Consider the following 386,891-nt stretch of genomic DNA (forward strand, 5'->3'; position numbering starts at 1 on the left):
CGCCGGCGGACGTCTCGAACACGAGGTCGACGACGCTCTCGTCCTCCAGACCCGCGAACCCGGACCGCAGGCGGTCCTCGCTCGTCGACGCTGACGCGACCTTGCCGTACAGCGCGAACACGATCGCGTCGATGAGCGTCGACTTCCCCGCGCCCGTGGGTCCCTCGAGCAGGAACAGCCCGGACGCGCCGAGCTGGGCGAAGTCGACGGTGAACCGCCCGGCGAACGGGCCGATGGCCTGGAGCGTGAGCGTGCGCAGGTACATCAGGCGCTCCGCTCCAGCGCGACGGCGTCCTCGTACGCGCGCCGCAGGACGGTGCGCTCGGCCTCGGTCGGCTCGGCGCCGCACACGTGCGCGACGAACTCCGCGGCCACCTCGAGCGGGTCGTGCGCTGCGGTGACCTGCGTCGCGGCACGCTCGGCGCCCACGCGCTCGGGCGGCCGGTGCTGGATCACGAGCGCGTGCGCGAACCGCTCGCGGACGCGCCGGAACAGGTCCGGCGGCCGGTGCGCGTCCGTGACGGTCACGCGCAGCCAGTCCTCGGTGTGGGCGGCGCCGGCCGGGCCCAGCAGGTCCTCGAGCGGGCCGGACAGCTCGGCGAGGCGGCGCGGTACGGGCGCCGGGAGCAGGGACACGACGGGCGCGCCGCCGCGGGGCAGCTCGACCAGGGTCGTGGACTTGGCCTGGTGGAGCTCGGAGAACGAGTACGCGAGCGGCGAGCCGGAGTACCGCAGCACCGGGCGGGCCCCGCCCGGCCCGCCGACGAGCTGCGGGCCGTGCAGGTGCCCGAGCGCGACGTAGTCGACCCCGTGGAACACCCCGGCGGGCACGTGGTCGACGCCGCCGACGCGGATGTCGCGCTCGGAGTCGCTCGGCGCCCCGCCGATGACGAACGCGTGCGCCATGACGACGGAGCGCGGGGCCGGCCTGCCGGCGACGGACGCCTCGGCGGTCCGGCGGGCGAGATCGGCGCGCACGAGCGCCGTCGCGGCCGTCATGACCGACTCGTGCGAGCGGGCCGGCGCGTCGAGCCGGTGGCGCACGACGTCGGGGTCGAGGTAGGGCAGGGCGTACACGAGCGCGTCGCCGTCCTCCGACGGGAGCACGACGGGCGTCGCGAGATCCCCGACCTGGGCGCGGACCCGCACGCGCTCGCGCATGAGCTCGGCGCCGAACCCCAGCCGGGCCGCGGAGTCGTGGTTGCCGGGGGTCAGGACGACGGTCGTGTGCTCCGCGAGCCGGGCGAGGGTCGCGGACAGGAGCTGGACGGCCTCGACGGGCGGGATCGCGCGGTCGTAGACGTCGCCCGCGACGAGCACCGCGTCGACCGGGTCGGTCCGCACGACGTCGACGAGGTGCTCGAGGTACGCGGCCTGGTGGTCGAGCAGGTCGACACCGTGCAGGGTGCGGCCCAGGTGCCAGTCGGAGGTGTGCAGCAGCCGCATGCCTCGAAACTAACCGACACCACCGACGCTGCCCGCGCGGGCCGTGCGCGCCCGGGGCTCAGGACGCCGCGGCGTCGTCCGCCGGGTCCGCGTCCTCGAGGAGGATCGCCTCGCCCATGCCGATCATCTCGAGCAGCTCGAGGACCGCACGGTTCGGGTCGCGCAGCGTCACCGCCTGCCCGGACTCGGCGGCGGCGAGGTGCAGCTGGAGGACGAACGCAAGGCCCGACGAGTCGATGAAGCGCACGTCGGTCGCGTCGACCACCACGGGGTCGGTCGTCGCGAGCGCGAGGGCCATCGACGCGCTCGCCTGGTCGCGGAGCCCTCCGTCGACCTCGCCCCACATCCGCACACAGGTGAAACCGCCGGAGGTCACCACGTCGATCCCACCCGTGGCCTCGGCCTGCTCGATCAGCCCCATCGCTCCTCGGCTCCCGCTCGTCAGCGCACGTCCTCGGTACGGCGTCCGCCGACCGGCCCCCTGTGGCGTTCTCAGGGGAGAACGCGCCGGGCTCGCCCTCGGTTCCCGAGGACCGCCCATGACGTGGCCCCCGACGATACCGATCTCCACCGACACCACCACCGGAGCGGGCGGAATCACCCTGGGGGGGACGGGCGGCCGCCGGGAGGACCGTTCCCTCCCGGCGGCCGTCCGCAACCGTGCCCTGCGCGGGGACGGGGCGCTAGGACCGGCGCGCCGGGCGCACGGTGAGCGTCGCGGCCGCGGTCGTCGCAGTCTCGCCGCCGCCGGTGAACACCGCGCGGTAGCGCGTCCCGGTGAGTCCCTGGCGGGCGGTGAGCGCGAGCGTGCTCGTCGTGCCGTAGCCCGTCGGCGCCGACGTCACGCGTGCGCCGGGCACCGGCGCCCAGGAGCGACCGCCGTTGCGCGAGACCTCCCACCGCACGGTCGGCGCCGGGGTCCCGGACGCCGCCGCGGTGAACGAGGCGGTCGAGCCCGTGGCCGCGGTGACCGGGCGCGGGTGGCGCGTGACCACCGGTGGTGCCGGCGCGGTGACCGTCAGGGTCGCGGCGGCGCTCGTCGCAGTGCCGTGCGCGTTGTGCAGCACGGCGCGCCACGACCTCCCGTCGTCGGTCGCGGCGGCGTCGAGCACGAGGGTCGACGTGCCGTCGGCCGCGGTCACGGGCTGCGCCTCGACGGTCGTCCACGTCGCGCCGCCGTCCGCCGACGTCTCCCAGACCGCGACGGGGCGCGGGGTCCCCGTCCCGGCGACGGTCAGCTCGACGCGGTCGCCGGGCGCGGCGGTGGCGTCCTGCGGTTGCGTCGTGACGGTGGGGAGCGCGACGGTCTGGTCGAACGCCGGCCAGCCGTCGACCCAGGCGATCTTCTGGATCCCGAGCGTCGGGAAGAACGGGACCTGCTCGTTCGACGCGTCGTAGTAGTGGAACGCGAGGTAGCCGTCGGCGACGGACTGCCCGCCGGGCCCGACGACCGCCCCGTGCGTGTCGAGCACGACCGATCCCCCGCCACCGAACAGGTCGCGACCCTCCTTGTCGAGGTAGGGGCCCGTGACGTCCGTGGCCCGGCCGACGGCGACCTTGTAGGTGCTGTCGCCGCCGAGGCAGCAGCGGTCGAACGACACGAACAGGTAGTAGTACCCGTCGTGCCGGTAGATGTAGGGCGCCTCGATCGGGTTGCCGGGCATGAAGCGGTCGGCGATGTTGACCGCCGTCTCGCGCCAGTCCGCGACCGGCTTGCCGCTCGGCCACTCGAGCTCGACGAGCCAGATCCCGTACCAGAACGAGCCGATCGCCATCCACGGCGTGCCGTCCGCGCCCTCGACGATGCCGGCGTCGATCGCGTTGAACGTCGCGCCGTTCGGGAGCCCGACGACCGGGCTGGAGACGACCTCGCCCCGGTCGACCCACGCGTAGTCCGGGTCGGTCGGGTCGAGCGTGGTGTTGGTCGCGAGCGCGGTGAGCGACGTGTTCGTGCCGAAGACCGACGCCGAGTAGTACAGGTAGTAGGTGCCGTCGTGCTCGTACACCTCGGGGGCCCAGAGGTTGTCGAGACCGGGGAGGCGCTCGTCGAGCCATGCCGGGATCTCGGCCCAGATCGTGCCGGAGTACTCCCAGGTGGTGCCCGCGTCGTGCGACGTGGCGATCTGGATCGTGCCGCCGTTCTCGCGGTTGATCCTCCCCGTCGAGAAGACGTACCAGGTGTCGCCCTCGACCACGAGCGCCGGGTCGTGGATCGGGGAGGTCTGGCCGACGACGGTCTTGCCGCCCGTCGGGTCCTCGGCGAGGGCCGGGGCGGTGGTGCCGGCGCTGACGAGGGCGGGGGCCGGCACGGTGAGGGGCGCGGCGGCGCGGGGGGCGACGGCCGGGGCGGCGGCCGGGGTCCTGGCGAGCGCCGACGCGCCGACGGGTGCGGCCAGTGCGGCGGCGAGGAGGGCGGCGGTCGCGGCGGCGACCCGGGCGGACCTGCGGAGGTGACGCGTCACTGCGGATTCTCCCTTCGCGCTCTACAACGATGTAGAGCAACGTTGAAGAAGGTACCGAGGCGTCCGGACAATCGTCAACGCCCCCACTCTCCGGAGGAGGGCTAGCGCGGCGGCTCCGGGTCCGTCACGTCGGCGACGGTCGCCCCGAGCGCCAGCACCAGGTCGTCCCCGTCGACCGTCGCCGAGACGCCGTGCGCCCCGCCGCCGATCGACGCCGGCCGGCCCGCGACCCGCTCGTCCGCGACGACGGGCCACACGTGCGTCGACCCGAACGGCGTGATCGTCCCGCGCTCGTACCCCGTGACGGCGAGGGCCGTAGCCGCGTCGGGCATCGACATCCGCGTCACGCCGAGCAGCGCCCGGAGCTTGGGCCACGAGATCGCCCGGTCCCCGGGCACCAGCACGAACAGGTAGTCGTCCTCCGCGCGCCGCACGACGAGCGTCTTGACGATGCCCGCAGGGTCGATGCCCCGGACCTCGGCAGCCTCCGCGAGCGAGCGGACCATGCCGTGGCGGACGACGCGGTACGCGATCCCGGCGGCGTCGAGCGCGGCCGTCGCCCGCTGCTCGCCGGGTGTGCGGGACTCGTCCGGTGCGGTCGCGGGCTGCGGGTCCTGTGCCATGGTGCCGAGCGTACGGCGGCCGGGCCCGACCGCCGCGAGAGACTGCCGGTGCCCGCTCGCCGCCGCACCGGCAGCCGGGAGCCGGTCGCCCCCAACGTTCCGGCCGTCTGCGTCGTTGAGGCTGTGTGAGCCCACGACGCCCCGCCCGGACGAGGAGACCCGCGTGACCGGCTGGCAGGACGTCCTCGCGGAGGTCGTCCAGGAGCGACGCCCCGCGCTCGTCGGCTACGCGTACCTGTTCACCTCGGACCGCTCGCGCGCCGAGGACCTGGTGCACGACGCGCTCGTGCGCACCGCGGGCCGGCCCCGGACCCTGACCGATGTGCACACCGCCGAGGGCTACGTGCGCCAGGTCATCCGGACGCTGTTCCTCGACTCGGCACGCCGGCAGACGTCGTGGCGCGCCCGGCTGCACCTGCTCGCCGACACCCGCGAGGTGCCGTCGCCCGAGCGCGCTGTGACGACCGGGCTCGAGGTGCGGGCGGCGCTCAGGACGCTCAGCCCCCGCGAGCGCGCCTGCGTCGTGCTGCGCCACGTCGACGACCTCACCGTCGCCGACATCGCCACGGAGCTCAACCTCAGCACCGGCGCCGTCAAGCGCTACCTGTTCGACGCGACCGCGAAGCTCCGCGAGGCGCTCGGCCCGGACACCGTCGGGACCGATCACTCGGTCGCGACCCTCCTGACCGTCCAGCGCCCGGGAAGGAACGCCCGATGAGCCCGCTGAGCGACCTGCTGACGGACCTGGCGCACGAGGAGGAGCGTGTCGCCGCGGCCACGCACGACGGGCCGGCCGAGCTGCGGGCGGTCCTCGCGGAGGCACGCCGGGCGGGGCACCGCCGGCTCGCCGTGACCCTGACGGCGTCCGCCGCGGCCGTCGCGCTAGCCGTGACCGCCGCGACCGTGCTGCCGGAGCCTGTCGACCGCGCGCCGGCCCAGAAGGACGAGTCAACCGCTGGACCGTCGCCCGCGCCGAGCGGGCCGACCGCCGGCCCGACCCCGCCCGTCACCCCCGACGCCATGTCGTCGACGACCGGCTGGGGGCTCGTCGAGCCGCACCCGGACGAGCCGCACGTGGCATGGACGGTCGCGACGACGGACCTCGTGCCCGGATCCGTCCCCGCGGACGCACCCCGCCTCGCGGAGTTCGGGGGTCTCGCACCGTCGCGCGGGTCCTTCGTCGTCGCCGCGGGTGACACCTGGATCGTGCTGCTCGGGTCCGGCTCCGCCACGCAGCTCGTCGCGGTCGACGCCGCGACCGGGGAGCGCCGGTGGTCGCGCGCCCTCGGGGGGCCGGACGGTGTCGACCAGTGCGCCGGGACCGACACGGCCGGGCAGCTCGTGTGCCTCGGCACGTCCGCAGCCGGCGCGTCCGCGCTCCAGGTCCTCGACACGACCGACGGCGGCGTGGTCCGCGAGGTCGTGCCCGACTTCGACGCGGGTGCGGTCGCGGTGTCCGGTGACGTCGCCGTGGTGCACGGCTACGACGCCGCGGACGTCGAACGGTGGACCGGCATCTCGACCCGGACGGGCGAGCCACTGTGGTCGGGCTCCGGCACCGCGCCGGTCGAAGACCGGTTCTCCGGCGCCGCCGCGTACGGCGAGCACGTGGTGCTCGCGGGCCCTGGGCGTCAGGTGCTCGACGCGCTGAGCGGGGCGCCCGTCGCGGACGACGGCGAGTCGCACACCACGCTCGGCCTGCGCGTCGTCGACCCGCGCTCCAGCGTGCGCCTCGCGGGCGACCTCTCGGGCGCGCTCCGGGCGCTGGACGAACGGGACGGGACGATGCTCTGGGAGCACCCGGACGAGTACGCGCTGGGCGCCGTGCCCGGGACCGTCCTCGCGCGGGCGCTCGCCGGCGATCTCCTGGCGCTCGACGACGGGAGCGGCGGTCCCCGGTGGAGCGTCGGGAGCCGGGACGGGGCGACGGTCGACGTCGTGGCGTCCGACGGGTCGCGCGTCGTCCTCTCGCACCGCGACGCGGACCGGCGGCTCGTCTCGCTGAGCGCCGTGGACACCGCGACGGGGGCGACCGCCTGGACGTCGGCGCGGGCAGCGCGGGACGTGCGCGCCGTGGGCGGCCGCCTCCTGCTGGACGACGGCGCCGGCACGCTGACCGCGCTCGCGCCCTGACAGCTGGACCGCGACGGGTGCGCAGCGGCGACCTCGCGACGACGACGTTCGCGAGCGGTGGCCCGTCGACCCGACCGGGACGCACGGGCGTACCGCCCGACGCGACCGGCCGCGCACCCCTCAGCGGTACAGCGCCGCCGCGAACGCCGCCGCCGACTCGGGCGAGCTCGCCATGCGCCAGTCGGTCTCCTTGTCCTCGTCGAACCAGATGACCCCGAGCAGGGCCTGGCCCGCCGACCACGCGACCAGGTCCTCGACCCACGCCGCCTTCGAGCCGCCGGCCTCGCTCGACGCGGTCTCGGTGACCAGGAGCGGCTTGGCCGGCGCGAGCGCGCGCAGCTCGGTGAACGTCTGCTCGAACACCTGCCGGCCGGAGACCCAGCTGCCCCAGGACACCGACGTGCCCCAGTTGTAGCCGTCGACCCCGAGCACGTCCACGTACGCGTCACCCGGGTACAGCGCCGTCAACGACGTCGAGCCGGGGTGGACGACGTTGGGGGCCCAGACCCAGCGGACCTCGTCGGCTCCGTGCGCCGCGAACACGTCGTGCACGTGACGCCACGCGTCGACGTAGTCGGCGGCGGTGTTCCCGTTGACGCCGGCCGACCACGGGTACCAGCTCCCGTTCATCTCGTGCGCGAACCGCAGCAGCACCGGGCGGTCCCACGCCGCGAGGGCGTCGGCCCACTGCACGAGGTACGCGTCGAAGTCGCCGGCCGTGACGCGGTCGAGCGCGTACGCGGGCTGGTCCACGCCGCCCGTCCACACCCAGGGCTCCCACGTGACGACCGGCACGGAACCCGCGTCGGCCACGGCCTGGAGCTTCGCGACGTCGGGCGCCTCGCCGAAGCCGGTGTACCACTCGAGGTAGGCGGGGACGTGCCGCAGCATCGCCGTGGTGCCGGCGAGGCGCTGCGCGTCGAGCGGACCCCACGGCACCGTCACGCCGACCGGGACGGCCCACGTGGTGCTCGGCGCGGTGGGGGTCGGCGTCGGGGACGGCGTCGGCGTGCCCGTCGGGGTCGGCGTCGGCTTCACCTTGCCACCCTGCACCTTGGTCGACGTCGACGTGGCCGAGGTGGGCGGCGCCGGCCGGGTCGCCGCGAGCTCGACGCGGCCGACGAGCGGGATGCGCAGCGTCGCGTCGGACGCCGCAGGCGACTCGGGGTCCGCGGTGGCGCCGGGGTGCGGGCCGTACGGCGCAGCGGTCACCGCGAGGACGGCCGCGAGCGCGGCGACGACGGCGAGACGGAGGTACGGCATCGAGGTCCTTGCGCGGGGGGCGGGGTGTCGACCCCCCGATCGGGCGGACGGTGGGCCGGTGCAGGCGTCCGGCGGTGCGACGCCCGGTCGGCCCAGTCCCTTTGTCGGGGTGCGTCCGCGGGTGTCACTCTCCCGGTGACTGCAGCCCGGACAGGCGCACCCAACGTTCTGCGCCCGGCGCGCGTTGAGCGCAGCAGACGACGGGCCGGAGACGGCCGGAGGAGGTGCGGTACCCCGTGGCTGACTGGCACGCGGTGCTCGAGGAGGTGATCCGCGAGCGCCATCCCGCGCTCGTGGGGTACGCGTGCCTGTTCACGGCGAACCGCCCTGCGGCGGAGGACCTCGTGCAGGACGCGCTGGTCCGGACGTTCTCCCGGCCGCGCGCCCTCACCGACCGGCACACCGCCGAGGGTTCGTCCGGGAGGTCATCCGCACGACGTTCCTCGACCAGCTCCGCAGGAAGCGCGCGTGGACGTCGCGGGCCCACCTGTTCGTGCAGCCCGAGGCCGCCGCCGACGTCCCCGACCGGTCCGCGGCCGCCGCGGTCGACGTGCAGATCGCGCTCAACGCCCTGCCACCGCGCGAGCGGGCGTGCGTCGTCCTGCGGTACTTCGACGACCTGCCCGTCGCGGAGATCGCGCACGCGCTCGGCATCAGCCACGGGTCGGTCAAGCGGTACCTGTCCGACGGCTCCGCGAAGCTCCGCCTCTCGCTCGACGTCACGGTCCGGCTCGACGAGCCCGGCACCGCGTCCGTCGCCGTGCACCCCGTCACCCGGACCGAAAGGAGCCAGTCGTGAGCCGCGACCTGACCGACGTCCTGCACGCCTTCGTCGACGACCAGGCCCACGCGTCCGCCGCCGACCGTCGTGATCCCGCGCAGCGCGCCCGGACCGTCGCCGCGCTCGTGCGGCGCCGGCGCACCCAGCGCGTCGGCGGGCTCGCCGCGGCGTCGGTGGCGCTGCTCGCCGTGGGGGCTGTGGCCGCGAGCGCGCTGACCGGGCCGGAGCCGCAGCCGGCGGTGCCGGAGCCGTCCGCGACGGCGAGCGCGGCGCCGAGCGCGAGCGGGACGCCGATGCCGTCCGCCGTCGCGACCTCTGCACCCCCACGCGCTCCGGTGACATACCCCTGGGCGCGCGGCGTCGTGGACTCGCTCGCGACACAGCCCACTGCGCTGTGGACCGTGTCGGCCCCGGACCTGGTCCCCGACCTCCCGGGCGAGGACCCGGCCCTGTTCAGCAACGTCAAGCACGGCAACGTCCGGGGCGGCACTGCGGTGGTCGACGCGGGCGTGACGGTCGTCGTGCTGGTGGCGGACTTCCTCGGGCTCGACCAGCGGCTCGTCGGGCTCGACGCGGCGACAGGCGAGGCCCGGTGGGTGCGGACCTGGGACGACGCACACCCGACCTACCGGTGCGTCGGGACGAGCCCAGACGGCCTCGTCGTCTGCTCGGGCGCGGCCGGACCGGAGGTCGGCGCGATCTCTGAGCTCCAGCTCCTCGAACCCGGGACCGGGGACCTCGTACGCGCGTACCCGGTCGACGGCGGAGCCGATTCCCTCGGGATCTCAGGGTCCGTCGCGGTGCTGCACGCGGGCACGGGATCGGAGGGGGTCGATGTGAGCTGGACGGGGATCGACGTGCTGACGGGCCAGGTGCTCTTCTCGCACGTCGAGCCCGGTCGCGGCGAGGCGTTCGAGATCACCGGCGACCCGTTCTCGGACACCGTCGTGTCCGGGCCGTACGCCCGGCTCGACGGCTACTTCTACGACGTCACAGTGGACGTGCGCACGGGCGCCGAGGTTCCGGGGCGTGTGGCTCCCACACTCAACGGCGACCTGGCCGTCTGGGCGCCGACCGACCCCGAGACCGTCCCGGTCTTCAGCGCATGGACCCTTGAGGACGGCGTTCCCCGCAACGGGGACCAGGCACCGCTGCACGCCCTGGACCCGCGGGACGGGTCCACGCTCTGGGAGCAGGACTCCGTCGGCTCGTACCCGGCGGCCGTCATCGGGGGTGTCCTGCTCGCCCACGGCGAAGACGGCACGTCGGCGCTCGACGCCCGCACCGGGAGCCCGCTGTGGACCGCGCCGGTGAGCGGTGCGGTGGTCGCGACGGACCGGACGCGGGTCCTTCTCGAGGACGGCACCGTGCTCCGCCTGACCGACGGTGAGGTGCTCATGGCGGCGCAGCGGGAGTGGCCGCTGGGCGGGGCGGACGTCCGCGGTGCGACGGGCCGCCTCGCCGGGGTCGGGGACCAGGTCACGTCGCTCACCCTCTTCGGCTGGTGACCCCCCGCACCCCAACTCCCCCGCCCCGGCGCGCGTTGTGGTGGTGAGGGCGCACGGGGCGGTCACCACCCGGTGACGACCCGGCGCGACGAGGAGGAGGGACGGCCCGTGCCGCGGTCTCGGGTCAGGGGACGGTCCAGCTCTACGCGTGGTGAGCGGTCGTCCGAGCGGCGCGATCGGGACGCGTCGCGGGGTACGTGGCGAGCGCGATGGTCGGGCAGCCGGGCCACCTCCGACCGACCCACCGGAATCAGCGCGCGGTCCACCCGCGGCAGCGGGGAGAATGGTCCGTCGTGAGCACTGCGCGCGAGGAGCGACCGGCGACGCCGGACGGCACGGGGGCACCCGGCCGTCGGGGCGGGCGCGGTCGTCGTCGCGGGCCGCGGCGTCCTGACGGCTTGCGGGCGGACGGGCCGCGCGCCGAGCAGGCAGCGCCGGACGGTGCCGAGCCAGCGCAGGTCGTCGACGGGCAGCGCAGCGACGGCCGACCCGTCGACGGGCACCGCGTCGACGGGCACCGCGTCGAGGAGCAGCGCGTCCACCCGAACGAGCGCCCGGCTCGCGGCGACCGGCCCGAGCGCCGCCGGCCGGGCCGCGACCGCGGGAACGACCGCCGGACCGACCCGAAGCAGGGCGAGTCCCAGCGCGCCCGCCGCGCCGAGCTGCGCCACGCGGTCGTCGTCCCCCCGATCACGTACCCCGAGCAGCTCCCGGTCTCGGCACGTCGCGAGGAGATCGCGGCGGCGGTCCGGGACCACCAGGTCGTGATCGTCGCGGGCGAGACGGGCTCGGGGAAGACGACGCAGCTCCCCAAGATCATGCTCGAGCTGGGCCGGGGGCGGGACGGGCAGATCGGCCACACCCAGCCCCGGCGGATCGCGGCGCGCACCGTCGCGGAGCGCATCAACGAGGAGATCAGCGGCCCGGGCGTCCCGCTCGGGGACCTCGTCGGCTACCAGGTGCGGTTCACGGACGAGTCGAGCGCGTCGACGCTGGTCAAGGTCATGACCGACGGCATCCTGCTCGCGCAGATCCAGCGGGACCCGATGCTGCGCGGCTACGACACGCTCATCATCGACGAGGCCCACGAGCGCTCGCTGAACATCGACTTCCTGCTCGGGTACCTCACGCGGCTGCTGCCGCAGCGCCCCGACCTCAAGCTCGTCATCACGTCCGCGACGATCGACTCGGCGCGGTTCGCGGCGCACTTCGCGGGGCCGCCGACGCCCGAGCACCCCGACGGCGTCCCGGCGCCGGTCGTCGAGGTCACGGGGCGCACGTTCCCGGTCGAGATCCGCTACCGGCCGCTGCGTGCGGACGACGCGCTGCCCGCGGGCGACGGGGACGAGTGGGACGACGAGGGCACGGGGCCGGGCGGCGCCGCGCTGACCGGGCGCGCGTACCCGAAGGGCGGCACCCGCGGCCCGAAGGGCAAGCCGACGAGGGGCCGCGCGCCCGTCGAGGACCGCGACCCGGTGCAGGCGATCTGCGAGGCGGTCGACGAGCTCACCGCCGAGGGCCCGGGCGACATCCTCGTGTTCTTCTCGGGCGAGCGGGAGATCCGCGACGCGGAGGACGCGCTGCGCGCGCACCTCGGGGACCGGGCGGCCGACCTGCGGGGGCCGTCGGCTGTCGAGATCCTGCCGCTGTACGGGCGGCTCTCCGCGGCGGAGCAGCACCGGGTGTTCGAGCAGCACGGCACGCGCCGCGTCGTGCTCGCGACCAACGTCGCCGAGACGTCGCTGACCGTGCCGGGCATCCGGTACGTGATCGACCCCGGCACGGCCCGCATCTCGCGCTACTCGAAGGCCACGAAGGTCCAGCGCCTGCCCATCGAGCCGATCTCGCAGGCGTCGGCGAACCAGCGCTCGGGCCGCTGCGGGCGCGTCGCCGACGGCATCGCGATCCGGCTCTACTCCGAGGCCGACTTCGCGTCGCGCCCCGAGTACACCGAGCCGGAGATCCTGCGCACGTCGCTCGCGTCGGTCATCCTGCAGATGATCTCCGTGGGGGTCGCGGCGACGCCCGACGACATCGCGCAGTTCCCGTTCGTCGACCCGCCGGACGTGCGCTCGGTGCGCGACGGCGTGCAGCTGCTCACCGAGCTCGGGGCGCTCGCGCCGACGGGCGGGGCGCTCACCGAGACCGGGCGGGCGCTCGCCCAGCTGCCGATGGACCCGCGGCTCGGCCGGATGATCGTCGAGGCCGGGCGCCGGGGCGTCGCGCGCGAGGTCATGATCATCGCGGCGGCGCTGTCCATCCAGGACCCGCGCGAGCGCCCGGTCGAGAGCCGCCCCCAGGCCGACCAGCAGCACGCGCGCTTCGCGGACCCGACGTCGGACTTCCTCACGTACCTGAACCTGTGGCAGTACCTCAAGGACCAGCAGGCGGACCTGTCCGGCTCGGCGTTCCGCCGCCTGTGCCGCTCCGAGCACCTCAACTACCTGCGGATCCGCGAGTGGCAGGACGTCGTCACGCAGCTGCGCGAGCTCGCGAAGCCGCTCGGCATCGTGGTGAACCCGCCCCGGCGCCGGGAGAAGGCCGGGAGCGTCGGCGTCGCGCTCGCGGAGGCGCAGCCACCGGCAGGCCCACGCCGGCGGACCGCACCCGGCGCCGAGCAGGCCTCGCTCGCGTCCGACACCGACGACGGCCCCGAGAAGCTGCGCCTCGACTGGGACGCCGACCGCATCCACCTCAGCCTGCTCGCGGGCCTGCTCAGCCAGATCGGCATGCAGGAGGCCACCGAGGTCACCCCGCCCGCCGGGAACCGCGGCCGCAAGGACTCCCCCGCCCGGCGCCCGGACCGCCGGGCCCGCAACGAGTACCTCGGCGCGCGCGGTGCCCGGTTCGCGATCTTCCCCGGGTCGGGCCTCGCGAAGCGCCCGCCCGCGTGGGTCATGGCCGGGGAGCTCGTCGAGACCTCGCGCCTGTGGGGCCGGGACGTCGCGCGCATCCAGCCCGAGTGGGCCGAGGAGCTCGCGGGGCACCTCGTGCGGCGCACGTACTCCGAGCCGGCGTGGTCGACCAAGCAGGGCGCGGCCACGGCGCTCGAGCGGGTGCTGCTCTACGGCGTCCCGATCGTGGCGCAGCGCCGCGTCCTCTACGCCAAGGTCGACCCGGAGCACGCGCGGGAGCTGTTCCTGCGGCACGCGCTCGTCGACGGCGAGTGGACCACGCACCACGAGTTCTTCCACGAGAACCGCCGCCTGCTCGCGGAGGCCGAGAGCCTCGAGGCCCGGGCCCGGCGGCGCGGGCTCGTGGTCGACGACGACGTGCTGTTCGCGTTCTACGACGAGCGCGTCCCGGCGGACGTGGTCTCCGCGCGGCACTTCGACACGTGGTGGAAGACGGCGCGCCGCACGCAGCCCGACCTGCTGACGTTCACGCGCGAGCTGCTCGTGTCCGACGAGGACGCGGTCAGCGCGTCCGACTTCCCCTCGACGTGGCCGCAGGGCGAGCTCGAGCTCCCGCTGACGTACCAGTTCGAGCCGGGCACCGAGGCCGACGGCGTGACCGCGCACGTGCCGCTCGTGCTGCTCGCGCGCGTGCGGCCCGAGGGCTTCGGGTGGATGGTGCCGGGCCTGCTCGAGGAGCTCGTCACGGCGACGATCCGGTCGCTGCCCAAGCCGGTCCGCGTGCAGCTCGTGCCCGCGCCGGACGTCGCGCGCGGCGTGGTGGCCTGGTTCCGCGAGAACCTCGCGTCGTGGCACGACACGGTGCGCGCCGCGGACCTCGCGCCGTCGTTCCACGAGGCATTCGCGCAGGCGGTGCGCGCGCTGCGGGACGTCGAGGTGCCGCTCGACGCGTTCGACGACGAGCGGCTCCCGCCGCACCTGCGGATGACGTTCCGGGTGCAGTCGGACCGGGGGGTCGTGCTCGACGAGAGCAAGGACCTCGTCGCGCTGCAGCGCCGGCTCGCGGCCCGGACGCAGGACGCCGTGAGCTCGGCGGTGCGGACCGCGGTGCGCGACGCGATGCGGGAGGCGGGCGCGACGGCCGGCGGACGTGCGGGCGGGGCGGGTGGCGCGGGCGACGGGTCCCGCGAGGCGGGGCGCGGGACGACGGGTGCGGCCGGGGCGGGCCCGGTGGCGCGCGAGGCGTCCGGGGCGGTCGGGGGCGCACCGGGCGCGGGCGGCGCGGCCGCCGGTGACACGGGTGGCGCGGCCGCCGGTGACACGGGCGGCACGACCCGCGGCAACACGCGTGGCGACGCGGCGACCGTCGCGGTGGCCTCGGCGGTCCCCGAGCGCACCGGCCTCACCGCGTGGCCGGCCGACCTGCCCGACGACACGCTCCCGCTCACGGTCGAGACGACCGGCGCCGGCGGGCTGCGGGTGCGCGGGTACCCGGCGCTCGTCGAGGAGCCGTCCGGCACGGTGGGCCTGCGGGTGCTCGCCGACGCGGGCGTCCAGGTCGAGGCCCACCGCCGCGGGCTCCGGGCCCTGCTGCTGCGGGAGACGTCGCTCGCGACCGCGCGCGTGACGACCCGGTGGACCGGCACGCAGGCGCTGACGCTCGCCGCGAGCCCGTACCGCAGCACCGACGCGCTCGTCGCCGACGTGCAACGCGCGGCCGTCGACCACCTGCTCGCCGAGCACCTCGCGGGCCGCCCCGCGACGGAGGTCCGCACCGGGACGGCGTACGCCGCGCTGCGCGCGCACGTGCGCGACCGGCTCGAGGACACCGTGCACCGGGTCGTCGCCGACGTCGTCGCGGCGCTCACCGCCGCGCGCGAGCTCGACGCCGACGTCCGCGGCTCGTCGAGCCTCGCGCTCCTCGCGACCCTGCAGGACGTGCGCGAGCAGGCGGCGCGGCTCGTGTTCGACGGGTTCGTCGGCGCGACCGGCGTGACGCGGCTCGTGCACCTCCCCCGGTACCTGCGGGCGGCTCGGCGCCGGCTCGAGAAGGCCGCCGAGAACCCGCAGCGCGACACGGACCTCGCGTGGCAGGTGCACGACCTCGCCGAGGCGTGGGACCAGGCCGTCCGCCGCGCCGCGACGTCCTCGCCGGACCCCGCGCGCGACGCGACCCTGGCGGACGTCCGGTGGATGCTCGAGGAGCTGCGCGTGAGCCTGTTCGCGCAGCAGCTGGGCACGCCGCAGCCCGTCTCCGTCAAGCGGATCCGCACCGCTCTCGCGTCGGCCGCCTGATTCCGCCGGTCGTGACCGAGTTGTCCCGTGACGCCGTGACCAGCGGCGATGCCCGGTTCATCCGCACGGGTGAGATCCCGGGTGAGGTCCGTCGGCCCGGCTCCCGCACCCGGATATGCCCGGGTTATCGTCGACCCATGACCGGTCCAGACCGCGACGAAGCGGGGCGTGAGGTGCTGAACGCTCTTGCGGGATCGACCACGACGCCGGACCCGGAGATCCTCGCTGCGGTGCAGGAGGGCCTCATGGCCGTCCCGGCAGGCTCACCGAGCGCGTGGTTCGAGGTTCCGCGGCAGCGCTCGCGCGTGCGCCCCGCGAACCTGTCGTCCCGCCGCAGCACGGAGTCCTGAGCTCCCCCCTCACGGCAGCAGCAGCCCCAGCCGGAGCAGCGTCGGTGCGAGCACCTGCGGGGGCTCGGGCGGGTCGCCCGCGTCGAGCACCCCCAGCAGCAGGTCGGTGAGCCGGGTCAGCCGGTCCTCCGCGAGCGCCCGGACGTCCTCGAGGATGTTCACGGGCGGCGGCTCCTCGGTGCGCGCGGCGAAGAACCCGTACACGTCGCGCACGTCGTCGAGCGCGGTGTCGTCCGCGTCCGGGTCGGCGCCCGCGAGCACCGCGCCGCTGCCGAGCAGCATCCCGCGCAGGATCTCGTTCGCCTGCACCGACAGCGGGAAGCCGGCGAGCACGAGCGCCTGGGTGAGCGCCCGGCTGCCCGTGAGGCGGCGGCCGACCCGGCTCACCACGTCCCCGGCCTGCACGAGGCGGTCGGCGACCTCGCGGTAGAACGCCCGCTGGGCGAGGCGCAGGCTGCGCTCGACGGCAGCGACCGCCGCGGCCCGCAGCGCGGGGCTCGTGATCGCCTGCCGCCGCTCGAACGTCGGCACCTTCGCCCACAGGCGGGTGTCGCCGACCAGCAGCGGGTACGGGTCCTTGCCGCGCGGGTCGGTCGACGGGTCGAACGTGTCGACCGCGCTCTTCGAGATCACCGTCCCGAACCGCTCGGGGGTCAGCACCGTGTACCGGTGGACGACGTCCGCGCCGTACGAGATGTCCACGGTGATGGTCAGGTCGTACGTGAGCCGGACCTTGCCGCCGATGCCGAGCTCCTCGAAGGACACCATCCGCCAGGACGCGCCGACGCACGCGGAGAGCTGGGCGAGCCCCTCCGCGACACCCGGGAGCTGGCTGCGGCTCAGGTTGTCCGCGACGAGGAACGGCAGCAGCGCGGCCTTGTCGAGGTCGCCGAGCACCGCGGTCGAGAGCGTCCGGGTCGACGGGTCGAACGCCCCGCCCCCGCACCGACCGAGCTCCGCCCAGCTCGTCACGAGGAAGTGCGAGCGCGGCTCCTGCTCGGCGCCGCCCCAGAGGTCGAGACCGTGCAGCTGCGTGCGCGGGGTCCCGCGGAACTCGACCTCGACGCTCCCGATCAGCAGCAGCAGCCCGTCGAGCTGGGCCCGGTAGTGCGCCGCGAGCGCGGTCACGAGCGCCGGGTCGGCGATCCGCGACAACGCGTCCGCGAGCGCCTCCCCCACGTCGACGAGATCACGGACCCGCCCCGGCGCGACCTGCGCGGCGAGCACCGGGGACTCCTCGCACAGCTGGCAGTAGGCCTCGGCCGCGACGATCCAGTCGAGCGGGTTCGCGAGACGCCCCGGGGTGAGCGGGGAAAGCCCGAGCACCTCGGCGGGGACGCGGCTCAGGTAGTTGACGTTCGTCGACAGCGTGAACGTCGTGAGCTCGCGCAGCAGCTCGTCGTCGGTGAAGTCACGCGCCTCCGGACCCGCCTGGAGGGCGTCCTTCGCGTGGTCGTGCGCCCAGCTGTAGAGCCGGTTCTCGGCCTCGAAGAACGTCGCGGCGTCGATCGGCTGCCCCGTGCGGGCCTGGTAGCCGAGCGCACCGTTGACGACCTCGACGAGCTCGCGGCGGTGCGCCGCGTCGAGCAGCGCCTGCAGGTCCGACGTCAGCCGCACGAGGCCGGTGTGCAGGTCGTACAGCGACGCCTGGAGCTCCTCGACGTCGCCCTCGACCTGGCCGACGTTGAAGTCGATCTCGGCGAGCCGCGAGAGGATCCCCAGGTACATCCGGTCGAGGCGCTGGTCGAGGCGGTCGAACCGCTCGCGCAGCTCGTCGCGCAGGTCCGTGACGAGCTCGCTGAGCTTGCGGACCTCCTCGAGGATGACCTGCGTGATGGGCTTGGTCCGCGGCTTCCCGAACAGCCCGGTCACCTGGATCATCAGCACGAGCAGCACGAACGCGAAGCCGATCCCGCCGCCGAGCAGGAGCGTGCTGGCGCTCGCCGACGCGAGCCCGGCGACGACCTTCCCGACCTGGATCGACGCCTTCGCGACCGTCCGGACCCCCTCGATCATCGCGACGGAGATGCGCGCGAACTCCCGGATGTCGGCCCCGAGCTCGCCCTCGTCGGCGTGCTCGGCGATCGCGGCGAGCACCCCGAGCGCGGACTCGGTGCCCTCGGAGATCCCCGCGAGCAGCTCGTCGAGCTCCTTCTGCTTGGCCTCGGCCTTGGCGACCGCCTTCTCGAGGTCCGTCTGGCTCTCCGGGGTCTTCTCCTTCTTCTCCGCCGTGTCGATCGCGACGGTGATCTCGACGAGGTTGACCACATACGCGTCGCGCGCCGTGGAGACGTCGCCGCACAGCTGGGCGAGCTTCTCGTCGACGCCGCCCGCGGGCATCCGCAGGCTCCCGTCGGGCTGCACGTGCTGCTCGACGAGCACCCGCAGGGCCGGCAGCGCGACCTTCGCGACGGCGTCGGCGGCGCTGTCCGTCGTCGCGACCCGCAGCGCCGTGCCGAGCGGTCCCGCGTCGATCGCCGCGGCCACGTCGGGCCGCTGCACCGACGCGAGGTACAGCCCGAGCCACACCTCGCGGCGCAGCCGGGCCACCCCCGCGAGCCGGTCGAACTGCAGGTCGAGGGGCTGGACCTGGCGCCGGGGGGCGGCGCCGGCCCGGAAGCTGCCGAGGAACGCCCGGCTGTACGCGCGGGCGGCCCGGCGCAGCGTGGGGTCGGTGACGTGCGGCACGGTCGCGGCGAGGATCCGGCCGGCCCGGAACGCCGGGCTCGGCGACAGGTCGCGCTCGGGGTCGGGCCGGTGCGCGGCGACGAGCGCCGCGAGCGCGTCCGCGGCGGCGGCGAGCTCGGGTCCCGGCACGTCCGGGCGGTCGAGCAGGATCCGGTGCACGACGCCCGCCACGACGTCCGTCGCCGGGTCGGCCGTCGCGGCGACCGCGAGGTACACCTCCCGGTCCAGGTCGGCCTTCGGCACCGTGACCTCGCGCGTCGTGCGGGCCGGGGTGCCGCGGCCGACGCCCGGCGCTGGCGGCGCGGGCGGGACGGGCGGTGCGGGCGGGACGGTCGACGCGGGCGGCGGGGCGGCGCTCGGCCCTGTCGTCGGGACGGTGGCGGCCGGGGCCGGCGCGTCTGAGGTCATGGGGGGCTCCAAGGGTGCACGACCCGGGGCGGGCCGGACCGGCGCAGGGCTCCGCTGCCCGGCGTCACGACGGAGGACCGGGCGGCGCGGCGGGTGATACCGCGCTGCCCGCAGGGGCAGCGCCGGACGGGTCTCCGCGCCCGGGATGATGTGCGGGTGACTCACGAGGCGGGGCAGGGCAGGGCCGGCGCGACGGCGGTCGTGGTGGGGGCCGGCATCGGCGGGCTGTGCGCCGCGGTCGGGCTGCACCGGCGCGGGTGGGACGTCACCGTCCTCGAGCGTGCGCCGGGGTTCGCGCAGGTCGGCGCTGGCATCACGATCCTCGCGAACGGTCTGCGGGCGCTCGACGCGCTCGGGCTCGGTGACGCGGTCCGCGCGCAGGGCAGCCCCGAGGCCTCGGGCGGGATGCGCACCCCGGACGGACGGTGGGTCATGCGGGTCGACGCCACCGAGATGACCCGTGCGCTCGGCACCTCGGCCGTCGGCATCCACCGCGCGACGCTGCACGGCGTGCTCGTCGCCGCCCTGCCCGCGTCGGCCGTCCGCACGGGCGTCGAGCTGCTGTCCGTCGAGGGCGGCGTGCGGCCCGGGGTCGTCCACCGCGACGCGGGCGGCACCGAGGTCACGCTGCGCCCGGACCTGCTGGTCGCGGCCGACGGCATCCACAGCCAGGTCCGCACGACGCTCTGGCCCGGCGCACGTCCCCCGGCGTACGGCGGCTCGACGGCCTGGCGCGCGGTGACCCGCGAGCCGTGGCGCGGAGAGCTCGTCACCGCGATCACGTGGGGCCCCGGGAGCGAGTTCGGGATGGTCCCGCTCGGTGACGGCCGCGTGTACTGGTTCGGGGCCGTCACGGCCGAGCCCGGCGGGCGGGCGCCGGGCGGCGACGAGATGGCCGAGGTCCGGGCGCGGTTCGGCGACTGGCACGACCCGGTCCGGGCGCTGCTCGACGCGACCGACCCCGACGCGGTCATCCGCAGCGACCTGCTGCACCTGCCGCCCGTCGACACCTATCACCGTGGTGCCGTCGCGCTGCTCGGAGACGCGGCGCACGCCATGGTCCCGAACCTCGGGCAGGGCGCCAACCAGGCGATCGAGGACGCGGCGGTGCTGGCCTCGGTCTGCGACCCGGCGGGGGACGTCGTGCGGGCGCTCGCGGTGTACGACGCGCAGCGCCGCCGCCGGTCGCAGGGCGTGGCCCGGGCGGCGCTGCGGGCGTCGCGCTACGGCCAGCAGCTCCGCAACCCCCTCGCGCTGCGCGCCCGGAACACCCTCATGGGGCTCGTGCCGCCGCGCGTGGCCGTGCGGATGGCCAGCTCGGTCGCGGCGTGGGAGCCGCCCGTGGTGCCGACCGCGCCGACGCGCGCCGGCTGACCGACCGCCCCGGCGCGGCGCGGATCTCGCCGGCAGACGGGGCGTCCCGCCGGCGCCCGGGCGCGCGCCCGCTCTCCGGCCACCCCGCCCGCCGTCCGCGCCGGGGCGTCAGTCGCAGGTCAGCCCCGAGCGCAGCGCCGCGAGGTTGCTGCGCATGACCGCCGGGTAGTCCTGCGCCTCGTCCGCCTGCGCCGGGGGCTGGGTCTCGAGGGGGTCGAGCACCGCCGTGCCGACGCCGAGCTCCTCGGCCAGGGCCGCCGCGAGCCCCGGGCCGGCGGACCGCTCGAAGAACAGCGTCCGCACGCCCGCCGACGCGACGACCTCGCCCACGTCGCGGAGGTGGGCCGGCGACGGCTCGACCTCGGGGTCGAGCCCGGTGATGCCGACCTGCACGAGCCCGTACCGGTCGGCGAGGTAGCCGAACGCCTCGTGCGACGTCACGACCGTCGCGCCCGCGCACACCGCCAGGCCGTCGGCGAGCTCGGTGTCGAGGGCTGCGAGCTCGCCGCCGAGCCGGTCGGCCGCGGCGGCGTAGTCGTCCGCGTGCTCGGGGTCGGCGCCGGAGAGGGCGTCCGCGACCTGCACGCCCACAGCGGCGAGCAGCGTCGGGTCCAGCCAGAAGTGGGGGTCCCGGGCGTCGGAGCCGTCGCCGCCGGGCCCGATGCCCGCGCCCTCGGCGGCGTCGACGACGTGCTCCCCGTGACGGGTCGCAACAGCCTCGTCGGCGGCGGGCTGGAGGCCCGAGAGGTAGACGACGAGGTCCGCGTCGCGGAGCTCCTGGACCTTGTGCGGCGAGATCTCGAGGTCGTGCGGCTCGCCGCCGGGCGGCACGAGGCTCGCGACCGCGACGTGCTCGCCGCCGACCTGCTCGACGACGTACTGCAGCGGGTAGAAGGACGCGACGACGTCGAGCGTGCCGTCGTCCTCGCCGCCGGCCGGGGCGCAGGCCGACGCGGCGAGCCCGACGAGCGCGGCGGTCAGGACGGCGGTGGTGCGCGTGCGGCACGCGCCGTGGGCGCGGGGTGTCATGGGTCCTCGGTATCGGTTCGGCGGGCCCGGTACGGCGGGCCCGCGGCGGTCTCTGTGCGGCGGCTCGTGCGCTGAGGCCCGGTGCGGGCGGCGGCTCGTGCGCTGAGGCCGGTTGGGCCGTGGAGCGGCGGAGGTGCTGCGCGCGCGGACGGCGCCGGACGCCCCCGGTCGGGAGCCTCCGGCGCCGTCGCCCTCAGCGGTGCGCGGGTGACGCGTCGCCTCAGTCCTGGTGCGCCTCGTCGGCGTGCTCGTCGTGCGCGTGCTCGTCGCCCTCGTCCGCGGCGTGGTCGTCGTGCTCGTGCGAGGGCGCCTCGCCCGTGACGCCGTTGAGCTCGTTGGGCGTCACGGTGAGCTCGGCGCTCTTCCAGACCTCGCCCTTGGCGTAGTCGACCGCGTGCAGCGTGCCGGTCGACGGGTCGGTGACGTACGCGAGCCCGTCGAGCACGAGGAGGGTGGGGCGCGGCTCCTGCCACTCCTCGGGCTCCTCCCACGCGCCGACCACCGGGATCGAGCGCACGATCGCCTTCGTCTCCGGGTCGATCACGTGCAGCGACCCGTCGGTGCCGAGCACGAGCGCCTCGCCGTCGTCACCGCGCCCGAGCGAGCGGAAGGTGTAGCTCGACGGCAGGTCGACGAGCGTCAGGCCGCCGGTGCGGGTGTCGATCAGCGAGACGCGCGTGGGGCGCTCGAGGTCGGCGTCGGGGTCGGACTTGTAGTCGCCGAGGACGATCGGCGAGGCGTCGCTGCCGGCCTGGTTGCCGATGCGGCCGTACGCGTCGGGGCTCGCGACCTTGGTGATCGTGCCGTTCACGTAGACGAGGGCGCCGGTCTCGCAGCCGATGACGACCGCGTCGTCCGCCGCGACGGCCTCGCCGTGCACGCCGGGGCAGTCGGCGTTCGCCGTGAGCTCCGTGCCGTCCGCGTCGAGCACGCGGATGCCGGTGCGCGCGTCCTCGGTGCCCTCGGAGACGACCATCGTGCCGTCCTCGAGCTCGACCGCGACGCCGTGGTGGGCGCTCGGGGTCGTGAGCTCGCGCGTCGTGAGGTCCTCGTCGGCGACGTGCGCGGAGTCGAACGACACGATCCCGCCCGTGCCGTCGTCGAACAGCACGGTGCGGCCGTCGTGCACCACGACGTGCCCGGGCTTCTCGGCCGCGAACGTCACGTCGGTGAGCCCGGGCTCGGCGGTGTAGTAGTGCGCGTGGTCGCCGTGCGGCTCGCCCCACGTGCCGGCGTCGAGGAGGCGGAACCCGCCCGTGGTCGAGACGAGCAGGTGGCGGTCGTCGCCCGCGGGGTTGAGGCGGTTGAAGCCGTCGAGCTCGACGTCGGCGAGCGTCTTGAGCGTCGTGGCGTCGAGCACCTGGATCCCGCCGTCGTACGTGAGGGCGAGGCGCGGCGTGACGGTCGCGGCCTCGGTGGCGGTCGTCGGGTCGCTCGGGGAGGAGCTCGGTGCGCTCCCGGCGTCGGTCGGGGAGGCGCACCCGGCGAGCAGGGCGAGCGGGACGGTGAGCACGAGCGCGGTGGTGCGCGCGGCGCTCGGGCGGACTCGGGTCTGAGCAGGCATGAGGCACTTTCCGTGACGCGGTCGGGGTGACGAGTCCGGACGCTATCAGACTTGATAGTCGTTATCGATAACTCGTCCTCCGCAGTCCGCCACCGCCCGCACGCGCCCCCGGAGGCGTGCGGACAGTCGGACGTGCGCCCGGCCGGGCGGGAGCACCGGCGTCCCCGCCCAGCCGGCACCGCGACCCTCAGCTGCGCGGCTTGCCCGCGCAGACCACGCCGACGCACTGCGGGTAGACGCCGTTGGCCCACGCCCGGTTGCCACCGAGGTCCACGACGCCCGGGGCGTAGATCCCCCGGCCCGTGTTGTGGTGCGCGACGTTGCCCCCGACCTCGGTGCCGACGCCCGCGGTCACGATCGCGTCCCCGTTGCCGACGAACGTGTTCCCCTCGACGGTCATGAGGCGTCCCCACTCGACGAGCGGCCCCGTCGAGGTGAACGCGACGCGGTTGCGCTCGAAGGTGTTCCCCGAGACGTACCCGCCGGCCTCGCCGAGGTCGAGCGCCACGTCGTTGTCGACCAGCACGTTGTCGACGAGCCGCACGTAGGAGGTCGTCGGCATGACCACGGTGTCGCTCCCGCTGATCTCGTTGCCCTCGAGGTCCAGGTAGCCCATGAAGTGCCCGCCGGTGTCGACGACCCGGTTGTCGAGGAGCACGCTGTCGCGGACCGTGAGCCCGGACTCGGTCAGGTCGTCGGCCACGACGTCGTTGCCCACGATCCGCGAGCGCTCGATGACCACGCCCGCGGTGTCGATGCTGACGACCGTCCCGTTGCGCAGGAACTCGGAGTCCTCGACGAACCCGCCGCCGCCGAACAGCCCGCCGAACACGAGCGCGTTGTCCTCGAAGCGCGCGCCGCTGTACCGGAAGTCGGCCCGGTGGCGCCCGAAGAGGGAGTCGACGCCGAGGTCGTTCACCTCGCCGTTCCCGGTGAAGGTCACGCCCGAGAAGCTGAAGTCGCCGACGAACCCCTCGCCCTCCGGGTCGGGCGGGATGACGGCGTCGACCGCGGTGGCCCACCCGGAGACGGTGCCGTCGACCACGGCCTGCGTCCCTCCGAGCGTGACGCCCAGGCCGGTGCCGGAACCGCCGCCGTCGAGGGTGTGCCCGCGCAGGTCGAGCGTGACGTCGCCGACGAGCGTGATCCCGACGCCGGCACAGGTGGCGTCGGCGTCGAGGTAGGCGTCGGTCGTGACCACGTCACCGCACGACACCGCGACGGGCGCGGCGGACGCGGGCGCGGCGAGCAGGACGGACGAGACGACAGCAGCGGCCGCGGACAGCGCGGCGACGAGCGGACGAGACCTCATGGACGACCCCCTGGTGGCTGCGGAACGGTCCCCGCGGATGCACGGGCGACCGGCCCGTCCAGTCCAGCGGCGGGGCGAAATGCCCGACAAGTCCGGTCCCGGGTGAAACGGCTTCCCGAAGGGGCCGCGCGCCGCCGCCGTCCCCGCGCCGTCGCACCGCCCCCGCGCCGTCGCGCGTCGTCACACCGTCCGGCGCCGGAACAGCCGGCCGGCGAGCGCCCGCGCGACGACGTAGAAGCCGGCGCACCACGCGAACGCGACGAGCGCGTCCCCGCCGGGCATCCCGACGAGCCACCCGCGCAGGGTGTCGGTCACCGGGGTCACGGGCTGGTACCGCGCGAACCACTCGAGCGCCGCGGGCATGGTCTCGGGGCGGACGAACGCACTCGACACGTAGGGCAGGAACATGATCCCGAAGCTGAACCCGCTCGCCGCCTCGGGGCTCGACGCGACGACGCCCACGCACACCGCGAGCCACGTCAGCGCGAGCACGTAGGCGGCGAGGAGCGCGACGACGAGCACCCACTCCCGCGGGCCCGCGGACGGCCGGAACCCCAGGAGGAACGCCACGGCGACGACGAGCGACGTCGACACCGCGTTGCGGGCGAGGCTCGCGACGACGTGCCCGGTGAGCACGCTCGACAGGCGCACCGGCAGCGACCGGAACCGGCTCATGATGTCGCCGGTGACGTCGCTGGCCACCGCGACCGCCGTCGTCGAGGCGCCGTAGCCCGCGCACAGCAGGATGATCCCGGGGACGACGAAGTCGACGTACGCCATCCCGGTGTCGATCTCGCCGCCGAACACCGTGACGAACAGCAGCATGATGACCACCGGCAGCGCGACGGCCATGATCAGCGTGTCGGGCTCGCGCACGGACCGGCGCAGGCTGCGGCCGATCATCGTGCGCGCGTCGTGGGCCGCCCAGCCGAGCAGGGGGCGCTCGGCGGCGGCGCGCGCGGCGTGGTCGAGGGTGCCGTCGACCGGCCCGAGCGGTGAGGGTGCGAGCGTGGTCATGATGCCTCCGCGGTGACGAGGTCGTCGGTGCGCGCCGGGGCGCCGGTCAGGGTCAGGAAGACGTCGTCGAGGGTGGGGACGGCGACGCGCCAGTGGTCGACGGGCAGCCCGCGGTCCTCGACGCCCGCGAGGATGCGCCGCACGTCGGCGACGCTCGCGTCGGTCTCGATCCGCTCGGTCGTCCCGTCGGCGAGGGCGAGCTCGACGTGCGCGGACCCGACCCGCCGCTTGAGCTCGGCGGCCGGGCCCTCGGCGATGACCCGGCCCCGGTCGAGCACCGCGACGCGGTCCGCGAGCCGGTCCGCCTCGTCGAGGTACTGGGTCGTGAGCAGCAGCGTGGTCCCCGCGGCGACGACCTCCCGGATGACGTCCCACAGCCCGAGGCGGCTCCGTGGGTCGAGGCCCGTCGTCGGCTCGTCGAGGAAGATCACCCGGGGCCGTGCGAGCAGGCTGACCGCGAGGTCCAGCCGGCGCCGCATGCCGCCCGAGTAGGTGCGGACCTGCCGGTCGGCGGCGCCGGCGAGGTCGAACAGGTCGAGGAGGTCGGTGCTGCGGCGGCGGACCTCGCGCCGCCCGAGGTGGGCGAGGTGCGCCATGAGGTGCAGGTTCTCCCGGCCGGTGAGCAGCTCGTCGACCGCGGCGTGCTGCCCGGTGAGGCTGATGACGTGCCGGACGCGCTCGGGCTCGCGGACGACGTCGTGGCCGGCGACGGTCGCGGTGCCGGCGTCGGGCCGGACGAGCGTCGCGAGGATCCCGACGGTCGTGGTCTTGCCGGCGCCGTTGGGGCCGAGCAGCGCGAGCACCTCGCCGCGCCCGATCTCCAGGTCGAGGCCGTCGAGCACGGGCGTGGCGCCGTAGGACTTGCGCAGCCCTCGGGTCAGGACGATCGGGTCGGTCATCGTGAGTCCTATCTGTGTATGCCGCACACTGTGCTGTTTATGATGTACACAGTTCTAGGATCGGGTCAAGGAGGTGCCGTGAGCGCACACGAGCAGGACCCGAGCAGCGCGCCCGACGACGCAGCCGCCGTCGAGCGCGAGGCGCAGGCGGCCCGCCGCGAGGCCGAGCTGCTCCGGCGCGACCGCGAGAAGGCCCAGGGGGCGGCCGCCAAGGAGGCCGAGCGGCAGCGGCGCGACCGCGAGAAGGCCGACCAGGCGGCGGCGAAGGACGCCGAGCGTGCGCGCCGCGACCGCGAGCGCGCGGAGCGGGCCGCCGCGAAGGAGGCGGAGCGCTCGCGCGCCGAGCGCGAGCGTGAGCTCCAGCAGGCCGAGCGCGACGCCGCCCGGGCCCAGCGCGAGGCCGAGAAGGCCGTCCAGGCCGCCGCGCTCGCGCAGCAGCGAGCCGCACGCGAGGTCGCCGAGGCCCGCCGCCGGGCCGCCCGGGCCGGGCTCGCCCCCGCCGAGGAGGCCCCCGACCGCCCGGTCCGCCTGCCGCGCGACGTCGAGGTCCTCTGGCGCGCCGCCGAGCCGCCCCGCCGAGGCCCCCGCCCGAGCCTGACCCTCGACCGCATCGCCGACGCCGCCGTCGCGCTCGCCGACTCCGAGGGGCTCGGCGCCGTGTCGATGGCCCGGCTCGCCGAGTCGCTCGGCTTCACCACCATGTCGCTCTACCGCTACGTCTCCTCGAAGGACGAGGTCCTCGCGCTCATGGCCGACGCCGCCGTGGGCCCGCCCCCGGCGCCCGAGCCCGGCGCGCCGGACGGCTGGCGGCCCCGCCTCGAGCAGCTCGTGCGCGCGCAGGGCCCCGTCCTGCGCGCGCACCCCTGGCTCGCGCAGAGCGACGCGGCGCTGCACGCGACCGGCCCGCACCGCCTCGCGTGGATGGAGGCGATGGTCGGCGCGCTCGACGGGACGCACGTGCACGCGGCGGAGAAGCTCGGCGTCGCGGCCCTCCTCGCGTCGCACGCGCTCAGCGAGGCGCGGCTCGCGAGCGAGTTCACCGCCTACGAGCGCGCCGCCGCCGAGCCGCAGGACGACGACACCCCGCGCGTCGCCGACTACGGCGCGATCATCGCGGCCCTCGTGCGGCCCGACGAGCACCCCGCGCTCGCCGCGGCGGTCGACGAGGGCGCGTTCGCCTTCGACGGACCTCCCGACGACCCCGACCTCGACTTCGGGGCCCGCCTCATCCTCGACGGCGTCGCGGCTCTCGTCGCCGAGCGGTCGGCCGGGGACGCGTCGCCGTAGCGCCGCCGCCGTGCGGGGTCGGACGACGTCGGCGCGCGGTCGGACCCGCCGGGCCAGCCGTGCGGTGACGCACCCACGGCCCGCCCTGGGCAGCGTCGGACCCAGGCGTCCGCGCGGGCTCGTCACGGCGTGGGCGCCGCACGGCAGGATCGCCGCATGACCCCCACCGAGACCCCCGAACCGGCGGCCGTCCCGCTCGCGACGCCCGGCGCCCGCTGCTTCGGCGACGGCAACCCGCTCTACGAGGCCTACCACGACGAGGAGTGGGGCGTCCCGGTGCACGGCGACCGCGCGCTTCTCGAGCGCCTGGCCCTCGAGGGCTTCCAGTCCGGCCTCGCCTGGATCACGATCCTGCGCAAGCGGCCCGCGTTCCGCGCCGCGTTCGCCGACTTCGAGCCCGAGGCGGTCGCGCGGTTCGACGACGCGGACGTCGACCTGCTGCTCACGGACGCGGGCATCGTCCGCAACCGCGCCAAGATCGAGGCCACGATCGCCAACGCCCGGGCGGTCCTCGCGCTGCACGAGGCCGGGCGGACTCTCGACGAGCTGGTCTGGTCGTTCGCTCCCGCCGACGCCGTGGCCGGCGCACGCCCACGACCCGCGACCTGGACCGACGTGCCCGCGCAGACCGACGAGTCGAAGGCGCTGGCCCGCGAGCTCAAGCGTCTCGGCTTCCGCTTCCTCGGGCCGACCACCGTGTACGCGGCGATGCAGGCGTGCGGCCTCGTCGACGACCACCTCGCGGGCTGCCCGGTCGTCACCGGTCGCTGAGCGGCACGTCGTCAGCGGTCGCTGAGCGGGCACGTCGTCGCCGGTGGACATCGTCGCCTGTTCGTCACGCCGTCTTCGTCCGGCCGACACACGTGCTCCTTAGCGTCGGAGGGGACACCGAGAGAGAGCAGGGCACCGATGACCCTCACGCTGACGCTCGTCCGGCACGGGCGCACCTACTTCAACGCACGCCGGATCATGCAGGGACGCTGCGACTCGCCGCTCACGCGCGACGGCCGCGCAGGCGTCCGCACCACCGCCCGGCACCTCGCCGGGACACCGTTCACCGCCGCGTGGTCCTCGCCGTCGGGGCGGGCCGTCGCGACCGCCGTCGAGCTGCTGCGCCACCACCCCGACGTCCGCCTGCGCACCGACCCCGGGCTGCTCGAGTACAGCTTCGGCATCTACGAGCGCAAGCACGAGGGCGTGCTCGACGAGGTCGCCGCGTGGCCGGACCTCGTCACGGAGGTCCTCGCGGGCCGCCACCCGGGCCTGCCGGGCGGGGAGCCCGGCGCCGAGTTCATGCACCGGACCCGCGACGTGTTCGCGCGGATCGCCGCGCAGCACGACGACGGCGGGCACGTGCTCGTCGTCGGGCACGGGCTCGCGCTCGGGGCCTACCTCGCGACGGTCGACGAGGTCGGTCTCGTGCCGCTGCCCAACGCGTCCGTCTCCACGGTGGAGGTCGAGCCGGACGGCTCGGCGCGGCTGACGAGCGTCGCGGTCGACGTCGCCGGGCAGGGGCACGTCGCGGCACGGCCGATGCGGACCCCGACCCCGGTAGCCTCGATCGCCTGACCCGGCCGGCGCCGGACCCGCACCTCGCCCGGCCTGCACATCGCCCGACCCGCTCCTCGCCGCCCGACTGCACCTCGCCCGACCCGCACCTCACCTCGTCGCCTCCGCCCGGGCGCGGCTCGCACGGCAGACCGCCCAGCGGTGGACGCGCCCATCTCGGTTGGTGAGAGGCATTGCTCAGCATGCGGGACCGGCCCTATGCTCGGCTCACCATCCAGAGCGGCCGAGAGTCCTGGCTCGTCGACGCCGCAGCAACCCCCCTCTCTCGAGGGTGTGGGTGCTTCCGCCAGGTTCGATGGAGTTGACGATGACGTGCACGTCCCCGTGTCCGCGACCCTCCCGGGCGGCCACCCCGCGCCGGACCGCCTCATGAGCGCGCCCGTGACCGACGCCGCGCCCGACGCACCCCCCGCCCCGCGCGACTCCCCGACCGTCGCCGCCGTGCGCACGGCCCCGGGTGCACGGGAGCTGGTCGCACCGGTCGACCGGCCGACGGTCTCGTTCGAGCTGTTCCCGCCGCGCAACCCGGACGCCGCCCCCAAGCTGTGGGCGACGATCCAGGCGCTCGGCGAGGCCCGCCCCGACTTCGTCTCCGTGACGTACGGGGCGTCGGGCAAGACGCGCGACACCACGCGCGGGCTCGTCCGCCGCCTGCTGCGCGAGACGTCGCTCAACCCGATCGCGCACCTGACCTGCGTCGGGACGTCCCGCGCCGAGGTCACCGCGGTCGTCGAGGAGTTCCTCGACGAGGGCGTCCGGTCGTTCCTCGCGCTGCGCGGCGACCCGCCGGCCGACCAGCCGGACTGGCGCCCGCACCCCGAGGGACTCGAGACCGCGAGCGAGCTCGTCGCGCTGCTCCGCGAGATCGAGGAGCGTCGCTGCCGGCAGAGCCTCGCGCAGAAGGTCCGCGCGACCGTGCGTCCCCTGTCGATCGCCGTCGCCGCCTTCCCGCGCGGCAACGCCGGCACGGGCAGCACCCGCGCGCAGGACGTCGCGGCACTGCTCGCCAAGCAGGAGGCCGGGGCCGACTTCGCGATCACGCAGGTCTTCTTCGACGCGGGCAGCTACCTCGAGCTCGTCGCCGAGGCGCGCGAGGCCGGCGTCACGATCCCGATCATCCCCGGCATCATCCCGACGACCGACCCGGCCCGGCTCCTGCGGGTCGAGGCGCTCACGGGCGTCGCCGTCCCGCGGCCGCTGCTCGAGCGCCTGGGGTCCGTCGAGGACGACGCCGAGCGTCACCGTGTCGGCATCCGCGCGAGCGTCGACCTCGTGAACGCCGTGCTCGACGGCGGCGCACCCGGCGTCCACGTCTACACCTTCAACACCCACCACGCCGCGCTGGACCTGCTCGAGGGTGCACACCTCGGCGGCGGAGCTCCGACAGCTCCCGACCGGGCCCCCAGGCCACAGGCCGGCTCACCCAGCCCTGTCCCCGCCCCCACGAACTGATCGAGGACCCACGATGACGAGCACCACCCCCGCCACAGCCGCTTCCGGGCTGCCCGAGTTCCCCGCCGGGACGATCCTCGGCTACCCGCGCATCGGTCCCCGCCGCGAGCTCAAGAAGGCCATCGAGGCGTTCTGGGCCGGCAAGACGTCCGCCGAGGAGGTCGAGGCGGTCGCCGCCGACCTGCGCAGGCGCACCCGCACGCACCTCGCCGGCCTGGGCCTGCGCACCGACGTGCCCGCGATCCCGAGCGCGTTCTCGTTCTACGACCAGGTGCTCGACGCGACGAACCTCGTGGGTGCCGTCCCGGCCCGCTTCGCCGACCTCGTCGACGCCGAGGGCCGCCTCGACCTCGCGGGGTACTCGACGGTCGCCCGCGGCCGCGGGGAGGACCTGCCGCTCGAGATGACCAAGTGGTTCGACACGAACTACCACTACCTCGTCCCCGAGATCGGCCCCGAGACGGAGTTCCGCTACGCGAGCGACCGCACGGTCCGCGAGTTCGTCGAGGGCCTCGCCGACGGCGTCCTGACGCGCCCGGTCCTCGTCGGCCCGGTCACGTACCTCGCGCTCGCGAAGCCGACCGAGACCGCGCCCGAGGGCTTCTCCCCGCTCGACCGCCTCGCGGACCTGCTGTCCGTGTACGCGACGGTGCTCCGCGAGCTCGCGAAGGCCGGCGCCACGTGGGTCCAGCTCGACGAGCCCGCGCTCGTCTCCGAGTCGCTCGACGTCCCGCTCGACCGCGTCCGCGAGGCGTTCACGCAGGCGTACACCGTGCTCGCGACCGAGCTCGCCCGCCCCGAGCGCCCGGCGATCCTCGTCGCCGCGCCCTACGCGGACCTCGCGGAGAGCCTCGACGTCGTCGCGGCGTCGGACGTCGAGGGTGTCGCGCTCGACCTCGTCCGGGGCGCCGCCCCCACGGCCGCCGTGCCCGGCCTCGCGGGCAAGGTCGTCGTCGGCGGTGTCATCGACGGTCACAACATCTGGCGCGCGGACCTGTCCGCGAAGCTCGAGGTGCTCGAGCGCCTCGAGACGCTCGGTGCGGCGCAGGTCGCGGCCGGCACGTCGACGTCCCTGTTCCACGTCCCGCACACGCTCGACGACGAGCCCGCGCTCGACGCGACGCTGAAGTCCTGGCTCGCGTTCGCCGACCAGAAGGTCGCCGAGATCGTCACGCTCGCCGAGGGCCTCGCGGAGGGCCGGGAGGCCGTCCACACGCAGCTGCTCGAGGCGGCGGACGCGGTCCGCTCGCGCGCCGCGGCGCCCGGCGTCGTCCGCCCCGAGGTCCGCGAGCGCGTCGCCTCGCTCACCGAGGACGCGTTCAACCGCGGACCGTTCGCCGAGCGCAAGACCGCCCAGGCGGAGCGCCTGGCCCTTCCGCCGCTGCCCACGACGACCATCGGGTCGTTCCCGCAGACGCCGGAGATCCGCAAGGCCCGCGCCGCGCACGACAAGGGCGAGCTCAGCACCGAGCAGTACGAGGAGGAGATGCGCGCGGAGATCCGCCGCGTGGTCGAGCTCCAGGAGAGCGTCGGCCTCGACGTCCTCGTGCACGGCGAGCCCGAGCGCAACGACATGGTCCAGTACTTCGCGGAGAACCTCGACGGGTTCGCCGTGACGCAGAACGGCTGGGTCCAGTCCTACGGCTCGCGCTGCACCCGCCCGTCGATCCTCTGGGGCGACGTCTCCCGCCCGGCCCCGATCACCGTCGGCTGGACGCAGTACACGCAGTCGCTCACGAGCAAGCCGGTCAAGGGCATGCTCACCGGCCCGGTGACGATCCTCGCGTGGTCCTTCGTGCGCGACGACCAGCCGCTCGGCGACACCGCGAACCAGGTCGCCCTCGCGCTGCGCGACGAGATCACGGACCTCGAGGAGGCCGGCATCGCGATCGTGCAGGTCGACGAGCCGGCGCTGCGCGAGCTGCTCCCGCTCAAGGAGAAGGACCACGCCGCGTACCTCGACTGGTCGGTGCGGTCGTTCCGCCTCTCGACGGCCGGCGTGCGCCCCGACACGCAGATCCACACGCACCTGTGCTACTCGGAGTTCGGGCAGATCGTCGGCGCGATCGACGGCCTCGACGCGGACGTGACCTCGATCGAGGCCGCCCGCTCGAAGATGGAGATCCTCGCGGACATCGCCAACGCCGGGTACCCGCGCGCCGTGGGCCCCGGCGTCTACGACATCCACTCCCCGCGCGTGCCGGGCGAGGACGAGGTCGAGGAGCTGCTCACCGCGGCGGTCAAGGCCATCGACCTCGACCAGCTGTGGGTCAACCCCGACTGCGGCCTCAAGACCCGCCGCTACGCCGAGGTGACGCCGTCGCTCGAGAGCATCCTCGCCGCGACGCGCGCGGTCCGGGCGACGCTCGCCTGAGCCGACCGGGCAGCAGCACGACGAGACGCCGCAGGGCGCGGACCTCTCGGGGTCCGCGCCCTGCGGCGTTGCACGTCCCGCCCTCGTCGGGCCACCGGACCCCGACAGGGCCGGGAGCGCGTGGCTCCCGGCCCTGTCACCGGTGTGCTGTCGTGCGGTCAGCCGATCAGTAGAAGACCCCGACGTGATCGACGACGACGTGCACGGGCGCTCCGTGGACGGCGGTCACCGCGATCCGGTTCCTCGAGGACGCACGCACCGTCGCCAGGTTCGCCGCCGTCTCCCCGGCGACGAAGTTGACCGTCGACGTCGTCGGCTGCGTGCCCTCGCCGCTCCACGCGACGAGGTGGCCCGCGTAGTAGGTGCCGATGGCCGTCACGTTGACGACGTGCGCGACGCCCGCGGGCAGCACCACGTCCGGACCGGGGACGCTCCCGCCGCCGCCCAGGGGCTTGTCCGTGCTTCGCGTGTCCGCGATCCGGGTCGGCGTCGTCGGGGCGAAACGCAGCCCGTCCGCGCGGCCGCCGTCGTCGTACCAGCCCTGGACGTCGACGAGCACAGGCGTGAGGCCCGCACTGTTGTTGCGGATCGCGATGCCCGGCCTGCCGTCCTCGTCGTACGCGACGGGGACGACGGCGTGGTTCGGGACGGTCTGGCCGGCGACGAAGTTCACGTGCGACGCACCCGGCGCCGCACCGTCCCCGGACCACGCGACGAGGTGCCCCTCGCGAGCCGGGTCCGTGACCGTGAGGTTCACGTCGACGGCTGTCGCGTCGTCGGGCACGCCGGTCAACGGCACCCAGCGCTCCTCGGACGGCGCGAACGGACCCATACCCTGCCGGCTGTCCAGCACGCGAGCAGGGTCCTGCGGGTGGTACCCGCCACCCTCCTCGCCGTCAGCCGTCGAGTAGAAGCCCTGCACGTCGACGAGGAGGTGCGTGCTGCCCTGCCCGTTGTTCAGCGCGATCCGCCCGTCCGCCCCGACCGGGACGACGACCTGGTTGGGCCGCGTCTGACCCGGTGCGAGGTTGAGCGAGGACGTACCGGGCATCGGCGTTCCCGCGGCCCACACGCGCACGCTCGTCGCCGCCGTCGGTCCGGTGCCCGTGACGTTGAGCAGCACAGCCGTGACGCCGGTGCGGGGGATGTCGCCCGTGGCAGCGGGATCGACCGTGATGGTCTCACCGGGGCCGACCGCGCCCTTGCGGACGCCGGTCCCGTCGCGCGTGTCCGCCACGCGCACCGGGTCGACGGCCACGTACTCGCCCGCGGCACCCTCGGCGGGCACGAGGGGGCGCGCCGTGACGGTCTCCGACCCCACCGTCATCCGGAGGCCGCCCTCGAACCGCTCCACGCTGTAGGAGTAGGTGGTGCCGGGCGTGACGCCCGTGTCCGTCCACGGGAACGCGACGGCGTCGGCCACCTGGGTCTGCCGGCCGTCGCCGACCCACCGCCACACGCGGTACGTGCCACCCTGCTCGGTCGTCGACAGGGTGACGGACCCGCGTCCGGGCGTGGCGCTCATGGGGGCGGCCGGGTCGAACTCCGGGATCAGTCGCACGACCGCGATCGCCTCACCGGAGGGCGACTGGTCCGGTGTCCGCACGAACCCGGTGTAGCTGTCGCTGCCGTCGGAGACGACGCTGAGGTCGACCGAGCAGCTCGCGCCCGGCGCGAGCGTCACGTCGGCGCACCCGTCTCGGGTCACCTCCGCCGTGCCACCGAGCGCGCCGGGCTCCACCTCGGTGGTCCCGTAGGTCTGCTCGACGGACCCGGCGTTCCTGAGCGTGACGGTGGCGCTCGCGGCCACGCCCGGCCGCTCCCGCAGGTACGCGGGCTGGCGCACGAGCGTCAGGCGGTACGGCTCGTCGCTGTTCCACCGCAGGGTGCCGATGAGGGAGCCGTCACGGTCGCAGGTCGCGGCGTAGTCGAGCGCGATCCCGGTGAGCCGCCCGTCCGCGTCGTGCGTGACGTCGAGGACGTCGATCGTGCCGCCGCCCTTGGAGCAGGTGCTGCTGACCTTGGTGAGCGTGAGCCCGGCGCCCTGCGCCGTCGGCTCCGGACCGGTCGCCGTGTAGTGGCCGACCTCGAGCGTGGGGCGGTCGAGCGGCGCGGTGATGGTGAGCTGCGCCGCGGCGTTGCTGTCGCCGGTGGCCGACACGGTGATCGTGTCCCGCCCGGGAGCACCCGTCCCGACGTCGAAGGTGCCGGTCGCCGTCGGCGTGAAGAGCCCGGTGACGCCGTTCGAGTACTGCAGGGTGCGGCCGACGCTCAGGAGGTCCCCGGTCGAGCCGGGTGCTGCGGACGCGGGGAGGGCGGAGCCGCACAGGGCGGCGGACAGGACGAGGAGCGCCGCTGGGAGGCGGCGGGAGCGCAGTGGCATGGGCCAGAGCGTAGGGCTATGACCACAGTCACGGCTGCCCTTTTTGTGCAGTCTTCACCTGACCGACACAACGACGTCGCGTCCGGCCGGCGGAGGCGCGGCGGCCTCGGTGGCGGCGGCGTCCGGCGCGCGAAGGCGCAGGTCAGCGCACGTCGGAGCGGCGCGACGCCCTCGGACGGTTGCACACGGAAGAGGCCGGGACGGTGACGTCCCGACCTCCTCCCCCGGACCGCCCGCGCGACAGCGCGCGGCGCCGCCTCAGCTCGTGGACGCCTCGGCTCGCTCACCCGACTGGGTGATCGCCGCCGCCTGCGCCTGCGAGGCGTGCTGCACCTCGATGCGGCGCGGCTTGGCCTCCTCGGCGACGGGGATCGTCAGGGACAGCACGCCGTCCGCGTACGTCGCCTCGATCCTGTCGAGCGCCAGACCGCGGCCCACGGTCAGCTGGCGCACGTAGGTGCCGGACGGACGCTCCTGGACGAGCCACTGCACACCCTCGGCACCCTGGTGGGTGCGCCGCGCGCGGATCGTCAGCGTCTGGTCCTCGACGTTCACGTCGATAGTGCCCGGGTCGGCGCCCGGCAGGTCGGCGTGGAGCACGTAGTGGTCGCCCGACCGGAACAGGTCGAGCGGCATGGACGCTGCGGCGCGTGCGGAGCCGAACACCTGCCCGACGAGCCGGTCCATCTCCTGGAACGGGTCGAATCGCGTAGCCACGACCATCACCTCCTCGCGGCGAGGCACCGGACCGTCCGACGCCTCGGTACGGGCCCCCTCCGGAACCGTCCGGAGAGGACTGGCTACAGCACCTTTCTTAGCACTCCTCCCCGCGAGTGCCAACTCTCCGGACCGCGGCCGTCGCAACGACGTCGCGGAGGGGGTCGAGACCGAGGACGAGCTCGTCTCGCTGCTGGACCTGGGGGTCGGCCTCGGGCAGGGGTTCTACCTCGAGAAGCCGTGCCGCGAGCCACGGTGGGACGGCCTGCCGCACCGTGCGGCGACGCTGGCGTCCGGCGGAGGCTGAGGGTGGCCGTCCGGCGGGTCAGTCCGTCACGTACTGCGCGGCGAGCGCCTCGACGATCCGGACGTCGCCGTCGAGCCACGGGACCGTGGTCCACTGCCCGAGCGGGAGCCACTGCAGGGCGTCGTGCTCGACGAGAGGCTCCGGGACGCCGTCCACGACCTCGGCCATCCACAACCGCATGACGTAGGCGTCGGTGAGGCGCCACGCGCCGCCGTCGGGCCCGACGAGCTCGTGCCCCAGGCCGACACGGACGCCCAGCTCCTCGCGCAGCTCGCGGTGCAGCGCCTCCTCGGGGGTCTCTCCCGGGTCGACCTTGCCGCCGGGGAACTCCCACCGCCCGGCAAGGCTCGCGGGCGCGGACCGGCGGGCGGCGAGCAGCTCCCGGGGGGAGTCGAGGTCGTCGACGATCGCCGCGGCGACCACGAGCACAGGACGCGTCATGCGGCGATCCTGCCAGTGATGCATGTCGGGCGCGTGACGTGCCCGGGGACGCGGGTGGCCGCGGCGCGCACGGGTGGGCCTGGCCGGCGCGGGCACGGCGGAGGTGGGGGCGACCGCGTGGGCGAGTGGCGCGGGCGGCGAGGAGGCGACGCCGTGCGGGCGCGTGGCGCGGGCCGCGGGGAGGCGACGCCATGCAGGACGGCGTCGTGCGGGCGGCGGCGAGGCGACGCCATGTGCGGGACGGCGTCGTGCGGGACGACGCCGTGCGGGACGACGCCGTGCGGGACGACGCCGTGCGGGACGGCGCAGTGCGGCAGGGATCACGGTCGACGTCGGTGTCGGCGGCGGCCTCAGGTCGGCGCACCGGGGGTACGTCCGGGGCGTGCGACGAGCAGGTGCGGGCGGTGCGTCCGGCGGGACCCGGGTCGGCGCACCGGGGGTACGTCCGGTGCGTACGACGAGCAGGTGCGGGTCGTGCGTCCGGCGGGACGACTCGTCCGGCCGGGTCAGGCCGTGGGCCGGGTGGTGCGTCCGGCCTGGTTCGGGCCGTCGGCCGGGGTGCGTCCGGGCGGTGCCGTGCGTCCGGGTGGGCGCGCGGGGTCGTGGGTCGGGGTGGTGGCTGCGGGTCAGCGCAGGCCGGCGGCCTCGGCCCAGGCGACGGCCTCGGCTCGCGTGGAGACACCGATCTTGCGGTAGACGCTGCGCACCTGGGACTTGACGGTGTTGCGTGTGACGAAGAGGCGCGTCGCGATCTCCTCGAGCGTGACGTCCTCCGCGAGCTCGGACAGGACCACGCGTTCGCGGCGGGTCAGCGGCTCCGCGAGGGTCGTCGTGTGCGTGCGGTCTGCCTCAAGGATGCTCATGGTGTCCTCCGGGTCCGGACGGCGTCCGGTGGCCCGGCGCCGTGTCGTGCGGCTGTTACCGGATGAGATCGGCAGGTGCGGCCGATATGACGCCACAATCACCCACGGATCACCCCCGGCGTCGCCGCGGGTCGTGCGCGGGGCGACACTCGAAGGTGAACCTGCAGGTCACGGAGATACACCGGCACCGGACGAGGATCCCGATTCACCCGTTCGGACCAGCCGACGCGGGCATCTCCCGCCCTTCGGGGCAGCCCGCGGACCGGATTCTCGGCAGTGCGCGGCGCGATCGACCTCACCCACCGACGGCGCCCGCGCCGGACAGCGGGCGCAGGCGCACCCGATGTCGGTCACCGCGCGCGGGCCCACGAGTCGTCGGGCACCGACCCAGGGCGCTCGCGCCGTCGAGCACGTGCCCAGGCGCGCGCGCCCCGGGGGTCAGCCTGCGACCTGCGCCGCGTACTCCTCCGCGGTGAGCACGGGCCCGGTCTCGGTGACCTCGACCTTGAGCAGCCACCCGGCGCCGAACGGGTCCGAGTTGACGAGCTCGGGGGTCTCGACGACCGCCTCGTTGACCTCGACGACGGTGCCCGAGACGGGCGAGAACAGCTCGGACACCGACTTCGTCGACTCGATCTCGCCGATCACGGCGCCGGCGGTGATCGTCTCGCCGACCGCCGGGAGCTCGACGTAGACGATGTCACCGAGCGCGTCGGCCGCGGTCGAGGTGATGCCCACGGTCGCGGGCGCGTCGGCGCCGGCTCGGGTGTCGACCCACTCGTGCTCGACCGTGTACTGGAGGTGCTCGGGGAAGGCGCTCATGGAGGTGTCCTGTCGGTCGGGCCGCCGTGTCCGGGGCGTCGTGGGTCGGTCGGGATCGGTCGGGGTCGAGCGACTGCGGTCCAGCGGGTCGGTCAGCGAGGACGACGGTAGAAGGGAACCGGCACGACGACCACCGGCTCGCGGCGTCCGCGCACGTCCACCGCGAGCTCCCGGCCCTCGCCGCACATCTCGGGTGTCACGTACGCGAGCGCGATCGGGTGGCCGAGCGTCGGCGACGGCGCCCCGGACGTCACGTGCCCGATGACCGGCGCGTCGGGCGCCGTGCTCATCACGACGTCGTACCCGTGGCGCGCCGCCCGCTTGCCGAGCCCGCGCAGCCCGACGAGCACGCGCGCCGGCTGGGCGCCCTTGCGCGACGCGAGGACCTCCCGGCCGACGAACGGCAGCGGCTCGCCGTCGGGCCCGGTCTTGTCGAGCTTGACCACGCGCCCGAGGCCCGCCTCGTACGGCGTGGTGGTGGTGTCGAGCTCGTTGCCGTAGAGCGGCATCCCGGCCTCGAGGCGCAGGCTGTCGCGCGCGGACAGCCCCGCGGGGACGAGCCCGAGCGGCTCCCCGGCGGTGAGCAGGTCGCGCCAGAGCTCGGCGGCGGCCTCGGCCGGGACGAACAGCTCGAAGCCGTCCTCGCCCGTGTACCCGGTGCGCGCGACGAGCGCGGGGATGCCCGAGACCGTCGCGTTGACCGCGGCGTAGTACCGGAGCTCGCGGATCGGGTCGACGTCGACGGGGTCGGCCGCGGACGTGACGATCTCCTCGGCGCGCGGGCCCTGGACGGCGATGAGGGCGGTCGTCAGCGACGCGTCGTGCAGCGTCGCGTCGAACCCGGCGAGGCGCTCGGCCAGGGCGTCGCGCACCACGGCGACGTTCGAGGCGTTGGCGACGACGAGGAACCGGTCCTCGGCGAGCCGGTAGACGACGAGGTCGTCGAGCACCCCGCCGTCCTCGCGGACGATCATCGTGTACCGCGCCCGGCCGAGCGCCAGGGCCGTGAGGTCGCCGACGAGCGCGTGGTCGAGCGCCGCGGCGGCCCCCGCGCCCGAGATCTCGAGCTCGCCCATGTGCGAGAGGTCGAAGAGCCCTGCGGCGGTGCGGACCGCCTGGTGCTCGGCGATGTCGCTCGTGTAGCGCAGCGGCATCTGCCATCCCGCGAACGAGGTCAGGGCGGCGCCGAGGGCGACGTGCTCGTCGTGCAGCGGGGAGAGGACGTCGCTCACGGGCGGGCTCCGATCGGGTCGAGGGCTGTGCGGGGCGCGCGGGCGGCGACGGTCACGACGTGTACGCCTCGATCAGCGGGCACGTGCAGACGAGGTTGCGGTCACCGTGCGCGCCGTCGATGCGGCGCACCGGCGGCCAGTACTTGTCGCTGCGCACGCTCGCGAGCGGGAACGCCGCGAGCTCGCGCCCGTACGGCTTGTCCCACGCGTCGGCCGTGACGGACGCCGCGGTGTGCGGGGCGTTCCGCAGCGGGGACTCCGCGAGCGGCCAGCGTCCGGCGCCGACCGCGTCGATCTCGCCGCGGATCGACACCATGGCGTCGACGAACCGGTCGAGCTCGGCGAGGTCCTCCGACTCGGTCGGCTCGACCATGAGCGTGCCGGCGACGGGGAAGGACAGGGTCGGGGCGTGGAAGCCGTAGTCCATGAGCCGCTTCGCGACGTCCTCGGCCGTGACGCCCGTGTCCTTGGTGATCTGGCGCAGGTCGAGGATGCACTCGTGCGCGACGAGCCCGTTCGGCCCGGTGTAGAGCACCGGGAAGTGCGGGGCGAGGCGCGACGCGAGGTAGTTCGCGCTGAGCACCGCGGTCTCGGTCGCCCGGCGCAGGCCCTCGCCGCCCATGAGCGCGACGTACGCCCAGGAGATCGAGAGGATGCCGGCCGAGCCGAACGGTGCCGCGGAGACCGGGGCGGCCGCGCCGGGGCCGGGCAGGCCGGGCGACGCGAGGGTGCCCGTGGCCGCGGTCGCGGTGCCCGACGAGGGTGCCGCCGAGCCGTCGCTCCCGGCCGGGCCGCCGACGGGCCGCGCGTCCGAGCCGTGGCCCGCGCCGGGGTCGCCCGGCAGGAACGGCACGAGGTGCGCGCCGACACCGATGGGCCCGACCCCGGGGCCGCCGCCGCCGTGCGGGATGCAGAACGTCTTGTGCAGGTTGAGGTGCGAGACGTCGCCGCCGAACTCCCCGGGCCGGGCGAGGCCCACGAGCGCGTTGAGGTTCGCGCCGTCGATGTACACCTGGCCGCCGGCCTCGTGCACGAGGTCGCAGACCGTGCGCACGTCCTCCTCGTACACGCCGTGCGTCGAGGGGTACGTGATCATGATCGCGGCGACCTGCGGGCCGTGCTGCGCGAGCTTCGCGCGGAGGTCGTCGAGCTCGACCGAGCCGTCCTCCGCCGTCGCGACGACCACGACGCGCATGCCCGCGAGCGCCGCCGACGCCGCGTTGGTGCCGTGCGCCGAGGCCGGGATGAGGCAGATGTCGCGCACGGCGTCGCCCTCGGCGCGGTTCGCCGCGTGGTACTCGCGGATCGCGAGCAGCCCGGCGAACTCGCCCTGCGACCCGGCGTTGGGCTGGACCGAGACCGCGGCGTAGCCGGTGATCTCCGCGAGCCACGTCGAGAGGCTCTCGATGAGCTCGGCGTACCCGGCGGCCTGCTCACGCGGCGCGTACGGGTGGATCGACGCGAACTCGGGCCACGTCATGGCCTCCATCTCGACGGTCGCGTTGAGCTTCATGGTGCACGAGCCCAGCGGGATCATCGTGCGGTCGAGCGCGAGGTCCTTGTCCGAGAGCCGCCGGAGGTAGCGCATCATCGCGGTCTCGGAACGATTCACGTGAAACACGGGGTGCGTGAGGTAGCCGCTGGTCCGCCGCGCCCACGCCGGGAGCGCGGGGGACCCGAGCGGTACGTCCGTGCTGGTCGCGGGCCCGGCGGCGTGCTCGTCGGGGCGGGGCTCGGAGTCGGCGGACGCCCCGAGCGCCGCTGCGACGGCTGCCAGCACCGCACGCACGTGCTCGGGCGTCGTCGTCTCGTCGCACGCCGCCTGGACGTGGTCCTCGTCGGGCGCCCACAGGTTGATCCCGCGCTCCGCCGCAGCGGCGACGACGGCCCGCGCCCGGCCCGGCACGACGGCCCTGACGGTGTCGAAGAACGCCTCGTGCGCCACCGCGACCCCGTGCGCCCGCAGCCCGTCGGCGAGCGCGACCGCCCGCGCGTGCACCCGCTCGGCGATCGCCCGCAACCCGTCGGGCCCGTGGTAGACGGCGTACATCGACGCCGTGATCGCGAGCAGCGCCTGCGCGGTGCAGATGTTGCTCGTGGCCTTCTCGCGGCGGATGTGCTGCTCGCGGGTCTGCAGCGCGAGCCGGTACGCGGGTGCGCCGTCGGCGTCGATCGACACACCGACGAGCCGGCCCGGGATCATCCGCTCGAGGCCCGAGCGCACCGCCATGAACGCCGCGTGCGGCCCGCCGTAGAACAGCGGGACGCCGAAGCGCTGCGCCGAGCCGACCGCGATGTCCGCGCCGAGCTCGCCGGGCGGCGTGAGGATCGTGAGCGCCAGCAGGTCGGCGGCGACCGTGACGAGCCCGCCCGCGGCGTGCGCGGCCTCGACGAGCGGCCGGAGGTCGCGCACGACCCCCGAGACCCCGGGCGCCTGGACCACGACACCGACGAGCCCGCCGGGGCCCACGTCGGGGAGCCCCTCGCTCAGGTCCGCGACCACGACCGGCAGCCCGATGGCCTCCGCGCGCCCCCGCGTGACCGCGACGGTCTGCGGCAGGCACTCGGAGTCGAGCACCACGACGCCCTCGGGCCGGCCCTTGACCGAGCGCCGCATGAGCGCGACCGCCTCCGCGACGGCCGTCGCCTCGTCGAGCAGCGACGCGTTCGACGTCGGCAGCCCCGTGAGGTCGCCGATCACGGTCTGGAAGTTGAGCAGCGCCTCGAGCCGGCCCTGCGAGATCTCCGGCTGGTACGGCGTGTACGCGGTGTACCAGGCGGGCGACTCGAGCACGTTGCGGCGGATCACCGGCGGCGTGATCGTGTCGGAGTACCCGAGCCCGATCATCTGCGTCATCACGGTGTTCTTCGCGGCGATCGCCCGCAGCGCCTGGAGCACCTCGGCCTCGCTGCGGGCCGCCGGCAGGTCCAGCGGGCGGTCCGTGCGGATCGAGGCGGGGACGGCGGCGTCGACGAGGTCGTCGAGCGAGTCGTAGCCGAGCTGCGTGAGCATCGTCGCGAGCTGCGACGTGCGCGGGCCGACGTGCCGGTCGGTGAAGTCGCGCGCGGCGTCGGTGCGGTGGGACAGCTCGTCGGCGCTGAGGTGCGTCGCGGCGGTCTGGTCGAGGTCGGTCACGAGGGCCTCCGGGGGTCGTCCGGCGGGCACCGGGACGGACGGGTGGCCTCCCCGCTCTGTCATCCGCGCGCCCGGGGGCACGCGACCTGAGAGTTTTGCCGGTCCGCCATGGGCCCCGCGGTGAGCGGGACCCCGGGGCGCGCCGGCTTGCACCGTCGGTGGGCCGCCCGTCGCCGGGTGGCCGCTTTCCAGAGTTGCCTCGCCGTGGCGGTACGGGGGCCTGAGAGTTTCCCGGGGAGGGGCTTGCTCCTTCGGCGCCTCGCCGGACGGCTCGGGCTCCCGCTCGGGGCGGTCCGGGCCGACGACGGGAGGACTCTCCCGCCACGGTTCGATCAGCGTGTTCAGTTGGGCGTGCTGCGCCAGCGTACCCGCAGCGTGGACCGTCCGGCGGGCGGCGGGTGTCCGGGGTTCGCCACGGCACGCTCGCCACGGGCCCGGACTTCAGATGTCAAGGCAACTTGACCTTTCATGTCAACGATCCTTAACATTTCACGCATGACGGCCGGCCTCACCCCTGCGAAGGCAGCGGACGGACCCCGGGCGACCGGGAACCCCGTCCGGCACCAGCGTCGCGCGCTCAAGGTCACCCAGGCCGAGCTCGCGGAGGCCACCGGGGTGAGCCGGCAGACCGTCATCGCGATCGAGCAGGGCGACTACGCCCCGTCCGTCTTCCTGGCGCTGCGCATCGCGCGGACCCTGGGCTCGACGGTCGAGGACCTGTTCGGCGCGTCCGATCCGCACACCGGAGGGGCAGCATGACGACCAACGAGCACGGCATCCTCGGCCGGGCGGCGGACCGCCTCATGGACCTCGACTCCCCCGTCTACGGCGACGAGCGGGAGCGCGCGCTGGTGATGGAGGCCTACACGTTCGGCGCGACGGCGACGGTCTACGTCTGCATCGGCGCCGCCGTCGTGAGTGCGGTCCTCGGCGGGCTCCTGCTGCCCGTCGTGCTCCTCGTGACCGCGACCCTGCCGTCGTTCGCGAGCATCTGGTACGCCCGGCGGCGCGGCGTCGACCTGCTCGCGATGTCCGAGCGCGCGACCCCGCGCGAGCGGCGCACCACCGTCCTGACCATGGTCGGCGGCGTGCTCGTCGTGCTCGGGGCGATGCTCGTCACGGTGCGCACCGGGCACGGGCTCGTGCCGCTGCCGGAGCCGTCCGGGACGGTCTCCGAGGTGCTCGACTCCCTGGTGGTCGGCGCGATCCTCGGCGGCATCGGCGGGGGCCTGCTCGGGCTCGTCGTCCAGCTCGTGCGCCGACGGACCCACCCGGCTGCCGCCGGCACGCACGGGGACGACGGCGACGGCCTCGACGACTGACCCCGGCCACCCCGCGCCCGTGCGCCTGCAGGGCCGGCGTCAGGCGCGCTGCGTCGGGCGCGCGGCGCGGACCGCGTCACGCGCGGCCGGCGTCAGGCCCGGGCCGCGTCGAGCACCGGGACGAGCTGCTCCTCCTCGTAGGCGAGGTGCCGGCCGAGCTCGTCGACGAGCCGGTCGACCTCCCGCAGCGTCGCGTCCCGGTCCGCGACGTCCGCGCCCACGACCGCCTGCAGCTCGTGGAGCAGGTCCTTGATGACCGCGTGCTCGGCACGGAGGCGGTCGAGCACCGGCGCCAGGGACGGGTCCTGCGCGAGCACCAGGAACATCCCCGTGTCCTCGCCCTCGTGGTGCCGGTGCAGGCCCGTGCAGACCGTGAGGCACGAGACCCGCAGCTGCGCACCGAGCCTCGTCCCGCCGCGCGCGACCTCGTCCCGGACCAGCGCGAGCTCGCGGCGGAACGCGTCGTGCAGCAGCACGAGCGCCTGGCCCCAGGGCACTCCCGCGGGCGGGCCCTGGGAGACGCGGTGCAGCGCGACGACAGGGATGACCCGGCTGGTGCTCGCCTGGTACTCGGCCCACCCCGGGTCCGCCTCGACGGCGCGCGCGAACAGGCGGTCGCGCTCCTCGCCGGTCAGGACCTCCGCGCGCGCCTCGTAGGCGAACACGCCGTCCTCGACCGTCACGGTCGGGTCCGCGACGAGGTTGTGGAACCACGCCGGGTGGGTCGGCGCACCGAGGGACGACCCGATGACGAGCACCCGGTCGCCGTCGGGCAGGTAGCCCAGCGGCGTCGTGTGCGGGCGCCCGGTCCGCGCGCCGCGGGTCGTGAGCAGCAGCAGCCGGCTGCCCTCGTACTCGGCGACGCGGCCGTGGCGCGCACGGAACTCGTCGACGATCCTGTCGTTGTACGCGTTCGGCACGGTCGCTCCCCTGCGGTCTCGCGAGCGACGCTAGACCTGCGCGCCCGGCACGGGCAACGGTGCGCCGGCCGGTCAGAGCCCGAGGATCACCGTGGCCGTCGTCGCCGCCCCCCGCTCCCGCGCCGCCTGCACGACCTGCGCGACGTCCGCGAACGAGCCCTCGACGAGCACCGGCTGCCCGGCCGACGTGTCCCCCGACCACCGGACGGCCGCGTGCGGCGGCGGAGTGAACGGCACGTGGTCGGGCATGACGACGACGCCGGCGGCGCGCACCGCCGGGTCCTCGGCCGAGCGCACCTCGACCGAGCGGACCGCGGACAGCCGCTCGACCGTGCGGACCAGCAGGCGCTGGAGCCGGGCCGTCGCACGGAACGTCACCGCGATCGCCCCGACGTCACCGTCGACCGCGCCCGTCGCGAGCGACTCGAAGCTCACGCCGCGTGTCGAGAACACGCTGGTCAGGTCCGTGAGGGTGCCCGGCCGGTCGGCGCCGCGCACGAGCGCGACCCACCGCTCGTCGCCCGTCGTCCCGTTCACGCCACCGCCCCCGTCCGCCCGAGCCCCCACGGCGCGAGGCTCGCGTCGATCCGGTCGCGGCACCGCACGAGCAGCTCGGCCTCGTCGGGCGCGAGCTCGTCGAGCAGCGCGCGCGTCCACCCCTCGGGGCCGAGGACCACGGGCACGCCGAGCACCCCGTCGATCGGCGACCCGCCCACGCTGACCTCGCCGTCGAGCAGGACCTGCCCCGCAACGACGATCTCCCGGCCGTCGAGCAGCGTGTCGACGAGGTCGACGGTCGCGCTCGCCGTGCCGGCCGCGGTCTTGGCGCCGCTCTGGTGCGTCATCCAGGGCCGCGCGACAGCGCGCAGGTCCGGCGGCCACGAGTCGATCAGGTCGAACGCCGCCCCGATGTCCTCGGCCGCGAGCGCGAGCAGCTCGGTCTGCGCGCCGGCGATCTCGGCGCCGAACGTCGCGAGGGTCCGCCCGCGCCGCAGCCCGTCGATCGCGCGCCGGCGCTCCGCCCGGTCGAGCCCGCTGACCCGCACGGTCGACCACAGCGGCACGAGGTCGGACCCGTGCTGGCCGGTGACGAAGCCGCCAATCCGGTGCCGGCGCAGACCGAGCGACACCGCGATCTCGCGCCGGAACCGCAGGGTGTCGAGCCACGCGCCCATCCCGATCACGCGGTGCCGGCCGAGCGTGCGCGCCATCACGGCGACCCCCAGCTCGACGGGGTTCGACACGACGACGACGACCTCGTTGCCGGACCCGTGCGCGGCGAGCGCCCGGGCGTACGCGTCGAACACCGCGTGGTTCTCGGCGGCGAGCCGCGTGCGGTCGGTCGACGCCCCGGCCCGCGGCGGTGCCGTGACGCCCGCGCAGACGACCACGACGTCCGCGACGACGTCCTCGGGCGTGAGCGCGACGTCGATCAGCGGTGCGTGCTCGTCGTACGCGTCCACCAGGTCGGCGCGCAGCCCGTGCGTCGCGCGCGCCGACGACCCGCCGGTGCGCCCGACGAGCTGGAGCCGCGACGACGTCGGGAGCACCCGCCGCTCGACGAGCTGCGTGCACACCTGTCGCCCGACGTCACCCGTCGCTCCCAGCACCGCCACGTCCATGCCTCGAACGGTACGACGGGCGCGTGTCCCGCAGGTTGCGCCCGGAGCGGGCGGCACCTGTGCGCGGCCGGCACGCCGCCGTCCCCCGTTGCCACGGGCGGGCCGCACCGCGGACGGCCCGGTGCCCCGGCCGGCGCCGGTGCCACGATCGGCCGATGATCCTGGAGCACGCCCTGCTGCCCGTCGACCCTGCCCGCGCCGCGGAGTTCGAGGCGGCCTTCGCCGAGGCGCTGCCCCTCATCAGCGCGATGCCGGGCGTCGGCCGGGTCACGCTCTCGCGCGGCGTCGAGAGCCCGGGGACGTACCTGCTGCTCGTGGCGTGGGAGACGGTCGAGCACCACACCGAGGGGTTCCGCGGCTCCGCCGGCTACGGACGCTGGCGCGAGCTGCTGCACCGGTTCTACGACCCGTTCCCGGTGGTCGAGCACTTCGCTCCGGTGCTCGCCGCCGAGCCTGGCGCCCGCTCCGCACCCTGAGGAGAATGGGGCGCGTGAGCACCGACGCGCTCGTCCAGCCCTCCGTCCTCTCGGTCAGCCGCAGCCCGCGGCACGCGTTCAGCAAGCCGGTCCAGCAGGAGATCCGGCTCGTCGCGGGCCTCGGGGTCGAGGGGGACGCGCACTGCGGCGCGACCGTCCAGCACCGCTCGCGCCGGCACCGCCCCGACCCGCCGCCCAACCTGCGGCAGGTCCACCTCATCCACGCCGAGCTGTTCGACGAGGTCGCGACCGGCGGGTTCGTCGTCCGGCCCGGGGAGATGGGCGAGAACGTCACGACCCAGGGCGTCGAGCTGCTCGCGCTGCCGCGCGGGACGCGCCTGCACCTGGGCCGCCACGCGGTCGTCGAGCTCACCGGTCTGCGGAACCCGTGCACGCAGATCGACGGGTTCGCCGACGGCCTCATGCGCGCGGTGCTCGGGCGCGACGCGGACGGCAACCTGATCCGCAAGGCCGGCGTCATGAGCGTCGTGCTCGCGTCGGGCCTCGTGCGGGCCGGCGACCGGATCGACGTCGAGCTGCCCGTGGGCGTGCACGAGGTGCTGGCGCCCGTCTGATGCCCCTGCGCGCGCCCGCCGGCCCGAACGCGCGCGCGCCCGCCGGCCCGACCGCGCATCCGCCCGCCGGCCCCACCGCGCGTCAGCCGCCCGGGCCGAGCGTCGCGACGAACCCGAGCAGCACCCCGACTGCGGCGCCGGTCACGGCCTGCGCGACGGTGTGCTGCCGCAGCCGCACCCGCGACCGGACGAGCGCCGCGAGGACCACGACGCCGGCCGCGCCGACCACGGGGAACCACCCGAGCAGCAGCCCGACGAGCGTGCCCGCGAGCAGCCCGTGCGCCGACACGTTCCACCGCGCGCCTGCGAGCGCGACGAGCCCGGTCGCGAAGTAGGCGACGAACGCGCGGACCACCTCGTCGGGCACGCCGAGCGCGACCCCGGCCGCGAGCGCGGCGAGCTCCGCGGCGAGCACCCAGGGGACCGCCAGGCGCCGGGTCACGGAGCCGGGGCCGCCGACGAGCCGAACGAGCCCGAGCGCGAGGAGCGCCGCGCCCGCGAAGAGGCCGACCGTCAGCGCGACGGCTCGGCCCCGGCCGTCGGGACCGCCGGCCCACGCCGCGACGACGGTCGCGAGCACGGTGCTCGGCAGCGGTCCGAGGGCCCGGCTCAGTGCGCGGGCGGCCTGCGCGTCGGGGCGGTCCCCGCCCGGGTGCGGGGAGAGGTGCTTGTCGCGGGATGTCCGGTCTGAGATGCTCCACGACAGTTCATGCGCACGACCCGACCGGTTCATCTCAGCAGGTCCTCCCAGGACGGAGCGGCATGGCGGAGCAGGACGAGCCAACCACGGCCGGCGCCGGTCTCGCCGCCAAGCTCGACCGGCTCTTCACGACGATGCGCCCGTCGCCGGACCGCGAGTACACCCACGACGAGGTGGCCCAGGCGATCAGCCGCACCGCCGGGGGACCGTCGATATCCGCGACGTACGTGTGGCAGCTGCGCACCGGTCGGCGCGACAACCCGACGAAGCGGCACCTCGAGGCGCTCGCCACGTTCTTCGGCGTGCAGCCCGCCTACTTCTTCGACGACGAGCGGGCCGGCGAGATCGAGCGCCAGCTCGCGCTCGTCGCCGCGATGCGGGACGCGGGCGTGCGCTCGGTCGCCCTGCGCGCGTCCGGCCTGTCGCAGCAGAGCATCGACGCCCTGCTGCTCATGGTCGAGCGCGTCCGCGAGCTCGAAGGTGTGCACGGCAGGACCCAGGGGGAGACACGAGATGGCCAGCGCCCGACGCCGGGCTGAGGAAGCGCTCGACGAGCTCGGCCTGCGCGGGCCCGCGACCGTCGACGCCCTCGTCCAGCACCTCGCCGAGCAGCGGCAGCGGCCCCTGCTCGTCGAGACGGCACCGGCCGCCTTCTTCGCGGACACCGCGTGCGGCGCGTGGTGGGAGAGCGAGCACCTCGACCTCGTCCTCGTGCCCGAGGACGCCGACCCGGTGCTGCGCGACCACACCGTCCGCCACGAGCTCGCCCACATGATCCTGCGGCACCCCGGCTCCGCGTGCTCCGGCGAGGCGCTCCGCGGCGTCCTCGCACGCGTGCTGCCCGACCTGGACGCCGGCTCCGTCCTCGGCGCGCTGCACCGGCGCAGCGACTACGGCGTCGCCGCCGAGCGGGAGGCCGAGGTGCTCGCGTCCCTCCTGACCCTGCGCGACGCGGCCGACGCGGACCGCCTCGGGGACGGGCAGACGGAGGCGCTGCGGCGCGCACTGAGCGGGAGGCTGCGCCGTGGATGAGCTCGTCACCGCCGGGGTCGCGGTCCTGTGGGCCGTGACCGTCGTGGAGGTCGTGCGCGCGGTCCGCGGCACCGGGACGCCGTCGCTGCTCGTCGCGGTCGCCGCCCTCGCCGCCGGCCGGACGCTCGACCTCGACGCGGTCGGCGGGGCGCTCGGGCGCACGACCGCGCTCGCCGCCGCCGAGCACGCGCTCGTCGTGGTCAGCGCGCTGGCGGTCGTGGCCTTCACGCACCGGATCACCGGTCAGCGCCGCACCGTGCCGCGGGCGGTCTGGGTCGTGCTCGTGCTCGCGCTCGCGGCGCCGCTCGTCGACGCGGGGAGCGTGCTGCCGGCGACCGCGGACCACCGGGCGGCGGTGTACGCGTCGTCCGTCCCGTGGCTCGTGCACTGGGTCGCCTTCCTCGTGACGCTCACCGTCGCCCTGACCGCCGGCGCCCGCACCGCGCTGCGCAACGGCCGGCTCGCACGCGGCGTGCTCGGGGTCCGGCTCGTCGGGCTCGGGGCCGGGCAGGTGCTCGGTGTGCTCTACGCCGCGCTCAAGGCGCTGCACCTCGGGGCGCTCGTCGTCTCGCCCGGGTCGGACGTCGGTCTGCTCGGGACCGCGGAGCAGGCGGCGCTGAGCTCGGCGATCCTCCTCGTCGCGGCCGGGCTCGTCGTGGGCTTCGCCGCCACCGCCGCCGCGGACGTGGCAACCCGCCGCCGGCTGTGGGTGCTGTGGCCGGTGTGGGCCGACCTGTGGCCCCACGCACCGCACCTCGACCACGCCGCGCCGAGCCGCCTCCGGACGGCCGTCTCCCCCGACGCACGCATCCGCGAGGTCCGGCTCGTCGTCGAGATCGGCGACGCCCTGCGTGCCCTCACCCCGTACGTGCCCGCGCACGACCACACCGACCCGGTCGCGTCCGCCGCGGCGCTGCAGCTCGCGTCCCGGCGGGTCGGCCAGGACGTCCCGACCCCCGCGTCGACGGGCCCGCGGCCGGCCGAGGCGGGGTTCGCCGCGCGCACGCGCGAGCTGTCCACGCTCGCGCGCGCGTGGCCCCGGGCGGCGGCCGTCCGGGCGCAGATCGTGCCCGGCGTGGGCGTCGAGAGCGCGGACGACGCCGTCGCCGCGCACGCCCGAGCACCCGGGGACGGGCGCCACGGCGCCGCGGAGCGCACGTCATGAGCCGCGGAGCGCACGTCGAGCTCCGCGGACCCACCCCCAGGCCGCGGGTGCCGGGCGTGCGCAGCACACCGGCCCCGTCCAGGGAGCACGCCGACGCGGACGCCGTCAGGATCGACCCGGACGTACGCGCGCACGACCGGTTGCTGACACCACCACGACAGCAGCCGCCACCACCCGAGCGACCAGCCCAGGAGGGCACCATGCACGGAGCGACCGGCACCGAGAGCACGACCGACGAACGCGCCGAGGACCGCACGGACGGGCGCGGTGTCGACCGGGCCCACGACCTGACCGCGAGCCTGCTGTCTCCCGAGGAGGTCGCCCGGCCGGACGAGGTCGAGGACTCCCGGCCGCTCGTGCGGCACGGCTCGGACCTCCTCGACCTGGTCGCCGGGGGTGTGCCGTTCGCGGTCGCGCACGACGTCCGCGCGTCGACCCCCCGCCCGGCGGACCCGACGGACAGCTGACGGGCACCGCGGACGGCCCCGGCGTCAGAGGGTGCGCTGCCACGCCACGACGCGGTCGACCGCCTCGCGGACCACGTCGACCGACGACGCGAACGACAGCCGCACCCAGTCCCGCCCGTCGACGCCGTCGAAGTCGGTGCCGGGCGTGAGCGCGACCCCCGCCTCGGCGAGCAGCCGCTCGCACCACGTCACCGAGTCGAGGCCCGACGCGCTGATGTCGGCGTAGAGGTAGAACGCGCCGTCGGCCGGGGCCACCCGGTCCCACCCGAGCTCGGGCAGGCGGTCCAGCAGCAGCGCCCGCGACTGCGCGTAGCGGGTCACGTTCTCGTGCGCCGCGGCGTACCCCTCGGGCGAGAACGCCGCGACGCCGGCGTGCTGCGCGAGCGCGGGCGGGCACAGCGCGACGTTGCTCGCGAGCGCGTCGACCGGGCCCACCAGGTCCTCGGGCAGCAGCAGCCACCCGAGGCGCCAGCCCGTCATGGCCCAGTACTTCGAGAACGAGTTGACGACGACGGCGCCCTGGTCGAGGAACTGCGCGGCGGTCGCCGCACCGGCGGACCCCACGGTCTCGGCCGGGGCCACTCCGCCGGTGACGGCCACCGGGCTCCGCGGGCTCCCCAGGTCGGGGGCGCCGCCGTCGGGTACCGACCCGTAGGTGATGCCGTGGTAGATCTCGTCGCTGATGAGCCGCACGTCGAACTCTGCGCACCAGGCCGCGAGCGCCGCGAGCTCGTCGGCCGCGATCATCGTGCCCGTCGGGTTCGCGGGGCTCGCGACGACGACCCCGTCGAGCCCGCCCGCGTAGTACGCCTCCTGCAGCTGCGCGACCGTCGGCTGGTAGCGCGTCTCGGGACCGCACGCGAGCTCGACCACCTCGCAGCCGAGCGACGCGAGGATGTTCTTGTACGCCGGGTAGCCGGGGCGGGCCAGCGCCACCCGGTCGCCGACGTCGAACGCCGCGAGGAACGCCAGCATGAAGCCGCCCGAGGACCCGGTGGTGACCGCGACCCGCGCCGGGTCGACGTCGACGCCGTACCAGCGCGCGTAGTGCCCCGCGATGGCGGCCCGCAGCGGCGGCGCACCCAGCGCCTCGGTGTACCCGAGGCTCCCCGACGTCAGGATCTCGATCGCCCGGTCGCGCACGACGTCCGACGCACCCGTCGACGGCTCCCCCGCGCACAGGTTCAGCACCGACTCCCCCGCGGCGCGGCGGGCGTTGGCGGCCGCGAGGACCTCCATGACGGCGAACGGCGGGACGTGGGAGCGGCGCGAGACCTTCATCCGCCCATCTTGGCGGCTGCGCGGCCGGGCGACCGCTCGGAGGGCGGTGACGGTCGCCGGCGCCGGCGCCGTCAGGTCGCCTCCAGCTCCCACTCACCCAGCAGCGTGCCCTCCGACGCCACGGGTGCGATGTGCGCCGTCACGCCCGCCGACTCGAGCTCCTCGACCAGGATGCGGATCATCGCCCGGCCCATGGGCCCGGAGCAGTCGCCCTTCGTGTCGACGACGAGCTCGGCGCCGACGTCGTACAGGGTCACGCCCGACACCCAGTTCGGGGTGTACAGGTCCGTGGTGTACCGCTCGTCCTCGGTGATCTCGTCGCCCACCTCGTCGACGAGGTGGAAGCGGTTCCCGGCTCGCCGGAGCGCGTCCACGGCTCCCTGCGTGTCCTCCGACTGGACCCGGAATCCCGGGCTCGTGTTCCAGCCGTTCCAGCCGTCCACGTCGGACTCTCCGAAGACGTCGGGATCCACGGTCACCCGGCTCGCGCCGGGGTACCCGTCGGCGGCGCTCCCGTCGGACGGCGGCGTGACACGGGTACCTCGCCACGGAGGAGGCGGACCGGCGCCTTCCGAGGGCTGGTTCGGGGTCTCGGTCCAGTCGCGTGCGCGGAGCTCCTCCCCGAGCCGCCCGCGTACCAGGCCGTACTCCGGTGTGGGCTCGCACACCCACGAACCGCCGCGGACGTCGTAGATCCCGACGCCCTCGTCGACGAAGGCCAGCACGAGGTCGTCTCCCGGCGCGTCGGCCGGGGCGTGGAGGCCGAGGGCGAGGTCACGGGGACGCACCGCGTACCGGCAGCCCGGCACCGCCACGGTCCACCACGCGGGGGTGGCGGGGTCAGGCCCCAGCCCCAGGACCTCGAGGAGGTCGAACACGGCGGTCTGCCAGTGCAGAGGCCAGACCCAGAGCACGCCGCAGATGCCCATGAGGCTCACGGGAGCGGTCGTGGACGCCGCGGCCCACCGCCAGAGCGCGTTCGCCGCCTCGGCCCGCCAGTTCTCACCCCACTCCTGCACCATCCGGTCGCGCCAGTGCTCGAACGATCCGGTCGAGGAGTCACCCCAGGCGATGAGGCGCGATCTCCCGTCGTGACGGAAGGCGATCCGGACGTGCTGGAACCCGTCCGCGCCGATGCCGAGCGCCGGGCCGCCGACCTCCTCCTCGACGGCCTCGACGGGAGGGACGAGCTGGTGGAACCAGAGCCAGCCGTCCGGTGCGAGGCACTGCCACCCGTCGGCCCGCCTCCACGACAGCTCGGGATCGGGGACGGCAGCACCGAGCCCGGCGTTGACGGCGAGCTCGGTCAGGGGACGGTCCCAGCGCGTGAGGACGAAGGACCTGGTCAGCGTCATGCGGTGATCGTGCCCGAGACCTGTGACACCGCCGCGCAGCGCTCGGGCGCCGTCACCCCGCGAGGTCCGGGAGCACTGTGCCGCGCCGCTCGATCCACGCCAGCGAGTCCGCGATGCCGTCCTGCACCGACCGCTGCGCCTTCCAGCCGAGCACCTCGCGCGCGCGGTCGCTGCGCGTGTACGCGCCCGCCGAGTCCCCGGGGCGGCGGGGGTGCTCGACGACCTCGACGCGGTCGCCCGTGACCTCCTCGAACGCGGCGACGAGCTCCTTGACGGTCGTCCCGGTGCCGGTGCCGAGGTTGACGACCGCGTGCCGGTCGCCCCCGAGCGCGGCGTCGAACCGCTCGAGCGCGGCGACGTGCGCGAGCGCGAGGTCCCACACGTGCACGTAGTCGCGGATGCCGGAGCCGTCGCGCGTGCCGTAGTCGACCCCGGTGATCCGGAACGGCTGCCCGGCGCGGTGCGTGTCGACGAGCTGGCCGAGCGCGTGGCTCGGGGCGGCGAGCTGGAGGCCGGTGCGCAGCTGCGGGTCGGCGCCGATCGGGTTGAAGTAGCGCAGGGACAGCACGCGCAGGTCGGTCGCGGCGGCGACGTCCTCGAGCACGCCCTCGACCATCATCTTGGTGCGGGCGTACGGGCTGGTCGGGGCGAGCGGCGAGGACTCGTCGACGCTGAAGTCCTCGCTCGGCCGGTACATCGACGCGGAGCTGCTGAAGATCAGCCGGCGGCAGCCGCGCTCGACCACGGTCTCGACGAGGTCGATCGTCTTGGTGACGTTGGCGCGGTAGTAGTCGAGGGGGCGCGCGACGGAGTCGGGCACCACGATGAGGGCGGCGCAGTGCACGACGGCGGCGATGTCCGGGTTCTCGTCGAAGATGCGGTGCACGAGCGCGCGGTCGGCGATGTCGCCCTCGTAGAACGTGCGCCCCGCGGTGAACTCGCGACGGCCGGTGACGAGGTTGTCGAGGACGATCGGCCGGTGCCCGGCGTCGAGCGCCGCCGACGCGATCGTGCTGCCGATGAACCCGGCGCCGCCGGTGACGAGGATGTCCATGTCTGCCTCTCGTTGGTCCCGGTCGGGCTGTGCGAGCAACCGGGTGTCGGGCTGCGCCCACCCGCCGGCGTTCTCCGTCCCGGCGGGTCGCCACGCTTCCGCGGACAGCCTAGGAGGGCCCGGAGCCGCGCCGGGGCGTCCGGTGTGACGCTCCGGTGTCGGAATCGGCTGCGGTCGGTGAGGGTGGACCAGGGCCGCTCGGCCCCGAGGGTGGAGACCACCGGTGCGCTCCCCTGCCGCGACGACGACGAGGACCACCGACATGACGAGCCTGCCCACGCACGTCTTCACGGCGCTCGGCGACGAGCGCTTCGTGTCGCTCACGACGTTCCGCCGCACCGGGGAGCCCGTCTCCACGCCGGTCTGGGTGGTCCGCGACGGCGAGGAGCTGCTCGTGACGACGCCCGACGGCAGCGGCAAGGTCAAGCGGCTCCGGCACACCCCCCGCGTCGAGCTCCGCCCGTGCAGCCGCAGCGGCTCCGTTCCCGAGGGCGCCGTCCCCGTGCCGGGCGACGCCGAGCTCGTCACGGACGCCGCGGAGGTCACGCGCCTCTCGGACCTGTTCCGGGACCGCTACGGGTTCGAGTACCGGGCGTTCATGCTCGTCGAGCGCCTCGCCGCGCGGCGCCAGAAGCCGCGGGTCGTCGTCCGGATCAGACCGTCAGCTCCGCGCTCGGTACCGTGACCGGGTGCTCACGCTGATCGAACCGACGACCGCGTTGTACGCCTCGTGGCACGCAGCCCACGAGGAGTGGGGGCCGGGCCTGCACGAGGACGGCTTCGGTCTGACGCCGTCCGACGACGTGGGGTCCTTCGCCGGGTTCCGCACCTGGGTGGACCGGCTGACCGGCGAGTCCGCACGGGCGGGACGCGCCGGCCCCGGTGCGACGAGGACCACGTACCGCTGGATCGTGGAGGGTGAGGAGGTGCTGGGCGGGATCGCTCTGCGCACCGGCCCTCGCGACGTCGTGCTGCGCACGGGTCACATCGGCTTCGGCGTCCGTCCCTCCGCGCGGCGGCGCGGCGTCGCGGCCTGGGCGCTGGGTCAGATGCTCACGGAGGCCGCCGCACAGGGGCTGGGTCGGGTGCTGCTGGTCTGCGAGCGCAGCAACACCGCGTCCGCCGCCACGATCGGGGCGTGCAGCGGCGCGTCCGAGGACGCCCCGCACGGCGACGACGTCCGCCGCTACTGGATCGCTCTCTGACCGCGTCCGCGACTCGACCCGCTCCTCGCCGAGGGGGTGCCTGCGGACACGGTCGAGCCGTGCGCGCTCACCCGGCGCGCCCTCACCAGCCCCGCGTGCCGTCCGCGCCCTTGAACGGCCCGACGACGCGGCCCGTGCGCCAGCCGCCGTAGAAGTCGCCCTCCTGCGCCTCGACGACCTCGTCGTCGACCGTGCACCGCGTCATGCGGCCCGGGTACAGCGCGACGTACCCGGCGAGCTGCTCGTACCCGCGGCTCGGCGAGGCGTAGCCCCACGCGGCCTGGCGTGCGCGCACCTCGCGACCCGCGGCGTCGTGCCCGACGACGTCCCAGTACGTCGCGCGGCCCTTGAACTCGCACCACGACGTCGCGCCGGGGACCGGGACCAGGGCGCCGGGCGCGACGTCGTCGGGGTGCAGGTAGTACGCGGGCGGGTGGGAGGTCTCGAGCACGCGCAGGCTGCGGCGGGTGTCGGCGACCACCGACACCCCGAGCAGGACGACGACGTGCTCGTCGCTCGGCTCGACGCGCGGCGGGCGCGGGTAGTCCCACACCGACTCCTGGCCGGGTCCCGGCGCGGCCGCCGGGCGACCGCCGGGCGGTGGTGTGCGGGGGCGCCAGGTGCCGGGTGCGGTCACGCGGGGTCGCCCGGGGACTCGCGGACGAGCCGCACCGGGCCCGCGTCGATCGGCGTCCGGAACAGCGCGTACGGCTTGTGCCGCATGTCCTCGCCGCGCTGGTAGGTCGCCTGGCGGTGCAGCTGGTTGGCCGTCACGTACAGGTGGCCGTCTGCGGCGACCGACAGGGTGTCCGGCCAGAGCAGCCGCGGGTCGTGCACGAGCGTCTCGTAGGAGCCGTCGGGCAGCCGGCGCAGGACGGCGTCGTGCTCGTACGCGGTGACGTAGACGCGGCCCTGGTCGTCGGTCTCGAGGCCGTCGGCGCCGGTGCCCTTGTCGCCCTCGTCGACCACCGTGGCCGCGACCGCGTCGTCGTCGAGCGTGCGGTCGACGAGCGCGTCGACCGAGACGCTCCACAGCCGCCGGGACGCGAGCGGGCAGTAGAGGAGGCGCTCGCCGTCGTGGCTGATCGCGATGCCGTCGGCACCCATCGCGACGGGTTGCGGGTCCTCGTCGGGCGACGGCTGCTGAACCATCGGCCGGCCCTCGACGACGGGCCGGAACTCGCTCCACGGCAGGGCCTGGGTCGACGGGTGCTCGTGCAGGCGGCGCCACGCCTCCCCCGTCGCGAGGTCGACGACGACGATCGCGTTCGGTCCCGAGTCCGAGGAGTCGGTGATGAACGCCGTGCCGGCGTCGCCGCGGCGCAGGTCGAAGCGCACGTCGTTGAGGTAGGTGCTCGGCAGCGCGACCGACGGGTCGAACGTGATGACCTGGACCACCGCGTCGGCCGTGAGGTCGACGCACACGAGCTTGGGGCCGCCCGGCTCCGTGGGCCGGAACAGCGGGCTGCCCGTGTCGAGCACCCACAGCCGGTCCGCGGGGTCGACCACGACGCTCTGCACCGACACGAACGCGCCGGCGTCGTCGTCCCCCGACGGGGAGTTCCACGCCTCGTCCGGGTACGCGACGGCGACCCCGTCGCGCAGCTCCGTGACCGTCGCCGGGACGTCGTCGCCCCAGAGGGGGTAGTTGACGAACACGCGACCCCCCGCCGAGACCGTGACCCCCGTCGGCATCGGGCCCTCGAACGCGTGCACGAGCTCGAGGGTCGAGACGGGCTGGTCGGTCGTCTGCCCGCTCGACCCCGAGCCGTCGTCGCCCTGCCAGCTGATCGCCGCGCCGCCCCCGGCGCTCGTGCCGCTCACGCCGCCTGCCCCGGGCGCAGCAGCACCTTGGTCCAGCCGTCGACGCGCTTGTCGAACTGGTCGTAGCCGTGCACGGCCTCGTCGAGCCCGAGCTCGTGCGACACGAGGAACGACGGCGTCGCGCGGCCGGCGACGATGAGGTCGCGCAGCTGGCGGTTGTAGCGCATGACCGGCGCCTGGCCCGTGCCCATGTGCTGGCCCTTGGTGAAGAACGTGCCGTAGTCGAACCCGATCCGCCCCTGCTGCGCGCCCTCGTCCTGCGCGCCCGGGTCCTCGGGGACGTACACGCCGACGACGCCGATGCCGCCCGTCGTGCGGACCGTCTTCACGAGGTTGTCGAGCACGAGCTCGGGGTGCTCCTCGCCGGAGTGGTCGTGCGCCTGGTACCCGACGGCCTCGACACCGCAGTCGGTGCCCCGGCCCTGCGTCGCGTCGAGCACCTGCTCGACGGGGTCGCCGCGGGAGAAGTCGACGGGCACCGCGCCGATCTGCGCCGCGAGCGCGAGGCGGTCCGGCTGCTTGTCGACGACGAAGACGCGCGCCGCACCCCGGATCAGCGCGCTGTGCGCCGCCATGAGCCCGACGGGCCCCGCGCCGTACACCGCGACGTCGTCCCCGGGCTGGAGGCCCGCGAGCACCGTGCCGTGCCAGCCCGTCGGGAAGATGTCGCTCAGCATCGTGAAGTCGTTCTCGTGCTCGGTGCCCGCGGGCAGCTCGAGCAGGTTCACGTCCGCGAACGGCACGCGCAGGTACTCGGCCTGGCCGCCGTCGTACGGGCCCATGTTCGCGTAGCCGTACGCGGCGCCGTCGACGCCCTCGGTCGGGTTGGTGCGCGTGCAGAACGACGTCCAGCCCTGCAGGCAGTTGCGGCACACCCCGCACGCGATGTTGAACGGCACGCTGACCCGGTCGCCGACCTTGATCCGCGTCACCGCGGGGCCGACCTCCTCGACGACGCCCATGTTCTCGTGCCCGAGGACCTTGCCCTCCTCGACGGTCGTCCGGCCCTCGTACATGTGCAGGTCCGAGCCGCAGATGTTGGTCGTGGTGATCCGGAGGACGGCGTCCGTCGGCTGCTCGATCCGCGGGTCCGGGACCTCGGTGACCTCGACCTGACGGGGGCCTCGGTAGACGACTGCGCGCATGGTTCTCCCTGGGTGGTGGAGGGGGTGCTGGCCTCCGGCCGCGGCGGTGTCTGCACCGCGCACCGGGTCGTGCGTCCACGTCCCATCGTGGGCACGCGGCTCGGCGGACCGCATCTCGGAGCGCCCGCGCGGCCCTCCCCGCTGGGCGCGCGCCCGGCACCCGACCGGGCTATGACTGTGGGGTGAGCAGCGAACCCCACCAGCCCGCGCACGGACCCGCAGCCGTCCTGCTCGACATCGACGGCACGCTCGTGGACTCCAACTACCTGCATGTCCACGCGTGGAGCGTCGCGTTCCACGACGCCGGCCACCCGGTGGACTCCTCGCACATCCACCGGTGCATCGGGATGGGCTCCGCCCAGCTGCTCGAGGAGCTGCTCGGCGAGGACGGCGACGGCCCCGTGGGTCGGCGCGCGAAGGAACGCCACGCCGAGGTCTACGCGGACCTCGCGCCGCTGCTCCGCCCGTTCACCCACGCCCAGGACCTGGTCCGTGAGCTGGCCGGCCGCGGGGTGCGGACCGTGCTGGCGACCTCGGCCCCGGCCGACGAGCTCCGGCGGCTGCGGGCGACCCTCGAGCTCGACGACGTCCTCACCGCGGTCACGTCGGACGAGGACGTCGAGTCGGCCAAGCCCGAGCCGGACCTGGTGCGGGCGGCGCTCGACGCCGGCGGCGTCCCGCCGGAGCGCGCGGTCATGATCGGCGACTCGGTGTGGGACGTGATCGCCGCCGAGCGGGCCGGCGTCGCGTGCGTCGGTGTCCTGACCGGCGGCACCACCGAGGCCCTGCTGCGCGAGGCGGGGGCCGTCGCCGTCTACCCCGACGCCGCCGCCGTCCTGGCAGCACTCGGGACAGGTCCGTTCGCGCACCTGTAGGCCGGTGAGCCCGCGGCACGGTGCGTGCGGCCGTCCGCGGCGCGCGTGCCCGAGCCGCCGTCCGGGACCAGCCGCGGCGCACCGAGGGCGAGCCGCGACCGGCCCGCCCTATGCCGTGCCGGTCGCCCGCCGGTCGAGCTCCCCGCGCACGTGCTCGACGATCGCGTCCGCCGCCGCCTCCACCACGTCGAGGCACGTCTCGAAGTCCTCCGGGCCCCCGTACCAGGGGTCGTCGACGTCGAGCAGGTGCTCGGACGCCTCGTCGTCCACGGGCGGCGCCGCCGGGTCGAACGACCGGTACATCACGACCCGCCCGGCCACGCGCGGGTCCGCGGCGAGGCGGCGCAGCGCCCGCGCGTGCACCGACGTCATCGCGAGCACCAGGTCGCGGGCCGGCAGGTCGACGGCCCGCACCTGCTGCGCCGTCCGGTGCGGCACCGGGTACCCGTGCGCCGCGAGCACCGCGCGCGCCCGCCGGTCGATCGGGTTGCCGTGCTCCTCGTTGCTGATCCCCGTCGAGTCGACCAGGACGCGGTCGCCGAGCCCCGCGTCCTCGAACCGCGAGCGCAGCACGACCTCCGCCACGGGCGAGCGGCAGATGTTGCCCGTGCAGACGGTCATGACGCGGTAGGGGGTGCTCATGCGCCCATCATTCGGCACGCGTCGCACGGGCGCCGCGCGGGACGTGAGCCGGGTTGCGCACCGCCCTACCGGCCGATGAAGCCCGCGATCATGCTCGTGACCACGACGGACGTGATGGTCACCGTGGAGAAGCCCGCGACGATCATCTTGGGCAGGATGTCGCCCTCGATGGCCGCGACCTCCTCCGGGGTCTCGCCGGCACCCCGGGCGGCCTCCTGGCTGAGGATCAGCGTGCCGGGGAAGCCGTAGAGCGCGGTGAGCCCGATGCCGATCGACATGGGCACGCTGTAGCCGAGCAGCTTGCCGGTGACGCCCGCGAAGACCGCGATCCCGGCGAGCCCGAACACGAAGGCGAGCAGCAGCGGGAACGCGAGCGCGCTGACGTCCGCCGGCGAGACCCCGGCGAGCGGGGCGAACACCAGGATGAGGATCGAGATCATCATGAGCCCGAGCGCGTCGATGCCGGCGAGCGCGGACGGCTTGAGGACCCCGGTCGCCCGGAGCGTGATCCCGAGCAGCAGCGCGACGACGAACGTGTTGAGCACGCCGTCGGTCAGGTCGTTCACCCCGATCGACACGAGGACGACGACGCCGATCACGAACAGCGTCCCGGCGGTGGTGCGGAGCGCGGCGGGGAGGCGGGTCGCCGTCTCGGCCGCCGTGTCGGCGGTGGCGACGGTGGGGAGGTTGCCGGAGCGGTACTCGTGCTTGAGGCGCCGGGCCTCGCGGCGGAGGATCACCGAGGTCAGCGGGAACCCGACGAGGCCCTGCAGCGCGGCGATGAGCACGGGGAAGATCGCGACAGCGGTGAGCCCGTAGCCGAGCGCCGCCTCCTGCACGATCAGCACCGAGATGGTCCCCCCGCTCAGGGCCCCGGTGCCGGCGACGACGAAGTCCAGCGCGCTCGCGACGCCCTCGTAGCCGGCGGGCGCCCGGTCCCCGAACAGGGCGGCGGCCACGAGGAGCGCGACCCCGATGCCGACGACCGTCGCGATGCCGACGAGCAGCGTGCGCCACTGCCGCCGGAAGTCGTCGAGGCTGATCAGCGTGCCGAGGTGCACGATGATGAACCCGACCACGACCCCGCCGAGCGCGAGCAGCGCGGAGCTCGAGAGCAGGTCCTCGGGGAACACGTCGGTGAGGAACCCGACGAGGAAGATCAGCGACGCGACGAACAGCGACGACAGCAGCGAGCGGGTCTTCCTGGCGACGAGGTCGCTCACGGTCCACACCGCCATGACGACGACGAACGCGAGGACGGGGTTCATGCCGTCACGTCCGTCAGGGTGATCCACTCGCCCGCCTCACCGAGGGTCAGGGTGTCACCGTCGAGCTCGTAGGGCGGCGAGCCCCCGAGCAGGGCCGCGAGCCACTGGTCCTGGTCCATGAGGGCGCCGTCGCAGGCCATCATCGTGCTCGCGAGCTGGGGCACCCGCAGGACGCCGTCGTCCCACGTGGCGCCCCCGAAGAGGGTGTTGCAGCCGGCGTTCACGCTCACCGTGCCGGAGCTCACGATCAGCGTGATGACCGTGCCCTCGACGAGGGTGTGGCCCTCGACGTCGGTCGACTCGAAGCTCCGGCCCACGAGCTCGTCCTCACCGGCGGACCCGGACGAGGCGGCGCACGCGGCGAGGACGAGGACGGCGACGACGGGCAGCGCCGCGGTGCCGATCAGCCGCCGCGCGCGCGGGCGCCCGGCCGCGTTCGGCGTGACGGGTCGCGGGGTCCGTGCGGTGCTCATGACGGCTCCTTCGGGCGGCTGTCCGCGGGCCGGTGCCCACGGTGGCGACGAGGGTGTCGGAGGCGCGGGGTCGGGGTTCTCCGGCCGCGCGGAAAGGCGCTCCGCGCCGGCCGGCCGGGCGCTGGTCGACGCACCGGCGAACGTGTCGGGAATGCATTCGCGGCGGCGGCACGCGGCACACCCGTCGCGCCCTCGGGGGGTGCTGCAGAACGGGCGTGAGACGCGCTCCGCATTCGCTCCCGCGCACCCTGCGCCGTCGCCCGGAAATGGGACGACGAGCGCCGTTTCCGGTGTGTCGGCGCAGCCCGCACGGGGCCTCCTCCGAGCTCAGGACGGTTCAGCCGAAACGAACGTAACAGCGCCGCCACCGGGCGGTTCCGCCCTTTCGGGCGGTGATTCCTGGGAATCGTCCCGGACGACGTCGGGAACGGCCGGCACGATCGGGCCGACTCGTGACGGGCGGGCGGGCGTGCTTTAGCGTGGGGCCAATTCGTGCACGCCCGCCGAGCACAGAAGGACCACCATGTCGGACGCGACGACCAGCCTGCTGGTCCTCGCGGCGTGCGTGGCGCTGTTCGTGTGGAACCGGCTCTCCGTCGGCGTCGTGGCGGTCCTGACGGCGTTGAGCCTGTACGTCACGGGGCTGCTCACCGCGGAGCAGGCCCTCGCGGGGTTCGGGGACCCGGTGGTGGTCTTCATCGCGTCGCTCTTCGTGCTCAGCGAGGGCCTCGAGTCCTCCGGCGTCACGGCGTGGGCCGGCAAGCAGCTCATGGACCGTGCGGGCGGCGGCCGGAGCCGGCTCCTCGTCGGGCTCATGGTGATGGCGGCGGTGATGGCCGCGCTCGTCACGCCCAACGGTGCCGCCGCCGCGCTCCTGCCCGTCGTGGTGCTCGCCGCGCGACGGTCCGGGCACAGCACCTCGCAGCTCCTGATGCCGTTGGCGTTCGCCGCGAGCGCCGGCGCCCTGCTGGTGCTGTCCGGGAGCACGGTCAACGTCATCGTGTCCGACGCGCTGGCCGAGACCACGGGCGACCGGTTCGGGTTCTTCGAGTTCGGGCTCGTGGGGCTGCCGCTCGTGGCCGTGACGGTGGCCGTGGCCCTGGTCGTGGGGCGTCGGCTGCTGCCCGAGCGGACCCCGTCGGTGCTGCCGGCCGACTTCTCCCGTCACGTCGAGACGCTCGTGGAGCACTACGCCCTCGACGTCGGGTTCTTCCGGCTCCGGGTCGAGGCGGGGTCCGACGTGGTCGGGCGTCCGTGCGCCGCCGTCGACGTCCCGGCGGGCGTGACCCTCATCGGGGTGCAGCACGGCTCGGGCGGACCGGCGGCGCAGGGCGCCGACCTGCAGGTCGGCGACGTGGTGGTCGTCAGCGGCGCGAGCGCGGGCATCGCGGCGCTCGTCGAGGACCACGCGCTGGCCGTCGCGACGACACCCCTGACGCGGCAGACCCGGGAGGCGCTGCTCGGGCGGGAGGTCGGGGTCGCGGAGCTCGTCGTGCGGCCCCGGTCGCGGCTCCTCGGCGAGCTCGTCTTCCCGGGCGTGGTGCGCTCCGGGGTCACGGTCCTCGGGGTGCGCCGGCTCGGCCGCGACGTCGGCGCCCGGCCCGTGCAGCTGGCCGAGGGCGACGCGCTGCTGGTGCACGGTGCGTGGCCCGCGGTCGAGGCGCTGGCCGGCGACGCGGACGTCCTCGTGACCGACGACCCGGCGCTGGTCCGCCGCCAGACCGTGGCGCTGGGCCCGACGGCGTGGCGCGCGCTCGCGGTGTTCGCCGCGACGGTGGTCCTGCTGGCGAGCGGCGTGGTGCCGCCCGCGATCGCCGCCCTCGCCGGGGCGACGGCGATGGTGGCGACGGGGGTGGTCGGCGTGCCGCAGGCGTACCGGGCCGTCTCCTGGCAGACGGTCGTGCTCGTCGGCGGGCTCATCCCGCTCTCGGTCGCGATCTCCTCGAGCGGCGCGGCGGACCTCGTCGCCGGGTGGCTCATCGGCGCGGTGGGCGACGGCAGCCCGCGCGTGGTCCTCACGGCGCTGTTCGTGCTGACCGTGGTGCTCGGCCAGGTGGTCAGCAACACCGCGACCGTGCTCATCGTCGTCCCGGTTGCGGTGGCCATGGCCGAGGACGCGGGGATCGCCGTCGCACCCGTCCTCATGCTCGTCGCGGTGGCCGGCGCCGCGTCGTTCCTGACCCCGATCGCCACCCCCGCCAACATGATCGTCATGGGCCCGGGGGGCTACCGGTTCTCCGACTACTGGAAGCTGGGGCTGGTCACGACGCTCGCCTGGTTCGTCGTCGCGATCGTGCTCGTCCCCGTCATCTGGCCGACCTGAGGAGCACGACGATGACCTTCGACCCGATCCCCTCCCGCACGCTGCTCGGCGCCGTCTCCGTCCGGGTCGCGCCGCCCGGGACCGATCCGGGCCGCGCCCTCGGGCTGGCCGTGACCGCGACGGGCGACGTCCCGTCCGGGATCCCGCTGGACCGCGCCGCGCTCGTCGAGTGGGGCTTCCGGGCCGCGGTCGGCGAGACGCTGATCCTGCCCCGCGAGGGCGGTGCGGTGATCGCGACAGGCGTCGGCGACGCCCCGGACCACAACGCCGTGCGGGACGCCGCGGCGGCGTTCGCCCGGGCGGGCCGGCGCGACGCGGTGCTCACGACCGACCTGGCCGCGGCCGGGCCGCCGGTCGAGGACGCCGCGCAGGCGGTCGTCGAGGGGATCCTGCTCGGCCGCTACCGGTACGACGTCCTGCGGTCCGAGCCGGACGCCGTGCCGGTCCGCGAGATCGTGCTGCTCGTCGACGACGCCGACGCGGCGGCAGCCCGGCGCGGCGCCGACCGGGGGCTCGTGCTCGCGCGCGCCGCCAGCCTCTCCCGGGACCTCGCGAGCACCCCGGCGGGGCACCTGACCGCGCCGGACCTCGCCGACGTCGCCGTGCGGCTCGCGGCGGAGCACGGGCTCGACGTCCGCGTGCTCGACGAGGCCGCGCTCGTCGAGGCCGGCTGCGGAGGCCTGCTCGGGGTCAACGCCGGGTCGGTCGTCGAGCCCCGGATGGTCGTGCTGCGGTACACCCCCGACGGGGAGTCCCGCGGGCACCTCGGGCTCGTCGGCAAGGGCATCACCTACGACTCCGGCGGCATCAGCCTCAAGCCGTCCAACGCGATGCACGCCGCGATGAAGGCGGACATGACCGGCGCCGGCGCGGTGCTCGCGGCGATGACCGCGCTCCGCGACCTCGAGGTGCCGGTGTCCGTGAGCGCCTACCTGGCGTGCACGGACAACATGCCGTCCGGCTCGGCGACCAAGCTGGGCGACGTCCTGACGACGCGGAGCGGGCGCACGATCGAGGTCGTCAACACCGACGCCGAGGGCCGGCTCGTGATGGCCGACGCGATCGCCCTGGCGCGCGAGGACCACGTCGACGCGATCGTCGACATCGCGACCCTGACGGGCGCCTGCCTCGCCGCGCTCGGCACCCTCACCGCGGGGGTCCTCGGCAACGACGACACCCTCGTCGGGCTCGTCCAGGCGGCCGCGGACCGGACCGACGAGCGGGTCTGGCGCCTGCCGCTCGACCGGCGCTACCGCCGCCAGCTCGACTCCGAGGTCGCCGACATCAAGAACCTGGGCGGCGAGCACGCCGGGGCGATCACCGCGGCGCTGTTCCTCGCCGAGTGGGTCGGCGACGTGCCCTGGGCGCACCTCGACATCGCCGGCACCATGCGGTCCGAGACCGACGACGCGTGGCGCACCAAGGGCGCCACCGGGTTCGGTGCCCGGCTGCTCCTGGAGGTCGCGGGCACGTTCGCCGCGGACCGGTGACCGCCGACGGCCCACCGCGGATGTGCGGCGCCCGGCTCCGCGCACCCCGGATGTGCAACGCCGAGCTCCGCGCACCGCCGGTCTGCGGCGCCCGGCTCGGGGGAACCCGCCCCTCCGCCGACCGTGAGCCGGCTCCGCCCGGCCGGCGAGGGGGCACCGGCCGGGCGGGCCGAGGTCAGGAGATCGTGAACCGCACCGACGTCGTCGACACGAGCGTCGCGCCCCACGCCGCCGGGTCCGCCACGAGGTCGCCGGCGGGCTGACCCTCGAGCGGGTCGGCGCCGAGCGGGTCGGGGAACGCGAACGGCACGCCGAGGTAGTCGAGCACCGCGTGGACCTGGTAGTCGCCGGCGGGCAGGTCGCGCCCGGCCGTGACGCCGCCGGGCTCGCCGGTCGGCTCGCCGCCCGGCGCGTTGCCGGGCTCGCTGCCCGGGTCGCAGACCGTGAGCGGGAGCGTGCCCGTGAGCTGCTGGTTGCTCAGGACGCGGCGCTGGTCGGTGCGCGGGACCCCCGTGCCGTCGTCGAGGTAGCCGGTCGCCACGACGACGCCGTCCTTGCTGACCGCGACGCGCGCACCCTGCTCCGGCAGCAGCGAGCGGAGGCGGTGCTGCGGCAGCGTCCAGCGGTAGTCGGTCGTGAGGGTGAGCGGCTGACCCGCGAGCACGGTCGGCGTGGGCGTGGGCGCGGGCGTCGGGGTGGGCGCGGGCGTCGCGGTGTCGGTCGCCGTCGCGGTGTCGGACGCGGTGTCCGACGCCGTCGGGATGGGCGTCGCTGCGGATGCCTCGGTCGACGTCGGGGCCGGCGTCGGCACCGCGATCGCGGCGGTGAACGCGAACGCCAGCGTGTCGCGCCCGACCGTCGGGTTGCTGGGCGCCTCGGCGACGAGCGAGCCGCAGGCACCGAACGGGAGACCGGAGACCCCGCCGGGCAGCACGACCGGGCCGGGCGGGGTGGGCGTCGGGGTCGGCTCCGGCGTCGTGGGGGTCGGCGTGGGCGTGGGCGACCCGGTCGGCGTGGGGGTCGGGGTCGGGGTGGTCGTCGGGGACGCGCTCGGCGAGGGCGACGCCGTCGGGGTGGCCGTCGGGCTCGCGGTCGGCTTGGTGGTGCTCTTCGGTGTCGAGCCGCGCTGCGCGGTGCCGCGGGTCGGCGTCCGGCCCGTCGTCGACTTCCCCCTCGCCGACGACTTGCCCTTGGTCGCCGACTTGCCCGAGCGCGGCGACGTGCCGGCCCGCGGGGAGCGGTCGGACCGCGTGTCCGGGGCTGCGTCGTCGGCGTCGGCGTACGGGTCGTCGGGCGGCAGGAGGTCCTCGTCGTCGACGGCGGCGCGGGGGGTGCGGGTCCGGGACGGGGACCGCGTGGGCGACGCCGACGGCTCGGGGGCCGCCGAGAGCGATCCGTCGCGCACCGCGGACTCCGGGGCCTGCGGCTCGGCGGCCGGCGCGGCACCCGAGAGGGCGAGGGTCGCGGCGACGGCGACAGTGAGGCCCGCGCCGACGCGCGCACCCCGGCCGATCCGACGCGCCGTGGTCCGAACTCGTGCGTCCATGAGCCCCCCTGCTCCGTGCGGCGGGCGGTCGCAGCGCAGGTCACGACCACCCGGTGTGTCGCATTCATCCTGCGCGTGTCGGGGCCGACGCGCCAGCCCCCGGCGCGTCGGCCCCGCGGCGCGTCGCCCTCAGTCGGTGCTGCGCACGATCGTCCGCACCCCGACCCACAGCCCCAGGGCGGCCGTCGCGAGGGCCGCGACGGCGCCCCACAGCACGGTCGTCGAGCCCAGGTCGCCCGCGAACAGCGCGCGCTCGGCGTCCACGACGTACGCGACCGGGTTGACCTGCGCGGCGACCTGCATCCACCGGGGGCCCGCCTCGAGCGGCAGCAGCATCCCCGAGAGGATCAGCGCGGGGAACAGCACGGTCTGCTGGACGACCCAGAACATCCACTCGTGGGACCGCACCGCGATCGCCAGCGCGTAGGAGAGCGACCCGAGGCCGACGCCGAGCACCGCGAGCAGCACGAGCCCGAGGGCCGCACCGAGCGCGTCGGGCGCGAACCCGAACGGCAGCATCACGGCGATCACGACGAGCGACTGCACGACGACCGGCACCATCTCCTTGAGCGAGCGCCCGACGAGCTGCGCCGAGCGCGGCAGCGGCGTCACGAGCAGCCGCTCGTGCGCGCCGGTCTGCATCTCGAACTGCAGGTTCGAGCCGGTCGTCGACGTCCCGAACAGCGTCGTCATCACGAGGATCGACGGGACGAACCACAGCCACACGTCACCGCCGGGCAGCCCGGCGCCGACCGATCCCGCGAGCAGCGGCCCGAACAGCGCGAGGAACACGATGGGCTGCACGAGGCCGAACACGACGGTGAACGGCTCGCGCGCGAGGGGCCGGAGCTCGCGCGTCATGACGAGCGCGACGTCGCCGGCCCAGCTGCGCCGTGCGCCCGCCCGCGGTGCGGGGGCGTGCGCCGACCGGGCTGCGGCGTCCGGGGCCGTCGAGGTGGTGGAGGTCGTGGTCGGGGTGCTCATGCTGCGTCCTTCCCGGCGACGCGCACGTCGCTGCTGGTCGAGCCGTCGGTGGTCGTGGGGGCGGGCGCGGCGGCGCTCTCGCGCAGGCTGCGCCCGGTGAGCGCGAGGAACACGTCGTCGAGCGTCGGGGTGACCGACTCCGCGGCGGCGAGCAGCACGCCCGCGTCGGCCGCCGCCCGGACGAGCCCGGGGACCGCACCGGCGCCGTCGGCGACCCGGGCGGCGACCTCGGTCCCCCGCACCGAGACCTCGCGCGCGCCGGGGACCCGCTCCACGAGGGCGGCGACGGTCGCCGCGTCGCGGACGTCGGGCACCCGCACCGTGACCCGGTCGCCCGCGAGGTCCCGCTTGAGCGCGGCCGGGGTGTCGTCGGCGATGACCTGGCCGTGGTCGACGACGACGACCCGCTCGGCCATCTGGTCGGCCTCGTCGAGGTAGTGGGTCGTCAGCACGATCGTCATGCCGTGCTCGGCGCGCAGGCGGGCGACGTGCTCCCAGAGGTTCGCGCGGTTGTGCGGGTCGAGGCCCGTCGACGGCTCGTCGAGGAACAGCAGGCCGGGCGCGTGCACGAGCCCGAGCGCCACGTCGAGCCGCCGCCGCTGCCCGCCAGAGAGGTCGGCGACCTTGCGGCGCGCGAGCTCGGTGAGGTCGAGCGCGTCGAGCAGGTCGTCGGCCCGGCGCGCCGCGGAGCGCCGGTCGAGGCCGTAGATCGCGCCCTGTGTCGTGAGCTCGTCGCGGACGCGCTGCTGGTGGCCCGCGCCGTTGCCCTGGCCGACGTAGCCGATGCTGCGCCGGACCTTCTCGGGGGCCGCGACGACGTCGTGGCCGGCGACCTCGGCCGTGCCGGCGGTTGGCCGGATCAGGGTCGTGAGCAGCCGGATCGTGGTCGTCTTGCCCGCGCCGTTCGGGCCGAGCACGGCCACGAGCTCGCCGGGTGCGACGTCGAGGTCGATGCCCCGGACCGCGTGCACGGTCTCGGTGCGGCTCACGGGGAAGTCCTTGGTGAGCCCTCTCGTGCGGATCATGGTGCTCCTTCGCAGCGGTGTCGGTGGTGCCGGCACCGACCACTCTCCCGGCAGAAGCGGCCGGATCCTGTCCGCTACCCGAGCGCATGATGGGGGCATGACCACCGAGGCCGCGAACCCCTCCGCCCGGCTGCTGACGCTGCTGTCGCTGCTGCAGTCACGGCGCGACTGGCCGGGGGACGCGCTCGCCGGGAGGCTCGGCGTGAGCCCCCGCACGGTCCGGCGCGACGTCGACCGCCTCCGCGGCCTCGGCTACCCGGTGCGCGCGACGAAGGGACCCGACGGCGGGTACCGGCTCGACGCCGGGGCGCAGATGCCCCCGCTCCTGCTCGACGACGAGCAGGCCGTCGCCGTCTCCGTGGCGCTGCAGACCGCGCACACGGGGGTCGACGGCGTCGACGACGCGGCCCTGCGCGCGCTGACGACCGTCCGGCAGGTCATGCCGGCGCGCCTGCGCGCCCGGGTCGACGCGCTCCAGGTGACCGCCGTCAGCCGCCCGGGCGCCGCGCGCACGACCGTCGACGCCGACGTCCTCGTCGCCGTCGGCGCCGCGGTGCGCGCACGCGAGGTGCTCCGCCTCGACTACGCCGTGCCGCGCGACCCGGCCGAGGCCGGCGCTGCGAGCACCTCGACGGATCCCGCGGACCCGGGCGCCGCGGCGCCGGAGCTCGTCCCCCCGCGCCGCGTCGAGCCGCACCACCTCGTGACGTGGGGCGGTCGCTGGTACCTCGTCGCGTGGGACCTGGACCGCGCCGACTGGCGGACGTTCCGCGTCGACCGGCTGACGCCCCGGACGCCCACCGGCCCGCGCTTCACGCCGCGCCCGCTGCCCGGCGGCGACGTCGCCGGGTTCGTCGGCGAGCGGTTCGCCCGGCCCGGCTGGCCGTGCACCGGCGAGGCCGTGCTGCACGCCCCGGCCGAGGCGATCACCCCGTGGGCGGCCGCGCAGTCGGTCGTCGAGCCGCTCGGCCCGGACCGCTGCCGGGTCGTGAGCGGGTCGTGGTCGTGGGGCGGGCTCGCCGCCTACCTCGGGATGTTCGGGTGCGAGGTCGACATCGTCGGACCGACCGAGCTGCGCGACGCCGCCCGGGAGCTCTCCGCACGGTTCGCCCGCGCCGCGGGAGCCCACTGACCCCCGCGGCGACGGGCGACCGTGCCGCCCCCCGTGCGGTCCTGCACCCCGGTGCCGCGCCGCTGCGGGCGCGCCGGGGAACCTGGCTGCCGGGCCCGTGCGCCCCCCGGCAGAACGAGCCCGGCACGACCAGAGGACGCGCCCGCGGCCCCCGAGATACCTGGCGCCGGGTGAAACCGGGCGGTACACCTGACGCATGACGGTCCCCGAGCGCGTCCGCTGGGCGGTCGACGGGCTCGGGCTGCGCGGCGACGAGCACGTGCTCGAGCTCGGCGGCGGCCCCGGAGCCTCCGCGGGGCTCCTCTGCGCGGCGCTGACGACGGGCCGCCTGCTTGCCGTCGACCGCTCCCCCACCGCGACGCGCGCGACCGCCGAGCGCAACGCGGCGCAGGTCGAGGCCGGACGTCTCGTCGTGCTCCGGCGCGCGCTCACGGACCTCGACCCGGCGGACGTGACCAAGGCGCTCACCAGTCGCGTCGACGTGGCCCTGACCGCGGACGTCAACGTCTTCTGGGTCGGCGACGCAGCCGCCGAGGCCGCCGTGCTGCACCGTGTGCTCAGCCCGGGAGCGGTGCTCCACGTCCTCTACGGCGCCGGCGGACCGACCCCGCCGGACCGGGTCGTCCCGCGGGTGCGTGCGGTGCTCGACGCCGCCGGGTTCGTCGACCTCGCCGACGTCGAGGAGCCGCCCGGCTTCGGGGTGCGCGCGCGCCGGCCGTGACCACGCGGCGCGGACTCGGGGTCCGGAACCGCACGCCGACCGGCTCGGGGCTCGCCGGCCGCACCGCCTCGCTTCGCCGGGCACGCGCCGCCGACGCGTCCCGCACCTCAGATGCGAGACCCGACCGCCGATGGGCAGACGCCACGGCACGCGCCTGGCGCGACGACAGGGGGATCAGGTGGGCGTGCTCACGAGGCGGAAGCCGCAGGCTGCGACGCACGAGGACACCCGGCGGACCTCGGCCGAGGTCGAGGCGCTCGGTGCCGTCGTCGAGCGGCTGGGCGAGGTCGGCTCGTCGTGCGCCGGCGTCGAGGCCGTGCTGGACGGCGTGCGGACCGGGTTCGGCTTCGACTACGGCTCCGCCTGGCGCGTGCGCGAGGGGTCCGACGAGCTCGAGCTCGTCGCGCAGAGCGGCTCGCTCGGCGCGGAGCTGACCCGCATGACGACGACGCACCGCATGACGCGCGGCTTCGGGCTGTGCGGCGTCGCGCTCGCGCAGGACACCGTCCTGGACCTCGTCGACCTGGGCGACCACCCGGCGAACTGCGCACGCGGCGAGGCCAGCCTGCGGGCCGGCGCCCGCGGCGCGATGGCGCTGCCGATCCGCCGCGACGGCCGCGTCGTCCTGATGATGGACTTCCTCTCGACCCGGCCGGGCGCCCCGAGCGCGACGCGCCCGGCGGTGCTGCAGGCGCTCGCGCAGGTCGTCTCGCAGACCCTCGCGATGATCGAGTCCGCGGAGACGCTCGCGGAGTCGGCCCTCGACCAGAAGGCCGTCACGACGGTCGTCGCCGAGGTCGGCTCGCGGCTCGACGAGCAGTCCGCCGTGCAGACCGCGCTCGACGCGGTGCGGTCCGAGTTCGGGTGGGCGTACGGGTCGTTCTGGGCGCTCGACCCCGCGGCGCGGGTGCTGCGGTTCGCGGTCGAGTCCGGCACCGCCGGGGACGAGTTCCGGCGCGTGACCCTCGGCGCGAGCTTCGCGGAGGGCGTCGGGCTCTCCGGGCGGGCGTGGCGGGCGCGTGACCTCGTCTTCGTCCCCGACCTCGGTGACCTGACCGACTGCGTGCGCGCCCCCGCGGCGCAGCGGGCCGGCGTGCGCTCTGGTGTGTGCCTCCCGATCATCGTCGACGGCACCGTCATCGGGACGATGGACTTCTTCGCGACCGAGACGATCGAGCTGTCCGAGAGCCGCCGGAGCGCGCTGCGCAACGTCGCGCGCCTCGTGTCGCAGCGCCTCGACATCCTGCGGCGCGCCGCGCGCGAGTCCGCCGCGGCGACCGAGCTGCTGGGCAGCGTCGAGCGGCTGACCGCGAGCGCCGCCGAGGCAGGGGCGGTCGCGCTCGACGCCGTCGCGCAGGCGTCCGCGATCGCGGGCGAGGTGCGGGCGCTCAGCGACTCGTCGGCCGCGATCGGCGACGTCATCCGCGTCATCACGACCATCGCCGACCAGACGAACCTGCTCGCCCTCAACGCGACCATCGAGGCGGCGCGCGCCGGCCAGGCCGGGCGGGGGTTCGCCGTGGTGGCGACCGAGGTCAAGGAGCTCGCGGGCGAGACGACCGTGGCGACCGGGCGCGTCGGCGAGCGCGTCGAGGACATCCAGACGAACACCGCGACGGTCGCGCGCGGCATCGAGGCGATCACCGCGACGATCGGCCGCATGGACGAGGTGCAGACCCGGATGGGCCAGGTGCTCGAGGAGCAGCGCGCGATGGCGCGGGCGTTCGAGCGGCGCTGACACCCGCTGCGCCGGGCGCGACCCGGGTGGTGACGCGCGCACCCCCGGAGGCCGGCGCGGTGCCGGTCCCGGGGGTCGCCCGCGTGTGCGTCAGAGCGTGACGACGAGCTTGCCCTGCGTGTGCCCGCCCTGGGCGTGCGCGTGGGCCTCGGCGGCCCGGTCCAGCGGGAACGCCGCCTCGACGCGCGGCGTGTAGGCGCCGCGCGCACCGGCCTCCGCGGCAGCCTCGAGGGTCGCGGCGGACGAGGCGTCGGAGCCGGTGACGGTGACCCCGAGCCGGCCGCCACCGAAGTCCGCGACCGTCGCGACCCTCGACGGGTCGCCCACGATCGCCACGATCTCCTCGAGCGAGCCGGACCCCGCGGTGTCGAGCGCGGCGTCGACCCCGTCGGGCGCGAGCGCCGCCACGCGCACGGCGAGCCCGTCGCCGTAGACCGTCGGGGTCGCCCCGAGGGAGCGCAGGAACTCGTGGTTGCGCTCGCTCGCGGTGCCGATCACGCGCGCGCCGCGGGCGACCGCGAGCTCGACGGCCGCGCTCCCGACGCCGCCGGCCGCGCCCTCGACGAGCAGCGTCCGCCCGGCCAGGTCCCCGAGCGCGTCGAGCCCGGCACCGGCGGTCGCGGCGACGAGACCCGCGGCGGCGGCCTGCTCGTCCGACCACGCGTCCGGCGCCGCGGCCCACGTGTTCAGCACCGCGTGCTCGGCGGTGGTCGCGTCGCCCAGCCCGAAGACCCGGTCACCGAACTGCACGCCCGTGACGCCCTCGCCGACCTCGTCGACGACCCCGACCGCGTCCTTGCCCGGGATCGCCGGGAGGTCGAGCGGCATGAAGTCCTTCATGAAGCCCGCGCGGAGCTTCCAGTCGATCGCGTTGACGCTCGCCGCCCGCACCCGGACCCGGACCTTGCCCGGTCCGGCGTGGGGCTCGGGCGCGTCCTCGACCGTGAGGACGTCGGGCTCGCCGTAGGTGTGGTGTCGGACTGCGCGCATGGGCTCTGCCTCCGGGTCCGGCCCGGTCGCCCGGGCACCTGCGCCGCGGGCCTGCACGGCACGGGCGAGAACGTCATGCGGGCGGGGGCGCATTCCCGGCGGTGCGTGCCTCGCCCGTGGGGGCAGTGAGCGTGGCGCGCCGGTGCGGGCAGGGCGGCGCGTGGGCGCGCCGGTGCGGGCAGGGCGGCGCGTGCGGGCAGGGCGGCACCCGCGCTCAGCGCTCGCAGCCGACGCCGTCGCCGTCCCGGTCGAGGTGCTTGCCGTAGCCGGGGTCCCCGACGCGGACCGGGGCCGCACCGGCGGCGCGGGCCGCGTCGCAGTTCTTGTACGCGACGACCGTGGGCTCGGGAACCGGCCGGGGCTCGGGGGCCGGCGGGGGCTCCGGGGCGGGGGGCGCGGGGACGACGGGGGCGGGCACGACGGGCGCGGGGACCACGGGCGCCGGGGCGGCCTCGACGACCGGCGGGGCGACGGGCTGCTCGGAGGCGGGCTCCGGCTGGGCAGGCTCGGCCGGTGCGGGCGGCGGGGGCAGGGTCGACCCCTCGGGCAGCGGCTGGTCGGGGCACCCGGAGAGCACGCTCACCATCGCCGCGCGCTCCGCCTCGGTCACCCACAGCCCGTACGTGTACTTCACGCCGACCTGCCGCGCGACGTACGGGCAGCGGAACGGCTTGCTCGGCGGCAGCCACGTCGCGGTGTCGCCGTCGCCCTTCTGCGCGTTGAGCGGCCCGTCGACCGCCAGCAGGTTCATCGGGTCGTTCGCGAAGCGGGTCCGCGTGGCCTCGTCCCACTGCTGCGCGCCCTTCTGCCACGCGTCGGACAGCGCCACCACGTGGTCGACCTGCACCGCGGTGCTCGTCGCGTTCCCGCGCACGAACTCGATGGTCCGTCCGCTGTACGGGTCCGCGAGCGTGCCGGTCAGGACGACGCAGTCGCGCGTTCCCGGCTTGAACGTCTGCGGCTCGAGGTCCCGCGCCAGCACGTCGTTGCGGGTGTCGCAGCCGTTGCGGTCGACGTCGACCCATCCGCGACCGAACAGGTCGCGGGCGTACCCCGTCCTCGGCGCCCGGCCCTTGACCTCGAGCAGCACGGCGGTCGCGAGCGCGGTCTGCGGGACGGCCGTCGCCGCGGCCGCCGCGACGTCCACCGCGGGCGGGAGCTCGGGCGCCGGCAGCGCGGCGGCGAGCTCCTCGACGCTCGGCGCGGTCGCGGTCGCCGACGGGGAGCCGGTCGGCCTCGCCGACGTCGAGTCCCCGGCCGCTCCGGCTGCTCCGGCGGACCCCGCACCGCACGCGCTCGTCAGGCCCAGGACGGCCACGAGCGCGAGGGCCAGGACACCGGGACGCGGTCGACGGGAGGCGCCCGCCGGGCTCGGAGGGAACGGTTCGGTGCCAGTCACGTCCGCATCTTCGGCACGCTGACCTGCGGACGTGAGCCGGAGAACGGCCTCGCTCGGGTGCGCACCGCCCGCGCACGTTCCTGGTCGTCGTGGGCGCGTGACGAGGGAGCCGGAGAGCTCCGTCGATGACGGCCGACTCACCCCACCGGCGCGACGAGCTCCGGCCCGTTGTTGCGCACGTTCCCGACGGCCGGCCCGACCTCGCGCGGGAGCAGGTGCGGCTCGGGGACCGCGTCGAGCAGCGAGCGCACGTCGTCGGTCGAGGTGGTGCCGAGGTCGAGCCACTCGTCCCACAGGTCCGGCGGCAGCAGCAGCGGGGTGCGGTCGTGGATGTGCCCGAGCGCGTCCGTCGCGGACCGCGTGATGACCGTGACCGTCCACAGCCAGCGCGCGGGGTCGTCGGCAGGGCGGGACGGGTCGGGCCACAGCTCGTAGAGCCCTGCCGCGGCGAGCCCTTGCTGCGCGCCGTCGGCCGCCGTGAGGAAGTAGGGGACCTTGCGGGCCGGGGTCTTCTGCCACTCGAAGTACCCGTCCATGGGCACGATCGCGCGACGCCGGGCGGCCGCCTTGCGGAACGCGGGCTTCTCCGTGACGGTCTCGATGCGCGCGTTGATCATGCGCGCGCCGACGCCCGGGTCCTTCGCCCACGACGGCACGAGCCCCCAGCGCACGGTGCGGAGCTGGCGCTGCGGCCGCTCGTCCTCGACGCGCTCGAGCACGATGCGGACCGGGTCGGTCGGCGCGACGTTCCACGACGGACCCGGTGCCTCGCCGAGGATCTGGTCGACCCGGTACTGGTCGGCGAGCTCGTCGTCCCGCCGCGTACTCGCATACCTGCCGCACATGCGCACAGTCTCGACGCCGCCGCCCACACGGCGCCACGCGCACCGCCCCACGCACCGCCGCTGGGCGCGACGCGCACCGCGGCACGCACCGCCACACGGCCCGACGCGCACCGCCCGCGCGTCGTCCGGCCCTCACGCTCCCCCACCGGCCGAGCCGGTCGCGACCGCGACGGGACCCGGTCACACGTCCGACTCCGGTCGCGGGATCGCGCGGACGCTCGCAGGATCGAGGGCATGACCACCACACCGGACCTGACCGCCGTCGTGCTCGTCGGCACCCTCACCCCGTCGCCCGCCCCGTCGAGCAGCGAGCTGCTCGGGCGGCAGGTGCTCGACGCGCTCGGCGAGCACGGAGTCACGGGGACGCTCGTCCGCCTCGTCGACCACGACATCAAGCCGGGCGTCGAGAAGGACATGGGCGAGGGCGACGCGTGGCCCGCGATCCGCGCGCAGGTGCTGGCGGCCGACATCCTCGTGCTCGCGACGCCGATCTGGATGGGTCAGCCGTCGAGCGTCACGAAGCGCGCCCTCGAGCGCCTCGACGCGGAGCTGTCCGAGACCGACGACCAGGGCCGCCTGCTCACGTACGGCAAGGTCGCGGCCGTCGCCGTCGTCGGCAACGAGGACGGCGCGCACCACACGAGCGCCGAGCTGTTCCAGGCCCTCAACGATGTCGGCTTCACCGTGCCCGCCGCGGCCGTGACGTACTGGGTCGGCGCCGCGATGCAGGGCACCGACTACCAGGACCTCGAGGAGACGCCGGAGGAGACCGCGGGGACGACGGCGACCCTCGCGGCGAACACCGCGCACCTCGCGCGGCTGCTGCGCCAGTCCCCGTACCCGCCGAGCTGACCGCGCGTCGTCGGCTCCGCGCAACTGACGACGCGTCGTCGGCCCCGCGGAGCTGACCGCGCGTCGTCGGCCCCGCCGCGCCTACCGCCCGACCGGTCGCCGCTCTCCCAGCTCCGCCGACTCGAGGATCGCGTCCGTCAACGCGTCGGGGTGCTGGGGCAGCGCGAGGTGGAAGCCCTGGAAGTGCGTGGTGCCGAGCTCCTGCAGCGCGCGCAGCGCCTCCTCGGTCTCGACACCCTCCACGACGACGGTGCGCCGCAGGTTGTGCCCGAGCAGCAGCGCCGACGAGATGACCGCGGCCGACTCGATGCTGCCCGGGAGCGCGCTCGTGAACGACTGGTCGATCTTGAGGACCGACGCGGGGATCTCGACGACCCGGCCGAGCGTCGAGTGCCCGGTGCCGAAGTCGTCGATCGCGAGGTGGCAGCCGAGGCTGCGCAGGCCGTCGATGACCTCGGCCGGGAACGTCGAGGAGTCGAGCGGGCCGTTCTCCGTGATCTCCAGGGTCAGCCGGTCCCCCGCGAGGCCCGCCGCGGTCAGGTCGTGCGTGATCCGCTCGAGCAGACCGGGGGCGCTCAGCTCGGCCGGCGAGACGTTGACGAACAGGCGCCGCGGCGCGCGCCGGCCCAGGACGGCGTCCCACGTGACGAGCTGGCGGCACGCGGTGCGCAGGACCCACGCGCCGAGCTCGACGATGAGCCCGCTGCGCACCGCCGCACCGATGAACGCGCCCGCGGAGAGCAGCCCGTGCCGCGGGTGGCGCCACCGCACGAGCGCCTCGACCGCGTACAGGGCACCCGGCGCCGCGAGCGGGTCGGGCCGCGCCGCGCCGATCCGCGGGTCCACGATCTCGAGGATCGGCTGGTAGTGGACCTCGAGCTGCTCCTCGCGGATCGCCGTCTCGAGCTCGCTCGACAGCTGCTCGTACGAGATCGCCTCGGCCCGCTCGGACGCGTGCACGACGGGGTCGAACAGCTCGAAGCTGCCCTTGCGCCGGCGCTTCGCCCGGTACATCGCGGCGTCGGCCTGCGAGACGAGCAGGTCCGACGTCACGCCGGGCTCGTCGCTCACCGCGATGCCGATGCTCGCGGACGGCTGGAGGATGTGCCCCTCGGTGAGCATCGGCAGCGCGAGGCTGTCGCAGATCCGCTGCGCGACCGTGCACGCGACGTCGGCGGACGCGAGGTGCTCGAGCACGACGACGAACTCGTCCCCCGCGAGGCGCGCGAGCAGGTCGTCGGGCCGCAGCGCCGCCCGGATCCGCTCGGCGCACGTGAGCAGGAGCTGGTCGCCGAGCGCGTGCCCGTACGTGTCGTTGACGCGCTTGAGGCCGTCGACGTCGATGAACAGGACCCCGACGGTCGACAGGTCGCGGCGCACGAGCATGAGCGCCTCGTCGAGCTGCTCGAAGAAGACGCGGCGCGTCGGGAGCCCGGTCAGCGGGTCGTGCGCGGCCCGGTGCGCGAGCTCGCCCTGCGCCTGGGCGGCGGCCTCCCGGTCGATCGCGACGACGAGGTACGACGCCGCGAGGTTCGCGAGGGTCTGCACGGCGGCGAGCTCACCGCGCCCAAGACCCACGGGCTCGGTGCGGTAGAGCGTCAGGACGCCGAGCGCCTCGCCGCGGGCGCGCAGGGGGACGGCCGTGACGCTCGGCAGCCCGAGCTCGGTCGCGCGCTGCTGGAAGTGCGGCCAGGCGCCCTCGACGCGCAGGTCCCGCGACCCCACGACCCGCCCGGAGACGTGCGCGTCCGGTGCCGGGCCCGCCTGGAGCGCCTCCTGCACGCGGTCGAGCTGCTCGACGCGGCGCTGCGTCGCGTACGCGACGACCAGCAGCTCGCCCGTGCGGCTCGGCGTCGAGATGCCGGCACCCGCGAGGCCGAGCAGGTCGGCCACGCCCTCCGCGAGCTGCTGCAGGATGTCCTGGACCGAGAAGTCCCCGGCCACGGTCGCCGACAGCTCGTCGAGCAGCGACAGCATCGCGCCCGCGTCGACACCGGCGACCACGTCGCCGTCCGGGATCTGGGTCATGTGCGCTCCGTGCCCTGCTCGACCAACGGTGCCCGCGCGGGGGTGGCGAGCACCTGCGCCGGGTCACACGGGAGGCAGCACCCCGGTCGGACGCTCGCACGCCATTTCCTGCCCCCGCTGGCGACGCTAGCGCGCACATCCCGGGGACGCCCGTCCCGGGCTTCACCCGGGTGAGCATTCACCCGACGGACCTGGGCATACCGGGAGCATCCGCCGGGACGAGGGGGCCGACGGGGTCACGGTGGGGCGAGAAGGGCCGGGCCGGCCGGGCGACGGCGGGGCGAGGGTGCCGAGCCGACCGGGCGACGGCGGGGCGAGGGTGCCGAGCCGACCGGGCGACGGCGGGGCGAGCGGGCCGGGCCGGCCGGGCGACGGCGGGGCGAGCGGGCCGGGACGACGAGCGGTGGTACGACGACGGCCGGCACGTCCCCGTGCCGGCCGTCCGTGACCCGTGCGCCCGCGAGCGGGTCGCCTTGCCCTCAGGCGCTGCGCTCCGTGAGCACGACCGGGCCGTCGGGCGTGATCGCGACCGTGTGCTCGGCGTGCGCCGCGAGCGAGCGGTCGGCGGAGCGGATCGTCCAGCCGTCGGGGTCCATCACGTAGCCGTCGCCGCCCGCCATGAACCACGGCTCGATCGCGATGACGAGGCCCGCCTTGAGCCGCTGGCCCGACCCGGCACGGCCGAGGTTCGGCACGTGCGGCTCCTCGTGCATCGTGCGCCCGACGCCGTGCCCGCCGAAGTCCGCGTTGATCCCGTACCCCGCGCTGCGGCCGACCTCGCCGATCGCCGCCGAGATGTCCCCCATGCGGGCCCCGGGCTGCGCGGCGGCGATGCCCGCGGCGAGCGCGCGCTCGGTGGTCTCGATGAGCCGCGTCGCCTCGGGGCTCTGCGTGCCGACCTGGAACGTCAGCGCGGAGTCCGCGACCCAGCCCTCGACCCGTGCCGCGAAGTCGATGCTCAGCACGTCACCGTCGCGCAGCACGTAGTCGGACGGCAGCCCGTGCAGCGCGGCGTCGTTCACGGACGTGCACAGCACGCCCGGGTACGGGATCGCGCCGAACGACGGGTGGTACCCGAGGTACACCGAGTGGGCGCCGGCCTCGCGGATCAAGCCGTGCGCGTGCGCGTCGAGGTCGCGCAGGCTCACGCCCACGGCCGCGACCGACCGCAGCGACGTCAGGACGTGCGCGATGAACGCGCCCGCGGGTCGCATCTGGTCGATCTCGGCAGGAGTCTTCAGCTGGGCCATCGCACTACCCTCTCACCGCCGCGCGGCGGTCCGGAGCGCGCCGCCACGGGCCGGGCACCGCCGTCGTCCGCCCGTGAGCCGCACGCAGCGCCGCCGTCGCCCGGCCCGTGCCGCCCGCACCGGTCAGCGCAGGATCCCGCGACCCCGCACCTCGGCGAGCCACTCGGGGTACTCGACGAGCAGCAGGTCGAACAGCGCCTGGTCCTTGACGGCGGCGAGGTCGCCGACGGGCTGGTAGTCGGCGTTGTCGACGACGCGGTCCGTGAGGTCGTCGAGCTTCTGCAGGAACGGGATGTCCTCGCTGCCGATGCTGAGGAACTTCCAGAACACCGGGCTGCCCGACGCGTCGCGCAGCTCGTTCGTCGCCGCGGTGCGGCTCGTGGGAGCGCCGTCGGTCAGGAACAGCACGTACACGGGAAGGTCCGCCGTCGCGCCGGGGTCGGTCAGGCCGTAGTGCTCCCGCACCGCGCGGATCGCGCCGGCGTAGTCGGTCAGCCCGAGGTGCCGGCCTGCGCGCAGCCGGTCGACGCCACCGACGTAGTCGTCGAGCGTGAGCTCCCCCGCGTGCCACGCCTCGGTCCCGAAGAAGAACACGTCGATCGCGCCGTCGTCGTCGAGCTGCGTCCCGAGCGCGAGCACCCGCTCCGCGAGCGCCTGCATCTGCCCGCTCGCGTACGCCGTGCGCATCGACCCGGAGTGGTCGAGGCACAGCGCGACCTTCGCGGCGTGGCCCTCCAGATCATGCTTGCTGAGGTTGAACTGCGCCTTCTTGGCGAGGTTGACCAGCTCGGGCGCGCGGGTTTGGAGCTTCTCGAACGAGATCGCCATGAGGGGCCTTCCGGGGGACGGTGCGGGGTGCCGCACCACCCTGCCGCACGGCGGCGGTGCGCGTGAGCGGTTCGGGCGGCGGTCGCCCGGACGGCGGCGGTCAGGCTCCGCCCGAGGCATCGGGCTCGCCGGGGAGCGGTCGGACAGCTCCTCTCTGCGGCTCACCACCGGCGCCCAGCCGGGTCAGGGCCACCTTCTTCTCTGCACAGCGCTCCATGTACTCCCACTACCGCTCGCGCGGCATCATCGTCGACACCTTCCTGCAGTCCTGGTCCCAAGGCGTCGAGGTCTGGGGCCACGACGGCATGCGCAAGCTCTGGTCCGCCGCCACCATCAAGGTCTACGGCGGCGGGGTCGCCGAGGTCGAGTTCCTCTCCGAGATCTCCCAGCTCATCGGCGAGTACCAGCGCACCGCCACCTCCACGTCCTCCTCCAAGCACGGCCGCTCGGTGTCCCGGCAGGCCGCCCGCGAACGCGTCCTCGACGTCGCCGACCTCGGCGCCCTGCCCAAGGGCCGGGCGATCGTCATCGGCTCCGGCGCCCGACCCACCCTCGCGCGCACCGTCCCGTGGATGACCGGCCCCGACAAGGACGCCGTGCTGGCCTCCATCCGCCGCCACGACCCCGCCGCTGAACGCACCATCCACGACGTCATGGCCGACTACCAGCGCACCCAGGCCGCGCCCGAGGCGGTGGAAGCCTGATGGACCTCGGCGAGTGGGGGAGACCCGACGAGCCTGGGGAGCATCCCCACGACTCCGCGGTCAGCTACCGAACACCCCCGACCGCCAAGGCGGACGACAATGACCGAGCGGGGTCGAGACTCCTCAGCCGAACCCGATGCCGAGTTTGCCACGGCCAACCGTTCATTCGATACAGTCCTGAGCATGCCTCCGAGCGGAAGCGTCCCTGTCGTTAAGGGCGAGCACCGAAGCGGCATGAGCAGGCTCAGACGCCCGCTCGACGTGCCTTTATCGAGCCGATCTGAGGCAAGCACGAGCAACTCCTCGCTTGAGGATCAGCAAAGGGGGCACCGATGCAGTACACACGCATAGTCAGCCCGGGTCTCATCGCCGCGATGCTTGCGGTGACGTGCCTTATCGCCGGCGTCGCGGCGCTTATTTTGAAGTCTCGAGGTTACACGTGGCGAGATGCGCTCGTGCGTGGCGCGGCAGGAACGCTGCTCACAACTGGCGCTGCTTTCACCGCCGCCATCACGCTAGTACCGGTAGGCGCAGCAGCTCCCGAGCACTATGTCGAGTGGAACGCTCTCAAGGAACTCGGTGGTCAACTTGCCGACGCCACCGTCTCGCTCACAGGCGCCGCTGAACTAGCCATCAACTTCCTCCTGCTGTCGTGGATCGGCCTTCTCCTGCCGGTCCTGTCGCGCAGCATCACGTTGCCCAAGCTGATCGCTCTCGTGATCGTCGCCTCACTGTCTATCGAGATACTGCAGTACGCTGCACCGACCGGCCGAATTGCGTCCGCCGGTGACGTTCTACTGAACGTCACCGGCGGGATTCTCGCGTCAATTCTCGGGGTTATAAAACTTCGACCGAAGTTGACGGACCCGTCGAGAGAGCCGGTGCGAGCGAGTCGGGATCACCAGTAGTAAACTGTCCCGGAGACGCTCTTCCAGTTCTCGTCCTGACCCGTCGGACCGGAACGCGAGAAGTACATCTTGTACGACCCGGTGGGCGCAGACGGGTAGGTGTAGGTTGCGGTTGTGTTGCAGGTAACCGTCTTCTGGGTGCCGTAGTCGACGAAGATCGTCGCCGAATTCTGCTTCAGCAACTTGAACTTGATCGAGTTGAATCCGGACGTGCAGTTGCCCGGGCTGACGGTGATCTTGATCTCACCCACCGCAGTGTTGTTGAACGACGACGTCGACAGTGACGCCCGAAACTCTCCGGAGTAGGACCAGGTCCTGGTGTACGCCTGAGCAGGCGCACTCAGGAGCAGCAGCATGGCGATCGTCGTGCCGAGGACCGCCATCGTCCGGCGAGAGTGCTGTGTCAGCTTTTGCATCTTTTCCCCTGTGTCGAGCCATCCGAGCGGACAGCGTGATCGCACCGTGGCAGCGCCGTGACCTGCACGTCAAGCCTTCGTGGACGTCCTGCAACAGCAAAGTGAAGCGTCGAACGAATTGGTCGCACTTATTCCACCAGGGCGACATCTCACATCCTTGGTAGTGAGACGGGTGTTGGTCGGTCGCGGCGTCGTGGCGACACGGCCCAGGGTTGGTCGCGTCGGAGGCCGCTCTGCTGAGGTGGTGCGGGCTGGGCCGCATGGGTGATCGGGCGCTTCTGACTGAGCGCGCCGGGCGAATCTGTGCGTGACCTGTGGGGCTGGCCGCTACGGTGGCGCCACCGCGGACGTCACAGGGGTGCTGCCGACTGGTGGGGTCGAGCTCGCATACGGGCTGTCGACAGGGAGCCCGCGGCAGCGTGGCGTAGTGGTGGGGGGCGCTATGCGCGCGCGCTGGAATGGTCTGTCCGTCATTGCGAGGGGCACGCGGGCTTCGCTCGTGGCAGGAGCGGTCGCGGCCACGCTGGTGGGCACGCTCGCCACGCCGGTGCAGGCGGACGTTTCGGCCGAGGTCGAGGCGCCGCCGGCGCCCACTCCGACGGAGGTCGCGCCCCTGGTGTCGGAGGCGCCCGCGCCTCTGACGGGTGGGGTCCCGACCGGGGACTTCACCGGCGTGGTCCCGACGTTCGAGCCCACCCCGGCACCGGCGCGTGACCTCGACGACGACACGGGCTCGGGTTTCGATGAAGACACCTCCCAGATCGTGGAGCAGGACACCCATCGCGAGGTGTACGAGAACGAGGACGGGTCGTTCACCACGCGGCTGTCTGCGGCGCAGCTGAATGTGGAGACCGCCCCGGGGGACTGGGAGCCGATCTCGACGAAGATTGCCGCGGTGACCGGTGGTGGTGGGCGGGTCTCCGCGCACCCGCTGGCGCCGGAGTTCGCGGCGACGTCGGCCTCGGACAAGCTCCTGACGTTGCGCCGACCGGGCACGCGGGTGCAGGTGGCTCTCCAGGGCGCGGCGGATCAAAAGCTCGAGCGCTCGGGTTCGGACGCGGAGTATGAGTCGGTGTACCCGGGGGTGGACCTGGAGTACGAGGTCACCACCGACAGCGTCAAGGAGGCCCTCGTCCTGGACAAGGCTCCGAAGAAGGCGACGTCGTGGACGTGGCGGCTGTCGGGGACCGGGTTCACCGTCGTGGAGGGCAAGGACGGGTCGTTCGACCTCGTGTCCGACGGCCAGGTGCAGATGTCCATCCCGCCGGCGCTGATGTTCGACTCCTCGGGCGTGAAGGGCAAGTCCGAGCCCGCGGAGAAGAACGTCCCGATGACCCTCGAGCGGTCGGGCACCGGGTGGCTGCTGACCCTGAGCCCGAGCCAGGCATGGCTGACCAACCCGGACCGGGTCTACCCGGTCTCGATCGACCCGACGTTCCGCGGCGCGACCCCCGACGAGAACGTCTACGCCTACAAGTCCGACGGCACCGTCGTTCACAACGCCGGGGCGAAGGTCGGCAACTCCCGCTCGAGCAACGCCAACACGTACTGGCGCACGGTGCTGCACTACAACTACGAGCAGTTCTTCGGCCACCAGATCCTCGACGCCCAGGTCTACGCCCGCGTCGACGGGGCCGGAACCACCGAGCTGTCCGAGCTCCTGGCCAGCCACGCCACCGCGTTCGGGTACACCGGCAAGGGTGAGGCCCTCACGCACGGGTACGTCGGCGCGGATGGCTGGTTCGAGGCACCCGGCTTCGGGATGCGGATCGCGAAGTGGGTCCGCGAAGGCACAGCCGGGAACTACCTGATGCTGTCCGGTGAGGAGATCCCCGGGCTCTACACCTACAAGAACCTCGACAGCGAGCTGTGGGTCGACTGGGTCGACTTCCCCAACCCCGGCCCGGCCGCGGCCCCCGCACCGGCGAACGACACCCGCGCGAGCATCACCCCGACCCTGGCGGTGGCGAGCACGGACAACACCGACACCGGGATGAACTGGCGCTTCCGGGTCAGCACCAACCCCAACGTCGAGGTCGGCACCGCGTGGGACTCGGGCTGGATCGGCCAGAACTCCATCAAGGTCCCTGCCGGTCGCTTGGCGCAGGGCACGCGGTACTACTGGCGAGCCGACGTGGTCAACGGCCTCGACGGGTACTACGGCACCACCACGGTGCGCAGCTCGGCCACCTGGACGTTCACCACCAACCAGCTGCCCACCGTCGCCCAGCCCACCACGGAAGATCTCGTGGACGGGGTGGTCAGGACCACGACCCAACCCACCCTTGCCACCGCCCCGGTCACCGACCCCGAAGGTGACACGCTGACCTACCAGGCGCGCGTGGTCACCGGCCCGGACGCGACCACCGGCACCGTGTGGACGTCCGGGTGGCAGGCCACCCCCTCATTCGACCTCCCGGTCGGGGCGCTGCGTGACGGTGGGACTTACACCTGGACGATCCTGACCAAGGACGCCTACGACACCTCCCCGGTGACATGGCGCTCGCGCCTGACCGTGAACCGGCGCCTGGCGGAGTCCGGGCCCGCGCCCGTCGAGCAGGTCGGCCCGGTCACCGTGAACCTCGCGAACGGCAACGTCGGGCTCCGGTTCGCCTCCCCCACCGTCAGCACCGTGGGCGGTGCGATGGGGCTGGCGTTCAGCTACAACTCCCAGGCCACCCAGGAACGCGGCCTGACAGGGCGGTACTACGACGTCACCCCCGCCGCCGGGGGAGCGCCGTCGTTCGACTTCGCCACTGCCGGTGAGCCGGTGCTGACCCGCACAGACTCGAACATCCACTTCGACTGGGGCACCGGTTCCCCCGCCCCCGCCGTCCCGGCCGACACGTTCATGGTCCGGTGGACCGGGTACATCACCCCACCCGCCGGTACCTGGGAGTTCGGTATCGCCCGTGACGACGGTGCCCGGGTCACCGTCGACGGCACCCAGGTCTTGAACAAGTGGTCCCCGAGCACCGTCGTGCTCGACTGGGGCACCCCCAAGGCGTTACTCGCCGCGCCGACCCCGATCACCGTGGACTTCTACGAGCACGGCGGCGGGGCCACGGTGCAGCTGTACGCCCGGAACGTGGCCGACCCGGACAAGAAGCAGTTCATCGTCCCGGCGTCGTGGCTGTCGCCGACCGTGGCCGCCCTGCCGTCGGGCTGGGGGGCCTCCACGCCCATCGCCGGTGACGCCGGCGACTACGCCTTCGTCTCGGTCGAGACCGGCGCGGTCATCGTCACCGACACCACCGGCACCGCGCACACCTACACCCGCACCTCCACCGGCGGGTACACCCCACCGACCGGGGAGTACGGGGTGCTGGCCCTGTCGACCGACGGGCAGGTCACCCTCACCGAGGAGGACGGCACCGTCTACGTCTTCGGGACCACCGGCCGCCTGGTCTCCACGAGCACGCCGGCCGACGCCCGCAAGCCCGCGACACCGGTCACGACCTTCAAGCCCAGCACCGGGCAGGCGGAGAAGATCACCGACCCGGTCTCCGGGAAGGCGGTCCGCTTCTTCTACCCTGGCGACACCGCGCCCCCCGGCCTGCCTACGGACAACGGCACCCAGGCGTGCCTGACGCCGCCCACAGACAAGAACCAAGTCTTCGCCTCGGCGCCAGCGGGGATGATCTGCCGCATCGTCTACCCCGGCGACAAGGCCGGCGAGTTCGGGGACTCCACCACCCTGGCCTACGACGCCGCCGGCAGGCTCATCCGAATCATCGACCCGGGCGAGGAGAAGACCGACTTCCGGTACGACGCAGCCGGGCAGATCATCGAGCTGCGCACACCACTGCTGATGGACTGGCTCGGCGCCGACGAGACTCGCACACCGTCCCCCGCCACCACGGTGGAGATCACCTACGACACCGACCGCAAGGCGACCGCCGTCACGCTGCCCGCACCCGACGGGATCGACGAGACCAAGCGCCTGAAGACAACCTTTGCGTACGACGGGACCACGTCCTACGTGGACCGCACGAACGTTCCCGGGCACGCGCGCACGGTCACGTTCGACAAGGCGTGGCGCCAGCTCACCGACACCACGTCGATGAACTACACCAGCCGTCAGGTCTGGAACGCCAAGGACCAGATCGAGTCCGCCACCGACGCGGCAGGGCGGATGACCACGACGCTGTACGACCAGCGCGACCGTGCCACCGACACCTACGGGCCCGCGCCGGCCGCATGCTTTGGGACCGACCGCCGACCCCTCGCCACCTGCCCGATCACCCCTGCGCACACCACGACCGGGTACGACGAGAACCTGCGCGGACTGAACGTCGCCTACTACAACAACCGCCGCCTGGCCGGTCAGCCTGTCACCTTCGGCCTGAACACCGGCGACGCAAACGGGGTGATCGACCACAACTGGACCGGGTCCCCCGCTACGGGGGTCAACGCCGACGAGTGGTCCGCCCGCATGACCGGCGTGCTGACCCTGCCCAAGACGGGTGATTACGTGTTCACGACCTACGCCGACGACGACGTCCGGGTCTGGATCAACGACGTCCTGCTCATCGACGACTGGATCGGCGGAGCCCGTCACCGCTCCGCGGACAAGACCTACAAGGACGCCAAGCAAGGCGAGGTCGTGCGGATCCGGATCGACTACGCCGACCACGGCGCCACCGGCGAGCTCGCCTTGTTCTGGCAGCTACCCGGGACCGCCCCCAACTTCTCCCTCCTACCCGTCGCGCAGCTGGCACCGGACTACGGACTGGTCACCTCGACCACGGTCGACGACGCCGCCCCGACCTCGGTCCCGGCCGGTACTCCCGCGGTCTCCTCGGCGCAGGTCCCCAGCCAGCGCACCGAGACCCGCTACGCCAACCCCTGGCTCGGCCTGCCCACCGCCACCATCGAGGACCCCACCGGCCTCGCGCTGACGACCACCACGACCTACGAAGGGCTCGGCGCCGGGTACCTGCGCCGCACCGGACGCTTCCTGCCCTCCACCGCCGGCGCCACCACCCCCACCAACCTCGGGACCACCTACGCCTACTACGGCGACACAAGCGGCCCGATCGAAGCAGCCTGCGGAGTGACCGCCGAAGTCAGCCAGGCCGGTCTGCTCAAGACCGCCACCGACCCCGCCCCCACCACCGGTGAGCCGGTCGTGACGTCCTACCTGTACAACCGGTGGGGCGCCGTGGCCGGGACGAAGCGCTCCGGGGACACGGCCTGGACGTGCACCGCCTTCGACGACCGCGGCCGCGCCCTGACCACGACCTACCCGGACCGGACCGTCACCTCCAACTACAAGGTCGGGGGCAACCCGCTGGTGTCCTCCACCTCCGACCCGTCGGTCACCGGCTCCCCGAACGGGGGGACGACCACGACCGTGGTCGACCTGCTCGGGCGGGTCGTGTCCTACACCGACGTCTGGGGCGTGGTCACGACCACCACCTACGACAACGTCGGGCGCCCCGAGCTGTCCACCACGACCGCGGTCGGGAGGACGTTCAAGACCGCGCTCGAGTACGACACCGACGGCAAGATCACGAAGGTCCTCGAGGGCGGCAGGGCCGTCGACGGAGGCAAGCCCATCGCCGTGCCGAACTACATCTCCGCGGCCGGCGTGCCCACCCCCGAGTTCACCTCCGTGGCCTACCCCGGCGGCACCGGCAACGCGGGCAACGGCACCTCGCTGACCATCGCCCGTGACCCCGCCGGCGCGCTGCGCGAGCTCACCTCAGCGTTCGCGGGTTCGTCGACGGTGAAGGGCACCGTCGTGCGATCCCAGGCCGGGCGCGCCCTGTCCGACACCGTCCACGCCACCGGGACCACACCGGCCAGCTCGACCTACGGCTACGACGGTGCCGGTCACCTGACCACCGCCACCATCCCGCGCCACCAGCTCACCTACGGGTACGGGACCCCGGCCAACTGCCCCACCGGCGCCAACCCGCGGGCCGGGGCCAACGGCAACAGGACCACCCTGACCGACATCAAGGACGGCAACACCGCTACGGCGTACACGGTCACGTCCTGCTACGACAACGCCGACCGCCTCGTTGCAAACACGACCACCAACGCGCCCCAGGGTGCGACCCTGCTGACCTCCGGGCCGCTCAGCACCGTCCCGACGCCCACCGTCGCGGTCGCCAACCTGGCCTATGACAAGCGCGGGAACACCACCAAGCTCGCCGACCAGACCCTGACCTACGACGCCGCCAACCGGCACACCTCCACCACGGTCGGAAGCACCGCGGTGACCTACCAGCGCGACGCCTCTGACCGCATCGTGTCCCGCACCCAGAAGGTGGGCAGCACCACCACGGTCGCCCGGTACGCGTTCACCGGCGGTGGCGACAGCCCCGACCTGGTCCTGGACGCCACCTCAGCCAGCGTCGTCCAGCGCACTCTCGCCCTGCCCGGCGGGGTCGTGGTGTCCCTGCCGACCACCGGCACCCCGACGTGGTCCTACCCGAACATCCACGGCGACGTCATCGTCACCGCCGACCACACCGGCACCCGCTCGGCCACCATCACCACCTATGACCCCTTCGGCCAGATCCTCGACCCCACCACCGGCAACCTCGGCACCCTCACCTCCGACGACGCCGGCCCCAACAACCAGCCCTCCGACGCCGACAACACCTGGGTCGGCCAACACCAGAAGCTGTACGAGCACGCCTCCACCATCGCCGCCATCGAGATGGGCGCCCGCGTCTACCTCCCCGCCCTGGGACGCTTCTTGTCTGTCGATCCCGTCGAAGGCGGCGTCCACAACGCCTACGTCTACCCCAGCGATCCGGTGAATGAATTGGACCTGACTGGTACGACGCGCAAGTCCAGCGTCCGGAAGAAACTCCTGAGTGCCGGGATCTCCTACTTCCGATGGCGCAATCGCGTCGAAGCGAGTGCGCTTGGGGGGGTCGCCCTGTTCTATTCGAGAGCTACAGGCGGCAAGTGCTCTAAGCAGTACGGCGTGCGCGTGTGCCAGGGCGGATGGGGTCACGCGTACGTGAGGGGTGGGATAACCATCGGCGCGACCTACCTCGCCGGCCCGAAATCAAGTAGCGTTACGAAGGTCTACATCGGGCACGAAGCGGTGCACGTCGAACAATGGAGGAGAGGCGGCTTGGCCTTCGGAGTTGCATATTTGCTAGCGGGTAGCGACGCCTGCGCAAACCGATTCGAAATAGCAGCGGGCCTAAAAGCAGGGGATTACACATGTTGAGACGACTGGCACCATCAGTAGCCCTGAGCCTTCTGCTCGCGATATCTTCAGGCTGTGCGATGCTGCCCTCCGACCCCGAGAGAACGTCGATAGGAGTTCGTCTCGATAACGAGGTCCTCTCAGTGGCCCTGCCGACGTGCGCTGGCGATGTGATCACGTCAGCAGAGATCAACCGCATTTCGACCGAGGCAGTCGACCATCCGGACTGGACCGCCTCCGATTTCGAAGGAGACCCGGAACAACCCGTGGCATTGAGCGACACAGCATGGGCAGTCACTGGAGGTGACTATTCGCAGTTGGCGGTCGCGTCGATTGACATCTTCTCCGACGAGGGAGGGTATGGCGCCGTCGTAGAATTTGAGGAACTGCAAAAACTTCCAAAAGGGATGTTCTCCGTTGAAGGGCGGCCGATGACGCTCGCGGAATATCGCGACGAATTCGCCTGCTGAGCCAAACGAGGGGCCGATACTTCCACGCGGTTCGTCGACGCGTTGCACCGCCGCCGACGTGCGTAGAAGATCTTGTCTATTTTCGCCGGAGCTCGTCACCGGTCCCGGGCATCAGGAACACGCATCGCATCGCCGTCTCAGTCCCTTGGAAGTGAGACGGTCCGCCGTGCCCACTCCCCCACGTCGGCCGTGACGGCGTGTCGCGCTCCACAAGCCCTCGCCAAACACGCGTCGCACAACGCCGCTACGGCGACGAGTTCCGCTACGGTCACGGCGTGGAGCTGGGGTACGCGCGGGTCTCGACCGCCAAGCAGGACCTCGAACGGCAGATCGACGCCCTCACCGCGGCCGGCATCCCAGCCGAGCGGATCTTCGTCGACAAGAAGTCCGGCGCCCACACCGACCGCCCCGGGCTGACCGCGCTGCTCGACTACGCCCTCGAGGCGGCGTCATCGTCGTGCACACCTACCGGCCCATGGGCCGGCTCGCCTTCGTGCTGCTTGCGCTGTTCGCGCAGATGGGACGCACCTCCATGCTCGAGCGCGCCGTCCACACCCGCGCCGTCGCCGCCAAGACCGGCCGGCGCAGCGGACGACCCAGCGTCGTCGACCCGGACAAGCTCACCTACGCGATCCACCTGCGCGAGGCCGGGCACACCATGGCCGAGATCACCGTCAAGACCGGCACCACCCGCGCCACATGCCACCCCGACACGCCACACCCGTCGCCGCCGCCGGGCAGCCCGAGCCGGAGCCGCGCCCGCGAGCCTGAGAGGACAGTCGCGTGCCCTACGCCTACTACCCCCGAGCAGGCCGGTCCTACAAGAGCGCCGTCTTCGACCAGCCTCCGACGCCTGAGCAGATAGAGGCGCTGCACACCGACTCCGTGGCCGGCGTCTACCTGCGCCATGCAGCGCTCGCCCCGCTCAAGCGCGGCGACCTCGACTGGCTCGCCGACCTCGAGTCGCTCCAGGTGCTCCAACTCGACTGCTCACGAGCGACCCAGATCCCCGACGCCGCCCTGCGCCGCCTGAAAGCCCTGGAAGTCTGGGGCACCCCCACCCAGGTCGTCCACACCGAGCAGCTCCCTGAGATCGTCGAGCTCGTCGTCAACTCCCCCAAGCGATACGCCGGGGCCCTGTCCGCATGCCCGCACCTCGATCTCGTCGGCATCGGCCGCTACGAGCACCCCGACCTCCACGTCCTCGACGGCTGCACCGCTCTGCGCAGCGTCAAGATCCGAGCACGCCACCACGTGATCGACCTCGGCTGGAACACCCCTCCGTCCCGCGTCGAGTCGCTCGTTCTCGACGACGCGCGACTCACCCGCCTCGACGGCGTGGCCCAGCTCCCACGACTGCAGCGCCTCCGCATCTCCGGTCGGCCCCCAGAGCCGGACGCCGAGGTAGACGTGAGCCCGCTCGCTCAGTGCCCCGAGCTCGAATGGCTCCAGATCATCACCCTGGGAACCCTCACCCATATCGACGCGCTCGCCACACTGCCCCGACTGCGGTCCTTCGCCGTCTACGACGGCCGATACCACCCCGCGGACGTCACCGGAGTCTCGCTCGACGTCGTCACACGCCCGCGCCGACGCTCGTCGTCGGTATGAACCGCTGGATCCCGAGCACGCGCAGGACACCAGGATGGCGCTCATGCCGGGGAAACAGCGTGAGGACGAGATCGACTACCTGCGGCGTATCGAGGCGCTCGCGAAAGAGGTCGTCGAGCACGCCGGGGACGAGCCGTGGTTCGCCCACGGCGAGGAGGGTCAGCAGGCGGCCGAACCTCTCCACCGTGCGGTCAACGAGCTCGCCGCTTCCCGGACGTGCTGAGGTGCATTACCACCGCGGCGTCAGAGTCGATTGGCCTCTTCGCGCAGAAGTAGCACCTGGCGCCTCGTTCGCGACGTCAGGAAAGGTGAGCGGCGTGCTCGACGGCACGATGTGTTCTCTTTTTTCACCGCTCACGGAGGTCTTGATGGCAACTCTGCTCACGAAGCGACGGAGCTCGCGCGCCCTCGCCGCAACGGCTGCGACCACGCTCCTGGCCGGTGCAGCGATGTTCGGTGGGGCTGCGCCGGCGGCCGCGGCGGGCGGCGGCTGGCTCTACACGCCGGGCGGTCAGGGCTATGCGTCCTGGGACTGGTCCAGCTCCAATTACGCCAACATCTCCAATGTCACGAAAGTGGCCTGGGACACCAGCTGTGACGACGAGGGAATCTACACGTACATGGTGATCTACCAGACGGTGAGCTCCCACACCGGTTCGCGCGTCAACGACTCGTGCTCGGGCGGCCAGAGCTCCACCACGGGCGGGTCGTTTCAGGGCAGCAACAACATCAAGGGGATCCGCGTCTACGTGTGCGAGGACACGACCGGCTCCGACTGGTGCGCGAACCAGTACTACGACAACCCGTACACCTGAGCCGTCGTGACTGCTCGACCGCCCGGCGCCTCGACCTGACGAACCGCCGGGCGGTCCTGCGTCCGGTCCTGCGACGCCGCGGGCGGCCCGCCGCAGGACACCGCGCTGAGCGTCGACCTGCCCGCGGAGCGCCCAGGCCCGCGTGGGGGTCCGTGCGCAGGCGCCCGACCAGCCGTCGGCCCGCTGACCCGCCCGCCCCGCGCCCGGCCGGTCACTCCCCCGACGGCACGACCACGACCTTGCCGTGCACCAGCCCGGCCTCGGCCTGCGCGTGGAGCGCGGGCAGCTCGCGGAGCGGCACGCGGCGGGCGATCTCGACGCGGAGCTCGCCGCCGTCGACGAGAGCGACGAGCCGGGCGAGCACGTCGGCGTCGGGGTGCACGAACACCGTGACGGCACGCACCCCGCGCTCCGGGTCGCCGGGCGTCTCGACCATCGGGGTCGTGGAGACGACGACGCCGCCGTCGCGCACCCGCGCCGCGAGGGCGGTGAACCGCTCGGGGGTGATCGGCGCGAGATTGAGCAGGACGTCGACGGGCTCGGCGACGGCGTCCAGGAGCGAGGTCGTGGTGTGGTCGACGATCTCGTCGGCCCCCGACGCCTGCACGCTCTCCCGGCTGCGCGGGCTCGCGGTCGCGACGACGTGGGCGCCGGCCCGCTTCGCGAGCTGCACGGCGTAGCCGCCGACGGGGCCGCCGGCGCCGTTGACCAGGATGCGCTGGCCTGCCTGGAGCGCGGCCGCCTCGAACAGCGCCTGCCAGGCGGTGAGCCCGACGGACGGCAGCCCGGCCGCGTCGGCGAGCGGGATGCGGGTCGGCGCCGGGACCAGGGTGCCGGCGGGGGCGACGACGTACTCGGCCGCCGCGCCGTTCGCGGTCATCGGGAGGAAGCCCACGACCGCGTCGCCCACCGAGAGGCCGGTCACCCCGTCACCGAGGGCGTCGACCGTGCCGGAGACGTCGTAGCCGGGGACGTGGGGCAGCGTGATCGGGATCGGCAGGAACCCGCCACGCATCCCGCCGTCCGCGGGGTTGAACGCGGAGCCGGCGACCCGGACCCGCACCTCCCCGGCGCCGGGCTCGGGCTGGGGTGCGTCCTCGTAGCGCAGGACCTCGGGGCCGCCGGTCTCGTGGAAGTGCACTGCCTTCATGGTCGTTCTCCGTCCATCGTGTGCTTCGGGTTCGAAGCAACTGCGGACGACGGTAGTACTGCTTCGAATCAGAAGCAAGTGCTACGGGTTCGAAGCATGGATAGGATCTGGACCATGTCCCCGTACCCGCGCTCCCTGGACGCCGTGCAGCTCGGCGCGTACTTCGCGCTCATCGAGGCGAGCAGCCTGCTCAAGCACGCGGTGGAGCTGCAGCTGCAGGACGCCGGCGGGCTGAGCTACGTGCAGTTCCAGCTGCTCGCGACCCTCGGCGACGCGCCGGGGGGCAGCCGGCGCATGACCGACCTGGCCGACGGGGTCGTGTACAGCCGCAGCGGGCTGACGTACCAGGCGCAGACCCTCGAGAAGCGGGGGCTCGTCGTCCGCGCGCCGTCGCTCGAGGACGAGCGCAGCGTGACCGTGACGCTCACCGACGCGGGGCGCACCGTCCTCGGGGAGGTGCTGCCGGGCCATGTCGGCGTGGTCGACGACCTGCTGCTCGCACCGCTGTCGCGGGAGGACGTCGAGACGCTCGCCGACATCCTGGGCCGCGCGCGGGACCACATGCGCCGGACCCCGCCACGCTCGGCGGCACCACGACGGCGCACGTCTGCTGCGGGGAAGGACTGAGGTCTCGCGCGACCGGCGCCGCACCTTGGCGGCGTCCGTGCGGGGCGGACCTGGGACGCCGCCGTCACCGGAAGCACGAGCGCCGCACGTCGAGCCGGTCCGGCGTCCGTCGCCCGGGTCTGGGCAGGCAACGGCCGGTGGGTCGGACCCTCGCCGGGGCCGTGTCCGGGCAGGGAACAGCCCGTGGGCCGGGCCCCTCGACGGGGCCCTGCCACGCTGGACGAGTGCGCGGCTCCCACGGGCTGCGGTGGCTGCCTGGATCTCGCTCGCCGCCCGGCGGTCCTGGTGGACCAGCGGGCACCGGGTGGATCGAAGCAATCCGTCCGAGTACTCGGGCGACTAGCGGACAGTCACCTCACGCGTCCGAAGAGAAATCACTTCAGGACCACCTCCTTTCCCATGTGCCCACGACGCTACGTCCGGCTCCGGAGATCCGCCAGAGGTTTTTTCTTCGCCCAGGGCGGACACGCGTCGAGCGTCCCCCGAGCGCGGCCGGTCACCGGCCCGACAGCCGCTGACCGGCCGCCCCGTCAGGGCGTGGGCCGCCCGACGAGGTGCTGCGTGTACGCCGGGACCGTCAGGAACGTCGGGTAGTGCTCGTCGAGCGCGACCTCGCGGAGCAGCCGAGCGGCGTCGTCGTACCGGTCGCCCGTGGTGCGCGGCAGCCCGCGCAGCACGTCCCCGAGCACCCGCTCGACCTGCTCTGCCGTGATCGTCGTGCCCTCGGCCGTGACGGTGCCGTGGTGCACCCACTGCCACAGCTGCGAGCGGGAGATCTCGGCGGTCGCGGCGTCCTCCATGAGGTCGTCGATCGCGACGGCGCCGCTGCCCCGCAGCCACGCCTCGAGGTAGCGCAGCGCGACGGACACGTTGCTGCGGACGCCCGCGTCGGTGACCGCGCCCGGCTCGCCGCCGCCGGCCGACGGGATGTCGAGCAGCTCCGCGGCGGTGACCCGGACGTCGTCGCGCAGGCGGTGGCGCTGGTCCGGGCGGTCCCCGAGCGCCTCGTCGAACACTGCGCGGGCCACCGGCACGAGGTCCGGGTGCGCGACCCACGTGCCGTCGTACCCCTGCCCGGCCTCGCGCTCCTTGTCGGCCCGGACCTGCGCGAGCGCCCGCTCCGTCACCTCCGGGTCGCGGCGGTTCGGGATGAACGCCGACATGCCGCCGATCGCGTGCGCCCCGCGGCGGTGGCACGTCGCGACGAGCAGCTCGGTGTACGCACGCATGAACGGGACCGTCATCGTGACGCGCGCCCGGTCGGGCAGCACGAACCGCGGACCGCGGGCCCGGAAGCTCTTGATGATGCTGAAGATATAGTCCCACCGGCCCGCGTTGAGGCCCGCGCAGTGCTCGCGCAGCTCGTAGAGGATCTCCTCCATCTCGAACGCCGCCGTGATCGTCTCGATGAGGACGGTCGCGCGGATCGACCCGCGCGGCAGCCGCAGCTCCTGCTCGACGAACACGAACACGTCGTTCCACAGCCGCGCCTCGAGGTAGCCCTCGATCTTCGGCAGGTACAGGTACGGGCCCCGGCCGCGCGCGATGAGCGCGTGCGCGTTGTGGAACAGGTACAGCCCGGCGTCGACGAGGCTCGCGGACGCCGGCGTGCGCTGACCGGCGCGGTCGGTGAACCGCAGGTGCTTCTCCGCGAGGTGCCAGCCGCGCGGGCGCATCACGATGGTCGGCGTCGTCGGTCCGACGCGGTACTCCTTGCCCTCGTCGGACGTGAAGTCGATGCGTCCCCGGATCGCGAGCGCGAGGTTCGCCTGCCCGCCCACGACGTTCTCCCACGTCGGCGACGTCGCGTCCTCGAGGTCCGCGAGCCAGACCTTCGCCCCCGAGTTGAGCGCGTTGACCGTCATCTTGCGGTCGGTCGGGCCGGTGATCTCGACGCGGCGGTCCTCCAGCCCGGGCCCGGGGCCGGCGACGCGCCACGTCGGGTCCTCCCGGATGTGCCGGGTCTCGGGGCGGAAGTCCGGGTCCAGGCCGTTCGCGACGCGCTCGCGGCGGCGCTGGCGGGCGAGCAGCAGGTCGTGGCGCGGGCCCGCGAACCGGGCGTGCAGCTCGGCGACGAACGCGAGCGCGTCGGGGGTCAGGACCGTGTCGCTCCCGGGCACGACGGCGCCCAGGACCTCGATCGTCGGGGCGGTGGTGCTCGGCAGCGGGGTCGACGTGGTGGTCGTCGGCTCGGTCAGCGTGGACATGGCGTGCTCCTTCCGGGGGCGTGCGGGATCGTGCGTGGGTTCGGCTGGTGCGGGACGGCCGGGGCCGGAGGGGCGGACGGTGCGGGGCGACGGGCCCCGGGTCGCGGGGACCCCGCACCGCCCGCGGGCGGGCGTCCGCTCAGTGGGCGAACTGCGACGCCTCCGTGGACCCGGCGAGCGCGAGCGTGGCGCTCCGGGGGTCGATCGCGGTGGCGACCTTGTCGAAGTAGCCGGTGCCGACCTCGCGCTGGTGGCGCGTGGCGGTGTAGCCGTCGGACTCGGACGCGAACTCGGCCTCCTGGAGCTCGACGTACGCGCTCATGCCGCGCTCGGCGTAGCCGCGGGCGAGGGAGAACATCGAGTGGTTGAGCGCGTGGAAGCCGGCCAGGGTGATGAACTGGAACGCGTAGCCGCTCGCCGCGAGCTCCTTCTGGAAGCGCGCGATCGTGGCGTCGTCGAGGTGCGAGCGCCAGTTGAACGACGGCGAGCAGTTGTACGCGAGGAGCTTGCCGGGGAACCGCTCGTGGATCCGCTCCGCGAACTCCCGCGCGAGGGCGAGGTCGGGCGTTGACGTCTCGACCCACAGCAGGTCGGCGTGCTCGGCGTAGGCGCTCGCCCGGGAGACGACCGCGTCGAGCCCGGGGCGGACCCGGAAGTAGCCCTCGGGCGTGCGCTCTCCGGTGAGGAACGGCTGGTCGCGCTCGTCGACGTCGGACGTGAGCAGGTCGGCGCCGAGCGCGTCGGTCCGGGCGACGACGACCGTGGGCACGCCCGCCACGTCGGCGGCGAGGCGCGCGGCGCTCAGCGTGCGCACGTGCTGGCTCGTCGGGACCAGGACCTTGCCGCCCAGGTGGCCGCACTTCTTCTCGGCCGCGAGCTGGTCCTCCCAGTGCACCCCGGCGGCGCCGGCCGCGATCATCGCGGCCATGAGCTCGTAGGCGTTGAGCGGTCCCCCGAAGCCGGCCTCGGCGTCGGCCACGATCGGCGCGAGCCACTCGCGCGTCCGGCGCCCGCCGTTCTCCGACGACTCGACCTGGTCGGCGCGGAGCAGCGCGTTGTTGATGCGGCGCACGACCGCCGGGACGCTGTTCGCCGGGTAGAGGCTCTGGTCCGGGTACGTCTGGCCGGAGAGGTTCGCGTCGGCGGCGACCTGCCAGCCGGACAGGTAGATCGCCTCGAGGCCGGCCTTGACCTGCTGCACGGCCTGGTTGCCGGTCAGGGCGCCGAGCGCGGGGACCCACTCGCGGGTGTGCAGCAGCTCCCAGAGCCACTCCGCACCGCGCCGGGCGAGGGTGTGCTCCTCGCGGACCGAGCCCCGCAGCGTCACGACGTCCTCGGCGGTGTGGTCGCGGCGGACGCCGGACCAGCGCGGGTCGGTGGCCCACTCGTGGGCCAGCTCCTCGGGCGTCTGCACCTGGTCGCCGGGCCGGGTCGTGCTCCCGGGGCGGGCCGTGCCGGCGGACCGCTCCCGTGCCGTGCTCGTGCTCGTCGGCCCCGTCGTCGCGGTCGTCTCGTTCACGATGTCCTCCGGTTCTTCTCGATGGTTCCCTCGTGCAACTCACCCTGGACCCGCGTCGACCTGCAGGAGCCCTCCCAGCGCGCAGAAGATCGGCGATCCTTCTCCTCGACAGAAGCGGAGCCGGTCTGCGACGGTCGAGCATGGCGATCTCCACCGAGGCGACGAGGCCCGGACAGTCCCCCGACCCGGCGCGAGCGGGCCGCTCGGGTGCGCGGACCACCGCGGACCGGCGTGGGCCGGGACCGCGCACGACGGCCGACAAGCGGAGCGGCGCCGCGCGATCCCCGGCCACCCAGGGCCCCACGCGCCCCCGGAGCACGCCCGACGACGCCGCGGAGCCGGCCGTCGACACGCTCGTGCTCGGGCGCCGCGTCCGGCACCTGCGCACCGCGCGCGGCATGACCCTCGACGACCTGGGCTCGGCGATCGGGCGCGCGGCCTCCCAGGTGTCGATGCTCGAGAACGGCCACCGCGAACCCAAGCTCTCGCTCCTCCAGCAGGTCGCGCACGCCCTCGACGTCCCGCTCGCCGAGCTGCTGCGCGACGAGGCCCCGAGCCGGCGCGCAGCCCTCGAGGTCGAGCTCGAGCGGGCCCAGCGCGGGCCGCTGTTCGCGTCGCTGCAGGTCCCGCTCGTCAAGGTCGGGCGGTCCCTGCCGAGCGACGCGCTCGAGGCGCTGGTCCGGCTCCAGGCGGAGGTCCAGCGGCTGCTCACCGAGAAGGCCGCGACGCCCGAGGAGGCGCGCCGGGCGAACGCCGAGCTGCGGGCGACGATGCGCGCGCAGGACAACTACTTCCCCGACCTCGAGGAGCACGCGCGCGGGCTGCTCGACGCCGTCGGGCACCCGGGCGGCCCCCTGTCGCAGCGCGGCACCGCCGACATCGCCGCGCACCTCGGCTTCTCGCTGCACTACGTGCACGACCTGCCGCACTCGACGCGCTCCGTCACCGACCTCGAGCACGGCCGCATCTACCTGCCGCACGGGCTGACGTCCTCGGCGGACCCGCGCTCCGCGCTGCTCCAGGCGGTCGCGAGCCACGTCCTCGGGCACACCGAGCCGCGCGACTACGGGGACTTCCTGCGCCAGCGCGTCGAGACCAACTACCTGACGGCCGCGCTCCTGCTCCCCGAGGACGGCACGGTCGCGCTGCTCCGCGAGGCCAAGGCCGAGCGCCGGCTGTCCGTCGAGGACCTGCGCGACGCGTTCGCCGTGACCTACGAGACGGCCGCGCACCGGTTCACGAACCTCGCGACCCGGCACCTGGGCATCCCGGTGCACTTCATGAAGGTCCACGAGAGCGGGACGCTGCACAAGGCGTACGAGAACGACGGCGTGCGCTTCCCGTCGGACCCGCTCGGCGCGATCGAGGGGCAGCCGGTGTGCAAGCACTGGACCGCGCGGGTCGTGTTCTCGATCCCCGACCGGTTCAGCCCGTACTACCAGTACACCGACACCACCTCGGGCACGTACTGGTGCACGTCGCGCGTGCAGGGGTCGTCCGAGGGCGAGTTCTCGGTGTCGGTCGGCGTGCCGTTCGCGCACGTGCGCTGGTTCCGCGGCCGGGAGACGCCGGAGCGGGCGGCGTCGCGCTGCCCGGACGCGGCGTGCTGCCGCGAGGCGCCCGAGGAGCTCGCGACGCGGTGGGCCGGACGGTCGTGGCCCAGCGCCCGCCCGCACGCGAGCACGCTCGCAGCGCTGCCGACCGGGGCGTTCCCCGGCGTCGACGCGACCGAGGTGTACGAGTTCCTGGACCGCCACGCACCATGAAGGTCGGCAGGGCGCGTGCGACGCCCGTCATGCCCGCCGCGAGCGCCACGGGATACTCGTTCCCGTGACCTCCGACGCGATCCTGCTGCCGACCCCGTGGGCGATCCTCCTCGTGGTGACCGGCCTGTGGAACCTGCTCATCTGGCCGCGCTTCTGGCAGCGCATCGCCGCCGACCCGCGCTCGCGCGACGCGTCGGGGCGCGCGACCCGGTTCCTGACCGTGCACGCGGTGCTGATCGGCGTCTCGCTGGCGCTCGGCGTCGCGGTCGGCGTGCTGGGCGTGCTCGGGCTCCTCTGAGCCGCGGGCGCGCGGGCTGACCGAGGCTCAGGCCTCGGGCAGGAGCGCGGCGCCGGGGCGACTCCGGGGGGCGGCGCACGGCACCGCCGCACCGGGCCGGGCCGACGCGCAGCCCGTCACGCCGGACCGTGCACCGCGAACGTCAGCTCGACCGGCGCGGGGTCCGCGCACCGTGCGCACGCGGCCGCCTCGCGCGCACGGCGGAGCACCGGGCGCCGTGCCGCACCCGCGGCCCGCAGCCGCAGCACGCGGTCCACGACCAGCCCGACGAGCAGCCCGCCGGCGACGCCGACCCCCGTCCCGACGAGCGGGTGGTGCGCGGCGAGCAGGTGCCCGGCGCCGACCCCGAGCAGCACGGAGCCGGCCGCCCAGAGCACGGCAGCGAGCGCGGCGATCGCGCTGAAGCGTCCGCGCGGGAACCCGACGGCTCCGGCCGTCATGTTCACGAGCACGCGACCCCCCGGCGTGAACCGGGCGGCCAGGATCAGCGCGCCGCCGCGCCGCGCGAGGGCGCCCTCGGCCCAGGCGAGGACCTGCCGGCCGTGGCGCGTCCGCACGACACCACGTCCGCCGGCGGGCAGGCGCTGCCCGAGCGTGTACGCGACCTGGTCGCCCGCGAAGGCCCCGAGCGCCGCGACGACGCCCACGGTCACCGGGCCGGGGCCGCGCCCGGCCGCCCCGAGGGCGGCGAGCGCGACGACCGCCGACTCGCTGGGGACCGGCGGGAAGACGCCGTCGACGACCGTGACGAGCCCGAGCACGACGACGGCCCAGGGGGTGCTCGCGAGCTGACCGACCCAGTCGGCGGTCACGCGTCACACCTGGTCGAGCACGCGGCGGTCATGGCTGGATCTTTCGCGAGAACCTATCGACAGTCAATCGATTTCTGTCGACATCCGGTGAACGCGCGGCGAAGGTTCATCCAACGCGCGACGGCTGGGGCACACGTCCGCACCCCCGTGTGACGGACGCGACAGCCACCCGCCGGAATCCTGGCAATGGCTTGACGCTTCAAGCAATCATGACGACCGACACGCTGAGCCCGTCCGAGACCCCGCTCGTCCTCGACGAGCAGACCGCCGACCTCCTGTTCCGCGAGGCCCGCACGGTCAACACCTTCTCCGCCGACGAGATCACCGACGAGCAGCTCGCCGCCGTGTACGACCTCGTCCGCTGGGGCCCCACCGCGATGAACACGAGCCCGATGCGCGTGCTCGTCGTCCGCTCCGCCGAGGGCCGCGCGCGCCTCGCCGCGCACATGTCCGACGGCAACCGCGTGAAGACCGAGCGCGCACCGCTGAGCCTCGTCGTCGCGACGGACGTCGACTTCCACGAGCACATGAGCCGCCTGGCCCCCCACATGGCCGCCGTCGCCGAGGGCCTTGCCGGTGCCCCCGAGGCGCGCGCCGCGATGGCCCGCGACAACGCGTTCCTGCAGGCCGGGTACCTGATCGTCGGCCTGCGCGCCGCCGGTCTGCACGCCGGCCCGATGGGCGGGTTCGACGCCGCCGCCCTCGACGCGGACCTGCTCGCCGGCACGTCGTGGCGCTCGGTGCTCGTCATCAACGTCGGGCAGGCACCCGCGCAGCACGACGACCTCCCGACGCCCGCGACGTACCCGCGCCAGACACGCCTGGACTTCGCCGAGGTCGCCCGCACCGTCTGACGGCGGCCCGCACCGTCCGACGGCGACGCACACCGCGGAGCCCGGCCCGAGCCCGACCCCGCGGGCCGGGCTCAGCCGTCGCTCGAGAGCACCTTGATCGCGCGCTCCAGCAGCGAGCGCAGCTGCTCCTGGTCCTCCCGGTCGAACTCCGCGGAGAGCCGGTCCTCGACGGCCCGCGCTGCGGCGTCCGCCTCGCTGAGCACGGCACGGCCGGTGCGCGTCAGCTCCGTCACGAGCACCTTCTTGTGCACCGAGGACGGGTCGCGCCGGATGAGTCCCTTGGACTTGAGGTTGCCCAGCACGGTCGCCATGGTCTGCGGCGTGACCATGCAGGCGCGCGCGAGCTGGGCACCGGACAGACCCGGGGAGTACGAGAGGACCATGAGCGCGGCGTACTGCGGCACCGTGAGGTCGAAGGGTCGCAGCGCCTGGCTCTTCCGCGAGATCAGCGCCTGCTCGGCCCTCTTGATCGACTGACCCAGACGCGCGGCGATCTCCGCCTGGATCCTGGCCGACTCAGCCTTGCTGCTCATGTGACCCCTTCGTCGCGTCGTGTCAGGGCTCTGATTGACGTCCGGTTCAGCCTACTGGTCCCCCACCGGACCACGGTTTCCCTCCGGTCACCAATCGGGGCGGTCGAGCGCCGGGCCGCCGTCGGCCCCGGTCAGGGGTGTGCGCGCGGCCTCCCACGTGCAGGACGCGCGTCCCGGTCGAGGTCGGGGACACGACCGCGACGTGCGCCGCGGCGACGTCGTCGAGCGGGTGAGCGATCACGTCGACCCCGACCGTCCCGTCCGCGACCGCGTGGAGCGCGCTCCGCAGGTGCCCCCGCAGCCGCTCGGGCGCGGCGCCGGCGAGGGCACGGAGGTCGTACCCGACGAGGCTCGTCCCGGTCCGTCGCACCCAGCTCGTCGCGACGAGGTCGTCCTCGGCGGAGCCGTCGCCGTGCACGACGTGGCGCCCGCCGAAGCCGAGGGTCGCGGCCGCGGCCCGCCCGACGGCGCCGCCCACCGGGTCCAGCACCACGTCCACCCGGCGCCCGCCCAGCAGCTCGTCCAGCTCGGCGAGCCCCTCGTACGTCACGACGTGCCGGGCACCCCAGCTGCGGGCGCCGGCCCGTGCGGCGTCGTGCCCGACGGCGGCCGCCGCGATCGCCCCCTGCGCGATCGCGAGCTGGACCGCCGCCGAGCCGACACCGCCGGCCGCAGCGAGCACGAGCACCGTCTCGCGTTCCTCGACCCGCGCCGCCTCGAGGAGACCCCAGGCGGTCGTCACGTCGCACGGCACCGCGGCCGCGACGGCGTCGGAGAGCCGTTCGAGCTCCCCCTCGAGCGCCACGACCGCCGACTCCGGCACCACCACGAGCTCCGCAGCCCCTCCGCCGGCGAGGACCAGCGCGGCGACGCGCTGCCCCGGACGCAGGGTCGTCACCGCGTCGCCGACCGCGACGACCCGGCCGCTGACCGCGAGCCCGGGGACGTGCGGGAGGGGGACGGCGCACTGCCCCCGGCGCACCTGGACGTCGGCAGCCGTCACTCCGGTGCAGGCGACCTCGACCAGCACGTCACCGGCTCCCGGGACCGGCTCCGGGACGTCGGCGACCCGCAGGACCTCGGGTCCGCCGTGCTCGGTGAGCTGGACGGCACGCACGGCGGCGGCTCCTCGGGACGGTCGGACGGGACGAGCGGGCCCGGGTGGGACGAGCGGGGGCGCTGCCCGCTCGGGTGTGCGTGCACGAGGCCCCGACCTCGACGCCCCTCGCACCGGTGCGAGCCGCGTGGCGGTGCGCATCCCGGTGCCGCCGAGGCCGGGGCTGTCAGCGGGCCCGGCTCGCGGCCGGGCGGGTCTCGGCGGTCGTGGCCAGCGGCCCGTCGCCGGTGAGGACCTCCCACCCCCGCTCGCGGGCGAGCCGGGTGAGCACGGCGTCGGCGCCGACGACGACCGGCGTGCGCACCTGCTCGAGCATCGGCAGGTCGGACTCGTGGTCCCCGTACGCCCACGACGGGGTGCCGGGCGCGAGCTCGTCGAGCACCGCGGCGACCGCGGCGGCCTTGGCGTCGCCGATCATCGGGGTGCCGATCCAGCCCGTGTAGCGCCCGTGCGCGATCTCCGGGCGGGAGCACAGCACGCGGTCGGCGCCGAGGTGCGCGGCGACGGGCTCGAGGCACGCCGGGAAGGAGCCGGAGACGAGCACGATCGCGCGGCCGGCGGCGCGGTGCGCGTCGAGCTGTGCGTGGACGGCGGCGTCGACGAAGCCCTGCAGCAGCACCTGCGCGAACCAGCGGCGACCGGCGGCGGCCATCTCCGCGACGGGCTCCCCCGCGATGAGCCGGTAGTAGGCAGCGTTGGCCTCCTCGCGCGGGAGGTCCGCGCGGAGCAGGTCCGCGAGCGCGTCGAGGCTGCGGGACCGCTCGACGGGGGCGAAGTCGCGCACGTAGTACTCGTAGAACGAGACGAGGCTCGTGAGCCGCAGGAGCGTGCCGTCGACGTCGAAGAAGGCGACGCCGGTGGGCTCCGCACCGCCGGGGGCGGTCGTGGCGTCGTCCGGGAGTCGGGGGATCGTGGCGGTCATGTCAGCCTCCAGGTGAGCACGAGGTGAGCACGCGGTGAGCACGGGTGCGGAGCTGGCGAGCGACGGCTGACGCCCTCGGTCGTGATCGACGGTATCAGAATCCGTATCTGTAGCAGAACCCTGATACTCGAAGTTCGTCGTACGTCCGGTCTCGCCGGACCCGCCCTCACGCAGGGCCGCGCGCCCCGACGGTCCGCGCCGGGAGCACCGCACGGACCGCGTCGACGGCGCCGCGGGGGTCGGCGAGCCCGCCGTGCGCCGCGAGGTGGCCGTCCGGCCGCACGAGCAGGTACCGCGGCGCGCCGCCCAGCACGCGGCGCAGGGCCGGCGACGCGAGCGGCGCCAGGTCGGTGACCCGGACCTCGGGCAGCCCGGCGGCGATGGTCGCGGTGACCTCGGCGCCGGCGGCACGACCGGAACGTCCCGGCCAGAGCAGGAGGGTCCACGCGTCGGCGTCGAGCACGGGCCACGCCCCCGCGCCCGGCCAGCCACCGCCGTCGTCCACGAAGGCCGGCACCCGGTCCCCGACCCGCAGGGACCGGCGCCCCAGCAGCGGCGTCCGAGGCGGCGCATAGCTCGTGTCGAGCTGGGCGAACATCGGCGCGGCGCGCTGGAGCAGCCGCGTCCGGTCCGCCACGACCACCGCGGCGTCGCGGAGCCACCGGCGCCACGGGCTGCCCAGGAGGCCCAGGCGCGTCTGCACGCCGGTCGCGGCCGTGACCCGCACGGCCGACGCGCGGCGCTCGGTCTCGTAGGTGTCGAGCAGCGCGTCGGGCGCCTCGCCCCGGATCACCGCCGCGAGCTTCCAGCCGAGGTTCACCGCGTCCTGCACGCCGGTGTTCATGCCCTGGCCGTTGGCCGGGCTCATGATGTGCGCGGCGTCGCCCACGAGGAAGCACGAGCCCTTCCGGAACGCCTCGGCCGTCCCGAAGCGCACCGCGAACGCCGCCGTCCACTCCGGCTCGCCGACCGTGCCGGAGCCCGGGGCCCGCTCGTCGAGCAGGCGCTGGAACAGCTCGCGCGGCGGCGGCGGGCCGTCCGCGGTCGGCAGGCTCATCGCGACCCGGTAGACGCCCTCGCGCAGCGGCGCCAGGCCGATCATCCCGGCGCCGGACCAGAAGTAGTGCACCGTGCGGTCCGACGGCGCACCCGCGACGGGGGCGTCGCAGATCCCGAACGCGACGTTGACGGGGGCCGCGGTGAACGGCACGTCGAGCAGGCGGCGGACCGTGCTGTGCGCGCCGTCCGCGCCGACGACCCAGTCGAACCGCTCGTACGTCACCTCGCCCGAGGGGCCGCGCAGCGACACGTGCGGGCCGCCGTCGCGCGCGTCGGGGTGCGAGAGCACGAGCAGCTCGGTGCCCGTCTCGACCGTCCCGCCGAGCTCGACGACGCGCTGCCCGAGGATCTCCTCGGTGACGGTCTGCGGGATCGTCACCGCGAACGGGTAGAGCGCGTCGGGCACCGTCGAGATCCGCACGGTGCCCTTGCGGCGACCCTCGGACCAGAACGCGACGGCGTCGACCCGGTGCCCGCGCTCGAGCAGCCGCGGCGTCACGCCCGTGCGGCGCAGGAGCTCGAGCTGGCGCGGCCAGAGGATCGCCGCGCGGGAGTGCGCCGGGGCGTGCGTGCGCTTGTCGACGACCCGCACGTCGATCCCGCGCCGCAGCAGCTCGCACGCGAGGACGAGGCCCACGGGCCCGGCGCCCACCACCAGCACGCGCGGCTCAGGCACGAGCACCCTCCCGGGTCGACGGCGCCAACCGCACGATCGGTCCGTCGCCGCGGGACGACCCCGCCGCACGGCCGCAGCCGGCGGTTCCGGCGCCCGCGCCGACCCCGAGCACCGCGCCGAGCGTCACGCGCTCGCCCGGCGGGCCGCGAGCGGTCCGGGCAGCGTGTCCAGGGCGAGCTCGACGGTCGCGGCCGGGCGGTCGCCCTGGACGACCCGGACGGCGACGGTCGAGCGCGGCGGCTGGTCGGGCGCGGACCGCACGGGCGGCCGGGGCGGCTCCATGTGCAGGACGGTCGGCTCGTCGAGCTCGACGTACTGCAGGAACCGCCCGGTGATCGCGCCGACGTGCGTGTGCTGCGCGGACACGCCGTGCGTGTCGGCGAGCGCGACGAGCGCCAGCTGCCGGGCGGCCTCCGTCAGCACCATCGCGGGCACGTGGTCCTGGGCGTGGTCGAAGAGGCTCGTGTTGGTGAAGGGCAGCCGCAGGAGCCCGCGGACCTCGTGCTCGTCGGCCTCGACCGCGGTCAGCACCACGTTGCGCTCGTGCGCTCGGGCGACGAGCGCCGGGTCCAGGGACGGGGGCACGGGGGCGTCGCGCAGGCCCGCGCTCGTTACGAGGGTCGTGCGGCGGCGGGTGTCCCGCAGGGCGCGGTACGCCATCGGGGAGGCGAACATGACCTCGGTCGACAGCCGCCCGACCTCGGACTCCCCGACGGGCTGGGCGACGAAGATCGTCACGCGGTAGGTCAGCGAGCGCAGGACCCCGTGCACCGTGCGGGGGTGCTCGACCTCGACGAGCAGGCGCAGCGTCGGGGGCGCGTAGCCGACCGGGATCTCCCCGGTGCCCGGGAACGCCATGTCCCACGAGCGCAGGACGAAGTGCTGGCCGAGCGGGACGCCGAGGTAGGCGTGCGCGACGAGGGTCTCGGCCTGCCGGCAGCACTCGAGGAGCAGCAGCGGGTCGACCCGGGGGACGCGGCCGGTGTGGTCGCCGTAGTAGCCGTGCTGCGGCGGGAGCTGGGCGCCGACCTCGTACGCCGCCTCCCCGACCTGCGCCGAGTCGGTCACGAAGACCTCGCTCAGGGCGGCACGGTGGACGAGCCGGCGGTCCACGGTGGTCCGGTCGCTGAGCCCCGGGCCGTCCAGCGGGCTCCGCGTGAGGTCCAGGGACTCGGTGATCATGGACTTCCCCCTGAAGCATGAACGGTGCTGAGCCGAGAGGTCCACCCGGCAGCACAGCGCCCGGGTGCCGACGTGCGTTTGCTGACACCTATCAGGGCTCTGTGACCTGTCCGGACAGTAGCAGAGGCATCCCGGGGCGAACCAGCGACAAAGGGATGAACGCGACACGGCGTCGAAGCGCTTCCGCAGGCCCGGACGCGGGCCCGCGCGACGACTCCCCGACGCCGGGAACACCGCGGCCGCGCCCGGGGTTCACGCCACCATGACGACCATCGGACTCATCGGCAGCGGACACATCGGCGGGACGCTCGCGCGCCTCGCCGTCGAGCACGGGTACGACGTGGTGGTGAGCAACTCGCGCGGCCCGGAGACCCTCACGGACCTCGTCGCGGAGCTCGGCGACCGGGCACGTGCCGGGACGGCGCAGGAGGCGGCCGAGGCCGGGGACGTCGTCGTCGTGACGATCCCGCTCCACGCCTACCGCAGCGTCCCCGTCGGGCCCCTCGCGGGCAAGACCGTGATCGACACCAACAACTACTACTGGCAGCGCGACGGCCACGTCCCCGAGCTCGACGCGCACGAGACGACGAGCGCCGCGCTGCTCCAGGACCACCTCCCGGAGTCGGCCGTCGTGAAGGCGTTCAACCACATCACCGCCGCCGACCTCGGCTCGCGCGGCACCCCGCCGGGCACACCCGGCCGCCGCGCGCTCGCCGTCGCGTCCGACCACGACGACGCGAAGGCGCAGGTCAGCGCGCTGCTCGACGAGCTGGGCTTCGACGCCGTCGACGCCGGCACGCTCGCCGACAGCTGGCGCATCGAGCCCGGCACCCCCGGTTACGGCCCCGACCTCGACGCCGACGGGCTGCGCACCGCCCTCGCCGCGGCGGAGCGGGGCGCGAGCGCCTGACGCGGACGGGCACCCGCACCGGGCGCCCGAGACCGCACGACCGCACGCCCGCCCGGCACGCCCGAGCGCTGCCGGGCGGGCGTCCGCACGTCCAGGAGAGGACTCTCACGCGCGGCTGGACGCCTGCCCAGGCGAGATCGCGCCGGGGATGCCAAGGTGTGCGCCATGAACACGTCAGTGCGCTCTGCGGCAGCCGGAGCGGGCAACCACGGTCTCCTCGAGAAGGGTGCGCGCCTCGGCTACGCCGCGAGCGGGTTGCTGCACCTCCTCATCGCGTTCGTCGCGCTCCAGCTCGCGTGGTCGACCGGCGCTCAGGAGGCCAGCCAGGCCGGCGCCCTCCAGACGCTCGGGAGCTCCGGGCCGGGCTCCGTGGCCCTGTGGGTCATGGCCGTCGGGCTCGCGCTGCTCGGCGTGTGGCAGCTCACCGAGGCCGCCGTCCTGCAGGAGACCGGCGACCGGATCAAGGCCGCCGGCAAGGGCGTCGTCTACCTCGTGCTGGCCTGGACGGCGTTCGGCGTCGCGCGCGGCTCGAGCTCCGCCGGCGGCTCCGACCAGACCACGACCATGACCGCCTCGCTCATGGAGAAGCCGTTCGGCCTCGTGCTCGTCGGGGCCGTCGGTGTCGGCATCGTCGCGATCGCCGTCTACCACGTGCACAAGGGCTGGAAGAAGACGTTCCTGCGCGACCTCGTCGAGCACCCCGGCCCGTGGGTCGTGCGCGCCGGGCGTGCCGGGTACGTCGCGCGCGGCATCGCCCTCGGCATCGTCGGCGTGCTCCTCGTCTCGGCCGCGGTCACCCACGACCCCGCGCAGTCGCAGGGCCTCGACGGTGCGCTGCGCACGCTGCTCGACGCCCCCTTCGGCAAGCTCCTCCTGACGCTCGTCGCGCTCGGCTTCGCGGCGTTCGGCGTCTACTCCTTCGCGCGCGCCCGGTACGCGCGCGTCTGACCTCGGCGGCACCCCGCCGGCGCCCCGGGACACCGGGCGCGCCGGCGCGGGTGGCGACGACGGCCGCCGGTCTGGCCCCGGGACAACGACGTCCCGGGGTCCGGCCACGTGGCGGCCGCGACGTCCGGCGGCGGTCGGCGCCGGACCTGTCGGTGGCGGGCGGCTCCGAGCCGCGCCGCGCGGAGCCGGAACCGCACCGAGCGGTCGGAGCGGGGTGGGGCGGCGACCGTCAGTGCCAGGTGCCCCGCTCGCGCAGCACGTCGCGCAGGAGGTCGGCGCGGTCGGTGACCAGACCGTCGACGCCCAGGTCCAGCAGCGCGCGCATCTGCGCCGCGTCGTTCACCGTCCACACGTGCACCTGACGGCCGGCCGCGTGCGCCGCCGCGACGGTCCCGGCGTCGACCACGCGCACCCTGCCCTGGGCGACCGGGACCTGGAGGCAGTCGACGGGGCCCAGCGCGCGGGCCGCCGCCCGGGCCAGCCCCGTGCGGTAACCCACGAGGAAGCGGGCCACCTCCCCCGTGGCCGCCGACGTCGCGACCGGACGGGTCAGCGCCGCGAGGGTCGCCCGTCGCCGCGCCGCCGAGAACGACGCGACGCAGACCCGGTCGTGCGCGCGCGTGCGCTCGACCGCCGCCGCGACCGGGCCGGCCGCGCGGGCGTCCTTGACGTCGACGTTGACCCGCAGCCCCGGCCACGTGCCCAGCAGGTCCTCGAGCAGCGGGACGGGCTCGCGGCCCGCGATGAGCGCGCGGCGCACCGTCGCCCACGGCAGGTCGCCGACCCGACCGCGCGCGTCCGTCGTGCGGTCGAGCGTCGCGTCGTGCAGCGCCACGGCCACGCCGTCGGCGGTCGCGTGCGCGTCGGTCTCGACGTAGCGGAAGCCGAGGTCGACGGCCGCCGCGAACGCCGCGAGCGAGTTCTCCCCGCCGTCGGGCGCGAAGCCGCGGTGCGCGAGCGCGACGAACCCCGAGGGGTCGTCGAGGTACGGGTGCCGGGCCACGTGGCTCATCGCGCCGGGGCGTCCACCGACGCATCGGGGTCCTCGACCGCCCCGGAGCCGTCCCGCACGGTCCGGGGCGTCGGGGGCAGCCGGTGCTCGACGAACGCGACGACGCCCGCGAGCAGCAGGAACACCACCGCGACGACGAGCGCGTTCAGCACCGCCTGCGCGCCGCCGATCGCGCCGACGTCGAGGAACGGGTACGGGTACCAGTCCACGACGGCCCCGCGGCCGAACGTCCAGACGAGCCACGCGACCGGGTAGGCGACCGACCACAGCACGGTCGCGCGGTCCGCCCGGGGGCGGGGCCCGACGACGAGCCACGCGACCACCGCGACGACCGGCACCGTGGTGTGCAGGAGCAGGTTCGCGAACGCGCCCGACGGCGTCAGCTCCTGCAGGCCTGCGAGCACCGCGTGGTAGACGATCCCCGTCACGCCGATGCACAGGAGGCCGTCGAGCCGCAGCACCCGGAACACGCGCCCGTCCCGCTGCGGGTCGAGCGCGAGCAGCGCCGACGTGCCGCCGACCAGCAGGTTCGACTGGATCGTGAAGTAGCTGAGCAGGCGGGTCAGGCGCTCGGCCATGCTCCCCGCGACGCCCGGACCGTCGGTGAACGCGGTCACCACCTCGACGCCGACCCCGACGAGCACCATCACGGCGACGAGCCCGTGCAGGGTGCGCGCCGCCGCGGACCTCACGCTGCGGCGCCGGCGGTGGGGTGGGCCATGTGCCGACCCTAGCGGCGGGTTCCGGGAGCGGCCCGGGGACGGACCGGGTGGTGCCCGGCACGCGCCCGCCGACGTGTCGCGGGACGACTCGGCCGAGATCGCCTCGCGCGAGGTGTCCTCGCCGCGGGTTCCCGTTCGTCGTGCCAGTACGACGCCGCCCCACCCCGGGGCGCACGACCCAGGAGGTTCCCGTGCAGTTCGTGATGCTGGTCCGTGTCGACCCCGAGGCCACCCCCACCGCCGAGGACGACGACCCGAACGCCTGGGTCGACGTGCACGTGCCGCGGCTCGGCAAGCGCCTCGAGGGCAACCGCCTGCGCGACGTCGAGGACGCCACGACGGTCCGGGTCCGCGACGGGCGCACGCTCGTCGCCGACGGGCCGTTCGCGGAGTACAAGGAGCTCATCGCCGGCTACGACCTCATCGAGGCCGAGAGCATCGACCGCGCCGTCGAGATCGCCGCGCTGCACCCGGTCGCCCGGTTCGGGTCGATCGAGGTGCGCGAGGTCTGGCCGTTCTGAGCCGGACCCGCACCCGTCGCACACGCACGCACCCCTTCCCGTCGCACACCCCAGGAGGAACCATGCAGTACATGCTTCTGATGGCCGCCGTCCCCGACGCCCCCGCGCACGAGCCCGACCGGACGCCCCCCACCGCCTGGGTCGAGGAGATGCAGCGGCGCGACGTCGACCGCGGCGGCTACCGGCTGCGGCTGCCCGACGAGACCCGCACGGTGCGGGTCCAGGGCGGCGAGACCGTCGTCGTGCACGGCCCCTACGCCGAGGTCGCCGAGCAGGTCGCCGGCATCGGGCTCATCGAGGCCGCCGACCTCGACGAGGCCATCGAGATCGCCGCGAAGCACCCGTCGGCCCGCCTCGGCGCGATCGAGATCCGGCCGCTGTGGGTCGGGTGACCGACGTCGACGCGGCCCTCACCTCGGCGTTCAGCGCCGAGTGGGGGCGCGTCGTCGCGACCCTGATCCGGCTCACGGGCGACTTCGCGCTCGCCGAGGACGCGGCGCAGGACGCGTTCGTGGCGGCGGCGCGGCGGTGGCCGGTCGACGGCGTGCCCGACCGGCCCGGCGCGTGGCTCACGACCACGGCACGCAACGGCGCGCTGGACCGGCTCCGGCGCGCGACCACAGAGGCACGCAAGCTCCGGGAGGTGGCGGCGATGGACGCGCTCGAGCTGCACGCCCATGTCGCGGAGGACGACGGGACCGCGAGCGCCGTGACCGACGACCGGCTGAGGCTGATCTTCACGTGCTGCCACCCGGCGCTCCCGCTCGAGTCGCGCGTCGCGCTCACGCTGCGGACCCTGTGCGGGCTCACCGTCCCGGAGATCGCCCGCGCGTTCGGCGTCGGCGAGGCGGCGATGACCAAGCGGCTCGTGCGCGCCCGGCAGAAGATCGCGCACGCCGGCATCCCCTACCGGGTCCCGGCCGACGACGTGCTCCCCGAGCGGCTCGACGGCGTGCTCGCGGTGCTCTACCTGCTGTTCACCGAGGGCTACTCCGCGACCGCGGGGCCCGGGGTCGTGCGGGAGGACCTGTCGGCGGAGGCGATCCGCCTGACGCGCGTGCTCGCCGAGCTCGTGCCCGACGACGCGGAGGTGCACGGCCTGCTCGCGCTCGAGCTCGCGCACGACGCCCGGCGCGCCGCCCGGACCGACGCCGCCGGCGAGCTCGTGCCGCTCGAGGAGCAGGACCGCGCGCTGTGGGACGCGGGCCAGGTGGCGGCCGCCGCCGAGGTGCTGGCCCGTGCGCGCACCCTCGCGGTGGAACCCGGACCGTACCGGCTGCAGGCCGAGGTCGCGGTGCTGCACGCGACCGCCGCGACCGTGGAGGCCACCGACTGGGCGGCCGTCGCCCGGACCTACGCGCAGCTCGCGCGCCGCGCGCCGTCCCCGTACGTCGACCTCAGCCGGGCGGTCGCGGTCGCGATGGCCGACGGGGTCGATGCCGGGCTCCCGCTGCTCGACGCGCTCGCCGCGTCCGGGCGGCTCGACGGCAACCACTACCTCCCCGCGGCGCGCGCGGACCTGCTGCGGCGGGCCGGGCGGGAGCCCGAGTCGGCCGAGGCGTACCGCGCGGCGCTCACCCGCGTGACGAACGACGCGGAGCGGCGGTACCTGCGGCGCAGGCTCGCGGAGGTGTCCTAGCGGGACCCGGCGCACCGGCGGCTCAATGAGCACGATCCGGGCCGGTCCGGGCGCCTAGCATCTGGCGGTTGTGAGCCGCCTCGTCGAGACCGTCGTGCCCGGGCGCCTCGGCGTGCCCTTCCGGTGGCTCGTCGGCTCGGCGTTCGTCTCGAACCTCGGCGACGGGCTCGCGCTCGCCGCCGGGCCGCTGCTCGTCGCGTCGCTCACCGACGACGCCCGGCTCGTCGCCCTCGCCGCGACGCTGCAGTGGCTGCCGCCGCTGCTGTTCGGGCTGTTCGCGGGCGCGCTCACCGACCGGCTCGACCGCCGGCTCATCGTCGTGTCCGTCGACCTGGCGCGCGCCGTCGTGCTCGGCGTCCTCACGGCGGTCGTCGCGACCGGGGACGTGTCGATCGCGATGGTCCTCGGCGCGCTGTTCCTGCTCGGCACCGCGGAGGTCTTCGCGGACAACGCCTCGGGGACGCTCGTGCCGACGCTCGTGCGCCGCGACGACCTCGCCGTCGCGAACTCCCGCATCCAGACGGCGTTCCTCACGATGAACCAGCTCGCCGGCCCGCCGCTCGGAGCCGCGCTGTTCGCGGCCGGCACGGCGCTCCCGTTCGGGACGCAGGCGGTCGCGGTGCTGCTCGGCGCGGTGCTCGTCTCGCGCGTCGTCCTGCCCGCCCGCGAGCCCGCCGACGAGACGGCCCGCCGGCACCTGCGCCGCGACATCGCCGAGGGCTTCCGGTGGGTCGCGCACCACGCGGCGGTCCGCACCCTCGTCCTGACGATCCTCGTCTTCAACGTCACGTTCGGCGCCGCGTGGTCGGTGCTCGTGCTCTACGCGACCGAGCGGCTCGGGCTCGGCGAGGTCGGCTTCGGGCTCCTCACCACGGTCAGTGCCGTCGGCGGGCTCGCGGGGACCTTCTCCTACGGGTGGATCACGCGGCGCGTCAGCCTCGGGGACCTCATGCGGATCGGGCTCGTGATCGAGACGCTCACGCACCTCGCGCTCGCGCTGACCCGGAACCCCTGGGTCGCGCTCGCGATCTTCTTCGTGTTCGGGGCGCACGCGTTCGTCTGGGGCACGACGTCGGTCACGGTGCGCCAGCGGGCCGTGCCGGCGGCGCTGCAGGGCCGGGTCGGGAGCGTGAACCTGGTCGGGGTCTTCGGCGGGCTGGTCGTCGGCTCGGCGATCGGTGGGCTGCTCGCCGAGCGCTGGGGCGTGACGGCACCGTTCTGGTTCGCGTTCGCGGGGTCGGCGGTGTTCCTCGTACTGCTGTGGGGGCAGCTCGCGCACGTCGCGCACGCGGACGAGGCGCCGGTGGCTGCGGCGCCGGTCGCCGACGAGTAGCCCGCCGCCCCGGGCACTGCCGGGACGGCGGGCGCGTCGCGCACCGAGTCGGGTCGGGTCGGGTCGGGAGATCCCCGCACGCCGACCGGGCGGCCCGGGCCGGCACCGCCCGGCTCACCAGGGGATCGGCCCCGCGTCGCTGAAGTACCCGCCGGTCGGGCCGTCGTCGGGCAGCGTCGCGAGCTGCAGCGCCACCTGCGCCCCCTGCTCGGGTGTGCGCGTCCCGCGGAAGCCGTTGAGGTCGGTCGCGACGAAGCCCGGGCACGCCGCGTTGATGAGGACGTTCGTGCCCGCGAGCTCCTTGGCGTACTGCACGACGACGGCGTTGAGGAACGTCTTCGACGTCGAGTACGCCGCGGAGATCGGGCCGGTGTCCGTACCCGGCGTGGTCTGCAGCGTCAGGGAGCCGACGCTGCTCGACATGACCACGACGCGCGGTGACGCCGAGCGGCGCAGCAGCGGCAGGAACGCGTTGGTCACGCGGACGACGCCGATGACGTTCGTCTCGACGACCTCGCGGATCGTCTCCGGGGCGACGAGCGTCGGCTCCTGCGGGACGCCGCCGGTGATCCCCGCGTTGTTGACGAGCACGTCGAGCCGCCCCTCGTGCTCCTCGAGCTGTGCGACGGCGGCCGCCACGCTCGCGTCGTCGGTCACGTCGAGCGCGACGCCGAACGCGTCGACCCCCGCGGCCCGCAGCTTCTCGACGGCGTCCGTGCGGCGGCGGTCGTCGCGCGCGGCGACCCCCACACGCCAGCCGAGGGCCCCGAGGCCCGCCGCGATCTCGTACCCGATGCCCTTGTTCGCGCCGGTGACCAGCGCTGTCGTCTTCTCGCTCATGCCGCCAGCCTGTGCTCCGCGCCCACGAAGGGTCCAATACCGGTTCGGTGCCACCGATACCTCGCCGGTATCAGTCGTCGGTGGCGTGGTTACGCTGGACGGCATGGAGACGCGCGAGCTGCGGTACTACGTCGCCGTCGCCGAGGAGCTGCACTTCGGGCGGGCCGCCGAGCGCCTCGGGATCGCGCAGCCGCCGCTGTCCCGCGCGATCCGCCAGCTCGAGCGCCGCCTCGGGGTCACGCTGCTCGACCGCACGAGCCGCTCGGTCACGAGGACCGAGGCCGGCGAGGCGCTGCTGCACGAGGGCCGCGCCGTGCTCGACGCGGTCGAGGCCGCCGAGCGCCGCACCCGCCGCGCCGCGCACGCCACGACCGGGGCGCCCGGCGTCGTGCTCGCGACGAAGGCCGGCGCATCGACAGAGCTGCTCGCGAAGCTGCTCGACGCGTACGCCGCCGAGCCCGACGCGGTCCCGGTCGAGGTGCTGCTGAGCGGGATCGGCGAGCAGTCCCGCGTGCTGCGCGACGGGCGGGCCGACGTCGCGCTGCTGCACCTGCCGTTCGACGACGTCGCCGGGTTCGACGTCGAGGAGCTCCGCACCGAGGGCCAGGTCGCGCTGCTGCCCGCGGGGCACCCGCTGACCGCGCGCCCGCACCTGCACCTCGCCGACCTGACCGACGTGCCCGGGCTGCCGCTGCCCCGTTGGCCCGAGGCGGACGGTACCTACGCCGACGGCCCCGGGCCCCCCGCGCACGACCACTCCCAGCTGCTCCAGCTCATCGGGCTCGGGCGCGCGTGCGCCATCGTGCCGGAATCGGGCCGTCTGCTCGCGCGCGGCGACGTCGCGGTGGTGCCGGTGCTCGACGCGCCGCAGGTCACGACCGTGATCGCGTGGCCGCCGCACAGCCGCTCGCGCGGGGTCGCGGGGCTGGTGCGGACGGCGACGAGCCTGTGAGTCGGCGGGCACGACCACCCGCGCTCGACCGCGCGCCACGCCGCGGACCGGTGTCAGCATCGTGCACGATCGAGCGATGAGCTGGTCGCTCGGTCGAACACCTCGAACGCCCGCACCCACCGGTGTCGAACCGGGACGAACCGCCCGGCGCGCACTACCCTCCGCGCATGGCCTACCCGTGCCCGCGCTGCGGCCACCACGTCCTGAGCGCCCCGCCCGGCCCCGGCGTGCAGTGCCCCGTGTGCGCGACGCGCGAGGTGCCGGCCACCGCCCCGCGCACCGACGACGCCCCGGCGTGGGCGCCGATCCCCGGCGGCACGTCCGCGGGCGGTGAGCCGCACCTCAACGGCGACGCACGCATCGGCCAGCCCGCACGCCCCGAGGCCGAGCCGGCGCCCGAGCAGTTCCCGACGCCGCACGTGCCCGGGTGGGGGCCCCGCCGCCCGGACCGGTTGATCTCGCCGCGCAGCCCGGGGTCCTGGCGCACGCGCTCGCGGCCCGGGACCCCGCGCGGAGCGCTGCGCCCTCGGCCGTCCGGGGTCGGTCCCGACAGCGTCCAGCCCGCACCGCCCGCTCCCGACGCCGAGCCGCCCGCACCCGCCGGGCCGGACCGCCTGTCGTCGACGTCACGCGTGCGGGCCGCCGTCGGGCCGGGGGCCGCCGCGCTGCGCCAGCAGGGCGCCCGGGTGCGCGTGGTGGTCGCCGCGACCGACGACCGCCTCACCGACGACCACCTGTGGTTCGCGCGCAGGTGGGGACCACGGGTCGTGGCGGTCGGGCTCGTGCTCACGCTGCTCGCTACGGGGTGGCCGCGGGCCGTCCTCGGTGTGCTGACCGGCGTCGCGGTCCTCGGGCTGCTCGGGGCGCTCGGGTGGACGTGGTGGCGGCTCGGGCCCCGGCGGTGGTGGGTCTTCGGCGGGGACGCGCGCCGCGACCAGCTCGCCGAGATCCACGCCGACGCGGTCGCGGCGAGCCTCGCGCCCGGGATCGAGCTCGTGCGGGTCCGGCGCGTCCACCACACCGCGAACCACGGGTCCCGGTGCCTCGTCGAGACCGTCGAGGGACGGTCGCGTGACGCGTGGTTCTGGCACGCACGGCCCCGGCGCGGCGCCGTCCTGCTCGTGCGCGCGCAGCCGGCCAACCCGGCGCACACCACCGACCTGCACCTGCTGCACGTCGGGTCGGAGGCGACCGGCCCCGGCATCGTCCAACGGCTCCCGCGGGCGAGCTGGCGGGCGGGCGAGCGCGGCCGGCGACGCGACCCGGGGGCCGCGGACGGCGCGGTGCGCGACGTTCCGGTGGACGACGGCGGTGCTGCGGCGCCCTGACATAGCCGGTGCTGCGGCGACGGCGCCCTGACCGACGGGGCGGGCGGGCGCCGCTGCGGGCGGGTGCGGGCGCCGGTCCGGCCGGGTTCGGGCGCCGGTCCGGCCGGGTTCGGGCGCCGGTCCGGGCGGGTGCAGGCGCCGGTCCGGCCGGGTGCAGGCGCCGGCCGTGAACGTGCGCCGCGCGGGTCAGCCGCTGAGCTCGACGATTCCGTTCTGGTACGCCCACACGACCGCCTGCAGCCGCGACCGCACGCCGAGCTTCGGCATCGCCCGGGCGAGGTGCGACTTGATCGTCGACACCTCGAGCACGAGCGCCCCGGCGATCTCCTCGTTGGACATGCCCTGCGCCAGCAGCAGCAGGATGTCGAGCTCGCGGGGCGTCAGGAGCTCGGTGGCGCGCGCCGCAGTCACGGGCTGCGTCCGGCGCCGCGTGACGACCTCACGGAGCACGCGCTTGGTCAGGGCGTTCGCGAGCATGCCCTGCCCGGCGGCGACCGACCGCACGGCGTCGATGAGCGTCTCCGGCTCGGCGTCCTTGAGCAGGAAGCCTGACGCCCCGGCCTCGAGGGCGCCGAACAGGTACTCGTCCACGTCGAACGTCGTGAGGATCAGCACGGGCACGGGGTCCTCGACGTCGGGCCCGCACAGCGCGCGCGTCGCGGTGATGCCGTCGGTGCCGGGCATGCGGATGTCCATGCACACGACGTCGGGCCGGAGCGTGCGGGCCAGCTCGACGGCCGTCGCCCCGTCGGCGGCCTGCCCGACGACGCTGAGGCCCGGCTCGGTGCCGAGCATCGTGCTCAGCCCGGCACGGACGAGCGGCTGGTCGTCGGCGACGACGACCCGCACGGTGCCGGTGCCGGTGCCAGCGGTTCTGGTGTCGCCGCCGCGGGTGGCGCCGTCGCTCGTGCTGCCGGCGGTGCCGGGGTCGCTCCCGGTCATGGTGCGTCTCCTCCCGTGGTCGTCCGGTCCGCCGCGGGGACGACGAGGCGGACCTCCCACCCCCCGGCCGCACCCGGACCGTAGCGGAGCGTGGCCCCGGTGACCTCGGCCCGCTCGCGCATCCCGACGAGCCCGTACCCGGGCTGGTGCGGCGGCGCCGCGTCGCGCGCCGGCGGGGCGTCGTTGCGCACCGTGACGACCAGCGCGACCCCGTCCCGCGCATCGAGGCGCACGTGGCACGGCGCCCCTGGTGCGTGCCGGACGGCGTTCGCGAGCGCCTCCTGGACCGTCCGGTACACGACGAGCTGGGCGAGCGGCCCGACCGCGCCCGTGGCCGCGAGCTCGTCGACCGGCCCGGCGCGGTCCAGGGTCACGTCCACGCCCGACTCGCGCGCGCGGGCGACGAGCTCGCCGACGCCCGCGAGCGTCTCCATCCGCACGGAGCCGTCCGCGTCGTCGGGCCCGTCGGTGTCCCGCAGGAGGACGACGAGGTTGCGCAGGTCGCGCAGCATGGCGGTGCTCTGCTCGCGGACCTGCGCGACCGCGACCTTCGCGCCCGCGGGGTCGACGTCGATCTGCCGGCCGATCGCGCCGGTCATCACGGCGATCCCGGACAGGTGGTGGGCGGCGATGTCGTGCAGCTCGCGCGCCATCGCCGTGCGCTCGCGCTCCACGGCGACCTGCACGAGCGCGTCGTGCTCGCGGGTGCGCGCCGCGAGCGTGTCGGCCCGGGCCTCGCGCGCGTCGCGGCGCGCCCGGACGATGGTCGCGGCGAGGACCGGGAGCCCCACCGCCCCGACGGCCTGGAGCGCCCCGGCGACGACCGCGACCGGCGCTGCGCCGCCGATGAGGTGCTCGCTCGCCGCGACGCCGACCGCCACGAGGACGGCCGCGACGACGAGGGCCGGCCCCGCGCGCCCCCGGCGGTGGTCGACCGCGACCTCGTACGCCGCGACCAGCACCGCGGCGACGGCCGTGCCGACGCCCTCGCCGAGGAGGGCGAGCGCGGGCACCCCGGCGGCCACCGCGACGAGCACACCGGGGGTGGCGCGGGGCCGGGCAGCGAGCGCCACCGCCTGGGCGGTCAGGACCGCGACCGCCCACCACCAGGCCGGCGCGCCGAACTCCGGCATCCCGACGGCGGCCTCCGCGTCGGCCGCGTGCAGGAGCGTCGCCGCGACGAGGAGCGCGACCGTCACCCCCCAGCACGCCGCCGGGACGGCGACCCGCGCGGGGCGCAGGGAGCGGCGCGGTTCCTCGGTCACGCGGGTCACGATAGGGGCGCCGTCCCACCGCGGTAGGCGAGCCGCCCGCGCGTGGCGACGACCAGGACGCCGCCGACCACGACCGAGCCGAGGATGAGCGCGAGCTGGAACGTGTCGCGGTCGACCGTCGGGAACATGTCGGCCCCCGCGACGGACGCGAAGTTGTTGACGCCGACGTGCAGCAGCATCGCCATGGGCAGGCTCTCGTGCGTCGAGTTGAACACCCACGTCATCACGACGTTGAAGACCACACAGAACACGACGAGCCCGACGGGCCGGTGCCAGGGCACGTCCGGCCGGCCGCCCCACTCGGTGAGGAACAGCGGCAGGTGCCACACGCCCCAGAGCACGCCGACGAGCACCACCGCGGGCAGCGGGCCGAACCGGCGCTGCGCGCGCGGCAGCGCGAAGTCGCGCCAGCCCGGCTCCTCGGCCAGGCCGGTCGTGACCATCTGCATGAGCAGGCCCGGCACGAACGCCACGAGCACGGCCGCGGACGGCGCGTGCACGACCCCGCCGGTGAGCACGAGGAGCGAGAGGATCATCACGGCTGGGACTCCGAGCAGGATGCCGGCGTACCACCACCAGCCGACCCGCCACCGCCACAGGCGCCGCGCCCACGTGCGCAGGCCCGCCCGCCCGTCGCACAGCACCGTCACGAGCAGGGCGGAGCCGATCGGGCCGAGGTAGGCACCCGGGAGCATCCCGAGCAGCTGCCCGCCGCCGGCTCCACCGGGGAACGCGACGTCCCACACGCCGAGCCCGTGCCGCGACAGGACGTACGGCAGCCACGCCGCCCAGCTCGCGAGGTTCGCGAGCACGAAGAAGGACACCAGCGGACGGCGCCGCACGAGGTCGACGACGCCGCCCCTCGGTGCGGTCGGTGGCCGTTCGAGCACAGCGGTGGCGGTCATGACGGGCCCTCTCGTCGACGTCGTGCGGACGTGACGACGCTAGGAAGCCGGGCCTCTCGGCCGCGCCGGGCGCAGGATGGCGATCCTGGACCTGCATCGAAAGGTGCAACCGGCCCCCTGTGCCGCACGCGGGCCGCACCGAACCAGCCGCGTGCCGCCCCACCGCGCGAGCCGACCGCCGCGAGTCAGGGCCGGGTCGTCACCACGTCTGCAGGAGCGTCCAGATCCAGTCCCCGACGAACTCGAGGAACTGGCGCACCGCCGGCCCCGCGGGGGTGGCCCCGAGCACGAGCCCGAACAGGATGCACACCACCGCGATCTCCGCGCGGACCTGCCGCGACCTCATCAGCAGGACGACGATGATCCCCAGCAGCACCGCGACGGTGACGACGCTCATCGCGCCGCCCCCGGTCGTGCGTCGAACCTCGAGCTCCCCGCGATGCGCATGATCCGCCGTCTTCCGTCGATCCCCCGTGGTGTCCCGAGCGGACATACCGTACTGAACCGGTCCGGATCGGCCGAGAGGCGCGCGGCCGCGCGGCGATGAGTCCGGGTCCCGGCGCCGGTCCACCCCCCGACCGCACCCGGGGACGGTGCTGTCGCCGCGCCGTCCACCACCGGAGGACCCCATGACCAGCACCCCCACCGCACCCACGACCACTGCGCCCACGACCACCGGGACCCTGGCCGCGCCGGGCGTCCGCCTGCACTACGAGGTGCGCGGCGCCGGCCCCCTCGTGGTCCTCGTCGGCTCCCCGATGGACGCGCACGCGTTCACGCCGCTCGCCGAGCTCCTCGCCGCCGACCACACCGTGCTGACGACCGACCCGCGCGGCATCGGCCGCAGCCCTCTCGACGACCCCGAGCAGGACTCGACCCCGGAGCTGCGCGCCGACGACCTCTCGCGGCTCCTCGCGCACCTCGGCGCCGGCCCCGCGGTCGTCGTCGGGTCGAGCGGCGGCGCCGTGACCGCCCTCGCGCTCGCGCAGGCGCACCCCGAGCAGGTCGGCACGGTCGTCGCGCACGAGCCGCCGCTCGAGGAGCTGCTCGAGGACCGCGAGCGCCGCCGCGCCGCCACGGACCACATGATCGCCACGTACCTCGCGGACGGGCCCGGCGCGGCGTGGGCGCTGTTCCTCGCGGAGGCGAACATCGACGAGGCGGGCGAGAACGGGCCGTCGGGCGCGCAGCCCGAGCCGGCGGACGGGTTCCCCGAGCGCGACCCGCAGGAGGTCGCGGACGAGCGCCGGTTCTTCCTGCACGAGCTGCGCGCGACGACCCGGTGGGTGCCGGACGTCGAGGCGCTGCGGACCGGGACGCCGCGCGTCGTCGTGGGCATCGGCGAGGAGTCGGCGGGTCAGCTGTGCGACCTCACGTCGACCGCGCTCGCGCAGGGGCTCGGCATCGAGCCCGTGCGGTTTCCCGGCGACCACGTGGGCTTCGTCGAGCACCCCGAGGCGTTCGCGCGGCGGTTGCGCGAGGTGCTCGACGCGGGCTGAGCGGGCGCCCGCGCGGGGGTGGCTCAGCCGCGGGCGCGCACGAGGAACCGGTCGAGGTCGTAGCCCTGCGTGACCTCGTTCCACCGGACGTGCGGCGGCCCGTCGGCGACCACGTCACGGCGGAGCAGCGCGGTCACGAACACCTCGGTCTCCATGATCGCGAGCGGCGCGCCCGGGCAGCGGTGGTGGCCGTCGCCGAAGCTCATCAGGGTCGCGGGCACGCCCCGCGGCAGGTCGCGGCCGGGGCACAGCCCGAGGGGGTCGTCGCCGACGACGGCGTGCTCCGCGTTCACCGCGCGGAGGTCGAGGTCGATCAGCGTGCCCTCGGGGAGGTCCACGGGGCCGTCGGGCCCGGCGAGCGTCAGCGGCGCGGTCGTCCGGCGGTACAGGTGCCCGACGACGGGCTCGAGCCGGAGGGTCTCGTCGAGGACCGCGAGGCGCTCGTCCCGGCCGGCGGCGCGGTACCGGGCGAGCAGCGGCGGGTCGTCGAGCAGGTGCCACGCGGCGACGGTGATGAACTCGCGCGTCGTCGCCATGCCTGCGGCGCCGTACGTGACGCACTCGGTGAGGATGTCGAGGTCGCTGAAGCCCTGCTCGACGAGCTGGGAGATCACGTCGTCCTGCCCGGGGGCTCCGGCGGCAGCGCGGCGGCGGTGCGCGCGGACCGCGGGCCGGACGTCGAACCAGTGGAACCGCGCGAGCGCCGAGCTCCGGCGCAGCGACCGCACGAGCGAGCCGAGGTCGGTGACCTTCTCGGTCGAGTCGCCCGCGAAGAACGCGTCGAGGCGCCGGCTCTGGCCCCGCACCGACGAGCTCGTCAGCCCGATGACCCGCCCGGCGACGTGCACCGCCATGAGCAGCGAGAGCCGGCTCAGGTCGACGGGGCGGCGCGTCCCGATGCTCCCGACCAGGCGCTCGCTGACCTCCTCCATGAGGTCGCGGTAGTCCTCGGTGACCTTCGGCGCGAAGAGCCGAGCGGCGGCGCGGCGCTGCGTGTGGTGCTCCTGACCCTCGAGGTAGAGGATCGGCGGGCGCATGCGCGGACCGGCACGGTGGATCCGGTCCCCGCCGAACCCGGCCTGCCGGACCCCTTCGGAGGCGCGCAGGACCTCGCGGGCGACGTCGAAGGTCCGGACGACCCAGCGCGGCTCGTCGCCGAGGTGCTGAGCTCGAGCGCGGGGAGCGTGGCGTCGTCCGGGCGGGTCAGCTTGCGGACCGGGCAGCCGGGCGCGGACGTGGTCTCCGTCGACCCGTTCGGGTGAGTCGTCACACGTGCACGATGCCCGACGGGGCCAGCGCGCGCGACCGATGCGGCGCGGGGGCGGGTTCGGCGCGGCTCAGCCGCTGTGCGGCGCGAGGTGCTCGTCCGCGCCCTGGTCGGCGCGGGCGTCGGGCGCGAGCCCCTCGGCGCGGAGACTCTGCACGCGCGCGGTCCGCGTCGGGTAGCCCCACAGCTCGATGGTCTGCACGACCCAGAAGGCCGCGAACTCGAGCACGAGCAGCGTCTCGACCAGGAGGACGCCCCGCTCGGCGCCGGACGCGCTCTGCCGCAGCACGACCTCGACGACGAGCGTGAGCACCATCGACGCCGCCACGGCCCAGTACGCGGTCGAGAAGCGCGACGACGGCTCCTCGCGCCGCGACGAGAACGCGTTGACGACCACCACGACGACGATGCCCGCGAACATGAGCAGCGCCCCGACGTAGTGCCCGTGCTCCTCCAGCTGCTCGGGTGCGAGCACGTACGCCGCGGCGATCGCCACGAGGACGGCCCACTTGACCCACCGCCAGAGCTGCCCGGGCCCATCGAGGTCGCGCGGCGGGCGGGCGCGTCGCCCGATCAGGTACGCGAGCAGCTCGGTGAGCGCCGCGGCGACGAGCACCGCGCCCACGTTGTTGCGCACGCTCGCGCTCACGTCCCACGGGGGAAGCCCGGGACCGCCGCACAGCGGCTCCGGCTGCACCGGGATCATCGCGACGACGAACGCGAGGTAGCCGGAGATCCCGAGGACGACGTCCTCGGTGTCCGAGCTCCCGCGGTACACGACGAGGCAGGCGCCGACCGCGCAGAGCGCCCCGACGACGACCCCGTGCGCGGCCGTCCAGTAGTACGCGCTGAGGGACGTCTGCCAGCAGCCTGCCGCGACCGCCTGGCCGATCACCCCGGTCGCGAGCATCGCGAGGAGCACGAGCGTGGCGATCCGCAGAGCGCGGTAGGTGTCCCGCTCCGTCGCCATGGCGCCAGTATGCGTTCAGCGCGGACGGCGTGCTCTGCGAGCGGACGACGGCCGGGCCGGGCCTGGCGCACGGAGGGGCGGTCTCGCGCCGGCCGTCGGGGCGGCGGCGCCCCGGCGGCAGGCTCGGCCGGCAGGCTCGGGCCGGAGCCTCGACCGGCGCGGCGCCGGACGCGTGCCTAGCCTGGCAGGGGACCGTGCCGGGCGGTCCGTCGACGAGGAGGTCACGATGAGCGAGAGCACCGACCGCACGCCCGAGGCGGACGACACGGTCGACGAGGTCCTGGCCGAGGAGGAGACGACGGAGGAGGACGCGCGCTCGTTCCCCGAGGCGGGCAGCGACGACGACCCCGGCAGCATGATGAACATGTGACCTGCCTGCGCGCAGGCTGCCCCCCGACCCTTGTGCCCGCGGCGGTCCGCCGCTAACGTACAACCTTGTGGTTGCAAGTCGGCCGGACGACGACGACGTGGACCGCCTCTTCGGGGCCCTCGCCGACGCGACGCGCCGCGACATCGTGCGGCGCGTCATGGGCTCCGAGGCCTCGGTCTCGACGCTCGCCCGCAGCTACGCGATGAGCTTCGCGGCCGTCCAGAAGCACGTCGCCGTCCTCGAACGGGCCGGCCTCGTCAGCAAGGAGCGCCGCGGACGCGAGCAGATCGTGCGCGGCGACATCGGCACCATCCGGGCAGCCGTGCGGCTGCTCGACGTCTACGAGGAGATCTGGCGCGGCCGCATCGGTCGCCTCGAGGACCTCCTCGCCCTCCCACCCGAAGGAGACGTCCGATGACGGTCGTCAGCACCACCAAGGACGAGGAGGCGCTCAGCCTCAGCATCGTCGCCGACCTCGCCGCACCGCCCGCGCGCGTCTGGCAGCTCTGGTCCGACCCGCGCCAGCTCGAGCGCTGGTGGGGGCCGCCGACCTGGCCGGCCACGTTCGTCGACCACGACCTCACCGTCGGGGGCCGCGCGTCGTACTACATGACCGGCCCCGAGGGCGAGAAGGCGCACGGCTGGTGGCGCTTCGACTCGGTCGACGCGCCGTGGTCGCTCGCGTTCGAGGACGGCTTCGCCGACGACGACGGCACCCCGAACGACTCGATGCCCACGACGCGCGCCCAGGTGGTGCTCGAGGAGACCGCCGAGGGCACGCGCATGACGATCACGTCGAGCTTCCAGTCCGCCGAGCAGATGCAGCAGCTCGTCGAGATGGGCATGGTCGAGGGCATGACGAGCGCCGTCGAGCAGATGGACGCGATCGTCGCGGGCTGACCCCTCGACCCGCACCTCCGGACGCGCACGACGGGCCGGCTCCCACCGCGGGGCCGGCCCGTCGTCCGTGTCCCTCAGGTCCCTCAGGTCCCGACGGGCGCGCGTGACGCGCCGCACCCACGATGGACCCGTGACGTTCCCCTACCGCCTCGGCTTCCCCGTCAAGGTCCTCGGCGCCGGCGGCCTCGCGTCGGCGGACGCCCGCCGGTGGCAGAGCGGCCCGCACCTGTCCCGCTCGCTCGAGCTGCTCGACGCGGTGCTCGACCACCTGCGGACCATCGACGTCACGGTGTTCCGGCTCTCGAGCCAGACGATCCCCTACGGCACCCACCCCGACCTGCCGGACCTGCACTACCGGCGCCAGCTCGACGAGTGCCGCGACCGGCTCGACGCGCTCGGGGCCCGCGCGCGCGAGCAGGGCCTGCGCCTGTCGACGCACCCCGGTCAGTACACGGTCATCAACTCCGCGGACCCCGGGCTCACCGCACGGTCGGTCGCGGACCTCGAGCAGGACACGGCGCTGCTCGACGCGCTCGGCCAGGGTCCGGAGGCCGTCGTCGTCGTCCACGTCGGCGGCCTCTACGGGGACCGCCCCTCCGCGCTCGACCGCTGGGCCCGCGCCTACGAGACCCTGTCGCCGAGCGCGCAGGCACGGCTCGCGCTCGAGAACGACGACGGGCCGTTCGGCGTCGCCGACGTGCTCGAGCTGCACCGCCGCACGGGCGTCCGCATCGCGTACGACCACCACCACCACCGGTCGACGGCCGGCTCGGTCGACCTGCCGCCCGCCGACGCGCTGGCCGCGACCTACCGGACGTGGCCGAGCGGCGTGCGGCCCAAGGTGCACCTGTCGAGCCCGCGCGTCGACCTCGAGCACGTCGACCGGAAGGTGCCCGGGACGCGACGCACCGAGCACGTCCCGGTGGCGCCTCGGCTCACGCCGCACGCCGACCTCATCTCCCCCTTCGACCTCGTCGACCTGCTGCGCAGCGCGCCCGGCCCGCTCGACGTGATGCTCGAGGCCAAGGCCAAGGACCTCGCGGTCCAGCACGCCCGCGACGCCCTCGCCCGCCTGTTCCCGGACCTGGCGGCCGCCGAGGAGCGGTCGGCACACGTCGCCTGACAGCCCTGGTCGGAGGCGTGGGCCGACGTGGTCGGGCCCCGCGCGCCCCGCTCGTCGTCGGGCGCCGTCAGGCCCGCGCGCCGAGCTCCTCGAACGACGCCACCCGGACGACGCCCTCGACCCGGCGGGCGAACCCGGCGTCCGTCGTCACGAGCGCGTCCGCCTGGAGCCGCGTCAGCGCCACGTACTCGGCGTCGTACGTCGACCCCCAGCCGAGCTCCGTCGCGACGTCCCACGCGGTGCGGCGCAGCACGGCGTCCCCGAGCAACCGGATCCGGAGCCGACCGGCGAGCCGCAGCCGCTCGCGCGCGACGCCGGCCGCGAGCTCGCCGCGGTGCACCGCCTCGTGCAGCACGGACAGGGTCTGCGAGCGCAGGAGCGTCGGCGCGAGGAGCTCGTTCCCCTCCGCGACGGTCAGGCCCTCCGCCGCGATCCGCAGCACCGCACCGGCGTCCACCACGAACCGCGTCACGACGCCTCACCCCGCCTCGCACCCAGGCCCGTCGACGTCGTCCCGACCACCGTGCCCACGGTCTCAGCCCTGCTGCTCGACGAGGTCGGCGAGCTCGCTGATCTGCGCGACGACGGCGTCGCGCGAGGAGGTCACCGGGAGCGCCGCGCGGGCGATCCACGGGAGCTGCCGGATCAGCGCGCCGAGCTCCGCACGCTGCCACGGGGGGACGTCGTCGAGCGCGAGGCTGCCGAGGTTGTGGTCCGCGATGGTCCGCAGGTGCCCCGCGAGCCCGGGGTCCTGCGCGCGGTCGGCGAGCGTCTCGACGACCCACGCGAACACCGACGCGGACACCGACCAGTCACGCCCGTCGGGGAGGAAGATCACGCCGCCCATCAGTCACCCACGCTTCCGCAGCAGCCCCCGTGGAGTCTCGGTTCCCGAGGCGACGACCGTAGCCCGCCGAGGCCCCGCCACGCCCGGCGAACGCCGTCACCGATCCGGGGACGGCCGGGGCGAAGCCGCGGCACCGGCGCGGCACCGGCGCGACGGGTCTCGTCCACCGACGCGCCCGTCAGCCGCCGACCGTCGTCGCCACCACCGCGATCACCGCGACCACCGCGACGCCGATGGCGATCCAGTTGAGCGTCATGACCCCGCGGTACCCGGCGCTGCGGGGCTTCTCGCCGCCGCCGGCGATGGCGCCCGGGAGGAACACGACGGACGGCGCCTCGTAGCGCAGCTCGACGCGCTGCCCCGCCGGCAGGACGGCCGACGCGCGCCCGGCCTTGCCGCCGAGGTACGGCACGTGGACGCGGAGCGTCGCGTCGGCGGCGGCCACCGGGAGCGGGTGCGTCCCCCAGCCCTGCGCGACGAGGTTCCCGTCGACCGAGACCTTGGGGCTGCACGCCTCGTAGATGAACGCCTGCGCGGGGTGCCCGAGCGTGATGCTGGACCAGCCGGCGGAGGCCGCGGCGGGCGCCGACCCGCCCGGTGCGGCGTCGGGGTAGAAGTTCCAGCCGGGCGGCGCGGGCGGCCACGACGGGTCCGGCTGCCAGCCCGGCGGGGGCGTCCAGCCCTCGGGGACGGGCGGCCAGCTCGGGGGCGGGGTGAAGCGGGCAGTCATCGCGGGGCTCCTTGGGGTCGGATCGGGTCGTGCGGTGCGGTGCCGTGCGGTGTGTTCGGGGGGTGCGGCGCGGGGCTCGGCGGTGCGGGTCAGCCGATCGCCTCGAGGCACAGGAAGCGCGTCCCGTCCTCGAGGTAGCCGGCCGGGCCTGTGCACGAGACCGCCGACTCGACGACGCTCGTCACCCGGTACACCGCCGCGCTGTCGCCGCACGCCACGGCGCGGACGTCGGTCGTGCCCGCGGACCAGCAGGAGCCCATGCCGTCGGTCGCGACGTCGTCGTCGAACACCTGGCCGAGCACCAGGAAGACGGCCACGACGGCGAGGACGCCGCCCAGGATCAGCTTCGTCGGTCCGACGCCCGCGACGAACCCCGCGGCCCGGCCCGGGTTGCGCGGCGCGGTCCAGAACTCCCAGCCCTCGGGCGCGGCGGGCCACGCCGGGTCGGGCAGGTGCCCGCGGCGCGGGTCGAAGCCGGCGGGGACGGTCCAGCCGGGCGGCGGGGCGAACGCCGCGTCGGTGCCGGGCGCGAGGGGAATCGTCGGGACGCTCACGCGGGACCGCCCGGCTGCGCGTCGTCGGCGCGGCGGACCGTGGCCGCGATGCCCGCGGCGTGCGCGGCGCTGAGCCCGAGCGCGGCGGCGTACCCGGCCACGAGCGCGGAGCGGTCGGTGGCCCGGTCGTGCTGGTCGGCGAGCGTCAGGACGCGGCGCAGGAACTCCTCGCGACCCTCGGTCGTCATGGTCGGCGCGAGCGGCCGGAGGAACGCGAGCGTGACGCCGGGGTCGGCGAACGCGACCACGTCCCCCTCCAGGGCGGCGCGGTCGTACGAGGACGACACCCCGGCGGACGACGCGAGCAGCGCGACGGCGGGACCGTGCAGCGCCGCGCCGGCCGGCCCGGACGCGGCCACGAGGTGCGCGACGGCGGCCCGGTTCGCGAGCCCGACCTGGTACTCGAACAGCTGCGTCGTCGGCTCCCCGAGCACCGCGTCGCGGAACGCGGTGCCGCACCGGGTGCACTCGACGTGCGACTGCAGCCGGCGCAGCGGGATCACCGGGATGAAGAAGAACGTGAACCACTGCCGGGGCTGCACCCGCCGGTACTCCGCGTCGACCCCGCACTGCGGGCAGTGGAACTGCCCCGTCCCCAGCACCGCGTTGAGCACGCGCATGCCCCAGATCACGAACACCGTCGGCTCCCTCGTCTGCCGGTCGGGCGCGACCGGCGTGGCCCCTGCTCGTCCCTCCGGCGGCTCCGGCGACGACTGCTGCGCCCGCACACTAGCGCCGGTCGCAGACCCGCCAGACCGGTTCCGGCATCCGGTTCCCTCGACCCCGCCGGCCCGCCGTGGCATGCTGTCGCCGCTCCTCGCCCCCCTGTGATGGCCCCGGCGCGCCGCGAAGCGCCGCCCGCGATGACACGCACCGCACCGCGCACCACCCACCCCGGAGGGTCCGCCCCTCACGACCGATGAGCGGCGCCCGCGCCCCCGAGGGCGCCCCGCCCGTCAGCCCCGTCCGGGTCCGCAGCCGCAAGGACCTCCGCCACGAGCGCCGCCGCCGCGCGCACGGGTGCTGGGACCACCTCGTCGTCGCGCCCCTGTGGCCGCTGCACGGCGTGAACCTCGGGACCCTGCTGCGCACGTGCGACGCGGTCGGCGCGTGCCTCGCGGTGCCGCGCCTGCCGTGGGTCCCCGAGGCGCTCGAGCGCGGCAACACGCTGCGGCGCCCGGCGTGCGTGCACTGGACGGGCAACCGCGTCCGGTGGCTCACCGAGCAGCGCGCCGCCGGCTCGGCGGTCGTCGGCGTCGAGCTCGCCGACGAGGCCATCCGGCTCGGCGACCTGCCCGCCGCCCGGCGCCGCACCGTCGTGGTGCTCGGGCACGAGCAGACCGGCATCCCGCCCGAGGCGCTCGGGCTCCTCGACCAGGTCGTCGAGATCCCGATGGTCGGCACCGGGGCGAGCCTGAACGTCGCCGTCGCCGGCTCGCTCGTGCTGTACCGGCTCGCGGGGCTGCTGTGACGGGCGCCGGTGTCGCCCCGAGCTACGCCTCCGGTGCCTCCGGTGCCTCCGGTGCCTCCGGTGCCTCCGGTGCCTCCGCAAGCGACGCGTACCACTCCGCGTACGGCGTCGTGCGCGCCAGGTGCCGCGTCAGGTCCGGGGCGCCGTCGGTCCACCACACCGGGCCGCGCTCGGCGAGGGCCCGCTTCGCGGCGTCCACCCGCGCGCGGGCGTCCTCGCGCTGCTCACGGTCCTCGTGCCGCATCGCCGTCTGCTTGTCGCGGCGAGCCTGCATGAGCTCGCGGGTCAGCTCGTCCCGCCGCTCCGGGGTGAGCGTGGGGTCGGAGCACCGCCACAGCCGCCCGCGGACCACGAGGTACCGGCCGTCGGGCGTCGTCAGTGGGGGTCCGGCCATGCGTCGAGGCTAGGTCGGGACGCCGGGCTCGGCAGCGCGGGGTCCGCCGGCGGGGTCGGCAGCGCGGGGTCCGCAGGCGGGGTCGGCAGCGCGGGGTCAGGCGGCGACGTCAGCGGCGCCGGTTTCGGCGGCGCGGCCGGCGGCGGTCAGAACCGCCCGCCGCCGCCCCGCCGCCCGCTGCTGCGCCCCGAGCCGGAGCTGCGGCGCGACGACGAGCTCGACCGGCGCGAGCTCGACGAGGACGATCGGCGCGAGCTCGACGAGCTCCGGCGCGACGACCCACCGCTCCAGCCGCCGCCGGAGGACGAGCCGCCCGAGCCGCCCCAGCCGCCGAGCCACCCGCCGCCGGAGGACGACGAGCTCCAGGACCCGCCGGTCGACCAGCTCGGGCTCGGGTCGGGCCTGGCGGCGGCACGGGCGACCGCCGCCTCCGTGCCGGCCATCGTCCGCGCCTCGGCGAGCAGCCGGGACGCGTGCTGGGTGCGCGCGAGCGCCGCGACCGGGTCGGTGTCCGCGAGCGCCTCCGCCTCGCCGGTGAGCCGCTGCGCCTCCGCCAGCCTGGTCCTCGGCGCCGCGCTGACCACGGCGGCGTCGAGGCGGATCATCTCCGCGACGGAGCCGGTCTCCGCGCGCACGGACGCGAGCGCGGCGACGAGCCGGTCACGCGCCCGGGCACGGTTCTCCTCCTCGGCGCGCAGCGGCGCGAGCAGCCCGTCGAGGCGCTCCTCGGCGGCGGCCAGGGTGGCGAGCGTCGCGAGGGGGTCGGCGGACGCCTGCGGGTCGGCCGCGGCGGACCGGGCGGCGCGGGCGGCGTAGACGGCGGCGGTGACGGCGTCGTCGTCGGGTGCGAGCCGGGCGGCGTCGTCGACGTCTGCCGCGAGCGACACGGACGCGGCGTCGATGCGCGCGGGCGCCGCGGCGAGGTCCTCGCCGGCCCGGCCCACGGCGTCGAGCAGCGCGACGGCCTGGCCGAGGCAGCCCTCGGCGGTCCGCGCGAGCTCGACGGCGGAGCCCCGGTCGGTGTCGAGCGCGGCCGTGCCGGCGGCGACGACGGTGCGCGTGCGGTCGAGCAGCGCGTCCGCACGGTTCACGTGACCCGCGACGGACGCGAGCGCGGCGGGCGCGTACGTGGTGCCGAGCGCGTCCAGCGCGGCACGAGCCGCGGGCAGCCGGCCGGCGACCTCCTCGGTGCGCAGGCCGAGGTCGGTCAGCACCTGGGGCGCTCGCGCGTGCAGGTCCCGGAGCGCGTCGAACGCGGACTTCTGGGTGTCGAGCGCGGCGTCGGCCTGGGCGCACAGGTCGAGGACCCGGGTCAGCATCGCGCGGCGCTCGTCGCGGGTCTCGCGCTCGTCGTCGTCGAGCTGCTGCCGGACGGCGAACGCCGCCGCAAGGGTCGAGCGGGCGTCGGCGAGCACGTCCTCGAAGACGCGCGTCGCCTCCGTGCCGAACTGGGCCTGCGCGAAGCCGAGCTCCTGCGTGGAGGACTGCACCGCCTCGTCGACCCCGACGAACGCCGCACCCGCGCGCTGCTCGAGCTCCCGCAGCGGCACGGTCGCGGGACCGGAGGCCGCGGCACGCCTGCGGCGCAGGAGCGCGCCACCGACCCCGAGGGCGCCGAGGACGCCGGCGCCGACGAGCCACGGCGCCGCACCGGAGCCGGACGCTCCGCCTGACGTGCCACCCGCGCCGCCGCCGCCGGCCACCGCCGCGTACCCCTCCGCCGCCGCGACCGCGGCACCGGCCCAGTCGTCGTCGCTCAGTGCCGGCTCGACGTACTCGGTCTCGACGACGCGCAGGTCGTCGTCGGTCAGGGCGATCGCCTCGTCCACGGACACCTGGTACCGCCGGTCGTCGACGGCGACCGCGAGCAGGATGTCGTCGCGCCCGAGGTCGGAGAGCGCTGCGGTGCGGTCCGCCCAGTCGGCGGCGTCGAGGCCGTCGAACGTCGCGACGTAGACGACGAACAGCTGGTACGGCGTCGCGTCCGCGAGCTCGTCGAGCGCCGCGTCGACGTCGGCGGCGCCGGTCCCCAGGACGCCCACCTGGTCGGTCACGTCGTCGCGCAGGTCCTGCGGCGGCTCGGCGGCAGCCCGTCCGGCACCGGCGAGGAGGGTCAGCACGGTGAGCAGGATGGCGGCGGCGAGCGCGCCGGCGCGGCGCACGCCCGCAGCGGCCGGGGCGGGACGGGTCATGCGCCCAGCGTGCCAGAGGCGGCGACGCGACCGGTGGGACGCCGCGGGTGAGGCGGCGACGCGACCGGTGGGTCGCCGCGGGTGAGGCGGCCCGTCCGACCGGGACGCGCGGGCCGGCCGGGGACGGCACCGGACACGGCTGTGGGTGGCGCCCCGGGGGGAGGGCACCACCCACAGCCGTGCTCGTCCGGGCTAGTTCGCGTACGTCTCGAACTCCGCGATGCGCGGGGTGCCCGAGGCGGACGTGATCTCGAACGAGACCTTCTTGAGCGACGTCGAGGCGAACGAGATGACGCCCGCGCCGCTGCCGGTCGCGAGGACCGCGCCGGTGTCACCGTTCACGACGCGCCACGCGCCGATGCTGCCGCTGCCCGACGCGGTGCGGATGTTGACCTTCGACACCGACTTCGCCGAGCCCCACTTGACCGAGACCGTGCCCGTCGACCCGCTCGGCGACCAGTACGTGCTCGTGCTGCCGTCGACCACGTTGCCGTAGCTCGTGCCGCTCGCCTTGCTCGAGCCGTCCGCGCCCGCCCCGATGCTGAGGTTGGTGCCGGTCGGCGTGCCCGACGTCGGCGTCGGGGTCGGGTTGCTCGTGGCGGTCGGCGTCGGGTTCGACGTCGGCGTGGCCGTCGAGGTCGGGTTCGGCGTCGGGTTGGTCGGGGTGCACGAGCCGTCCGACACGCGCAGGCCCTTGTTGGCGCCGGCGGTCTGGCTCACGATCGCCGGGACGCAGCTCGCACCGTCGAGACGGTAGGAGTACGGGACGCTGACGGTCGTCGTCGACGCCATGCCCGGGCCGGCCGGGTTGGTGTCCGTGCCCTTGCTCGACCAGGTGACGTTGTCGAGGATGTTGCCGGCCGTCTGCCAGGTCCCCGCGGCGTCGGTGTAGAACGTGCCGAGCACGTCCTTCGAGTCCTCGAAGTAGTTGTTCTCGACCTTGGCCTTGGCGCCGGCACGGGAGTTGATCCCGGACTCGTGCAGGTTCAGGTAGTGGTTGTTGTAGATGTGCGCGACGCCACCGCGCAGCAGCGGGGTGCGCGAGTCGATGTTCGAGTACAGGTTGTGGTGGAACGTGATGTTCCCGCTGCCCGTGTCGGACTCGCTCGAGCCGATGAGGCCGCCGCGGCCCGAGTTCCGCAGGATCGCGTAGGAGAGCGTCACGTTCTCCACGTCGTTCTTGAGGTCGAAGAGGCCGTCGTAGCCGGCGGACTCGCCACCCGACGCCTCGAGGGTCACGTGGTCGACCCAGACGTTGCGGACCGTGCTCTCCATGCCGATCGCGTCGCCGCCGTTCGACGTGGGCGAGCCCGACTTCTTGACGTTCTTGACCGTGACGTTCTGGATGATGATGTTGCTCGAGTCACGGATGTGGATGCCGAGCTGGTCGAACGTCGCGCCGCTGCCGACGCCGACGATCGAGACGTTGCTGATGCCCTTGAGCTCGATCACGCCTGCCGCGGTGCTGCAGCCGGCGCCGGAGACCTGCGACGTGTTGCCGTGGTTGATGGTGCCCTCGACCTCGATGACGATCGGGGTCGTCTTGCTGGCGCGGGCGCAGAGCGCGGCGTGGATCTGGGTCCCGGTGGTGGCGCGGACCGTCTGGCCGCCGGCGCCACCCGTGGTGCCGGCCGCGAAGCCGTTGGCGGTGCCCGAGACCGCGGCCTGCGCTCCCGACGTCGCCAGGGCGGTCAGGCCCATCGTCGCCGCCAGGGCGAGCGTGGCTCCTGCTGCCAGGGGACGTCGTGCTCGTGCTGCTCTCATCGTGGCCTCTCCTTCGTCGTTGAACTCGGGGCGTTGCGGTGGTTCCCGGTCGTTCTCGGTGGCGCCGTGGTGCGGTGGTGCCGTGGTGCTGCTGCCCGGTGCGTCGTGGTGCGCACCCGGGGTGGCCGTCTCCGGCGTGGACGCCGATCCGTGGGGGGGTCGGCGTGCGGGCTGCCCCGCTCGAGCGGGGCCGTCGGCTCCCCTGCGTCGCCGGGCAGCGCCTTGCGGGCGATCCGCCCGAGATGTCGGGAAGCGGTTTCCGCAGACTAGGAGAACGCTTTCCCGAGGCGCAAGGTCTAAACGTTTCGCAGCCCTCGGGCAGGCCCGCGGACGGCCGCAGGTGCCGGTCGGCCACCCTCCGACCGACCTGGGGGAGCTGCCCCGATCAGGACCGGTCGAGCAGCTCGATCACGAGCCGGGGAGCACCGCCGCGCTCGCTCACGCTCACCGTGAGCTCGAGGGGGTGCGCAGCGACGACCTTGGTCGCGAGCCACGCCGACGGGCCGCTCGGGACCTGCTCCCAGCCGTCCTCCTCCGCGAGGCGCTGCGCGGCGGCCAGCACCTCGCTCGGCTGCGCGCCGTCCACGAGCGGGAGCCGGCGCTGCAGCCGGGCATGCTGCTGCTTGCCACCCGTGCGGCCCTCGTCGGTCTCCGTGACCTGGCCCTCGCTGGTCCCGGGCACGGCGACCGCGGCGAGGCTCTCCGCGCGCAGGAGGCGCAGGCTCTCGCTCGGGCCCGGTGAGCACCCACCGAGCACCGGCGGAAGGAGCAGCGCGGCAGCCAGCAGCGCGGACGGCAGCGACCGCCTCACGCTCCGCCCGGACCGTTCCTGCGGCGCGCGACGACCGTCGCCAGCACGCCGGTCAGGAGGACGGCCGAGGCGAGCCCGGCCAGCCCGAGGGCCTCCGCGCCGCTCGCGGCCAGCGCGCCTGACGACGGACGGGGATCCGGCAACCCCGGCACCGCCGGCGTCCCCGGCGGGCTCGCGGAGACTCCACCGGTCGGGGACGGCGAGGGTGACCCGGTCACGGTCGGGGTCGGGGTCGGCGTCGGGGTCGGGGCGAGCACGGCCTCGCCGAACCCGTAGCCCACCGCCCGCGAGCCCTGCCCCGACAGCACCACGCCCGTCACGGCGTCGTCACCGAGCACCCCGGCCGACGCCCCGGAGGCCCCGTTCTCGACGATGCCCAGCGAGTCCGGGCCGTCGGGCACGTCCGTGGGCTGCACCTCCGCGATCGCGTACGTGCCGGGGATGAGGTTCGCCACGCTCCAGTCGCCGTCGTCGTCCGTCGTGACGTTCCGGAACACCGGGTCGCCGCCCGCGTCGATGCCGGAGACGTCGATGCGGACACCCTCGATCCCGGCCTCGCCTGCCTGGCGCACGCCGTCCTCGTTCGCGTCGGCGAACACCGCGCCGCTGAGCAGGGACGACCCGATCGGGCCGGGCTCGAGCGGGTCGAAGACGCCCTCGAGGTCCTCGGTCGGCAGCAGCGGGGCGTCACCGCACGCGTTGCCGGTGCCGTCGCCGTCGATGTCCCCCTGGTCCGGGTTCGGGTCGTCCGGGCAGTTGTCCTCGGCGTCGGGGACCTCGTCGCCGTCGCGCGTGACGGCGAGGTGCGCGCTGCCGATCGACGTGGTCCCGTCGGTCCCGGTCACCCGGACCACGACCGAGCCCGCGACCTGGCCCCCGTAGGTGTGCGTGACGAGGGGATCGGTCGTCGCCCGGTCGTACTCCCCGTCCCCGTCGAAGTCCCACTCGTACAGCGTGATCTCGGCCGGGTCGAGGCCGTCCTGCGGGTCGAAGCTCCCCGACGCGTCGAGCTCGACCGCGGAGCCGACCGCGGCGACGTAGGGTCCGCCGACCCACGCGAACGGCCGCTCGAGCGACTCCACGAGCGCAGCCAGCGCGTCCGTGCCGGCGTCCTCGGGCAGCGAGCGCGTGAGGAACCCGCCGGTCCGCTCGGCGATCTCGGTGAGCTCCTCGGCGAGGTCGTCACCCCCGGCGAGCACCGGCAGCACCGCGACCGGGTCGACCTGCAGCGAGCGCGCCACGACGTCGTTGAGCGTGAGACCCGAGACCGGCTCGGGGCTGTACGGCTGGCTCACCCCGAGCTGGAGCACCTCCTTGCGCACGCCGGGCCGGAAGGGTTGGTCGAACCCTGCGACGAGTCCGCTGAACACCGTCGCCTGGCCGAGGCCCGCACCGCCGCCCGCCTGGAGCCCGTCGATCGCGGCACGGATCGCGTCGGGGTCGTCGGTGAGCTCGAGGTCGACGCGCGCCGGGTAGTCGTCGGGGTTCCCGCTCGTCTCGGGGTGGTCGCGGTAGCTGACGATCCCGATGCGGTGGCTCGACGTGTCCTGCTCCATCCGGTCGACGAGAGCCGACGCGATCGCCTTGAAGCCGTCGAGCGCGACCGCGGAGGCCTCCGTCGTCTCGAACGCGAGCACGAGGTCGAGGTCGTCGCCGTCGTCCTCGGGCGGCGCCTGACCGGCCGCGAAGTCGCCGTGCGGGAGCAGGAGGTTCTTCTCCTCCACGTGACCGCGCGCGTTGGGGTGGTACCACTCGGCGACGATGCGGCTGTCGAACTCGTGGATCCACCGGTCGGGGTTCCGGTTGCTCGCGCGCGGGTCCGGCTCGTGCCCGGCGAAATGGGGCTTCACGGTGTCGACGTACGTCACGAAGTCGCGTCCGACGGCGTCCTCGGCCTCCGCGACCGCGGCCGCCTGCGCCTCGTCGCCCGCGCGTCCGAGCTCACGCACGCCGAACCCCGCGTCGTAGCTGTCGCCGCCACCGAACGGCGAGATGATCCGCCGCACGCTGCGCAGGTCCCAGTGCTCGCGGTTCGACAGGTACGGGTACGCGAGCAGGCCGATCTTGGCGTCGGGCCGCAGGACGTCGCTGCCGAGCCGGGTCAGCAGCTCGCTCAGCCTGCTCTGGACCCCCTCGAGGCCGCCCTGCCCCGACTCCACCCGGTCGCGGCAGCTGCCCGGGTCGCGGAACCCGATCGCGAAGCACTGCTTGATGATGTCCTCGAACCCGATGTCGTTGCCGCCGACGGTGAGCAGCACGAGGTCGGTGTCGAGCCCGACCGCGTCGGCCTGCGCGGGCAGGTAGCGCCGGCAGTCCGCCCGCGCCTGGGCGGCGCCGCCGAAGCCCTCGACCCGGATGTTCTCGAGCTGGTAGTACTCCTCCTCCGGGTACGTGGGCCGCGGGCAGAGCGACTGGAGCTGCGCGACGACGGCCGGGTCGTCCGGGTCCGTGCCCGCCGCGACGGGGAAGCCGACGCCCTGCGAGTCGTCCATGCGACGTGGCGAGACGAGGTCGCCGCTGACGGCGCCGCTGCACGCCCTGTTGACGAACGTCACGTGGTAGCCCGCGGCCCGCAGCTCCTGCACGTACAGCCACGCCCAGTTCGAGCTCGACCGGTAGCAGTCCTTCGGCCCGTAGTAGTTCCCGGCACCGTTGCCGGCCGAGTACGAGTCGCCGATCTGCACGATCTTGAGCGGGCGCGGGTCCTCGAGCTGGGCAGCCGCCGGGCCGGCGCCGACGAGGGCACCGAGCGCGACGAGGGCGAGGCAGACCGCGAGAGCGAGCAGGCGCCGGATCCGGGTGACGTGCATGCCGAGCTCCTCCGTGGTCCCCCTGGGGCGGCCCGCGCAGGTGCCCGGATCACCGCAAACCGGGTCCTATCCTGGCGAGCCGGGACGCGCGTCACCAGGGAGCTGCCCATGTGGGCGAGAAGCTCCGTCCGGCAGGACGCCGGCCGACCGGCGTGCCCCGGGCGGGGTGGGCGACGGGCGCGGGCGCCACCGCGTCAGCGCCCGGGGGCGCCCGCCGCCTTCACCGCGAGCACCGGGCACCGCGCGTCGAGCAGGATCTTCTGCGCGGTCGACCCCATGAGCAGCTTCCCCACGGGCGAGCGGTGCCGGATGCCGATGACGAGCACCGACGCGTCGACCTCCTCGGCGACGCCCAGCAGCGCGTCGGTCACGTCCCGCACGACGGGTTGACGCACCTCCGCCTCGATGCCGAGCGACTCGAGGAGCGCGTGCACCCCCGCGACGTCCGACTCCCCCGCGAACCGGTCGTCGACCGTCGACGTCCCGGTCGTGGCGTTGACGACGAGCAGCGGCTCGCCGTGCACCCGCGCCTCCTGCGCGCCGCGTTCGAGCGCCGCGCGCCCCCGGGCGTCGGCCGTCCAGCCCACGACGACGGTCATGACCTCACCTCTTCCTCGAGCGCCTCGACCTCGTCCTCCAGCCGCTCGGGTGCCTGCCGGCCGGGGATCAGCCGCAGGACGAGCGGTCCGAGCAGCAGCGCCGCGATGACCACGTAGACGAGCACCGCGACGGGTTCGCTCCACAGCGCCGAGACGTCCCCACCCGAGAGCTGCAGCGCCTGCGCGAGCTGCTCCTCGAGCCGGGGCCCGAGGATCACGCCGACGATGAGCGGCAGCACGGGCAGCCCGAAGCGCCGCATCGCGAACCCGAGCGCCCCGAACAGGCCGAGCAGCGCGACGTCGAACCACTGGAAGTTCACGCTGTACGCGCCGAGCACCGCGAAGAACAGGATGCCCGCGTACAGGTACGGCCGCGGCAGGCGCAGGAGCTTCGCCCACAGCGGCGCCATCGGCAGGTTGATGACGAGCAGGAGGGTGTTCGCGACGAACAGGCTCGCGAGCAGCGTCCACACGAGCTCGGGCTCCGCCTCGAAGAGCTGCGGGCCCGGCTGCAGGCCGTAGCTCTGCATCGCGGCGAGGATCACGGCCGCGGTCGCCGTGGTCGGCAGGCCGATCGCGAGGAGCGGGACGAGCGTGCCTGCGGCCGACGCGTTGTTCGCCGCCTCGGGCCCGGCGACGCCCTCGATCGCGCCCTTGCCGAACTCGGCGCGGTGCTTGCCCGCGAGCCGCCGCTCGGTGATGTACGAGAGGAACGTCGGCATCTCCGCGCCGCCCGCGGGCAGCGCGCCGAACGGGAACCCGTACGCCGTGCCGCGCAGCCACGGCTTCCACGACCGGCGCCAGTCCTCGCGGTCCATCCAGGGGCGCCCGACGGGGATGACCTCGAGCGGCCGCCGCCGCAGGTGCGCGGCGACCCACAGGGCCTCCCCGACCGCGAAGATCGCGACGGCGACGACCACGATGTCGATGCCGTCCGCGAGCAGCGGGTTGTCGAACGTCAGGCGCGCCTGGCCCGTCGTCGTGCCGACGAGCCCGATCGCGAGGCCGAGGGCGAGCGCGATGAACCCGCGCAGCTTCGAGCTGCCCAGCACCGACGTGACCGCCACGAGGGCGAGCAGCATCATCGCGAAGTACGACGGCGCCCCGAGCACGACGACCCACTCGGCGACCGTCGGGGCGATCGCGACGAGCAGCATCGTGCTGATCGTGCCCGCGACGAACGACCCGATCGCCGCGGTCGCGAGCGCCTGCGCCGCGCGTCCCGTCTTGGCCATCTTGTTGCCCTCGAGCGCGGTGATGACCGACGACGACTCCCCGGGGGTGTTGAGCAGGATCGACGTCGTCGAGCCGCCGTACATGCCGCCGTAGTAGATGCCCGCGAACATGATGAGCGCCGCGCTGGGAGACACGTTGTAGGTCACGGGCAGCAGCAGCGCGACCGTCATGGCCGGGCCGATGCCGGGCAGCACCCCGACCGCCGTGCCGAGCAGCACGCCGACGACGGCGTACAGGAGGTTCTCCGGCTGGAGGGCCATGCCGAGGCCCGTGAGCAGCGCGTCCATCACCGGGCTCCGTCCGTCGCCGGGCGCCGCGCGCCGCGGGCGCGCATCACAGGATCCCGTCCAGCACGCCCGCGGGGATCGGGATGCCGAGCCCGACGTAGAACCCGTACCAGGACCCGACCGACATCACGGCGCCGATCGCGAGGTTGCGCACCCAGTGCCGGTTGCCGAGCACGGTCGCGGCGCCGGCGAACAGCAGCGCGCCGACGATCGCCCAGCCGAGCCAGTCGATCAGCGCGACGGTCGCCACGAACACCCCGGCGAGCCCGGAGAGCGTCCGCCAGTCGGTGCTCTGGTCGAGGTCGACGTCCTCGCCGGCCTCGGACTCGGGCCGGTTGCCGCGTGCCGTCGCCACGGCGAGGAGCACCGCGAGCACGACGAGCGACATGCCGATGACCCACCCGAACGCGCCGGGCGGCACGGCCTGGTCGGCGAACCCGGGGCGCAGGCCCGCGGAGTCGACGACGGTCCACACGCCGACCACGGCGAGCCCGGCGGCGAGCCCGTACTGCGCGCGGTCGGGCCCGAGGTCGGCGTGGGCGTCCGGGGCGGAGTGGGTGTCCGGGGCGGTGTGGGTGTCCGGGGCGGCGTGGGATCCCGGGGCGGCGTGGGCGTCCGGGTCCGCGCCCGCCCGGCCGCCGGCCCGGACCTCGCCGCCCGGCATCGTGCCACCGTCGCCGGTCACAGCAGCCCCAGCTCGTCGAGCGTGCTCGCGACGCGCTCGTCCTGCTCGCGCAGGAACGTCGCGAAGTCGTCACCCGTGCGGAACGCGTCGACCCAGCCGTTGGTCTCGAGCGCCTCCTGCCACGCGTCGGTGCCGTGCATCTCCTCGAGCAGCGCGATGTGGTGGTCCCGGACCGCGTCGGGGATCCCCGGCGGCGCCAGGACCCCGCGCCAGTTGGTGAACACGAGGTCGATGCCGGACTCGACGAGCGTGGGCGCGTCGACCGCGTCGAGCCGCTCCTCGCCCGAGACGGCGAGCACGCGCAGCGACCCGTCGGCGAGCTGCCCCTCGAACTCCCCGAGACCCGACGTGCCGACGTCGATCTTGGCCCCGAGCAGCGCCGTGGTGAGGGGTCCGCCGCCGTCGTACACGATGTAGTTGACCTCCGACGGGTCGACGCCGACCGCCTGCGCGAGCTGCATCGGGAACAGGTGGTCCGGCCCGCCAGGGCTCGACCCGCCGCCGACCCGGATGCTCCCGGGGTCCGCGCGCCACGCCTCGACGAGGTCGTCGACCGTCTCGAACGGCGAGTCGGCCGGCACGAGCAGGCCCTCCTGCTCCTCGATGAGCTGCGCGATCGGCGTCGCCCCGCTCACGCGCGCGTCGGACCCGTTGGTGTACGTCGCGCCGACGACGCCGAGGCCCATGGTCATGAGCAGGTCCTCGGCGCCGCGCTCGTTCACGAGCCGCTGCATCGCGACGGTCCCGCTCGCCCCGCTGACGTTGCTGACCTCGAACCGGCCCGTCAGGTCCTCGGACTCCATGACCCGCGTCGCCGCGCGCCCGGTCTGGTCGTACCCGCCGCCCGGGGCGTTGGGGATCATCATCCGCAGGCGGCGGTTCTCGCCCCCGTCGTCCCCGCGTGTGACCCCGCAGCCGGCGAGGGTGAGGAGGGCCACGAGGGCCGCAGCGAGCACCGCGTGCCGACGCCGACGGGCGACACCCATGCCGAACACCTCCTCGTGCCTGCTCCGATCCTGGCCCTGTCGAGGCGGATCGGCACCTCAGCAGCGCGGGGCGGCCCGGCGACGCCGCCGTCCCGCGCCGGTACGGCACCCGGTGCCCGAGCGACGGACCGGGTCCGATCGCCGGCCGATTCTCCGGGCGGTCCAGATCTCGGACGTGGTCGACCTACCAGGTGAGATGTCCTACGCTCCGAACGGCGTCAGGAACGTGCTCGGCGGCCCGGAGACGGGACCGACGCGTGCGACGACGAACCTCGGTGCACCGCGCACCGACCGGAACGACCAAGGGGCCCCTCGTGCGGATGTGCTGCTGTCGACGCTGACCGCGTCCCCCCGGTGCTCCCTCCAGCGCACCCGCAGCCTGCCACCGCACGCCCCGGTCCCTGACCGACCGCGACCCGCCCGCCCTTGCTGAGCCCGGACCCGGCGCCGCCGCGCGTCACACCGCCGCTCGCGTGGGGGTGGCTCACCCCCGTCCGTCCCGCCGACGACCGGCTCCCCCGCGCGCCGTCCGCGGCCCCCGAACCGAGGAGACCTCCCGTGAGCAAGCGCATCATCCTCAACGCCTTCGACATGACCTGCGTGACGCACCAGGCGGCCGGCACGTGGCGCCACCCCGACAGCCAGGCCTGGAGCTACAACACGCTCGAGTACTGGACGGAGCTCGCGAAGCTCCTCGAGCGCGGGAAGTTCGACTCCCTGTTCATCGCCGACGTCGTCGGCGTCTACGACGTCTACCGGGGCACGGTCGCCGGATCCCTCACCGACGCCGTCCAGGTCCCCGTCAACGACCCGTTCCTCCAGGTCCCCGCGATGGCCGCGGTCACCGAGCACCTCGGGTTCGGGATCACGAGCGCGCTCACCTACGAGCAGCCCTACGCCCTGGCCCGCAAGTTCTCGACCCTCGACCACCTGACGAAGGGTCGCGTCGCCTGGAACGTCGTGACCGGCTACCTCAACAGCGCCGCGATCAACCTCGGCTTCGAGCGCCAGATGAGCCACGACGCGCGGTACGACCTCGCCGACGAGTTCCTCGACGTCACCTACAAGCTGTGGGAGGGGAGCTGGGACGACGACGCGGTGCTCCGCGACAAGGAGAAGGGCGTCTTCACCGACCCGACGAAGGTGCACCCCATCGGTCACCAGGGCGAGTTCTACTCCGTCCCGGGCATCCACCTGTCGGAGCCGAGCCCGCAGCGCACCCCGGTCATCTTCCAGGCCGGCGCCTCGCCGCGCGGACGCGGGTTCGCCGCCAAGCACGGCGAGGGCGTGTTCATCAGCCCGGGCACGATCGCGCAGGCGCGCGCGACCAGCGACGACATCCGGGACCGGGCGGAGGCGCTCGGCCGCTCGCGCGACTCGGTCAAGATCTTCACGCTCGTCACGGTGATCACGGCCGAGACCGACGAGGCCGCGCAGGCCAAGTTCGAGGACTACCTGCGCTACGCCAACCCGGAGGGCGCGCTGTCGCTCTACGGCGGCTGGACCGGCGTCGACTTCTCCGAGTACGACCCCGACCAGCCGCTCGTCGAGGTCGAGAACGACTCGCTGCGCTCCGCGCTCCAGATGCTCACCACGATCGACCCCGACCGCGCGTGGACGCCGCTCGACATCGTCACCCAGCGCAGCATCGGCGGCCTCGGTCCCGTGCTCGTCGGCTCCGTGGAGAAGGTCGCGGACGAGCTCGAGCGGTGGGTCGACGAGGGCGGCATCGACGGCTTCAACTTCGCGTACGCGATCACGCCGGGCACGTTCGAGGACCTCGTCGACCTCGTGGTGCCCGAGCTCCAGCGCCGCGGCCGCGCGCAGACCGAGTACCAGGGCTCGACCCTGCGCGAGAGCCTCTACGGCAAGGGTCAGGTGTTCGCGGAGGACACCCACCCCGCGCGCCGGTACCACGGGGCGTTCTCCGGCGGGGCGTCCGCGGCGGACGGGACCAAGGAGTCGAAGATCTCCGACCACCTCGCGCAGCAGCCCGTGCGCTGACGCCGGTCCGTCACCCCGGCCGGCGTGCGCGCGCGGCCGGGGCTGCCCGGAGCGCACCGACGAGCGAGGAGGTGCTGAGCTTCTCGTTGATGTGCTCGAGGTGCTTGTCGACGGTCCGGACCGACACCCCGAGCGCGCGGGCCGCGGCGACGCGGGTCCGGCCGGTCGCCATGGTCCGCAGCACCTCGAGCTCTCGCCGCGTCAGCGGGCTGCTCGCCTCCGGCGCCGCGGTCGTGGCTGCCGTGGGTGCCGTGGGTGCCGTGGGTGCCGTGGGTGCCGTGGGTGCCGTGGGTGCCGTGGGTGCCGTGACGAGTGTTTCGAGCTCCCGGCGCAGCGCGGCGGCACGCGGGCACGAGAACCTCCCGCTCAGCCGCGCCGCCGTCCCGTCCGAGCGGCCGGCGTCGTTCCCGACCCCGGCGCCGGCCACGTCGTCGAGCTCGACGACGCACTGCTCGGCCCAGCCCCGGCCGTCGACCTGCGCGGCGGCCCGGGGCCCGCGGAGCCACGCCCGCAGCCGGTCCACCACCGTGGTCAGCCGCAGGTCGGGCTCCGCCGCGATGCCCGCCGCGAGCGCGTCGCACAGCTCGTCCGCCCCCCGCCGGGACGCCGCCCCTGCCTGTTCCACCGGTCTCGCCCCCTCGTCCTGCACCCGCGGCCGCCCGCCCGTCGGCACGTCCGCTTCCGGAGGTCGGCGTGGGCGGGTCACCTACGCGGATCCGCGTATGTCGCGCGCCGCACGCGCCCTCGATCCTGAGAGAGGCCCGACGGAAGGCGGGCCCTCACCAGGAGGAGGAAGGACCATGAGGAAAGATGCAGGCCGAGCGCGGGCGTTCCGCCGGGTGCTCGGGGCCGCGGGGGTCGCTGCCGGGCTGGCGCTGCTCGGGGCCCCGACGGCGGACGCGACGATCCTGCCCGGCGTGCACCAGGTGATGAGCCGGCAGAGCCCCGGCGAGTGCCTGACCGTCGTCGGCGTGGGGGCGGGCGCCGACGTGCGTATCGCCACGTGTCGGAACCTGCCGTGGCAGCGCTGGGAGTCCGTGCCGTCGCCCTTCGGCGGGATCCAGCTGCGGTCGGAGCAGTCGGGCCTGTGCATCCGCGTCGTCGGCACCTGGAACGACGCGAACGTCATCCAGGACACGTGCGACCCCAACCAGCTGCAGCAGGTCTGGTTCGTGATGAGCACGGACAACGGCTGGTCGCGGATCTTCTCGTTCGGGGCGGCCAAGTGCCTGGACAAGGCCGGCGGGGACATCACGGTCTACGACTGCCACGGCGGCTGGTGGCAGCAGTGGCAGTCGCTCGGGTAGGCGTCTGCCGAGCCGTCGGATCGAGACGCCGTCCCGTGAGGTGGGACGACGTCCCGATCGCGGCGGACCGGGCGGTCCGGGCGGTCACGGCGGTCAGGGCGCGATCGGCACCGGGAGCGACCGCGCGTCCCGCCGGCCGTACGCGACCCGCCGCACCAGCACCTCGAACGGCCCGCGGCGTTCGGCGCGGTGCAGCCCGGTCGCGACCGCGACGGTCACCAGCCAGACCCCGACCGCGAGCACGGCCGCCTGGGTGGTCCCGATCCGGCCACCGAGCCCGAGCCCCCACGCGCTGAGCAGCGGCGCGAACATCCCGGACTGCAGCAGGTACGCGGTGAGCGACCGCTCCCCGGTCGCGGCGACCGCCGAGAGCACCCCGCTGCGCGCCCGCTCCCCCCACACGGCCGCGAGCCAGCCGAACAGGCACACGTACCCGAGGCCCATGACGTCCCCGGCCACGTGGTGCACGAGCTCCGCGACACCGAGCGTCGTCTCCCCGGGGTGCCACACCTGCGCGACCGCGAGCGCGTACGGCAGCCCGCCGACCAGGTTGACCGCGGCAGCGGCCACGGCGACCTGCCCGAGCCGGCGCCGGTGCTCCGTCGGGCGCGTGAGCCACCCCGCGCGGGCCAGCAGGATGCCGACGACGACGTGCGGCACGAACATGAGCGAGACGGCGAACAGCGACGTCGCGGTCGCGGCGGTGAGGAGCCGCTCCCCGGCGGTCGCGAGGTAGCCGAGGGTCGCCGGGTCGGCGGCGGCGGCCGGGTCGTCCCCGGAGCCCGAGTCGAACGAGCCGAGCACCGAGATCGCGCCCGCGGTGATGGACAGCACGTAGGCGACGACGAACCACCGCACGAGCGTCGCCCGGGACCGGTGCACGAACGCGAGCGCCACGAGTCCCGTCGCGCCGTACGGGGCGAGGATGTCGCCGGCGAAGAGCAGTGCCGCGTGCGCCAGGCCGAGCGCGATCAGGACGCCGCTGCGACGTGCGAGCACGGCCCGGGTCGCCCTCCGACCGGCCCCGCGGGCGGCGAGCCGGGCGGCCATCGTCGCGAGCCCGAACCCGTAGAGGATCGCGAACATCGGCTTCGAGCGGCTGTCGACCACGAACGCGACGACCCCGTCGACGAGGTGGTCGAGCGACGAGCCCCCGGCAGGGCGGCCGCCGGCGTCGAGCCAGCCCGCGTCGGACCACAGGTAGCCCCACACGTTCGCGGACGCGATGAACAGCAGCAGCATCCCGCGCGCGAGGTCCGGGGCGACGGACCGCGCGACGGGCGCGGGGGGCGCGGGTGTGGGGGCGACGGGCGCGCGGACCGCAGACGCGGGGCTAGCCGGAGCCGGGCCGCTCGGCTCGGAGCCGGGCGGCGCCGTGACGGGCTGCGCGGAGCCGGGGGCCGGCGGGGTCGGCGGTGTTCGCGGTGGGACCGGGGTGGTGGCGGTCCTGTCGTGGCTCATGCCGACGACGGTAGGGACGGCTGACCTGCGCAGACATCAGGCAGGCCACCGGACCGGCGGGGGGCCAGCCCCCGGGGCCCGACGCTAGGGCGCGGGCCCGACGGCGGGTCCTGCCCCGGGCCGCCGCAGCGCGTGCATCGTCGGGCCACGCTCCCCGAGCCGCACCGCGCTCACGTGCACGAACCCGCGCGCCTCGTAGAACCGCACGTTCGCGTCGACCGTGGTGTTGACGTGCGCAGGGAGGTCGCCGGGCAGCTCCGCGAGCGCGGACGCGACGAGCGACGCGCCGATCCCCTCGCCGCGCCGGTCGGCGTCGACGCCGAGGAGGTGCAGCAGCGCGCGGCGCTCCTCGGGCAGCTGACCGCGCATCGCGGTGAAACCGGCGCGGACCACCGCGGCGTGCTCGGGCGGCAGCAGCAGGTCGCCCATCGTCTCTCCGGGGAGGACGGCCCCACCGTCGGCCCCGCCGGACTCCCCGCGGTCGGCCCCGCCGGGCTCCCCGCCGTCGGCCCCGCCGTGGTCCGTCCCGGGCACGGACCACGCCGCCGCCCCGACCGCCCGCGTGCCGTCCGTCGCGAGCCAGACCGTCCCGGCGACGACGTAGGTCTCGACCGGCGCCCACAGGAACGCCGCGACGGCGGCCTCGCGGTGCGGGTGGCCGGCGAAGACCCAGTCCATGAGCGGGTCCGGCGCGAGCCCCCGGGCGAGCACGGACCGGGCTGCGGGCAGGTCCGCCGGTCCGGCGCGGCGCACGCGCACCGCGCCCACCGTGGCCTGCCGGTCGACGTCGGGCGTCCGCACCATCGCGACTCCTCGGGCGGTCCTCCCGCCGGCCTCTCGGGTGCGGTCGGCGGCAGTCCATCGTGGCGCGCGGGGGTGCGGCACCGCCAGACCGTCGGCCGCACCGGCGCCGCCCCGACGCGGGAACGCACCGCTGCGTCAGCGCGCGGTCGTGCTCCGGGCGCGTCATGGCGCCGTCCCCGTCCCCGATGCGCGCAGCCAGGCGCGGCGTCACGCCCGCAGCGGCAGCCCTCGCGGGCCGAGCACCTCGATCGAGGTCGGCGTCGGCCGTGCGTCCGGGACGGGAACCCCCCAGACCGGGTTGCCGTCCGCGTCGAACGGCAGGACCTGCGCGCGGGCGTGCCGGTTCGGGTCGAACAGCGGGTCGACCGTGATCTCGGTGTAGGTGCGAGCGTGGTAGACGAGCACGACGTCACCGTCGGGCGTCTGCGTGAACGAGTTGTGGCCCGGGCCGTACTGCCCGTTCTCGGGCGAGCTCACGAACACCGGGTCGGGGCTCTTGGTCCACGACGCGGGGTCGAGGAGGTCGGCGTCCGCCGGCGCGGTGAGCAGGCCCATCGCGTAGTCGATGCCCGTGGCGGCGCCCGAGTAGGTCAGGTGGACGCGGCCGCCGTGCACCAGCACGGACGGGCCCTCGTTGACGGCGAAGCCGCGCACCTCCCAGTCGAACTCGGGGCGGCTGAGCAGCACGGCCGGTGTCGCGAGCGTCCACGGGTTCGCCATCCGCGCGATGTAGAGGTTCGAGTGCCCGGGGATCGCGACGTCCTGCTGCGCCCACACGAGGTGCTGGGTGCCGTCGAGCACGACGCTCGTCGCGTCGAGCGCGAAGGACTCCCACCCGGTGTTGACCTGCCCGCGCTCGACCCACTCGCCCGTGAACGGGTCCTCGGCCTCGTTCTCGAGCACGTAGATCCGGTGGTCGAACGTCTCGGCGGCGCCCGGCACGTCGGCCGTGCCGTGGTCGTGCGGCGCGGCGGCGAGGTACACGTACCACCGGCCGTCGACGCGGTGGAGCTCGGGGGCCCAGATCAGGTGGGACATCGGCCCGTCGGCGTGCCGCTCCCAGATCGTCACCTCCTCGGCGTCCTGCAGGTCGTCGAGGCGCTCGGCGCGACGCAGGACGACGCGGTCGTACTGCGGGTGCGACGCGGTGAAGTAGTAGGTGCCGTCGTGCAGGAGCACGCACGGGTCGGCGCGCTGGAGCACGACGGGGTTCAGGAAGCTCATGACGGTGCTGACCTCGGGGTGGGCGGGACGGGCGGACGCGGTCAGCCGAGCTGCAGCAGGAACATGTTCCAGGAGGCCGGCGCGAGCTCGGCGGTCAGGACGCCGTCGTCGACCTTGACGTCGCCGTGCGCGCGGGGCACGACCCGGTCGGGGTCGGCCTCGGTGTTCGCGGCGGTGAGGTCGTCGTCGGCGAGGACCAGCGCCTCGGCCAGCGCGGCGTCGCCGAAGGCGCGCAGGCTCGTGCTGAGCGACACCGGCTCGGTCGGGTGCCGGTTGACGACGAAGAGCGCGACGCGGCCCTCGCCGGCGTCGTACGTCGCGACCGAGTCGAGCACCGGGACCTCGCCGTACGTGGCGGTCGTCAGCGTGGGGGCGTCCAGGCGCAGGTCGAGCACCGTGCCGCGCGCGTGCCGGGCGGTCTGGGCGAACGGGTGGAAGATCGACTGCCGCCACGCCGGCCCACCGGGCTCGGTGCGGATCGAGGAGATCGTGTTGACCAGCTGCGCCTGCGAGGCGGCCGTCACGCGGTCGGCGTGGCGCAGCAGCGTGATGAGGAGCGACCCGACCACGACCGCGTCGAGGACCGTGTACGCCTCCTCGCTGGTCCGCGGGGCCTCGGTCCACTCCTCCGGGAGACCGCCCTGGCCGCTCTGCAGCTCGCGCAGGTACCAGACGTTCCACTCGTCGAACGAGATGGTGATGCGCTTGTCCGACCGCAGCCGGGCCCCGATGTGGTCGGCCGTGGCCACGACCTGGTGGATGAACCGGTCCATGTCCGCGGAGCACGCGAGGAAGCTCGCGTGGTCGCCGTCGAGCAGCTGGTAGTACGCGTGGGCGGAGACGTAGTCCACGACCTCGTAGGTGTGCTCCAGCACGGTCGCCTCCCAGGCGCCGAACGTCGGCATCGCCCGGCTCGACGACCCGCAGGCGACCAGCTCCAGGTCCTTGTCGAACTGCCGCATCGCGAGCGCGGTCCGCGCGGCCAGGCGCCCGTACTCCTCGGCAGTCATGTGGCCCAGCTGCCACGGCCCGTCCATCTCGTTGCCCAGGCACCACATCCGGATGTCGTGCGGCTCCTCGGCGCCGTGCGCGATGCGCAGGTCCGACAGCGCGGTGCCGCCCGGGTAGTTGGCGTACTCGAGGAGCTCGATGGCCTCCTGGAGCCCGCGCGTGCCCAGGTTCATCGCCATCATCGGCTCGACGCCGGCGGCCTGGGTCCACCGCATGAACTCGTTGAGGCCGAACGCGTTGGTCTCGATCGTCCGCCACGCCGGGTCCAGCCGCGTCGGCCTCTGCTCGACCGGGCCGACGCCGTCCTCCCACTTGTACCCCGACACGAAGTTGCCGCCCGGGTACCGCACGGTGGTGACCCCGAGCTCCCGGACGAGGTCCAGCACGTCCCCGCGGAAGCCGTCCTCGTCGGCGGTGGGGTGGCCGGGCTCGAAGATGCCGGTGTAGACGCACCGGCCCATGTGCTCGACGAACGACCCGAAGATCCGGCGGCTGACCGGGGCGACCACGAAGGCCGGGTCGATGGACACACGTGCTCGCTGCATTGCGGAAGCCTTCCCCCGACGGATTTACGACGTTGTAAACCGTCGCCCGGAGGGGTGCTCGCTGTCAAGCGGGCACGGGGCGTCGGGGGCGTGCGGATCGCGACCCGCACCCCGTCGTGAGGCCACGCGACCGTCGCCACGGGCCACGGTGTGTCCGATTTCGGAGAGCTCGTCCGCCCGAACGGGTCGTCCTTCTCCGTGCCCGACTCGATGCGGAGCGCCAAGCTGACCAGCCTCGCCATCCGGAGCATGGACGACAAGCTCGCCGGACTCGCGGAGGCAGCCGAGGCCCTCGGTGGTCACCGTGTCGTGGAGCTCACCACCAACAGCGTCGAGGCCGCGCGGTTCATCGAGTCCCGCATGAGCGCGCTCGGCATCCGCGGGTACGTTCGCATCGTCGAGTGAGAGGAAGCGTCATGGAGTCGCTGCTGGCCGTCGTCGAGGGTGACCCGTTCGACCTGGAGCCGCTCGTCGCCGAGGCGCTCGCACGCTGGCCCGGCAGCGGCTTCGCCCGCACCGAGGGCCCGCGGGCGCGCCTCTCGTTCGGCCAGCTCCAGCTCGCGGACGACGACGGCATCGAGGACCGCCTGCTCGTGAGCCTGATGGCCGAGGGCGACGGGATGCGCCTGGAGGGCGACGAGGGTCTCGCGTCGTCGTTCGTCGCATGGGTGACCGGCCGTGCAGGGTTCCCCGAGGACGGTTCCGTCGTGCTCACCGACTGGGCCGAGGACCTGTACCCGCTGCGACCCGGCATGGCCGCCGACGAGATCCGCGGGGCCTTCCTCGCGTGATCGCACCGGGCGGCGCCCACTGCCCTGCGGCTGCGTCCCCTAATCGATTCCGCATCCGCAGCACCGGAGTCGGCCCCGGACCGCAGCCCTAGCGTGGATCGAGCGCTCCCGCGACGACCGTCCCAGCGCCGGGCCGGTGCCGTGCGTGGTGACCGCACCACTCACGTCGTCCGCCCATCAGAGGACTGCCATGTCACCGATCACCCACCGCCGCGGGCTGCGCCGAGGCCGGGTCGCCGTGCTCGCGGTCGCCGCCGCGCTCGCCGTCTCCGGCGTCGTCGCGCCGCAGGTCGCCGTCGCCGCGCCCGACCCGGGATCGCCCGTCAAGGTCAACCAGGTCGCGTACGTGCCCGGCGTCGCCAAGGCCGCGACGCTGGTCAGCACGTCGACGTCCCCGGTCCCGTGGACGCTGCGGAACGCCGCGGGAGCGGTCGTCGCGGAGGGCCAGTCGACGGTCAGGGGGGCCGACGCGCTGTCCGGCGACCGGACCCACCTGATCGACTTCTCGGCGTTCGACACGGCGGGCACGGGCTATGTGCTGTCCGCGGGCGGGTCGAGCAGCCTGCCGTTCGACATCTCCGCCGACCCCGTCACGAAGCTCCGGTACGACGCGCTCGCGTTCTTCTACCACCAGCGCAGCGGCATCGCGATCGAGTCGCAGCACGTCGGCAGCACGTACGCGCGCGCCGCGGGGCACCTGGGCGTCGCCCCGAACCAGGGCGACACCAGCGTGCCGTGCCGGCAGTCGTGCGGGTACAGCCTGGACGTGCGCGGCGGCTGGTACGACGCCGGTGACCAGGGCAAGTACGTCGTCAACGGCGGCATCGCGACGTGGCAGCTGCAGAACGCGTACGAGCGCACGCTGCACGTCGCGGGCGCGGACCGGACGGCCCTGGCCGACGGCACGATGGCGATCCCCGAGCGCTCCAACGGCGCCCCCGACGTGCTCGACGAGGCCCGCTGGGAGGTCGAGTTCCTGCTCCGCATGCAGGTGCCCGCCGGTCGCACGGACGCCGGGATGGTGCACCACAAGATCCACGACGAGAGCTGGACGGGCATTCCGACGATCCCCGCGCAGGACAACCAGCGCCGGCTCCTCTCGCCGGTGAGCACCGCGGCGACCCTCAACCTGGCCGCCGTCGCGGCGCAGGCGTCCCGGCTGTGGAAGACCCTCGACCCGGCGTTCTCGGCGAAGGCCCTCACCGCGGCGCAGACCGCGTACACGGCCGCCAAGGCCAACCCGAACCGGATCGCCTCGGCGACCGACGGCACGGGCGGCGGCGCGTACGGCGACACCTCGGTGACCGACGAGTTCTACTGGGCCGCCGCCGAGCTCTACGCGACGACCGGTGCGGACACCTACCGCGCCGACGTCACCGGCTCGTCTCTGTACCGCGGCGGCAGCTTCGCGCAGCGCGGCTACGACTGGGGCTGGACCGGCGGGCTCGGCGACACGACCCTCGCCCTCGTCCCGACCGCCCTGCCCGCCGCCGACGTGGCCGCGACCCGCGCCGCGATCGTCGCGTTCGCGGACTCCGCCCTGACCCGCGCGAACGCCCAGGCGTACCCGGCGCCGAACAACGCGGGGTCGGTCTACTACTGGGGCTCGAACGGCCAGGTCGCCAACAACGCGAACGCCCTCGCGCTCGCCTACGACTTCACCGGCCAGGCGAGGTACCGCACCGGCGTCTACGCGGCGCTCGACTACTTCCAGGGCCGCAACCCGCTGAACCAGTCGTACATCGCCGGCTACGGCGAGAAGGCCGTGCAGAACGTGCACCACCGGTTCTGGGCGAAGCAGGCCGACGCGTCGCTGCCGATCGCGCCGCCCGGGTCGTTCTCCGGCGGACCGAACAGCGAGCTGCAGGACCCGATCGCCGCCGCCCAGCTCGCCGGCTGCGCCGCGCAGAAGTGCTTCGTCGACCACATCGAGGCGTACTCGGTCAACGAGGTCGCGATCAACTGGAACTCGGCGCTGGCCTGGCTCGCGAGCTGGGCGGCCGAGCACGCCGGCAGCACGCCCGCGGTCGACACCACGCCGCCGACCGTCCCGGGCACGCCGAGCGCGAGCGCGGTCACGGACACGTCCGTCACGCTCACCTGGACCCCGTCGACCGACCCCGAGAGCGGCATCTCCGGCTACGAGGTCGTGCGCATCGCCGGCGACTCGCTGGAGATCATGGCCTCGACGACCGCGACCTCCGTCACGGTGACGCGGCTGACGGCCGACACCGCGCACACGTTCGTCGTCCGGGCACGCAACAACGCCCGGCTGTACGCGGACTCGCCGCCGATCACCGTGCGGACGACGGGCGGCGTCACCCCGGTCGACACGCCCCCGACGACACCGGGCGCCCCCGTCGCCTCGGCGGTCACGCCGACGGGCGCGACGCTCACCTGGACCGCGTCCACCGACGACACGGGCGTCACCGGCTACGACGTCCTGCGCGTGCAGGACGGCACGCAGACCGTCGTGGCGACGTCGACCACGGCGACCGTCGCGCTGACCGGCCTGACCGCCGACACCGCGTACGTGCTCACGGTCCGGGCCAAGGACACCGCAGGGCAGGTCTCGGCCGACTCCCCGACCGTCACCTTCCGGACCCTGCCGGTCGTCACCACCCCGCCCGGCGGCTGCACGGTCACGTACTCCGCAAACTCGTGGGGCACCGGGTTCACCGGCTCGGTCACCCTGACGAACACCGGGTCGACGCCGTGGACGTCCTGGAACCTCGCGTTCACGTTCCCGGGCGACCAGAAGGTCACGCAGGGGTGGAGCGCCGTCTACAGCCAGACCGGCTCCGCGGTGACCGTGACGAACGCCGCGTGGAACGGGTCCGTGCCGGCGGGCGGGTCGACGACCTTCGGGTTCAACGGCTCGTACAGCGGCACCAACGCGGCGCCGACGGGGTTCACCGCCAACGGGGCGGCCTGCGGCTGAGGCACGCAGCACGACGACGGCCGCCGGTCCCGTGACCGGCGGCCGTCCGTGCGTCGGGCGTCAGTGCTCGTCGACCGTCGTGGTGTCGGCGGTCTGCGGCACCCGGCGCCCCGGCCTGACGGCGATCGAGGCGACGTAGAGGACCACCGCGAAGCCGACGCTGATCGCCGCGAGGATCCACCAGAACTGGCTCTCCAGCCCGCCGTCACCGGTGGCGAGCGATGCCGCCAGTGCGTTCGCGCATGCACCGCCCCCGCCGATCGCCGTACCGACGAGGCCGAACGCCATGCCGCGCCGGTCCGCCGGCACGGAGTTGGCGATCTCCCCGTCGATGCGCGGGTCGATCAGCACCTCGGCGGCCGAGAACAGCAGGACGCACACGACGAGACCCCCCACCGATCCCCAGGACGCGGCCACGAAGCTCGTCGACATCAGCAGCAGGGACCCGCAGATCACGAGGGCCGAGCTGCTCACCCTGCTCGTGGACTGGTTGAGCGGGACCTGGAGCAGCACCACGGCGACGGCGTTGACGGCGAAGAGGACACCGACGAGGGCGGGGCCGTGCTCGGCACCCGTGTACACCGGCAGCGCGTACTCGAGCTGGATGTAGCAGAAGCCGAACGCGAAGGCGCACGCGAGGATCCAGGCCAGCGTGCGACGGTCCACGGGTGCGCGGACGCCGACGGCGCCCGGGGCGCTCGACGTGCCCTCCGCGCGGGGCTCCTCGCCCTCCGTGAGCCCCCGCAGCCGCAGGAGCACGATCGCCAGGACCACGTAGGTGGTGCTCGTGAGGACGAAGCTGAGCCGGGCGTCGGCCACGAGCAGCAGCAGGCTGCCGGCGAGCGGACCGAGGGCGCTGCCCGCGTTGTTCGCGGTGCTGCGCAGCGCGAAGATCATCCGGACCTGCTCCCCGGTGCCGAGCAGCCGCACCAGCACCGACTTCGACGCCGGCACGTAGATGGCCCCGCCGAAGCCCAGGAGCGCGCACGCGGCCACGACCGTGACGGACCCGGTGGCCCCCATGAGCAGCAGGTACGAGACGGCCCGGACCAGCAGACCACCGCACATGGCGGGGACGGCGCCCGTGCGGTCGGCGATCCAGCCCCCGACCATGGACAGGCCCTGCTGGGCCCAGAACTTCACGGTGATCGCCATCGCGACGACGACGGGGCTCAGCTCGAGCTCCCGCGTCAGGTAGACGGCGAGGAAGGGGATCACGAGGTTGCTGCCGAACGCGACGGCGAAGTTGCCCGTCAGCAGGGTCAGGACGCCCGGGGTGCGCCGGGCCAGCGCCAGGGTCTCCTTCACGGCAGGACGGTCTGCGTCGCTCCGGACCGGATGACGGTCTCCGTCTCGAACCACGTGATCGCCTCGGTCAGCGCCTTCTCGACCTCGGCGCGCGACCCGCCGGTCGCGAGGACCGACCCGATCTTCCCGACGCTCATCGCGGACAGCTCGAGCTCGGTCCCGGGCTCGGCGTACCTGCGGTACGCCGTGATGCCGGGCACCGGGCACTCGTCGGGGATGGCCTCCAGCGTGCCGGGACGCGGCGGGAACAGCGACAGCCCGGCGATTCGGTCGGGCACCGCCGGGACGACGGGGGGCTCGTTGCCGGCCAGGGTCCGCACGTAGAGCTCGGGGAGGAACGGGCCGAACGCCAGCGCCACCATGTCCTCGATCATGCCGCCGCCCGCGCGGCTGGCGACCTCGTTGAACACGAGGCTGCCGTCCGTCGCGAGGAAGACCTCGGCGTGGAACATCGACGTCTCGGGGGTCGGCAGGGCCGCGAGGGCCCGCCGGGTCAGGTCGCGTGCGGGTTCGAGCAGCGGGTCGTCGGCGTCGAGCAGGCAGCTGTGCAGCGGGCGGCCGTCCTTGATGTCCAGGCAGCTCGTCTCGCCCTGGGTCGAGGCCCACATGAAGAGCGTCTCGCCCGCGACGACCATGCCGTCGACGTGCAGCAGCTCGTGCTCGACGAACCGCTCCGCGAGCAGCTGCCCGCCGTCGTCGGTGCCGAGCTCGCGGTGCGCGGCGAGCAGGGACTCGACGTCCTGCGGTCCGCGCACGACCCGCACGTCCATGGACCCGCCGCCGCGCCGCGGCTTGACCACCACGGGGTAGCCGACCCGGTCGACGAAGCGCAGCAGGTCGGCGAGGTTCGCGACGGGCGCGTAGTCGGCGACCGGCACGCCCGCCGCCGAGAGGATGTCCTTCATCGCGAGCTTGTCCCGGAAGGCGGTCGCGCTCGCGACGTCCTGACCCGGCACCCCGAACAGCTCGCGCAGCCGTGCGGCCCGGAGCAGCTCGAACTCGGAGACCGCCAGCACGCGGTCGAAGGGCGTCTCCCGGTGCAGCGCGAGCGCCCGGCTCTCGACGAGCGGGTTGAAGTGGAAGTCGTCGACCACCTCGACGTGCGCGTACCCGGCGAGCTGCGCGGCGCGCTCCGCCGGGTCGGCCGAGAGGGCCCCGGCGTCCGTCAGGAGGACCGCCTCGTGCTCGGCCCCGAGCCAGTCCGCGAACCGGAAGAGGCTGAGCGGGGTGCGGTTGAGGACCAGGTACCTCATCGGACCTCCCGGGCGACCGTGTCGTGACGCCGATCCGTCGCGGGATCCGCTGCCGTGGCGATGTGCAGGAGTCGGCTCAGGCTCCTCGGGTGCAGGGGCATGGTCACAGGGCTCGTCTCTCTCCGTCGGACTCGGCTCTCGCGCGGGGTCTCCCGAGCTCGACCTGCACCACCCCGCACGGACGTGCGGCGGTGCCGTCGATCGCGCACGGCCACCGGCCGCCCCCTGGGCCCGCCTGCGAGCGGGCGCTTCATTAAAGCAGCGTGCGCAGGTGGCCGACCGGCCGCCCCGCGCCCCACGTCTCGGGGCTGACCAGCGCGTCGACGGCCCGCCGCGCGGAGTCGGGCACCGCCAGGCCGCCGATCGTCGTGAACGCGCGCAGCGCCACCGGCATGGACGCCCGGGCCGCGCCGTCGTCGATCTTCACCGCGACGGCACCCGCACCCGGTGCGGCGAGGAGGTGGACGCCCTCGGCGCCGAACTTCGCGAGCAGGCCCGGCACCGCCTCCATGGCCCGGGCGTCGGTCCCGCGGGTGCCCTCGACCAGCCGCGGGTGCGCGCGCATCGCGTCGGCGACCGCCCTCTCGTGCGTGCCCTCGGGCGCCTCGACGAGCCGGGACGACGCGCGCGCGAGCCCGGTCAGGCTCACCGCGAAGACCGGCACCCCGCACCCGTCGACACCGGTCGCCGCGACCGGCTCGCCGCACAGCTCCTCGATCACGGACGCGGCCAGGCGCTGGACCGGGTGGTCGAGCTCCCGGTACGTCGCGGTGTCCCAGCCGTTCGCGACGCAGGTGGCGAGCATCGCGGCGTGCTTGCCCGAGCAGGTCATGGTGATCCGCCGCTCCGCGCCGCCCGCGAGCAGGACCGCACGCCGGGCGTCGGCGTCGGAGGGCAGGTCCGGCGGGCACTGGAGGGAGTCGCCGTCCAGCCCGGCGGCCGCGAGGACGGCCTCGACCTGCGTCACGTGCATCGGCTCGCCGTGGTGGCTGGCCGCCGCGACCGCGAGCTGGGCGACGGTGCCCGGGCGCCACCCTCCGCGCAGCATCGCCACGGCCAGCACCGGCTTCATCGCCGAGCGCGCGAAGACCGGGGACGTCGCGTCGCCGACCGACCCCGTGAGCGCCCCGGCGGGGTCGACGACGGCGACGGAGCCGCGGTGGAAGCTCTCGACGAAGCCGGAGCGGACCGCCTCGGCGACGTCGGCGCCGCCGCGGTAGAGGGTCGGGGTCGAACTCACGGGGGGCTCCTTGGGGTGGTGGAGGTCGGTCGGGTGCGGGGTGTGTGCGGTTCGGGCCGTGCGGGTCGTGCGGGGAGCGACGGCGTGCGGGTCGTGCCGGTCGCCGGGGCGCCGGTCGTGCAGGTCGTGCCGGTCGTGCGGGGTCAGGGGGCGGCGACGGCGTCCGTCCGTTGCTCGCCCGCCGGGGGACGCGCGCGGGCAGCCGTGGCCTCGTCGAGGTGGACGACCGCCCCGCGACCGTGCCGCTCGAGCGGGACGTCGAGCGACGCGATGCAGGGCTCGGCGTGCCGGCAGCCCGCCCGCGCACGGTTCACGTGGACGCCCTGCGCGCCGGCGTTCCGGGCGCCCACGACGTCCGAGCGGAGCTCGTCCCCGAGGTGCACGAGCCGCCCCGGCGGGCACCCGAGGGCCCGGAGGCCCGCGTCGAACGCCCTCCCGTCGGGCTTGCGCGGACCGCCGTCGCCGCAGAACGTCACGTGCGTGAAGTACGGCGCGAGGCCCAGCCGGTGCACGATCGCGTCGCGCAGCGCCGAGTAGGAGTTCGAGACGGCGATGCACCGCAGCCCGAGGCCGCGGGCCCGCTCGAGCAGGTGCAGGGCGTCGGGGAAGACCCGGACGGACTCGAGCACGCCGGCGCGCCGGGCGGCGACGAGACGGGTCAGCTCGTGCTCGGCGAGGACGCGTCCGGAGCGCTCGTGGTGGAAGCTGCGGACCCGGGCGCGGTCGAGCTCCGTGACGGGGATCGCGCCCTCGTCCAGCGCCCGCTCCGCCCGCGCCGAGACCGTGCGCCACAGCGCCAGGTCCGCCGGGCCGCCACCGATCGCCTCGAGCGCGTCGACGGTGCTCACGGAGTAGTCGACGACCGTCTCGTCGAGGTCGAGCGACAAGGCGTCGCACTGCATGACCACCGGCCGTCCCTCCGTCCGCATCCCGTCCCGCCTCCCCGGGGACCGCGCGGGTGTGCGGCTCCACCCTCGGCTGGAGCCGCACACCGCGGCGCGTCCCGCGCGACGTCCTAGCGCACCCGGAACCGGAGCGTCTCGTTGACCTCGCGCTGCTTGCGGACGATGTCCTCGCGGGAGTCGCCGGTGAACAGGACGTGGCCCTGCGCCTGCCACACGCGCGGCGGCACGTCGATCTGGTCGCCGACCTTGCCGTAGATCATGACCTCGGCGACGTCGTCCCGGCCCTCGAGGTGCTCGATGCCCTCGACGGCGGCGAGCTCGCCCGGCTGCTCGCCGAAGTGCAGCGAGAAGCCGACGTGACGCACCCGCTCGGGGTCCACGGACACGTCCGCCGCCTCGCCCAGCGCGACCTTCGTGAGGACCTCGACCATGTCGACGCCCGTCGAGAGCAGCACGCTCTGGTAGACCGGCCCGCCACCCAGGCGTGCACCGGTCTCCAGGATGTACGGCTCGCCCGACGGCGCGACCCGGAACTCCGTGTGCGTCGCACCCTGGGCGATGTCGAGGCCCTGGTGGGCGAGCGCGGTGTACTCCTCGACCTTGGCGAGCGTCTCGCCGCTCAGGACCGTCGGCGTCGCGTAGAAGGTCTCCTCGAAGAAGGGGCCGTCCATCGGCGTCGGCTTGTCGTGCACGGCGACTACCGTCGTCACGCCGTCCTGCACGTAGCTCTCGACGCTGATCTCGTTCCCCGGCAGGAACTCCTCGAGGAGGATCCCCTCGGAGTACTTCGACTTGAGGAAGAACAGCGGGTCGTAGTCGAAGCCGGCCCAGGCGCCCGCGCGGATGTCCTCGAAGTGCTCCGCGAGCTCCTCCGGGTTGTCGACCCGGCGCACGAACATGCTGCCGCCACCGATGATCGGCTTCATCACCAGCGGGTACGCGACCGACTCCGCCGCCTCGAGGGCCTCCTCGACCGTCGACGCGAGCGCGAAGCGGGGCTGGGAGATGCCGACCTTCTCGAACGCCTTGCGCATGCTCAGCTTGTCGCGGCTCTTCTCGGCCGTGTCCACGGAGATCGACGGCAGGCCGAGCTCGGCGGCGACGGCAGCGGCGGCCGGCACGCTGTGCTCGACGAACGCGATGACGCCCGCGATGGGCTCGGGCTCGAGCCCCGAGATCTCGACGCAGCGGGCGACCGTCGCCTGGAGGTCGCCCGTCGGCGCGGTGTAGACCTCGTCGACGTACTCGCCCTCCCAGCTGGGCTCCTCGACCACGACGATCGCGCGGTGCCCGAGCGCGTGCGCGGTCTCCACGGCCTTGGCGAAGTGCTTGCGTCGGCTCGCGTTGCGGGTGTGCAGGATCAGGAGGGTCATCAGAGTGCCTTTCTTATCGCGATCGCCATGTCAGGCGAGATCTCGTCGGTCGAGGTGGTGAGCACGAGCACGGCGGGTCCGGTGCGCGCGAGGAACGCCGCGACCTCGGCCGCGTCGACGTCGGGGTCGTCGCACGTCAGGACGGGCAGGCCGACCGCGGCGCAGACGGCGGCCCAGTCGAACCGGAGGAAGTCCCGGCTGACGGCCTCGGCGTCGTGGTGGTGGATCGCGTGCTGGTCGATGAGGTTGAGCCGGCCGTTGTCGAGGATCGCGATCTTGACGTCGAGGCCGAGGCGGGCGACCGTCTCGAGCTCCGCGACCGACATCGCGAGGCCGCCGTCCCCGACGAGCGTCCACACCGTGGCACCCGGGCGGGCCACCGCGGCACCGACGGACGCCGGGAGCGCGTAGCCGAGGCTGCCGGTGCCGCGCGGGGTGATCAGGCGCTGCGGCGGGGCGAGGCGCAGCAGCGCGCCGAACCAGCCGCTCGCGACGCTCGCCTCGCCGACGCAGACGTCGTCCGGGGACATCGCCCCGTTGATCGCGTGCACGAGCGCCGCGGTGCCCGACTGCGACCACGCGCCCTGCGCCGCCGAGGGACGGTCGCCGGTGTAGGACCAGTCGCCCAGCGCCTCGGCGAGCGCCGGCAGCGCACGGGCGGCGTCCTCGCGGACCAGGCACCCGTGCGCCGGGCCGGGGTCGGCGACCTCCGGGTCGTCGTCGATCCGCACGAGGAGCTGGCCGGCGGACGGCCACGCGTACTGGTTCGTGGACTTGTCGCCCATCTTCGACCCGACGTAGACGACCACGTCGCAGGCGGTGATGAACTCGTTCGCGGGGGTGTCGCCCTTGGAGCCCACGACCCGGGGCAGCTCGGCCCCGACCTCGGACAGCACGCCCTTGCCGTTGAGGGTCGTGAACACGGGCAGGTCGAAGCGCCGGACGAACTCACCGAGGGCCTCCGCCGCGCCCGCGGAGTGGCACCCGCCGCCGGCGACGACGGCGACGCTCGACCCCTGCCGGAGCGTGCGCGCCGCCGCGGCGAGGCGCTCGGTCAGGTCCGTGCGGTCGACCGGGCCCGGCCCCGCGGGGGGCGTCTCGGGGCTCGGTGCCGTCAGCAGCGCCAGGTCGGCCTCGGCCGCGAGGACGTCCGGCGCGACCTCGACGACCACGGGCCCCCGGCGCGGCTGCTCCGCGAGCGCCAGCGCCGCGTCGAGCGTCGCGAGCGCACCCCGCTGCTCGCGGATCACGTACACCCGCTTCGTGATGCTCTCGAAGAGCCGGTCGTGCTCGACCTGCCCGGTCGCCCACGGCCGGGGGGTGCTCCGGCCCGGCCCGGAGGTGAGGAGCAGGAGCGGCGTCCCGCTGTTGTAGGCCTCGAGCAGCGCGGGCGTGCAGTACGGCGACCCGATCCCGCCCGGGGCGTCGCACACCGCGACGCGTCCGCTGAGGCGCGCGTACGCCTCGGCGGCGTAGGCCGCGCCCCGCGGGCACCGGCCCACGACGTGGGTGAGGGCCGGGTGGCGCTGCAGGGCGGCGTAGAAGGAGAGCGACGTCTCGCCGGGGTAGCCGAAGACGTGCGAGACCCCGTTCTCGTCGAGCCTGCGGGCGATCTCGTCGGCGACCGTCGTCATCGTGCGGCGGCGGTCTGGATCGTCGACGGCGTCGGCAGGAGCGGCCGGTCGGCACCCGTGAGGACGATCAGGAGGTCGCTGTCGGCGGGGAGCGAACCCTCCTGGGACATCCGCATGGCACCGGCGAGGCACGCCGCCGCCGCGTAGCACGCGTCGAAGCCCAGGGACTGCAGCGCGCCCCGCGCCATGTGCATGTCGGTCGTCCGGGCGGCGACGAGCGAGCCGCCGGTGTTCGTGGCCATCGCGTGCAGGTACGGGTAGGTGTTCGTCGGGTCGCCGCGCTGGATGGCGTGCGCCAGCCCGTCGGGCTCCGGGACGATGTCCTCCGCGACGATGTGCGCCCGGCCCGCGTCCCACGCGCTGACCATGGGCGAGCAGGTGTCCTCCTGCACCCCGACGAACGCCGGGACCTCGTCGAGGACGCCGAGCCGCCGCGCCTCGACGGCACCCTTGTAGCCGCCCAGCAGGCCCATGCCGCTGCTGATCGCCTGGAAGACGTGCGTGGGCGCGGTCGGCATCTCCTGGTAGGCCTCGACGTAGCTGAGCTTGAGACCGTCGCGCCGGGCGTAGTTGAAGAACCCGCCCTCCCAGAACAGCCCGTTCTCGCGGGCGAACGCCTGGCCCGCCGTGCCGGCGCCGACGAACGTGTCCGGCACCGCGTGCGTCGTGATGCGCGGGTGGTCCGCGTAGTTGAGGCGGTACGCGAACTTCTCCCCGACGAAGATGTGGAGCTTGAAGCCGCTGACCAGGCTCATGGCGTTCGCGAAGGCGGTCGAGCTGTTGCCGGTGGACGCCATGACGAACTCGTCCACGCCGAGGCCCTTGAACCGGCTCAGGGTCGCGGACGCGATCCGGTCCTTCGTCGACCGCGTCGGGTTCCGGGACTCGTCCTTGATGTGCACCGAGCGGACGCCCAGCAGGCGCGCGAGCGGCTCCACGCTCGTGCACGGCGTGTTGCCCTCCCCGAGCCACGTCAGGTCGTCGTCGCTCTCGACGGGCAGGAGGTCGCGGTAGCGCCGCAGCGGGTTGGGGTCGGACTCGCGGGGGGCGATGCTCGCGCCGGCGAGCGGGTACAGCACGTCGATCGCGCCCTTGCACTCGGAGCACCGGTTCGCCCGGGGGCCCGCCTCCTTCTCGCAGTCGAGGCACAGGCGCAGGGGGCCGGCGGTCAGGGCGTGGGTCGCGTACAGCTTCTCGTAGTCGAACATCTCAGGACTCCCCCGGGTCGGTGTTCTCGCGCGGCCGCGTGCTGACGCCGTCCCCGGCGGTCAGCCGGAGCGCGTGTCCGTTCTTGAGCTCCACACCCTCGACGAGGATGTTGTAGTGGTTCGGCATGTGGGTCTCGTCGAAGCCGCTGACGACCCCGAGCGTGCGTCCCTCGTGCACGAGCGCGTCGCCGACGGCGAGGACCCCCGAGTTCTCGAGGGCGGCGAACCCGTAGTACTCGACGTGGTCGACGGGGTACGCGGGGTCCGGTCCGACGTTGACGAACTCGTGGACCTCACCGGCGCTGAGGCAGCGGGTCGTCCACCTCGACGGGCTCATCCCGCGGTCGCGACGGGTGTGGTCCATGACCGCCACCCACCGCAGCCGCAACGGCTCCCTGCTGGTAAACACTTCTCTCACCGTTCCTTCGAGTGGATCCGTCGCGACCGCGCGCACCCGGGGGCGCTAGAGCGGCCGACCGGACGAGGGGACGTCCCAGGCGGAGGGCGCCTGGTGGTACCGGGTACCGAAGCGGCTCGACGCGCGCACGCGCCGGACCCACGAGATCGGGACGAAGACGGCCAGGAACACGGCAGCGGCTGCAAGTCGCACGGGGCGAGTCCTCCTCAGTCGAGCGGGATGTCGTCGCGCCAGTCGCTGGCCTCGACGAAGGGGGGCTGGTCGTCCTTGTGCAGCACGTGGCCGCCGAGGACGAGGACGTCCATCCCGGTCCGCATGAAGCACCGGTACGCGTCCTCGGGCGTGTGCACGATCGGCTCGCCGCGCACGTTGAACGACGTGTTGACCAGGACCGGGCAGCCGGTCGCGGCCTTGAACGCCGTCAGCAGGCGCGCGAACGGCGCGTTGTCGTGCTCGGTGACCGTCTGCACGCGCGCCGAGAGGTCGACGTGGGTGATGGCAGGCAGGTCGGAGCGGATCTCGTTGATGCTCCCCAGCCCGCGGCTCGGCCCCCCGGGCTCGAGCGCGGCCGCGGACTTGATGCGGTCGGCCACCTCGGCGACCACGAGCATGTACGGACTGTCGCCGACGAGACCGAAGTACTCCTGGGCGTCCTCGGCGAGGACGGCCGGCGCGAAGGGGCGGAACGACTCCCGGTACTTGATCTTGAGGTTCATCCGCTTCTGCATCGCCTGGTCGCGCGGGTCGCCGATGATCGACCGCGCGCCGAGCGCCCGCGGCCCGAACTCCATGCGGCCCTGGAACCAGCCCACGACGGCGCCGTCGGCCAGGTGGGAGGCGACCTCGTCGTAGAGCTTGTCCTCCGGGAACGTGTGGAAGACGTAGCCCTTCTCCGTGAGGTGCGCCGCGATCTCGGCGTCGGAGAAGCCCGGTCCCAGCAGGGCGCCGGACATGCCGTCGCGCCCGCTCCCGAGGTGCGGGCGTCCGTGCTCCGCGACCGCGTGGTCGAGCGCGGCGCCGAGCGCGCACCCCGCGTCACCGGCCGCCGGCTGGATCCACATCCGGTCGACGATCCCGGAGCGGCTCAGCACGCCGTTGGCGACGCAGTTGAGCGCGACCCCCCCGGCGAGGACGAGCGAGCGCTCGCCCGTCTGCTCGACCGCGGCCCGCGCCAGCCCGAGCACGATCTCCTGCGTGACGACCTGGACCGAGGCGGCCAGGTCGCAGTGCCGCTGCTCGAGCTCGCTCTCCGCGTCGCGGACCGGTGCGCCGAAGAGCTCCTCGAAGCGCCGCCCCACCATCCGCGACCCCTGGTGGAACTCGAAGTACCGCATGTTCAGCGTGAACGAGCCGTCCGGCCGCACGTTCACGAGCTCGCGGCGGATGAGGTCCGCGTAGCGCGGGACGCCGTACGGCGCCAGGCCCATGAGCTTGTACTCGCCCGAGTCGACCTTGAAGCCGCAGTAGTAGGTGAACGCCGAGTAGAGCATGCCCACCGAGTGCGGGTACGAGACCGAGTTCACCAGCTCGAGCGAGCTGCCGCGCCCGTGCCAGATCGTGGTGGTCTGCCACTCCCCGACCCCGTCGACGGTGAGCACGGCCGCGTTCTCGAACGGCGACGGGTAGAAGGCCGACGCCGCGTGCGACCGGTGGTGCTGCGAGGCGACCGCGGCGGGAGCCGTCCCGCGCCCCAGGCCGGCGAGCTCGGAGTCGACCCTGCGCAGCACGTCCCGCTTCCAGCGCACCCACTCGGGCAGCACGGCCGAGAACGGCCGCAGCCCGCGCGGGCCGGCGCTCGCGAACGAGGACAGCACGCGCCCGAACTTCAGGTGCGGGTCCTCGTAGTAGACGACCGCGTCGACGTCCGACAGCGCGATGCCCGCGTGGTCGAGGCAGTACTCGACCGCGGAGCCCGGGAACGCCGGGTCGTGCCGGACGCGGCTGAACCGCTCCTGCTGCGCGGCGGCGACCACGACGCCGTCGCGGACCAGGGCCGCGGCGCTGTCGTGGTAGTACGCCGACAGGCCCAGGACGTGGCGCGTCATGAGGAGACCCGGACGGGCCGGTGGTGCAGCAGCGCACGGTCCTGCGACTGCGGCTTCCACGGTGTCGGCTGGAACCGGGTGCCGATCAGCTCGGCGACCTTCGACGGGCGCGGCGACAGCGACTCGTAGCCGATGCGCACCCGCTCCCACTCCGCGGCGAACTCCTCCGGGTCCGCGAGCGTCGCGACCGCGCGCATGTGCGTGTCGATCGCGTCCGCCGCCCAGGCCGAGTGCCCGGTGGAGACGTTGTCGATCGTGTTGTGCAGGTCGACGAACTGGGTCGGGAAGCCGTAGTGCGCCAGGAACGTGCGCGCCGTCCGGTAGCTGCCCCCGACGCCGGAGAGCTCCATCGCGAGGTTCATCCCGAGGATCTCCGGCAGGAACGTCCGCGGCAGCTTGCCCAGGCAGAGCCAGTAGACGGGCCGCTCGAGCGACTCCTCGCGGATCCGCTCGTCGTACGCGAACTCCCGCGTGCCGGTCGGGGCGAGGTCGATGCCCATCTCCCGCAGCACGTCCCGGTAGATCTTCGGGTGGTTGATCTCGATGTCGCCGTTGCCGAGCTCGTCCCAGAAGGTCTCGAACAGCGGGTAGCCGTAGTGCGTGGTCGCGAGCGACACGTCGGTGAACCCCTGCAGCCACGACCCGTCGATCAGGGTCAGGGGCGCCAGCTGCAGCGTCGAGTCGATGAGCGCCTCCCGGCTCGGCATCCCGCCATCCGCGCTGGCCTCGAACTCGGTGCTCTGCTTGTCGTGCATGTCGAGCAGCCACGGGCGCAGCCCGTCCCGCGTCCACGTCTCGGGCAGCGACCGGTCACCCCGGCCGAGCGACAGCTTCGCCCTGCTCAGCCACCGCCGGACGTACCGGACGGCGAAGCTGCGCGTCGCGGGTGCGAGCGCCCGGCCCTGGAGGACGAAGTACGCCTCGCGGATGTCGCTCGGCGTCACGCCCTCGTCCGCCGTCTCCCCGGCCTGCAGCGCGTCGAGGTCCGGGACCGCGGGCGCCTGCGCGACCGACGGCAGCGCGGGAGCCGCGTCGGCGTCCCCGAGCCAGTCGATCCAGTTCGAGATGATCTCGACGTCGTCCCCCGAGAACACCCGGAACATCGGACCCTTCGGGCCGATCAGACCGTTGACGAGCGCGCTGCGTCCCGCGTTCCCCGGCTTCACGAGCCGGGTCCCCGCGAGCTCCTCGAGCAGCACGTCCGGGTCGGACTTCGCTCGCTCGAGCAGCTGGGACAGCGTCCCGTCGCCCATCGCGTAGTCGTGGTGGTAGACGGCGCCCTCGCGTGCGCGCTCGCGGACGAGCTGCTCCATCGCACGCTTCGGGTGCAGGACGGCCGCGGACTCGTCGAGCAGCAGCCGGTCCCACGACCGCAGGGCGCCGAGCAGCCAGGCGGCGCCGAGCTCGACCTGACGGCGCGCGTCCTCGCCCGAGGCGGCGAACTCCGCGGCGACCGCACGCGACACGTCGAGCGGTGCGGTGACGTCGGTCGCGCCGGTCGCCGTGCGGAGGTCCAGGCGGGCGAGGTCGACCCGCGTGCCCTCGACCGAGCGCAGCGCGTCCCAGCACGGCAGGATCCCGATCGAGCGCATCACGACGTCGATCCCCGCGATGAACGGGGCGAACTCGTCGCTGCGCCGGGAGACCGCGAGCACCGTCGCCGGGAGGGCGAACATGTGGTCGCGGACCGGGCGGACGGCCACCAGCTCGGCCGCCTCGACGGCGAGCTCGGGCCGGCCCCACTGCGTCGCGAGCAGCTTGAACGCGTCGTGCCGCGACGACCGCGGCTGGCCGACGCCGATGTCGTCGGCGAACAGGGCGAGCACCTGGAGGTGCACCACGTCCTCGAAGACGGCCGGAGCGCTCATGCCCTGCAGCCACGCCCCGAGCACCGAGGCGAGCGGGGCGGACTGGCGCAGCACCGCGTGCACCAGCGTCGGCAGCGCGCCGGCGGCCTCCGCGGACGCGATCAGGTCGCGGTAGGCGACCGCCTGCTCGTCGGACCACGCGGCGACGGCGTCGAGCGTCGCGGCCAGGGTGGGGGGCTCGGGCTGCGGGTCGAGGGGGGCGACCTCGGCCAGCAGCGCGCGGATCGTGGGCGTCACCAGGAAGATCTCCGGGTCGGCACACCGACGGTAGGTCTCACGCCACATGGGGTGTCCTCGTCTCGGGTTCGGTCGGTCGTCGGTGGTCGGACGTCGGTCCGGCGGGGTCGCGCGCGGACGGCTCAGAACATCGGGTAGATCGACGCGTCCGGGTTCTTCGGCTTCTTGTTGCGGCGCAGGATCCGGTCGATGAACGCCTTGATGAACGACATGTGCGTGCCTTCCTAGAGGTGGTCGAGGATGGTGCGGGCGGCGAGGTCGTGACCGCCGTCGGTGAGGTGGATCCGGTCGATGAACAGCCACTCGTCGGGGTCCGCGGCGCGGGCCATGAGCGGGCTGAAGTTCAGGAAGTCGACGCCGATGTCCTGCGCGCCCTTCTCGAGCGCGTCGGCGTAGCGGGCGTTCACGTCGCGCCCGAGGATGTCGCCGTACATCGCGGCGAAGCCGCCCATCTCCTCGAGCTCGTCGAAGATGAGCTCCTCCTCGCGGCTGCCCCGGTCACGGACCCAGGCGGACAGCGGCTGCAGGACGTACGTGACCTTGGCGTCCCACGCGTCCGCGAGCGCCTTCCACGCGTCCAGGTGACGCAGCGTCAGGTCGGCCGAGTAGGCGATCTGCTCGTCGATCGAGGGGGCGGGGGGCGCCGGCGGCGCCGCCGGTGCGGGCTTGCGGCGCAGCCGGTCGCGGACCGACGACGGGCGCTCCTGCTGCGCGAACATCGACATGACGCGGTGGTACTGGAAGAACGTGCCGTGGTCCTCGCGCTGGATCTCCGGCATCCGCGCCAGGCTCAGGTTGTTGAACCCGGAGAACAGCACGATCTCGTCGACCTTGGGCAGCAGGTGCCGGTACAGCGTCAGGAGCAGCAGCTCCTGCGTCGAGTTGAAGCTGCGCCCCCCGAAGTTGAGCCACGGCTGCCCGCGGTCGTCGTGCGCGTTGAGCCGCGACGGGAGCGTCCACGCGTCGGAGCTCGCGCCGATGCCGAAGACCGTGGAGCTGCCCACGAGGAGCCGGACGGACTCCGCCGAGCCGTGGTCGGCGGCCGAGTACCGGCGCTCCCCGCTCGTCGCGTACCGGAAGCCCACCGAGTCAGTGCTGACCACGTCGGACGTGTGGGACGCCGGGTGGAAGAACAGCAGGTGGGGCAGCCAGCGCGTGTCGCCGCGGCTCGAGAACTTCTCCTCGTACTCGGCCAGGTACGGCGCCATCTCGGTCCTGATGCTCATGACCCGCTCCTCTCGTCGTGCGACCTGGTCCTCGTCATGACGCCGCCTCGAGCTCGAACCGCAGGGAGGCGCCCAGCTCGTCGGCGGCCCGCGCCAGCCCTGCAGGGCTGTCCGCCGTGAACACCACGTGGCCGTGCGACTGCCACACCCGCGGGGGGACGTCGACCGCGTCGCCGGGCCCGCGGTACAGGCTGACCTCGTGCACGCGCGGGTCGAGCTCGGCCTCGGCGACGCCGGTGACCGCACGGACCGTCCCCGCCCGCTCCGCGAAGACCAGCCGGAACCCCGCCGGGGTGGCCTCGGGCCGCGGGGTGAGGTCCGGCTCGCGGCCCGCCGCGACGTCCAGGACGGCGGCGACGAGGTCGACGCCCGTGCTCAGCAGGACGGACCGGTGGATCGGCCCACCCCCGAGGCGCGCGGCGGTCTCCAGGACCTTCGGGGTCCCGTCCGCCTGGACCCGGAGCTCCGTGTGGGCGGCGCCCGACTCGATCCCGACGGCCCGGTGCGCCGCGGCCGCGACCTCGGCGACCCGTCGCTGCACGTCCGCCGGGAGCCGGCTGGGCGTCGTGAAGAGGGTGTCGACGAAGTACGGCCCCTCCGACGCGAGCGGCTTGTCGTGGATCGCGACCACGTGCGTCCGACCCTCGACGACGACCGACTCGACGCTGACCTCCGCGCCGGGCAGGTACTGCTCGACGATCACGGCGCGGGGGTACCGCTCGGTCAGCCAGCCGTAGCGCCGGTCCCCCTCGATCCCCTCCCACGCACCGCGCAGCACCTCGGGGAGGTGCTCGGCGAGCTCGTCGGGCGTGTCGACGCGGCGCAGGTGACCCGTGTCGTTGTCGACCAGCGGCTTCAGCACGAGCGGGAACCCGAGGCGCTCGGCGAGCGTCCGTGCCTCGTCGACGGTGGTCGCCAGCCCGAACGCCGGCTGCGGGACGCCCGCGGCCTCGAACGCCGCGCGCATCGCGTGCTTGTCGCGCACGGTCCGCGCCGTGTGCTCGCTGACGAACGGCAGCCCCAGCGCGGCAGCTACCGCGGCCGCCGCCGGCACGCTGTGCCCGACGAACGCCGCGACCGCCTCGACCGGCTCCGGCTCGGACGCGGCCAGCCGGCGCGCGACGGCGACCGTGGCCTCGACGTCCGACGTGTCCACGGAGACGACGACGTCCGCGAGCTCCGCCTCCCACGTGGGGTTCTCGACGAGGAGCAGGAACCGCCGGCCGCGGGCGCGCGCGTGCTCGGCGGCGCGCACCAGGTGACCGCGACGGCTCGCGTTGTGGCGGTGGAGCACCAGGATGCTCATGCGCTGCTCCTCTCCGGGGGTCGTCGGGCACGGCGGCGTGACGGACGTGGCTCGTCGCGGGTGCGGCGGGGTGGTGGGTCGGACGTGGCTGCTGCCGTGGTGGGCAGGTGGGTCGGGCCGTGGCTGCGGTGGTGGGCAGGCGCGGCACGGGGCGGCGTGGGCGCGGTGGTGACCGCGCGGGGTGCGCTGGTGGATCACGTGAGGTGCGGGTGGGCGCGGCGTCGGGCCGCAGAGTCGGCGTGCGTCGCCGGCCTGCGGCGTGACCGTCGCGGCTCCGCTCGTGGCGTGGCGAGCCGCGACGCCCGCAGGGGTCAGGCGGTGGCGGGGACCGTCCGGTGCGATCCCGCGGAGGCGTCGTCGCGTCCGTCGGCGGTCCGAGGTCGGGTGACCCGCCCCCGAGCCCTGCTCTGTCTGCGTCCAGACGTCCGGACCATGCGCTGTGCCCCTTGCGTTGCCCCCTGCACGGCATCCGAGCGCGCCGCGCGGTGACCACCTAAGCACAGGGACGGACCGGGCGAAACCATCGCAAGACGACGCGGAGGGAGAGCCCGCGTGAACACGCGGATCTGGTCGCGAACCCTGTCCAGGACCTGGTCGGACCGCGAAGAGCCGGGCAGCCACGGCGGACGGACCTCGCGGGCGCTCTCGGCGACGAGCACCCGCCGGTCTCACCCCGGGCGCGCGACCGCCCACGTGACGGTGGCCCGCACGCCGCCCTCCGGACGCGGGACCAGGTCGAGCGACCCCCCGTGCACCGCGACGATCCGCGCGGTCAGCGGCAGGCCGAGGCCGTGCGACCGCGTCGACCCGCCGCCCCCGCCCGACGCCCCGGCGTTCCCGCCGACGACGTCGACCCGGCGGGTGAACGGCTCGAGTGCGAGCAGGAGCCGGCGGTCGTCGACGTGTACGCCGTCGTTCTCGACGCAGAACCGCACGGGACGTGCGGCACCGGCGTCGTCCGCACCGCCGCCGCTGCCGCGCCCCCCGCCGTCCGCGCCGCCGTCCACGCCGCCGTCGAGCGTGACCACGACGCGCCCGCCCTCCGGACGGTTGTGCCGCACGGCGTTTCGAAGCAGGTTGTCGACGGCGCGCAGCAGCAGGGTCTCGTCGCCGAGGACCGTCGCGCGGCCGACCCGTACCGTCACCGTGACGCCGCGGCTGCGCGCCTCGGGCGCCAGGTCCTCGACGGCGTCGGCCACGAGGACGTCGAGGTCGACGGGCCGGTGCGCGACGGCGCCCTGGTCGAGCGCCGCGAGGTCGAGCAGGGCCGTGACCAGGTCCGTCGCACGCTGCGTGGTCTCGTCGAGGCGCTGCAGCAGGACCGGCAGGTCGACCTCGTCGGGGTCCTGGCGCGCGACGTCGACCATCGCCCGCATCACCGCGAGCGGGGTGCGCAGCTCGTGCGACGCGTTCGCCGCGAACCGCCGCTGCGCGTGCAGGTCGCGCTCGAGCCGGTCGAGCATCGAGTCGAACGTGTCGGCGAGGTCCGTGAACTCGTCGCGCCGGGAACCGTGGGACCCGACGCGCCGGGTCAGGTCACCGCCGGCGGCGGCCCGGGCGGCGGCGTTGAGGTGCTGCAGCGGGGTCAGCACCCGCCCGGCCAGCCACCACCCGCCGACCGACCCGACCACCGCGAGGACCGCGAGCGCCAGCGCGCACGCCTGGACGACGGCGTCGAGGATCTCCCCGCGCGACGCGATGGGGCTGTCGAGGTCCCTCGGGTTCGCCGCGGTGAGCGGGTAGTTCGGCACGAACCGCAGGACCGCCCAGATGCACACCGACATCACGAGCCCGGCGACGAGCAGGAACGCGACGTAGCTGACGGTCAGCCGGAGCCGCGCGCTCGTGCGCAGTCCGCTCCGCGCGTCGGTCGGTGGGCCGTCGGGGCGGCGTGGGGTCGCGGCCTCCCAGGGGCGCGTCTCGTCGGCTGGCTCCGCACGGTGAGCGGTCACGACTCCCCCGGCTCGCCGACGCGGTACCCGACGCCCGGCACGGTGTGGATGACCCACGGCTCGCCGAGCCGCTTGCGCAGGTCCGAGATGGTGATCCGCACGGCGTTCGTGAACGGGTCCGCGTGCTCGTCCCACGCCCGCGCGAGCAGCTCCTCGGCGCTGACGACGCCCCCGCCGGCACCCACGAGCACCTCCAGCACGGCGAACTGCTTGCGGCTGAGCCGCACGTACTGCCCGGCGCGGAACACCTCGCGGCGGAACGCGTCGAGCCGCAGCCCCGCGAGCTCGACGACGGGCGGCCCCGCGGCCGGACGGCGGCCGAGCGCCCGCACCCGCAGCACGAGCTCCTGCATCGCGAACGGCTTGGTCAGGTAGTCGTCGGCCCCGAGCCCGAACCCGCGCGCCTTGTCGTCGAGCGTCCCCGCGGCCGTCAGCATCAGCACTCGCGTGCCGAGCCCCGCCGCGACGACCTGCCGGCACACCTCGTCGCCGTGCACGCCGGGCAGGTCGCGGTCGAGGACGACGACGTCGTACGCGGCGTGCGAGAACCGCTCGAGTGCCTGCTCGCCGTCGTCGGCCAGGTCCGCGGCGATCGCCTCCCGCCGCAGAGCGGTCACGACGGCCTCCCCCAGGTACCGCTCGTCCTCGACGACCAGGATGCGCACCGCGACCTCCGGCCGGCTCGACGACGGACCCGGCGAGTCTAGGCAGCGGCGGATATGGAGAGCGTCTGCGTTTTCGCCGACGCCCCCGCAACACCGCGGCGCGTGGGCTGTGCGGTATGACGACCCGGACCCCGTCCCCGCCCGCCCCGCCACGACCCCGCCCGGCGCGACCGCACCGCAGGCGTGTCCCGACCCGCGCGGCGATCCTGGCGCTCGTGGCGGCCGCCGTCGTCGTCAGCGCCGCGTCGACCCTCCCGGCGCTGCTCGACCTCGCCCCGGCCGACGACACCTCGCCGCACGGCCTCGCCGCCGTCGAGGTGCAGCACGCCGCCGAGGACGCCCGACTCCGCGAGACGACCATCGACCCGTTCGACGACGCGCACCCCGCGATCGCGGGGCTCGACGCCGACCTCCGGGCCGCCGTGCAGGCGGTCGCCCGCGACGCGCACGAGCGCGGTGTCGACCTCTGGGTCACGTCCGGACTGCGCACCGCCGCGATGCAGCAGGACCTGCTCGACGACGCCGTCCGCGAGCACGGCTCGCTCGCGGAGGCCCGGCGGTTCGTCGCGACGCCCGAGGGTTCGAGCCACGTCACGGGCCACGCGGTCGACATCGGCCCCACGGACGGCGCGGACTGGGTCGTCCGGCGCGGCGCGCGCTACGGCCTGTGCCAGACGTACGCCAACGAGATGTGGCACTTCGAGCTCGCGACCGAGCCGGGCGGGGAGTGCCCGGAGCAGCTGCCGGACGCGGGCTGACGGCGCCGACGTGCGGTGCGCAGCGTCCCTCGGCCCGGTACGGCACCCGCACGTCCGCCGGGCGTCCGCCGGTCCAGGACCGCGAGCTGGGCGGCTGGCGACTACGCGCCCGCGCCGCCGTGAACCGCCGCCGCCGCTGCGGTGGCGACGGCGTGGTCGTCCTCCACCGTGCTCCCGCTGACCCCCACGGCCCCGATCACCTGACCGTCGACCTCCAGCGGCAGCCCGCCCGGGAAGGTGATGAGGCCACCGTTGGACACCTCGATGGCGAACAACGGCCCGCCGGGCTGCGACAGCTCACCGAGAGCACCGGTCGGCATGTCGAAGTAGCGCGACGTGCGGGCCTTCCTGATCGCGATGTCGATGCTCCCGAGCCAGGCACCGTCCATGCGGGCGAAGGCCTTGAGGTTGCCCCCGGCGTCGACCACGGCGACGTTCATCGCCAGGTCCCGGGATGCGGACTCCGCGAGTGCCGCCTGGACGACTGCCTGGGCCTGCTCGAGGGTGATGTCGCTCATCGGGGTCCTTCTTCCGTGTCGGACGGGCGCAGGTTGCGCCGTCGGGATGAAGCCGGCTGCCGCTCGTCGGGTCGGCAGAGGACCGCGCGCGAGGTCGCTCGTCGACGCGGTCGAGGGTCCTCGCCGTCGTCGCTCGGCGCGGCGACTGCGGGCCGGCTCGCGGCGGTTCTCACTCTCCACCTCGAGACCCTCGAGCGCTCGCCGTACGCCCGGGTCGCCCGGCCGGCGCCACGAGCCCGCCCGATCGGGTCACCGTGCGTGGGCCGGGCGGGCCGCAGGGGAACACCCCGTGCCCGATCAGGCACGGCGCCCGTCGCGCGCTTCCTCGGGTCCGGACCGCGCCCCTAGCGTCCGAGGGGCACGCCACCGCCGGGTCCGACCGGGCCGGTGGCCCGCGTCGAGGTCGAGGGGGCATCGTGACGCGTCGTCGTCGGGTCCGGAGCACGTCCGCTGCACTCACGGTGGCGGCGCTCGCCGCCCTGGGGGCGGTCCCCGCAGCCGCGGCGGCCGCGCCGGCGGTCACCCCACCACCGCCGGCGGCGGTCGCCGCCCCAGCGTCTACCGACCGCGACACGCCGGACGACGCACCACCCGAGACGGGACGCGTCGCCGCGCTCGCCGCGGGGACCCGGCTCACCTACGACGAGGGTGCCAAGCGCGCGCGGCTGCGCGTCGACGAGGGCGGGAGCCTCGACCAGTACCTGTTCGGCCCCGGCCCGATCACGTTCGACATCGACCTCGAGGGCATCGACCCGGAGGCGGCCCCCGGGCAGCCGATCGAGCTGCGCATGTTCGTCTTCGACGTCGACCAGGCCGGCTCGGAGGAGTGCGGGCCGGAGGTCGACCAGGTCTCCGTGAACGGGACGCCGGTCGGGACGCTCACGGGTGCCAACGACCAGTGGATCGTCAACACGTTCTCGATCCCGCCGGACGTCCTCGACTCGGGCAGCAACGCCTTCAGCGTCGCGATCGACACCGCGGGCACGGGGTGCTGGGCCGTCGAGGTCGACTGGGCGGAGGTCGCGGTGCCGTTCGCCGTCGCGCACCTCGCGACCGACGCGACCGACGACGTCGACGTGCTCCGCGGTCTGAGCAACGACGAGATCCCCGACACCGTGTACGAGCGGGCGTTCGACGCGTCGGGCACGCTCCTCGCGCCGACGAAGGACGACGCCGTCGCGGACGCGATGGCGGACGACCCGTGGTTCGGCGACCCGTCCGGCACGTTCACCTACGAGTACACGATCGGCGCGTGGCCCTCGACCCCGGACTGGGAGCCGACCGTGCGGACCCGCTGGGAGTTCTCCGGCGGCGGGGGCGCCGGCAGCGGGCCCGCGACTGGCGTCACCGGCTGGGAGGACGAGGTCGAGATCGCCGTGCCGCAGCGCACCGGCCGGTACGACCTGACGGTGTGGCTCGAGATCCGCAAGGACGACACCCTCCTGACGGTGCAGGAGCGCAAGCACACGGTGTACGTGCTCCTGGGCGAGCCGGTGAGCAGCTGGCGCGCGGGGCTCCCGTCGACCAGCACGCCCAAGACGGGGTGGCTCGACTTCGCGTTCGACCTCGGTGCCGGTGGGAGGACGACCCCCGAGGACGTCGCCCTGGCCCTCAACACCGGCGTCTACGGCAACCCGAAGGGCTGGACGTACTCCGCGTCGCGCTCGCTCAGCAGCGCCCAGGACCTGATCGAGGGCACCGGCACGCTCGGCCAGTGCTTCACGTTCCGCGACGTGTGGCTCACGCTCGCCCGCAGCCTCGGGGTCGACGCGAGCTACGAGGACAGCCCGCGGTACACCTTCCTCACGGGCACGCGCCCGGCGCTCGACGGGAACGCCAGCGCCAACGCCGCACCGTCCGGGGGCAGCGCCGACCGCTGGGTCTTCGGCAGCCACTCGTGGGGCACGTACGGCGGCAAGCGCTACGACCCGACGTTCGGCGTCACGGGGGCGTCGGGCACCGCGGCGTTCGAGCGCGACAGCATCGCGTGCCTGTTCGCCGGCCCGGTCGCGCTGAACGTCTACCGGTGCCGGCCGACCGTGGCCGGCGCGCCCGAGTTCGAGGTGACCGTCACGAGCGCCACGAACGCGACGGGGTGGCCGATGAACACGTACCGGACGGTCCCACCGGGACCGGTCCCGCCGGCACCGCTCCTCCCGGCGCCCGGGCTCGACGCCCAGGCGGTGCCGCCGGAGCAGGCGGCTCAGCCGGAGCACGCGGTCCAGGCTGCGCTCGCGGCGGCGACGGACCGCGGCGAGGACACCGACGGCAACGGCCAGCCCGACGTCCTGCGGGTCGACGTGACGGTCGACGCGCCCGCCGCCGGCGAGCACCTCGTCGACCTCGCGCTCGCCGCGCCCGACGGCACCTACCTCGCCCGCGGTTCGCTCGACCCGCGGAGCGAGGACACCGTCCTCGTGCACACCACGCTGCCTGCCGGCGAGAGCGTCGTCCCCGTCTACTTCCCGGGTGACGCGCTGCGCGCGAGCGGGTTCGACGGCCCGTACACCGTCACGGGCGCCGTCACCGCAGCGGACGGCACGGTCGTCGCGGAGGTCGCGCACACGACCCAGCCGTACGACGCGACCGACTTCCAGGGGCCGCTCGCCGAGGTCGGGACGATCAGCGACGAGCGCGTCGCGGAGGGTCTGCGCGTGCACGTGCCGGTCACCGCGACGGGCTCGGGGGTCGCCACGATCGGCGCGCAGCTGTTCGCGGGCGACACCTGGCTGGGCTCCGCCCGGCAGGACCTCACCCTCGTGGCGGGGGCGTCCCAGGACGTGGTGCTCGACTTCGCCGGTGAGGCGATCCGGGCGCGCGGCCTCGACGGTCCGTACACGGTGCACCTCACCGTCGAGGACCTCACGTCGGCCGGCACGCTCACCCACACCACGGCCGCCTACGACGCCGACGACTTCGCCCTGCCGCCCGTGCAGATCGGCCCGGACGTCACCGACGAGGGCGCCGACCCCGACGGCGACGGCCGGTTCGACACGCTCGACGTCACCGCCTCCGTCGCCGCGCTCACCGCGGGGGACGTCACGGTGCGCGGCACGCTCCTCGCGGCGGACGGCGCCACGATCGCCACGCTGACCAGCACCGTCGCCGCCACGACGTCACCGCAGGACGTCGTGCTGCGCTTCCCCGGTCGCGACGTGGCCCGGGCGGGCGCCGACGGCCCGTACGACGTCGTGCTGACCGTCACGGACGCCGCCGGTACCCAGCAGATGACCCGGGTCCACCGCACCGCGGCGTACACCGCCGCACAGTTCGACCCGCCGGCCGCGACCCTCACCGGCACCTACACCGACTCCGCGGTCGACACCAACGACGACGGGCACCCCGACGTGCTGCGGGTCGAGGTCGGCGTCACGCTCGACACCGCGGCCGACGTCACGCTGCGCGGCTCGCTCGTCGACGCGACCGGCGCCGGAGTCGCGAACACCGAGACGGCGGCCGTGCTCGACGCGGGCGCGGGGACCCTGGTCCTCGACTTCGACGGCGGCGCCATCCAGGCACGCGGCCTCGACGGTCCGTACACGCTGACCGGGCTGGAGCTCGGCCGCACCGGGGAGCAGCCCGAGGTCCTCGCGCTCGCCGCGCACACCACGGCCGCCTACGACGCCGACACGTTCCGGCCCGGTGGCGGACTCGTCATCGAGACGGTGGCCGACCGCGGGATCGACGACGACGGGGACGGGCTGTACGAGTCCCTCGCGGTCGACGTGACCGTCGACGTCGAGGAGGCCGGGACGTACTCCGCCAACGGCCGCCTGACCGAGCCCGGGGGCGAGGAGATCCAGTGGCGCGGGACGTCGGCGTTCCTGACCGCCGGCGAGAACGTCCTGACCCTCGTGTACGACGGGCGCCTCATCTCCGGCCGGGCCGTCGACGGCCCGTACCGGGTCCAGTCGCTCACGGTGTACGCCGACCCGACCAGCCCCGTGACCCTGCGCGACCCGTACGCGACCGGCCCGTACACCTGGCAGCAGTTCGAGCTGGGCGCCGCGCTGACCGGCCACGTGACCGTCAACGGGGCCCCGCTCGCCGGTGCCGCGGTGGCCGTCCCGGGGCTCGCCTACGACGTCACCGACGCGACCGGCGCCTACCGGCTGGCACTGCCCGGCGGCGGGACGTACGACGTCGTCATCGCCGCGGACGAGGCGCTCGCGCCGTGGCGGATCTCCGTCGACGGCGTGCAGCGCGCGACCGGGACGGAGATCCAGGTGACGGTCGGGGACGGGAGCACGACGCGGATCGACTTCGACTCGCGACGGAGGTCGTGAGGGCTGGCGGGAGCGCGGCGGGGGCTGATGCACCACCGCCTCCCGCTGCGGCCGAGCCACGGACGGCGTGATCGGAGCGCGCCCGCGGGTCAGTCCGTCTCGAACAGCGCCCGGTCGGTCCGACGCCCGGCGGCGAAGGCCTCGACCATCTGCTGTCGTGTCAGCGAGGAGATGCCGAACAGCACGGACCCGTCACGCCCGACGATGATCTGCCCACCCCCGCGGACGGGCACCCAGTAGAAGAAGGCGTCGAGCTCTGGCAGGGCGCGCGAGTTCGCCAGCATCACCTCCAGCGGGCTCCGAAGAAGCTCGCTCGCGAGCACGGCGCCGCTGTGCCGATCGTCGATCATCCGTTCACCTTCCAGATCGCTGCGTCTGAGTGAACAGCCCCGCGCCCAGGCGGCCATTCGAGAACCCGGCACACCCGTGGGGACGGCCGGGCACCGTTCGCGAGCCGGTCCGCGAGCGCGGCTGACCGCGCCAGCCCGTCAGTCTGTCGAGAACAGCGAACGGTCGGTACGACGCCCGGCGGCGAAGGCCTCGACCATCTGCTCCAGCCTCAACGACGAGATGCCGAACAGCACGGATCCGTCGCGTCCCACGATCAGCCTCCCGCCCCCGCGAATCGGCACCCAGTAGAAGAAGGCGTCGATCTCCGAAAGGTCTCGCGAGTGCTCGAGGGCATCGGCGAGCGGTATGCGAAGGAGCTCGCTCGCGAGAGCGGCGCCCTCATGTCGGTCGCGGATCACCCATTCATCCTTCTGATCGCTGCATCCCACCGGATGGCGCCAAAATCCGGCGGCCAGTCGAGGATTTCCCCGGATTGCCCATCCACCGCGACCACACGCTCACCGTCGAAGTAGGCGTTGAACCAGTGGCCGGAGTCGTCCGCTCGATCGATCCCCACGACGGCGTGTGAGCCCGCTCCGCCGGAGCGTAGCTCGTCCGCGATCTGTTCGGGACTCATCTCCACCTGGCGGAGTCCCGTGATCGCTTCCATCTCTGGGACCGTGTAGGTACCCCAATTTGCCGGTGCAAGGGGTCCGCCGTTGAACACGTCCTGCACGGACTCCGCGCACTTGCCGCAGTTGACCGATCGCGGGTCGAACGGGTCTCCGGTGTACCCGGGGTTGACGTCGCGGATCCAGTCGTCGATCGCGGCGAACGACGATCGTGGCATGTCCGCAGGCGCGGACGCTTGCCCACCCGAGGCGAGAAGTGACCGTGCGCCGCGCCCGGCGGCGGCGCCGGCGAAGTTGCCGGGCAGGAAGGTCAGGACGAATTCGCCGGCGTCGAGGCCCGCTTCGAGCGGGGTGGTGGTCGCGAGGTAGTCGGCGGTCGCGCGGACGGGGTCGCGCGAGAAGGTGGCGGCACCCTCGGCGTGCGACAGGCCGTAGGTCGCGACGCCGGACACCCCGATCGCGAGCCCGAGAGACCCGCCGGACAGCGCAACGAGTGCGGCGACGCCGGCACCGACGGCGATCTGCTGGCCGAGGGACAGCCCGTTGAACCACTGCCCGGCGTTCTCGAGAAGCCCGGCGAGGTAGTTGCCGTCACCGTCGAGGAGCAGGGAGCGGCCGATCGCGGCGGCCATCGCCGTGCCCCATCAGAGGGCGAGCGCGACGCCGACGAGCCCCACGACCGCAGCCGTGCGCCGGAACACCGCGCGGGCCCGCGGCTCGACGCCCGGTGTCGTCAGGGCCATCGCCTCGGCACGGGTGTTCCGCACCTGCACCGCTACTGCACGGCCGCGCCCGACGGCCGCACGGCGCGGCTCGCCGTCAACCCGTGCGTGGGCGACGAGGACGACCGCGACGTCGGCCCACCACTGGGCCGCCGCCCGCAGCAGCGGGGTGACGAGGCCTGCGAGCCGCCGGGGCGCGCCTTCCCAGCGGTCGACGCGCGCCTGCCACCACCCCAGGACGCGGGTACCGGGCTCGGTGTCGCCCACGGCACCCGCAGGGCACCGCCTGTCCCCGCCCGCCGGCGCCAGCAGTGCCGCGCGGTGCCGGCGTCGCACGTCCACGAGCAGGCACGCGACGAGCAGCACAACCGACGCCACGCCCGTCGCCCCGCCGTGACCGGTGAGCGACCACAGGCCCGACAGCACCGCGGGGAACCCGGCGGCGCTCTCGGCTGGCCAGGTCGAGTGGGCGTTGTGGGCGTTGTACGAGGCGTGCTCGGCCACCGTGAGCACGAACGAGAGGACCGGGAGCGCGACGGCGCCGACACGCGCCGGGACGCGGCCCGTGCGCCACAGCGCGATGCCGAGGCCGATGCTCATCGCGGTCGTGACGGTCCAGATGTGGTGCCCGTGCGCGACCGCGACACCGTCCACGGACGCGAACCCGGCGGTCGTCCACGGGTTCAGCGTGTAGGGCTCGGGCGGGTTCCAGAACAGCCACAGCGTCCCGCGCGAGGCCACCTGCCGGACCGCGTCCTCGTAGGCGTTGAACGCGATCCCGAACGCGAACCCGACGAGCGACCAGTCCGTCGCCGAGAACCGCCGCACCCGCCCGGGCGCGAGCAGCGCGAGCACGAGCAGCGGGACGAGCTTGCCGGTCTCCTCCAGGAACCCGGCGAGCGCCACACCGGACCCGTCGGACGACGGCCACAGGTCCAGCGCGGCCGCGACCTGCAAGGTGAACCACCCGAGGAACGCCGACCACAGCACCCCCGCGCTGAACAGCCGCGCGGTCGTCGCCCAGGAGAGGGTCTTGGTCCGGGCGAGCACGAACCACACGACGAGCAGCACGAAGCTGCCCATGTAGACGCGCACCGAGTCTCGCACGGACTCCACGACAGCGAGCATCACCAGCACGAGCACCACGCAGACCCACAGGCCCACCGCGCGCATCCGCGCCCAGCGCCTCGCGAGCCCGGGCCGAGCCGCCCACCACTCGGCCACCCGGGTCCGCGCCGCCTCCCACCACTCGGGCGGCGCCGCGGACTTGCTCACGTGCTGGTCAGTCGTCATCGCCACCGGTCATCCACCTCCCAAGTCCGGCACACCGTAGCGGTCGCACTCTGGCGCGGGTCAGGCGAAGCGATCGGGCTCTGCCGGGAAGCGCGTGGGGGCGACCGTCATATCTCGGTCAGCGCCGACCGCGCTGACGCGTGCCCAGGACTCGCTTCCTGCGCCAGCCCCAGCGCTCGGAGGCACAGGGGCCACGCGAGCCGCTCCTGCTCGAGCCGAACCCCACCGAGCTCGTGCAGCAGGTGCGCGGCGGTGGTCTCCTCGGCGGTGAGCCGTTCCCAGCGGGGGGACGGTAAGTCCCGGGCGTAGTTCGGGTCCGCGACCCACAGGTTGCGGTGCGAGAGGAGCGTCGACTCGTCCATCAGCACGGACGCGACGTCCGAGCAGTGGGTCCGCAGGCGGTCGAGGATCGCGAACCCGTCACGGTCGAGGTCGCCCCAGTACGTGATCGGCGCGGTGCGCAGCCAGCCGACGGTCCCCAGCCTGTCCACCGCGTAGCCTGAGCCGTGGACAGCGAGCGTCCCCCGCGCGTCGGGCAGCGCCAGCATCGACTCGAGATTCTCGACGACGATGACGCGGTCGGGCCTGATCGTCAGCCGGTCCAGCTCGCTCGGAGGTGCCGCGAGCTCGGCGAGCCCGCCCGGCGCGAGCGTGGTGTCGAGGAAGCGCAGGCGCACGAGCCCGGGGGGCTGCCGTAGTCCCAGGTCGGGCGCACCGGTGACGGCGGTGACGAGCGCGGTGACGAGAGCCCGCCGAGTGCCGAGCCACTTGGTGTCGACGCCGGCGACGGGAACCTGACGGAAGAACAGCCCCGAGCGCGGATGCGTGACGAGCCAGTCGACGACCGCGATGAGCCTCGCGTGATCCGCGTCGTCGTGCTCGGCGATCGACCGTGCGTGCCGCCTGACCGCCGGCTGCACGGGGGTTCCCCAGCGTGCGAGGAGCTCGTCGGCGCGTGTACTCAGGACGCGCCAGTGGACGGCCCGTCCGGCGAACCGCGCGGCGTCGTCCGGTTGGTCGAGGCGCAACCGCTCCGGCACCTCCTGATCGCCCACGTGGGCCCAGCGGCGTCGGGTCCAGACGACTCCGGGCACGTCGTGCCACGACCGCACCCACGCGACGGCCGCGGCCGCGTCTCCGAGCGCAGTGTCCTGCGTCGGCGGGTGCAGCGGGAGGTCCAGCACGGGGGTGTCCGCGTGCTCAGTCGCCCACTGGGCAGCGCGTCGCTCGTAGACCGTCAGCGCGCGCTGCCGCGCCGAGGTCACGGTGACCGGCCCGGACGCGCGCGTCACGAGCCCCCGCCGGGACCGGCGGGTTCTGGCACGGGATCGTCGTCGACCGCGACCTCCTCGAACGAGACGAGTCCCACGCGTGACTCCCGGAAGTCGCGGCAGGTCGCGAGCCCGATGCCGCCGACGTACTCCTCGAGGGTCTGGAGGAGCTTGAGCGGCGTGGCGAGCACCATGTGGAAGCCGAACTCCACGAACACGTCCATCGCCATGCGGGTGAACGCAGCATCAGCCTTGTCGAACGCCTCGTCGAGGACCACGGTGCCGAAGGTCGGCAGCTCCTGGTCGTCGACCGTGAGCTGGTAGCGCAGCGCGGCCGCAAGGCAGAAGATCACCAGCTTCTGCCGCTGCCCTCCCGAGAGCCCGGCGCTCGAGTCGTGGATGTTCACCTCGACGCCGTCACGGTCGACCTCCACACCCGTGAACCGCACGTGCCGCCGGGTGTCGAGGCACAGCGCTCGCCACGTGCGGTCCCCCGTCTCCGACGACCCGAGCCGCCGCATCACGCGTTCCATCACTGCGTAGCGCTGCTCGGCCGCGTCGCGTCCCTCGTCGGCCCAGGAGCCCGACGAGATCACGCGCAGGTCGGCGAGGAACTCGGTCGCCGTGGTGCTGCGGTTCTCGTCGACGCGGATCTGCAGGAACCGGCCGCGGTCGAACTCGGAGCGTCGTAGCGAGGCGTTGATCGGGACGATCTTGTCGCGGATCTCGCCCGGTGCCCGCCGGATCTGGCTGGCGAGCACGCCGACGTTGCGCTGCGACTGCGACTGCATGAGCTCGTGGAACCGCTCCTCGAACTCGGGAAGACGGTCGCTCTCGAGCCGACCGAGGATCGCGAGGTAACCCGCGCGGTCGTCGACGGACGTGGTCAGGTCGCCGGCCAGCGCCTCCCACCGGCGCCGGAACTCCGTCGTCAGCTCGACGATCGACTGCTGCGCCTGCGTGCAGGCGGCGAGGTGCCGGTCGTGCTCGTGCCCGAGGGCCGTGGCCACCGTGCGCGCGATCTTGTCGATGCCGTCGTACCGGACGGTGCGCTGGACGGCGTAGAACCGGTGCTCCAGCTCCGCGTGGCGGTCGGGCGAGACGTCGGGGATCTCGCTGCGCGCGCGGTCGGCGACGACCCGGGCCACTGTCTCCCGGCTGCTGTCGGCCGCCGCATGGGCCGATCGAGCCGCCTCGACCGCGGCGTGGGCGGGCGCCGCGGCTTCTCGTGCTCGGGTCAGCGCAGCCTCGGCCGCGCGCAGGTCGGTGCTGGCGGCGCGCAGCTCGGCGACGGCAGCCTCGGCCCGCGCATGCGTCTCTCGCGCGGCGTGGACGTCGATCTCCGCCCAGGAGCGGTCGGAGAGCGCGCCGAGGGCGGCGATGCGTGACTGCCGTGCCGAGCGCGCGTCGTCCACGCGCTCGGCCTCCGCCTCGAGCCGCCGCAGCTCGGCGTCCGCGGTCCGGCGCAGCGCGAGCAGGTGCTCGACCTTCTCCTCGTTCCCGAATCCGAGGACCCAGCGGGCGCGGTCGTCGACCTCGAACCGGTCGTCCTTCTCGAGCCTCGTGGCGCCGCGCTTCACCTGACCGCGCCGGGTCACGGCACGGGTGAGGCCGTGCAGGGCGGAGTCGTCGGCGACGCACTCGTAGTCGTACTGACGAGCGAGGACCCCGTCGAGCCACGGCTTCATGGGGCCGGCCTTGACCTCGACCCGGTGCACCAGCGAGCCAGGGCTGCCGACCAGCGGCGGTCGCTCGACGTGTGCCGGGACGATCTCCAGCACGAGGCGGGCGCGCAGGTGGTGCTGGTCGACCGCGCGGACGACGACGTCACGGTGGACCGCCGGGACGAGCAGCACCGTGGCGAGGGGGCGCAGGACGCGCTCGAGGGGGCCGGTCCAGTCCCGGTGCTCCTCGCGCACCTGGAGCAGCTCGCCCGCGAACGGCAGCACGTCCGGCGGCAGTCCGGTGGCACGGCACACGAGCGTCCGGGCACCCAGCAGGTCCGCGGGCAGGTTCGACCGGACGCGCTTGAGCGCACCGAGCTCGCGGTCGATCGTCGCGACCCGCGCACGCGTGTCCGCCGGCGCGGCGAAAGCGGCGTGCAGACGCGCGCGCTCCGCCTCCGCCTCCTGCTCGGCGCTCCGGCGGTCGGCGGCCGCCTCGCGGCGCAGCTCCTCGAACTCCTCGAAGCTCTCGGGTGCGCGCACGCCCACCGACGCCAGCCGGCCCGTGAGGATCGCGAGCTCACGCTGCACCCGGTCGACGGCCTGCGCGGCGGCGTCCGCGTGCGCCTGGCGTTCCGCGAGCGCCTGACCCCCGTGCCGGGACACCACGAGCTCGGCCGCCCGGACCGCGGAGTCCGCCTCGGACGCGCGCACACGCGCCTCGTCGACGGCCTGCTGGGCCAGCGCCACCTCGGCGACCAGCCGGTCGCGCTCGGTCCGCGCGAGCTCGAGCTGCCACCGGTCCGTGAAGGCCGGCAGAGCCTCCCGCAGGGCCGCGGTCCGCGTGACCGCCGCGACCGACTCGTCGAGGTCCTGCGCGATCCGACGCAGCGGCGTCAGGTGCGCCACCTGGTCGCGTGCCGTGATGACGCTGCGGTGCGCGGCCGAGAGCTCGGCGAACTGCTCGACGGCGACGTCCGCGAGCACGAACGTCGACGGCTCGTCGAGCATGAACCCGCGGAACAGGTCGTCGAGCGACCCGAGGTTCTTGGCGGACTGCGTCTTGTGCAGCAGGGCGAGCGCGTTGTCCCCGCCGATGCCGAACGTGCGGCAGAAGCGGGCGGCGAACGACGAGTGCTTGTCCGTCACGTAGGCGTCGGAGTGCGCGGCCTTGAGCCGGCGCACGTCGAGTCCGTCGCGCGCGTACGGCTGCAGGTCGAGCAGGCTCAGACCGCCACCGGCGAGCACGTGCAGCTCGGTCGGCTTGGTGTTCTCGCCCGCGCGCAGGTGGAACAGCTTGACGAGCACGACTGGCGCACCGCCCCGGCCGTCGGCGAAGCGCAGCGCGATCCCGCTCCACGTCGCACCGGGGCGCAGGTACTGGCTGACGACCTCACCCGTCGACTCGTCCGTCTGCCGCCGCCACGCGCCCCGCACGTACGCAGCGAACGTCCGGTCCGATCGGCGCCCGCCCTGGTCGGCCGCGGCGGCGTTGAACCGGATGCGGTTCGGCGGGTCAGCACCGCGGTGATCGCGTCGACCAGCGAGGACTTGCCCGAGCCGGAGTGCCCGGTCAGGAGGAAGCCGCGGCGGGCGACGTCGACGACGTGGTGGCCCTGGAAGGTGCCCCAGTTCACGAGCTCGACGCCCTCCAGCCGCCACTGCCCGGGGTGGACGGCGTCCAGGCGGGGACTCGGCTCGGGCGCGGGTCCGGGCTGCGGGTCGACGGGCTCGTCGAACCCGGGGAGCGTCTGGGTGCTCACGCCGACTCCTCGCTCTCCTCGGTCGTGACGCCGGGGTCGTCATCCGGGGCAGCTCCGGACGCGAGGCGGGCGTACTCGGCGCGCAGCGCCGCGACCTGCTCCGCCCCGAACACCAGGCGCAGCACCGGCGAGATCTCGAAGCGGCCCTCGGTGCTCGTGGGCGCGAGGAGCCCGTACCGCACGAACTTGGTCCAGGACGCGGTGACCCGCTTCGCGAAGCCGGCCGGGTCGGCGTTGTCGGCCCCCCGGTAGACGCCCAGCTGGTCGGCCACCTCGTCCTGCCCGACGATCACGCGCCCGCCGGTCGCGCCGGTGAGGAGCTGCTGACGCAGGTGGAGCAGGAGCGCCGTGTCGAGGAAGGTCAGCGGTGCGGTCCGCACGACGCGGGGCCAGTCGCCGTCGGCGTCGACGTTCCGCACGAACGCGACCTGCGCCTCGACGTCCACGACGAGGTCGAGGAAGGCGTCCGCGAGCCGTGCCCGCACCACGTCGACGTCGTTGAGCAGGGCCGCCCACAGCGCAGGGTTCCGCTCCGCGGACAGGTACGGCCCGCGCAGGAGCTGGACGAACGCGCGCCGGGACGCCGCGCGCAGCGTCCCCCGGTCACCGGCCCACAGCGCGCCCGGTGCCCGCGGCGCGTCGTCCGGCGTCGCGGCGTCCTCGGTGCCCAGGTCGTCGACGCTCATCGCAGCACCTCCTGGAAGAGCCGGCGCGGGACGTGCCCGCGGCGACGGGCGCCCGACGGCGCCGTCCACGCGGCGTCCTCGTAGCCGTCGAGGGCGGCCGCGTGCTCGTCGGCCAGCACCAGGAGCCCGACGACGCTGGCCACCCCCTGGGTCGCCGGGTGCTCCGCGAGCACGTCGGCGATGGTGACGGCACCGCGGCGCGCGACCGTCTCGTTGACGTTCGCGCGCAGCTCCCGCAGGTCGACCTCCGACTCGCGGGCCGCACGCACGAGAGCGTCCCAGTCGACGTCGACGTCCGCGCCACCCGGTGCCACGTCCTGCGCGGTCCGGTGGTCCGACGGGTCGTACGGCGCCAGCGCCGCCACGGAGTCGACAGCCACCGACGACAGGTCCAGCGTGAAGCCGGTGCGGGCGAACGGCCGGAGCCGCCCGGCTATCCCGAGCGCGTCCCGCTCCGCCTCCCGCAGCAGCCGCTGCACCTCCCGGTGCTCGACGAGCTCCTCGCTCTGCACGAACCGGCGCAGGCTCCGGGAGAACGCCGTCATCACGTCATGGATCTCGGCGCTCGCGTCCTGCAATCCGGGGAGCAGCCGACGCAGCCACCGCGCCTGTCCCGCGGAGAGTCCCCCGGCGAACTCACGCTCCAGCAGCGCGGCGACGTCGTCCTCGAACGCCGTCACCTGCTCCGTGTCGAGGATGAGCGAGAAGAAGCCGTCGAAGCTGCGCCCGGCATCCGACTCCGCGAGGTGGTCGACGCCGCGGAACACGTCGTCGAGCACCGTGCCGCGCGAGTCGACGTCGTCCACGAGCCGCAGGCGCAGGTCGCGGTTGATCCGCTCGAGCTCGCCGCGCACGCGCGCGAAGTCGGCCGGGAGCTCGTCGGCGAGCGCCAGGATGTCCCGCGCCTGCTCGAGCGCCCGGTCCCGGTCCAGCACGTCATACCGGCCCGCCTCGACCGCCGCGATCCGGGCGTCGAGCTCCTCGCGCTGCGCCCGCAGCGCCGCCAGCCGCGTCACGGCGTCCGGGTCCGTCGCGACCGCGAGGCCGTGCACCCGTTCGAGGATCGTCGCGAGCCGCGACTGCGTGACCGACGTGCGCGGCTCGAGGAGCTGGGTGACGAACCGGATCGCCACGAGCGCACCCTGCGACAGCTCGTACGTCTCGTCGCGCGTCCCCTCGACGGAGCGCCGGACGAGGATCCCGTCGGCGACCCACTCACCGCAGTACGCCTGCGCCGGGCGCGGCATCTCGAAGTCGTGCTCCCGGAGCACGACGAGGTCCTGGTCGAGCCGCTCGAACAGCTCCGGCGCCGGCAGCCTGCGCTCCTCGCCCCCGAGGTGCTCGCTGAAGAGCGCGACGGCCGCCGCCGCGTTGCGCGACCGCAGCAGCACCCAGGCGGGGCTGTCGACCGTGAGCCGGTCGGCGGCGAGCGCGGTGCGGAGCGTGCTCATGACGACGAGGCTAGCCACGACGAGGGACACGGGCGGTGGACCGTCACCCGGTCGGCGGGTCCATGGGTCCCGACGCGCGACGAGGCGTGACGCTGGGGCCTCGCGACGGTGCGGAGCGTGCGGGACTTGTCCTCGCATCCCCCCACGCGGGTGAGCGTCGCCACGCCGACGCTCTCCGCAGCCGAGCACAGCGCACGCGTTGCTCTCGCTTGTGCTGATAACCGAGAACAAGAGCCGCACTGTTCTCGGTTAGGGGTGCGCGTACGCGACTGCGGCGGGACCTCGATCGGTTCAACCAGCATGCACCGTCAGGCCCACGCGGCCAGCAGGTCGCACGCGTCCCATACCTGAGCGAGGTCACGGCGCGCGCCCGGGTCGGCACCACCGGGGCAGACCGCGACCAGCGGTGTGCCGGCGCCGACGCCGGGGATGGAGGTCGCGTCGGTGGACAGGGCGGTGACGTCGCGCGCGGTCAGCGGCGAGCCGCGCCACTTGATCGAGCCGGCGAACCGGACGTCGTGCCGGCGCGTCGCCCCGACGAGGTCGATCTCCGGGGTGTTGTTGCGGCGCCACCAGCCGCCGACCTTCGCCACCTCAGGCCACGTCGCGTCGGGCAGGAGGCGTTCGAGGCTGTCGCGAACGACGGGTTCGATGGCGCGTCCACGCCACGACATGAAGCCGCTCTCGACGCGTGCCACTGCCAGGTCGGGACGGGCCCGGTCGACTTCGCCGAGCGCCGGCTCGACGAACGCGAGCCAGAACCGTAGGGCGGGGTCATCGATGCGGTAACGGCGGTTCTTTGTGGCGGGCTTCGCGGACAACGGTTCGTCGGCGGCGATGATGCGCTTGTCGGTCAGGGCCCGCAGCGTCGCGGTCAGGGTGCTCGCGTTCATCGGGTCGCCGGCGCCGTCGTTCTGGATGGCGGTGAAGGTCCGCTCCCCCTTGCCGCCGATCGCGGTCAGGACGCGTCGGGAGATGGACGCCTCCGGGAACTCGGCATCCAGCGCTCGCCCACCGGAGACGACGAGCGCGGACGTCGACGTGGCGAACGACCGCTCGAGGAACGAGGTCAGCGACTCGCCGTGGTCCCACTCCTGCGCCACCAACGGCAGCCCACCGGTGACCAGGAACGCGTCGAACGCCCCCATGGCGTCGGCGCCGACCATCTGCCCGATGTCGGCCGGGGTCAACGGGCCCACGATCATCTCGGTCGCGCGGCCGTAGAAGGGCTGGTCGGCTGACATCAGGTGTTCCATCATCGCCAGGTCGGACCCGAGCAGCAGCAGAAGGACGGGCTTCTTCGACAGGCGCGTGTCCCACACGCGCTGGAGCTCCCCCGCTCCCCCGCCGATCTGCTCGAGCAACCACGGCAGTTCGTCGATGACGACGATCGCGGGCTGGTCACCGAGCGCTGCATCGAGCAAGGTCAGGGCGGCGGTCAGCGACAGCGGTGTGTTCCCCGCCGCGACCGCGGCGTTCGGCAGCGTCGACGTGGCGACCGAGGACGCGAAGGTGGCCAGCTCGTCCCGCACCGGGGCGCTCCGCGCCGCCTGGAAGTACACGAACGGCACGCCCGAGCGCCGCGTCAGCTCATCGACCAACCGGGACTTGCCGATGCGTCGCCGCCCGCGGACCATCACGGCTACCCCTGGGTCGGCGCGCCTACCTGACCGCACGGTGCCCAGCTGCGCAGACAGGGCGGTGAGCTCGCGCTCGCGTCCAACGAAACCCATGACACTCCCGAGGTCGACTATGGTCTGCCATAGTACGGGACGCCATAGTAAAGTCCGAGACCGCCGTCAGCAGACCGACTCGGGGTCCTCGTCCGCGCAGACTCGAGATCACCCCGGAGCTGCGTCGAGACCTCTCAGCAGGGCTCTGTGCTATCCGTGAGCGCCTCGAGAACGCCTGCAGCACCCTCAACAACGCCAAAACTCCCGGCCAGAGAACCCTGACCGGGAGTTTCGGTACTACCAAGGCGGTTCTTTCGGGAACCACCCACCTGTGAGTGGTTCCCGAAACTCGCTGACCTCGGGCAACACGGGACCCCTCGCGGGCCCAGGCACACGTGCGAGCGTCGTGCCGGCACACCCTTGGATCACGCGTGTAGCCGTAGGCGCACTCGAGACGTCAGCGCTGGTCCAAGACCATGGACCGATGCACACATGCGCCTACTGCCCAGCGTCGTGTCGGCCACGCCGGATCGGCGCAAGGTGCTAGGTGCTAGGCAGACGGTGGGGGATAGGTGGCACCTGACCGAGGGTTACGTGCCCTTAGGACGCCTCCCCGCAAACCTTGTTCCTGGGTGCGCCGCCCCGGTGGCAGTGGGTCTACGTCTGAAGCGAAGTCGATCCGCTCCAGCGGGCGACGGTCAGACCGGGCAATCTCGTCGATCCGGGTCAGCAGCATATTGAAGCCCGCCGCCAACTGCGAAGCGTGTGGCCAGAGTGCTTGGTGATCCTCTGTGGAGATGGTCGTCGCCTGCCGAAGCGTCGCGTCATCAGCCCGTATGCGAAGCGGAGGATCCAAAGTCATGCCGGACCATTCGGCGATGAAGATCTCGTTCTCTCGAATATCGACCGACGAGGACTGCGTTCGCAAGCGATGCATGAGTTCTATCTGCAGCCCGGAAGCATCCTCCATCGCTGATGGATCTGACATTGACCGATCCTCCGTCCGCACCTCAAGAAGAACTAATGTACGAAGTGATGATGTTCTTTGTCATCCGGGCGACCACTACGTTCACGTACTTCGTCGCGACGACACGATCCGATCGATCCCGGAACTGCAACTCCGTCTTGTAGTGGTACGTGTCGTTCGACGATGCGTACGTCACATGTGCTGGAGACGACAGCGTCTGCACCGTCGCCCAATCGCAAAACGTCCGCCAATCACCACCGACCAGCGTCGCGTAATATTCCCAATCTGCAAGGTGGCGCACGACGATGTGACGATATCCCCACCCCTCCGTGCCGCACTTCAGGTATGCACTTCCCGCAGGCAGGCCCGCGCCAGCGACGCGAGAGAAGGTTCGGACAAGCTTGGTGCTCGCATCTGCTACACCGCACGCCCGCCACGTGGCCTGGATCTCAGCCCCGCCTCCACCGCCGAGAACACGCGCGGGATCGCCGAACACGTGGCTTCCGATGCGCGCGACCACCTCTTCTTCGACGGCGCTCTCTTGAACCGCCTCCGGGCTAGCGCTTGCCGCCACTGGCGCCATCAAGCAGAGAGCGAGCGCAGACCCGAGAATCGAAACCGCTCTCGAAGAATTAATCTTGACCGTCATCGCAGCCCCCTGCAATCGACAACATGTCCGAATGAACCTACTGTCCACCAGCCTGTCGGTCAACCCCCTGCCTTGGCCATCGCGGGTCCGGCCTTAGCGTCCCCGTCGGGCTCCACCGGGTACCGTCCGTCGCTTCTCAAGAGACGACGGAAGGCGCGCTGGCCGGGTCGTCGCGACGGGCAACACAACCTCAAGACTCAGGTTATCGCGCCGACTTCCATCGCAAATCTGGACCGATGGCAAACGCTACGCAGATCGACGTATCCTTTCATAGGGGGCGAACGCGGCTGTCGTCACCCCGCAGGCGATGAGCCCTCTGCGCCGGATCGTCCATTCCGCATCGATCGGGCAGTCTGCGCCGCCCGGACCACCCAGCCCGATTCGCCTCGGCCGGCACCTGCCGACGACCACCTGCGCCCGAGGCGCCGCGTGCGGGCGGACGGTCACCGTGGCCGACACGGAGCTCGAGCGCGACCGCCAGCCGTTGCCCTGGCAGTCCACCCGATGGGCCCTGTCCTTCAACAGGCGCAGCCTCGTCGAAGGACTCAACGCCCAGATCCGCTACAACACCAGGAACGTCAACCGCGGCTTCATCCGCATGCCCGGCCTCGTCGCCCACACCGTCCTGCTCGCGATCACCCTGGCCGCCTACAACATCCAGCACCTGCACGACTGGCACACCAGCAAGCATCTACCCGACCCCTGGCAGCTCGAGCTCGACGAGGACCCGCCGACCGAAGCCCTCGACCGCCACTCCCGCACCCGCGGCAGAGACCCCATCCGCCAGTAGACCCACGCCGGGTCCCGCACCGCACCGCGTCAGCCACTGACTGACGACACCACCGCACGATCGCCCCGCGTCAGCGTGCCCGCGGACCAGGCCGCAGAGCCGGAATCGCCCCTCCGAGCCCTGTCGAGACCCCTCGACAGGGCTCTCATGCGTCCGCTAGCGCCTCGACCCCGCCCCGCGCACCCCCACAACGCCAAAACTCCCGGCCAGAAGACCCTGACCGGGAGTTTCAGTACTACCAGGGCGACCCTTTCGGGAACCACCCACCTGTGGGTTGTTCGGCCAACTCCTGACCTGCAGCGATGTCGCCCCTGGTCAGAGCGTGTGTACAGGCTGGGCATCGTGTTGTGTACAGGCTGGCGGACCGCCCGACCGGCAGGACAGTCACCTAGCGCGATCTGACCCGTCCTCGTGGAACGGCACGACCCGAGCGGGTTCCCCCGGGTCGAGCACCTCCCCTTCACAGGTGAGGCCCTTCGGGATTGCGGCACGCTCCCATAGGCTGCGATGGTGCTTCCCCGTGAGGCCCGCGAGAGGCTCGCCCGGCCGCTCCGTGAGGCAGGCCGACAGGCACAGTCCTTGCGCCCCGTTCACACGCTTCCCGTAGAAGCTGACCTGTGGCGCTGGTACTCCGACGGACTGGTACAGCGGCTACGCGAACTCGCCGTCAGGCTCGAGCGAACTTCGGGTAACGATTCCTTCGACCGCCTTCGCAAGCACGTGGAGGCGGTGCTCGCCTCCCGTAGCAGCGCGCTATCTGTCCTGTTCGCGCTCGAACCCTTCGCGCCGTTCGACCACGTTGTCGCCCAACGGATCCTGCGAGCCGTGGACGATGGGCTCGCGCAGGCTGCTACCGCGCTCGAAGACGGCACCGAGCCGCCGCGCCCGCTCGGTCTTTGGCACACGTGCAGCGAGTGGCCCCTCGACCTGCCCACTGACCACAGTGCTTCCCTAGGTCAGTTGTTCGGTCTCGACCACGACCCGGTGGACGACATCGGCGACCTCAAGCCCGGCTGGGTGTTGGAGGCGTACAAGTACGACGCCGCGGGACTGCTGACGCAACTAGCGCCCCACCTGTCGTCGTTGGGGTTACCTCCCACCCGTGACGCCCTCGCGATGACGTCAGTGATCGGTTGGGTTGCCGGCGCGCCCGACCCCGTCGTCGCCTACATCTCCATGGACTCGTTGAGCAACAAGCTCTCAGCCGCTCTGCCCGATCTCGCGGACCAGGCGCTGAGCTACTTCCGACAGCGCGAGCGAGGGCGGCATCAAGCCCGCCGTCGGCTCCTGCGCACGATCACAAGTGCGGCAACGTCGGATGACGCCGAGACACGCGCCCTGGCGGGCGCCGACATCTACCGACGGTTAGTTGAGGGGGCGGTGCGTCAGTTCGGCTGGGCACTGCGCTGCCTGCCGATCGGGCAGTGGTCCGCCCCACCCACGCTGACCCTGGTCCGCGACGCGATGCTGACCAGCGGGAGCCTCGCGCGACGGATCGCCGAAGACGCTGTCCTCGTCAGTCTGCGGAACGGCGAAGCACACGAGGACATCGAGTGGGACGGAGTTCACGACCGCTACCTTGTCGACGGCGAACCTATCGACCGCGACCGCGTGGCCTCTGCATCGGTGATCGCGCTCTCGTTCGACCGTGGCTGCGAAGCGGCGCTCGCTTACCACCGCGCCTCCAGACTTCCCCTGCGAGAGGCGGCGCTCACACCCATTCCGGACGACCCGTTCAGCATGGCGGCCTGGCAGCGGGCGGAAGCGTACTTCGGCAGCAACGGCCTTCGCGTGCAACGAAGCGATTTCAACTCCCGAACCGCCCGAGTTTGGTTGCAGGCACTGGAGTTTGAACAGATCAACCCCTGCTTTCAGGCGTTAATGTCGGTCCATAAGTTACTTCCCGAGATCGAGTCGTTCGAGATATACACTGGGGCGAGTCGCGAACATCTCATCGAAGTGTCGGCTGAGGGCTTGTCCGCAAATGCGCCCGTGTGGACGCGCGCTCTCGAAGCCTTTGACACCATGCCGATCGTTACGTTCCTACCTGCAAACTTCGACGCACGGTACAAGGTGGAGCATACATCGACGGCGTCCCGTTCCGCGGCATGGCTTGCGGCTGATGGAGTGCTCGACGCTCTCGACGGCGGTCCCGCCTGTCTCGACGAGACTAGCGTCGTGCTGTTAGTCGACCGCCTCCGCCTGGTCGAGACCGCAGCCGATCACTGCCTCCATCTCGTACCCGTGGAGAATCAGGTGAGATTGCGCTCGGTGCTTGTCGCCGTCCGACAGCTCCTGGACGAGCTGTCCGAACTCCACACTCGACCACTGGACATCTCCGTGGTGGACGCCATGCAGCCAGTAGTTCACATACGTCACTTCTGGTCGGCCTGGGGTCCAGTCAGCCGGCATCCCAATGTGCCCGAGCCTGCGCCGCCTGCACACGTGCACGAACGCCTTCCAGGGCGCCGAAAGAGCTCTGGCTCCCTCCACCTCTAGGCATCTTCGTTCGCGTCATCCCAGGCAAGGGCCCGGAGGACTCTCGACCGCCACGACCGCCGACGTTCTGCTGCAGGAGACGTCAGCGGGTTGTGCGTCCCAGACGAGGTGTCGCCAGCTGAACCGCGTCCGAGCGGCGCTCCTTGCCCCAACCTGCACGCAGGCGCTGCCCTGACGCTTCCGCCGTCGACACTCGAAGCACGACTCGGTCAGCCGCGCGCTCCCGCGTCTCGCGGATGACCTTCCGGTCGCTCGAGTCAGTCATGTCCCCGCTCTCTCGCCTCGCCTCGCGTTGCCACCAGTCTGTATGAGCCGACCAACATAGGCACGTATCGCAGTCCACGCCAGGGTCAGAGCGGTGGTCATCGCTCCGAGCGCGCCTAGCCACCACAATGGGTAACGCCACTCGTCGTGAAGGACTCCGACGATACTCCCCGCGCAAGCCAAGAGGAGAGCGCCACACCCGACCACGATGATTCGTAACGGACTCAGCATGCGGGCAACCATCACGTGCTCGCCGCTTCCGACCGCGAGAGCGACGACGATGGCCGGCACCGCCAGGAGGAGCGCAGCGGCACCTCCACCGGCTCGCAGGAGCGCCGACTGGGCACCAGGCAGGAGCAGACCCAGCAGCAGAATCGCGCCCGTAACGAAGCACGCAAGGGCGGCGCGCTGCCGGAGGCCATGGAACGGCACGCGGAACTCGACCTCGACACCCTGGCTCGGGTTCACTACGTACGTCGCAACAGCGTGGGCGACGCCCGTTGGCGTTGTGTCCACAGTGTTCCGGTCTGAGCTGCCCTGTACGACAGGCATCTTCAGGCGCTCACACCGCAGTCCATCTGGGACCACCATCTCGAAGTGATGCGATGCGGAGCCTGCGGGGTGGCTCAGGTCGAACTCCACCCTGAGCGCCTCGAGTCCCGCCGCCAGCCTGAAGCGCCTGACGGGCCCGGCCCTGATGTCGAGTCTGGCTTGGACCGCTGCTAAGCGCTTCACGATCCAAGACCCCTTGACCTGCGGACCGCGTGTCTCTAACTGCTCGGTCGAGTGGTGGCCGTATTTGATGACCTGACGACTGCCAGCCTGCGACTCGGGCAGCAGCGCAATCAGCACATATGAGTCGGCAAGGGCGAGTATCAAGTTTGCGGCGTAGTTTGTCATTTCCTCGGGCCGAACGCACTGAACTCCCAGATACGTTCCGTCGACAACCAGGACCTCTGCCACAGTTTCCGCGACCGGACGGTCGGCGTCAAGAACAGTGGTGAGAGCTCGCTGCAAGACTTGCTCGTCTTCGTTCTCCACCATGGCGTCACGTAGTTCATAGAGCAGCATGTCGGTCATTATCTGGCTGTACTCAGACCGGCCGATGACAGGCATGGGACGCCCCGCGCTGTCCTGCATATCGAAGCTGCGGAGCGGCCCTTTCTGCATGAACGTGATCGGGACGAGCACCCGAGCTTCGCCGCGTCCAGGTCCCGCCCCCGGTCCCGTGAGTGTGTATCGAAGGGCGGGAAGCGCTTGAGGGACGCAGTCGATTGACACTCGGGTGACCGAGTAGGCGCCCTCTCGGAACAGCCGGCTCTCCACCTTCCGCAGTTGCCAGCTCCGCTGAGAGAACAGCACTGCCGCCAGCGAGGCCGCGGCTTCGCCCCGCATCTCTGCGCCGCTCGGTGCCTGGGGCTCGTCAGCGAACGCGCGTCCTCGCTGTGTTATGCACTTGAACCATTGCCGCAGATCCACTAGAACAAGCTCCCCCGCGTTCAGAAGATTCTTCTCGCGCACTCAGTGCATCCTGACCGCCCTGCCGACTCTAAGCGAGCACGGTATCGCAATGAAGAACTTCGCCTGGAGAGTCGACGTTGCTCGCGACGGGATGTTCCGGGTCGGGAAGCGGCGGTGCCGTTCGAACCGCCTCCGGAGGCAGGGATTCACGGCCTTGATCGGAGCGATCAAGGCGGCTCTGGCCGCTCAGCAAACGTCGGCTTCGCGAGTGCTCGCGGGTCCGATCTGACCTCGCCGCGACTGGCAGATTCACGCTCCGGCTCCAGCACTGACCAACGCGAGTTCTACTGCGTCGGCCGCTTCCTTGGGCGGCGTGTGCTCCCATAACCTCACCACCGTCCAGCCCAGCGCCCGCAAGGTCGCGTCGGTGTCGGCGTCTCGCTCGCGCGTACGCGCGAGCTTCCACTCCCACCACTCGCGGTTGGTTCGGGGAACCGTGCCGTGCTCGGGGCACGAGTGCCAGAAGCAGCCGTCGACGAGCACGCACACGCGCCACCTGCTGAACGCGATGTCGACCCTGCGCCGTGGCAGGCCGTCGACGCGGGCATGCACACGGAACCGCCGTCCGCGTCGGTGGAGCTCCTGGCGAAGCAGCGTCTCCGGCGCTGTCCCGGTGCGCGCCAGCTTCGCGTACCGCGCGGACACGTCGGCCGTCGGCCGAGACCGGGCCGGCTCTGCCGCTGACCCGTCGCCACCGCCTGCCGCCACCATCAAGCCCTGCCGACCTGATTTACCGCGTCGCGGTCGCGAGCGCTCCGCTCTCGGTCGTGGCGCGTCTGCGGAGCAGTGCCTCGCGGACCGGCTCGCGAGGCGAGTCCGGTGCAGAAGTGACTGCGCTGAAGATGGCGCGTCCGGTCTCCGTCGCGAGAAGAAGGTCCCTGTCGCGTTCCACGTGCGCCTTGAGCACGTTCCAGACGACGCCTACGTTCACGCCGTTGCCGAGCTGCTTGTACGTCAACGCGTCGCGCTGCGTACCGAAGTCGAACTCGTCGGGGAGACCCTGCAGGCGAGCGGCCTCGCGGGGAGAGAGGCGACGCTCCCGCTTGCCGAGGATCGGTGTCTGCGTGATCGCGACCAGCGCCGGCAGGTGCGTCATGCGCTTCGCCCTGATGCCGGACGGCCGCATGGACACCACGCAGTTCCACAGGGAGGTCTCGTCCTGCGCCTGCCACTCCAGCTTCTGCCGGCTCTCGGGGAACGTCCGCGTCTTATCCAGCCACTCCTGGAGCCAGACGCCGTCGACCTGGCGGAGCCTGTCGTACAGGTCCCAGTTCTTGGTGTAGAAGTTCGCCTTCCAGGACGGCACGCGGACGCCGCCGGGGTGCATCAGCTCGTCCCGCTCCTCCGGGGACGTCACCCAGGCATTGGCCCAGACCGGGAAGCCGGGCAGGCGGCGCGCGGGCTCCCCGGCGGCGTCGGCATCCGAGGCCCGGAGCGCGTGCATGAACTGGACCCACTCGTTCCAGTGGTTGATCCACTTGAAGTCGTCCGCGCCGAGGTCGGTGCCTGGGACATGGTGACTCGGGTCCAGCGGGAGGTCGTCGACGAGGTTCCACTCGCGCGTCATGCGCACCTTGGGCGGCAGGGCCACTGGCTGCACGTGAGGGTCGGCGACGTGACCCTCCGGCACGAGCGTCGCCGTGATGAACACCCGTTCGCGGACCTGGGGCGACCCCCCGAACGCGGGATCGATCTGGTGCGGGGAGAACACCGCGGAGGTCTCGGAGACCTGGTAGCCCTCTGCCTGCAGGAGCTCGATGATCACCTCCCACTCGTGGACGTGCCGGGGACCAGCCAGGTTTCGGACGTTCTCGAGAACCACGAGCGTCGGGTGGTGCGCGCGCACCACCTCCATGATGTTGAAGAAGAGCGTCCCGCGGACCTCGTCCATACCCTTCTGCGCACCGCTCTTGGAGAACGGCTGGCAGGGGAAGCCGGCCGCCAGCACGTCGTGCTCGCCGACGTTCATCACGTCCTCGGTCGCGTCATGCGTGATGTTGCCGAGAGGGCTGCGACCCCAGTTGAGCGAGTAGACCCTCGACGCGTGCTCGTCGATCTCCACCGAGTACACGTGCTCTCCGCCAAGCCCTTCGAGCACGGCAGCAAACCCGCCGATACCCGCGAACAGGTCCGCGTAGCGGAAGCCCGCCGTCTCACTCATCGAGTCACCCCAGTCCTGACGCAGTCGAACACGTGTTGCAGCTTGCCGCGGATGAGCGCTGCGCGCAAGCGACGCGCCGATGAGGTGTCGACCCGGGCGCGGCAGTCTACGGCCAGCGCAGGTGGCCACTCGCTGGGGTGCAGCAGCCTCAGCCCCCGACCCGTCCGCTGACCTCAGACCGCAGCTTCCTTCGCCGCGACGCCAGTGCCTCCCAGCCACGGGCGGCGCTCAGCCCGCCGGCGCTCCCACGCCCAGCTCGACCGCTGCGAGTGAGTGACCGAGCTCCTGGTCAGGACCTCACGCCCACGCGTGATGCGCCACCTGCCACCGGCCCGCCTTGGCGAGCCGGGCCTTGAACTTGTCGTTGCGAGCAACCGTGCCCTCCCAGTTCGGCTGGGTGTCCTGGAACAGCCAGCCAGCCAGAACGGCGGCGTCGAGGTCCAGCAGGTTCTCGATCCAGAGCGCCCTGAGCTCCAAGGGCGTGAAGCTCGCCTTCCGCGGTCGGCTCCGGCCGGTGCTGGGCACGTAGTCCCGGAGCTTCTTCCCGGTGCTGCCCAGCGCCTTGTGCCACTCCTTGAACTCGCCGGTCGTGTCGAAGCCCGACAGCCCCTCCGCCACAAGGAACCCGAGTCCCTGCAGCTCGATGCACTCGCGCATCGCCCGGGCGTCGTTCAACCACGAGACCGCGTCGGCCGAGTCGCGGTAGGGGGCGCCGTCCGGCAGCAGTACACGCATCGCGGTGTGGGCCTTGGCGTCCCACACGCGCGTCGCCGACGCGTAGTCGAACGCTGTGCTGCCGAAGCGCACCCGCGGACCGCCCACGGGCGGGGTCGGGTACGCCTCGTTGAGCAGCTCGCGGACCTTCTCCTCGAAGTAGAACCCGGCCCACTCCATCTGGCGCCACTGCGTCGACCCGGCGTCGCGCATCTCGAGGATCGAGTCGCGCCCGTCCCAGTGGTCCGGGAGCCCGCGGCTCAGCACATCGACCAGCGCGGCGCCCTCCGCCTGTGCTGTGGGCCAACCGGCGGAGACGACCTGGGCCTGACGCTCGGCGCCAGCGAGGATGAGGTTGAGTCCGTCCAGCGTGATGCTTGCCCCGGTCGACCCGGCGCTCTCGAGCCAGGGGACTCGGAAGGCGTCGCACAACGCGGCCGCCAGTTCGTGCTTCGTGAGCCGGCTGTCGAGGAGCTGGGGTGCGAACCGCCTCGCCAGGTCCTTCAGCGTCCAGGTGTGCTCCTTGCCTCCCGGCCCGAGCGTGTCGTGCGGCACGCCCGCCAGGTCGCACATGCGGTTGACGGCCTCCTGCTTGCTCCGTGCCGGACGGAAGCCGGAGAACGCGAGGAGGACCTCGGCAGCCGAGCGGTCACCGATCCGGCGCTCCTGAGACAGGCGGGTCAGGTTCTCCGTCGCGCCGCTCAGCAGCGCGTTCATGCCGGTCAGGGTGACCTGGAGCTCGACGTACTCACGACCGCCGCGCCACGGCACGCCCAGGTCCTCGGCGATCCTGCCCCCGAGGACGGCGTTCACCTCGACGAGGTCGACGTCCAGCCCCAGCCCGGTGGCGAGCGCCACCAGCGCACGCTTCGGACCGCGGGTGCCTGTGTCCGTGGAGCGGCTGAGCGCGAACATGCGGGCGGCCGCTTCAGGCAGTGTCTCCGCGGGGTTGAACGTCGTCTCGTTCTGCACCCGTCCACCCTCTCAAGCCCGGCGGTCGAAGTGGCGTGGACGCGGCGCGCCCGAGAGAAATCACCCGCGCACTGGCGGCACGAAATGTGTAGTCGCGCGCGACTCGGGAGGAAAGAGACGCGGTAAAACCACTTCGTGAAAAGCCAGCTACTCCGTCCGTGCAACCCGTGTCACCGGCGAGTCCTACGGTGCCGATTAGCAGAGACAGACCGGCAGACAAGGGAGTGAAAGTGGACGCGTACAGAGCCCGCGACATCATCAGCACGATCAACGAGGCCATTGCGGCGTGGACGTTGCACGTCGGCACCGTGCCCGACGAGTTCACGATCGGCGCCCTTGCGCAGCACACGGACAGGCTCGGCCGAGCGCTCTCGCGGCTCTCGACGCTGGCGGTCACGCACCCGGGTCTCACGGTCGGTGACGTACTGCCGCGAGGGGCAGTCGACGCCGCCGAGCTCGAGGAGATCGGCGAGATCACTGCCGCCGAGCTGAAGGCACTCACTGCGCAGGCTCCCTCGGTGAGGCTCATGGTCCGCTCCGGCCAGTGCGACCTGCTGGACGAGTTCGACCACCACGTCCGGGACGCGGTGCGACCGCTTGTCGTCCGCGAGGACGGCGCGCAGTACCTGGACGTCACCGACATCGTCGAGGCAGCTCTTCACTTCGATCCCGAGGCAGAGGCCGTTGCCGCACTTCAGGAGCAGGCCGACGAGGAAGCCGACGGCGATGACCTGGTCCGTCGTCTGGCGCGCGAGGACAACGCGAGCCCCGACGAGGAGGAGCTGGGGGAGAGCGATGACGCCGCGCACGCACGGGAGCAGATTGAGAAGCTCCGGCGGCGCATGGGCGGTCGCTGAGGCTCGGCGGCGACGGGAGGGCACATGCACCGTGGGCGGACTCGGCATCAACAAGGACCTCGAGCCGCTGGCTCGAGCCGTACGGAGGGCGGGCGGTAGCGTCGAGGTCACGAACGCCACGCACGTGGTGTGGGTGATGCCGGACGGGACCGTTCTTCGCTCTGGCCTCACGATGAGCAGCGCGAGCGCGAAGAACGCAGAGCGGGAGATCCGGGCCGCCCTCGACGCGTGCACGGTCGGGCCCGCCCGGCCTCAGCGGCAGTACCGCATCGACCCAGACGGCAGGGGCAAGTTCTGGCTCGTCGACACCGTGAGCGGACGGCCGGTCCCGAACTCGTCCGGCTACCCGCGAACCTTCTCAACTGAACGCGCCGCGCGCGTGGCCATCCGTCGTGGCGATTTCCCGAGCCCCTCAGACGCCGGGCACCCGGGATCTACCGAAGGGCCCGTCCCTACGGTTCGTGCGTGAGCCAGTCGTCTGAACTCTCGGCGACCCAAGCCGTCAGTCGTCGGTGAGGCGCAGCACCTCACTCAGAGTGGCGCTCCGGAGCTGGAGCGGCTGCTCGTCACTGCGTGCCGCAAGGAGCGCTCTGAGGTCGCGGAGAACCGTCGGCTTTGTGGCCAGCACGGACTCCAGAGCTCGTGCCACCTGCTCCGGCGTGAGCGCGCGGACAGCGCGCGAGACCTCTCGAGGGACTGCTCCTTCCCTGGTCCCGGCGTTAGCGAGGAGTCGGCTCTTCTCACGGACGAAGTGCTGGGCGATCAGCAGCTCGGCAAGGTGCTCTCGCGCCTCGGCACTGGTCATGTCGGCCTCGTAGGCTCGCAGCGCGTCACCGGTGACGCGCTGACTTTCGGCAGCCTCTTCCTGGCCCGCCGCGCCACCTGTGGCGTGCCTGTCTGTGGCGCGCTGCAGCTTCCGCTCCTGCCACTGCTCCCGCTTGGCGACGAAGAACGGGAACAGCCGCTCGGTCAGGAGATGGCGTACGTGCGGATGTGCCCACTGAGCCGCCTTGATGAGTGCGATGAGGACGAAGGCCGCAGCCAGCTGCTCGGCTTCCTTGTCCTCACGTGTCCGCTCGTACGGTGGCGCGCTCTGCTCCTCGGCGTCGACGACGTCGGGCTCTTGCGCGGCGTCGCGGTCCCGCTGTCGGCTCGGCCCTGGGAAGCGGATCTCGACGTGCTCCGGTCCTCTCTCTGAGGAGTTCGCCGTGAATCCGCGGTAGTACCCCGCGGTCTTCCGGGACTCGGCGAGAGGCACGTCCTTGCGCATGCGGACAACGGCCTCGACCTCGACGTAGTCGTCGTCATCAGCCACGAGCCACCTCCACCTCAGGCCATCAGACTTGCGAGCAGCGCGCCGGGACGCCTGAGCATCTCGAACGACGACGTGAACAGGGCGTCCGGGTAGCGCGAACGTACAGCGCGCACACGCTCGGACTCGTCCTCGTTCCGGATCGACTCGAACGGGTGAGTGACTGCCAGCGCGGTGCCGCGTCTCCCGACGATCGTCGGCAGCTCGATGTCGTCGACCTCGAAGCCGCAGTCCTCGGCGATCGCGCGCGCGGCGCGGACGTCGCGGTCCACGTGGCTCTCGAGGTCGATGCTCCGGCCCCGGATCAGGTCGAGAAGGTCGACACCGAGCCGCCAGTCGAGCAGTGCGTGCCAGCTCCGGTTGCTGTAGTCCCGAAGGCAGAGGTAGCAGCTCGAGTCGCAGGGCGGCCTTCCGTGCTTCCCTAGGCGAGCCGCGTGCTCGTCGGCGACGTCGAGAAGGTCCTCGAACCGGTCGAAGAGGCGGGTGGCGTAGCCGGCTCCGTTCTCGAGCGAGTCGGCGATGAAGACCTCACCCCGGACAGTGGAACCGTGCGCCACCGGGTGCACACCGACCTCCATCTCGTCCGAGCCGATGTCGAGCCACTTCGCCGCTGCGTCCCGGATGAGGAAGCCGAGCGATCCCCACGCGCCGCGGCCCGCCGGCAAGCGCGGGTCGATGGCGAGACCGGCCGGCAGGGTGGCAGCCCCAAGACTGAGGACATCCGTGCGCCGGCGGGCCGCGAGGGCCACGGGCTCCAGCACATCTCCGTCCGTGTTCACGTACCTGAGGCCCACTTGCTGCCGACGATCGCCCTTGAGGAGGTCCGCTGCCAGCAGGCCGGCCTCATCCCGCTTCCTTCCCTCGTAGGTGCTGCTGCCCCGGACGAACGTGAAGAGGCCGCCGCGGTTGTCGTTGACCGACACGATCTCCGTGTTCGCCGAACGCACGAGTGCGTTCTCGCCGCGTTCGAGATGCTGCACCGGGCCGACCGTCATGCGGGGCTGCGACGCCCGAGCGGTGGGATCTCCCAGCTGCTCGTAGTCACGGGGCTTGAACGACGTCCGGTAGCCGGCCGGCTCCGCAGTGTCCATGACCGCGTACTTGGGCTCGGTCTCCCCGCACACGCCGCAGGACGGGCCAGGGTCGTCGCTGAACGCCAGGCACGACCGGCACACGCCGACGGTCCGACGGTCCGAGAGTGGTGCGTCTCCCTCGTACCAGGAGCCGTCCGCGCGCTGGCGGAGGTCGACGACGCCGACGGCCGTGTGGATCTGCTTGTCCTTCACCAGCTCGGCGCCCGGCGCGAACTCCGACAGCGCGATGGGCGCGTCCCGGTCGAGCGCGTCCTGCTCGCTTCCCTTGGGCCACGACGTGAAGAGGACGCGTGTGGTTGTCGGGAAGCCGAACATGGGGAGCACACCGTGCTGTGCGAGGGCCTCGGAAAGATCCCGAACGCGCGCGGAGGCGACGGTCTGGTCGATCAGGGTGGCCAGGTCAGCGGCAGCCCACGTCGCGAGCTCGTCTCCGGAGACGGTCGCCCGGGCCTCCCGGAGCAGACTTGTCGCGAGCTGCACCCAGTCGTCTCGTGTGTCACGCAACGCGCCCCGCACGAAGGAGCGGAGATCCGTCGAGTCCCGCCAGACCTCGACGGCCCCGAACTGGCCGTGGACACTCCGGCCGGGGTCGAAGCCCACGACCTCGGTCTCGCACCTCCGGAAGACGCGAGTGAGCACCTCCGCGGCGAAAGCGCGTCGCAGGATGGACACGGACGAGGTGTCGAGGAACGGCTGGGGCGGGTCGTCGCCCGTGATCGACTCCGGGTGAGCGAAGTAGTGCTCGTCGTGGCTGCGAGCCCCTCGGCACACGGTGAGGGCCGCCGAGAAGTGCGACGACCGACGGCCCGCGCGACCGACCCTCTGCTGGTAGTTGAACCGCTGAGGCGGCATGTTCGCCATGACGACGCCCTTGAGGGCCCCGATGTCGACGCCGGCCTCCATGGTGGTGGTCACCGAGAGGATGTCGACCGTGTCGACGACGTCCACCTCGGGGCGCGCGTCCTGGTCCTGGACGAGCACACCCTGGAACCGCGCCTGACGGGCCTGCGCCTCCTGAGCGTCAGTCTGCCCGGTGAGCTCCTCGCAGTGCAGACGGTAGATCCCCCCGTCCTGCGTGGCGAGCCACGTGTAGTAAGCCTCGTCGATCTCCGACCGGGGCTCTGACTCGGTGACCGGCCGGAGGCACGCGACGCACACGCCCGCGCTGCGGTGGAGGTGCCGCGTGCGGCAGGTCGAGCACCGCCAGATGTCGTCCTCGGCCGCCAGCTCCAGCCTGACCGACTCTGGGACGAGGCGGAAGCTCGCCGGCGCCGCCTTCATGTGCGTCGTGAAGGCGTCCAGGAGGTCGTCGCCGGTCATGGGAAGCTTCGCCGCCTGCACGACCGCATCGGCGTAGCCGCGTGCGAGGGAGGGCCAGCTGTTCGCACCGTCATTGGTCCAGATCGTGCGACGCCGACGACCCACGATGCGGATTAGCGACGATGCCACCTGGTCGGCGACGTCCGCCGGGACCCCGGCCGGCCGAAAAGGCGTTGAGGGCACGGCGCGGGCGATCCCGAGCGATTCCACGTCGCGGTCCCCACCCGCGAAGACGGTGCGGATGACCTGGCTGCCGAGTGCCGCCTCGATCCTTCCAAGTAGCTCCCGGCCCTCGTGGTCGAGGTTCGGCCGCACACGAACAGGGCTGGCCTCCCAGTCGTACAACATCGACCAGGGCTTGCGGGACTTGGTCGCCTCCATGCTCGGCGCCGGTCCCGCCGGGTTAACACCGACATCGAGGAGACGCGGGCGGATCTTGTCGACAACCTCGACGAGGTTGAGGCTGCCGGCATCCTGCTGTGCCAGCGCGGCCAAGGCGTCTTCGTCGACCCTCGTGAGCGGCATGTTGTTGACGCGCTTCATGAGCGCCATCGCGGTCAGCTGTGACTGGGCCTCAAGCGCGTCGTACGCCGCCTTCGCCTCCTCGCTCTGGTCTTGGCGGCTGAGGTACGCCTCCGCAAGAGCGATCAACCCGCCCGATCCGGAGAGCGCCTCCAGAACCAGCGCGCGCACGAGGTCGAGGTAGTGCGCGAGCTCGAGGTTGGCCGCCACCCGAGCCGCGCCCTGCCGACTGTCCGAGAACACCACGAGGCTCGAGTCCAGCCGACGCTTCAGGGCTCCGGTAAGGACCTGATTGGCCCGGTCGAAACCGACACCCTGCGTGCGGATCGGTGAGCCGGACTTTCGTCGGTCCTCCACTCCTCCAGGACCTCGGTACTCCCAGTCATCTCCGCACGACGGGCACTTGGTGGGGAAGGCCGGCATCCGTGCCTCCGCGCCGCCGCCGGACTGCAACCGGAAGACGACTCCCGTCGACTCCTGCCCCGTCGCGCTCAGCTGTCCGGTGCCGGGCTTCAACACGGCTCGGACGAACCCCATCTTGTAGAGCGGCGCCTTGCTGTCCTCAGGCAGCCGAGTGCCCGTGCGCTCCCACTGCTTGACGACCGGCGAACGGTCCGTCGGCCAGTAGACCCGGTAGTTCGACGCGTCGCGCTGGCTCGGGGCGTGGTCCGGGAGGTCGTCGAGCTCGGCCGTCGTGGGGATCAGGAACTGCCGGGTCCTGGACAGCGCCACGTACCCACCGAGCATGCTCTCCCCGCACGACTGGCAGTACAGCAGCTCGAGGACGCGAGACCCGCACTCGCACGTCAGGCGGGCTGAGGCGTAGATCTTCCCGATGCGCCGTCCGGCAGAGCGGTACTGGTCCTCGACCTCGGGGCAGTCGGGTCGCGCGCAGGCCCACAGCCCTTGCAGCGTCCGCGCGAAGAAGTGCCCGCGCAGGCGCACTGCGGGCTGCTCCTGGCGCGCGACGTGCTGGACCAGCCCTTCGAGCGCCTGGGACGCGACGTCCGCCGGCGTGCCCGGGAAGAGCCGCTCAGCCACTGCGGACAGGCGGGCCGGTCGCACCTGTCCCCCTGTGGTCAGCGCGTTGCTCAGGGCTCGAACCACGTCGTCGTCCGAAGGTGTCACCTCCTGACGGCTGTCGTCGCGGCTCGCCAGCGCCGTCGCCCAGCTTCCCAGGTCGTCCGCGCCCGCGGGCACGTCCGTGGACGACCGGACGAAGTCGAAGGCGCGAGTGCCGGGCCTGCCGAACATCTCACGGAGGAACTGCCGGCCCTCCTGGTCGTCGACGATGCTGGCGGACGTGCCGATGATCCGAAGCCGCTCGGGGTTCTGGTCCAGACCCAGCGCGTGGAAGAGCCGGCGCAAGAGGTAGGCGACCTCCGTTCCGGCTGTGCCTCGGTACATGTGCAGCTCATCCACGACGAGCGTGAACCGTCGTCCCTCTCCACCGTCCAGCCACCGACGGGTCTGCTGGATCATGCCCTGCTCGTCGGACCGGGACAGTGCGATCGACAGCATGCTGTAGTTCGTGATGAGGATGTCGGGCGCACGGTCCTGCATGTCCCAGCGCGACCGCATCTCGGCGCCATCCAGTGCCGGGAGGAAGTACCGGGCGTCAGAGTCGCTGATGGCTCCCTCTGTGATCCGACGCAGCAGCTGCTCGTGACGGCGGTCGGAGTCCTTCATCAAGGAGCGGAGGCGGTCGACGCGGCCTGCGGTCGCCGTCGCCCGGGGCCCGGGCACGGGGGTGCGTCCGGTGTAGCGCCCGAAGTAGAAGCAGTGCCCTGGACGGTGCGTGCCGAACCAGTCGCGAGCGGCCGGTGAGTCGAGCGCCTGGCGCAGGCGGATCAGCTGGTCCTCAACGAGGGCATTCATCGGGTAGAGGAGGAGAGCCCGAACTCCCGGGTCACGCCCGACCTCCCCCTCTCGCTGCGGGACGAACGGGTTCTTGCCCTGCCACCACCGCGCTTGCGCTGTGGTGGCAGGGGTTCCGAGCGCCCAGTCTCGGGACTCGCGGACGAGGTCCATGAGCACCGGGAGAAGGAACGCCTCGGTCTTTCCTGATCCGGTGCCCGTTCCGACGATGACGTCACGGCCGGCGTCGCTCGACCGGAGCGCCAGTTCCTGGTGGGAGTACGGGTGCTCGTGCGGCAGGAGCCCCGCTCGCACGAGCTCACCGGCCTCCGGGACGCCAAGCTCAGTGGCGATGTCCGCCATGGAGGTCGCCGCAGACTGGTACCGAGGAAGCAGCTCAAGGAGCGGCTCGGCGAATGCAGAGCCGGGTGCGCTGAGCAGACTGCGGCGCTCGTCGCGCACTCCCTGGTCCCGCACCTCGTACGCGGTCTCGTAGAACCGAAGGAACGCCTCCTCCAGGTAGGACTGCAGCGTGAGCGGGGTCAGGAGGTCGCGTGAGGTCTCAGACATGGTCGCCCTTCACTTCGTCGTACTCGGAATGGAGCTCCACGCCGAGGATCTCGGCGACTCGCCGTGCGGTGCCGGCATCCACGTTCTCGTACGCGCGCATGCGGGCGCCGAAGCGGCCACCCACGAACTGACACCGAAACTCGTAGGCCGGCATGCCTGATCGGAGCGTAAGAGCACGGCGAAGGATCGCTGGCGGTGAGAGCTCCTCCGCCACGAAGAGCCGGTCCGCGAAGCGCTCGTGCACCACCGGGTCACGCTCGACTGCCCGTCGAGCAAGCCACCGTCCTGCCGCCGGCTCGACCTCGACAAGATCCGCGCCGCTCGCGGGGCGCCACGCGAAGACGCTCCTGTGCCCCTGCCGAAACCGGAACATGCCGTGGTCGTCCGTGTGGTGCGTCCGGACCCACTGCCACACGCCCTGCGTGTGAGCGTAGAGGTGGGCGTCGGAACCCGGAGCGTGGCTGAACCGCTGTCCCGTTCGCAACGTACGGTCGAGGGTCGGCGCCGTCTCGAGCAGCCACCGGGCCGTGCACCCGTGCAGTCGCACACCGAGCCGCTCGTAGGCGGAACGCACCCTGTCGACGTGTCGCGGCTCCATCGCGATGTAGATGGCCGCCGGACCGGCCGGCCGGCCGGCCTTGTCGACCGGAGTACGAACCTCGAGGCTCGTCAACGCGACGCCGCCAGCCACGACGGGATCGGGGTCATCGGGGTCGTCGAGCCGTTCCAGGACTCTCGCCGGGCGGACGCCTGAGAACAGGTACAGGCCGTTGGCATCGGGCAGCGCCACGGCGACCGCGGGGGCCCCGAGCACTCGACCTCGAGAGAAGTCCTGCTCGACGTGTCCAAGGTCGGCCAGCGTCTGCAGTGCTCGACGCCAGTCGCCGACGAGGTCTTGGCGTCCGAGTTTGTCGCACACCCAACCCCAGGCCAGCATGAAGTCCTCGCGCGAAGCAGATGCGTGCTCTCTCTCCGAAAGCCACGTGAGGACTTCGTCGAAGGGGTTGCCGCGCGTGCCTTCAGTGACGCCAGCGCGGGTCACGACGTGGCGCGCGGGGGCGGCCGACTTGGGCTTTGATGTCGCAGGTTTCCACTGGAGTGCACGCGCCAGCAGCGTCCTGGCGAGGCCGTCGGCTGGCTCGCCAACCCACGTCCAGGGAGGCCCAGTGACCAAGGCCGCCACGACGTCCGGGCGTGGAACCAACGGGATGGTCTCCTCGGCCCGGGGCACGCTTCCGCACTTCGCCGCGACAACCGCTCCCGTCCGGCGTGTACGGGCGAGGACCACTGCAGCGCCATCAATGCGCGACGCCAGACCGTCCACGTCCAGTCCCTGCGCGTCGAGGCCGTGGCGACCGAGCCAGCGCGGACGTAGCGGCTGTACCTGGTGCAGCGAGCCGTCCTCGCGGAGAACCAGGTAGTCCGTCCCAGGAGAGTGCAGGAGAACTGGCTGACGCACGGCGATCCCGACGGCACACGCCCCGACCAAACCTGGCCCGTCGGAGATGCCCTGCTGTGCGTCTGCGAAGACCCAGGTCGCACCCTCGCGCTGTCCGGGTCGAAGGATCGCGTCGTTCTCGGCGCGCTCCTTGATGAATGCGAGGGTCCGAAACGTCAGCTGCTCCCCGCCGTACTCGACGACGTGCTCACCGGGCGAGAGACCCAGTTCGGCGAGACGCACCATCGGTGGTGCGGCGCGAGACGCGCCGACGACGGTCCCGTCGACGACCAGCCGGGCGAGCGGGTACGGCAGGACGGCGTCAGGCTCGTGCCCGCACAGGTACTGCTGTGCGCGCCCGAGCCGCATGCCCCCGGTGAGCGACACGTCAATAGGCGCAGGCGACGTCGACCCATGGAAGCCGAGCACCTGCAGTAGCGGCGCGTGCTCGGTCAGGACCACGCCGTCGAACCACGACCAGCCGCGACACGCGGAACGGAACTCGACGGCAGACCCGGAAGCCCGGAGAGCAGCCTCGACCTCCAGTCGCCGGCCGTCGTTGACCAGGACGTAGTGCGGAAGGTAGCTCGCTGGGCGATCGGTCTCGAGCCTGCCCTCAAGATCTGGTTCATCACGAAAGAGGAACGCGGTCCTGCCACCGAAGGTGACTGAGCGGGTGGACGTCAGGTCATGCCGAATCCCAGCCTGCAGCCATGCAGACGGCGCATCGCTGATCGGGACGCGCACGGTGGGGGTGTGCTCGTCGACTGCCACCGTGTCGCCGTCTCCCAGGCTCACTACGTCCCCGACGAGCCCTGCGTCGATGTGAACGGCTCCGCAGAAGGTGTCCGACCAGTCGTCGTAGAGCAGCAGGCCGCGAATCGGGCGCTCGGACGTCTCGCGCGCCCCATCGCGACGCCATCGCTCGAGCTCGTCGTCGAGAACCTCCTGAGCGATCTCGGACGCACCCCGGTCGCGTTCCACGCGTGCGAGGAGGTTCGCACCGGTGCCTCCTCGGAAACGCAACCACACCAGGAGCTCACCGACGTCGAGCCGCTCGACCCTTGGCCCTCGCTCGTGCACGAACTGCTCGATGGTCAGGCGGTCCCGGTGGCGAACGATCCCCTGGCTGCGCGACCACCCCTGAAGCGTCCAGACGTCGTGTGTCCTGGCACTGGGACGGCCGAGCTCGTGCCCAGGTCCCTCGAGCCACCGGTTCCAGACCTGCCACATCGCCGGGACGTCCTCGCCGTACCCTTCGGGCGCTTGTGCGTCCGCCGGTCTGCCAAGCAGCTGGTTCTGCGTCCGGTACACGCCGTGCAGCGCGCCGACCGGCTCCTCGGTCACGGCTAGCACGGTCATGGAGAGATCTGCGACGAACGGCGGGTCGCCTTCGAATCCGCGAGCAGCCCACCGCTCTGCGCCGCGGGCGCCCTGTGCGAAGGGCCGCGAGCCCCTGGCCGCACGGAAGGCAGCACAGAAGTCGTCGACCGCCTGCTGCTCATCGAGCCCGGATGCATCGGTGAGCGTCTCCCGGTCGACGTAGAGGTACAGGCGTCGGTCGGTTCGACCACGCCTCCGGAGGTCGCTGAGCAGCGCCTCGTTCCACTCGACCAGCTTCATTGCCTGTGCCTCATCACTGTGGTGATCGCCACGAGCGGGCCTCAAGCTTAGCGACCACGCAGCACTTTCACGGAGGACCAGGCGCTGTGTGCAGCCACTGCGCGTGCGGGACGTGAACCTCGCACTGCGAGCCCGACGGTCAAGCGAGACTTCGCGACCGCTCACCGTTCGGTCGAGGCGCGTCTCGCCTACCACCCACCGGCCCAGTTGAAGCGGCTCCCCGAGTAGCCCCCGTGATAGAAGTTCGCGTTAAGCCCCGCCGAGGCACCCGCAACCGCAGCGATCGCCGCCCGCTCAGTGCCCGCCGTGACACGGGAGGTCCCACCTATGTAGACCGCCCCGGAGCCTTTCACGGGCTGTCTGACCCAGTGCTGGAGTCCGTCCACCCCTCCGCGGACCGGGTCGCGCCAGCCGGTCAGGTCGCAGAGCCACTTCAGCGCTCGCCAGATCGTGGGCGTGGCGAAGTCCGCAAGGTTCCAGTCGTCGTCAAGCCATGCCTTCTCACCACTCGCCGCCCTCTCTCGGTCGAGGGCGTTGACTGTGTCGGCGAAGTCATGAGGGCGCATCCCGTCCACCAGACGAAACACCTGCTCCGTCAGGCTCGCGGGTCCGACTGCCCCCGCCATCACGGGCCACCAGATGCGCGCGTTCCAGGCGTACTTCGTGTAGGTGCTGACGCCGCCGTCGCAGTTCGCGACCAGCCAGGGGAGGTAGTGCCGGTCGAAGAACTTCGGCGGGTGACCGGAAGCCTCAAGCATCGCCAGCAGGATCTGTGCCGTGCCGAGCGGGTACTTGTACTTCGACGATGTGGCCCGGGCAGCGTCTTCGTAGGAGCCTTCAGTGCCAGCCCAGATCGCAGGCACGGCGTGCAGGCGAGTCGATCCGGCAGCATCTACGGACGCATCCCAGGACCGAAACGCGGTCCGCAGACCCGTGAGCCGAGTCTGCCGCGCCCCGTACTTCACCACGTGGTTGCTCATCGAGTCGTGATTCACGGAGAACAGGTCCACGGCGACGAGGTCCGAGGGCATCGCCGTAGCAACGGACGGGTGGACGAGCACGGTGCTCGACTGAGCCTGCAACGCGACGATGTCCCAGCCGGGTGCGACGGAGGCGAGCATGGTCGCGGATACCAGACCGTCGATGTCTGCACTTGCAGCCATCGGGCGCGGTGTCATGAGCAGCGCGCCCAGACGCGCTGCGGAGGAAGCAGGGTCCGACGGGTCCAGCTCGCGTGAGAGCGCCTCGATGGCGATCTTTCGGCGAGCGGCCGCAGTCGCCTGGACACTCATGCCTCACCTGCCGAGTTCACACCCTGAGGCTACCGATGACCGGCTTCAACCAAGATCGTGACCGCGACGAGCCGGAGGATCCGAGACGGTCGGCGCGTGACGCGCGCAGGTGCACCACTCAGGACTGCCGAGAGCGGGCACCGAGGCGATGTGGGTGCGGGCCAACAGGGCCCACGGTGCACGTGACATCGCCGAGCCGCGACGACGTCCCCGGCTCGAGCCGGTACGGCTGATCACCGGCACGGCGTCTCTTGTCGGAGTGAATAGAACTCGGAGTGGCCAGTCTCGACGAGAGCGAGATTTTCGCCCGAGAAACCTCGCGACCCATCGGGAAGGGGACTGAGCGCGGTGTTGCGGCTCATGCAGGCGCGGTCCAAAGCGTCCAGCGGCGGACGAACTCGGCGACGACCGCGGGCGGCCCTTCCAGTTCGCGCGCGACACCGACCGGCAGCGTCGCGTCCGCTGTAGTCTCAAAAGGCCCACCACCGTCGGTCACGAGCAAGTAGCCGTTTTCTTCGATAACCACGGGCAGTTCTATCCCATTGATGACCAGGTCTATGGCGTAGCGCGAGTCGGTGTCAAGGTAGTCCTCGCGATACCAATCAAACCCCACCGGAACGTCGTCCGGCACGACGTCAGTGAAGACATCGTGCCACCACGACTCGTCGCCGAAGACCGTCGACCGACCGAGGGCTGAAGCGAGCTCGCTCTTCGCTTCTTCCAACGTTAAGGGGTCCCGCGGCGCGTCGTGCAGCACACCGGGCCCGATTGGGCGAACGTCTCGCAGGACTCCATCCGGATATTGGAGCGCGGCGACTTGGACCTCCAGCATGAGGCCGCTGCGCTGCCACACGCGAAGATCTTCGAGCCCCACTGGCAGATTCGCGGCGACGCCGGCGGCATCCACCACGAGGCTGACATGTGCAGTGACGTACCTGGCGCCGCCGGCGAGCGTGCCGCTCATGCCTCGGACCGTGTGCACGCGCGCTGGCCCGACTACGTCGGTAACTCGCACGCCTCCAACATCGCCGTTGATCGCCGGCGAATCGTCCGCGACGAGGTCGACGAGATCTTGGAGTGCGGCGATCCTCTCCGCGGCGTCGGACTCATCCGGGAGTCGCTCCACGACGTACCACGTAAGCGCAGCGGACACCCGGGCGCGCTCAGCGTGCTCCAGAGGGTGCATCTCGAGGCCCTGGAGCGCCTCTAGGGCGGCCCCTTCGTTCTTGAACTGTTCGACCCAATCGATGCCCAGATGCTTGAGGGCCGCTGGAATGTCTCGATCAGCGGAGACGATCGCGAGTCCATCGTCCGTACTGTTCGCTAGTACGTACGCCACAACATCGTAAGTTGCCGCGATGTCAGACGCGCCAGTCTTTGTTCCCTTGCCTTTCTCATCTCCGCCCTTCCGCTTCCCAGGCGCCTCGAGCAGCACCTGGGCTCGGAGTCCGGTCCTCATCCCGTCAAAAGTGCTGGGCACGACGACGACATTTTGTATCGCGTCCAGTTCCGCGATTAGGTGATCGACAAACTCTCGCACCGTCTTCCTCGGCAGTGCGATCTGCGAGAACTTCTCGACACGCGCGCCATCGAGGTCACCCTTCAGGCGCCGCATCGTGCTACGTGCGGACGTGTAGGACTCATGAGCATGCTGCGCCCACTCCCAAAGGACGCACTCGTGAACGAGAACGACTACATCGAGCGCGAGCAAGCTGGACGCAAACGTCTCCAGCCTTGCAAGCCGGATCGCGCCCTGGCCGTAGACGTTTGCGTCGACTGCGACCCACCGCACTCGACCTGTGGTTGACCTAGCCGTCGGCCTCTGCTGCGCCATGCGGCAAACCTAGCCACGTGCCTCGCGATCCCGACACCAGGTCCGCCGCGCTGTTCCGGCGAGTCCGTGCGCTCAGGTCGATCTACTGGCAGTGCGCCCTGCGCTTCGAGGCCGCACAGGCGTCAGGGAGCGCGGTGTTCCAGGTGGCACATCGGACACCTGACGTGGCCCGAGGAGGACTCCGCCCCTGTGGCGCTGCGGAGCGGCAGTCGTGCCGCAGCCCAAGAACTAGTGATGCAACGCGCGGCTCGAGAAGGACGATGAGCTGGCGGTGACCGCCGGGGCTTCGTCCGAGGTGCGGGTCAACACACCTGAGCCGACTTCACCGAGCGGGCTCGAACGCCACGGTCTGGCCGCTCGTGCGGATCACCCAGACGCCCGGCACGTCCGCCAGCACGAGCTCGTCGTGCTCAGCCCGGGGGCGCGGGAGCGTCGGGGTCTCCTGGCGTCGGGCCGGTCGAACCCTGCGTCGCCGTGAGGAACGCCCCAGGCGACGTCCCGAGTGCGCGTGCGAGCTGCCACATCGAGCCGAGCGAGAAGCTGCGCCGGCCGTTCTCGACGTGCCCCACGTAGGCCCGGTCCAGGCCGGTGACGCAGCGAGACGCTCCTGCGAAAGGCCCGCGTCCTTGCGGATCGCCCTGACGCGCGCTCCGAACGCGCGCTGCTGCCCAACCTTCACGTCGTCGCGGCCAGAAGCAGAGTCGCGGTCCTCTGGCACGATCACGTCCATACCCCTGCATGATGCGCAGTGACGCGCTATTGAATACCCGACCCCGGCGGGGTGAACACCGGAGCGTCGAGCACGGTTGCCTATGCCGACCGCACCGCTGGGTCGATGAAAGGCGAACCGCACGCTCGGCAGTACCGGTCGCCCGGAGCGCTCGGGTGCTCGCACGCCTGCTGCCGGAGGTACGTGCGGATCTCCCCGACGATGAACGAGATGACGTGCCGGTAGCTCACCGACCCACCTGGCAGCAGGTCATGGATCGTGCCGGAGCGGATCACGGTCGTCGGCGTCCCAATCGGCGCGCCCCAGGGCTGGATCGTGGGGTCGTCATCGGAGGCGACGACGATCTCGTAGGTGTCCCACCGTTCCCGCATGTAGAAGCCGTGCCCGTCGACCGTGCCGACGATCACCCAGGGCGCGCCAGGGCCGTCCTCGACCGCCTCGACCCCGAGGTCGGTCGCTGCCGCGACCAGCTCGTTAGCACGCGCCCGGTGCACGAGTGCGTACGCGGCACGTGAAGCAGTGAGCGCCTTCTCCAGGTCGGCATGGCGTCGGGCGCGCTCGCCCGGGGTGAGCTGGCACGAGCATGTCCTGCCTCCGTGGGGGTCGTCACCCGGGCTGGGGTGGCAGCTGCACCCGCACTCGGCCGCGGCGTCGAGGTCACGAAGGTCACCTGGAGCGAGCTCGAGAAGGCGTCGTCGTGCGGCAACCTGCTCGCCGCGTCGCCGGGCCGCCTGTGCACGGAGCTCGCCCACGGAGCTGGAGGCGCCGCCGTCGGCCGGACCCGAGTCGTCAGCCATCGCTGCTCGGCACCTCCGGGAACTGCGGTTCGATCGACACGACCGGGGTGGTGCGCCGGACGGTGATCGCCGCGGCGGGGTCGAGCGGCTCCAAGGTGAGGAACATGTCGCAGCCGAGGAGGATGCCGTCGCGCATCGCGCCGTTCGTGTCGTGCTCGATGGTGATGACGCGAACGGCCTGCTCGTCACGTCGGAGCGTCTGGAGCCAGAACGGGCCATCAGGACCATCGGCGCCACCGGTCAACCGGGTCACCGTCACGGCCCGATCGGCGTCCCTCGAGTCGATCAGGTGCCGGGCGCCGGATGCCGTCGTGACCAGCCACCTACCCGGGTCTCGCATCGGGTCAGTCGGTTCCATCGTCGCGACCCTCGCTGTCCGCTCCGTTCGCCGGCATGGGCGTGGGGCCGTCGGTCGGCGCGAGCACGCCCATCACCTCGACGGCATAGCTCAAGTTGTCGAAGTCCCCGCCCCGCCATGCCGTCCAGTACGCGGCGGCGCTGCGGGCGAGCCGCTCACGCTGGAGGGCGTACCAGTGCCACGACACGAGGGCGGCCACTCGGTCGCCGCTCTCGGTGAGCACCACACGGCTGCCACGCGTCACGTACCCGAGCAGCTCGGGGAGCGAGGATGCGGCGTCGTTCACGTCGACGACGATCTCGGCGTCGTCCACAGGCATGCCGGACTCCTCGCCGGAGAGTCCCGTCGGCCGTCGCTTCGTCGGCGCCGCGTCTTTAGGTTCCGGCCCTCGGTCGCGGTACTCACGCAGCCCGACGTCGATGACGTGGTGCGCGCCTCGGGCTACGACCTCGAGACCCCGCTCGGGACCGAGGTCGTAGGCGCCCACCAGGAACCGCGCGTCGCCCTCGAGGGTGAGCCTCGGGAACGCGTGCCCGTCCGGAGGGCCGGCCGGCTCCGGAACGTGCAGACCGACCGCGAACAGGTCGGCCAGCAAGCGTTGACCGAGTCGGTCCGCCACGTCCTCGGCGACCTCGAGGTGCACGGTCGCGCCTGCGTCCAGCTCCACGTGCGCACGAAGGATCGACGGTTCCCCGCGCGCACCGGTGGGGCGCCCGGTCGTCACGTTCGTCGTCCGAGCCGGGCCGGCAGGTCGGCGAGGGCAGAAGGCTCGATCGGCTCGATCCGCGCCACCTGGCGCTGGACCCACCAGCCGTACTCCGACGCTCGCGGGTCGTAGTCGTAGACGTACTTGTGGCGGTCGCCCACCCGGATCACCCCGGCGTCTCGCGCGAGTATCGACGACACCGAGACCAGTGGCACCCATCGGTCGTCCGCCATGCCGAGCGACGAGCCCGGACCGACCCGACGCAGCAGAGCAGGGACGTCGGCATCGACGTAGTAGACGGTCTGGCTGCTCGTGCGGATCGCCCAGACGCCCGACACCTCCGCCAGCACGAGCTCGCCGTGCACGGCCGCGCTCATGGACGTCGCCGTTCCACACGGACGGACACGTGGGAATGCCACGGCTCTGGGGTCGGGTCACCGTTCACGATGGTCCGGACTTCGGCGGTGGACGTGCGACCAGAGGCGCGCTCGAGGATGCCTCGGATCGCGGTCTCGTAGCCGCGCCGCCACCCTCGCCGAAACTCGTCTCGCAGCCGAAGGGTCGATGCACCGCACGAGAGGGTCAGCCCGAGCAGCATGATCACGACCCCGGGCCGGTCGCCGCTCGCCCAGGACGCGACTGCGGTCACCAGCCCGAGAGCCGTCACGACGAACGCGCCACCCCACCACCGGACGCCGGCGAGCACGTCGTTCCGGTGGCGGACGCCGGATGAGGGCGGGACTGCGGGAGACATGTGCACTCCACTCGTGACTGGCCGCTTTGCGTCGGAGCCCGGGCCGTCGGTCGAGCACCCGGACGTTGGGCATGTTCTGAGCTCGGGCGCCTCCCGCCAATGCCACTCATAGTTAACATACCCGGGTGTAGAGCGATGTCAATCGCCGAGGCTCCGACCGGTTGCCCAGCGCCGGACGGCGCTACAGCGGCGAGCGCATGTCGCGGCAGGCGGGGCGGCGCATCACAGATGCGATCGATGCTGTCAGAGCGGCTGGCACGCCGAGGCTCGCACCGCGGCCCGGCGCGATCTGAGTCGAGGGCGGGGAGGTCAGCCCTTGTCGCCGGTGTGCGCCGGCGCCTTCGCCGTCCCCTCACTCGGGTCGGGCTCGACCGCGGGGAAGAAGGACCTCGGCGATGCGTGCAACGCAGTGGCCAGCTGCCAGATCGCATGCAGGGAGATGTTGCGGTTACCGGTCTCGACAGAGCCGATGTAGGTGCGCGCGAGTCCCGACTTGTGCGCGAGCTGCTCCTGCGTCAAGCCGGCCTCGGACCTCATGAGGCGCAGCGTCGCCCCAAAAGCTCGGCGTCGCGTCGCGTCTAGTTCCCGGTCAGGCACCCGGTCGACGCTATGAGTGGAGTTTGCGCAGGTCGACCCACTATGAGTGGAGTCCCGATGGTGCGGCACCGTCTAGACACTAAGCGACGGTGACAGTGCCGGTGGCGCGTTCACGAATCGCCACAGGTCTTGACTGGAGCCATTTTGAGACGACTATGAGTGGAGTAGAGCCTGGTCGTGCGCACGCGGCCAGACTCCCCGGCGGCCTTCCGACCGCCACGAAGGAGGCACGTCCATCTCTCGATTCGGAACGGCGGCATGCGTCGCGCCGGCTCTGGCACATCCCGTCGTCCCGCTGTTCACCCGCCTGTCGCGGCGGCACCTCTCGATGCATCCGTCGGGGCGCTCCTCGCTGCGGCGCCGGCGCCCGTCGCGCTCGAGCCGAGGACGGGACCGATCGGATCCCCGCTCGGCCGGTCCGGTGCTGACGACCACCACCGTCGCTCCGAAGGTCTGAGACCTCCACCGCGGGACGAGTCCGAAGGGATGGAACGTCGATGGGAATCAATGATCAGAGGTTCCAGGACCGCATGGTCACCGCGTGCAGGGCCTGGCTCGACTGGTGCGCTGCTCAGCACCAGGACCCGCTCGCATCCGACATCGAGCAGCTACGGCACGCCGTGTTCGACCTGCATCGCCAGGGGGCGACTCGGGTTCAGCTGTTGGACCTGATCGATCAGGTGGGCTTCATGACCGCGATGTGGCGGTCGCGCGACTGGCTCGAGCTTCGACGGAGCGTCTGCGCTCGCACACGCACAGTGCACCGGTATGGCTCGGCCTGCGAGTCCACACCCACCCCTCCTGCGTCACCGTGATGCGAGGCGAGCGAACCACCCGCCTCGCTCGACGATGGGTGGTCGTTGCCGGTCGTGCCGAACACGGCTCGGGCCGACAGCGAGGACCGCCTCGAGGATCAGAGCTCGGCGTCGAACGAGGTGCGCTCGTGGCACGAACCTCCCACTGTGCGCGCTCTCGCGTGTCGTCCATGGGGAGAGAGGTGACGCGGTTGTCCCTCACCGGCGGCCCCGGTCAGCGGGGTTTCCGATCCCGCCGGCGGCTTTGAGGTCCTCCACGATCCGGGAGAGCCCGATGCTGCTCTGGGCGATCACGCGCAGCGCGTCGAGCGACCCGGGCTCGACGTCCCCGATGAGTTCCTGCAGCGCCCGCTGGAGCGCACGCTGCAGGTCGTCGAGCGCGATGACTCGCTCCCGGGTGACCACGACCTTCATCGCGACGAGCACCTGTGGGTCGTACGGCGGGTAGTCGGTCGCTCCACGGCTCCTTGCCTTCGACCGAGCGATGGTCCATCTCCGCCGCAGGTTGGCGTGCGTGTAGCACCGTGGCGACCGCCCGGCCCGGGCAGCCTCCACGCCGTAGCTCCGGCAGTCGATGCACGACCTCGCAGACCCGCCTGTCGACATTTCGTTTCCCTCTGTCCTCGCTTCGGTTCCGATCGTTGTGGGATCTCCTACCAGCGACGATGCGCCCCTCGAAGGCTCCAGAGCACCATCGACGCTCGCACTTCGGGTCTCGCCAGCTCCGCGCGGATACAAGTGTCGACTATTTCAGCGCCGCGTGTCCGATTTTCCGTCCAGACGCACTCTCATGATGGGAGGCGAGCGGGAGAAGAAGCCGCTCCCGGGCCGACGCCCGGACATCCGAATACAGACACGTCCGCAGCCAGGGCAAGCAAAAAGCGCCACCCACCGGGTGACGCTCTCGCTCGCCGTGGAGTTACCGCTCCAGGGCTGTCGGTCCCGTCCCGTCTCTGAGAGGTGCCGTATGGGCACTGTAGTCCGGCATGCCCACGTGCTGCCAGCGTTCCCCCGGTCGACCGGTGCCACGAGCACAGCAACTTCGGCGGCTCGTCATGTCTAGGGCCCGTGGAACGGCCAAGCGGCCAGTGGTGCCCGTCACCCGCGAGCTCCTCGATCACCGGATCACGACCTACGCACCGAAGGGGGTCGTCAGCGCGGAGCAGTGGAGCCTCGTGCGCGAGCACGTGCGAGGTGCCGCTCGGCGCTACGAGCCGGACTCCCTGTCCGCGGTCTACCTCACCATGCGCGCGTGCACGATGCTGGCCGTCTGGGCGCTCGACCACCACATCCCACTGGACCTCGAGTTGCTCTACTCCGAGGAGAACGTCGAGAGATTTTCTGCCACGGGCATGCGGCACCTGGCCGACCACTCCCGGGCGTCGTACCGGTCTGCGCTACGCCGCATCGGGCGGAAGGTCACGAAGCGAGCCGAGTGGGCCCCCGAGCCGGCGCGGATCCGGCGGACCACGTTCTCCGACCCCTACACGAGTGCCGACGTCGAGTGGCTGTGGGACGTCGCCCGCCACCAGAAGAGCGAGACCAGGAGGCGGGCCGCGGTCACAGCGGTCGCACTCTGCTACGGGGGCGGGCTGCAAGGCCCCGAGTACTCCCTGATCCATGGTTCCAGCATCGAGCTGGTCGACGGCGTCGTGGTGGCGCACGTGCCCGGCAGGCTCGGACGCTCCGTGCCGGTGCTGCCCACGTTCACCGAGGAGCTGATGCTCCTCGCGGGGCGCTACCAGGACCGCCCGTTGTTCTCCGACCGGACACCGGTACGCAACTGGACCTCGGCGGTCCTCGCGCAGGTCGAGATCCCGCCAGGTGCGCCTCGCCTGGTTCCCAACCGGCTGCGGATCACGTGGATGGTGCACCTCCTAACGATGGGGGTGCGGGTGTCGGAGCTGCGGCACCTCGCCGGCGTGAAGACGACGAAGGGGTGGGAGGACCTGGCGAAGTTCGTCCCGATGCGCGAACCAGCAGAGCTCCACGCCCTGATCGGCGGCCTCCGATGATGCCTGAGGTGGTCTTCGCCCCGCTCACGCGGATCCAGACGGCGGCGTGCGACCACTCGCTGACTCAGGCGACGCGGATCGCCGAGAGCATCGTCGACGGGACGGGACTGGCAGAGGCGCTCGAGTACTCGCTCACGTCGACGGTCGGCGCCCCTCGGCGCGTCTCGTGGCGCACCGTGCTCGTCGTGTACATCACCGCCGGGATCCGTGGTGGTGACATGCACATCTCGCTCGTGCACAGGGTCGCGAACGAGATGCTCCGCGACGGCCTCATCCCCTCGCGCGTGTCGTACTCCCAGCTGTGGGACAACCTCGACCATCTGACGACCGCCCTGGATGCGGGGCGCGTGGTCACGGCGCACAGCCACCCGCTCGAGGTCGTCCGCTCGACCGGCGAGCTGTTGGACTGCCCGGTTGCCTGCACCGGCGGTCGGGCGATCACGCGCGAGGTCTTCGCCTCGCTCCTGCTCAACGCCTCGGCGTTCCCGGACGGGTCGGCCTGCGACACGGGCGTGTTCGCGATCGACTCGACCGATAAGGAGGCGTGGGCCGCGCGCCGCTCCTGGGACCGGAAGCCGGATGTCGACACGTCCTCCGGTGCGGTCCGGCCCGAGGACGAGGGCGAGAAGGTCACGTCGGCGGAGACGTTCTCCACACCGGGCTGGCCCCGCGTCGGCTCCGACGGCCGCGCCCAGCACACCGTCGACGCGTGCGCCCGTGAGGGCTACCGGTCCGGCAAGAACCTGCGCGCGAAGGAGGTGTTCTGCGGGTACGACGTGCACATCGCCACACCGGTGCCCGAGTTCGGGTCGACCCCGCTCCCGCACACCGCCCTCGCAGTCGTGACCGCTCCGGCCGGCTCCGACAAGGCGGCCGCGGGTCTCCTGACCCTCGATGCCCTGGTCGCTGCCGGCCGCGTCGTCCGCGAGGTCCTCTCGGACCGTGGCTACACCTATCTCACCGCCGAGAAGTGGGCGACGCAGCTGCGTGCCCGAGGCATCGAGCAGACGCTCGACCTCGTGAAGAACCAGCGCGGGGTCCGCCCCGGTCCTGTCGAGCACTCCATCTGGGTAGACGGCGGGCTTTTCAGCACCGCTCTTCCGGAGCGGCTGCGCACCCTGCCTGGCTTCTCCCTGAACATGACGACCGAGGACAAGGTCCGGTTGACCGCCCTCTACGACGAGCGGATCGCGTACGCGTTCGCCCCGTTCGGCGACGTCGACGACACGGGCGCGCAGCGGTACCGCGGTCCGGCGCTGCGCGGGCTCGTCCGGTGCCCGAACAACCCGGTCTCGTGGCGCAAGGGCTATGACCGGCCGACGCTCCACTGCGAGCCCGCGCGCGTCGACGCGCGCGGCAAGAAGGTGGTGACGTGCGGGTGCTCGAGGACGGTGACGGTCCCCTTCGACCTCCTTGCCCGCGAGCGCCAGGCGCTGCTGTTCGGCACGACGCAGTGGGTCGCGTCCTACGGTCGCCGGTCCGCGATCGAGTCGCTCAACTCCGAGCTCCGCACCCACCGCGGCATGCACTTCTCCCGCAGCTGGTGCCGCGTCCGCGGTGCAGCCCGCAACCACGCGCTGATCGCCTTCGGGCTGATCGGGGTGAACGTCCGCAAGCTGCGCGACTGGTACACGACCCGCAAGCAACGTGACCCGTGGCTGGTCGCCATCGGCGACGACACAGATCCTGACTTCGAGGCCGAGAACGCGCACCGGGTGCGTCGGCCTCGCCGGCGGGCGCTGCACGAGCGGCTGGCGCACCCCGACATCCCGCGCAGGCGTGAGCCGCGCCCGACGTACCCGAGGACCGGCGTCCCCTCGCCGCTCCAGGCGCATGACGGAGCACCCCCCAGGCAACCTGGCTGACCACAGCCGCCCCTGAACTGAAGAGCCCGACCTGTACAGCCCGCTGACCACCCCGGTCAGCGGGCTCGTCGGCATGCGTAGGCGCCCGTCGACTCGCGGGCAGAATGCGGAGCCAGCACACCAGCGTGCTAGCGAACCTGCAGGTCAGCGCCGTACATGCGAAACCCCCGGCCGGAGTCGCTCCGACCGGGGGTTACCCAAACTGCCTGGCTCGTCCTAGACGAACAAGCCCCTGTGCGCGAGGGGGGATTTGAACCCCCACGCCCTTTCGGACACTGGCACCTGAAGCCAGCGCGTCTGCCGTTCCGCCACTCGCGCGCGCCGCAGAACGTTATCACGGTCGGACCGCGCTCCGGCACCAAGCCCCGCGGCGCGACCCAGCCCCGACGCCACGCCCGCGAGCTCCGCCGCCACGCCGCCAGCCACCGCCCCACACCCCCAACCGACCCACCCCCACACCCCCGGATCACCTCCACCAACACGCCCCCATCACCACATCCACCCCCCAGATCCCGAACCACTCGACAGGATCGGCCCCGCGAACCCGCCCGCAACGGCCCACCGTGGATACGATCAAGGCCGATACCGGATCCGGACCCGCCCGCGCACCCCCCACGGACGCGAGCACCACCGCCCCGGCACACAACGACGCACCAGCGACGCACCGATGACCGCAGCACGACACGACGCACGAGGGAGGTGAGGGCGTGGGCATCCTCGACAAGTTCGAGCACGGTGTGGAGCGTGTCGTGAACAACGCCTTCGCCAAGGCGTTCCGCAGCGAGGTCAAGCCGGTCGAGCTGGCGAGCGCCCTGCGTCGCGAGGTGGACGACCGCGCCGCCGTGGTGGACCGCGACCGCACCGTCGTCCCGAACGAGTTCACGATCGAGCTCTCCCCGGACGATCACGCGCAGGTCGACGCGTGGGGTGCGGAGGCGCTGGCCGACGAGCTCGCGGCGAACGTCACGGACCACGCGGCGAGCCAGCGGTACGCGTTCGTCGGGCCGGTCACCGTCCAGTTCAGCGAGCACGACGACCTCGAGACGGGCCGGTTCCGGATCCGCAGCGCGACGGTGCGCGGCGCGGTGGCCCCGGCTGCGGCGGCGACCCCGAGCACGCGGCACCCGCTCGTCGACATCGACGGCCAGCGCTACCTGCTGACGGGCCCGGTCACGGTGATCGGTCGGGGCTCGGAGGCGGACATCATCGTCGACGACCCGGGCGTGTCGCGCCGGCACCTGGAGATCCGCGTCGGGCCCGACGGGGTCGTCGCGAGCGACCTCGGGTCGACGAACGGGCTGTACGTCGAGGGCCACCAGGTCCCGGCGGCGACGCTCCTCGACGGCAACACCCTGACGATCGGGCGCACGCGCATCATGTTCTGGACGGGCGCGTCCGATGACCGGGACGAGTGAACGGCCGGTATGTCTGAGCTGACGATCACCCTCCTGCGTCTCGGCTACCTGGTCCTGCTGTGGCTGTTCGTGGCCTCGGCGATCGGGGTGCTGCGGCGCGACCTGTACGGGACGAAGATCGTCGACCGTCGGGGCCGCTCCAAGGGTCCGGCGTCGGTGGCCCCGGGCCAGAGCGCGCCCCCGCCGGCGAAGGGCGCCGCGAAGGGCCCGCAGGGCAAGCCCGCCAAGAGCGCCCCGACCCGCCTCGTCGTCACCGAGGGCCCGCTGCGCGGCACGACGATCCCGCTCGGCGCGTCGTCGGTCCTGATCGGTCGCGCGCCGTCGTGCACGCTCGTGCTGGACGACGACTACTCGTCGTCCCGGCACGCCCGGATCTTCCCGCAGGACGGCGGCTGGTTCGTGGAGGACCTGGGGTCGACGAACGGCACGTTCCTGGGCGACAAGAAGGTCGAGCAGCCGACGCCCGTGACCCCGGGGGCGCAGGTCCGCGTGGGTCAGAGCGTCCTCGAGCTGCAGAGGTAGCGCCGCCGTGAGCATCGCGCTGCGGTACGCCGCACGGTCGGACGTGGGCCTCGTCCGGTCCAACAACCAGGACTCGGCGTACGCCGGGCCGCACCTGCTGGTCGTCGCGGACGGCATGGGCGGGCACGCGGGTGGCGACGTGGCGTCGTCGGTCGCGGTCGCGGCGTTCGCCCCGCTCGACGGCGAGTCGCACGGGCCCGACGACGCGCTCGACGAGCTCGAGCAGGCCCTGGACGCGGCTCGCGACGAGATCGTGGCGCGCACGCAGGCCGATCCCGAGCTGAGCGGCATGGGCACGACCGTCACCGCGATCCTGCGCGCGGGCAACAAGCTCGCGATGGTCCACCTCGGCGACTCCCGCGGCTACCTGCTGCGCGACGGCGTGCTGAGCCAGGTCACGACCGACCACACGTTCGTCCAGCACCTCGTGAACACCGGCAAGATCACGCCCGAGGAGGCCGAGCACCACCCGCAGCGCTCGGTCGTCATGCGGGTGCTCGGCGACTTCGACCCGGACGTCGCGCCGGACCTGTCGGTGCGTGAGGCGCGGCCGGGCGACCGCTGGCTGCTGTGCTCCGACGGGCTCTCGGGCTTCGTGAGCGCCGACACCATCGCGGAGACCCTGATGGGCCTGCAGGACGTCGACGTGTGCGCGGACCGGCTCGTGCAGCTCGCGCTGCGGGCGGGTGGCGGCGACAACGTGACGGTCGTGGTCGCGGACGTCGTCGAGCTCGACGACGTGCCCGACGGCGGCGGACCGACGACCGCGGCGAGCGTCGTGGGCTCGGCCGCCACCTCCCGCCACCGTCCGACGGCCGCGGCGGACAGCCCGTCGGCGCGCGCGGCGACGCTCGCGAAGAAGGTCGCGGCCGCGCAGGCAGCCGGTGACACCGACGGCGACGAGGACGGCACCGCGGCCGGCCTGCTGCCGAGCGCGGGCACCGACGAGGACGAGGACGCCGACGAGGTCGACCCGCGCCGCCGCCGGCGCCGCCGCGTGATCGGCTGGTTCCTGTCGCTGCTGCTGCTCGCGGTGCTGGGCGTCGCGGGGTACCTCGGCTACCAGTGGACGCAGACCCAGTACTTCGTCGGCGCCGAGGGCGGGGACGTCGTCATCTACCGCGGCATCCCGCAGAACATCGGCCCGATCGCGCTCTCGACCGTCGCGGAGCGGGGCGACGCGCGCGTCGACGACCTGCCGCCGTACGTCCGCGAGCGCCTCGACCAGAACATCCAGTCCGACTCGCTCGACGACGCCCGGCACCGGGTCCAGCTGCTCGAGCAGTCCGCTCGTGAGAACGCGGCGACCGGCTGATGGCCACCATCCAGCCGCATCGGGTGCGCCCGGGGCGCGGCGTCGAGCTCGCGCTGCTCGTGCCCGCCCTGCTCATCGGCCTCGCCGCGTACGCGCTCACGGGCCTCGGCGTGACCGGGGAGCTCCCGGGGAACGTCGTCGGCTACGGCGTCGGCATGGCGGCCCTCGCGCTCGGCCTGCACGTGGTGCTGAGGTGGCGCGCGCCGTACGCGGACCCGGTGATCCTGCCCGTGGCGATCGCGCTCAACGGCATCGGCCTCGCGATGATCTACCGCGTCGACCTCGGGATGGTCGCGCGCGGGCGTGAGCAGGACTTCGCGACGCGGCAGCTCGGGTGGACGGCGGTCGCGCTGCTGCTGGCGGCCGGGGTGCTCGTCGTGCTCCGCGACCACCGCACGCTGCGCCGCTACACGTACACGGCGATGGTCGTCGGCCTCCTGCTCATCGTGCTGCCGCTCATCCCGGGCCTCGGTGCGGAGATCAACGGCGCGCGCATCTGGATCCGGTTCGCGGGCTTCTCGCTGCAGCCCGCCGAGATCGGCAAGCTCGTGCTCGCGGTGTTCTTCGCGGGCTACCTGGTGACCAACCGGGACACGCTCGCGCTCGCCGGGCCCAAGGTCCTCGGCCTGCAGCTCCCCCGCATCCGCGACCTCGGCCCCCTCGTGCTCGCGTGGGCGGTGTCGATCAGCGTCCTCGTGCTCGAGCGGGACCTGGGGACGTCGCTGCTGTTCTTCGGGCTGTTCGTGGCGATGCTCTACCTCGCGACGGAGCGCACGAGCTGGGTCGTCATCGGCCTCGGGCTGTTCCTCGGCGGTGCGGTGCTCGCGGCGACGACGTTCGGGCACGTGGCCGCGCGGTTCGACGTGTGGCTGCACGCGCTCGACCCGGAGATCTACAACCGCGCCCCCGGTGGCTCGGGGCAGCTCGTCGGCGGGCTGTTCGGGCTCGCGGGCGGCGGGCTGTTCGGCACCGGCTGGGGCAAGGGCCGCCCCGACCTCGTGCCGTACGCGGAGTCCGACTTCATCGTCGCGTCGCTCGGCGAGGAGCTGGGCCTGACCGGGCTGCTCGGGATCCTGTTGTGCTACCTCGTGCTCGCGGAGCGCGGCCTGCGCACGGCGATCGGGGTGCGCGACGGGTTCGGCAAGCTGCTCGCCGGGGGCCTCGCGTTCGTCGTCGCGTTCCAGTGCTTCATCGTCGTCGGCGGCATCACGCGGATCATCCCGCTGACCGGCCTGACGACCCCGTTCCTCGCGTACGGCGGCTCGTCGCTGCTCGCGAACTGGATCATCGTCGCGCTCCTGCTGCGCATCTCCGACGACGCCCGACGCCCGGCGCCCGACCTCGTCGTCGGGCCCCCGCCCGGCACCACGACCGCGCCGCTGCCCGTGCGCACGCCCGGCTCCTCGCGCGCGGGCGCGCCCCGCCGCGAGGGCGAGCCGCAGCCGAGCGCGGACCCGACCGAGCGGATCGCCGGCCCCGGGGGGGTGCGCTGATGAACACCCCGCTGCGCCGCCTCGCGACCGTCGTCGTCGGCATGTTCGTCGTCCTCATGGGCGGCGCCACCTGGGTCCAGTTCGTGCAGGCCGACGCGCTCAACAACGACGGCCGCAACGTCCGGACGCTGTACCGCGAGTTCGGCCGGGCGCGCGGGCCGATCGTCGTCGCCGGCGAGGCGGTCGCGTCGTCCGCCCCGGTCGACGACGCGTTCAAGTACCAGCGCAGCTACGCGAACGGCGAGCTCTACGCACCCGTGACCGGCTTCTACTCGATCGTGCACCGCGGGACGATGCTCGAGGGGGCCGAGAACGACGTGCTCAACGGGCAGGCCGACTCGCTGTTCCTGTCCCGGCTGCAGGACCTCATCACCGGCAAGCAGCCGCAGGGGTCGTCGATCGAGCTGACCCTGAACCCGGCGGCGCAGCAGGCCGCGTGGGACGCGCTCGGGGACCAGCGGGGTGCCGTCGTCGCGCTCGACCCGTCGACCGGCGCGATCCTCGCCCTCGTCTCGAAGCCGTCGTACGACCCGAACCAGCTCACGACGCACGACTCCGCCGCGGCGAACGCCGCGTACCAGGCGCTCCTGGCGGCCGAGGGCGACCCGCTCGAGAACAAGGCGATCCAGGGCCCGACCTACCCACCGGGCTCGACGTTCAAGCTCGTCACCGCAGCGGCGGCCCTCGAGTCGGGGCGAGCGACGCCTGAGTCGCTCCTGACCGCGCCCGACGAGCTGCCCCTCCCCCAGACCAGCGCGACGGTCAAGAACTACGGCGGCTCGTCGTGCGGCTCGGGCGGGCAGACGACGCTCGCCGACGCGCTGCGCGTCTCGTGCAACACCGCATTCGCCCAGCTCGGGCTCGACCTCGGGGCCGACGCGCTGCGCGAGCAGGCCGACAAGTTCGGCTTCGACGACGACGAGCAGTACGTGCCGATGAAGGTCGCGCCGAGCCGCTTCCCCGACGAGGTCAACGCCCCCAACACGGCGTTCTCCGCGCTCGGGCAGTACTCGGTCACGGCGACGCCGCTGCAGATGGCGATGGTCTCCGCCGCGATCGCGAACGAGGGCGAGCTCATGGAGCCGTACCTCGTGCAGACGGTCCGGACCGCCGACCTCGACGTCGTCCGCGAGGCGGACCCGAGCCGGCTCTCCCAGGCGGTCTCCCCCACGACCGCCGCGGCGCTGCGGGACATGATGGTCGGCGTCGTCGAGAACGGCTCCGGCAAGGCCGCGAAGATCCCGGGCGTGCAGGTCGCGGGCAAGACGGGTACCGCGCAGACCGGCCGCGAGGACGAGTCGCCGCACGCGTGGTTCACCTCGTTCGCCCCGGCGGACGCCCCGCGCGTCGCCGTCGCGGTCGTCGTCGAGAACGGCGGCGCGGTCGGCAACGAGGCGACCGGCGGCAAGGTCGCCGCACCCATCGCGAAGGCCGTCATCGAGGCGGTGCTGGCCCAGTGAGAGCAGCAGCGGGCGTCGTGCTCGGCCAGCGGTACCGCCTCGTGCGGGAGATCGCCGTCGGCGGCATGGGTGAGGTGTGGGTCGCGCACGACGAGTCGCTCGCGCGCGACGTCGCGATCAAGGTGCTCCGCGAGGAGTTCGCGGGCGACCCCAACTTCCTGTCCCGGTTCCGCACCGAGGCCCGGAACTCCGCGGCCCTCTCGCACCAGAACATCGCGCAGCTCTACGACTACGGCGAGCAGGACGGCTCCGCGTTCCTCGTCATCGAGCTCGTGCTCGGCGAGCCCATGAGCGACCTGCTCGAGCGCGAGCCCGTGCTGCCGCCGCGCAAGCTGCTGCCGATCCTCGCCCAGACCGCGCGGGCGCTGCACCACGCGCACGACGCCGGCGTGGTCCACCGCGACGTCAAGCCCGGCAACATCCTGCTCGGGCGCGGCGGGCGCGTGAAGATCACCGACTTCGGGGTGTCCCTCGCGACGAACCAGGTGCCGATGACCGCGACCGGCATGGTCATGGGCACCGCGCAGTACCTGTCGCCCGAGCAGGCCGTCGGGCAGCCCGCGACGCCGCACTCCGACCTGTACTCGCTCGGGATCGTCGCGTACGAGGCCCTCGCCGGGAAGCGCCCGTTCACCGGCCCGACGGCGGTCGACATCGCCGTCGCCCACGTCAACGCCCCCGTGCCGCCGCTGCCCGCCGCGATCGACAAGCGGCTGGCCGGCATCGTGCTGAGCCTGCTCGCGAAGGACCCCCGCGACCGCCCGCCGTCGGCCGCGCAGCTCGCGCGCATCCTCGACGAGATGGTCGAGCGCACGCCCGCGACCGGCGTCGCCGTCGTCGTCCCCGCCCGCCGCTCCTCGGGCCGCGGTGGGACGACGATGATCGCGCCGGGCTCCGACGTGCGCGTCGCACCGCCCACCCAGCAGCCCGGGCCCCGCCGCGCCGCGCAGCCGCCCGCCGGGCACGCGGCGCCGGCCGCACCCCCCGCGCCCGCCGCCGCGAAGTCCCCCGCGGCGCCCGCGGCGATCCCGCCCGCACCGCACGGCCACGGCGACGACGACGGGCACCCGCCGTCGTACCCGCCGCGGCGCGAGCTGCGGGACGCGACCGAGGTCCGGCGCTCCGCCGGCACGCACCGGGCCCCCACCCGCGCCGCGTGGATCACGTCGACGACCACCGGGAACCGGCTCGGGAAGCTCGGCCGGCTGACCTGGCCGCTCGTCGCGCTGATCCTGCTGGTCGTCGCTCTCCTCGGGGCGGCCCTGGCCGATAGGCTCACCGGCGCCGAGGGCGGCTCACCCCCGGGCGAGCCCGCGCTGGGCGCGACCGGCACGACGAGAACGACGACGACCGTCACGCAGGTCCCGGCGACCGGGGCCCGCGCGGCTGCCGGCACCCTCACGACGGCCGGCCACCCCGGATACGCTCTCCGGGACGGCCTCGATGGGATGATCACGGAACGTGCGCGGGTTGCCGACAGGGCAGCAGGCACGTGGACGACGACAGCGAAGGACGCCTAGTGGTGGACGACGGATCCCGGATCCTCGGTGGACGGTACGAGGTCGGTGAGCTGATCGGCCGCGGCGGCATGGCCGAGGTGCACATCGGCCACGACACGCGGCTCGGACGGACCGTGGCGATCAAGGTCCTGCGCTCCGACCTCGCACGCGACCCCTCGTTCCAGGCCCGCTTCCGCCGCGAGGCCCAGGCTGCCGCGTCGCTCAACCACCCGGCCGTCGTCGCGGTCTACGACACCGGCGAGGACCTCGTCACCGAGCCGTCGGGCGTCGTCGCGCACGTGCCGTTCATCGTCATGGAGTACGTCGAGGGCCACACGGTCCGCGACATCCTGCGCGACGGCAACGCGGTCCCTATCGAGGAGGCCGTCGAGATCACGGCCGGCGTGCTGTCGGCGCTCGAGTACTCCCACCACGCGGGCATCGTGCACCGCGACATCAAGCCCGCGAACGTCATGCTGACGCCGACCGGCGCCGTCAAGGTCATGGACTTCGGCATCGCGCGCGCTGTCGCGGACTCCGCGGCGACCATGACGCAGACGCAGGCAGTCATCGGCACCGCGCAGTACCTGTCCCCCGAGCAGGCGCGCGGCGAGACCGTCGACACGCGCTCCGACCTGTACTCGACGGGCTGCCTGCTCTTCGAGCTGCTGACCGGGCGCCCGCCGTTCGTCGGCGACTCCCCCGTCGCGGTGGCGTACCAGCACGTCCGCGAGGCCGCCCCGGCGCCCAGCATGTTCGCCGCGGACGTCCCCGACTCGCTCGACCGGATCACGCTCAAGGCCCTCGCCAAGGACCGCGACTCCCGCTACTCGACGGCCGCCGAGTTCCGCACCGACCTCGAGGCCGCCGCGCGCGGGGGCCACGTCGGCGCTCCCCCGGTCGGTGCGCTCGTGGCCACCGGCGCGAACGACGACGCGACGCAGGTGTTCGGCGCTGCCGGCCCGGCGACGACGCAGGTCGTGGCCACCGGTCCCGCGCCGTGGGCGCCCACCGGCCCGGGCACGACCGTGCTGCCCCCGACGGGTGCCGGGACCGGCGCCGTCGGCGAGGACGACGAGCCGAAGAGCAAGCGCTGGCTCATGTGGACGCTCATCGCGGTCGCGGTCCTCGCGGTCGCCGGGATCATCGCGCTCATCGCCGCCAACGCGTCGAACAACGACGAGCCCGAGACGGTTGCGGTGCCGGCGATCGTCGACATGCCCGCACCCCAGGCCAAGGTCGAGATTGAGGGAGTGGACCTCGTGTGGGCGCAGGAGGAGGTCGCCTCCGACACGATCGCGGAGGGCAACGTCGTGTCGAGCAACCCCGCGAGCGGGGCGCAGGCCGAGAAGGGCTCGACGGTGACGGTCCAGGTCTCGACCGGGCCCGACACCGCGACCGTCCCCGACGTCACCGGCCTGACGCAGGACGCGGCGCGCACCCAGATCGAGGCCGCGGGCCTCACCGTCGGGTCCATCACGCCCGAGGACAGCGCCGCGTACCCGAAGGACCGGGTCACCAAGACCGACCCCGCCGCGAACACCTCGGCCAAGGCCGGCGCCGCCGTCACCGTGTTCATCGCGAGCGGCAACGTGGTGGTCCCCGAGCTCGTGGGGCAGCCGCAGGCCGACGCCGAGAAGGCGCTCGCCGACCTCAGCCTGAGCTCGACGACCGCCGAGGTCGAGACGAACGAGCAGCCCCCGGGCACGGTCGTGAGCCAGAGCCGGGCCGCAGGCGACCTCGTCCCGCAGAACTCGTCGGTGCGCCTCGAGGTGGCCGTCGCCCCGACCGCGCTGCTCATCCCCGACGGTCTCGTGGGCCAGTCGTGGGAGCAGGCGAGCCGCACGCTCTCCGGGCTCGGGCTGCAGCCGCAGCGCCGTGACGTCGACAGCGACCAGCCGAAGGACTCGGTGCTCAAGACCGACCCGACGCGGGGCGACGAGGTCGAGCCCGGGTCGGTCGTCTTCGTGGACGTCTCGCGCGGGCCGCGCAACGGCCAGCCGAATCCCTCGCCGACGCAGACCGGCTGACGCGCGGCACCCAGCAGACGGCGAAGGCTCCGACCCGCGAGGGTCCGGAGCCTTCGTCGTGACGGGGGCGTGACGCGGGCGTGACGCGGGATGCGACGCGGGCGTCACGCAGGGCAGGGGTGCGACGCGGCGGCGTGCGCAGGCCCGGACGGCGTGCGACGGGCTGCGGTCGCCGACCGCGCGCTCGCTACGACCGGACGAGCGGGTGCAGCCCCTCGGACCGGGCGACGGCGTCGGTGTCCCCGCACACGGCCAGCCAGTTCGCGAGCAGCCGGTGGCCGCCCTCGGTCAGCACGCTCTCGGGGTGGAACTGCACGCCGTGCAGCGGCAGCGTGCGGTGCTGCAGACCCATGACGACGCGCCCGTGCGCGGACCCGACCTCGGCGGTGACCTCGAGCTCGTCGCTGACCGTCCCGTCGACGACCGCGAGCGAGTGGTACCGCGTCGCGGTGAACGGCGTCGGCAGCCCGGCGAGGACGCCCGTGCCGTCGTGCTCGACGAGGCTCGTCTTGCCGTGCATGAGCTCGGGCGCGTGCGTGACCGTGCCGCCGAAGACCTCGCCGAGCGCCTGGTGCCCGAGGCAGACCCCGAGCATCGGCGTCCCGCTCTCGGCGCAGTCCCGGATGACCTGCATGCTCGACCCGGCCTCGGCCGGGGTGCCCGGTCCGGGCGAGATCAGCACGCCGTCGAACCCGGTGCGCTCCTCGACGGGCGGGACGGCGTCGTTGCGCACGACGACGGTCTCGGCGCCGAGCTGGTTCAGGTAGCCCACGATCGTGAAGACGAACGAGTCGTAGTTGTCGACCACCAGGATCCTGGCCATCACTCACCCACAGTCGTGTCGTTGAACGGCATGAACGGCGCGATCGCCGGGAACACCCACAGGAAGCACGCGGCGAGCACGGCCAGCGCCGCGGCCGTGAGGATCACGACGCGCACCGGGACTGGGCCCGGTAGGTGCCGCCACAGCCATCCGTACATCATGCGCCTCCGAGGAGCTCGGCCGGGATGCCGTCCGCGACCGGCGCCCAGTAGTCGAGCGTCCCGTGCACGATGAACCGCTCGCGCGCCGAGAACATCGGGTGGCACGTGGTCAGGGTGATGAAGCGCTCGGTCGGGGCCGCGCCGGGGTCCCCGGGGACGGGCGCGACGACCTCGGTCTGGGCGGGCGTGACGATCTCGGTCGACGTCACGCGGTACACGTACCAGGTGTCGGCGGTGCGCACCACGAGCGGGTCGCCGGCCTGCAGCTCGGCGACCCGGTTGAACGGCTTCGCGTAGGTGGTGCGGTGGCCGGCCATGGCGAAGTTGCCGACGGCGCCCGGCATCGCGGTCCCCGGGTAGTGGCCGATGCCGAGCTCGTCGAGCACCGTGCCGCGCTCGACGCCCTGGCTGATCGGCCGCTCGGGCTCGCCGGCCCAGCGCGGGACCTGGATCGTCGCGAACGTCGTCGCGTGCTCGGGCTCGGCGGCGACGGGCGGCTCGTCGCGACGGGGTGCGGCCACGACGGGGCCGACGGGCTCTGTCGGGCCCTCGGTCGCGTCCGGCGTCGGGGCCGTGGGCGCGACGTCCCAGTCGAGCTCCTGGACGATCTCCGCCTGCGCCCGGTTGCCGACGACGTCGGTCCACCACAGCTGCCAGACGAGGAACGCGAGCAGCAGCACGCCCAGGGTGATGAGCAGCTCGCCGACGACCCCGAGGACCCCGAACGCGGTCGACCGCCCGCGCGACGAGGTGCTCGAGCGGCTGTGCCGAGGGTTCGACCGGGTCGGGGTCTCGACGCTCACGCGGAGTCCCCCGCCCGCTCCTCGCGGCCCCGCTCGTCGTCGGTGCCGTCCCGCTCGGTGGCGGTCCCGCCGTCGGGCAGCCCGGGCAGCACCTCGGTGCCCTCGGGCACGCGCGCGTGCTCGAGCTCGGTCGCCCCCGCGTACGCGGGCAGGTTCAGCGGCTCCGGCGCGACGGTCACGGACCAGCCGAGGCCGACCGCGTCGACATACCGCAGGTAGTTCTGGATCTCCGGCGACGCGTACAGCGCGCGGCGCAGCGCGGCCGGGTCACCGACGGCCCGCACGACGTACGGGGGCGAGTACGGCTGGCCGTGCAGCGAGAGCACGTTGCCGATGCACTGGAAGGCGCTCGTCGAGATCACCCGCTGGTCCATGAGGCCCATCGCCTCGGCGCCGCCCGCCCACAGCGCGTTGATGACCGCCTGGAGGTCCTGCTGGTGCACCACGAGGTCGTCCGGGCGCACCGACGTGGGCCGCGCGGCGTCCGCCGGGGCGTCCTCGAGCTCGACGACCAGCCCGGGCCCGGTCACGGGGACGAGGCCCGCCTCCAGCTCGGCGGCCGGCGCGAGCGGCTCGATCACGATGCCGTCGAGCTCCGCCTGGGCGGCCGTGAGGCGCTCGACGTCCGTGCGCAGCGTCGCGACCTCGTCGAGCAGGACGCCGAGCCGGCGTTCCTCGACCTCGGCGAGCCCGGCGAGGTCCTGCGGGTGCCGCTCCCCGGTCGTCCGGGCCAGCCGCGCGTTGGCCGCGAACAGGGCGCCGGCCAGGGCGAGGACGAGCGCGACGGACAGCGTTCCGCGCGCGGCACGGGCAGCACGGTGCGGGTGGTCGGGCACTCGTGCTCCTCTCCGGCGATCTCGCCACTACGCTAAGCCACATTCTGGCGGGTCGGTGCCGACGTGCCCCGGCCTGCCGTACCGCTGGAACAGGAGCAGCCGTGCCCGAGTCGAAGAACCGCAAGAAGGCCGCCTACACGCCGCCGCCCGCCGCGAGCGGTCCCCAGGTGAGCCCGCGGTGGCTCGTGCCCGTGATGCTCGGCCTGATGATCCTCGGCCTCGTGTGGATCGTCGTCACGTACATCATGCGTTCGGAGTACCCGATCCCGGGCATCGGGCAGTGGAACCTCGCGATCGGCTTCGCGCTGATCCTCGCGGGCTTCGCCCTCACGACGCGCTGGCGCTGAGCCAGCCCGACGCGCACGCCGTCACGTCTCGCGGCGCTGCAGCCCGACGTCGCCCGGGCATCTCGCGCGTCACCGGCGGGGTCGGCGGACGGGGTCGCTCTTCCACAACCTCCGACGCGTCGTTCCACAGGAATGCCCTATTCGTCCCCACCGACGCTCCCGGCGCCCACAGGAGAATCACCGGTCATAGGACGTCTTCGGGCTCCTGACCTGCGTCGACCTGTTATCCATCCCCAGCGGTGGACATCTCTGTGGACAACTACACCTGTGTAATTCACCACCTGTGCGGAACCTTGGGGAAATCGGGTCAGACCAGGGCATACTTCGCGAGCGCGAGCCCGAGGAGCAGCAGCCCGACGAGCACGGGCGCACCGACCGCCACGGCGGCGCGGCGCTCGCGCGGGGCGTAGGCGAACGCCGCCGCCAGTGCCGCGCCCACGACGAGCCCGCCGACGTGCGCCTGCCACGCGATGCCCGGCAGCACGAAGCCGATGACGATGTTCAGGCCGATCACCACGGCGATCCCGCGCACGTCGCGCCGCATCCGTCGCATCACCACGAACACGGCCCCGAACAGCCCGAACACGGCCCCCGAGGCGCCCACGGTGAGGGTGCGCCACGAGTCGTCGAGCGGGGACGCGAGCAGCAGCACGCCCACCGACCCCGCGACGGCGCTCAGGCCGTAGAGGGTGGCGAAGCGCGCGCGGCCCAGGGCCTGCTCGAGGAACGGCCCGACCATCCACAGCGCGAGCATGTTGAAGACGATGTGGATGACGCTGGCGGGGGAGTGCAGGAACGCGACCGTGAGGAACCGCCACGGCTCGACCTCGCCGACCGCCGGCCAGAACGCCCACCGCAGCGTCCACTCCGGGTCGACCTGCTGGAGCACGAAGCTCACCACGCACGCCGCGATGATCCCGATCGTCACGACCGGACGGCCCGCGCGGACCGTCCCACCGAAGATCGTCCGGTTGGCCGGCGTCGCACGCGCGGCCTCGGCGACGCAGTCGACGCACTGCACGCCGACGGCAGCCTGCCGCTGGCACGCGGGGCACGTCGGGCGCCCGCACCGCTGGCAGCGCACGTAGGACACGCGGTCCGGGTGACGCGGGCAGACGGGCGGACCCTCGGGCGGGCCGGTGGGCGCAGCGGCAGGCTGGTCGGCGCTCATGCGGTGATCGGGACCGCTCAGTCCTCGATCGTGACCGAGCTGATGACGACGTCCTCGACCGGGCGGTCGCCGCGGCTTGTGGGCGCAGCGGCGATCGTGTCGACGACCGCGCGGCTCGCGTCGTCGGCGACCTTGCCGAAGATCGTGTGCTTGCCGGTGAGCCACGTGGTCGGCGCGACCGAGATGAAGAACTGCGAGCCGTTGGTGCCGCCGTTCTTGCCCGTGACCGGGTCGCGGCGCAGGCCGGCGTTCGCCATCGCGAGCAGGTAGGGCTCCGTGAAGCCGAGCTCGGGGTGGATCTCGTCGTCGAAGTTGTAGCCCGGGCCGCCCGTGCCGGTGCCCAGCGGGTCGCCGCCCTGGATCATGAAGCCGGGGATCACGCGGTGGAAGATGACGCCGTCGTACAGCGGGGCGTTGCTCTCCGCACCCGTCTTCGGGTCCTTCCACGCCTTGCTCCCGGTCGCGAGGCCGGTGAAGTTCTCCACCGTCTTCGGCGCGTGGTTCGGGAAGAGCTCGATCCGGATGTCACCGGCGGTCGTGTGCAGTGTCGCGAACATGCCGCCCATCTTCCCACGCAGCGACGCGCCTGCGCGGGGAGGCCGGCGCCCGTCCGGGAAGGCGCGCACCGCTCGACCGGGCGCCGCGCGGTCCCCACCCCGGGGTACGCCGGCGGCGAACACCCTGGCCAGGACGGCAGCCGCGGCAGCGCCCGTTCGTGCCCGGGACCTGCGTGTCGACCGGTCTGGTGGCAGAGTGTGGGATCAACGCAGCCGACCCAGCCGCAGCGACCCAGCCGCAGAACCGGGGAGTGGACATGACCTTCGCCATCCGACGCCCGAACCTCGACTCCGTAGACACCGAGAAGCTCAAGCTCCAGGCCGCAGAGAAGGCGGCGGTGCTCGCCGCCGCCGCGAAGGTGCAGGCCGCCGAGGCAGCAGGACAGGCCGCAGGAGCCGCGGCGCACGCCAAGGAGTGGGGCACGCCCAAGGCCGAGGCCGCGATCGAGTGGCTCGTGCCGCGCGTCGAGCACCTCTACAAGGAGAGCCTCAAGGCTGCCGTCCCCCGCGTCGAGCGGGCCGCCGGGGCCGCGTCGCCCGCGATCGACTCGGCGCACGACAAGCTCGTCGACGAGCTCATCCCGAGCGTCGTCGCCGCCGTGAACGCTGCCGCCGTCAAGGCGGGCGCCATCGCGGACAAGGCCGCCGAGGCCACGGCGCCGCAGAAGTCGCACCGCGGCGCCAAGACCTTCTGGATCCTCGCGGGCATCGCCGGTGCGGCTGCGGCGTTCGCCGCGTGGACCCGTTCGCGCGCGCAGACCGACCCGTGGGCCGAGCCGTGGGAGCCGACGTCGGCGGACACGTCGAGCAACGGGCTCCGCACCCGGGCGCACGACGCCCGTGAGGACCTCACGGACCGCGTGGGCGGCGCCGCGGAGGCCGTCGGCGAGGCGGCGGGCGTGACGGTCGCCAAGAGCCGTGAGGCGGCGCAGCGCGCGGCCGAGAAGGTCACGGAGGCGCGCGAGGACCTCACGGAGAAGGTCAGCGAGGCCACGAAGAAGGCGACGACGCGCCGCTCGGCCTCGAAGCGGCCCGACTCGGCCGCGGGCGACGCGGACGAGTCGCTCCCGGACACGTCGGCCGTCGCGCCCATCGTCCCGGTCGCCGGCGGGGCCCCCGACCCGGTGGTCGAGACGGCGCCCGAGCGCACGACGGACGAGGACCGGACGGACCGCGGGACGCTCTGACCCCGGTCCTGGTTCGGACCTGATCCGGTCCCGATCCGGCCCAGCCGGCATCGACCAGCACGGACCAGCACGCACCGACAGCATCGCGACGGCCCCCACCGGGCCGTCGCGTGACACGAGACCACGGCCCGGCCCGCAGCTCTGCGGGCCGGGTCGTGGCATGTCCGGGCACCCGATCGCTACGCTCGGACCACCGAGCCGACGGCACCGTCCCGCGCGGGAGATCGGCTAATCGTTTAGGCGGTTGACGACGGCGCCGCCCCCTCCGGACGATGCCCGAGGCGGACCGCCCGCGAGCAGCTCCGGGTGGCGTTCACGCGCGGGCGTGGAGAGAGGGACGGCGCGGATCCTGCCGGACCGGGCACGACGACGTGCCCACCCGTTTCTCCAGTGCCGAAGAAAGGGATCCCATGTCTCGCCTCGCCCCGGCGCACGACGCCCCGGCCCCAGCGCCCCGCGGCCGGCGTCGCCGCGCCGTGGTCGCCGGCTCCGCCACCGTCGCGCTCGCCGCAGGTGCGCTCGTCGCGCCCTTGCTGACCACCACCGCGGCCGCGGCACCCGACTTCAACTACGCCGAGGCGCTGCAGAAGTCGATGTTCTTCTACGAGGCGCAGCGCTCGGGCGACCTGCCCGCGAGCAACCGCGTCTCGTGGCGCGGCGACTCGGGGCTCGGTGACGGCTCCGACGTGGGCAAGGACCTCACCGGCGGCTGGTACGACGCGGGCGACCACGTGAAGTTCGGGCTGCCGATGGCGTTCACGTCGACGATGCTCGCGTGGGGTGCCATCGAGAGCCCGTCCGGCTACACCAAGGCCGGCCAGCTCGACGAGATCAAGGACAACCTGCGCTGGGTCAACGACTACTTCGTCAAGGCCCACACCGCGCCGAACGAGCTCTACGTCCAGGTCGGCAACGGCACGGACGACCACAAGTGGTGGGGCCCGGCGGAGGTCATGACCATGCCGCGCCCGGCCTACAAGATCACCGCGGCGTGCCCGGGGTCCGACGCCGCGGGGGAGACCGCCGCGTCCCTCGCCGCCGCGTCGATCGTGTTCACGACCGACGACCCGACCTACTCCGCGAAGCTCCTCACGCACGCCAAGCAGCTCTACTCGTTCGCCGACACCTACCGCGGCAAGTACTCCGACTGCGTCACCGACGCCGCGTCGTACTACAAGTCGTGGTCCGGCTACCAGGACGAGCTCGTGTGGGGCGCCTACTGGCTCTACAAGGCGACCGGTGACGCGACCTACCTCGCCAAGGCCGAGAAGGAGTACGACGGGCTCGGCGTCGAGAACCAGACGACCACGCGCAGCTACAAGTGGACCGTCGCGTGGGACGACAAGTCCTACGCCGCGTACGCGCTGCTCGCGATGGAGACGGGCAAGCAGAAGTACGTCGACGACGCGAACCGCTGGCTCGACTACTGGACCGTCGGCGTCAACGGGCAGAAGGTCAACTACTCGCCGGGCGGGCAGGCCGTGCTCGACACCTGGGGCTCGCTCCGGTATGCCGCCAACACGTCGTTCGTCGCGCTCGTCTACTCCGACTGGATCACCGACGCGACCCGCAAGGCGCGGTACCACGACTTCGGCGTCCGGCAGATCAACTACGCGCTCGGCGACAACCCGCGCAAGTCCAGCTACGTCGTCGGCTTCGGCGCCAACCCGCCGCAGAACCCGCACCACCGCACCGCGCACGGCTCGTGGCTCGACTCGCTGACCAACCCGGTCAAGACCCGGCACGTGCTCTACGGCGCGCTCGTCGGCGGCCCCGGCTCCGCGAACGACGCCTACACCGACGACCGCGGGGACTACGTCGCCAACGAGGTCGCCACCGACTACAACGCCGGCTTCACCAGCGCGCTCGCCCGGCTCGTCGAGGAGTACGGCGGCACGCCGCTCGCGAGCTTCCCGACGGCCGAGGTGCCCGACGGCGACCAGGTCTTCGTCGAGGCCAAGCTCAACCAGCCGCAGACCGGCACGTTCACCGAGGTCAAGGCCATCATCCGCAACCAGTCCGCCTACCCGGCGCGCAGCCTCACGAACGCGAAGCTCCGCTACTGGTTCACGCTCGACCCCGACGAGCCGGCCTCGAACATCAAGGTCACGACGAACTACACCGAGTGCGGGACGAACCCGCCGGCCGTCGTCGCCGCGGGCGGGTCGCTGTACTACGCCGAGATCGACTGCACCGGGCGCAACATCTACCCGGGCGGCCAGTCGCAGCACCGCGCCGAGATCCAGTTCCGCGTCGCGGGCGGCCCCACCTGGAACGCCGCCAACGACCCGTCGTTCGCCGGCCTCGCCTCCGGCACGGCCGACCCGGTCAAGACCAAGGCGATCACGCTGTACGAGGGCGGCACGCTGATCTGGGGCAACGAGCCGGGCGACGTCGTCAGCCCCGACCCCGACACCACGGCGCCGTCGGTCCCCGGCACGCCGGTCGCGTCGTCCGTCACCGGCACGTCCGCGACGCTCTCGTGGACCCCGTCCACGGACACGGGCGGCAGCGGGCTCGCCGGCTACGAGGTGTACCGGGTGCAGGGGACGACGGCCACGCGCGTCGCCACCACCACCACGCCCGGGTACGCGCTCACCGGCCTGACCCCGGCCACGGCGTACACCTACGCGGTCGCCGCGAAGGACACCGCCGGCAACGTCTCGGCGCGCAGCACCGCCGTCGCGTTCACGACCACGGGCGTCATCGTCGACCCCGGCCCCGACACCACGGCGCCGACCGTCCCGACGGCCCTCACCGCGGCCGGCGTGACGGCCACCGGCGCGACCCTGACCTGGACCGCCTCGAGCGACCCGACCAACGGTCAGGACCACGTCAGCGGCGTCGCCGGCTACGACATCGGCCGGGTCTCCGGCACCACGACGACCGTCGTGGCGTCGTCCACCGGTCCGACGCACACCCTGACCGGCCTCACCGCGTCGACGGCGTACCAGTACGCCGTGCGGGCCAAGGACGGCGCGGGCAACGTCTCCGCGTGGAGCACCCCGGCCGCGTTCACGACGACGAACGGCACCACCACGCCCCCGTCGGCGTGCAGCGTGAAGTACACGGCCAACACGTGGGGCTCCGGCTTCACCGGCTCGGTGCGCCTCACGAACACGGGCTCCTCGGCGCTCAGCTCGTGGACGCTCGCGTTCGCGATGCCCGCCGGGCAGACCGTCACGCAGGGCTGGAGCGCGACCTGGTCGCAGACCGGCACCGCCGTCACCGCGAAGAACGCCGCGTGGAACGGCTCGCTCGCCGCCGGGTCCTCGATCGAGATCGGCTTCAACGGCACGCTCACCGGCACGCACGTCGCCCCCACGGCCTTCACGGTCAACGGCGCGGCCTGCACGCTCGGCTAGACCTGGCGTCCGCGCCAGGATCACGCCGGCGCGGGCGGCAGCACACAGCGGAGGGCCGCTCCCGGGACTCACCCCCGGGGGCGGCCCTCCGTGGTGTGAGGTCGTGGAAAGGGAGCGTCGGGCACATTGTGGGTCGTGACGGATCGCATTCCGATGGAGAGATCCGGAAGCGCGTAGTCCACCTCGGCTCGGCTTTTGGACCTAGACCTAGACGTCAAGCAGGTCTAGGTTATGCGCATGAGTGGATACCAAAAGCCGAAGAACCGACTGCATCGCGAGTTCATTTACCTGAACCACGAAACTGTCGTCAACTCTCTATCGGCTCTAGAAGCGGGAAAGATCGACGAGATCATTGCGAAAGTATCTGAGGCTCGCGAGGGAGGGTTTGAGGCGGGAGCGGGTTACGGGCCCATCAAGGCGTCGGGGGGGAAAAAGAAGACCTCCAATGTGGAAGAAGAGCTGCGACGAACACGGACGTGGTTCTCCGCTTTCGAGGCGTGGTACACCCATTTGACGGCTGGTGAGGCCATAGGAAGACTGGTCGGTTGGGATCGTGAGACGCGCGACGAGCTGGAGGCCGGAGACACGGTTCAGTTTGTAGCGCGGGTCTCTATGTCCCCGATCCAACAAGTTCTGCTCACCTATATTTCGTTCGCCAACGACGCTGGCAACGCCGACTCGCCGTTCAAGCAGCCTGCGAACAAGATCGCCGAACTGAAGAAGATCGCACGTATGATGTCTGGCTGGTTGCGCGGCAGAGATGACGCAAAGAATGTTATGGTCTACCTTGCTCCACTCGCCGTCCAAGAACCGCTCGTTGCCGCACGCCTCGAAGAGCAGTACATTGTTGGTGGCACCCAGGCGCTTGAAGGCGAGTATACCGTGGTCGCCCAGGTCGAAATGCTGATCGCGGAATCCGGTTCCGTACCCGCAGTCCGAGTACTCCGAGATGTGCCGCCGACACCGCTCGAGATCACCACAATCAATAACGCACTCAAGGGCTTTATCGAACCCGCTAGTGGCTTGGGTGTCGAGGTTGATGAGTCCGACCTCACGCTTAGCCATCCCGGCATCATTGTGCACCCGATCGCGATCTTCAGATGAAATCTGTCCTGCACCGAGGGCGCGCATCACGACGGCGGGCGCGCAGCCCGTGAGGCGTGTTCGATGCAGCTCCGCCGCTCCGGCTCGATACGGATCATGAGGACCGGCGCGCACGTCGCCGCGACCGCCTGCACGGACGGACGGGCGGCACAATTCAGCGTTCGCGTCAGCGCGTTGGCAGCACACAGCGGAGGGCCGCTCCCGGGACTCACCCCCGGGGAGCTGCCCTCCGTGGTGTGAGGATGCGCCACGGGCGCCGGTCGGGACAAGCGCAGGTTCGTGGAGGTCTCGGCACGCACGCTCGTGACCACGGCGCGCTCCCTAGAGCGAGAGGCGGTCCAGCTCGTCGACGAAGACGCCCGCATCCTTGACGGCGCGCTCAGCGACAGCCCGAGTGCACCAGCCGCCGTACGTCAGCTCGGTCTTGTCGGAGGCAAGGCGCGAGAGCTTCGGTGCCAGGCGTGGTCCGATCTCTGGCAGCGACTTCACGAGGCTGACTGCCTCCCGATGATCCTGCCCGGCCGACCTGAATCCGTGCGCCCGACCACACAGTGCGTCTGCGGCTGCGATCGCCGCCTGAACGGCATTCGCGGCCGCGACCTGTGCCACATCCGAGGTCCCGTTCGGTGCGAGCTCCAGACGCTCACGCGCGACTTGGAGGTACTCGCGCGCCACAGCTGCACGCTCCCGCACTTCAGTCGCGGTCATCGAGTGGTGTCGTCCCACGGCGCACCTCTCAGTCGGCGTCGGAAGTCTGGTCCCCTCAGCACCTCGGCATCCTCGACGAAAGAACGCACGAGCGGATCCTTCGCACTCACCATCTCGTCGAACCGATGTCGACTGACGGCAAGGACGTTGCACTCGTTGCCCGTCGCCTCGCCCACTGTCCCGATGATGGTCGCCATCACCCGTTCCACGTGCTCACCTGCCGTCTCGTCGGGCGTGATGAGCAGGACGTCCACGTCGCTTGCACTGTCCGCGTCGCCGCGTGCCACCGATCCGAAGAGCGCGAGCGTCATGCCGTCCGCGGTCGGGATGCTGCTGTCGAGCTCTGTGAGCACATCGACGATCTGGCGCTTGAGTCGGAAGATCGCGCCGTCGCAGGCGCTGACCAGCGCGCTGATCCCGGGCCAGAGCACGTGCTTCCGGTTCGCCTCGTATAGCACCGCTGACCCGGCACGCTCCGCTGTGACGAGGCCGTTGTCGCGAAGTCGGTGGAGCACCTGGCGGACCCTTTCGGGCGACGCCTTCGCGAGTCCCGCGGTCTGGAGTCCGGTAAGAGGAAGCCCGGACCTGGCGAGCACCTGCAGCACTCGTCCGTCGACGGACGGGACGACCGAGGTCATCGGATCACTCAGGTGCACGGCTCCACGATAGTAGATGTGGATCCACTATCCAAGAGGTTCATCTATCTTTATGGATCCCGAAGCCTGCCCGTCAGCGGCCGCTTCACCCTAGCTTCCGAGTCCATCGGCAGTTGTCGTGGCTCACTCGACGCGCCAGACACCGCTCTCGGCCACCGTCGAGAGTCCCGTCCGCTTCGGCGCGACGTCCGCCCGCCGTGGAGCTACTGCCGCGCGTCGACGACCCAGTCCTCCGCTCGGGCGGGGTAGCACGAGCCGGCGCCGCCCTCGTAGCCGTCGGCGAAGGCCCGGGTGCGCTCGAAGCCCGTGCCGTGCGCCCGCGGGTCGGTGAACGGGGTGCCGGGGACGTCACGGGCAGCGAAGACCGCGAGCGTCGCCTCGTCGAGGTCGCCGGCCTCCAGCAGGCCCTGCTCCTGCACGTCCCTGGCCCACGCACCGGCGAAGCAGTCGGCCTGGAGCTCCCGGAGGACGCCGAGCTGCTCCTGCTCCGGGAGGCGGACCTGCATGGCGTGGCCGTACTCGTGGGCGAGGACGAACGCCGCAGCGAAGTCACCGGAGGAGACGTAGTAGGGGATCATCAGGCCCGTCTCGTCCCAGGCGATGAAGTCCCCGGCAGGGCAGTAGAAGGCGTTCTCGACCGGAGCGTGCTCGTCCCCGCACCGGGGGCCGGGCTCCTGCTCGGGGCGGTAGTACACGAACCGGGTGGGGCGGGTGTACTCGACGTCGAACGTGGCGGGCAGCTCACGGGACCAGAACTCGTCCAGCGAGGCGATGACGCTCTCGAGGGTCGCCTGATACTCCTCGTACACGAAGGCGGTGTTCGTGTCGGTCCGGATGGCCTGCGTCTCCGCCGGCGGGTCCTCACCGAGGTCACCGGTCTCCGCGGCGTTCTCGGCCTTCGCCTCGTCGACCGCGGACTGGATCTCGTCGAGGATCTCCTGGGCTCGGGCCCGGTTGGTGCCGTCACCGATGGTGGTGTCGAACCCGCAGCCGGTGAGGGCGAGAGCGACGGCGACGACGATCACGACCGGCCGCAGACGGGACAGGGCAGGCACGGGAACCTCCAAGGGCGGGTGCGCAGGCGGGAGGGGCTGCCCGGAGGAGCAGAGCTCTCAGGGGAGTCTGCCCCAGAACGTGCTGCTGCACCCCTGGAGCGGACACAAGGGGCGTCCGCGCGGCACCTCCGTCGCGCGGAGCGGGGGAGCGGCGATCACGGCGGCACGGAGCTGCTCACGTGACGCAGCACAGGCCCTCTCCGACGGGCGGAAAGGGCCTGCGACCAGCTGTGGAGCCAAGGGGACTCGAACCCCTAACCCCCTGCTTGCAAAGCAGGTGCGCTACCAATTGCGCCATGGCCCCTGGGTGAAACCACCGGACCGGGGTCCGGCTGGCCGCGGGGGAGGACTACTCGAAGGTGTCCGTGACCTCGGCCCACAGGTCCCGCTCGTCGCGGTCCTGCGCGTACCGCTGCCAGGCGTAGAACCCGGCGGCGGCGACCGCCGCGAGGAGAAGCACCTTCTTCATGGATCCCCCACGGGTCGGGAGTGGGCCTAACAGGACTTGAACCTGTGACCTCTTCCTTATCAGGGAAGCGCTCTAACCGTCTGAGCTATAGGCCCGTGCGCGCACCGTCACGAGGACGGGGTGCGCCGGATGAGACTACCGCAGCGCGGCACCCGGCCCAAACCGGGTTCCGCTCACTCGTCCGTCAGCGTGAGGTGCACCCCGCCGACCAGCGCGGCCGTGAGGTTGTAGAGGAACGCGCCGATCGTCGAGAGCGCGGTGATGAGGAAGACGTCGATGACCGCGACGAGCGTGGCTGCGGAGACGATCCGCTGGAACTCGACGTACTCGAGGATGTTCACGGGGCTCTCGGCGCCGAGGACCTCGCGCACGAGCGAGTCGGCCTTCGCGAAGACCTGCATGCCGTCGAGAGTCAGCCAGACGACGGCCGCGGCGACGACGATCATGATGCCGATCGCGACCGAGAGCAGGAACGCAAGCTTCATGACCGACCACGGGTCGACGCGCGAGAGCGCGAGGCGCACCCGGCGCGGTGCCCCGGGGACGGCCTTCATGCTGCCGGTCGCGGGCCGCGCGGACTGGCCGTTGACGGTGCGCTGGGCACCCGTCGCCGTGGCACTCATGGTTCGCTCCTCGGCGCGCGGGTGGGCGGCCGACGCGAGGGCCGCCTGGGTCTTCGCCGCCGCCCGCTTGAGCGACGAGGCGACCGAGCCGACCGCGACCTGCAGCGGCGACGGCTCCTCGGGGTCGGCCGGCGGGGGAGGCGTGGCGGTGGAGGTGCGGGGCGGCGTGGGCCGCTCGTCGTCCCGCGCGGTGGGCGTCTCGACGGGCTCGCGCGTCGCCGTGTCCGCGTACGCCGCACCGGGCGCGGGCGGAACCTCGGTGTCGACGGTGGCCGAGCCGGCAGGCCTCAGCGGGGGCGTGGACGACGACGGGCGGGTCGCCGGTGCCGTCGGCCGCTTGCGCGGCGGGATCGACGGAGGGGCGGACTCGCTGCTCATGCATCCTCCTGCGCGGATGTCTCCGCGGCGGTCGGTGCGTCCGACCCGCCCTGCGTAGTGGCGTCAGGGTCTGCCGCGACGGCGTCCCCCGACTCGTTCTCCTCGTCCACGGTACCCGCATCGTCCGCCAGGTGGCGTTCGATGTTGCGGGCGACCGCGATGATCCGGTCGTTCGCGTCCGGCTTGGCGAAGATCACGCCCTGCGTCGCGCGGCCCGTGGCGTTGACCTCCGACGTGGCCGAGCGGACGATCTTGCCGCGCTCCATGATGACCAGGACCTCGTCCTCGGGGTCCGTCACGAGGGCCCCGACGAGGTCGCCGTTCGCCTCGGGCAGGTTCGCGACCTTGATGCCGAGGCCGCCGCGGCCCTGGACCCGGTAGTTGTCGGTCGTCAGCGCCGTGCGCTTGGCGATGCCGCCCTGCGTCACCGTGAACAGGAACGCGTCGTCGGTCACGACGTCCATCGCGAGCAGCTCGTCGTCCGAGCGGAACTTCATCCCCGTGACGCCGGACGTCGCGCGGCCCATCGGGCGCAGCGCGTCGTCGGTCGCCGTGAAGCGGATCGACTGGCCCTTGCGCGAGACGAGGATGAGGTCCTCCGTCGAGTCGACGATGCGCGCCGACACGAGCTCGTCGGGGTTGCCCTCGTCGTCCTCGCGCAGGTTGATCGCGATGACGCCGCCCGAGCGGTTCGAGTCGTACTCCGACAGGCGGGTCTTCTTGACCAGCCCACGCTTCGTCGCGAGGACCAGGTACTCGGCCTGCTCGTAGTCGCGGATGTCGAGCACCTGGGCGATCTTCTCGCCGGGCTGGAACGCGAGCAGGTTCGCGACGTGCTGACCCTTCGCGTCCCGCCCGCCCTCGGGCAGCTCGTACGCCTTCGCGCGGTACACGCGGCCGAGGTTCGTGAAGAACAGCAGCCAGTGGTGCGTCGTCGTCACGAAGAAGTGGTCGACGATGTCGTCCTCGCGGAGCTGGGCCCCGCGCACGCCCTTGCCGCCGCGGCGCTGCGCCCGGTAGTTGTCGCTGCGCGTGCGCTTCGCGTAGCCGCCGCGGGTGATGGTGACGACCATCTCCTCCTCGGCGATGAGGTCCTCGATCGAGACCTCGCCGTCGAACGGGAGGATCTTCGTGCGGCGGTCGTCGCCGCTCTTCGCGACGATCTCGGCGAGCTCCTCCTTGACGATCGTCCGCTGCCGGACGTCCGAGGCGAGGATGTCGTTGAGCTCCGCGATGACCGCCTCGAGGCGCGCGTGCTCGTCGAGGATGTTCTGGCGCTCCAGGGCGGCGAGCCGGCGCAGCTGCATCGCGAGGATCGCGTTCGCCTGGATCTCGTCGATCTCGAGCAGGTCCATCAGGCCCGTGCGCGCCTCGTCGGCGTCGGGGGAGCGGCGGATGAGCGCGATGACCTCGTCGAGCGCGTCGAGCGCCTTCAGCAGGCCGCGGTAGATGTGGATGCGCTCCTCGGCCTGGCGCAGGCGGTACTTCGTGCGCCGGACGATGACCTCGAGCTGGTGCGACGTCCAGTGCCGGACGAACGCGTCGATGCTCAGCGTGCGCGGGACCCCGTCGACCAGCGCGAGCATGTTCGCGCCGAACGTGTCCTGCAGCTGCGTGTGCTTGTAGAGGTTGTTCAGCACGACCTTCGCGACCGCGTCGCGCTTGAGCACGATCACGAGGCGCTGACCCGTGCGGCCCGACGTCTCGTCGCGGATGTCGGCGATGCCGGTGATCCGGCCGTCCTTGACCAGGTCCGCGATCTTCAGGGCCAGGTTGTCGGGGTTCACCTGGTACGGCAGCTCGGTGACGACGAGGCAGATCCGGTTCTGGATCTCCTCGACCTGCACGACCGCGCGCATCGTGATCGAGCCACGACCGGTGCGGTACGCCTCCTCGATGCCGCGGTGGCCGAGGATCGTCGCACCCGTCGGGAAGTCCGGGCCCTTGATGCGCTCGAGCAGCGCGTCGAGCAGCTCCTCGTTCGACGCGTCCGGGTGGTCCAGGTGCCACTGCACGCCGTCCGCGACCTCGCGCAGGTTGTGCGACGGGATGTTCGTCGCCATGCCGACCGCGATGCCCGCCGAGCCGTTGACCAGCAGGTTCGGGAACCGCGAGGGCAGGACCGCCGGCTCCTGGGTGCGGCCGTCGTAGTTGTCCTGGAAGTCGACGGTGTCCTCGTCGATGTCGCGGACCATCTCCATCGACAGCGGCGCCATGCGGCACTCGGTGTACCTCGGGGCGGCCGCCGGGTCGTTTCCCGGGGACCCGAAGTTGCCCTGGCCGGCGACGAGCGGGTACCGCATCGACCAGTCCTGCACGAGGCGGACCAGCGCGTCGTAGATCGACGTGTCGCCGTGCGGGTGGAACTTGCCCATGACGTCGCCGACGACGCGGCTGCACTTCGAGAACTGCCGGTCGGGGCGGTAGCCGCCGTCGTACATCGCGTACAGGACACGCCGGTGCACCGGCTTGAGGCCGTCCCGCACGTCGGGGAGCGCGCGCCCGACGATCACGGACATCGCGTAGTCCAGGTAGGACCGCTGCATCTCGAGCTGCAGGTCGACCTGGTCGATGTTCCCGTGCTCGGCGCCGGCGAAGTTGTCAGTCAACGGTTCGGTCCTCTTGTTCAGGCTCGGTGCTGCTCAGTGCGGCTCAAGGGCTGCTCGGGTGCGTGCGGGGTGGGCGCTCGGGCGGGCGCCGCTCAGATGTCGAGGAACCGCACGTCCCTCGCGTTGCGCTGGATGAACGAGCGACGCGCCTCGACGTCCTCGCCCATGAGCACCGAGAAGATCTCGTCGGCGGCCGCGGCCTCGTCGAGGTTGACCTGCAGGAGCGTGCGGTGCTCGGGCGACATCGTGGTCTCCCACAGCTCGGAGTAGTCCATCTCACCGAGACCCTTGTAGCGCTGGATCGCGTTGTCCTTGGGGATCCGCTTGCCGGCGGCCTGGCCGGCCTTGAGGTACTGGTCGCGCTCACGGTCCGAGTACACGTAGTCGTGCGGCGAGTTCGACCACTTGATCCGGTAGAGCGGCGGCTGCGCGAGGAAGACGTTGCCGTTCTCGATGAGCGGGCGCATGTACCGGAACAGCAGCGTGAGCAGCAGCGTGCAGATGTGCTGGCCGTCGACGTCGGCGTCGGCCATGAGCACGATCTTGTGGTACCTCAGCTTGGCGAGGTCGAAGTCCTCGCCGATGCCGGTCCCGAACGCCGTGATGAGCGCCTGGACCTCCTGGTTGGCGAGCGCCTTGTCCAGGCGGGCGCGCTCGACGTTGAGGATCTTGCCGCGGATCGGGAGGATCGCCTGCGTGCGCGGGTTGCGGCCGCGGACCGCCGAGCCGCCGGCCGAGTCGCCCTCGACGATGAAGATCTCGCACTCCTCCGGGCGGTTCGACTGGCAGTCGCGCAGCTTGCCCGGCATGCCGCCCGACTCCAGCAGGCCCTTGCGCCGGGTCGCCTCGCGGGCCTTGCGGGCCGCCATGCGCGCCGCGGCCGCCTGGATCGACTTGCGGATGACGTCGCGTGCCTCGGTCGGGTGCGAGTCGAGCCAGTCACCGAGCTGCTCGTTGACGACGCGCTGCACGAACGCCTTCGCCTCGGTGTTGCCGAGCTTCGTCTTCGTCTGGCCCTCGAACTGCGGCTCGCCGAGCTTGATCGAGATGACGGCCGTGAGGCCCTCGCGGATGTCGTCGCCCGTGAGGTTCTCGTCCTTCTCCTTGATGATGTTCTTCTCGCGCGCGTACCGGTTGATGAGCGAGGTCATCGCCGCACGGAAACCTTCCTCGTGCGTGCCGCCCTCGGTCGTCGTGATCGTGTTCGCGTACGTGTGCACCGACTCGGAGTACGCGTTGGTCCACTGCATCGCGATCTCGACGGAGATCCGGCGCTCCGTGTCCTCCGACTCGAAGTCGATGATCTCCGGGTGCACGACCTCGACCTTCTTCGCCGAGTTCAGGTGCTTGACGTAGTCGACGAGCCCGCCGTCGTACTTGTACGTGACCGTGCGGCCCGCGGACGTCTCCTTCGCAGCGTCGGGCGCCTCGTCGGTGTCCGGGGCGTCGGTGATCTCGTCGGCCGTGCCCGTGTGCGCGGGGCGCTCGTCCGTCAGGGAGATCTGCAGGCCCTTGTTGAGGAACGCCATCTGCTGGAACCGCGCGCGCAGCGTCTCGAAGTCGTACTCGACCGTCTCGAAGATCGACGGGTCCGCCCAGAACGTCTGCGACGTGCCCGTCTCGTCGGTCGCCTCCTTCTTGCGGAGCTCCCCGTTGGGCTTGCCGCCCTCGTGGAACGACTGCTCCCACACGAAGCCGTCGCGCTTCACGACCGTCTCGACGCGCGTCGACAGCGCGTTGACCACCGAGATGCCGACGCCGTGCAGACCGCCCGAGACCGCGTAGCCCGCGCCGCCGAACTTGCCGCCCGCGTGCAGGATCGTCATGACGACCTCGACCGTCGGCCGGCCCTCCGTCGGGTGGATCGCGACCGGGATGCCGCGACCGTTGTCGACGACACGCACGCCACCGTCCGCGAGCAGCGTGACCTCGATGTGGTCGCAGTAGCCGGCGAGCGCCTCGTCGACGGAGTTGTCGACGACCTCGGAGACCAGGTGGTGAAGGCCGCGCGCGCCCGTGGAGCCGATGTACATGCCCGGGCGCTTGCGGACGGCCTCGAGGCCCTCGAGGACGGTGATGGCGCTCGCGTCGTATCCGCCGTTGGACGATGCGGGGGTGGTGCCGTCGGGGGTGCTGGTTCCGGCGGTGCTGCTCTGCTCGGCCACGGGCGGTGGTGCTCCTCAAGGTCTCGCACGCGCGCGGAGGTGCCGCTGACGCCCCGGAGGGCGGATCGAGGGCAGATCACTCCACGACGCTGGAGTTCCGGGCGCAGACGCGCCAGGAATGACCTTCACAGTCTACCTGGCGGACGAGCCTGGACCCCCGTTGTGCGGGCACCTCACCCCGCGGGTGTCGCGGGGCCGGGTGCCCGGGTGTCGCCGCTGCGTGCTGCGGTTCGCCGCGGCCGTGCGCCGCCGACGTCGCGGGCCGAGCTGCGGGCGGTCAGCCCCACGTGTCGCGGGGGCCGCGCCCCGGGACCGACCGGGGCCCGCGCCCGAACCCCGGCCCCGACGGCCCGACCACCCGGACGTCGCGCACGACGCCCTCCCCGACGTCGTCGGCCAGCCGCAGCAGGAGCCGCGGGACCAGCAGCCGGACCTGCGTCGCCCACGCCGTCGAGTCGGTCCGGACCGTCAGGACGCCGTCCTGGAACGTCTCGGGCTCGCAGTGGTCGGCGATCTGGTCGCCCACGACCTCGCGCCACCGGCCGATCACCCCGCCGACCGACACGTCCTGCACCCAGCCGCGGTCGCGCAGCAGCCGAGCGAGCGTGTCAGCCACCGTCTGCGGGTCGCGCGCGTCCTTGCCGGCCGAGCCGCGCGGCGGGTCCAGCGGACGACGGCGAGGCTCCTGACCTGGGCGGTAGCCGCGCGCCCGAGCTGCCGCCTTCGCGCGGTTGAGCGCCTCGCGGGCCACCAGCGCCGGGGGAGTCAGCTCGACGAGCTCGCCGATCGGGACGCCGTCCGGCGCCTTCGGGGGAACGGGCTCGGGCAGGACGTCGGCGGCGTCGAACGGCGTCTCGACCCACGGGGTGCCGTCCTCGTCGGGCGGCTCGGGCGGTGCCGGTGCGTCGGACGGGTCGCGCCGCGCGGCGTCGACGGACGCTCGCGGGGTCGGAGAGCGACGACGACGATGCTGGACGGGCTCGTCCCCGGCCGACCACAGGTCATCCCCGGCGCCCGCGGGCAGGCCGGGGACCGGGCCTGTCCACAGGCGGTCGTGCGGTGCGGCGGGCTCGGGGTCCTGCGGTCCGCCGCGCCGGGGCGGTGCGTGGCGCCTCGCGGTCCCCGCGTCGCGCTGCGCGTCCGGCGTCGGGTCTGGCGCGGCTTCGTGCCCGTCGCCGCTGGTGGGGGGCTCGCCGACCGGGGCCCGCTCGCCGCCCGGGGCTCGCTCGCCGCCCGAGGCCCCTGGGGCGCCTGAGGCCCGCGGGGCGTCAGAGGACACGCGACACCTCGCCGGCCATGACGTCGACGCGCGCGCCGGCGAGCTGCTCGGGGACGTCGCCGGCGACCGCCGCGGTGATGATCACCTGCCGGGCGGGGGCCACGAGCTCCGCAAGGCGGGTCCGGCGCCGGGAGTCGAGCTCGGCGAACACGTCGTCGAGCAGGAGCACCGGCTCGCCGTCGTCCCCCCAGCCGGTTGTCCACAGGTTGTCCACACCCGTGGACGACGAGCTCTCGTCCGGTCCCTGCGTCAGGAGCGTGTAGGACGCCAGGCGCAGCGCCAGGGCGAACGACCACGACTCGCCGTGGCTCGCGTAGCCCTTCGCGGGCAGGCCGCCGAGGGTCAGGACGAGGTCGTCGCGGTGCGGGCCGACGAGGCACACGCCGCGCTCGATCTCCTTGGGACGCAGCCGGCCCATGGCCTCGAGCAGCTGGGCCTCGACGAGCTCGGGCGTGGGCACCGGCGTGCTCGAAGCCGCCGCGGGTCCCGTGCCGGGTACGCCCGTGCCGACGGTTCCGGTGGAGCCCGCGGGGCCGCGTGCGCCCGGACCGTCGCGACCGTCGGCCCCGTCGAGCGCGGCGTCGAGCGTCGAGCGGTACTGCACGACGGCCGCCCCCTGCCCCGAGCTGACCTGCTCGTACGCGCGCGCGACGTGCGGGCCCATCGCCGCGACGATCGCCAGCCGCGCGACGATGACCTGCGCGCCCGCCTGCGCGAGCTTCGCGTCCCACACGTCGAGCGTCCGCAGGTCGGCGCTGCCGCGCGAGCCGCGCACCGCCTGCGCCGCCGACTTCAGCAGCGCGCTCCGCTGCCGCAGCACGCGGTCGTAGTCGGCGAGCACGCCCGCGAGCCGCGGCGTCACGAGCACGGCGAGCTCGTCGAGGAACCGGCGGCGGCCGTCCGGGTCACCCTTGACGAGCGCGAGGTCCTCGGGCGCGAACAGCACGGTCCGCAGCAGCCCGAGCACGTCACGCGCACGCCCCGGAGCCCCGCCGTTCACCCGCGCCCGGTTCGCCTTCCCCGGCGTGACCTCGATCTCGACCAGGCTCGTGCGCTCCGACGCCCCCGTCGCCGCGTCGGCCTCGCGCACGATCCGCGTCCGCACCACGGCCCGGGACGCGCCGGCGCGCACGAGCGCCGCGTCCGACGGCACGCGGTGGCTGCCGAGCGTCGCGACGTAGCCGATCGCCTCGACCAGGTTCGTCTTGCCCTGGCCGTTGGGTCCGACGAGGGCCGTGATCCCGGGCTCGAGCGGGAGCTCGACGTGCGGGTACGACCGGAAGTCGGTCAGCGAGAGGTGCGCGACATACATCAGTGGGGCTAGCCGGCCGAGGTGACGCCGCCCGGGGTCTCCGGGGCGACGCGCTGACCCGCCGCACGCACGGCGTGCCCACCGAACTGCTGGCGCAGTGCGGCGACGGCCTTCATCGCCGGCGAGGCACCCTGACGCGACGCGAACCGCGCGAAGAGCGCGGCCGAGATCACCGGGAGCGGGACGGCGGCGTCGATCGCCTCGTCGACCGTCCAGCGACCCTCGCCCGAGTCCTCGACCCAGTCGTCGATCTCCGCGAGCTCGTTGTCCTCCTCGAGCGCCTTGACCAGAAGGTCCAGCAGCCAGGACCGCACGACGGTCCCGCGCGTCCACGCCTTGAGCGTGCCCGGGACGTCCGTGACGATGTCCTTCGCCTCGAGCAGCTCGTAGCCCTCGGCGTACGCCTGCATCAGGCCGTACTCGATGCCGTTGTGCACCATCTTCGCGTAGTGGCCCGCGCCGACCGCGCCCGCGTGCACGTAGCCCTCCTCGCGGGGGCCCTCGGGGCGGAGCACGTCGAACACCGGCAGGACGCGCGCGACCTGCGCCTCGTCTCCGCCGACCATGAGCCCGTAGCCGTTCTCCCGGCCCCAGACACCGCCCGAGACGCCGACGTCGACGTAGTGGATGCCCTTCTCCGCGAGGGCGGCGGCGTGCACCGCGTCCTCGGCGTAGTGGGAGTTGCCGCCCTCGATCACGAGGTCGCCCGCGGCGAGCAGGCCGCCCAGCTCGTCGATGACGGCGCGCGTCGGGGCGCCCGAGGGCACCATGACCCACACGACGCGCTCGCCCTCGGTCATCGCGGCGACGAGGTCCCCGAGCGACGCCACGTCCGAGACGTCGGGGTTGCGGTCGAACCCCGTGACCTCGATGCCTCCCGCGCGCAGGCGCTCGCGCATGTTGGCACCCATCTTGCCCAGCCCGACCAGTCCGATGTGCATGAGGTCAGCCTCTCGTTCGTCGTGCCGGTGCGCGACCGGGCGGTGGGGGCCGGCCGGCGCGGGTGCTCCCGGGTGGGGGGCGGTGCTCCCGGGTGGGGGTGGTGCTGCCGGGCGGACCTGCCCCGTCGGCGACCGGGTGGTGGTCCCGGGGTCGTGCGCTCCCGGGGCCGGGAAGCTCAGCTCGCGAAGCGGATCGGCACGAGCAGGTAGCGGTACTCCTGCAGGTCGTCACCGTCGAGCGACTCCTGCCCGGTGAACTCGACCGGCTTGTTCGGGTGGGTGAACGACATACGGACGAACGGCGTCGTGAGCGCACCGAGGCCGTCGAGCAGGAACTGCGGGTTGAACGCGACCGAGATGTCCTCGCCGACGAGCGTCGCCTCGAGGGCCTCGGACGCCTGCGCGTCGTCGCCCTGGCCCGCGTCCAGCACGACCTGGCCCTCGGTGAACGACAGCCGGATCGGGGTGTTGCGCTCCGCGACGAGCGAGACGCGCTTGGCGGCGTCCGCGAGGGTCTGCGTGAGCACGACGGCGTGGATCGGCGTCTCGTCGGGGAACAGGCGGCGGACGGCGGGGTAGTCGCCGTCGACCAGGAGCGACGTCGTGTGCCGGCCGCCGGCCTCGAAGCCGATGAGGTCGACGCCCTGGCCGGTCGCGAGCGCGACGTTGACCGAGCTCGACGAGCCGAGCGACTTCGCGGCGTCCGAGAGCGTGCGGGCCCGGACGAGCGCGACCGTCGAGATGTCGGGCGACGCCGGGGTCCACGTGAGCTCGCGCAGGGCGAGGCGGTAGCGGTCGGTCGCGAGGAGCGTGATCTTCTCGCCCTCGATCTCCATGCGGACACCCGTGAGCAGCGGGAGCGTGTCGTCGCGGCTCGCGGCGATCGTCACCTGGGCCACGGCGTGGGTCAGTGCGTCGCCCTCGACCGTCCCGGTGACGGCCGGCATCGCGGGCAGCGCGGGGTAGTCCTCGACGGGCATCGTCAGCAGCGTGAACCGGCTCGCGCCGCACGTCACGGTGACCTTCGTGCCGTCGAGCACCACGTCGACCGGCTTGGCCGGCAGGGCGCGGGAGATCTCCGCGAGCAGGCGGCCCGAGACCAGGACCGTGCCGGGCTCGCTGACGTCGGCGGCGATCTCCGAGCGGGCCGAAACCTCGTAGTCGAAGCTCGACAGCTGGAGCGTGCCCGAGGCGTCGGCCTCGATGCGCACGCCCGCGAGGACGGGGACCGGGGGGCGGGTCGGCAGGCTGCGAGCCGTCCACGTGACTGCTTCGGCGAGAACGTCACGGTCGACGCGGAACTTCATGCCCCACCCTCTCGGTCCTGGGTCGCCGGACGCCGGTGACCCGCCGGCCCACGGCGGTCGAGCCGCAGGCGCTGCGAACCCGCGCTCGTGAGGTGCAGCTCCGCGGGACGACATGCGAGGGGACGCCTGGCTGCGGTGCGGGAGCACGGGTTGCTCGGAAGACTACGCGAGTGGCGATGACGCCGGTACCGGACTGTGGACGGCGTCGCGGGTGAGTCCCGGCGCTTGTCGCCCTGCGTCAGGTCGCTCGGTCGGTCGGTCGGCCCAGGAGGTCTTCGAAGGTGTGTGGATTTCTCCGCTGAAGATGAGTCGTCATCGTCATAGCGTCTGTGCACTCTGTGGAGAAGTGCCGTTTCCGCAGGTCAGCATGGGTGTCCGGGTGTGTACGGCGTGTGGGTCGGAGCCGTGGACATCTCCGGGCCTCGGTGGACGGGAAGAAACGCCACGGCGTCGTCCACGGAGACGGGGTGTGTCGTCCACATGCGCGCAGCGTGTCGTCCACCGTCATCCACAGGTGTGTGCACAGGTGTGAACATTCGTCCCATGCCTCTCGCCCGCTCGGGTCGAGATCGTCCCCAGACGTGTGGACAGGGTGTGGACACGTGCGTCCATTCACCGCAGCTCCCGCACGAGCACGCGGGAGCGGGCTGTGCACAGGGTGGGGAAACAGCGCGCGGGAACAGGTCCGCGGACACAGCACGAAGGGCCGGGGAACGAGTCCTCCGGCCCTTCACGACGGCGCGGGCGTCAGCCGCGGTTCTGCTGCTTGATCCGGTTCGTGAGCTCCGTGACCTGGTTGTAGATCGAGCGGCGCTCCGCCATGAGCTCGCGGATCTTCCGGTTCGCGTGCATCACCGTCGTGTGGTCCCGGCCGCCGAACGCCTGGCCGATCTTCGGCAGCGACAGGTCCGTCAGCTCGCGGCACAGGTACATCGCGATCTGCCGGGCCGTGACCAGCACGCGCGAGCGCGACGAGCCGCACAGGTCGTCGATGCTGAGTCCGAAGTACGCGGCCGTCTGCCCGATGACCTGCGTCGCCGTGATCTCCGCGGTGTTGTCGTCCGTGATCAGGTCCTTGAGGACGATCTCCGCGAGCGACAGGTCGACCTGCTGCCGGTTGAGGTTCGCGAACGCCGTGACCCGGATCAGCGCACCCTCGAGCTCGCGGATGTTCGTCGAGATCTTCGACGCGATGTACTCGAGCACGTCGTCGGGCGCCTGGAGCTTCTCGCTGCCCGCCTTCTTGCGGAGGATCGCGATGCGCGTCTCGAGGTCCGGCGGCTGCACGTCCGTGATGAGGCCCCACTCGAACCGCGACCGCATGCGGTCCTCGAACCCGTTGAGCTGCTTGGGCGGCAGGTCGGACGTGATCACGACCTGCTTGTTGGCGTTGTGCAGCGTGTTGAACGTGTGGAAGAACTCCTCCATCGTCTGTTCCTTGCCCTGCAGGAACTGGATGTCGTCGATGAGGAGCACGTCGACCTCGCGGTAGCGGCGCTGGAACGCGCCCGCCTTGTCGTCGCGGATCGAGTTGATGAAGTCGTTGGTGAACTCCTCGGAGTTCACGTACCGCACGCGCACGCTCGGGTACAGGTTCTGCGCGTAGTGCCCGATCGCGTGCAGCAGGTGCGTCTTGCCCAGCCCGGAGTCGCCGTAGATGAACAGCGGGTTGTAGGCCTTCGCGGGGGCCTCGGCGACCGCGACCGCCGCCGCGTGCGCGAACCTGTTCGACGAGCCGATGACGAAGGTCTCGAACAGGTACTTCGGGTTCAGGCGGGCCGGCTCCGTCGGGGGGACCGGCCGGCGCGACGACGGGCGGAACGGCTCGCGAGCCGGCTCGTCGTCCTCGTCGTGGTCCGCGCCGCGCACCGGGCCGTGGTCGGCGACCGGCGCGGGGAGGGGACGGAGCTGGGGACCGTCGCCGTCGATCGGAGCGAGGTCGGCGTCGACCGTGATCGCGAAGCGCGCCTCCCGCCCGAGGGCTGAGGACAGCGCGCTGACGACCTCGGTGCGCACGCGCGTCTCGAGGTACTCCTTCGTCAGGTCGTTGCCGACCGCGAGGAGCATGGTGCCGTCCAGCAGGCCCAGCGGCTTCGCGAGCTTGACGAAGGCGAGCTGCCGCGGCGTGATGTCCGGGCTCTGCTCGAGCTCGACGACGGCGTCGGTCCAGACACGGGTCAGCTGCTCGTCCTGTGGTGACACGTCCTACCCTCGCTGCCCGTTGTCGTGGCCGTGAGTCTCGCACGGTCACCCGATGATCCACACCTTTGTCCACAGCCTGTGTGCGGTGCGTCGAATGGCCCCGTGGCGGGGCGGACGGTGGCGGCGGTTGCCCTGGGCCTCGCGCCTGCCGACGGGTGGACGTGCGATCCGGCAGAGCGCCTGGGGGCACCCTCGGACCGTCGCGACGACGCACGATACTAGCCGCCGGCAGCAGTGCTCCGGGAGGGGCGGCGGATGAGAAGCCCACCCGCCGGCGTGTCGCGGCGCGCCGACGGTGTCCTGGGGTGGCAGGGTGCCGGGCTCCGGTTGCAGGTCGCGACGGCAAGGTTGGGGCCGAGTTCGAGCCGTGAGCTCGGGGATCGGTCCGGGTTGCGGGTCTGGCGGCTTCGGTCCGGTGGCTGCGGGTCTGGTGGCAGGGTCCGGTGGCGGGGTCCGGGCGGCGGCTGTCCCGGTCGTCGGTCCCGGCCGGACGCATCGGTCGCGGCTTGCGGAGGGCCGCGGATGAGCGCGTCCCTCGCGTGCCGTGGTCGTCGCAGACGAGCGCGTCCCTCGCGTGCCGTGGTGACGGACGAGCGTGACGATCACGTGTGGTGGTCACGGACGCTCGCGAGGCGGTGGTCACGGACGCTCGCGACGCTCGCGAGGCGGTGGTCACGCCGGTGGACGTGGGTCCGCCGCCGGTAGTGTGGGTGCGGCGCTTCGTGCTGCCGTCATTTGACCCCCGCACCCAGCGCGGCGTAACGTTGTGCAGCCCTTCCTGATGGCTCCTGCTGGCGCGCCATGACGCCGGACACACTCGCGTGTGTCGACACCGGAGCAGTCGAGCTCGGCACCCTGACCTGGTCGTGCGCTGCGCGCGACCACTGCCCCGAAGTACTTGGAGACCCTCGTGAGCAAGCGGACCTTCCAGCCGAACAACCGGCGCCGCGCCAAGACGCACGGCTTCCGTCTGCGCATGCGCACGCGCGCCGGCCGTGCGATCCTCGCCGCTCGTCGGCGCAAGGGTCGCACGGAGCTCTCGGCCTGACGCCTCTCCGGTGCTGCCTGCCGCGCACCGGATGCGCCGTCCCGCCGAGTTCGAGCGGGCGGTGCGCCGCGGTGCGCGCGGCGGACGCGAGTCGCTCGTCGTGCACCTCGTGACTGAGACCGACCCCGGACCTGGTCCGGTGGTCGGTCTCGTCGTGTCCAAGGGCATCGGCAACGCCGTGACGCGGAACCGGGTCAAGCGGCGGCTGCGGGCGCTCGTGCGCGAGCGGCTCGGGACCATGCCGTCGGACGCGGGCATCGTCGTCCGTGCCCTGCCCCCCGCGGCGGTGCGCGACTACGCCTCGCTCGGCGTCGACCTCGACATCGCGCTCAAGGTCGCCGCGAAGCGGGCCCGACAGCGCGCCGGCTCCTGAGAGACATCCCATGACCTCCCGTCCGGCGCAGGCCCTCCGGCTGCTCACGCGGTTGCCCGGACTCGTCCTCATCGGGCTCGTGCGCGTCTACCAGACCGTGATCTCGCCGCTCACGCCCCCGACGTGCCGGTTCTACCCGTCGTGCTCGCAGTACGCCGTCGTCGCGCTGACCCGCCACGGCGCCGTCCGGGGCACCTGGCTCGCCGTCCGACGCGTGCTGCGGTGCCACCCCTGGAACCCCGGGGGCGTCGACGACGTTCCGCCAGCAGCGGAGCACCGGCCTCGCTCTCCTCGCACGGCCCACGCCGCGCACTGACCCCAGCAAGGAGCTCTGCCACATGTCGTGGTTCGACGGCCTGCTCTACCCGATCATGGTCGCGGTGGCCTGGATCATGGTCCAGTTCCACTCGCTGCTGACCAACCTCGGGCTCGACCCGGCGTCCGGTGCTGCGTGGGCGCTGTCGATCGTCGGCCTCGTGATCGTCATGCGGATCCTGCTCATCCCGCTCTTCTTCAAGCAGATCAAGGCCTCGCGCGGCATGCAGCTGCTGGCGCCCGAGATGCAAGCCATCCAGAAGAAGTACAAGGGGAAGACCGACCCCGCGTCCCGCGAGGCCATGAGCCGCGAGACCATGGAGCTGTACCGCAAGCACGGCACGAACCCGTTCGCGTCCTGCCTGCCGATTCTCGCGCAGTCGCCGATCTTCTTCGCGCTCTTCCGGGTGCTGTACTCGCTGGGCCCGCTCGCCGACGGCACCTACCCCAGTGCGGAGAACCCCCGGGCGTCGATCGGCCCGCTCACCGCTGAGCTCGCCGCGCAGGCGGAGTCCGCCACGATCTTCGGTGCCCCGCTCTCCGGCACCTTCCTCGGGTCCGACGACATCCAGGTCAAGGTCGTCACGATCCTGCTGATCCTCGCGATGTCGGCGACGACCTTCCTCACGCAGCGCCAGCTGACGATGAAGAACATGCCTCCCGCCGCGCTTCAGGGGCCCATGGCGCAGCAGCAGAAGATGCTCCTCTACCTGATGCCGATCATCTTCGCGGTGTCCGGTGTCAACTTCCCGATCGGTGTCCTCATCTACTGGACCACCACGAACCTGTGGTCGATGGGCCAGCAGTTCTACACGATCCGCCGGATGCCGGCTCCCGGGTCGCAGGCCGAGATCGCCCTCAAGGAGCGCCGCGCGCGCAAGGCCGCAGCCAAGGGGACAACGCTGCAGATCGAGGAGACGCCGAGCACGGTTCTCGACGAGAAGCCGCGCCCCGGTCAGCGGTCGCAGCCGAAGCGCAAGGACCGGGCGAAGCCCCGACCCGCAGGCGCGACGGGCGTCGCCGCGCCGGCCTCTGCGGCTGACCCGGGGCCGAGTGCCTCGACGCCCGACGACGGGCCCGACGAACCTCCCGCCAAGCGCGTCAGCACGACCAAGCCCAAGCCCAAGCCCAAGAAGTAACGCTCACCCCGGCACCGAGCCGACTCCCGAGGAGCAGCACCGATGACGCCTGCAACCGAGCAGCCCAGCACACCCACCGCGTCTGACGCGGTCCCGTCCTCACGCCTCGAGGAGGAGGGCGAGATCGCGGCCGACTACCTCGAGGAGCTCCTCGACATCGCCGACCTCGACGGCGACATCGACATCGACGTCGACCACGGACGGGCGGCCGTCGAGATCATCGCGGAGGGCGGCTCCGAGCGCGCGCTCCAGCGCCTCGCCGGAGAGGACGGTGAGGTCCTCGACGCGCTTCAGGAGCTCACACGGCTCGCGGTGCAGGCCAAGACGGGGGAGCGGAGCCGGCTCATGCTCGACGTGGCCGGATACCGCGCCGCGCGCCGGACCGAGCTCATCAAGGTCGCCGACGAGGCGATCGCCCGGGTGAAGGAGAGCGGCGCCGACGTGGCTCTTGACCCGATGAACCCGTTCGAGCGGAAGGTCGTGCACGACGCCGTCGCCGCCGCCGGGCTCGTGAGCGACTCCGACGGTGTCGAGCCGGCTCGTCATGTGGTGATCAGGGCATCCTGATCTCGACGACGTCTCGCAGTGCCTCGAGGGCGGCCGATCGTGGATCGGCCCCCCTCGGTGCGTGCGGGGTCCGGGTGGCGGGGATGGCGCGCCGCCGTGCACGCCTGCAGTGGGGCGGTGCGCAATCTCGCGGCGCGCGGGTTCAGGGCACTGGGCGGAGTCGTCGCGCGGGCATGAGTGCGCGGTGCCTCGTGCTGCGCTGAAGTCGGGTCTTGTGTGCGTGGGAGAGCAGGGTCCGTCTTGCCGAACTCCGCGATGCCGGCTGTTTCACGTGGAACGCGGTGTCGGGGCGATTCGTGATGCGGTGGATAAGTCGTGTCGTCTCGTGCTGGGCGCGTCGACGCACGGTGACGGATCGTGGCCGTCTCGTGCGGCGGTTCTGCGTCGGGTTCGGCGCGCGACGGGCACGCGAGGGGTGCGCGGCGGGTGCGCACGACGGCGAGGCTGGCGCTGCAGCCCGCCGACGCATGGTCCGAAGCTGCGCGTCGGACTGGCGGCGCTGATGACTGGGTGCCTACGTGACTCCTGAGGCGCTGCGAGACCGGCATGCGGTCGTTTGCGGCGTGGGCATCGCGGGGTACGGGGCGGGGGCGCTCGTGGGGCTTGCGACGCGTAGGTGTCTCGAACGTGGCAGTTCCACGTGAAACCAACCGAGCTCGGGCGTACCGACGAGATCATTGGCGTTCGCTCTTGCCCCGCTGGGCACGAAGATCGCCTGTCGGGAGGCCTGGGCGAGAGCGCAACGAGACGTCTCGCTGGATGCCACGATGCTGCTCCCTCAGTGGACATCGGCGGGAAGGGCAGATGTCAGCGTCCGCTCGACTACGTCGCGAGCCGGGAACATCCGATCGACGGACGCGGCCCGTCATCCGTCCCATCGAGCGCGGATGTCCGCGGTGCGCTCCTCCGGCACTCCGTCCCCGCGCTGATTGGGTTCGTCCTCAAAATCGTGCGTGCGAGATTGCCCAGGTGAAGCGCTCAGGAGGGCGGTGGAGGGTCCGGCCGGCTCCGATCCATCCGTCGCTCGCCCGCAGGCCTCGGGGTTCGCGGCGGCGACGCGGCCTGGCCGCTTCACCTCCGGTGCAGCCCACTCGATGAGCGCGTTCACTCTCGCGCCACGTTCGGTGTCCCGCGCTCGATCGCGTCGATTTTGCGGCGTCCGCTCCAGCGGATCAGTGGCCGCTCCCGGAGTACCGCACTGCTGCTCGCCACCGAGGTGAATCCGCGCCGAGGCCCTCCAGTGTCTGCGAGCTGTTGGGAGACCGGCACCGCGGCTCTGAGCTCACCTGCGTAGCGCGGCGGTGTTCTGAGCGAAAGCGCAACTTGCACCTGACCTCGCGGGCGGGCATTCTGCCGCCCCGCGTCATCGACTACCGCGGAAGGGAGAGCATGGGCGCCGTCGTGGTGGCTTACGCACCCGTGCCCGGGCATCTCGCCACGATGCTGGTCTGGGCGGCGGGGGCGCGGAAGCACGGGACCAACCATGTGTGTTTCACGTGGAACGTCGACGGTGAGCGAGCGTCGACGGGTGGAGATTTTCAGGGTTCCCGGTGCTCCAGTGGCATCGCTCGGCTGTCACGAGAGGTGAGACTGTTCTCTCCCTGCTGCGCCAGCGGTGCGATGTTGACGGGGAGTGGCACATGCTCGAACGGTTCTTCGCACGTCAGCATCCGCTTCGTTTCACGTGAAACGGATCAGGCCAGGGGAGGCGAACGCTCGCCCAGCCGCGCGCGTCTTGACGAAACCTGCCGCGCAGTTGCCCGGGCGCCTGCCCGGTACGGATGCGATGCGAGCCGCGAGATCTCAGCGGTTCGCTCAACAGTACGCGAGGCCGGGCGGCTCGCCGGTGTACGAGGATCTCGAGCCGTCAGCGATGCGGCGCAGGCGGCCGATGCGGCCCGGGGGAACACGACACGCCCTTCTGGGATGTCGGTCCGTCCGTCGCTCATGCCGCCTGCGGGGGTGTCGCACCCCGAGCGTCATTGCTGCGAACGGCTACGCAGCCTGCGGCCTGGGGTGCCGGGCAGCGCCCAGAGCGCCCGCATGCGGCGGCGCCGCGTGTCGCCCGCAGCGTGCACGAGTGGATGTGCACAAGTCGCGGGGCGGCGCACGGAGATGAGATCGACCAGACGGTACGGTGGGCCGCGCACCGGTGTGGTGACGAGGCTGTGGCCTCGATCGAGCAGGGCTTCGCGGCTCTTTCAGGGGAACGGGGCGAGGTGCATGAACGGAGCCGAGATCGACGACTCGATCATGCTGCCGGATCCTCTCGAGGGCGACCTGCGGCTGCCGGCGTACTTCGGCGCATCGTGGAGCTCGATCCAGCAGTTCCGGAGGATGCTGGCCGACGAGGGCGTCCTCCGCGGACTCGTCGGCCCACGAGAGGTCGGCAGGCTCTGGGAACGACACCTGCTGAACTCTGCAGCGGTCGTCCCGTTCCTCCCGCAGTCCGGCCGCATCGTGGACCTGGGCTCCGGAGCGGGCCTGCCTGGGGTTGTGATTGCTGCGATGCTCCCGGACGCCGAGGTCGTGCTGCTCGAGCCCATGGAGCGCCGGTGCAGCTGGCTCCTCGAGGTTGTGAGCGAACTGGGTCTGGCGAATGCGACGGTCACCCGCGCACGAGCAGAGGACGTGCACGGAACCATCTCGGCCGATGCCGTCACCGCCCGAGCGGTCGCGCCGCTCGACCGCCTCTATCAATGGGCGCTCCCGCTTCTGACCAGCGGGGGAGTGCTTGTGGCGTTGAAGGGCGGGCGGGCGGCCGACGAAGTGCAGGCGGCAAGCAAGGTCGGGAAGCGGCTAGGCGCCGGGCAGGCGTCCATCCATGCGGCTCAGACGATTGACGGTGTCGATGAGACCACAGTGGTTCGCGTCGTTCGGGAGGCTGTTCGCGGTGTTCGGTAGAAAGAAGCGGCGACAGGACCCGATCGCTGTACCGGCTAGTCCTGACATCGACTCGTGGGTGCCGGCTCAGCCCGCGACGCCCGCATACTCCGACCCGGCCGCGGACTCTGCGGACGGGAACGCGTCTGCTTCGACGGCCCATCCCGGGGAGAGCGCGCAGAGTGTCAGCGGGACGGAGCCTCTCCGCGAAGCGGCGGACGTGGCGGCATCCGCGTCGACGACCGTTTGGCCATCGCTCGAGCCTCAGGACGGTCGCACCCGCGACGTGTCTGCGCGTGGTGCCGACGCTCGGCCCGAGGCGCTGTGGACAGAGACCGCCGGCGAGTCGATCGCTCCGAGGCACTCGGGTGGGGACGCGACGACATCGCAGGCCGCCCCGCCGGAGAACCCGTACGTTCGCGCTTCCGAGGCTGCCGCGGTCTCTGACAACGACTGGTCACACAAGAGCGCGGAGGGTCAGACGCCGGACATCATGAGCACGGTTCCCGAGTCGCGCCCTGGCGCCGTCGAGGAGCCCGCGGTTTCACGTGAAACGGTCGACGTCGAAGGCGCCCCAACGTCCCTGGACGGGCAATCTCGCGCTCGAGCTCACGACCCGAACGACTTCGCGGAAGTCGGCGTCACGGACACGCAGGCGGCCGATGTGGACGCCGGGATGCCGACTGCTCCACCGCGGCCCGACCACGTGCCGACGGCGACCCCGAACCGTACATCGGCATGGTCCGGCGATGGGGGAGACGTCGATGAGGGCGCTCCACAGCAGCTCGCAGGAACCGAACCCCACGGCCTCCGTGCGGCACCCGCCCATGACACGCCTCCGATGCCAGCCGATACTTCCGGGCCCTCGATGCCCGACCACGTGCACAGCACTCTCCACGACGCGCCTGACGGCGCAGAAGCAAGCGAGCAGATGAACGACGGTATGACGATCGCCCCGGTCGAGGACCGGAGGCCGGTCGAGGACCGGACGCCGGTCGCCGAGCCCGAGAACGCGGCGGTGGGCGCCACGCCTGCTGGCGCGATCACCGACGCGCCAGCGCTCGACGCTCCCGGCGTGGACGCGGACGATCTCCACCGCGATGCGCTCGTGCAGAGCCTCCCAGACGTCGGCGAGGACACACCGCTCATGGCGCAGATCCAAGAGGACGCTCGCCGCCGTATCCAGCTGCGCGGGAGGAAGTTCCCGCGACCCGCGCAGACACGCGTTATCACGGTGGCGAACCAGAAGGGTGGCGTCGGGAAGACCACCACGACCGTGAACATGGCGGCGGCTCTCGCGCAGGCCGGCCTGAACGTGCTCGTGCTGGACAACGACCCACAGGGCAACGCCTCGACCGCTCTCGGGATCGAACACCGGGCGGGGACCCCTTCGATCTACGAGGTCCTCGTCGAAGGAGCGAGCATGGCGGAGGCCGTGCAGGAGAGCCCTGACGTTCCACGCCTCTGGTGCCTGCCGGCCACCATCGACCTGTCGGGCGCGGAGATCGAGCTCGTGTCGATGGTCGCCCGCGAGACGCGTCTGCGGTCAGCGCTCGACGCGTACCTTCGAGGCCGTATCGAGGCCGGACTCGAGCCGATCGACTACGTCTTCGTCGACTGCCCTCCGAGCCTCGGGCTCCTCACGGTCAACGCCTTCGTCGTCGGACGTGAGGTCATGATCCCCATCCAGTGCGAGTACTACGCGCTCGAGGGCTTGAGCCAGCTCCTCAAGACCATCCAGCTCATCCAGGCGCACCTCAACCCGGACCTGCATGTGTCGACGATCCTGCTCACCATGTACGACGCGCGAACGAATCTGGCGCAGCAGGTGGCGCAGGAGGTTCGGGAGCACTTCCCGGAGACCACCCTGCGCACGTCGGTCCCGCGCTCCGTCCGCATCTCGGAGGCTCCGAGCTACGGCCAGACGGTCATGACGTACGACCCGGGCTCGACGGGTGCACTCGCGTACCTGGAAGCCGCACGGGAGCTGGCCGAGCGCGCCATCGTCGCCGCGCCGGGCGGCGACATCACCCCGAACGATCGGTCTGCATCAGACGTTGCCACGGACGGCGCCGACGGACTCGCAGGTGAGCGCCGCGGCGTGCTCGCCCAGGTCCCGAGCAACGCAGACGGCAACGTGACCCACGAGCAGGAGGACAAGTGAGCGAGAAGCGTCGAGGGTTGGGCCGCGGGCTCGGCGCCCTCATTCCTAACGGTCTGGACGGGCAGCGCACGTCGGACGCCCAGCGCCCGGTGGACGTGTTCTTCCCGGACAACCGCACCGGTACCGCTGAGGCAGACCTCCCGCCGGATCCCGTCACGCGTCCTGTTTCACGTGGAACCACGGAGGTGGCTGCGGCCGGGACGGTGAGCGCCACCACCGCTCCCGCGGGAACGGCGACGACGACGACGACGGAGGCTGAGCCCGCCATCGACGTGAACCCGTCACACGTCGATATCGAAGGTGGAGTGGACGGCGCAACTCACTCGACCCCGACTGACTCGGCGGCGGCCGATGCGAACCACGCGGCTTCGGAGGGTGCGCTTCCGACCAGCAGGACTGGACGGCGGCCGAACGGTCCTGCCGACGACCTGGTGCCGGTGCCCGGGGCCCGTTTCGCTGAGCTCCCCGTCGAGTCGATCCGACCGAACCCCCGACAGCCGCGCACGGTGTTCGAGGAGGAGGCGCTCGAGGAACTCGTCGCCTCGATCCGTGAGGTGGGCGTCCTCCAGCCGGTCGTGGTCCGGTCCGTCGGTGACGACCAGTACGAACTCATCATGGGTGAGCGCCGATGGAGGGCGACCCAGGCAGCCGGCATGTCGGTCATCCCGGCGATCGTGCGCGAGACCGAGGACAGCGATCTCCTCCGCGATGCCTTGCTGGAGAACCTGCACCGCTCGCAGCTGAATCCGCTCGAGGAGGCAGCCGCCTATCAGCAGCTGCTCGACGACTTCGGCTGCACGCATGAGGAGCTCGCGACGCGCATCCACCGCTCGCGTCCGCAGATCTCCAACACGCTGCGACTGCTCCGGCTTCCACCGCTCGTGCAACGCCGCGTCGCTGCCGGTGTGATCTCCGCCGGACATGCGCGCGCCCTTCTCGGGCTTGCCGACGGAGCGGCGATCGAGCGGCTCGCTCAGCGGATCGTCTCCGAAGGGCTCTCGGTGCGTGCCGTCGAGGAGATCGTGTCGCTCGGAGGTGACGCGGAAGGTCCTGCCGCTCGACGCCGACCGAAGGCGGGGGAGCGGAACGAGGCGCTCGATGAGCTGGCGTCACGGCTCTCCGACCGGTTCGAGACCCGGGTGAAGATCAACCTCGGCAAGGCCCGCGGTCGCCTGACCGTTGAGTTCGCGTCGGTCCAGGACCTCAACCGCATCTTGGAAAGCCTGGCCCCGGAGGACCCGGGCCTCCTGAAGCCGTAGTTGTTTCACGTGGAACACCTGAGGCTGGGGTGCGGCGCGCCCGGAAAGCGCCAGTGGATTGGCGCGGTGCACACGGACCTGCGCGGTGCACAGACCTGCGCGGTGCACACAGACCTGCGCGGTGCACACAGACCTGCGCGGTGCACACAGACCTGCGCGGTGCACACAGACCTGCGCGGTGCACACAGACCTGCGTGGTGCACGCGGCGCCGCCGATCCGCGACGGTCGCGGCCGGGGCAACTGGGCACGACATGTCGCACTCGATGGACGACGATCGCCACGACCCTGGCGCGCCGCCCGGGATGATGACAGGGCGCGCTCTCACGAGGCACCACGTGGTCACGGTCCGCATGCGCGCGCGACGTGCAAGTCGGGCCACCCCGTCGGCCTCTCGGCGGCCGTGGCCGGATACGCCGATGCGACGGAACGACGGCACGGTGCAGCGACGGCGTGACGACACAACACCGTGTTTCACGTGGAACCACCCTGATCCGTTGGACGAGACTCTCATGCACGACACGCGCCTCGGGGCCTTCGTCGAATCCGTCTACCCTGCGAATCGTCGGCACAGTAGCCCGAGGCCCGCGAAGAGCGCCGACCTGGCTCGATGTACCTCGGACCGTCACCGCACCTCTGCCCTGTGAAGCGAACTCCTGACGGGCGCAGGCGTGCGAGACAACCGCACCGGCACCGGGGTGAGGTTCGGGTCGACGTTCGAGTCATGGCAACACAGGTCCGGGCCGGGCAGGGCCGGGCCGGCTCGGACGCAGCATCGTCGACGATCGCATCTCCGTCGCGACGCCGACGCGCTCCACCCCACGCGACTCCACGGCCATCCAGCCCACGAGAGGCCCGACGCCCAGGTCGTGCGTCGCAACATCCGTTGCAGGTCCGTTGTAGCGGGACGCACCGATGCGTCTGCCGGCGCCGGACGCGACTCGGGTTCGGCACTCGCTCGGGGCGCCCGCGCACCCGCCAGGACTTGGTGCTGCCCGACAAGGCGTGCTCCTCGCGCGCAATCCGTGCCGAACTGCGCCGCCGCGGGATCCACGCGGTCATCCCCAGCCACGTGACCCGCGAGGACACCGCAAGCGCCGCGGCTCACGCGGCCGTCGACCCGTCACCTATAACGCCGTCGCCGACAAGGGTCGCAACGCCATCGAGCGGTCCAGCACTGCCTTCAAGGACGAGCGAGGGCTGCCTATTCGCTACGACAATCTCGCCCAGACCTACCGCGGCGGCGCCGTCCTCGCGACGATCCGGTCCCGGCTCCGCGCACCACAGGCAGAGACGTCTTCAGGCGAATGGCCACCAGCTACGCGGGCGCCTTCGTCGCTGGTCGTCTCGTGATGGTGGGAGCGAGGGAACCGGCAGCGACGCGCGGACCTCGGAGAACGTGTCGACGAAGCGTTGCAGCTCCGTCTCGTACTCCGCTCGGTCGAAGATCAGGGGACCCGCGTACACCGGGTCGTGTTCGTCATCTTGCTCAGTCTCGTAGTTGACGTCCCAACCGAAGTCGCGCCACACGACCGTGTCGGCGGTCCAGTCGACCGCTGCGGTGACCGCCCCGCACCCCAGGTCGCCGCACGCCGCGCAGACGAAGATCGGGACCCGGCCGCTCGCCAGCTCTGGCGGGCGCTGCCCGAGAAGGACGAGGACGTCGTCGGTCATCCCGACCGGCCAGCTGTGCACCAGCACCGGAACATTGTCGAGGACCCCCCGTTCGGCGGCGGAGTCGCCGGGGGTATCCCCGTCGAGGATCTGACGCAGTGGTCGGCCATCGACGATGGGCTCCCAGAAGTAGAGGCCGCGCGCAGGGGATTCTCCGGGCGCGAAGGAGAGCCGATTCACCATCTGCCGATCATGCACGACGCACTCACCGTCGTGACGCCGCCGTCGTCTGATCGCCTGCACGATCAACGAGGCACGTCCGAGCCCCGGAGCACGGACCGCCAACCATTGCGACCGACGAAGTCATGTGATGACTTCCGCGCTCCACCCGACCAGCTAGCAGTCACGGAGTCCTGCTCAGCCAGCGCGCCCGCTCGGCCGGCTAGTCCCGCTCGGCCGGCTAGTCCCGCTCGGCCGGTGAGTCCTGCTCAGCCGGTGAGTCTTGCTCAGCCAGAGCGTCCCGCTCGGCCAGCACATCCCGCCCAGCCAGCACGTTCCGCTCCGCCAGCGCATCGCGAAGCGCCGTCTCGACGAGCGCACGGTACAGGGCCCCGAGCTCGTGGCCCGCGGCCTCGGCCGACTGCGGGAGCAGGGACGTCTCCGTCATGCCGGGAGCGACGTTGACCTCGAGGAACGAGACGGACCCGTCGGGAGCGACGATCAGGTCGGTGCGCGACAGGTGACGGAGACCGAGCGCCTGGTGGGCGGCAACCGCGACGGCGCCGGCACGCTCGGCGAGGTCTCGGGTCAGTCGGGCGGGGGCGAAGTACTCGGTGCGGCCGGGGTTGTAGCGGGCGTCGTAGTCGTACGGGCCGTCGGTGACGATCTCGACCGCGGGCAGCGCCTGGACACCGTTGCCCAAGTCCACGACGCTGACCGCGAGCTCGGTCCCGACGACGGCCTGCTCGATGAGTGCGGTGTCGCCGTAGGCGAAGCACTGGACCATCGCACGGGGGAGGTCCGCCGCGTCGGACACGAGGCTCACGCCGAGGGCCGAGCCCCCGCGAGAGGGCTTCACGACGAGCGGCAGGCCGAGCCGTGCGGTGACTGCGTCGAGCACCCGGGAGGCGCCGAGCTCACGGAAGAGGCTCTGCGGGAGCGTCACGAAGTCGGGCGTGCTGATCCCCGCGCGGGCGACGGTGGTCTTCGCGATGGGCTTGCTCCAGGCGACGCGGCTCTCGCGTGGCCCCGTCCCGACAGTCGCCAACCCGAGGAGAGCGAGCACGTCACGGACGGAGCCGTCCTCGCCGCTGGCGCCGTGCAGGAGCGGCCACACGAGGTCCGGCTGGGCATCGAGGAGGGCCGGCACGAGGTCGGAGTCGACGTCGTGGACCGTGACCTCGACACCCGTGGACCGGAGCGCCTCGGCGACGCGTCGCCCCGAGCGCAGGGAGACGTCGCGCTCGTGGGACAGTCCTCCGGCGAGGACGACGACGCGTGGGGTGCTGGCGATGGTCAGGTCGGTCACGTGCGTCGAGGCTCCGGGGTCGTGGATGGTGCGGTGGGGAGCAACGGTCCGTCGCTCGGCGGCAAGCTCAGGACACGTCTGGGCCCGGGGACTGCACGTCGTCCCGGGTCGACCCGAGCCCGGCACCGAAGAGCGAGACGAGCTCGGACTCCCCGGCGACCACCCCGGCCAGCCGCCGCACGCCCTCGCGGATGCGCTCCGGCGTGGGGTAGCAGAACGACAGGCGCATGTGGTCGCTGCCCTGGCCGTCGGCGTAGAAGGCGGTGCCGGGCACGTACGCCACCCGGGCGGTGACCGCGCGCGGCAGCATGGCCTTCGCGTCGAGCCCGTCGGGCAGCCGGACCCACGTGTAGAAGCCGCCGTCGGGAACGGTCCACGTCGCGTCGGGCAGGTGCTCGGCGAGCGCGCCCATCATCGCGTCGCGACGCTCGCGGTACATCTCGCGGAACGCCTTCACCTGGCCGCGCCAGTCGCACGTCGTCAGGTAGGCGCTGATCGCGAGCTGCGACGCGTTGGACGGGCAGAGGATCGCCGACTCGGAGGCGAGCACGAGCTTCTCCCGGACGGCGTGCGGCGCGACGGCCCACCCGACGCGGTACCCGGGCGCGAACGTCTTGGAGAACGAGCCGAGGTAGATGACGCCGTCCTCGTCGAGCGAGCGCATGGCCGGGATCGGGTCCCCGTCGAAGCCGAGCAGGCCGTAGGGGTTGTCCTCGAGCACGAGGACGCCGTACCGGCGGCAGATCTCGAGGATCTGGGGGCGCCGCTCGGCGGAGAGCGTCACGCCGGCAGGGTTGTGGAAGTTGGGAACCGTGTACAGCAGCTTGACGCGACGGCCTTCGGCGGCGAGACGGCTCAGCGTCTCCTCGAGCGCGGCGGGGACGAGCCCGTGGCCGTCGAGCGGGACGTGCACGACGTCGGCCTGGTACGCGCGGAACACCCCGAGCGCCCCGACGTAGCTCGGCGCCTCCGCGACGACCACGTCGCCGGGGTTGACGAAGAGCCTCGTGACGAGATCGAGGGCCTGCTGCGAACCGGTGGTGACGACGACGTCGTCGGGGTGCGCGTGGATACCTTCGAGGCGCATGACCTCGAGGATCTGCTCCCGTAGGGTCTCGTCGCCCTGCCCGGACCCGTACTGCAGCGCGGTCGTCCCGCGCGTCGCCACGACACGCTGGGCGACGTCGGCGATGACGTCGAGCGGCAGGCCGTCGAGGTTCGGCATCCCCCCGGCGAGCGAGACCACCTCCGGCCGGTTCGCGACGGCGAACAGCGCGCGGATCTCCGAGGCGCGCATCCCGTGCGTGCGGTCGGCGTATGCGCCGAGCCACGGGTCGAGCCGCGTCCCTGCGGCGGTCGTCGGAGAGGTGCCCGACGTCGTGCCGCCGGTGGGGGTGTGCTGGCTCATCCTCCGAGTGTCGCACGCACCCCCAGGTGGTCAGCCGGTGCGTCCGCGCACCTCACCCGGCCGTGTCGTGGCCGGGCGGGACAGGGAGGAGATCGATGATCCGGGGCACGCGGTCGCGGACCGGGCACGCGGTCGCGGACCGGGCACGCGGTCACGACAACGCCACGAGCACGACGGCGCCCCGAGCACGACGAAGCCCCCGTGCCCGCATCTCTGCGAGCCCGAGGGCTGAGTCGACGCTCGGGCCGACGGAACGGACCGGCCGGCGGAGCCGGACCGGCCGACCGCTACGCCTGCGCGCCGACCTCCGCGAGCACGCCCTCGATCTCCTGGGCGATGATCTGCTTCGGCCGAGCCCCGGCCAGCGACCGCACGAGCTCGCCGCCCGCGTAGAAGTTCAGCAGCGGGATCGACACGACGCCGTACTGCGCCACGACGTCGGGGTTCGGCTCGGTGTCGACCTTCACGATCTTGACCTTGCCGTCGTACTCCTGCGCGAGCTCGGCGAGCACGGGCGCGACCATGCGGCACGGGCCGCACCAGGCGGCCCAGAAGTCCACGAGGACGGGCAGCTCGGACTCGAGCACCTCCGCCTGGAAGGTCGCGTCGGTCACGTGGATGTCGGTCATCACGCCTCCTGCAGGATGTCGGCCTCGGGGGAGACGGGGCCCTCGGTGCCGACGTCGCCGAGCCCGGTGAGGTAGTGCTGCGCGTCGAGCGCTGCCGCGCAGCCGGAGCCGGCGGCGGTGATGGCCTGGCGGTAGGTGTGGTCGACGGCGTCGCCGCACGCGAAGACACCGTCGAGGTTGGTGAGGGTCGAGCGGCCCTGGACGACGATGTAGCCGTTCTCGTCGAGCTCGACCTGACCGTGCAGCAGCTCGGTGCGCGGCACGTGCCCGATCGCGACGAACACGCCGGTCGCGGGGTGCTCGCGCGTCTCGCCGGTCACGGTGTCGCGCAGGGTCACGCCGCTGACCTTGTCGGTGCCGTTGATCGCGACGACCTCGCTGTTCCACGCGAAGTCGATCTTCGGGTCGTTCGCCGCCCGGTCGGCCATGATCTTGGAGGCGCGGAGCTTGTCGCGCCGGTGCACCATCGTGACGCGCTTGCCGAAGCGGGTGAGGAAGGTGGCCTCCTCGACGGCGGAGTCCCCGCCGCCGACGACGATGATCTCCTGGTCACGGAAGAAGAACCCGTCGCACGTCGCGCACCAGGAGACGCCGCGACCGGACAGGCGCTTCTCGTCGTCAAGCCCGAGCTCGCGGTACGCGGACCCGGTCGCGAGGACGACGGCGCGTGCGGTGAAGGTCTCACCGCCGCCGGTGACGACGGTCTTGGTCGCGCCGCGGAGCTCGACGGAGACGACGTCGTCCCAGAGGACCTCGGCGCCGAACTTCTCGGCCTGCTTCTGCAGGTTCTCCATGAGCTCGGGGCCCTGGATGCCGTCGGGGAAGCCGGGGAAGTTCTCGACCTCGGTGGTGTTCATGAGCGCCCCGCCGGCGGTCACGGAGCCGGCGATGACGAGCGGGGCCAGGCCGGCGCGGGCCGCGTAGATCGCGGCGGTGTATCCGGCGGGGCCGGAGCCGACGATGATCAGGTCGCGCGGGGCAGACTGCTCGGTCACGTGAGATTCCTCGGGTCGGGGACGGTGCTCGGTGAACCGATCCTAGGGCGGATCTGTTCCCGGCCGGCCGGCTCCCGCCCACTGGACGGGTGCCCGGCGCGGCAGCGTCGGCGCGCGCCGGGACGCCGCGCCGCACGGCCCGGCCCGGTGCCCGGACGCGGGTCGGACACCAGTCGGGACGCGGTCAGGAGAGCGCGAGCTCGGTGACCTCGACGCGGTACTTGCCGTCGGCGGCCTGCGGCAGCGACGTGAACCAGAGCACGATCGAGCCCGTCTCGGCGGGCTCGGGGAACGTGAACACGGTGTCGGGACCGACCGGGCCGGACGCGAGGACGGTGCCCCCGCCGGGGTTCGCCCCGTCGGTGGCGCGGACCTCGACGTTGCCGCCGGTCTGGTTCGCCTTGATCGTGATGCCCGAGACGGTCGAGGGCCCGGCGAGCGTGATGACGTAGCCGACACCGGGCTTGAGGCCGCCGAACTCGGGGCGGTTGTACGTCTGCGTGTACCAGAACGAGCTGGGGTCGCCGTCGAACGCGAGGGAGACGGCCTCCTCGTGCTCGCCGTCGCTGTCGGACGGGTCGACGCTCGTCGCACCGGCGATCGTCGGGGCGGCGCCGGCGGCAGGTGCGGGCTCGGCCGGTGCCTCCTCCGCGGGCTCCTCGGCGGGCTGCTCGCCCCCGGCCGGCGGTGCGGCGGCGGTCTCGGTGACCCCCGGGGACGTCTCGGCCTCGGTCCCGTCGACGGGCCGGAAGAGCGCGTTGAACGCGATGACGACGCCGATGACGACGACGACCGCGACGACGAGCAGCACGATCTTGGTCGGGTCGAAGCGGCGCTCCGCGACCTCGACGTCCTCGTCCCCGGCGATGTCGAAGACGTCGGGCTCGTCGTCGTGCCCGCCGAAGCCGACCGCGAAGGACGGCGGCGACTGGTCGTAGGGACCCGGCTGCGGTCGCGCGGGGGTGCGCGGCGGCGGTCCGGCCTGCCGCGCTGGCGCAGCGGACTGCCGCTGCACGGGCGGCGGAGGACCGACGGTCGTCGGCGGACCCGCGGCGACGGCGGTCTCGGCCATCCCCGCCGGCGCTGCCGCTGCGGGCGGGGGAGGGGTCGGCAGCATCGGTCGCGTCGCCGCCGGGGCAGACTGGGCGAACGCCGGTCCGCCGCGGGGGTGCGCGGGGGGCGGGGTGCCGGGGCGGCCCGTCCCGGCGGGGGCCTGCTCGTCGAACGCGGAGCGGACCGACTGGCGCTGGACCTGCACCGGCCGGGTCTCGGGTGGCGCGGCGGGCGTGAGCTGCTCCTCGTGCGGAGCGGTCGCGGCGGCGGCCATGACCTCGCTGAGGCCGGTGGTGCGGATCTCGCCCCACGGCTCGAGCTCGCGCACGAGCTCGGCGGGGCTGTGCGGGCCGTCCTCGTGCGGGCCGAGCGTCACGGCGCACAGCGTGTCGAGGTCGGCCGGGATGCCGCGGACGAGGTCGGCGGGCGGGACGAGCTGCCCGTCGCGCACGGGTGCGGCGGGCAGGGTGTCGGACGGCACGAGCTCGCCGTCGAGCGTCGGCCAGCGGCCGGTGAGGGCGGCGTACAGGAGCCGGACGAGGCCGACGGTGTCGGCGCGCGTGGTGCTTCGCGCGTCGCCGAGGCCCTGACCGAGCAGCGCGCCGTCGAGCGCGAGGCCGGTGAGCAGCACGCGGTCCTCGGGCGTGACGTGGAGCACGGTGGGGCGCAGCGCGAGGTGGTGGACGCCGCGCCGGCGGGCGACCTCGAGGGCGGCGGCTGCCTCACCGACGACGGCCCGGGCCTGGTCCGCGGACAGGGGGCCGCGCGCGATCAGGTCGGCCAGCGACGGGCCCGTGACCTGCTCGGTCACCACGTAGCTGATCGAGCCCTGGTGCGTGCCGACGTCGAGCACCCGCACGAGGCGCGGGTCCGAGACGAGGGCGGCGCGCCGGGCGGCGTCGAGCGCCTGCGCGACGTTGCCCTGCTCGAGCACGCGGACGCGCACCGGGCGATCGAGGATCTGGTCGGTCGCCTGCCACGAGCTCGCCCCCGGCAGGTCCGAGCCCACGAGCTGCAGGACGCGGTAGCGCCCCGCCAGCACGGTGCCACGTCCGACGACGTCCTCCACGCGAGTCCTCCCGGCGACGGTTCATCCGGCGACTGCCGGACCCCCATGCTAGTCGGGGCGTCAGGCGCGGGTGCGGCGTATGCGCCGCAGCAGCGGACCGACCAGGGTCTGGAGCTCCCGAGCCCGCAGCGCGACGAGCACCGCGGCGTAGACCCCGACGATGACGGCGCCGCCGAGGGCGCACATGACGAGGGCGTCGAGGGCGGACCCGACCGGCCCGAGCAGGCGGACGACGAGGGCTCCGGCCCCGGCGGCGACGAGCGCGGCCGCGACCGCCTTCGCGTGCGTGACGAGCACGCGCCGCCCGTCGAGCCCTCCGAGCCGGCCGCGGAGCACGACGAGCGCGACGACCGCGCCGAGGACGTAGGAGACCGTCATGGAGACGCCGGCCGCGGCCACCCACAGCTCACGGCCGAGCACGGCCCGGCCGAGCAGTGTCCCGGCGACGACGACGACCATCATCGCGACCTGGATCGGGATCATCGACCGCGCGTCCTGGTAGGCGTAGTAGACCCGCTGGCACATCGACCACGCGCCGAACGCGACGAGCCCGGCGACCATCGTGACGACGACCGTCGCGAGGTCGGACGCCCCGTTCGTGGTCGCCGGGAAGATCGCGCGCACGATCGGGTACGCGAGGACCGCGATCCCGGTGGTCGCCAGCACCGTGAACAGCCCGACGGTGCGCAGGCCGAGGCTGAGGTCGTCGCGCACCGCGGCCGGGTCGTCCGCCGCGGCCTTGGCCGACAGCCGCGTGAACAGGGCGGTCATGAGCGACACCGTGACGAGCGAGTGCGGCAGCATGAACAGCAGGAACGCGTTGTCGTAGACGACGTTGCCCGCGGTCTCCCCGGTGCCGGCGGCGGTCGTGACGCGCGAGACGACGAGGACACCGACCTGCCCGACGACGAGCCCGAGGAACGTCCACAGCGCCACGCGCGCGGCCGCCCCCAGCCCCGATCCGCGCAGTCCCCAGCGCGGCCGGTAGCGGAAGCCGCTGCGGTACAGCGGCACGACGAGCACGAGCGCCTGCGCGACGACCCCGAGCGTCGCCGTCCCCGCGAGCACCGCGATCTGCTCGGGGCCCCACCACGACACGTCGCCCGCCTGCCCGTCGGCCGGCACCCGCGTGCCCCAGAGGGCCACGAACACGGCGAGACCGGCGATCGCGACGACGTTGTTGACGACCGGCGCCCACATGAACGGCCCGAAGCTGCCGCGGGCGTTGAGGACCTGCCCGAGCAGCGCGTACAGCCCGTAGAAGAACACCTGGGGCACGCACCAGTACGCGAGCGCGACCGTGAGGCGCTGCACCTCGGGGTCCGGGAAGTCGGCGTAGAGCGACGTCAGCAGCGGGACCGCGGCCGTGAGCACGAGCGTGAGCCCCGCGAGCCCGACGATGCCGAGCGTGAGCAGCTTGTCGACGTAGACGTGACCGTCGGCCCGGCGGTAGGCCCGCACCACCTCGGGCACGAGCACCGCGTTGAGCGCCCCGCCGGCGATGAGCAGGTACAGGATGCTCGGCAGCTTGTTGGCGGCGCCGAACGCGTTCGCCGCCGAGCCGAGCAGGCCGATCGTCGCGACGAGCACGCTGTTGCGCACGAGGCCCAGCAGGCGCGAGGCGGCGGTGCCGGACGCCATGAGCGCCGTCGAGCGGCCCAGGCCGGACGGCTTGGTGGGGGCGGCGGTCATACGGGGGTCGTCTCGCTCTCGTCGCCGGGCACGGCCTGTGCCGCGAGCCGGGCTCCGCGCCGGGCCGTCTGGCCGCGGCGCACGGTCTTCACGATGCCGAGGAGCAGCGCGAGCGCCAGGAAGGCGCCCACGACGGCCGTGCCGACGTTCTCGATGGTGGGGGACACGTGCGCGCTGAAGCGCCCGGCCGTCGCGACCGAGGTGCCGTCGGGTCCCAGCGCGAACACGTCGACGAGCACGTCGCAGTTCGCGTTGGCGCTGACCTCGACGACGACGGTCTGCTCGGCGCCGGGCTGGACGGTCGCCGTCGGTGCGTCGCCCACCTCGAGGCACGCCTTGCGCGGGCGCATCTCGACCCGGACCGTCGCGGGCTGGTCGAGGGTGCTGCGCAGCGCGAGGCGGATCTGGCTCGTGCTGGAGATGATCGTGAACCGCTCGCTCAGCACGACGCTGAGTCCGGAGCGCCGGGCGGTCGCGTCGGCGAGCGCGGTCCGGACGACGTCCCGGCGGCCCTCCTCGTCGGCGCGCCACGCGACCGACAGCGGGCGCAGCACCTCGTGGTCGAGCCCGGCGAGGTGCTCCTCGGGGTCCTCGAGCACCGCGGCGAAGGCGACGGCCGCGTTCCGGGCGTCGGCCAGCGCGTTGACCGTCGCGGCCGAGAGCTCGCCGGTGGCGCGGCTCACGTCGGGGAGCGGTTCGCGGTCGGTCGTGTCGGGTGCTGCGTCGAGGAGCGCGCTCGCGGGAGCGAGGCGGACCCAGGGCGCGGCGTCGAGCGCGTCGAGCGCCGCTGTCACGAGGCCGGCGTCGGGGGACCAGTCGCGCGGCACGGTCGCGAGCAGGTGCGGCACGGTGTCGCGGTCCTCGTGCGCGACGACGGCGGTCTCGGCGAGCAGCCGCTGGGCGAGCGTCGCCGCGGTCGCGCCGGGCTGGAGCCGGCCCGGGTCGGCCAGCAGCGCGCTCAGCGTGGGGTCGGGCACGAGGGCCGTCACGGTCCCGTCGGCGGTCCGCACGCTCGTCACGGCGCCGGGCGTCGTGGACGTCGTGCGCGCGGGGGTGAGCGCACCGGGCCCGACGACGAGCGACGGCACGTCGGTCCCGGCGGCGAGCGCGGCGCTGCGCAGGTCCGGGACGTCGTCGGCGGCCCACTGCACGGGTGTGGCCGGCTGACCGACGAGGGGACGGGCGGCGGACGTCGACGCGAGCGCCGCGGTGAGCAGGTCGGGCCGGTCGGAGTGCGCGAGCGCCGCGAGGTCGGGGTCGGCCCACGGCAGGGCCAGCAGGTCGCGGCCCTCGGCGGCCGCACGGAGCTCGTCGAGCCACTCGGCGGACCGGGGGCCGGCGGTGGCCGCGCGCTCGACGAGCGCCGGGTCGAGCGCCCAGGACAGCCCGGTGCTCGCGCTGCTCGCAGTCAGCAGCGCGCGCAGCCGGCCCTCGGGACCGGTCTGCGCCTCGAGGGCGGCGTCCTCGGGCTGGACGGGTCCGTCGGGGACGGCCTCGTCGGTGGGCTCGGGGGCCGGCTCGTCGGTGGCGTGCTCCTCGGTGCCGTCGGGGGCGTCGGTGCCCTCGTCGGCCTCGTCGCCCTGAGCCGGCTCCTCCGGCGCGTCCCCGGTCGGTGCCGGGACCTCGGCGCTCGTCGCCGACGCCGGGCCGGCACCGGGCGCGGACGCCACGACGGGCACGAGCACGCTGAGCCGGGTCTGCGGGAGGTCCTGCGAGTCGGGCAGCCACAGCAGGAACGTGCGGTCGATCCCCATGCGGCGGCGTCCGTCGAGGAGCTCGACGGCGAGGCCGCGGGGCCCCCACGCGTCGGGGGTGTCGAGCAGGCCGACCGACGCGGCCGGCACGTCGAAGGCGACGTCGGCCGACGCGCCGGGGGCGAGCGGCGCGTCGAGCGGGACGGGCCGCCCGACCGCGCTGCCGGCGCTCGCCCGCGCGTCGGCGTCGACCCAGGCGTCGAGCTCGGCGCTCGTCCCGGGCCGTGTGCGGCTCAGGCGCAGGACCGCGCTCGGGTTGGCGAGCTCGGTGTCGCCGTCGTTGCGGACCGTGACGGTCACGCGCAGGTCCTGGTCGGGCGCGAGCACCTGCGGGCTGACCTCCGTGACGCCGACGGCGACGGGCAGCTCGTCGGTCGCGGGTGCGGCGGCGGCGGGGGCGGGCGTCACGCCGACGAGCGGGGCGAGCACCGCGAGCAGGCCGGCGGAGCGGGCGAGCAGGCGCGTGCGCGGGGGACGACGGAGGGTCGCGCGCGCCGTGCGGCGGGGACGGCCGGGGCGCGGCTCGGCCGTGCCGCGCGAGGGCGGTGCTGCGCTCATGCCGGGCTGGTGAGCACGACGTGGGCCGCCTCGGCGAGCCGACGCTCGTTCGGGTAGGCGAGGCGTCCCGAGAGCTCCGTCACGGGAACCCACTCGACGTCCTCCGCCTCGCCGTCCGGGTCGCCCTCGACGGTCAGCTCACCGCCGACCGCCCCGAGCAGGAAGTGGTGCACGACCTTGTGCACGCGCCGGTCGTCGCCGGTGAACCAGTAGTCGATGACGCCGAGCCGGCGCAGCACCTGCCCGAGGATCCCGGTCTCCTCGGCGATCTCGCGGACGGCGGCCTCCTCGGGGGTCTCGACGCCCTCGAGGTGCCCCTTGGGCAGGCACCACTCGAGCCGCCCGGCGCGGTTGCGGCGCGCGATGACCGCCGCGTGGTGGACGCCGTGCAGCGTGCTCACGACGAGCCCGCCCGCGCTGGTCTCCTCGACGACGGGCAGGACCGCAGGGGCAGGGCGGACGGACGCGCTCCGCAGCTCGATCCGGAGCGCGTGCCCGCCCGGTGGCGTGGGTACGCCATCAGGACGCGCAGGGCTCGGCATGTCGACACTGTAACCGTGTCGCACGACGGGTCCTTCACCCTCTGCGGCACCCCTTCGCCCACCCCCAGCCCGGCAGAGCGCTGCGCTCGCGCCCCGCACGGACGCTCACCCACGCCCGCGCGCCCGATCTGGCAGGCTTGGGCGTCGTGCCCACCGACCCCACCGACCTGCTCCAGCTCCGCCGCCGCGCCCTGACGGTCCTCGCGGACCTCGCGCCGGACGCGCTCGAGCTCGGCGAGGTCTTCCGCGCCGCCGGCCACGAGCTCGCGCTCGTCGGCGGGCCCGTGCGCGACGCGTTCCTCGGCCGGGTCAGCAACGACCTCGACTTCGCGACGTCCGCGACCCCCGACCAGACCCTCGCGCTGCTCGCCGCGTGGGGCGACGCGCACTGGGACATCGGCAAGGCGTTCGGGACGATCGGCGCACGCCGGCACGGCCGTCGCCGGGGCGGCGCCGACGTCGTCGTCGAGGTCACGACCTACCGCACCGACGCGTACGACCCGGCGTCGCGCAAGCCCGAGGTCGTGTTCGGGGACACGCTCGAGGGCGACCTCTCGCGCCGCGACTTCACGGTCAACTCGATGGCGGTGCGCGTCCCCGAGCTCACCTTCGTCGACCCGTTCGACGGGCTCGCCGACCTCGCGCGCCGCACGCTGCGCACCCCCGTGGCCGCCCGGCAGTCGTTCGACGACGACCCGCTGCGCATGATGCGCGCCGCACGGTTCGCCGCCCAGCTCGGCTTCACGGTGGACGACGACGCGCTCGCGGCGATCAGCGACATGGCGGAGCGCATCACGATCGTCTCGGCCGAGCGCGTGCGCGACGAGCTGACGAAGCTGCTGCTCTCGCCGTCCCCGCGCGAGGGGCTCGAGGTGCTCGTGGCGACCGGCCTCGCGGACCACGTGCTGCCCGAGCTGCCCGCGCTGCGGCTCGAGATCGACGAGCACCACCGCCACAAGGACGTGTACGAGCACTCCCTGATCGTGCTCGAGCAGGCGATCGACCTCGAGACCGGCACGGTCGACGCCCCGACCGGACCGGTGCCCGGCCCCGACCTGGTGCTGCGGCTCGCGGCGCTGCTGCACGACATCGGCAAGCCCGCGACGCGCCGGTTCGAGGAGGGCGGCGGCGTGAGCTTCCACCACCACGAGGTCGTCGGCGCCAAGCTCGTGGCCCGGCGGCTCAAGGCCCTGCGGTTCGACAAGGCCACCGTGCAGGCGGTCTCGCGGCTCACCGAGCTGCACCTGCGCTTCCACGGGTACGGCGAGGGCGCGTGGACCGACTCGGCGGTGCGGCGCTACGTGACGGACGCCGGCCCGCTGCTCGAGCGGCTGCACCGGCTCACACGCTCGGACTGCACGACCCGCAACCGCCGCAAGGCCGAGCGCCTGTCCCGCGCGTACGACGACCTCGAGGTCCGCATCGCGCGGCTGCGCGAGCAGGAGGAGCTGGCTTCGATCCGCCCCGACCTCGACGGCGCCGCGATCATGGAGATCCTCGGCATCCCGCCGGGCCCCACGGTCGGGAAGGCCTACAAGCACCTGCTCGAGCTGCGGATGGAGCAGGGCCCGCTCGACCACGACGCGGCACGCGCGGAGCTGCTCGCGTGGTGGGCGGCCGAGCAGGACTGACCGGCGCGGGGCGCGTGCGCGGGGCGCCGCTCCCGCCCCGGACCAACCCGGCCCGGTCCGGCTCACCGGTGGCACGGCGCGTCCCGGCGGCCCGGTGCGGCCCGGAAGCCGGCGGTCCGGTGGCCCCGTGCGCCTCAGCGGCCCGGCGGTCCGTCAGGGGATGCGGACCACGAGGAGGCACACGTCGTCCTCCTGGCGCGCGGACACGAGCCGCCCGACGAGCTCGTCGCGGACCTCGCCCGCGGTCGCGCCCGCCGGGAGCTCGCCGAGGGTCCGGGTCAGCTCGGCGATGCCCTCGCGCAGCGAGCGGTCACGCCGCTCGACGAGCCCGTCGGAGTAGACGACGAGCACCGAACCGCGCGGCATGAGCTGCTCGGCCTCGGGTGCCGGCTCGCCGAGCGTCGTCACGCCGATGGGGGTCGCGAGCGCACCGGACAGCGCGACGACCTCGCCGTCGGGCAGGCGCAGCAGCGGCGTGGGGTGCCCGGCGCGGCTGTACGTGAGCCGACGGTCCCCGTCCGCAGCGCCGTCGGCCACCTCGAGCCGCAGGTACACGCACGTCGAGATGTCGGCCATGCCGAGCCCGCGCACGAGCTCGTCGAGGTGCGCGACGACCCGGCCGGCCCGCTCCCCGCTCCACGCGTAGGAGCGCAGCACCGAGCGGAGCTGGCCCATCGACGCCGCGGCGCGCAGGTCGTGCCCGACGACGTCGCCGACCGCGAGCCCGAGGGCGCCGTCGGGGAGCGGCAGCACGTCGAACCAGTCACCACCGACCTGCGCGCGGTGCACCGCGGGGACGTAGGACGCGGCGAGGTCGAGCCCCTCGACGTCGGGGATCTCCGGGAGCAGCGAGTGCTGCAGCGTGAGGGCGGCCTCGCGCTCGCGGAGGTAGAGCCGCACGTTGTCGAGCGCGAGCCCGGCGCGCTGGCCGAGGTGCGCCGCGGTGTCGACGACCGTGCGCGGGAAGCCGTCGACGGACCCGCGCACGAGGCACAGCACGCCGATCACGCGCTCGCGGGCGCGCAGCGGGACGACCAGCGCGCTGCCCAGGCCGAGCTCGCGCAGCGCGTCGAGCTGCCGCGGGGTGGTGCGCTCGGGGAGGTGCGCGAGGTCGACGGGGAACGGTGCGGCGACGAACCCGGACTCGCTCGCGAGGGCCGCGGCGACGCTCGGGGAACGGATGAGCCACGACAGGTCCTCGGTCTCGAGGATCCGGGCCGCGGCGTCGTGCTCGGGCTGCGTCGTCGCGATGTGGATGCGCTCGATGCGGCCGGCGTCGGACGTGACGGTCACGAAGCCCCAGGTCGCGAGCGCGGGCACGGCCACGTCCGCGAGCGCGTCGACCGCGTCGCCGTAGTCGAGGTGGTGCGCGAGGGCGTCGACGACCTCCGCGAGCAGCTGCAGGCGCTCGCTCGTGACCCGGGCCTCGTCGAGCGCGAGGTCGCGCGCCCGCTCGGCCTCGACGCGCTCGGAGACGTCGGCCTGGATGCCGACGTGGTGCGTGATGACGCCGTCCGCGTCGAGCACCGGGCTGATGACGACCTGGTTCCAGAACGGCGTGCCGTCCTTGCGGTAGTTGAGGATCGTCTCCGCGAAGGTCTCGCCGTGGCGCAGCGTCTCGCGCAGGCGCGCGATCGTCGCGCGGTCGGTGTCCGGGCCCTGCAGGAACCGGCAGTTGCGGCCGAGCGAGTCGGCGGCGTCGTACCCCGTGACGCGCTCGAACGCCGGGTTGACCCACACGAGCGGGTCGTCCGGCTGGTGCGGGTCGGAGATCGTGAACGACAGCTCGCTCGCCATCGCCGCGCGCGCGTGCAGGTCGCCGGCGCGGTCCTGGAGGGCACGCAGCGCCTCCTCCTCGCGCACCGGGAGCAGGATCACGAGCGACTGCCGGGTCAGCGGCGCCGGCGCGTCGGTGAGCGGGACGCCGACGACCCACATCGCCTCGCGCGCGGCCGACTCGTCGGAGCGACGCGCGGCGGTCACCGCGACCCCGCGCGCGGGGCGACCCGCGGCCAGGTCGGCGAGCGAGAACTCGCCCGCGCCGAGCGCAGCGCCGTCGGGGGTCACGAGGCCCGCCTCGAGCGACCAGTCCGCGAGCGTGACCGGGAGGTGCAGCCCGGGCGCGAGCTCGACCGCGAGGCGGTTCGCGAAGACGACGGTCCCGCGTTCCACATCGACGAGCAGCGTGGCAGCCGGCTTGTCGTGCACGATCGCGGGGAGCACCGCGGTGGCGCGAGGGTCCGTGGTCCGGGGCGAGCTCGCGCTCGCGCTCGCGCTCGGGGCATGGTCGTCCGGCTGCACGTCGAGAGTCTAGGGTTCGCCTCGGGCGGGCGACACCGGGACGGGGGTGACACCGCTCGCGGAGCGGGCCGAGGCGCTCCGGTACACGACGGCGGCGAGCGCGTACGCGACCGCGAGGAGCGCGAACACGACCCGCGACCAGCCGGTGTCCGGGAGCGTCGCCGCGGCGAGCGCCGCAGCGCCCACGAACGCCGCGTTGTAGAGCACGTCGTACAGCGCGAAGGCCCGCCCGCGGAACTCGTCGGCGGTGTCGCGCTGGACGATCGTGTCGACGGCGATCTTGGCTCCCTGGGCGGCGAGGCCGAGCGCCCCGGCACCGACGAGCACCGCCCACCGCTCGACCGTGACGGTGAGCAGCAGCTGGCTGAGCGCCGCCCCCGCGAGGCACAGCACGATCCACGCCTGCGGACCGGTGCGCGGGCTCAGGACCGGCGTGAGCACGACCGCGAGGGCGAATCCGACGGCCGAGGCGGCGAGCACCGTGCCGAACGTGCGGAGCCCCGCGTCGGCGTCGGCGGGGTCGGAGAGCAGGTTCCGGGAGATGAGGATGCTCGCGATGAACGTCGCGCCGTAGAGGAACCGGTGCACCGCCATGACGCCGAGCGCGAGGGCCGGCGTGCGCCGCGCGACGAGGTGCCGGGCCCCGGCGACGAGCCCGCGCGCGAGCATCCCGAGCGCACGGCGCAGCTCCTCGCCGGCGGCGCGCGCGTCGGGCCCGAGCTGGTCGCGGCCCAGCCGGAGCGCGAGGGCCGACGCGGCGGCCATGAGCGCGGCGGCCAGCACGAGCGCCCCGACGTCCTGCGCCCGCCCCTCGGGCAGCACGAGCCCGAGCACGAGCCCGACGCCGCCGCCGACGCCCGCCGCGGCCGCCCCGAGCGTCGGGGTCAGCGAGTTCGCGGTGAGCAGCAGGGGGCCGTCGACGACGCGGGGGAGCGACGCGGACAGCGCCGAGAGCAGGAACCGGTTGACGGAGAGCGTCACGAGCGCCAGGACGTAGACCGCGGGCCCGACGCCGCTCGTCGCCATGAGGACCGCGATCGTCAGCGTCAGCGCGACGCGCACGAGGTTCCCGACGAGCAGCACCTGGCGCCGGCGCCACCGGTCGAGCAGGACCCCGGCCCACGGCCCGACGATGGTGAACGGCAGCAGCAGCACGGCGAACGCCGCGGCGACCCCCGTCGCGGTGCTCGCGCTCTCGGGGGAGAAGAAGAACAGGGTCGCGAGCCCGACCTGGAACATGCCGTCGGAGGTCTGGCTCGTGAGCCGGACGGCGAAGAGGCGGCGGAAGCCGGGGAGCCGCAGGAGCTGGCGGAGCTCGCCGATCACGCGCATCGGGTCAGGCTATCCGGCGGGGTCCGGTCGTACGGACGGGCGGTGCTCCCGCGGCGGCGACGCCGGTGCGTCGGCAGGGCGGCGCGGGACGCCGATCGGTCCGACGGGCCCCGACGGACCCCGACGGGACAGGACACGACGGGACGAGGCCCGGCGCTGCGGGAGCGCCGGGCCTCGTCCGGGTCGTGCGGGGTGCTGCGGGTCGTACGTGACGCGGGGGTCAGCGCTCGACGTCGCCGCGGATGAACGCCTCGAGCTGCGCGCGGCCCTTGGTGTCCTCCATCTGGACCGGCGGCGACTTCATGAAGTACGTCGACGCGGACAGGATGGGGCCGCCGACGCCGCGGTCCTGGGCGATCTTCGCGGCGCGCACGGCGTCGATGATGATGCCGGCCGAGTTCGGGGAGTCCCAGACCTCGAGCTTGTACTCGAGGTTCAGGGGCACCTCGCCGAACGCGCGGCCCTCGAGGCGCACGTACGCCCACTTGCGGTCGTCGAGCCACGCGACGTAGTCCGACGGGCCGATGTGGACGTTGCGGTCCTCCTTCTTGCCGGCGAGGGGTCCCTCGTCGATGTTGGAGGTGACGGCCTGCGTCTTCGAGAGCTTCTTCGACTCGAGGCGGTCGCGCTCGAGCATGTTCTTGAAGTCCATGTTGCCGCCGACGTTGAGCTGGTACGTGCGGTCCAGCACGACGCCGCGGTCCTCGAAGAGCTTCGCGAGCACGCGGTGCGTGATCGTGGCGCCGACCTGCGACTTGATGTCGTCGCCGACGATGGGGACGCCGGCGGCCTCGAACTTCGCGGCCCACTCCGGGTCGGAGGCGATGAAGACGGGCAGCGCGTTGACGAACGCGACGCCGGCGTCGATGGCGCACTGGGCGTAGTACTTCGCGGCGACCTCGGACCCGACGGGCAGGTAGCAGACGAGGACGTCGGCACGGGCCTCGCGCAGCGCGGCGACGATGTCGACGGGCTCGGCGTCCGACTCCTCGATGGTCTGGCGGTAGTACTTGCCGAGGCCGTCGTTGGTGTGGCCGCGCTGGACGGTCACGCCGGTCGGCGGGACGTCGGCGATCTTGATGGTGTTGTTCTCCGACGCGCCGATGGCGTCGGACAGGTCGAAGCCGACCTTCTTCGCGTCGACGTCGAACGCGGCGACGAACTCGATGTCACGCACGTGGTACGGACCGAACTGCACGTGCATGAGGCCCGGGACGCGGGTGTCCGGCTCGGCGTCGGCGTAGAAGTGCACGCCCTGGACGAGCGACGCGGCGCAGTTGCCGACGCCGACGATGGCGACGCGGATGGAGGTCATCCTCGCTCCTTCTCGGTTGTCTGTGCCGGGGTGCCCGAGGCGCCGTCGACAGCTATCTGGATGTCGGTGACGGCCGGGTGGCCAGCACCTGAGGGACGGGCGCGACGCAGGCCGCGCTCGTTGTCGATGAGGTCGTCGAGCCAGCGCACCTCGCGCTCGACCTGCTCGAGACCGTGCCGCTGGAGCTCGAGCGTGTACTCGTCCATGCGGGCCCGGGTCCGGGCGAACGACTGGCGGACCGTCTCGAGGCGCTCGGTGAGCCGGCTGCGCCGACCTTCGAGGATCCGCAGCCGCGTCTCGGCGTCGGTCTGCGCGAAGAACGCGAACCGGACGTCGAAGTTCTCGTCCTCCCACGCCGACGGGCCGGACGACGCGAGGATCTGCTGGAAGTGCTCCTTGCCGTCCGCCGTGAGCTGGTAGACGATCCGCGCCCGCTTGCCCGACAGGGCGTGCGGCGGCGCGTCGGCCGACTCGGTGCCGGCGATCCAGCCGCGCGCGACGAGCGACTTGAGGCACGGGTAGAGGGAGCCGTAGGACAGCGCCCGGAACGAGCCGAGCACGAGGTTGAGGCGCTTGCGCAGCTCGTAGCCGTGCATGGGTGCCTCGTGGAGCAGGCCGAGGATGGCCGGCTCGAGGACGTCGGTACGTCCGCGCACGTGCACCTCCTCGGGCTCGTCGGCCGTGCACCGGCTGAGAGCCGGGAATCGATGTATCGAACTGATACATCCGCACACTACGTCGCGGCGATGCCTCGCGGCAACCAGTCGGCGAGCACGGTGCGTCCGGCCGGGTCCGGGAGGGGCGATCCCGGCGCGCGCAGGCGTCGGACCGGGCCCCCGGGTGCCTCGTCGGGCACGCGCCCGTCCCGTGCTGTGAGCCGCACCACGCCCTCCCTGTGCGACACGCAGGCACGACGCGCGGATCGGGTGCCCATGATGTGAAGACCGGACATCGAACGGGCGCCGGGTCCAGGAGGGTCGTCCATACTGAACCGGCGGTCCGCCCGGTACCCCCCGTGCCCGGGCCGCGACCCGAGTCCCCGGCAGGAAGGCAGTGCGTTGGCGAGCAGCAACCGGAGAGCCCCGGCGCCGTCGCGGCGCCGTGCGTCGCGCGTCGCCTCCGCCCCCGTGGCGGGCCGGCCCGCCGGACGACGCCGGTTCTTCGACTACCCCCGCTCGGGCTACGACGGCCTGCACCGGTGGCTGCCGTCGTGGCGCTTCATGCTCGGCTCGGTGCTGACCGTCGGCTTCCTCGGCCTCGGCGCGCTCGTCGCCGCGTACGCCGTCACGACGATCCCCGACCCGTCGGAGGACGCCAAGTTCCAGGCGTCGACCGTGTACTTCGCCCCGGCCGAGGGCTCCCCGGAGGGCACGCTCGGTGCACCGATCGCGACCTTCGCCGAGCAGAAGCGCGAGCTCGTCGACCTCACGACGCTGCAGGACTACGTCGGCGACGCGGTCATCGCGTCGGAGGACCGCACGTTCTGGGAGAACAGCGGGATCTCGCCGAAGGGCATCGTCCGCGCGCTGTGGAACAACGTGCGCGGCGGCGACACCCAGGGCGCGTCGACCCTCACGCAGCAGTACGTCGAGCGGTACTACACGGGCAAGACGACCTCGGACTACCTCGGCAAGGCGCGCGAGACGCTGCTCGCGGTCAAGATCGCCCAGGCCGAGGAGAAGCCCGAGATCCTCGAGCGCTACCTCAACACCATCTACTTCGGCCGCGACTCCTACGGGATCCAGACGGCCGCGAAGTCGTACTTCGGCAAGAACGCCGCGGACCTCAGCCTCTCCGAGGCCGCGATGCTCGCCGGCATCATCCCGTCGCCGAACAACTGGGACCCCGCGAAGAGCCCCGACAAGGCGCAGCAGCGCTGGGAACGCGTCCTGAACATCATGGTCGAGGACGGGCACATCACCGCCGAGGAGCGTGCGGCCGCGGTGTTCCCGACCGACTCGCTCGTGGCGTACAGCCGCTCCAACACCTTCGCAGGCACCAACGGGTACATCCTCGAGCTCGTCAAGGACGAGCTCGAGACGAAGGGCATCACCGAGGACATCCTGTACACCGGCGGCCTGCAGGTCGTGACGACGATCCAGCAGCCGTTGCAGGACGCCGTCGTCGCCCAGGCGAACACCGTCTGGGACGGCAGCCTCGCCGGCGGCACGCCCGACGTCGCGCACTTCAAGATGGGCGTCGTCTCGCTCGACACCCGGGACGGCGCGATCGTCTCGATGTACGGCGGCCAGGACTTCCTGACCGACCAGATCAACCGCGTGACCCGCGACACCGCGCAGGCGGGGTCGACGTTCAAGCCGTTCACCCTCATCGCGGCGCTCGAGCAGGGCATCAGCCTCGAGACCCGGTTCTCGGGCGCGAGCCCCCTGAAGCTCGACTCGTGGGGGCCGAACGAGGAGATCATCAACTTCGGTGAGACGTCCCTGCCGGAGATGAACCTCGCGGACGCCACCGCCGACTCGGTCAACACCGTGTACGCGCAGCTCAACGACATGGTCACGCCGCAGAAGACCGTGGAGGCCGCGACGCGCGCCGGCATCACGACCCCGCTCGTCGACAAGCCGTCGAACGTGCTCGGGCCCGACGCCGTGCACCCGCTCGACATGGCCACGGCGTACGCGACGATCGCCTCGAGCGGCGTCTACCACAAGCCGTTCATCGTCCGGGAGGCGCGCTACATCACGGACCCCGACACCGTCGCCTACCGCGGGGGCACCGACGAGCCCAAGCAGGTCTTCGCTCCCGACGTGATGGCGGACACGACCTACGCGATGACCCAGGTGGTCGAGAAGGGCTCCGGCGAGACCTACGTCAAGCCCCTCGGGCGCCCGATCGCGGGCAAGACGGGCACGTCGACCGACAACAAGTCGGCGTGGTTCGTGGGCTTCACGCCGCAGATCGCGACGGCCGTCGCGTTCACGCAGGTCGGCGAGAACATGAAGGACCCGGTGCGCATCACCGAGTTCGGGGTCGACGGGCGCGGCCGGGCGATCAAGCAGATCACGGGTGGGTCGTGGCCCTCGGCGCTCTGGGCCAAGTACATGGAGCAGGTGTTCCAGCAGCCGGCGTACGCCGAGGTCAAGCAGTTCCCGAAGCGCGCGAACGTCGGCAAGAAGCCCACGCCGACGGCGACCGCCACGGAGACCGAGGCGCCCGTCGAGACCCAGCCCCCGGCCGAGACGCAGGTCGCCGTCCCCGGCGGCCTCGAGGGCAAGACCCAGGCCGACGCCGAGGCCGCGGTGGTCAACGCGGGCCTCTCGCCGGCGGTGTCCCAGCAGGCGTCCGAGACCGTCGCGGCGGGTCGCGTGATCAGCGCGAGCCCGGGCGGCGGCACGATGCTCACCAAGGGCGCGGCGGTCGCGATCGTCGTCTCGACGGGCCCGGCGAAGAAGCCGACGGCGACCCCGGCGCCGACGCAGACGCAGCAGCCGCAGCCGAGCCCGACGCAGGCGACGCCGCCGGTGGAGGGCGCCGGCGGCGCAGGTGGCGGTGCCGGCGGCGGTGCCGGCGGCGGTGCCGGCGGCGGCAACGCCGGAGGCGGGTAGTAAGGTCGCGAGCGAGGTCGGCGGGGCCGGGGACGCACGTCGTCCCCGGCCCCGCTCGCGTCCGGCTTCGGGCGTCTGGGCGCCCGGCGCCGCGCGGCTGAGCCTCGTCCTGCCGCGGCGCGACCTCGACCGGCCCGGGACCTCGACCGGCCCGGGACCTCGACCGGCCCGGGACCTCGACCGGCCCGGGACCTCGACCGGCCCGGGACCTCGACCGGCCCGGGATTTCGGTCCGGGCCCTCGAGCCGGTAGGCTGGACCGTTGCTGTGCCTCTGGTTGCCGTCGCCGATCGACGCGGGACCCGGGCACGGCGTGCGGCACCACCCCACGGGCCTCCGGGCCCGCGTCGAGGTGCCGCGACGCATGAGGACCCTCCTGCCACGGACAGACCGTGGCCGCCGAGACCAGAGGAGGTGGGTATGAGCCTGCGTCAGTACGAGATCATGATCATCCTCGACCCCGAGATCGAGGAGCGCACCGTCGCTCCCTCGCTCGACAAGTACCTGACCGTCATCAAGAACGACGGTGGAACCGTGGACAAGGTCGACATCTGGGGCCGTCGCCGCCTGGCGTACGACATCCAGAAGAAGTCCGAGGGCATCTACGCGGTCGTCGACTTCACGGCGTCGCCCGCGACCGCCAAGGAGCTCGACCGCCAGCTGGGCCTCAACGAGGTCGTCCTGCGCACCAAGGTGCTCCGCGCCGACGCCTGAGCGTCGGACCGCGCGAGTACGGTGCGCACCACTGACCCCACGGCGAGCTCCGCGACGAGCTCCCCGACGAACTGACGTCACAAGGAGCTGGCATGGCTGGTGAGACCGTCATCACGGTGATCGGGAACCTGACCGGGGACCCCGAGCTGCGCTTCACCCCCTCGGGTGCGGCCGTGGCGAACTTCACCGTGGCCTCGACCCCTCGCACGTTCGACCGCCAGTCCAACGAGTGGAAGGACGGCGACACGCTGTTCCTGCGCTGCTCGGTGTGGCGTGAGGCGGCGGAGAGCGTCGCGGAGTCCCTGACCAAGGGGACCCGCGTCATCGTGCAGGGCCGTCTCGTGCAGCGCTCCTACGAGACCCGCGAGGGCGAGAAGCGCACGGTGTACGAGATGCAGGTCGACGAGGTCGGCCCGTCCCTCCGCTACGCGACCGCGAAGGTCACCCGGGCCCAGCGCTCGGGTGGCGGCGGCGGTGGCTTCGGCGGGGGCGGCGGTGGCGGCTTCAACGGCGGCGGCGGTTATGGCGGCGGCGGCAACCAGCAGCAGGACGACCCGTGGGCCACGCCGGCCCCCGGCGGCGCCTCTGGTGGGTCGTTCTCTGACGAGCCCCCGTTCTGACCGGCAGCCTGCCTGCCCAGCACCACTGACACACCCATCCCGGGGCATGGCAACTCCCCGGGCTCCGGTACTTGAGAAGGAGCACCACGATGGCCAAGGCCGTTGTCCGCAAGCCCAAGAAGAAGATGAACCCGCTCAAGGCGGCGAAGATCGACGTCGTCGACTACAAGGACACTGCGCTGCTGCGCAAGTTCATCTCGGACCGCGGGAAGATCCGCGCGCGCCGAGTGACCGGTGTGTCCGTCCAGGAGCAGCGTGCGATCGCACGCGCCGTCAAGAACGCCCGCGAGATGGCTCTCCTGCCGTACTCGTCGTCGGCACGCTGAGAAGGAGGCGACACTCATGGCCAAGCTCATCCTGACCCACGAGGTCACCGGTCTCGGTGCCCCGGGTGACGTCGTCGAGGTGAAGGACGGGTACGCCCGTAACTACCTCGTGCCCCGCTCCCTCGCGACGCCCTGGACCAAGGGCGCCGAGAAGGAGATCACCGCGATCCGCAAGGCCCGCAAGGCCCGCGAGATCGAGAGCCTCGAGGGTGCCCAGGCGGTGCGCGACTCGCTGCAGTCGAAGCCCGTCGTCGTCACCGCGAAGGCCGGCGAGTCGGGCCGTCTGTTCGGTGCGATCACGACCGCGGAGATCGCGGACGCGGTCAAGGCGAACGGTGCCCAGACGGTCGACAAGCGCAAGATCGAGATCGGTCAGCCCATCAAGGCGACCGGTGAGTACAAGGTGCAGGTCCGCCTGCACGCCGAGGTCTCGGCCACGGTGACCGTCAAGGTCGTCGCTGCCTGACCCGCTCGGACGCGTGACACGAGGCCGGTGCCCCTGAGGGGGCGCCGGCCTCGTGCGTCGTCGGGCGGCGGAGCGGTGGCGAGGGCCGTGCCACGACCGGGCGTAGGGGACGGACGCGGGCGACGAGGGCGCGCTGGACGGGCGGAGCGCCTGACGGATGGGGCGTCTGACGGGTGGGGCGTCTGACGGGTGGAGCGCCGGACGGGTGGGCGGGTGGCGCGGGGCGCTGTCAGCGCGACGTCGGGCCGTCGGCCATCCACGCGGTGCCGCGGGCCCGGAGCGCCGTCGTCGCGGCCCGGGCGAGCATGAACACCCCGGCGAACCCCGCCCAGAGCCACGCGAGCCCGGCGGCGCCGTCGGGCGCCCACGCGTGGACGGCGAGCGCGCACGGCACGTACGCGGCGAGGGTCACGAGGCCGGCCCACGCGAGGTACCGACCGTCGCCGGCGCCGATGAGGACGCCGTCGAGCACGAAGACCCAGCCCGCGACCGGCAGGGTGACGGCGGCGACCAGCAGCCCCGCGACGACGGCGTCCCGGACGGCGGGGTCCGACGTGAACGGCCGGGCGAGCAGCGGCGACGCGACGGCGATCACGACCCCGAGGGCCGCGCCGGCCGCGACGCCCCAGGTGACGGTGCGCCGCAGGACGGCGCGCACCCGGGGGACGTCACGGGCACCGAGCGCGTGCCCGACGAGGGCCTGCGCGGCGATCGCGAGCGCGTCGAGCGCGAACGCGGTGAGCCCCCAGACCGCGCCCACGACCTGGTGCCCGGCGAGCGCGACGGGGCCGAGCGCGGTCGCGACCCAGACGGTCAGGAGGATCGCGAGCCGCAGCGAGACGGTCCGCACGAGCAGGGGAGCGCCGGCGCGGGCCTGCCCGAGGATGCCGGCGGCGGCGGGGGAGAGCGGCGCCCCGACGACCCGGGCGCCGCGCACGACGACGATGACGAGCACGGCGGCCATGCCGAGCTGCGTGAGCGCCGTCCCGAGCCCCGACCCGGCGATCCCCATCCCGGCGCCGTACACGAGCGCCACGTTGAGGACCGCGTTCACGACCGCGCCGGACGCGGCGACCACGAGCGGGGTGCGGGTGTCGAGGAGCCCCCTCAGCGCGCCGGTCGCGGCCAGGACCAGCAGCATCCCGGGCAGGCCGGGCGCGGACCAGCGCAGGTAGGTGACGGCGTGCCCGGCGACGGCGCCGTCGGCCCCGAGCGCGTCGACGGCCCAGGGTGCGGAGGCCCACAGGCCGAGCGCGAGCAGGACGCCGAGCCCCGCGGCGAGCCACATCCCGTCGACCCCGAGGCGCAGCGCGGCGACCCTGTCGCCCGCCCCGAGGTGCCGGGCCACGGCCGCGGTGGTGGCGTAGGCGAGGAAGACGCAGAGCCCGACGACGGTCACGAGGACGGTCGAGGCGAGCGCGAGCCCGGCGAGCTCGGACGTCCCGAGGTGCCCGACGACGGCGGAGTCGACCAGCACGAACAGGGGCTCCGCGACGAGTGCGCCGAGGGCGGGGACGGCGAGCGCGAGGACCTGCCGGTCGAGGCTGGACACGGAACGTCCACCCTGTGAACTCCTGGCCAACTTTCTCCTCGTCCACAACGGTGCACGGCGTCTCTCCCGGTGAGAGGCGTCTTTCGGGCCGCCGTCCACCTTTGTCCACAGGCCTGTCCACGACCTGTGCACAGTGCCGTGAGGGGGGTCCACAAGCGCGATCGGGTTGTCCCCAGGGCCTGTGGACGCCGTTCTTGGCGTGTCCGGAGGCAGCACCTTAGCCTCGCGTACGGCGCGGGCGAAGATGCTCCAGGGGGCGTCCGGGGAGGACGGCGCGGGAGCTTGTCAGTATCTCCTGATAGAACACATGTTCGACAACGTGCACGGTGAAGTCGGGGGAAGTCTGTGACGATCGAGGAGCTCGAGTACGGCGCGCCGTCCGACGGTGTGCGTGCCGGAGGCGGCTACGACCGGACCCCTCCGCAGGACGTCGCGGCGGAGCAGAGCGTGCTCGGCGGCATGATGCTCTCGAAGGACGCGATCGCCGACGTCGTCGAGCAGCTGCGCGGCACCGACTTCTACCGCCCGGCGCACGAGGCGATCTACGACGCGATCCTCGACCTGTACGGCCGCGGCGAGCCCGCCGACGCCGTCACCGTCGCCGACGAGCTCACCAAGCGTGGCGACATGACCCGCATCGGCGGGGCGCCCTACCTGCACACGCTCATCTCGGCCGTCCCCACCGCCGCGAACGCCGGGTACTACGCCCGCATCGTGCGCGAGCGCGCCGTGCTGCGCCGCCTCGTCGAGGCCGGGACGCGCATCGTCCAGCTCGGGTACGCGACCGACGGCGGCGACGTCGACGAGATCGTCAACAACGCCCAGGCCGAGGTCTACGCGGTCACCGAGCGCCGGACCACCGAGGACTACCACCGGCTCGGTGAGGTCATCGGCGGCACGGTCGACGAGATCGAGGCCGCCGGCCACCGCGGCGAGGGCATGATCGGCGTGCCCACGGGGTTCGCGGACCTCGACCGGCTCACGAACGGGCTGCACCCGGGGCAGATGATCGTGATCGCGGCGCGACCGGCCATCGGCAAGGCGCTCTCCCTCGACACCCCGCTGCCCACGCCGACGGGCTGGACCACCATGGGCGAGGTGCAGGTCGGCGACGAGCTCATCGCGGCCGACGGCACCCGCACGACCGTTGTCGCGGCCACGCCCGTGATGACGGGTCGCCCGTGCTACCGCGTGACGTTCGACGACGGGACGACGATCGTCGCGGACGCCCAGCACGAGTGGGCGACCCGGACGCGTGCCGAGCGCCAGCTGCCCCCAGGCGGCTCTGCCGTCGTGCGGACCACCGAGGAGCTCGCGGCGACGGTCCGCTGCGTGACGGCGGACGGCCGGGCGAACCACTCCGTCCAGACCGCTGCCCCGCTTGCGCTCCCGGACGGCGACCTGCCGGTCGACCCGTACGCGCTGGGCGTGTGGCTCGGCGACGGCCACTCGGCGTCGGCCCGCTTCACGTCGGCGGACCCCGAGATCGCGATGCGGATCGAGGGACGCGGGCTCGTCGCGCGGCAGACGGGGGTCACCGACGGACCCGCACGGCTGTACACGCTGGGTCTGCCCTCGTCCGAGAGCGGCGTCGTCGATCTGCTGCGCGGGCTGGGAGTCCTGGCGAACAAGCACATCCCTGCGGCGTACCTGCGTGCGAGCGAGGCGCAGAGGCGGGAGCTGCTCGCCGGCCTGCTCGACACCGACGGCACGGTCAACCCCACGGGGAGCCCGCAGTTCACGGTCACGAGCCGCCGGCTCGCCGAGGACGTGCGCGAGCTCGTGCACTCGCTCGGGTACCGGACCGGCTGGTCGACGCGCACCGTCCGCGGCCGCAGCGCCGAGTCGTCCACGGCGTTCACCCTCACCTTCACGACGGACGACGACGTCTTCGCGCTCGAGCGCAAGCGTCTGGCCCACAAGGAGCGCCGGCGCCCCTCGACGCCGCGGCTGCGCCAGCGCATGGTCGTCTCGGTCGAGCCGATCGAGTCCGTCCCAGTCCGCTGCGTCGAGATCGACCACCCGGACCACCTGTACCTCGCGAGCCGGTCGATGGTCCCGACCCACAACTCGACGCTCGGCATCGACATCGTGCGGTCGTCGGCGATCAAGCACAACCAGGCCGCCGTCGTGTTCTCGCTCGAGATGAGCCGCAACGAGATCACGATGCGTCTGCTCTCCGCCGAGGCGCGCATCCACCTGCAGAAGATGCGCACCGGCCAGATGGGTGAGGACGACTGGCAGAAGCTCGCGGCCACGATGGGCAAGATCTCCGAGGCGCCGCTGTTCATCGACGACTCGCCGAACATGTCGCTCATGGAGATCCGCGCCAAGTGCCGGCGGCTCAAGCAGCGCCACGACCTCAAGCTCGTCGTGATCGACTACCTGCAGCTCATGTCGTCCGGCAAGCGTGTCGAGTCCCGCCAGCAGGAGGTCTCGGAGTTCTCGCGTGCGCTCAAGCTCCTCGCCAAGGAGCTCGAGGTCCCGGTCATCGCGATCTCGCAGCTGAACCGTGGGCCGGAGCAGCGCACGGACAAGCGGCCGGCGATGAGCGACCTTCGTGAATCGGGCTCTATCGAGCAAGATGCTGACATGGTAATACTTTTGCATCGCGAAGATGCCTATGAAAAGGAATCACCTCGGGCGGGTGAGGCCGATCTTATTGTCGCCAAGCACCGAAACGGGCCTACAGACACGATCACGGTGGCGTTCCAGGGCCATTACTCGCGCTTCGTGGACATGCAGGCGTAGTCCCTGAGCACATGTCGACGTGCAGCCGTTCTTTCTCAGTCGTGCAGATACGTTTCGTAACCTGACGTCGAGACACGCCTACTCAAGAGATCCGCGACGGGTTCGTTAAGCGCGGAGCGTGAACTAATCGCTACCTCGCGGCCAGTAGTCCCGTCTGGGTAGGAGCCCTCCAGGGAGGACTGTGTACCTGTCGAGATGCTAGGTGCTTTGAAATTTTCGGGCCCGGTACTTTAACTACCCCGCGCCGACTCCAGGCCTGCTGGGCCGCGACGCCCGGCCTTGGCGGCAGAGCGTCTAGTTGTACTGACCCGGAGCGTTGTTGACGCGGTCGATGGGTCGAAGGCCGCCGATGCCGAGGTGGGGTCGTTCCAGGTTGTAGTGCTCGAGCCAGGCGGGCAAGGCGTTGGCGCGTTCGGTGTTTGAGGTGAACACGCGTGAGTAGGCCCATTCCCGGGCCAGGGTGCGGTTGAGGCGTTCGACCTTGCCGTTGGTCCAGGGGCAGTGCGGTCGGATGAACTTCAGCGTGATGCCGAGGTGGTTCGCGGCGTCACGGAAGACGTGGGCGCGACGGTAGTTCCGGGCGCTGTCGCTGATCACGCGTTCGATGGTGATGCCGTGAGAGGCGTAAAACGCCGCGGCGCGGGTCAGGAGCTCGGCGCAGGTGGTGCCCTTCTCGTCGCCGTGGATCTCGGCGTAGGCGAGTCGGGAGTGGTCGTCGATCGCGGTGTGGACGTAGTCGTAGCCGATCGGGACGGCCTTGTGCCGGTCGGCGACCCGGGCGACCCGACCGTGGGCCTTCCACCCGCCGCCGTCAGGGATGCGTCCGAGCTTCTTGACGTCGATGTGGACCAGGGAGCCGGGGTAGTCATGCTCGTAGCGGTTCGCCGAGGACCGGGCTGCGCGGATGACCTGCCCCGTGAGCGGGTCGCAGTCCCGCAGCGCCGGGACGCGGTGACGGGCCAGGACGCGTCCGACGGTCGAGGCGGGAAGGCCCAGGTGGTGGCCGATCCAGACCGGTCCTCGCCGCGACAGCATCCGCGCGACCCTGATCCGCGTCTCGACGCAGGCCGGGGTCCGGCGCGGATGGGTGTGGGCGATGCTCGGGCGGTCCACCAGACCTAGCACGGCCGTCGGCCTGGAAGCGGCGCCACCACCGCCACGCCGTCGTGCGCGAGACCCCCATCTCCCCCGCGACATGCGCGACCGGACGACCCGCAGCGATCCGGGACACGAGCGTGAACCTGCCGGCCGGGGTCAACCGGGCGTTAGCGTGAGACACGAGAGACCTCCGTGGTCAGAGTCGGTTCCTAGACAGCTCCAACTCGACCCGGAGGTCTCTCGTCACGTCAACAACGGTCTTGGTCAGTACATCTAGTCACCGCACAGCATCGCACCCTCGGTCGGAGGCGAGTGGCGCCACCTCTCCGCCGGCGACGAATGGTCTAGCTGTGATGTCTCAGGCAGGTTGTTGTGCCTGCTGATGGGCGTGCCGCCGATGGCGGAGTGGATGCGGTGATGGTTGTAGAAGTGCACCCAGGTCGGTAGCTGTGCCAAGCCGTGCTCTCGGGGTCACGGCAGCGTTAGCGTGGGACACGAAAGCCTCCAGGTTCGCGAAGCGGTTCCTCGACAGCTCCACTTCACAACCGGAGGCCTTTGCTACGCTCCCAACTCAAAGCCCGTGTCACACCTAGCGACCCTGACCTGCCCGCTCGCCGGCGGCGGTGCAGACAGGAGCGACTCCACTCGATCGGCTGAGGACGGACCGTCCAACTACCCCTGACCGGCCCGCGTGCCCGCGGTGCGACACGAGTGACCCCAATCACGAACGCGCGCGGGCGTGGGTCGGAAGACCTGGCCGAAGCGTCAGGCACCGTTGCCTCCCGACGACGCCACCGGCAACCGACTGGCGGCGCGCCCGCTCGTCGCCTCCGTCGTGGCGACGTACGTCATGGACCTTGGAGCCATGACCGTGGCGCGACCGCTGCCGACGGCGACCGTCCGCGTCACCTGCAGCCGGTTCCCCCGCCCGGAGCGGCGGGCCGGGAGGGGCAGCGCATTCAACCCACATCGGCGGCGGAACTCGACCCTATCCACCTCGCGGGTCGCCGCCCGGCGGCCGCCCACCACCGAGCGGACCCCAGCCTTTATGCCGTGTCAGTGCATGCTCACCCCTGGGCGAGGTCCTCGGATTTACGCACGAGCGAGCTGAGCGAGGCGCGTCCGTTGAAGCTAGAAACCACTTCTCCTGTCACGCCGTTCTGCAGGCTCCACGCTCTGGTGGACGGACCGGTAGCTCGAATGCTTCCGGCGTCGAAGTGGATAGAGTAGATCTCGGTGTCTCCCGCCGGATTCGTTACCTCAAGATCGACAAGCAACTCGTCGCCGTGTCGTGCGGTAGGCGGAAATGCTTTCAGCGTGAGCCCGTCCAAGTAGTCGTAATCGGGACGGTCCGCGCCTGAACCCACGGGTACGACGGCTCCTTCGCGCGCGAAGAGGGGAACGCTGTCGAACCCATGAGTCTGCTTGACCCACTTCGGTCCGACTACAACGTCTCCGCTCAGAAAGTGTGTCCACGTGCCTTCGGGCAGGTAGAACTCGACCTCACCACTCGCGGTGAACACTGGGGCCACAAGCAGACTGCCGCCCAGCATGTACTGGCGATCCAGGTACTCCGTTGCGGGATCCTCCCAGAACTCGAACTGCATGGGCCGCACGACGGGCGTCCCGCACCTCGCCGACTCCAAGCCTGCTGAGTACAGGTAGGGCATGAGGCGCATTTTCAGCTCGGTGAACTTTCGCGTAACTTCGACGGCCTCCTCGTCTATCAACCACGGAACCCGGTACGACGTGTTCCCGTGAAGTCGGCTGTGGCTCGAGAGCAGACCGAAGGCCGTCCAGCGTTTGAACACCCCGGCGTCGGGCGTTCCCTCAAACCCACCGATGTCGTGGCTCCAGAAGCAGAACCCTCCGTAGGCCAGCGAGAGGCCGCCTCGTAGCGTCTCGGCCATCGACTCGTAGCTCGAGGTCGAGTCCCCACCCCAGTGCACCGGGAGACTCTGGCCACCAACCGTGGCAGCGCGGGCGAAGACGATGCCTTCACCCGTTCCGCGCTCCTCTTCGAGCACCTCGAACACGGCTCTGTTGTAGAGCAGGGAATAATGGTTGTGCATGCTCGCGGGGTCAGTGTCGTCGTCGAACCTGACGTCCAGCGGGACGCGTTCACCGAAATCGGTCTTGAATGTGTCCACGCCTTGCCGCACCAGCGCTCTCAGCTTGTCCTTGAACCACAGGGTCGCCGCAGGGTTCGAGAAGTCCACCAGACCCATCCCCGCCTGCCACCGGTCCCACTGGAACGTAGTTCCGTCTTTCCGTTTCACGAGGAACCCCGCGGTAGACGCCTCGGCGAAGAGCGGGCTCCTCTGGGCGATGTATGGATTGATCCACACGCATACTCGCAAGCCCTTCTCGTGCAGCCGCCGCAGCATGCCCTCCGGGTCCGGGAACACGCGCGGATCCCATTCGAAGTCGCACAGCCTGAACTCGCGCATCCAGAAGACGTCGAAGTGGAACACGCTCAACGGGATGCGCTTCTCCGCCATCGTGTCGATGAAGCTGTTGACGGTCGCCTCGTCGTAGTCCGTGGTGAACGACGTGGAGAGCCAGAGACCGTACGACCATGCAGGTACGGCCGGCGGACGTCCGGTGAGGGCCGTGTAGCGTTCCAGGATGTCTCTGGGACTCCGTCCGTGGATGACAAAGTACTCGAGCGACTCGCCGGGGACCGAGAACTGCACTCGCTCCACCGATTCCGAGGCCACCTCGTACGAGACGTGGCCGGTGCGATTGACCAGGACCCCGTATCCTCGGTTCGTGAGGTAGAAGGGGATGTTCTTATAGGCCAGCTCGGACCAGGTTCCTCCATCCGAGTTCCAGATGTCCACGGTCTGACCGTTCTTCACGAGCGGGCCGAATCGCTCGCCGAGTCCGTAGACGAGCTCTCCGACGCCCAGCGTCAGCTGCTCGTGGATGTAGGTCGACTCACGCGGCCACGACGTCGCGTCCTTCGTTGCTCCAGTGTGCTGTCCGTCGACGTGCGCGTCGTCGCTGAGTTGAACATATCCGAGCGAGTTGCGACCGCTCTTCGTCAGAACCTTCCCACCAGCCTCGAACGTGAGGTTCCACGGTGCGCCACGCGTGATCCGGGCCGTCAACGATCCGGAGCGCAGCGACGCACTTTCCGGATCGGTCTGTGTGCTGACGGATGCCGCGTGGTTGCGGTCGATCTCGAATCCGGTCGGCTGCGGCCCTCCCGAATGGTGTTCCACCTTCACGGCGATGACGTCATCCATCGGCGACGACAGGGTGACCGTGAGCGCAGGCTGGTCCGTCGTGTAACCCCTGCGGCTGACCACCCTCGTCGGTGCGGTTATCACGAGCGTTTCATCGACGGTCTCGATGTCATACGCCTGTCGCGCGATCATCCGTGACACACCGTGCCGCGTCTCCCAGAAACCTTCGCTGAACTTCACGTCTAATCCTCCCAGCCTTCACGTTTTCTCGGTCGAGCGTGCTCACGGCCTTGCGGAGCGTCCGCGTCCAGGCGCGGCGGCGTCAACTTCTGCCCGTGCCACGGCTCATGGGTGTAGCTCTTCCTCGACGAGGAGCACTCTGGGCCGGGAATGACGGTGGACCGAACCGGCCGAGCGGGCAGCTCTCATCGTTCGACCGTGATGATCTGACCGGCCGAAGTCGTGGAGACCTCCAGGGGCAGCCGCCCTTCCAGCATCTTGACGAGGTAGTCCGTATCGCACTTCCCGCCGGGGACCTCCGGACGACCCGGTGTGGTCGAGACCAGGTGAAGGCGCGAGGCGATCCGCCGGGCCTCGGCGATCATGACGAGGAGGTCGTTGGGCAGCAAGAATCGCCAGAGGTCGACATGCAGCACGTCGTCGAACTCAGCGTCGTCGAACAGCGTCCGCATGCCGAGCAGGTGCGGATTCCCGGCAGCGGCCGGCGCGCGGTGGTTCCACGTGACGGTACGGCCCGATCGATCCCGCGGAGGCGTTCCACCGACGATCAACACGGCCGAGTCCGGGGCGACGAGCTCCGCAAGGTCGTCACGTCGAAGCTCACCGAGGGAGTCGGCGCGGAACGTGTCCAGGACGCCTTCGTAGTACGCGACCTTCGCGTTCGTGTAGGTGGGCGACCCGCCGAGTAGCTCGACATCGAAGCGGGGGTGCTTCCTGCGGAAGAGCTCGGTGTTCCGCTGGTGCTCGATCGCCTGGCGTGCGTAGTCCCGGAAGTGCGGCACGGTGAAGCTGTAGGCCTCGGGATCGAGCACGAACTGCCCCTCGGGTCGCCCGGCAGCCTCGAACAGCCGGTAGCCGAGCTCGACGTCCTCACGACCCCATCCGTCGAAGTCCTCGTCAAATCCGCCGATGGCCTCGAGGTCGCGTCGGCGGACCGAGACGTTGTGGGTGAACAGGTAGGCCCACGGAATCCTGCTGACGGCGATCGCGGACGCCTCCGCACCGAACATGCTGAGCCGCACGTCCTGCTCGACAGCAGCCTTCGGCGCTTCGGCATCGCCGTCGAGCAGCCGGTTCACGGTGTCCCAGGACGGCTCGTAGCGGTTGCCCAGAAGGACTCTTGAGGTGTCCGACCCACCTCTCCGGTGGAACTCGGCGTGTCTGCGCATCAGGTCGGGTGCGGCGTAGGAGTCGCCGTCCAGCATGAGTACCACGTCGCCCCGTGCCGACCGGATGCCGTGGTTGCGGGCCCTCGATCTGCCGCCGCCCGGGTAGCGGCGCTCAACTCTCAGGTTCGTCAGGTCAAAGGGAGCGACGGTCTCAGCGGCCGGCACGGTGGACCCGTCGTCGACGACGATCACCTCCCATTCGGCGCAGGGAAGGTCCTGTGCCGTGAGTGATCTCAGCGTGAGCTCAAGTCCTTGCGCGTTGTCGCGGATCGGCACCACGACCGAAACGTAAGGATTCTTCATGTAATTGGCCCCTGTCTGTGCGGTGAGAACTCTGTGCCGAGGTTGATCGAGCCCGTGACGGACCCGCTCGACGAGGCTGTCGAGCTCTGCTAGCGAATGGGTGCGTCACGGAGACGCACATCTCGTGAGTTCGTACGTGACCGTGCTACGACCCGTACTGCTGCCAGAACTACGCGGTGAGACGCCATCCGGCTCGCCGTCCGGGAGTGCCCGGCGTCGACCGGCGGAATCCTCTTCCTTCTCCGAAGGAACGGCCTCGTCCTTTCGATCCCACGCATGGGACCGGCGCCCGCTCTTTGTCGAGGGAGGGCCAGACCCGCGGTGCACCACGTCGCGCTGCACAGCTCTCGGGTGACCAGGTACTCGGTGCTGTCACCGGTCAAAAATCCGGGCGGCCCGATCGGCTCGCTCATGCAAACAGCCAACTGCTGCCGGGCGGCGTGACTGTCATGGCGCGGAGATCCTCGGGAAAAGAATGACTGCTCATTAAGGTCGGTGCTGTCGGATCGTCCGGCCGCGCCGCTTCTTCAGATGAACTGCTCGCTTGCATCGAAGCCCTTCGAAGCTGAGGTCTGTGGAGAGTAGGCGCTCCCTTGCTGACGATCAACCGGCAATTTCTGCGATGTCCTGCGCCCTGCACCGCCCTGCCGACGAGGAGAATTCGCACCGGTGGGCCACCCGCCGACTTGAGCGCGCCTTGCCGGTCGGTTCGACGACCCGGGCGAGGACCAGGTCCGTCAACCTCTCGTCCCCCACCGCGTTGAACCCCCAGCGCTCGTCGGTGCCCTCCGCAATGACCTGCGGCTCGTGCTCCCGGCCTCGGGAGCACCGCTCGGGGCGGTGCCGGAGGAGTCCCGCCCGGGCAGCAGACACGAGAGGCCTCTCTCAGCACGGCGAGCTGCCCGTCGTCCTGGGCGGAGCCGACGTCCTCGATCCCGAGGCGTGTCCGCCCGGCTCGCGGACGGCCTGCACCGCCCGGGTACCCCACGCCGTCGAAGCGCTTCGGACGGGCGGAGCGCGGCCGGGGCCGCTGCCGACCCGATCGGCGGCGTCGGCACGCATCCATCGGTCACCTCGTCTCAGATCAGGGCGGTGCCGACCCGCCCAGTCACCCGAAAGTGGAGCGAGTCAGCCGATCGTGTGACAACCTATGACAAATCGACGCGCTTCGACGAGGAGGTCCAGTGCCATGCCTACCCCTGACTGCCCTGCGCGAGCCGGCCGTCCGCCGTGAGAGCGCTGCCCGACCGGCCGCAGCGGACCAGCGGACCGCACCGCCCTGCGGCGCCCGCTCGCCAGCGCCGGCCCCGGACCTGGGCTCCCCCGCGGACGGACGGCGCCGTGTCCGTCGATGGCGCCGTGCGGGCCCCCCTCGGCTCCGGGGGCCACGCCGACCTCGTCGGTGGCCCTCGGAGGGCGTGCTCGACCCTGTACGGCATCCAGGCCGACGCCGACGCGACGCGCAAGCTGACCGCGCGGGGATCGACGGCGTGACGCTCACTCGGTCTGTCTCGCACATCACCGGACCCGTTGCATCGCGAGCTCGGCGGTGCGTCTGCTCCGGGCTGACGGAACGCCACTGCGACATCGCGGTGAGAAAGCGCAGGACCGGCTCCCGAGCGCCGTTGCACGGCCTTTGTCTGCGTGCCCACATTCGGCACCGAAGAACGATCTGAGGAAACGACGGCGACCCTTGACAGCGGCACGAGCGAGATGGCAGCGTCTCGCCGACGACGACACCTTTCGAAAGGAAAAGACAGCATGCAGATCGTCAAGCCGGAGTTCTCCCTGTCCGACGCGGAACGCGATAATCTGCACGACGCGCTGGCGACGATCGACGCCAACCCGTACAAGCACTACGAGGGTTTCTGCGCGCAGGTGCGCTCTGTCTGCGCGTCGTCCGCTGTCCCCGAGGTGCTCGCTGAGCACGTCAAGCACCGCCGCACGCTCTCGCCCGCCGAGCACCCGCTGAGCTATTTCAGCAATCTCCCGATCGACGCGGACATGCCGGTGTTCGACTTCGACGACCCCGTAGCGTCGAAGCATGCGCTCAAGAAGACGTTCATCGGCGAGGCGGTCCTGGCGCTCTACGCCGAGCTCGCCGGCACGCCGGGGATCGCCTACCTCAACGTCAACGACGGTGACGTCTTCCAGGACATCTACCCGAAGCGTTCCCTCGCGGACAGCCAGTCGCAGAAGGCGCTCAACAGCATCGCTTTCCACAAGGACCTCGCCAACCATTTCGTACGACCGGACTACGTCTATATGATCGGCATGCGCGCCAGCGCGCAGAACGAGGTCTACACGACGTTCGCGAAGAACACCGACATCTTCGCCGCGCTCGACGAGGACCAGATCGACGTCGCGCAGCAGCTGCGGTTCACCACACCGTTCGACGACCTGACCGTCCACGGGAACCGGATCGACGTCGGGGAGGCCCAGCGTCACCCGCTCATCCGGCCGAACATGGACCTGCAGTTCTTCGAGAACCGGACGCGGGGTCTCGACGACGAGGCCCAGAGCGTCGTCGACGCGGTCCGCGACGCCGCCCACGCCGCAAAGCTCGGCGTCAACATCCAGGCGCGCGACTTCGTGATCACCTGCAACAACTACTGCGTGCACTCCAAGGAGGTCGTCGCGGCGCCCGACAAGGAGGGTCTGCAGACCCGTTGGGTCATCAAGACCGTCAACGTCGACACCCGGGCGACCCACGTGCCCCACATGGTGCACGGCGTCGACTACCTGGTGCGCGGATGACGGAGCAGGAGGCGCTCACGGCGCGGTCGCCCTGGTCGCTCGAAGGGCGCACCGCCGTCGTCACCGGCGCCAGCAGGGGAATCGGCGAAGCGACGGCGCGCGCACTCGACGACGCCGGCGCCCGGGTGGTGCTCGTGGCGAGGTCGGGTGACCGGCTGACAGCCGTCGCGCGGGAGCTCAAGCAACCGGCGGTCGTGATCGAGGCCGACCTCGCCGACCGTCGGACTCCGGAGCTCGTCGCCGAGGTGGTCGCGCGGGAGGTCGGGACGTTGGACATCCTCGTGAACAATGCGGCAGCGGCGGTACGGGTGCCGACTCTCGAGATGACGGAGGACAGCCTCGACCAGATCCTTGCCGTCAACGTCCGCAACTTGCTCATGCTCACCGCGAAGCTGATCCCCCTCATGCTGCCGACGGGTGGCGGTTCGATCATCAACCTGTCCTCGCTCTCGGGCCTGCTCGGGACCCCGTCGAGAGCCGCCTACTGTGCGAGCAAGAGTGCGATCGACGGCATCACCCGTTCCTTGGCGCAGGAGTTCGGGCACGCGAGGATCCGGGTGAACGCGGTGGCGCCGGGAATCGCGGACACCAAGCTGTGGGCCAGCAACAAGGCGATCCCCGGTGTCGAGGAGGCCATGAACAAGCACATCCCGCTCGGGCGGTGGGGCAGGCCTGAGGAGATCGCCTCGGTCATCGCCTTCCTCGCGTCGGACGCGGCGGCGTACGTCACCGCTCAGGTGATCAGCGTCGACGGCGGGATGGCGGACACGCTCGACCTCTACACGGGAGCGATCTAACCGATGCGCTCGACCTCGGTCTCCGGCGGCCGGGAGCTGGAGGAGGCGAGGGACGACATCGTGACGATGCTGGCGCGGCGCTACGGGCGCGCCGGCACCGTCACGCTCGCCCCGGTGGCCGGCGGGCTCTGGAACCTCGTGCTGTCCGTCGACTCGACGCATGGGAGCTTCGTCTACAAGCGGTATCGGGCGGCGTCACCGCCGGGCTTCGCGCGGGCGCCTGCCTCTGCGGTGGAGCTGTTTCGCACGGCGGTCGCCGTCCACCGGCTCGCGCCGTCCGCGGGCGGGCTGGGTGCAGACGTGCCCGAGCTCCTCGAGGTGAGTCCGGACCGTCTCTCGGTCCTCATGCGCGCCGCGCCCGGCGAGCCGCTCACCGTCCGCTTGCAGGGGACCGGCCCGCTGCCTTCGACCGCTCTGCTCGAGCTGGCGCGGTGGCTCGCCCGCTACCACCGACTCACCTTCGGCGTTCTCCCGGAGTTCGCCGGCGAGAACAGCCTGGAGCGCTACAAGCGGTACAAGACGCAGATGCAGTACGGCGACGTGGCGGGGCGGCTCTCACCGGCCGCCGGCGGCGCGCTGCAGTCGTTGTCATCGCGCTACGCCTCGCAACGTACTTGCCTCGTTCACGGCGACCTCAACTCCGCGAACGTGCTCGTCGGCGGGTGTGGTGCTCGCGTGACGGTCTTCGACTTCGAGCAGGCGCACGTCGGCTCTCCGGCGTTCGACATCGCCTACCTGCTCGCGGAGGTGGTGGTCGCAGCTCACGAGAGGGGTGCGACCGCCGCGCTCGCCCGGGAGTTCCTCTGCGCCTACCAGGACGAGTGGGGCGAGGGCGCGGTGTCCGAGCAGGACGTCACCGAGCACCTGGCCGGCCAGATCCTCTACCGCTTCTGGGGGCCGAGCCGCGCTCGGTGGACCGCGTACACGTCTCCGACGACGCGGTCGTGGTTCGAGGCACGCTGCGAGCGTGTCCTCGCTCACGCACAGTGGTCGCTGGCGGCGCTGGACGTGACGGTGTGAAGGGCCGCCGCGTCGGCGGGTCCGCCTACACGAAGTTGCAGCCCGTGCTCGAGCGGGCCGCGTCGGAGGGCCTGGTCCTCTGGGAGGAGCCGCACGACCGACCGGTGCCCGTCGGGCGGATGGCGGCGCGCGTGAGATTCGTCCCGACGTTCGTCCATCGCGCGTTGACCTACCGGACGACGGCGGAGTCCTGTGGCCTGTGCCCCGGGGACCGCAGCGAGAACGTCATCGGGCCGGCTGACGTCCCGCCACCGTGGTCGCCCTCGTTCCACAGGTTCTGCGAGGTGTTCGACCTCCGGCTGAACAACTTCCCTTACCTGAAGCACCAGGTCCTTGCGTGTTTGCGCGTGCACGCGCCCACGCTCACGTCGACCCAGCTGGGCGCCTTCGTCGCCTTCCTGCCGGAGTCCGGGTTCCGCGGCGGCGCGATGCAGGTGCTCGGCAGCGGCGCCACGGTGCCCGACCACGCGCACCTGTCGCTCTTCGCCGAGCCGCTCCCCGTCTTCGACCTCGAGCGGGAGGAGGTCGGGAGCATCGGCGACGTGCTCGTCCGAACGTGCGTCGGGTACCCCGGGTGCGTCCTGGTGTTCGACCAGGGAGAAGTCGCGTCCCGGTGCGAGGCCGTCGTGAGGGTGCTCGACCGCCTGGCGGAGCGGCGCATGACGTTCAACCTCCTCGTCGACCCCGACGGCGCCGTCTACGTCGTCGCTCGGACCCATGAGCGGTCGCCGACCGCACGTCGGAAGATCGGCTTCACGGCGGTCGCGGGGCTGTACACCGGGTACGTCGGCCAGGCCCCGACTCCCGACGCCGCCGGGCTGCGCCGCGCGATCCTCGACGACTGCGACGCTGTCACGGCACTGACGTACGCGGCCGCGCTCCGTGAGACGGTGTGGCAGGCGTCGCCCGGAGCGCTGCTGGGCCTGCTCGAGGACTCCGACGTGACGGCCGCGACGCCGGCCCGCTCCCGGTCGCAACCGGTACGGGCGGAATAAAGTGTGCTCTGACCTGGCGAGTTACTGCTCGCCTGAACCCTCTGACGCGAAGGAATGCTTTGAGCATCGACGAAATGATCGTGGACGAGACCCGCATCGACGGCCTGCTCGTGATCCGTGTGAAGCAGGCAGGGGACGCGCGCGGGACGGTTCGCGAGTTCTTCCGCACCTCCATCTGGCAGCAGGACGAGTTCCGGTCCCGGGTCGACGGTCCCTGGCTTCAGATCAACGTGACGGAGACCCGTCGAGGAGCAGTCCGCGGTCTGCACGCCGAGGCGATGAACAAGCTCGTCGGGATCGTCTCGGGCCAGGCGATGGGGATCTACCTCGATACCCGTGAGGGGTCGCCGACGTACGGTGCGGTGCACACGTGCACCTTGGAGAAGGGCACGCAGGTCTTCGTGCCGCGCGGTGTCTGCAACGGCTTCCAGTCGTTGTCCGACGAGAGCCAGTACCTCTACTGCTTCGACAACGAGTGGCGGCCCGGGATGCCGGGCTCGGCCTACACCCCGCTGAGCCCCGACCTGCACATCGAGTGGCCGATCCCCTTGGATCGGGACGACCCGGCGCAGATCTCGACGAAGGACCGCGACGCCCCCGTGTGGACCGCGCCGGAGCGCTGAGGTCGTCCGGCACGGCGAGCACACCGGAGCAGCGCACCTCGACCACCCGACGATCGAGGTGCGCTTCCTGACCAGCCGCACCGCTGACCTGCTCTCGCAGGGCAGCGGCCGTGCGCGACTTCGTCACAGGCGTCAGGGGGTGGTGAGCGCCGGCCCGGGGCGCTCGTGTCTCGAGCGCGCTCGCGCGGCGGTGGTGCTGACTCGAGCGTCCCGCCGCCGGGGCGAGTCCCTGCACGTCACCGCCGACCTCCAGCGAAGAGGCGAAGGCTCGTCTCGTTCGGCGCGCGGGGTGCGCCACCGGATCCACGATGCTCGGTCCGTCACCTGACGATCGACTCCGCGAGCGAAGGAACATCATGCGAGTTCTCTCAGTTGCGTTCTCACCGCACGGCGGGATAACAACGGTCCTGGACAACCTGACCGTGGCGATGCGCAACGCCGGACACGTCTACGAGTCGATAGACGCGGACGCAGTCGTTCGCGATCTCGGGTCTGCCGCGACTCGAGAGGTGTCATTCCATGCGGCGCTGGCGACGAGTTCTTTGACTGGCTCCCTGGTGGCTCGAGAGATGGACGACGTCCTGCCGTCCGCGGACGTCGTGCACTGCCATGACTTCCGCGCGGCTCCGCTTGCTCGCGCCCTCGCCGATCGTCGCCGGATCCCGATGGTCCTGACCGTGCACTACTGGTTCACGGCTCCGCAGTGGCGCGAAGGATCAGCGGGCGATGCGAGCGAGCTCGCATTCATCGACTTCCGCGTGTGGCTTCAGAGCTGGGCTGTTCACGCGGCGGACCGTGTGACGGCGGTGAGCGAGTACACGGCGGAGACGGTCCGATCGGCGGTCGACCCGGTTCCTGACATCAAGGTGATCACCAACTGCGCGCCGACGGCTGGTGTCACCAGGTTCTCCGGCAACGAGAAGCGGACGGTCTTCCTGCCCGCCAGGTTGACGCGCGGAAAGGGCGTGGACATAGCCATCAGGGCTATCGCCGAGCTCGATTCCTCGGCCGATCTGGTGATTGCCGGCGATGGCCCCCGTCGGGTGGAGCTCGAGACGCTGGCCGCCCTCCTCGGTGTCGAGGATCGTGTGCGCTTCCTGGGTGACCAGCCCTTGGAGGTGCTGTCGACGTGGATGGCCGTGTCCATGTGCACGGTCATTCCCAGCCGATGGGACTGGTTCCCCATCACGGTTCTCGAGGCACAGTCGTCAGGGGCTGTCGTGCTCGCGTCTGACGCGGGCGGCATACCCGAGCAGATCCGGCTCGAGCACGACGGCCTGCTGTTCGCGTCAGAGGATGTGAGCGATCTCGGCGCACAGCTGCGCTGGCTGCTCTCAGACGAGGCTCGCGGGGCGCGTGATGCGTTGCGCGCGGGCGCGCTCTCCACCAGCAGCATCCGCCCTGGGTGGGACGCCGCGGCGCATCTCTACCAGCGTGAGTTCGCGGCCGCGGCCGCGGCCGACCGAGCGAGTACTCCGGTGTGAGGTGCTCGCAAGCCTCACCGGGACATCGTCATGGCCTCGGCCCGAACTGGATCAGACAACGGCGCGGCGTCATGGATCTCCTGCACGCCCACCTCGCGGTGCGTGCGCTCCGCGAGCTCGAAGGCGGCGAGCGAGTCGCCTCAGCCGTCGAAGAAGTGGTCCGACCTCTGCGCGCTCGACAGGCCGCCGATCTTAAGCGCCCGGAGCGGTGCGGAGCCGTCGTCAGTGGTATGCGTCGTTGCATCTCCGTCCACGCGCGCCCTGAGGCAGTCTCTTCGTCCCGATGCGACCCGGCGAGCACGGCGGTCGTCGAAGCGCTTCGCTCGCGTCGCGGGACGCTAGTCCTACGCGCGGGCGGGTTGGCGGCGTCCCGTAGACCGGGACATCCTGGACGTACAGCCTACTCAGGCACTAGAACAGCAGGACGCATGCGCGCGAGGTGGACGGGTCCACGTCCACGATGCAGACCGCGCACAGCCACCATGACGCCCTCTCGGGTTCCGCACGGCGTGCTGGCGTTGGAGCGCTTCGACGAGGAGGCACGGTGTCCGACCGCAGTCCTGGAGGTGCCGCGGCGTCGGCCCGTGAACGCACCGCCCTGCTCCGGCTGCTCCCGGCTGCCGGTCGCCTCACGCTGACGCTTCTCGTCGGTCTCCGGGTCCTGCAAGTGCTGCTCCCGGCTGTCACGGCCCTCGTGACGGCCGCGCTGCTTGACGCCGTCGCCGTCCGGCGGGACGTCCCGGTCCTCGAGGCCCCCGTGGTCGTCCGTGCCGTGGTGCTCGTCGGGCTGGTCTTGCTCGTCGGGCAGGCGTGCAGCGCGTTCCTGCGCCCGCTGGGCGCGCTCGCGCGCGGCCGTATCAACGCCCAGCACCGTGCCCGCGTCATGCACGTGCTGACGCGCGCCTCGACGGTCGACGTCCTTGAGGAGGCCGAGATCCAGGCGCTCGTGCGCGCCGCCACGGCGGATCCGCGCGAGTGGGTCGAGAAGACCCCGGGGGACGGCGCCCTCGGCCAGCTGAGCCTGCTGCTGCGCTGGGTCGGGCTGGTGGCGACGGCCGGAGTTCTCGCAGCGTGGTCCTGGTGGCTCGTGCCGCTCGTCGTGGTCCCGGCGTTCGTGGTGCGCACCATCGTCCGGGAGCAGTGGGTGCGCCACTTCCGCATCTGGGCCGACGGCCTGCCGCACAACCGCCGGGCCCATTACTGGGGGGAGCTCACCAGCGCCCCGGCCGAGGCCAAGGAGCTGCGCACCTTTGGTATCGGCGACTGGGTCGTCGAGCGACGTCAGCACCACCTGCACCAGCAGCTCGACGAGGTGTGGGCCGACGACCGGCGCGCCGCGATCGAGAAGTGGCGGGTGCTCCTCGTCGCCGTCGTGCCGCTCGCTGCGGCGTTCACGATCGCGGCGCTCGGCACCTCGCGCGGCGAGGGCAGCGTGGGCGGCCTGGCAGCGGTGCTCGCAGCGAGCTGGGGCGTCTTCACTTCGATCACCGGCGCCGGTGACGCGCTCGAGGTCGAGGGTGCCCGTCCGGTGCTTGAGGCGCTCGACACCCTGGAGCAGCGGCTCGGCGACAGTGCGCCCGCGACCTCGGCCGACGCGCCGGATCCGGTCGCACACACGGCACCGCTCGTGCGCTTCGAATCCGTGTCGTTCACCTACCCGTCCTCGGGGCGGGCGGTCCTGGAGCACCTGGACCTTGAGATCCGGCCCGGCGAGTTCCTCGCCGTCGTCGGGCTGAACGGCGCGGGGAAGTCGACCCTCGCCAAGCTCCTGGCCGGGCTGTACCGCCCGGACCACGGACGTGTGACCGCAGACGCGATCGACCTCCGGAGGTTGGCACCGGGCGAGTGGCAGCGTCGTGTGACGCTCGTGCACCAGGACTTCGTCCGGTACCCGCTCTCCCTTCAGGACAACATCGCCCTCGGCAAGGTTGCCGGCCCCGGTTGGCCCCAGACCGAGCTCGTGCACGCCGCCGCGACCGACGCCGGGCTGGACGAGGTGCTCGGCCGGCTCCCGGACGGGTGGGGCACGCCGCTGTCCCGTTCGCGTACCGGCGGTGTGGACCTTTCGGGCGGGCAGTGGCAGCAGGTCGCCCTGGCACGGGCGCTGTTTGCGACGCGCGCGGGTGCCCGCGTGCTGGTCCTGGACGAGCCGACCGCACACCTCGACGTCCGGACGGAGGCGGACCTCTTCCGACGGCTCGACGGGATCACCGAGGGGGTGTCGACGGTGCTCGTGTCCCACCGCCTCTCGACCGTCCGCCTCGCGGACCGGATCGTCCTTCTCGCGGACGGTCGGATCGCCGAGAGCGGCACGCACGACGAGCTCATGGAGCTCGGCGGGGCGTACGCACGCATGTTCGCCATCCAGGCGGAGCGCTTCGCGCTCGGCTACGACGACCGGGCCGACACGGAGAGACCGTCATGAACTCACGCCTGGCGCTCAGCCGTGAGCTCCTCCTGCTGTGCTGGAGGACCGAGCCGAGAGTCACTTCCCTCGTGCTCGCCTGCATGAGCGTCGGCACCGTCGCGTTCGCCGGTCTCGGCCTCGCGTCCAAGACCGTCGTGGATGCCGCGGTGCGTGATGACGTGCCTGTGCTTCTCCTCGCGGCTGTCGCGACGGCGGTCGCGTACGCCGCCGACTGGGTCATCGGGGACATCTGCTTCACGATGCGCATGCACGTCGTCGAGCGGGTCGCGCAGACGCAGGTCGAGCCGTCGATCATGCGCATGTGCACCGAGATCGACGAGATCGACCACCTCGAACGGAGCGACTTTCTGGACCGCGTGACCGCGGTGCGTGGGCAGGCGTGGGCCGTCGTCGACTCGGCGTGGTCCGTTGTCGAGGCGACCGCGCTCGTGCTGCGGCTGCTCCTGGCTGTCGCGCTGCTCGGCAGCGTGAGCCCGTGGCTGCTGCTCCTCGTGCCGTGCGCGGCCGTCCAGCTCGCACTCGACAGCGTCGGGCGTGCGAGGTCGAAGAAGGCCGAGCTCGCGACGAGCGAGGACCAGCGGCTCCAGCGCGCCCTCTTCGAGGTCTGCACGAGCGCCGCTGCCCTCAAGGAGGTACGGGTCGCCGGGGCCGAGGCGGAGCTCGTCCGCCGTCAGCAGGCGGCGGCGAGTCGAGTGGTCGACGGCCGTGCTGCGGCCCTGTACGTGGGCGCGGGCCTGAGCACCGTGGGCTGGTCGGTGTTCGCGGTCGGATTCTCGGCCGCGCTGGCACTCGTCGTGCAGCGCGCCGGGCAGCCGGGAGGGTCTCTGGGCGACGTCGTCCTCGCGGTCACCGTGGGCTCGCAACTGCGGTCGGTCGTGCAGCAGGCCGTCGCGCGGTCCTCCGACGCCGGCGGGTACGGGCGGGTCGTCGAGCCCTACCTCTGGCTGCGCGCGTTCGCCGGTGAGCGCCTCGCCGCGCAGCGCATCGCGACGCAGGTGCCTCCCACGTCGCTGCGTCAGGGGATCGTGCTGGACGCGTTGTCGTTCACGTACGCCGGGGCCGGGCATCCTGCGGTCCAGGACATCAGCCTCTCGATCCCCGCCGGCTCGGTCGTCGCTGTCGTCGGGGAGTACGGGTCGGGCAAGACGACGCTCGTCAAGCTCCTGACGAAGCTCTACCGGCCCACCTCCGGGCGGATCACGGTCGACGGGGTGGACCTCGCGTCCCTCGACACCGCGGCCTGGCGGGCGACCACCAGCGCGGCGTTCCAGGACTTCGGCCGGTATCATACGACCTTCGACGAGGCGGTCGGCCTCGGAGACGTCCAGCGTGCGTCGGACGCCGGTGCAGTCGACGCGGCCGTCCGTGCCGCAGACGCTGGGCAGCTGCGGGATCGCCTGCCAGCCGAAGGCGGGACCGAGCTCGGCAGCCGCTTCGACGGTGTGGAGCTCTCGGAGGGTCAGTGGCAAAAAGTCGCCCTCGCGCGCGCTTGCATGCGGGACAACCCGCTGCTCTTCGTGCTCGACGAGCCGACGGCGTCCATCGACGCCCCGAGCGAGCACGAGATCTTCCGGCGCTACATGGATCGGTCCCGCCGCCTCGCCGAGTCGTGCGGCGCCGTGACCGTGATCGTCTCGCACCGCTTCTCGACAGTCGCGGGCGCCGACCTCATCCTCGTGATGGAGGGAGGCAGGCTCGTGGAGCACGGCGACCACCACGAGCTCATGGCCCGGCCAGGCGGTCTCTACGCCGAACTGTACGGAATCCAGGCCACCGCCTACTCCACGACCCCGTGACCAGCCCACGGGCCCGCCTCGTGGGCCTCGGTCGGACCCGGCCTGAAGCGGGCGGCAGGGTCAGGCGACCGCTGCGGTGACCGGCGGCCGCACGGCGTCACCCGCTGCGAGCAGCTCGCGCTTGAGCTCCTGGACCGAGCTGATAGTGACGGCGCGGCGCGAGTACAGCATCGAGCTGATGATCGCCGCCGTCGCGCCCGCAGCGAAGCCGTCGTGGATGTGCTCGACGGTGCCGGCCCACCCGACGCAATGACAGGCAGCGACACGGACTCGGAGATGCGGCGCGCGATGTCGAGGTCGTAGCCCTCGCCGGTGCCGTCGCGGTCGATACTGTTGACCACGATCTCGTAGCCGCTCGGGATGGAGTCGGTCACCGGCACTCGCTTGACCTGCATGCTCAGAACGATGCACTGGTCGAAGTGCCGCACCTCGCCGGGAAGCCGTCCCAGGCAGTTTTGGTCGTCGTCCGCGGAGTGCGAGAACAGGACCTGCAGGCCCGCGCGCGCGGCGGAGGTGGCCGGTGCGCACGTCGGTCCCTTCAGCCCGCCCCTCCAGGAATCAGCCGTGGGCGAACGGCGCATCCTACTTTGCACGGCGCGTGCGACACGCCCGACATCATGCAAACTACAGCGGCGTGTCCGCGCAATCTGCGCTGCACGTCGACACCTGCGGTGCACACTTGTCGAGTTCCCTCCTACTTTGAAAATCCGCGACAACTTTATTAAATACAGCGGCTGAACAAACTGCCAGTGGACCGGCCTCAGCGGAGCACCTACCCGTCGGGGTGCGGGTCATCGGTCGTCCTCTGACTGCGCACCACGCTGCAGTGGATGGACAACAGGCGCACACCAAGCAGGCAACGCGCCGCGCACGGCGGGGCAATCATCGAGTGCAGTGGGCCATCGAGCGATGTGCCTGTCGAGATGCAAGATAGTTTGAAATCGGGCCCGGATACTGCAAGTACGAGCCGCCGGGCTACGGATGACTGGCACTCGGTGCGGTCGCGCTGGTTGCAGCCCAGCTGGCCAGCATGCGGAGGGCATCCTCGTCGGGTGAGCCGGCGGGGCTGGTGAAGGTGATCAGGGTCAGGCCGGGGTCGGCCGGAAGGTCGAGGACCTCGAAGTCGAGGTGGAGCTCGCCGACGACGGGGTGGCGGAGGTGCTTGCGCCCGGTGCGGTGCAGGCGGACGTCGTGGGCGGCCCAGCGGGTGCGGAACGTTGGGCTCTGTGTGCTGAGCTCGCCGACGAGGTCGGTCAGGGCTCGGTCGTAGGGGTCGCGGCCGGCTTCGGTGCGCAGCTGGGAGACGGAGTCGTCAGCGGCGCGGTCCCAGTCGATCCAGAAGTCGCGGGCGCGGTCGTCCAGGAACGTGAACCGGGCGTGGTTGGCGGGGCTGCCGACCGGGTGGGGGGTGGCGTACACCGGTGAGAACAGCGCACGGCCGAGGGTGTTGGCGGCGACCAGGTCGAGGCGGCCGTTGTTCACGATGACCGGCACGGTGTCGCCAATGAGGTCGAGCAGGCGCTGCACGCCGGGGCGGATCTGACCGGGCGCCGGCTTGCGGCGTGACCGGGTCGCCGGACCGGCGGTGCGGGCAAGGTCGGCCAGGTGGGTGCGTTCGGCTTCGTCGAGCTGCAGGGCGCGGGCAAGAGATTCCAGGACGCTGTCAGAGACGCCGGCCAGGTTGCCGCGCTCGAGCTGGGCGTAGTACTCGACGCTGACGCCGGCCAGGTCGGCGACCTCGTTGCGCTTGAGGCCGGGCACTCGCCGGTTGCTGGCGAACGCAGTCAGTCCGGCGCGCTCGGGGGTGAGTCGGGCTCGGCGGGTGCGCAGGAAGTCCTTGATCTCGTCGCGGTTGTCCACGCCGCCACCGTAGATCGGGTCTGCCGGTCCTGGGGTGGGCTGTTGGTACACCTTCCAGCGGCAACTTCTTCGCCTCTCTCATCGCGAATTGCATGGCTCATGCCGCTGTAGGCGGCGCACCCGAGATGAGAGCGCGAGGCATGAGCATGAGCGAGCAGAGCTCCACCCAGCAGATCTGGCTGGTCACCGGCGCTGGCCGGGGGATGGGCGTGCACCTCGCCCAGGCAGCCCTCGCCGCCGGGCACGCGGTGGTGGCGACAGGCCGGGACCCGCAGCGCGTCCAGGACGCGATCGGCGCCCACGAGAACCTGCTGCCGGTCGCGCTGGACATCACCGACCCGACCGCAGCCGAGGCCGCGGTCGCGGCGGCGGTTGACCGGTTCGGGCGCGTCGACGTGCTGGTGAACAACGCGGGCAACTTCTATGCCGGCTTCTTCGAGGAGATCAGCCCGAAGCAGTTCCGGGCACAGATGGAGACGAACTTCTTCGGTCCTCTGAACGTGACCCGGGCCGTCCTGCCGGTCATGCGTCGCCAGCGCAGCGGCCACGTCATCACGATCACCTCGGCGGCCGGGATCATCGGCCAGGAGTTCTGCTCGGCCTACGCGGCCTCGAAGTTCGCGCTCGAGGGCTGGATGGAATCCCTGCAGTTCGACGTCGCCCCGTTCGGGATCGGCACGACCATCGTCGAGCCCGGGTTCTTCCGCACCGAGCTGCTGGTCGAGGGCGCCTCCTCGATCTGGCCCGAGCTGTCGATCGAGGACTACGCCGAGCGCACCACGCAGACCATCGCGGCGTGGAAGTCCATGAACGGCCAGCAGGGCGGCGACCCCGCCAAGCTCGGCGCCGCACTCGTCACCATCGCCGCACTGGACACCCCGCCCCTGCGGTTCGTCGCCGGCGCCGACGTCGTGGCCGGCGTCGAGCAGAAGGCGCACCTGCTCCTCGAGCAGGTCGACGCCCACCGCGAGCTGTCCTCCGCCATGAACATCGACGAGAGCTGAGCCACCCCGTGCAGAAGTCACTGACCGCCCCGACGACGAGCCCGCCGGCCACCGCGGGGCCGTCCGTCACTGCTGAGCCTTCGGTCCCCGCCGAAGCATCGACCGACGGCACGGCGGTCACTTTCACGGCCGACGACGTCGTCATGACAGGCGTCCTGAACGACACCCAGGTCGCCCAAGACTCCGCCGCGACGCTCCCGGTCACCCTGCCGTCGTTCCGCAACACACGGAGTCTCGGGTTTCCAGCGTGGGTGGCTGCCGACGACGTTTGACAGCGTCTTGTGCCCGCTGGGTGCTCCGCACTGCCAGGAGCGGACGACCCGGCACACCGAGCGGCGGCAACGGTGGCTGGCACCCGCACCCCACGCGTCGCCACGCGTCACGTCCCTGGCCGCCAGCGTGATCGAAGAAGGTCGTGGTCCATCCGGAGAAGGATTCGTCGCAGGCGATCGCGGTGCTGTGGCGTTCGCCGCGCTCGGTCAGGACCTCGACGAGGCCGGATCAAGCCGGGGAGGCTGGCGTGTCGGTGCTCGGACCTAGTGTGCGGAGCATGACGCGGTACATCGACGAGGATCTGCACGGTGCGGAGTTCCGCGAGTGCGATCTGACCGGGGCACGCCTGGTCGGCGTCGTCATGCAGGATGCCGTGATCGACGGGCTCGTCACCAACCTCGTGGTGAACGGTGTCGAGGTCACCGAGTACGTCGAGGCAGAGCTCGACCGGCGTCATCCGGTGCGGGTGCTGATCCGCTCCGAGGACCTCGCCGATCTGCGCGAGGCATCGCGTCAGCTCCGGGCCGGCTGGGCCGCCACGATCGAGCGAATCCGCCGTACGCCCGGCATCGAGCGCCGCAGCGTGAACGGCGAGTGGTCGGCGGTGCAGACGATGCGCCACCTGGTCTTCGTCCACGACTCGTGGTTCCGCCGCTGCTGCCTGGGCTCGACGCAGCTGTTCACGCCGATGGGCATCGGGACGACGGTCGAGCCCGACCGTGGAGCGCACGGGCTCGACCTCGCGCTCGATCCGGCCCTCGACGAGATCGTGCGTGTGCGTGACGCGCAGGCCGCCGAGCTCGAGGCCTGGCTCGACGAGGTCACCGCCGTGCAGCTCGCAGCGCGAGCGCCGGTGCCCGACGATGATGTCTGGCCGCGGTACGCCCGGGGCCGCTCGGTGCGGCGGTGCCTCGGCACAGTGCTCAACGAGACCTTCGAGCACCACGGCTTCTGCGTCCGCGACCTCGACCTGATCGAGGCACAGGACGCTGAGTAGGGCCGGCGACGGACTCGGCATCGAGGTGCCGGGGGAGGTGGCGACGTTCCGCGAGGGCAGGACGACGCTGTGACGGTCCTGCCATCCCGTCTGCCGGGCCGGGACGGTCCGAGTGTCGTGCATCTCGACACCCGCCTACTGTGGATCTGCGAGACGTCGACCACGATCAGCCGCTGAGCTGATGGGGCTCCGGTACGCACACCGGCCAGCGGAGGACCTCTTCCCTGAGCGCCCGGACGACGCACGGCCGCAGCGCTGCTCACCAGGGAGGTTGCGGGCCAGCGTGCGCGGGCGTCGCGGTCCGCGCACGACGAGAGGCAGGGAGTCCATGACGGTTCACGGTGTGGTGAGGCGGGTGGGCGTGCTCGCGCTCGCCTGCGCGCTCCTCCCGGCGGCCCTGCCGGCGACGGCCGCGTCCGAGCCTGCTGACGGCGTGCCCTCGGGTGTCGTGGTGGTCGACGGGCAGGACGTCCCGGTCCTGGGCTCCTTCACGTTCCGCAAGGGGTGGGACCCACGGAGCCCCGAGGTCGTCGGCTTCGTGCACGGCGTTCGTCGGGTCGAGGGCGGTACGGCCGTCTACTACTCCCTGGGTCTGGCGCCGGACGCCGACGAGGACCTCCTCGCCGAGAGTGTGTTCGAGACGTCCGGGAGCCCGTACGACCCCGCGTACGCCACGGAGATCGGCCTCGTCGACATCGCGTCCACGACGATGTACACCCCGCTGCGGGACGCCGACTCGACGTTCGCGACCGCGAACCAGGACCTGTCGACCGACCGGGGCACGCTCGTCGTCGGTTGGGCCGTGTTCCCCGCGCTGCCCCCGAGCACGACGACGGTGCAGGTGCGGATGCCGTCGGGGACGATCGTGCCCGGCATCCCGGTCGAGGACGGCGCCCTGGAGCCCCTGAGCGACGAGCCGGCGCCCCTGCTCGGCACAGGCTGGCCGGAGGTGCCCACGGGCGCCGAGCTGGCCGGCGCGGACCCCGCTGCCGTCACGTGGACGCTGCTGCGTCGCTCCGGGGACCTCCAGGCGATCGCGCAGGCGCAGGAGAGCCCGCAGCAGGTCGCGGTCACTCTCGACACCAACGTGCTGTTCGCGACGGGCTCCGCGGACCCGGGCTCGGCGGCCCAGACCGTGCTGGCCGCCCTGGCGGCGGACATCGCCGCACGCGGGACCGGTGAGGTGGTCGTGACCGGGCACACGGACGCCGACGGGACCGACGCGTTCAACCAGACCCTCTCCGAGAACCGCGCCCTCGCGGTGCGCGAGTCGCTCGAGCCCGCGTCCGGTGGCGGCGTCACGTTCGTGAGCGTCGGCAAGGGCGAGTCGGAGCCGATCGCCAGCAACGACACCGACGAGGGCAAGCAGGCGAATCGACGCGTGACCGTCGTGTACCAGGTGACGGGTGCGGGCCAGTGACCGACATCCGGCAGGCACGTCGGGTGGGTGCTGCACGCCGCGCCCCGTGGCACGCGGTGGTCGTCCTCACGTCCGTCCTCCTGGTCGCCGGCTGCACCGGGGACGACACCCCCTCGCCTGACGACACGACGTCGAGTGACGGCAGCAGCTCGGACTGGACCGCCACCGAGCTCATCGAGGCGGTCTCCGCGCAGGAGGACGACGAGGTGCTGCGCTCGGTCGAGGGTGAGCTCGCCTACCAGCAGGTCCCGGCTCCGGCGCGCTTCGAGGTCGTCGACATCGCGGCGGACGACCAGGCGACGACTCTCGTGCTGCGTCTGACGTACCTCGGCGACGGAGACCTGCAGGTGGCGAGCACGTACCTGAGCCCGGACGTCCGGCTCGCGGACGACGTGCGGGGTCTGGCCCTGCAGGTCCCCACGGAGAACATCCGGTACCAGCCCACCCTCGCGGCGTCGAGCACCGACCCCGAGGGGACCGTCGAGTGCCTGTGCTCGGACCTGTCCGAGCTCGTGGACGGCGCGACCCCGTTCCTCTTCACGGCGACGTTCCCGGCGCTCGACCCGGCGACCCGCACGGTCGACCTCGAGCTCGCCGGGTTCCCGCTGATCGAGGACCTTCCCGTCGACCGGGGGTGAGCCGTCGTCGCGACCGCTCCGCTGAGGCGAACGAGGTGCCCGTGGATCGACCCACGATCCCTCGGCTGCTTCCCGCGGTCGCCTCGTGCACCCCGACCTCGTCCTGCGGGAGTCTTCCGTCCGGGCCACCGGTGCCGTGCTGCCCGAAGGGCTGGCCGTCGGGGAACCGGGCCCGGTGCCCGCGCTGACAGCATGGGACGACGGCAGCCGGCGGGAGCGAGCATGCGGGGTCACGACGGGGGCGAGCGTGCGCGACGGGCGCCGTCGCCGGGCCCCACGACGGCCGACGCCCGGTCCGGGACGCGCACCGGAGGACCGGCGCCGGGTCACGCGCGCGCGACCGACGGCTCGCTCCCCGACATGGCGGGCGCGACCGTGGCGCGGTCGCCCCTGCACCGGGGGAGTGCCGCGGCGGGTGCCGACAACCGCGCGCTCCTCGCGCTCCAGCGGGTCGCGGGCAACGAGCGTGTCGTCGCCTACCTCGCACGGTTTGCGGAGACCGACCGACCCGTCACCGACGAGCGGGTGACCGACGAACCGGCCTCGCCGACGCCCACGTCAGGGAGCGGGCACGGGCGGGGCGCGGCGGCGGCCGAGGTCGCGGACGCGGTGCCTCGACCGCACCCGGCACCCGCGCCGGCCACCCCGGCGGCGACGGGCGCGGCCGGCGTCGGAGTCGCGCCGGCGGGCGTGGGCGGGACCGGGCGAGCACCGTCGGGCGCCGGACCGGCGGGCGCCGAGCAACCGGTGAGCGACGCGCCGGCGGGTGGCCGGTCGGACGGGTCGGCGTCGGCGTCGGCCGCGGGTGCGGCACGGGCGGCGCCGGGATCGGGCGCGTCGGTCGCTGCGGCGGCTGCCTCGGTGGGGCTCGTGCCGAGCGGGTCCGGGAACGCGTCGGCACCGCCGGCCGCGGCGTCGGCAGCCACGTCGCCGGGTGCCGCACCGACGGGCGTGGCCCCGGCCGGTGCCACGGCGTCCGCCCCCGCTGCGACGTCGGCCGGTGCCACCGGTCCGGGGGGTCGATCGGTGCCCGCGCGCTCCGCCGACGTGCCGTCCGCGCAGGAGGCGGGCGCCCGGCTCGGTGCGGTGCTCGGCCAGGTGCGGGCGGAGCTCGCGGGACCCGCGCTGCCGGCCCTGGCGGACGTCGAGCACCCCGGCGCACGGACCGTGCTCGACGCGCTGCGCGCAGCGACGGAGGCCGGGCAGGCGGCCCTCGCGTCGTCCGCGCTCGGAGCCGTCGAGCAGGTGGCGGCTGCGGCCGACGAGCAGGTCGCCGCCGTCGGGCGCTCGGCGGCGGACGGCTCCGGACGCGTCGGTGCGGGCGCCTCGACTGCGACGTCGGACGTGCGTGCGGCGGCCGCTGAGCAGACGGGTGCCGTGCGCTCGGGGGCGACCGCCGAGCAGGCACGGGTCGCCGGATGGGGCGCCGCCGCGGCGGGGAGGGCACGGCAGGACGTCGCACGCCGCGAGCAGCAGGTACGGGCCGCCGGGACCGCGCAGCAGCAGCGGGTCGCGGGGGCCGGTGCCGCCGCGGGGGCGGGCGCAGCCGCGGCGATGACGGGCGCAGCCGGAGCCGCCGCTGCGCAGCGCGGTTCCGGTGGCGGCGGTGACGCGGCGGAGGCCCACGCCGAGGTGGCCGGGCGCGTCTCGGGGGACACCGCGCGTCAGCTCCGCGAGGCCTCCGGCGAGAGCGCGCGCCGCCTCGAGCAGCACGCCACGGAGGCGTCGACCACGCTCGGGTCGCACGCCTCCGCGGCCGCCGGGGTCGTCGCCGCCGAGGCGGGCCCGCTCACGGCGCAGCTCGGGCAGGGGGCTGCGACCGCACGGACCGAGCTCGCCCAGGCCGCCGCACAGACCACCGCGGCCGTCGGGACCCGCGCGCGGGAGGTGACGTCCCAGCTCGCCGCCGCCGCCGACGACGCGCGGGCGACGATGGCTGTGCGGGCCGACGAGCACCGCGCCGGGCTCCAGCACGGCGCCGCGACCGCGCTGGCGAGCCTGCGCGGACGTGCCCGTGCCGCGCTCGCGGACGGCCGGGCGGCGCTCGTCGCTGCGGCCGGGCACCTCGCCCAGGCCCGCGTCGGGCGCGCCGCCGCGGGGCGCGTCGCAGCGGAGGCGGCGGAGCAGCTGGCCGGCGGGTACACGAGCGCGAGCGGCCAGGCGAGAGCGTCCGCGGGCCCGGTCGCCGAGCGGCTGACGCAGCACGGCACCGAGGCGGCGACGTCGTTCGGTGCCGCAGCGGGGGCGGTCGAGGGGGCGCTCGCGGGCGGAGCGGGCCGGTTCGGCGCCGCGGCCGGCCAGGCGGCGACGCGTGCGACGGCGGCGTTCGGCCAGGCCGGCGGCGCTCTCGCGCAGGCCGGGGACGAGACCGTGGCGCGCACCGGGGGCCGGCTCGACGCGGCGGCGAGCGGCGCGACCGCCGCGTTCGCCGGTGCCGCGGACGCCGCGCGCGCGAGCGTCGACGTGGGCGCGGCGCAGGCGACCGAGCGCGGCCAGGCGGCGGTCGCGGACGCCGGCGGACGCATCGCCGAGGGGGAGCGCCGGGTGGACTCGCAGCTCGATGCCGGGCCCGCCGTCCAGCGCAGCATCCTCGGCGACATCGGCGACTGGTTCGCGGAACAGCTCGCCGACCTGTGGAACATGATGAAGAGCCCGTCGTTCTGGGTGGGCCTCGTGGTGACCGTGCTCCTGTTCTCGGCCCTGGGTCCGGGCGCGCTCGTGGTCGGGGGGCTCGCGGCCGGCGCGGTCTCGGGCATCGAGAGCAACGTCCGGTCCGGGCGGGACTGGTGGGAGCCCGGTCCGATCCTGCGCGGGGCTCTCATCGGCGGGCTCGCGGGAGGCGCTCTGGCCCTCGGCGTCGTCGGGCTCGGGCTGCTCGGGCTGGAGGGTGCCGCGCTCCTCGCCGGGACGATGGCCGTCGGTGCCGGGGTCGGCATCGTCACGAACCTCGCGACCGGGGAGCGGTGGGACCGCGGCCTGCTCGCGAACCTGTTCCTCGCGTGGCTCTTCCACAAGGTCGGTGGCGCCCGCCGCCCTGGCGCCGACGAGCCGCCGCCCCCGAGGGCGCCACGCCCCGGCGAGCCCGAGCCCGCACCGCGCGCCCCGGAGCCGGCACCGCGTATGCAGGAGCCCATCCGGGAGCTCGAGAGCGGCCGACCGCTGCGGTTCGGCCCCGAGCACGCCCGCGCGCTGCTCGACAACGCGGTCGCGGCGACGGCCAAGTGGCTCAAGATCTTCGAGACGCAGGGGCGGGTCCCGTGGGCGTCGATCCGGGCGCAGCTCGGGCTCGCGCGCTGGCGCTACCTGCCGCGGGCCCCCGAGGCGGCGGCGGTCATCCGGGACGCGCTCAACCGCCTCCCGGCGGGCCCCGAGCGCACCGAGATGCTCGGCGCCCTGGAGCGCTGGGTCGCGGGACCGGCGCCGAGCGACGCGCCCGTCCCACCGTCCCCGCAGCCGGTCCCGGTGCCGCCGGGCCGGGACGACGACGCGGGCGCGCCGTAGCGGCCGCGGTCCTGCAGCGCTGCCCGCAGCGACCGGTGGCCCGGCGGTGCCAGCCGATCACGTGCGTGCGCGGGCTCGGACCGCGCAGTGCGGCACCAGGTGCTCGCCGTCACCGACGAGCCAGAGCTGTGCTTGACGCTCCCGACTCCTCGGTGCCACCGTGGGCTCGCGCTGCGTCGGGGGGCACGTGATGCGTGGGGAGCGACGGCCGTCGTCGGGGCAGACCACACCGGTCACTCCGCGGACCGCCGACGGCCGGATGTCGTCGGTCCTCCGGCCGTGGCCCGCGGACCCGGTCCGATCACCCGCCCTGCCCGCCGCCGGCGTTCTCGCGCTCCAGCGGACCGCCGGCAACCGGGCCGTCGGACGTGCTGTGGCGACGGTCCAGCGCTTCGATCCGATCGCGTACAAGATGACGATCCCGGACTCGCGGCGCGACCTGCTCCGGCGCGCGCTGGACGTGGTCATGCAGTCGCCGGTCTACCTCGAGCTGGCGGCCAGGATCCGCGACGGGGGCGGCTGCACGGTCGAGCTCGATCCCGGCATGCCGACGGCGGCCCACTGGCACGCCCCGACCCGCACCATCCACATCAACCCCAGCAGGGTCGACCAGGCCAAGATGGTCCTCGCGGGGGTCCTGGCGTTCGAGCTGGCCCACTTCGACCAGGTGGCCACGTTCGCCGAGCTGCAGGGCGACGTGCGGTCGGGAAAGGTCGACACCGCCGCCGAGTACGGCAGACGGGCCGAGGCCCTCGAGTACCGGTCGGCGTCGCTGCGGGCCAAGGCAAGTGCCGCGATGATGACGTCGGGCGCCTGGAACAAGCATGTCGACCCGACGTTCCGGCACTTCCTGCCGAAGGGTCAGGAGGTCGACCACGGTCTGGCGGGTCGGTTCACCGGTACGGGGCTCTGGTTGACGTTCGAGGGGTTCTACCAGACGCAGGTCGTGGCCGGCCACACCCAGCTCCTCATGGACAGGTTCCCGAACCTGCCCGCCCGCCGCGACTACCTCGCCAGTCCGGAGGGCATGCTGGCGGAGGCGACGAAGCGCTACCGGGAGCGGAAGCGGCAGCAGGACATCGAGCGGGCGCCGGGTCCTCCCGTCGCCGCGGAGACCGGAACCGCCGACGTCGAGGGCCGCCCCGCCGCCCGGCCGCCCGCCGCGAAGCCGGTCGAGACGACGGACCCGTCGACCTTGCTCCATCCCGACGAGCTCCGCCGGTTCTGGAGCAGGAAGTCCGACGACACGCAGTTCCGGGGACTGGACGGCCGGCGGTACACGTTGTTCGCGGCCGTCGAGGGCACCTACTACTTCAGGCCGGGCTGACCCGTGTCCACGAGCACCGCGGTGACACGCTGCTGAGACGGCGGAAGGCGCCCGCTGCGGCACCGCCGGCGCCGAGGGCCGGGCGAGGGTGGGCTCGATCGGGTCGAGCCCACCCTCCTCGGCTCCCGCAGTCGTGGGTGTGCCGTCCGAGCCCGTCAGCGACGCCGGGCCGGACCCTGCCCTGCGGCCGTCACCGCCGGAGGGTGAGTAGGCCCGGGCGGTAGGGCAGGTTGTTGTACTCGACGTTCACGCTGGGGTCGCGACCCTGGTAGAGCAGCTGAAGGTTGCAGGGGTCGATGGTCTTGGTCTGGTCGGGGTTGGACCGGACCAGGTCACCGTGGCTGATGTCGTTGGTCCACGTCGCGCCGCTGTTGGCCTTGCCCGCGAAGGGGTTGCTCTCGCTGGCGGCCTGCGGCGTCCACGTGCCGTCGAGGCTCGAGGCCGTGAACGAGCGGAAGTACCGCCCGCCCGAGCCCATCGCCTCGACGAGCATCAGGTACTGGCTCTGACCGGCGACCTTGTAGACCTCGACGCCCTCGAACAGGTTGGCCGTGGTGTCGCTCATGATCGTCGTGTAGCTCGACCCGAAGCTGCTCGGGAAGTTCCCGATCGGCATGCTCGCGCGGTAGATCTTGCCGTTGTCGCCGGCGAAGAACAGGTACATGTTCTGCCCGTCAGCGATGAGCGTCTGGTCGATGGGGCCGGTCCCGGAGCCGGAGATGCTGCCCGTGAACAGCGGCTGCGGCGACGACCACGAGCTCACGTTCGTCGGGTCGGTCGAGGTCCGGTAGATGAACGGCCACTGACCCCACTGGTAGGCGAGCACCCAGATGTTCTTGGGCGCGAAGTAGAACAACGTGGGAGCGACGGTGCCCGACGGGAGCGCGTTCTGGCTCGCGGAGGCCATGTCCGACCAGCTCGTGAACGGGTTGAACGCCATCGAGCCGTAGCTGCCGTTCACGACGTTCGACGCGTACACGAGGTGCTTGCCGTTGTGGACGACGTTCGTGAAGTCCTTCAGCGACGTCCATCCCGACCGCGGCTGGGCGAGGGGACCGGTGGAGTCCCACCGGTAGCTCGACGGCAGCGGGCACGCGCCCGTCGGTGTCGGCGTGGGCGTCGGGGTGCCGCCGACCCGGACGAGCTGCCACTGCTGGTTGGTGCCGTTCCAGTCGGAGTACTGGACGACGTTGCCGCCGTCGGCGGTGGACGCGCCCTGCACCTCGACGGCCTTGCCGCTGCTGCGGCTGACCAGCTGGGTGTACCCGTCGACGTCCTGGATGCTGAACTGCTGGTTGGACGCGTTGTTGTCGGTCCACTGGATGATCGCGGCGCCGTCGGCCGTGGACCCGCCGCTGACGTCGAGGACCTTGCCCGACAGCACCGACCTGACCCGGTAGTAGCCGTTGCCGGAGTCGACGAGCTGCCACTGCTGGTTGGTGCCGTCGTTACGCGACCACTGCGCGATGCGGGCACCGTCGGTGGTGGCCCGGGCGTACACGTCGAGGGCCTTGCCGCTGTTGCGGTTGACCAGCACGTACGACGCCGTGGTGTCGATGTTCGCCGCGCTCGCTGTCGGCGCCGCCGCGACCGCGACCGCACCAGTGACCGCGACACCCAGCGCAAGGAGCGTCGCGGACCAGCGTCGTCGCGCGCTTCCTGGAGTTCTTCTCACCTGTTCATCTCCCTTGTCGGGTCGGGTCGGGAGCGGGTGCGCCGTGCCGCGCACCCGCTCCCGCGGGGCCGTCAGTCGTCCGACGCGGACGGGCTCGCGGCGCTGGTGGGCGCCGTTCCCCCTGCTGTGCTGCACGACGTCCGCGCCGGCCGCTGCGCAGGGTGGCTGCGCCGTGTCGTCGCGGGTGCGATCGCGCGTGGCGCGATCCAGTCGGGAGCCTTGCCGACAGCGTTGTCGCCCACGGCCGTCTCCCGGTGTCCGTGACATCGCGGTGTGAGCGTTAACACGTAGCCGAGACCAATGTGGCACGGAGCGATGGCTCCCGACCCCGTGCGAAACGCTTCGAGCGGGACCGCACGTGCGACGCGTGACCGGTCCGGCTCAGCGCGGAGCGCGCCCGAGGTAGACGGTGTTGGTGGCGTCCCGGCCCTGCAGGGGGTTCGGGAAGGTGACCACGTCCGCCCGGACGTCGACCAGCGCGGTGCGCAGGAGCTCCAGGTACTCCTCGTCCGGCGGGTCGTTGGACCACAGCGCGAACACGCCGCCGGGCACGAGGTGCTCGCGCAGCCGCTGCAGGCCGGCCGGCGTGTAGAAGCCCGCGTGGCTGGGGTTGAGCAGGTGGCGGGGCGAGTGGTCGATGTCGACCAGGACGGCGTCCCACCGGCGGCCGGGCGCGTCGGGGTCCAGGCCGTCGTCCGACGCGAGGGCGGCGAAGAAGTCGGCGTGCACGAGCCGGCACCGCGGGTCGGCGGTGAGGACGGCGCCGGCGGGGATCAGGTCGGACTGGTGCCAGTCGATCACCTCGGCGAGCGCGTCGACGACGACGAGCGAGCCGACGCGCGCGTCCGCCAGCACGGTGAGCGCGGTGTACCCGAGCCCGAGGCCGCCCACGACGACGTCGAGCGGAGCCGCACCGCCGTCGGCGGACGCCCCGGTCATGGCGAGCCCGAGCCGCGCGAGCTCCTCCTCGGCCACCGTGAACAGGCTCGACATGAGGAACTCGTCGCCCAGCTTGACCTCCAGCACGTCGGCTCCGGTCACCGGATCCCGGCGCCGGCGCAGGCTGATCTCGCCCATCGCCGTCGGCTCCCAGGCGAGCTCCTCCACGCGCGGACGTCGTGCTGGTTGCTCGGGCATCCAGTCAGCCTAGGCCGGACGTCGCGCGCCCACCCGGCGCTGCCGGGCGTTCCGGACGTCAGCCCTCGAACGACGCCGAGAGCTCCTCCGCGCTCATGTTCGTGCGCAGGGTCAGGGGGTCACCGGCCCAGCCGAAGAGCGCGACCGATCCTTCGGGGAAGTCGGCATGTCCGGTGACCCAGGCGATGAACTCGGCCGCCACCTCCGGGGACCGTTCGAGGTTGAAGCCGGTACCTCCGGCCAGCAGGTCGACGAGCAGCGCGTCGTCGCCGGTCTCGTCGGGGATCTGGAGCTGGCCGTAGCCGAAGGCGGCCTGCTGCCCGTCGTACCGGACGAAGCGACTCGTGGGCCACCTGGTCAGGGCGGCGCTGGCGAGCGACTCCACGTCGAACGCGTACTCGCCTTCAGCGGCCGCGAGCAGGGCTTCCATGGTGAACTCCGATCACTCGACGATGCGGACGTAGCCGTGGAGGCCGAGCGCGCGCATCCGCGACTCGATGAACCGAGCAGCCTGCACGCTGTTCGTCGTGAGCTCGACCGTGCCGTTCCCACCGAGCGCCTGGGCTGCCTCGGCAAGGCCGCTGAGCTTCTTGTCCATCGACTGCACGGCGACCGATCCGAACTTCCCCAGGCTCTCGGGGACGTAGAACGAACGAGCCGGGTCACCGACGTACTTCGCGTCTCCGATGGCGCCGTACTGCGGCGTGAACCCGTCGGGGTACACCTTGCTCCCGTCCGGCAGGGTGATCAGTCGCTCGTCGTCCCCGTAGACCCTGAGCTGGTACTGGCTCTCCGGTCCGGAGGATCTCAGGTGGGACTCCGGGAGCGCGTCGTAGCGGGCGCGCGCGGCCGCCGCAGCGGTCTCGTCCAGCGCCGCGAGCTCGGTGCCGTCGGCCAGCTCGATCGGCTCGCGTCGCCTGAAGGCGCCGAGGTCGATCATGCCGGCGTCGCCGCGGGAGGCCGCGCGCTGCGCGGCCCAGAAGGCGGCGGGGTCGCGTGCGATCTCCTCGCCGAGCAGGCGTGCGCCTCGCCCTGCGGCGGCCCCGGCAACGTTGCCCGGGAGGAAGGTCAGCACGAGCTCGCCGGCGTCCATGCCGGCTTCGAGCGGGGTCGTGGTGGCGAGGTAGTCGGCGGTGGCGCGGACGGGGTCGCGGGTGAACGTCGCGGCGCCCTCGGCGTGGGACAGGCCGTACGTCGCGACTCCGGAGACGCCGACCGCCAGTGCGAGCGACCCGCCGGACAGGGCGACGAGGGCGGCGACGCCGGCGCCGACGGCGACCTGCTGGACGGGGGACAGGCCGTTCCACCACTGCCCGGCGTTCTCCAGCAGGCCGGCGAGGTAGTTCCCGTTCCCGTCGAGCAGGAGGTACCGCCCGATCCCCGAGGCCATCGTCGTGCCCCACCACAGCGCGAGCGCGAGCCAGGCGCCGCCGACGACCGCCGTCGCCCGCTGGAAGACGCGTCGTGCACGCGGCTCGACGCCCGGGGTCGTCAGCGCCATCGCGTCGGCGCGGATGTTGCGCACGTGCACGGCGACGGCGCGTGCGCGCCCGACCGCGAGCCGGCGCGGTTCCGTCCCGACGCGGGCGTGAGCGGCGACGACGACGGCGACGTCGGCCCACCACTGCGCGAGCGCGCGCAGCACCGGGGTCGCGAGGGAGGCCAGGCGCCGCGCGATCCCGGTCCCGGTGCCGACGCGTCCCTGCCACCACCGGAGCAGGCGCTGCCCGGGAGGCGTGTCGACGAGCGCGCCGCCGGGTCGCAGCCGGTCGCCGTCGAGCGGTGCCAGCCCGGCAGCCCGGTGCCGGCGCTGCACGTCCACGAGCAGGCACGCGACGAGCAACAGGGCGGACAGCACACCAGTCGCCCTCCCGTGCCCGGTGAGCGACCACAGCCCCGACAGGACGGCGGGGAACCCGGCCGCGTCCTCGGCGGGCCAGCTCGAGTGGGCGTTGTGCGCGTTGTACGACGCGTGCTCGGCGACGGTCAGCACGAACGACAGCACCGGGAGCCCGACCCCGGCAGCGCGCGCGGGGCGGCGCCCGGTGCGCCACAGCGCGATCCCCAGCCCGATGCTCATGGCCGTCGTGACGGTCCAGATGTGGTGCCCGTGCGCGACCGCGACACCGTCCGTGGACGCGAACCCCGCGGTCGTCCAGGGGTTGAGCGTGTAGGGCTCGGGCGGGTTCCAGAACAGCCACAGCGTCCCGCGCGAGGCCACCTGGCGGACCGCGTCCTCGTAGGCGTTGAACGCGATCCCGGACGCGAACCCGACGAGCGACCAGTCCGTCGCGGAGAACCGCCGGACCCGCCCGGGCGCGAGGAGCGCGAGCGCGAGCAGCGGGACGAGCTTGCCGGTCTCCTCCAGGAACCCGGCGAGCGCCACGCCGGACCCGTCCGAGGACGGCCCCAGGTCCAGCGCCGCGGCCACCTGGAGCGTGAACCAGCCGATGACGGCGGACCACAGCACCGCCAAGCTGAACAGCCGCGCGGTCGTCGCCCACGACAGCGTCTTGGTCCGGGCGAGCAGGAACCACACGACCAGGAGGACGAAGCTCCCGACGTACACCCGGACCGAGGCCCGGGCGGACTCGACGACGAGCAGCATGACCAGCACCAGGACGAGCGACACCCACAGGCCGACGGCACGCACCCGCGCCCATCGCGCGGCCAGCACCGGGCGGTCCGCCCACCACGCCGCCGTGCGCGCGCGAGCCACCTCCCACCCCTCCGGTGGTGCCGCCGGGCGCACGGGCGCGCGACCTGCAGTCGTCACCACGACGAGCCTCCCGTGTCTCGCATGAGCACGACACACGGTAGCGAAGGCCACCGCCGTCGCGGCCTGGAGGGCGTCGCGCCCCGCGACCCGAGCGGTAGCACGCAGGGCCGGTGGCGCCCGGCGCACGAGCGCGCACGGCGCGACCACGAGACGGCGGCGTCCGTGATGTGAGACGTACGCGCGTGCCCCTGTCGCCGGCGGGTGCCGGCTCCTACGGTCCCCGTCCAACCGCGGGCGCACCGGCCCGCGTGGGCGGCGTCGTGGTCGCGAGCCCGAGCACGCGACCACCGGGACATGGAGGCGGCATGACGATCACGCACAGGTACGGGGACCCGGCCGCGACGCTCGCGGTGTCGAGCGACGTCCTCACCCTGCAGCTCGCGCACCGGTCGGTGCGCCGGTTCCTGCCGCGGCCGGTGACCGACGACGAGCTCGTCGGCCTGGTCGCCGCTGCTCAGTCGGCCCCGACCTCGTCGAACCTGCAGCCGTGGAGCGTCGTGGCGGTCCGGGACCCCGAGCGGAAGTCGCGGCTCGCGACGCTGGCGGGCGACCAGGACTTCGTCCGGCAGGCCCCGCTCTTCCTCGTCTGGGTCGTCGACCTGGGCCGGGCGCGTCGGCTGGCCGCCAGCGCCGAAGCGCCTCTCGACGCGACCGACTACCTGGAGACGACGGTCATCGGGTTCGTCGACACGGCGCTGGCCGCGCAGAACGCGGTCCTCGCGGCGGCGTCGCTCGGCCTCGGCAGCGTCTTCGTGGGCGCGATCCGCAACCACCCGGAGGAGGTCGCGGCCGAGCTCGGGCTGCCGCCGTACGCGGCTGCGGCGTTCGGCCTCGCCGTCGGCGCGCCCGACCCGTCCGAACCCGCCGGGGTCAAGCCCCGCCTCCCGCAGGACGCGGTGCTGCACCACGAGCGGTACGACACCGCGGCCGACGCGGGCATCGCCTCGTACGACGAGCGGCTGGCCGACTACAACCGCCGTCACGGCCTGACCGGGCGGTGGACCGACCGGGTCCTGGCGCGGCTCGCCGGTCCGCAGTCCATGGCGGGGCGGCACGCGCTGCGGGACGCGCTCGAGAGGCGGGGCCTGCCGTCGCGGTAGCGCCCACGCCCGCGGGCTCGCACCACCGGATCGATCCCGCCGGACCTCGTCCTGCGCCGGCGGCTGACCACGAGAGGTTCCTGCCATGAACGACGGGCGACGCCGTCTGACCCTCGCCGCCTCGATCGTCGGGACCGGCACCTCGCCGCTCTCCGCACGCTGGCCGGGCACCCGGTGGGACCGGTTCGCGGACTGGGACCACTACCGGCGGTCGGCGGAGATCGCCCGCCGCGGGGTGCTCGACGCGGTCTTCGTCTCCGACCACCCGGCACACCAGCGGGACAACCACCGCGCGCCGGGGCACGTGTTCGACCCCATCGCCCTGTTCGCAGCGATCGCCGGCGCGGTTCCGGACATCGGGTTCGTCCTCACGGCGTCCACGTCGTACAACGCGCCGTACAACCTGGCGCGGCGGGTCGCGTCGCTCGACGCGATCTCCGGGGGGCGCACGATCCTCAACCTGGTCACGAGCTTCAACCCCGACATCGCGGCCAACTTCGGCGACGCCCCGCTGCAGTCGCGCGAGCAGCGCTACCGGCGTGCCGACGAGCTCGTCGAGGTGCTCACGCAGCTGTGGGACAGCTGGGAGCTCGGCGCCGAGGAGCCGCCGGCGGGACCGCTGTGGGCGGCCGACCCGATCGACCACCACGGCGAGTTCTTCGACGTCCGCGGCCCGCTGACCGTCCCGGCCGGCCCGCAGCGGCGTCCGGTGCTCGCCCAGGCGGGGGCGTCGGGTCCGGGACTCGACTTCGCGGCGCGGCACGCCGAGATCGTGTACGCCGCGATCCTCGGCCGGGAGGCCGCGCGACGCTTCCGCGCCGAGCTCGACGGGCGCGTGCGCGCGCAGGGTCGCTCGCCCGGGGACGTGCGGCTGCTGCCGGGGGTGAACGTCGTCCTCGGGGACACCGAGGCCGACGCCCGGCAGCGGCACCTGGCGTTCCAGGGCGTGCACGACGAGGAGGAGCTCGTCGCGCGGTTCCTCGCGCAGCAGCGCGCGGCCGGGCGCCCGGCGATGCCGTCCACCGTGGATCCCGACCAGGTGCTCGACCCGGCGTGGTTCGAGCCCGACCCGTCCCAGGACGCGCCGGTCGGGTTCGCCCGCGCCCTGCAGGACCTCGTCGCGACCGAGGGGCTGACCGCTCGCCGGCTCGTGACCCGGTACGGCGACCCGGGCGGGCACCGGCTCGTCGTCGGCTCGCCGCGCCAGGTCGCCGACGCGCTGGTCGAGTGGTGGGCCGACGGTGTCGTCGACGGCTACGTCGTCCACCTGCCGCTGCTGCACGAGGACCTCGAGCGGTTCGTCGACCAGGTGGTGCCGATCCTCCAGGCCGACGGCGTCTTCCCGCGGAGCTACGACGAGTCGGGCGCGACGATCCGTGACCGGTTCGGGCTGGCCACCCCCCGTGTCGCGGCGGGGTCCGGGCGCACGGTGCCCTGACCCCGCCGCGGGGACGCGTCCCCGCACTACACCGTGACGGGGTGCGGCGACCACACGGCCCGCTCGTAGACGTCGCGGAAGGACCGCGGGGCTGCGGGCGCAGGGGCGGGGGGAGCGGGCAGGGTCTGGTCCTCGAAGAACAGGTCCCGCCCGACGGCGTCGACGAGCCGGGGCACGAGCGGGGCGAGGCTCTGCACGTCACCGACGGGGTAGCCGAAGCTCATGCTCGCCGCGGCGGAGAACACGCGGATGCGGCTGAGCCACGGCGCCCGGCCGGGGTGCTTCTCGAGGAGCTCGAAGCCGGGGCCGAGGTAGGGGTAGGAGCCGAGGTCGTCGTCGACGAGCTCGGCCGGCGGCTCGTACCGGTCGCGCCAGAGGGCGATCTCGTCGGCGATCCGGGCGAGCTCGGGCCGGGTCCGCGGGTCGTACTGGAAGCCGGTGCCCGCGATGGCGAGGTCGAACGTGTGCGAGCCGTCGGCGGCCTGCACGAGCAGCCGGCCGCCCGCGGGGCGTGCGGAGTGCCACGGCGCCGCGAGGTGCACGTGGAAGTCGGGGTGCGCCAGGGCCCGCTCGAGGGAGGCGAGGGGGGCGCTGCGTCCGCCACGCGCCACGGTGACCTTCTGCCGCCAGCGGTCGGCGTCCGGGCGGCGGTGGTAGTTGTTGCGCGCGCCGAGGTTCGGCGGGCCGAAGCCCCCGGGGCCCTGGATGATCAGCTCGGGTCGCCGGGTGAACAGGTGGACCTCGGCGCCGGACTCCAGCGCGGTGCCCGCGGCGTCGAACGCGGACGCACCGGCTCCCACCACGGCGACGGACCGGCCGGACAGCGCCCCGAAGTCGATCGCGTCGCTGGTGTGGGCCACGAGGCTGCTCGGCAGCCCGCTGAGCGCGACGGGGAGGGCCGGCCCGCCCGTGCCCTCGACACCGTTGGCGAGCACGAGGCTGCGCGTCGTCTCCTCGACGGTGTGCGTACGGCCCGCGGCCGTGACCTGGAGCACGAGGGTGAGGCGGTCGTCGGCGGGCACGACGTCGACCAGCCGGGTGCGGTGGCGCACGGGGACCTGGAGGGTGTCCTCGACCCACGCGACGTAGGCCGCCCAGTCGAGGCGCTCGATGCGGTCGAGCTCCTCGTACCCCGACTCGCCGCGCTGGTCCTCGTACCAGGCGCGGAAGCTCAGCTCGGGGTGCCCGAACTCGGGCTCGGGCCAGGCCTTCGGGGTGCGCAGGGTGCGCATCCGGGCGGTCGTCGTCCAGACGCCCGTGCCGTCGGGCGCGGCCGCGTCGAGGACCTGGACGCGCCCGGTGCCCGCTCGGCGCAGTGCGAAGCCGATCGCGAGTCCGGACTGCCCGCCGCCGACGACGACGACGTCGTGGTCGGTCGAGGACTCGCGCACCCAGGGTGCGGGGTCGGGGCCGAACAGCCGGCGGATGCGGTCGGCGCGGGACGTCAGGTCGGTCATCGGGTCACGCTCTTCCGGTGTCGGGGTGGGTGGGTCGGACGGGGGCGGCGGACGCGACGGGGAGAACCTCGGCGGGCCGCCGGGCGGCGCGTGCGAGCGGGACGAGGGCGCCTGCGGCCACGAGGGTCGCGACCCCCGCCGCGACGAGGAACCGGGCGTCGGCGAGCCAGGTGCCGACCAGGGGAGCCCCGGCGCGGGCCACCGCCGTGGGCACGGTCATCACGGCGATGATGCTGGCGAACCGCGCGACGCCGAACGAGTCCGCGACGATCGACGGGCGCGCGACGACGCTGACGCCGTAGCCGAGCCCGAAGGCGGCGATGCACGCCAGGGTCGGTGCCACCGCCGTCCCGGCCGTCGTCAGGCCGAGCAGCCCGAGGCCCTGGACCGCGAACGCCGTGGCCGTCACCGTCGCCATGCCGAACCGGCGGGCGAGCGGTGCGAGCGCGAGACGGGAGCCGATCTGCAGGGTGCCGACCGCGAGCGGCAGGGACGCGGCCGCTGCGGGGCTGAACCCGACGTCGCGGAACCAGGTGACCATCAGCAGCAGGAACGCCGAGGTCGCGCCGGCCTGGAGGGCGAATGAGACGAGCAGCAGCCAGAAGTGCGCGCTGCGCAGCGCGTCCCCCACGGGGAGCCCGCTGCCGCGGCTGACGCGCGCCGCGTGCGCGGAGCGGCCCGGCACCGCCCACAGGTGTGCGGGCAGGGCGACGAGCGCGAGCGACGCGGCCAGCACCAGGAGGGCCGTGCGCCAGCCGAGCAGGCTGTCCAACCACGCGGTGAGCGGGTAGTAGAAGCTCGTGAGCAGCCCGGTCACCAGGGTCACGCCGACGATGGCGCCGTCCCGCCGGTGCGGTTCGCTCGCCACGACCAGCACCGCGAACGCGGCCTCGTAGGTGGACATGGCCAGCGCCAGGCCGACGAGCACGAACGCGAGGTAGAGGCTCCCGAGCGAGTCGGCCTGCGACCAGAGCAGCACCGCGACGACCCCGACGGCCGACCCCGCCGTCATGAGCGCGCGGCCGCCGTAGCGGTCCAGCAGGGTGCCGATCGGGAGTGCGGCGAACGCACCCACGAGGACCGAGATCGTCGCAGCGACCGTGACGGCGGTCCGCGTGGTGCCCAGCTCCTCCGCGATCGGGACCAGCAGCACGGTGAAGGCCTGGATCAGCGCGCCGTAGCCCACGGTCTGGGTCACGGCGAAGACGACGACGAGCCGTCGCGGGTGCCGGGCGTGCGGGTCGGAGCGCACGTCCGCCGCCACGCTCGGGCCGGGGACCGCCGCCACGCCCGTGCCGGGGTCGACGTCCGCGCTCGCGCTCATCCGCGCAGCAGCGGGAGGAGCTGGTCTCCCTGCCGTGCGATCTCCCGGAGGTACGGGGTGTCGGAGAGCACGAAGTGCGAGACGCCGAGGTCGGCGTACCGCCGCAGGGACTTCGCGACGTCCTGCGCGGAGCCGACGAGCCACGTGGTGCCGGCGCCGCCGCCGCCGAACTTCCCGGGGGTCGTGTAGAGGTTGTCGTCGAGCACCTCGCCCTGCGCCGCGAGGTCGAGGAGCCGCTGCTGGCCGACGGCCGTCCGGCGGTGCGGGTTCGGTGCGTGCTGGTCCAGCGTCCCGGTGACCTGCGCCTGGGCCATCCGCGCGACCTTCTCCTCGGCGTCGGCCCAGGCCTCCTCGGTGGTGTCCCGGACCAGCGTCGTGATCCGCAGGCCGAACTCGAGCGGAGCGTGCTCGCGGCCGAGCTCCGCGCTCAGCGCCCGCAGTCGCTCGATCCGCTCCTGCACCCCGGCGAGCGGCTCGCCCCAGAAGAGCTGGACGTCGGCCTCGGTGGCGGCGACGCGCTCGGCCGCCTCGGACGCGCCCCCGAAGTAGAGCGTGGGGTGCAGGCGCGCGCCGCGCGGCTCGATCCGCGGGACGACGGTCGAGCCGCTGACCTGGAAGTGCTCGCCCCGGTAGTCGACGGCCTCCTGCGTCCACAGCCGGCGCAGGAGCTGCAGGAACTCGCGGGTGCGCTCGTAGCGCTGAGCCTGGTCGCCCTCGCCGTCGCCGTACGCGCCGAGGTCGTCCTTGCCGGAGACGACGTTGACGCGGACGCGTCCGCCGGTGAGGTGGTCGAGCGTCGCGACCGCCGAGGCGAAGTTCGCGGGACGCCAGTAGCCCGGCCGCGCGGCGATCAGGGGCTCGAACGTCGTGGTGCGCGCGGCCAGCGCCGCGGCGACCGTGAACGTGTCGGGGCGTCCCCAGCCGGTGCCGAGCAGCGCACCCTTCCAGCCGTGGTCCTCGAGTGCCACGGCCTGCTCGGTCAGGGTCGCGAGGCTGTTGTGGTCGGGGACCACCGCGTCGCCGCGGTGGCCGGGCGTGACCTGGTTGGGGATGTACCAGAGGAACTCGGCGCTCATGGGTGCTTCCTTCTCGAGGGTCGGGCCGGTCGTGCCCAGCAGATGGTCAGCGGGCGAGGTGGGCGAGCTGGGCGTGCCGCACGTCGGCGTCCTGCCCCTGGACGAGCACGAACAGCGCCGCGCGGGCGTGGAGCTGGGCGGTGTCGTCGTCGGCGAGGCCGCGGCCGGACCGGGCGACGAGGAGGGCGCGGGTGAGGACCGAGAGCGCTTCGCCGCTCGCGACCTTGGTGGCGATCCGCTCGTCGATGCGGTGCGGGCCGCCGCCGGCGAGCGCCGCCTCGTCCGCCAGCGCGTACGCGCGGGCACGGATCTGAGCGACCCGCGGCCGCCACGTGTCCGCGACGTGCCGAGCCTGGGGGTGCGTCGATCGGTCGAGCTCGTCCAGGACCGTGGCGGCGAGGCCGAAGTGGTGGCCGCGAGCGTCACCGGCGACGCCGATGTCCTCGAACCGGGTCCGGTCGAGGGACCTCGTCGAGAGCACGTGGTCGTCGGGGACGAGCACGTCGTCGAGCAGGACGCGCTCGGTCCGGCTGCCCGAGACGGCGGCGAGCCGCAGCGGTGCGGGCACGCGGGTGCGTGGGCCGACGACGACGAGGCCCGTGACGACGGTCCCGGTGCCGGGCTCGACGGCGGCGACGGTGAGGGCGGAGCTCAGGCCCCAGCCGCTGACCCAGGAGATGGTGCCGGCGAACGTCCAGCCGCCGGGGACCCGCGTCGCGGCGACGTAGCGGTCGGGGAACCGGCGCACGTCGCTGATGCCGGCGCCGAGCAGCACCTCGCCGCGCAGCACCTGCCGGGCGACGGGCGGCAGCGGGCGCCCGTGGGCGAGTGCCTCGCCGAGCCGGCCCACCTGCGGTGCGTGCTGCGCCCACACCAGCCACGTGGTGAAGCAGGCGCCGGCCACGATCTCGTGGAGGCGGCGGTCGGTGTCCCGGTCGATCCCGAGGCCGCCGTGCTCGGGCGGCGCCAGGTGGTTGAGGAGCCCCAGCGAGGCCAGCTCGGCGATGCGGTCCGCGGTGACGCCGTCGCGGTCGGTCCGCAGCGCGGAGGGTCGCAGCACCTCGTCGGCGTACCGGCGCACCCGGACGACGAGGGGGTGCGCGTCGGCCGCGTCGACGGCGTCCACGGGCGTGACCTGGGCACTCGGTGTCGGCATCTCTGGCCCTCCGTTGCAAGCGTTTCGAGTGACGTATCACATGGTGAACGCATATCTCGCCATTCGGACATGGCGATCGGCGGACTGTAGCGAAGACCGCGGCCCGCCTCCACCCCTTCGTCGCGCCCTCTCACGGGTCGACACCCGCACCGTCCGCAGGGGTGTCGCCCCGCGGCAGTCGGCACCTCGTGCGCTCGCGGGCAAGGCTTTGGGGGCGATATCTCACATGGTGAAAAGTTGTCTCACCATTCAGACAGGGCACCACAAGGACTGTTCCGACGTCGACGGACCTGCTCCACTTCGGCACCGCCGCCCCGACGGGACGGTCTCCGCACGGAAGACGACGAAGGACGAACCCCATGAGACGCACCCGTTCCCGCACGCTGCTGGCCACCGCCGCAGCCGCCGCTGCTCTCACCACCGTCCTCGGCGCCTGTGCGGCCTCCTCGCCGGACGCGGGGGGCGGCGCCGGCAGCGCCGCGGACGCGGACCCCGTCCACGGCGGCACCCTGACGTTCTACGACCCCGTCGAGTACGCCGCGTGGCAGCCGACCGCGTCCCTCTGGTCCAACAGCCAGGTCAGCGACAACCTCGCCGAGCGCCTGGTCTGGCAGGACCCGGAGACGGGCGAGTTCCGGCCGTGGCTGGCCGAGTCCTGGACCGTCAGCGACGACGGGCTCACGTACTCGTTCACGCTCGAGGACGGCATCACCTTCAGCAACGGCGACCCGCTCGACGCCGAGACGGTCAAGCTCAACCTCGACCAGCACGGGCTCGGGGACAAGGCGCTCGGCATCCCGGTCGACCCGTTCTGGGGCGACTACGCCGGGACCGACGTGATCGACCCGCTGCACCTGGACGTCCGGCTGAGCAAGCCCAACGCCGGGTTCCTGCAGATCCTGTCCAACTACCGCGCCAGCTCGATCCTCGCCCAGCCGTACCTGGCGACCGACCTCAACGGGCACGGCGACCTGACCAACTGGATCGGCACCGGCCCGTTCGTCGTCGAGTCCGTCGAGGGCACCACGGGCGTGACGCTCGAGCGGCGCGAGGACTACGACTGGGCGCCCGAGGGATCGGGCCACGAGGGCAAGGCGTACCTCGAGCGGATCGTCTTCACGACCGTGCCCGAGGCGAGCACCCGCGTCGGCGCCCTCCAGTCGGGCGAGGCGCACATCTCCCGCAACATCGCGCCGTACGACGAGGAGACGGTCGTCGCCGGTGGAGGCCAGATCGTCGCGATCCCGATCCAGGGCCAGACGAACTCGCTGACCGTGCAGCTCGACGCGGACACCCCGACCCGGGAGCTGGACGTCCGGCTCGCGCTCCAGGCGGCCACCGACCGCGAGGAGATCAACGCGACCGTCCTGTCGCCCAGCTACCCGGTCCCGACCAGCGCGCTCGTGCAGGGCACCCCTCTGCGGGGTGACTCGACCGAGCACCTCGGGTACGACCTCGACAAGGCGAAGTCGCTGCTGGAGGGGGCCGGCTGGAAGGCCGGGTCCGACGGCATCCGCGCGAAGGACGGCGAGCGCCTGCACTTCGAGATCTGGGTCGCGCCGTACTACCAGGTGTCCCAGCCCGTGCTCGAGCTGCTCCAGTCCCAGTGGAAGAAGGCCGGCGTCGAGCTGAACATCAACAGCGCGTCGCTGACCGAGTACGAGGCGATCCAGGCCGCGCGCGGCGACACGTGGGCGTTCGCGCAGGGTCAGCAGTCCACCGCCGACCCGAGCGTCCTGCGGGCGGCCCTCGCGAGCTACCGCGCGAACTCGACGCACAACCCCACCGTGGACACCGAGCTCGACGCGCTGCTGGGTGCGCAGGCCGAGGCGTTCGGCCCCGACGAGCGCGCGGCCGCCGTCCAGGCCATCGAGGACCACATCTTCGAGAACGGGTACCAGATCCCGCTCTACGACGAGACGCAGGTCTTCGGCCTGGCGGGCACCGTGCACGGGTTCGGCACCGAGTCGACCGGCCGCTCGTGGCTGTACGACACGTGGATCGAGGAGTAGGCCGTGCGCGGGTACGTCGCCACGCGCGTCGGGCAGGCCGTCCTCGTCCTGTGGGCCGCCTACACCCTGTCGTTCGTCCTGCTGAGCGCCCTCCCCGGGGACGCCGTGTCCAACCGGGTGCAGAACCCGGAGGCGAACATCTCGCCCGAGGGGGCGCAGCTCCTGCTCGAGTACTACGGCCTCGACCGCCCGCTGCGGGAGCAGTACCTGGACGGGCTGACGGGGCTGCTGCGCGGTGACCTCGGCGTCTCGCTGACGACCGCCCAGCCGGTGCAGGCGATGCTGGCGAGCGCCCTGCCGTCGACGCTCCGGCTGACCTCGCTGGCGCTCGTGCTCGGGCTGGTCCTCGCCTCGGTCGTCGCGCTGGTCATCAACTACGCCCCGTGGGGCTGGCTGCGCGAGCTCACGAGCTCGCTGCCCGCCCTGTTCGCCTCGGTGCCGACATTCGTCGCCGGCGTCCTGGCGCTGCAGCTCCTCTCGTTCCGGCTCGGCCTCGTCCCGTCGGTCGACGACGGCTCGTTCCGGGCGCTGCTGGCGCCGGCGGCGACCCTCGCGCTCGTCGTCGCCGCACCGCTGTCGCAGGTGTTCTCGTCGTCGATCCGCTCGACCCGACGGCAGCCGTTCGTGCACGTGCTGCACGCGAAGGGGGCGAGCGAGGGGTTCATCTTCCGCAAGGACGTGCTGCGCAACTCCTCGCTCCCGGTGCTCACGCTGCTCGGCCTGGCGTTCGGCGAGCTCGTCGCCGGGTCCGTCGTGACCGAGTCGGTGTACGCGCGGGACGGGATCGGCCAGCTCGTGGTCGGGGCGGTCAGCACGCAGGACCTGCCGGTGGTGCAGGGCGTCGTCGTGCTGTCGACCGTCGCGTACGTCGCCATCAACCTGGCCGTGGACCTCGCGTACCCGTACGTCGACCCCCGGATCCTGGTCGAGGGCACGTCGCGGCGGACGACCGCGCTCCGGCGCCAGGCGACCGTCGCGGCGAGCGTCGTCCTCCCCGAGCCGGCCCGGCGCCGGCTCCCGGCCGAGGTGGCGATGCCATGACGACCGTCGTCGAGACACCGCCGCCCGCGGCGCCGGCTGCGACGGCGGACCGTTCCGCCGCACCCGCTCGCCTGCTGCGCTGGCTGGGCGCCCACGGACTCCTCGTCCTCGCGGTCGCCGTCGTCGTGCTCGTGCTCGCCTGGGCGGTCCTGCCAGGCGTCTTCACCAGCCACGACCCGATCGCGGTGGACCCCGCGGGCAAGCTCGCCCCGCCGTCGGCCGACCACTGGTTCGGCACCGACCAGCTCGGGCGCGACCTCTACTCCCGTGTCGTGCACGGTGCCCGGGCGTCCCTGTCCGGAGCGGCGATCGCGGTCGCCGTCGGTGTCGTGGTCGGTGCGCTGCTCGGCGCGCTCGCCGGCTGGTTCGGCGGGTTCCTCGACAGCGCGATCGGCCGGGCGATCGACGTGCTGCTGTCCATCCCGGGGTTCCTGTTCGCGATCACGATCGTGGTGCTGCTCGGGTTCGGGATCGTGCAGGCCGCGGTCGCGGTCGGCCTGACCCTGACGGCGACGTTCGCCCGGCTGGTCCGGGCCGAGGTGCTGAAGGCACGCACCAGCACCTACGTCGAGGCGGCGACGACGAGCGGGGCGTCCACGTTCGACATCCTGCGCCGTCACGTGCTGCCCAACTCGATCGCGTCGACCCTGGCCCTCGTCACGGTGCAGTTCGGCATCGCGATCATCTGGATCGCGTCCCTGAGCTTCCTCGGGCTCGGTGCCCAGCCGCCGGACCCGGAGTGGGGCCGGCTCGTCGCGGACGGGCGCAGCTACATCGCCACCCGCGGGTGGCTGACCCTCTGGCCCGGTCTGACCGTCGTGGCCGTGGTCCTCGCCACGAACCACATCTCGCACCACCTCTCCCGAGGGGACAAGTCATGAGCGCCCTGCTCTCCGTCGAGGGTCTCACCGTCGGCTACCGCACCAGGCGCGGCCTCGAGGCCGTCGTGCACGACGTCTCGTTCGAGGTCGAGCCGGGGCAGGTCCTCGCGCTCGTCGGCGAGTCCGGCTCGGGCAAGACGACGACGGGCCACGCGATCCTCGGGCTCCTGCCCGGCAACGGGCAGGTGCTCGAGGGCGGGATCCGTTTTCGCGACCAGGTGCTCACCGAGCTCGGCCCCCGGGGCTGGCGGGACGTGCGCGGCCGATCCGTCGCTCTGATCCCGCAGGACCCGGCGGTCTCGCTCGACCCGGTCCGCAGGGTCGGGCACCAGGTGGAGGACGTCCTGCGGCTGCACACGCGCCTGGACGCGCGGGCCAGGCGCGTGCGCGTGCACGAGCTCCTGGACCTCGTCGGGTTCACCGACGTCGAGCGGCAGTACGCCCAGTACCCGGGCGAGCTGTCCGGTGGGATGCGCCAGCGCGTGCTCATCGCCTCGGCGATCGCGGTCGAGCCCGAGCTGATCATCGCCGACGAGCCGACGTCCGGGCTCGACGCGACGGTGCAGAAGCAGGTGCTCGACCTGATCGACGACCTGCGTGTGCGCACCGGGACCAGCGTGGTGCTCGTGACGCACGACCTCGGGGTCGCCGCGGACCGCTCGGACCGTCTCGGGGTCATGCAGGCCGGCCGGCTCGTGGAGCACGGCGCGACCGCGGCCGTCCTCGCCGACCCGCAGCACGCGTACACGCGCCGGCTGCTCGACAGCGTCCCGTCCCGGCTGGCGTTCACGCGCGAGCGCATCGAGATCCCGGCGGACCGCGAGGTCGTCGTCGAGGTCGCCGACCTGCGCAAGGTGTACGGCGCCGTCCCGGCGGTCGACGGGACCTCGTTCGCGGTCCGCCGGGGCGAGACCTTCTCGATCGTGGGGGAGTCCGGTAGCGGCAAGTCCACGACCGCGCGTGTCCTGACCGGCCTCACGCAGGCGACGTCGGGGCGGGTGTCGCTCCTCGGCACCGACGTCACCGACCTCGGCCGGCGGGCGTTCCGGCCGCTGCGCAAGGACGTCCAGATCGTCTACCAGAACCCGTACGCGTCCTTCGACCCGCGGTTCGACGTCTACCAGGTCGTCGAGGAGCCCCTGCGCTCGCTGCAGGAGGGGGCGCCTCGGCGCGGGCGCCGTCCGCACCGCGACCGGGTCGTCGCCGCGCTCGAGGCGGCGGCGCTGCCGGCGGACTTCGTCGACCGCCACCCGAGGGAGCTGTCCGGGGGGCAGCGCCAGCGGGTCGCGATCGCCCGGGCGCTCGTGATCGAGCCGAAGGTCGTGGTCCTCGACGAGCCGATCTCGGCGCTCGACGTCTCCGTCGCCGCGCAGATCCTCGAGCTCCTGCGCCGGCTCCAGGTCGAGCGCGACCTGACGTACGTGTTCATCTCGCACGACCTGGCCGTCGTGCGGGCCATCTCCGACCGGGTCGCCGTGATGCGCCACGGCCGGATCGTCGAGCAGGGGCCGGTCGAGCGGGTCTTCGCGGCACCCGAGACCGAGTACACCGTCCAGCTGCTCGACGCGATCGCGGGCCGCGACCTCACCGTGGGAGTGCCCTCGTGACCCAGCAGACCCAGCAGACCCAGCAGACCCGGCAGACCGAGCAGGTCCTGCCGACCTCGCCCCGGCCCGTCGCCCTCGACGAGGCGCTGCCCCGGATCCGGACGGTCCTCGCGGAGCTCGCGAAGGGCGCCGGCGAGCGGGACGTCGCGTTCGAGCACCCGGACGCCTCGGTGCGGGAGCTCGCGGACGCGGGCTTCGGGCGCCTGCGGGTGCCGGTCGAGCACGGCGGCCTCGACGTCGACCTGCCGACGCTGTTCGCCCTGCTCGCCGAGGCGGGCGAGGCGGACTCGAACCTCCCGCAGATCTGGCGGGGCCACTTCACGACGACCGAGATCCTGCGCGCCGAGCGGGACCCCGCGGTGCGGGCGCGCTGGCTCGACGCCGCCGGGCGGGGCGAGATGTTCGGCAACGCGCAGTCCGAGCCCTCCGCCGTCGTCGCGGAGGCCGTCGGGACCGGCACATCGGGCTTCGGCGTGACGACGACGCGCGTGCACGCCGACGAGCACGGCAGGCGGTTCGTCTCGGGCACGAAGTTCTACTCGACGGGTGCACGGTTCGCGGACCACGTCCGCGTCGCCGTCACCGACGACGACGGCGGTCGCGGGTTCGTCGTCGTGCCCGCGCGGCACGCCGGGGTCACGCACGTCGACGACTGGGACGGCATCGGCCAGCGGCTGACCGGGAGCGGCACCACGCTGTTCGCCGACGTGCCCGTCGAGCCCGACGGCGACATCGGCCGGTACCGGGAGTCGCTGCGCGGGCTCGACTCGTTCGTGCAGATCGTGCACCTGGCGAACCTGGCCGGCATCGCCCGCAGCCTCGTCGCCGAGACCGTGGAGCTGGTCCGCGCACGCACCCGGACGAGCCTGCACGCGCTGGGCGGGGAGGCCGCCCAGGACCCCGAGGTGCTCGGCGTCGTCGGGATCCTGGAGGTCCGCCGGCTGACTGCGGAGACCCTGCTCGCGCGCACGGCCGGGCTGCTGGAGGACGCCCACGCCAGCGGTCTCGAGGCCGACTACACGCGGGCCTACCTGGAGACCTCCGCGGCGCAGGTCGCCGTCATCGAGGCCGTGCTCGACGCCGCGTCCCGGGCGTTCGACGCGCTCGGGTCCTCCGCCGTCCGCAACCGCGTGCACCTCGACCGGCACTGGCGCAACGCGCGCACGCTCGCGTCGCACAACCCGGTCGTCTACAAGCCGCGGGTGGTCGGGAACTTCCTCGTGAACGGCGAGGCGCCCGTGCCGGGCTACTACCGGATGCAGGAGTCGAGCCAGGAGACCGTCGCGTGAGCGCTCAGCTGCACCTCAACGTCAACATCCTCAACGCCGGTGTCTTCGGCGGCTCGTGGCGCTTCCCCGGCACCGACCCGCTCGCGAGCTACACGATCGAGCACTACACGTCGATCGCGCGCAAGGCCGAGGCCGCGAAGCTCGACGCGGTGTTCCTCGCCGACGGTCCCTCGCTCGACCCGAGCACCACGCACCGCACCGGCAACAACCTGGAGCCCACGACGGTGCTCGCGCGGGTCGCGGCCCAGACGGAGCGGATCGGGCTGATCGCGACCCTGTCGTCGTCGTACAACGACCCGGTCGAGCTGGCCCGCCGGCTCGGCGACCTCGACCACGTGAGCGGCGGACGGTTCGGCTGGAACGTCGTCACGACCGCGGGCACCGTGGCGGCCGCCAACTTCGGCCGGGACGGCGAGCCCGACCACGGGCTGCGCTACCGGCGGGCCGCGCGGTTCGTCGAGCAGGTCGTCGCCTCGTGGGCCGAGCGCGACCGCTTCGTGTCCCCGCAGGGCCGGCCGGTCGTCGTGCAGGCCGGGGGGTCGCGCGACGGCAAGCGCCTGGCGTCGCGCGTCGGCGAGGTGATCTTCTCCGCCGAGCAGGACCTCGACACGGCGGTGGCGTTCCGCCGGGAGCTGCGCGCGGGCGCCGCCGCGTTCGGGCGCGACCCCGACGAGCTCGTCGTGCTTCCGGGCCTGTCGACCGTGCTCGGCAGCACGGAGGCGGAGGCGGCCCGGCGGCGCGAGGTCCTCGACGAGGCCCTCCCCGACGCCTACGCCCGCGGCCGCCTGGCCGGCCAGCTCGGGTTCTCGCTCGACGAGCTCGACGACGACCAGCCGATCCCGGCACACCTGCTGCGCGAACCCGACGCCGCCGGCGGCTCGCAGACGTTCTACCGCCTGGTCAAGGACCTCATCGAGCGTGACAACCCGACCCTGCGGCAGCTGCTCAAGGCGCTGTCCGGCGGCGGGGGGCACCGGATCGTCGTGGGGACGCCCGAGCAGGTCGCCGACGACATCGAGCGGTGGTTCCGGCACGGTGCGGCCGACGGGTTCAACGTCATGCCGGACGTCCTGCCCTCCGGGTTCGACGACTTCGCCGACCACCTGGTCCCCGTGCTCCAGCGCCGCGGCCTGTTCCGCACCGAGTACGAGGGCACGACCCTGCGCGGCCACCTGGGCCTGGGCCTGCCCCCGGCCCCCACGGGCGTGTGGGAGCCCGGCGTCCTCGAGCCCGCCCGCTGACCCGCACGCACCCGAGAGGAGAACCCATGACCGTCCCGATCCTGGTGGCGTTCGCCGTCGACGACGTCCCGGCCGCCCACGAGATCGCCGCCGCAGCACAGGCGGCCGGCGTGACCGCGCTGCGGCTGCTCGACGGCGGCCTCGACCCGAGCGTCGTCGCGGGCAGCCTCGCCGGCCGGCACGGCGAGCTGGGTTACGTCGTCGACATCCCGACGAGCCGCAACGCCCCGTACAACACGGCCCGGCGCGTCCTCTCGCTGGACCGTGCCACCGCCGGCCGTACCGGCGTGGCGCTGCGCACGGGGGTGGGCGACGAGGTCAGCGACGGAGCCGTCGGTGCCGTGACCGACGCGTCGCCGGCCGAGCGGTGGACGGAGTACGCGCAGGTCCTCACCCGCCTCTGGGAGTCGTTCCCGCGTGACGCGCTGGTCGGGGACCAGGAGCGTGCGATCGTCCTCGACGCGTCCCGGGTCCACCGGATCGACCACGTCGGTCCGTCCTACCGGGTGGCCGGACCGCTCGACGGGCCGTCGTCGGTGCAGGGCCGGCCGGTCCTCGTCGCCGCCGACGTCGAGGTCACCGGGTGGGCGGCTGTGGCGGCGTCCGCCGACGTCGTCGTCGCGGGGAGCACGCAGGGTGCGGACGAGGCCCTCACCGCGGTGCTCGCGGCCGTCGGGCGTCGCCGCGACGAGGTCGCGCTGGTCGGCCGCGTCACCGTCGACGCGGTCGACGGGGTCCCGGCACGGCTCGCCGGCGAGGTGCGCGCGCGGGTCGCCGCCGACCGGCTCGACGGCGTCGAGCTCGTCCCGCTCGGCGGCTCGCCGGGTGCGCTCGCGGCCGTGCGCCGGCTCGTGCCCCTGCTGGCCGGGCCCGGTGCACCGACCACGCTCCGCGCCGGGCTGCGCCTGCCCGAGCTCGCGGGGGTGCCCCGGTGACCGCCGTCGCGACGCAACCGCTCACCGTCGAGGGGATCCGCGCGGCCGTCGCCCCGGTCCTGGCGCGCCTCGCCGAGACCGCAGCCGCCCGCGAGCGCACGCGTGACTACGCCTTCGCCGACGTCCGCGAGCTCGCGGAGGCGGGGATCGTCCGGACGGGGCTCGCGGTCCAGGACAGCGGTGCGGGCGGGACGGTGCGGGACGTCGTCGAGATGGTCGTGGACGTGGCGCGCGCCGACTCCAGCGTCGCGCAGGCGCTGCGCAGCAGCTTCCTCACCGCGTACCAGGTCGCGAGCCGTCCGGACCTGCCGAACCGCGCGGCGCTCGTCGAGCGGCTGCGGCGCGGGGACCTCTTCGCGGGCACGAGCAACGAGCGGGCCGGTGGCGCGGGCGGGCAGGTCACCACGACGGCGCGCCGCGACGGCGACGGCTGGGTCGTCGACGGAGAGAAGTACTACTCGACCGGCGGCCTGTACGCGTCGTGGTTCTCCGCCCAGGCGGTCACGGAGGACGGCACCGTGGTGCGGTTCACCGTCCCCGTCGATCGCGAGGGCGTCGAGCTGCTCGACGACTTCGACGCCGTCGGTCAGCGCCTGACCGCGAGCGGCACCACCCGGCTGAGGGGAGTGCGGGTGCACGCCGACGAGGCGACCGTCGCGGGCGAGGTCGTGCTCGACAACCCGTGGACGGGCGCCTGGGCGCAGCTGTACCTCGCCGCGGTCGAGGCCGGGGTCGCGGCGCGGGCGCTCGACGACGCGGTCTGGTTCGTGCGCGAGCGTGCCCGGCCGATCAAGCACAGCTCGGCGGCGAGCAGCGTCGACGACCCCTACGTGCGCGAGACCGTCGGGCAGATCGCGGCCCGCGCCCAGGCGGCGCGAGCCGTCGTCGTCCTCGCGGGCGAGACGCTCGACGGGCTGCGCGGCCTGACCGGTGCGGAGGCCCGCCGGGCCGGAGCAGCCGCCGCGGTGCACGTGGCGCAGGCCGGGGTCGTCGCGATCGAGTCCGCGCTCAAGGCCGCCGAGCTGCTGTTCGACGTGGGCGGCGCGTCCGTCACCGACCGTGCGCTCGGCCTCGACCGGCACTGGCGCAACGCACGAACGGCCGCCAACCACAACCCGCGGCAGTGGAAGCAGGCCGTCGCGGGCGCCTACCACCTCGCGGGCACCGAGCCCCCGACCACGGGCCTGTTCTGACCCGCACGATCCGCCCCGCACGACGACGAGAGGTTCAGCATGACCATCGAGGTCACCCGTGTCCTCGGACGCACCGGCGTCCGGATCACGCCGCTCACGCTCGGCACGATGAACTTCGGGCGGTGGCAGGAGGAGGACGAGAGCGTCCGGATCATCCGCTCCGCGCTCGACGCCGGCATCACGTCGATCGACACCGCCGACGTCTACGGCCACGGCAGGTCCGAGGAGATCGTCGGGAAGGCGCTCGCGGGCGGTCGACGCGACGACGTGTTCCTCGCGACGAAGTTCCAGGGTCAGGTGGGGAGCAACCCCCAGCACGCCGGGAGCTCGCGCCGCTGGATCGTGCGGGCGGTCGAGGACAGCCTGCGCCGGCTCGGGACGGATCACCTGGACCTCTACCAGGCCCACCGCCCGGACCCGCACACCGACCTGCTCGAGACCCTGCGGGCGCTCGACGACCTGGTCCGGCAGGGCAAGATCCGCTACTACGGCACGTCGGTGTTCCCGGCCCACCAGCTCGTCGAGGCGCAGTGGCTCGCGGAGCGGCACGCCCTGGTCGCGCCGCACACCGAGCAGGTGCCGTACTCGTTGCTCGTGCGCGGCGTCGAGCGCGAGGTGCTGCCCGTCGCACAGCGGTACGGCCTCGGGGTCCTCAGCTACGGCCCGCTCGCGGCCGGCTGGCTCTCGGGCCGGTACCGGGTCGGTGGCGAGCAGCCGGAGTCGGCGCGCGCGGACCTGATCCCCGGCCGGTTCGACGTCTCGCTCGATCGCAACCAGCGCAAGCTCCGGGCGGCGGACGCCCTCGCGCAGCTCGCCGAGGACAACGGCCTGCCGCTCGTCGAGCTCGCGCTCGCGTTCACGCTGAACCACCCGGCGATCACGAGCGCGATCATCGGCCCACGGACGCAGGAGCACCTCGAGGCCTACCTCAAGGCCACCACCGTGACGTTGACCGACGACGTCCTCGACCGGGTCGACGAGATCGTGGACCCCGGGACCCAGTTCCAGGAGCGCGACACGGGCCGTGACACCCCGTCGCTCCGACCGGCCGCGCTGCGTCGCCGACCGGCGCAGGACCCCGCCCCCCGCCAGCCCAGCACGCACTGAGAGGTCACCACCGTGAGCTACGGAACCTTCGAGACGACCTACGCGGCCGCCGACGACCGGTACGCGACGATCCCCTACCGCCGGACCGGGCGCTCGGGCCTCGACCTGCCCGCCGTGTCCTTCGGCCTGTGGCAGAAGTTCGGCGCCGACTACGCGTTCGCGACGCAGCGGGAGATCATCCTGCACGCGTTCGACCTGGGGATCACGCACTTCGACAACGCCGACCGCTACGGCCCTCCGCACCGCGCGGCGCAGCTGAACTTCGGCCGCGTGCTGGCCAAGGACCTCGCGCCGTACCGCGACGAGATCGTGCTGTCCACGAAGGCCGGCAACCCGATCGGCCCGAGCCCGTACCTGAGCGGCGGCTCGCGCAAGGCGATCCTCAACTCCCTCGACCACAGCCTGCGCGACCTCGGCACGGACTACGTCGATGTCTTCTACCACCACAGCCCCGACCTCTCGACGCCCCTCGAGGAGTCCGTCGGCGCGCTGGTCAGCGCCGTCGAGCAGGGCAAGGCCCTGTACGTCGGGATCTCGAACTACCTGCCCGACCGGTCTCGCGAGGCCGCGGCGCTCCTGCGCGAGGCGGGTGTCCCGCTGCTGATCCACCAGGCGCGGTACTCGATCTACGACCGCCGGGTCGAGCAGAACGGGCTCCTCGAGGCCGCCACCCAGGACGGCTTCGGCGTCATCGTGTACTCGCCGCTCGCGCAGGGGCTGCTCACCGACAAGTACCTCGAGACGATCCCCGACGGCGCCCGCGCCGAGAACAGCACCTTCCTGTCGCCCGACGTGATCGACGAGACCTACCGCCGGCGCACCGCGGCGCTCAACAAGGTCGCGGAGAGCCGGGGCCAGTCGCTCGCGCAGCTGGCCCTCCAGTGGGTCCTGCGGCGCCCCGAGGTCACGTCGGCGCTCATCGGCGCGAGCTCGACGGCGCAGCTCGACCACAACCTCCAGGCCCTGTCCTTCCCGCCGCTGACCGACGAGGAGCTCGCGCTCGTCGACGAGCACGGTGTGCACGGCACCGGCCTGAACCTGTGACCGGACGACCGTGAGCGAGCGGCGGCTGCGCCTCGGCTTCCTCCTGCACCTCGACCGGGACGTGCCGCCCGCGCAGGCGTACCGGGAGGCGGTCGAGCTGTTCCAGGCCGCCGAGGAGCTCGGCTACGACTCGGGCTGGGTCATCCAGCGGCACTTCCGGCAGGGCAAGGAGCACGTCTCGGCCCCGCTCGTGGTGCTCGCGGCGATCGCCGAGCACACCTCGCACATCCGGCTCGGCACGGGGGTCCTGGTGCTGCCGCTCGAGGACCCGCTGCGGGTCGCCGAGGACGCCGCGACGCTCGACGCGCTCAGCGGAGGACGGCTCGAGCTGGGCGTCGGCTCCGGTCCCTTCCCGGGCGCGTGGGAGGCGTTCGGGAAGGACCTCGTGCACCGGCACGAGGAGTACCGGGCTGCGGTCGACCGGCTGCACCAGGTGTTCGACGGGGCGGCGCTCAACCGGCTCGGGGAGGTGCTGCACCCGCCGGCACCGGACCTGCGGCGGCGGCTGTGGCAGGCCACGACGAGCGACCCCGACCGGGCGCTCGCCGCCGCGGCTGCCGCCGGCCGGGCCGGGGATGGTCTCCAGCTCTCGCGCGCGACCGCGTGGCGGGGCGGGACCGTCCTCGACGCCCAGCACGCCCAGGCGCGGACGGTCTCCGCGTACCGGTCGGCGTTCGCGGCGACGTGGGCCGGGACGGACCGGGAGCCCCGCGTCCTGGTGTCCCGGGCCGTGTACCCGCACCCCGACGCCCGCGAGGCGGTCCGGCTCGTGACGCCCGGGGTGCGGCGGTGGCAGAGCTGGAGCACCGGCGGCGGCGCGGCGCAGGGCGTCGAGGAGTACCTCGCCGACGACCACGCGCTGCTCGGGCCGCCGGACGCGCTCGCCGCCGAGCTGGCCGCCGACCCCGCGCTCGCGGACGTCACCGACCTGCTGGTGAGCTTCGTGCCCGGCGTCCCCGACCACGACGAGCACCTGCGCCTGCTCCGCTCGGCCGCGCACGACGTCGCCGGCCGGCTCGGCTGGTGGCCCGCCCGACCCGCCGTCCCCGCCCACTGACCCCGGAGGACACCGATGCCCACGCTCCACCTCGTCGCGTCGCTCATGACGCCGGGCCACTTCCGCACCGCGTGGCGGCTGCCGCACGCCGACCCGGGGGCCAACCTCGACGTCGAGCACTACACACGACTCGCGCGGATCGCGGACGAGGTCGGCCTCGACGCGATCTTCCTCGGGGACGGCCCGGCGCTCGGCGCCGACATCGCCTCGACGCCGTCCGGGGGGATCGACCCGCTCGTGCTCCTCGGCCACCTCCTCGCGGTGACGCAGCGCGTCGGCGGGGTCGTCACGAGCTCGTCGACGTACAACGCCCCCTACAACCTGGCGCGGCGGTTCCAGGCGCTCGACATCGTGACGAGGGGTCGCGCGGCGGTGAATGTCGTCACCACGTTCGCGCCGGCCGCGGCCGCGAACTTCGGGCTCGCCGAACCGCTCGACAAGAAGACCCGGTACCGGCGCGCCCACGAGTTCCTCGACGTCGTCACGCGGCTCTGGGACGGCTGGGAACCCGGCGCGGTCGTGGCCGACCGGGCGACGGGCGTCTACGCGGACGTGTCGCGGATCCACCCCGCCGACCACCGGGGCGAGTTCTTCTCGGTCGCCGGGCCGCTGCCCGTCCCGCCCGGGCCGCAGGGCCGGCCCGTCGTGGTGCAGGCCGGCGGGTCGGACGGCGGGCTGGCGCTCGGTGCGCGGTTCGCCGACGTGGTGTTCGCGGTGGCTCAGACCCGGGCCCGTGCGGTCGCGCTCCGGGACGACGTCCGTGCGCGAGCCGCCGCGGCCGGACGCGACCCGGACCAGGTCAAGGTGTCGCTCGGGGTCGTGGTGCTCGTCGGGGAGACGGAGCAGGACGCACGGGACCGGCTCGACGAGCTCGTGGCCACGCTCCCGGTCGACGACCTCGCGCGCGGCGTGCTGTCCGCCCTGGGCCTGCCCGGGCGGGACCTCGACGAGCCGATCGGTCTCGAGGACCTGCCGGAGGTCCCGGTGGGCGAGTCCGGGTCGGTCGGTTTCCAGCTCAGCACGCGCGCCCTCCTCGCGGAGCGTCCGCTCTCCGCGCGGGGACTGGTCCGGCACACGGCCGGCGGACCTGCGGGCGGGCACCGCCTCGTCGTCGGCTCTCCCGAGCAGGTCGCCGACGACCTCCAGGCCTGGTGGGCGGCGGGCGCGGCCGACGGCTTCACCGTGATGTACGCGGACACCGCCGTCGACTTCGAGCGCTTCGCTCGGCTGGTGGTCCCGATCCTCGTCGAGCGGGGCCTCTTCGCCGCGGCCGAGGCGGGGGTCACGCTGCGCGAACGGCTCGGTGTGGCGGGAGCGCGGGGTGTGCCGAGCGCGGTGGCGCGGGAGCGGGTCGGGCGCTGATCTCGGCGGCGGCGGCCCGCGGGTCGAGGCAGCCCGCGCCGGAGGGTGCCGTCCGTGCCGCGCCCCCGGTCGCGGGCTGGGCGGTGGCGGGGCGGGGCCCGGTCAGGACACCGGCGTCCCGCTCGGGCCGATCGGGAGCGGCTGCCCGTCGCGGAGGATCTGGCCGGCGGTGGTCTTCGCCTCGATGACCTCGACGTTCCAGAGATCCGCGAGCGTCGCGCCGTCGTCGCCCGTGTAGCCCGCGTCCCAGAAAGCCTCCAGCTGCAGCCCCTGGACGGTGTCGGGATCGGTGAGGTCGAGCGACGAGCCCGGCGCGACCGGCACGGGCCGGCCGTCGAGCAGCAGCTGCCCCGCCCGGCCCTTCGCCTCGAGGAGCTCGACCTGCCACAGCTCGGCGAGCGCGGCCGCGTCCTCCATGACGTAGCCCGCAGCCCAGAAGGCGTCGGACCGTTCCTGCGTGTACCCGTCGGCGCCGGGGAGGGCGTCCGCCGCCGCGGGCTCGTCCGTCGCCAGGACCGCGTCGTCCACCTGCGCCTGGGGTGCGGTGTCGCCGGCCGTGACCTCGCCGGCCGGCCGGTCGGCGCTCGCGAGCGTCGAGGCGAACCCCGCGGCCCCGACCGTCAGGGTCAACGCGACGGCCCCGAGGGCGGCGGCGCGGCGGGGGGTGCCGGTGGTGCTCGTGCGCGGCGTCATCGGTCCTCCGAGAGCTCGTGGTGTCGGGGCCCGCGACCGTGTCCGGGGCCGGACGTGGAGTGCCGCGGGCTGCTGTGCGCCGACGTCAGGCGGTCGGCCGAGCGCTCGTCACCCTAGACCGCGCGCGGTGCCGACATGCGGGCAGCGCGTCCCCGACCCGGTGCGGCCCTGCCGGCGGGCTCCTGGCGTCCGAGGCGGGAGGGCGGTCGCCGCCGGGGCGTGCGGGGCCCGGGCGGCGGCCGTGACCAGCGTCACTTGAACACGTTCAAGTCCGGCGGTAGCGTGGCTCGTGTTGAACACGTTCAACTCGCCGAGGACCACTCGGCCGACGTCCCCGCCCAGGAGCGATCCGATGAACCCGACCGTCGTCACCTACCTCGTCTACATCGCGGTCAGCGTCGCGCTGACGGTCTGGGTCGCCCGGACCCTCACGCGGAACGGCGAGGTCTTCCTCGTCGACGTCTTCCACGGCGAGGAGAAGGTCGCCGCCGCGACCAACCGGCTCCTGGTCGTCGGGTTCTACCTCGTGAACCTCGGGTTCGTCTCGCTCATGCTCCGGGCGGGCGAGCCCGTCACCTCCGCCCAGCACGTCATCGAGGCCCTGGCCTCCAAGCTCGGCGCGGTGACCCTCCTGCTCGGCGCGCTCCACCTCGGCAACGTCTTCGTGCTGAGCCGCGTCCGCCGGCACCGCGTCGCCCCCGCGCAGCCGCACGGCCCCTACGTCCCGTCCGGGCAGCACGACCTGCCCGTCTACGGGCACCCGTACGCGCCGCGGGCCTGACGTCGCCGGCGCACCGGGCCGCCGGCGGCCACCGCCGGCGCCGGCCACCGCCGTCGCGGGCCCCGTGCGCACAGATATCGTGTCGCGGAGGTTCGAGTCACCCAGGTGACGTCGGTGCAGGCCCGAGGGGATGAGCTGAGAGCGTGAGCGTCGCACCGACCGACCCCCCGAGCGCCGCCCCGTCGCGGCGCGGCGAGGAGACCCGGGGCCGCATCGTCGAGGCCGCGCTGACCCTGTTCCAGGAGTGCGGCTACGAAAAGACCACGATGCGCGCCGTCGCGACCGAGGCGGGCGTCAGCCTCGGGAACGCGTACTACTACTTCGCCTCGAAGGAGCACCTGGTCCAGGGCTTCTACGACCGGCTCCAGGACGAGCACCGCGACCTGGCCCTCGCGCGCCTGACGGGCGTCCCGGACTTCCCCTCGAGGCTGAGGACCGCCGAGGAGGCGTTCCTCGAGGCGGCCGCGCCGTACCACCAGTTCGCCGGCCAGTTCTTCGCCGTCGCCGCCCAGCCCACGAGCCCGCTCAACCCGTTCAGCGCGGAGAGCAGCCAGCCGCGGCAGGCCTCCACCGCGATCTACCGGGCTGTCGTCGAGGGCAGCGAGATCAAGGCCGACGAGCGCCTGCTCGCCGAGCTGCCCGAGCTGCTCTGGCTGGCGCACATGGGCGTGACCCTCTTCTGGGTGCACGACACCAGCCGCGGGCAGCGCAGGACCCGGCAGCTGGTGCAGCGGACCACCCCGCTGGTCGACCGGCTCGTGCGCCTCTCGCGCCTGCGGCCGCTGCGCCCGGCGGTGCACGACGTGCTGGCGCTCGTGCACGACCTGCGCGACCCCGCCGCCGACGACGAGCCGGAGCCCGAGGCGGCGCGTCCCTGAGAGCAGGTTCCGTGAGCCGGCGCTGCCACGGTCGCAGGCCCCGCCCCTCGTCGACCGGCGGGTGCCGGACGCCCGTGACTCGGACGACACGCACGACGTGCCGGCGCCGGGCGACGCTGCACCTCGGCCGGACCGGGGAACACCGCTGACCGGGTGACGGATCGGGTGAGGAACGACCGCTCCGGACGTCCCCGTTACCTGATCGCGACGCGTGTTACCTGACCGGGATGCTCGCGTGACCGTGCCGTGCTGGCTGCCCGCCGGACGGACCGCCACGCTTCAGACCTCGGACAACGGAGGCAGCCCATGCGCGGTCGGATCTTTCTCGGTGCTCGTCCCTCGACGACGCGGCTCGCTCGCGCGTCCCGTCGCACCCGCACGCCGACGCGCCTCGTCTCGGCTGCGGTGGTGCTGGCCGTGGTGGGCGCGCTCGCGGCCTGCAGCGCGGACGGCGCGAGCGACGCCTACGGGCCGGAGCTCGGCTACGACGGCTCGGTCGCGCCCGACGAGGCTCGCCCGGCCCCGGCGGACGGGCAGGAGGAGTACGACGACTCCCCGGAGCAGCCGTTCCAGGACGTGACGACGAGCCCGTTGTCGACCTTCGCCTCGGACGTCGACACCGCGTCGTACAGCAACCTGCGCCGCCAGCTGCGGCAGGGCGTCGCGCCGGAGGGCGTCCGCATCGAGGAGCTCGTGAACTACTTCGACTACGACTACCCGACCCCGGGGCCGGGCGCGGCCGACCCGTTCACCGTCACGACGCAGGTCGCGGACGCGCCGTGGGCGCCCGGGCACCAGCTCGCCATGATCGGCGTGCAGGCCACCGCCGCGACGCCGACCAGCCGGGGCAACAACGTCGTGTTCCTGCTCGACGTGTCCGGCTCGATGGACGAGCCCGACAAGCTCCCGCTGCTCGCCGACTCGTTTGCGCTCCTCGTCGAGCAGCTCGACGAGGACGACACCGTCTCGATCGTGACCTACGCCGGCAGCGAGCAGGTGCTCGCCGACTCCGTCCCCGGGGACCGGCGCGAGGAGCTCGTGCGGATCCTGCGCGACCTGGAGGCCGGTGGGTCCACCGGCGGTGCGCAGGGCCTCGCGACCGCGTACGAGCTGGCGACGAAGAACTTCGTCGAGGGCGGCAACAACCGGGTGGTGCTCGCGACCGACGGCGACTTCAACGTCGGCCCGTCGACGCCGGAGGAGCTGACCGAGCTCATCGAGGAGCACGCCCGGACCGGGGTCTACGTCTCGGTGCTCGGCTTCGGGATGGGCAACCTGAAGGACAGCACGATGGAGGCGATCGCCGACCACGGGAACGGCAACTACGCCTACATCGACACGCTCCAGGAGGCCCGCAAGGTCCTCGTGGACGAGTTCGACTCGACGATGTTCGTCGTCGCGCAGGACCTCAAGGTCCAGGTCGAGCTCAACCCCGCGACCGTCGCGCGGTACCGGCTCCTGGGCTACGACAACCGCCGGCTGGAGGACGAGGAGTTCGACAACGACACCAAGGACGCGGGGGACGTCGGCGCCGGTCACGCGGTGACGGCGTTCTACGAGATCGTCCCGGCCGACGGCGAGCCCGTCGACGACCTCGACTACCAGGACGTCGAGACCGGGCGCTCCGACGACTTCCTCACGGTGCACGTGCGCTACAAGCAGCCGGGCGCCGCGGAGAGCACCGAGGTCGTGTTCCCGGCCCGCGCGGACGCCTACACCGCCCGGCCCACGAGCGACTTCCGCTTCGCGTCCGCCGTCGTCGAGTTCGGACTCACGGTGGCCGGCTCGGAGCACGCCGCGGACGCCGACGCGCGCCGGGCCCGCGATCGGGCCGAGGCGGCGCTCGGGGAGGACGCCTACGGCCTGCGGTCGGAGTTCGTCGGCCTCATCGACACCTACCTGGAGGTCGCGGGCTGAGCGGGCGGTGACGCGCCGCTCCCGGTCGACGCGGGGAGCGTGCCCTGCCGTGCCGCACCGCACGCCGTCGCTCCGGTGACCGTCCCCGGTCACCGGAGCGACGTGCGTCGGGGAGCCTCAGGCGGGCGGGATGTTCTGGTTCAGCCGGAAGACGTTCTCCGGGTCCCACGCCGACTTCACCCGCGCGAGACGCGTCCAGGTCGCCTCCCCGTACGCCCGGTGCACGCCCGCGGTCCCCTCGGCGCCGAGCGCGTTGACGTACACGCCGACGCTCCACGGCTCGATCGTCGCGGCCAGCCGGCGGCACGTCGCCGAGTGCCGCTCGTCGTCCGCGGGGTCCTCCCACCGTGCGCCGACGCCGTACTCGAACCGCGCGTCGCGGTGCGCGAACGCCGTCGCCCCCGGGTCGACGTCCGCGATGGCGCCGCCGTACGCGACGAGGCTCGCCGTCCCCACGCCGGCCTCGGTGTGCGCGAGGAACGCCTCGAGCGCCGCGTCGGGCAGCTCCCGGACGTAGTGGCTCCGCGCGTACCGCCGGAAGCCGTGCGCGGCGCCGACGTCGTACCGCCGCTGCAGGTCGAGGTAGGGCAGGGCGGCGACGCGGCGGGCCCTGGGGGTGCCGAGGTCGTCGAGCTCGGCGACGAGCGGCTCCGCGTCGTCGGGTGCGCCGACCCAGACCAGCCCGAGCGTGAGCGGCCCGGCGGCCCGCACCTCCGCGTAGAGCGTCGCGCGCCGGGGGGCCTCGTGGGCCCGCGTCAGCCAGGTCCGGAGCGCGTCGAGCCCGCCCTCCGCGTCGAGGTCGACCTCGGCCGTGAGCGCCTGCGTCCCCGTGCCGTGCAGCGCGAGGTCGAAGCGCGTCACGACGCCGAAGTTGCCGCCGCCGCCGCGCAGCGCCCAGAACAGGTCCGGGTGCTCGTCGGGCGTCGCGCGGACCAGCTCGCCCTCCGCGGTCACCACCTCGTACCCGAGCGCGTTGTCGCAGGTGAGGCCGACCAGGCGCGCGAGCCAGCCGACGCCGCCCCCGAGCGCGAGCCCGCCGATGCCGGTGTGCGACACGATGCCCGCCGTCGTCGCGAGCCCGTGCGCCTGAGCCGCGGTGTCGAGCGACCCGAGCAGCGCACCGCCCTGGACCTGCGCCGTGCGGGCGCCCGGGTCGACCTCCGCACGATCCATCCGGGACAGGTCGATCATCAGCCCGCCCTCCGGCACGGCCCAGCCCGCGGCGCTGTGCCCGCCGCCGCGCACGCCGAGCGGGAGCCCGAGCTCGCGCGCGACCCGCACGGCAGCACGCACGTCGTCGTTGCCGGCGCACCGCACGACGTAGGCCGGGCGGCGGTCGACGGTCCCGTTCCAGACGGTGCGCGCGGCGTCGTACCCGGGTGAGCCGGGGACGAGGACGTCGCCCGCGAAGGTGGCGGGCAGGGCTTCGGCGGTGGTCATGGCACCACTGTGGCGAGGGCCGGCGGGGCTGCCAAGGCTCCGGGTGACCGTCCGCGCCGGTCCACGCGATCGGGCAACCGCGCGCCGGTCAGGGCTGCTGCGGCGCGGTCGTCGGCGCGTGGACCTGCAGGTCGCCGAAGCGGGAGAGCGTCGCGGGAAGGTCCAGCGGGCGACCGCGGAGCGTGGCGTCGAGGAACGCGGCGCAGGTCGCGGCGGTCGTCCGGACGCTGCGGGCGGGGCCCAGGGAGCCCGTGACCGAGGGCACGGGCGGCAGGTACAGCGGGGCGTCGGTGAAGGTCAGGTGGGCGCTCCCCGGGACGGTGAGCAGGTAGCCCGTTCCCGCGCCGCGCGCGAGCACGCTCGACAGGCGGGCGACGTAGGCGGCGTCGGCCTCGTCGCGGACCTCGTGGGCGAGGGCGAGCACCGGTTGCTGCGGCGGCCCCTGATCCGGGTCGAGACCGCCGTCCAGGTCGATGACCGCCGTGAAGCGCGGGTCCTGGGCGGCGGCGCGCACGGCGGCCGCCCCACCGACGGAGTGCCCGGCCGCCGCCGCCCGCCCGGTGTCGAGCAGCCCCTCGAACGGGCTCGCGATCTCGCCGCGGTCGAGCCGGCCGAGCTGCGTGAGGACGAAGCCGAGGTCCGCGGCCCGCACCGTCGTCCAGCCGATCCGCCGCCTCGCGTCCTCCTGCGGGTCGCCGCTCGACGCGATCTGCGTCCGGACGACCCGGCCGTCGGCGAGGACCACCGCGGCCGAGTCGTAGGGGTGGTCGATCCCCGCGACCACGTAGCCGCGGCTGGCGAGGTCCTCGGCCCACGCGGTGCTCTGCGTGCGCAGGCCACCGAGGCCGGGGGAGAACAGGACGACCGGGAGGCGCCCCGTCGCCGGCGGCGCGTCGACGACCGCGTGGCTGCGTGCGCGCGGTGGGCCGTCCAGCACGAGCGCCGGGACGCCCAGGTAGTCGGCAGCGGCCGCCGCGACGGTCGTGGCCTCGTGCGGCGTGCGGCCCAGGTACTGCGCTCGCGGCGCCCCCGGGGTGCTCGGCTGCGCCGGGTACCAGAGCTGCACGACGACGGTCCGCCGGTCGCCGGCCTCCGGCGTCGCCGCCTCCTCGCGTGCCGGGTCGGTCCACTCCAGGACCGTCGTGCCGACCGCGGACTCCCCGGACGGGCGCGGGAACGTCGGGACGGGGAGCGCCCAGGCGGCGACCCCGCCCGCGGCGACCAGGCCGACGCACACCAGCGAGCCGACGACCGCCGGCCACCGGCGACCGCGCGGGCCGGGCGCGCCGCCGCGCTGCCGGCGCCGCAGCCACACCACCGCGGCCCGGAGGACGACGAGCAGGTCGGCCGCGAGCACCGGCAGGAGCGCCCAGCGCAGGCCGGACGTGGACAGGAAGCCGACCAGGCCGGCGACCACCATGCCGGCGGAGGCGACCGTGACCGTGGCGGCGGCTCGGCGGCGGGCGGCGAGCCGCCGCGTGCGGCTCAGCACGAGCGCCAGCGAGCCCGCCACGACCAGGAGCTCCGCGAGGGGCAGGCCAGCGAGGGTTCCGGTCACCGCAGGATCGTCGCCGACGGCCCCTGAGAGCGCGCTGAGCGCGCCGTCGCGCCCCTGTCCCGGGGTGACCCGTGCCTGGCCGACCGTCCTCAGCCGAAGAACACCCGGAGGTCCGCGACCACGTCCCCGGGCACCTCCAGCGCCGCGTAGTGACCGCCGCGCGGCAGCTCCGACCAGTGCTCGATCCGGGCGTTGTCACGCTCGGCCGGCTGCGGATCGTCTGGAAGTCGTCCTGGAAGACGGCGACGCCGAGGCGGCCGGTGCTCACGACCGGTTCGGCACCGGAGCGCTGCTCGGCGAAGTGGTACCGCGCCGCCGTGGCGTACGTGTTGGTGAACCAGTAGAGGCTCGCCTGGGCGAGCACCTGGTCCGCGGTCACGAGCGAGGTGCCGTTGCCGAAGCTCTCGAAGAGCTCGTGGTAGGCGAGCGTCGCGACGGGGGAGTCGGCGAGCCCGGCGCCGACGGTCTGCGGCCGTGACGCGTTCATCGCGTTGTAGCCGCCGACGGACTGGAACCACTGCGCGTGCGCGAGGGCGGCGAGCTCCTTCTCCCCGAAGCCGTCCATCTCGCCCGGTGCTCCGGACGGGAAGGAGAACAGCTGCAGCACGTGCGCACCGCGGAAGCCCTCGGGGTCGAGGACGGCGAGCTCCCGGCCGATCATCGCGCCGCCGTCGCTCCCGTGGATCCCGTACGAGTCGTACCCGAGCCCGCGCATGAGCGCGTCGTAGGTGCGGGCGACCCGTGCCATGGTCCAGCCGGCGCCGACCAGCGGCGTCGAGAACCCGGAGCCGGGCATCGAGGGGATCACCAGGTGGAAGGCGTCCTCGGGTCGCCCGCCGTGACGGACGGGGTCGACGAGCGGGTCGATCATGTCGAGGAAGTCGAGCACGGAGCCGGGGTAGGTGTGCGCGAGCAGCAGCGGCGTGGCGTCCGGGTGCGGCGAGCGGACGTGCAGGAGGTGCAGCGGCTGGCCGTCGACCTCGGTCGTGAACGCGGGGTAGCCGTTGAGGCGGTCCTCGACGGCCCGCCAGTCGAACGCCGCCCAGCGCTCGACCATGCGGCGCAGGTAGGACACGGGCGTGCCGTACTCCCAGGAGTCGGCCGGGGCGGCCGGGGCGAAGCGGGTGCGGGCGAGCCGGGCCCGCAGGTCGTCGAGGTCGGCCTGCGGGACCCCGACGCGGAAGGGGCGGAGGTCGAGCGGTGCGGCGGAGGTGGTGGAGGTCATGGCATCTCCCGAGGTCGTGAGCCCGTCGTCGTCGGGCTCGTGACACCCACCGTAGAAAGGGTTCCGGAACGTTTCGTTCCGTTATCCTTCACCGATCTGGACCGGATCCGGCCCGCCGTGGAGGACGCATGACATCGACGTCTGCCCGGCTGCTGACGCTCCTCGGGCTGCTGCAGTCCCGGCCCGACTGGTCCGGCACCGAGCTCGCCGAGCGGCTCGCCGTCACCGACCGGACCGTGCGCAACGACGTCACCCGGCTGCGCGAGCTCGGGTACCCGGTGGGTGCGGTGCGCGGACCGGGCGGGCGGTACCGGCTCGGCGCCGGCGCGCGGCTGCCCCCGCTCCTGCTCGACGACGCCGAGGCGATCGCCGTCGCCGTGGGCCTGCGCCGGACCACCGCGACCGCGGGGTTCGAGGATTCTGCGCGCTCGGCGCTCACGAAGCTCGAGCAGGTGATGCCCGACCGGCTGCGCCGCCGCCTCGCCTCGATCCGCGACGCGAGCGCGAGCGGACCCGAGAACACCGACTCCAACGTCGAGGACCCGGCCGTCGACCCCGCGACGCTCGCGACCGTCGCCGACGCGATCCGCGACCACCAGGGGCTCCGGGTCGACTTCCGGGACCAGCGGCTCGAGCTCGAGCCGTACCGGCTGGTCGCCTGGCAGCGCCGGTGGTTCCTCGTCGCGCGTGAGCCGCGGACGGGGGAGTGGGCGCCCTACCGTGTCGACTGGCTGCGGCTCCGGACGCCGGGCGGGCGTCGCTTCACGCCGGTCCCGTTCCCGGAGGACGTCACCGACTTCACCGTCCGCGAGGTCGCGCGGGCGGGGTGGGCGGTGCACGCGCGCGTGACCGTCGACGCCGCCGCGGACGAGGTCCTGGCGCGCATCAACCCCGCGGTGGGCACGGTCGAGGCGCTTCCGGACGGCCGCAGCGTGCTCGTCACCGGCGGGGACAGCGTCGAGGTCGTCGCGGTCTGGGTCGGCATGCTCGGGCTCGACTTCCACGTCGACGAGCCGGCCGGGCTCGTCGAGCACCTCCGCGTGCTCGCGGCGCGGTACGCCCGGGCGGTCCCGGCGCAGGGCCTGCCCGGCGCAGACGTCAGTCGACCCGTGCCGTGAGGTCGAGGATCGCGGACGCGAGCGCCTCCGGGGCCTCCTGCGCGACGAGGTGCCCGACGCCCTCGACGTGCACGGCGGTGAGCTCGCCCGCGGTGACCTGGCGGAAGGTGCTGGCCGTGACGGGGTGGTGGACGCCGTCGACGGCGAGCACGGGGACGGTGAGCGGCCGGGACGCGGCGAGCGCCCGGGTGGCGCCGTCGTCGGCGAACAGGGACTGGTAGAGGCCCTCGGTGCCGCGCCAGGCGCCCGGGCGGGAGTAGGTGCGGACGAGCTCGTCGAGGTCGCGCTCGGTCACGGCGCCCTCGGTCCCGTTCATCAGCGGGTAGGCCCAGCCGGCCAGGAGTGCGCGCTCGCGACCCGGGAGGAGCAGGGACGGGATGCCGGGCGCGCCGAGGAACCCGACGTGCCACGAGCCGTGGGCGTTCACGTCGGCGAGCTGCTCGAGCCCGTACCCGGCGAGGGTCGACTCGACGGCGGTGAGGCTGAGCACGTCCGCGGGGTGCGTGGCCGCGAACCGGAAGCCCACCCCGCCGCTGATGTCCTGGACCACGAGGTGCACGGGACCCTGGCCGAGGTGCCGGACCAGGTGGTGCAGGTCCTCGGCCGCGACGTGCTCGCCGAACTCGGCGCCGTCGGCGTCGGAGTCGCCGAAGCCGCGCAGGTCGACGGCGTGCACACGGTGGGTGCCGGCGAGGCGCGGGATCAGCTTCCGGAACGCCCACCAGGTCTCCGGCCACCCGTGGACCAGGAGGACCGGCGAGCCGGTGGTCCCGGCGGAGACGTGGTGCAGCCGGGTCCCGTGGACGTCGGTGAGGTGGTGGGTGGCGCCGGGAACGGTCGCGCCGGCGGGGGTGACGACGGGCATGGGAGCCTCCGGGTTCGACATCTAGGTTGTCCATTACGGTAGACATCCAGGTTGTCGATGTCAACGGCCGGTCTAGGCTGCCTCCATGTCGCGATCGGGCGCCGACCTGGCGCTGCTCCTGCTCGCCGGCTTCCGGACGATGGCGGACCAGGCCGGTGCCGAGCTCGCGGCCCGCGGCCACGAGGACGTCCGACCCGTGCACGACTTCGCCCTCCGCGCGATCCTCACCGGCGCGGACAGCGCCTCCGAGCTCGGCCGCGCCATGTCGGTCACCAAGCAGGCCGCGGCCAAGACGATCGCCGCCCTCGAGGCGCGCGGCTACGTCGCGCGCGAGCCCGACCCCGATGACCGGCGCCGGGTGCGCCTGCGCGTCACCGACCACGGCCGGGCCCTGATGCGCGAGGGCGAGACGGTGTTCGCCGAGCTGCGTGAGCGGTGGGAGCGGCAGGTCGGGTCGGCGTCGGTCGCCGCGCTCGAGGGCACCCTGCGGCAGCTCGTCGGCGACGACGCCCTCCGCATCGACATGCCCGGCTGGGACGCCGCCGACCCGGACGCGTAGACCGCCCCGCGGTGGTCCGCCGGTGCCCCCTACCGCCGCGACCAGACCTGGTTCGCGGCCCCCGTGCAGTGCCACAGCAGCACCGCGGTGCTGTTCGCGGTGAGGTTGCGGTCGACGTCGAGGCACAGCCCGGACCGCACGCCGCGGACCGTGCCGTCGCCCTGGACCGTCCACTGCTGGTGGGTGCCGCCGTTGCAGTCCCACAGCTGCACGCGCGTGCCGGCGACCGCGCTCGGCGGTGCGTCGAGGCACTTCCCCAGCGAGCGCAGCGTGCCGCCGGTCTCGGTCCACCGCTGGTTGGCGCCCGTGCCGCAGTCCCAGATCACGAGGCCCGTGCCGTTCGCGGTGGCGCTCGCGGGCACGTCGAGGCACCGGCCCGACGCGGCGCCGACCAGCGTGCTGCCGGTCGGCGGCGTGACGACACCGCCGGGCGTGACCCGGTAGAGCGCGACCCCGTGCGCCGGGACCTGCGCGGTCAGCGACCCGGTGGTCGTCCCCGTCGCACCCGTCCACAGCTCGCGGTAGGTGTGCGTCCCCGAGCCGAGGCCGACCTGCGCGAGCGTCGTCGAGATCGAGCGCGCCCCGCCGCCGCGGTTGAGCAGCGCGACCGCGACCGAGCCGTCGGCGAGCGGCTTGGCCCAGACCTCGGCGTCGCCGTCGTCGCGCACCCGGTCGGCCTGCCGCACGAGCGGGTCCTGGTCGAGCGCGAGCACGTCCCGGTTCGTCAGCACCGCGCGCACGTCGGCGCTCATGTTCCGCAGGTCGTTGCCCGCGACGAGCGGCGCGCCGAGCATCGCCCACATGCTCATGTGAGCGCGGTTCTCCGTCGGCGTCAGGCTGCCGCGCACCCCGACCATGAGCATGTCCGGGTCGTTGTACTGCCCCGGCCGGGTCCACTCGCGCATCGGCTCGACGATGTCGAGCGCCTCGGTGATCCCGACGAAGCAGTCGGAGGTCGGCGCGCAGCCCGTGGACCACGCGTCGTCGAGGTCCTCGGACGTGCGCCACATGTCGGCGAAGGAGCCCCAGCCCGAGTAGGTCGGCGCGGTGTTGGAGTGCGCGCTGTTCGGGTTGATCGAGTAGACGATCGGGCGGCCGGTGGCCTTGAGCGCGGCGCCGAACCGGGCGAACAGCGTCGCCTGCTCGGTGACCGAGCCGCGCGGGTCGCACCAGTCGTGCTTGACGTAGTCGACGCCCCACGACGCGAAGAGGGCCGCGTCCTTCGTCTCGTAGCCGTGGGAGGACGTGCCGGGGCGGTTGCCGAAGTACTGGTCGCACGTCTTCTCGCGCGGCGCGTGGTAGATCCCGAACTTGAGGCCCTTGCCGTGGATGTAGTCGCCGAGGGCCTTCATGCCGGACGGGAACCGGTCGGTGCGCGGCTGCGTGTTGCCGTTCGCGTCGCGGGTGTCGCGCATCCAGCAGTCGTCGACGACCACGTACTGGTAGCCGGCCGCCGCCATGCCGGTGCTCACCATGGCGTCCGCCGTCTGGCGCACCATCCCCTCGTCGATGCCGCAGTAGAAGGTGTTCCAGCTGTTCCAGCCCAGCGGGGGCAGCGGCGCCGGCTCGTCGACGGTCGGCGCGGGAGCGGCGGCTGCGGGACCGGCGCCCACCGCGACGCCGGCGCTCAGCAGGGACAGGGTCGCCACGCAGGCCGCGGCCCAGCGACGGGCGGCTGAAGACGTCATCGTGCACTCCCTCGTGCAGTCGGGCGGTTGCGCGCGCTCGGGCAGGACCGCGCGGTCGTGCGGGTCCGTCCGGTCGGCGACGATCGCGCGGCCGGGCGGGGTGGTGCGGTCGGGAGACAGCACGGTCGGGCGGGTCGGGCGGCCGACGTGGCTCAGGGGGTCGTCAGGTCGAAGCTGCGGACGGTGACGGCCCCGCCGAGTGCGCGCGTCGCGTGGTTGAAGATCCCGAACCGGTAGCCCATGAAGAACTGCCACTCGTTGTTCAGGACGAACGCGGGCCCGAGCGGCACGAACGTGGTCCCGTCCGTGCTGTACGAGAACGTCGCCGTGCGGCCCGACCCCGGCCGGATGTCCGCCGTCGCGCGCAGCCACACCCGCCCGCCGGACAACGGCGCCGAGGCGCGCTCGACCCCGGTCCCGGTCGTCGCCCACGAGCTGTTCATCGTGAGCCCGTCGGTCATCACGACGCGGGAGGCGCCGCCCGTCCGGACCACGCCGATCCACGCCGACGACTGCCGCAGCATCGCGAGCCCGGACCGGTCGCCGTCGGCCATCGCCGAGTGGTCGAGCTCGATCGTGGCCGTCGAGGACGGACCCTGGATGCGGTGCGTGAGGGTGTTGCGCGCGGCGTACAGGTCGTTCGTGACCGTGGCGGTCTGGAGCCGGAGCCCGTTCGCGACGCTGAACCGGCTCGTGTCGGGGTTGTGGTTCCACTCCCACCGGTGCCCGAGCGCGGGACCGGCGAACGTGTCCTTCCCCGTCATCGGCGCGACGGTCCTGCTGGTCGAGATGTTCGGTCGCGGGTACGTCGCACCCCACCGGCCGTTGACGGTCTGCACGGACGGCCAGCCGTCGGCGCTCCAGCTGATCGGCGCGAGGGTCGGCACCCGCCCGCCCGGGTACGCGTCGGTGAACGCCATGTACCACCAGTCCCCGGCCTGCGTCTGGACGAGCCCGCCCTGGTGCGGCACGCCGCCGCCGGAGATCGGGCCCGGCAGGTCGAGGAGCACCTGCCGCATGTCGTAGGGGCCGAACGGCGAGGTCGAGCGCAGCACGTACTGGCCGTTCGCGGGGCGGGTCAGCCAGATGTAGTAGTAGCTGCCGCGCTTGTAGAACCGGGCGCCCTCGAGCGTCCCGACGTTCGCCGGCGTCTGGAAGACCTGCTGCGCGCGGATCTGCGACGTGCCGTCCGAGCTGAGCTGCGCGACGCTGATCGTGCCGTTGCCGTACGCGACGTACATCGTGTCGTCGGTGTCCACGAGCAGGCCCGCGTCGTAGTAGCACTGGTTGAGCCGGGCCTTCTTGGTCCACGTGCCGTCGACCGCCGACGCGGTGTAGACGTACGTGCGGTTGAACTCCGTGCAGCCGATCCAGTAGTACGTGCGGTTGCTGGGCCGGTACCCGAGCGTCGACGCCCAGATGCCCTTGACGTACTTGCGGCCCGCCGTCAGGTCGTAGCCGGCGTCGTCGAAGTCGAGGCGTGGCACGGAGTGGCCCGCGTACTCCCAGTCCACGAGGTTGTACGACCGCAGGATCGGCGCACCGGGCGAGTAGTGCATGGTCGACGCCGAGTAGTAGTACGCGTCGCCGACGCGGATGATGTCGCCGTCGGCGAAGTCCTGCCAGACGACGGGGTTGGTGAAGGTGCCCGTCGGGGGCGTGGTCGGGGTCGGCGTCGGGGTGGACGACCCGACGCGGGCGAGCAGCCACTGCTGGTTGGTCCCGCCCCAGCTGGAGTACTGCACGATGTTCCCCCCGTCTGCCGTGGACGCGCCCTGGACCTCGAGGGCCTTGCCGCTGTTGCGGTTGATCAGCGTGACGTACCCGTCGGTGGTGTCCTGGAGCCGCCACTGCTGGTTCGTCCCGTTGGTGTCGGCCCACTGGACGACGGGGCCGCCGTCGGCGAGCGACCGGCCCGAGACGTCGAGGACCTTGCCGGAGTGCTGGGACCGGATCCGGTAGTACCCGTCGCCCGAGCTCACGAGCTGCCACCGCTGGTTGGCGCCGTCGCCGCGGGTCCACTGCGTGATCCGCGCGCCGTCGCTGGTCGCGAAGTCATACACGTCGAGCGCCTTGCCGCTGTTGCGGTTGACCAGTACGTAGGTCGCGGACGTGTCCGGCGTCGCGGCGGGGGCGGGTGGTGCGGCGGCGACGGCGAGGGCGCCGGAGACGGCGAGGCTCAGCGCGACGCCGAGGGCGGTCCAGAGGCGGCGCGCGTGGGCGTGGGCGGCGGTCCGACGGGGGCGGCGCGGGCTCGGACCCACGTGCGGGCTCGGACCCCGGCGCGGGCGCGGGCTCGGCCAGGACAGGGTGGTGCGAGGACGACCCGTGCGGGGACGGCGCTGGGGGGCTGCGCGCCCGGGGGCGCTGCTCGGCTGGTGCTGCACGTCGACGTCGTCGTCGGTCATCGCTGGCTCCTGGACCACTGCGCTGTGGGGAGGACGCGCCGCTGCACCGGGACAGGGTGTGAGCGTTAACATCCGCGAAGGCGCCACTGTGGCACGGGCTCGGCAGCCACGGCCACCCCTCTGAAACGGTTCGTGTGCACCGGTGGAGAACGGCCTCGCCTGTCACGGGTCCGACCGTTCGGTCGGCCTTGACGCGCCTCCGACGCCTCCTTACGGTGTCACCCATCCGGGTGTAGAACGTTTTCGTCGACTGCCGCCCCTACACCGGTGTAGAGGCGGCACGACCGTTCCCGGGCGGGCGTCGTCGACGGACTGCGCCAGCGACGAGGCTGCGCCGACCACCGGGCGGCCTCGGCACTCCTGGCACAGGGACGTGACCAGACGTCGGACCGACGGGGCGCCCGCCGCCGCCGGGCGACCCCGGGGGACCAGCGAGAGGACGACGCATGAGGACGCTTGCCGCACGACGACGTGACGGTGCACCCGAGGTGGTGCCGAAGGACGGTCGGCGCTGGGCCGCGCGATGGACAGGAGCGGCCACGGCGGTCGTGCTGGCGGCGGTCGGCCTCGCCGGACCCGCCCAGGGCGCCGTCGCGGACGAGACGTACGACGTGGAGATCCACGTCGCCGGACGCGGGACCGTCGCCGGCGAGGGCAGCTACGAGGCCGGTGAGACGGTCGAGCTCACGGCGGCGCCGGGGCGGCACCAGGTGTGGGGCGGGTGGACGTCCGACGAGCTCGGCTGGATCGGCGCCCGGGTGGACTCGTTCACGATGCCCGCGGGCGACGTCGTCCTCGACACCACGTTCCGGCGGCAGATGGCCCCGCTCAAGGACGTCTACCGCGACCACTTCGACGTCGGGAACATCTGGTCGGGCCCGCAGACGTACGAGCCCGGCTCGCCCAACGAGGCGACCGTCGCGCGGCACTACGACGTCATGACGGCCGAGAACGCGATGAAGCCGGACCAGCTGCTGCCGAACGAGAACATCGACCCCGAGACGGGCGACTTCACGTTCGACTTCACGGCCGCCGACGCGTTCGTCGACGAGACGCTCGAGCGCGGCATGGACGTCCACGGCCACGTGCTCGTGTGGCACGGGCAGTCGCCGGCGCGCATCAACAGCGGCCCGACGGGCGGCACGCGCGAGCAGGCCCGCTCCAACATGGAGCGCTACATCGAGCAGGTGCTGACCCACTTCCAGGGCCGCGCCGTCTCCTGGGACGTCGTCAACGAGGCGTTCGTCGACGGGCTCGAGGAGTTCGACCCCGCGACGCAGGACTGGCGCGACTTCCTGCGCGGCGGCCCGAACGGCGGCCAGTCGCTCTGGTACTCGGCCTACGCCAACGGTCTGAACGCGTCCGCCGGCGAGAGCCCGGCCGACTTCCTGTACGACGCGTTCGTGTTCGCGCGCACGTACGCACCGGAGGTCCGGCTCGTCTACAACGACTTCAACGTCTTCCAGTCCGAGGGCAAGGGCGAGGCGATCGTCGCCATGGCCCAGGACCTCAACGCGCGGTACGCCGCCGACCACCCCCAGGACCCCCGGCTGCTCGTCGAGACGATCGGGCTCCAGTCGCACAACTACATCAACCAGACCCCGGCCTTCGCCTGCTCCGACCACACCCGCCTGCCCGGGCTGTCGGACGACGCGGCGGAGGAGTGGCGCCCCGGCGCGTGCTCGGACACCGCCTCGGTCGAGCGGTCGCTGCAGCTCATCACCGAGGCCGGCATGACCGCCGACATCAGCGAGCTGGACCTCCAGGTCTGGGAGGCGTGGAACGGCCAGCCCGAGGGCGACGACCGCTCGCAGTACCGCGACCTGACCGACCCGTCGGTCGCCGACCGCATCTCGCGGGACGAGTTCACCTACTGGGTCGGGAAGATCACGAACCGCGCCGAGCTCGAGGCGATCCAGGCCCAGCGGTTCGCCGAGTACTTCGCCGTCTACAAGGCGTACTCCACGGACATCAACCGGGTCACGTTCTGGGGTCTGACGGACGAGCTCAGCTGGCGGTCCACCCACAACCCGCTGATCTTCAACAGCGACTTCAGCGAGAAGCTCGCCGCGGCCGCGGTCGCCGACCCCGAGCGCTGGCTCGGCGTTCGGGCGCCCATCACGGACACCTCGGCGCTCGCGGAGGCCGTCGCAGCGGCCGAGGCGCTGGACCTGCGCGGCCACACCTACACCGGCACGAGCGTCGCCGCGGTGAAGAAGGCGCTGGGCCGTGCCCAGGCCGTCCTCGCCCGGGGTGGCTCGCAGGCCAAGGTGAACGACGCTACGGCCGCGCTCGTCGACGCCGTCGCCGCGCTCGAGACGAGGAAGCCGCCGCGACCGAGGTCCTGACGGAACAGGTCCGCCGGTGAGGGCGGCCCGACGTGGGCACCCGGCCGAGCGCCGGGGGCGTCGGGCCGCTCCGCCGACGGGCTCGGCTCAGGCCGGCAGGCCCTCGGCGGGTCGGGCCGCCCCGCCGGCGGGCCCTCGGTTCAGCCCGGCAGGCCCTCGGCGACGTAGGCGGCGAGGTTGCCGAGCGTCTGCCGGCCGCCCTCGACGGCGTGGTACTTCTCGACCGCCTCGTCGCGCAGCTCGACGGTCGGGAACACGGTGTGCAGCACGACGCGGGTCGCCGCGCCGTCGGGGGTGAACGTGAGGACCGACTCGAAGGCGTTCGGGTCGTCGCTGCTCTCGCCGTGCCGGAACGCGATGCGCTCCGGCGCCGTGATCCCCGTCCAGGAGATCCACTCGGGGTAGTCCGTCCCGTCCGGCCCGTGCATCACGAACTCCCATGCGCCGCCGACGCGGAACTCGAACGCGCGCGTCGTGGTGGTGAACCCGTCCGGCCCCCACCACCGGGACAGGTGCCGGACCTCGGTGAACGCCTCGAACACCCGCGCGGGCGGTGCGGCGACGACCCGGGAGACGACGACCTCGCGGTCGGCCGTCGGGGACTGCGCCGGTGCGGGCTGGGTGGCTGCGGCGGCCGTCGGGGCTGCTCGTCCTGTCGTGCTCATGGCTGCTCCTCCTGGGGTTCCTGTGCTGCCTGCGCGAGCTCCTGCACGTACGCGTCGAGCCGCTCGAGGCTCTCGTTCCAGAACTGCTCGAACCCGCCGGTCCACGCGTGCACCGGTCGCAGCCCGCGGGCGTCGAGGCCGTACACCCGCTGCCTGCCGACCTTGCGGTCGTGCACGAGACCGACCTCGCGGAGCACCCGCAGGTGCTTGGACGCACCGGGCTGGGTCAGGCCCAGCTCCTGCGCGAGCTCGGTCACGGGACGCTCGCCGGCGCGCAGCAGCGCGAGGATCTCGCGGCGCTGCGGCTCGGCGATGGCGTTGAAGACGTCGGACGTCGTCGCTGCGCGGGCCATGCGGCAATCGTATGCCGATATGGGAATGCGTCAAGAGCGGCTGACGGCACCGCGTCGGCCGGGCGCAGCCGGTGTCGAGCCCAGCCGGTGTCGAGCCCAGCCGGTGTCGACCGCACGCAGGCGGGGGCACGGGCACCCGGAGTCAGCGACGCCCTGGCGGCGCGAGCTCCGCGAGCAGTGCGAACCCGGCGCGGTCCACCGATGCCGCGGTCGCGGAGACGACGACGACACCGGTGCCGGCCGAGCGGTCCAGCCCGAGCCACGAGCGGAACCCGCCGGTGCCGCCGTTGTGCCACGTGACGTCCCGCCCGCGCGCGCCGAGCACGACCCACGCCGCCCCGACCTGCACACCCCGCCCCAGCGGCGCGACCGGGTCGAGCGCCCGCATCCCCGGCGCCGCGCCGTCGAGCAGCGCGGCGGTCAGCCGAGCGGCCGCGCCCAGCGAGGAGCGGATGCCGCCCGCCGGGGCCAGGGCCTCGCCGGTCCACGCCTCCTGGACGCGCCCGCGGCGGCTGCGCCCGAGCAGCGCGCCCGGACGCAGGGCGCCGGGCGTCGCCGGGACGTAGAACGGGTCCAGGCCGAGCGGCTCCGCGACGCGCGTGCGCAGCAGGTCGGCGTACGTGGTGCCCGCAGCCGCCGCGACGGCGTGGCCGAGGAGCTCGAAGCCGAGGTTGGAGTACCGCGGCCTCGGGGCGCCGGGCGCGACGGTGCGCACCGCGTCGAGGAGCTCGTCGAGCGTCTCGCCGTACGGGTTCGTGCCGTGCCGCCACAGTGCGACGCTGCTCCGCAGCACCTGGGTGCCCGGCGCGAGGCGCGGCAGTCCCGAGCGGTGGGTCGCCAGGTCGGCGAGCCGCACGGCGCCGACGGCGGTCCCGTCGAGCGGCAGGTGGTCGGCCAGCGTCGCCGACGCCGACACCTCACCCCGCTCGAGCGCGTCGACGTACAGCAGGCCGGTCACCCCCTTCGAGACCGACCCGAGCTCGAGGTCCGCCTCCGGTCCGGCGCCCAGGAGCACGCTCGCGGTGCCGCCGGGCGTGACGGCCGCGACGCCGACGACGGGGTGGCGCCTCCCGAGCAGGCGCTGCACGCGCGCGGCGAGGTCGTGGTCGGCATCGGTGGTCGGCTCCGGGCGGGTCGTCATGCGGTCATCCTCGCGGGCGGCGCCCGGCGCCCGGGCCCTCGTTCGCTGTCGGCGTGCACGCCCGCGCAGGTCCGAAAATCCCTGGGCACACGCGGGCTCCGCTGCTAGCGTCCGCCTGACCGTGCAGGAGGACGAGGAGGTGGTACCCGTGAACGCAGTGACGACATGGGTGCTCCCCTCCGGGGTCACGGTCGGGCGGTAGGTCGCCCGGGAGCGCCACCCCAGCGCACCCCGAGAGGCACGACCATGCAGCTCATCTCCGAGCAGCGACTCGACGACGGCGTCGTCGAGCGCGAGCTCACCCTCGGCGAGATCCCCGTGACCCTGTGGACGCCCGGCCCCGCGCCGGCTCCGCTGGTCCTCGTGGCCCACAACAACGGGCTCCCCAAGAGCGACGCCCGCCTCGTCGCCCGCGCCCGGTACGCCGCGGCGGAGCACGGCTACGCGGTCGCGTCGATCGACGCGACCGGGTGCGGCGACCGGCCGCGCTCCCCGGCCGACGAGCAGGCCCGCGCCGACCTGGGCCGGGCGGTGCGGGCCGGCGAGCCGGTCGACGAGCTCCTCGAGACCCTCGTCGGGCCGTTGGTCGCCGGCGCCGTCCCCGACTGGCGGGTGGCCCTCGACGCGCTCCTCGGCCTGCCCGAGGTCCGTGGGCCGGTCGGCTACAGCGGGTGGGCCGCCCTCGGCATCCGGCTCGCGGTCGTCGAGCCCCGCATCGCGGCCCTCGGGCTCTTCGCCGGGGGCTACGTGCCGCACGCGCAGCGGGAGGAGGCGCGGCAGCTCACCGCCCCGCTGCTGCTCCTGCTGCAGTGGGACGACGAGGGCAACCCCCGGCAGCGCGCCCTCGACCTGTTCGACGCGTGCGGCAGCACCGAGAAGACGCTGCACGCCAACCCGGGCGGCCACCTCGGCACGCCCCGGTTCGAGCTCGAGGACTCGTGCCGCTTCCTCGACCGGCACCTGCGGGAGGGGGTGTGACCGGCGGTCGCGGTCGCTGACGTCGCGCCCGGCCGGCGGGCGACCTCGCTCCGTCGCCGGTCGGTCGGGCGGCCGGTCCCGTCACCGGCCGCCCGGCGACCCGGTCCGCCGCTGGCCCGTAGGGTCGCGCGCGGGCCGGTCCGCGACCCGACCCGGGTCGTCGCGGGCCGGTCCGACCCGGCTCAGGGTGCGGGCCGGTCGGTCCGGAGCACCGCGTACCGGAGGAAGACGGCGCCGCCGCGGAAGCGGCGTTCCTCGACGAGCTCGAGACCCGCGCGCAGGCCGCGCGGGAACACCGGGGTGCCGCCGCCGACCGCGACCGGGCAGAGGACCAGCTGGCACTCGTCGACGAGCCCGGCGGCGAGCGCCTGACCCGCGAGGTCGGCGCCGCCGACCGAGACGTCGCGCGCTGCCGAGCCCACGAGCCGCCGCACGTCGTCCGGGTCGAACCGGCGCTCGAGCCGCGTGCGGGCGGTGGTCGGCGCGGGCAGCGTGCGGGAGTGGACGACCTTGTCCGCCGCGCGCCAGATCCGCGCGAAGTCGCGCTCGGGCGGCGTCACGTCGTCGCCGGTGCTCGCCGTCTCCCAGTACGCCATCGTCTCGTACATGCGGCGGCCGTACAGGTGGGTGCCGATCGGCCGCGCGAGGTCGTTGACGAACGCGTGCACCTCCTCGTCGGGCGCAGCCCAGTCGAACGAGCCCGACGCGTCCTCGACGTACCCGTCGAGCGACGCGATCGCCAGGTACACGAGCCTGGCCACGCGGTCACCGGCTCCCGGTCGGCGCGGGCTGGTGCCCGGACGCGTCATCGGGCTCGTGCCCGGACGCGTCGTCGGGCTCGTCGCGGCGGGACAGCTGCTCGGCCTGCCACTCGTGGATGCCGACGACCCAGTCCCACCCGTCCTTCGCCGCCGGGCCGATGCGCGGGTCGTCGGGTTCACGGCCGTCGCGCAGCGCGAGGACGTAGGCGCGGTCGAGCTCGATGCGGGCGCGCACCTCGTCCCCGCGCGCCACGGACCCGTGACCGGGGACGGCGACGTCGACGTCACCGGCCGCGTCCTCGAGCAGGCGCAGTCCCGCGAGGTAGTCCCCGACGGGGTCGGCGGCCTCGAGGTCCAGCATCGGGATGAAGACGTCGGACAGCATGTCGCCGGCGACGAGCACGCCGCGGTCCTCGACGAGCAGCGCCGCGTGACCTGCGGCGTGCGCCCGGTGCTCGAGGACCCGGACCCGCGGGCCGTCCCACGGCAGCTCCGTGGCCGCGGCGGGCAGGCCGGTGAGGAGCCCGAAGAGGTCCAGCGGCACCTGCCCGTGGATCTCGGGCGGCAGGTGCTCCGCGACGCGGTCGAGGGTGCCCGGGTCGGCCAGCAGGTCCCGGATCGTGCTGGCGGCGCGGGCGGTGGCCCAGCGGGGCGCACCGCCGAGCCGCGGGTGCCACAGCACGTGGTCCCAGTCGGGGTGCGTCGAGAAGCCCGCGACGACGGCCCGCCCGAGCCGGTCGAGGTCGTCCGCGAGGCAGCCCAGCTCGGCGCCCGTGATCCCGGGGTCGACGAGCAGCACACCCGCCGCGCCCTGCACCACGACGGCGTTGCTCTGCACGAACGCGCTCTCGTGGACGAGCACGCCCTCCGCAACCTGTGTCAGCACGGTCGTTCCTCTCGTCGGTCGGTGGGCCGGTGGGTAGGTCGGTGGGCCACGGGCCGGTGGCCGGCGGCTGCGGCGCGGCCGGGCTCAGGTGCGCACGGCGAGGCCCTCGAGCCACGCCTGCCACGCGGGCTGCTCGCGCCGGACGTACTCCGCGGCGTCGGCGGAGAACAGGTACGCCCGCACGCCCGCGGTCGTCGGGCGGTCGCCGTGGCCGTCCGCGAAGACGTTCAGCATCCCGGGCACGGGTGACGTGAGCCGGACCAGCACCTGCCGCGCGCCGACCCGCTCGACCGTCCCGGTCGTGCCGCGCAGCTCGAGGGTCACGCCCTCGGCGACCGGCCCGAGCGCGTCGCGCACCGTCGACCAGACGGGGTCGGGGCCGCCCGGGAGCTCGGCGGCGGCCTCGAGCCGCGTGGCCTGCTGACCGGGGAAGTGCGCCAGGTAGAGGCGCAGGTTGTCGAGATAGGGCAGCCAGGCCGGGGCGAGCTCGTCCCACCACTCCTGCTCCCAGTCGGCCCCCGTCCCGAAGCCGCTGCTCGTGACGCGGACGACGCACGTGCCGCCGGACCGCGCCTCGACGAGGAGCTCGCACGTGAGCGGGCTGAGCGTCTCCGGGTCCGCGCCCATGAGGTCGGCCCAGTCCTCGTCGAAGGCCAGGCGGCGTGGCGGGTCCCAGCCGGTGACCTCGGCGTCGGCGCCCATCTCGGTGCCGATCGTGAAGCGCACCGCGCCGCCGACGCGCTCCTCGAGCTCGGTCGGCAGGTACCAGGCGCTCAGCCCTCCCGCGGTCGCGATCGCCTGCCACACCTGCTCGGGGGTGCCCGGGACCTCGACGCTGAGCTCGAGGCGGTACGGGACGTCCGGGGTCGTGCTCATGCGCGCTCCTCGGGGACGGGGTGGGCGGCGACGACGAGCCGGTGCGGGCGCCCGTCGTCGTGGTGGTAGCGGGCGGCCAGGTCGAGCACCACGGCGGTGAGCTCGTCCGCGAAGGCGGCGCGGTCGGCGGCCGACCGGAAGCCGATCCGGGTGTCGATGGTCATCGTCGGCAGGCGGCGGCCCGTCGCGCCCGCCCGCCGCGCGAGCGTCCCGACCTCGCGCACGAGCCGGCCCGCGAGCGCGACGAGGTACGCGGCGGAGAGGTGGTCGGCGTTGGCGTCCGGGTCGGCCGCGGCGGCGCTGACGGCCGCGGGCGAGACGACGTAGGACGCCGCGGACGCCCGGAGCACGCGCTCCGTGATCCCGCCGTGCCGGCGTTCCTCGGCCAGCTCGACGAGGCCGTGCGCCTCGAGCGCCGTGAGGTGGTACCGGACCCTCTGGCGGGTGAGGCCCACGCGGGCGGCGAGCCCGGCGGCGGACGCCGGCACGGTCAGCTCGGCGAGCAGCCGGGCGCGGACGGGGTCGAGCGCAGCGGCGGCCGCCTCGGCGCTCTCGATGACCTCGATGTCCTGCACAGATCCACCGTGGCCTTGACAAGAAAATCTGTCAAGACGCGGCCCAGCACCGGTCCGACTCCGGCCGGTACGCCGGGCCGGGCGTCGACCACGGCCTCCGCCCGGTCGCGCCGCCGCCGACCACGACCACGACCTCCGCCCGGTCGCGCCGCCGCCGACCGCGACCACGACCTCCGCCCGGTCGCGCCGCCGCCGACCGCGACGTCTGCCGGTCGCGCCCGAGCCGCACGCCGGGCGCGCGCGACGGCAGGGGCCCCCGAACGCGCACGAGGGCCGCGCGTCCGGAGACGTGCGGCCCTCGCGGTGCGTGGTGCGCTGCCGGCCCGGAGGTCAGCGTGCGGTGCAGGTCACCGCCGGGCTGCCGTTGCCCCCGGTCCACGAGCCGTTGAAACCGAAGCTCGTGCTGGCGCCCGCGGCGAGGCTGCCGTTGTAGTCAGCGTTGCTCGCGGTCGTCGTCGACCCGCTCGTCGTCGCGGACGCGCTCCACACGTTCGTGACGCGCTGGCCGTCGGGCCAGGTCAGGGCGACCTGCCAGCCGCGGATCGCCGCGGCGCCCGCCGTCACCTTGACCTCGCTGCTGAACCCGCCGGTCCACTCCCCGCGCTTGGCGTACGTCGCGGTGCAGCCGCCCGTTCCGGCCGTGGGCGTGGGCGTCGGGGTGACCGTGGGCGTCGGGGTCGGCGTCACCGTGGGCGTGGGCGTCGGCGTGGGCGTCACCGTGGGCGTGGGCGTCGGCGTCACGGTGGGCGTCGGCGTCGGCGTCGTGCTGTCGCCCCCGAAGGTCACGTCGCTGCACTGGTAGTACGGCTGGTCGAGGTGGCTGGCCTGCCAGATCGTGAACACGACGTGGTGCCCGCGGCGGTCGCGCGGGATGCTCACGTCGGCCACGTACGGGCTCGTGGGCCCGTAGCGGCCCGTCGTCGTGACGAGCTCGAGGTCGGCCCACGTGAGCGGCTCGGTCCTCGCGTCGTAGCCCTGCTTGGTCACGTAGATCTTCAGGTAGTCCGCGCCGTGGTTGGACGGGTCGGTCAGGGTGAGCCGGAAGTCGTACGGCTTCGCGGTCGTGCGCCAGCCGCCGGGGGTGTCGGCGGCCGCGTAGATCGGGTTGTCCGCGGAGCAGAGCTTCCCGTCGGGGATCACCTGCTCGTGCCGGCCGGCGACACCCTCGCGGAAGATGCCGTTCCAGTTCCACATGGCGTTCGGGTTCGCCTGCCAGGCGTCCCAGCACGCGGGGTCCTGCGTCTGCATCGCGGGGTCCGCGTGGTTGGACTTCCAGCGGTCCCAGCAGCCGTAGATGCGCGTGGGCGGGTCGGACACGGCTCCGTGGGCCGCGGCGGGCCCCGCCGTGACGATGGAGCCGACCACCATCGCGGCGCCGATCGCGAGGGTGCTGACGGCCGCGGCGACGCGGCGGAGTGGTGAGAGGCGTGACATGGTCCCCCTCCGGGACAGGGCTGAGCGAACGTAGGTGCACCCTCGGCCGGGCGCGGGGGCGCGGCAAGCGATGAAACGCTTCGGCGCCCGTGAGCTGACGCCCGTCGACAGGCGCTCGCGGACGGCTGGTGGGGCCCGGGGTCGTGGACGAGCTCCTCATGGTGTGAGTCGCCGCGTGACGATCCGCACGATCGAGTGGTGCTGCTCCACGCCCAGGTGACCGTGCCCCCCTCGGGAGGCCGGCCGCCAGGCCCCGGCATAGCCTGCCCCGGTGACGCCCGCCTCCCCGCCCGCCGGACCGAACCGGGTCCCGGGCAACCCGGCTCCGCGGCACGCGCGTCCCTCGCGATGGGCCGGGCGCGTGCGAGCCACGGCGCTCGCGGGCCTCGCGGTCGTCTGCCTCGGCGCCGGCTCGGTCGGTGCGGCTGCGCTCGCCGACGGAGTGGACGAGCCCGTCGCGACGCCGAGCCCGGACACCGTCGCGGTCACGCGCACGCCGGCGCCCACGCCGACGCCCACACCCACGTGCACGCCCGCACCGCTCGAGCAGCGGGCTGCCGCGACGCTCGTCGTCGGCCTGCCGGGGGTGCGCACGGCCGCCGACCCGCTCGCGCAGGAGGTCGTCGGTCTCGGCGTCGGCGGCGTCTTCCTGTCCGAGAGCAACGTCCGCTCGTCGGCGCAGGTCGCGGCGCTGTCGGCCGGGCTGCGCGCCGCCGCGGGCCGGCCGCTGCTCGTCTCGACCGACGAGGAGTCGGGTCGCGTCGCGCTCATGCGGGACGTCGTCGGCGCAGGGCCGTCGCCCCGGCGCATGGCGCAGCGCGAGACCCCCGAGGCCGTGCGGGAGCGCGCCGCCGCGACCGGCACGGCGCTCGCGGGCGTGGGCGTCGACCTCGACCTCGCGCCCGTGCTCGACCTCGACGAGGGGCCCGCCGGGGGAGTGATCGGCGACCGGTCGTTCAGCGCGGACCCGGCCACGGCCGCCGACTACGGCCTCGCCTACGCCGCGGGCCTCACCGACGCGGGCGTCACACCGACCATGAAGCACTTCCCCGGGCACGGACGCTCGACCGTCGACTCCCACGCGCGGTCCTCGCTCGTGACCGCGGGCGTCGACGAGCTCGCGGCGACCGACCTGCTGCCGTTCCAGCGGGCGATCGACGCCGGTGCGCCCGTCGTCATGCTCAACCACCTGCAGTACGCGGCGCTCGACCCCGACCGGCCGGCGTCGCTGAGCCCGCGCGCGTACGCGCTGCTGCGCGACATGGGCTTCGACGGGGTCGCGATCACCGACTCCGTCGGCATGGGCGCGGTGAACCTGCGGTGGGACTTCCCGGCGGCCGCCGTCGAGGCCGTCGGCGCCGGGGCGGACGCCGTGCTCACGACCGACGGGCGCCACGCCGTGGGGATGCGCGACGCGCTCGTCGACGCCGTGCGCACCGGCCGCCTCCCCGAGGACCGCCTCTCGGAGGCGGCGGCGCGCGTCACCGCGCTCGCGGGCGGCGACCCGGTCGCGATGTCCTGCCTCGACGTCACGACGCCGACCCTCGCCGTCCCGGGCGGTCCGGGGGCACCGGCACCGGCGACGACTCCCGCCGCCGCAGGAGCGGGGACCGCCCCGGCCGCACCGGCGACGTCCCCGGCGGGCGGCGCAGTCGCCGAGCCTGCGGGCCGCGGAGGTCCCTGACCGACCCACCGCGTGTGCGGACGAGAGGGGCGGTGAACCTCAGACGGCCCCCGCCCCGACCGGCGACCCCCAGCCGTCGAGCGCGAAGTCGTCGCCGTCGCGCCGGACGCGGGTCACGCCGGCGCCCCGGAAGTGCGCGGGCAGGAGCAGCGCGCCGGTGTCCGCGGCCCGGCCCAGGATGCGACGGCGGGAGGCGCGGGCCTCGATCGGGTCCTCGCAGAAGCAGCTGTCCACGTCGGGGTGGGCGACCTGGACGGGGCTGTGCAGCACGTCGCCGGCGAAGATCGCGGTCGTGCCGGCGGACTCGAGCACGACCACCGCGGACCCCGGGGTGTGCCCGCCGGCGAGCTCGAGGGTCAGGTGCTCGTCGACCCGGTGCCGGTCGCCGTCCCAGACCTGCACCTGCCCGGCGGCCACGACGGGCGCCACGGAGTCCTCGAACGCGTTCTGGTTGCCGCGCCCGAAGGCCGGGGCGTGCGGGCCCGTCGGGTCCCAGAACTCGAGCTCGGCCCGGTGGATCAGGTAGGTCGCGTTCGGGAACGTCGGCACCCACGTCCGCTCGACGAGGTGGGTGTTCCAGCCGACGTGGTCCAGGTGCAGGTGGGTGTTCACGACGACGTCGACGTCCTCCGGCGCGACGCCCAGCGCCGCCAGGTCGCCGAGGAAGTCGCTGTGGTGGTGCGACCAGACCGGCACGTAGGGCCGCTCCTTGCCGTTGCCGAGGCCCGTGTCGACCAGGACCACCCGGCCGGCGCTGCGCAGCACCCACGTCTGCGCGGCGGTCTGCACCAGGTCGGTGTCCGCGTCGAGGAAGTCGGGCGCGAGCCAGCCCGCGGCCTCGCGCCACACGTCGGGGTCCGAGCCGGGGAAGAACCCCTCGGTGGTCAGTCCCACCGGCCCGGAGAACTCCACGACCCGGCTCACCTCGACGTCGCCCAGCGTCAGCGTCTCGTGCATCTCGTCCACCTCTCGTCGTGCCGGCGCCCCGTGTCGGGGCTCGTCGGCGGCCTGCTCGGCCACGACGAGGCTGCGGCGCGCGCGGGTGCCGGGCCAGCCCACCGTGCGGCTACCCCCGGCAGGGGTGGGCACGGGTGCGCCGCCGGGTCGCACACTGGGCCGGTGACCTCACCCGGACCCCTCGGCTCGTTCCTCCAGGCCCGCCGCGCGGCGCTGACCCCGCAGGACGCGGGGCTGCGCACGTACGGCGAGAGGCGCCGCGTCACGGGGCTGCGCCGGGAGGAGGTCGCCCTGCTGGCCGGCGTCGGGATGTCGTACTACACGCGCCTCGAGCAGGGGCAGGCGCTGCACGCGTCGGCCGAGGTGCTCGACGCCGTCGCGACGGCGCTGTGCCTCGACGACGCCGAGCGGCGCCACGTGCACGACCTGTCCGCGGCCCCCGGGCGCCGGGCCGGCCGGGCCCGCGTCACGCCCGAGCGGGTCACCCCCGAGACCGAGCAGCTGCTCGCGGCGGTCGGCGACACGCCGGCGATCCTCCTGGGCCGGCGCAGCGACGTGCTCGCGTGGAACCGGACGGGCCACGCGTTCTTCGCCGCGCACGTGCCCGTCGACGCCCCGCGGGGGCCTGCGGCCGACCGGCCGAACATGACCCGGATGGTGTTCCTCGACGCCCACACGCGGGACCTGTACCGCGACTGGCCGGCGAAGGCGCGGGCGGTCGTCGGGCACCTGCGGCTCCAGGTCGGGCGCCACCCCGACGACCCGCTGCTGGCTCGGCTCGTCGGCGGCCTGAGCATCGAGAGCCCGGAGTTCGCGGCGATGTGGGCGGCCCACCGGGTGCGGGACTGCGACGTGGTGGAGCTGGGGATGCGTCACCCGCTCGTCGGGGAGCTGACCGTGGTGCAGCAGACGCTCGCCGTCCCGCAGGCCCCGGAGCAGCGCCTCGTGCTGGCGACCGCGGGCGCGGGGACCGCCGACGCCGCCGCGCTGCAGCTCCTGGCCCAGGCCGTCGGGCCCGAGCCGCGCACGCGCGTGGTCCGGGACCGCGTCGGCCCGGAGGCGGCGGCCGCTCGCTAGGTCCCGGCGCGTCGCCGGTCGGGGAGGTGCCGCGCGCGCTCACCGGGACGGCCGCCCCCGCAGGCCGCGCAGGCCGGTGCGCAGCTCGTCGACGAGGATGCCGGGCTGCTCGAGCGCGGCGAAGTGCCCGCCCCGGTCGGCCTCGCCGAGGTGCACGAGGTCGCTGTAGGCGTCCTCGACCCAGCTCCGCGGCATCCGGGGGAGGTCGCGCGGGAAGAGCGTCACGGCGACCGGCAGGTCGAGCCGCGGGCCGGCCATCGTCGCGGACCGGTTCTCCCAGTAGGTCCGGGCAGACGACGCCGCGCTGTTGGTGAACCAGGAGAGCGAGATCGTGTCGAGCATGGTGTCGACGTCGAGCGCGTCCTCGGCGAGCCCGCGGTTGTCCGTCTTGGACTGGTACTTCTCGTAGATCCACGCCGCCTGGCCGGCGGGGGAGTCCGCCAGTGCGAACCCCACGGTCTGCGGCCTGGTGCCCTGCAGGTGGTTGGACCCGCCGAGCGGGCCCGCGTAGAGGGCCAGGCCGTCCACAGCCCGGCGCTCCTCGGGGGTCAGCGCGTCGGGCAGCTGCTCCGGGAACGCGTACGGGGTGCTCAGGTGGATGCCGAGCAGACCGTCGGGCCGCATCGCGCCGAGGGCGGTGGTCACCGCGGCGCCCCAGTCGCCGCCGTGCGCCGTCCAGGTGGCGTAGCCCAGCCGGCGCATGAGCTCGGTCCAGGCTGCGGCGGTCCGCGTGACGTCCCAGCCCGGCTCGGTCGGCTTGCCGGAGAACCCGGAGCCGGGGAGCGACGGGACGACGACGTCGAAGGCGTCGGCGGCGTCGCCCCCGGACGCGACGGGGTCGGTGAGCGGCCCGATCAGCTCGAGGAAGTCGGCGACCGAGCCCGGCCACCCGTGCGTGAGCAGCAGGGGCATCGCGCCGGGGTGCGGGGACCGCACGTGCAGGACATGGATGTCGAGCCCGTCGACCGTCGTGACGAACTGCGGGTGGGCGTTCAGCCGGGACTCCAGGCGGCGCCAGTCGTACTCCTGCTCCCAGGACGAGACGAGCGAGCGGACGTCGTCCAGGCGGGCGCCCTGCGACCAGTCGGGGACCGTCTCCCGGTCCGGCCAGCGCGTCCGGGCGAGCCGTCCCCGGAGGTCGTCGACCTCGGCGTCCGGGACGGCGACGCGGAACGGGCGGATGTCGGTCGGTGCGGGGTGCGGTGCGGTCATCGTGGGATTCCTCTGCTCTCGCGCTGCGGCGGCCGGGTTGCACACCAGTGTGCAAACTAGGCGCATTGCACACGCGTGTGCAAGCATCGGGGCGTGCAGGACGAGATCCCGGCCCTCCGTGGCCGCGACACCCGCGAGCGGCTCCTCGACGTGGCGACCGAGGTGCTCGGGAGGACCCCGGACGCGGGCATGGGCGAGGTGGCCGCCGCAGCCGGGGTCGTCCGGCGGACCGTCTACGGCTACTTCCCGTCCCGGTCCGACCTCGTGCTGGCCCTCGCGCGGCGCGCCGTGGACGAGATCACGACGGTCCTCCGGGAGGCGGCCCCCGCCGAGCGGCCGCCCGAGGAGGCGTGGGCCGGCTTCGTGACCCGCCTCTGGCCGCTGACGCACCGGTACCGCGTGCTCGTGGCGCTCCGGCGCGGTGAGCTCGGCGAGGAGATCCATGCCCTCCTGGGGACGGTCGAGCACGCGCTCGCCGACCTCGTCGGACGGGGCCAGGACAGCGGTGCGTTCGCGGGGCACCTGCCCGCGGGCGTCCTCAGCCAGGTCGCGTGGTCGGCCGTCTTCACCGTCGCCGACCACGACGCGGCCGGGGCCCGGTCCGACGCCGCCGCAGTGACGGCCACGACCCTGCTCCTGCTGGGAGTGCCGGGACCTCGCGCGACGACCCTGGCCGAGCAGGCGCGCGACGCGGGACCGCCATGACGGACCCCCCGTGACAGCTCCGACGCGGCCGTGCGACCGCGGGTCAGAACACGTCCGCGCCGAACCAGTCGAACCCCGTCTGGCCGACGCGCTGGACCATGACGCTCGCGAAGCCGCCGGCGGTCGTCCGCACCTCGACGGGGACGGTGAGGCGGATCGAGCTCTGGCCCACGACCACGGCCGCGGGGCTGCCCGTCCCGGTGATCCGGACGGTGCCCGCGGAGAAGACCTGGAGCGTCACGTTGACGGTGTGCGCCTCGTTGGCCGGGAAGCCCAGCAGGTACACGATGTGGTATGGGAAGTGCGTGCTGAAGCTCGGGAGCCGGTGGTACGCGGGCTGCGCCTCGGTGCTGATGAGGCAGTCCTGCACGTACATGCCGAGCACCCGGCCGCCGGACAGCACCGCACGGGACTGCCGGGGGTCCACGCGGCCCGCGAAGGCAGCGGTCACCCTGTCGGTCTCCTCGACCGGCCGCACGTCGCGCGGGACGTGCCGCTCCGGGAGATCCCGCCCGGCGGTGACCAGCCCGGCGGCGACGAGCCGCTCGAGCACGTCCCCGCGCTCCGGAGTGGTCGTGATCTCGAGCAGCGTGGTCCGGGCGTCGGACGCCGCCTCCACGCTCGACCTCGTGTCGGACATCGGGATCCTCCTCGACGACGGGACGCCGGCCGTGTGCACCGTCGACGCTACGAGCGTGCGGACGCACCCCGGTAGAGCCCCCGGGCGGCGGTGCGCGAACGTGCGGCGGCCGGCCACCCGTCGACCGACGGCCCGTCGACGCCCTGCCTGGCCCCGCACCGTCCCGGCCCGGCCCAACGCCGCACCAACACCCCGTCAGGCCGGCACCGCCCCCGCGCCCCCCCGGCCACAG

314 protein-coding genes, 3 tRNA genes, 5 pseudogenes and 2 riboswitches (1 of these 324 only partly in view) are annotated in these 386,891 nt (G+C 73.3%); of the genes and pseudogenes, 134 read left to right on the forward strand and 188 right to left on the reverse strand.

Going from position 1 to position 386,891, the window contains the following annotated elements; translation table 11 throughout:
* From ACWFNE_RS02170 to ACWFNE_RS02190, 5 genes are all read right to left on the reverse strand, one after another.
* On the reverse strand, positions 1–265 hold the start of the coding sequence (locus ACWFNE_RS02170) for an AAA family ATPase (RefSeq protein WP_452120816.1). 2,882 nt of this gene lie to the left of the window's left edge; the window shows 265 of its 3,147 coding nt (coding positions 1–265); the start codon lies at positions 263–265; its stop codon lies beyond the left edge, outside the window.
* A complete protein-coding gene (locus ACWFNE_RS02175; RefSeq protein ID WP_452120817.1) occupies positions 265–1,446 on the reverse strand; it encodes an exonuclease SbcCD subunit D in 1,182 nt (393 codons plus the stop codon). The genes ACWFNE_RS02170 and ACWFNE_RS02175 overlap by 1 nt, the downstream gene beginning before the upstream one ends.
* A gap of 58 nt (positions 1,447–1,504) precedes the next feature.
* Positions 1,505–1,867 (reverse strand): STAS domain-containing protein, encoded by a 363-nt coding sequence (locus ACWFNE_RS02180; RefSeq protein ID WP_452120818.1) that lies wholly within the window; start codon positions 1,865–1,867, stop codon positions 1,505–1,507.
* Between the two features lie 262 nt (positions 1,868–2,129).
* Complete coding sequence (locus tag ACWFNE_RS02185; protein ID WP_452120819.1) at positions 2,130–3,908, reverse strand: family 43 glycosylhydrolase; 1,779 nt, start codon at positions 3,906–3,908, stop codon at positions 2,130–2,132.
* 101 nt (positions 3,909–4,009) lie between these two features.
* Positions 4,010–4,531 carry an aminoacyl-tRNA deacylase gene (locus tag ACWFNE_RS02190; RefSeq protein ID WP_452120820.1) on the reverse strand — a complete coding sequence of 174 codons (522 nt, stop codon included), beginning with the start codon at positions 4,529–4,531 and terminating at the stop codon, positions 4,010–4,012.
* A 163-nt stretch (positions 4,532–4,694) separates the two neighbouring features.
* Here ACWFNE_RS02190 and ACWFNE_RS02195 point away from each other — a divergent pair, with 163 nt between their 5' ends.
* Both ACWFNE_RS02195 and ACWFNE_RS02200 read left to right on the forward strand, forming a co-directional pair.
* Positions 4,695–5,249 (forward strand): RNA polymerase sigma factor, encoded by a 555-nt coding sequence (locus ACWFNE_RS02195; protein ID WP_452120821.1) that lies wholly within the window; start codon positions 4,695–4,697, stop codon positions 5,247–5,249.
* Complete coding sequence (locus tag ACWFNE_RS02200; protein ID WP_452120822.1) at positions 5,246–6,664, forward strand: outer membrane protein assembly factor BamB family protein; 1,419 nt, start codon at positions 5,246–5,248, stop codon at positions 6,662–6,664. Before ACWFNE_RS02195 ends, ACWFNE_RS02200 begins: the two co-directional genes overlap by 4 nt.
* A 120-nt stretch (positions 6,665–6,784) precedes the next feature.
* Here ACWFNE_RS02200 and ACWFNE_RS02205 read toward each other — a convergent pair whose 3' ends face one another.
* Complete coding sequence (locus ACWFNE_RS02205; RefSeq protein WP_452120823.1) at positions 6,785–7,927, reverse strand: glycoside hydrolase family 26 protein; 1,143 nt, start codon at positions 7,925–7,927, stop codon at positions 6,785–6,787.
* 304 nt (positions 7,928–8,231) lie between these two features.
* Here ACWFNE_RS02205 and ACWFNE_RS02210 point away from each other — a divergent pair, with 304 nt between their 5' ends.
* The 4 genes from ACWFNE_RS02210 to ACWFNE_RS02225 all read left to right on the forward strand — a co-directional run bounded on the left by ACWFNE_RS02210 (position 8,232) and on the right by ACWFNE_RS02225 (position 15,716).
* Positions 8,232–8,726, forward strand: a complete 495-nt coding sequence (locus ACWFNE_RS02210; RefSeq protein WP_452120824.1) for a sigma-70 family RNA polymerase sigma factor — start codon at positions 8,232–8,234, stop codon at positions 8,724–8,726.
* On the forward strand, positions 8,723–10,216 hold the full coding sequence (locus ACWFNE_RS02215; RefSeq protein WP_452120825.1) for an outer membrane protein assembly factor BamB family protein: 1,494 nt from the start codon (positions 8,723–8,725) through the stop codon (positions 10,214–10,216). Before ACWFNE_RS02210 ends, ACWFNE_RS02215 begins: the two co-directional genes overlap by 4 nt.
* Before the next feature lie 398 nt (positions 10,217–10,614).
* Positions 10,615–15,366, forward strand: coding sequence for a DUF3418 domain-containing protein (locus tag ACWFNE_RS02220; protein WP_452120826.1), 4,752 nt, complete (start codon positions 10,615–10,617; stop codon positions 15,364–15,366).
* A gap of 137 nt (positions 15,367–15,503) precedes the next feature.
* Positions 15,504–15,716, forward strand: coding sequence for a hypothetical protein (locus ACWFNE_RS02225; RefSeq protein WP_452120827.1), 213 nt, complete (start codon positions 15,504–15,506; stop codon positions 15,714–15,716).
* Positions 15,717–15,725: 9 nt separating this feature from the next.
* Here ACWFNE_RS02225 and ACWFNE_RS02230 read toward each other — a convergent pair whose 3' ends face one another.
* Positions 15,726–18,812, reverse strand: a complete 3,087-nt coding sequence (locus tag ACWFNE_RS02230; protein WP_452120828.1) for a hypothetical protein — start codon at positions 18,810–18,812, stop codon at positions 15,726–15,728.
* A gap of 156 nt (positions 18,813–18,968) precedes the next feature.
* Between ACWFNE_RS02230 and ACWFNE_RS02235 the strand changes: the two genes are divergently transcribed.
* Positions 18,969–20,186: an FAD-dependent monooxygenase gene (locus ACWFNE_RS02235; protein ID WP_452120829.1), complete on the forward strand. Its 1,218-nt coding sequence runs from the start codon at positions 18,969–18,971 to the stop codon at positions 20,184–20,186.
* Between the two features lie 108 nt (positions 20,187–20,294).
* On the opposite strand, the gene ACWFNE_RS02240 is transcribed toward ACWFNE_RS02235, so the two are convergent.
* The 5 genes from ACWFNE_RS02240 to ACWFNE_RS02260 all read right to left on the reverse strand — a co-directional run bounded on the left by ACWFNE_RS02240 (position 20,295) and on the right by ACWFNE_RS02260 (position 26,007).
* Complete coding sequence (locus ACWFNE_RS02240; protein WP_452120830.1) at positions 20,295–21,215, reverse strand: metal ABC transporter substrate-binding protein; 921 nt, start codon at positions 21,213–21,215, stop codon at positions 20,295–20,297.
* 220 nt (positions 21,216–21,435) lie between these two features.
* Positions 21,436–22,779, reverse strand: a complete 1,344-nt coding sequence (gene aztD, locus ACWFNE_RS02245) for a zinc metallochaperone AztD (RefSeq protein WP_452120831.1) — start codon at positions 22,777–22,779, stop codon at positions 21,436–21,438.
* 187 nt (positions 22,780–22,966) lie between these two features.
* Positions 22,967–24,091 carry a hypothetical protein gene (locus tag ACWFNE_RS02250; RefSeq protein ID WP_452120832.1) on the reverse strand — a complete coding sequence of 375 codons (1,125 nt, stop codon included), beginning with the start codon at positions 24,089–24,091 and terminating at the stop codon, positions 22,967–22,969.
* A 180-nt stretch (positions 24,092–24,271) separates the two neighbouring features.
* A complete protein-coding gene (locus ACWFNE_RS02255) occupies positions 24,272–25,108 on the reverse strand; it encodes an ABC transporter permease (protein WP_452120833.1) in 837 nt (278 codons plus the stop codon).
* Positions 25,105–26,007, reverse strand: coding sequence for an ATP-binding cassette domain-containing protein (locus ACWFNE_RS02260; protein WP_452120834.1), 903 nt, complete (start codon positions 26,005–26,007; stop codon positions 25,105–25,107). The genes ACWFNE_RS02255 and ACWFNE_RS02260 overlap by 4 nt, the downstream gene beginning before the upstream one ends.
* 78 nt (positions 26,008–26,085) lie before the next feature.
* Here ACWFNE_RS02260 and ACWFNE_RS02265 point away from each other — a divergent pair, with 78 nt between their 5' ends.
* The 5 genes from ACWFNE_RS02265 (at position 26,086) to metE (ending at position 32,689) form a co-directional block, all read left to right on the forward strand.
* Complete coding sequence (locus tag ACWFNE_RS02265) at positions 26,086–27,294, forward strand: TetR/AcrR family transcriptional regulator (RefSeq protein WP_452120835.1); 1,209 nt, start codon at positions 26,086–26,088, stop codon at positions 27,292–27,294.
* 156 nt (positions 27,295–27,450) lie between these two features.
* A complete protein-coding gene (locus tag ACWFNE_RS02270; protein WP_452120836.1) occupies positions 27,451–28,065 on the forward strand; it encodes a DNA-3-methyladenine glycosylase I in 615 nt (204 codons plus the stop codon).
* A gap of 138 nt (positions 28,066–28,203) precedes the next feature.
* Entirely contained in the window at positions 28,204–28,863 is a 660-nt protein-coding gene (locus ACWFNE_RS02275) for a histidine phosphatase family protein (protein ID WP_452120837.1), read from the forward strand.
* Positions 28,864–29,070: 207 nt separating this feature from the next.
* Positions 29,071–29,165: riboswitch (SAM riboswitch) on the forward strand.
* A gap of 67 nt (positions 29,166–29,232) precedes the next feature.
* Positions 29,233–30,315, forward strand: a complete 1,083-nt coding sequence (locus tag ACWFNE_RS02280; protein WP_452121129.1) for a methylenetetrahydrofolate reductase — start codon at positions 29,233–29,235, stop codon at positions 30,313–30,315.
* 13 nt (positions 30,316–30,328) lie between these two features.
* Positions 30,329–32,689, forward strand: a complete 2,361-nt coding sequence (gene metE / locus ACWFNE_RS02285; protein ID WP_452120838.1) for a 5-methyltetrahydropteroyltriglutamate--homocysteine S-methyltransferase — start codon at positions 30,329–30,331, stop codon at positions 32,687–32,689.
* 166 nt (positions 32,690–32,855) lie between these two features.
* Here the strand turns inward: metE and ACWFNE_RS02290 are convergent, their stop codons facing one another.
* The 7 genes from ACWFNE_RS02290 to gcvP form a co-directional block, all read right to left on the reverse strand.
* Entirely contained in the window at positions 32,856–35,072 is a 2,217-nt protein-coding gene (locus tag ACWFNE_RS02290) for a hypothetical protein (protein WP_452120839.1), read from the reverse strand.
* A gap of 258 nt (positions 35,073–35,330) precedes the next feature.
* Positions 35,331–35,789 (reverse strand): Hsp20/alpha crystallin family protein, encoded by a 459-nt coding sequence (locus tag ACWFNE_RS02295; protein WP_452120840.1) that lies wholly within the window; start codon positions 35,787–35,789, stop codon positions 35,331–35,333.
* Between the two features lie 325 nt (positions 35,790–36,114).
* The gene (locus ACWFNE_RS02300; RefSeq protein WP_452120841.1) at positions 36,115–36,537 is read right to left on the reverse strand and encodes a (deoxy)nucleoside triphosphate pyrophosphohydrolase; all 423 of its coding nucleotides are present in this window, start codon (positions 36,535–36,537) and stop codon (positions 36,115–36,117) included.
* A gap of 626 nt (positions 36,538–37,163) precedes the next feature.
* Positions 37,164–37,400, reverse strand: coding sequence for a LuxR C-terminal-related transcriptional regulator (locus ACWFNE_RS02305; RefSeq protein WP_452120842.1), 237 nt, complete (start codon positions 37,398–37,400; stop codon positions 37,164–37,166).
* Positions 37,401–37,838: 438 nt separating this feature from the next.
* Positions 37,839–38,222, reverse strand: coding sequence for a glycine cleavage system protein GcvH (gene gcvH / locus ACWFNE_RS02310; protein WP_452120843.1), 384 nt, complete (start codon positions 38,220–38,222; stop codon positions 37,839–37,841).
* 92 nt (positions 38,223–38,314) lie between these two features.
* Positions 38,315–39,454 carry a glycine cleavage system aminomethyltransferase GcvT gene (gcvT, locus tag ACWFNE_RS02315; RefSeq protein WP_452120844.1) on the reverse strand — a complete coding sequence of 380 codons (1,140 nt, stop codon included), beginning with the start codon at positions 39,452–39,454 and terminating at the stop codon, positions 38,315–38,317.
* Between the two features lie 52 nt (positions 39,455–39,506).
* Positions 39,507–42,653: an aminomethyl-transferring glycine dehydrogenase gene (gene gcvP / locus ACWFNE_RS02320; RefSeq protein ID WP_452120845.1), complete on the reverse strand. Its 3,147-nt coding sequence runs from the start codon at positions 42,651–42,653 to the stop codon at positions 39,507–39,509.
* Positions 42,654–42,788: 135 nt separating this feature from the next.
* Positions 42,789–42,921: riboswitch (glycine riboswitch) on the reverse strand.
* A gap of 164 nt (positions 42,922–43,085) precedes the next feature.
* On the opposite strand from gcvP, the gene ACWFNE_RS02325 reads away from it, so the two are divergent.
* Together ACWFNE_RS02325 and ACWFNE_RS02330 are read left to right on the forward strand one after the other, a co-directional pair.
* Entirely contained in the window at positions 43,086–43,349 is a 264-nt protein-coding gene (locus tag ACWFNE_RS02325; RefSeq protein ID WP_452120846.1) for a helix-turn-helix transcriptional regulator, read from the forward strand.
* Positions 43,346–43,912, forward strand: coding sequence for a hypothetical protein (locus ACWFNE_RS02330; RefSeq protein ID WP_452120847.1), 567 nt, complete (start codon positions 43,346–43,348; stop codon positions 43,910–43,912). Before ACWFNE_RS02325 ends, ACWFNE_RS02330 begins: the two co-directional genes overlap by 4 nt.
* 92 nt (positions 43,913–44,004) lie before the next feature.
* On the opposite strand, the gene ACWFNE_RS02335 is transcribed toward ACWFNE_RS02330, so the two are convergent.
* From ACWFNE_RS02335 to ACWFNE_RS02345, 3 genes are all read right to left on the reverse strand, one after another.
* Positions 44,005–44,832, reverse strand: coding sequence for a nitroreductase/quinone reductase family protein (locus tag ACWFNE_RS02335; protein ID WP_452120848.1), 828 nt, complete (start codon positions 44,830–44,832; stop codon positions 44,005–44,007).
* 72 nt (positions 44,833–44,904) lie between these two features.
* Positions 44,905–45,369, reverse strand: a complete 465-nt coding sequence (locus tag ACWFNE_RS02340) for a hypothetical protein (protein WP_452120849.1) — start codon at positions 45,367–45,369, stop codon at positions 44,905–44,907.
* On the reverse strand, positions 45,366–46,454 hold the full coding sequence (locus tag ACWFNE_RS02345) for a lactate/malate family dehydrogenase (protein ID WP_452120850.1): 1,089 nt from the start codon (positions 46,452–46,454) through the stop codon (positions 45,366–45,368). Before ACWFNE_RS02345 ends, ACWFNE_RS02340 begins: the two co-directional genes overlap by 4 nt.
* A 155-nt stretch (positions 46,455–46,609) precedes the next feature.
* On the opposite strand from ACWFNE_RS02345, the gene ACWFNE_RS02350 reads away from it, so the two are divergent.
* Complete coding sequence (locus ACWFNE_RS02350) at positions 46,610–46,930, forward strand: antibiotic biosynthesis monooxygenase family protein (protein ID WP_452120851.1); 321 nt, start codon at positions 46,610–46,612, stop codon at positions 46,928–46,930.
* Between the two features lie 5 nt (positions 46,931–46,935).
* Positions 46,936–47,505 carry an MOSC domain-containing protein gene (locus ACWFNE_RS02355; protein ID WP_452120852.1) on the forward strand — a complete coding sequence of 190 codons (570 nt, stop codon included), beginning with the start codon at positions 46,936–46,938 and terminating at the stop codon, positions 47,503–47,505.
* Between the two features lie 82 nt (positions 47,506–47,587).
* On the opposite strand, the gene ACWFNE_RS02360 is transcribed toward ACWFNE_RS02355, so the two are convergent.
* Positions 47,588–48,238, reverse strand: a complete 651-nt coding sequence (locus ACWFNE_RS02360) for a hypothetical protein (RefSeq protein ID WP_452120853.1) — start codon at positions 48,236–48,238, stop codon at positions 47,588–47,590.
* 29 nt (positions 48,239–48,267) lie between these two features.
* Here ACWFNE_RS02360 and ACWFNE_RS02365 point away from each other — a divergent pair, with 29 nt between their 5' ends.
* The 4 genes from ACWFNE_RS02365 (at position 48,268) to ACWFNE_RS02380 (ending at position 50,869) form a co-directional block, all read left to right on the forward strand.
* Positions 48,268–48,744, forward strand: coding sequence for a hypothetical protein (locus ACWFNE_RS02365; protein ID WP_452120854.1), 477 nt, complete (start codon positions 48,268–48,270; stop codon positions 48,742–48,744).
* Positions 48,719–49,237: a hypothetical protein gene (locus ACWFNE_RS02370; protein ID WP_452120855.1), complete on the forward strand. Its 519-nt coding sequence runs from the start codon at positions 48,719–48,721 to the stop codon at positions 49,235–49,237. Before ACWFNE_RS02365 ends, ACWFNE_RS02370 begins: the two co-directional genes overlap by 26 nt.
* Positions 49,230–50,402 (forward strand): DUF6545 domain-containing protein, encoded by a 1,173-nt coding sequence (locus tag ACWFNE_RS02375; RefSeq protein WP_452120856.1) that lies wholly within the window; start codon positions 49,230–49,232, stop codon positions 50,400–50,402. The genes ACWFNE_RS02370 and ACWFNE_RS02375 overlap by 8 nt, the downstream gene beginning before the upstream one ends.
* A 200-nt stretch (positions 50,403–50,602) precedes the next feature.
* Positions 50,603–50,869, forward strand: a complete 267-nt coding sequence (locus ACWFNE_RS02380; RefSeq protein ID WP_452120857.1) for a hypothetical protein — start codon at positions 50,603–50,605, stop codon at positions 50,867–50,869.
* A gap of 24 nt (positions 50,870–50,893) precedes the next feature.
* Here ACWFNE_RS02380 and ACWFNE_RS02385 read toward each other — a convergent pair whose 3' ends face one another.
* From ACWFNE_RS02385 to galE, 3 genes are all read right to left on the reverse strand, one after another.
* Positions 50,894–52,150, reverse strand: a complete 1,257-nt coding sequence (locus ACWFNE_RS02385) for a pyridoxal phosphate-dependent aminotransferase (protein ID WP_452120858.1) — start codon at positions 52,148–52,150, stop codon at positions 50,894–50,896.
* Positions 52,151–52,221: 71 nt separating this feature from the next.
* Entirely contained in the window at positions 52,222–53,505 is a 1,284-nt protein-coding gene (locus ACWFNE_RS02390; RefSeq protein WP_452120859.1) for a hypothetical protein, read from the reverse strand.
* A 52-nt stretch (positions 53,506–53,557) separates the two neighbouring features.
* Positions 53,558–54,559, reverse strand: a complete 1,002-nt coding sequence (galE, locus tag ACWFNE_RS02395) for a UDP-glucose 4-epimerase GalE (RefSeq protein ID WP_452120860.1) — start codon at positions 54,557–54,559, stop codon at positions 53,558–53,560.
* 262 nt (positions 54,560–54,821) lie between these two features.
* Between galE and ACWFNE_RS02400 the strand changes: the two genes are divergently transcribed.
* Together ACWFNE_RS02400 and ACWFNE_RS02405 are read left to right on the forward strand one after the other, a co-directional pair.
* On the forward strand, positions 54,822–55,244 hold the full coding sequence (locus ACWFNE_RS02400) for a PPOX class F420-dependent oxidoreductase (protein WP_452120861.1): 423 nt from the start codon (positions 54,822–54,824) through the stop codon (positions 55,242–55,244).
* A gap of 4 nt (positions 55,245–55,248) precedes the next feature.
* On the forward strand, positions 55,249–55,764 hold the full coding sequence (locus ACWFNE_RS02405; protein WP_452120862.1) for a GNAT family N-acetyltransferase: 516 nt from the start codon (positions 55,249–55,251) through the stop codon (positions 55,762–55,764).
* Between the two features lie 82 nt (positions 55,765–55,846).
* On the opposite strand, the gene ACWFNE_RS02410 is transcribed toward ACWFNE_RS02405, so the two are convergent.
* Genes ACWFNE_RS02410 through ACWFNE_RS02420 form a run of 3 tightly spaced genes read right to left on the reverse strand, consistent with a single transcriptional unit; the run spans position 55,847 to position 58,733 of the window.
* The gene (locus ACWFNE_RS02410) at positions 55,847–56,401 is read right to left on the reverse strand and encodes a DUF427 domain-containing protein (protein ID WP_452120863.1); all 555 of its coding nucleotides are present in this window, start codon (positions 56,399–56,401) and stop codon (positions 55,847–55,849) included.
* A complete protein-coding gene (locus ACWFNE_RS02415) occupies positions 56,398–57,588 on the reverse strand; it encodes an L-dopachrome tautomerase-related protein (protein ID WP_452120864.1) in 1,191 nt (396 codons plus the stop codon). Before ACWFNE_RS02415 ends, ACWFNE_RS02410 begins: the two co-directional genes overlap by 4 nt.
* On the reverse strand, positions 57,585–58,733 hold the full coding sequence (locus tag ACWFNE_RS02420) for a glutathione-independent formaldehyde dehydrogenase (protein ID WP_452120865.1): 1,149 nt from the start codon (positions 58,731–58,733) through the stop codon (positions 57,585–57,587). Before ACWFNE_RS02420 ends, ACWFNE_RS02415 begins: the two co-directional genes overlap by 4 nt.
* A 182-nt stretch (positions 58,734–58,915) precedes the next feature.
* Between ACWFNE_RS02420 and ACWFNE_RS02425 the strand changes: the two genes are divergently transcribed.
* Positions 58,916–59,608, forward strand: coding sequence for an HAD family hydrolase (locus ACWFNE_RS02425; RefSeq protein ID WP_452120866.1), 693 nt, complete (start codon positions 58,916–58,918; stop codon positions 59,606–59,608).
* Positions 59,609–59,716: 108 nt separating this feature from the next.
* Here the strand turns inward: ACWFNE_RS02425 and ACWFNE_RS02430 are convergent, their stop codons facing one another.
* The 3 genes from ACWFNE_RS02430 to ACWFNE_RS02440 all read right to left on the reverse strand — a co-directional run bounded on the left by ACWFNE_RS02430 (position 59,717) and on the right by ACWFNE_RS02440 (position 61,991).
* A complete protein-coding gene (locus tag ACWFNE_RS02430) occupies positions 59,717–60,250 on the reverse strand; it encodes a low molecular weight protein-tyrosine-phosphatase (RefSeq protein WP_452120867.1) in 534 nt (177 codons plus the stop codon).
* 65 nt (positions 60,251–60,315) lie between these two features.
* Entirely contained in the window at positions 60,316–61,518 is a 1,203-nt protein-coding gene (locus ACWFNE_RS02435; RefSeq protein WP_452120868.1) for a hypothetical protein, read from the reverse strand.
* A complete protein-coding gene (locus tag ACWFNE_RS02440) occupies positions 61,515–61,991 on the reverse strand; it encodes an META domain-containing protein (RefSeq protein ID WP_452120869.1) in 477 nt (158 codons plus the stop codon). The genes ACWFNE_RS02435 and ACWFNE_RS02440 overlap by 4 nt, the downstream gene beginning before the upstream one ends.
* A 523-nt stretch (positions 61,992–62,514) precedes the next feature.
* Here ACWFNE_RS02440 and ACWFNE_RS02445 point away from each other — a divergent pair.
* Positions 62,515–64,314, forward strand: coding sequence for an SLC13 family permease (locus ACWFNE_RS02445; RefSeq protein WP_452120870.1), 1,800 nt, complete (start codon positions 62,515–62,517; stop codon positions 64,312–64,314).
* An 11-nt stretch (positions 64,315–64,325) separates the two neighbouring features.
* Entirely contained in the window at positions 64,326–65,804 is a 1,479-nt protein-coding gene (locus tag ACWFNE_RS02450) for a leucyl aminopeptidase (protein WP_452120871.1), read from the forward strand.
* A 175-nt stretch (positions 65,805–65,979) separates the two neighbouring features.
* Here the strand turns inward: ACWFNE_RS02450 and ACWFNE_RS02455 are convergent, their stop codons facing one another.
* From ACWFNE_RS02455 to ACWFNE_RS02465, 3 genes are all read right to left on the reverse strand, one after another.
* Positions 65,980–67,350: a hypothetical protein gene (locus ACWFNE_RS02455; RefSeq protein ID WP_452120872.1), complete on the reverse strand. Its 1,371-nt coding sequence runs from the start codon at positions 67,348–67,350 to the stop codon at positions 65,980–65,982.
* A gap of 129 nt (positions 67,351–67,479) precedes the next feature.
* On the reverse strand, positions 67,480–68,334 hold the full coding sequence (locus ACWFNE_RS02460) for an ABC transporter permease (RefSeq protein WP_452120873.1): 855 nt from the start codon (positions 68,332–68,334) through the stop codon (positions 67,480–67,482).
* Positions 68,331–69,359 carry an ATP-binding cassette domain-containing protein gene (locus tag ACWFNE_RS02465; RefSeq protein WP_452120874.1) on the reverse strand — a complete coding sequence of 343 codons (1,029 nt, stop codon included), beginning with the start codon at positions 69,357–69,359 and terminating at the stop codon, positions 68,331–68,333. Before ACWFNE_RS02465 ends, ACWFNE_RS02460 begins: the two co-directional genes overlap by 4 nt.
* Positions 69,360–69,456: 97 nt before the next feature.
* Here ACWFNE_RS02465 and ACWFNE_RS02470 point away from each other — a divergent pair, with 97 nt between their 5' ends.
* The 3 genes from ACWFNE_RS02470 to ACWFNE_RS02480 all read left to right on the forward strand — a co-directional run bounded on the left by ACWFNE_RS02470 (position 69,457) and on the right by ACWFNE_RS02480 (position 72,950).
* On the forward strand, positions 69,457–70,491 hold the full coding sequence (locus ACWFNE_RS02470) for a helix-turn-helix transcriptional regulator (protein ID WP_452120875.1): 1,035 nt from the start codon (positions 69,457–69,459) through the stop codon (positions 70,489–70,491).
* Positions 70,492–70,687: 196 nt separating this feature from the next.
* Positions 70,688–71,212 carry an SAM-dependent methyltransferase gene (locus ACWFNE_RS02475; RefSeq protein ID WP_452120876.1) on the forward strand — a complete coding sequence of 175 codons (525 nt, stop codon included), beginning with the start codon at positions 70,688–70,690 and terminating at the stop codon, positions 71,210–71,212.
* A gap of 184 nt (positions 71,213–71,396) precedes the next feature.
* Positions 71,397–72,950 (forward strand): methyl-accepting chemotaxis protein, encoded by a 1,554-nt coding sequence (locus ACWFNE_RS02480; protein ID WP_452120877.1) that lies wholly within the window; start codon positions 71,397–71,399, stop codon positions 72,948–72,950.
* A 90-nt stretch (positions 72,951–73,040) separates the two neighbouring features.
* Here the strand turns inward: ACWFNE_RS02480 and ACWFNE_RS02485 are convergent, their stop codons facing one another.
* The 3 genes from ACWFNE_RS02485 to ACWFNE_RS02495 form a co-directional block, all read right to left on the reverse strand.
* Complete coding sequence (locus tag ACWFNE_RS02485) at positions 73,041–73,940, reverse strand: NADP-dependent oxidoreductase (protein WP_452120878.1); 900 nt, start codon at positions 73,938–73,940, stop codon at positions 73,041–73,043.
* Positions 73,941–74,154: 214 nt separating this feature from the next.
* The gene (locus tag ACWFNE_RS02490; RefSeq protein WP_452120879.1) at positions 74,155–75,339 is read right to left on the reverse strand and encodes a GmrSD restriction endonuclease domain-containing protein; all 1,185 of its coding nucleotides are present in this window, start codon (positions 75,337–75,339) and stop codon (positions 74,155–74,157) included.
* Positions 75,340–75,476: 137 nt separating this feature from the next.
* The gene (locus ACWFNE_RS02495) at positions 75,477–76,184 is read right to left on the reverse strand and encodes an SOS response-associated peptidase (protein WP_452120880.1); all 708 of its coding nucleotides are present in this window, start codon (positions 76,182–76,184) and stop codon (positions 75,477–75,479) included.
* A gap of 234 nt (positions 76,185–76,418) precedes the next feature.
* On the opposite strand from ACWFNE_RS02495, the gene ACWFNE_RS02500 reads away from it, so the two are divergent.
* Positions 76,419–77,036, forward strand: a complete 618-nt coding sequence (locus ACWFNE_RS02500) for a flavodoxin family protein (RefSeq protein WP_452120881.1) — start codon at positions 76,419–76,421, stop codon at positions 77,034–77,036.
* A gap of 81 nt (positions 77,037–77,117) precedes the next feature.
* On the opposite strand, the gene ACWFNE_RS02505 is transcribed toward ACWFNE_RS02500, so the two are convergent.
* The 3 genes from ACWFNE_RS02505 to ACWFNE_RS02515 all read right to left on the reverse strand — a co-directional run bounded on the left by ACWFNE_RS02505 (position 77,118) and on the right by ACWFNE_RS02515 (position 81,142).
* Complete coding sequence (locus ACWFNE_RS02505) at positions 77,118–79,064, reverse strand: putative bifunctional diguanylate cyclase/phosphodiesterase (protein ID WP_452120882.1); 1,947 nt, start codon at positions 79,062–79,064, stop codon at positions 77,118–77,120.
* A gap of 479 nt (positions 79,065–79,543) precedes the next feature.
* Positions 79,544–80,314, reverse strand: coding sequence for a type I methionyl aminopeptidase (map, locus tag ACWFNE_RS02510; RefSeq protein WP_452120883.1), 771 nt, complete (start codon positions 80,312–80,314; stop codon positions 79,544–79,546).
* Positions 80,315–80,437: 123 nt separating this feature from the next.
* Positions 80,438–81,142: a VWA domain-containing protein gene (locus ACWFNE_RS02515; protein WP_452120884.1), complete on the reverse strand. Its 705-nt coding sequence runs from the start codon at positions 81,140–81,142 to the stop codon at positions 80,438–80,440.
* Positions 81,143–81,357: 215 nt separating this feature from the next.
* On the opposite strand from ACWFNE_RS02515, the gene ACWFNE_RS02520 reads away from it, so the two are divergent.
* Both ACWFNE_RS02520 and ACWFNE_RS02525 read left to right on the forward strand, forming a co-directional pair.
* Positions 81,358–81,846: a TraG/TraD/VirD4 family protein gene (locus tag ACWFNE_RS02520; protein ID WP_452120885.1), complete on the forward strand. Its 489-nt coding sequence runs from the start codon at positions 81,358–81,360 to the stop codon at positions 81,844–81,846.
* A gap of 332 nt (positions 81,847–82,178) precedes the next feature.
* The gene (locus tag ACWFNE_RS02525; protein ID WP_452120886.1) at positions 82,179–82,754 is read left to right on the forward strand and encodes a VanZ family protein; all 576 of its coding nucleotides are present in this window, start codon (positions 82,179–82,181) and stop codon (positions 82,752–82,754) included.
* On the opposite strand, the gene ACWFNE_RS02530 is transcribed toward ACWFNE_RS02525, so the two are convergent.
* The gene (locus ACWFNE_RS02530) at positions 82,745–83,170 is read right to left on the reverse strand and encodes a hypothetical protein (RefSeq protein WP_452120887.1); all 426 of its coding nucleotides are present in this window, start codon (positions 83,168–83,170) and stop codon (positions 82,745–82,747) included. The genes ACWFNE_RS02525 and ACWFNE_RS02530 overlap by 10 nt on opposite strands.
* Positions 83,171–83,669: 499 nt before the next feature.
* On the opposite strand from ACWFNE_RS02530, the gene ACWFNE_RS02535 reads away from it, so the two are divergent.
* From ACWFNE_RS02535 to ACWFNE_RS02560, 6 genes are all read left to right on the forward strand, one after another.
* Positions 83,670–90,368 (forward strand): PA14 domain-containing protein, encoded by a 6,699-nt coding sequence (locus ACWFNE_RS02535; protein WP_452120888.1) that lies wholly within the window; start codon positions 83,670–83,672, stop codon positions 90,366–90,368.
* A 122-nt stretch (positions 90,369–90,490) separates the two neighbouring features.
* Positions 90,491–90,817: a hypothetical protein gene (locus ACWFNE_RS02540; protein WP_452120889.1), complete on the forward strand. Its 327-nt coding sequence runs from the start codon at positions 90,491–90,493 to the stop codon at positions 90,815–90,817.
* A 275-nt stretch (positions 90,818–91,092) separates the two neighbouring features.
* Positions 91,093–91,674 (forward strand): recombinase family protein, encoded by a 582-nt coding sequence (locus tag ACWFNE_RS02545; RefSeq protein ID WP_452120890.1) that lies wholly within the window; start codon positions 91,093–91,095, stop codon positions 91,672–91,674.
* On the forward strand, positions 91,601–92,428 hold the full coding sequence (locus ACWFNE_RS02550) for a hypothetical protein (RefSeq protein ID WP_452120891.1): 828 nt from the start codon (positions 91,601–91,603) through the stop codon (positions 92,426–92,428). Before ACWFNE_RS02545 ends, ACWFNE_RS02550 begins: the two co-directional genes overlap by 74 nt.
* Before the next feature lie 34 nt (positions 92,429–92,462).
* Positions 92,463–92,651, forward strand: coding sequence for a hypothetical protein (locus tag ACWFNE_RS02555; protein WP_452120892.1), 189 nt, complete (start codon positions 92,463–92,465; stop codon positions 92,649–92,651).
* 94 nt (positions 92,652–92,745) lie between these two features.
* Positions 92,746–93,243, forward strand: coding sequence for a hypothetical protein (locus ACWFNE_RS02560; RefSeq protein WP_452120893.1), 498 nt, complete (start codon positions 92,746–92,748; stop codon positions 93,241–93,243).
* A gap of 211 nt (positions 93,244–93,454) precedes the next feature.
* Here ACWFNE_RS02560 and ACWFNE_RS02565 read toward each other — a convergent pair whose 3' ends face one another.
* Complete coding sequence (locus ACWFNE_RS02565; protein ID WP_452120894.1) at positions 93,455–94,393, reverse strand: NADP-dependent oxidoreductase; 939 nt, start codon at positions 94,391–94,393, stop codon at positions 93,455–93,457.
* A gap of 114 nt (positions 94,394–94,507) precedes the next feature.
* Here ACWFNE_RS02565 and ACWFNE_RS02570 point away from each other — a divergent pair, with 114 nt between their 5' ends.
* Positions 94,508–95,020, forward strand: a complete 513-nt coding sequence (locus tag ACWFNE_RS02570; protein WP_452120895.1) for a MarR family winged helix-turn-helix transcriptional regulator — start codon at positions 94,508–94,510, stop codon at positions 95,018–95,020.
* Positions 95,021–95,550: 530 nt separating this feature from the next.
* Here ACWFNE_RS02570 and aceB read toward each other — a convergent pair.
* The gene (gene aceB, locus ACWFNE_RS02575) at positions 95,551–97,227 is read right to left on the reverse strand and encodes a malate synthase A (protein WP_452120896.1); all 1,677 of its coding nucleotides are present in this window, start codon (positions 97,225–97,227) and stop codon (positions 95,551–95,553) included.
* 139 nt (positions 97,228–97,366) lie between these two features.
* A complete protein-coding gene (aceA, locus tag ACWFNE_RS02580) occupies positions 97,367–98,641 on the reverse strand; it encodes an isocitrate lyase (RefSeq protein WP_452121130.1) in 1,275 nt (424 codons plus the stop codon).
* Positions 98,642–98,886: 245 nt separating this feature from the next.
* Here aceA and ACWFNE_RS02585 point away from each other — a divergent pair, with 245 nt between their 5' ends.
* Positions 98,887–100,512, forward strand: coding sequence for a helix-turn-helix domain-containing protein (locus ACWFNE_RS02585; protein WP_452120897.1), 1,626 nt, complete (start codon positions 98,887–98,889; stop codon positions 100,510–100,512).
* A 64-nt stretch (positions 100,513–100,576) separates the two neighbouring features.
* On the forward strand, positions 100,577–100,810 hold the full coding sequence (locus tag ACWFNE_RS02590; protein ID WP_452120898.1) for an SCO4848 family membrane protein: 234 nt from the start codon (positions 100,577–100,579) through the stop codon (positions 100,808–100,810).
* 116 nt (positions 100,811–100,926) lie between these two features.
* Here the strand turns inward: ACWFNE_RS02590 and ACWFNE_RS02595 are convergent, their stop codons facing one another.
* Complete coding sequence (locus ACWFNE_RS02595) at positions 100,927–101,622, reverse strand: DedA family protein (protein WP_452120899.1); 696 nt, start codon at positions 101,620–101,622, stop codon at positions 100,927–100,929.
* 209 nt (positions 101,623–101,831) lie between these two features.
* On the opposite strand from ACWFNE_RS02595, the gene ACWFNE_RS02600 reads away from it, so the two are divergent.
* On the forward strand, positions 101,832–102,476 hold the full coding sequence (locus ACWFNE_RS02600; protein WP_452120900.1) for a malonic semialdehyde reductase: 645 nt from the start codon (positions 101,832–101,834) through the stop codon (positions 102,474–102,476).
* A 71-nt stretch (positions 102,477–102,547) separates the two neighbouring features.
* Here ACWFNE_RS02600 and ACWFNE_RS02605 read toward each other — a convergent pair whose 3' ends face one another.
* The 5 genes from ACWFNE_RS02605 to ACWFNE_RS02625 form a co-directional block, all read right to left on the reverse strand.
* A complete protein-coding gene (locus ACWFNE_RS02605) occupies positions 102,548–103,009 on the reverse strand; it encodes a MarR family winged helix-turn-helix transcriptional regulator (protein ID WP_452120901.1) in 462 nt (153 codons plus the stop codon).
* 46 nt (positions 103,010–103,055) lie between these two features.
* A complete protein-coding gene (locus tag ACWFNE_RS02610; RefSeq protein ID WP_452120902.1) occupies positions 103,056–104,126 on the reverse strand; it encodes a quinone oxidoreductase family protein in 1,071 nt (356 codons plus the stop codon).
* Between the two features lie 166 nt (positions 104,127–104,292).
* Positions 104,293–105,048, reverse strand: a complete 756-nt coding sequence (locus tag ACWFNE_RS02615; protein WP_452120903.1) for an HAD family hydrolase — start codon at positions 105,046–105,048, stop codon at positions 104,293–104,295.
* A gap of 166 nt (positions 105,049–105,214) precedes the next feature.
* A complete protein-coding gene (locus ACWFNE_RS02620; protein WP_452120904.1) occupies positions 105,215–106,783 on the reverse strand; it encodes an FAD-dependent monooxygenase in 1,569 nt (522 codons plus the stop codon).
* A 123-nt stretch (positions 106,784–106,906) separates the two neighbouring features.
* Positions 106,907–107,965, reverse strand: a complete 1,059-nt coding sequence (locus ACWFNE_RS02625) for a ScbA/BarX family gamma-butyrolactone biosynthesis protein (protein WP_452120905.1) — start codon at positions 107,963–107,965, stop codon at positions 106,907–106,909.
* Between the two features lie 247 nt (positions 107,966–108,212).
* Between ACWFNE_RS02625 and ACWFNE_RS02630 the strand changes: the two are divergent.
* A pseudogene (locus ACWFNE_RS02630) lies at positions 108,213–108,875 on the forward strand (NADPH-dependent F420 reductase); the annotation flags it as partial.
* A gap of 165 nt (positions 108,876–109,040) precedes the next feature.
* Positions 109,041–109,823: a DUF1206 domain-containing protein gene (locus tag ACWFNE_RS02635; RefSeq protein ID WP_452120906.1), complete on the forward strand. Its 783-nt coding sequence runs from the start codon at positions 109,041–109,043 to the stop codon at positions 109,821–109,823.
* A 229-nt stretch (positions 109,824–110,052) separates the two neighbouring features.
* On the opposite strand, the gene ACWFNE_RS02640 is transcribed toward ACWFNE_RS02635, so the two are convergent.
* Together ACWFNE_RS02640 and ACWFNE_RS02645 are read right to left on the reverse strand one after the other, a co-directional pair.
* Positions 110,053–110,835, reverse strand: a complete 783-nt coding sequence (locus tag ACWFNE_RS02640; RefSeq protein WP_452120907.1) for a glycerophosphodiester phosphodiesterase family protein — start codon at positions 110,833–110,835, stop codon at positions 110,053–110,055.
* The gene (locus ACWFNE_RS02645; protein WP_452120908.1) at positions 110,832–111,527 is read right to left on the reverse strand and encodes a Pr6Pr family membrane protein; all 696 of its coding nucleotides are present in this window, start codon (positions 111,525–111,527) and stop codon (positions 110,832–110,834) included. The genes ACWFNE_RS02640 and ACWFNE_RS02645 overlap by 4 nt, the downstream gene beginning before the upstream one ends.
* Positions 111,528–111,748: 221 nt before the next feature.
* Between ACWFNE_RS02645 and ACWFNE_RS02650 the strand changes: the two genes are divergently transcribed.
* The 4 genes from ACWFNE_RS02650 (at position 111,749) to ACWFNE_RS02665 (ending at position 115,050) form a co-directional block, all read left to right on the forward strand.
* A complete protein-coding gene (locus ACWFNE_RS02650; RefSeq protein ID WP_452120909.1) occupies positions 111,749–112,078 on the forward strand; it encodes a YciI family protein in 330 nt (109 codons plus the stop codon).
* 62 nt (positions 112,079–112,140) lie between these two features.
* On the forward strand, positions 112,141–112,470 hold the full coding sequence (locus ACWFNE_RS02655) for a YciI family protein (protein ID WP_452120910.1): 330 nt from the start codon (positions 112,141–112,143) through the stop codon (positions 112,468–112,470).
* Positions 112,467–113,717, forward strand: a complete 1,251-nt coding sequence (locus ACWFNE_RS02660; protein ID WP_452120911.1) for an RNA polymerase sigma factor — start codon at positions 112,467–112,469, stop codon at positions 113,715–113,717. The genes ACWFNE_RS02655 and ACWFNE_RS02660 overlap by 4 nt, the downstream gene beginning before the upstream one ends.
* A 70-nt stretch (positions 113,718–113,787) precedes the next feature.
* Entirely contained in the window at positions 113,788–115,050 is a 1,263-nt protein-coding gene (locus ACWFNE_RS02665) for an MFS transporter (protein ID WP_452120912.1), read from the forward strand.
* A gap of 114 nt (positions 115,051–115,164) precedes the next feature.
* Here the strand turns inward: ACWFNE_RS02665 and ACWFNE_RS02670 are convergent, their stop codons facing one another.
* A complete protein-coding gene (locus tag ACWFNE_RS02670) occupies positions 115,165–115,890 on the reverse strand; it encodes an SDR family NAD(P)-dependent oxidoreductase (RefSeq protein WP_452120913.1) in 726 nt (241 codons plus the stop codon).
* A gap of 103 nt (positions 115,891–115,993) precedes the next feature.
* Between ACWFNE_RS02670 and ACWFNE_RS02675 the strand changes: the two genes are divergently transcribed.
* Together ACWFNE_RS02675 and ACWFNE_RS02680 are read left to right on the forward strand one after the other, a co-directional pair.
* Positions 115,994–116,842, forward strand: coding sequence for a LysR family transcriptional regulator (locus tag ACWFNE_RS02675; RefSeq protein ID WP_452120914.1), 849 nt, complete (start codon positions 115,994–115,996; stop codon positions 116,840–116,842).
* A 167-nt stretch (positions 116,843–117,009) separates the two neighbouring features.
* Positions 117,010–118,170 carry a hypothetical protein gene (locus ACWFNE_RS02680; RefSeq protein WP_452120915.1) on the forward strand — a complete coding sequence of 387 codons (1,161 nt, stop codon included), beginning with the start codon at positions 117,010–117,012 and terminating at the stop codon, positions 118,168–118,170.
* Positions 118,171–118,356: 186 nt separating this feature from the next.
* Here the strand turns inward: ACWFNE_RS02680 and ACWFNE_RS02685 are convergent, their stop codons facing one another.
* The 4 genes from ACWFNE_RS02685 to ACWFNE_RS02700 all read right to left on the reverse strand — a co-directional run bounded on the left by ACWFNE_RS02685 (position 118,357) and on the right by ACWFNE_RS02700 (position 121,688).
* Complete coding sequence (locus tag ACWFNE_RS02685) at positions 118,357–119,112, reverse strand: response regulator (RefSeq protein ID WP_452120916.1); 756 nt, start codon at positions 119,110–119,112, stop codon at positions 118,357–118,359.
* Positions 119,109–120,377: a sensor histidine kinase gene (locus ACWFNE_RS02690; RefSeq protein WP_452120917.1), complete on the reverse strand. Its 1,269-nt coding sequence runs from the start codon at positions 120,375–120,377 to the stop codon at positions 119,109–119,111. Before ACWFNE_RS02690 ends, ACWFNE_RS02685 begins: the two co-directional genes overlap by 4 nt.
* 5 nt (positions 120,378–120,382) lie before the next feature.
* Entirely contained in the window at positions 120,383–121,291 is a 909-nt protein-coding gene (locus ACWFNE_RS02695; RefSeq protein ID WP_452120918.1) for a CPBP family glutamic-type intramembrane protease, read from the reverse strand.
* Between the two features lie 199 nt (positions 121,292–121,490).
* Positions 121,491–121,688, reverse strand: coding sequence for a hypothetical protein (locus ACWFNE_RS02700; RefSeq protein ID WP_452120919.1), 198 nt, complete (start codon positions 121,686–121,688; stop codon positions 121,491–121,493).
* Positions 121,689–121,920: 232 nt separating this feature from the next.
* On the opposite strand from ACWFNE_RS02700, the gene ACWFNE_RS02705 reads away from it, so the two are divergent.
* Positions 121,921–122,790 (forward strand): alpha/beta fold hydrolase, encoded by an 870-nt coding sequence (locus ACWFNE_RS02705; RefSeq protein WP_452120920.1) that lies wholly within the window; start codon positions 121,921–121,923, stop codon positions 122,788–122,790.
* 23 nt (positions 122,791–122,813) lie between these two features.
* Here ACWFNE_RS02705 and ACWFNE_RS02710 read toward each other — a convergent pair whose 3' ends face one another.
* Positions 122,814–123,827, reverse strand: coding sequence for a cytochrome P450 (locus tag ACWFNE_RS02710; protein WP_452120921.1), 1,014 nt, complete (start codon positions 123,825–123,827; stop codon positions 122,814–122,816).
* Positions 123,828–123,842: 15 nt separating this feature from the next.
* On the opposite strand from ACWFNE_RS02710, the gene ACWFNE_RS02715 reads away from it, so the two are divergent.
* Positions 123,843–124,052 (forward strand): hypothetical protein, encoded by a 210-nt coding sequence (locus ACWFNE_RS02715; RefSeq protein WP_452120922.1) that lies wholly within the window; start codon positions 123,843–123,845, stop codon positions 124,050–124,052.
* Between the two features lie 75 nt (positions 124,053–124,127).
* On the opposite strand, the gene ACWFNE_RS02720 is transcribed toward ACWFNE_RS02715, so the two are convergent.
* Positions 124,128–125,027, reverse strand: coding sequence for a hypothetical protein (locus ACWFNE_RS02720; RefSeq protein ID WP_452120923.1), 900 nt, complete (start codon positions 125,025–125,027; stop codon positions 124,128–124,130).
* A 226-nt stretch (positions 125,028–125,253) separates the two neighbouring features.
* On the opposite strand from ACWFNE_RS02720, the gene ACWFNE_RS02725 reads away from it, so the two are divergent.
* From ACWFNE_RS02725 to uvsE, 4 genes are all read left to right on the forward strand, one after another.
* Entirely contained in the window at positions 125,254–125,397 is a 144-nt protein-coding gene (locus tag ACWFNE_RS02725) for a hypothetical protein (protein ID WP_452120924.1), read from the forward strand.
* 67 nt (positions 125,398–125,464) lie between these two features.
* Entirely contained in the window at positions 125,465–125,815 is a 351-nt protein-coding gene (locus ACWFNE_RS02730) for an ArsR/SmtB family transcription factor (protein ID WP_452120925.1), read from the forward strand.
* Positions 125,812–126,297 carry an SRPBCC family protein gene (locus ACWFNE_RS02735; protein WP_452120926.1) on the forward strand — a complete coding sequence of 162 codons (486 nt, stop codon included), beginning with the start codon at positions 125,812–125,814 and terminating at the stop codon, positions 126,295–126,297. Before ACWFNE_RS02730 ends, ACWFNE_RS02735 begins: the two co-directional genes overlap by 4 nt.
* 130 nt (positions 126,298–126,427) lie before the next feature.
* On the forward strand, positions 126,428–127,420 hold the full coding sequence (gene uvsE / locus ACWFNE_RS02740) for a UV DNA damage repair endonuclease UvsE (protein WP_452120927.1): 993 nt from the start codon (positions 126,428–126,430) through the stop codon (positions 127,418–127,420).
* Positions 127,421–127,487: 67 nt separating this feature from the next.
* Here the strand turns inward: uvsE and ACWFNE_RS02745 are convergent, their stop codons facing one another.
* The 5 genes from ACWFNE_RS02745 to ACWFNE_RS02765 form a co-directional block, all read right to left on the reverse strand.
* A complete protein-coding gene (locus ACWFNE_RS02745; protein WP_452120928.1) occupies positions 127,488–127,892 on the reverse strand; it encodes a type II toxin-antitoxin system VapC family toxin in 405 nt (134 codons plus the stop codon).
* Between the two features lie 63 nt (positions 127,893–127,955).
* On the reverse strand, positions 127,956–128,258 hold the full coding sequence (locus ACWFNE_RS02750; protein WP_452120929.1) for a hypothetical protein: 303 nt from the start codon (positions 128,256–128,258) through the stop codon (positions 127,956–127,958).
* 187 nt (positions 128,259–128,445) lie between these two features.
* Entirely contained in the window at positions 128,446–128,997 is a 552-nt protein-coding gene (locus ACWFNE_RS02755; protein ID WP_452120930.1) for a hypothetical protein, read from the reverse strand.
* Positions 128,998–129,086: 89 nt separating this feature from the next.
* Positions 129,087–129,551, reverse strand: coding sequence for an LppU/SCO3897 family protein (locus ACWFNE_RS02760; protein ID WP_452120931.1), 465 nt, complete (start codon positions 129,549–129,551; stop codon positions 129,087–129,089).
* The gene (locus ACWFNE_RS02765) at positions 129,548–130,189 is read right to left on the reverse strand and encodes a zinc ribbon domain-containing protein (RefSeq protein ID WP_452120932.1); all 642 of its coding nucleotides are present in this window, start codon (positions 130,187–130,189) and stop codon (positions 129,548–129,550) included. The genes ACWFNE_RS02760 and ACWFNE_RS02765 overlap by 4 nt, the downstream gene beginning before the upstream one ends.
* Before the next feature lie 281 nt (positions 130,190–130,470).
* Between ACWFNE_RS02765 and ACWFNE_RS02770 the strand changes: the two genes are divergently transcribed.
* Positions 130,471–131,022: a TrmH family RNA methyltransferase gene (locus tag ACWFNE_RS02770; RefSeq protein WP_452120933.1), complete on the forward strand. Its 552-nt coding sequence runs from the start codon at positions 130,471–130,473 to the stop codon at positions 131,020–131,022.
* 22 nt (positions 131,023–131,044) lie between these two features.
* On the opposite strand, the gene ACWFNE_RS02775 is transcribed toward ACWFNE_RS02770, so the two are convergent.
* From ACWFNE_RS02775 to ACWFNE_RS02815, 9 genes are all read right to left on the reverse strand, one after another.
* Positions 131,045–131,416: a hypothetical protein gene (locus ACWFNE_RS02775; RefSeq protein ID WP_452120934.1), complete on the reverse strand. Its 372-nt coding sequence runs from the start codon at positions 131,414–131,416 to the stop codon at positions 131,045–131,047.
* 146 nt (positions 131,417–131,562) lie between these two features.
* The gene (locus tag ACWFNE_RS02780; protein WP_452120935.1) at positions 131,563–133,608 is read right to left on the reverse strand and encodes a TPM domain-containing protein; all 2,046 of its coding nucleotides are present in this window, start codon (positions 133,606–133,608) and stop codon (positions 131,563–131,565) included.
* 192 nt (positions 133,609–133,800) lie between these two features.
* A complete protein-coding gene (locus tag ACWFNE_RS02785) occupies positions 133,801–135,372 on the reverse strand; it encodes a pectate lyase family protein (RefSeq protein ID WP_452120936.1) in 1,572 nt (523 codons plus the stop codon).
* A 385-nt stretch (positions 135,373–135,757) separates the two neighbouring features.
* The gene (locus ACWFNE_RS02790) at positions 135,758–136,183 is read right to left on the reverse strand and encodes a hypothetical protein (protein ID WP_452120937.1); all 426 of its coding nucleotides are present in this window, start codon (positions 136,181–136,183) and stop codon (positions 135,758–135,760) included.
* On the reverse strand, positions 136,180–138,993 hold the full coding sequence (locus tag ACWFNE_RS02795; RefSeq protein WP_452120938.1) for a GDSL-type esterase/lipase family protein: 2,814 nt from the start codon (positions 138,991–138,993) through the stop codon (positions 136,180–136,182). The genes ACWFNE_RS02790 and ACWFNE_RS02795 overlap by 4 nt, the downstream gene beginning before the upstream one ends.
* A gap of 194 nt (positions 138,994–139,187) precedes the next feature.
* Positions 139,188–139,592, reverse strand: a complete 405-nt coding sequence (locus ACWFNE_RS02800) for a universal stress protein (protein WP_452120939.1) — start codon at positions 139,590–139,592, stop codon at positions 139,188–139,190.
* Positions 139,589–141,115, reverse strand: a complete 1,527-nt coding sequence (locus tag ACWFNE_RS02805; RefSeq protein ID WP_452120940.1) for a tripartite tricarboxylate transporter permease — start codon at positions 141,113–141,115, stop codon at positions 139,589–139,591. The genes ACWFNE_RS02800 and ACWFNE_RS02805 overlap by 4 nt, the downstream gene beginning before the upstream one ends.
* A 46-nt stretch (positions 141,116–141,161) precedes the next feature.
* Entirely contained in the window at positions 141,162–141,800 is a 639-nt protein-coding gene (locus tag ACWFNE_RS02810; RefSeq protein ID WP_452120941.1) for a tripartite tricarboxylate transporter TctB family protein, read from the reverse strand.
* Positions 141,797–142,786 carry a Bug family tripartite tricarboxylate transporter substrate binding protein gene (locus ACWFNE_RS02815; protein ID WP_452120942.1) on the reverse strand — a complete coding sequence of 330 codons (990 nt, stop codon included), beginning with the start codon at positions 142,784–142,786 and terminating at the stop codon, positions 141,797–141,799. Before ACWFNE_RS02815 ends, ACWFNE_RS02810 begins: the two co-directional genes overlap by 4 nt.
* Before the next feature lie 558 nt (positions 142,787–143,344).
* Between ACWFNE_RS02815 and ACWFNE_RS02820 the strand changes: the two genes are divergently transcribed.
* Complete coding sequence (locus tag ACWFNE_RS02820) at positions 143,345–144,790, forward strand: LLM class flavin-dependent oxidoreductase (protein ID WP_452120943.1); 1,446 nt, start codon at positions 143,345–143,347, stop codon at positions 144,788–144,790.
* A 10-nt stretch (positions 144,791–144,800) separates the two neighbouring features.
* Here ACWFNE_RS02820 and ACWFNE_RS02825 read toward each other — a convergent pair whose 3' ends face one another.
* Positions 144,801–145,415: a response regulator transcription factor gene (locus ACWFNE_RS02825; RefSeq protein ID WP_452120944.1), complete on the reverse strand. Its 615-nt coding sequence runs from the start codon at positions 145,413–145,415 to the stop codon at positions 144,801–144,803.
* 175 nt (positions 145,416–145,590) lie between these two features.
* Between ACWFNE_RS02825 and ACWFNE_RS02830 the strand changes: the two genes are divergently transcribed.
* Positions 145,591–146,097: an RICIN domain-containing protein gene (locus ACWFNE_RS02830; protein WP_452120945.1), complete on the forward strand. Its 507-nt coding sequence runs from the start codon at positions 145,591–145,593 to the stop codon at positions 146,095–146,097.
* A 93-nt stretch (positions 146,098–146,190) separates the two neighbouring features.
* Here the strand turns inward: ACWFNE_RS02830 and ACWFNE_RS02835 are convergent, their stop codons facing one another.
* The 4 genes from ACWFNE_RS02835 to arfA all read right to left on the reverse strand — a co-directional run bounded on the left by ACWFNE_RS02835 (position 146,191) and on the right by arfA (position 151,142).
* On the reverse strand, positions 146,191–147,558 hold the full coding sequence (locus tag ACWFNE_RS02835; protein ID WP_452120946.1) for a DUF418 domain-containing protein: 1,368 nt from the start codon (positions 147,556–147,558) through the stop codon (positions 146,191–146,193).
* A gap of 84 nt (positions 147,559–147,642) precedes the next feature.
* On the reverse strand, positions 147,643–148,362 hold the full coding sequence (locus ACWFNE_RS02840) for a GNAT family N-acetyltransferase (protein ID WP_452120947.1): 720 nt from the start codon (positions 148,360–148,362) through the stop codon (positions 147,643–147,645).
* Positions 148,363–148,569: 207 nt separating this feature from the next.
* Positions 148,570–149,586: a glycoside hydrolase family 43 protein gene (locus ACWFNE_RS02845; RefSeq protein WP_452120948.1), complete on the reverse strand. Its 1,017-nt coding sequence runs from the start codon at positions 149,584–149,586 to the stop codon at positions 148,570–148,572.
* 41 nt (positions 149,587–149,627) lie between these two features.
* A complete protein-coding gene (arfA, locus tag ACWFNE_RS02850) occupies positions 149,628–151,142 on the reverse strand; it encodes an arabinosylfuranosidase ArfA (RefSeq protein WP_452120949.1) in 1,515 nt (504 codons plus the stop codon).
* Positions 151,143–151,292: 150 nt separating this feature from the next.
* Here arfA and ACWFNE_RS02855 point away from each other — a divergent pair, with 150 nt between their 5' ends.
* The 3 genes from ACWFNE_RS02855 (at position 151,293) to ACWFNE_RS02865 (ending at position 154,874) form a co-directional block, all read left to right on the forward strand.
* Positions 151,293–151,547, forward strand: a complete 255-nt coding sequence (locus ACWFNE_RS02855) for a hypothetical protein (protein ID WP_452120950.1) — start codon at positions 151,293–151,295, stop codon at positions 151,545–151,547.
* A gap of 11 nt (positions 151,548–151,558) precedes the next feature.
* Positions 151,559–151,933, forward strand: coding sequence for a hypothetical protein (locus ACWFNE_RS02860; protein ID WP_452120951.1), 375 nt, complete (start codon positions 151,559–151,561; stop codon positions 151,931–151,933).
* Between the two features lie 190 nt (positions 151,934–152,123).
* Entirely contained in the window at positions 152,124–154,874 is a 2,751-nt protein-coding gene (locus ACWFNE_RS02865) for a glycoside hydrolase family 9 protein (protein ID WP_452120952.1), read from the forward strand.
* Positions 154,875–154,934: 60 nt separating this feature from the next.
* Here ACWFNE_RS02865 and ACWFNE_RS02870 read toward each other — a convergent pair whose 3' ends face one another.
* The 15 genes from ACWFNE_RS02870 to ACWFNE_RS02940 all read right to left on the reverse strand — a co-directional run bounded on the left by ACWFNE_RS02870 (position 154,935) and on the right by ACWFNE_RS02940 (position 173,512).
* Positions 154,935–156,182 (reverse strand): MFS transporter, encoded by a 1,248-nt coding sequence (locus ACWFNE_RS02870; RefSeq protein ID WP_452120953.1) that lies wholly within the window; start codon positions 156,180–156,182, stop codon positions 154,935–154,937.
* Positions 156,179–157,435 (reverse strand): ATP-grasp domain-containing protein, encoded by a 1,257-nt coding sequence (locus tag ACWFNE_RS02875; protein ID WP_452120954.1) that lies wholly within the window; start codon positions 157,433–157,435, stop codon positions 156,179–156,181. Before ACWFNE_RS02875 ends, ACWFNE_RS02870 begins: the two co-directional genes overlap by 4 nt.
* Positions 157,436–157,688: 253 nt before the next feature.
* Positions 157,689–158,675, reverse strand: a complete 987-nt coding sequence (locus tag ACWFNE_RS02880; RefSeq protein ID WP_452120955.1) for an asparaginase — start codon at positions 158,673–158,675, stop codon at positions 157,689–157,691.
* Between the two features lie 143 nt (positions 158,676–158,818).
* Positions 158,819–159,577, reverse strand: coding sequence for an HAD family hydrolase (locus ACWFNE_RS02885; RefSeq protein WP_452121131.1), 759 nt, complete (start codon positions 159,575–159,577; stop codon positions 158,819–158,821).
* A 113-nt stretch (positions 159,578–159,690) separates the two neighbouring features.
* Positions 159,691–160,953 carry an ATP-grasp domain-containing protein gene (locus ACWFNE_RS02890; protein ID WP_452120956.1) on the reverse strand — a complete coding sequence of 421 codons (1,263 nt, stop codon included), beginning with the start codon at positions 160,951–160,953 and terminating at the stop codon, positions 159,691–159,693.
* A complete protein-coding gene (locus tag ACWFNE_RS02895; RefSeq protein ID WP_452120957.1) occupies positions 160,953–162,587 on the reverse strand; it encodes a thiamine pyrophosphate-binding protein in 1,635 nt (544 codons plus the stop codon). Before ACWFNE_RS02895 ends, ACWFNE_RS02890 begins: the two co-directional genes overlap by 1 nt.
* Positions 162,584–163,795, reverse strand: a complete 1,212-nt coding sequence (locus ACWFNE_RS02900; protein WP_452120958.1) for a threonine synthase — start codon at positions 163,793–163,795, stop codon at positions 162,584–162,586. The genes ACWFNE_RS02895 and ACWFNE_RS02900 overlap by 4 nt, the downstream gene beginning before the upstream one ends.
* Before the next feature lies 1 nt (position 163,796).
* Positions 163,797–164,249 carry a DUF6917 domain-containing protein gene (locus ACWFNE_RS02905; RefSeq protein WP_452120959.1) on the reverse strand — a complete coding sequence of 151 codons (453 nt, stop codon included), beginning with the start codon at positions 164,247–164,249 and terminating at the stop codon, positions 163,797–163,799.
* A 9-nt stretch (positions 164,250–164,258) separates the two neighbouring features.
* The gene (locus tag ACWFNE_RS02910) at positions 164,259–164,405 is read right to left on the reverse strand and encodes a hypothetical protein (protein WP_452120960.1); all 147 of its coding nucleotides are present in this window, start codon (positions 164,403–164,405) and stop codon (positions 164,259–164,261) included.
* 14 nt (positions 164,406–164,419) lie between these two features.
* Positions 164,420–166,258: a carbamoyltransferase family protein gene (locus tag ACWFNE_RS02915; RefSeq protein ID WP_452120961.1), complete on the reverse strand. Its 1,839-nt coding sequence runs from the start codon at positions 166,256–166,258 to the stop codon at positions 164,420–164,422.
* Positions 166,255–168,411, reverse strand: coding sequence for an iron-containing redox enzyme family protein (locus tag ACWFNE_RS02920; RefSeq protein ID WP_452120962.1), 2,157 nt, complete (start codon positions 168,409–168,411; stop codon positions 166,255–166,257). Before ACWFNE_RS02920 ends, ACWFNE_RS02915 begins: the two co-directional genes overlap by 4 nt.
* Positions 168,412–168,587: 176 nt before the next feature.
* Positions 168,588–169,589, reverse strand: coding sequence for an SGNH/GDSL hydrolase family protein (locus ACWFNE_RS02925; protein WP_452120963.1), 1,002 nt, complete (start codon positions 169,587–169,589; stop codon positions 168,588–168,590).
* Between the two features lie 34 nt (positions 169,590–169,623).
* Positions 169,624–170,895: an ATP-grasp domain-containing protein gene (locus ACWFNE_RS02930; RefSeq protein WP_452120964.1), complete on the reverse strand. Its 1,272-nt coding sequence runs from the start codon at positions 170,893–170,895 to the stop codon at positions 169,624–169,626.
* 668 nt (positions 170,896–171,563) lie between these two features.
* Positions 171,564–172,847: a sensor histidine kinase gene (locus tag ACWFNE_RS02935; protein ID WP_452120965.1), complete on the reverse strand. Its 1,284-nt coding sequence runs from the start codon at positions 172,845–172,847 to the stop codon at positions 171,564–171,566.
* Positions 172,844–173,512, reverse strand: a complete 669-nt coding sequence (locus tag ACWFNE_RS02940) for a response regulator transcription factor (protein WP_452120966.1) — start codon at positions 173,510–173,512, stop codon at positions 172,844–172,846. The genes ACWFNE_RS02935 and ACWFNE_RS02940 overlap by 4 nt, the downstream gene beginning before the upstream one ends.
* Before the next feature lie 215 nt (positions 173,513–173,727).
* On the opposite strand from ACWFNE_RS02940, the gene ACWFNE_RS02945 reads away from it, so the two are divergent.
* A complete protein-coding gene (locus ACWFNE_RS02945; RefSeq protein ID WP_452120967.1) occupies positions 173,728–174,270 on the forward strand; it encodes a M15 family metallopeptidase in 543 nt (180 codons plus the stop codon).
* 101 nt (positions 174,271–174,371) lie between these two features.
* On the opposite strand, the gene ACWFNE_RS02950 is transcribed toward ACWFNE_RS02945, so the two are convergent.
* Positions 174,372–174,788, reverse strand: coding sequence for a GlcG/HbpS family heme-binding protein (locus tag ACWFNE_RS02950; RefSeq protein WP_452120968.1), 417 nt, complete (start codon positions 174,786–174,788; stop codon positions 174,372–174,374).
* Positions 174,789–175,204: 416 nt separating this feature from the next.
* Between ACWFNE_RS02950 and ACWFNE_RS02955 the strand changes: the two genes are divergently transcribed.
* A complete protein-coding gene (locus ACWFNE_RS02955; RefSeq protein ID WP_452120969.1) occupies positions 175,205–179,074 on the forward strand; it encodes a hypothetical protein in 3,870 nt (1,289 codons plus the stop codon).
* 89 nt (positions 179,075–179,163) lie between these two features.
* Here ACWFNE_RS02955 and ACWFNE_RS02960 read toward each other — a convergent pair whose 3' ends face one another.
* From ACWFNE_RS02960 to ACWFNE_RS03010, 11 genes and pseudogenes are all read right to left on the reverse strand, one after another.
* Positions 179,164–179,424 carry a hypothetical protein gene (locus tag ACWFNE_RS02960; RefSeq protein ID WP_452120970.1) on the reverse strand — a complete coding sequence of 87 codons (261 nt, stop codon included), beginning with the start codon at positions 179,422–179,424 and terminating at the stop codon, positions 179,164–179,166.
* A 138-nt stretch (positions 179,425–179,562) separates the two neighbouring features.
* Positions 179,563–179,823: a hypothetical protein gene (locus tag ACWFNE_RS02965; RefSeq protein ID WP_452120971.1), complete on the reverse strand. Its 261-nt coding sequence runs from the start codon at positions 179,821–179,823 to the stop codon at positions 179,563–179,565.
* Entirely contained in the window at positions 179,820–180,668 is an 849-nt protein-coding gene (locus tag ACWFNE_RS02970) for a toxin glutamine deamidase domain-containing protein (protein WP_452120972.1), read from the reverse strand. The genes ACWFNE_RS02965 and ACWFNE_RS02970 overlap by 4 nt, the downstream gene beginning before the upstream one ends.
* 12 nt (positions 180,669–180,680) lie before the next feature.
* A complete protein-coding gene (locus ACWFNE_RS02975) occupies positions 180,681–182,051 on the reverse strand; it encodes a hypothetical protein (RefSeq protein WP_452120973.1) in 1,371 nt (456 codons plus the stop codon).
* A gap of 107 nt (positions 182,052–182,158) precedes the next feature.
* A complete protein-coding gene (locus tag ACWFNE_RS02980; RefSeq protein ID WP_452120974.1) occupies positions 182,159–183,343 on the reverse strand; it encodes a Wadjet anti-phage system protein JetD domain-containing protein in 1,185 nt (394 codons plus the stop codon).
* Positions 183,340–186,423, reverse strand: coding sequence for an ATP-binding protein (locus ACWFNE_RS02985; RefSeq protein WP_452120975.1), 3,084 nt, complete (start codon positions 186,421–186,423; stop codon positions 183,340–183,342). The genes ACWFNE_RS02980 and ACWFNE_RS02985 overlap by 4 nt, the downstream gene beginning before the upstream one ends.
* A 68-nt stretch (positions 186,424–186,491) precedes the next feature.
* A pseudogene (locus ACWFNE_RS02990) lies at positions 186,492–186,749 on the reverse strand (ATP-binding protein); the annotation flags it as partial.
* The gene (locus ACWFNE_RS02995; RefSeq protein WP_452120976.1) at positions 186,746–187,435 is read right to left on the reverse strand and encodes a DUF4194 domain-containing protein; all 690 of its coding nucleotides are present in this window, start codon (positions 187,433–187,435) and stop codon (positions 186,746–186,748) included. The gene ACWFNE_RS02995 and the pseudogene ACWFNE_RS02990, both read right to left, overlap by 4 nt.
* On the reverse strand, positions 187,432–188,886 hold the full coding sequence (locus ACWFNE_RS03000) for a DUF3375 domain-containing protein (protein ID WP_452120977.1): 1,455 nt from the start codon (positions 188,884–188,886) through the stop codon (positions 187,432–187,434). The genes ACWFNE_RS02995 and ACWFNE_RS03000 overlap by 4 nt, the downstream gene beginning before the upstream one ends.
* 308 nt (positions 188,887–189,194) lie before the next feature.
* Positions 189,195–190,487, reverse strand: a complete 1,293-nt coding sequence (locus tag ACWFNE_RS03005) for an ATP-binding protein (RefSeq protein ID WP_452120978.1) — start codon at positions 190,485–190,487, stop codon at positions 189,195–189,197.
* A 1,082-nt stretch (positions 190,488–191,569) separates the two neighbouring features.
* Positions 191,570–192,175 (reverse strand): hypothetical protein, encoded by a 606-nt coding sequence (locus ACWFNE_RS03010; RefSeq protein WP_452120979.1) that lies wholly within the window; start codon positions 192,173–192,175, stop codon positions 191,570–191,572.
* A gap of 307 nt (positions 192,176–192,482) precedes the next feature.
* Here ACWFNE_RS03010 and ACWFNE_RS03015 point away from each other — a divergent pair, with 307 nt between their 5' ends.
* Together ACWFNE_RS03015 and ACWFNE_RS03020 are read left to right on the forward strand one after the other, a co-directional pair.
* Positions 192,483–192,965, forward strand: coding sequence for a hypothetical protein (locus ACWFNE_RS03015; RefSeq protein ID WP_452120980.1), 483 nt, complete (start codon positions 192,483–192,485; stop codon positions 192,963–192,965).
* Positions 192,966–193,472: 507 nt separating this feature from the next.
* Positions 193,473–195,464 carry a hypothetical protein gene (locus ACWFNE_RS03020; RefSeq protein WP_452120981.1) on the forward strand — a complete coding sequence of 664 codons (1,992 nt, stop codon included), beginning with the start codon at positions 193,473–193,475 and terminating at the stop codon, positions 195,462–195,464.
* A gap of 261 nt (positions 195,465–195,725) precedes the next feature.
* Here the strand turns inward: ACWFNE_RS03020 and ACWFNE_RS03025 are convergent, their stop codons facing one another.
* The 4 genes from ACWFNE_RS03025 to ACWFNE_RS03040 form a co-directional block, all read right to left on the reverse strand.
* On the reverse strand, positions 195,726–197,249 hold the full coding sequence (locus tag ACWFNE_RS03025; protein ID WP_452120982.1) for a hypothetical protein: 1,524 nt from the start codon (positions 197,247–197,249) through the stop codon (positions 195,726–195,728).
* A gap of 249 nt (positions 197,250–197,498) precedes the next feature.
* Positions 197,499–197,960 carry a very short patch repair endonuclease gene (locus ACWFNE_RS03030; protein WP_452120983.1) on the reverse strand — a complete coding sequence of 154 codons (462 nt, stop codon included), beginning with the start codon at positions 197,958–197,960 and terminating at the stop codon, positions 197,499–197,501.
* A 19-nt stretch (positions 197,961–197,979) separates the two neighbouring features.
* Positions 197,980–199,410 (reverse strand): DNA (cytosine-5-)-methyltransferase, encoded by a 1,431-nt coding sequence (gene dcm, locus ACWFNE_RS03035; RefSeq protein WP_452120984.1) that lies wholly within the window; start codon positions 199,408–199,410, stop codon positions 197,980–197,982.
* Between the two features lie 297 nt (positions 199,411–199,707).
* On the reverse strand, positions 199,708–201,096 hold the full coding sequence (locus ACWFNE_RS03040) for a hypothetical protein (protein WP_452120985.1): 1,389 nt from the start codon (positions 201,094–201,096) through the stop codon (positions 199,708–199,710).
* Positions 201,097–201,326: 230 nt separating this feature from the next.
* Between ACWFNE_RS03040 and ACWFNE_RS03045 the strand changes: the two genes are divergently transcribed.
* A complete protein-coding gene (locus ACWFNE_RS03045; protein WP_452120986.1) occupies positions 201,327–201,953 on the forward strand; it encodes a hypothetical protein in 627 nt (208 codons plus the stop codon).
* A gap of 502 nt (positions 201,954–202,455) precedes the next feature.
* Here the strand turns inward: ACWFNE_RS03045 and ACWFNE_RS03050 are convergent.
* From ACWFNE_RS03050 to ACWFNE_RS03105, 12 genes are all read right to left on the reverse strand, one after another.
* Positions 202,456–203,268, reverse strand: coding sequence for a hypothetical protein (locus ACWFNE_RS03050; protein WP_452120987.1), 813 nt, complete (start codon positions 203,266–203,268; stop codon positions 202,456–202,458).
* A gap of 14 nt (positions 203,269–203,282) precedes the next feature.
* Positions 203,283–208,628, reverse strand: a complete 5,346-nt coding sequence (locus ACWFNE_RS03055; RefSeq protein ID WP_452120988.1) for a DEAD/DEAH box helicase — start codon at positions 208,626–208,628, stop codon at positions 203,283–203,285.
* The gene (locus ACWFNE_RS03060) at positions 208,621–211,689 is read right to left on the reverse strand and encodes a hypothetical protein (protein ID WP_452120989.1); all 3,069 of its coding nucleotides are present in this window, start codon (positions 211,687–211,689) and stop codon (positions 208,621–208,623) included. The genes ACWFNE_RS03055 and ACWFNE_RS03060 overlap by 8 nt, the downstream gene beginning before the upstream one ends.
* Positions 211,690–211,877: 188 nt before the next feature.
* The gene (locus ACWFNE_RS03065) at positions 211,878–212,981 is read right to left on the reverse strand and encodes a hypothetical protein (RefSeq protein ID WP_452120990.1); all 1,104 of its coding nucleotides are present in this window, start codon (positions 212,979–212,981) and stop codon (positions 211,878–211,880) included.
* A 358-nt stretch (positions 212,982–213,339) separates the two neighbouring features.
* Positions 213,340–214,815 carry a hypothetical protein gene (locus ACWFNE_RS03070; RefSeq protein ID WP_452120991.1) on the reverse strand — a complete coding sequence of 492 codons (1,476 nt, stop codon included), beginning with the start codon at positions 214,813–214,815 and terminating at the stop codon, positions 213,340–213,342.
* A 410-nt stretch (positions 214,816–215,225) separates the two neighbouring features.
* Entirely contained in the window at positions 215,226–215,555 is a 330-nt protein-coding gene (locus ACWFNE_RS03075) for a helix-turn-helix domain-containing protein (protein ID WP_452120992.1), read from the reverse strand.
* Positions 215,556–215,625: 70 nt separating this feature from the next.
* The gene (locus ACWFNE_RS03080) at positions 215,626–216,342 is read right to left on the reverse strand and encodes a hypothetical protein (RefSeq protein ID WP_452120993.1); all 717 of its coding nucleotides are present in this window, start codon (positions 216,340–216,342) and stop codon (positions 215,626–215,628) included.
* Positions 216,335–216,700 (reverse strand): hypothetical protein, encoded by a 366-nt coding sequence (locus ACWFNE_RS03085; RefSeq protein WP_452120994.1) that lies wholly within the window; start codon positions 216,698–216,700, stop codon positions 216,335–216,337. The genes ACWFNE_RS03080 and ACWFNE_RS03085 overlap by 8 nt, the downstream gene beginning before the upstream one ends.
* Positions 216,687–217,367, reverse strand: coding sequence for a hypothetical protein (locus ACWFNE_RS03090; RefSeq protein ID WP_452120995.1), 681 nt, complete (start codon positions 217,365–217,367; stop codon positions 216,687–216,689). Before ACWFNE_RS03090 ends, ACWFNE_RS03085 begins: the two co-directional genes overlap by 14 nt.
* A 53-nt stretch (positions 217,368–217,420) precedes the next feature.
* Positions 217,421–217,783 carry a hypothetical protein gene (locus ACWFNE_RS03095; RefSeq protein WP_452120996.1) on the reverse strand — a complete coding sequence of 121 codons (363 nt, stop codon included), beginning with the start codon at positions 217,781–217,783 and terminating at the stop codon, positions 217,421–217,423.
* Positions 217,784–218,469: 686 nt separating this feature from the next.
* Positions 218,470–218,826 carry a helix-turn-helix domain-containing protein gene (locus ACWFNE_RS03100; protein WP_452120997.1) on the reverse strand — a complete coding sequence of 119 codons (357 nt, stop codon included), beginning with the start codon at positions 218,824–218,826 and terminating at the stop codon, positions 218,470–218,472.
* 944 nt (positions 218,827–219,770) lie between these two features.
* The gene (locus ACWFNE_RS03105; RefSeq protein WP_452120998.1) at positions 219,771–219,998 is read right to left on the reverse strand and encodes a hypothetical protein; all 228 of its coding nucleotides are present in this window, start codon (positions 219,996–219,998) and stop codon (positions 219,771–219,773) included.
* A gap of 665 nt (positions 219,999–220,663) precedes the next feature.
* On the opposite strand from ACWFNE_RS03105, the gene ACWFNE_RS03110 reads away from it, so the two are divergent.
* Together ACWFNE_RS03110 and ACWFNE_RS03115 are read left to right on the forward strand one after the other, a co-directional pair.
* A complete protein-coding gene (locus tag ACWFNE_RS03110) occupies positions 220,664–221,587 on the forward strand; it encodes a hypothetical protein (RefSeq protein ID WP_452120999.1) in 924 nt (307 codons plus the stop codon).
* Positions 221,587–223,452: a hypothetical protein gene (locus ACWFNE_RS03115; protein ID WP_452121000.1), complete on the forward strand. Its 1,866-nt coding sequence runs from the start codon at positions 221,587–221,589 to the stop codon at positions 223,450–223,452. The genes ACWFNE_RS03110 and ACWFNE_RS03115 overlap by 1 nt, the downstream gene beginning before the upstream one ends.
* A gap of 235 nt (positions 223,453–223,687) precedes the next feature.
* Here ACWFNE_RS03115 and ACWFNE_RS03120 read toward each other — a convergent pair.
* Positions 223,688–223,770: transfer RNA gene (locus tag ACWFNE_RS03120), tRNA-Leu, on the reverse strand.
* Positions 223,771–224,159: 389 nt separating this feature from the next.
* On the opposite strand from ACWFNE_RS03120, the gene ACWFNE_RS03125 reads away from it, so the two are divergent.
* The 7 genes from ACWFNE_RS03125 to pknB are packed head-to-tail and all read left to right on the forward strand — an operon-like array spanning position 224,160 to position 233,186.
* Positions 224,160–224,867, forward strand: coding sequence for an FhaA domain-containing protein (locus ACWFNE_RS03125; protein ID WP_452121001.1), 708 nt, complete (start codon positions 224,160–224,162; stop codon positions 224,865–224,867).
* A gap of 9 nt (positions 224,868–224,876) precedes the next feature.
* On the forward strand, positions 224,877–225,389 hold the full coding sequence (locus ACWFNE_RS03130; RefSeq protein WP_452121002.1) for an FHA domain-containing protein FhaB/FipA: 513 nt from the start codon (positions 224,877–224,879) through the stop codon (positions 225,387–225,389).
* A 7-nt stretch (positions 225,390–225,396) separates the two neighbouring features.
* On the forward strand, positions 225,397–226,704 hold the full coding sequence (locus ACWFNE_RS03135; protein ID WP_452121003.1) for a Stp1/IreP family PP2C-type Ser/Thr phosphatase: 1,308 nt from the start codon (positions 225,397–225,399) through the stop codon (positions 226,702–226,704).
* Entirely contained in the window at positions 226,704–228,197 is a 1,494-nt protein-coding gene (locus ACWFNE_RS03140; RefSeq protein WP_452121004.1) for an FtsW/RodA/SpoVE family cell cycle protein, read from the forward strand. The genes ACWFNE_RS03135 and ACWFNE_RS03140 overlap by 1 nt, the downstream gene beginning before the upstream one ends.
* Positions 228,197–229,657 (forward strand): peptidoglycan D,D-transpeptidase FtsI family protein, encoded by a 1,461-nt coding sequence (locus tag ACWFNE_RS03145; RefSeq protein ID WP_452121005.1) that lies wholly within the window; start codon positions 228,197–228,199, stop codon positions 229,655–229,657. The genes ACWFNE_RS03140 and ACWFNE_RS03145 overlap by 1 nt, the downstream gene beginning before the upstream one ends.
* Positions 229,654–231,177 (forward strand): serine/threonine-protein kinase, encoded by a 1,524-nt coding sequence (locus tag ACWFNE_RS03150; protein ID WP_452121006.1) that lies wholly within the window; start codon positions 229,654–229,656, stop codon positions 231,175–231,177. The genes ACWFNE_RS03145 and ACWFNE_RS03150 overlap by 4 nt, the downstream gene beginning before the upstream one ends.
* On the forward strand, positions 231,177–233,186 hold the full coding sequence (gene pknB / locus ACWFNE_RS03155) for a Stk1 family PASTA domain-containing Ser/Thr kinase (RefSeq protein ID WP_452121007.1): 2,010 nt from the start codon (positions 231,177–231,179) through the stop codon (positions 233,184–233,186). The genes ACWFNE_RS03150 and pknB overlap by 1 nt, the downstream gene beginning before the upstream one ends.
* Positions 233,187–233,373: 187 nt before the next feature.
* Here pknB and ACWFNE_RS03160 read toward each other — a convergent pair whose 3' ends face one another.
* The 4 genes from ACWFNE_RS03160 to ACWFNE_RS03175 are packed head-to-tail and all read right to left on the reverse strand — an operon-like array spanning position 233,374 to position 235,809.
* Positions 233,374–234,009, reverse strand: coding sequence for an aminodeoxychorismate/anthranilate synthase component II (locus ACWFNE_RS03160; RefSeq protein WP_452121008.1), 636 nt, complete (start codon positions 234,007–234,009; stop codon positions 233,374–233,376).
* The gene (locus tag ACWFNE_RS03165; RefSeq protein ID WP_452121009.1) at positions 234,009–234,170 is read right to left on the reverse strand and encodes a hypothetical protein; all 162 of its coding nucleotides are present in this window, start codon (positions 234,168–234,170) and stop codon (positions 234,009–234,011) included. The genes ACWFNE_RS03160 and ACWFNE_RS03165 overlap by 1 nt, the downstream gene beginning before the upstream one ends.
* The gene (locus tag ACWFNE_RS03170; RefSeq protein WP_452121010.1) at positions 234,167–234,973 is read right to left on the reverse strand and encodes a class E sortase; all 807 of its coding nucleotides are present in this window, start codon (positions 234,971–234,973) and stop codon (positions 234,167–234,169) included. Before ACWFNE_RS03170 ends, ACWFNE_RS03165 begins: the two co-directional genes overlap by 4 nt.
* Complete coding sequence (locus tag ACWFNE_RS03175) at positions 234,970–235,809, reverse strand: DUF881 domain-containing protein (protein WP_452121011.1); 840 nt, start codon at positions 235,807–235,809, stop codon at positions 234,970–234,972. The genes ACWFNE_RS03170 and ACWFNE_RS03175 overlap by 4 nt, the downstream gene beginning before the upstream one ends.
* A gap of 101 nt (positions 235,810–235,910) precedes the next feature.
* Between ACWFNE_RS03175 and ACWFNE_RS03180 the strand changes: the two genes are divergently transcribed.
* The gene (locus ACWFNE_RS03180; protein ID WP_452121012.1) at positions 235,911–236,156 is read left to right on the forward strand and encodes a cell division protein CrgA; all 246 of its coding nucleotides are present in this window, start codon (positions 235,911–235,913) and stop codon (positions 236,154–236,156) included.
* Positions 236,157–236,463: 307 nt separating this feature from the next.
* Here the strand turns inward: ACWFNE_RS03180 and ACWFNE_RS03185 are convergent, their stop codons facing one another.
* The gene (locus tag ACWFNE_RS03185; protein ID WP_452121013.1) at positions 236,464–237,327 is read right to left on the reverse strand and encodes a rhomboid family intramembrane serine protease; all 864 of its coding nucleotides are present in this window, start codon (positions 237,325–237,327) and stop codon (positions 236,464–236,466) included.
* Positions 237,328–237,344: 17 nt separating this feature from the next.
* Positions 237,345–237,884: a peptidylprolyl isomerase gene (locus ACWFNE_RS03190; RefSeq protein ID WP_452121014.1), complete on the reverse strand. Its 540-nt coding sequence runs from the start codon at positions 237,882–237,884 to the stop codon at positions 237,345–237,347.
* 257 nt (positions 237,885–238,141) lie between these two features.
* Here ACWFNE_RS03190 and ACWFNE_RS03195 point away from each other — a divergent pair, with 257 nt between their 5' ends.
* The 3 genes from ACWFNE_RS03195 (at position 238,142) to ACWFNE_RS03205 (ending at position 243,540) form a co-directional block, all read left to right on the forward strand.
* Positions 238,142–239,071, forward strand: a complete 930-nt coding sequence (locus ACWFNE_RS03195) for a hypothetical protein (RefSeq protein WP_452121015.1) — start codon at positions 238,142–238,144, stop codon at positions 239,069–239,071.
* A 410-nt stretch (positions 239,072–239,481) separates the two neighbouring features.
* On the forward strand, positions 239,482–242,436 hold the full coding sequence (locus ACWFNE_RS03200; protein WP_452121016.1) for a glycoside hydrolase family 9 protein: 2,955 nt from the start codon (positions 239,482–239,484) through the stop codon (positions 242,434–242,436).
* 237 nt (positions 242,437–242,673) lie between these two features.
* On the forward strand, positions 242,674–243,540 hold the full coding sequence (locus ACWFNE_RS03205) for a DUF6414 family protein (RefSeq protein ID WP_452121017.1): 867 nt from the start codon (positions 242,674–242,676) through the stop codon (positions 243,538–243,540).
* A gap of 321 nt (positions 243,541–243,861) precedes the next feature.
* Here ACWFNE_RS03205 and ACWFNE_RS03210 read toward each other — a convergent pair whose 3' ends face one another.
* From ACWFNE_RS03210 to dnaA, 14 genes are all read right to left on the reverse strand, one after another.
* The gene (locus ACWFNE_RS03210; protein ID WP_452121018.1) at positions 243,862–244,215 is read right to left on the reverse strand and encodes a hypothetical protein; all 354 of its coding nucleotides are present in this window, start codon (positions 244,213–244,215) and stop codon (positions 243,862–243,864) included.
* 29 nt (positions 244,216–244,244) lie between these two features.
* A complete protein-coding gene (locus tag ACWFNE_RS03215; protein WP_452121019.1) occupies positions 244,245–244,904 on the reverse strand; it encodes a nucleotidyltransferase domain-containing protein in 660 nt (219 codons plus the stop codon).
* Between the two features lie 203 nt (positions 244,905–245,107).
* Positions 245,108–245,959 carry a neutral zinc metallopeptidase gene (locus ACWFNE_RS03220; protein WP_452121020.1) on the reverse strand — a complete coding sequence of 284 codons (852 nt, stop codon included), beginning with the start codon at positions 245,957–245,959 and terminating at the stop codon, positions 245,108–245,110.
* 231 nt (positions 245,960–246,190) lie between these two features.
* A tRNA-Ala gene (locus ACWFNE_RS03225) sits at positions 246,191–246,263 on the reverse strand.
* A 45-nt stretch (positions 246,264–246,308) separates the two neighbouring features.
* Positions 246,309–246,428 (reverse strand): DLW-39 family protein, encoded by a 120-nt coding sequence (locus ACWFNE_RS03230; protein WP_452121021.1) that lies wholly within the window; start codon positions 246,426–246,428, stop codon positions 246,309–246,311.
* A 21-nt stretch (positions 246,429–246,449) separates the two neighbouring features.
* Positions 246,450–246,523: transfer RNA gene (locus ACWFNE_RS03235), tRNA-Ile, on the reverse strand.
* Positions 246,524–246,601: 78 nt separating this feature from the next.
* The gene (locus tag ACWFNE_RS03240) at positions 246,602–247,429 is read right to left on the reverse strand and encodes a DUF3566 domain-containing protein (protein ID WP_452121022.1); all 828 of its coding nucleotides are present in this window, start codon (positions 247,427–247,429) and stop codon (positions 246,602–246,604) included.
* Positions 247,426–250,038: a DNA gyrase subunit A gene (gene gyrA, locus ACWFNE_RS03245; protein WP_452121023.1), complete on the reverse strand. Its 2,613-nt coding sequence runs from the start codon at positions 250,036–250,038 to the stop codon at positions 247,426–247,428. Before gyrA ends, ACWFNE_RS03240 begins: the two co-directional genes overlap by 4 nt.
* Before the next feature lie 92 nt (positions 250,039–250,130).
* On the reverse strand, positions 250,131–252,203 hold the full coding sequence (gene gyrB, locus ACWFNE_RS03250) for a DNA topoisomerase (ATP-hydrolyzing) subunit B (protein WP_452121024.1): 2,073 nt from the start codon (positions 252,201–252,203) through the stop codon (positions 250,131–250,133).
* A 277-nt stretch (positions 252,204–252,480) separates the two neighbouring features.
* The gene (locus ACWFNE_RS03255) at positions 252,481–253,482 is read right to left on the reverse strand and encodes a DciA family protein (protein WP_452121025.1); all 1,002 of its coding nucleotides are present in this window, start codon (positions 253,480–253,482) and stop codon (positions 252,481–252,483) included.
* The gene (gene recF, locus ACWFNE_RS03260; RefSeq protein WP_452121026.1) at positions 253,472–254,794 is read right to left on the reverse strand and encodes a DNA replication/repair protein RecF; all 1,323 of its coding nucleotides are present in this window, start codon (positions 254,792–254,794) and stop codon (positions 253,472–253,474) included. The genes ACWFNE_RS03255 and recF overlap by 11 nt, the downstream gene beginning before the upstream one ends.
* An 8-nt stretch (positions 254,795–254,802) precedes the next feature.
* Complete coding sequence (gene gnd, locus ACWFNE_RS03265) at positions 254,803–255,735, reverse strand: phosphogluconate dehydrogenase (NAD(+)-dependent, decarboxylating) (RefSeq protein ID WP_452121027.1); 933 nt, start codon at positions 255,733–255,735, stop codon at positions 254,803–254,805.
* 176 nt (positions 255,736–255,911) lie between these two features.
* Entirely contained in the window at positions 255,912–257,042 is a 1,131-nt protein-coding gene (gene dnaN / locus ACWFNE_RS03270; protein WP_452121028.1) for a DNA polymerase III subunit beta, read from the reverse strand.
* A gap of 747 nt (positions 257,043–257,789) precedes the next feature.
* Positions 257,790–259,244 (reverse strand): chromosomal replication initiator protein DnaA, encoded by a 1,455-nt coding sequence (gene dnaA / locus ACWFNE_RS03275; protein WP_452121029.1) that lies wholly within the window; start codon positions 259,242–259,244, stop codon positions 257,790–257,792.
* A 910-nt stretch (positions 259,245–260,154) separates the two neighbouring features.
* Here dnaA and rpmH point away from each other — a divergent pair.
* From rpmH to ACWFNE_RS03315, 8 genes are all read left to right on the forward strand, one after another.
* Positions 260,155–260,292, forward strand: coding sequence for a 50S ribosomal protein L34 (gene rpmH / locus ACWFNE_RS03280; protein WP_034225701.1), 138 nt, complete (start codon positions 260,155–260,157; stop codon positions 260,290–260,292).
* Between the two features lie 10 nt (positions 260,293–260,302).
* Entirely contained in the window at positions 260,303–260,665 is a 363-nt protein-coding gene (rnpA, locus tag ACWFNE_RS03285; protein ID WP_452121030.1) for a ribonuclease P protein component, read from the forward strand.
* Positions 260,666–260,675: 10 nt separating this feature from the next.
* The gene (yidD, locus tag ACWFNE_RS03290; RefSeq protein WP_452121031.1) at positions 260,676–260,981 is read left to right on the forward strand and encodes a membrane protein insertion efficiency factor YidD; all 306 of its coding nucleotides are present in this window, start codon (positions 260,676–260,678) and stop codon (positions 260,979–260,981) included.
* Between the two features lie 22 nt (positions 260,982–261,003).
* Positions 261,004–262,119 (forward strand): membrane protein insertase YidC, encoded by a 1,116-nt coding sequence (gene yidC, locus ACWFNE_RS03295; protein WP_452121032.1) that lies wholly within the window; start codon positions 261,004–261,006, stop codon positions 262,117–262,119.
* Between the two features lie 42 nt (positions 262,120–262,161).
* Positions 262,162–262,686, forward strand: a complete 525-nt coding sequence (locus ACWFNE_RS03300) for a Jag family protein (protein WP_452121033.1) — start codon at positions 262,162–262,164, stop codon at positions 262,684–262,686.
* Between the two features lie 2,223 nt (positions 262,687–264,909).
* Positions 264,910–265,590 carry a 16S rRNA (guanine(527)-N(7))-methyltransferase RsmG gene (rsmG, locus tag ACWFNE_RS03305; RefSeq protein ID WP_452121034.1) on the forward strand — a complete coding sequence of 227 codons (681 nt, stop codon included), beginning with the start codon at positions 264,910–264,912 and terminating at the stop codon, positions 265,588–265,590.
* A gap of 847 nt (positions 265,591–266,437) precedes the next feature.
* Entirely contained in the window at positions 266,438–267,733 is a 1,296-nt protein-coding gene (locus ACWFNE_RS03310) for an AAA family ATPase (RefSeq protein ID WP_452121035.1), read from the forward strand.
* The gene (locus tag ACWFNE_RS03315; RefSeq protein WP_452121036.1) at positions 267,730–268,992 is read left to right on the forward strand and encodes a ParB/RepB/Spo0J family partition protein; all 1,263 of its coding nucleotides are present in this window, start codon (positions 267,730–267,732) and stop codon (positions 268,990–268,992) included. The genes ACWFNE_RS03310 and ACWFNE_RS03315 overlap by 4 nt, the downstream gene beginning before the upstream one ends.
* A gap of 1,297 nt (positions 268,993–270,289) precedes the next feature.
* On the opposite strand, the gene ACWFNE_RS03320 is transcribed toward ACWFNE_RS03315, so the two are convergent.
* From ACWFNE_RS03320 to ACWFNE_RS03360, 9 genes are all read right to left on the reverse strand, one after another.
* A complete protein-coding gene (locus ACWFNE_RS03320; protein ID WP_452121037.1) occupies positions 270,290–270,913 on the reverse strand; it encodes a hypothetical protein in 624 nt (207 codons plus the stop codon).
* 151 nt (positions 270,914–271,064) lie between these two features.
* Entirely contained in the window at positions 271,065–272,123 is a 1,059-nt protein-coding gene (locus tag ACWFNE_RS03325; RefSeq protein ID WP_452121132.1) for a D-alanine--D-alanine ligase family protein, read from the reverse strand.
* Positions 272,124–272,199: 76 nt separating this feature from the next.
* On the reverse strand, positions 272,200–273,540 hold the full coding sequence (locus ACWFNE_RS03330; RefSeq protein WP_452121038.1) for an aminotransferase-like domain-containing protein: 1,341 nt from the start codon (positions 273,538–273,540) through the stop codon (positions 272,200–272,202).
* 287 nt (positions 273,541–273,827) lie between these two features.
* On the reverse strand, positions 273,828–274,169 hold the full coding sequence (gene trxA, locus ACWFNE_RS03335; protein ID WP_452121039.1) for a thioredoxin: 342 nt from the start codon (positions 274,167–274,169) through the stop codon (positions 273,828–273,830).
* Positions 274,169–275,164: a thioredoxin-disulfide reductase gene (gene trxB, locus ACWFNE_RS03340; RefSeq protein ID WP_452121040.1), complete on the reverse strand. Its 996-nt coding sequence runs from the start codon at positions 275,162–275,164 to the stop codon at positions 274,169–274,171. The genes trxA and trxB overlap by 1 nt, the downstream gene beginning before the upstream one ends.
* 184 nt (positions 275,165–275,348) lie before the next feature.
* On the reverse strand, positions 275,349–277,286 hold the full coding sequence (locus tag ACWFNE_RS03345) for a hypothetical protein (RefSeq protein WP_452121041.1): 1,938 nt from the start codon (positions 277,284–277,286) through the stop codon (positions 275,349–275,351).
* Positions 277,287–277,346: 60 nt separating this feature from the next.
* The gene (gene murJ / locus ACWFNE_RS03350; protein ID WP_452121042.1) at positions 277,347–278,978 is read right to left on the reverse strand and encodes a murein biosynthesis integral membrane protein MurJ; all 1,632 of its coding nucleotides are present in this window, start codon (positions 278,976–278,978) and stop codon (positions 277,347–277,349) included.
* The gene (locus ACWFNE_RS03355) at positions 278,975–281,290 is read right to left on the reverse strand and encodes a DUF6049 family protein (RefSeq protein ID WP_452121043.1); all 2,316 of its coding nucleotides are present in this window, start codon (positions 281,288–281,290) and stop codon (positions 278,975–278,977) included. The genes murJ and ACWFNE_RS03355 overlap by 4 nt, the downstream gene beginning before the upstream one ends.
* Complete coding sequence (locus ACWFNE_RS03360) at positions 281,287–281,832, reverse strand: NUDIX hydrolase (protein ID WP_452121044.1); 546 nt, start codon at positions 281,830–281,832, stop codon at positions 281,287–281,289. The genes ACWFNE_RS03355 and ACWFNE_RS03360 overlap by 4 nt, the downstream gene beginning before the upstream one ends.
* A gap of 146 nt (positions 281,833–281,978) precedes the next feature.
* Between ACWFNE_RS03360 and ACWFNE_RS03365 the strand changes: the two genes are divergently transcribed.
* Positions 281,979–283,463, forward strand: a complete 1,485-nt coding sequence (locus ACWFNE_RS03365; protein ID WP_452121045.1) for a CCA tRNA nucleotidyltransferase — start codon at positions 281,979–281,981, stop codon at positions 283,461–283,463.
* A 153-nt stretch (positions 283,464–283,616) separates the two neighbouring features.
* On the opposite strand, the gene ACWFNE_RS03370 is transcribed toward ACWFNE_RS03365, so the two are convergent.
* The 4 genes from ACWFNE_RS03370 to ACWFNE_RS03385 form a co-directional block, all read right to left on the reverse strand.
* Complete coding sequence (locus ACWFNE_RS03370; RefSeq protein ID WP_452121046.1) at positions 283,617–285,764, reverse strand: SpoIIE family protein phosphatase; 2,148 nt, start codon at positions 285,762–285,764, stop codon at positions 283,617–283,619.
* 9 nt (positions 285,765–285,773) lie between these two features.
* Positions 285,774–287,096 (reverse strand): MFS transporter, encoded by a 1,323-nt coding sequence (locus ACWFNE_RS03375; RefSeq protein ID WP_452121047.1) that lies wholly within the window; start codon positions 287,094–287,096, stop codon positions 285,774–285,776.
* Positions 287,097–287,316: 220 nt separating this feature from the next.
* The gene (locus tag ACWFNE_RS03380) at positions 287,317–288,411 is read right to left on the reverse strand and encodes an inositol-3-phosphate synthase (RefSeq protein WP_452121048.1); all 1,095 of its coding nucleotides are present in this window, start codon (positions 288,409–288,411) and stop codon (positions 287,317–287,319) included.
* Positions 288,408–289,067 (reverse strand): PadR family transcriptional regulator, encoded by a 660-nt coding sequence (locus tag ACWFNE_RS03385; protein WP_034624518.1) that lies wholly within the window; start codon positions 289,065–289,067, stop codon positions 288,408–288,410. Before ACWFNE_RS03385 ends, ACWFNE_RS03380 begins: the two co-directional genes overlap by 4 nt.
* A gap of 471 nt (positions 289,068–289,538) precedes the next feature.
* On the opposite strand from ACWFNE_RS03385, the gene ACWFNE_RS03390 reads away from it, so the two are divergent.
* The 5 genes from ACWFNE_RS03390 (at position 289,539) to rplI (ending at position 294,102) form a co-directional block, all read left to right on the forward strand.
* Positions 289,539–291,977 (forward strand): transglycosylase domain-containing protein, encoded by a 2,439-nt coding sequence (locus ACWFNE_RS03390; RefSeq protein WP_452121049.1) that lies wholly within the window; start codon positions 289,539–289,541, stop codon positions 291,975–291,977.
* A gap of 419 nt (positions 291,978–292,396) precedes the next feature.
* Positions 292,397–292,690: a 30S ribosomal protein S6 gene (rpsF, locus tag ACWFNE_RS03395; RefSeq protein WP_034624464.1), complete on the forward strand. Its 294-nt coding sequence runs from the start codon at positions 292,397–292,399 to the stop codon at positions 292,688–292,690.
* Positions 292,691–292,782: 92 nt separating this feature from the next.
* Positions 292,783–293,310, forward strand: a complete 528-nt coding sequence (locus tag ACWFNE_RS03400) for a single-stranded DNA-binding protein (protein WP_452121050.1) — start codon at positions 292,783–292,785, stop codon at positions 293,308–293,310.
* 89 nt (positions 293,311–293,399) lie between these two features.
* Complete coding sequence (gene rpsR / locus ACWFNE_RS03405) at positions 293,400–293,636, forward strand: 30S ribosomal protein S18 (protein ID WP_034624459.1); 237 nt, start codon at positions 293,400–293,402, stop codon at positions 293,634–293,636.
* 16 nt (positions 293,637–293,652) lie between these two features.
* Complete coding sequence (gene rplI, locus ACWFNE_RS03410) at positions 293,653–294,102, forward strand: 50S ribosomal protein L9 (RefSeq protein WP_034624455.1); 450 nt, start codon at positions 293,653–293,655, stop codon at positions 294,100–294,102.
* A 229-nt stretch (positions 294,103–294,331) separates the two neighbouring features.
* Here the strand turns inward: rplI and ACWFNE_RS03415 are convergent, their stop codons facing one another.
* Positions 294,332–295,654: an MATE family efflux transporter gene (locus ACWFNE_RS03415; RefSeq protein ID WP_452121051.1), complete on the reverse strand. Its 1,323-nt coding sequence runs from the start codon at positions 295,652–295,654 to the stop codon at positions 294,332–294,334.
* Positions 295,655–296,116: 462 nt separating this feature from the next.
* Between ACWFNE_RS03415 and dnaB the strand changes: the two genes are divergently transcribed.
* On the forward strand, positions 296,117–298,405 hold the full coding sequence (gene dnaB, locus ACWFNE_RS03420; RefSeq protein WP_452121133.1) for a replicative DNA helicase: 2,289 nt from the start codon (positions 296,117–296,119) through the stop codon (positions 298,403–298,405).
* Between the two features lie 294 nt (positions 298,406–298,699).
* On the opposite strand, the pseudogene ACWFNE_RS03425 reads toward dnaB, so the two are convergent.
* The 3 genes and pseudogenes from ACWFNE_RS03425 to ACWFNE_RS03435 all read right to left on the reverse strand — a co-directional run bounded on the left by ACWFNE_RS03425 (position 298,700) and on the right by ACWFNE_RS03435 (position 304,406).
* Positions 298,700–299,684, reverse strand: a pseudogene (locus tag ACWFNE_RS03425) (IS481 family transposase).
* A gap of 886 nt (positions 299,685–300,570) precedes the next feature.
* Positions 300,571–302,934 carry an alpha-xylosidase gene (gene yicI, locus ACWFNE_RS03430; protein WP_452121052.1) on the reverse strand — a complete coding sequence of 788 codons (2,364 nt, stop codon included), beginning with the start codon at positions 302,932–302,934 and terminating at the stop codon, positions 300,571–300,573.
* A gap of 185 nt (positions 302,935–303,119) precedes the next feature.
* On the reverse strand, positions 303,120–304,406 hold the full coding sequence (locus ACWFNE_RS03435) for a glycosyltransferase (RefSeq protein ID WP_452121053.1): 1,287 nt from the start codon (positions 304,404–304,406) through the stop codon (positions 303,120–303,122).
* Positions 304,407–305,747: 1,341 nt separating this feature from the next.
* On the opposite strand from ACWFNE_RS03435, the gene ACWFNE_RS03440 reads away from it, so the two are divergent.
* From ACWFNE_RS03440 to ACWFNE_RS03480, 9 genes are all read left to right on the forward strand, one after another.
* The gene (locus ACWFNE_RS03440; RefSeq protein WP_452121054.1) at positions 305,748–305,900 is read left to right on the forward strand and encodes a hypothetical protein; all 153 of its coding nucleotides are present in this window, start codon (positions 305,748–305,750) and stop codon (positions 305,898–305,900) included.
* Positions 305,901–306,167: 267 nt separating this feature from the next.
* On the forward strand, positions 306,168–307,163 hold the full coding sequence (locus ACWFNE_RS03445) for a hypothetical protein (RefSeq protein ID WP_452121055.1): 996 nt from the start codon (positions 306,168–306,170) through the stop codon (positions 307,161–307,163).
* Entirely contained in the window at positions 307,160–307,960 is an 801-nt protein-coding gene (locus tag ACWFNE_RS03450; protein WP_452121056.1) for an SDR family NAD(P)-dependent oxidoreductase, read from the forward strand. The genes ACWFNE_RS03445 and ACWFNE_RS03450 overlap by 4 nt, the downstream gene beginning before the upstream one ends.
* A 3-nt stretch (positions 307,961–307,963) precedes the next feature.
* A complete protein-coding gene (locus ACWFNE_RS03455) occupies positions 307,964–308,980 on the forward strand; it encodes a phosphotransferase family protein (RefSeq protein ID WP_452121057.1) in 1,017 nt (338 codons plus the stop codon).
* On the forward strand, positions 308,977–309,975 hold the full coding sequence (locus ACWFNE_RS03460; protein WP_452121058.1) for a hypothetical protein: 999 nt from the start codon (positions 308,977–308,979) through the stop codon (positions 309,973–309,975). Before ACWFNE_RS03455 ends, ACWFNE_RS03460 begins: the two co-directional genes overlap by 4 nt.
* 59 nt (positions 309,976–310,034) lie before the next feature.
* Positions 310,035–310,598, forward strand: coding sequence for a dTDP-4-dehydrorhamnose 3,5-epimerase family protein (locus ACWFNE_RS03465; protein WP_452121059.1), 564 nt, complete (start codon positions 310,035–310,037; stop codon positions 310,596–310,598).
* Positions 310,599–310,954: 356 nt separating this feature from the next.
* A complete protein-coding gene (locus tag ACWFNE_RS03470; protein WP_452121060.1) occupies positions 310,955–312,082 on the forward strand; it encodes a glycosyltransferase family 4 protein in 1,128 nt (375 codons plus the stop codon).
* 544 nt (positions 312,083–312,626) lie between these two features.
* Positions 312,627–314,507 carry an ABC transporter ATP-binding protein gene (locus ACWFNE_RS03475; RefSeq protein WP_452121061.1) on the forward strand — a complete coding sequence of 627 codons (1,881 nt, stop codon included), beginning with the start codon at positions 312,627–312,629 and terminating at the stop codon, positions 314,505–314,507.
* Positions 314,504–316,306 carry an ATP-binding cassette domain-containing protein gene (locus tag ACWFNE_RS03480; protein ID WP_452121062.1) on the forward strand — a complete coding sequence of 601 codons (1,803 nt, stop codon included), beginning with the start codon at positions 314,504–314,506 and terminating at the stop codon, positions 316,304–316,306. Before ACWFNE_RS03475 ends, ACWFNE_RS03480 begins: the two co-directional genes overlap by 4 nt.
* Positions 316,307–316,554: 248 nt before the next feature.
* Here ACWFNE_RS03480 and ACWFNE_RS03485 read toward each other — a convergent pair.
* Positions 316,555–316,887 (reverse strand): annotated as a pseudogene (locus tag ACWFNE_RS03485) (HisA/HisF-related TIM barrel protein); the annotation flags it as partial.
* A 394-nt stretch (positions 316,888–317,281) separates the two neighbouring features.
* Positions 317,282–318,166: a helix-turn-helix domain-containing protein gene (locus ACWFNE_RS03490; protein ID WP_452121063.1), complete on the reverse strand. Its 885-nt coding sequence runs from the start codon at positions 318,164–318,166 to the stop codon at positions 317,282–317,284.
* A 146-nt stretch (positions 318,167–318,312) separates the two neighbouring features.
* On the opposite strand from ACWFNE_RS03490, the gene ACWFNE_RS03495 reads away from it, so the two are divergent.
* From ACWFNE_RS03495 to ACWFNE_RS03525, 7 genes are all read left to right on the forward strand, one after another.
* Entirely contained in the window at positions 318,313–319,170 is an 858-nt protein-coding gene (locus ACWFNE_RS03495) for an SDR family oxidoreductase (protein WP_452121064.1), read from the forward strand.
* An 8-nt stretch (positions 319,171–319,178) separates the two neighbouring features.
* A complete protein-coding gene (locus ACWFNE_RS03500) occupies positions 319,179–319,442 on the forward strand; it encodes a hypothetical protein (protein ID WP_452121065.1) in 264 nt (87 codons plus the stop codon).
* Positions 319,443–319,585: 143 nt separating this feature from the next.
* Positions 319,586–320,440 (forward strand): DinB family protein, encoded by an 855-nt coding sequence (locus ACWFNE_RS03505; protein WP_452121066.1) that lies wholly within the window; start codon positions 319,586–319,588, stop codon positions 320,438–320,440.
* A gap of 328 nt (positions 320,441–320,768) precedes the next feature.
* Positions 320,769–321,860 (forward strand): OmpA family protein, encoded by a 1,092-nt coding sequence (locus ACWFNE_RS03510; protein ID WP_452121067.1) that lies wholly within the window; start codon positions 320,769–320,771, stop codon positions 321,858–321,860.
* A gap of 23 nt (positions 321,861–321,883) precedes the next feature.
* The gene (locus ACWFNE_RS03515) at positions 321,884–322,498 is read left to right on the forward strand and encodes a hypothetical protein (protein WP_452121068.1); all 615 of its coding nucleotides are present in this window, start codon (positions 321,884–321,886) and stop codon (positions 322,496–322,498) included.
* Between the two features lie 1,026 nt (positions 322,499–323,524).
* On the forward strand, positions 323,525–325,999 hold the full coding sequence (locus ACWFNE_RS03520) for a hypothetical protein (RefSeq protein ID WP_452121069.1): 2,475 nt from the start codon (positions 323,525–323,527) through the stop codon (positions 325,997–325,999).
* Positions 326,000–326,372: 373 nt separating this feature from the next.
* On the forward strand, positions 326,373–327,326 hold the full coding sequence (locus ACWFNE_RS03525) for a hypothetical protein (RefSeq protein WP_452121070.1): 954 nt from the start codon (positions 326,373–326,375) through the stop codon (positions 327,324–327,326).
* Positions 327,327–327,516: 190 nt separating this feature from the next.
* On the opposite strand, the gene ACWFNE_RS03530 is transcribed toward ACWFNE_RS03525, so the two are convergent.
* The 4 genes from ACWFNE_RS03530 to ACWFNE_RS03545 all read right to left on the reverse strand — a co-directional run bounded on the left by ACWFNE_RS03530 (position 327,517) and on the right by ACWFNE_RS03545 (position 332,914).
* Positions 327,517–329,001 (reverse strand): non-reducing end alpha-L-arabinofuranosidase family hydrolase, encoded by a 1,485-nt coding sequence (locus ACWFNE_RS03530; RefSeq protein ID WP_452121071.1) that lies wholly within the window; start codon positions 328,999–329,001, stop codon positions 327,517–327,519.
* A gap of 381 nt (positions 329,002–329,382) precedes the next feature.
* Positions 329,383–330,138 (reverse strand): spermidine synthase, encoded by a 756-nt coding sequence (locus ACWFNE_RS03535; RefSeq protein ID WP_452121072.1) that lies wholly within the window; start codon positions 330,136–330,138, stop codon positions 329,383–329,385.
* A gap of 58 nt (positions 330,139–330,196) precedes the next feature.
* Positions 330,197–330,568 (reverse strand): hypothetical protein, encoded by a 372-nt coding sequence (locus ACWFNE_RS03540; RefSeq protein WP_452121073.1) that lies wholly within the window; start codon positions 330,566–330,568, stop codon positions 330,197–330,199.
* Between the two features lie 12 nt (positions 330,569–330,580).
* Positions 330,581–332,914 carry a restriction endonuclease fold toxin-2 domain-containing protein gene (locus ACWFNE_RS03545; RefSeq protein ID WP_452121074.1) on the reverse strand — a complete coding sequence of 778 codons (2,334 nt, stop codon included), beginning with the start codon at positions 332,912–332,914 and terminating at the stop codon, positions 330,581–330,583.
* Between the two features lie 308 nt (positions 332,915–333,222).
* Here ACWFNE_RS03545 and ACWFNE_RS03550 point away from each other — a divergent pair, with 308 nt between their 5' ends.
* Together ACWFNE_RS03550 and ACWFNE_RS03555 are read left to right on the forward strand one after the other, a co-directional pair.
* Complete coding sequence (locus ACWFNE_RS03550; RefSeq protein ID WP_452121075.1) at positions 333,223–334,017, forward strand: NADPH-dependent oxidoreductase; 795 nt, start codon at positions 333,223–333,225, stop codon at positions 334,015–334,017.
* An 85-nt stretch (positions 334,018–334,102) separates the two neighbouring features.
* Positions 334,103–335,455, forward strand: coding sequence for an NtaA/DmoA family FMN-dependent monooxygenase (locus ACWFNE_RS03555; RefSeq protein WP_452121076.1), 1,353 nt, complete (start codon positions 334,103–334,105; stop codon positions 335,453–335,455).
* A gap of 26 nt (positions 335,456–335,481) precedes the next feature.
* On the opposite strand, the gene ACWFNE_RS03560 is transcribed toward ACWFNE_RS03555, so the two are convergent.
* Genes ACWFNE_RS03560 through ACWFNE_RS03575 form a run of 4 tightly spaced genes read right to left on the reverse strand, consistent with a single transcriptional unit; the run spans position 335,482 to position 340,468 of the window.
* The gene (locus ACWFNE_RS03560) at positions 335,482–336,912 is read right to left on the reverse strand and encodes a SidA/IucD/PvdA family monooxygenase (protein ID WP_452121077.1); all 1,431 of its coding nucleotides are present in this window, start codon (positions 336,910–336,912) and stop codon (positions 335,482–335,484) included.
* A gap of 4 nt (positions 336,913–336,916) precedes the next feature.
* Entirely contained in the window at positions 336,917–338,236 is a 1,320-nt protein-coding gene (locus tag ACWFNE_RS03565; protein ID WP_452121078.1) for an MFS transporter, read from the reverse strand.
* Positions 338,233–339,312 (reverse strand): LLM class flavin-dependent oxidoreductase, encoded by a 1,080-nt coding sequence (locus ACWFNE_RS03570; protein WP_452121079.1) that lies wholly within the window; start codon positions 339,310–339,312, stop codon positions 338,233–338,235. The genes ACWFNE_RS03565 and ACWFNE_RS03570 overlap by 4 nt, the downstream gene beginning before the upstream one ends.
* A 46-nt stretch (positions 339,313–339,358) precedes the next feature.
* A complete protein-coding gene (locus ACWFNE_RS03575) occupies positions 339,359–340,468 on the reverse strand; it encodes an acyl-CoA dehydrogenase family protein (RefSeq protein WP_452121080.1) in 1,110 nt (369 codons plus the stop codon).
* A 359-nt stretch (positions 340,469–340,827) separates the two neighbouring features.
* Here ACWFNE_RS03575 and ACWFNE_RS03580 point away from each other — a divergent pair, with 359 nt between their 5' ends.
* The 12 genes from ACWFNE_RS03580 to ACWFNE_RS03635 are packed head-to-tail and all read left to right on the forward strand — an operon-like array spanning position 340,828 to position 355,237.
* Positions 340,828–342,480, forward strand: a complete 1,653-nt coding sequence (locus ACWFNE_RS03580) for an ABC transporter substrate-binding protein (protein ID WP_452121081.1) — start codon at positions 340,828–340,830, stop codon at positions 342,478–342,480.
* 3 nt (positions 342,481–342,483) lie between these two features.
* Positions 342,484–343,521 carry an ABC transporter permease gene (locus ACWFNE_RS03585; protein ID WP_452121082.1) on the forward strand — a complete coding sequence of 346 codons (1,038 nt, stop codon included), beginning with the start codon at positions 342,484–342,486 and terminating at the stop codon, positions 343,519–343,521.
* Complete coding sequence (locus ACWFNE_RS03590; RefSeq protein ID WP_452121083.1) at positions 343,518–344,402, forward strand: ABC transporter permease; 885 nt, start codon at positions 343,518–343,520, stop codon at positions 344,400–344,402. Before ACWFNE_RS03585 ends, ACWFNE_RS03590 begins: the two co-directional genes overlap by 4 nt.
* Positions 344,399–346,009 (forward strand): dipeptide ABC transporter ATP-binding protein, encoded by a 1,611-nt coding sequence (locus ACWFNE_RS03595; RefSeq protein ID WP_452121084.1) that lies wholly within the window; start codon positions 344,399–344,401, stop codon positions 346,007–346,009. Before ACWFNE_RS03590 ends, ACWFNE_RS03595 begins: the two co-directional genes overlap by 4 nt.
* Positions 346,006–347,298, forward strand: coding sequence for an acyl-CoA dehydrogenase family protein (locus tag ACWFNE_RS03600; protein ID WP_452121085.1), 1,293 nt, complete (start codon positions 346,006–346,008; stop codon positions 347,296–347,298). Before ACWFNE_RS03595 ends, ACWFNE_RS03600 begins: the two co-directional genes overlap by 4 nt.
* A complete protein-coding gene (locus ACWFNE_RS03605) occupies positions 347,295–348,539 on the forward strand; it encodes an LLM class flavin-dependent oxidoreductase (protein WP_452121086.1) in 1,245 nt (414 codons plus the stop codon). Before ACWFNE_RS03600 ends, ACWFNE_RS03605 begins: the two co-directional genes overlap by 4 nt.
* Before the next feature lie 26 nt (positions 348,540–348,565).
* Positions 348,566–349,474 carry a hypothetical protein gene (locus ACWFNE_RS03610; protein WP_452121087.1) on the forward strand — a complete coding sequence of 303 codons (909 nt, stop codon included), beginning with the start codon at positions 348,566–348,568 and terminating at the stop codon, positions 349,472–349,474.
* A complete protein-coding gene (locus tag ACWFNE_RS03615; protein ID WP_452121088.1) occupies positions 349,471–350,667 on the forward strand; it encodes an acyl-CoA dehydrogenase family protein in 1,197 nt (398 codons plus the stop codon). The genes ACWFNE_RS03610 and ACWFNE_RS03615 overlap by 4 nt, the downstream gene beginning before the upstream one ends.
* A gap of 39 nt (positions 350,668–350,706) precedes the next feature.
* Complete coding sequence (locus ACWFNE_RS03620; protein WP_452121089.1) at positions 350,707–351,774, forward strand: aldo/keto reductase; 1,068 nt, start codon at positions 350,707–350,709, stop codon at positions 351,772–351,774.
* A 12-nt stretch (positions 351,775–351,786) separates the two neighbouring features.
* Positions 351,787–352,818, forward strand: a complete 1,032-nt coding sequence (locus ACWFNE_RS03625; RefSeq protein ID WP_452121090.1) for an aldo/keto reductase — start codon at positions 351,787–351,789, stop codon at positions 352,816–352,818.
* A gap of 10 nt (positions 352,819–352,828) precedes the next feature.
* Complete coding sequence (locus tag ACWFNE_RS03630) at positions 352,829–353,875, forward strand: LLM class flavin-dependent oxidoreductase (protein ID WP_452121091.1); 1,047 nt, start codon at positions 352,829–352,831, stop codon at positions 353,873–353,875.
* A gap of 15 nt (positions 353,876–353,890) precedes the next feature.
* A complete protein-coding gene (locus ACWFNE_RS03635; RefSeq protein ID WP_452121092.1) occupies positions 353,891–355,237 on the forward strand; it encodes an NtaA/DmoA family FMN-dependent monooxygenase in 1,347 nt (448 codons plus the stop codon).
* Between the two features lie 102 nt (positions 355,238–355,339).
* Here the strand turns inward: ACWFNE_RS03635 and ACWFNE_RS03640 are convergent, their stop codons facing one another.
* Entirely contained in the window at positions 355,340–355,930 is a 591-nt protein-coding gene (locus tag ACWFNE_RS03640) for a hypothetical protein (protein WP_452121093.1), read from the reverse strand.
* Positions 355,931–356,282: 352 nt separating this feature from the next.
* Between ACWFNE_RS03640 and ACWFNE_RS03645 the strand changes: the two genes are divergently transcribed.
* From ACWFNE_RS03645 to ACWFNE_RS03655, 3 genes are all read left to right on the forward strand, one after another.
* On the forward strand, positions 356,283–356,711 hold the full coding sequence (locus tag ACWFNE_RS03645; RefSeq protein WP_452121094.1) for a hypothetical protein: 429 nt from the start codon (positions 356,283–356,285) through the stop codon (positions 356,709–356,711).
* A 143-nt stretch (positions 356,712–356,854) separates the two neighbouring features.
* A complete protein-coding gene (locus tag ACWFNE_RS03650) occupies positions 356,855–357,589 on the forward strand; it encodes a TetR family transcriptional regulator (protein ID WP_452121095.1) in 735 nt (244 codons plus the stop codon).
* A 408-nt stretch (positions 357,590–357,997) separates the two neighbouring features.
* Complete coding sequence (locus ACWFNE_RS03655; protein ID WP_452121096.1) at positions 357,998–359,506, forward strand: vWA domain-containing protein; 1,509 nt, start codon at positions 357,998–358,000, stop codon at positions 359,504–359,506.
* 117 nt (positions 359,507–359,623) lie between these two features.
* Here the strand turns inward: ACWFNE_RS03655 and ACWFNE_RS03660 are convergent, their stop codons facing one another.
* From ACWFNE_RS03660 to ACWFNE_RS03670, 3 genes and pseudogenes are all read right to left on the reverse strand, one after another.
* Positions 359,624–360,946 (reverse strand): FAD-binding oxidoreductase, encoded by a 1,323-nt coding sequence (locus ACWFNE_RS03660; RefSeq protein WP_452121097.1) that lies wholly within the window; start codon positions 360,944–360,946, stop codon positions 359,624–359,626.
* Between the two features lie 88 nt (positions 360,947–361,034).
* The gene (locus tag ACWFNE_RS03665; protein WP_452121098.1) at positions 361,035–362,504 is read right to left on the reverse strand and encodes an alpha/beta hydrolase family protein; all 1,470 of its coding nucleotides are present in this window, start codon (positions 362,502–362,504) and stop codon (positions 361,035–361,037) included.
* Between the two features lie 664 nt (positions 362,505–363,168).
* Positions 363,169–363,729 (reverse strand): annotated as a pseudogene (locus tag ACWFNE_RS03670) (epoxide hydrolase family protein); the annotation flags it as partial.
* Between the two features lie 128 nt (positions 363,730–363,857).
* On the opposite strand from ACWFNE_RS03670, the gene ACWFNE_RS03675 reads away from it, so the two are divergent.
* A complete protein-coding gene (locus tag ACWFNE_RS03675; RefSeq protein ID WP_452121099.1) occupies positions 363,858–364,847 on the forward strand; it encodes a helix-turn-helix transcriptional regulator in 990 nt (329 codons plus the stop codon).
* Here the strand turns inward: ACWFNE_RS03675 and ACWFNE_RS03680 are convergent.
* Positions 364,828–365,712, reverse strand: coding sequence for an alpha/beta fold hydrolase (locus ACWFNE_RS03680; protein WP_452121100.1), 885 nt, complete (start codon positions 365,710–365,712; stop codon positions 364,828–364,830). The genes ACWFNE_RS03675 and ACWFNE_RS03680 overlap by 20 nt on opposite strands.
* A gap of 85 nt (positions 365,713–365,797) precedes the next feature.
* Here ACWFNE_RS03680 and ACWFNE_RS03685 point away from each other — a divergent pair, with 85 nt between their 5' ends.
* Positions 365,798–366,271: a MarR family transcriptional regulator gene (locus ACWFNE_RS03685; protein ID WP_452121101.1), complete on the forward strand. Its 474-nt coding sequence runs from the start codon at positions 365,798–365,800 to the stop codon at positions 366,269–366,271.
* 29 nt (positions 366,272–366,300) lie between these two features.
* Here the strand turns inward: ACWFNE_RS03685 and ACWFNE_RS03690 are convergent, their stop codons facing one another.
* Both ACWFNE_RS03690 and ACWFNE_RS03695 read right to left on the reverse strand, forming a co-directional pair.
* Positions 366,301–367,959, reverse strand: a complete 1,659-nt coding sequence (locus tag ACWFNE_RS03690; protein WP_452121102.1) for a glycoside hydrolase family 27 protein — start codon at positions 367,957–367,959, stop codon at positions 366,301–366,303.
* A 152-nt stretch (positions 367,960–368,111) separates the two neighbouring features.
* A complete protein-coding gene (locus ACWFNE_RS03695) occupies positions 368,112–370,367 on the reverse strand; it encodes an RICIN domain-containing protein (protein ID WP_452121103.1) in 2,256 nt (751 codons plus the stop codon).
* Positions 370,368–370,813: 446 nt separating this feature from the next.
* Here ACWFNE_RS03695 and ACWFNE_RS03700 point away from each other — a divergent pair, with 446 nt between their 5' ends.
* A complete protein-coding gene (locus tag ACWFNE_RS03700) occupies positions 370,814–372,715 on the forward strand; it encodes an endo-1,4-beta-xylanase (RefSeq protein ID WP_452121104.1) in 1,902 nt (633 codons plus the stop codon).
* Between the two features lie 140 nt (positions 372,716–372,855).
* On the opposite strand, the gene ACWFNE_RS03705 is transcribed toward ACWFNE_RS03700, so the two are convergent.
* The 3 genes from ACWFNE_RS03705 to ACWFNE_RS03715 all read right to left on the reverse strand — a co-directional run bounded on the left by ACWFNE_RS03705 (position 372,856) and on the right by ACWFNE_RS03715 (position 374,874).
* Positions 372,856–373,380 (reverse strand): SRPBCC family protein, encoded by a 525-nt coding sequence (locus tag ACWFNE_RS03705; RefSeq protein WP_452121105.1) that lies wholly within the window; start codon positions 373,378–373,380, stop codon positions 372,856–372,858.
* Positions 373,377–373,733, reverse strand: coding sequence for an ArsR/SmtB family transcription factor (locus ACWFNE_RS03710; protein ID WP_452121106.1), 357 nt, complete (start codon positions 373,731–373,733; stop codon positions 373,377–373,379). Before ACWFNE_RS03710 ends, ACWFNE_RS03705 begins: the two co-directional genes overlap by 4 nt.
* Positions 373,734–373,875: 142 nt before the next feature.
* The gene (locus tag ACWFNE_RS03715; RefSeq protein ID WP_452121107.1) at positions 373,876–374,874 is read right to left on the reverse strand and encodes a serine hydrolase domain-containing protein; all 999 of its coding nucleotides are present in this window, start codon (positions 374,872–374,874) and stop codon (positions 373,876–373,878) included.
* A gap of 246 nt (positions 374,875–375,120) precedes the next feature.
* Here ACWFNE_RS03715 and ACWFNE_RS03720 point away from each other — a divergent pair, with 246 nt between their 5' ends.
* Complete coding sequence (locus ACWFNE_RS03720) at positions 375,121–375,852, forward strand: dienelactone hydrolase family protein (protein ID WP_452121108.1); 732 nt, start codon at positions 375,121–375,123, stop codon at positions 375,850–375,852.
* A 182-nt stretch (positions 375,853–376,034) separates the two neighbouring features.
* Here the strand turns inward: ACWFNE_RS03720 and ACWFNE_RS03725 are convergent, their stop codons facing one another.
* From ACWFNE_RS03725 to ACWFNE_RS03745, 5 genes are all read right to left on the reverse strand, one after another.
* Positions 376,035–376,613 (reverse strand): dihydrofolate reductase family protein, encoded by a 579-nt coding sequence (locus tag ACWFNE_RS03725; RefSeq protein ID WP_452121109.1) that lies wholly within the window; start codon positions 376,611–376,613, stop codon positions 376,035–376,037.
* A gap of 4 nt (positions 376,614–376,617) precedes the next feature.
* A complete protein-coding gene (locus tag ACWFNE_RS03730; RefSeq protein ID WP_452121110.1) occupies positions 376,618–377,499 on the reverse strand; it encodes an MBL fold metallo-hydrolase in 882 nt (293 codons plus the stop codon).
* 84 nt (positions 377,500–377,583) lie between these two features.
* Entirely contained in the window at positions 377,584–378,375 is a 792-nt protein-coding gene (locus ACWFNE_RS03735; RefSeq protein ID WP_452121111.1) for an SRPBCC family protein, read from the reverse strand.
* A complete protein-coding gene (locus ACWFNE_RS03740; protein WP_452121112.1) occupies positions 378,372–378,950 on the reverse strand; it encodes a helix-turn-helix domain-containing protein in 579 nt (192 codons plus the stop codon). The genes ACWFNE_RS03735 and ACWFNE_RS03740 overlap by 4 nt, the downstream gene beginning before the upstream one ends.
* A 330-nt stretch (positions 378,951–379,280) precedes the next feature.
* A complete protein-coding gene (locus ACWFNE_RS03745; RefSeq protein ID WP_452121113.1) occupies positions 379,281–380,384 on the reverse strand; it encodes a lytic polysaccharide monooxygenase in 1,104 nt (367 codons plus the stop codon).
* A 361-nt stretch (positions 380,385–380,745) separates the two neighbouring features.
* On the opposite strand from ACWFNE_RS03745, the gene ACWFNE_RS03750 reads away from it, so the two are divergent.
* A complete protein-coding gene (locus ACWFNE_RS03750; RefSeq protein WP_452121114.1) occupies positions 380,746–382,068 on the forward strand; it encodes a glycoside hydrolase family 3 N-terminal domain-containing protein in 1,323 nt (440 codons plus the stop codon).
* A 39-nt stretch (positions 382,069–382,107) separates the two neighbouring features.
* Here ACWFNE_RS03750 and ACWFNE_RS03755 read toward each other — a convergent pair whose 3' ends face one another.
* Positions 382,108–383,025: an MBL fold metallo-hydrolase gene (locus tag ACWFNE_RS03755; protein ID WP_452121115.1), complete on the reverse strand. Its 918-nt coding sequence runs from the start codon at positions 383,023–383,025 to the stop codon at positions 382,108–382,110.
* A 162-nt stretch (positions 383,026–383,187) separates the two neighbouring features.
* Between ACWFNE_RS03755 and ACWFNE_RS03760 the strand changes: the two genes are divergently transcribed.
* The gene (locus ACWFNE_RS03760) at positions 383,188–384,102 is read left to right on the forward strand and encodes a helix-turn-helix transcriptional regulator (protein WP_452121116.1); all 915 of its coding nucleotides are present in this window, start codon (positions 383,188–383,190) and stop codon (positions 384,100–384,102) included.
* Between the two features lie 39 nt (positions 384,103–384,141).
* Here the strand turns inward: ACWFNE_RS03760 and ACWFNE_RS03765 are convergent, their stop codons facing one another.
* The gene (locus tag ACWFNE_RS03765) at positions 384,142–385,314 is read right to left on the reverse strand and encodes an epoxide hydrolase family protein (RefSeq protein WP_452121117.1); all 1,173 of its coding nucleotides are present in this window, start codon (positions 385,312–385,314) and stop codon (positions 384,142–384,144) included.
* A 93-nt stretch (positions 385,315–385,407) separates the two neighbouring features.
* On the opposite strand from ACWFNE_RS03765, the gene ACWFNE_RS03770 reads away from it, so the two are divergent.
* Positions 385,408–386,019: a TetR/AcrR family transcriptional regulator gene (locus tag ACWFNE_RS03770; protein ID WP_452121118.1), complete on the forward strand. Its 612-nt coding sequence runs from the start codon at positions 385,408–385,410 to the stop codon at positions 386,017–386,019.
* Positions 386,020–386,062: 43 nt separating this feature from the next.
* On the opposite strand, the gene ACWFNE_RS03775 is transcribed toward ACWFNE_RS03770, so the two are convergent.
* Positions 386,063–386,659, reverse strand: a complete 597-nt coding sequence (locus ACWFNE_RS03775; protein WP_452121119.1) for a hypothetical protein — start codon at positions 386,657–386,659, stop codon at positions 386,063–386,065.
* Positions 386,660–386,891: the final 232 nt, after the last annotated feature.

It is taken from the genome of Cellulomonas sp. NPDC055163, assembly GCF_053607065.1.

Excerpts from the sequence above, each read along its gene's own strand:
- ACWFNE_RS03715 (WP_452121107.1), bottom strand. The coding sequence starts at position 374,874 with ATGACGACCCGCCCGGAGCCGACCACCGATGCCGACCACGACCTCGCC.
- ACWFNE_RS03690 (WP_452121102.1), bottom strand. The coding sequence starts at position 367,959 with ATGACGTCTTCAGCCGCCCGTCGCTGGGCCGCGGCCTGCGTGGCGACC.
- metE (WP_452120838.1), top strand. The coding sequence starts at position 30,329 with ATGACGAGCACCACCCCCGCCACAGCCGCTTCCGGGCTGCCCGAGTTC.
- ACWFNE_RS03495 (WP_452121064.1), top strand. The coding sequence starts at position 318,313 with ATGAGCGAGCAGAGCTCCACCCAGCAGATCTGGCTGGTCACCGGCGCT.
- ACWFNE_RS02635 (WP_452120906.1), top strand. The coding sequence starts at position 109,041 with ATGAACACGTCAGTGCGCTCTGCGGCAGCCGGAGCGGGCAACCACGGT.
- galE (WP_452120860.1), bottom strand. The coding sequence starts at position 54,559 with ATGGACATCCTCGTCACCGGCGGCGCCGGGTTCATCGGCAGCACGATC.
- ACWFNE_RS02270 (WP_452120836.1), top strand. The coding sequence starts at position 27,451 with ATGACCCCCACCGAGACCCCCGAACCGGCGGCCGTCCCGCTCGCGACG.
- ACWFNE_RS02795 (WP_452120938.1), bottom strand. The coding sequence starts at position 138,993 with ATGCACGTCACCCGGATCCGGCGCCTGCTCGCTCTCGCGGTCTGCCTC.
- ACWFNE_RS02445 (WP_452120870.1), top strand. The coding sequence starts at position 62,515 with ATGTCGGACGCGACGACCAGCCTGCTGGTCCTCGCGGCGTGCGTGGCG.
- ACWFNE_RS03205 (WP_452121017.1), top strand. The coding sequence starts at position 242,674 with ATGAGTGGATACCAAAAGCCGAAGAACCGACTGCATCGCGAGTTCATT.
- ACWFNE_RS03115 (WP_452121000.1), top strand. The coding sequence starts at position 221,587 with ATGCCTGAGGTGGTCTTCGCCCCGCTCACGCGGATCCAGACGGCGGCG.
- ACWFNE_RS02330 (WP_452120847.1), top strand. The coding sequence starts at position 43,346 with ATGACGACCAACGAGCACGGCATCCTCGGCCGGGCGGCGGACCGCCTC.
- ACWFNE_RS03570 (WP_452121079.1), bottom strand. The coding sequence starts at position 339,312 with ATGAGCGCCGAGTTCCTCTGGTACATCCCCAACCAGGTCACGCCCGGC.
- ACWFNE_RS02860 (WP_452120951.1), top strand. The coding sequence starts at position 151,559 with ATGGAGTCGCTGCTGGCCGTCGTCGAGGGTGACCCGTTCGACCTGGAG.
- ACWFNE_RS03020 (WP_452120981.1), top strand. The coding sequence starts at position 193,473 with ATGGTGCTTCCCCGTGAGGCCCGCGAGAGGCTCGCCCGGCCGCTCCGT.
- ACWFNE_RS02585 (WP_452120897.1), top strand. The coding sequence starts at position 98,887 with ATGGCGATCTCCACCGAGGCGACGAGGCCCGGACAGTCCCCCGACCCG.
- ACWFNE_RS03610 (WP_452121087.1), top strand. The coding sequence starts at position 348,566 with ATGACCGTCCCGATCCTGGTGGCGTTCGCCGTCGACGACGTCCCGGCC.
- ACWFNE_RS03535 (WP_452121072.1), bottom strand. The coding sequence starts at position 330,138 with ATGCCCGAGCAACCAGCACGACGTCCGCGCGTGGAGGAGCTCGCCTGG.
- ACWFNE_RS02460 (WP_452120873.1), bottom strand. The coding sequence starts at position 68,334 with ATGAGCACCCCGACCACGACCTCCACCACCTCGACGGCCCCGGACGCC.
- ACWFNE_RS03400 (WP_452121050.1), top strand. The coding sequence starts at position 292,783 with ATGGCTGGTGAGACCGTCATCACGGTGATCGGGAACCTGACCGGGGAC.
- ACWFNE_RS02380 (WP_452120857.1), top strand. The coding sequence starts at position 50,603 with ATGCACGGAGCGACCGGCACCGAGAGCACGACCGACGAACGCGCCGAG.
- ACWFNE_RS03735 (WP_452121111.1), bottom strand. The coding sequence starts at position 378,375 with ATGAGCACGACCCCGGACGTCCCGTACCGCCTCGAGCTCAGCGTCGAG.
- ACWFNE_RS03580 (WP_452121081.1), top strand. The coding sequence starts at position 340,828 with ATGAGACGCACCCGTTCCCGCACGCTGCTGGCCACCGCCGCAGCCGCC.
- ACWFNE_RS02720 (WP_452120923.1), bottom strand. The coding sequence starts at position 125,027 with ATGGCGACGGAGCGGGACACCTACCGCGCTCTGCGGATCGCCACGCTC.
- gcvH (WP_452120843.1), bottom strand. The coding sequence starts at position 38,222 with ATGAGCGCCTTCCCCGAGCACCTCCAGTACACGGTCGAGCACGAGTGG.
- ACWFNE_RS02615 (WP_452120903.1), bottom strand. The coding sequence starts at position 105,048 with ATGACCGCCACGATCCCCCGACTCCCGGACGACGCCACGACCGCCCCC.
- ACWFNE_RS03160 (WP_452121008.1), bottom strand. The coding sequence starts at position 234,009 with ATGGCCAGGATCCTGGTGGTCGACAACTACGACTCGTTCGTCTTCACG.
- ACWFNE_RS03560 (WP_452121077.1), bottom strand. The coding sequence starts at position 336,912 with ATGACCGACCTGACGTCCCGCGCCGACCGCATCCGCCGGCTGTTCGGC.
- ACWFNE_RS02260 (WP_452120834.1), bottom strand. The coding sequence starts at position 26,007 with ATGACCGACCCGATCGTCCTGACCCGAGGGCTGCGCAAGTCCTACGGC.
- ACWFNE_RS03705 (WP_452121105.1), bottom strand. The coding sequence starts at position 373,380 with ATGAGCACGACAGGACGAGCAGCCCCGACGGCCGCCGCAGCCACCCAG.
- ACWFNE_RS02515 (WP_452120884.1), bottom strand. The coding sequence starts at position 81,142 with ATGGCGATCTCGTTCGAGAAGCTCCAAACCCGCGCGCCCGAGCTGGTC.
- ACWFNE_RS02230 (WP_452120828.1), bottom strand. The coding sequence starts at position 18,812 with ATGACCTCAGACGCGCCGGCCCCGGCCGCCACCGTCCCGACGACAGGG.
- ACWFNE_RS02600 (WP_452120900.1), top strand. The coding sequence starts at position 101,832 with ATGACGACCGACACGCTGAGCCCGTCCGAGACCCCGCTCGTCCTCGAC.
- ACWFNE_RS02675 (WP_452120914.1), top strand. The coding sequence starts at position 115,994 with ATGGAGACGCGCGAGCTGCGGTACTACGTCGCCGTCGCCGAGGAGCTG.
- ACWFNE_RS03680 (WP_452121100.1), bottom strand. The coding sequence starts at position 365,712 with ATGCCCGTCGTCACCCCCGCCGGCGCGACCGTTCCCGGCGCCACCCAC.
- ACWFNE_RS02735 (WP_452120926.1), top strand. The coding sequence starts at position 125,812 with ATGACGGTCGTCAGCACCACCAAGGACGAGGAGGCGCTCAGCCTCAGC.
- ACWFNE_RS02435 (WP_452120868.1), bottom strand. The coding sequence starts at position 61,518 with ATGAACCCCGTCCTCGCGTTCGTCGTCGTCATGGCGGTGTGGACCGTG.
- ACWFNE_RS02950 (WP_452120968.1), bottom strand. The coding sequence starts at position 174,788 with ATGAGCGACATCACCCTCGAGCAGGCCCAGGCAGTCGTCCAGGCGGCA.
- ACWFNE_RS02700 (WP_452120919.1), bottom strand. The coding sequence starts at position 121,688 with ATGAGCGTCGTCACCGTCGCGGTGCTGCTGGGGATCATCGTCGTCCTG.
- ACWFNE_RS02205 (WP_452120823.1), bottom strand. The coding sequence starts at position 7,927 with ATGCCGTACCTCCGTCTCGCCGTCGTCGCCGCGCTCGCGGCCGTCCTC.
- arfA (WP_452120949.1), bottom strand. The coding sequence starts at position 151,142 with ATGCAGCGAGCACGTGTGTCCATCGACCCGGCCTTCGTGGTCGCCCCG.
- ACWFNE_RS03375 (WP_452121047.1), bottom strand. The coding sequence starts at position 287,096 with ATGCGCGTGATCGGCGAGCTCCGCCAGCTCCTGCGGCTCCCCGGCTTC.
- ACWFNE_RS02350 (WP_452120851.1), top strand. The coding sequence starts at position 46,610 with ATGATCCTGGAGCACGCCCTGCTGCCCGTCGACCCTGCCCGCGCCGCG.
- ACWFNE_RS03380 (WP_452121048.1), bottom strand. The coding sequence starts at position 288,411 with ATGACCTCCATCCGCGTCGCCATCGTCGGCGTCGGCAACTGCGCCGCG.
- yidD (WP_452121031.1), top strand. The coding sequence starts at position 260,676 with ATGACCTCCCGTCCGGCGCAGGCCCTCCGGCTGCTCACGCGGTTGCCC.
- ACWFNE_RS02430 (WP_452120867.1), bottom strand. The coding sequence starts at position 60,250 with ATGAGCACCCCCTACCGCGTCATGACCGTCTGCACGGGCAACATCTGC.
- ACWFNE_RS03185 (WP_452121013.1), bottom strand. The coding sequence starts at position 237,327 with ATGAGCGCCGACCAGCCTGCCGCTGCGCCCACCGGCCCGCCCGAGGGT.
- ACWFNE_RS03710 (WP_452121106.1), bottom strand. The coding sequence starts at position 373,733 with ATGGCCCGCGCAGCGACGACGTCCGACGTCTTCAACGCCATCGCCGAG.
- ACWFNE_RS02705 (WP_452120920.1), top strand. The coding sequence starts at position 121,921 with ATGACCAGCACCCCCACCGCACCCACGACCACTGCGCCCACGACCACC.
- ACWFNE_RS02775 (WP_452120934.1), bottom strand. The coding sequence starts at position 131,416 with ATGGCCGGACCCCCACTGACGACGCCCGACGGCCGGTACCTCGTGGTC.
- ACWFNE_RS03230 (WP_452121021.1), bottom strand. The coding sequence starts at position 246,428 with ATGAAGAAGGTGCTTCTCCTCGCGGCGGTCGCCGCCGCCGGGTTCTAC.
- ACWFNE_RS03565 (WP_452121078.1), bottom strand. The coding sequence starts at position 338,236 with ATGAGCGCGAGCGCGGACGTCGACCCCGGCACGGGCGTGGCGGCGGTC.
- ACWFNE_RS02800 (WP_452120939.1), bottom strand. The coding sequence starts at position 139,592 with ATGACCGTCGTCGTGGGCTGGACGGCCGACGCCCGGGGGCGCGCGGCG.
- ACWFNE_RS02895 (WP_452120957.1), bottom strand. The coding sequence starts at position 162,587 with ATGACGACGGTCGCCGACGAGATCGCCCGCAGGCTCGACGAGAACGGG.
- ACWFNE_RS02725 (WP_452120924.1), top strand. The coding sequence starts at position 125,254 with ATGAGCGAGAGCACCGACCGCACGCCCGAGGCGGACGACACGGTCGAC.
- dnaN (WP_452121028.1), bottom strand. The coding sequence starts at position 257,042 with ATGAAGTTCCGCGTCGACCGTGACGTTCTCGCCGAAGCAGTCACGTGG.
- ACWFNE_RS02495 (WP_452120880.1), bottom strand. The coding sequence starts at position 76,184 with ATGTGCGGCAGGTATGCGAGTACGCGGCGGGACGACGAGCTCGCCGAC.
- ACWFNE_RS03620 (WP_452121089.1), top strand. The coding sequence starts at position 350,707 with ATGACCATCGAGGTCACCCGTGTCCTCGGACGCACCGGCGTCCGGATC.
- ACWFNE_RS03510 (WP_452121067.1), top strand. The coding sequence starts at position 320,769 with ATGACGGTTCACGGTGTGGTGAGGCGGGTGGGCGTGCTCGCGCTCGCC.
- ACWFNE_RS02525 (WP_452120886.1), top strand. The coding sequence starts at position 82,179 with ATGCAGTACACACGCATAGTCAGCCCGGGTCTCATCGCCGCGATGCTT.
- ACWFNE_RS02875 (WP_452120954.1), bottom strand. The coding sequence starts at position 157,435 with ATGAGGTACCTGGTCCTCAACCGCACCCCGCTCAGCCTCTTCCGGTTC.
- ACWFNE_RS02520 (WP_452120885.1), top strand. The coding sequence starts at position 81,358 with ATGTACTCCCACTACCGCTCGCGCGGCATCATCGTCGACACCTTCCTG.
- ACWFNE_RS03200 (WP_452121016.1), top strand. The coding sequence starts at position 239,482 with ATGTCTCGCCTCGCCCCGGCGCACGACGCCCCGGCCCCAGCGCCCCGC.
- yidC (WP_452121032.1), top strand. The coding sequence starts at position 261,004 with ATGTCGTGGTTCGACGGCCTGCTCTACCCGATCATGGTCGCGGTGGCC.
- ACWFNE_RS02500 (WP_452120881.1), top strand. The coding sequence starts at position 76,419 with ATGACCACCACACCGGACCTGACCGCCGTCGTGCTCGTCGGCACCCTC.
- ACWFNE_RS02925 (WP_452120963.1), bottom strand. The coding sequence starts at position 169,589 with ATGAGCATCAGGACCGAGATGGCGCCGTACCTGGCCGAGTACGAGGAG.
- ACWFNE_RS03190 (WP_452121014.1), bottom strand. The coding sequence starts at position 237,884 with ATGTTCGCGACACTGCACACGACCGCCGGTGACATCCGGATCGAGCTC.
- ACWFNE_RS02625 (WP_452120905.1), bottom strand. The coding sequence starts at position 107,965 with ATGATCACCGAGTCCCTGGACCTCACGCGGAGCCCGCTGGACGGCCCG.
- ACWFNE_RS02780 (WP_452120935.1), bottom strand. The coding sequence starts at position 133,608 with ATGACCCGTCCCGCCCCGGCCGCTGCGGGCGTGCGCCGCGCCGGCGCG.
- ACWFNE_RS02930 (WP_452120964.1), bottom strand. The coding sequence starts at position 170,895 with ATGAGCATCCTGGTGCTCCACCGCCACAACGCGAGCCGTCGCGGTCAC.
- ACWFNE_RS02840 (WP_452120947.1), bottom strand. The coding sequence starts at position 148,362 with ATGGTGCGGACGCCCGACGTCGACCGGCAGGCCACGGTGGGCGCGGTG.
- ACWFNE_RS03755 (WP_452121115.1), bottom strand. The coding sequence starts at position 383,025 with ATGCACGAGACGCTGACGCTGGGCGACGTCGAGGTGAGCCGGGTCGTG.
- ACWFNE_RS02975 (WP_452120973.1), bottom strand. The coding sequence starts at position 182,051 with ATGACGACTGACCAGCACGTGAGCAAGTCCGCGGCGCCGCCCGAGTGG.
- ACWFNE_RS03765 (WP_452121117.1), bottom strand. The coding sequence starts at position 385,314 with ATGACCGCACCGCACCCCGCACCGACCGACATCCGCCCGTTCCGCGTC.
- ACWFNE_RS02530 (WP_452120887.1), bottom strand. The coding sequence starts at position 83,170 with ATGCAAAAGCTGACACAGCACTCTCGCCGGACGATGGCGGTCCTCGGC.
- ACWFNE_RS03355 (WP_452121043.1), bottom strand. The coding sequence starts at position 281,290 with ATGAGCGCAGCACCGCCCTCGCGCGGCACGGCCGAGCCGCGCCCCGGC.
- ACWFNE_RS03675 (WP_452121099.1), top strand. The coding sequence starts at position 363,858 with ATGACATCGACGTCTGCCCGGCTGCTGACGCTCCTCGGGCTGCTGCAG.
- ACWFNE_RS03195 (WP_452121015.1), top strand. The coding sequence starts at position 238,142 with ATGACCTTCGCCATCCGACGCCCGAACCTCGACTCCGTAGACACCGAG.
- ACWFNE_RS02385 (WP_452120858.1), bottom strand. The coding sequence starts at position 52,150 with ATGAAGGTCTCGCGCCGCTCCCACGTCCCGCCGTTCGCCGTCATGGAG.
- ACWFNE_RS02485 (WP_452120878.1), bottom strand. The coding sequence starts at position 73,940 with ATGCGCGCAGTCCGACACCACACCTACGGCGAGCCCGACGTCCTCACG.
- ACWFNE_RS02640 (WP_452120907.1), bottom strand. The coding sequence starts at position 110,835 with ATGAGCCACGTGGCCCGGCACCCGTACCTCGACGACCCCTCGGGGTTC.
- ACWFNE_RS02450 (WP_452120871.1), top strand. The coding sequence starts at position 64,326 with ATGACCTTCGACCCGATCCCCTCCCGCACGCTGCTCGGCGCCGTCTCC.
- ACWFNE_RS02885 (WP_452121131.1), bottom strand. The coding sequence starts at position 159,577 with ATGCAGTGCGACGCCTTGTCGCTCGACCTCGACGAGACGGTCGTCGAC.
- ACWFNE_RS02475 (WP_452120876.1), top strand. The coding sequence starts at position 70,688 with ATGACGGTCCCCGAGCGCGTCCGCTGGGCGGTCGACGGGCTCGGGCTG.
- ACWFNE_RS02240 (WP_452120830.1), bottom strand. The coding sequence starts at position 21,215 with ATGACACCCCGCGCCCACGGCGCGTGCCGCACGCGCACCACCGCCGTC.
- ACWFNE_RS03075 (WP_452120992.1), bottom strand. The coding sequence starts at position 215,555 with ATGCAGGGGTATGGACGTGATCGTGCCAGAGGACCGCGACTCTGCTTC.
- ACWFNE_RS03030 (WP_452120983.1), bottom strand. The coding sequence starts at position 197,960 with ATGGTGGCGGCAGGCGGTGGCGACGGGTCAGCGGCAGAGCCGGCCCGG.
- ACWFNE_RS02175 (WP_452120817.1), bottom strand. The coding sequence starts at position 1,446 with ATGCGGCTGCTGCACACCTCCGACTGGCACCTGGGCCGCACCCTGCAC.
- ACWFNE_RS02255 (WP_452120833.1), bottom strand. The coding sequence starts at position 25,108 with ATGACCACGCTCGCACCCTCACCGCTCGGGCCGGTCGACGGCACCCTC.
- ACWFNE_RS02420 (WP_452120865.1), bottom strand. The coding sequence starts at position 58,733 with ATGCGCGCAGTCGTCTACCGAGGCCCCCGTCAGGTCGAGGTCACCGAG.
- ACWFNE_RS02815 (WP_452120942.1), bottom strand. The coding sequence starts at position 142,786 with ATGGGTGTCGCCCGTCGGCGTCGGCACGCGGTGCTCGCTGCGGCCCTC.
- ACWFNE_RS03055 (WP_452120988.1), bottom strand. The coding sequence starts at position 208,628 with ATGTCTGAGACCTCACGCGACCTCCTGACCCCGCTCACGCTGCAGTCC.
- ACWFNE_RS02275 (WP_452120837.1), top strand. The coding sequence starts at position 28,204 with ATGACCCTCACGCTGACGCTCGTCCGGCACGGGCGCACCTACTTCAAC.
- ACWFNE_RS02865 (WP_452120952.1), top strand. The coding sequence starts at position 152,124 with ATGTCACCGATCACCCACCGCCGCGGGCTGCGCCGAGGCCGGGTCGCC.
- ACWFNE_RS02180 (WP_452120818.1), bottom strand. The coding sequence starts at position 1,867 with ATGGGGCTGATCGAGCAGGCCGAGGCCACGGGTGGGATCGACGTGGTG.
- ACWFNE_RS03455 (WP_452121057.1), top strand. The coding sequence starts at position 307,964 with ATGCGCTCGACCTCGGTCTCCGGCGGCCGGGAGCTGGAGGAGGCGAGG.
- ACWFNE_RS02440 (WP_452120869.1), bottom strand. The coding sequence starts at position 61,991 with ATGAGCACCGCACGGACCCCGCGACCCGTCACGCCGAACGCGGCCGGG.
- ACWFNE_RS02390 (WP_452120859.1), bottom strand. The coding sequence starts at position 53,505 with ATGACGCTGACCAGGTCCTTCGTCCTCACGCGCTGGGACCGTCCCCTG.
- rsmG (WP_452121034.1), top strand. The coding sequence starts at position 264,910 with ATGAACGGAGCCGAGATCGACGACTCGATCATGCTGCCGGATCCTCTC.
- ACWFNE_RS03745 (WP_452121113.1), bottom strand. The coding sequence starts at position 380,384 with ATGTCACGCCTCTCACCACTCCGCCGCGTCGCCGCGGCCGTCAGCACC.
- ACWFNE_RS02305 (WP_452120842.1), bottom strand. The coding sequence starts at position 37,400 with ATGAGCATCCTTGAGGCAGACCGCACGCACACGACGACCCTCGCGGAG.
- ACWFNE_RS03450 (WP_452121056.1), top strand. The coding sequence starts at position 307,160 with ATGACGGAGCAGGAGGCGCTCACGGCGCGGTCGCCCTGGTCGCTCGAA.
- rpsR (WP_034624459.1), top strand. The coding sequence starts at position 293,400 with ATGGCCAAGGCCGTTGTCCGCAAGCCCAAGAAGAAGATGAACCCGCTC.
- ACWFNE_RS02670 (WP_452120913.1), bottom strand. The coding sequence starts at position 115,890 with ATGAGCGAGAAGACGACAGCGCTGGTCACCGGCGCGAACAAGGGCATC.
- ACWFNE_RS03480 (WP_452121062.1), top strand. The coding sequence starts at position 314,504 with ATGAACTCACGCCTGGCGCTCAGCCGTGAGCTCCTCCTGCTGTGCTGG.
- ACWFNE_RS03550 (WP_452121075.1), top strand. The coding sequence starts at position 333,223 with ATGACGATCACGCACAGGTACGGGGACCCGGCCGCGACGCTCGCGGTG.
- ACWFNE_RS02920 (WP_452120962.1), bottom strand. The coding sequence starts at position 168,411 with ATGTGGCGTGAGACCTACCGTCGGTGTGCCGACCCGGAGATCTTCCTG.
- ACWFNE_RS02250 (WP_452120832.1), bottom strand. The coding sequence starts at position 24,091 with ATGAGGTCTCGTCCGCTCGTCGCCGCGCTGTCCGCGGCCGCTGCTGTC.
- ACWFNE_RS02995 (WP_452120976.1), bottom strand. The coding sequence starts at position 187,435 with ATGAGCGTCGACGACCTGGGCACCGAGGACGCCGCGACGCCGGACGAC.
- ACWFNE_RS03775 (WP_452121119.1), bottom strand. The coding sequence starts at position 386,659 with ATGTCCGACACGAGGTCGAGCGTGGAGGCGGCGTCCGACGCCCGGACC.
- ACWFNE_RS02805 (WP_452120940.1), bottom strand. The coding sequence starts at position 141,115 with ATGGACGCGCTGCTCACGGGCCTCGGCATGGCCCTCCAGCCGGAGAAC.
- ACWFNE_RS02970 (WP_452120972.1), bottom strand. The coding sequence starts at position 180,668 with ATGGCCGCCGCGATCGGCCGCTCCCTGCTCCTCGACGGTGACGGCAAC.
- ACWFNE_RS02710 (WP_452120921.1), bottom strand. The coding sequence starts at position 123,827 with ATGCGCCCGCCGATCCTCTACCTCGAGGGTCAGGAGCACCACACGCAG.
- ACWFNE_RS03700 (WP_452121104.1), top strand. The coding sequence starts at position 370,814 with ATGAGGACGCTTGCCGCACGACGACGTGACGGTGCACCCGAGGTGGTG.
- ACWFNE_RS03590 (WP_452121083.1), top strand. The coding sequence starts at position 343,518 with ATGACGACCGTCGTCGAGACACCGCCGCCCGCGGCGCCGGCTGCGACG.
- ACWFNE_RS03635 (WP_452121092.1), top strand. The coding sequence starts at position 353,891 with ATGCCCACGCTCCACCTCGTCGCGTCGCTCATGACGCCGGGCCACTTC.
- ACWFNE_RS03360 (WP_452121044.1), bottom strand. The coding sequence starts at position 281,832 with ATGCCGAGCCCTGCGCGTCCTGATGGCGTACCCACGCCACCGGGCGGG.
- ACWFNE_RS03540 (WP_452121073.1), bottom strand. The coding sequence starts at position 330,568 with ATGGAAGCCCTGCTCGCGGCCGCTGAAGGCGAGTACGCGTTCGACGTG.
- ACWFNE_RS03595 (WP_452121084.1), top strand. The coding sequence starts at position 344,399 with ATGAGCGCCCTGCTCTCCGTCGAGGGTCTCACCGTCGGCTACCGCACC.
- ACWFNE_RS03310 (WP_452121035.1), top strand. The coding sequence starts at position 266,438 with ATGCCCGACCACGTGCACAGCACTCTCCACGACGCGCCTGACGGCGCA.
- trxA (WP_452121039.1), bottom strand. The coding sequence starts at position 274,169 with ATGACCGACATCCACGTGACCGACGCGACCTTCCAGGCGGAGGTGCTC.
- ACWFNE_RS02605 (WP_452120901.1), bottom strand. The coding sequence starts at position 103,009 with ATGAGCAGCAAGGCTGAGTCGGCCAGGATCCAGGCGGAGATCGCCGCG.
- ACWFNE_RS02565 (WP_452120894.1), bottom strand. The coding sequence starts at position 94,393 with ATGAAGGCAGTGCACTTCCACGAGACCGGCGGCCCCGAGGTCCTGCGC.
- ACWFNE_RS03640 (WP_452121093.1), bottom strand. The coding sequence starts at position 355,930 with ATGACGCCGCGCACGAGCACCACCGGCACCCCCCGCCGCGCCGCCGCC.
- ACWFNE_RS03240 (WP_452121022.1), bottom strand. The coding sequence starts at position 247,429 with ATGAGCAGCGAGTCCGCCCCTCCGTCGATCCCGCCGCGCAAGCGGCCG.
- ACWFNE_RS02345 (WP_452120850.1), bottom strand. The coding sequence starts at position 46,454 with ATGGACGTGGCGGTGCTGGGAGCGACGGGTGACGTCGGGCGACAGGTG.
- ACWFNE_RS03685 (WP_452121101.1), top strand. The coding sequence starts at position 365,798 with ATGTCGCGATCGGGCGCCGACCTGGCGCTGCTCCTGCTCGCCGGCTTC.
- ACWFNE_RS03060 (WP_452120989.1), bottom strand. The coding sequence starts at position 211,689 with ATGAAGCTGGTCGAGTGGAACGAGGCGCTGCTCAGCGACCTCCGGAGG.
- ACWFNE_RS03575 (WP_452121080.1), bottom strand. The coding sequence starts at position 340,468 with ATGCCGACACCGAGTGCCCAGGTCACGCCCGTGGACGCCGTCGACGCG.
- ACWFNE_RS02465 (WP_452120874.1), bottom strand. The coding sequence starts at position 69,359 with ATGATCCGCACGAGAGGGCTCACCAAGGACTTCCCCGTGAGCCGCACC.
- ACWFNE_RS03095 (WP_452120996.1), bottom strand. The coding sequence starts at position 217,783 with ATGAGCGCGGCCGTGCACGGCGAGCTCGTGCTGGCGGAGGTGTCGGGC.
- ACWFNE_RS02845 (WP_452120948.1), bottom strand. The coding sequence starts at position 149,586 with ATGAGCTTCCTGAACCCCGTCGTGCTCCAGCGCGCCGACCCGTGCGTG.
- ACWFNE_RS02280 (WP_452121129.1), top strand. The coding sequence starts at position 29,233 with ATGAGCGCGCCCGTGACCGACGCCGCGCCCGACGCACCCCCCGCCCCG.
- ACWFNE_RS03085 (WP_452120994.1), bottom strand. The coding sequence starts at position 216,700 with ATGGAACCGACTGACCCGATGCGAGACCCGGGTAGGTGGCTGGTCACG.
- ACWFNE_RS02570 (WP_452120895.1), top strand. The coding sequence starts at position 94,508 with ATGTCCCCGTACCCGCGCTCCCTGGACGCCGTGCAGCTCGGCGCGTAC.
- ACWFNE_RS03070 (WP_452120991.1), bottom strand. The coding sequence starts at position 214,815 with ATGGCGCAGCAGAGGCCGACGGCTAGGTCAACCACAGGTCGAGTGCGG.
- ACWFNE_RS02400 (WP_452120861.1), top strand. The coding sequence starts at position 54,822 with ATGACGAGCCTGCCCACGCACGTCTTCACGGCGCTCGGCGACGAGCGC.
- ACWFNE_RS02835 (WP_452120946.1), bottom strand. The coding sequence starts at position 147,558 with ATGAGCCACGACAGGACCGCCACCACCCCGGTCCCACCGCGAACACCG.
- ACWFNE_RS02470 (WP_452120875.1), top strand. The coding sequence starts at position 69,457 with ATGACCACCGAGGCCGCGAACCCCTCCGCCCGGCTGCTGACGCTGCTG.
- dcm (WP_452120984.1), bottom strand. The coding sequence starts at position 199,410 with ATGAGTGAGACGGCGGGCTTCCGCTACGCGGACCTGTTCGCGGGTATC.
- rpsF (WP_034624464.1), top strand. The coding sequence starts at position 292,397 with ATGAGCCTGCGTCAGTACGAGATCATGATCATCCTCGACCCCGAGATC.
- ACWFNE_RS03145 (WP_452121005.1), top strand. The coding sequence starts at position 228,197 with ATGAACACCCCGCTGCGCCGCCTCGCGACCGTCGTCGTCGGCATGTTC.
- ACWFNE_RS02300 (WP_452120841.1), bottom strand. The coding sequence starts at position 36,537 with ATGACGCGTCCTGTGCTCGTGGTCGCCGCGGCGATCGTCGACGACCTC.
- ACWFNE_RS02900 (WP_452120958.1), bottom strand. The coding sequence starts at position 163,795 with ATGTTCGACTACGAGAAGCTGTACGCGACCCACGCCCTGACCGCCGGC.
- ACWFNE_RS03555 (WP_452121076.1), top strand. The coding sequence starts at position 334,103 with ATGAACGACGGGCGACGCCGTCTGACCCTCGCCGCCTCGATCGTCGGG.
- gnd (WP_452121027.1), bottom strand. The coding sequence starts at position 255,735 with ATGCACATCGGACTGGTCGGGCTGGGCAAGATGGGTGCCAACATGCGC.
- rplI (WP_034624455.1), top strand. The coding sequence starts at position 293,653 with ATGGCCAAGCTCATCCTGACCCACGAGGTCACCGGTCTCGGTGCCCCG.
- ACWFNE_RS02960 (WP_452120970.1), bottom strand. The coding sequence starts at position 179,424 with ATGATCGACGATCGGCACAGCGGCGCCGTGCTCGCGAGCGAGCTTCTT.
- ACWFNE_RS03000 (WP_452120977.1), bottom strand. The coding sequence starts at position 188,886 with ATGAGCACGCTCCGCACCGCGCTCGCCGCCGACCGGCTCACGGTCGAC.
- ACWFNE_RS02680 (WP_452120915.1), top strand. The coding sequence starts at position 117,010 with ATGGCCTACCCGTGCCCGCGCTGCGGCCACCACGTCCTGAGCGCCCCG.
- ACWFNE_RS02505 (WP_452120882.1), bottom strand. The coding sequence starts at position 79,064 with ATGACCCAGATCCCGGACGGCGACGTGGTCGCCGGTGTCGACGCGGGC.
- ACWFNE_RS03435 (WP_452121053.1), bottom strand. The coding sequence starts at position 304,406 with ATGAAGAATCCTTACGTTTCGGTCGTGGTGCCGATCCGCGACAACGCG.
- ACWFNE_RS03470 (WP_452121060.1), top strand. The coding sequence starts at position 310,955 with ATGCGAGTTCTCTCAGTTGCGTTCTCACCGCACGGCGGGATAACAACG.
- aztD (WP_452120831.1), bottom strand. The coding sequence starts at position 22,779 with ATGCCTGCTCAGACCCGAGTCCGCCCGAGCGCCGCGCGCACCACCGCG.
- ACWFNE_RS02355 (WP_452120852.1), top strand. The coding sequence starts at position 46,936 with ATGGGGCGCGTGAGCACCGACGCGCTCGTCCAGCCCTCCGTCCTCTCG.
- ACWFNE_RS03695 (WP_452121103.1), bottom strand. The coding sequence starts at position 370,367 with ATGACCGACGACGACGTCGACGTGCAGCACCAGCCGAGCAGCGCCCCC.
- ACWFNE_RS03015 (WP_452120980.1), top strand. The coding sequence starts at position 192,483 with ATGAGCCCTCTGCGCCGGATCGTCCATTCCGCATCGATCGGGCAGTCT.
- ACWFNE_RS02685 (WP_452120916.1), bottom strand. The coding sequence starts at position 119,112 with ATGACCGGGAGCGACCCCGGCACCGCCGGCAGCACGAGCGACGGCGCC.
- ACWFNE_RS03660 (WP_452121097.1), bottom strand. The coding sequence starts at position 360,946 with ATGACCACCGCCGAAGCCCTGCCCGCCACCTTCGCGGGCGACGTCCTC.
- ACWFNE_RS03645 (WP_452121094.1), top strand. The coding sequence starts at position 356,283 with ATGAACCCGACCGTCGTCACCTACCTCGTCTACATCGCGGTCAGCGTC.
- ACWFNE_RS02190 (WP_452120820.1), bottom strand. The coding sequence starts at position 4,531 with ATGGCACAGGACCCGCAGCCCGCGACCGCACCGGACGAGTCCCGCACA.
- ACWFNE_RS02915 (WP_452120961.1), bottom strand. The coding sequence starts at position 166,258 with ATGACGCGCCACGTCCTGGGCCTGTCGGCGTACTACCACGACAGCGCC.
- ACWFNE_RS03165 (WP_452121009.1), bottom strand. The coding sequence starts at position 234,170 with ATGATGTACGGATGGCTGTGGCGGCACCTACCGGGCCCAGTCCCGGTG.
- ACWFNE_RS02890 (WP_452120956.1), bottom strand. The coding sequence starts at position 160,953 with ATGACCCTCCTGATCCTGCACACCCGCAACGCGAGCCGACGCAAGCAC.
- ACWFNE_RS02770 (WP_452120933.1), top strand. The coding sequence starts at position 130,471 with ATGAGCGGCGCCCGCGCCCCCGAGGGCGCCCCGCCCGTCAGCCCCGTC.
- ACWFNE_RS02695 (WP_452120918.1), bottom strand. The coding sequence starts at position 121,291 with ATGACCGCCACCGCTGTGCTCGAACGGCCACCGACCGCACCGAGGGGC.
- ACWFNE_RS03140 (WP_452121004.1), top strand. The coding sequence starts at position 226,704 with ATGGCCACCATCCAGCCGCATCGGGTGCGCCCGGGGCGCGGCGTCGAG.
- ACWFNE_RS02755 (WP_452120930.1), bottom strand. The coding sequence starts at position 128,997 with ATGACTGCCCGCTTCACCCCGCCCCCGAGCTGGCCGCCCGTCCCCGAG.
- gcvP (WP_452120845.1), bottom strand. The coding sequence starts at position 42,653 with ATGACAGAGCGGGGAGGCCACCCGTCCGTCCCGGTGCCCGCCGGACGA.
- dnaB (WP_452121133.1), top strand. The coding sequence starts at position 296,117 with ATGCTCTCGAAGGACGCGATCGCCGACGTCGTCGAGCAGCTGCGCGGC.
- murJ (WP_452121042.1), bottom strand. The coding sequence starts at position 278,978 with ATGACCGCCGCCCCCACCAAGCCGTCCGGCCTGGGCCGCTCGACGGCG.
- ACWFNE_RS02370 (WP_452120855.1), top strand. The coding sequence starts at position 48,719 with ATGGCCAGCGCCCGACGCCGGGCTGAGGAAGCGCTCGACGAGCTCGGC.
- ACWFNE_RS02360 (WP_452120853.1), bottom strand. The coding sequence starts at position 48,238 with ATGAACCGGTCGGGTCGTGCGCATGAACTGTCGTGGAGCATCTCAGAC.
- recF (WP_452121026.1), bottom strand. The coding sequence starts at position 254,794 with ATGTATGTCGCGCACCTCTCGCTGACCGACTTCCGGTCGTACCCGCAC.
- ACWFNE_RS02365 (WP_452120854.1), top strand. The coding sequence starts at position 48,268 with ATGGCGGAGCAGGACGAGCCAACCACGGCCGGCGCCGGTCTCGCCGCC.
- ACWFNE_RS03130 (WP_452121002.1), top strand. The coding sequence starts at position 224,877 with ATGTCTGAGCTGACGATCACCCTCCTGCGTCTCGGCTACCTGGTCCTG.
- ACWFNE_RS02655 (WP_452120910.1), top strand. The coding sequence starts at position 112,141 with ATGCAGTACATGCTTCTGATGGCCGCCGTCCCCGACGCCCCCGCGCAC.
- ACWFNE_RS02325 (WP_452120846.1), top strand. The coding sequence starts at position 43,086 with ATGACGGCCGGCCTCACCCCTGCGAAGGCAGCGGACGGACCCCGGGCG.
- ACWFNE_RS02555 (WP_452120892.1), top strand. The coding sequence starts at position 92,463 with ATGGCGCTCATGCCGGGGAAACAGCGTGAGGACGAGATCGACTACCTG.
- ACWFNE_RS03065 (WP_452120990.1), bottom strand. The coding sequence starts at position 212,981 with ATGAGTGTCCAGGCGACTGCGGCCGCTCGCCGAAAGATCGCCATCGAG.
- ACWFNE_RS03010 (WP_452120979.1), bottom strand. The coding sequence starts at position 192,175 with ATGACGGTCAAGATTAATTCTTCGAGAGCGGTTTCGATTCTCGGGTCT.
- ACWFNE_RS03300 (WP_452121033.1), top strand. The coding sequence starts at position 262,162 with ATGACGCCTGCAACCGAGCAGCCCAGCACACCCACCGCGTCTGACGCG.
- ACWFNE_RS03720 (WP_452121108.1), top strand. The coding sequence starts at position 375,121 with ATGCAGCTCATCTCCGAGCAGCGACTCGACGACGGCGTCGTCGAGCGC.
- ACWFNE_RS03080 (WP_452120993.1), bottom strand. The coding sequence starts at position 216,342 with ATGGCTGACGACTCGGGTCCGGCCGACGGCGGCGCCTCCAGCTCCGTG.
- ACWFNE_RS02290 (WP_452120839.1), bottom strand. The coding sequence starts at position 35,072 with ATGCCACTGCGCTCCCGCCGCCTCCCAGCGGCGCTCCTCGTCCTGTCC.
- ACWFNE_RS02455 (WP_452120872.1), bottom strand. The coding sequence starts at position 67,350 with ATGGACGCACGAGTTCGGACCACGGCGCGTCGGATCGGCCGGGGTGCG.
- ACWFNE_RS03330 (WP_452121038.1), bottom strand. The coding sequence starts at position 273,540 with ATGAGCCAGCACACCCCCACCGGCGGCACGACGTCGGGCACCTCTCCG.
- ACWFNE_RS03445 (WP_452121055.1), top strand. The coding sequence starts at position 306,168 with ATGCAGATCGTCAAGCCGGAGTTCTCCCTGTCCGACGCGGAACGCGAT.
- aceB (WP_452120896.1), bottom strand. The coding sequence starts at position 97,227 with ATGTCCACGCTGACCGAGCCGACGACCACCACGTCGACCCCGCTGCCG.
- ACWFNE_RS02200 (WP_452120822.1), top strand. The coding sequence starts at position 5,246 with ATGAGCCCGCTGAGCGACCTGCTGACGGACCTGGCGCACGAGGAGGAG.
- map (WP_452120883.1), bottom strand. The coding sequence starts at position 80,314 with ATGGCCCAGCTGAAGACTCCTGCCGAGATCGACCAGATGCGACCCGCG.
- ACWFNE_RS02785 (WP_452120936.1), bottom strand. The coding sequence starts at position 135,372 with ATGAGAGCAGCACGAGCACGACGTCCCCTGGCAGCAGGAGCCACGCTC.
- ACWFNE_RS02225 (WP_452120827.1), top strand. The coding sequence starts at position 15,504 with ATGACCGGTCCAGACCGCGACGAAGCGGGGCGTGAGGTGCTGAACGCT.
- ACWFNE_RS02830 (WP_452120945.1), top strand. The coding sequence starts at position 145,591 with ATGAGGAAAGATGCAGGCCGAGCGCGGGCGTTCCGCCGGGTGCTCGGG.